This window comes from Kitasatospora purpeofusca (genome assembly GCF_042691725.1).
GTDB classification, from domain to species: Bacteria; Actinomycetota; Actinomycetes; order Streptomycetales; family Streptomycetaceae; genus Kitasatospora; species Kitasatospora purpeofusca_B.
In genome coordinates, this window is record NZ_CP170483.1 from 457,120 (window position 1) to 909,927 (window position 452,808).

The following is a 452,808-nucleotide window of genomic DNA, read 5'->3' on the forward strand; positions in this document are numbered from 1 at the left end:
CGGCTGCGGTCAGACGGGTCGGAAGAAGGCCAGCATCCTCCGGCCGGCGTCCGGCGACGCCAGGATGTCCTGGACGTAGGCGGACTGGCGGCCGGCGGCGCCGGCGCGTTCGAACATCTCGCGTTCGTACTCCTCGACGGCGGCGGGGAAGTCGTCCGGGTGCGCGGCCAGCGCGAGGCCGAGCAGGGCGCCGTCGAGCAGCGCCATGTTGGCGCCCTGCCCCACCGGCGGCATCAGGTGCGCGGCATCGCCGAGCAGCGTGACGTCCGGTGCCTGCGGCCAGGTGAGGCCGACCGGGAGGGCGGCGATCGTCCGGGGCAGGATCGTGTCGGCGCAGGCCGCGATCAGCGCGGTGAACCGCGGGTCCCAGCCGGCGAACAGGTCGATCAGCCGCGCCCGGGCGGCGGCCGGGTCGTCGAACGGGATCCCGCTGTCGGCGAACCAGTCCTCGGCGGTGTGGTGGAAGCCGAGGTAGACGCGGACCCGGCCGTCGCCGTTGCGCTGCGCCGCGAGGGACTGCCCGTTGCCGAGCACCCAGTAGTTGCCGCGTCCGACCATCGCCGCGAGGTCGGGGCGGGTGCGGTCGATGTCGGGAATGCCGAGTTCGACGACGCTCTGGCCGGTGTGCGCCGGCCGGGCGTCGGTGAGCAGCGCGCGGACCCGGGAGTGCGCGCCGTCCGCGCCGACCAGCAGGTCGTACCCCGCCGTGCTGCCGTCGGCGAAGCGCACCTGCCCGTCACCGGCCGACTCGCACGCGTGCCCCCAGCGCACCGTGTGGGCGGGGAGGGAGCCCAGCAGGAGGTCGCGCAGGTCGGCGCGGTCGACCTCGGGCCGCTCCAGCGGGGCGTCCTCGGGCGTGTCCTCCTGGAGCAGCAGGGTGCCGTCCGGATCGAGGAGGCGCAGGTCCTGGCCCTGGCGGCGGGCGATCGCGTGGAACCCGTCGATCAGACCGGCCTCGCGCAGCGCCCGCTGTCCGGTCCCGGAGTGCAGATCGAGCATGCCGCCCTGAGCGCGTGCGCCGCGCGAGGACTCGCGTTCGTACACGACGGCGTCGATGCCGTTCACGTGCAGCACCCGGGCGAGGAGCAGGCCGCCCAGGCCGGCTCCCACGATGGCGATGGTCATGACTACTCCGATTCACCGTATCGGTCGATACACCGTATCAAGCAAAGTCACCGTAACAGGCGGGCGAGGTATCGTCAGCGGCATGTTGGTATGGGAGCGGCCAGAACCGTCGGATCGACCGGCGCCGGCCCCGCTGAGCCGGGAGCGGATCGTCGGAGCGGCGGTCCGGCTGGCCGACGCGGACGGCCTGGAGGCGGTGTCGCTGCGCAAGGTCGCCGCCGCGCTGGAGGTCGGGCCGATGCGGCTGTACGGCTACATCGCCACCAAGGACGAGCTGCTCGACCTGATGGTCGACGCGGTCTACGCCGAGATCCGGCCGGCCGGGGACGGCTGGCGGCAGGTGCTGCACTCCCTGGCCGAAGCCACGCGGCAGGCCGCCCACCGGCACGAATGGTTCGCCGATCTGATCGGCGGCCGGCCACAGCTCGGGCCGCACACGCTGGCCGGCGGGGAGGCCGTGGTGGCCGCGATGGACGGCGTCGCACTGGACGTCACCGTGCCCGCGATCGCCGCGGTCAACGCGTACGTGGTCGGCGCGGTGCGTCGGGAGATCACCGAGCGGCGCGCCGAGCGGGCCACCGGGATGGACAAGGAGCAGTGGCAGGCCGCCTACGGGCCGTACCTGGAGCGGGCCTTCGCCACGGGCCGGTTCCCCGCCCTGGCCACGGTCGTCCGCGACGGCCCCCACCTCGACCCCGACCAGACCTTCCGGACCGGCCTCGACTTCCTGCTCGACGGCATCGGGGCCCGCATCCCGGACTGAGGCGCGGGGCGTGACCCGGCCGGAGGTCGGTGCCGTGCACGAGGCCGCCGGGTGGCGCGGGACGCGGTCAGCCGCGCAGTCGCCCGCGATAAACCCGGCGACGTCGGCGGTCGTCCCCGGGATACTGGTCGCCCATGGATGAGGTCCAAGTCGTCGTCGCCCATTCCGAGCGCGCGACCCTGCGCGTCGGCGATGTGTTCCTGAAGGTGGACGCCGATCAGGCGCGCATCGACGTCGAGGTCGAGGCGATGTCCCTCGCACCCGTCCCGACCCCGAAGGTCCTGTGGCGCAAGCCGCCCGTACTCGCGATCGCCGCACTCCCGGGGACGACGCTCGGGCGCCTCGGCGGGCCGTCGACCGGGTCACCGGCGGCGTGGGCCGCGGCGGGCGCCGCCATCCGCAAACTGCACGACGCGCCGCTGCCGCCCCGGCCCGGCCGGGCGGGGCGGAGCGTCGTCGCGCTGGCGGCGGAACTCGACGACGAGTGCGAGTCGCTCGTGACGAACGGCGTCCTGCCCGCCGACCTGGTCACCCGCAACCGCCAGGTCGCCGAGGCCGCGCTCCGGCCGTGGACACCGGCGTTCACGCACGGCGACCTGCAGATCGCGCACGTCTTCGTCGACGACGGCGAGGTCACCGGCATCATCGACTGGTCCGAGGCGGGCCAGGGTGACGCCCTGTACGACCTCGCCACCTTCACACTCGGACACGGGGAGCACCTCGACGACGTCATCGCCGGCTATGGCACCGCCATCGACCTCGAGGTGATCCACGCGTGGTGGTCGCTGCGAAGCCTGCTGGCAGTCCGCTGGCTGATCGAGCACGGCTTCGACCCCTTCGCGCCGGGCTGTGAGGTCGACGTGCTGAGATCCCGGATGTGAGGCACCGCTCCTTCCACGACCCAACGGCACTCGCCCGGTGCGGCGGCCGGGCAAGGGGCAGGCCGCTGCGGGCGGCGGGGTGGACACGGATCGTTCGGGGCCGGAATCCTTCCTCTGGTCCCCCCGCGGTCCGCCCATTCCGGCCCACCCGACGACGTACGGAGCCCGCGTGCAGGCAACGCCCGCCGATCCGAGCACTCCCGACAGCTTCCTCACCCCCCTCGGACACCTCTTCGTCCGCAGCCACCTCGGGCCGCCGCCCGAACTGGACGCCTCCTCCTGGACGTTGACCGTCGAGGGCCTGGTGGAGCGGCCGCTCTGGCTGGACCTGTCGGCGCTGCGCGGGCTGCCGCGGACGAGCCTGACCGCCTTCCACGAGTGCTTCGGCAGCCCGTCGCGTCCCGACGTCCCGACCCGTGCGGTCGCCAACCTGGAGTGGTCCGGCGTCGCGCTCGCCGCCGTCCTGGACCTCGCGACCCCGCGCCCGCAGGCCCGGCACATCTGGTTCGAGGGAGCGGACCGCGGCTCGTTCGCGGGCGAGAGCGGGCTGACGTACCTGAAGGACCTGCCGCTGGAGCAGGCCCGGGACGAGGTGCTGCTGGCCGACACCGTCAACGGCGCACCGCTGCCGGGGCGGCACGGCTTCCCGCTGCGCGCGGTGGCGCCCCGGATGTTCGCCACCAACTCGGTGAAGTGGCTGACCCGCCTGGTACTGGCCGACCACCGGCCCGAGCACCTGTTCACCACCCGCCTCTACACCCGCCGCCCGCCCGGCGGCGGCGCCCCGCGTCCGGTCCGGGAGGTCGACGTCAACAGCAAGCTCCTCGCCCCGCACGACGGCCAGCGGGTGGCGGCCGGGACGCACGAGGTGACCGGCCGGTCGTGGAGCTTCGCACCGGTCGTCTCGGTGGAGGTCGCCGTCGACGACGGCGGCTGGCAGCCGGCGCTCCTCCAACCGCGCGGCCCGCAGCCCGTCTGGCAGCGCTTCACCCTCCCCTGCCGCCTCACCCCCGGCCCGCACCGCATCCGCTGCCGGGCCACCGACGCCCGCGGCCGCGTCCAGCCGCCGGCCGGCGCCCGGAACGCCGTCCACACCGTGGAGGTAGTGGCCGGCTGACCCCGCGCGCAGCGTCATCACAGGCCGGTCCGGGCGGTACGCTCGGGAGGCAGCGGGCGCCGACCGCGCCCCGGGGGAAGGCGGGTTCGGACGGATGAAGGTCCTCGTCGTCGGTGGAGGAATCGCCGGACTGACCTGTGCCCTGAGCCTGCACGCGGGCGAGCCGCTGGTGTGCGAGGCCGCGCGGGGCATCTAGGCGCTCGGGGTGGGGATCAATCTGCTGCCGCACGCCGTCCGGGAGCTGGCCGAACTCAGGCTCGCCGGCGAGCTGGCCGCCGTCGCCCTGGCACCCCGCCGACTGGTGTACCAGGACCGGACGGGCGCCCCGGTGTGGGAGGAGCCGCTCGGGCTCGCGGCCGGCTACCGCTGGCCCCAGTACTCGGTGCACCGCGGCCGGCTGCACCTGGTGCCCACCGGGGAGGCCGAGGCGATCACCGGACGGTACCGGGAACTCAGCGGCGGCACCGTCGCCCAGGTCAACACCCACCCCTCCTGGACGGTCCTCGGCCCGACGGCCCGTCCGGCGGGGTCGTAGGGTGCCCGGAGGGCGCGTCCCTAGCGCTGCTGGTCGATGAAGGCGATGCCGAGGTCCAGGTCGAGGCGGGTGCGGGGCGGAGCACCGGTGTGGTCGTCGTCCCGCAGGACCAGCTGAGTCCGCCGCTGCTCGATCTGGACGCGCTTGTTCGCGTTGAAGAAGGCGTGCAACTCCTCGGTCGCGGTGGCGCCGAGGCCGAGCCCGCCACCGCTCGGCGTTCGGGCGGCCAGGCGGCGGGAGAGCCATCCCGGCCGGCCCGACCGCACCACGACCTGCCGGCCCGCCGCCAGAGTGAAGGGCACGATCACCAGCACGGCCATGAGGAGCAGGCCCGACATCATCACCATGTCCGCCCAACGCGCGGAGCCGGCACCGCCGTTCCCGGCCCGGGATCAAGCCCGTGGCTCGGGCTCGGCCACCGCCAGGACCTCCTGGAGCTCAGCGATGTCCTGGCGGGTGGCGAGTGTGTGGGGATGGTCCTCGCCCAACCGCTCGCGCTGGATGCCGAGGACCGCCTCCAGCTCCTTCCCGGCCGCTTCCCGCTCCCCCAGGCCGACCAGCGCCAGGGCGAGGCTGCGGCGGGTGGGGAGAACGGCCGGGTGGGTGTCACCCCACCGCTCGCTCTCGAGAGCGAGCACCGCCTCCAGCTCGGCCCTGGCCACCTCGGCCTCCCCCATGATGAGGAGCACCACGGCAAGGTTGTGACGGGTGACGAGGGTCTCGGGGTGGTTCTCACCCATCCGGGCCCGTCGGATGGCGAGAACCGCCTCGTACTCCGCCCTGGCCGCTTCCAACTCCCCGAGATCGCAGAGGAGCTGGGCGATTGCGCTCCGGGTGCTGAGCGCCCCGGGATGGTCCTCGTCGAAGCGACCGCGTCGGGCGACGAGAATGGCCTCGAACTCCGCCCGGGCCGCCTCCAGCTCCCCCAGGTCGTACAGCACCAGGGCGAGGTGGTGCCGGGTGACGAGCATCTCCGGATCGTTCCGGTCGGACTCCTCCTCCTGGATGGCCAGGATCGCCTCGAACTCCGCCCGCGCCGCTTCCAACTCCCCCTGGCCGTAGAGGATCCGAGCGAGTTCGTGCCGGGTGGTGAGCGTGAGGTGGTCGGTGTCGCCCAACTCGTCCCGCCGGGCGACGAGAAGGGATTCGAGCTCCGCCCGGGCCGCGTCGGTCTCCCCCATGCCGAGCAGCACCAGCGCCAGGTCATGACGGGTGTTCAGGGTGAGCGGATGGGTGTCGCCGCCCCGCTCACGTACGATCGTGAGGACCGACTCGAGCTCCGCCCGGGCTGCCTCGAACTCACCCAGGTCACGCAGGACTGCGGCGAGATGCTGCCGAGTGGCGAGCGAATCGGGCTGCGTATCGTCCAACCGCTCGCGTTCCAGGGCGAGGATCGCCTCGAACTCCACTCGGGCCTGGGTGAACAGGCCACCGATCCGCAGGTACCGGGCGGCCAGGTCGACGGTCGCGGTGAGGTCCAGAAGATCCCGGTCGGTGAGCGGCCCCGTCTCGATCCGGTGGAAGCCGTCGAGGATGTGCGGTGAGAGCAGTCGCCAGATGGTCCACGACTGGGATTCCTCCGGCACCCCGGTCTCCTCCGCGAGTGCCGCTGCGACCAGGAGGCGTGCGGCGGTGGCTCCGGCCTCGGGCGAGCGCGAGGCGTCGCGGACCAGGGGGTGCATGCGCAGCACGGGGAGCGTGTCCGGGGCGGCCTCCGGGAGGTCGATCAGGCCGAACGCGGCGAGGGCGGTGAGGTGCTGCCACAGGGCCGGGCCGTCCAGTTCGGCGAGCGGCCCGGCGTCGGCCAGCCGGCCGGGGGTGAGCAGCAGGGTGTAGGGCAGATCGGCGTCGGCGAAGGAGGCGATCAGCTCCAGCAGCCGCCGGGCGTGGGTGTGGCCGCGCTGTTCGAGCAGGTCGAGGGACATCGCCCAGGTCCGGGACAGCGCGTGCTCGCGGTCCAGGCCCTGCGGGCCGTCCTCCCACGCCCGCCGGTAGTCGGCGTAGGTGGTCGGGGTGCCGGGTGCCCGGAAGGGGGCCGGTGTGCGGGCCGCCTCGGTGAGGTAGGCACCGGCCAGGTACAGGGCGAGCGGGAGGCCGCCGAGGCGGGCGGCGAGGGTGTGCGCCTCGGCCTCGGTGCCGGCGGTGGCGGGGGCGTGGTCGCGCAGGATGCGGGCGGCGTCGTCGAGGCGGTCGCCGGTCAGGGGTTGCAGGGGGTGCAGCCGGGCGGCGGGTCCCCAGGTGGCGGGGGTGCCCTCGCGGGTGGTGACCAGGACGGTGCCGGCTCCGGGGGCGGGGCGGATCCAGCCGGTGCCCGCGTTCAGCGCGCCGGGGCCGTCCAGCAGGGCCGGGTCGTCGGCGTTGTCGACGACGAGCAGCCAGGGCGCGTCCAGGCGCGCCAGGCGGGACCACAGGACGTCGGCGGTGTCGCCGCGGTCGAGTTCCTCGGGTGCGGCGCCCACCTGGCGGGCGACGGCGCGCAGCGCGGCCTCCAGGGCGGGGCCGTTGCGGGCCTCGACCCACCACACCCGGTGTCCGGTCGCGGTCCGGCGGGCGGCGAGTTCCAGCGCGAGGGTGGTCTTGCCGCAGCCGCCCATCCCGCACAGCACCAGCAGTCCCTCCCCCGCCGGTGCGGCCTCCAGGCGGGCCAGGACGTCGGCCCGGCCCCGGAGCGGGCGGTTGGCGTCCCGCAGGCCCAGCGGCGGCGCCACGGTGACCGGGACGGCCTGCTCGACGGGGTCGCAGGCGCGGATGACGACGTCGGCGCGCCCGGCCTGGACGACGGTGCCGTGCACCGTGCTGTCCGTCAGCCGGTTGTGCACGCGGGCGCCGGCCTCGTCCACGTCCCCGTACTCCCCGCCCACCCGCAGCCCCCTGCCCTGTGCATCCGACCGCCCCCATCCTCGCGCATGCCGGTGCGGCGCCGCGACGGACGGCGGGTCAGGCCCAGAGGTGGTCGCCGAGGGCGGCGCCCTCCGGGGCGCCGGGGAGGACGTAGGCGACGGCGGAGGCGGTGTGTTCGAGGAAGGGGTTGAGGGCGTCGCGCTCGGCGAGGCGGTTCTGGACGCGGGTGAACTGGCCCGGGTCGCGCATGAAGGCGCAGAAGAGCAGGCCGCGGTCCCCGGGGGCGTCGTCGTAGCTGTAGCCGCGGCGCAGCATCCGGGCGCCGCCGTCGAGGCGGGGGCCGGTGAGGCGGACGTGGGCGGTGGTGGGGATGACGTAGGCGCCGTCGGGGTGCTTGGCGTAGAGGTCGGGCTCGTCGTGTTCGGCGGTGCCGGTCAGCGGGGCGCCGTCGCCGATGCGGCGGCCCATGGCGAGGTTCTGCTGTTCCTCGGGGAGCGCGGCGAAGGCGACGGTGTCCATCCGGATCCGCCGGTAGACCAGGACGGTGGCGTTCTCGTGCGGCCCGGCCGGGCCCCAGACCCACTGGCGGGCGAGGTCCTCGTCGGGGTTGGCGGTGCCGTCCTTGAAGCCGAACAGGTTGCGGGGGGTGGCGCCGGGCGCGGTGCGGGGCAGGAAGCCGGACTGCGCCCAGCGGGGCGTGGCGCCGGCGCCGTGGGCGGCCGTGGTGGCGAGTTCGGCGACGACGGCGAGCGTCCAGTGGTCGGCGGCGCACAGCTGGAGCAGCAGGTCGCCGCCGCCGCGGGCCGGGTCGAGGCGGTCGCCGGGGAAGGCCGGCAGGTCGGCGAACCCGGCGGGGACGGCGAGGGCGAGCCGGGCGGCGAGGGCCGGGCCGAGGCCGACCAGCGAGGTGAGCCGGGGGGCGCCGTCCTCGGTGCGCAGGCGCGGGTCGGGTGCCGGTCCGGCCGAGGCGGCCAGGGTGCGGGTCCAGGCGGCGAGCAGGGTGCGCAGGGCCTCGCGGTCCGCGGCGGCGGAGGTGGCCGGGAGGTCGAAGGCGAGCAGCTTGGTCGCGGGGAGCTGGGGGGACGTCAGTGCGGCCTGCCGGGCGCCGTGGAAGGGGATCGGCCCCTCGGGCGGCGGTGCCCCGGTGGTGGCGCGGCCGGGTGCGCGGTCGCCGGCCGCCAGTTCGCCCACCGTCGCGCCGACGCCGGCGGCGAGCACCGCCCCGGCGGCCAGCAGCGCCCGACGCCGCCCGACGCCGGGGGCGGCGGAGGGGTACGATGGCGACGCTTTTCGGGGTTCGGTGGGCATGCGCCCTATTGGAGACGATAGAACACGTGCCATGCAAATCACGTTTCCTGATCGTCAGTCACCCCGCAGGACCGCTGTCAGCACCGTCACCGCCGCGGCCGTGACCGCCGCGGTCGCCCTGGCGGCCGCCGGGTGCTCCTCCTCCGGTCCGGCCGCGGAGGACGCCAAGCACCCGGCGGGGAGCGTGGTCCGCGTGCCCGAGGACTTCCCCAGCGTCCAGAAGGCGGTGGACGTCGCCCGCGAGGGCGACACGGTGCTGATCGGCCCCGGCACCTACCGCGAGAGCGTGCGGGTCGCCAAGGCGAACGTCGTGGTGCGCGGCACGGACCGCTCGGCGGTGGTCTTCGACGGCGGGCTGAAGCTGGCCAACGGCATCACCGCCACCGGCCCCGGCACGGTGGTGGAGAACCTCACCGTCCACGGCTACCTGGCCAACGGCGTGCTGTTCACCGGGGTGACGGACGAGAAGCTGCAGCAGCGCGGCGCGGGCGGCTCGGCGTACGACCCGCTGGACACCGAGCGCTTCCCGCCCGTGGTGGGCTTCCGGGCGACCCGGGTGACGGCGTACAACAACGGCCTGTACGGCATCTACGCCTTCGACGCGCGCGCCGGGGTGATCGAGGAGTCGTACGCCTCCGGGCACGCCGACTCCGGCATCTACGTCGGCCAGTGCAAGCCGTGCGACACCCTGGTGCGCGGCAACACGGTGGAGCGCAACGCCGTCGGCATCGAGCTGACGAACGCCTCGGACAACCTGTCGATCCTGGGCAACCGCGCGGCGGGCAACCGGGTGGGCGTCACGGTGAACTCCAACGACCTGGAGGCGCTGGCCCCGCAGCACGCCGCGGTGATCGCGGGCAACGTGGTCGTCGACAACAACGCCGCCGACTCGCCCCAGCAGGCGGACGGGGGCTTCGGCATCGGCATCGGGATCGGCGGCGGCACGGCGAACCGGGTGGAGCGCAACCTCGTCCGCGGCAACCGCGCGGCCGGGGTGATCATCACCGACCCGGCGGGCCACCCGGCGAGCGGCAACCGGGTCGAGGGCAACCAGGTGGACGGCAACGGCGCCGACCTGGTGCTCGGCTCCGTCGACCCGGGCAACTGCTTCAGCGGCAACCGGCCCGGCACGCAGCACCCGGAGGGCCTGGAGGCCGCGGCGGCCTGCGGCGGGCCGCCGCGCGGGCCGCTGGCCGCCGGGCGGGCGGCACCGGTGCAGGCGCCGCCCGGCATGGCGTTCAGCCAGGTGCCGGCGCCGCCCGCGCAGCCGTCGCTGCCCGATCCGTCGGCGCCCGCCCGCCCGGCGACGGGCCTGCCGGGGGCGGTCGACCCGGCGGCGTACCCGCTGCCCACGGACCCCGGCGCGCTGCCGCCGCAGCCGACGGGGTGACGGGCGGTCGGCGGGTGGCAGGCGGTCGGCCGGGTGACGGACGGCCGAACGGTCGAACGGCCGGGTGACGGTCAGCCGGTGAGCCAGGGCGCCTCGGGGAGCTTGGCGGTGTCGTCCCGCCCGCCGAACCCGACCGTGGCCGGGGTGCCCAGGCCCGGCATCCGCATCGTCACCTGCCGCAGCCCCCCGTCCCCGTCGACCCAGTAGGTCAGCGGCGACCGCTCGCCGTCGGGCGCGGCGCCCTGGGCGCGCGGGCCGGCGAACCGGTCGTGGTCGCGGCCGTCGAGGCGGTCGCGGCCGAGCCAGCGCGCGCCGGACTGGGCGAGCAGCAGCGGATTGTCGGGCCGGTCGGCGCCGAGCTCGACGATCAGCCGGAGCCCGGCGTCCAGCGGGTCGGCGGTGTAGCTGCGCGGGGACCAGCCCTGCCGGGGGACGCGCTCGGCCTGCTGCCAGGCCGGGCCGTCCACGCCGGCCGGTTCGGGGCTGAGCCCGAGGCCGCCGGCGTCCCAGACCACCAGGCCGTGGTCGAGCGGGCCGTTCGCCCCGGTGGTGTGGTAACGGCCCACGCCGTGGCGGGTGCGGTAGTCGACGACGCCCTCGACCCGAACGGAGATGCCCCCGCCCTCGGCGGCGGTGAGCGTCACCGCGACCGGGCTGGCCTGGAACAGGGTGAGCCGCGACAGGGCCAGGCGGGAGGCCTCGTCGACGGTCACCGGCCGTTCCCCGGGCTCGTCGGAGAGCATGCGGTAGCCGACCAGCCCGCCCACGGCGGCGGCGCACACCGCGAGGGCGAGCAGGCTCCGGAGCCAGGAGGTCCGGCGACGCGGCCCGGGGTCCGGCGCGGGGTCCGGCTTGGAGGTGGCGGCCTTCGTCTTCCGGGCCATGCGGATGCCTTCTCTCGTCGTTCGGTTCCAACACACACGGGCGGGTCCGGAGACCATCGGTCTCCGGACCCGCCCTGGGCCCTCGGCGGCGGTACCGCCCGGGCCTCAGCGGCCCGGGCGGGGAACTGCCGGAGGCAGGCTACCGGTGCTGGGCCCGGCGCCGGCGTGCCAGCAGCACCAACGCGGTGCCGAGCACGGTCAGCGTGCCCGCACCGGCCACCATCACCGGAGTACCGTCGCTCGCACCCGTGTTCGCCAGGTGCCCGGGGGCGGGCGCGGGCGCGGGCGGCGTCGCGGCCGGGGACGGCAGCGTCGGCGCCTGGGTCTGCGTCGGGGTCGGCGTGGGAGTCGGCGTCGGCGTCGGCGTCTCGGTGGGCGTCGGCGTCGGCGTCGCGGTCGGGGTGGGCGTCGGCTTCAGCCGGTTGACGGCCGTCACCTCGACTCCGGCCGCGAGGTTGTCGGCGTTCAGCACCAGCGGGCCGAACACCGTGACCTCCGGCGCGGAGTAGCCCTCGGGCGGGCTCACCTCCTGCCAGAAGTACGACCCCGGCGCACCGCTGCCCTTGCAGATGCCGTCGGCCCCGGTGGTACAGGGCTCGCCGACCTTCGTGTCGGGCTTGTCACCGGTGCTCTGCAGCCCGGTGGTGCCGTTGGTCTCCTTCCAGAGCTGGAACTTCGCGCCCGCCAGCGGCTTGCCGTCCTGGTCGTGCTTGACCAGGCGCAGCGCGCCCTCCTGCTGGCGGAAGCCGAAGTCGAAGGTGTGGTCGTTCTCGCCCGGTCCGCCGGTGGTCAGCGCGCGCTCGGCGTACTGCCCGCCCGCCGGGACGACACCCTTCGAGTTGATGAAGGCGTTGTCACCGGCGTCAGCGTCGGTCGGCACCCACTGGTAGAGGGGGCCGCCCTTGGCGTAGTCGGCGGGGTTGTCGAGCCGGACGGTGTACTTCGTGCGCGGCTTGAGGCCGCCCGTGACGTTGGTGTCGTCGAAGTAGTACTCACCGCGATCGGTCGTCCTGGTGGTGCCGACGAGCTTCCCCGTCTCGTCGTAGAGGTTGACCGTCGCTCCGGGCACGGGCTTCTGGCCCGGGCGCTGGATGCCGCTGCGCTCGGGGTCGTACCAGACGCGGTTGCCGATCTGGAGCGGGGCCTGGTCGCAGAGCACCTCCAGGTCGCCCATCGAGGCGCCCTTGCCGAACGGGTCGGGACCGCCGGGCGGGGTGAGCCGGAAACCGAACTTCGGGTCCTGCTGGCCGTTCCGCTGGAGGAACGACGTGCCGTACCCGAGGGCCTCGTGGTTCGGGTCGAACGCGGAGGTCGCGATGGTGTTCTCGACCTTCGAGTTCGCCAGGCCCGCGAAGGCCGTGTTGCGGTGACCGCCCCAGCTGGTGTCGAAGAAGCGGGTGCCCCGGGGGGACAGTCCGCAGCCGTTGTTGGTGTCCATCACGTAGCTGCCGTTGGCCGGGCAGGCCTTGTTCAGGTCACCGCCCGACATGACGGCGGAGTAGGGGACACCGTCCGGCGCGCGGTCGGCGAAGCGGTCGCGGAAGGCCAGCAGCATCGAGCCGTCGGTCTCGAACGCGATCTCGCCCAGCTCGGGTTCGGGCTGGGCGATCAGGCTGGTGCCGCAGGCGTTGCCGTTCTGCGAGGTCGGCCAGGTGCCGGTCCACGGGAACCAGGCCGCCCCGTCGCAGGGGCCCCCTCCGACGGTCGACTGGCGCGGGTAGTCCAGCGGCTGGTTCAGGATCGCCGCCGAGAAGGCGCCGGTGGCCAGGTCGAACGGCAGCACCACCGCCTTCAGGTCGGACGCCTTGCCGGTCGACTCGCCCGAGCAGACGCCGCCGAGGAAGCCGGTGCCGTCCTGGAGGCCGAGGCCGAACGGACGCCAGTCCCCGGCCGCGGGGCAGCCCGGGTCGGGGATGGGGTAGACGGCCTTCGGCGCGGAGGCCGTGGGCACGGAGGCGTTGTAGCGGTAGAGCTTGCGGTCGTTGAGGTTGACGACGAAGAGGTCCTGGCCGTCCTCGGTGACCTTGATGCCGCCGAGGCTCTCCTTGCCCGGCACCGCGATGAACCCGTCGTCGGTGCCGCCGCCGTGGGCGGTGGAACCGGCGTTCGGGACGGTGGTGAACAGCGACGTCTGCTTCGACGCCACGTCCGTCACGTAGATCCCGCCCGCGCCGCCGGGACCGTAGTCCGTCGCGCGCTTGGCGACCGCCGAGGAGAACACCCGCCGGTCGGCCTTGTTCCACGCGATGCCGTACAGCGTGCCGGTCTCGGCGTTGGTGGCGATGTTGGTCGCCTTCGCGTCCTTGCCGTCCTGGCCGCGCGCGCTGTACGGGAAGGAGACCAGCGTGCGCTGGGTGCCGTCCTCGCGCGAGGCCGCCTGGCAGGTCGTCACCAGGGTGGCGTTCTTCTGACAGTAGTCACCGGGGTACCACAGCCCGGTGGTGAGCGCCACGTTCTTGCCGTCGGAGACGTCGACGAACTCCTCGTTGCTGCTGAGCTGGTTGGGCGCGCCGCCCAGGCCCTCGCGGGAGGCGAAGGCCGGGTAGAGCGTGCCCGGCTTCGGGTTCACCACCTGGACGCGGTACTTGCCGCCGGCGAGCTTGGTGCCCGGCGTCAGCGTCACCGTGCCGTCCGCCGCCGTGGTGCCCTCGATCCCGGCGCCCTCGTCGTCGGTGAGGGTCACCTTCACGCCCGCCATACCGGGTTCGAGCGCGGCCTGCCACACGCCGTCGGTGTCCACGGCCCGCACCACGCGGACCGTCACCGTCCCGTCGGCCGTCTGCGGGAACGCGGCCGGGGCGGCCACCAGCGAGCACGCCCCGATTCCGAGGAGCAGCGCCGCGGCGCCCCCCACGGTGCGGCGGCCGAGCACACCCGGCGGCCGCCGTTCCGGGCCGCGAACGGCACCGGTTCCCTGATCACGTGTCGTTGTCATCCCTGCTCTCATGATGCGGTTGGGCCTGCCGCCCCGACCCCGCGAGGGAGTCCGCGTGTGACGGAAAGCCGTCATTGTTAACGGGAGCTTAAGGGGCCTTCGTACAAGTTCGCAGGAAAACCAGGAACTTTGACAGCAGATCAGACGTTCCGATGGACTGTGTGCTGACGGTTCAGCTGACGGACCGTCAACGACGGGAGAGGGCGGCGAGACCGGCGCCGAAACCCGCCAGGACACGGCCCTCCGGGGTGACAGCCAACTGCTCCTCCGCCGCGGGCTGTTCGGCCGGTGGATCTCCGCTCACGGTCTGGATTCTAGCGGAGCCCTCCGACATCACCGGAGCCGGCCACGGGCCGCCGGGCCGTCGCGGGGTTGTGACGTCCGCGGGGTGGTGCGGGCCGGACCGGAGCGGGGAGACTGCCGCCGGGGGGTGACGCCGGTGAGCGGTCGAGTCGTGTCGGGACGGGGGCGGACCGAGGTGGAACTGGAGTTCCCGGATCCGGCCCGGGTGGTGCTGCTGACTGCGGAGACGGTGCCGAGGAAGTGGATCACCCTCCGCGAGCGCGACGGAGTGTGGACGCCGGGGCACCCGAACATCCACGGCTACGGCCGCGCCGCCGTGCCGCTGTCGCCGGAGCGGCAGCGGGCGATGCGGCGGATCACCGTCGACGCCTCGGAGCGCTGGACGGTGACGGTGCACGATCCCGGCGACACGGTCGCGTTGGCCACGGGGGCGAAGGGCAGCGGACCCCGGCTCCTGGAGTACCGGGGCGGGGCCGCCCGGGCGGTGGTGACCCAGACCCACGACACGGCCGGCGCCCTGCGGGTGGTCCACTACCCCGACGGGCCCGACGAGCCGCCGGTGGTGGTGGCCGACACCTTCGACTTCGTCCTGAGCACCAGGAACCGGAACGGATTCGCGCTGGACGGACCGCAGTTCGTGGTCGTCGAACACGGCCAGGACTGGTCGTTCACGGTCGAGTCCGCCGACCTCCCGCGGTCGACGGCGCTGGTCCGCAACGGGTTCGGGAACTCCACCGAGCTGTTCGACCGCCCGGATCCGGGGCGGCCGGCGGTGCTGGAGATGGCCCTCGCGTCCGGCTCGTGCGGCGTCGACGTCCTGGACGAGAACGGCCGCTTCCTCACCTCGCACCGGGTCCGCGGCGCCGAGAGCCCGGCCTCCGTCCCGCTCTGGGGCGGCCGGAAGGACGCCGCCCTCGGCCGCCTCGGCCTGCGGGTCGAGGACTGCGACAGCACCTGGCGGATGACCCTGCGGCCGGACCGGCCGGAACGCCGGCTGGTCGACCGGGCCGAGGGCGACGGCGGTGAACTGCTCTGCTACCAGGGCCCGCCCGCGGTGCTGCAGGTCCGGCGGCCGGTCGAGAAGGACAGGTGGCTCGGCGTCGAGGCCCCGGGCGGACGCGTTTCGGGCCTCCACGCGGAGGAGTGGTGCGGGGCGCTCCTGATCGGCGCCGCCCCGTACCCCGAGGTGATCTCGGTGGAGGCGACGGGCGGCTGGGTCCTGGAGGTGACCCCGCTCGACGGGGTGCGCACCGTCTCCGGCCGCCTGACCGGCCGCGGCAGCGAGGTCGTCCGGTGGACGGGCGACCGCAGGCGGATCGCCGTCCGCAACCGGCCGCGCCACCGGAGCCGGAGCTGGCGCGGCATCCGGCTCGGCGCCGCCGTGTGGAGCGCCGACGGCCCGCGCGACGCCGCGACGGCCTACCCGGACGCCCCGGCGCGGGACGTGGCGCCGCTGCCGGGCTGCCTGCTGCTGGTCCACGACCCCTACCACGCGGGCTGGCGGCTCACCGCCCGCTGACCGCACGGCCACTATGTGAGGGCCGGCACCGGGCCGGCCACCGTCACGGTGCCGAAGCCGAAGCCGAAGGCGATGACGGCGTTGACCGCCACCGTCCGCCGCAGCTCCCGGGAGGCGCGGTGCGGGTGCCGGCGACCGCCGGAACCGGGCGGCGCCCTGAAGGCGCAGCGCGACCAGGTGGCGTTCGGGGCGGAAATCGGGAAGGCTCGGGCCCATGGTCTCGGTAGTGCAGAACGTGGCGATCGACTGTGCGGACGCCTATGAGCTGGCCCGGTTCTGGAGCGGGGTGACCGGCCGTCCGCTGCATCCGGACGACCGGCCGGGCGACCGCGAGGTGCAGGTGCTGCTGACGGAGGGCCCGGTCCTGTACTTCAACCAGGTGCCCGAGCCCAAGACGGTCAAGAACCGGCTCCACCTGTGCCTGCGCCCGGACACCACGCGCGATCTGGAGGTGGAGCGGCTGCTGGGCCTCGGCGCCGCCCTCGTCGCCGATCGCCGCAACCCCGACGGCTCCGGCTGGGCGGTCCTCGCCGATCCCGAGGGCAACGAGTTCTGTGTGCTGCGCAGCGAGTCCGACCGGGCCGCCCAGGCGTCCTGAGCTCGCGCCGGGGAGGCCTCCCGCTCCCCTGGCACAGCGTCCGGGTGAAGCTCGGGAACCCACCGCGAAGCGGGGCGGCCGGTCGTACCCGATCTGCCACCCTGAGGGCCCGTCGGCCGCCCGGCCGGCGGGCCCGTCCCCCGTGGAGGCTCCCCATGACCACCACTCCCGACGTCCTCGCCCGGCCCGAGGAACCCGACGCCCCACCTCGGCACGGCCACCGCTTCCTCCTGATCGGCAGGAAGACGGTCTTCGTCTACCACCTCCCGCTCTACTTCGTCCCCGTCCACGCCTTCCAGCTGATCAGCAGGTTCGGCCTGGCCCAGACCCTGCACGACCTCTACCTCAAGGACCTCGCCGCCAACGAGGACAAGCAGGTCTACTACTCCCTCTTCTCCGAGGGCCACTGGCCGCTCCAGGAGATCGTCGACGGCACCCGCACCTCGCTGCCCGTCGAACTCGAACGGGTGACCGTCGACAGCGCCGGCACCCGGACCTTCACCAAGATCCTCGACGAGACCACCGCGACCTGCCGCAAGGAGGACGTCGTCCTCTACCAGCCGCTGAACGCCACCGGCTACCCCGACTACCTCACCTACCTCGCCTTCGGCCAGGGCGACGAGGTCCACCTCGCCCACCAGCTCGCCGCCTCCCCGAACTGGGACGAGGTCATCACCACGGCCCAGCCGACCGGCTTCCAGCAGACCGACCTCGACCACGCGGCCGCCGTCACCATCCCCGCCATCAAGGACCCCAAGGGCGTCGTCACCAAGAGCCCCCTGACCAAGGGCCAGTCCTACGACGGCACGATCGGCGCCCGCAAGGTCTCCTTCACCACCGGCCGCCAGGGCTGGTGGAACCACACCAGCCTCAACAGCAAGTAGCCCCCGCCACCGGGTCACGGCCGCCCCTCGCCACTACCGCAGAGCGCCGGCCCGGCGGCCGTGACCCCGCGGGGGAACCGGGACCTGCGCGCCCCGGACGCCGTCGACCTCGACGATGACGGCGGAGGGGAGGAGTGAGCCGGGTGCCGTCCAGACCCGCAGCGACACCGAGGACCTCGGCGCCGGGGTTCGCTGGTGGGGCTGGGGCCTTGTCGACGGATTCGGGTCCGGCCCTCCGTGGAATCCGGAACAGGAATCACGCCAGGAGGGATCCAGGGTGTGTCCCGTAGGTCAAGGTGAGGTTGACGGTGCCCTGGTAGGCACGTTCTCGCTCGCGTCCGCCGACACACCGCGGGACAGGCCGAATCGCTTGCCGAGGAGCGTCAACGCGGTGATCAAGGCGAGAGCGGCGAAGACGCCGGCCGCCCCGAACGCGGCATGCTGCCCGGCGGTGAGTGCGAGCGGTGTCGGACCACCGATCGCGGACGTGCGGGCGGCGGCGACGCTGGTGCAGATGGCGGTGCCGACGGCGGTGCCGACGGCGAAGGAGGTGTCGGCGAGGCCGGCGGCCAGGCCCGAGTCCTTTTCGGTGACGCCGGTCAGCGCGGCGATCTGTGCGCATACCGTGACGGCGCCCATTCCCGCCCCGAACAAGAACAGGGCCGCCGGCAGAAGACTCATCGGGCCACCGGCCGGTATGCGGGTGAGCAGCAGGCAGCCACAACCGAGCAGGACGGTCCCGGCGGCAGCTACCCGCCCCGGGCCGAGCCTGGGCACGATCCGTTGGCTCAGCAGTGCGCCTGCGGCCGCGGTGACGGTCATCATCGCGGCCGCCAGCCCGAACTGCGCCGCCGGCCGGCCGTGCACCTGCTGCACGAAGGAGGTGAGGGTGACGAGCATGCCGTCGACGGTCATGCCCGCGATGAGCAGGAGGAGGTTGCCGCCGATCAGCGTGCGCGAGCGCAGCGCCCGAAAGGAAACGAGCGGGGCCGCCGATCGCTTCTCTATCAGGATGAACATCCGGACCAGCACGGCCACGGCGGCCAGGAGCCCGATGCTCCGTCCATTCGCCCACCCGGATGTCGGCACCCGGGTGATCACGTAGACGAGCAGAACGAGTGCTGGGGCGATGGTCAGCGCACCAGGGAGGTCGAAGGAACGGGAGCGTGCTCGATCCCGGCTTTCGCGCAGCATGGCGGGGGCGAGCACCAGCACGAGGGTCCCGACCGGGACGTTGACCCAGAACACCCACTGCCAGCCGAGGACATCGGTGATGACGCCGCCCAGTAGGAGACCGGCGGTGGCGCCGAGCCCGCCGAGGCCGCCCCAGATACCGAGCGCCTTGTTCCGCTCGATCCCTTCGGGGAAAGTGTTCATGACCATCGACAACGCGGCCGGAGCGATGATCGCGGCCGAGACGCCCTGCACCGCCCGGGCGGCCACCAGGGCCTGGATGGACGGAGCGAGCCCGCAGGCCAGCGAGGCCACGATCCGCAGCACCATCCCGGCGATGAACACACGTCGACGGCCCAGCAGATCCGCGGCGCGGCCGCATAACAACAGCAGCCCGCTGAAGGCCAGCGCGTAGGCCGTCACGGTCCATTGGATCGCAGGACCGTGCAGGCGAAGGTGGCCTTCGATCGCGGGCAGAGCGGCGAGCAGGCTGGTGCCGTCCAGAATCGTCATGAAGAACGCCGTGCCCAGCAGCGCCAGCACCCGCCAACGGCGAGTCTGCGAAGAGTTGCTCGTGGTCATCACTGTTGCTCGATGCTTCGCAGCAGTTCGGCGGCGAGCGCGTCGAGCCACGTGCCGGTGCCCTGCTCCCGCCAGCTCGGTTCTTCGCGGCCGTCGAGGAAGGTGCCCTGCTCGGTGAGTAGCAGCCGGGTGCCACCACCCTCGGGGAGGAACTCCACCGTCGTCAGCGACACTGTCGCAAGGTCCTGCCCCTCGGACAGCGTGGAGGTGTAGACGATCCGCTCGTCCTGGACGATGTCGCGGTACCAGGACTCGAACGTCAGCACCGGCCCACCGCCGGAGCGGGCGCGGTTGACCTCCCGCCCACCGACGCGGAAATCAAGCTCGTGCTCGGCGTCGAGGCCGGCGAACCAGCGGGCCTTCGCTTCGGGGACGGCCCACGCGGCGAACACTGTGGCCGGTGAGGCCGCGTAGCGGCGTTCGAGGGTGAACGTGGCATGCGTGACCACGTGATCGGTCATGGTGTGCTCCCTTGATCCGGGCTGTCGCAGTGTTCGGTCAGGTAGTCGCCGAGGCGATCGAGGCGGTGTTCCCAGGCAGTGCGCTGCGCAGCGATCCAGTCCTCGGCCATGCGCAGCACACCCGGCTCGATGTGGCAGGTGCGCACCCTTCCGGCCTTCTCGGACCGGACCAGTCCGCACGCCTCCAGTACCTGTAGGTGCTGCATCACCGCCGGCAGCGACATGGCCAGCGGCCGGGCCAGCTCACTGACCGAGGCGGGCCCGCGGATCAACCGCTCGACGATGTCCCGGCGAGTCGCGTCCGCCAGCGCTTGGAACACCCGGTCCAACGAACCAGATTGGTTAAGCATGTGCCTAACTATTCGATGCGGGCAGCGAATAGTCAAGCGCTTGATTAACTTTCCTTCCGTCGGGGGCGCGCCGCTCCCTCCTGGTGGAGTGGCGGAGGAGAATCACCGACGGGCTGTGGCGGGGAGCGCGACTGACGTAACGTCGGTTCCTCCGTCCGACCCAGCACGCGGAGGAACACACCGTGCAGCGCATCGGCATCATCGGAGTGGGCGAGATCGGGCGGGCGATCGTCGAGGGCCTGCGCGACGGTGGCGGCGACGGTGGCGGTGCGTCACCGGACGTCTTCCTCTCGCCCCGGGGCGCCCGCACCGCCGCCGAACTGTCCGAGCGCTTCGAGCGCGTCGACGTGTGCGCGGGCAACCAGGAGGTGGTGGACCGCTCCGAGGTGGTGGTCATCGCCGTGCGCCGCCAGGACCACCACGAGGCGCTCGCCGGGCTGACGGTGCCCGAGGACAGGACCGTGGTCAACCTGACGGCCGGCGTCTCCACCGACGGCCTGCGCCGGACCCTCGCCACCGGTGCCGCGATCGTCGGCGCCATCCCGCTGCCCGCCGTGCGCGAACGCCGCTCCGTCACCGTGACGTACCCCTCGCACCCGGTGGTGGACGCCCTCTTCGGCCGGCTGGGCGGAGTGCTCCCCGTCGCGGACCAGGACGCCTTCGACGTCTTCTCCGCGCTGACCTCGACCCTCACCGCCCACTACGCCTACCTCAGCACGCTCACCTCGTGGGCCACCGACCACGGCATCGCCCCCGACGCCGCCGACCACTACGTGCGCGGCCTCTTCCAGAGCGTCGGCCGCTCGCTGGGCGACGAGTCCCGCCCGCTGCACCGGCTCGCCGCCGACCACGAGACACCCGGGGGAAGCAACGAACGCATCCGCACCACCTGGTTCGACCCGTCCAACGCCGCGGCCCTCAAGAAGGCCCTGGACGGCCTCCTCGACGACCTGAGGTAGCGGCGTCCGGGGGTGGCGCTACCCGGCCGGCCGCCCCGGGTCGGGTCCGTCGAGGGGCCAGGTGTCCCGGTCGCGGAGGTGGTCGTAGGTCGGCAACTCCCGCGCCAGGACGTCGAAGTGGGGCAGCGGAGCCCACAGCGAGCGGTCGCCGATGACGTACAGGCGCCGCTTCGCCCGGCTGGCGGCCACGTTGAGGAGGTGCGGGCTGCCGGCCGCCCAGGCGCGGGCGCCCGGGCGGTTGCTGCCGAGGAGGAGGATGACGACGTCGGCCTCCTTGCCCTGGGCCCGGTGGACGGTGGCGCAGCGCTCGTCCAGCTGTTCGCCGGTCCAGCCGGCTTCGGCGCAGGTCTCGCGGGCCTCGCGGACGAGGGCGCGGAAGGGGGCGATGATGCGCAGGCGTTCGGGCGCGACGCCGTGGCGGTCGAGCCGGCCGAGGACGAACTCCAGGGCGCGGCGGTCGCGTTCGCCCCAGGGGGCGTCGCCGTCGCGGGCGGGGTCGGGGGTGTCGAGCCAGCGGCTCGACAGGAGGCCGTCGCGGTCCTCGTCGGGGAAGGCCTGGGGGTGGGTGCCGTACACCATCAGGCCGCCGTAGGCGACGTCGTTGCTGACGGTGAACATGGGGTCCTCGCACCGGCGGTGGACGCGCAGGGGCGAGCCGACCCAGACCGTGGACCCGTCGGCGCCGGTGGGGTCGGGCAGGTAGGTGCCGTAGCGGTTGACGCGGTCGGCGACGGCCTGGGCGGACGTGGCGGACGGCAGCCACTCCTCATCCACCCCGTGGGCGAGCAGCAGGCGGCGCTGGAGGGCGGCGGGCATGGTGACGACGGGTTCGAGCTGCAGGGGGTCGCCGACGAGGACGGCCCGGCGGGCGCGCCACAGGGCGCCGACGGCGGCCTGCGGGGTGGCCTGGCCGGCCTCGTCGACGAGGACCCAGCCGATGGCGCCCCTGCCGAGGCGGGCGAACATGCTGCCGATGGAGGAGAAGGTGGTGGAGACGACGGGAACGAGGAGGAAGAGGGTCTGCCAGGCGCGCAGGACCTCCTCGTCGGGGACGGGGCCGTTGGTGCCCGCCATGAGCTCCGTCAGGACGAGGAGGTTGCCGCGGACCCGCTTGGCGTTGGCGGCGACGAAGGCGCGGTGCAGGTCCAGGGCGCGCATGAACAGGTCGCTGCGGGCGGTGCACCAGGCCTCGTCGGACCACGGTGAGCCGAGTTCCTGTTCCCGGTCGTCGAGGTGGAGCCAGTCCAGGGGCAGGGAGGGCAGGTCGGTGACGGCCCGGCGCAGGGCGCGGTGGGCGGCGTCGAGCCCGGCGGTCGCGGCGTCCAGGTCGCTGCGGGCGGCCGCGGCGTCCTGCCGGGCCCGCTGGACGGCCTCCAGCGCGGCGGCCTCCGCCGTACGGGCGGCGGCCTCGCGGGCACGGGCCCGGTCGGCGGCCGCGGCGGCTTCGTCGAGGGAGGCGGTGGAGCGGGTGTGCAGGTCGGTGGCGGCGAGGTCCTCGGCGCGGACGCAGCGGGCGAGATGGTCCTGGGCGTCCTCCAGGGCGGAGCGCTGCCGCACCAGCAGGTCGAGGATCTCGGCCTGGGTGCGTTCGTGCTGCGCCTCGGCGGCCTGGCGTTCGGCGGCGGTGCGGAGCAGGCGGCGCAGCCCGGAGCGCAGGCCCGGCCCGCCTTCGGGCTGCGCTTCGTGCCGGGCGGTCAGGGCCTCGACGTACTCGCGGTGGTGGGAGGCCCGCTCACGGGCCTCGGCCAGGTCGGCGCGGGCCTCGGCGAGAGCCGCGCGGGCCCGGGGGATGCCCCGGGTCGCGGCGTCGTGCGCGGCTTCGGCGGTGAGGGAGGCGGTCCGGGCGCCGGCGGCGGCCGTGGCGGCGTCGGCGTGCCGGGCTACAGCCTCCGCCGCGCGCCGGTCGGCGCGGGCGAGGGCGGCGTGCAGGGCGTCGACGCGCCGCGGGCCCCGGGCCTGCGCGGTGTCCGCCAGGGTGGCGGCGAGGCGGGCCCGTTCGGCGCGCAGGCGTTCGACCTCCGCCCGGGCGGCCTCGAAGGCGGCGACGGCCTGCGGCCAGGAGGGCACCGGCTGGGCGGGCGTCGGCTCGGCGGGCACCGACTGTGCGGGCACCGACTGTGCGGGCACCGACTGTGCGGGCACCGACTGTGCGGGCGTCGGCTGGGCAGGCATCGGCTGGGCGGTGCGCCCGGTGCGGGGCTTCGGGACGGACGGCGTCACCCAGTCCCCCAGGACGGCGTTCATACCGCGCAGCGGGGGCAGCCCCCGGGCGGTGCGCGCGTCGGTCTCCGCCTCGGACAGGCGGCCCCACCAGAAGCGCTGGGCGAACTTCGTCCGGTTCGACTTGTTGCCGAGCACGGCGGCCACCAGGCCCCAGGCGGGCGCGCCGTCGAGCAGGGCGGAGGCCAGGTCGGAGAAGTGGTCGGGGCCGTCGTGCCAGTGCTCGTCGAGGGCGGCGGCGCCGGGCAGTTCGGCCGTCACGTTCTCGACGGCGCCGTTGTTGGAGGAGGTGACCACGATCTCGTGGCCGGTGAGCCTGGGGTCGAGCGCCGCGACGAAGCGCACGTGGCGCCCCTGCCGGTCCTTGCCGCGCCAGGCCCGGCCGACGAACGCGTCCTCGGGCCGCTCGAAGGAGGCCATCACGGTGGCCCGTTCGACGACGAGCGCGGCGACCAGGTCGCGCAGCATGGTGGTCTTGCCGGTGCCGGGCGGGCCGTTGACGGAGAAGAGGCCGCCGTCGGTCCCCTCACGGTCGGCCAGCATCCGGTTCACCGCGAACTGCTGGCTGAGCGCGAGCGGGTACTTCGCCTTCGCCGGCCAGCGTCCCGCGGGCACGAGGGCGGGGCCGACGCCGTCCAGGACGGCCTGGCGGTCCTCCCGCAGGTCGGTGCGGGCGTGGACGGCGATGTCGGCGCGGGAGGCCAGGTACGCCTCCAGGGCGGGACCGAGGCCGCCCTCGCCGTCCTTGCCGCCCTTGCCCTCCTTCCCGCCCGCGCCGTCCTTGAGTGCGGCGCGGACCCGGGCGAGGTCCGGCGGCAGCAGGCTGTTGAGGAACGGCTGCGCGGCGGTGGGCCGGGCCTCGGGGTCGCGCGGGAGGCGGACGAGTCGGCTGCAGACGCGGATCGCGCGCGGGTCCAGGCGCTCCTGGACCCCGCAGAGGTGCGCGATCTGGGCGGTCAGGGCGACGAGGTCGGCGAACGCGACGGCCCGGAACTCGGGGCGGGTCCCGTCGGCGGGCGCCGTTCCGGCCGACTCCGCCGGTTCCGCCGTTCCTGCCGGTCCCGCCGTTCCTGCCGTTCCAGCCGCCTCGACGGCGGCCCCGGTGGCACCGTCCTGCACCGGACGGCGCGCCGCCACCCAGTCCGCCACCCTGCGCACCAAGGGGTCCGCCGCCCCCTGGATCGCGACCCCGGCCGCCTCCCCGAGCAGCACCCCGACCGCCGCCACCGCGGCGCCACCCAGCACCTCGGCGAGCACCTGCCGCCAGCCCCGGGCCGCCACGCCGTCCGCGGCGGGTGCCGCCTGGAGACCGGACGAACCCTCCCGCACGGTCCGGCTCCCGCCGGCGGCGTACGTGATCGGCGCGGCGGCCAACTGCCCCACCGCCGCCTCGAACGCCTCGCCCAGCTCCTCGAAGCCGTCCAGCCACCCCGGCGCCGAGGGCCCCGGGTCGAACAGCCGGCCCGTCGCCCAGGCACACGCCGACACCACCGACGTCCCGTCGACCGGCCGCCCGTGCTCGTCCAGGACCAGCGCGAACATCGCGCTCCGCCCCGACAGCACCAACTCCTCCTGCGGCACCCCCGGATCCGGCTCGGTCCCCGCCGGCAGCACCGCGATCATCGCCTGACGCAGCAGCTCCAGGTCGAACAGCCCGCCGTACACCTCGTGCCGCCACACCATCCCGCGCGGCGCCCGCCACGGCGCCGTGTCCGGATGCTCCGCCGACCACGGCAGCACCGGCGCGGCCTGCCCCGCCCCCGGCGTGAGGTCCACGACGAACGTGTCGGAGGCCCGGGGCCTGCCCGCACGCCGCTTGCGCGGCAGGTCCGGAATGCTCGGCGGACTGAACAGCTCGATCGCCCGCCAACACTCCAGCAGGTCGGCCACCCGCCGCCCCTGCTCCCGCTCCCGCCCCGACCGCATGCCGCTCCCCCGTATCGAACCCGCAGCTCAGAGCCGCTTCGTACGCCGATCAACAGTCCGCAGAATCTACCGGACGGCGGACCGGCGGGCCGAGCCGCCCCGGGGGCCGGGTCCGGTAGTACGTCAGGACAGCAGACCGCGCCAGCGTTCGGCCGAGTCGAGCATGTCCTGGATGACCCGCTCCAGGAACGCCCCCGCCTTGGTCAGCCGCTGCGCCACCGGGCTGTCCGCCCCCAGCGCCTCCAGGAGGTCCGCCGCGACCCTCGCCGTCTCCAGCGTCTGCCGGGAGCTGATCACGATCGACCGGTACCAGGCCTCGTCGTCGAGCACGTAGACGTCGCGGCGCCGCTGAGGATCGCGCTCGCGGCGGACGTACCCGTTCTCGACGAGCTGGTTGACGGCCACGGAGACGGAGGCCGGGCTGACCCGCAGTCGGCGGGTCAACTCGGCGGCGGTGCGCCGGCCGTCCTCGGACAGCAGCAGATCGACGTGCACGCGCGCCGTCATCCTCGGCATCCCCGACCGGACCGCCGCCTCCACGATCCCCTCCGCCACCGCGCCGACCGCCGCCCCGCCCGCAGGCGGCGCCGACGGCGAGCCGCGCCGCGCCCGTCGGGCCGCCGCCTGCTGCGCCGACTGGGGCCGGTAGGCGGAGGCGCCGCCGTTGCGGGCGACCTCCCGGCTGATCGTCGAGGTCGGCCGGTCGAGCCGTCTGGCGATCTCGGCGTAGGAGAGCCCGTCGGAGAGTCCGGTCGAGATCCGTTGGCGGTCTTGCGGGGTCAAGCGTCCTCCTGGCATGCCGCCAGTATTGCCTTCGACGCCACCCATTGCAACGAGTCGTTGCATTCGAGCGCAGCCTCATTGCATCAATTTATGGCCTCTCACCTGGCCAAATGCGGATTTCACAATTGACGACACCATGAACGCAACGTAGCTTTCGAGATATACCGAACATACGCCGGAAGCACCTCCCCGCGAGCCGAGGACCAGCCATGGGTGAATCTCCGCACATCGTCACGACACAGCCGACGACCCGCCGGTCCGGCTGCCCCTTCGATCCGCCCGCCGAGCTCCTGGAAGCCCGCCGCCAGGGCCCCCTCAGCCGCTTCACCCACGTCGGCGGAAACCCCGGCTGGCTGATCACCGGCTACGACCTCGTCAGGTCGGTCCTGGCCGACCCGCGCTTCAGCTCCCGCAAGGACCTGATGAACGTCGTCGACTTCGCCATCCCGCCCGCGCCGCCCGGCGAGTTCCTGCTCATGGACGACCCGGAGCACGGGCGCTACCGCAAGCCCCTGGTGGGCAGGTTCACCGCCCGGCGGATGCGGCAGCTCACCGAACGCATCGAGCGGATCACCGCCGACTGCCTGGACGCCATGGAACAGGCCGGCCCCACGGCCGACCTGGTGACCGCCTTCGCCAAGCCCGTCCCCGCCATCGTCATCTGCGAGTTGCTGGGCGTCCCGTACGAGGACCGGGGCTCCTTCCAGAGCCAGATCGAGACCTTCCTCAACGGGGAGGCCGACCCGGACGAACTGATCGCGGCCTACACCGCCACCCAGCGGTACCTCGCACAACTGGTCGCCGCCAAACGCGCCGACCCCACCGACGATGTGCTCAGCGACCTCACCGACAGCGACCTCACCGACGAGGAGCTCCAGGGCATCGCGCTCATCCTGCTCTCCGCGGGCTTCGACACCACCGCGAACACCCTGGCCCTCGGCACCTTCGCCCTCCTCCAGAACCCCGCCCAACTCGCCGCCCTGCGCGCCGATCCCACCCTCACCGACCAGGCCGTGGAGGAGCTGCTGCGGTACCTCACCGTCGCCAAGACCTTCATGCGCACGGCCCTGGAGGACGTCGAACTCGCCGGCGTGACCATCGAGGCCGGCACCACCGTCGTCCTCTCCTACAACACCGCCAACCGCGACCCCGACCGCTTCACCGACCCCCACGCCCTCGACCTCCGCCGACAGGACGGCACCCACCTCGCCTTCGGCCACGGCGTCCACCAGTGCCTCGGCCAGCAACTCGCCCGCATCGAGCTGCGCGTCACCCTCCGCGCCCTCCTCGACCGCTTCCCCACCCTGCGCCTCGCCGTCCCCTCCGAGGACATCCCCCTCCGCCCCGAAACCGCCGACGTCTACGGCGTCAAAAGCCTCCCCGTCACCTGGACCCCCTGACCATGCCCGCCCCGGCCGGAGCGCCCCGGTCGGGCACCCGGCAACGTCGACGACGCCACCGCGTTCGGCCCGGTCTCGACGGCGTCCGCATCCCGCGCGCCGACACGGACCGCCCGCGCACGACGCCGGACCACAACCGGTAGCGTCAGGGGCACACCGAGTAACGGTGTGCCCCTGCGCCCGGACAAGGACCCACCATGCGCGTCTCCGTGATCGGCTGCGGCCACCTCGGCATCCCGCACGCGGCGGCGATGGCCGACCTCGGCCACGAGGTCATCGGCGTGGACATCGACCGCGACAAGGTCGAGCGGCTCAACAACGGCGAGTGCCCCATCTTCGAACCCGGCCTGCCCGAACTCCTCGCCGAGCACATCGCCGGCGGACGCCTGCGCTTCACCACCGACATCGCCGAAGCGGCCGCCTTCGCCGAGTTGCACTCCGAGTCAACACAAGATCATTCACGCAATCGCGATCAGAGCCGAATCCAACGAGCCCCATCACAGCAGCACGGAGGGCTGGACCCACGGGTCCCGCCCTCCCGCACATCCAGGGCAAGGCCCCGGCCGCGACTTGTCAGGGAGGCGACCCGGGCCCGCGATCACAAGCTACCGACGCCCACCCCGGCGCCTACGGACACTCCGCCCCAGCCTGCCAGGTCACCCGATCAGTGGCTCCGAATCTCGCCGGAGCGGCTCTCGATCTCACCGAAGAACGCCGGCCGCGGTCAAGTACGTCATCGCCACGAACGGCCTACACCTGGCTCCCGTTCACCCCGGAGCAGTGGCTCTCGTATGACCCGACGAAATCACCCCCACACCCCGGGACACAATTTCCCGCGTAACGTAACGTTTTGCACCAACTTGCTACACCCATCCACCCGAAGAAAATCCCCGCCGTACCCGCCCCTCACCCCGGCCGGAGCCGGACACAACAGACGGGACACGACACACCACGCCCCCAGGAAGAGACTCACCACACCCTTCGCGCGTGCTGCCTGGCGGCCGCACGGGGCCGGGGCCTGACGGCCTCGTCGGCGATGGCCGGGCGCAGCGGGCGGGCGGCATCTGCGGTGATGGCCATGCGACACGACAAACCCGCACCGACACCCGCAGCGAGGCCTGCTACCCGCTCGACCTCGAACCCACAAAGCCCCAGCCCCCACACCACCTCAACTACGCCCCCTTGATAGCTCATCAGCCGTGCATGTGCACCGGAAGCGGATTGTCATGTAGCCAGCGCCGTACAGCAGCCGCATCCCCGCGGCGACCGAGATCGTCGAGCACCCGTGCCTGGAGTCCCAAGACCCCGCGGAGGTCGGGAAGCAGGTCGGGTGTCGAGGCAATGTGATCACGATGGATCGCTACCGCCTCCCCCGTGTTGTAGAGCGCTCCAGCAAGATTGCCTGTCATCGCCCTGAGTAGGCCCATGGTCGCCAAGGAGGAGGCCAGGCCCCGTGCGTAGGCTGCAGGGTTGCCAGCGATGGGGTCTGCCAGTCTCCGAAGGATCGCCACCGCTTCCTTCGACGCCTCCAGCGCGTCCGTGTGTCGGCCAACCTGCGCCAGGTGCCTGCCCAGGTTGCTCAGTGCGATAGCGAGGTCGGGTTGGTGAGCGGTGGGGTTGCCGGTGCCGGGGTCCGCCAGCCGCCGGTGCACCGCCACCGCCTCGGTGGCCGTATCCAGCGCCTCGGCGCGCAAACTCGCCTCCGATAGTTGGATGGCAAGGTTGGTCAGGGAGGCGGCGAGGTCGGCTTCGTGGGCGGTGGGGTTGCCGGTGCCGGGGTTGGCCAACCGCCGAAAGAGGGGCACCGCCTCGGTGGCGGCGGCCAGGGCCTCCGTGCGCCGTCCCGCCTACAACAGCCAGATGCCGAGGTTGGTCAACGAGATGGCGAGGTCGAGTTGGTAGGCGGTTGGGTTTCCGGTGGTGAATACGGCCAGCTTCCGGAACACCGCCACCGCGTCCTGTTCTGCGGCCAGAGCCTCCGCCCACCGCCCCACGTCCGACGACTGGACACCGAGCCTGGACAGCGCGGCGGCGAGGCCGGGTTCATAAGCGTCGGGATCGGCCCAGGCAAGCTGTCGCCAGGCAGTGTGGGCGTCCTGGGCTGCGGCGAGAGCAGTGTCGTGCAGTCCGGCGTAGTGCAGGCGCACCGCGAGCTGGTCGTTGATACGGGCGTGGACCAACGGGTCCTTGGTGGCAGCCAGCCGATGGCGGGCTAGTACTGCAACGGTGCTTACCGTGACGGTTGCGGGGTTCGCTCGTTGGGCCGTTCATGGGTGGGGACATAGCCGAGGCTGATGCTTGTCGTTGGTCGGGCGGGCTGGCCGAGTTGCATGAGCGGTTTGCGCACCGGTTCGCGCGGAGTGAGTCGCGGGAGTCGGCGCTGGCGTACATGCGGGGCCTGCTGGCGCCGTTGGAGCGCAAGAACGGGTGGACGGTGGCGGAGGAGGCCGGTCATAGTGGCCCGGACCGGATCCAGCGGCTGCTGAACCGCATCGACTGGGACGCTGACGGGGTGCTCGACGACGTTCGCGGCTACGTCGTCGAGCACCTGGCCGATCCGGGAGGCGTGCTGATCGTGGACGACACCGGGTTCCTGAAGAAGGGCGTGCGGTCGGCCGGCGTCCAGCGGCAGTACTCCGGTACTGCCGGCCGGACCGAGAACTGCCAGGTCGGGGTCTTCCTCGCCTACTCGACCGAGCGGGGCCGGACCTTGATCGACCGGGCACTCTACCTGCCGAAGTCGTGGACGGACGACCGCGTGCGCTGCCAGGATGCGGGGATCGGCAGCGAGGTCGAATTCTCCACCAAGGTCCAGCTCGCGAGGGCGATGATCCGTCGGGCGATCGACGACGGGATCCCGTTCCGGTGGGTGACCGCGGACGCGGGCTACGGCTACAGCAAGGGCTGGCGCTACGAGTTGGAGCAGGCCGACGTCTTCCACGTCGTGGCCACCACCCGACACGACACCGTCGTCACCCGGAAGGCCCTGGACCACCCGCTCCACGACCTGATCGCCGACCTGCCCCGGCAGAAGTGGAAGCGCCGCTCCTGCGGCGAGGGCGCCCACGGCCTGCGGATCTACGACTGGGTCCGCGTCGAGGTCCGACCCTGGCACCGCCCCGACCGCAAGCACTGGGTCCTGGCCCGCCGCAGCATCACCGACCCCACAAAGGTCGGCTACTACATCGCCTACGCGCCCGCCGACGCCACGCTCAACGAGCTGATCGCCGTCGCGGGCGCCCGATGGGCGATCGAGGAGTGTTTTCAAACGGCGAAGGGCCAGTGCGGTCTGGACGACTACCAGGTCCGCCGCTACCCGGGCTGGCACCGGCACATCACGCTCGCCATAGCCGCCCACGCCTACCTCACCGTCGTGCGGGCCCAGCACCTCGAAAAGGGGCCAGACCTGCTCGAACGCCAGACCTGATCCCCCTGACTGTCCCCGAGATCCGCCGGCTGATCACGCATCTCACCTGGCCTGTCCGCCGCAGCATCGACCACATCCTGCACTGGTCCCGATGGCGCCGCCGACGCCAGTACCAGGCCCGGACCAGCCACTACAAGAGACGAGGCCACAGCCCAAGAGCTGAAGCCTCGTCACGGTCAGCACCGTTGCAGTACTAGTACTGCAACGGTGCCTACCGTGACGTTCGTCGGATCCGCTCGTTGGGCTGTTCATGGGTGGGGACATATCCGAGGTCGATGCTCGTCGCTGGTCGGACGGACTGGCTCGGCTGCACGAGCGGTTTGCACACCGGTTCGCGCGGAGTGAGTCGCGGGAGTCGGCGCTGGCGTATCTGCGGGGTCTGCTGGCGCCGTTGGAACGCAAGAACGGCTGGACGGTGGCCGAGGAGGCCGGTCACGGTGGCCCGGACCGGATCCAGCGGCTGCTGAACCGGATCGACTGGGACGTGGACGGGGTGCTCGACGACGTGCGCGAGTACGTCGTCGAGCACCTGGCCGATCCGGGTGGCGTGCTGATCGTGGACGACACCGGGTTCCTGAAGAAGGGTGTGCGGTCGGCCGGTGTCCAGCGGCAGTACTCCGGCACCGCCGGCCGCACCGAGAACTGCCAGGTCGGCGTCTTCCTCGCCTACTCCGGACGGCTTGGCCGGACCCTGATCGACCGGGCGCTCTACCTGCCGAAGTCTTGGACCGACGACCGCGAGCGCTGCCGGGCCGCAGGAATCGGCGACGAGGTCGAGTTCGCGACCAAGCACCAGATCGCCCGCCGGATGGTCCGTCGGGCGATCGACGACGGGATCCCGTTCCGCTGGGTGACCGCGGACGCCGGCTACGGCAACAGCAAGGGCTGGCGCACCGAGCTCGAACAGGCCGACGTCTTCCACGTCGTGGCCACCACCCGGCACGACACCGTGGTCACTCGCCGGGCCATGGACCACCGGCTCCACGATCTGGTCGCGGGGCTGTCGCGGCAGAAGTGGAAGCGCCGCTCGTGCGGCGAAGGCGCCCACGGCCCGCGGATCTACGACTGGGCCCGCGTCGAGGTCCGTCCCTGGCACCGCCCCGACCGGCGGCACTGGGTGCTCGCCCGCCGCAGCATCACCGACCCGACGAAGGTCGCCTACTACATCGCCTACGCGCCCGCCGATGCCACTCTGAACGAGCTGATCGCCGTCGCGGGCGCCCGCTGGGCGATCGAGGAGTGCTTCCAGAGCGCCAAGGGCCAGTGCGGCCTGGACGACTACCAGATCCGCCGCCACCAGGGCTGGTACCGGCACATCACCCTCACGATGGCCGCCCACGCCTACCTCACCGTCCTGCGGGCCGAGCACCTCGAAAAGGGGACCGGGCAGCTCGAACGCCAGACCTGATCCCACTCACCGTCCCCGAAATCCGCCGGCTGATCACCGGCCTCGCCCAGCCAGTCCGCCGAAGCATCGCCCACGTCCTGCACTGGTCCCGTTGGCGCCGTCGGCGCCAGCACCAGGCCCGGACCAGCCACTACAAGAGACGAGGCCACAGCCCAAGAGCTGAAGCCACGTCACAGAAGGCACCGTTGCAGTACTAGGGCCCGTCTTCAAAGATCAGATCCAGAGCAGGATCGAGGCAATGGTGACGGCGGCCTGATAGGACTCGCGGGTCTTGTCGTAGCGGGTAGGTGCGCCACGAGGCGCCGTGGAGTCGAGTGAGGTGAGAGACCATCACCGCCGGGTTGTCGCAGCAACCTGGTTGAAGCTGGGGGCAGTTCGTCTCGGGGGATGCCGAGGCGGGCGGTAAGCAGCCCTGACAACGCCGGGACGGACTGGCACTGCCAGACGGTTCGGGTCCGGCAAGCGAGACGGGAAGGTGTACGCGAGGAACCAGTGCTTGACGCCCCGTAATTACGACACCGGCTCCAACCTGGCGGATCTGGGCCGGACGCAGTGCACGACCGTCGGCGAGCTGGCGGTCGACTCCGAAGCCGACTCTACTCATCGGTGGGGAGGCCACACCGAATGTCTGCGGCGTAGGTGTGGCGATGCTGCCGGGGTAGAGCTGGGCACCTCACCCGTCGATCGACTCCGTGGTGAACGTGGGAACTGTCCGCGGTCGCCCTCCGTGTCGGGTCTCCAACCCGACCGAGGGCAGGCCCATCGCCGGCTGAAGGCCGCCGGACAGGACGGAGGCTCCGTAGTACTCGGAGGCCGGGAGAGCCGGTCACGTGGGGAAGGGGGCCAGCAAGTCGGCAGTGAGGATGCTGGAATGCCAGGAGGTTGTCGCCGGTGAACACCGACGAGCTGGAGTCCGCCCTGCTCGGGGCGGAGCTGCGGGTACTGGAGATCCAGACCAAGCTGCACCGTTGGGCAAACGATGATCCTCATCGCAGGTTCGACGATCTGTTCAACCTCGTGGCCGACCCCGCCTTCCTTCTTGTGGCGTGGGACCGGGTCCGGGGAAACAAGGGCGCCCGCACGGCAGGAGTGGATGGGAGAACCGCACACTCCATCGAGGCCGGGCAGGGAGTCGAGGTCTTCCTCGACGGGCTGCGGTCTCAGCTGAGAGAACGCAGCTTCCGGCCGGTCCCGGTGCGTGAGCGGATGATCCCGAAGGCGAACGGCAAGCTCCGCCGCCTGGGCATTCCGACCGTAGCGGACCGGGTGGTCCAGGCGTCCTTGAAGCTGGTGCTGGAGCCGGTGTTCGAAGCGGACTTCCTCCCGTGTTCGTACGGGTTCCGCCCGAACCGCCGGGCTCAGGACGCTGTCGCCGAGAGCCGATACCTCGCCAGCCATTCCTACGAATGGGTGGTGGAGGGCGACATCACGGCGTGCTTCGACGAGATCTCGCACACGGCTCTCATGGACCGGGTGCGGGATCGGATCGGGGACAAGCAGGTCCTGTCGCTGGTGAAGGCGTTCCTCAAGTCCGGGATCATGTCCCGGGACGGAGCCCTTGCCGACACCCGCACCGGCACCCCGCAGGGCGGGATCCTCTCGCCGCTGCTGGCCAACATCGCCTTGACCGTGTTGGACGAATACGTCACCAACCGGCCAGGCGGGCCGACCACCACCGAGGCACGACGCGCGGGACGCCGCCGCCGTGGCGAGCCCAACCTTCGGTTGGTCCGCTACGCGGACGACTTCCTGATCCTCGTGTCCGGCATTCGCGAGCACTGCGAAGCACTGCGCGAGGAGGTGGCAGCGGTTCTCGCGCCGATGGGCATGCGCCTGTCGATGGAGAAGACGAGGATCACCCACATCGACGAGGGCCTCGACTTTCTCGGATGGCGCATCCAGCGTCACCGGAAGAAGGGCACTGATCGGCAGTACGTCTACACCTACCCGGCGCGGAAATCGTTGCGTTCCGTGATGGCCAAGGTGAAGGAACTGACCGGACGGCAGAACGTTGGCCTGGCGCTGACAGTCCTGCTGCACCGACTGAACTCGGTGCTGCGGGGATGGTGCGCGTACTTCCGTCCCGGGGTTTCAAACGTCGCCTTCTGCTACCTCAGCCACTACGTGTGGATGCGGGTAGTCCGGTGGATACGGCGCAAACACCCCGGGATCACGTGGAAGCAGCTTCGCCGCCGCTATTGCGGAGGCGGCTGGTGGCCTGTCACGGAGGAGAGAGAACTGTTCAACCCGGCGAAGGTGAGCACGACCAGATACCGATACCGGGGAACAGTCATCCCGAGCCCATGGCCCACTGCGGCCTGAGGATCTGACCACCCCAACGGGGCTTGTGGAGAGCCCGGTGCTCGGAGACGGGCACGCCGGGTTCGGGAGGCGGCTCGGGGAAACCCACTGGTGGAGAGACCAGCAAGGCGCCCCGAGTCGACCTCACCCAGGCCACGCCATTGCTTCAACCGGTTTGAAGCAGCGTTCGACGACGTTGCGGAGCCGGTAGACGCGCCGGTCGAAGGCGGGTGTCCGGCCGCCGCGCGAGCCGCGGTTGCGTCGGCCGAGCGCTTGGTCGACGCGTTCGGGGATGGTGTGCGGGATGCCACGCCGTCGCAGGTAGGCGCGGATCTTCCGGGAGCTGTAGCCCTTGTCGGCGATGACGTGGTCGGGCCGGGTGCGCGGGCGCCCCGGCCCGACCCGAGGGACCCGGATCGCCTCCAGGACCGACTCCAGGCGGGTGCAGTCGTTGGCGTTGCCGCCGGTCAGGACGAAGCCGAGCGGGCGGCCGCGTCCGTCGCAGGCCAGGTGGAGCTTGGTACTCAGTCCGCCACGGGAACGGCCGAGGGCGTGATCACCCGCTTCGTCCCGGTCGCGTGCCCCCTTTTGCCGCCGGTGGCGTGCTGGTGGGCCCGCACGATCGTGGAGTCGACCGACACCAGCCAGCCGATGTCCCCGGCCGCATCCCTCTCGGCCTGGATCGCGTGGAGCATCCGGGAGAACGTACCGTCCAGCGCCCACCTGCGGAAACGTGTATAGAGGGTCTGCCAGGAGCCGTAGCGTTCCGGCACGTCCCGCCAGGACGTGCCGGTCCGCAGCTTCCACACGATCCCGTTCAGCACCAGCCGGTCGTCCGACCGCGGCCGGCCCGCCACCCCCGAAACGGGCAGGAACCGGGACAGCGCAGCCCACTCCGCATCCGAGAGCTCATGACGACGCACCATGACCGACATGATCTCTCATCACTTGATCATCTTTAAAGACGGACCCTAGTCGTGGCATTCGGTGTCAACACGATCGGCCCGGCTCTGGACGTCTGGCGGCGCGCGCATGGGGATACGCCCACGAGGTTGCTCGCCGCACACACAACGCTAATCGAACAAGCCGCGCAGACAGCGGGAATGACCCTGCTTGGTACTGGGGCAGCAGCAACGATTTGGCTATGGGCACCCATCAACGAGCCCCCTCTGCAGTGGCTGGCGCTCGGCGGGAGCTTTGGGCTTCTCGCCGGCTGCAGGTGTGGAGCGCGAAAAGGCTCGCACCGCAAGTGTGGACAGCATCCTTCAAAGAAGGTCTTAGTAAGACCAGTGTTCGGCTACAACAGGGAGTCGTGCTGGGTGCATCCGTTGCGTACATCCTTGGGCTGAGCTGGATTCAGATGCAGCTGGCTCATCTGGTGCTCTGGCTGTCTCGGCTCTGAAGAACCTGAGATTTTCACAAGGCCCGGAGGCTAACCCGGTCTGTTCGCTATGAACTCGCGGGTCCCTCCCCGAGAATCTGGCCTATGGACCCGCGAGTTCCCTCTGAGCTGCCTTCAGTTTCCGTGAACTCGCGGGGATCATGGCCCTGTTCTCCTGAAGCTACGGCGAAGTGACAAGTAGCTCTCTGTAGCGGATCTGGGGTGTGCTTGTCAGCGGTCTGGATATTCTGGGTCTGTCGGGGGCTGTGCTCGGTGAGGTTGGTCCGGTCATGACGACCGGAGGGGGCTTCTCGCTGGACGACACCGAGGCGGACCTGCGCGAGAATGAGCCCGACATAGACCAGATCCGTGCTGACCTCACCGCCGTGACCGGCATCGCGGCGCTCACCGACCTTGCCGATACGGTGCCGTATCACCTGCTGTTCACGTTGCCGCGGGGGGTCACACGGGCGCACCGAGGGGATCAATATGGCGATGATCACGGTGGACGTGGCAGTTCCCGACGTGCTGCGGCCGGTCGTGGATGTGGCAGCGTTGCCAGCGGCCCTCGGTGACGTGGGGCCGGCGTGGCTGGTGCTGTCCGAGGACGGACGGCTGGCGCGGTGGACGCCGACGACCGGCGAGGTGCAGGACGTGGCCCGGTATCGGGAGGAGAGGCCGGCGTCCGAATACGGTGGCGGCGTTCGACTGCGGCTTCATGTGTCTCGGTGTGGCCGTTGGGCGGCGGTGGTTCAAGACCGCGGTCGGTACGGAACCGTCGTCGATCTCACCACCGGTTCGCCGGCGTTGACGTTGGACGGCGGGGACTACTGCTGTGAAACCGTCCCGTTCGCGTTGGCGTTCGCCGAACACGGTGGCCGGCCGGTTGTCGTCCATCGCACTGGCTGGAACCGGTTGGATGTCACCGATCTCGCGTCCGGCGAGGTGCTTACGGCGCGGGACAGCCCGGATAGAGATGAGGAGGATGCGGAGTACGACCTCGATTACTTCCACGGCGCGCTGTCGCTGAGTCCTGACGGGACTCGTGTCTACGACGGCGGTTGGGTGTGGCAGCCGTGGGGGATGCCGGCGGTGTGGAGCCTGACCGCCTGGCTGCACGACAACCCGTATGAGTCCGAGGACGGGCCCAGCTATGCGGTGTATCCCGAGGTCTCGGAGTGGAACTGGCCGGTGGTGTGGATCGACGACGGGCGGATCGCGGTGTACGACCGGGACGATGCCGGCAGCGGCACCGTCCACGTCCTCGACCCCACCTCGATCGAACTGCGCTCGCCGGGCGTCCGATGGATCAAGGCGGTCGCGACGTTCCCCTGGCCGGTCGGCGATTTCGGCTTCTTCACCGACGGAGAGCATCTGCTGATCGCCGACGAGGCCGGTCTGCAGGGCATCGACATCACCAGCGGACAGCAGATGTTCGCGATCGACGGGTTCCGCCCGGCGCGTCAGGATCGACATACCGGAACGCTGATCCAGGTCGGCAGCGCCAACGCCCGGTTGTGGACGCCGCCGGAGTGGACTGCGCGCGCCGGCTGAGCTGCCACTTCCCGCAGGGTGCCGAGCGGGAGAACATCCGCGAGTCCACACTGGAAGGGCTCGACACCGCCTCTCGCAAGGGCAAGCACGGCGGCCGACCGCCGGTCATCACCGACGACATGCTGCACACCGTGCTGCGGCGCCGCGCGAACGGCGAGTCCGTCGAGCAGATCGAGCCCGCCCGGATCATCCCCACCGGCAAGCGCAAGGGGCGCAACCCCTCGGTGGCCAGCATCTACCGGGCACTGGCCGAGCACGCCAAACGCGAGGCGTACCTCGAAGCTGCCGAGAAGGCCCCCGCCGACTTCGCCGCCCTCCGAGCCGGCGAAGTCCCCGGCCCCCGCCTGCTACTTGTCACTTCGCCGTAGCTTCGGGAGAACAGGGCCATCACCACCGGAAGGCCGTCAGCGGAACCGCTGATGTCGCCGCCGGGGCAGCCCGAGCCCGCCCCGTTCGAATCCTGACCTGGGCAAACATTCGGCCGAGATTCAGAAAAAGGCACTGAGAGGACGTCCTGCCCGAATACGGGATATTTCATGGATTGTGCCAAGTTATAGTGGTTTCGCCCGTTGCTCGCTTAGCAAGGTTCGAGATCATTGCGAGGCGGATCATGCTCTCGGAGTGCTCGGGCTTGGTCTCGTAGTCACGGGCGAGTCGGCGGTGCATCATGATCCAGCCGAAGCTTCGCTCGACCACCCACCTCCTCGGAACGACTGAGAAGCCTTTGACCTGGGCATTTCGCGGAACGACATCGACGTCGATGCCGAGCATCGCTCCATGCTCGACGGCCTGGGTCTTGTAGCCGGTGTCGACCCACGCCTTGGTGACCGTGGGATGCGATTCGGCGAGCCGAGTCAGGAGCTGCTTCCCGGCATCGTTGTCGGAGACGCCGGCCGCGGTGACCATGACGAGCAGAAGGAGGCGTTGAGATTGGTCCATCGCTCGATCGGGTGATGGCCGCGCCGTGATCCCGGCATTTTCGAACCGGACAGGAGCTACCGCCCCCAAATCGGACGAATCGTCAATCCGGATGCCGCTTATTGGCCTGCATAAATGGGACAAATAATGCCTGTTGGTCATTTCTCCCTAGCAACAAAAGCCTCAACCCGGCGTATCAATGACACGAACATCCTCTCAGAGGTCCCCGGCGCCCGCCGCCTGCTCCCGGTCGTAGGAGTCGCGCGAGCGGGCGATGGCGTCGCGGTGGCGCTCCGCCCAGGCGGTGAGGCCCTTGAGGGAGGTGTAGAGCTCGTCGGCCATCTCGGTGCCGCGGTACTCCACCTTGGGCGGCACGGTCGCGTAGACGGTGCGCTCGATCAGGCCGTCGCGTTCGAGGTTGCGCAGTGTCAGGGTGAGCATGCGGCGGCTGATGCCGGGGATGGCCCGTTCGAGTTCGGTGAAGCGGACCGGGCCGTGGCTGAGGTTGAGCAGGATGCCGATCGCCCACTTGCCGCTGATCCGGTTGAGCGCCTCCAGGACGGTGCAGGCCTCGCGCTCGGCGGGCGGGGCGCCGTCGTCCTCGATCACATCGTTGTTCCCCAGGAACATGAAAGTGCCTCCTTACGGTGGACTTGATGGTCACACAGGATGGTCGCTGTAACAAGAAGTGCCCTCGGGGAGCGCGGGCGCCACCGGGCGCCCCTCCCCGGCCATTCCCCGAAGGACTCCTCCGATGACCACGCAAGCCCCGCCGTCCCTCCAGCCTTCCAGGTCATGCTGGTTGGCACTGGGAGTCCTCTGCACCGGCAATCTGATGATCATCCTCGACGGTTCGATCGTGACCGTCGCCCTCCCGACCATCCAGACCGACCTCGGCTTCACCCAGTCCGGCCTGGCCTGGGTGGTCAACGCCTATGTCATCGCGTTCGCCGGGCTGCTGCTGCTCTCCGGCCGGCTGGGCGGCCTGCTGGGCGGCTCGCTGGTGCTGCTGGCCGGGTTCGTGGTCCGCCAGGCGTACGCGGCCAAGCCGCTGCTGCCGCTGCACATCTTCCGCTCCCGGGCGGTCTCCGGCGCCAACGGCATCATGGTCCTGATGGTCGCCGGCCTGTTCGGCTACCAGTTCTGCACCGCGCTGTACTTCCAGAACGTCCTGGGCTACGACGCGCTGAAGACCGGCCTCGCCTTCCTGCCCGCGCCGGTCACGATCGCGATCGTCTCGCTGGGCCTCGCGGTCAAGCTGAACCAGAAGTTCGGGCCCCGCCGGGTGCTGGTCGCCGGCCTGCTGCTGGTGGCCGCGGCGCTCGCGCTGCTGGCCCGGGTGCCGAGCGACGGAAGCTTCCTCGCCGACATCGTGCCGCCGTTCGTGCTGCTCGGCCTCGGCTTCGGCGCGGCCATGCCCGCGCTGATCGGCCAGGCCATGGCGGTCACCTCGCCGAACGACGCCGGCATCGCCTCCGGCCTGGTGAACACCAGCCAGCAGGTCGGCGCCTCGATCGGCACCGCGGTGCTCGCCACGGTGGCCGCCTCCCGGACGGCGACGCTGCTCGGCGAGGGGCACGGCCGGGCCGAGGCGCTGACCGGCGGCTTCCACCTCGCCTACGGGCTCAGCGCCGTCTTCGTGGTGGTCGGCGTCCTGCTCGCCGCCTTCGTCCTGCGCAGCCCCGCGGTCGCTGCCGAGAGCGCCCCCGGAGCGGACCTCAAGTCTGCGGACTCCCCCGTGCCGCACATGTGACGGTCCCCGTGCGGCCGTTCCGGAAGGCTCCCCGGAACGGCCGGACCACCTGCCGGCACGCACCACCCCGGCGGTGCGCACCACCCTGACGGCGCGCGCCCCGTCGGAGCCCGCCGGCCGAGCACACCCGCGAGCGTCCCGCCGCCAAACCCGCGGGCCCCGGAAAAGGGCCCGCACAGGGGACGGTCACGGGGGTCGGATCCGTACGGAGCCAGCACACTCGTCGCATCGTCCGTGGCCGGGGCCATCAGCGCCTCCCCTTCGGGGTGGGCGGGCCTTGCGCCGCCCACCGTTCCCCCGCCTCGCGCAGGATCGAGAAAGAACCCATGTACACCAGACGCCGTTTCCTCCGTCTCCCGGTCACCCTGACCGCCGCCGCCGTCATCGGCCCCGCCGTCCTCACGGCCTGCTCCGACTCCTCCACCCCGCCCTCCGCGAAGAGCGGCGGCGGAACCCTGCGCTACGGCGCCGCCGTCGAACCCGACAGCTGGGACCCGCACGCCGCGTCCACCGCCGTCACCGGGCGGCTGCTGCGCCCGGTGCTGGAGTCGCTGGTCGCGATCGCTCCGGACGGGACCGTCAAGCCGTGGCTGGCCGATTCGTGGACGATCTCGCCCGACGGCCTCACCTACACCTTCACCCTGCGCACCGGCGTGACTTTCAGCGACGGCACCCCGTTCGACGCGGCGGCCGTGAAGGCGAACTTCGACCACGTCACGGCGGCGAAGACGGCGTCCAAGCGGGCGGCCGGCCTGCTCGGCCCCTACAAGGAGACCGAGGTGGTCGACCCGCGCACGGTGGCCGTGCACCTGACTGCCGCTCACTCCTCGTTCCTCAGCTCGGCGGGGAGCACCTTCCTCGGCTTCCACTCCCCCGTCGCACTGCGCGACCACGCGGGCGACCTCTCCTCCGGCGGCGCGTTCGTCGTCGGCACCGGCCCGTTCACCTTCGAGTCGGTGACGCCGGGCCAGCAGGCGGTGTTCAAGCGCCGGACCGACTACAACTGGGCCCCGCCGACCGCCGCCCACCAGGGGCAGGCGAAGCTGGAGAGCATCGTCGTGCTACTGCTGAAGGAGGACGCCTCCCGGGTCGGCGCCCTGACGTCGGGCCAGGTCGACGCCGCCGAGCTGATCCCCGCCAACCGGTTGGCCGGCCTGCGCGGCCACAACGGCGTCCAGGTGGTCCGCAAGGCGATCCCCGGCGTCCCCTACACCTACTACCTCAACACCGCCCGCGCGCCGTTCGACGACCCGCGCGCCCGGCAGGCCGTCCGGCACGCCATCGACTTCGCCGGGATCGTCAAGGGCATCTTCCAGGGCGAGTACGAGCAGGCCTGGGGGCCGCTGGCGCCCTCCACCCCCGGCGCCGAGCCGTCGTTCGCCAAGCCGGCCTGGGAGTACAGCAAGGAGAAGGCGGAGAAGCTGCTGGACGAGGCCGGCTGGACCGGGCGGGACGCCGAGGGCTACCGCACCAAGGACGGCAAGCGCCTCACCGCCGAGCAGCCGTACGTGCAGACCTTCGTCTCGACCCAGAACCACACCTTCGACGTGGGCGTGCAGGACGCGCTGAAGCAGGTCGGCATCGAGCTGAAGCTGGTGCCGCTGGACTCCGCAGGCTCCATCGGGCGCACCGGCAAGGGCGACTACGACGTGTTCGCCTTCACCTGGCAGGGCTCCGACCCGAGCCTGCTGGGCAGCCTCTACCACTCCAAGTCCCAGTTCGGGGGCGGCGGGGCGAACGGCAGCCGGGTCAAGGACGCCGAGATCGACGGCTGGCTGGACCAGGCCGATGCGACCGCGGACGACGCGCAGCGCGCCGAGCTGTACCGCAAGGTCCAGCGGAAGATCGTCGAGCAGGCGTACTCCTTCCCGGCCTACATCGCCACCATGGACGTCGCCCGGCACGGCAAGGTGGACGGGCTGGTCCTGGACGTCGACGCCAACACCGACTTCTACGGCATCGGGGTGTCCTGAGGTGTCCGACCGCGCCCGGCTCGCGCCGCGACGGCACCTGCCGCCCTGGGCCAGGTTCGTCGCCCGGCGGCTCGCGGCGGGGCTGGTGGTGGTGTGGGGGACGCTCACGGTGACGTTCTTCGCCCTCCACCTCGCCCCCGGCGACATCGTGGACGGACTGATCGGGCCGGGCGCCGCCGCCACCCCGGCCCTGCGTGACCAGGTGATCGCCGAGAACGGCCTGGACGACCCGCTGCTCGTCCAGTACGGCCGCCAGCTCGCCCAGTTGGCGAGCGGCGGCCTCGGCTGGTCGTACCAGCTCAACGAGCCGATCGAGCGGCTGCTCGGCAGCCAGCTCGGTCCGACCGTCGAGCTCGCGGTGTCCGCGCTGGTCACCGCGCTGGTGCTGGCGGTGCTGGCGGCCACCCTGACGGCCGGCCGGGGCCGGGCGGTGCGCGGTGCCGTCGGTCTGGCCGAGCTGCTGACGGTGTCGATGCCGTCGTTCTGGCTGGGCATCATCCTGCTGACGGCGTTCTCCTACCGGCTGCACGCGCTGCCCTCGATCGGGGCGGACGGGCCGGCGGCGCTGGTACTGCCGACGCTGGCGCTGGCACTGCCGCTGGCCGGCGTGCTCGCCCAGGTGATCCGCCAGGAGCTGGAGAGCGCCGACGGCCGCCCGTTCGTGCTGACCGCGCGCTCACGCGGCCTGGGCGAGACCGCGGTGCTGCTGCGGCACACCCTGCGGCACGCCCTGCTGCCGCTGACCACGCTGGCCGGCTTCGTGCTGGGCAGCCTGTTCGGCGGCGCGGTGCTGGTGGAGAACATCTTCACCCGGCCGGGCCTGGGCCGGGTGCTGGCCAACGCGGTCGGCTCGCGCGACCTGCCGGTGGTCAGCGCCCTGGTGGTCATCTCCAGCGCGGCATTCGTGGTCGTCAACACCCTGGTGGACGTGCTCCACCCGCTGATCGACCCCCGGCTGCGCGACGGAGGAACGGCATGAGCACCGTGACCGCCCTCCTCGACCGGCCGGCCGCGGCCGCCGCCCGCCGGGGCGCGCTGCTGCGCTCGCCGGCCCGCCTGGCGCCGCTGATCCTGCTGGCCGCGGTGGCGCTCGTGCTGGTCTTCCCCGGGGTGTTCGCCACCCACGCCCCCGAGGCGACGGACGTCGCGGCGGCGCTGCGCCCGCCCGGGGCCGAGCACTGGCTGGGCACCGACCAGCTCGGCCGGGACGTCTGGTCGCGGCTGGTGCACGGCACCCGGCTGTCGCTGCTGATCGCGGTCGGCGCGACGCTGATCGGGGTGGGCGGCGGCGCGCTGCTCGGCCTGATCGCCGGCTGCGGCGGACGGCGCGTCGACTTCGCCCTGATGCGGGTGGTGGACGTGCTGCTGGGCTTCCCCGAACTGCTGCTCGCGCTGATGGTGGTGGCGCTGCTGGGCGGCGGCACGGTCAACGTGGCGATCGCCATCGGCATCGCCGGGGTGCCCAACTACGCCCGGCTGGTGCGCGGCCAGGCACGGCTGGTGCTGCGCTCGGAGTACGTGGAAGCGGCGCGGGTGCTGGGGGTGCCGGCCTGGCGGTCGGTCCTGCGGCACGTGCTGCCGAACGTCGGCGGCCCGCTGGTGGTGCTGGCCTCCATCGGGCTGGGCTCGGCCATCATCTCGGGCTCCGGGCTCAGCGTGCTCGGCCTGGGCCCGGTCCCGCCGGCGGCGGACTGGGGCTCGATGGTCGCCGACGGCAAGGACTTCCTCCAGACGGCCTGGTGGATCTCGATCGCGCCCGGCCTGGCCGTCTCGGTCGTGGTGGTCTGCACCACGCTGATCGGCCGTTCGCTGCAGCTGAGGGCGGTGCGATGACGACGACGACAACGGAAGCGACCGCGGCGAAGGCGACGGCCGGGAACACCGGTGCGTCGGTGCCGGGCCCGCTCGTGCGGGTGGAGGGGCTGCGGGTGTCGTTCCCCGGCGCGCCGCGGCCCGCCGTGGACGGGGTGTCACTGGCCATCGGCCCCGGGGAGTGCGTGGCGCTGGTCGGCGAGTCCGGCTCGGGCAAGTCCGTCACCTCGCGTTCCCTCATCGGGCTGGCGGGCGCCAGGGCCCGGGTCTCCGCCCGGACCCTGGAGGTGGCCGGGGCGGACACCGCCGGCTTCGGCGAACGGCAGTGGCGCGCGGTGCGCGGCCGACGGGTCGCCATGGTCTTCCAGGACGCGCTGACCGCGCTGGACCCGCTGCGCACCATCGGCGCCGAGATCGCCGAGGCGGCCCGCCTCGGCGGCACCACCGGCCCGGACGGCGACGCCCGGGTGGTGGAACTGCTCACGGCGGTGGGCGTGCCGGAGCCGGAGGCCCGACGCACCCAGTACCCGCACCAGCTCTCCGGCGGGCTGCGCCAGCGCGCGCTGATCGCCTCGGCGCTGGCCGCCGACGCCCCGCTGCTGATCGCCGACGAGCCGACCACGGCGCTGGACGCGATCGTCCAGGCGCAGATCCTGGCGCTGCTCGGCCGGCTCAAGGACGAGGGCCGGGGACTGCTGCTGGTCAGTCACGACCTGGCGGTGGTGGCCCAGTTGGCGGACCGGGTGCTGGTGCTGCGGCGGGGCGAGGTGGTGGAGGGCGGGCCGGCCGGCCGGGTGCTGTCCGCCCCGGAGCACCCGTACACCCGGATGCTGCTGGACGCGGTGCCCTCGGGCCGCCCGCCGGCCCGTCCGCCCCGCGCCGCGGCCGCCGGGGAGGCGGCCCCGGTGCTGGCCGGGCGGGGGCTGGTGAAGGCCTTCACCCCCGGCGGCCCGAGGGCGCTGGACGAGGTCGCCTTCACCCTGCGGGCGGGCGAGGCGCTGGGCGTGGTCGGCGAGTCCGGCTCGGGCAAGACCACGCTGGCGCGGGTCGCGATGGGTCTGTCCCGTCCCGACGCCGGGGAGGTGCTGCTGCACGGGCGGCCCTGGTCGGCGCTGCCGGAGCGGCGGCGCCGGGCCGAGCGCTCGGCGATCCAGTTCGTCCAGCAGGACCCGTACGCCTCGGCGGACCCCCGCTTCACCGTGGCGCGGATCATCGGCGAGGCGCTGCCGGGACTGCGGCGCGCCGAGCGGGCCCGGCGGTGCGCGGAACTCCTCGACCAGGTCGGCCTGCCGGCCGAACTGCTCTCCCGCCGGCCGCACCAGCTGTCCGGCGGCCAGCGCCAGCGGGTGGCCATCGCCCGGGCGTTGGCGGGCCGTCCGCAGGTGCTGGTCTGTGACGAGCCGGTTTCGGCGCTGGACGTCTCGGTGCAGGCGCAGGTGCTGGAGCTGCTGGACCGGCTGCGGCGCGAGCGGGCCATCGCCCTGCTGTTCATCACCCACGACCTGGCCGTGGTGCGGCAGGTCGCCGACCGGGTGCTGATCATGCGCGGCGGGTCGGTCGTCGAGGAGGGCGAAACCGAGCGGATCTTCGAGGCCCCCGCCCACCCGTACACCCGGGCCCTACTGGACGCCGTCCTGCGGCTGCCCGGCGCGGACGGTGCGGGCAGTGCGGGCAGTGCGGGCAGTGCGGGCGGGGCGCACGGCGCGGACGTCACCGGCCGCGCCGACCCGGAGCAGGACACGGAGCAGGACACCGAACACGTCGCCGGGCAGGACGGCGAGCACGTCACGAAGTGGGAGACATGACTGACACGACGACGGACGCCGTCCCCGAGGCCGCCGAGGTGTGGCTGCGGCGGGCCGAGGAGGTCGCAGCGCGATTGGCACCCGGCGCCGCCCGGCGCGACCGCGAGGGCACCCCGCCGGTGCGGGAGATCCGGCTGCTGAAGGAGACCGGTCTGGTGACCCTGCTGGGGCCGGTCGAGTACGGCGGGGCCGGCCAAAACTGGTCCACCGCGTTCCGGGTGGTGCGCACCGTCGCGGCGGCCGACGCCTCGGTCGGCGAGTTGCTGGCCCACCACTACGTGTGGGTGTCGATCGCCGAGTTCATCGGTACCGACGAGAAGATCCAGCACATCGGCGAGGTGTCGGCCCGGGCCCGGTGGTTCTTCAGCGGGTCCTCGAAGCCCCGCTCGGCGCCCCTGGTGATCCAGGACACGGGCCACGAGATGCTGTTCCACGGGCGGCTGGAGCGTGCCCTGGGCCACCCGGTCTCGGACATCACCATCCTGGAGGGCTTCCTGGAGGACGGCGACACCCCGATCAGCGCGCTGGCGATGAGCGACCACGTGGGGCTGTCCTTCGAGCCCGGCGCCGAGGAGTTCGGGCTGCGGTCGCTGGCTGCCGGGACCGTGGTCGCCGACGGCGCGAACATCCCGTGGACCGGGGCGCTCGGCCACGTCGACAAGACCTTCGTACCCCGGGTCTACAACACCTTCCTCACCCCGGCCTTCCAGCTCGCCCAGGCCAACGCGCTGATCGGCGCGGCCCGGGGCGCGCTGGACGCCGCCGCCCGGCACGCCCGCGAGCAGTGGTCGGATTCGCCGCTGACCGAGGCCGCCGCCTCGGACGCGGCCCGGCACTTCGGCGCCCTGGCCTCCGCGCTGTGGGCGGTCGAGGCGTTCGCCGACGCCGTCGGCGCCGAGGCGGACGCCCTGCACGCCCGGCGCCGCACGGTGACCGAACAGGAGCGCGGCCGGCACGCCGTCCGGGTCGCGGCGCTGGCCGCGCAGGCCGGCGCGGCCGCCGACGCGGTCACCGCCGGCGCGCTCGGGGCGGCCGGCCCCGGCGGCGCCGAGGCCGCGGCCGGGCTGGACCGCTACTGGCGGGACACCAGGGCGCGGCGGGTGCACGAGGACGACCCGGGGCGCGCCCGGGTGGTGGGGCGTCACCTCCTGCACGGCGAAGTCCCCCGCCCCACCTGGTACGCGTGACACCCCGAGTAAGGAGCACCCCCGCATGACCAGCAGTTCCCCGACCGTCCCGCTGTCCGTCCTCGACATATCGTCCATCGACTCCGCCGGCCGCCCCGCCGACACCCTGGTCGGCACCCGCCGGCTGGTGGCGGCCGCCGACGAGCTGGGCTACACCCGGTTCTGGGTGGCCGAGCACCACAACTCCCGCGGGATCGCCGGCTCCGTCCCCGCCGTCCTGCTGGCCGCGCTCGGCGAGCGGACCAGCCGGATCCGGATCGGCGCGGGCGGGGTGATCCTGCCCAACCACCCGCCGTACGCCGTCGCGGAGTCCTTCCGGACGCTGGCCGCGCTGTTCCCCGGCCGGGTGGACCTGGGCATCGGCCGCTCGGGCGCGGACCCGCTGCTCTCCCACGCGCTGCGCCGGGCGCCCGACGAGGACTTCCCGGCGGCGCTGGAGGAACTGCTCGCCTTCGTCGACGGCGGCTTCCCGGACGGGCACGTCTACCGGCGGCTGGAGGCCCTGCCGGAGCCGCCGCGGCCGCCCCGGACGTGGCTGCTGGGCGCCAGTGTGCGCAGCGCCGTGGACGCGGGCCGGCGCGGGCTGCCTTACGCGTTCGCCCACCACTTCTTCAACTCTCGCGGCACCGAGGAGGCGCTGCGGGCGTACCGGGAGAACTTCCGGCCCTCGGCCCGGGCCGAGCGGCCACACACGATCGTCACCGCCTACACGGTGTGCGGGGAGACCTCGGAGCAGGCGCGCCGGCTGGCGGCGCCGGCGCTGTTCCCGGTGCTGCGGCTGAACGGCGCCTCGCCGATCGCGCCGCTGCCCACCGTCGAGGAGGCGGCGGCGTACCCGTGGACGGAGGCCGAGCGGGCCGCCGCCAACGCGCTGCTCAGCACCCAGGCGGTCGGTGACGCCGAGGATGTCCGCCGGGCGCTGGCGGACCTGCTGGAGCGCACCGGCGCGGACGAGCTGATGGTGACCAATAACGTCACCGACATCGAGGAGAAGATCCGCTCGCTGGAACGCGTGCGGGAACTCGCCCCGGCGCTGCCCGTCCCCGCCGGGGTCAGCCCGTAACGGCCGGGCGGCGGCGATGGGCGCGGGTGCCGAGGCTGTCGCGGATTCGGCGGTGGTGGGTGACCAGCCGGACCCGCTCGGGCTCCCCGGGCGGGCAGCGGTCCAGGGCGTGGTCGAGGCAGCTGACCGCGAGCGCGTCGTCGCCCGCGGCGGCGGCCCGGGCGGACGCCCCGACCAGGGCCTCCCAGGCACGGCGCTCCATCGTCTCCACCGGGGTGCCGTCCGCCTCGGCGAGCGCGATGGCGCGGTCGTAGGGGAAGGCCGGCAGCCCGGGGCGGGGCACGTCCAGCCGGGCGGCCCGGTCGGCCTCCCGCAGATGGCGTTCGACCAGGACGCGGCCGGCAGCTGGGAGAGCGCGACATCGCGGCTGACGGCGTATCGGAAGGCGTACTCGACATCTCCGGGGACGCCGCTGCGGCGCACCCGGCGCAGCAGTTCGCGCGACTCCAGGAGCCCCAGTCTGCGGCCGACCTCCTCGGGGTCGCGTCGGCTGACGGCCTCGACCGCGCCGCGCCGCGCCGCGCCGCGCCACAGAGTGCCGCCGCCGACGACGGCGGCGTCGCGCAGCACCGAGCGGGCGGTTCGGTCGAGGCCGTCGAGTTGGGCGGCGACGACGGCGAGGACGGCCGACGGGTGGGCGGCGGCCAGGTCGGCGCCGACGTCCGCCGCCCGCGCGTAGGCCTGGGCGAACTGCGGGTTGCCGTCAGCGAGGGTCGCCGAACCGGCGGCCATCGCGCCGAACGAGGCCGCGCGGGTGGGGCTGCAGGGCCTGGGCCTGCGCACCCTGCAGGGGCTGACGCTGACGAGCGAGGAGAGTGTGGACAGCCGGTGGACGCGCCGCCAGGGCGGGCATCCGAAGGGGTACCGAGGAGGTCCGGGAGGCGATCTTCGCCCCCAACGAGGCACCCTTTCAGCGCGAGGTGGCTACTGCCGGCCGGAAGCTCGTGTTGGCTCCGGCGATGACCTGAGGCGCGGTCCAGCTGGTTCCGTTGAGCCGTGACCACCACACTCGTTCGTCGCCGTCGACGCCCTTCCAGGTCATGGCTATGACGTTGCCGTTCGTGGCCAGGGAGGGGCCCGTGCCGGTGCCGGTGCCGGGGACGACTTGCGGAGCCGTCCAGGTGTTGGGGGAGCTCGGGTAGGACTGGCTCCACCAGATCTGCTGGTCCCCGGCCACGCCCTTCCAGGCCATGACCAGGTTTCCGTTGGGCAAGCCAGCCAAGCTGACTCCCGCGCTGGTGTTGGCCCCGGGCACCACCTGCGGAGTCGACCAGGTGCCGGACAGGCCGCCGGAGATGTTGCTCCACCAGATCCGTTGATCCCCGTCAACGCCTTTCCACGCCACGTACAAGGGGGAGACGCCAGAGCCGTAGCGGAAGGCCATCGTGGGTGCGAAGCTGGTGCTGGCGCCGGCCATCACCTGCGGTGTCACCCAGCCGTTGCTGTAATAGTTCCACCAGATGCGCTGGTCCCCGCTCCCACCCTTCCACATCATGATGGCCCCCGAGCCTGAAGTGACCAGGGCCGGGCCGATACTGCTACTGGCGCCGGGCACCACTTGCGGGGTGCTCCAGACACCACTGGTGATGGAGTTCCACCAGATCCGCTCGTCCCCGGTGACACCTTTCCACGTCGCGATCGCCACCCCCTGGTTGGTGCCCGCCATCGCCACCCCGGCACTGCTGCTGGCCCCCGGCACCACCTGCGGCGTCGTCCAGCCGTTGCTGAAGTAGTTCCACCAGATGCGCTGGTCCCCGCTCCCACCCTTCCACAGCCCGAACGTGTAGCCGGCGTCGTCCGCGGACGCCACCGACGAGGCGACGGCGGCCAGACCAACCGCCGAGACGACACCCCCGCCCAGACGCAGTACATTCCTTCGAGTCAACGACTCCTGCATCATGTGCTGATCCCCTCCGCACCCAGGATGACGGAGCACACGAGCCTGTGTGCCCCATTCGTTCTCGGAGTCAGGGTCGCACGGAAAAAACCGCCGAGAAAAGAGCCTTTCCACTCAGTGACGCTTTCTCAACATTGATCATTTCCCGACTCCTTTGAGGACGAGGGCTGCCCGGGCGATGTCGCTGATCCGGCTGGGGTTGATGGTGACGCGCTGCAGGGCGCGCCGGCGCTGTCGGGGTTCGGCGGCGGCGTGTTCGCCGGAGGCTCGGACCGCTCTGATCAGGGCGTTCGTAGTTCGGATATCGGCATGGAGCACCTGCTCGGACCGGCCTTTGGGGCGGCGGACCGGAACAAGGATGCCGATGTCGGCACCGATGCAGCCCTTGCCTGGCAGATTCGGCAGACCGCCGACGGCTGCCTTGTACAGGGCGGGCAGGGCGTGGAGACGGGCGGCGATGATGAAGGGCACGCTGCCGCTTCAACGGCGGAGACCCACAACAGAGTGCCTTTCCCCGATCCGCCGCCACTTTCGATCACATCGCAATTCAAGATCGATAGAACAACGGCTTCTGCGTGTCATCTCTGCGGGCGATTACCTATGTCACTGTTAAGCTGGACTCTCCCACCAAGTCACTGAAAGCCACAAGTGAACCCCGACAACAGCGCACTCGCTCGCAAACTACCGCGAGAGCGATCTGACGGCGAGCCCGGACCGCCTCCACGCTGCCGCCCCCTCCACGTCACCGAGCTGCGCATGTGCCTCGGAACCGGTCTCGCGCCGACCCTCAGCCGATGGCCTGCCAGGTGTCGGGAAGGGGTCGGACGAACCGCGCGTGTTGCTCGGGGCTGTCCCCGCTGAACGCTTCCCAGGCACCTCTCCCGTGGTCAAGCAGCCGTAGGCGACCAGGCCGGTCACAAGCGGCTGCGGCGCGGCCGGCCTGCCGCCCTGGCCGGGGGCGCGACGACGGACGGCTGGGGCAGGGCGACAGGGCTACAGGGCGGCTTGGGCCCGGCGGAGACCCAAGGGTGCCCGGTCCGCCCAGCCCCACCACGAGCGGCCGGCACCAGCCGGACGCGCAAGAAGAAAGGCCCGCCGCAGGCGCAGCGGACCCTCAACGCCACCACCCGCAAAACCAAGAACAGGAAGGGGAAGGAGAGGGTTGTCGGGGTGATGAGTTTCACCTTGACGGCCACTCACCTCCACATGTGACCTGCGTGTTTGCCAGGAATCCGGGCGCAGCGGGCCGGCGGGTCGGCCGCGGGTTGGCGCACCGGTTCTCACCGCCGGTTGCCGGAGCAGGGTCACGGGGGTGTCGTCGGCGCCGAGGGCGGTGGTCCCGTGGACGGTGGCCAGGGTCCGGACGGCGGCCGGCAGCATGTCGGCCGCCGTCGTGCGGGGCGGTGCACGCCCGCCGGGCCTTGCGCCCCTCGGTCGTGGTCTCCTTCTCGGCGGCCGGCAGCGCCGGCCCGGCGGGGGCGGGCGTCCGGCCGGGGTCAGCCGACCACCGGCAGGTCCAGCGTCGAGGCCCGCCCGCCGCCGTGGCCGATCAGGTAGGCGGCCTGCCCGTCGGCCGGGAGCAGTTCGAAGGAGTCGGGGTTGGCGGCGGCGACGCTGAGCCGGATCCGGTCGCCCGCGCGGAACAGCGCCGAGACCGGCTGAAGGTCGATCACCACGCGCTGGGCGCGGCCCTGCGGGAAGGGCGCGGAGTCGGCGGCGGCGTAGGTCCGGGGCGTGCGCAGCCGGCGCCAGTCGGGGTTGTCGTCGCGGTCGGCCACGGCCCGTTCGGTGAGGGCGAGTTGGCCCTCGGTGAGGTAGGTGACGCGGCCGTCCGGGGCGACGTGCTCCAGGTAGACGTGCAGCGCGCCCCGGTCGGAGCCGGCCAGGCCGGTGACGTCGAGGGTGACCTTGCCGTTGCCGGTGACCCGGGTGTCCTCGGTCAGCGGGGCCGTGGTGTAGCTGAGCAGTTTGGCGTCCACCGCGGCGCGGTCGGGGTAACTGACCTGATCGCCGGCGAGGTTGGTGTTCCAGCGGTCGAACTCCCCGGTGCCGGCGGTCGGGTCGAGGACCAGCCGGTCGGTGTCGGCGCGGTCCGGGCGGCGGCGGTCGAGGGTGTGGTCCTGGCCGAGGTGGAGGCGGCGGGTGCGGGTGCCGGCCACCGGCCAGCGGTCGGTGGTACGCCAGGTGCCCTCGTTGAAGGTGTAGTAGTGCACCCGGCGGCGGCCGTCCGGGCGGGCTCCGTCGCGCACGTAGTGGTCGAAGAAGGCGACGACGCGCCGGTCGTTCTCCTCGCGTTCGGCGGTGGTGAACGGGCGGGCCGGGCGGAACGGGTCGGCGAACCAGGTGGCGCTGTGGTTCCAGGGGCCGATCCAGTCGTCCTGGGTGTTGGACAGGGCACTGAACTGGGAGAGCACGCCGTTGGCGGTGCCCGCGTCGAGCCAGCCCGCCATGGTGAACACCGGCACGCCGCCCGCCTCGATGGCCTCGGTGCGTTCGGCGATGCTGCCGGTCTTCCAGGCCTTGAGCCCGTCCCGGTAGTCGCGGTGGGTACCGGCGCGCGCCATCTCGGTCTGGTTGACGTTGTCGACGTGCTCGGCCCGGGCGGCGGCCAGCAGCGCGGGGCCGTCCGCACCGTCCACCGGACGGGGGGTGACGCCGCGCAGTCCGGCGAGGTCGCAGAGCTTGCGGGTCTCCTCGTCGGTCTCGCACGTGGTGCCCCCGGTCCCGTCGAGGACGCGCAGCAGCGTCGCGTACGGGCCGAGCCGGGGTTCGATGAGCACGCCGCCGGGGCGCGCCAGGTCCTCGTAGGAGTCGAAGTCGTAGGAGATCGGCGCGGCGGCCGCGATGTGGTGGTTGCCGAGGGAGGCCGCGAGCATGGCGGTGTTGCCGCCGTAGGAATCGCCGGTGGTGCCGACCCGGCCGTTGGACCAGGGCTGGGCGGCGATCCAGTCGCTGAGCGGGCCGGCGTCGGCGGCGGCCTCGTCGCTGGGCTCGGAGGTCAGGGTGCCGAAGGAGGCACCGGTACCGCGCAGGTCGGCGGCGACGTAGGCGTAGCCGCGGGCGGTCCAGCGGCGGGCGGCTTCGGTGATGTCGCCGCTGCGGCCGGCCTGCGCCCGGGCGCGCCAGTAGCGCTGCACGGACAGGACGGTGGGCAGGTCGGCGCCGGGAGCGGTGCCGGCGGGGACGTAGACGTCGACGGCGATGCGGACGCCGTCGGGCATGGTGATGTAGCGCGACTGGAGTTGGGGGTCGGCGGCCTCCTGCGGCGCGGCGGCCGCCGCGGCGGGGCCGGGGACGGCGGCGAGGGTGAGCGCGGCGGTGGCCGCGAGCACTGCGGCGAGCCGGCGGCGGGCGGCCGCGGGCGCGGCGGTGGCACGGCTGGTCCGGTGTGCGGTACGGCGGTTCATTCGATGGCCTGGCCTCTCCTGGTACGACGGAGTTTCCTGGCTCGTCCCCCTGTTCTCGATGGGATCACGGGCGGGCGGCGGGCCGCCATGGTCACCGCCCCCGGAAGAACCCTGAGGGACTGCGGGGTCCCTCAGGGTTCTCCCCGAGTCGTTCACCCCGATCCCGGATCCGGCCGGGCGGCGGATCCCTCGACGCCGTCGGATCGGCGTCACGGGAGCCGGATCACGGGAGCCGGATGGCGTTCCCGTCCCAGCCGGCCCCGGCGGGCGCCGTCCAGCCGTCGGTGGTGAAGTCGCCGAGGAGGCCGCCCTGGAACTCGCGCCCGCGCACCTCTCCGACCGCAGCGCCCTGCCCGTCCTGGCCGTCCACGCCGACTTCGTCGGGGAGGACCCGGAGCTGTTCCTGGTCTGCCGCCAGTACGCCATCACCGGCGACTGGCGCGCCGTCGACGACGGCTACCGCGCCCGGCAGGCCCGCGACCTCATCGCCCGACACGGCGACGAACGGTGAGTGCGCCGGACGGCTCCGGCGGCCCGCGGCGGCCGGTCCGAGGCGAGGGCGGTCAGGATCCCGGGGCGCTCTGGACCGCAGACATCCCCCCGCGCGGTACCGGGTTGCCCTCGTCGGCGAGCAGCGCTTCGTAGACGTCGCACTGGAGGCGGCAGGCGGCGTCGGCGGATCAGCTGCCGGCCTGCCAGACGTCGAGGGCGGCTTCGTACAGGCGCTCCGAGCCGGTCCAGCGGGCCGGGTCGTCCTGGTCGGTCATCGCGTGTTCCAGGAACCGGGCCACGGTGGCGGGCTCGACGTCGGCGGGGGCGTCCAGGAACACCTGCGGGCCGTCGCCCTCGACCAGGCACTCGTTGTCCCAACCGTACGACCAGCCGCCGGCGGCGCTCCAGTTCACGGTGCGCAGCAGGACGGAGTCCGGGGCCTCGGGGTGGTCCTGGGGGTCGTGGCTCCCGCCGCCGCACCCGGCACCGGCCGCCCACCGTCCACCACGGCCGGCGGCACCTCCTCGCCTCCGCGAGATTCCGCCAGGACCAGACCGACCGTCTCCCGGGCGAGGCTGCGGCTGCGGTTCGGCGAGGTCGTCCACCACGACGACAACCACGCCCTGCGGCAGCGGCCGGCGTCCTCGGCATGACCACCCGCCCGCCACCAGGGGACTGTCTCAAACGGTGACGTCTGCCGCGGGATCCGGCACGTCCATGGCCCAGGTCCCCATGGCTTCCAGGACGTCGCGAAGCCCCTCGCCGAGCGGGGTGAGCTCGTACTCGACACGCGGCGGGATCTGCGCGTAGGTCGTGCGGGTGACGATGCCGTGCCGCTCGAACTGGCGCAGCCGGCTGGTCAGGGTGTGCGGGCTGATGCCGGGCAGGGCCTCGCGCAGCTGGTTGAAGCGGTGGGGGCCGTGCAGCAGTTCCCGCACGATCAGGGTGGCCCACGGGCCGTTGAGCAGGGTGAGGAACCGGGCGACACCGCACTCGGGGAGACGGGAATCGGTCATGTTGGTGACCGTACCCCATTAGTGCAGTTGATGTAACTGGTGCATCGCATGCACTAATGGCGCCATGACCTACGTGATTCACGGCGCCACCGGCGCCCAGGGTGCCCCCGTCGTCGCCGCTCTCGCCGCCGCGGGCAAGTCCGTGACCGCTTTGACCCGTCACGCCGGCGCCGTCGTGGACGGTGCGCGCGTGGTGGCCGCCGGATACGACTCCGCCGCGGAGCTGACCCGTGCCTACCGCGGTGCCGAGGGCGTGTTCGTCCACCTGCCGATGGCTCCCGAGGAGGACCGCCGGACCTATGCGCGCAACATCCTCGCCGCCCTTCGCGAAGCCCGCCCGGCCCGCGTGGTGTTCTCCAGCAGCGGTGCCCCGGTCGACCCGGGCACCGGCGGCGCGGCCTCACAGCTGGTGCGCGGCCTGGCGGACAGCGGGGTGTCGCACGCGGTGATCCAGCCCACGCTGTACCTGGAGAACCTGCTCCTGCCGTACGTCATCGGCACGGTGCGCGAGCGGGGCGCGCTGCCCTACCCGATCCGCGCCGACTTCCCCGTCTCCTGGGCGTCGCACCTGGACATCGCCGACGCCGTCGTCGCCCTGTTCGACCGCCCGGACGTCACCGGCCCCGTCTCCCTGGGCCAGTACCCGGCGATCACCGGACCTGACCTCGCCGCGGCGTTCGGCACCCACCTCGGCAAGGACGTGGTCTTCGAGCCGATCACCCCCGAGCAGTTCCGCACCGCGGTCGCACCCCTGATCGGCGAAGGCCCCGCCGCCGCCGTCGCCGCCGTCTACAGTGCGCTGAGCACGCTCGCCGACCACTCGATCACGCCCGAGAACTCCGCTCAGAAGCTGCTCGGCGTCACCGCCCGTACCACCGGTCAGTGGCTGACGGACATCGGCCTCTGACCGGCTGACCGCGACACGCCCCCGCTGTTGGGGGATCCCGAGGATCCCCCCAACAGCGCCCGATCGGGGTGCAGGACCGGCCCTTGACGCGAAGTCAGGCCACGGCTTGCGGCATCGCTGCGGGGGCGAAACCGCCTTTGGGCGGCGCGCCACGCCCCCGCGCAGCCCTCGGACCGCGAGCGGCAGCGCGTACAGCAGCATTTTGAACGCGTTCAGCATTGGCTGCATCCATCGAAGCCCGCCACCCTGCGAGACGGTCAGGATCACCCGCCAGAGGACAACCGCAACCTGGGCCGCAGTCAAACTTCGCCGAGACAGGCCAACCGGGCTCCTACTCCCCCCGGCTACTCGACACAGCGGATCACGCCGGGACTCAGGTAGGCACTCCGGCCCGGCCCAGCAGCAGACGCTGAAGCACCTCCCCGGACCGAAACCCCCCAGCGCCCGAACAGCGGCCGGCGGTGAAGGCGACGCGCGCGCAGGAGGAACGCCGCAACCACCCACGCCCCCGGCAGGCACAAGGAGCCACGGGTGCTGACCGACGAGAGCACCGTGCGGATCGGGCCGGGACTCCTCGTGGAGAACAGCCGGCGCAGACGCGCCCAGATCCCCGCCGAACGCACCCGACGTCTCACCGAACCCGGCCCGCGCGGGAATCAGCGGGGACGGGGGCGACAGGGGCACGGCCTGTCGCACCCGGTGGCGCCCGGGCCGTGCGACACCATGATCGCCTCGGCCATCGCCCAGGTCCGCCCGCCGATCATCTCCTGGCGGCGGCCGCTGCCAGGACCACGGCCGGGACGAACTCGACCACGGTCCTGGCAACGACCCACAAGGCGCGCGGATCGCTGCGACCGGGCAGGACGTTGCAGGCCGGGCCCGTGGGACTGCGCCGAGGGACGGGTACCACCTGCCGATGTCCGCCCCCTGCCCGCCGACGCTCCCTCACCGGGTCGTCACCGGTGGCATCACGACGGGCACACGTCCGTCCCACATGCCGACAGGCCCCACGTCAGCCCGCAGCAGCCCGGATATCGACGATCTTCTGATCGGTCGCGAACGTGATAGGGAGCGGCATGCCGTTGTTCCCTGTCACCCAGACCTCCAAGCGCGTGGCGACGTCGGCCTGACCGACTCGCACAAGCGGCCCGTCCGGCCTGTTACGGCTCACCCACGTGTGCTCGGCACCGTCACAGTAGGCAGACGAGTCGATGAAGCCCCACCGTTGCACCGTGCTCTTGACCGCGGCGAACTTGGAAGGCCCTGAGCAGCGGTACGTACCCGAGAGGGTTACAAACCCGTTGCTGTCAACCGTCCCGGTGGAATCGAGGACCACCGTCCCGGTATAGGTGCCGGGCGTCACTCCCGGCACGACCGCCTCGGCCGACGAAGCAGCCCAGAACCCCGAGAACAACGTGACGGACACAGCCGCAGACAGAGCAGCAGAAACAGAACGACGCAACGAACTTCCCCTCACTGAATGGCCATTGACGCTTAATCGTTGACTTGTCTAGACCTGTTGCCGGGACGGTACCAACCACCCCGCCCGCACATCTGCCGGCCCATCAGAAACTGTCCCACCCACCGGAGAAGCTGCCTGATCGGGCAGCCCCCGAAGCCCCACCCGGGACCACTCGCCACCACTCGGACGAGCCACGGGAGAAGGCCGACCGCATCCAGGCCAAACCAGTCACGCTTCCGGATGCGGCGGGTGGGGCGTGTTTCGTCGCCCAGCCCGCCGCACCCCGTCCTCCGCACACGGGTCCGGCACACGGGCGACGGCCGCATCGGCGCGGTCAACGGGCGACCGGTCGGACGTGAACCGGGGTGGGCGGCGTTCGGGCGGCCCTCGAAGGTGCGAGGGCCGCCTTCCGCACCGGTTCATCCGGGGCTGTGTCCGGCGGACGGGCGCAGTGGCCCGTGACATCGGGTCAGGCCGTCGGATCGGATGTCCGCAGTCCGTCCGGTTCGGCGGGACGGGTGCGCCGGCTGTTGCGGCGCAGGATGCCGATCGCGGTGGCTGTGGCCAGGAAGGCGAGGACCACGCCGGCGTTGCGGAGCAGGTCGGGTGCGTTGCTCGGGGTGCTCCGGTAGAGGGGTGGGGCGATCATGAGCGTCCAGGGCAGCACGGCGAGTGCGATACCGCCGGCTTGCAGGGGGTCGGTGTCCGGCCTCCCGAGACGCACGAGGTAGGCGAGGCTCATCACGAGGGCCGGCCAGGCGGTGGAGAGGTCGAGCAGGGCCTGCTGGAGGGGCGGGAAGACGAGGTCGGGGTAGTCCTCGGGCCAGGTGCCGAGCCACAGGACGGTGAGGCCGCTCATCGGCAGCGCGATGGCGACGGCGGAGCCGATCGCCCAGGAGCGGCCCCGTCGGGAGAGGTCGACGGCGTCGGGCGGTGCGATCAGCACCAGGACGCCCATGACGACCCAGAGCCCAAGCAGTTCGGAGTACTGGGTGAACGCCGTGGCCGGATGGAACAGTGCCGCCACGGCGACGCCGGCCCGGGTCGCGAGGGCCACCAGGACCAGGGTTCGGGCCACGGCCCAGCGGCGGAGGGTGGCGCACAGCAGGGCGAGGACCCAGGGAGCGGTCTGCGCGGCGCCCACCGCCCAGTTCGCACCGGGGCCGGGAAGAAGGGCGCCGGTCAGCAGATGGACCACACTCAGGGCGGCCCCGCCGGCCAGCAGGAACGGCGCGGCACCGGCAAGGATCCGGCCCGCGGGATCGCGGGAGCTGAGCCGGGTGCGCAGTCGCACGGCGTGTGCGGCGAGGGCGGCCCACTCGCGCAGGGCGGTGCGGGCGTCGGTGTGCTGGAGGGCGTCGGCGAAGACGGCGGTGATCTCCTCGCCGTGCGCGGCGCGGTACCCGGCCGGGTAGAGGCGGTCGAGGGGGAGCCGGCGCAGCAGGGCGGGAGGGGAGGTGCGCTCGTCGGTCATGCCGTCCCCCAGTTCGTGCGCAGCGTGGGCCGGGGGGCGCCGAGGGCGAGCCGGCGCTCGGCCTCGGCCACGCCGGCGCGCAGCCGTTGCGTCTCCTCGGTCAGTGTGTGCCGGCCCTGCTCGGTCAGCGCGAAGCTGCGGCGCAGTCGCCCGGCCACGACCTCCTCGTGGTCGATCCGGATGAGGCCCTGGTGGAGCAGGCGGTCCAGGGCCGTGTAGAGGGTGCCGGTGAGCATCCTGGTCCGGCCTTCGGTGATCGCCAGGACTTCCTGGAGGATCGCGTAGCCGTGCCGGGGCTCGTCGGCCAGTGCGGTGAGTACGAGCCTTGCCGGCTCCTGCAGTTGACGGTCTGCCATGCGGAGACCATAGATCATCGATTTAGATATGTCGATGACTTAGCTATAGGGGCGGCGAAGTCCTCCGGTGCGGCGGCGGCACGGCGCGCCAGGGACTGCGGCCGAACGCGACGACATGGCGGCCGGATCGGTTGTCGCCGGGGGCAAGGCCCCTGCCGTTCGCGGCAGTTCGTGCCCATTCGCACAGCCGACGGGTGTCCCGATGCGCAGAGGTGGCCCGGCCTCGTGGACGGAACGCTCCAGCCCGGCCAAGCATGAGGTGACGCACAGTCAAGTGTTATTTCTTGCAGCCTCTTTGAGGCCATCGTCTCCCTCCGGGGGTTCGCAGCGCGACTTCTCTGCCGTTCACCCGTGTCCTGCGATGCCCGGGCCGATGGACGCCACGGCCCGCGCGCACGGCCACCGGGAGTGCGGGTGCGACGGGCGGCCCGGGCCGGTACCGCGGGACGAACAGAGCGAAGGGATCTGGAACGGATGCTTCTGGAACGCGACGGGGTACTGGGCACGGCCGCGACGGCCGCAACAGCCGCACGAGCGGGCAGCGGACGCCGGGTCCTGCTCTCGGCGCCGGTACCCGGCATGGGACGCACCGCCGCCCTGGAGGCGATCGTGCGGCAGCAGGCCGGCGGCGGCGCCATGCGCGTCGCCCGCGCGCGCGGCGTACCGCAGGAGAGCGCGTTCTCTCTGGGGCTCGTCCGGCAGCTCTTCGCGGACCGCGGAGCCGTCCCCTTCAAGGTGCCGGCCGGGGCGGACCAACAGCGGCTGTTCCACGGGCTGGTGACGCGGCTGGCCCGGTCCGCCGCCGAGCAGCCGGTGCTCATCGCGGTGGACGACCTCCACCACGCCGACGAGCCGTCCCGGCGCTGGATCGGCTACCTCGCCCGCCGCATCGCCGAGATACCCGTCCTCCTGGTGGTCACCGAGTACGCCGACGCGTCCGGTCCGCAGCCCTTCCCGCCCCAGGCCGGCGACCGCCTCACCCTGCGGGCACTCAGCGCGCCCTCCGTCGTCCGCATGGCCAGGGCCGGCGGCGTGGACGGCGAGGACACCGTGACCTGCGTCGAGGCGAGCGGCGGCAACCCGGCCCTGGCGCGGGCGCTGGCCGCCGACCTCGGTGACGGACCGCTCCCCCGGTCGCGGTCCGCCCCGGGACACGACCGCTACTTCGCCGCGATCGCCCACTGGCTGGAGAACGCCGGTCCGTGCCTGCGCCACGCCTGCCTCGCCCTCGCCGTCGCGGCCGAGGACGGCCTGCCCGCCGCCCCCACACCCCCGCACCCGCACTGCGGCCACTGCACACGCGGACGCCACCCGGGCGAGCGGCCGTCACGCCACATCGGCGCCCTGCTGCAGCACCCCCTCGCCCGCAAGGCCGTTCTCGCCGCCGCCGGGCCGGCGGAGATCACCGCGCTGCACAGGCGCATCGCGGAACTGCTCGACGAGAGCGGCGCGCCCGCGACGGCCGTGGCCTCCCGGCTCCTGCACGTGGAGCGACCCGGCGAGGTGTGGATGACCCGTTCCCTGGCCGACGCCGCCGAGGAGACCGCGCGCACCGGGCACACCGGACAGTCCGCCGGCTATCTGCGCCATGCCCTGAGCGGCACGCTCGATCCGGACCTGCGGGCCACCCTCAACGTGCGCCTGGGCACCCTGGAACTCGCGGACAACCCGACGGCCGGTATCCGCAGACTGCGCACCGGACTCGAACTGCACACCGACCTGCGGGAACGAGCCGCCGCGGCAGCCACTCTCAGCGCGGCCCTCCTCGCCGTCCGGGACACCGACAGCGCGATACGCGTCCTGCGCCAGGCCGGCCGCGTCGCCGACGACGACCTGGTCCAGGTGCTGCAGACCCTCGGCGCGCTCGTCGCCTCCCACGACAACGACGAGTGGCGCGGCGCCGTCGCCGGCCTGCGCGCGCTCGCCCCGACGGCTCCTGCCGCGATCGAGCCGCTGGTCTGCGGACTGATCACCGAGTACGAAGCCGGAGCCGGCCTCTGCTCGGCGGCCGAGGCGCTCGCCCGCATCCGCCCGCGCCTGGCGGCACCGGTGGACCCGCGCCTGCGGACCGCCTGGCTCGGCAGCGCGGCCACCCTGCTGCAGTGGGCCGACCGGCTGGAGGAGGCACGCGAACTGACCGCACTCGGCCTGCCCGGCCCACCCGGGCGGCCCGGCCCTGCGGAGCTGACGGACGTGGGTGTGCAGTGCCTGCTCAGTGTCCGGGCCGAGGCCGCGCTGTGGGCGGGAGAGTTCGACCGCGTCGTCGAAGAGAACGCGCCCCTGGTGGAGGCGGCCGGCGAGCGCGGTGTCCGCCTGCCGCACCTGGCGGCGATGGTGGCAACCGCCCGGCACGAGAGGGGCGAGCCTACCGGGGCGTGGAAGGCGGTGGCCCTCGCCGGGCCGTGCGGCGCCGACAGCTCCTGGGAGTGGAACGAACTGCGCTACACCCGCGGCCTCCTGCACGCCGCGCACGGCGACTGGCAGGCCGCCCTCGACGAGTACCTGGCCTGCGGGGCCGGCCAGAGCGCCCACGACTTCGTCAGCCCGGTCGCCACACCGTGGCGTTCCGCAGCGGCGTTCGCCCTGGTCCGGCTCGGCCGGCGCCAGGAAGCCCGGGAACTCGCCGACGAGGAACTGCGCCACGCCCGGACCTGGGGCACCGCACGGACCGTCGGCCGGGCCCTGCGGGCGTACGCCGCAACCGTCGGCGGCCGCTCGGCCCTCGACGCGCTGACCGAGGGCGCCGAACTGCTCGCCGCGGGTTCCGCTCCCGTGGAACTCGCGGAGATCCTGGTCGACCTCGGCCGGGCCCGCATCGGAGCGGGCCACGGCCGCAAGGGCCGCGACGCGCTGCGCCAGGCGCACGCCGTGGCCCTGCACCTGGCAGCGCCCGCCCCCCAGGGCGCGGGACCGGCCGCGGCCGACCGCCTCCTCGCCCTCACCCAGGAGGCGTTGCGCGAGGGCCGGGTGCGCAACGGCACCGGCAACGGCCCGCACGCGCTGACCCCGGCCGAACGACGCGTGGCCGAACTGGCGGCGGCCGGGCACACCAACGCCCATATCTGCGCGCTGCTTCACCTCACCCGCCGCACCGTGGAAACGCACCTCACCAACTGCTACCGGAAGCTGCGGATCGCCCGGCGCACCCAACTGGCCGCAGTACTCCAGCAGTAGGAGCCGCGGCCGGGCCAGGACCCACGGCAGGCACCGCCCGCCCGGCACGCAGTGCGGCGCGGGAAGGCGTCGGACCCGGCCGGGGGCGTCCGTGGACAACCACCGTCCGGAAGCCGGACAGTCCGCCCCGGCCGGCCGACGCGCGTCACGTTCGATGGCGGGCCGGCAAACCCGCCGCCCCCGCCCCGGGGTCTGGTGCATCTGCCCCGGGGCGGGGGCGGCGGCGGTTCAGCGCGGCACGGTCAGGAGCGCGACAGGGTGAAGGAGACCGCGGCGTTGTTGCCGCCACCGCCCTGCCACGTGCACACGTACCCGTACGGAACGGAGCAGTTGTAACCGTTGCTGCCCACGTACGGGTTGTTCCAGGACACCTTCACCTTGCTGGTCACCCCGGCCACGGTGAAGGAGACCTCACCCGCCGTACCGGTCATGAAACCCTCCGACTCGCTCGCCCACTTCGCCGTCACACCGGGCTGAACGACGGAGGGCGGCAGCATCCCGTCGGACCAGATCCCCCCGCTCAGGCTGGAACCGTCACGGACGAGCAGCGTCCCCGCGTTGTTCGTCAGGTTGACCGTCGTGCTCCGGGCCGCGGCAAGCGCGGACTCCGCCGCGGGGGCCTGGGCCCCCCTCACCCCCGACGCGGACCGGATGGTGAAGGTGACCTCGGCGTCGTTCCCGTTGCCGCCGGTACGGGAGCAGGTGTACCCGACCGGGGCGGAGCAGCTGTAACCGTTGCTGCCGACGTAGGGGTTGTTCCAGTGCAGGTCGACCTGGCCGCCACCGCCGGACAGCGCGTAGGAGATGCTCCCCTCGGTCCCGGTCGCGAACCCGCAGGACTCGCTCTTCCAGCTGGGTGCCTTGGTGTTGGGGATGTAGTCGGGCGGCAACTCATCGGTCGACCAGCACCCGTGGTCGAGGTGCTCCCACGTCTTGGCCAGGCCGGACCCGGTGAGGTTGACCAGGGTCACCTTGGTGGAGCGGGCCGCGGTGACACCCGACACGCCCTGCGCCGTGCTCTCGACGCCCGCACGCTGCTGCGCCGACGCCTGCGGCCCGCCGGATCCGGCCGCGGCCTGCGCCGCCGGGGCGAGGGCAACCGCTCCGGCCGCCAGCAGCGCGGCCGTGAGCACGCCCGCGGCCGTGCGGCGCGGACCGGTCATGGAAGTCATACGTGACATGGAACTACCAACTCTCGTCGAAACTGGCCAAACTCGAGGCTTCGCGAACGGACCCGTGCCACGCTCGCCCTGTTCCGCCCGGGAACGCCGCGACTCAAGGACCGGCGCCAGGGACTCGGGGGCTCACTGGACGTAGAGGACGTACTCCTGCCTGTCGCCCCAATTGACGCTCTCGATCTTGTAGGTGATGGCCGTTCCCATGGCGATCGCCAGCTGCCCCATGGCTACCGCGAGCGCCCGGGTCATGTACTGGCCCTCCCACCGCCAGATCTCGATCGCGAGCGTCGGCGCCTGACTCCGGGCGGCCGGCGTCACGGCAGCACGTGCCGGGGAGGACGAGGCCGCGGCGGCGTACGCCTGCGCGGTACCGGCGGCGAGAACCGCGGCAACGAGGGCGGCGCAGAGCGAAACCCGACGAGTTCTTCCGTACATGACAAGCTCCTCTTTCCGGATGTTCCACGTCAACAGCCGACCACCCGCAACGGCTCAGGCAACCCGAACCGGGCCCGACCGGGCTGCGGCTGCGGCTACGGCTGCGGTGGCAATGACAGGCTGACACCCGGCCCCCGCACCGGGCATCGTGGAAAACCGCGAACACACCGCGGCACGCACCCCGGCGCATGCCCAACCGGTCCGGAACGGGCACGGCCGCCGCCACGGGACCCATCGCCACCCCGAAGGCGCTCGGCACGGACGGCAACGCCCCCGGTGGCGGGCGGCCGCCGCCGGGGCCGCGGTGCCGGTCCGGTTCAGGATGACAGCGTTTTGCTCGCCAGCACCCTCCCCTGGGCGTCGTACGCGGCGATCTTGATGCCCTCGAGCGGATATGCCTTCGGATCGTCGGGGGTCTTGGTGCTGGGCCCCCAGACGTAGCCGGTGGCGTAGCCCGGGTTGCCGGGGAGCGAGGCGACGGTGGCCCAGTACGCCCGGCCGTCCACCTCGATGGTCATCCGGGCCACCGGCCCGGGCCCGCGGTAGACGAGGTTGTACAGGCCCTCGTGGTACTGCGGCGGGTTGCCGTAGTACTGCATGGTGATCTCGGTCGCGCCCGCCGCCCAGGAGTGTCCGCCGCAGCCCGGACCGCTGCCGTAGGCGGGAGCGTCGTGGATGCAGATCTCCTGGTCCTTCAGCTGCATCCACCAGTCCTGGCGGTCCAACGGCAGCTGCTGGCCGGGCTCCACCACCAGGGCCTCGGGAGCCGGGCCCACCGGTACCCGCGGAGCCTGGGAGGCCGGCCCGACGGCCTGGCGCCCGTGCTGCGCGGACAGGACCGCCCCCGTACCGGCCACCACCGCGAGCGCGGCCACCACGGCCGACGTCCCCATCGCCACCCGGCGCCCCCGCCGCTGCCGGCGCACATGAACCCGCACGGGCCCGGCAGACCAGTCCGCCACCACGACCTGGGCCACCTCGTCCCGCAGAGCGCCGCGCACCATGTCCTCGGTGTCCATCACCTGTTGCCTCCGCTCGTGCCGTCGATCGTTGAACCGGTGTCCGCCGCGTACGAGGCCAGCGCCGGGTGGCCGCGCAGTTTCGCCAGGCCTCGGCTGGCCTGACTCTTCACATTGCCCAGCGAGCAGCCGAGTACCTCGGCGACCTGGCCCTCGCTCATGTCCTCCCAGTAGCGCAGGACCACCACGGCCCGCTGGCGCGGCGGCAGCTCCGCCAGCGCCTGGAGCAGCACCGAGCGCTCCTCGACCTCGCGGTGGCCACCGCCTGCGGTGTACGCCCGATCGGGAAGGACGGGCGTGAGCAGTTGCCTGACCCGGCGCCGCCGGTGACGGCTCATGTTGTTGTTCACCAGGGCCCGGTGGACATAGGCGTCCGGCTCCTCCAGACGGCTGATCCGGGACCAGTTCCTGAAGACCTTCGCGAAGGTCGCCTGCACCACGTCCTCGGCCTCGTGGTAGTCGCCCGTGAGCAGGTAGGCGGTGCGCACCAACCGCGGCCAGCGCGTGGCGGCGAACCCCTCGAAGTCGAGCTCGGACGACCCGGGGCCGCCCTCGCGAACCGGTGCCGTGACGGGCCGGGGCCGGTCCTCCACCGGGATGTGCATTGTCCGTGCGGTCATCCACGTCCTCTTAGCATCCGCGCGACGACCCGATCGGACCGTCGCTCTGCCCTACTCACCACCGCACCGCGGCAAAGGTTGCACGCCGGGCGGACACCGGATTGTCCCGGGCATCGGAGCAGCGGCCCAGGTCGGCGGCGACGCGCGCCGGTTCGCCCCCGGTCCGCAGGGTCTGCCGCGCACGGGGCGCGGTCGGGGTCGCGGTGCAGGTCTCCTCGCCCAGGGCCGCCCGCCCGCTCCACTCGGAGCACTCCCCCGGGGTGCTCGCCGCGCGGGCCGTGCGCCGCGGCCGTGCGCGTCCAGTACCGGTGCCGTGGTGTTCGGCAGGGTCCGGAAGTGCGGCGCCGGCGGGCGCCGGACCGCGTCCCGCCGTGCCGACGGTGCGCGCGCACGCCACTGACCGGACGGGCAGCCCGGGGCGATCGGCCCGTTGCACGGTGCGCGGGCTGCACAGGGAACGTTCAGGACAGGACACACCCGTGCTCGACCTGCTGGGACTGGACACCACGACGGAGAGCGTCCACCGGGCCGTGCCGGCCCGTCCGCGGGCTTGATGAGGTTGACCACTCAGCAGGGCCGCCGCTGTCCGTCGATCTGCTTCGCCAGGAGGGATGTGGTGTCCGCGCGGGATCCCGGTACGGCGGCGACGGCCCGCTGCTTGGCCGTGTCGGCGGTGACGGTGGGTTTCGGCAGCTGGGGGTCGGCATCTCAACGCACGGATGACGCCATGACCCGGCCGGAGGTGGAGACGGTGATGTCCAGGCGCATGGGCAGCAGGACGTTGTCGGCGTCGTACCGGCGGTAGGTGAGCGTGTAGGCGCCACCCGCCGTGTCGGTGGGGGTCAGGGTCGGAGTCACGGCCCGCGTGAGGTCGGAGAACCAGACCGCCGCGAAGTCGGTGCCGACCTTGAGGACCTGGTCCCGGGTGAGCGGCCCCGGGTCGATCAGGCTGTCGGCCGAGGCACTGTTGAGGAGGCGTCCGGTGGGCCACTCGATCCGGAACTGGCCGCGGTCGGTGGTGGCGTCGAGGATCGGCTGGGAGGGCTTCTCGGGGGTGGTCGTCAGGCGGGTGGTCTGCAACACGGTGCCGGGGCCGAAGAGTTGAGCGGCGATGCGTTGGGGTATCTCGGTCTCGTCGGCCGTGGAGTGCGCGTTGAAGCCCGCCGCATCGTGATGGAGCGGTACGTACAGCCAGATGACGGCCGTGACGGCCGCGAGGCCGGTGCCGGCTGCGGCGAGGCCGTGGAGGCCGTCCCGGCGTCCGAACAGCGGCTTGTGGCGGCGCAGCCACAACCAGAGGACCGCGGCAACCGTGCCGATGAGCGCACCGAGAACGTTGTCGACGAGATCCGCGGCGTCGCAGGAGCGTCCGGTTCCCAGCAGGGTCTGGAAGGCCTCGGTCGCGGCGGAGAGTACCGCGCACGCCGCGAGGACGGTCAGGGGCCGGCGCAGGACCAGCGTGGCGAAGAGGGCGAGCGGCACGTACAGGGCGATGTTCATCAGTCCCTGCGCAGTGGTGGCCGTCTCCCACACCCCGGTGCCGATCGAACAGGTCGGCTTCCCGGCCGACCCGGTGACGGTCGGCGTCAGCGTCGCCGCGACCTCTCCCGCCAGCGACAGCCCCCAGAGCACCGCGGCGGCCGCCGGCCACTGCCGGGGCCGGGCCTGCCACAAGGCCACGGTTCCGAGGGCCAGGCCGAGCACGGCGAAGACGGGGAAGAGAGCGGGAGCTGAGGAGAGAATCGCTTCGATCATCGGTCTTCCGGGATGCGGTCGGGTAGTGGTCCGGGGAGGGCGCAGGCTCGGGCCGCGCCCTCCCCGAGTTCGGTTCGGCCTGGCACGAGAACCTGGCGAGGACCTGGCCGCCCGAAGTCCTTCTTGTACTGGATGGCCGTGGGCACGGCCCGGCAGACCGAAAGCCTTCCGCATACCGCCGATCCGAACAAGCGGACCGGGCCGCCGCCCGCAGCCCGGCTCGGGCACGCCGGCAGGCACCGGCAGGGCAGGGTGAAGGTGACGGCGCGCGGCCACGGGTGGTCAGGAGGGCGGGCGGACTCGGCGGCCGTGGCCGGGGCCGACTCGGTACCGTTCCTGCGAGGACACCATGGTAGGCCGCCACTCACAGTGGCTCGCGGTCCGGACCTCTCGACGACAGGAGCGGAATATGACTGACAAGGCGTTACCCCCGTCCACGCCGGTCTCCGTGCGGCCGAACCCCCTCCTCGGGCTGCCCCTCATGGCGGGCGGCCTGCTGATCTCCCTGCCCAAGGCACTCGACGGCGGCCCGACAGCACCGGGGTACGCCGTCGCGGCGGTCGTCAGCGCCCTGGCGCCCGCCGTGGTGCTGCTGCTCTCCGTCACCGTCGGCCGCGAGCGGATCACCGTCCGCCGGGGTCTGCGCCGCACCTCCCTCCCCCTGGCGGAACTGCACTCGGTGGCGGCCGAGGAAAGCGGCGACCGAGGGCCGCACGTGCTCCTGCTGGAGGGCGGCGACGGGACCCGCTGCCGGATCCCGCTGCCGGCCGTACGACAGCGGGACCGGCAGCGGCTCGTCGCCGCCCTCGAACGCACCACCCCACCCGGCGTCGTCCGGGAGGACCGGGCTCTGCGCCACCTGCTGGGCCTCTCCGGCTGACACCGCGGACACCGGACCGGCCCCGAACGGCCGACACCGACAGAGCCCCACGCGCTGGTCGCGGTCGCCGGAGACGGCCCCGCCCCCTCGAACGGCGAGCCGTGACGGCGGTGCCCGCCGGGGGCGGCGGGTTGCTACTCCCAGTCGCCCTGGCGGGTGTGGGAGTCAGTCGTGGCGGGCGCCATCGACAGGAGGGGTGCTGTCCGCCCTCCGGGGCCATCCGGGTCCTGATCGTCCGTTCGCCCGCCGGGTCCCGCCCGAACGCGCGCCGTGGGAGCGCCGCGGGGCTCAGGCTGCTTCCGTGACCGCGTCAGCACGGACGCGGCGCGTGAGCGGAAGGACGAGCATGACGAGCACGCGCGGCCGCGTCGCCGCCCTGCTGGGCGCCGTCGCGGTGGTCTCCGGCACCACCCTGGCCGCCCCCGCGGTCGGCTCCGCCGCCACGGCCGCAGTGGCGCGCGTCGGCGGCGGGATCACCGGGCAGGCGCCCTGCCCGGAGGCACCCGAGTTCAGCTGCGGGACCCTCACCGTCCCGTTCGACCACAGCGGTGCCACCCCGGGCACCCTCGACCTCCGAGTGGCCGTCACCGGCAACACCACGGCGCCCAGGGGCGACCTGCTGTTCCTCACCGGCGGCCCCGGCCAACCCGGCGTCCCGGCGATGAAGCGGATCGCGGACAGGCTGGAGCCCGTCCTCAAGGACTACCGCCTGGTGATGTACGACCAGCGCGGCACCGGCAGAGGCGCGCTCCGGTGCCCGGGTCTCCAGGAGGACATGGGCTCCTCCGACCTCGCCGTACCGCGCGAACAGTCGATCGCCGACTGCGCCGCCGCCCTCGGCCCGGACGCCCGCCACTACAGCACGGCGGACACCGTCGCCGACATCGAGCTGCTGCGCCGCGCCCTCGGCGCCCGGCGCCTCACCCTGGACGGCGTCTCGTACGGCAGCTTCGTCGCCGAGCGGTACGCGCTCGCCCACCCGGCGCACGTGGCGCGGCTGGTGCTCGACTCGGTGGCGCCGCGACAGGGGTTCGACCCCCTCGACCTGGCCGCGCTGCCCGCGAGCGCCCGGGTCCTGCGGGCCGCCTGCCGGGCCACCGGCTGCACCACCGACCCGGCCGCCGACCTCGCCGCCACCGTCCGGCGGTACGGCAACGGGGCGCGGATCCTGAGCGCGCTCACCGGCTACGAGTTCGTCGACCCCGACTACGGCGGGGTCCCGGAGATCCTGCACGAGGCCGCCGCCGGGCGGCCCGAGAGGCTCCAGGACTTCTTCGACCTCGTCCACCGGGAGGTCGACGCCGCCTCGGCCGAGGAGCTCAGCCAGGGGCTGCACTCCGCCGCCCTGTGCGCCGACTCGCACTTCCCGTGGGGCACCACCGACACCCCCGTCGAGGGCCGCGCGGCGGCACTGGAGCGCACCCGGGAGCGGCTGACCGCCGAGCAGACCTGGCCGTACGACCCGGCGACCGCGACCGGGCTCGGCAGCCTCCTGGTCTGCCTCGACTGGCCGCGCGAACCGGTCCCGCCGACGCCGTCGGACCGCCGCAGGCTGCCCGACGTGCCGGTGCTGCTGCTCGCCGGCGACCGGGACCTCGCCACACCGTACGAACTGCTCCACCAGCACGTCGAGTTCGCGCACCACCCGCAGATCGTGATCGTGCCCGGGGCGGCGCACTCGGTGCAGAACCGGGCGGCGAACCCGGCCGGACGGCAGGCGGTGTACGAGTTCCTGCTGGCGTAGCGGAACCCGCCGGCGGGCCGGATCTGGGCCGGCTGCACCCGTACCCCGCCCCGCCCCCGGCGGCCTTCTCCCGCGGGGCGGGTCGCATCAGGGGGACCTCTTCGTGTCGAGCACCGGCACGGCGGGCCCGCAGCAACGGATGCTCCGCCGGCCGTGTCGCGCCGGGTCACTGGTTGTTCTGCGTGTGCGGGTGGCTGTGGGTGTCCGCGCACACATACACCTGCAGGCTGCCGCTGCGGCCGATGCTGAGCCGTGTGGCGGCGGCCGGGCCGAGAGAGTGGATGCCGGTGTAGCCGGAGTCCTCCACCGGTCGCCAGCTTCCGTTGCCGCCGTTCCACTCGTTGCCGTTGAGGGTCAGCAGTGGTCGGACGTCGGAGCCGCACTCGGCGCAGGCCATGGGGAACGGGTCGGAGAAGCTCCACGGGGCGTGGCCGCCCGCTTTGCAGCCCGGGGCAACGGCCAGGTCGTACTGGTAGTTGAGATCGTGCTGGTCTTCCCAGGCGCGGATCCGCTCCCTCAGTTCCTTGGTCAGCTCGTGCGGGGCCGGGTACTCAGTGACTGTCTCGGGGTGCAGAATGCACGCCTCGGGGAGGTAGTCGTCGTTGCCGATCACCGATGGCTGCGGGGCCACGTCGAGCCGGTCGGTCACGTCGGCGGCGGTTCGCCAGCGCAGTTCCGTGCGGGGCAGGTAGTCCTCGTGGTCGAACGGGCACCACAGCACTTGCAGCAGATCCGTGCCGTGCGGACGCGGCAGACCAGGTACGTCGGCGGCGTACAGCTGGGCTACCGGCACCATCGGGAGCGGGCCGTTCTGGGGGATCCGCGAGCTGTGGCTCACCCGGTCGAGCGTCGCGCGCTCCTCCTGGCTGAGCCCGTCGGCTCCGTCCTCGTCGGGGCGGCGCCACATCTCGGCGATGATCCGTCGCCGTAGCCGTAGGTCCTCGGGCGAGACCCCGAACTGCGAGGGACCAGCGTGCTCCGGGCAGGAAGGCCACAGCTCGTGCGCGGGCCACAGCAAGGGGCCGCCGATCGAACTGTCCGATGCCGTGGGTTCGCCGGCGCGTGGATGAAGTCGTACCGCTGCGCGAGCCATCGGTGCGAGCTCGGGGAAGTGCGCGGTGACGTCGACCGGCCGGGGCGGAGTAGTGCGGCTCATGACCGAGAGACTAGGTTCCGCCAGTGACACCGCCATGGCCGGGTCGATGGGGTCCGTGGGCGCGGTCGCGTGGTGGAGCCGGCCCGCCGCCTCGTACGCGTCGCAGAGGTGTCGCTCCCGGTGGGGACGGTCGGTCGCCGCGAGGGCACCGCGCGGGCACCGCGAGGGCCCGACGGGACGTGCTGTGCGCGGACAGTACGCCCCGTCGGGCGGGTCCTCAGGCTGCCTGTGCGACGGCCTTGCGGACGTGAGCGGAGATCTCGCCGAGCGGGACGTCGACGCTCTCGCCTGTTGCGCGCTCGGTGAACTCCACCGTGCCGCCCGACAGTCCGCGCTTGCCGACCGTCACCCGGAACGGGATCCCGACCAGCTCGCTGTCCTTGAACTTGACGCCGGGCCGCTCGTTCCGGTCGTCGAGGAGGACCTCCACACCGTCCGCGAGAAGCTGCCCGTACAGGTGCTCGCCGGCGGCCGCGACCTCCTCGTCGGCCGGCTGGGCCACCACGATCACGGCCTGGAACGGCGCGACCGCGACCGGCCAGACGATGCCGCGCTCGTCGTGGTGGCACTCGACGATCGAGGCCATGGCCCGCTCGATACCGATGCCGTAGCTGCCCATGATCACATCGGCGGGCTTGCCCGCGGTGTCGAGGACGCGCACGCCGAGCGCGCGGCTGTACTTGTAGCCCAGCTTGAAGATGTGCCCGACCTCGATGGCCTTCTGCACCTGGAGCGGCCCGCCGCAACGGACACAGGGCTCGCCCGCCGCGACCTCGCGGAGATCGGCCCAGCCGGTCACCCGGATGTCCCGCGCCAGGTCGACGCCCCGCAGGTGCACACCGTCCCGGTTCGCGCCCGTGAACATGTCGGTACGACCCCGCAGCGCCTCGTCGGCCAGCACCGGGATCTCCTCCGCCACACCCACGGCGCCCAGGCTGCCGGGCAGGGCGCCCAGCGCCTCCCGGATCTCCTCGGGCCGGGCCGGCCGGACCTCCGCGGCACCGGTCGCGTCGAGGAGCTTCTGCTCCGACAGGACGTGGTCACCGCGCAGCAGGACGAGGGTGAGGACGCCGTCCAGGACGTGGACCAGGGTCTTGATCTGGTGGTCGGCCGGGGCGTCGAAGCGGCCGGCCAGGTCCTCGATCGTACGGACGTCCGGCGTGTCGAAGGGCTCGGGGGCCTGCGGGCCGGCACCGTCCGCACTCGGCGCGAGGGCGGAGGCGGCCTTCTCGACGTTGGCCGCGTAGCCGCACGCGGGACAGTGGACGACGAAGTCCTCGCCGACCTCCGAGGGACACATGAACTCCGTCGAGGCCGAGCCGCCCATGCTTCCGCTGGACGCCTCGACCGCCAGGGCGGGGATGCCCAGCCTGGCGAAGATCCGCTCGTAGGCCCCGCGGTGGAGCTCGAAGGAGTGATCGAGCCCCTCGGGGGCCAGGTCGAAGCTGTAGGAGTCCTTCATCGTGAACTCGCGGGTGCGCATCAGCCCGGCCTTGGGACGCGGCTCGTCGCGGAACTTGGTCTGGAACTGGTACCACATCTGCGGGAGCTGACGATAGGAGTTCAGCTCGAGGGCCAGCGTGGCGAAGATCTCCTCATGGGTCATACCCAGTGCGAGGTCCGAGCCCTTGCGGTCCTTGAGGCGGAACATCTCGTCGCCCATGGAATCCCAGCGCCCGGTACGCTGCCACACTTCCGCCGGGTGCATCGCGGGCAGTGAGAACTCCTGCGCGCCGATCGCGTCCAGCTCCTCGCGGACGACGGCCACGACCTTCGCGCGCACCCGGACCGCCAACGGCAGCAGCGAATAGTGCCCCGACATCAACTGCCTGATATATCCCGCCCGTTGCAGAAGCTGATGGCTCGGCGCATCAGCTTCCGCCGGGTTCTCCCGAAGGGTCGGGATGTGCATCTGGGACCAACGCATGACCGGCTGCTTTCTTCGGGCTCCCGGCTCCGGTTCGGCCGGATCCGCGAAACCCCGACAGGAGAGAACGTGGATGGCGTGTGCAGTGTCTACGAGCGGGTGACGGTCTCCGCCAGAGTCCGCCAGATCTCCTTCGACAGATCGATATTGGAGTTGACCTGGGCCTCCTCCGCCAGCTTCTTCAGTTCCTCGATACCTCCCTCCCGGTCACCGCCGAGAACGCGCAACTGACTCCGCAGCACCTTCAACGCGAGCTGTTCCTGATAGTCGAGAAGGAGACCGCCACCACCCGACGCCGAACCACCGGAATCCCCCTGACGGGTGAGCTCGTCACACAGGGCCTGAGCGTCGGACAGCCTGCCCTGCTGGCAGGCGAGTTGGGCGGCGAGAAGGGTGAACTCCTGGCGCTGGAGCACGGATCCGACGAGATCGAGCGCGGGTGACGCCTCGGCCAGACACTGCGCCGCCCGGTCCAGCCTACGCGGGGACATCTGCAGGCTCAGCGATGCCGCCGCGAGCCGCAGCCGCAGCCAGAGCGTCGGATCGTCCTGACTCCTGAGGAGCCCCAGCGCGGTGCCGAGCCGGCCTTCGGCGCCGCCCTGGTCCCCCAGGCGGAGGTGAACGTGCGCGGTCGTCCAGAGTGCGGTGGCCTGCTGTACCGGCGAGCCGGACTCGGCGAGTCGGTCCAGCTCGGCGGCATGGACACGGGCGTCCACGAGATTACCGATCGCCGTCTCCGTCGACACGAGGACGATCAGCGCGGCCGCTCGGTCGGCGGGGTGGAAATCACGGTCCGCGGTGAGTGCCACCGCCTGCGTGGCGTACAGGTACGCCACCTCCACCTGTCCGGCCGCACGGCACCAGCGGGCGATCCGGGTCAGGGAATAGGCCTGGAGCTCGGGCACCGCGCATTCCTGGGCCAGTTCGAGGAGCTGCTCCAGGGCCTGCAACGCCCGAGCGCGCTCGCCGACCTCCCGGTAGTGGTCGGCCAGCAGTCGGACGGCCTGCCAGCGTTGCACCGCCTCCTCCGGCTCGTACGGAGCCTGCAGGGCGGACTCCAGCAGCCGGGCGGTCCGCTCACCGTCCGCGGTCGCGCAGGCCACGGCGAACGTCCGGGCCAGGGAATCGGCGCGGGGCGGGCGGAATTCCGCGAGAGGAACACCCAAACGGGACGCCAGGTATTTGGCGGCCTTGGGCGTCGGCGGGCGGGCCCCGGACTCCAGCCTGGAGAGGTACCCCGAGGAGATGCCGTCGCCGGCCAACTGCTGTTGCGAGAGCCCGCGTTCCAGTCGGAGCTCGCGCAGGCGCTCACCGAACTCCGGTTGCTGCAGCAACACCGCACGCTCCCTTCGCCAAAAGCCTGGGCCTGTTACCCCGCCAGGCTTGGGAAGATCCCCAGCTCCGAAGGCGCAGGACGTATTTTCCAGAATTGGCAAGGGGTTGGCAAGCCGAGCGACCGAGGGGCCCGCCACGGCCGGGACGCGCAACGGGCCGAATCCGTGGAGACGAACACTTCCACGGATTCGGCCCGAAGGACCTACGAGCCGGCCCGGGGGCGGCTGTGCAAGGGGGTGTCGGCGCGAGGATCCGAGGAGTTCATGCCCGCCAAAGGACGCGCCGTCGACGGGAGCGACAGCCTCGGCCGAAGAGGCCGACCCACCGGGACGTCACGCGAGGGCGTCCGGCGCACCTCAGGGCCAGCCGATCTCCTCGTCCGCCACGGGGTCCACCACCCTGGCCACCTCGCTCGGCCGGGGTGGCTCGTGGAGGAGCGATGGCACGGCGATGAGAAGCCCTGCGGTAGCGACAAGGCTGAGCATGATCTTCACGGCGGTGGCCTTCCAGGCACTGGGCTGGCGGATCGGCTGCGACCCGCTCGACGGAGGTGCCCCATGGCGGCCATTGTCCTCGACATATAGGCACCCTTCGGGCACAGACGGTAGTACAGACCCTTCAGCTTGGCAATTAAGAACTACCTGTTGGCAAATCGATGGCTTTGACCTGGCATCTTTGGATCTTTGCGATCAATTGTCCATATTGGCACCCCAGTTGGTGGGCCGGCGGGTACGTCGAGGCCACCATGAGCAGGTCAATCAAACCGTGTCGATGTCGGACTTAGCGCCACCAGTCAGCCCATTCCCGGTAGTGCCAATGCCCCAAATGGCAAGTGGCTTGACCTTCTTGGCACTTGAGTGTCACTGTTTCTGCCGGGCGACTTGAGCCCAGTGGCACGTTCTCAAGACCCATGAAAGGAGGGGCAATGAAGCGCTACGTCAAGCCGACCGTCAAGCCGGTCACCGCCGCAGCTGTGCTGCGAGGCGTCGTCTGACCTACGGACGGGGCGGGCCGCGCGATCCGGCGCGGCCCGCCATCCGCCGGGGCGGGCGTGCGCGCAAAGGCGTTGGTGGTGACCGGATCAACCGATGAGCGGAGGGTGACAGATGTGTGGCTTGGCAGGCATGGCGCGTCTTGACGGCGCCGACCTTGAAACTTCCGACGTGCAGGTGCTGCACGCCATGTCCCGAAGCCTGGGCCACCGCGGGCCCGACGACGAGGAGACCTCGGTGCGCGGGCCGGTCGGCCTGGCCTTCCGGCGCCTGTCCCTCGTCGACCCCGAGCACGGCGGCCAGCCGTTCGTGAGCCCCGACGGCGACATCGTCCTGATGGCCAACGGGGAGGTCTACAACCACCGCGCCCTGGAAGCCGGCCTGCCGCACGACGTCACGATGCGCACCGACTCCGATTGCGAGGTGCTGGTTCACCTCTACCGCCGGGACGGCCTTCGCTTCCTCGACCAGGTCCAGGGGATGTTCGCCGTCGTCGTCTGGGACCGGGTACGCGGCAAGCTCCTGTTCGCGCGCGATCGCTTCGGCATCAAGCCCCTGCACTACACCCGCAACCGGCGCCGCATCTCGTTCGCCTCGGAGACCAAGGCGCTCTTCCAGGATCCCCAGTGCCCCCGGGAGCTGGACTGGGCCGGTGCGCTCGCCGACCCCTGTGTGAACGGCGCGGCGATGTTCAGCGATGCCCCGGTCACCAACTGGTTCGGCGGGGTCGAGGTGGTCCCCGCCGCCACGATCATCGAGATCGATCTGCGGGACGGGGCGACGGACCGGCACCGGTACTGGGAGTTTCCGCAGGATCCCCACCATGACCTGACCGCGGGCGAGTTCATCGCGGAGTACGGCCGTCTGCTGGCCGAGTCGGTGGAGATGTGCGCGACGGCCGACGCCGAACTCGGCCTGCTGCTGAGCGGGGGCATCGACTCCGCGATGGTGGCCGCACTGGCCTCCCGCACGACACCGATCCACACCTTCACCGCGGTCACCCCCGGCACCCTGGCCAACGGGGATGCCGCCAACGCCCGCCGGACGGCAGCGGAGCTCGGCCTCCCCAACCACCAGATCCTCATGGACGCCGCGGGGATTCCCAGCGTCGAGCAATGGCGGGAACTGCTGTGGCAGCAGGAGAGCCCGCGCTGCGGACCCGAGCAGTTCTACAAGAACGAGCTGTACCGGGCGGCCCGTCAGATGCGCCCGGCTCTGAAGGGCATGCTCCTCGGTCAGGCCAGCGACGAGTTCAACGGCGGCTATCTCGCGGACTTCAGCGGCGGGGGCGGCTGGGCCGGCGCCATGGCCGGACTGCGCCAGATGGCACGACAGACCGCCGCGCACCACCGACCGGGGCTGCTGCCCTTCCTGGAACCGGGGGTCGACGGACTCCTTTCCGACTCCGTGTTCGGGGCCTCCCGGCCAGGTGCGGAGGACCCCTACCGGCAGTACACCCGCCTGAAGTACCGCGACATCCAGCAGTACAACTGCTGGCACGAGGACCGCAACGCCGCAGGCAGCGGCATCGAGGCACGGGTGCCGTTCCTGGACCACCGGCTGGTGGAACTCGTCCTGGGCGTCCCCTCCGTGCTCCGCGAACAACTGCTCTGGGACAAGGCCATCCTCCGGGAGGCGGCGCGCGGTGTGCTGAGCGACCGGGCGCGCGGCACGGCCAAGGTGCCGTTCTTCCACGGCAGCGGGGAGCGGCAGGTCTACCGCTCCTTCTGCCGGATGCTCACCCAGGACGGCGGCGCGCTGTTGGAGGAATCGCTCTCCCAGCGGGGTGCGAAGGAGTTCCTGAACCGGGACGGCGTGATCGAGGCCGTCACGGCCCTCACCGCGAACCCCGCCGCCGTACCGGCCGAGACCGTGCTCCGGCTGGTCAACCTCGGACTCCTGGAATCGATGCTGGGCGATCTGCCGGCTGCCGCGATCGACCGGCCGAAGCGGGTGATCCCGCCACGGGCCGAGGAGCACGACTGGACCGGCGCGGGCCTGGAGGCGATGAGTGCCAGGATGCTGCCGGACGCGGCTGTCGCGCCCGGTACCGCGCTCGCGCTCGGCGACGACGTGGAACTGCTGCACTCGCACTCGGACCCGAAGACCTGGTTCCTGGTCGTCGAAGGGGAACTCGCCTTCTACATCGAGGACACCGTGCCCTCCGACCGCGCCTGGCTGGCCCTGCTCCGCGCGGTGGACGGCCACCGCACACTGGGCGAACTCCTGGCGCTCGCCGCCGCGGCCACCGGGGACGACGTCCACGCCGAGGTCCGTGCCACGCTCCGCGAAGCACTGCTGGACGGGCTGCTGGTCGCATGCTGATCGACGACTCGGACGTCCTCCACCGGTCACTGCGCGCACGGGTGCGGACCTTCGGCGAACTGACCCTGGTCGCCGCCCCCAGCCAGGAGGTCTTCGAGCTGTCCGACGTCTCGGCCGCGGTCTGGCGGCTGCTGGACGGTGAACTGACGTTCGCCGAGCTGGCCGCCACGGTCGCGGACCAGTACGAGGCACCGGCCGATCAGGTGACCGAGGACATTCGCGAGGCCCTCCTCCCGCTCCTGGCCGCAGGGCTCGTCGAGCGGGCCGGCCGGAGTCCGTCGTGACGGCGCTCTCCGACACCACGGCGCCGCCGCGGCGGCTGTCGCTGCTGACGCCGGGGCTCACCCGCACCCTGGGGATCGCCAACCTCTGCCGGACCACCAGCTCCGGGATCCTGCTGTCCACCACGCTGATCTACCTCTCCCGGTCACTGCATCTGAACTCCGCCACGATCGGCCTGGGCTTCGGCGCCGCGGCCGTGCTCGCGATGCTGGTGAGCGTGCCCGGCGGGGCGGCGGCCGACCGGTGGGGAGCCAAACGGGTCACCACAGCGGCCGTCGCGTGCCAAGGAGTGCTCACCGCCTGCTACACCGTGGTCGGCGACACGACCGGCTTCCTCCTGGTCGCCTGCCCGCTCGCGGCGCTGGGCTCCGCTGCGGGCGCGGCCGCCGGCTCGCTGGTCGCGGACGCGGTGCCGCAGGCGGACCGGACCGCGCTGCGCGCGCTGATGCGTTCGGTGGGCAACACCGGTCTCGCCGTCGGCGCGTTGATCGGCGGCGCCGCCGTCCAGTTGGACCGCGAGGAGGGCTTCCTGGCCCTGTTCCTCGCGGCCTGCGCCCTGCAACTGGTGGCAGCCGCCGGCTACTGGCGGCTGCCGGTGTCGAACGACACCACCGGGGCCGCACCGGGACCCCGGGCACGACCACGGACCCGGTCGGTCCTGCGGGACCGCCCGGTGGTCGCACTCGTCGGCGCGGGCGCGGCGCTCAGCCTCAACCAAGGCGTTCTCAACGTGGTCCTCCCGCTCTGGGTCGCGACCGACACCTCGGCGCCCCACTCGGTGTACTCGGCGGTGCTGCTGGTGAACGCCGTCGGCGTGATCCTCTTCCAGGTCCGGGTCAGCAGGAGGATCGACTGCCTGGCGGCCGCCGGCTCCGCGCAACTCCGCTCCGGTCTGCTGTTCGGCGCCTGCTGCCTGCTGTTCATGATGTCGGCCCACGTCCCGCCCTGGGCGGCTGTGGCGGCCCTCCTGCTCGGTTCGCTGGTCCACGTCCTCGGGGAGCTTCGCCAGCAGGCGGGCATGTGGACGATCTCGTACGCCGTGGCCCCGCCCGGCAGGCACGGCGAGTACCAGGGACTGTTCCAGACGTCGTCCCAACTCGCCGACGTGGTGGCACCCGCGGTCGGGGCCGTCCTGATCGCGACCCTGCACGAAGGAGGCTGGCTGGTGCTCGGCGCACTCATGCTGGTGCCGGGCCTGTTCGTGCCGGCGCTCCTGCGCCGTGTCCCCCCGGTGGAATCGAACGGAGCCGAGTGATGTGTGGCAACGCGGGTCTCTTCATCGGCTGCGCAGCGCTGTCCTACTGCCCGCAGGCCCTGCTCACGGGGCCGACGGATCCCGTCGCGGACGCCGCCCCCGGCTCCGGTGCGCCTCCCGCCGCCGGTTCCGCGCCGCCACAGCCCCCCGGGGCCGACGGACAGGACGGCTACCGAAGCCCCTTCGGCTCCTGGTACGAGCGCTCCGCGGTCCGCAGCACACCGCGCCGCGAGATCCCGGCCGAGCACGGGAACGACCGGTTCTTCTCGGCCGACCTGGTCCCGGTGGCCCGCCACCCCCTGGTCCAGGGCCTCCCCCGGCCCGTCCACGATCAGGTCCTGATCCAGCACCTGTACCGGTACCTCGACTTCACCGCGAAGCTGGAGACCCTGGTGGTCAACCGGACCGCGGTCGGCATCGCGCAGGGATCGGTGGGGCTGCCGCTGCCCGATGCCATGCGGATCGACGCCTACCGCATCTACTGCGACGAGGCCTACCACGCGCTGTTCTCGGCGGACCTCGCCCAGCAGGTACGCCAACGGACCGGCATCGCGCCCCTGCTCCCCGCGGAACCGTTCTTCCTGCGCCGACTGCGGGCGTTGACGGCGGACGGACGCCAGGATCTCGCCGCGCTGGTGGAACTGCTCTTCGTCACCGTTTCCGAGACCCTGATCTCGGCGAGCCTGTCCGAGGTGCCGAACGATCCGATGGTCGTGCCGGCGGTCAGCGAGAGCATACGGGACCACGCCATGGACGAAGGACGCCACCACGCGTACTTCGCGGCCTTCCTGCACCACCTCTGGGGATCGTTGGACATCCGGCAGCGACAGCGTGCGGCGCTGCTGGTGCCGGACTTGATCGACGCCTTCCTGCAGCCGGACCGGGAAGCCGTCCGGGCCGAACTGGCCGGGTACGGCCTGACCACCGACGAGTCGTACCAGGTGGTCGCCGAAGTCTTCACCGACGAGGTGGTGGCACAGCACACCGCCGCCACCGCCCGCCAGACCGTTCGCCACTTCGCGGGCCTCGGCGTCCTCGACGTCCCGGAGGTCCAGGAGCGCTTCCTCGCGTCCGGACTGACGTGTTAGCCCGCAGCGTGCCGGCCCCGACGTGTCGGCCACCGGCAGACAGGAGAACGACCGTGGACCATCCGAACTTCCCCGCAGAACTCGCCGCCCGGCGGATGCTGCCGCCGGACACGGTCTGTGTCTTCGCCGCGGGCTCACTGATCCAGGGCTGGGGCAACTCGATGAGCGACTACGACCTCTACGTGGTCGCGCGGGAGGCGTGGTGTCCCGACGGAAGCGTCGCCCACCCGGTCGCGTTGACGCCCGACCGGTTCTTCAGCGAGACGCTCTACGTCGGGAACCGGGTCTGGGAGGTCCGCTACTGGCAAGCCGCGCAGATCGACCAGCTCCTGGAGATGACCGTCTGGGACGGCACCCTGGCCGGGCTGCCCCCCGCCGACCTGCTCGGCCACCAGGAGTCGGTCCTGCTCCAACGGCTGTCGCACGCCAGGGCCTTCAGCGGCGCCCCGTGGCTCGCGGAGCGGGTCGAGCGAAACGCCCGGTCGGCGCTCCGTCCGATGTTCGTGGTCAAGATGCTGGACTTCGCGGACGGCTCGGTCGACGACGCCCTCGGACAGTTGGAGGCGGGAGACCTCCACAGCGCGGTGCTCTCCGCCCGCCGTGGATTCCACTGCGCGGTCGACGCGCTGCTCGCCTCCCACGGCGAGTTCGGGGCGACCCCCAAGTGGCGCGCGAGGCGGTTCCGCGCCGCCGATCCCGCAACGCTCTCCTTCGACCGCTACTGGGAGGTGGAGACCATGCGGTCGCTCGACCCCGGGGACCCGCGCTCGTGGGTCATGGACACCGTCCACCTGACCAAGGACATCGTGCTCGCCGTCGCGGTCCGCTGAAACGAACGGTGGCACGGCCTGTGCGCCACCGCAGCCAACCAATCCGTCCTGTGAAGGATCATCATGGCGACTTCTCCGATCATTCTGCCCGGCCCGGTCACGCCACGGGTCCCCCCGGTGACCGACACCCCGCTGGACCCGGTGGACGTCGTCGTCCGCCACGAGTTCTGCGGACCGCTGCTGTGGAGCAACCGGAAGCACGCGTTCTTCCTCCCCCGCGATCCCGGGGAGGCCTCCCAGGTCACCGCGGCCGTCGCGCGGCGCCGAGCCGGCCTCGCCTGGGACCAGGGCCTCGCCGACACCCTGGCCGCCGAACTGCGCGACCTCGGCCTCGACGGGCAGATCCGTGAGATCCACTCCCCGTACGAGGACCGGCTGAGCGGGCCGCTGGAGATCTACTTCGACTACACGTGGCTGTGCAACCTCGCCCGCCACAAGTGCGGCCAGGACTCCTTCTGCTACGCGGCCGAGTTCCTGGGCCCCACGACGATGCGGGAGCAACGCGTCCGGGAACTGATGGCGGAGCTCTCGCACTGGGGCGTCATGCGCGTGCACCTGGCCGGCGGCGAGCCGACCATCAGCAAGCGCGCCCTGGCCAACTACCTCGACTCGGCGCACGAGCACGGCCTCTACACGTCGATCGCCACCAACGGCCTGCTGATCGACGACGAGGTCCTGGACATCCTCTTCCGGAACAGGCTGAAGTCCGTCAGCTTCAGCATCGACGGAGCCTCCGAATCCACCCACGGCGCGATCCGCGGCGCCGGCCTGTTCGACCGAACCGTCGCCGCCCTGCGGCACACCGTCCGCCGCAAGCACGAGACCGGCTCCTCCACGCGGGTGTGCGTCAAGCCGACCTACGAGCCGTCGACGCCTCACGAGGAACTCGAAGCCCTGGTCCTGCTCGGCATCGACGCAGGCGCCGACGTCGTCAAGTTCGCCAATCCCGAGCGCTGCCTCCATCACGAGGAGGGCTTCTACGCGCGGCAGATCGACGACTACTACGCGACGATCGAGTTCATCGCAACCCTCCAGCGGGACTACGGCTCGCAGATCGCGATCACCAACGTGAGCAACCCGATGGCCGGGTGCGGCGACATCGGGATCCCAGGGCTGAGCGGCTGCATCGGTGGACAGGAACTAATCGCCCTCAACCCCGACGGCAGCGTCACCCCCTGCCTGATGCACCCCCGCAAACTCGGGAACATCGACGACGAGTTCACCGGTCTGCGCGACTTCTGGGCCGGGTCGTCCGCCCTCACGGACTTCTGGGAGGCACTGCAGAAGCCGGCAGGGTGCGACGGCTGCGACATCCACAGCTCCTGCCGCTCCGGCAGCACCACGCGCCGGATCGTCCAGATCGGCCGGTTCAACCCCGACCGGACCTCCGGGGAGTTCAGCGCGTCGAAGGACCCACTGTGCACCAAGGACTACCTGGCCCGGCACCCGGAGAAGTCCCTTCCGGCCGTCGTCGAGGAGCCGGGCGCGCTGCGCCACTTCCGCGAGATCGCCGTCCGCCACTCGCTCTAGCCGGCCGCGGCCGCCGTCACCCTCGGAGGACCCATGAAGATCGCGCTCATCAGCTACTACGACTCCCGGAGGTTCGACGAGTATCCGATCACCCACTCGCTCGGTTCCATGCGGCTGGCCGCCTACCTGCGGGAACGCCACCCCCGCTGGACCGTCCGCCTACGGGCGTTCGACGAACGCGACTGGTCCCCCGCCAGGGCGGGTGAGGCGCTCCTGGCCGAGGGATTCGACGTGGTCGGAGTGCCCGCGTACATCTGGACCCTGGAGAGGTCGCGCGAGCTGACCTCCTTCCTGGCCGCCGCGGCGAAGGCCCCGCTCGTCGCCTGCGGCGGGCCGGAGACCCGGGCGATGGACTGCTCCGACTGGCCCGCGCAGACCGTCTTCGTCATGGGGCAGGGCGAGGAGCCACTGACCTGGCTCTGCGAGCAGCGTCACGACGACGGTGCCTTCACCGGACTCTCCCTGGCTCCCGACCTGGCCCAGCCCCTGTACTCCTCGGTACGGGACCGCAAGGGCGCCTACCGGTTCGCGGTGCCCGACCGGGGTGACCGACGCCTGCCGCACGGCATCCCGCTGTTCGGACCGGAGTTCGACGAGCTGACCCAGGGCGACCCGGTCGAGACCGACTTCGCCTGGTACGAGACGGCACGCGGCTGCATCTACGACTGCAGCTTCTGCGGGCACAACACCCTGCCGTTCTTCGCGACCTTCGATCTCGACTTCGTCCAGGCCGAGATCGGCCACATGCGTGACCGGGGGATCCGGCGCCTCTTCCTGATCGACCCGATCCTGGGCGGCAAGCAGGCGAGGGGCAAGGAGATCCTGCGGATGTTCCGCGACCTCGCGCCCGACATCGCGCTGAGCGCGTACATGCGGCCGGAGTTCCTCGACGAGGAGTTCGTCGAGGTCCTGGTGGAGTCGAACATCCACGAACTCCTGATGGGACTGCAGACGACCAACCCCAACGTGCCCAAGCACGTCCGGGGCAACCACTTCGAGAAGATCATGAAGTTCGTTCCGCACCTGGCCGAACGGGGAGTTCCCTGGCGGGCCGAGCTGATCGTCGGGCTGCCCGGCGACACCATGACGGGCCTCAAGGAGTCCCTGCGCTTCACCGTGGAGGAACTGCGGCCGTGGTCCGTGCACGCCTACCACCTGACGGCCATTCCCGAGACCAAGCTCTTCGAACTGCTCGACCGGACGGACGAGGACATCTGGATCAAGGCGGACAACCGGCTCCGGGTGGTTTCGGCCAGCAGCTACGACGAACACGAGCTGCGCGACATGCTGATCTACGCCGGGGCGGTCACCTCCCTCCACAGCCACCTGAGGGAGTCCGGCACCGGCCGACCGTCCTACGGACTCCTCGACCGGGAGGTCGAACGCATCCTGAGCGACCCGGTCGTGCACCGGTCCGCGCGGGCGGCGTTCATCCGGATGAGCCAGGACCTGGGGCGCGATGTCTGGCAGTCGTACCTGCGCTGGGGCACCGCCCCCGTCATGGCGAGCGCCGGATGAGCCCGGACCCGGGGGTCCGGCTGCTGGTCAGACGGCATGCCGAGTCCCTCTGGAACGCCGAACGCCGCATCCACGGCCGTTCTGCCGGAGCCGGGCTGTCCGCCGCCGGCGCGGCGGAGGCGACGGCGTGGGCCGCGGAACTGCCGTCGGACGGAGTCGGCACCATCTGGTGCAGCGACACCGAACGGGCGACGGCGACGGCCGGACGGGCCGCACAGCGACTGGCGGCGCCACTGCTGCGTACCCCGCTGCTGGCCGAAGCCGGGGCGGGCTGCCTGGAAGGGCTGACCCACGCCGAGGCCGAGCGCCGGAGCCCCGACCACCTCCGGACGTGGCTGGCGCGCGGGGACCTCGACGCGATACCGGAAGCCGAGCCCGGCGACCGACTGCAGGCGCGCGCGCTGGCCTTCCTCGCCGTCGCCGCCGGGCCCGGCGCCACCTCCAGGTTCGGCGGTCTCCAGGTGGTGGTCACCCACGCGGCGTTCCTGCGGTGCCTGGTCAACACGGCCAACAGGCGCTGCCGGACCCGTCCGGTGCCCGTGGCGCACACCGACCGGCACCTGCTGGTGGATCCCTGGCGGATGCTCGCGCCGGCCCGCGTCGGGCCATCGTGGCGGCCGTCCACCCATGCGGTCGATCTGGGCGAGGACGGCCCGTACCTGGTCAAGCAGGTCTCGGCCGGAGCGTCGGAGCGGGAGCTGGCCCGGTACCTCGCCCTGCAGAGGGCCGTCGCCGCCGAGATCGGCTCGCCGCCGCCGCTGGCCGCCGGGGCCCCGTCCGACGGCCCGGCGACGGTGGTCCGCCGGTTCGTGACCGGCGACACGGTGCCGCACCGTCTGGACGTCCGGCAGGAATGGCGGTTGCTCGACTTCTACCAGTGCACCAACAGAGCCCTCCACCGGGCGGTCGGCGCGGCCGACCGGGAACGGCTGCCCTCCCTGGACAACCGCGTCGCCGACGCCCTGCGTGGAACCGAGACCGAGGCGTCCGCGCCGCTGCGCCGCCTGGCCGCGGACCGCAGGGTCGCCGCCCTGCTGTCCGACCGGTCGACCGTGACCGACCACGACCTGCACCGCGACAACACGTTGCGGACGCCGCACGGACTGGTGCAGATCGACCTGGAGGGCCTGAGTACCGGCCCCGCGAGCTGGGCCGACGCCTGTGCCCTCACCGGCGCCTCCGCCCTCTACCCGGGAGCGGTCCAAAGCGCCGACGGCGCTCGACCGCACCGTCTGCTGCTCCGGGGAGACTCGCAGCGCGCGGCCGAACTGCGGGTCCTGACCACGATCCGGCTGCTGCTCGGCCTCACGTTCTTCCTCACCGGCCCCCGTGCGTCCGCCGGCGCACCGGCCCGTGCCTACGCGGAGCTGTACCGGGCCGCGCTGGCGGCCCTGGGCCCTGATCAGGCGCTGGAGCCGGCATGCTGAGCGCCGGCCGCGAGATCGAGCGCCGCTTCCTGGTCGCCGACCACTCGATCGTGCGGGGGCGCTCCGGGAACCGGATCGCCCAGGCCTACCTGTTCGCCGACTCCCGCACGATCCTGCGGGTGGGCCGCCGGCACGGCGGCTGGCGTCTGACGGTGAAGGAAGCCGACGCGCGGGTGGCTCGCCGGGAGTTCCACGCGATGCTCCCCGACCCGTTCGGTCACGAGCTGTTCGACTCGCCGTACGCCAGGGTCTCCGTGAAGTGCCGCCACCCGGTGGAGCACGCGGGCCGGCTCTGGCTGGTCGACGTCTTCGAAGGTGCCATGAAGGGCCTTGTCCTCGCCGAGATCGAACTGTCCGACGAGGCCGAGCGGATCGACGTTCCCCCGTGGTGCGGCGAGGAGGTGACCACCGTCCCCGGGTACAGCGACCACGCACTGGCGGTGCCGCGGCGGCTTGTGGTCACCCCGCGGGAGCGACAGGAGGCCGAACCGTGGTGAACGGCCTCCCGGAGGAACGTTCCTTCCTGCTGTTCAAGCCCGACGGTGTCGAGCGTGGCCTGGTCGAGCACGGCGTCGCGGCAGTGCGCCGGACAGGCCTGGGGGTGGTGGAGCGGCGCCGGTTCCTCCTGACCGAGGGCCAGATCGGCGGTCTGTACGCGCAGGTGGATCCCGAGGCCCGACCGCTGACCGCCGGTCTCCTGCGCAGGTGCCTCACCGGCCGCCCGGTGGAGTTGGTCGTCGTCCGCGGACCGCACGCCCGGGGCAGCTTGCTGGAGGTCAAAGCCGCCCTGCGGAGCGCGTTCGGCAGTGTCATCTATGCCAACATCGTGCACTGCCCGGACACCGACGACGAGGTCGCCGACCAGCTGAAGGTCCTGGACGGTGACGGGCGCGGCCGGTTCCGACCGGTGCGGCCGTCCTGGCAGGGATGGGGTCGGGAACGGATCGAGGCGGCTCTGGACGCCTGGTGGGCGGACGTTCCCAGGATCGGCCGGGACCGGCCCACCCGCTGGGCGCGGCCGTCCCCCCAGGCCGAGCACCGCGTCCGGATCGCGGTCCCCGAGCGGTGGGTGATCGCCTTCGACGACATCGCGGTCCTGCTGGCGCAGCTGGCCGCCACGGACGACCCGGGCTACGCGGTACGCGCCACGCTGGCCGCGCTGTACGACGCCGGCGGGCTGGCGATCGGTGCCGGCTCTTCCCGGCACGCCGAAGAACTTGCCGATCGTGCACAGGAGTTCGGACTGCTCGCAGAGGTCGACGAGCCGTCGTCCGCAAGAGCCTCGGATATGTGTGAAGGAGACACAAGATGAAGAAGCCGCAGAACTCGGTGACGCACTCGGCTTCCGACGCCGTACTCGGTTTCCTCGCCCGCACGGCCACCGTGCTGCTCCAGCGGGCCCGTCCCCGGCGCCCGTCCGGGGAGGAGCGATCGGCCGCCGAGCTGACCAGGCTCCGTGAGGCCCGCAACCGCGCCGGCGACAGCTACCCGCTGTGGTGACCGCGCCGCCGGCCGGCCGCCTGCGGGTCTGCTACCGCCTCCTGATCACCCCGATCGCCTGGGGCAGGCGGCTGGCCCTGCGTGACGACCCGTTCGACGTGCGTGCGTTCGGCCGAGGCACCGGCTCGGTCCTGCACGAGCTCAACCACGAGTTCACGGCAGCCGACTTCACCGCCCGGGCGGCCCGGCAACGGCCCTGGCGGTGGCTCCGCCCGACCGGAACGCCGAATCGGCGGCGGCCATGACGCGCATCATCGGGATATCGGCCTTCTACCACGACAGCGCGGCCGCTCTTGTGGTCGACGGCGAATTGGTCGCCGCAGCACAGGAGGAGCGGTTCTCGCGCCGCAAGCACGACCCGTCCTTTCCCCAGCAGTCGATCGCCTTCCTGCTGGAGCACGCACCGGGGCCGGTCGACGCGGTCGCGTACTACGAGTCACCCTGGCTCAAACGCCACCGGGTCCGCAGCACCGTTCTCGCCGCGGCCCCGCACGGTCTCGACGGCTTCGCACTCGCCCTGGCCGGCGGTGCGCTGCGCCGGGACACCACACAGAGGGCCTTGCGGCACGGCCTGCGGATCGCGGGACTGCCGGCGGACACCCCGCTGCTGTGGTCCCGCCACCACCTGTCGCATGCGGCCAGCGCCTACTACCCCTCGCCGTTCGAGCGGGCCGCGGTTCTGACTGTCGACGGGGTCGGCGAGTATGCCACGACCGGCCTCTTCCTGGGATCGGGCCACCGCATCCAAGCGCTCGCCGAGCAGCGGTTTCCGCATTCCCTCGGCCTGCTGTACTCGGCGGTCACGTACTTCTGCGGTTTCAAGGTGGACAGCGGCGAGTACAAGCTGATGGGCCTCGCGGCCTACGGCGACCCGCGGAGCGCGCGGACCGCCGGTCTGCGCAAGCTCATCACCGAGCATCTCATCGACATCCGACCCGACGGGTCGTTCCTGCTCAACCTGCGCCACTTCGCCTTCCATCGCGGCGGCACGATCATCGACGCCGGCGACTGGGAGGAACTCCTCGGCCTGCGACGCCGCCTTCCGGAGACCCCGGTGGGCGACGAGCACGCCAACCTGGCGCTCGCCGTCCAGCAGGTGACCGAGGAGGTCATGCTTCGGCTGGCCCGGCTCGCCCGTTCCCGCAGCGGCAGCACGGCGCTGTGCCTGGCGGGAGGAGTGGCGCTCAACTGCGTCGCCAACACCAGGATTCTGCGGGACGCGGGATTCGACGACGTCTGGATCCAGCCCGCCGCCGGTGACGCCGGCGGCGCGGCGGGTGCGGCACTCGCGGCGTACCACCTCGCGCTCGGTGGTCCCCGTCCGTCCGGCCCACGACCGGACGGCCCACGACCGGACGGCATGAACGGTGCCCTGCTCGGCCCCGAGGTGTCCCCCGGCTCCGTTGCCCGGCTGAAGGACCGGTACGGAGCCGACTACGAGCGGTACGGCGAGTTCGACGCGCTGGCGGCCGTGGTCGCGGGTGAACTGGCCGCCGGCAAGGTCGTCGGCTGGGTACAGGGGCGCATGGAGTTCGGCCCCAGGGCGCTGGGAAACCGCAGCATCCTCGCCGACCCCAGGAATCCCGAGACCAAGGCGTGGCTGAACACCCACATCAAGGCGCGGGAGGACTTCCGGCCGTTCGCCCCGTCCGTCCTCGCCGAAGCCGCCGAACACTACTTCGAGGCGCCGGCCCAGTCGCGCTACATGCTGCTGACCACCGATGTGCGCCGTTCCCCCGAAGGGGCGGTCGACGCCTCTCCGATCCCGGCCGCCACTCACGTCGACGGCAGCGCGCGACACCACACGGTGGAGGAGCCGAGAAACCCCCGACTGTGGCGGCTCCTGACCGAGTTCGAGCGTCTGACGGGGTGTTCCGCCCTGGTCAACACCAGTTTCAACGTCCGCGGCGAGCCGATGGTGGCCTCCGCCGACGACGCGTACCGGTGCTTCCTGCGGGCCGGCATCGACCTGCTGGTCCTGGGCGACTGCCTGTTCCGCCTGGACCGCCAGAGCGCCCGGATCGACCATGCCGCCCTCCCACTCGACTGACCGATCGGATCACACCATGGCGACAGCCCTTCTCTGCCAAGGCTGGCCGCGCGGCCTCGGAGCGGCCGTCCGCCACGCCGAGGCCGCCGGCCGAAGCCCGGCGCTGCTCCTGCTGCCGGCCGACACGGCCACCCGGTGGCAGCGGGGCCGGGCGGCCACGGCCGACCGGCCCGCGCTCACGGTCCTTCCCGTCCCCGATGAGGACCTCGCCGCCGGCGTACTCGCCGGTGGCGTGCGGCGGGCCCTGCGCGCGGCCCGGATCGACGAGTTGCTCGTCTTCCGCAACGACGGTGGCCACCTCGACCTCGGTACGGCGGCCTGGATCGCACTGCGCATCGGGGTTCGGCGACTTCTCGTCCTGCGGGACGGCGCGCTGGAACGGTACGACCGACGGGCTCTCCTTCGTCTGGTGGCGCGCGATACCGGGCGCCACCTGCGCGAGCGACTGGGTGAGCGACTGCGCGAGCGCCCCGGCGGGACCGGTGCGGAGAAGGCGCCCGCGCCGGAGCTCTTCGACCCGGTGGCGGGCAGATTCCTGCCCCGCGGTGGCGAGTTCGCCGGTGTCGACGCGCGCGGCGGCCTCGACGTCAGCCCGCTCGGGTTCCTACGGGTGCCGGGCATGCCGGAGCCGTCCAGCCTGGAGCCCACCGGCCGCACCCGGGTGGTGATGCTCGGTGGCAGTGCGCTGTACGGGCTGGGTTTGGGAAGCAACGGCACGACCATCCCGGCGGGCTTGTACCGACGCCTGGTGGACGCCGGGTCCGACTGCGAAGTCCTCAGCTTCGCCGTCCCCGGCGGATGGTCGCGGGGCGAGTCGGCCATGCTCCTGTACCGCTTGCGGTACGCGGAACCGGACATCGTGGTCTCGCTGTCCGGCTGGAACGACTTCAACACGCTGTTCGCCATGGAACTGGTCAACGGGCCGGGCGCCGACGTCGTCAACTGGACCTTCTCCGATCACCACCACTACCTGCGCGTCCACGCACCGCACGAGATCGATTCGACCGGGGTTCCGTTCTCCCACAAGCCCTCCGTCCGGAGGAACCTCGCCCAGCTCGACTCCTCGGCGTTCCCCGAGTCCGGCGAGCGGATCCGCCGCACGCTGTGGCTCGACAACCAGGCGCTGATGGCCGCCGCCTGTGAGCGCCACGGCATCCGGTTCGTCTGCGCCCTCCAGCCCCACTCGCTCCTGCAGACGACCGTGGACCGCGGATTCACCCGCGACTGGGTGGAATCGCACTACGACTTCGCCTTCGCCGACCGTGTGCGGAGCGCCGGATCCCTCTTCGACGGCTATGCCCGGACGATCGAATCCGTCTACACGACCTACCGGTCCGGTCTGGCCCGGCTGGCCGACCGGTTTCCGTCCGCGACGTTCCTGGACCTCTCCGACGCCCTCGCCGACGAGCCCGCGCCCGGCTTCCTCGACGGCGTCCATCCGACGCAGACGGGCGCGGCCGTCCTGGCCGACCGCCTGGCCGACACGGTACTCGCACACCTGGGCACCACCCGGACCACCGGGGCGGACCGGCAGGGGACCGGGCCCGGCACACCGCCACGAGGGGAGCGGCGGGCCGAGCAGACCGCGCGATGAACCCGACCGGCCGGGCGACAGACCGAACACCGAACCCCACGAGAGGACGCGAGATGACACCACGACAGGCCTCCACCGCCGAGATGCTGCGCACACCGCTGGACGGCCCGGCCTCCTGGCGCGGCGAGGAACTCCGGACCCGGCGCCGGACCTGGGTCGAGGAACTGACACGTGAGGAGAGCGGCGAACTCGTCGCGCTCGCCCGCACCGTGGTCGAGGAAGCGGACACGTTCCACCGGCTGGACCCTCGGCGGTTCCACGCACCCGCCCTGGCGGCACGGGCCCGCCGCCGCCGGAGCGCGTTGGAGAGCGGCACCGGCGTCCTGCTGCTGCGAGGCGTGCCGGTGGCCGGCCACACCCCGCAGCAGATCGCCGTGATGTACTGGGCGCTCGGACTGACCGTTGGCATCCCCACCCCCCAGGACAAGCGCGAACTCTATCTCGCCCACGTCCGGGAGCAGGGCCGCCCGGGTCCCGACCGCTTCGCCTACCAGACCAACGTGGAACTGCCCTTCCACACCGACTGGTGCGACGTGGTGTCCCTGCTGTGCGTGGCCCCGTCGCCGCACGGGGGCACGTCACGGATCGCCAGCTCGGTCACCGTCTACAACGAGTTGCTGCGCCGCCGTCCCGATCTCGCCGAGGCCCTCTACGAGCCGATGTGGATGAACAACAAGGACGAGGCGGACGGAGCGAAGCTCCCCCACTACGCGGCCTCGCACATCTCGTGGCTCGACGGGAAGCTCTCCTTCCGCCGCCGGCCCTCGTGGCGGCGACGAGCGGCGACCGACGGCCGACCCGAGTACCTCCAGCCCACGGCGGCCGACGGCCCGCCGCCGCCGAGCGCGGCACAGACCCGGGCCTTGGAGCTGGTGGACGAGATCGCCCGGGAGGACGGCGTCGCCCTGGCCATGGATCTCGAAGCCGGCGACGCCCAGTTCATCAACAACCATGTGATCCTGCACGCGCGCGACGCGTTCCAGGACGGTGGGGAGCCACACCGGAAGCGGCATCTGATGCGGCTGTGGCTGACTGTGCCGGGCGGGCGGCGACTGCAGCAGGAGTACGCGCGGGGGATCGCCCGGCAGTCCTCGCTCCCGGGCGGCCGGTGCGCGGCGTGGGGCGAGGACGCGTGAGCACGGTCCCTGCCGGCCGGTCCTCCGGTGCTCCGGTCGCCACGGACCGGCGTTCCGTCGCCGAGAGCGTCATGGCCTGCCGGGAGCGGTTGGCGGCCACGCACTGGCACCGCCCCGAGGAGTCGCTGGCCGCTGTGACGGAGGTGCTGCGACGACTTCGCGAGCCCGCCTGCCTCGCCGCGCTGATCAGCGCCGCGCGCACCGACCCCGAACTGCTGGGGCTGTCCGAGCGCCGGCCCTGGGGAGACCGGATGGTCGTCCTGCGCGAGCCCGCCACCGACACCCGGCTGCGCCTGCAGTACTGGCGCGGCGGTTCGGGGGACCCACACGGGCGTCCGCACAACCACCGGTGGCCGTTCGCCTCCACGATCCTGCACGGCAGCTACGAGCATCGGCTCTACGGGACGGTCGACGAGGTGGAAGCACGCCTGGGCACCGGCCCGGCCGAGCCCCTGGAGCGACGTACGGAGCGTGTGGGGAGCCTGTACGCTCTCACGCCGCAGCACGTCCATGCGGCGAACGCGGTACCCGGAACCGTGTCGCTCCTGCTGCGCGGACCCGCGATCGGCACCTACGCCGTCCGTCTCGACGAAGGGCTGACCGCCTTCTCGGAGCGCAAGCGGGGTGTGGCCACCGAATCGACGGCCGAACGTCCGCAGGAGGCGTTCACCACCGGGACGGCGGACGACCTCATCGCGGCCCTGGCAGCGCTGGGCGTCCTGGGGCGGTACCAGGCGTCCTCGCCGGTCGCCGGGCGCAGCGGGCCCGTCGCCGCGGCGAGGCCCACCGACAGTGACGTCCGGGTCGGTTTCCCGTCCGGCAGCCCGTAGCGGACGAAGGGGGCGATCGGCCGGGCGGCCAGGCGCGTGCGGACGTCAGTCCCGTCGGGGGCCAGGTGGACGTTCGCGGTCCGCTCGCCGGCCGGCGGTGTCCAGCTGCCCCGGACCCACGAGGGGCGCTCGTGTTCCGTCCGGCAGACGTCGACCGTCGGTGTCCCCAACCGCTCGGCCCACGGCAGCAGTTCGGGCAGGCGGGCGAGCCTCGCGGCGGGCCGTGCCGATCGCCGGGGCCTTCATCGGAGCGCGCAGGTCCGGCGGGCCGGGGGTGGAGGAGGCGCGGTTCAGCGACCCCGGGAACCACCCGGCCGATGCGACCGCCGGCACCAGGAGGGCGACCAGCACCCGCCGTGCCCGCGCCACGGGTTCCTCCCCCGATCGACGGTAGGGGCACGGCGCCGGCCAGGTCGGCCGATCGCGTTCCCGTGCGGGGGCGGCTCGTGGGCGGGGCTGCGCAGCGGGCGGTCCCGGGCCTGTCACACCGGCCGGAAGCGCAGGGCCTGGCCGGGGCGGGTCTGCGCGGCGAGCGGGAGGTCGTCCTCGTGGACGGTCGCGATGACGGGATAGCCGCCGGTGACCGGGTGGTCGGCGAGGAAGAGGATCGGCTGCCCGTCCGGCGGTACCTGCAGCGCCCCGGGCACCGCGGCCTCGGAGGGGAGTTCGCCGGCGCGGGCGCGGTGCAGCACCGGCCCGGTCAGCCGCATGCCGACGCGGTCGCTGTGGTCGGTGACGCCGTAGGGCCGGGCACACAGCGCGGCGAGGGATTCGGGTGTGAACCAGTCGTCCCGGGGTCCGGGCAGGATCCGCAGGACGGGCTCGGCGGGCAGCCCGCGCTGGGGGGCGAAGTCCGCCGCGGGCCAGCCGGCCGTGAGGTCGCCGACCGGCAGGAGGTCGCCGACCGAGAGGCGGGCGGGACCGATCCCGGAGAGCGTGTCCGTCGATCGGGAGCCGAGGACGGGCGGCAGGTCGACGCCGCCGCGTACGGCGAGGTAGACCCGCAGGCCCTCGTACGGGACGCCGATGGTCAGGCGGCTGCCGGGGACCAGCCTGACGGGGGCGTTCAGATCGACGGCGCGGCCGTCGGCGTGGGCGTCGCAGGGCGCGCCGGTGAGGGCGATGGTGGCGTGGTGGCCGATGTCCAGGACGAGCCCGCCCAGGGGTGCCTCGATGGCCGCGGCCTCCTCCCGGTTGCCGACGAGTCGGTTGGCCAGGCGCAGGCTGCGGCGGTCGACGGCGCCGGAGCGGCCGACGCCGAGCGCGGCGTGGCCGGGGCGGCCCAGGTCCTGGACGGTGGCGCCGAAGCCGGGGTGGATCACTCGTACGCGTCGGGTGGGGATCGCGGGGCCGGCGGTCATCGGGTCTCCGTGGGGTGGTGGTCGGTGTGGGGTCGGTGTGGGGTGGGTGGGGGCCGGGCCCGCGCCCGTTCCTGGAGGCACCCCGCCCGCTGCGGGGGGCGGGGTGCCGCGTCACGTTCCTTCAGGGGCGCCGCGGGTGCGGCGGGTCGGCCGGCGTGAAGCGGACGGCCGCGCCGGGTACGAGCGGTGTCGGCGGGTCGGACTCGGGGTTCCACAGGGACATGCCGGTGGTGCCGAGCAGGTGCCAGCCGCCGGGCGACTCGCGGGGGTAGACGCCGGTGAACTCGTCGGCGAGGGCGACCGCGCCCGCGGGCACGCGGGTGCGCGGGACGGCGCGGCGCGGTACCCGCAGAGCGGGGTCGGCCCCGGTCAGGTAGGCGAATCCGGGAGCGAACCCGCAGAACGCCACACGGTAGGTGGCGGCGCAGTGCCGGGCGATGACCTCGGGGACCGTCAGGCCGCACAGGCGGGCGACCTCCGCCAGGTCCGCGCCGTCGTAGCGGACCGGGATCTCGACGGTCCCGGCGGCAGCAGCAGTGGTAGCCCCGGTGGTGGTGTCCGGCAGGTCGACGGCACGCAGGGCGGCGGCGAGGCGGTCCGGGCCGGTGGCCCCGGGGTCGTAGCGCACCAGGACGGTGCGGGCGGCGGGAACGAGTTCCAGCGTTCCGGGCAGCGGGTCGCGCAGCAGCGCGGTGTGCAGCCGGGCCGCCTGGTCGAGGTCGGCGACCTCGACCAGCAGGGCCCGGCTGCCGTACCGGAGAATGTCCATGGCGACCGGTCAGCCCTTCTCGGCGAGCAGGTAGTCGCGGTCGAACCTGTCGGTCACGAACATGTGCCCCGGCGCGTGGGTGATCGCGAAGGGCGGGCGGGAGGCCATCAGGGCCGACTGCGGGGTGACGCCGCAGGCCCAGAACACCGGGACGTCGTCGGGGCCGATCACGGTCGGGTCGCCGAAGTCGGGCCGGCCCAGGTCCGGGATGCCGAGCTCGGCGTTGGAGCGGTCCCCGGGCTCGCCGACGGCCACCGGGGCGCCGTGCACGGCCGGCATCCGGGCGGTGATCGCCCGCGCGGCGGCGACCAGGCCCCGGGGGACGGGGCGCATGGAGACCACCATCGGGCCGTGCAGCCGTCCGGCGGGGACGCACGGCCGGGCCGTGCGGTACATCGCGACGTTGCGGCCCTCGGCGATGTGGCGCAGCGGGATGCCGGCCTCCAGCAGCGCGGACTCGAAGGTGAAGGAGCAGCCGATGAGGAAGGTGACGAGGTCCTCGCGCCAGTGGGCGGTGACGTCGGAGTGCTCCTGCCACTGGCCGTCGTGCCAGACCCGGTAGCGGGGCAGGTCGGTGGCCAGGTCCGCGCCGGGGGCCAGGACGCTGGTACGGGCGCCGGGAGCGGTCTGTTCGAGGACGGGGCAGGGGGCGGGGTTGAGTTCGGCGAAGCGGGCGACGTCGGCGGCCCAGTCCGCGGGCACGCTGATCATGTTGGCCTGGGTGCGGCCCAGGCACCATCCGGCCGTGGGCACCGCGGTGCCGGCCCGGAACAGCGCGCGGGCGTCGGAGGGCGCGAGGGCGGCGCGGGAGGGCGCGAGGGCGGCGCGGGTCTCGGTCATCGGGAGGGATCTCCTTCGTCGGCGGGTCGGGGTTTCGCGGCAGGGGGATGCCGGCATGGGGCGGATCGGTGGGGAGGGGGAAGGTGTGGCCGACGGTTCGCGTCGGGTCAGCGGGCGGCTCCCCCGGCCCGGTGGCCGGGCGGCGCCCCGTGGGTGCGGGCATCGCACCGCGGAGGCGGCGGCGCCTGCCGGCCGCCGGGCCGGGGACGACCGGCAACCGGCCCGGCGGGACCGGTCGGACGGGCCCTAGCGGGCGGAGGGGTCCAGCAGGACGGACAGGGTGGTCATCGGCGACAGGGGGCCGAGCGCCGCGGCCATGCCGAATCCGCGGTCGCCGAGCCTCACCCCCACCGCCAGGTGGCGGGCCGGCCCCTGCCCACGGCTGACCGACAGGCTCAGACCGCGGGCGCCGGCGGTGCGGTAGCGCCCGGCGAACAGCGACAGGGGGCCCGTCACGATCAGCCGGCCTCCCAGGGTGAGCCCCAGGAGACCGGCGGCGACGGCCAGTCGCAGGAGGGGGTGGAGGTCCAACCCCGCGTCGATGAGTACCGTGGACAGCGCGGCCGCGACCGGCGAACGGTCGCCCCCGGTGGCACGCGCAGGTCGGCGGGCGCGGTTGCGGCCCGGGAGTCCCTGTGACGATCGTGGCATGGTCTTTCCCCCAACTGCGTTGTGGCGAGAGCCCTTTCGCATTCGACAGTGGCAGCACCCGGACAGCCCCCGCAAGGCACCGTCGGCACCCGATCCGCTTCGCCGGAAAGAGGACGATTCACCAGGAGGATTGTTGAACAATTGCATTGCACTGCACACCGCCTGACGGGACGTCGCGCTGGATGGTACGAAGGTGCGGAACGAATGACGAGCCGGGAGGGGCGCCGTGGACAGCCGCACGGGCAGTGGGACGGGCAGTGGAGCGGGCAGCGAGGTCGAGGACTGGGCCGAGGAACTCGCCCAGGCGGGTTGGAGCAGCAAGGCGGAGCACGTCGCGGCGATCCTGCGCCGACGGATCGCCGAGGGCAAGCACCTGCCCGACGTCAGGCTGCCCGAGGACACGATCAGCAAGGGGCTGAAGGTCTCCCGCAACACCCTGCGCGAAGCGTTCCGCCTGCTGGCGCACGAGGGGATCGTCGAACACCGGCACGGCCAGGGCGTGTTCGTCCGCCGGTTGAGCGTGGCCGACGTGGTCGACCTGTACCGGCTGCGCCGGGTGGTGCAGCCGGCGGTCATCAGGGACCTGAAGGGCCGGGCCGTCGACCTCGGTCAGGTCCGAGCGGCCGTCGAGGAGTTCGAGGCGGCCGGGCCGGGGGCCGACTGGCGGGTCCTTGGCACCGCCAACCTCCGTTTCCATCTCGCGCTCACGGCGCTGGCCGGCAGCCGTCGCCTGGACGGGCTGATGAGCCGGGTCCTGGCCGAACTGCGCCTCGTCTTCTACGCGGTCTCCGACCTGCGCGAGTTCCACGTCGCCTACGGCGCGCGCAACCGGAAGATCCTCGAGCTGATCGACGCGGGCGCGCTCGCGAAGGCGGCCAACGAGATGACCTCCTACCTGCGGGACGCGGAGCGCGATCTGGTCGAGCGGTACGTCGCGGTCCCGTGACGCCCGGACCGCCGGCAGGGCTGTCCCCTCGGCGGCGACAGGGGACCGACTGGACGGGCGGACGGCGCCGCGCACTCCCCCGGTGCCCGGCGCCCCGGCGGCGGCAGGCCGTCATCGCGGCGCGGACCGGAAGGCCCGGCGATAGGCGCCCGGCGTCGTGCCCAGGGTGTCGAGGAAGCGCCTGCGGAGGTTGGTGGCCGAGGACAGCCCGACGCGGCGGGCAACGGCGTCCACCGGGAGGTCCGAGGACTCCAGCAGTTCCCGGGCCGCGGTGATCCGCCGGGCGAGCAGCCACCGCCCCGGGCTGGTGCCGACCTGCTCGGCGAAACGGCGGGCCAGGGTGCGGGCGGAGCAGCCGGCGCGGGCGGCCAGGTCCTCGACGGCCAGTGGTCCGTCGAGTCTGCCGCTCGCCCACTCCAGGAGCGGTGCGAGTGAGCCCTCGATCTGGGCGGGGTGGGGCGGCGCGGAGTACTGCAGCTGCCCGCCTTCGCGGTGCGGCGGCATGACCATGTTGCGGGCCACGTGCGCGGCGTATCCGGCGCCCTGGTCGGCGCGCACCAGGTGCAGGCACAGATCGATCCCGGCCCCGGAACCCGCGCTGGTGGCCACATCGCCGTGGTCCACGTACAGCACGTCCGGATCGAGGCGCACGGCCGGGAAGCGCGCGGCGAAGTCGCCCGCCAGCGCCCAGTGCGTGGTTGCCGAGCGGCCGTCCAGCAGACCCGCGTGGGCCAGGGCGAAGGCTCCGGAGCAGATGCTGATCACACGCGCTCCGCGCCGGTGTGCGCGGCGCAGGGCCCCCACGACGGCGGGCGAAGGAGCCTCGTCGACGGGCAGCCAGCCCGGGACGACCACGGTGTCCGCCCGTTCGAGCGCCTCCAGCCCCTCGGTGACGAGCATCTCGTACCCGGCCCGGGTGGCGACCGGGCCCGGGTGCTCGGCGCACACGCCGAAGTCGTAGCGGGTCGGAAGACCTCGCCTCTCGATCCCGAACACCTCCGCAGCGCAGGCGAGTTCGAAGGTCGACTGCGGCGCGTGAACGAGAGCCGCCACACGATGCATGGCAGAAAAGTACCCCAGAACGTCAATCGAGACACTGGGCCGGGCGCTCGCGGACGAGGAGGCTTGCCCCATGACGACAGAGCCATCACGGACAGCACAGGCAGCGGACGCGACAGCGCGCACGAGCGGGCAGGCGCCCGGCTACACGTGGTCCGCCGTCCACGACGCGCCCACACGTGAACTCTTCCCCGGCATCCGGCTGCGGCCGCTGTGGAGCGCCCCGGGCGGCGCGAAGGCGCACGTGCTGGAAATGGACCCACACACGTGCTGGGAAGGCATCGACGTCCACGAACCGGGCCCGGAGGAGGTCTTCGTGGTCTCCGGCGTCTTCAACGACGGCGAACGCGACTATCCCGCGGGATCGTTCATCCACGCCCCCGCCGGCTCGTCGCACATCCCGCAGACGACGACGGGCTGCACACTCTTCGTCTTCTACCCCGAAGGCTAGAGCGGCCCGCCGCCCGGACCGCCGAGAGGCACCCTGACCTGCGGAGACAAAGAATCGGCTGCAAGACCGGAACCGTGCCGTCACACTTGAAGTCGTCGGCAGAGCGGGAACGGCGGTCGCCCCCTCGCGTGAGGCTTGTACTGGATCGTCCCGACATGATCCGTATACGACAATGGGGTGAACGCGATGCCTCTTGAGGGCGAGTACGAGCCGAGCCCGGCGCCGTGGATACGCGAACAGGTCGAGCTGTACGAGAGTTCGGGTGGCACTCACGGCACAACGTTCGGGGACACGGGCCTGCCGGTCGTCATCGTCACGATGCACGGCGCGAAGAGCGGCAGGATCCGCAAGATTCCGCTGATGCGCGTCGAGCACGAGGGGCGGTACGCGGCGGTGGCCTCGAAGGGCGGCTTCCCGCACCACCCGGACTGGTACTTCAACCTCAAGGCCAACCCGCGGGTGGATCTCCAGGACGGCCCCGAACGCCGGGGCATGACGGCCCGCGAGCTCACCGGTGACGAGAAGGCCCGGTGGTGGCGGCGCGCGATCGCCGCGTATCCGCCGTACGCCGAGTACCAGGAGAAGACCCACCGCGTGATCCCGGTCTTCGTACTCGAACCCGAACCCGAGCACGCGGCCGGGCCGGCGAAGGCCCCGGCGGCGACCAGGAACTGAGCTTCGGCCCCCGCAGAAGCAAAGGTCTCGTACGACGGGACAACACCTGAGCGCCGGATGGTGAGAAACCCGGTGCGAACCCGGCCTGGTGATCCACTAGAGTCTGCGCCCGGCACCATCAGGGAAGTTCGGGCTCACAGGGAGTTTCCATGCGCGGAGCGCGTTCCGCCGTCGTCGTGACCGTCGCGGTAGCCGTGCTGTCCGGCGGCCTCACCGCCTGTGGCAGCGCCGGTGGTGACAGCGAAGGCGGACCGTCGCAGGCGGCCACCACCACCCCGGGCGGTGCGGTGACGAGCAGCGGGGCGGCGGCGGGCAAGGCGGCCGAGCTCGATCCCAAGGCCGCGCTGGCGGCGTCGGCCGAGGTGATGCGCAAGGCGGGCAGCAGCCGGTACACCCTGTCCGCGCCGGACGGCCTGGAGGCCAAACCGGGTACGGGCTTCGCCAATTGGGCAACCAGGCCGGCCGCGATCGAGTACCTGGTCGACGCTCCGAACGCCCGGATCAGAGTCCGCGTGGTAGGCAACGAGGCGTACATGGGCCCCACGGAGCAGGCCGCGGCGGGGGCGGGCGAGCAGGTCTTCTGGGTGAAGTCGCCCTTCCTCATGTGGCGCCGACCGTTCTACCCGCAGCTGGCCATGGCGATGGACCCGGTGAACCAGCTGACCCTGGCCCGGGCGGGCCGACTCAGCACGGTCGGGACCGAGACGCTCGACGGTGCCGAGGTCACGCACTACCGCGCCGTCGCGGACGTCGCCGCCGTACTGGCTGCGATACCCGACCTCACCGAGGAACACCGCCCCCACGTCGAAGCGGCCCTGAAGAAGAGCGGCGAAACGTTCACCCTCGACCTCTGGCTCAACGCCAAGCAGGAACTCGTCCGGTTCCGCCAGTTCGGCGCGAAGGACGGCGAGGACAAGGCCGTCACCGTGACCTACTCGGCCCTGGGCACCGCCCCTGCCATGACGACGCCCGCCGACAACGACCTTCGGAAGTCACCCGACCTCGACAAGTTCCTCGACCCGTCACCCGCCACGACCGGCCCGGGGCACGAAGCCGCCTAGGACTCTGCGCCGGCGGTGCGGACCTCGCTGCTCGGCGCGCCCCGGGACCGGCCGGGTCCGGCTGTACGGTCACGTCACTCGAACGGGTGAAAATGCTCAGACGGGTCGCATGCGAATCCGATGGAGGGGGCGGGGGGAAACCTCACGAAGGGAGCCACCCCGATGCGCCCGATCAGCACCGCGCTCGCCGCCCTTGCCGTAACGGCCACGGCCCTCCTGCCGACCGCCTCCACGGCGGCCGACACCCACCGACCGACGGCCGAGACCGCCGCTGCGTCGAACCCGGACTTCACCGTCAGCTGCCTCACCACCCTCGGCGGCGTGCAGCAGACCGAGAGCTGGCTCTTCCAGCCCGCCCCGTCGACCCTCGGCCGCACCGTCTCGGCGACCCACCGCACCAGCTACCGCAGTTGCTCGGGCAGCGCGAGCAGCACCCTGAACCAGAACACGCCCGTCAGCTGGATCGCCACCTGCCTGGAACCGTTCCCCGTGTTCAGCAGCGAGACCGTCACCTACACCTGGGACACCGGCGACACCACCACCGTGAAGTTCGACCGGGTGACGATGACCCACGAAGCCGGCGGCAACCTGATCCGCTACCGGATGAACAGCAAGGGCACCGTCACCGCCGGCAGCGGCCTCGGCAAGGCGGTCACCCGCAGCACCCTGTTCGACCCGGTCGGCAGCGGCTGCAACAAGGACTCCACCGAAGTGTTCGGCACCACCGGTCAGTTCAGCATCGGCTGAGCATCGCCCTCACCCGCGCCCCCGTCCGTGCCGGCTCCGCCCCGGGGCCGGCACAGACGCGCTGGCACCCGGCACGACGGGTGCCAGGTGCGGGGACAGGGTGTCGACCGCCCATGAGGACGGCGTCGCGGTCCGGACCCGTGGCCACCGAGGCGGCGAGGGCGCCGACGGAGCGGGGATCGTCAGGGGGAGGGTCCTCAGTGCTGGTGGGCGAGCTGGATGAGGTTGCCGCAGGTGTCGTCCAGGACCGCCGTGGTGACCGGGCCCATCGCCACCGGCTCCTGGGTGAAGCGCACGCCGAGGCCGCGCAGCCGCTCGAACTCGGCGGGCACGTCGTCCACGGCGAAGGAGGCCGCGGGGATCCCGTCGCCGACCAGGGCCTCCTTGTAGGGCCTGACGGCGGGGTGGCCGTCGGGCTCCAGCAGCAGTTCCGTTCCGTCGGGCTGTTCGGGCGAGACCACGGTCAGCCACCGGGCCGCTCCGAGTGGGACGTCGTGCTTCTTCACGAAGCCGAGCACCTCGGTGTAGAAGCGCAGGGCCTTCGCCTGGTCGTCGACGAAGACGCTGGTCAGATGGATCCTCACGGGTTGGCCTCCGGCTCGTCGCGGCCGAGCCACCGGGTCACGATGCTCCCGAGCGGCTCGGTGTTCAGGTCGTGGACCTTGTAGCGGCCCTCGCGGCGGGTGCGGACCAGGCCCGCCGCCTCCAGGACCGCGAGGTGCTGGCTGATCCCCTGACGCGACAGCCCCAGGCCATACCCGTGAGGGTGTATGTAAAAGCCCACCAGATGAATCTATACACGCTGGAAGAAATGTCGCGATCCCGAATCGCTTTTCCGAGGCGCACCGGCCCCTATGGCGAGGCGAATGGAACACGGATGGAAAAGCTCAAGTCCTGGGCTGCCGTGCACGATCTGTTCACCGTCCGGAGCGGTGGACCGCCATGGGCGGGATCCGGCGGGCGGCGGCGAGGACACCGGCCGGTCGGCGAGCCAGGTCCTCGTCCCGCTCCACCGTGAACAGCCGCGTTCCGGCCCCCGGTGGGAAGGCTGCTCCGCATGGCCGCGGCCTCGAAGCCCTTCGGCACCCTCGCCGAGAGCGGCACCGGTTCGGGCGTCGGAACCACCTGGCTCCACAACGGCCTCGGCGTGTGCGGCCGCATGGTCCTCAGCCGAAGCCGAAGCGGCCGGCCGTCGTCACGTCGAGGGTGTCCTTGAGCATCGCGAGGGCCGCGCCCGCCGGGCTCGAACGACCCCCGCTCACGGCGATGTCCCCCGCCTCGGGACAGCCGTAGACGACGGCCTTCTCCGGCCCGGCCAGTGCGTGGAGCGGATCGCCCGGAACGGTCTCCTCCAACCGGACGCGGACCACCGAGGGCTCGCCGAGGCTCGCGCCCGCCACCGCCCGCAGCCTGTTCCCCCGCGCGGCCGCGGCCAGGGCCGCCGAGGCGGTGCGCTCGTCCACCGGCTCCGTGCGCACCCGCACGGCCGACGGCTCCCACCCCCACAGCAGCGCCGCCAGCAGGCGCACCTTGGTCGCCGCGTCCTCGCCGGAGAGGTCGGCCGAGGGGTCGGCCTCGGCGATGCCCCGCCGCTGCGCCTCGCCGACCGCTTCCGCCAGGGACTCCCCCGCCGCCAGCCGGTCGAGGACGAAGGTGGCCGTCCCGTTGGGACACGCCCGCACCGATCCGCACCCGAGACCGCGAACGCCCGCCCGCGCCAGGTCGGCCGCCGGCAGCGCGGCGCCGGTGGCCCCGGAGATCCTGATCAGGCTGCGGCCGGCCCGGGCGGCATCGCCGAGTTCACGCCAGTGGGTGAGCAGGTGGCCCTTGGCCGCCGTGACCACGTGGACCCCGCGGCGCAGGGCCGCCACGGCCTCCTCGGCCGCCTGCCGCCGCACCGCCGGCGAGGAGGGCAGCGCCTGCACCAGCACGCGGGCACCGCTGCGGTCGAGGCTCTGCTCCAGCGCCACCGGCGGCCCCCAGGCCTGACGGGGCGGCACCGCGCCGTCCGGGCGGGGCAGGCAGTGGGCGGAGCCGGTCCGGACGGCGCCGAGCCGCAGCCGGACGCCGTACCGGTCGGCGAGTTCCGCGCCCCGCGTCCGCAGCAGGTCGGCGTAGGCACGGCCGACCGGGCCGTAGCCCGACAGCACCACCGTGACGTCGTCCGGCGGACCCGGCGCACTGGCGGCCGTCATGGCGGGGCGTCTCCTTCGTCGGCCGTGCGCGCCATCGGCAGCGAACCGGCGGCCGAACGGTGGTGGAACGGCGGTGGAACGGCAGGGATCGCCGCCGACGCAGGATCGTACCGGGACCGAAGCACGTCGGTTCAGTACTCGTTCTTGATGACGAAGAACGATCCCCGAATGGTCCCGGCCAGCTTCGACTTCTGCCGTGCGAACTTGAACCGCGAGGCGAGCTCCTCCGGGACCTCCATCCCTTCCGAGAGCTTGAACCCGACCGCGCGCTTCTTGGGGTCGTCGACGGTGTACATCACGTTGACCGCCAGGCCGCTCTCGTAGAAGACGAAGGCCATGCGGATGTTCTCGACCTGGAAGGCCGTGGCCTCCAACGGCCTGGACGCGATGACGATCCCGCGCTCCTCCCTGAGGATCCGGTGCACCCGGTCGACGGCCTCCGGAGCGTCGTCCGCGGCCTCCACCGTGAACACGTGGTCGTACTTGTTCCTGAAGTAACGGGCCTCGTTCGCCCGCAGCCCGGCGAGGGCGTCCGCGACGGGCGACGACTCCAGGCCGACGGTCGATACGGTGACGAAATCCACGGTGTAGGTCATGGCGGATTCCTTCTCATGGCGTGGACGGATGCGGAGTTGCCGGTCGGACGCCGACCGTGAAGGCCTCGGCCGCGCCCCCGGAGCGGTGTGGAGCAGCTCGACGGGACGGCGTGACGTGCAGTGGTCTCGGGGCGTCGATCGTACCGATCCCAAGCACCTCGGCCCGGGAACGACCGACCGGCGCGTCCCGTCCACCCGGTGCGCGCCGAACCGCCGTCGGCGGCACTTGGCACGGATCACCCAGACGGCGGACGCTCGGTGCGCAGCCGCTCGTCGGCCGACCCCGTCCACCAGCCATGGGCTACGTGGGGCGCCAGTTCGGCTTCGTCGCGCGGGGCACGTCCACCACGCTGGGCTTCGTCAGCACCGTGGCCGGAGCGTACGGACCGGTCATCGACAACGTCCGGGTGACGGAGTGCAGGCCCTGCTGCGGGTGATCGGCCCGGGCGCCGCCCGGCGACGAGGACGACGAAGCCGCAGAGCCGTTCGGGTAGCGTGGCCCGGCATGACGCACCACGAGATCGAAATCACGGCGGAGCTGGTCCGGGAGTTGCTGCACGACCAGCACCCCGACCTGGCCGACCGCCCGGTACGGCTCGGCGCGCGCGGGTGGGACAACCAGCTGTGGCGGCTCGGAGAGGACCTCGCCGTCCGGCTGCCCTGGGCGACGTCGACGGCGGACGCGCTGCTGCGCAAGGAGCACGCGTGGCTTCCCGCTCTCGCGCCGGGCCTTCCGCTGCCGGTCCCCGTGCCGCAGCGCCTCGGCGAGCCCTCCGAGCGGTTCCCGCGGCCGTGGACCGTCACCACCTGGGTGCCGGGTACACCCGCCGACCGCGCCCCCGCCACGCGCGGCGCGCAGGCGGCCGAGGCGCTGGCCGCGTTCCTGACCGCGCTTCACCGGCCCGCACCCGACGGGGCTCCCCGGGGCCGTGATCGCGGAGGACCACTGGCCGACCATACCGAGGGGGTCGCCCGGGCGCTGGCCTCGGCCACCGGGTTCGGGCTGGTCCCCGACCCGGACGCCGTGCGCGCCGTCTGGGAGGACGCCGTCGCCGCGCCCGCCTGGACGGGCCCGGCCCTGTGGCTGCACGGCGACCTGCATCCGGCCAACGTCCTCACGGCGGACGGCACCTTCTGCGGTGTGGTCGACTTCGGCGACCTGTTCGCAGGTGATCCGGCCTTCGACCTCGCCGCTTCCTGGATCCTGCTGCCGGACGGCGCCGCCGACCGCTTCCTCGCGGCCTACCGGCCGTCCCCGGACCAGGCGACCCTGCGCCGAGCCCGCGGCTGGGCGGTGTGGCGCGCGCTCAGCTGCCTCCTCATCGGCGAGGCGGGCGTCCGGGGCCGGCCCGGCGGCCAGCCCACCTGGGGCCCGCCCGGGCAGGCCGCGCTGCGGCGCCTCACCGCGACGGCGCCCGGGCGGGCGGGGTGACTACCCGGTGCCGGCCTCCAGCAGGGCGGTCAGGGTCGGCGAAGGCCGCGCGCAGCGCCTGCGGGTGCTCGATCCGGGGAAAGTGACCGGCGGCCTCGATCGTGCGCCTCAGGAGGTGGGTGCTCTGGTCGACGACGTGGTCCTCGGCTCCGCCGACGATCAGCGTCGGCAAACCGCCCTCCCGCGGCGACCGCCCAGGTCACCGCCTCGTGGCAGCGCGGGAGGTGCTCCAGCAGCGACCGGCCCGCGGCCAGCCCGCGGGAGGTGAAGTCCCACGGCGCGGCGGCGACGGTCAGTGCGCGCAGGGTCGCGTCGCCGGGCTCCCGAGCGTGGGCGGCGGCCGCCTCGTCGACGGCCTCCGCCGGCGCGTCCGGCCAGGCTCGTAGGGGCGGTCCGCCACCTGCGGCACGCCTCGGTGGGAACCGTCGCCCGGCAGGTCGACCAGCCACACCAATGCCCGGCACCCCGACCGCGCGGGCCAAGCCCCGGGCGGACTCGGACCCCGGTCCGGGGCCGCCCGGGACCAACAGCCCGCTTCCACCGCCCCTCGTCGTTCCGGGAGACGCGGCGCAGCCTGACGCCCGACCTCGTCCAGCGGTCCCGCACTTCCCGACCCACGCCACCGCGCCCTTCCTCGCCGCCCACCGATCCCGTCTACGCGTGGTACGCCACGCCGAACCCCGGCGAGACCTCCTCGAACCGTGCGAGTTGCTCGCGCAGCGCCACGGCCGATTCGGGGCAGCGGCGTTCGAACTCGGACCAGCCGGTGAAGCGGAGGTCACGGGGCATCGGGACGAGTCCGGTGATCGCGTCCCAGAACGCGTTCCAGTTCATCCCGTAGAACGGGGGGAACCCGAGCTCCCGCTTCAGAACGGCCTGCAGTCCACGATCGTCGTGGACCGAACCCAGGTCGACGACCACCCGCCGGTCCGGGTCCGGCTCGGGCGGCTCGCCGGGCCCCCAGAAGGACGGGAGCCACCAGCACAGCACCGACAGGTCGGCCGGCCAAGGACGACAAGGCTCGTCGTCCTCGTCCTCGAACAGGTCCGCGCGCGGGTCGATCGGGCGCCATGCGGCGTCGAGCGGTTCGTCCTCGGTGGCCGGACGGGCGAAGCGCCGGCCCCGCTGGTCGCAGGCGCCGTACGCCCGGAAGTTCCGCTGGGCCTCGACGAGCGAGGGCCCGTTCGCGCGGTCCCGGGCGAACGGCCGGCGGAGCCGCTGCGGGTCGTCCTCCCAGCAGCAGACCGGGCAGCTGCCGTAGGAGCCGGGCCAGCCGTCGGCGGCGTCGAAGACGAGGTGACCGCAGCAGGTGCACGGACGCTTGGTATCCACCGGGGCAGTCTCGCCAATCCTCGCGGCGCCCCGCAACCGACTTGTCGCGGGGCGCCGGGTGCTGTCGCGGGAGGCGGCGGGCCGCCGGTTCGTCAGAGAATCTGAATGGAGGCGACCCTCGGCGGCCGGTTGGGGAAGGTGATGTCGTGCCAGCGCTCGATCTTCACCGAGTCGCCGTTGACGTCGTAGTAGATCAGGTCGTTGTTGCCCGTGTAGATCCGGTCGACCCACCAGGCCCCGAAGTCGGTCCTGCCCGCGTTCGCATAGCAGTCGACGCTCTGGCCTCCGTCGAGGTGCGACCAGATCTTCAGGAATTCCTCGCCGCCGACGCACTCGATGTGGTCGATGGCGTAGGCGCTGCCGCTCGGCACCACGAGGGTCAACGCGGCGGCGGCCGCGAACGCCACGACCGCGGACCAGACGGTCCGCACGCTCTTCGGGATCACGGGTTCTCCTTCTTCCACGAGGGCCGACGGCCGGCCGGCCGCGCACCGGACCGGGCCCTGACGGCGGCGTCTGCCGGGACCGCCGGGCCGAGGACCGGGAGCCCCAAGCTAGCGACCGCCGTCCACCCTCCGGCCACAACACTCCGGATGCGAACCGCGGGACCGAAGCATCACCCGATCGTGGCGCGCCCCTCGAACGTGAGAACCGGCCTCTCTCGTCAGTCTTCTGATGATTCGTCAATATCGGTTCATCCCAAGGACGATCACCGCACAGGCGTTGGCCGCCGGCCCGTCCCGGCCACTGGCTCCGGACACCTGCTCGGCCAATGCGACTCGGGTGCAAGCCTGTTGATGAGACACCGTGTCCATACCGCACCACGGCCGCCGCCTGTGCGGTGGCCGTGGGACCCGCCGCCGCTCGACCAAGCGCCGCACCACCGCGCATGGAGAGGCTCAGCCAGGCGCCCGGCGGCGACTCCTACCTCGTCGGCCGCCTCCGACGTGTACGTCCGTCCGTGACCGGGTCGCCGGGGCGCGCACCGGTAGGGTGCCGGGGTGACTGGATCCGTGCGGTCTGCGCTGCTGTTCCTGGACGTCGACGGTCCGCTCATCCCGTTCGGCGGGGAGGGACCGTACCCGGTGTTCCCGGGGGCGGGCGCCGAGGGGAATCCGCTGCTGTCCAGGATCGATCCGAGGCACGGACCGCGGCTGGCCGCGCTGCCGTGCGAAGTCGTGTGGGCCACCACCTGGATGGACGCCGCCAACCTGTGCATCGCCCCGCTGCTCGGCCTGCCGCCGCTGACCGTCGTGGACTGGCCGGAGCCGTCCGACGACGAGGAGCCGGACGCGTACGACGGGCTGCACTGGAAGACCCGCCCGCTCGTGGCATGGGCGGGCGGGCGGCCGTTCGCCTGGGTCGACGACGAGATCACCGGTGCCGACCGCTCCTGGGTCGCCGCCCACCACCCGGCGCCCGCGCTGCTCCACCGGGTCGATCCGCGGGTCGGGCTGACCGACGGCGACTACGCGGCGCTCGACTCCTGGCTGCGGCAGCCGTTCTGACGGCACACCGCGAGCGCGCCGGACGCGCTCGCGGTGGCGGTGGCGGCGGTGGTGGCGCTGGCGGATCAGAAGGGCAGGACGTGGCGGCTGAAGGCGTCGGTCCGACCGTTGGTGTCGCCGGGGACGAGGGTGCCGTCCTCGGAGGAGAACAGGACGGTGGTGCCGAGGCCGCCGACCACCGCCGTGTAGGAAGCGCCGGTGGACTGGGTGCCGTCGGAGGAGACGCTGACCCGTTCGGTGCGGCCGGTCCACAGGTCGTGGCGGAAGACGTCCTCGACGCCGTTGGTGTCGCCCTCGACGAGGTTGTCGGCGGAGGAGGTGAAGTACACCCAGCGGTTGCCGGGGGCGACCACCGGGTCGTAGGAGTGGCCGGTGGTGCGGGTGCCGGGCAGGGCGGTCGGCACCCGGCGCACGGTGTTGGTGCGCAGGTCGCGGACGAGGATCTCCAGGTGGGTGCGCCAGCCGCTGCCGTCCGGCTCGTCGGGGACGAGCAGGGAGTAGACGGCGAGGCGGCCGTCGGGGCTGAGGTTGCCGCTGTTCACGCCGCGCAGCGCGCCGGTCTCGTCGGTGCTGCCGGCGCTGGTCCGGCCGGTGGCGAGGTCGTGGACGTAGAACGGGTAGAGGCGGGGCTTGGTGACGCCGGACCCGGGAGCGTCGGTGGGCCCGGGCTCGGAGCCGGGCTCGGCCGCCGGCTCGCCGCCCTCCTCGGGCGGCAGGAGGTTGGTGGCCCGGGAGATGAAGCCGACGCTTCCGCCGTCGGCGCTGATCACGGGCCAGAAGGACGGCCGGTTGGCCGGGGTGCCGTCCGCGCCCACGGTGATCAGGCGGGTGGTGCCCGTCCAGCGGTCGGTGACGTAGACGTTGTCCCGCGGCGGGGTGTCGCCGGGGACCAGGTCGGTGCGGGTCGAGGCGAAGGCCACGTAGCGGCCGTCGGCGCTGATCGTCGGGGTGTAGGAGCCGCGGTCGGGTTCCTCGCGGACCGGGTCGCCGACGGTGATCCGCTCGGTGCGGCCGGTCCAGCGGTCGCGGAGGTAGATGTCCTCGGCGCCGTTGGTGTCGCCCGGGACCAGCGCCGCGGCGGAGGTGAACACGACGTAGCGGCCGGTGGCGTTGATCGCGCCCTCGGAGGAGGAGTCGTCGGCCTGTCCGCCCGAGGCGGTGAGGCTGACCCGCTCGGTGCGGCCGGTGAGCAGGTCGCGGACGAAGACGTCGGTCACCTCGTTGGTGTCGCCCGGCACCAGGTTGGCCGCGCCGGAGCCGAGCACGGCCCAACGGCCGTCGGCGCTCAGGCCGGTGGGCGAGGTCTCCCCGTCGGGCTGGGCGCCGCCGACGCCGGTGCTGATCCGGGCGGTGCGCGCCCAGGGCGGGGTGCCGCCCGCCGGGTCGGCCTGGGCCGGGACGGCCGCCGTGGCCCCGGCCAGGACGGCGGCGGCCAGCAGCACGGCCGTCCGCGCGGCCCTCGTCGTCCGGGAGCTTCGTGGTGCGGTGGTCATGACGGGCTTCCTCCCCTGCTCGCGCCCTCGTCGCGCGCCCGGCGAAGCGCCGTCGCGCGGCCCGCCCCCCTCGGCGGTCGGCTGGGGACGAGCCAACCGCCGGGGGCGAGCCGGGTCAATGGCCCCGTCCGGCAGCTTGGCGGGATCGCGCCAACTCCCCTGGCGGCCCGGCCGGAACGACCGTTTCCGGTCAGGGATCCGGTGGGGCGGCACGCGGGCGGCGGGGCGGGTGGTGCCGGTGCGGAGGCGGGCGGGGCGGCGGGGGCGGCAGGCACCCGGAGGGACGGCTTCCGGGTGCGCCGAGAAGGGCCGGGCGGCGCGCGCCGCAGGCCTGTGCGGCCGCCCGGCACGCCCCTACGATGTGAGCGCCGTCGGGCCTGACCCCCGACCCCGTCACTGCCGGCCGACGCCGGACAGCGCCGGTCCCCCCTGATGGACCGGTCGTCCCCTCGGCCGCCGCGCGCCGGCTCACCCCGGGCACGAGCGGAACGGCAGGGCGGGCACCACCGCGCAGGCCGCCCGTGATTCCTCCCACCCAAGGGGTACGCCCATGCACGCCGGCACCGCCGTACCACCGGTCAGACCCGTCCCCGCCGACCGCGCGTTCCGCGCCGGCCGCGCCCTGCTGTTCGTCCTCGCCGTGCTGGCCGCCCTGGTGGGCGCCGGCCTCCCTGGGGCCGGCCGGGCGCACGCCGCCGTTCCCGACCGCTGGGGCTTCGCCTTCCTCGACAACCCGACCCCGCCGCCGGGGTACGTCCCCGACACCAGCCGCCAGTGGGGCAGTTGGCCGTCACCGGCCGCCAACCCGGTGAGGGTGGACCAGGTCGGCACCGGGTCCTACGTCGTGCACTTCCCGCTGATCGCCGGCCCCGGCGGCATCGCGCACGTGACGGCCGTCGGCCGCACCGGCAGCTGGTGCCAGGTCCGGAGCTGGGCCACCGCCGGCACCGGGCAGGACGTCGCGGTGGGGTGCTACCGGCCGGGCGGCGCCCCCGAGGACACCCGGTTCACCGTCCTCTACACCACCAGCAGCAGCGTGCCGTCCCCGGCCGTCGGCGGCTACGGCTACGTCTACTCGAACACCACCGGCGCGGTGATCACCCAGTACAACTCGACCGGCGCCACCAACGCGGTCGGCTACGGCGGCACCGGCGTCTGGAAGGTCTGGCTGCCCGGCCTGGGCCAGCCGACCAACGCGGGGAACATCGAGGTCACCGCCGTCGACCCGGCCGCCGGCGCGCGCTGCAAGGTCGCCGACTGGGCGCCCTCCGCGACCGGCCAGACCGTCCTCGTGAACTGCTACAACGCCGCCAACGCCCCGTACGACACCCGCTGGACGCTGAGCTACTCGGAGAAGCGGGCCGTGCACGGGCCCGCGCTGCCGCCCAAGTCCTACGGCTACCTGTGGTTCAACGGCGGCGTGCCGGGCGGGACCAACTTCAACTCCTCCGGCGCGGTCAACACCCTCACCGGTTCCGTCCCCTACACCGTCAACCTGCCGAACATCGCCGTGCCCTCGGACACCGCGCAGGTCACCGCCTTCGGTCCCGGCCCGGACTACTGCGGCCTGGCCGCTCCCTGGGCCCGCAGCGCCGGCACGGTGAACCTCTACCCGCTGTGCTTCAACGGCTCCGGCTCACCGATCCCGTCCCGCTTCCTCACCGCGTACACCTCGGCGTTCTGATCCCGCCGGCGGACCCGGGACGGCGCCGTCCCGGCTCCGCCGGCACCGAAGTCCGCCGGCACCGAAGTCCGCCGGCGCCGGATTCACGGGCGGGCCCGGGTGGAACACCCGGGCAAGGGAGAGTCGGAGGAGGGGGCCGATGGACGTCCTGGGAACCGCGGTGCCGGCGGCCATCCCGCTGCTGGCCGCCCGGTCCGCGCTGCGGATCTGGCTGCGCGACGGATCCAGGGTGCTCGACTACGCCGCCGCCCTGTTCTGGTCGGGCGTGGCGATCGGGCTCGGCCTGAGCGAGGGCCCCGGCTGGCTGCTGCCCGCCGGCTGCGCGACCGCCGGGGCCACCGCGGCGGCCCACCTGCTGGTGCTCGCCACCGCCGCACTGAAGAAGCCGCTGGTCACCGTCGACCCGGCCGAGTTCCGGCAGCGGCTGCTGGAGGCCTGCGCCTCACCGAGCGGTCCGGAGTCCTTCCTCGCCGGGGTCGGCCCGGACGGCACGATCACCGTCTGGGGCCTGGAGGCCGCCGGTGTCCCGCGCCACCGCCACCGCCCCGGTCCCGGCTGCGCCACCTGCTACCTGGAGGGCATCGTCGGCGAACTCGCCGACAACGGCGCCGAGACCGTGGCCGAGTACCGGGCGCTGCTGCGCCGGCGGGCCAACCAGCTGTTCCTGCTGCGCCGCACCACCATCGGCCACCGGTGGACGGTGCGGCTCCGTCAGGTCCAGGGGTTCAAGACCCCGTTCGAGTACTCGCCCTGCCCCGAGCACCGGCTCTGACACGGGGCCCGGGCGGGGAGCGGCCCGGTTGGTCCGGATGCCACGGTGCGGGTGCGGCGAGCGGGTCGTGCGGCCACGTTGAGGAGATGGACATCGTCGTCGTACTGGAACCGGACACACCGACCAACATCCGGCTCCTCGGACCGGACCACGCGCCCGCGCACCCCGAGGTCCCGGTGCGCCGCGCGCACACCGCCCCCACGGAAGCCTCCGGCGCCTGCGGCCCCCGCACCCTGTGCGGCCTGGACACCTCCGACATGACCCTCGCGCCGCACCGGGCCGACCATCCCGACCGGTTCCGGCTGCACTGGCACACCTGCAGCGCGTGCCGCTACGCCGGGGCGGCCGTCGCCCCCGACACACCGGAGGACCGCCCCGCCGACACCCGCCCGGGGGAAGGCCCGGCGTTCTGAACCGCCGGCTTCCCGACAGCACGACCCCCGGCGCGTCGACCCCGTCCGGTCCGAGGATCGGACGGGGTCGGCGGCGCCGTAGGCTGACCGGATGACAACTGACCGTAAGACCGTGCTCGTTCCCGTGGTCCTGACCGGACTTCTGCTCGGGACGGCCGCCTGCGCGTCGTCCGGCGGTGCCGACGCCCCGGCCGGCGGTGGGAAGCCCTCCTTCGCCCAGGTGAAGTCGACGGTGCAGGGTCTCGGTCCGGACCCGTCGTGCCCGTTCGGCCTGGACCTGGCCGGCGCGCTGAAGGCGGTCGGGATCGAGCGCGGCGTCACCCCGGCCGACGGCACGGCCGGCCGGCCGGTGCGGGCCGAGGTCGTCCCGCCGCAGGAGGCCCGGCCGCTTCCGTCCGGTGTCACGCCCACCCCGGCGACGGCCTCGGTTCCCGCCCGGCCCGAGACCGTCCAGGTGTGGTGCTCCTACACCGCCGGGACGACTCCGGTGGAGATCGTCCTGCTCGCCGCCCCGGCCGAGCGGATCGCGGTCAACCTGGCCCTGCCCTACATCCAGCAGGCGGGTGGCCTCACGACCGACCAGTTGGTCGCGGCCTCCACCGACCAGCCCGCCCCCGGCGCGGCCACGACCACCCCCGGCCGCGGGTCCGTCGGCATCGCCCGGCTCGCGGTCGCCGACAGGGGCGACCTGGCCCTGCTGGTCAGCCAGGGAACCGGGGCGACCTCCCCGGACCCGGCCCTCACCGGGGAGCCCCTGCGCACGCTGGCCGAGAAGCTCGCCGCGCAGGTGCACGTCTGACCGGGTGCCGTGGAGGCACGGCGGCGAGCGCGCCGGCTAACGGAGGTCCTCCAGGACGGCGCGGGCCGCGTTGTGGCCCGGGATTCCGCTGACGCCGCCGCCGCGCACCGCTCCCGCGCCGCACAGCAGGACGTCCGGGTGCGCCGTCGCCACGCCCCAGCGGGCGGCCGCGCCCTCCGGTTCCTCCGCCGCGAACGGGAACGCCAGGTCGCGGTGGAAGATGTGACCGCCCGGCAGGCCGATCTCCCGCTCCAGGTCGAGCGGGGTCTTGGCCTCCACGCAGGGCCGTCCGTCGGCGTCCTCGGCGAGGCAGCCGGCGATCGGCTCGGCCAGCACCGCGTCGAGCTGGGCCAGGCTCGCCGCCAGGGCGCGCTCCTTGGCGGCCGGGTCGGCGAACAGCCGGGCGGGCAGGTGCAGGCCGAACAGGGTGAGGGTCTGCAGGCCCTGCCGGACCGCCTCCGGGCCCAGGACCGACGGGTCGGTGAGGGAGTGGCAGTAGATCTCCGACGGCGGCGCCGAGGGGATCCGGCCGGCCGCGGCCTCGGCGTACGCGGTCTCCAACTGCCGGTAGCCCTCGGCGATGTGGAAGGTGCCGGCGAAGGCCTCGCGCGGGTCGGCGGCGGAGTCCCGCAGGCGCGGCAGCCGGCGCAGCACCATGTTGACCTTCAGCTGCGCGCCCTCCGGCGCGGGCCCGGGTTCCTCGCCCAGCAGCCGGGCCAGGGTCGCCGGGGCGGCGTTGACCAGGACCCGGCGGGCCGCCGCCGTCGCCTCGCCGTCCCGGTGACGGTAGGTCACCTCGGCGTCCCCGCCGCCGCCGGTGGCGACGGCGGTGACCTCGCAGCCGGTGCGCAGCTCGGCCCCGGCCGCCCGGGCCGCCGCCGCGAGGGCGCCGGTCACCGCGCCCATGCCGCCGACCGGGACGTCCCAGTCGCCGGTCCCGTTGCCGATCACGTGGTAGAGGAAGCAGCGGTTCTGCCGCAGCGACGGGTCGTGGGCGCGGGTGAAGGTGCCGATCAGGGCGTCGGTCAGCACCACGCCGCGCACCAGGTCGTCGGCGAAGGACTCCTCGATCGTCTCGCCCAGCGGCCGTTCGAACAGGGCCGTCCAGGCCGCGTCGTCGCCGACCCGCCGGCGCAGTTCCGCCCGGGTGGGCAGGGGTCGGGTGAGGGTCGGGAAGACCGTCCCGGCGACGCTCCCGGTCATCGCGTAGAAGCGCCGCCAGGCCTCCCACTCGCGGTCGGTGCCGGTCAGCGCCCGGAACGACTCCCGGGTGCGGCCGGCGTCGGCGGCGTCCACCAGCAGCCCGGTGGGCTTCCCGTCCCGGACGGCGGGGGTGTAGGAGGCGATCCGGCGCCGGCGCAGCTCCAGGCGCAGGCCGAGCTCGCGCACCACCGTGCGGGGCAGCAGGCTCACCAGGTACGAGTAGCGCGACAGCCGGGCGTCCACACCGCGGAACGCCGGGGCCGACACCGCCGCGCCGCCGACCCGCGGGAGCCGTTCGAGCAGCAGCACCCGGTACCCGGCGCGGGCCAGGTACGCGGCCGCGACCAGGCCGTTGTGGCCGCCGCCGACGATCACGACATCGTGCCGGGAGGACGAGTTCGCCATGTCCGGCACGGTACGGCACCCGGGCGGCTCGGGGAACAGCGGCGGGCGGCGGCCCGGCGGGTCAGTCCCCGGCGGGGAGGTCGACGGGGAGGTCGGTGGGAAGGTCGGCGGGAAGGTCGGCGGGAAGGTCGGCGGCGAGCCGGACGGTGACGCTGTGCTCGGAGCGGACCAGTCGCAGCATCGGGCAGCGGGCGTCCGCGGTGGCCAGCAGGTCCGTCAGGGCCTCCGGCGCGGCCGGGCCCCGCAGCTCGACCTCCGCCGTCAGGTCGTACGGCACCGCGGGCGCCTCGGTCGGCACACCGAAGAACCGGGCGTCGTTGTTGCGGGCGTTCACCCGGACCTCGACCCGGTCCAGCGGGACGTCCGCCAGCGCCGCGACGCACAGGATCGTGTGGGTCAGGCAGGTGCTGACCACCGCGCAGAACAGCTCCGGCGAGGACGGGCCGAGGCCGAACCCGCCGATGTCGGGCCCGCCGTCGCCGATGAAGGACCAGTCCCCCACCCGGACCTTGCGGACCCCGGTCGCGTCGTCGGCCACGCAGACCGCGCCGACCTCCTCCTCCCAGTCCGAGCTCTTCGGCCGCCGCCGGGCGGCGTCGCGCATGGCCGCGCCCTTGTCGCGCAGGTGCTCGGCCAGCCCGGGCCGGTGTACCGCAGGTGTGTGCGTCATGGCCCGTAGCGTACGGGGCCGGGCGCCCTCACGAACCGGCGGTGGCCGCTTCCAGGGTGGTCGCCATGACCGGGCTGGTGAAGGTGTTCGTCGCGTCGCCCGTGGAGGGGTGGTAGGAGCCCCACTTGAGGTAGTTGCGGTCGCCGTCCCAGGTGGTGCCCTGGAAGGTGCCCGAGCCGGTGGTGAAGGTCTGCTTCACGCCGTCGAACCAGAAGTCGATGGTGCCGTCGGTGCGGCCGAGGCGGATCTTCAGCGCGTAGGAGTGCCACTGGTTGTTGGCGGTCGGCGCGGTCCAGAGCGTGTGGGCGACGTGGTCGGTGTCCCACTCCTGGAGGCGGATGCGCCCGGTCGTCGCGTCGATCTCGATCGGGTGGTTGGCCGTGCCGGTGCTCGGCGAGCACTTGAGCTGGAAGACGTAGCGGCTGTTGGTGTCCTTGATGTCCACCTTGGAGGACCAGCCGAGGTAGAAGGTGTCGCCCTGCTTGAGGTCGGGGCCGAGCGTCTCGCAGCGCTCCTCGCCCGCGGCCTGGAACGCCCGCCACACACTGCCCTTGACGGAGTCCTTGACGACGCCGAAGTTGCCCGCGGCGCACTGGACGCCGGTGAAGGAGGACGGGCCCTTGGCGGTGCTCGGGGTCCACAGGACGGTGCCCGCCGCGGCGGAGCTGCCGGCGCCGGCCCAGCCGCAGGAGAGCGCGAGCGCGGTGGCGGCGACGAGGCCGGTGGTGGTCCTGCGATGACGGGGCAACAGGGACATGCCTCTCCCGGGGGATGAGTGGCCGCTACGGACGGAGGCGATTCGACCACCTGGGATCCGGTCGGGCCAAGCGGACCGGCCGGAGACGGCCCTTTCGGGCACCTCTCCGGCCGGCGGGCCACCGGGGTGCCGTTACGGGGTGGGTCGCTCGCCCCGCTGCCCGGGGTCGGGGGCGCCGGTGTCGTAGGAGGAGGTGCCCTCGTCCAGCAGCGGCTCCTGGGTCTTGAGGTGCGCCGGGGCCAGCGCCCGCAGCACGTGGTAGCCGGTGATGACGACCAGGGTGCCCAGCGCGATGCCGCTGAGGCTGAAGGTGTCGGTGAACTTCAGGGTGACGTTGCCGATGCCGATGATGATGCCCGCGGCGGCCGGCACCAGGTTCAGCGGGTTGCGCAGGTCCACCTCGGACTTGATCCAGATCTGCGCGCCGAGCAGGCCGATCATGCCGTACAGGATGACGGTGATGCCGCCCAGCACCCCGCCGGGGATCGCGGCCACGACGGCGCCGAACTTCGGGCAGATGCCGAACAGCAGCGCGAAGCCGGCCGCGGCCCAGTAGGCGGCGGTGGAGTAGACCCGGGTGGCGGCCATGACGCCGATGTTCTCGGAGTACGTGGTGTTCGGCGGGCCGCCGAGCGCGGTGGACAGCATCGAGCCGACGCCGTCCGCGGAGATCGCGGTGCCCAGCTTGTCGTCCAGGTTGTGGCCGGTCATCTCCCCCACGGCCTTGACGTGCCCGGCGTTCTCCGCGACCAGCGCGATCACCACGGGCAGGGCGACCAGGATCGCGGACCACTGGAAGGAGGGGCCGTGGAAGGCGGGCAGGCCGATCCAGTCCGCCTTGCCGACGCCCGACAGGTCCAGGCGCCAGTGGTCGGTGAGCTGTCCGTTCCCGCCCACCGAGTGGATCTTGCCGAAGACCCGGTCGAACAGCCAGGAGATCCCGTAGCCGAAGAGCAGGCCGAGGAAGATCGCCACCCGGGACCAGAAGCCGCGCAGGCAGACCACGGCCAGGCCGGTGAACAGCATCACCAGCAGCGCCGTCCACTGGTCCTGCGGCCAGTAGGTCGAGGCGGTGACGGGCGCGAGGTTGAAGCCGATCAGCATGACGACGGCGCCGGTGACGATCGGCGGCATCGCGGCGTGGATGATCCGCGCCCCGAAGCGCTGGACCGCCACGCCCACCAGGAACAGCGCCACGCCCACCACGAAGACGGCGCCGGTGACCGTCGCGCTGGTGCCGCCCTGCGCCCGGATCACCGCGGCCACGCCGACGAAGGAGAGCGAGCAGCCGAGGTAGCTGGGCACCCGGCCGCGGGTGGCCAGCAGGAAGATGACGGTCGCGACGCCGGACATCATGATCGCCAGATTGGGGTCGAGCCCCATCAGCACCGGCGCCACGAAGCTCGCGCCGAACATGGCCACCACGTGCTGGGCGCCGAGCCCCGCCGTCCGGGGCCAGGAGAGCCGTTCGTCGGGGCGGACGACCGCTCCCGGTGCGGGCGTACGCCCGTCACCGTGCAGCTTCCAGCGCACGCCGAGATCCATGTGGGGGTTCGCTTTCTCTGTACTTCCGGGGAACTGTCCGCACCATTGTCCTGGTCACCCGGCCTTTCGCGTGCCACCGCCCCCTTGCTGACCTGCGCGCTTGTCCGGCCGCCGCGGTCGCGCCGGGCCGCCGGGACGGTCCCGGACCGCCTGGCGGAGGGTCAGTTCCGGTTCCGGGAAGGGGTGGAGGCCCTGCCGGCGTGCAGGAGGGCAGCGTCGAGCGGGAGGGGGGTGCGGCCGAGGAGGGCGAGGCCGGCGTCGGCGAGGAGGGTGGCGTAGTGGTCGGCGCGGCGTTCGCGGCCCCCGACGTTGCAGAGCATGTGGAGGTCCCAGGCGGTGGCGAGGGACGGCGAGCCGTCGGCGGGCAGGAGGCGTTCGAGGACGAGCAGGTCGGCGTGGGCGGGCATGGCGCGGGCGCAGTGCCGCAGGATGGCGCGGCAGCGGTCGTCGTCCCAGTCGTGCAGCACCCGGGAGAGGAGGTAGACGTCGCCGCCCTCGGGGACGTCGGCGAAGTCGCCGGTGCGGTAGTCGCAGCGGTCGGCGCAGCCCGCGGCCGCCATGGTGCGGCGGGCGGCCTCGACGGCGTGCGGGCGCTCCAGGAGGACGCCGCGCAGCCGGGGGTGGGCGGTGAGGACGCGGGCGAGGAGTTCGCCGTTGCCGCCGGCGACGTCGACGACGGTGGCGCCGGCCGGTAGCCGGGCCGCGGCGGTGAGGACCGGGTGGGCGGGGACGGGGTCGAACATCCGGGCGCTCGCCGCCATGGAGCGGTCGAAGAGGTCGGCGAGTTCGGGGTCGCGGGCGAAGTGGTCGAAGTGGTTCTCGCCGAAGAGGTGGTCGAAGGCGGGCTCGCCGGTCCGGAGGGCGTGGTCGAGGGCGCCGAAGGAGCGGTAGAAGGGGCCGCCGTACATCAGGGCCAGCGGGCGCATCGAGCCCGGGGCGTCCTCGCGCAGCAGGGTGCCGACGGCGGTGAGGCGGTGGCCGTCGCCCTCGGGCGCGACCACGCCGAGCATCGCGAGGTAGCGCAGCAGGGTGGCCAGGGCGCGGGTGTCGGTGCCGGTGCGGCGGGCGAGGGTGTCCGGGTCGGTGGGCTCGTCCGGGTCGAGGGCGTCGGGCAGCCGCAGGCGGGCAAAGGCCGCGAGGGCCTGGGTGCTCCACGCGCCGGTCAGCAGGTGCAGCAGGGTCTCGGCGGGCGGCCGGGCGGCGGGGGCGGCCAGGTGGGCGGCGAGGGTGTCACGGTGGTCGCCCGGCGCGTACAGCTCCAGGCGGCGGTAGCCCGCCCGGGAGGCGGCGGGGGCGGTGAAGTAGAGGACCGTGCCGTCCTCGTGGGGGTTGTGGCCGCCGCCGTCGGGGGTCGCGCCGTACTCGGCGAGCAGGGCGCACAGGCCGCGCAGCAGCAGCGGCTCCGGGTCGCGGACCTCGAAGGCGAGGTGGGCCTCGTGCCGGTGGGCCCGTTCGTGGTCGGCCAGCGGTAACAGCTCCGAGCCGGGCGGGACCGTCAGCGCGAACACCTCGACGGTGCGCGGCGTAGGGCCGGTGCCGGGGACGGCGGGGCGCCGGATGGTGACGTCGAGCGCGGCCGCCTCCCGGCGGTGGCGGGCGGCCAGCCGGTCGCGGACGACGGTGCTGGGGCCCGGTGGGGTGTCGGCGGCCAGGCCGCAGGCGGCCAGGTCCGCGCGCAGCGCGTGCGCGTCGGGCGGGAAGACCAGCAGCGCGGCGTGGACGAAGCGCAGGTGGCGGGTGAGGGTGCCCAGGTGCGGGGCGCCGAGGCCGGGCAGGAGGAGCGGGAGCAGGGTGGCGGTGTCGTGGCGGCGGACGAAGTCGGCCGTCGTGCGGAGGCGGGACGTGTCGTCCTCGGTGGTCGTCATGGTGTCCTCGGTGCGGGGTTGAGGGGTGCCCGGAAGGGGTCAGAGACCGACGTAGTTCTCGGCGAACCAGTCCTGCTGGGCGCGCGAGGTGCGCAGGGCCGCGAGCCGGGCGCGGCGCAGTCCCTCGTCGAAGGACGACGGGACGCCGTGCGGGGTGGGCGCGGCGTGCAGCAGCCGGACCATCCAGTGCGAGAACTCCTGGGCGCGCCAGATGTACTCCAGGCAGCGGCCCGAGTAGCCGTCCAGGGCGCGGCCGTCGCCGTGCGCGATCTCGTCGACGAGGGCGGCGGCCAGCAGCTCCGCCTCCAGCACCGCGAGGTTGGCGCCCTTGGCGGCCGACGGGGTGAGGAGGCTCGCGGCGTCGCCCGCGAGCAGCAGCGCGCCGTGCCGCAGCGGTTCGACGACGTCGCACTCCAGGTCGACCACGGTCCGCTGGACGATGCTCCCGCGGTGCAGCGGGCCGTGCTCGGCCGCGCGCATCCGCAGGTCGAGTTCGCGCCAGATGTGCTCCTCGGACCACGCCTCGGGCGGGGTGCCGCGGTCGCACTGCAGGTAGTAGCGGGTGATCTCCGGGGTGCGGGCCATGTGGCCGGCGAAGCCGTGCTCGTGCACGGCGTAGCCGACGGCGTCCAGGCTGGGCGGGGCCTCGGCGAGCAGGCCGAGCCAGGACAGGCCGTGGTCGTGGTGGTGGACGACGGCGCCGGGCGGCAGTGAGCGGCGGGCGGCGCCGTGGCGGCCGTCGCAGCCGGCGACGTAGCGGGCCCGCCAGCGGACGGGGCGGCCGTCCGGCCCGCTCGCCTCGACGGTGGGGCGTTCGCCGTCGGTGTCGAGCACCCGGTGGGCCTCGGTGGCGAAGTGCAGCCGGCCGCCGGCCGCCAGGTAGGAGGTGAGCAGGTCGGCGACGAGGTGCTGCTGCGGGTAGACGGTGTGCCGCTCGCCGCGGCCGAGGCCGGCGTAGTCGAGGCGGAAGCGGCCGTCCCCGGTGCGGAACTCGCAGGTGGCGTGGGGTCGGCCGCGGCGGTGCAGGCCGTCGGCGAGGCCGTGGCGGTCCAGGACCCGGACGGTGTGCTCGGCGAGGAAGCCCGCCCGGGCGCGGGCGTGCAGGCGGGCGCGGTCGGCGCGTTCCAGGACGACGCAGTCGATGCCCGCCCGGTGCAGGAGGTTGCCCAGGACGAGGCCGGCCGGGCCCGCGCCGAGGATCACCACCTCGGCGGACCGGTCGGACGGATCCCTTCCATCGTTACTTCCCTGACCATTCGTCATATCCACGGATCCTAATGACCCGCGGATACCGGGAAAGGGGTGAATCACTCGGGAAGGTGACGAGGCATGATGCCCGTTCGAACCCGGCGGGCCGTCGGCCCCGGTCGTGCGGGCACCGGTCCGCGCCTGCCGCGTGGACCGGTGCCCGAGGACGGATCAGCCCTTCCCCCGCTACGCGGTCGGGCTCCCGTCCCGCGCGCCGCGCAGCCCGGCCCGGCGCCTGCGGCCGGCCGTGACCAGCAACGGGGTGCCCACGGCGAGCAGCAGCGCGGCGGCCGTCCCGATCAGCGGCAGGCTGCCGCCGCCGGTGTCGGGGAGGGGGTGGTGGCCCCCCGCCGGGGGCTTGCCCACCGGGTAGGGCGCCGCCCCGTGGGTGTGCGTGTGGGTGGGGGTGGGGGTGGGCCCGTGCGAGTGCGTGGGCTCGTGCGTGGGCTGGTGGGTCGGGTGGTGCGAGGGGGAGGGGGACGGCGAGGGCGAGGGCGAGGGCGAGGGCGAGGGCGAGCCGGACGGTTGGCTGACGGGCCTCACCTCGACACTTGCCGATGCCGGGCCGGAGGTCACGGTGGTTCCGCCGGGTGCCGTGCCGGTGGCGACTGCGGTGTTGTCGATCCGTGCGGAGTGGAGGTCGTGCACCAGGACCGTGTACGTCGCGGTGCAGGTCATCGAGGCGCCCGTGTCGAGCGCGGTGGACGGGCAGGAGACCGCGGGCACGGTGCCCTCGCCGGTGAAGGCGGTCTCCTGGACGGCGATTCCGGTGAGGGGCACGTTGCCGGTGTTGGCGACCTGGAGGGTGTAGGTCACGGTCTGGCCGTCGGCGGTGACGGTGGCCGGCGACGCCGACTTGCTGAGCGTCAGGGCCGGCCTCGGCGCCGTCACGGTGGCGGTCGCGGGCGGCGAGGTGACCGTCGGGCCGACCGGCGGGGTGCCGGTGGCGGTCGCCGTGTTGGAGATGGTCCCGGCGTCCACGTCGGCCTGGGTGACGGTGTAGGTCGCGGTGCAGGTCATCGACGCGCCCGCGGCGAGGGTGGTCGACGGGCAGGAGACGGCCGGCGGCGTGCCCGTCCCCGAGAACGCGGTGTCCGCGACGACGACGTCCGTCAGGTCGAGGTTGCCGGTGTTGGTGACGACGAAGGAGTAGGTGAGCGCCTGTCCGGGCGTCAGCGTGGTGATCAGGGCGTTGCGCCGGCTGTTGACGCCCCCGCCGTTGTTCCCACCCCCGTTGTTTCCGCCACCACCGCCGTTGTTGCCCCCGCCGCCACCACTGGTGACGATCTTGTCCAGCGACAGGGCGGCCTTCGGCGAGGCGATCGTGGCGGTCGCCGGCGGTGTCGTCACCGCGGGGCCGCTGGGCGGGGTGCCGGTGGCGGTCGCCGAGTTGGTGACGAATCCGGCGTCCACGTCGGCCTGGGTGACCGTGTAGGTCGCGGTGCACGTCATCGCCGCGCCCGGGGCGAGGGTGGTCGACGGGCAGGAGACGGCCGGCGGCGTGCCCGTCCCCGAGAACGCGGTGTCCGCGACGGCGGCGTCCGTGAGCGTGACGGCACCGGTGTTGGTCACCACGAACGAGTAGTACAGCGTCTCCCCGGCCGTCAGCGTCGACACCAGGAGGTTGCGCCGGTTGTTGCCGCCGCTGCCGCTGCCGAGGTCGACCTTCTTGTCCAGGGTGAGCGACGCCTGCGGTCCGGTGACGGTCGCCGTGGTCGGCGGCGAGGTCACCGGCGGGCCGGTGGGCGGGGTGCCGGAGGCGGTCGCCGTGTTGGAGACGGTCCCGGCGTCCACGTCCGCCTGGGTCACGGTGTACGTCGCGGTGCAGGTCATGCTGTCGCCGGCGGCCAGCGGGGTCGCCGGGCAGACGACCACCGGCGGCGTGCCCGTCCCGGAGAAGGACGTCTCGGCGATGGTCACGTTCGTCAGCACCGTGTTGCCGGTGTTGGTGACGACGAAGGAATAGGTGAGCGTCTGCCCGGCCGTCAGCGTGGTGACCAGGGTGCTGCGCCGGCTGTTGACGCCCCCGCCGTTGTTCCCACCCCCGTTGTTCCCACCCCCGTTGTTTCCGCCGCCGTTGTTGCCCCCGCCCCCACCGCCACCGCTGGTGACGATCTTGTCCAGGGACACCGCGGGCTGCTGCTGCGGGCCGGTCACGGTCGCGGTGGACGGCGGGGAGGTCACCGGCGAGCCACTCGGCGGGGTTCCGGTGGCGGCGGCGGTGTTGGTGAGCGTCCCGGCGTTCGCGTCGGCCTGCGTCACGGTGTACGAGCCCGTGCACGTCGTCGCGGCACCGGGGGCCAGGGTGGTCGACGGGCAGGAGATGATCGGCGGCGCCCCCGTACCGGAGAACGACGTGTCCGCCACCGTGATCCCGGTGAGCGTGACGTTGCCGGTGTTCCGGACCAGGTACGAGTAGTCGATCACCTCACCGGCCGTCAGCGTGACGACCGTCGTGGACCGGTCGGAGCGGCTGTTGCCGCCGCTGCCGCCGCCCCCGAGCTGCCCCGTCTTCTCCAGCGAGAGGGCGGCGCTCTGCAGCGCGACGACGTCGAGGCGGGCCGGAGCCGCGGTGACCGCGGGGCCGGCGGGCGGCGTACCGCCGGCGGTGGCGACGGTGGCGAAACCCCCCGCGTCGATGTCGGCCTGGGTGACGGTGTACGGCGCGGTGCAGGTCAGCGCCGCGCCCACCGCCAGGGGGGTCGCCGGGCAGGAGACGGACGGAGCGGTACCCGTGCCTCCGAAGGCGGTGAAGCCGGCGGTGATCGCGCTCAGCGGCTCGTCCCCGGTGTTGGCGACCACGAACGAGAAGGTCACCGTCTCGCCCGCCTGACCGAGGGTCGGGGGTGCCAGGGACGGGACGACGGACAGCGACGGCGCCTGCGCCGACGCCACCCCGGCGCCGGGGAAGCCGCTGACCACCATGCCCGCGACCGCCGTCACCGCCGTCAGCAGCATGAGGAGGCGGCCGGGTCCGAACCGGCGCGGGACCACCCGCGGGGGCGTACCGCCCTCGGCCGCGGGGCCCGGCGGCCTCGCCTTGCGAACTCTCATCTGGTGCTTCTCCCAACTGGTCCGGGCACCGGGGACCCGAGGAGGGCGCCGCGACTGCCACCGTGCTGATCACCGCCGGCCGGCAGGGCCGCGCGGCCTCCTTTCCAGCGACGACGCCACCCCGCGCACGGGCGACCCGCGCAGGCACCACCGCTGTGCCGGCCGCCCCGCGGACCCGCAGGCTCCGCGTGGGCACTGCGCCATGTCTCACCGTTCGCCCCGCCGCCCAGACGTTCCACAGCCAGGGGGCCACCTGTTCAGGCGCAGGCTTTCACCGGGTCGGACCGGCCGGACGGGGCCACCACGGCCCGCCGTGCTACGGGGTCGCGCCGGGGCGCCCGCCCGGGTGAACTTCGCGGCCGCGGTCCGCGCCGTGGCCGCCGCCCTCGCCGGCGGCGCCGCACCATGAGGCAGGTTCACTACCAGGAGGATTAAATGATCAGACGATTTATCGTCACCGCTGCCGCCGTCGGCAGCCTGCTGCTCACCGGCGCCGGCTGGGCCGCCGCGAACTCCGGCGCGCACCACGGCCACCAGGGCCACGAAGGTCACCAGAGCCACCAAGGCCACGAAGGCCACGAAGGCCACCACGAGCGTCCCGACAGCGTCTGTGCCACCGGTAACGATTCGATCGGCGCGATCAACTGCGGGAACACCTACGTCTACAACCCGAACATCCTGGGTGGTCTGCTCAACCTGCTCTCCCTGCCGACGCCCGGGGGCGGCGGCGGGAACAACGGCGGCGGCGGCAACAACGGTGGCGGCAACGGCGGCGGGAACAACGGCGGCGGGGGGAGCGGCGGCAACAGCTAGTCCAGCCGGGCGGCGGCCCGCACCGGAGGGTGCGGGCCGTCGGCCTGCCCGGGGGCGTGCGCCAGTTGGCCGTGCGCCAGGCGGGCGGCGTCCGGCATCGCGGTGCGGCCCTGGTCCAGGCCGATCGCCGGCGCCGTGGTGCCGAGGACCCGGTCCTGCCCGTAGGACGACCGGCGGCCGGGCCAGACCGGGTTCCAGGTGGGCGGGCGGTCGGACGGTCCGGCTCCGCCGGGGTGTCCAGCGGGCGTCGCGGCCCCCGAGTCCTGGAGGGACCGGAGGCCGTGCGCTAAAGCGCACGGCGCGCAAGGTGTGCGTTCTACGGTGCGGTGTCGCCGCATGCGACGTCGATACCGCACTCCTCCAGGCCCGAAGGGACCGCACCATGCGTCTCACTCCCCTGTTCCAGGTCACCGCGGTGGCTCTCGCCGCGGTGGCCTCGACCGCCGTCGCCACGCCCGCCGGGGCCGCGACTCCCCCGCTGAGCGCGCCCACGGTGGTCGCCCACCTCGACCTCGCCCGCGGCCAGCAGCCGGAGAACCTCACCCCGCTGCCGAACGGCGGCACCGCCGTGACCTTCGCCTTCTCCCGCCAGGTGGCCGAGATCGACCGTGACGGCGCCGTCCGCGTCCTCGCCACCCTGCCCGCACCCGCCCCGGGGTCGGCGACTCCGGCGCTGACCTCCCCACTCCTCGGGGGCATCGTGCGCGCGGACGACGGCGTCCTCCACTTCCTCTACGCGACGGGGACCGCCGACCTCACCGGGGTCTGGCGGCTGGCCCCCGGCGGCGCCCCCGAGCGGATCGCCGCGCTGCCCGCCGACGCCCTGCCCAACGGGCTCGCGAGGGACGAGCGCACCGGCTTCCTGTACGCCGCCGACTCCGTCCTCGGCACGGTCTGGCGGATCCCCGCCGGCGGCGGAACCGCCGTCCCGTGGGCGACCGGCACCGCCCTGCGGCCCAACGGCTTCCTCGGCGCCAACGGCATCAAGGTCCACGACCGGGCCGTCTGGGTCTCCAACCTCGACAACGGCACCCTGCTGCGCATCCCGATCCGGCCCGACGGCGGCGCGGGCCGGGCCCGGGTCGCCGCCACCGGCCTGACCGGCATCGACGACTTCGCCTTCACCGGTCGCGGCGGCCAGGTCCTGGCCGCCCTCAACGGCAGCAACCAGATCGCCCTGGTCGCCGAGGACGGCACCCACAGCATCGTCCTCGACGGGTCGGACGGCCTGCAGAACCCCACCTCCGTCGCCGTCCGCGGCGACCGGGTCTGGATCGCGGACGCCGCCTACGTGACCCGGCAGGATCCGAACCTCCTGACGGCCCGCCTGGGCCGGACCACCTCGCACTGAGCGGGACCCGGGGGCCGTCCGCACCGGCCGGGTGGAGGCCCGGTCCGGACGGCCCCCGGCCCGCAGGATGCCGGGCGTGACGCACCGGCCGAGCGGCCGTCACCCGCCCGGGCAGCACCGGGCGACGAGCCCCCGCGCCGTCCTTCTTCACGGAACATCCCCGAAGAACCCCCCGTTCGGTCCTTGACCGGCGGGGGTCGTTAGTATGTACCCGCACGTGAGGCCCGGCAGACGGCTTCCCGTCGCACGCCCCGGGCCGACGACGCCCCCTGCCGCGTGCCCCGTCCGTCTGCCAACACCCCGTGGTACCGCCCGTGACCCTCGACGCCGGGCGGGCCGCGCGGATCCGCCGAACCAGGGCCTTCGAGGAGCGATGTGACGGTACACCGACCGGGGCGGGTGCGGCCGCGGCCCGGTACCTGGGCCCCGCCGGCCGGTGGACCACTCCCCTTCAGCCCGCATTCCCCCGGGGTTCCGATCATTCGTGTACCCCTGGACCCGGGAGATCCGCGCCGCCCCTTGCCCGGCGCGGGCCGTTCCCGTCCCAATCCACCAACGACACGTCAGCTCAGGTACCTCCATGCACCCCCATACCGCCCCCATCGACGGCTTCCATTACGGCTGGATCAACCCGGTCCTCTCCTACCTGGTCGCCTGCATCGGAGCCGCGCTCGGCCTGCGCTGCACCGTCCGCGCTCTGGACCTGCCGCCGCGCCGGCGGCTCGGCTGGCTGCTGCTCGGCGCCGCCGAGATCGGCTGCGGCATCTGGACGATGCACTTCCTCGCGATGCTCGGCTTCACCGTCACCGGCTCGACCATCCTCTACAACGTGCCGCTGACGCTGTGCAGCCTGCTGCTCGCGATCGTGGTCTGCGGCCTCGGCATCCTCTACGTCGGCTACCGGCCGCGCGGCCTGGCCACGCTGCTGATCGGCGGCACGGTGATGGGCCTGGGCGTCGCGGCGATGCACTACCTCGGCATGGCGGCGATGCACGTCCAGGGCCGGGTGTCGTACGACACCCTCACCGTGGCGGCCTCGGTCGCGATCGCCGTGGCCGCGTCCACCGCCGCGCTGTGGATGACCCTGAACATCACCGGCCTGGTGGCCTCCCTGGCCTCGTCGCTGATCGCCGGGGTCGCCGTGGTGGCCATGCACTACACCGGCATGGCCGCGGTCTCGGTCACGCTGGACGGCCGCACCCCGGTCGGCGGCCTGCCGGCCTCACAGTTCATCACCCCGCTCGCGGTGGCGATCCTCGTCCTGCTCGCGCTCGGCGGGATCGCGCTGATGCTCTCGCCGCAGGACGCCTCGCTCTCGGGCCGGGCCGGTGCCGCGCGGCCGGAGCCGGTGCGGGTGCCGCTGTTCGACCGGCGGGGCTGATCCGGCACCGCACCACCCTGTCGGCCCGGCGCGGGAGTCTCCCGCGCCGGGCCGTCGCGTTGTTCGGGGGGCTCCGGTCGCCGGTGCGCACCGACGGCTACGGCCGGGTGGCGGGGCAGTCGGTGTCGTGGGCGGGGAGGACGCCGTCGAGGAGGTAGCGGTCGACGGCGGTGTCCACGCAGGTGTCGCGCGGCGCGAACAGGCCCGCGTAGACGGTGTGGCGGAAGGCGCCGCGCAGGGTCACCAGGCGGGACCCGCTCAGCGCGCGGTGGGCGGAGAGCTGGCCGGGGTAGGTGGCGGCCGGGTCGCCGTCGGCGCCGACCAGCAGGGCCGGGACGGCGTTGCGCACCCGGGTGGGCGGCTCGGCGGGCTCCACGGGCCAGAAGGTGCACGGGGTGAGGTTGCGGGTGAGCGGGCCGAACAGCGGCTCGTCGGCACGGTGCGCCCGGATGTCGCGGTAGTAGGCGAGCGGATCGCGCGAGGCGGCGCGGTCGGCGCACATGATCGCGGTCTGCACGGCGGCGGAGCCTCCCGTGTCGGGCGCCGCCAGGCCGGTCAGCACCGCCTCCAGCAGCGCGGTCGGCTGAGCCGCCCGCCCCTCGGCCGCGTCCAGCAGGACGCGCACCAGGGCGGAGAACTCCTCGTAGGCGGCCGCGTCGTCACCGGCCGCCACGGTCCACAGCACCTGCGGCAGGAGCCGGGCGTCGACCTCGTGGGCGCCGACCGTCAGCGGGGCGCGCTCGGCCGCCAGGCGCACGCGCTCGACCGCCGCCAGCACCTCGGCGGTCGTCGCGCCCAGCCGGTGGCGGTCGTCGTGGGCGGCCGCCCAGCCGGCCCAGGCGGTGAGCGCCGCCGCCATCGCGGGTCCCTGGGTCGCCGTCAGGTCGGGGCCGAAGCGGTCGGGGTCCATGGCGGCGTCGAGCACCGCCCGGCCGACCCGCCCGGGAAACAGCTGGAGGTAGACCTCGCCGAGGTAACTGCCGTAGGACGAACCGAGATAGGCGATCGTCGGCTCCCCGAGCACGGTACGCACCAGGTCCATGTCCCGGGCGGTGTTGCGGGTGGAGGCGTGCGGCAGCAGGTCGCGGTAGGGGGCGCAGCGGGCGGCGAGGTCCTTGGCGACCTCGGCCGACCGGTCGAAGGTCAGCCGCTCGGGTCCGGCCGAGCCCGGGCCCGCGGTCGGCCAGCCGCAGTCGAGCGGGGTGCTGGCGCCGACGAAGCGCGGGTCCATGCCGACGATGTCGTAGCGGGCGGCCAGCGCGGGGGCGGCCTGCCGCAGGGCGAGGGCGAGGTGGCGGGCGGGGACGCCGGGGCCGCCGGGGTTGTAGAACAGGGTGCCGAGGCGATGGGCGGGGTCGGTGGCGGGCAGCCGGGCGAGGGCGACGCCGATGGTCCGCCCGTCCGGCCGCCGGTAGTCGAGGGGGACGGCGACCTCGGTGCAGCGGGCGCCGGCGGCGTCGAGTTCGGCGCCGGCGGTGTCCTCCGGGCCGGTGGCACAGGCGTGCCAGGACGGTTGCCGGGCGCGGAGCGCGGCGAGCGGGTCGGCGGTGGCCGCCGCGACGGGCGGGGCCGACGCGGTGAGAACGGTCAGGGCCAGCGCCGCCACTGCGGCGGCCGACTTGGCGGCGCGGATCACGGGGTTCCCCTCGGGTGCTTCGGCGGGCAGTCGGGGCGACGGTAGGCCGCCCGGCCGGGCGGCCGCATCCGCCGACGGTAGCGGGCGCACCCGCCGAAGTGCCCCCACGGGTCTGCTACTTCAGGACCACGCGGCGGACGGCCGGGCGCGACACGCGGCACACCACCGGACGGAAATGGTTTCCGGGCGAAGGGCGTGTCCGCGGGCGCGGTCCTTCGTTGACCGGGACGTACTGATGAGGGCGCAGCAGCCCAGGACGGCCCCACTTCGCGGAAGGCAGCAGAACGTGACCTCGAAGACCATCGACGAACTCAAGGACAAGATCAAGGAGCTGTACAACGACAAGACCGGCGATTTCAGGGTCAAGTTCGACGCGGCGATCGCAGGCCTGCAGCCGCCCACGGTGGACCCGAAGTCCGACGTCTACAAGGACTGGCGAGGCGCGACCGGCGACACCCTCGCGGAGTTCTTCGGCGAGTGGTACCAGTGGGGATGGGGCCAGCCCATCGCCGACGGGCTGCTGTACATCCGGAAGTTCAGCTGGATCAGTTACCAGAACGACGCGGGGCTCGCGTTCGTGCACAGCGAGTCCGGGCGCGACGTGCTGGCCGACTTCACGAACCTGCAGGGCCTCCAGATGGACGACCCGGACTCCGAGGACCTCGTCCGGAAGTGGATCGACGAACTCGGTCCGAAGCGGATGGCCGACTTCAAGGACGGGGACTGGTCGACCCTCAACAAGTTCTTCATCAGGGAGCTGAAGCCCGGTTCCCGGTGGATCGACGACAGCCTCGACCCGAGTGTCGTGGTCGCCCCGACCGACTGCGTCATCAACATGATCGTCGACGATCTGACCGACGAGACACCGCTCCCGATCAAGGGGGGCGTCACCATGAACGTCGGCCGGCTGCTCGCCGGCTCCAAGTACGCCGAGAAGTTCACCGGCGGAACGGCCGTGTCGTGCATCCTCATGCCCGACACCTACCACCGCTACCACGCCCCGGTCGGCGGCGAGGTGGTCGAGGCCCGCGACGACGTCGGCGGCGTCTACTACGGGATCCGGGACTTCCCCGACCTGCTCAACAAGGGCAACGTCGGCTACGGGTACGACTACAGCCTGTTCGAGGACTTCCGCCGCGGATACGTCATCATCAAGACGCCGTACCTGGACCACAAGGGGGACCCGGACGGCGAGGGCCATGTCGCCCTGGTGCCCGTCGGCCTCAACTCGATCGGCTCCGTGCAGTTCCTCGAGAAGTTCCGGAACATCACGGAGAAGTCGGCCCCGGTCGAGGTGAGGAAGGGCGACGAGATCGGCTTCTTCCAGTACGGCGGCTCGCTGAACATCCTGCTGTTCGAGGCGAACCGGTTCCCGGCGCTCCAGCTGCTCATGGGCCAGCGCATCGGGGTCCTCCAAGAGGTCGCGCACACCGAGCGCCACATGGAGCGCTACCGCCGGCCGCAGCCCGGGCCTTTCCCGCCGGCTTCCTGATCCCGGTCCCGGTCCCGAACCCGAACCCGAACCCGAACGGAAGGTGCACCATGCCCCGTCAGCCCGTGTACGCCATCCCGGCCAACGTCGCCAACACGCAGACCATCCACTTCTACCCCGACCCCGACCCCAAGAAGAAGGAGCAGGAGGAAGGGGTCCCGAAGACCGTCCGGTCCTACGCCGGGTACGCGGACGTCGACGGCCCGGGAACGGCGAAGAGCCATCTGTTCTACTGGTTCTTCGAGAGCCAGACCTATGACCCCCACATCGACGCCGACCAGCAGAAGGAGCTGATCGAGCAGACGCCCCTGCTGATCTGGCTCAACGGCGGGCCCGGCGCCTCCTCGCTCGCGGGGCTGTTCCTGGAGAACGGCCCGCTGCGTATCGGCGACGACGCCGCCGGAGCCATCTCGGTCAGCCCCGACACCTGGAACCAGGAAGCCCACGTCCTCTACTGGGACCAGCCCATCGGCTCGGGATACAGCTACTGCGAGACCAAGGACACGTACGTCGAGGACGAGGAGACCCTCAGCCAGATGTTCTGGCTGGCGCTGCAGCAGTTCTTCGCGACGTACCCGGAGTACCTGGCGTGCCCCCTGTACGTCTGCGGTGAGAGCTACGCGGGCAAGTACGTGCCGTACATCGCCAAGAAGATCCACGAGCAGAACCTCAGCAACACCGGAACGCACCTCAATCTGGCCGGCATCGCCGTGGGCAACGGCTGGATCAGGCCGGAGCTCTCCATCCGCGTCATGATCGACTACGCCTACGCGTCCGGGTTCCTCGGCCTGGGCCAGAAGGAGGTCCTGGACTTCGCCTACGCCAACTTCCAGGACGCCCTCAAGGCCGGCCAGATGAAGAAGGCCGCCGATCTCGGGAACGGCCTGGTCAACGCCGTGCTGGCGTTCGGGGGCGACTTCTACATCTACGACGTACGGAGCTGGGACGGCCTGTCGGTGGGTGCGCTGCCCGCCTACCTGAACAGCGACGCCGTCAAGGATTCCCTGCACGTCGACCACGAATGGACGTTCGCGGACAACTCCGGTCCGGTGGCCGACGCGCTGAAGGCCGACATCATGGCGGACGCCTCCTCGGTCTACACCGATCTCATCCACGCGAAGGAGCAGTACAAGGTCCTGCTCTACACCGGGGACTTCGACAGCGCCTGCGGCTACCAGAGCACCGAGGAAATCCTCGACGAGATCATGAAGGACGGCTGGCGCAACGCCAAGCGGTTGATCTGGAAGCAGGCACAGGGGAACCCGAAGGGCTTCGTCCGCACCCTGGAGAACGTCACCCAGGTCGCCGTGCCCGACTCCGGACACGAGGTGCCGGCCTACCAACCGCAGATCTCCCGGGAGATGCTCTACAACTGGCTCTTCAACCGCCGCTTCCACGGCCAGGACCCCACGAGCGCGGTCCAGGCGATCCTCGACAAGGCCCAGCAGGACGCCGACCGGGAGAAGGAGTGAGCGGGCACTTCAAGCGGACCAAGGAGACCGACGACCTGGCGGCGGCCGTGGCGGTCCTCAGGGAGGGCTATGTCTGCACCCTCGCCCACATCGACCCCGGCCCGGGCCCGGGCACGGGCCGGCCGAGGTGCGTACCCATGGTCTACGCGTACCACGAGGAGGGGGACCAGAAGCTCCTCTATCTGCACGGCTCCATCTACTGGCCGCCGCAGATGCAGCTGAATCCCTCGCTGCGGCAGCTGTGGAACGACGACGGGGTTCCCGTCTGCCTGGCCGTCACCCTCCTCGACAGCCTCCTCGTCGGCCGGGCGGCGATCAGCACCTCCCTCAACTACCGCTCCGTGGTGGTGGACGGCATCGCGAAGAAGGTCGATCCGGCGGAGCGCGCGAAGGCGTTCGAGGCGCTCAGCAACCAGGTCATCCCGGGCCGATGGCCCGAACTGCGCCCGATCAAGGACGCCAAGGGCGGCGAGCTGGACACCGACGGCGAGCACACCCCGACCGTGGGAGTCCTCTCCGTCAGCCTCACCGAGAACGCGACGGTGCGGATCAAGCGGCACCACGCCGCCGAGCCGGAGCACGAGAACCAGCAGGACTGGGACTGGGACCACGGCAACGCCTGGGGCGGCCTGCTCCCGATGCGCATGGTCTACGGACCCGCCGTCCCCGACTCGCACGTCAAGGACAAGGAGGCCGACCCGCCCGACTCCGTCCAGCGGCTCATCGGCAGGCCTACCTAGAACGACGCCACGTCCTGCGAGCCCGGGGGAACGCTCGCAGGACGTGGCCGCCGCCGTGGCCGGGTTACGACCCGGTGGCCGCGGTGGTGTCGCCGCGGCCCTCCAGGACCACGGCCGGCTCCAGCGGGGAGGCGATCTCCTGGCCCTTGCTGCGCGCGGCCCAGTCGCGGATGCCGATCAGGACCATGACGAAGAAGATCCCGTAGACGATGCCGGAGAAGTACAGCTCGGAGTGGATCGCGAGCGGCACGCCGACCAGGTCGACGGCCAGCCAGACGAACCAGAACTCCACGTACCGGCGGGCCTGGGTGTACATCGCCAGGATCGAACCGACGAAGATCCAGGCGTCCGCGAGGACCATCCACCAGGGGGCGCCGGGGTAGAACGAGGCGTCGGTCCCCTTGAGCAGGGCGGCGAACGCGAAGGTGCCGACGGCCATGATGGCGATGAGGACCGAGCGCTCCCGCCAGGAGGCCCAGCGGACGTTGATCGTGCCCTCCTGCTGCCTGCTGCGCCGCCAGGTGGCCCAGCCCCAGGTCGCCGAGACGATGATCACGACCTGCCGGGCGGCGTTGCCGCCGAGGTGGACGTTCAGGCTGGCGATGAGCAGCAGGACCGATCCGAGGATCTGCACGGGCCAGGCCACCAGCGAGCGCCGCAGGGCGAGCCAGACGGTCGCGAGCGCCAGAATGTTGCCGAGGAAGTCGGACCAGTAGACGGGGAGGCCGAAGAAGCTGAACTGCTCGTTCAGCCACTGGAGTGCGCTCATGACTAACACCTTTTGTTTGCTGGGGGAACAATTCCGGGTGTGAGCTGCGGCCCGGGACGGGGCCGGTGACGAGGCGTGGAGCACGGCGGTGGGGGCGGGGGCCGTGCGCGGGGGACCTCAGGGGGCGGTGCCGGTGGTGCGGTGCGCGGTGCCGGTGGTGCGGTGCGCGGCGAGCGCGTCCTCGCGGACGCGCCGCCCGTGGTCCGAGGCGAGCACGGCCTCGGACCGCCGGACATCCTCCCGCACGGCGCGCACCAGCGCGGCGGGGGACGGGAACTTCACGGTGTCGCGGATCCGTTCGGCGAACCACACGGTAACCCGCTCGCCGTAGACGTCCTCCGCGAGGTCGTGGCAGTAGGCCTCGACGTGGACGTCCGCGGTGTCGCAGAAGGTCGGGTTCGATCCGACGCTGATCGTCGCCGGGTGGACGGCGCCGGTGCGGTGGCGGACCACCCAGCCGCTGTACACCGCGGCCGGCGGGACCGGGGAGTCCGGGCCGGCCGCGATGTTGGCGGTGGGGAACCCGAGGCCGTGGCCCCGGCCGGCGCCGTGCACCACCGTGCCGGTGAGGTGCGGGCGGGCGGCCGGGGCCCCGGGCCCGGGGGTCTCAGGCATGGGGCAGGAGCTCGCGGAACTGGCTGGTGTGGAAGACCAGCGGCTCCACGCCGGCGAAGAGTTCGACGCTCAGCAGTTCCAGGAGCACGATCTCGTGGTCGCCGCCGTCGTAGGTCGCGTTGACCCTGGCCGTCAGCCAGAGCGCGGCGTCCTCGACGAGGACCGCGCCCTCGGGCGTCGCCGTCCAGCCGATGCCGTCGAAACGCTTGGCCTCGCGGGAGGCGAGGCGCCGGCAGAGCGCGCCCTGGCCGTGGCTGAGCACGCTCAGTCCCACCACCGGTGCCTGCGCCAGGCGCGGCCAGGTGGTGGAGGTGCGGGCGACGCTGACGGCGACCATCGGCGGCTCGAGGGAGATCGAGACGAAGGAGCTGGCGGCGAAGCCGACCGGCTCGTCCCCGCGCAGCGCGCCGATCGCGACCACGCCGGTGGGGTAGGCCCCGAAGGCCTGTCGCAGGGTCGCCGCGTCCAGCTCCGCCGGCGTGGACGTCCCGGCCGGGTCGTCGGCAAGGGTGGCCATGGTCATCGACATCCTCTCGTCATCCTCTCGTCGCGGGTGCGGTGCTCAGTGCCGGTACCGCGCCGCCGGGTGGCTGGCCGGCAGCGCGGGGTCGCCCGAGCCGGTGAGCCGCTCGCGCAGGCTCTCGCCCTCGGTGTACTCGCCGCGGAAGACGCCGCGGGCCCGCAGGATCGGCAGCACCGACTCGACGAACTCGGTCGTCGAGGCCGGCTGGACCGCCGGGGAGAGCAGGAACCCGTCCAGGTCGGCGCCCTCGGCGAGGGCGCAGATCTCGTCGGCGATCTCCTCGGGCGTGCCGACGACCGGGCGCGCGCCCACGCCGTGGGTGTGCCAGTCGGCGAGGACGTCGCCGACGGTCTTGCCGGCGAAGCGGGCGACCTGGGTCTGCGACATCTCGGTGGAGAGCTCGGTCATGGGCGTGTCGGGCGCGTAGGAGGAGAGGTCGAGCCCGGTGAACATGGCGTAGCTGGCGACGGTGACCTCGGGCCGCTGGGCGTCGAGGATCCGCTGGTAGCGGCGCTCGGCGTCGGAGGTGGTGGCGCCGACGACGCAGGAGAACGCCGACATCACCTTGACCTCGTCGGCCCGGCGGCCCGCCTTGACCGCCTCCTCGCGGATGGAGGCGGTGTGTCCGGCGAGCTGCGCGACGGAGCCGCTGCCCACGAACATGCACTCGCCATGGCGTCCGCCGACCCGGCGGCCGGCGGGCGAGGCCCCGGCCTGGAAGAGGACGGGCGTGCCCTGCGGGGAGCGCGCGGTGTTGCCGTAGCCGTGCGAGCGGAAGAACGGTCCCTCGTGGCTGACCAGGTGGACCTTGGCGGGGTCGGCGAAGCGGCCGTCCTTGTCCTTCTCCAGCGCGTCCGGCTCCCAGGCGCCCTCCCAGTACTTGTAGACGAGGTCGAGGAAGTCCTCGGCCATCCGGTAGCGGTCGTCGTGCGCCACCATGTCCATGCCGAAGGCCTTGACCGCGGTGTCGGCCGTGCCCGTCGTCACGACGTTCCAGCCGATCCGGCCGCCGGAGAGCTGGTCGAGGGTGGCCATCCGGCGGGCGAAGGCGTACGGCGGTTCGACGAGGACGGAGCCCGTCATGACCAGGCCCAGGTTGGTCGTCGTCGACAGCAGCGCGGACGCCACCACCACCGGGTCGAGCCGCGGCAGGTCGAGGGTCTCCTCGGTGGCGATCGGCGGGCGGGTGCCGTCGATCTCCGACCAGCCCCAGGCGTCGGCCAGGAAGAGGAAGTCCAGCTTGGCGTCCTCGCAGATCGCGGCGAGCTCGCGCCAGTACCCGAGGGTGTCGAAGAGGTGTCGCCGGCTGTCGGGGTGGCGCCAGGTGGCGGTGCCGCTCGCGTTGGTCTGGGCGTTCTCGAACAGGCCGATCTTGAGGTTCTTCATGGGTGGTTCTCCGTAGTGCTGGTGAGGGTCCCGCGGGGGGAGGAGTCAGGAGGCGGAGGGAAGGGAGGGGGCGTCGAGCTGGGCCGCGTAGGGCATGGAGGACTGGGCGCCGAGGCCGGTGACGGCGTGCGACGCGGCCCGCACGGCCCGTTCGACGGCGGCCGGCAGGGCGGCGCCGCGGCCGAGGGCGTCCGCGAGGGCGCCGCAGAAGGTGTCGCCGGCGCCGACGGTGTCGACCGCGTCCACCCGGGGCGCGGGGACGTGGGCGACGCCGGCGCCGTGGGCCTCCCTGAGGAAGGCGCCGTCGGCCCCGAGGGTCACCACGACGGCCCGGCACGGGAGCGCGGCGTGCTCCAGCAGGTCCCGCGCCTCGTTCAGGGTGGCGGGCCGGGCGGCGCCGAGCAGGGAGGCGAGCTCGCCGAGGTTGGGGACCAGGACGTCGACCGCCGCCAGCACCCGCGGGTCGACCGGGCGGGCCGGTGCGGGGTTGAAGACGACGGTCCCGCCCTGCTCGCGGGCCCGCAGGACCGCGAGGTCGACCAGTTCGGGGGCGATCTCGTTCTGCACGAGGACGACCTCGCCGAGCGAGCGGACCAGCCGCTCGGGCAGGTCCTCGACCGCGAGGGCGGCATTGGCCCCCGCGTTCACGACGATGGTGTTCTCGCCCGCGCCATCGACGACCACGGCGGCGAGTCCGGTCGGGTGCCGCTCGTCCGTCCGCACCGCGGTGACGTCCACACCCTCGGCGCGGAGCGCGGCCAGCAGGCCGACCGCGTCCGCGCCGACCCGGGCCACCAGGCGCACCCGCGATCCGAGCCGGGCGGCCGCGACCGCCTGATTGGCGCCCTTGCCGCCGGCCCCCTCGGCGAAGTGCCGCGCGAGCACGGTCTCGCCGGGGTGCGGCAGGCCCTCGACGCTCAGCACGAGGTCGCGGTTCACCGAACCGACGACGGTGATGGACGGCATTGACGCTCCTTTGGGAGATCGATTTCCGACATGCTGTACCAGCACCCCCCAGCCGTCAAGTAGCCTCCTCATGAAAAGACCGCCCCGATGTCGTGGCCTCCCACCGCCCACCCATCCCGAAGGACACCCCACGTGACAGCGCCCCGACTCCTCGACGTGGCCGAGGCCGCCGGCGTCTCCCGCGCGACGGCCTCACGGGTACTCGCCGGCACACCGCGCAACGTCGACCCCGAGCTCGCCCGCCGCGTCGAGGAGGCCGCCCGGCGGCTGGGCTACCAGGCCAACCACTCGGCCCGGGCACTGCGCACCGGCAGCACCGGCGCCGTCGGCGTCGTCGTCCCCACGCTCGCCAACCCGTACTTCGTCCAGCTCGCCGACGCCATCGCCCAGCACGTCCGGGCCGCCGGCGGCACCCTGATGGTCTCCGACGCGGCGAACGACCCGGCGATCGAGGCCGAGCAGATCGACACCCTGCTCGCCGGCCGGGTCGACGGCCTGTTCGTCGTCCCCGTGTCGGCCACCGAGTCCGGCCCCGCGATCCGCAACGCCGCCGCCCGCCACCCCGTCGTGCTGTTCGACCGCTGGGCCAGGGGATCCGGCACCGTCGCCGTGACCCTCGACAACGCGGCCGCCGTCCGACTGCTCGTCGACCACCTGGAACAGACGGGCCGTCACCGGATCGCGCTGGTCGCGGCGGACCAGGCCTCCTCCTCGGGCGCCGAGCGGCTCGCGGCCTTCACCGAACTGCAGGGCGACGGCGCCACCACCGTCCTGCTGCCCAACTTCACCACCGACGCCGGACGGACGGCCGGACGGCGCATCGTCGAGCAGCGCGACCGGATCGACGCGGTCGTCTGCGGGGCGGACGTGCTCGCGGTGGGACTCGTCAGCACGCTGCACCGCTCGTCGGTCGCCGTGCCCGGGAAGATCGCCGTCACCGGCTTCGACGACACCGAGATACTCGAACTCTTCGACCCGCCCATCACCTCGATCCGCCACCCGCTGTCCGCCATGGCCGAACGCGCGCTGACCCTGCTTCAGGCCCCGAGCCGCGAGCGGACCGAGCGGGTCGAGCGCTTCCGGCCCCAGCTGGTCGTCCGCGCCTCGACCGAGGTCGGCACCTGATCCGCCGTCACCCGGCAGGGCCCGCCGGGCGGGCCGGAGCCCTGCGGGCCAGCAGCTTGCCCGACTCCCACAGCAGGAGGAGCGCGACGGCGGCCAGCAGGGCCCAGCCGAACTGCCGGGCGTCGAGGTCGGTGGTCCCGAGGATCCGGTGGAACGCGTCCATCTGGGTGACCAGCACCGCCAGGACGAACTCCGCCAGGGCGGCGATGTTCATCTGCCTGCTGTCGAAGGTGCTGACGGTCAGCACCGACGCCCGTTCGCTGCGGCACTCGTAGGCCGCCACGATCAGGCAGAGCGCGAAGGCGGTGAACGCGATCGAGTTGCCGACCCGCAGGCTGTCGTAGTGCGCCTCGCCCAGCTTGATCAACGCCAGCAGCGCGATCGTGACGGCCAGCCCGGCGAGCCCGACGGTGATCACGACGGGCCCGGTCAGCACCGTTTCACCGCGCGGGCGCGGGGTGCGCCGCATCAGACCGGGGCTCTCCCGGTCGAAGCCCAGGGCGAAGCCGAACGGGGCGTTGACGACGAAGTGGATCCACAGCACCTGCGCCGGGGTGAACGGCTCCCCCGCCGCGAGGTCGAAGACCGTGGCCCCGAGGAAGGTCAGCACGAAGGTCACCAGGAGCACCAGCACGAACCGGATGTACTTGGTGAGGTTGTCGTAGAGCTTCCGGCCCTCCGCCACGGCGTGGACGATGGTGGCGAAGTTGTCGTCGGCGAGGACCATGCGGCTCGCGTTCTTGGCGACGTCGGTGCCGCTGCCCATGGCGATGCCGATGTCGGCGGCCTTGATGGCGGGCGCGTCGTTCACCCCGTCGCCGGTCATCGCGACCACGTCGCCCTTGCGCTTGAGCGTGTCGGCGAGCAGGACCTTGTGCTCCGGCGCGACCCGGCCGACCACGCCGATGGCGTCGATCCGGGCGAGCCGCTCCGGTTCGGACAGGTCGGCGAAGTCCGCGCCGAGGACGGCCTCGCCGTGGATGCCGAGCCGGCGGGCGATGGCCGCGCCGGTGGTGACGTCGTCCCCCGTCACCATCCGGACCCGGATGTGGGCGGCCTGCGCGCTGGCGACCGCGGCCTTCGACTCCTCGCGCGGCGGGTCGACCATGCCCACCAGGCTCGTCATCCGCAGGTCGGTGACGAGCGCCAGGAGGTCACCGCCCGGATCGAAACCGGCCGGGTCCAGGTCGCGGACGGCCCCGGCCATCACCCGCAGCCCCTCACCCCCCATCCGCTCGATCTGCGCCCGGGCCCGCGCACCGAGGTCCTGGTCCCACGGGACGAGCGCGCCGGCCGCGAGCGCGGTGGTGGCACGGGCCGTCACGGCCGGGGCGGCGCCCTTCACGAAGCAGCGCACCACCGGCCGGCCGGCCGCGTCCTTCGCCGCGTTGAAGGTGGCCATCAGCTTGTAGTCCGGGTCGAACGGGAGCGTGGCGAGCCGCGGCAGACGCTCCCGGGTGGCCTCGATGTCCAGCCCGGCCTTGTGGCCCAGGACGAGCAGGGCGCCCTCGGTCGGGTCTCCCACGACCTGCCCGTCCACCAGCTTCGCGTCATTGGCGATCAGGTAGGGCAAGACGGCGTCCTCGATGCCCGCCGAGGAGCCCGCCGCGTGGTGGACCTTCCCGTCGAGGCGGTAGCCGGTGCCGGAGACGGTGTAGCGGTCGGTGGGGCTGAGGACCTCGACGACGGTCATCTGGTTCATCGTCAGGGTGCCGGTCTTGTCCGAGTTGATGGCCGAGGTGAAGCCGAGGGTCTCGACGGACGGCAGCTCCTTCACGATCGCGTGACGCTTGGCCAGGTTGAGGCTTCCGACGGAGAGGATCACCTGGCTGACCGTCGGCAGCGCCTCCGGGATCGCCGCGATCGCCAGCGAGACCGCGCTGACGAACAGGGCGTCCCAGGCCTGGTCGCGACTGCGGCCGAGGGCGAACATGACGACCATGGTCAGGCCCGCCGCCGCCGCGATCCACAGCGTCAGGGTGTTGAGCTCCCTGGTGAGCGGCGACTGCTCCTTCTCCGTGGCCGCCAGCATCCCGGAGATCTTCCCCAGTTCGGTGCCGGCGCCCGTCGCGGTGATGACGAGCAGTCCGCTGCCGTGCGTGACCGGGGTGTTCATGAACGCCATGTTGGTCTGGTCAGCCGGCCCCGGCCGCTCGGCCGTCACCGTGCCCGCGTCCTTCACCGCCGGGACGCTCTCGCCGGTCAGCGCCGACTCGTCGATCTGCAGGGCGCTGGCCTCGACGATCCGCCCGTCCGCCGGGACCTCGTCACCGGCCGAGACGAGCACGACATCGCCCACGACCAGTTGCTCCGCCGGGATCTCGGTCTCCGTCCCGTCCCGCCGGACCCGGGCCGTCGCCTCCATCATCGACTTCAGCGCGTTCATCGCGCTCTCGGCCTTGCCCTCCTGGCGCAGGCCCACCACGGCGTTGAACAGCGTCAGCACGAGGAGCAGCACCGCGGTGGTCCACTCCTTGATCGCCAGTGAGACCACCGCCGACACCACCAGGATGATCTGCATGTAGCTGCGGTACTGGTCGAGGAAGCGCAGCCAGCCGGGCCGCGGGCGCTCCTCGGGGAGTGCGTTCGGCCCGTTCACGGTGAGCAGTTCGGCCGCCCGGGCAGCGGTGAGCCCCACCGCCGGGTCCACCCCGAGCCGCGCCGCGACCTCCTCCGGAGGCCGGGCGTACCACTGTTCCGGGACCTCTCGCCCCGAAGGGCCGGCCTGCTCCGCCATCGTCGCTCGTTTCCTCAAGGTCCGCCTCGTCCCGGGGGTCGAGGCCCTCGGCCGGGTCCGCCTTCGAATCCGGGTCCACCCGCAGCGGCTCGATGAACCTCGCCGTGCGGGCGGGGACGCAGGACGGACCGGGACCGGCGGCGCGGGAGAGTGCTCCTGCCACCCTGCGGCCCGCGGGTGTCGGCGGCAATCCGGCGGCGTCCTTCCGGTGGCCCCGGGTCGCCCGTCCGGCGGCCGGGCGTGGCGACGCGCGAGGCCCGGGCCGAGGATGGGGCCGTCGTACGTTCCCCTTCGGCCGGAGGCCATGATGGCGACCCTGACGGTATGGCGCTTCCCCACCGCGGCCGGCGCCGACGAAGCCCTGGAGACGCTGAAGAAGCTGCAGCGCCAGGAGTTGATCACGCTCCAGGACGGGGCCGTGGTCAGCTGGCCCGGTGAGGCCGGCAGGCCGCGGACCCGCCACCTGGGCGACCTGACCGGCATGGGCGCCCTGGGCGGGGCCTTCTGGGGCTTCCTCCTCGGAATGATCTTCTTCGTGCCGGTCCTCGGCGCGGCGATGGGCGCGGCCGGCGGCGCGCTCGGAGGCCACCTCGCCCATGTGGGCATCGACGAGGACTTCGTCCGGCAGGTGCGGCGGAAGGTGACGCCCGGCAGCTCCGCGCTGTTCGTCCTCAGCTCGGAGGCCGTGCTCGACCGGGTCAGGTCCGCGTTCGAAGGGCTGCACGCCGAACTCATCGAGACGAATCTGTCGGCGGAGGAGGAGGCCCGGCTGCGCGAGGCGTTCACCGAGGGCCGGTGACCCCGGCCGGCGGCGAGCCATCGTGTGACGCAGGACACATCGGACGCTTGTCACATTTCGGCGGCGCGTCCGGTCAGGAAGGTGAATCCCCACGACACGAGGAGCACACCATGGACGCCCGTCTCGACTACTTCGGCAACGCCGTCGGCGCGAAGGTCCTGCGGCACATCAACTCGGCCGGCAAGGCGCTGTCGGACTCGGGGCTGCCGCAGGCGACGCAGGAGCTGGTGAAGATCCGCGCGAGCCAGATCAACGGCTGCGGGTTCTGCACCGACATGCACACCAAGGACGCCGCGCACGCGGGGGAGACCGCCCTGCGGCTCAACCTGGTGGCGGCCTGGCGGGAGGCCACCGTCTTCACGGACGCCGAGCGCGCCGCGCTGGAGCTGGCGGAGCAGGGCACCCGGATCGCGGACGCCGCCGGCGGCGTCACCGACGAGGCGTGGGCGAACGCCGCCAAGCACTACGACGAGGAGCAGCTGGCCGCTCTGATCTCGCTGATCGCCGTGATCAACGCCTACAACCGGATCAACGTCATCAACCGGCAGCCCGCCGGGGCGTACCAGCCCGGCCAGTTCGGCTGACCGGCCGCACGGGAGACCGTGCGGCTGTCCGCCGCGAGGCCCGCTGCTTCGGTGCCGCGCGGCGGGAGGCCGCGCTGCTGCCCGGCCCCGGTGCGCGCCTCGCCGGGAGCCGGTTCGCCGGCCGGCTCGCGCGGCGGGGCCGAGCCGGTCCAGGCCGGCCCGCACGGTGCGTGCGGGCCGGCCCGTCCGGTCAGTGCACCGGCGGCACGGCGACCGGTGAGGAGCCGCCGGGGACCAGCAGCCGCGGTGCGCCGGTCCCGTCGGCGGGGACGGACCAGAGGTCGCCGCCCTTGCCCTCGCGGGCCGGGAGGGCGTAGGCGAGGGTGGCGTCGTCCAGCCAGGCCGCCTGGTCGTCGACGCTGTGCGACTCGGCCAGCGGGTGCTCGCGGAGGTCCGCCAGGTCGAGGACGTACAGCCGCCAGGGGGCGGCCGGGTCGTCCGAGACCTTCTTCTTGAAGGCGATCCGGGTGCCGTCCGGGGAGAGCGAGGGGCACTCCACGTTCTCCCGCAGGGTGCGCGCCGACCACGCCCCGAGGTCGCCCTCGACCAGGTGGGTGCGGCCGCCGGTCGCGACGGTGGCGTAGAAGCGGTTGTCGTCGGCGGCGAAGTCGACACCCCAGTAGTTGACGTCGGCGGCGTGGTACCGGCCGCCGCCGAGGGTCAGCGGGATGTCCTCGATCGACTTGACCAGGTAGCCGGTGCGCAGGTCCAGGATCGACGTGCGGGTGGAGAAGCCGCTCGCCGCGTAGGAGTCCCCGACCGCGAAGGTGGTCCAGGAGAGCACCTGTCCGGAGGGCGACACCCGGGCCCGGTTCGGGATGCCCGGCACGGTCACCGTCCGCAGCTCGGTGAACCCCCGGTCGTAGACCACCGCCTGGGTGCGGGCCGGGGTACCGGGCAGCGCCCGCAGGCACAGGGCCCGCTCCCCCGCCGCGTAGAACCGCGCGCAGGACGGCCCGTCCGGCGCGCCCGGGGTGCGGGCGACCCGGCCGGTGGCGGTGTCGCGGTAGTAGAGGCCGGGCTCGTGCAGGGTGAACGAGGCCTCCGCCGCGACGAGCCGGTGCCCGCCGCCGCGCTCGCGGGCGTGCAGCACGTAGCCGAGGGAGCCGCCCAGCAGGACGAGGACGGCGAGGACCAGGACGGTCGGGCGTGCCTGCACCGTCGCCCGCGGGTTCACGCCGTTCCCCTTCCCGGCAGGATCCGCCAGGCGGCGGCGAGGGCGGCGGCCAGCGCGAGGGCGGCCGCCAGCAGGGCCGGGCGCGGGCCCCACCACGTCCAGGCGACGCCGAATCCGGCGGCCCCGACCAGCCGGGCCAGCGCCTGCCCGGTCTGCAGCACCGCGAGCCCGCCCGCCCGGCCCCCGGCCGGCAGCACCGGCCCGGCCAGCGCCATCAGCACGCCGTCGGTGGCCGCGTAGAAGACGCCGAGCAGGGCGAGGACGACGACGGCGCTCGGCCACCCGAGCGGCGCCAGCAGTGTGAGGTAGGCCGCGAGCAGCGCGCCGTGCCCGAGGAGGAACGGGGTCCGCCGTCCGGTCCGGTCCGCGATCCGCCCGGCCGGTACGGCCAGCAGCAGGTAGCACGCCGCCGCGCCGAGCGGCAGCAGCGGGAAGAGCACGGGCGACAGGTCCAGGCCGCGCTGGAGGAGCAGGTAGAGGAAGGAGTCGCCGATCGTCGCGGCGCCCAGCAGCGCGGCGGCCGCGGTCACCCGCCGGAACACGGGGTCGCGCAGCACCTTGTGCTTCGCCCGGGCGGGTCTCGGCGCGGCCGCGGCCGGGACCGGGGCTCCGGCCGGCGCCGGGGCTCCGGAAGGGACCGCGCGCGCCGGGACGAAGAGGACCAGGACGAGGACGCCGAGCAGGCCGGTGGCGAAGCTGACCACGAAGACGGCGTCGTACGCGTCCGCCGTCGCCCACAGCACCGCGAAGGCGACCAGCGGACCGAGCAGCGCCCCCGTGGTGTCCATCGCCCGGTGCACGCCGAAGGCCCGGCCGAGCACCTCCGGCGGTGCGCTGAGCGTGATCATCGCGTCCCGCGGGGCGGTCCGCACGCCCTTGCCGAGCCGGTCGGCGGTCAGCGCGGCGGCGATCCCGCCGGCCGCGCCGCCGGCCAGCAGCAGCCCGAGCCGGGAGAGCGCCGACAGCAGGTAGCCCGCCCCGGCGACCGTCCGGTGCCGGCCGCCGCCCCGGTCGGCGAGCCGGCCGCCGAGCAGCCGGACCAGCGCGGTGGCGCCGTTGAACAGCCCGTCGAGGAAACCGAACTGGAGGGGTGAGAGGCCGAGGCCCAGCACCAGGTAGAGCGGCAGCACGGCGGTGACCATCTCCGAGGAGACGTCGGTGACCAGGCTGACCGCACCGAGCGCGACGACCGTGCCGGGGACGCGCCGCCCCACCCCGGCGGGGCGGGGCGGCGCGTCCGGGCGGCGGCCGGTGGTGGCCAGGTACATCATCAGTGGCAGCTGTACGTCGGGCCGGTGTCCTTGACCTGGCCGTCCGCGCCGACGTAGGTCCAGCCGTACCCGGAGTCGGTGAAGTCCAGCTTCAGCACGCCGTAGTCACCGCTGATCCGCTTCTGGCTGTTGGGCTGGACCTGCTCGATCGGGTACGGCTCGGCGCCGCCCGTCCCGCCGACGATCTCCACGATCCCGTCCGCGGTGGCCCTGCCGTCCGGGTCCTGCGGGGCGAACCGCTCGTAGTGGTGGTCGTGCCCGTTCAGCACCAGGTCGGCCCCGGCACCGTAGAGGATCCGCCACACCGGCCGGGAGACCGGGTCGTTGCCGTGCCCGCCGGAGGAGTACAGCGGGTGGTGCCAGTAGGCGGCGACGCACTTCTTCGCGTTGGCCGCCAGATCGGCCTTCAGCCAGTCGATCTGGGCGCTCTGGTCGAAGGCGTTGGAGTCCAGCGCGACGAAGTGCCAGTCGCCCTCGTCGAAGCTGTACCAGCTCTTGCCCTGCGGGTAAGCGATGCTGCCGAAGTACGCCTTGTACCCGGCCAGCGATCCGGCCGGGTCGTAGGTCTCGTGGTTGCCCGGCACCGGGTGGGTCCTGGCCTTGAACGCGCCCCAGCTCTTGTCGTAGTAGCTCTTGAAGTCCGCCAACCGGGCGTCGTCGTACTGGTTGTCACCCATCGTCAGATAGAACCTCGGGTCGATCCGCTGGGCCAGCGCGGCGGTCTTCGGGTGCGCGCAGCCGCTGTCCGAGGCGGTGCACCGGGCGGCGATGTCACCGGCCGCCACCACGGTGAAGGCGCCGGCCGACGGCCCGGTGGGCGTGGGCCCGGTCGGCGACGGGCCGCCGTCCAGGGCCCCGTACACCTCCAGCTCGAACAGCGAGTACCCGTACGCCGTGCCGCGCGCCGTCCCGTACATCCGGACGTAGCGGCCCCTGCCGGCCAGGCCCGTCCAGTCGTCGCTCCCGCCGTTGCCGGCCTTCTCCTCCGCCATCGCCGTCCAGGTCACCCCGTCGGCCGACACCTCCAGCCGGTACGCCTTGGCGTACGCGGCCTCCCAGCTCAGCTTCACCCGCGAGACGGCGGCGTTCGCCCCGAGGTCCACCCGCAGCCACTGCGGGTCCTTGCCCTCCTCGCTCGCCCACCGCGTGGTGGCGCTGCCGTCGACCGCCTTCCCGGCCGCGTACGAGGACCCCTCCGTGGAGGAGGCCGTCGCGGCCTTCCCGCGCGAGATCAGCGGATCGGCCGCCGCCCCCGCCCGCCCGGACCAGCCGAGCACCAGACCGCCGAGCAGGACGAGCACGGCGGCGAACACACCGACATGGACAGGCCTTACCGAGACACCCGGACGCATCCTTGTCCTCCCTGACCTTGCAGAACGGTGAGAGCCGGACTCCGGTGCACACCACGCGGTCACCGCGCCGCCGCGGCGGCCGGGTCAGAGCTCTCACTGAGCGCGTCACGCCCCATCCGGAGCGTAGTAGAAAGTAAAGTTTCCTGACAATACCCGGGCAGGCGCCGAACTGCCGTCCGAATCCGTCCACCCCCTCCCCCGGACGCTCCTCTTCGCCGAAATTTACCCCCGGGGGTATGGTGGGAGGCGAACGGATACCCCACTGGGTATTTTGGAAACGGCTGCAGGAGCGATCCACGTGTTCTTCGCCCAGTACTACCTCGACTGCCTCTCCCAGGCCTCCTACCTGGTCGCCGACGAGACCACCGGCCGCGCGGTGGTGATCGACCCGCGCCGGGACATCGACGAGTACGTCGCCGACGCCGAGGCGCACGGCTTCACCGTCGAGGCCGTCATCAACACCCACTTCCACGCCGACTTCCTGGCCGGGCACCTGGAGCTGGCGGCCCGCACCGGCGCGTGGATCGGCTACGGCCGCCGGGCGGTCACCGAGTACCCGATCCGCGAGCTCGCCGACGGCGAGCGGATCGGCCTGGGCGAGGTCACGCTGCAGATCATGGAGACGCCCGGGCACACCCCCGAGTCGATCAGCGTCCTGGTGTTCGAGCAGGCCGCGGACACCGTCCCGTACGGCGTGCTGACCGGCGACGCGCTGTTCATCGGCGACGTCGGCCGCCCCGACCTGCTGGCCTCGGCGGGCACCACGGCCGAGGAGCTCGGGCGGATGCTCCACCACAGCGTCCAGCACAAGCTGATGGCCCTGCCCGACGAGGTCCGGCTCTTCCCCGCCCACGGCGCCGGCTCCTCCTGCGGCAAGAACCTGTCCACCGAGCGCCAGTCCACCATCGGCGCGCAGCGCGCCACCAACTACGCCTGCGCGCCGATGAGCGAGGACGAGTTCGTCGCGATCGTCACGGCCGGCCAGTCCGCCGCCCCCGGGTACTTCGGCCACGACGCCGCCCTCAACCGGCAGGACCGCGGCCTGTTCGACGCCGCGCTCGCCCACCGCCCGCTGACCGCCGAGGAGTTCGCGGCCCACCGGCGCGCCGGCGCGGTGGTGGTCGACGCCCGCAGCCCGCAGGAGTTCGCCGCCGGACACCTGCGCGGGGCCGTCAACGTCCCCGCCGACGGCCGCTTCGCCGAACAGGCCGGCGCCGTGCTCACACCGGACGCCGCCCTCCTCGTCGTCGCGCCGGACGGCCGCGAGAGCGAGGTCGTCACCCGTCTCGCCCGCATCGGCTTCGACCGCACCCTCGGCCACCTGGCCGAGCCCGACACCACCCTGCCCGCCCTCGCCGACCAGCTCGCCCCCGCCGCCCGGCTCACCGTCGAGCAGCTGCGCACGGCCCTCTCCGCCGAGCACCCCCCGCTGGTGATCGACGTCCGCACCTGCGGCGAGCGCGCCGACGGCGCCGTCGAGGGCTCCGTGCACATCGCGCTCAACGAGCTCCCGGGCCGCCTCGCGGAGATCCCGGCGGACCGGCCGCTGGTCATCCACTGCGCCGGGGGCCACCGCTCCTCCATCGCCGCCAGCCTGCTGCGCCACCACGGCCGCGCGGAGGTCGCCGACCTGCTGGGCGGCTACGCCGCCTGGGCCGCGGCGCACCAGCCCGCGGCGGCCTGAGCCGCAGGGGCGGAACGAGCCGCGGACGGACGAGCCGCGGGCAGAGAACGAAGGAGAAGGACATGCCGGAGGAACGGACCGTACGGGTCGACGACGACACGGTGGGCGCGGTGCTCAACCGGCTGCGCCGGGCGCAGGGCCAGCTCAGCGGGGTGATCGCGATGATCGAGGCCGGGCGGGACTGCCGGGACATCGTGACGCAACTCGCCGCGGCCTCCCGCGCCCTCGACCGGGCCGGGTTCAAGATCGTGGCCAGCGGCATGCGCCAGTGCACCGCCGCGGACGGCGGCACACCGCCGATGAGCGAGACCGAGCTGGAGAAGCTGTTCCTCGCCCTCGCCTGACCCGCCACCCCCACCAGGAAGCCAGGAATGGAGCACCCCATGGACTACGGGATCCCCGTCACCCTCGACCTGCCCTTCGCCGACACGGTCGAGCGCGTTCGCGCCGCGCTCGCCGAGCAGGGGTTCGGCATCCTCACCGAGATCGACGTCCGCGCGACCCTGCGGGCCAAGATCGGCGAGGAGATCGAGGACTACCTGATCCTCGGCGCCTGCAACCCGCCGCTGGCCCACCGCGCCCTCCAGGCCGACCGGCACATCGGACTGCTGCTGCCGTGCAACGTCGTGGTCCGCGCGGACGGCGGCCGCACGGTCGTCGAGGCGATGGACCCGCAGCTGATGGTCCAGGTCACCGGACAGCCCGCGCTGCAGGCCGTCGCCGACGAGGCGGCCACCCGGCTGCGCACGGCGCTGGCGGCCCTCACCGGCTGACCGGCCGACCGGCTTGCCGGCCGACCGGCGCCCGAACGACGGGGCCCGCCCGGAGCGGGCCCCTCCCTTTGGCCCCCCATATACCCCCACCCGTATTTTCGCGCCCCGCCGGGCGCAGCAGGAACGGAGCGACCCGTGAAGCACCCGGACACCACCCTCGGCCGGCCGGCCACCACCGCGCCGTCCGATCCGCCCCCTCCCCCGGGCCTGCTCGGACGACTCGGCACCTGGTCCGTCCGCCACTTCAAGGCCGTGCTGGCCGGCTGGCTGCTGGTCGTCGTCGGCCTCGGCGCGTTCGCACCGCAGGTGACCTCGGCGCTCTCCGGGGCGGGCTGGCAGGCCGACGGATCCGAGTCGGTGAAGGTCCGGCAGATCGCCGAACAGCACTTCGCCGGCAACGCCTCCTCCGCGCTGCAGATCGTGGTCGCCGCCGACCGGCCGGTCACCGAGCCGGACGTCCAGCGGGTGATCACCCGGGCGGGCGAGATCGCGGCGGCCGACCCCCGGGTCTCCACCGTGGTGGCGCCCCAGCCCGGCGCGACCATCGCCCAGGACGGCCGGACCGCCGTCCTGCTCGCCGGCGCCAACGCCTCCCCCGACGACATGGTCCGGGCGGCCGACGACCTCAAGGGCCCGCTGAACGACCTCTCGGGCGACGGCATCGACGTCCACGCCACCGGCGCGTCCGTGCTGTGGAGCGACTTCAACAAGGCCAACCACGACGCCATGATGAAGTCCGAGATCATGTCCTGGCCGGTCACCCTGGCCATCCTGGTGCTCGCCTTCGGCTCCCTGGTCGCCGCCGGCCTGCCGCTGCTGCTCACCATGGCCGGACTCGCCGCCTCGGCCGGCTCGCTGGTCCTCATCAGCCACCTGTTCCCGGTCTCCGTCTGGGCGATGAACTTCGCCATGATGTTCGCCCTCGCCCTCGGCATCGACTACGCGCTCTTCCTGGTGGTGCGCTTCCGCAGCGCCCGGGCGGCCGCCGCCCGCCGGAACCCGGCGCAGGACAGCCGGCTCAGCAGCACCGCGGCGGTCGCCGAGACCATGGACACCGCGGGCAAGGCCGTCCTGCTGTCCGGCGCGACCGTGCTGGTCAGCCTCTCGGCCGTGATGCTGGTGCCGTCCCCCGCGTTCCGCTCGATGGCCGGCGGCATCATGCTCGCCGTCCTGTTCGTGCTCGCCGCCACCCTCACCCTGCTGCCCGCCGTCCTCGGCCGGCTCGGCCACCGCGTCGACGCCCTCGCCCTGCCGTGGGTGAAGTCCGGCGAGCACCGTTCGCCGCGCTTCGCCGCCTGGGGCGAGCGGCTGTGGAAGCACCCGCTGCGCTACGGCGCGCTGGCCCTCGCCGCACTGATCGCGCTCGCCGCACCCGTCCTCGGGCTGCGGACCGCGATGCCCTCCATCGCCGTGCTGCCCGAGGACGCCAGCGCCCGCGCCGGCTACACCGCCGTCCAGCAGGCCTTCGGCCCCGGGGCGCCCGGCACCCTGCAGATCCTCACCCCGACCGAGGGCGCCGCCGACGTCTCCGCCGGCATCGCCGCCACCCCCGGGATCGCCGGTGTGATGCCCGCGCAGCCGGCCGCCGACGGCTCCGGCTGGTCGATGGTCCAGGCCGTCCCCACCGTGGACCCGTCCAGCCCCGACCTGGGCCGCACCGTCGACGCGCTGCGCGCCGACCTGCCGTCCGACACGCTGGTCGGCGGCGCCGCGGTGGAGAACCTGGACCTCCAGCACCTGCTGACCGAGAAGACCCCGCTGGTCATCGGTGTCGTGATGGGCCTCGGCTTCCTGCTCCTGCTGGTCGCCCTGCGCGCCCCGCTGATCGCGGCGCTCGGCACGGCCGCGAGCCTGCTGTCCACCGGCGCGGCCTTCGGCGTCGCCCGGCTGGTCTTCCAGGACGGCCACGGCGCGGGGCTGCTCGGCTTCACGCCGCAGGGCTTCCTGGACGGCTGGGCACCGGTGTTCTTCTTCGCGATGATCTTCGCCATCGCGATGGACTACACGGTCTTCCTGCTCGCCTCCGCCAAGGAGCACTACGAGCGCACCGGTGATCCGCGCGAGGCCATGGTCGGCGCGCTGGCCCACTCCGGCCGGGTGATCTTCGCGGCGGCGGGCGTGATGGTCGCGGTGTTCTTCACCTTCGCCCTGTCCGGGCCGCTTCCGCCCAAGGAGATGGGCATCGTGCTCGGCGTCGCCGTCCTCCTGGACGCCGCGCTGGTCCGCCTGGTGCTCCTGCCGGTCCTGCTCCGCCTCACCGGGGCCGCCGCCTGGCGCACCCCGGCCTGGCTCGACCGCGTGCTGCCGAAGATCTCCTTCTCGCACGACTGAGCCCCGTCCGGCCCCCGGTGGCCCGGTCCGCCCCTGTGGCGGGCCGGGCCACCGGCGTTGCGCGCGGAGACGGTGAGCGCCGCGCCCTGCGCCGCGCGGACACGGATCGGGCCGTGCCGGGGATTCCCGGCACGGCCCGATCGAGCGGCTCCGCAGGTTCAGCGGCGGCCGAGGAGCCTCGCGAAGAAGCCCCCGCCCTTCTGCGCCTCGCGGTCGCAGGCGCAGCGGTCGGCCTTGGCGACTCCGGCCAGCACCTGGTCGACGTGCATGCCGCACCCCGCGTAGCCGGCCTTGCCGCAGTTGCGGCACGTCGTACGTCGGCACATCTCGGGACTCCTCACATCCGGGGGAAGAGGGGGGTTCCTCCCTCCCTTCCACTATACCGGTGGGGGTATTTTTCCCACTCGAATCCGCCCGATACGACCGATCCGAGCCCCGGGGGCCCGGCGGGACGCAGCCGGATCGGTTTCGGTTCGATCACGGCGTGTCCCTTTGGTCGGCTCTTGGGGGGAGTGCGGTGATTGATCTTGTTGGCGGCGGAAGCGGCGCTCTCTCATAATTCCAGCCAGACGCGCGACGCGCGGCCTTGAGAGCCGCCACGGGGTGCCCGTGAGAGGCCCGTGCGCACACTTCCTGATCTTCCCTGGGGGAATCCCTTTGTCCGCGCACGATCACGTGCCACCCATCGCCGGGCCGGACGCCACCGCTCCGGACGCCACCGATTCGAGCACCACGGAGTCCAGCACCACGGAGTCCAGCACCACGGACTCGAACGCCGCCGGGCGGAAGCTGCCGCGTGCCGCCGGCGTCGCGCTGGCCACCGCGGGCCTGCTCGCCGTCACGGCGGTCAGCGCCACCGTGACGGTGGCCGTCGGCAGGCCCGAGAGCCGGCCGGCCGTCACCGCGGCGGCGGTCGCGCCGACTTCCGCGAACCCGACCGCGTCGCCCACCGCGACCGCCTCCGCCACCGCTTCGGCCACCACCGCGCCAACCACGCCCACGCCCGCTCCCGCTCCGACGAGCACCGTCAAGGGCACCGTCAAGGACGGCCGGCACGACGGCGACCTGCGGTACTTCCTGCTCCCCATCCCCGCGGGCGGCGAGTCCTACGGCCCGGCCGACGGCATACCGCTGTCCGACCAGGAGATGATCGAGGAGTTCGACGACGGGGCGGAGGCCATGCGCACCCTCCGCTCGATCGGCTACAAGGACGCCGTCACCCGGACCTACCGCACCGCGGACGGCAAGGCCGAGGTCACCGTCACCCTGCTGCGCTTCGGAAGCGCCGCGCAGGCGGAGTTCTTCGCCAAGAACGACACCAAGGACCTCCCCGCCATCGAGGTCACCGGCGACCCCGCCGCCCGCGGGTACATCAGCAAGCCCAAGCAGGCGGCCTACACGGGCTCGATGAGCGGCATCTCCAGCCAGGGCGACGTGGAGTACACGGTCGACGTCGAGGTGAAGGGCGAGCCGGACAAGGCGCTGCTGAGCGAGCTGATGAAGCGCCAGCGCGACTGGCTGACCTCCGGCCGCTGAACCCGCCGGCCCCTTCCCTCTTCCCCTGGAGTCCTCGCGTGACCACCGAACCCGTGGCGCCGTCGCCCGTCGACGCGCCGCCGCCCCCACCGGCCGCACCGGCCGCACCGCCCGCGGCCGAGCCCGTCACTGAGCCCGTCATCGACCCGGTCGCCGCGGCGGCACCCACCCGGCGTCCGCGCCGCCCGCGACCGGTCCTGCTGCTGGTCTCCGGGCTGGTGCTCGGAACCGCCGCCGGCTCGGGCGTCGGCTACGCCATCCAGGCGAACCGCCCGCCGACGCCGCTGCCGCCGATCCAGGTGGCGCTGCCGACGTACCCCTCCGAGGTGCTGGACCCGGCGGCCGCCGCCGCGGCGGCACCCTCGCCGCTGGCCATCGACGGCGATCTGCGGAAGCTGCTGATCACCGCGCCGAGCGGCAGCAAAGCCTGGGGGGACTACCCGGACGCACCGAGCTGGGTCACGGTCGGCGAGCTCGCCGAGCACAGTGCGAACAGCGGGAGCGCGTTCTCGCACCTCAACACGAGCGGCTTCCGGCGGGCCGTCGAGGTCGACTGGGAACAGGGCGGACTGAAGGTCCGGATCACGCTGGTCCAGTTCATGGCCGACGACGCCGCCAAGGCCGAGCCCGGCGGGCGGACCTCATCCAAGCTGAAGCCGTTCGCCGACGAGGCCAACGGCGGCTACCTGATCGGGGACAGGCCCTTGTACTGGGCCGAGACCACCGAGAAGTACTACCTCGGCACCGCGTCCGCGCAGCGCGGCACCGTGAGCATGGAGATCAACGTGTTCGGGACGCAGCCGGTGGACGCCGAGGTCGTGAAGAACCTCGCCAAGCAGCAGTGGGAGCGGCTGGTATGACCGACAGCAGCGTGACCGACTCCGTGGTCCCGGAGCCGCAGGCCGGACCCGCCCCCACCGCGCCAGCCGACACCGCTGACGCGGCACCGACGGGCTCCGCCACGTCCCGCCGCGTCCTGCGCGCGGGGGGCGCGATCGTCGCGGCGGCCCTGGTCGGTGTGGTGATCGGCGTCGGGATCATCGAGGTGCGGTACGACGATCCGGCACCCGCCACGGCCGCCGCGCCCTCCACCGGCACGGCCGCCCCGACGGCGACCGCCACACCGTTCGGCGCGAAGTCCAACGGCAACCACTTCGGGTCGCTCCGCGACCTGCTACTGCCGGTCCCCGGCGGCTTCCTGCTCGGGCCGGACGACGGCGCCGACGGCAACGACACCGAGCTGACGGGCGACCAGCTGGCCGCCGCGTTCGACGACGACCTCGGAACGGTCCCCAAGGAGCAGCAGGACAAGCTCCGCCAGTACTGGAAGGACCTGCACGTCAAGGCCGCCGGTGTGCGGACGTACAAGGCCCGCCTCGGCGAGCTCGTCGTCGGGATCAGACTGCGCCAGTTCAACCAGCAGGAGGTGCAGCGGATGAACGAGTACACGGCCATCTTCACCGGCGACACCGGACTGTTCCGCCTCGGCCCGGCGGTCCCCGACCACCCCGAGGCGCACTGCTACCTGATGCCCGCGCCGCCGTCCGCGCCGATCGACCGCATGCAGTGCTCGGCCGCCGAGGGGGACCTCCTGGTGGTGCTGGACGCCGAGGGTGTGGCGCCGCTGCCCAAGGACAAGATCGTCGCCCTCCTGACCCAGCAGCTCGACCGCCTCGCCCGCCCGGGAGCCTCCGTATGACCGACAGCAGCGACACCCCCGCCGTGCCGGACGTTCCGGGGGCGGAACTTCCCGGGACGGACCTCCCGATCGCGGCGCTCGCGGCCGGAGCGCCGACCGACGAGGAGCGGGCCGCCCGCCGGACCCGCCGCCGCAGGGCCGCGCTGCGGTGGAGCGCCGCCGCCGTGGTGTGCGCGCTGGCCGGGACGGGGAGCGCGCTCGCCGTGACGGCGCCCGAGCGCACCGATCTCCCGGGGCTGGCCACCAAGAGCGACGGACGCTACACCTTCCCCGCTCTGGTACTGCCGCCGCTGCCCTCCGGCAAGGCCGCCCCGAAGGACAACAGGAACCGGCACGCCGCCGACCTGCGGCAGTTGCTCCTCCCCGTGCCGAAGGAGGCCGGCAGGCAGCCCGTCCCGGCGCCCTCCGCGACCGGCGGCGGGCCCGCGAGCGCGACTGCGTCCGCGTCGGCCACACCCTCGGGGTCCCCCGCGGCGACGTCCGCCGGCGCATCGCCGGTGCCCCGCGCCGCCGGCCTGGTCGACTGCAACGCCCTCACCGACGAGCAGCAGGATCCGGCCGCGGCCCGCGCCCTGCTGTCGCAGCACGCCTGCCGGGCCGCCACCGTCCGCGAGTGGACCGCCTCCGACGGCACCCGTACGCAGATCCGGCTGCTCTCGTTCGGCTCCTCCGGCGAGGCGTGGTCCGCCTTCGCCGGTCTGCGCGACGGCAAGGGCCCGAAGGACGGCGCCACCATCGGGAGCGCGACGCCCCAGGACTGGGACGAGGTCTACGGCGTCACCCTCGCGACCCGGGCCTCCGGGCCCGGCGCCGCGCCGACCGACCGGCTGGCGTACCTGGCCGCGGGCGACATCGTGGGCGTGGTCACCATGACCAACCCCAAGGGCGTGCCCGCCGCCGCGTTCCGGCAGGTGGTCACCCTCCAGTCGGACCTGCTGGTCTGAGGGCGCGGCCGGGCGGCCTCACGGGTTCGGGACGGGCGCCGGGCGTTCGGCGCAGAAGCAGCCGACGCCCCGCTCGATCCACTCCCGCCCGGCCCACTCCGGGTGCCGCTCGACCAGCAGCGCCCGGACCTCGGCCGCGATCCGGGCCTCGCCCATCGCGCTGCCGCGCCGCCGCCAGGTCTCGTCGCGCAGTTCGCGCAGGTAGTCGCGGACGTCGGCGAGCACCTCCGGGCCGCCGACCTCGCCGTGCCCGGGCACCACCGTCCGGTGCCCGGCGGCCGCCAGCCGCTCCGTCACCGCCAGCCAGCGCGATCCGGAGACATCGGTGTCGTGCGGCGGGAACCAGGGGAAGATCGCGAACTGCCCGGCCTCGGCCAGGTCCCCGGTGAACAGCACCCCGGCGTCCGGGACCTCGATCACCTGGTCGCCGTTGGTGTGGCCCGGGCCGGTGGGCCGCAGCCGCACGGTGCGGCCGCCGAGGTCCAGCTCGCGCGTGCCGTCGTGCACCGCGTCGGGGGTGGGCACCCGGACGTCGGCGTCGAGGCGGCGGGCGATCGACGGGCCGAGGCCCCGGAACATCGCCAGGTACGCCTCGCCCTTCGCCCTGAGGTCGTCCGCCTGGGCGCGGTTGACCAGGTGGTCGGCCCGGCCCGCGAACACGTGCGCGCCGAAGGCGTGCTCGGGGTGGAAGTGGGTCGTGGTCAGGTACAGGCGGCGGCCCGCGGCCACCTCGGTCGCCAGGGCGAGGACCTGCTCGGCGTTGGCGGTGCCCAGGCCGGTGTCGACCACGAGGACGGCCCGGGTGCCGCCGATGATGCCGATGTTGGGGACCAGTGGGACCCCGTGGTTGGGGATCACCAGCAGGTCGGGGGCGATCTCCCGGACCCCCGCGACCTGCACGGCCGGGTCGGGAAGCAGTTCGTTGCTCATGCTCCGATTGCACCGCCCCGGCACCACGGCCGTCCAAGACCGGTTGCGGGCGCCCCGATACCGGACGGGTATCGTGGCCGGTCATGGAGCTGCGGACACTGCGCTACTTCGTCGCCGTCGCCGAGGAACTCCACTTCGGCCGGGCCGCCGCCCGACTGCACATGAGCCAGCCCCCGCTGAGCCGGGCCGTCCGGCAGTTGGAGGCCGGTCTCGGAGCCGTCCTGCTGCACCGGTCCCCCTCGGGCGTCAGCCTCACCCCCGCCGGAACGGTGCTGCTGGCGGAGGCGCGCGCGCTGCTGGAACGGGCCGAACGGCTGCGCACCCGAGTGGCCGCGGCGGCCGGCCCCGCGACCCTCACCGTCGGCATCCTCGGCGATGGCACCGACCTCGGCGCCGTCCGGCTGGCCGGGGCCTTCCGCCGCCGGCACCCGGGCATCGAGGTCCGGGTCCGCGAGGCCGACCTGACCGACCCCACCTGCGGGCTGCGGGCCGGGCTGGTCGACGTCGCCCTGACCCGCGCGCCCTTCGACGGGACCGGGCTGACCGTGCGCGAACTGCGCGCCGACCCGGTCGGCGCGGTGCTCCGGGCCGACGACCCGCTCGCCGGCCGCGCGAGCCTGGCACCGGCCCAGTTGGCGGACCGGCCCTGGTTCCGGTTCCCCGACGGCACCGATCCGCTCTGGTCGTCGTACTGGAACGGCGGCGCGCCGCGCGAGGGACCGGTGGTGCGGGCCGTCCAGGAGTGCCGGCAGGCCGTGCTGTGGAACGGGACGGTCGGGATCGCCCCGCTCGGACACGACCTGCCCCCGGGACTGGCCGTGGTGCCGCTGACCGGCATGGCGCCGAGCCGCGTGGTGGCGGTGTGGAGCAGGGACGACCCGAACCCCCTGGTCGCCTCGTTCGTCCGGATCGCCGCAGCCGCCTACGCCCCCGAGCACCCACCAGGTCAACAGCTCAGCTGATGACGTGTTCAGCAGATCGGCAGTTCTGCTGATGGCCGTTCACCGCCACCGTGGTGGCCATGAGCAGCGCCCTACCGAACGACGAACCGCGCAGGGTGTGCGTGACCGGCGGCACCCGGTACTTCGGGCGGCCTCTGGTCGGCCTGCTGCGCGCCGCCTGGGTCCGCGTCACCCTGGTCCACCGGGGTTCCGCCGCACCGCCGCCCGGGGTGGAGCACCCCCGGGCCGATCGCGGCGACGAGGCCGCGCCGGCCGGGGCGCTCGGCGGGCGCACCCTCGACGCCGTGATCGACCAGGTGCTGTACACGCCCGTCCAGGCCGCCGTGGCCCGCCGGGTGTTCGCCGGACGCACCGCGCGCCACGTGATGACCTCGACCATGGGGGTGCACGACCCGGCGGCCTCACCGTTGATCGGCACGACGGAGGGGGTGCCGGTCACCGAGGACGCCGTGGATCCGGCCTGTTGGCCGGTGGGCCCGGCGCTGCCGTGGTCCGATCCGACGGCTCTCGCCCGGCACGTCGCCCCGGCGACCGCCTACGCGGAGGGCAAGCGGCAGGCCGAGGCCGTGCTCGCCGCCGGGAAGCCGCCGTTCGCCCGGGCGAGCGTGCGCAGCGCCCAGGCGCTGGGCGGCGGCGCGCGGGACTTCACCGGCCGGCGCGCGCACTGCACCGGGCTGATCGCCGCCGGGCGGTCGGTCGCCGTGCACGAGCGGCCGCGACCGACCTCGTTCGTCCGGGAGCGGGAGATCGCCGCCGCGCCGGTCGCGGTCGCCGCTTCGTCGGCGGTGGGCGCGGTGCACGCCTGCTCGGCCGAACGGCTCGACGCGATCGGGCTGGGCGAGCTGGTCGCCCGGCGGCTCGGCACCACCGCCCGCTTCCGGCGGGCCGGGGGGCCGGAGGTCTCACCGTTCTCCTTCGGCCGCCGGTACCCGATGGACAACCGGCGCGCCGTCTCGCTCGGACTCGCCCTCTCCCCCTCCGGCAGTGGCTACCCGCCGCCGTCGCCGAGGCCGTCGAGGCGGGCGGCGACCGGGGAAAGGCGGCCTGACCGTGCGACAGCGCATCATCGGGGACCGGATCGTCGGGGCGATCGGGCTGGGCGCGATGCCGCTCTCGGTGGAGGGCCGCCCCGCCGTCGAGGACGCCCTCACCACCCTGCACGCCGCGCTCGACGCCGGGTGACCCTCGTCGACACCGCAGACTCCTACCACTGGCACGCCGGTGAACGCGGCCACAACGAGCACCTGGTGGCCCGCGCCCTGGCCGCCCGCCCGGCCCGCCCGACCACCGAGCGGGACGCCGCGCTGGTCGCCACCAAGGGCGGTCGACGGCCGGCCCGGGGGCGGCTCGTGGACGGTCGACGGCCGGCCCGAGGCCTGCGAGGGGTCGCTGCGCCGTCTGGGCGTGGACGCGATCGGCCTCTACCAGCTGAACAAGCCCGACCCCCGGGTGCCGTGGGCTGAGTCGGTGGGTGCGCTGCGCGAGCTGCTGGACGCCGGGAAGATCCGGGCGGCGGGCGTCTCCAACGTCGACGAGCAGCAGCTCCTGACGGCCCGGGAACTCCTCGGCCCGGGGCTGGTCGCGGTGCAGAACAGGTTCTCCCCGGCCGACCGCACCGGCCGGCCGCAGCTGCGGCCGGCCGAGCGGCTGGGCCTGGCCTTCCTCCCGTGGAGCCCGCTGGGCGGCCTCGCCCGCAGCGTGCTGGACGACCCCTCGGACGGCGCCCCGGCCCGCACCGCCTTCCACCGGATCGCCGAGGAGCGCGGCGTCTCGCACCAGCGGGTGGGCTTCGCCCGGCTGCTCGCCCTCTCCCCCGCCGTCGTCCCGATCCCCGGCGCCCGCCGCCCCGCCGGCATCCGCGACAGCGCGGCGGCGGCCGGGCTCGTGCTGGACGCGGACGAACTCACCGCGCTCGGCGGACCGTTCGGACCGGCGGAGGCGGGCGTCGCCGCGGTCGAACGGCCGTGAGCGCCGGGGTCGCCCCCGGGGCCGCGCGGCACCGTCCGCCGAGAGGATCCGGCGCAGCACGCCGAGCAGTCCGGCGTCGTCTGCGGGCGGGTGCGGGGCGCGCCGGGCAAGGTGGCCGTCCGGACGGACCCGGAGGGCGCCGATGGCGGGGACGCCGGACAGCCGCCTCCACCGGGCCCCGTCGACCGGCACGGGGTGCGGGGGGACGGGCAGGCCAGCTGCGGTGACGGTGTCGATCCGGCGGAGCCAGGCGGCGTCGGGGGCGGGAGTGAGGAGGGTGAAGCCGGGGCCTACGAGGTCCAGGGTGGAGGCCATGCCGGGGCCCCGGCCAGGCCCGGGGGACGCCGTCCCCGTGCTCGCAGGCCGGCTCCAGGGGCGGACGGGCGGTAGACCGCAGCGAGCAGCAACGACCGACGGCTGACGACCGACGGCTGACGGCTGACGGGGCGCCGTCGCGCGACCGCCGGTGCTCAGGCCAGCCCGGCGGCCTCGGCGAGGAGGCGGTAGGAGTCCAGCAGTTCCTCCCGGTCGTACGTGCTGGTGGTCAGCAGGAACTCGTCGGCACCGGTGCGCCCGACGAGGGCCGTGAGGTCGGCCAGGGCGCGCTCGGGGGTGCCCGCGAGGTGGCCGGTGAGCGCCTGCTCGAAGGCGGCCCGCTCGCGCGGGGTCATCCGTCGGGCAAGGACCTCCTCGGCGGGTTCGAGCGGGGAGAACTCCCCGTGGGTCCGGCTGTGGGCGCTCGACCAGGCCTCCGGAACGAGCAGCGTGCGGGCCCGCTCCTCGGTCCGCGCGACGGCGACCGTCCCGGAGACGACGACATAGGGCCGCCCGGCCCGGGCGGAGGGGCGGAAGCGCTCGCGGTAGCGGTCGATCGCCGCCAGCATCGCCTCCTCCCCGCGCGCCGCCGCGATCACCAGCGGCAGCCCCGCCTCGGCCGCCACCTCCGCGCCCGCGCCGGTGGCCAGCACGAACGCGGGCACGTCCAGGCCTTCGGCGGGCCGGGCGTGCACACTGCCGGGGCCGCGCGCGGCGGGGTCGAACCAGGAGAGCAGTTCGGCGAGTTGCCCGGGGAAGCGGTCCGCGGCGTCCTTCTCCCGGCCCAGGGCCCGGCGTACGCCGTCGGTGAAGCCCACCGACCGGCCCAGGCCCATGTCGATCCGGCCCGGGAACAGCGCCTCCAGGACGCCGAACTGCTCGGCGACGACGAGGGGTTGGTGGTTGGGAAGCATCACCCCGCCGGTACCGACCCGGATCCGGGACGTCGCGGCGGCCACGGCGGCGGCCAGGACCGTCGGCGCCGAGCCGGCCACCCCCGGCACGCCGTGGTGTTCGGAGACCCAGAACCGGTGGTAGCCGAGCCGTTCGACCTCCACCGCGAACGCGACGGTGTCCCGCAGCGCCCGGGCGGGCTCCTCCCCCCGGCGCGTCCGGGAACGGTCCAGTACGGAGAGGCGGAGGGCGGGCGCGGCGGTCACCCCGGTGCCAACGGCCGACCGCGGCGCCGTCATTCCCGGGGGTGCCGAGAGAGGTGTCGAGCGGGGGAAATTCGATTGCCGGGGCGACGATCCACTGCTAGCAATGTGACATGCTACAAACCTCCCGCATCGCGCTCCGCGCCCGCCACGACAGTGACGTCCCGGTACTCCACACCGAGCTCTACGACGACGTCGTCACCCGCTCACGGGCCGACACCCGCCCCTGGCGGCCGCTGGCGGCCGATTCCCCGGAGTCCCCGTTCGTCGTGGGGCCGGGCGACGACGGGGTCGCCTTCTTCTCGGTGGTGGACCGGTCGTCGGGCGAGCTGGCCGGGGAGGCGCTGCTCTGGGGCATCGACGCCCACCAGCGGCGCGCCCACCTCGGCCTCGCACTGCGGCCCGGGTTCCGCGGGCGCGGCCTGGCCGGCGACATCGTGCGGCTGCTGTGCCACTACGGGTTCACGGTGCGCGGGCTGCACCGGCTGCAGGTCGACACGCTGGCCGACAACCTGCCGATGATCAAGGCCGCCACGGCGGCGGGGTTCGTGCTCGAGGGCACGCTGCGCCGGGCCGCCTGGGTGTACGGGGCTTTCGAGGACGAGGTCGTGCTCGGGCTGCTGGCCTCGGAGTGGATCGACGAGCCGGAGCCGGCCGGGACCGCCGCCGGGTCCTGAGCCCCGGCGGAGCGCACCGGCGGGCCGCCGCCGGTGGCGGGCGCGGTAGGCGCGCGGGGTGGTGCCGGTGAGGCGGGCGAAGTGCGGGCGCAGGGTCGCGGGGGACGCGAAGCCGACGCGGGCGGCGATCGCCTCGACCGGCTCGTCGGTCCGTCCGAGCAGTTCGCGGGCGCGCCGGAGGCACAGGCGGAGCAGGTAGCGCGGGGCGCTGAGGCCGGTGCGGGCCAGGAGGTGCCGGTTGAGGCCGACGCGGCTGACGGAGGCCGACACCGTCCTGGCGCCGGGGCACGAGGGGCACCTCGACGCTCCGCCGCCCGAGGTGGTGGGCGCCTTGCGGGCGGCCGCCGAACGGGGGTGCGGGATCGGAGCCTTCGGCGCGGGGACCTTCACGCTGGCCGCGACAGCGCGCGCTCTCGCCGCCGAGCTGGCGCGGCGTCACCCCCGGACCGAGGTGGACCCGGACGGGGTGGTGGTGCAGGACGGCCCGTTCCACAGCGCCGTCGGCATCCTGGGCGGGGTCGACCTCTGCCTGCGGCTGATCACCGACGGCGCGCGGGCCCCGGGTGTGCCGGTGTCCGACGGCGCGCTCGGGCCGACGCTCGGCCGGCTGGACGCGCGGCTCGACCGCCCGCTGACGCTGGACGACATCGCCGGCCACGCGGGGCTCACCGTGCGGGGGCTGAGCCGCCGGTTCCGGGCACAGACCGGCCTGCCGACCCTGCAGTACCTGCTGCACCTGCTGCACCTGCGGATCCAGCGGGCGCAGCGCCTGCTGGAGCGCGGGGACGAACCGGTGGCGCGGATCGCCGCCCGCACGGGGCTGGGCACCCCGGCCAATCTCCGTCACCACTTCCACCGGTACACGGGCACGACCCCGAGCGTCCACCGGGCCGCGTTCCGCTCGCTGGTGGCCTCGCCGGCCGGCCCGGCCCGGTCCCGGCGTCCGGGCCGGGCCGTCCGGGCGACTGCGGGCGAGTCAGCCGCGCGGGAGGACGAGGGACTGGACGTCGGGGAGCCTGCGCCAGTCGCTGGAGACGACGGTCGCGTGGGCGCGGGCGAGCTGTTCGGCCCGGGTGCGGGCCTGGTCGGCGGTGGGGTCGGTGTTGCTGATGGCGGGGGCAACGTTGTGGGCGTCGGTCATCGTCAGCAGGTAGTGGCGGGTGTCGTACCAGCCGGTGTCGATGCCGTTCGCATAGGTGGCGGCGTCGCCGTCGAAGACCACGAACCAAGGGCGGATCGAGGTCTCGCTGTACCGGGTGCGCGGGTCGCCGGCCGCCGCGCCGAGCGCGGTGGGGAACATCCGGGCCTCGCCGATCCGGCCCGCCGCGGCCAGGTCCCGCAGGTGGCGCCCGTACTCGACGTCGGTGTGCAGGGTGTCGAACGGGTTGTCCAGCTCGACGGTGCCGGGGATGACGTAGACCAGGGCACGGCCGGCGAGCGCCGACCTGGTCGGCCAGTTGCCGGCCCGCGCGGCGTCGTCGAGGGTCGGATAGGAGCCGCCGCCCGGCTTGGCGAGAAGGTCGGCCGGACGCAGCGCGGCGGAGCCGAGGTGGGCGGCGATCAGCGCGTCGAGCTGGGCGGGGCCCATGCCGAGGTTCCCGGAGAAGCCCGGCTTGAGCTCCAGCTTGATCACCAGCGGGCCCGCGGCGGGGTGGGCGCCGAGCCAGATCCGCACGTCGTCCAGGCAGGACTCCAGGTTCTTGTTCGTGCTGCCGGAGTAGAGCTGGGCGGGCGTGGTGGCGCTGACGCAGTTGTTGGTGTTGCCCAGCGGGTTGGAGTGGCTGACCTTCCACTCCTTGGTGATGGCGTTCGGCCAGGCGTCCAGCTCGATCATGCCGGTGCCGGTGTCCAGGCCCTGGGCGAGGTAGGTGAAGGCGGCCGGGTCGTAGGTGTTGTGCAGGCCGACGGTGGTGCTGGAGGCGAACGGGAGCTCGCCCGGGCCCGGGGTGCTCCCGGCGGCCTGCGCGGTGGTGCCCGTGGGCAGGACGGCGGCGGCCGCGGCGAGCAGGCCGGCGGCGAGGGTGCCGATGAGGGTACGGCGGACGGTCACGGTGTCAGTCCCCTTGTCAGTGCGCCTGCTGGCCGGCGCGCCTTCGGCGGTGGCTTCCGCCGGTGCAGAGCATGTCCCGGCCGGCCGTCGACCCGGTGAAGAGGACATAACAACTTCGTGACCGTCGGCTTCCGGTCCGTCACCGGCCGGAGCCGTCGGGGGGCGGCCGCGCCCCCTGCGCCGTCAGAACACGGACCAGCCGGTGGCCGTCGTCAGGGCGTCCAGGGCGGCGACGCCGAGCACCGAGTTGCCCGCGGCGTCCAGACCGGGGCTCCAGGTGCAGACCGCGCCCCGGCCGGGCAGGACGGCGAGGACGCCGCCGCCGACGCCGCTCTTGCCGGGCAGGCCCACCCGGTAGGCGAAGTCGCCGGCCGCGTCGTAGGTGCCGCAGGTGAGCAGCACGGCGTTGATCCGCTTGGCCTCGCTGCGCGACAGCAGGCGCGAGCCGTCGGCGCGCACGCCGTGGCGGGCGAGGAAGAGGCCGGCCAGCGCCAGGTCGCGGCAGTCGGCCTCGATCGCGCAGTGCGCGTAGTAGTGGGCGAGCACCTCCTCGACGGGGTTGCGCAGATTGCCGTAACTGGCCATGAAGTGCGCCATGGCGGCGTTGCGGTGGCCGTGCTCGGCCTCGGAGGCGGCCACCGCGCGGTTCACGTCGACGGTCGGGTCGCCGGACTCCGCGCGCAGCAGGTCCAGGACGGCGCCGACCGCGTCGCCGGTGAGCTCCAGCAGGCGGTCGGTCACCACGAGGGCGCCGGCGTTGATGAAGGGGTTGCGCGGGATGCCGTGCTCGGACTCGAGCTGGACCAGCGAGTTGAACGGGTTCCCGGAGGGCTCGCGGCCGACCCCGGCCCACAGGCCGTCACCGCCCTCGGCGAGCGCCAGGGCGAGGGTGAACAGCTTCGACACCGACTGGACGGAGAACGGCTGCCGCCAGTCCCCCGCGCCGAAGACCCGGCCGTCCACGGTGGCGATCGCCATGCCGAACGCCGTCGGGTCTGCCGCGGCGAGCGCCGGGATGTAGTCGGCGACCCGGCCGCGCAGCGGCAAGCGCACGGCGGCCGCCATGGCGTCGCGCACCAGGGCCTGGTGGTCCACGGCCATGCCGGTACCGTTCGGGTCGCCCGGGTCGTTCGGATCGTGCAGGTTATGCAGGTCGTTCGCGTCGTTCACCGCGCCATTGTCGTCGCCGCCGGCCGGCGGGCCGCGGGCGGGGGCGCGTCCGGGGTGTCGGACGCGCCCCCGTACGGCCGCGCACTCCCTCAGCGGCGGACCATGCGGACGCCCGAGACCTCCAGCAGGCCGTCGAGTTCGACCCGGCCGACCCGCTGCTCCGGGCTCACCACCAGGCCGTCGCGGCGGACGATGTCGAGGATCCGCTCGGCCAGCGGCATCACCATGTGGCGGCCCCAGCAGCGTTCGTCGGCGTGCCCGAACGGCAGGTAGCCGGGCCGGGTGTCGGGGTCGACGCCCTTCCAGCGCTCCGGACGGAAGGCCTCCGGCTCGTCCCACAGCCGGGGATCGCGGTGGCTCAGCAGCGGAAGCATCAGGATGTCGTCCTTGCGGCCGATCCGGCCGTCGACCGCGCCGAACTCCGGGGAGGCGACCCGCAGGATGTTCCAGGAGGGCGGCACCAGCCGCAGCGCCTCCAGCAGCACGTCCCGGTTGGGCACGTCGTCGTCGAAGGGCGCTCCGAGCCAGACCGCGTTGGTCACCAGCGCGGCCACGGTGAAGCAGATCGGCGCCGCCACCCGCCGGTAGAGGTACATCGCGTAGCGACGGTCGTCATACGTCTCGGCGTCCAGCACCCGGGCCGCGAGATTCGACAACGGGATTTCGGTGCCCGGTTTTCCGAGCATCGCGGTGCCGGCCGCTACGGCCATCCAGGTCAATTTCGGGGTGATTTCCAACCGGCGGTCGACAAGGACCCGGAAGCGGAAACTCTCCCGGCCGAAGACGAGGTCGCGGAGATAGACGTGCGGGGTGTGCGGCCATTTCCCGGCGAGGTCCGTCCGCTCGCCCAGCGGCTTTTTCAGCGCGGTCCGGACATCGGCGGAGACGGCCTGCATGAGCGCGGACGCGTCGGCGCGCGTCACGAGCCGGCCCTGCACGGGCTTGAAGGTCGGGCGCTCCTCGGCATTGGCCGCCCTGCTGCGCAGCAGTCCGTCCATGAGGTCGACGCCGGCGACCCCGACGGTGTCCGCCTCCAGGCGGAACAGGTCCTGACCTCGGTACCTGCGCAGGAGTTCGTCGATCCGCGGGGCGAAGAGGGTGACGCGGGCACTCCGGCCGGTGCTGGACATTGCCATCCATGACTCCAAGGGTGAGCGGCCGTGGCGGCCGGCTCGCGATGAGCGGGCCGTGCCCGGCGGGTGCGGGTGGCACGCGCCGGGCACGTGTCCGAACGGCGGAAGAACCGCCCGGAACTAGATCCAGCCGTACCAGGCGTAGGCCTTCAGGCTCTTCTCCGGCATGACCTTCTTCACGAAGTGAACGAGCTTCATGACAGCACCTCCAGGGCAAAAGGGAACGACGACGAACAACTGTTCGGCGAACGGCCCGCGATACGCGGAGTCCGGGGTGGGCCCGGCAGAATTCCGCGCTCCGCTTTCCGCCGCCGGAAAAAGTGAATCCCAACCCGAAAAGGCGGTCAAGTGACGCGGCCCACCCGCGGGATCGGCGGACCGGCAGGTTTGACGCCCCCTCCGCCCGCCACCCCCACCTTGACGCGAGCGCGACAGCGCTGGTCAGCGCCACGGTCCGCCGATGACTCCCAGGTGAACGGAGCCTTCCGCTCGGGGGCCGAACGGGGGCCGGGCGGTCCCGACGGAACGTTCGGTCTGCCCCTTGGGGCAGAGCGGTTGCCCCTTCCGCTCCGCTCCCCGGACCGCGCGGCTCTGACCGATCGTTACCGCGCACTTCGCACCCGGGCGTCCGGGCCGGTGGCGACGCCGCTACCCTGTGCTCCGCAGCGGAACGGCCGACCGGCCGCCAAGCACTCGCTGGGGGCGATTGTGGTCGAACGTCTGGTGGTGGATCTCCACGCCGACGGCCGGATGTCCGTGACGAAGTGGCCGCCGGGGGCCACGGTCACGGCGCCCGCCGTCGACGCCGGATGGCTGCGCAGACCCCTGGACGACACCGCCCTGGAGAGCCTGCGCTGGTACCTGGAGGACCACCTCCGGACCCCGTTCGGGGCGTACGGCGAGCGCGGCCCGCACATCGCCCGCCAGCTCCCGGGCTGGGGCGCGCGGATGTTCTCCGCGCTGCTCGGCGACGGCCCCGGGCGCGACGCCTACCTGCGCTCACGGGCCCGCGGCGGCGCTCTGGAGATCGTGCTGCGCTCGGACTCCGCGCCGCTGCTCGCCCTGCCCTGGGAACTGATGACGGATCCGGGGCGCCCGACGGCGCCGGCGCTCGACGACGTGGTGGTGACCCGCTGCCCGTTGGCCGCCGACCCGCTGGACGCGGTCACCGAGGCGGACGGCTCCCGGCTGCGGGTGCTGCTGGTGGTCACCCGGCCGGACGGCGACGCGGACGCCGCTCCGCGGACGAGCGCCCTCCCGCTGGTGCGGCGGCTCGGGCCGGGACGCGACGCGGTCGAACTCCGGGTGCTGCGCCCGCCCACCCTCACCGGTCTGGGCGAGACGCTCCGCGAGGCGCGCGAGGAGGGCCGACCGTTCCAGATCGTGCACTTCGACGGACCCGGGGTGCTCCCCGGGGCCAGGGCCGGTGGCGCCGCCGGGGCCGCGCGGCGGCCGCAGGCCTCCCGGGGGCACGAGCCCGAGGACGTGCTGGTGTTCGAGCGGCCGGACGGGGGCGCCGAGCCGGTTCCGGTCCGGCGCGTGGCCCGGCTGCTGGCCGCCGCCGAGGTCCCGCTCGTGGTCCTGAGCCCCCACCGGTCCGGAAGCCCGGCCGGCGAGGCCGAGGCCGCGGCGGCCCTCCGGCTGCTCCAGGAGGGCGCCGCCGCCGTGCTCGCTCTGCCCTACCGCCTCGACGCGACGGCCGCCACGGCGTTCCTGACCACGCTCTACGAACGGCTCCGCCGCGGCGACCGGATCGCGCGAGCGGTGGCGGCCGGCCGTCGGCGGCTCGCCGACCAGGACCGGCGCGTCTCCGTCAAGGGCCCGCTGCCGCTGGCCGACTGGACGGTCCCGGTCCTCTACCGCCGCAGCGAGGTGACGTTCCCCGGGCTGCGGGCCGAGCCGACCGCACCGGAACACGGCCGGCTCCCCGACGCCGTCACGGCCGGGTCCGGGGCCGCCCCGGACCCGGACGCCCGGGACGGTCTGGAGGGCCTCGCCCCCGTCGGGGCGTTCGTCGGACGGGACGGGTTGCTGCTCGACCTCGACGCGGGAGCCCGGCTCCACCGCGCGGTCATCCTCCACGGCCCCGCGGGCGTCGGCAAGACGGAACTGGCGAAGGCCTTCGGCCGCTGGTGCCGGGACACCGAGGCCGTGGACGGGCCGGACGCCGTGGTCCTGCACTCCTTCGAACCGGGGGTGGCCTCGTTCGGTCTGGCCGGGGTGGTCGACCGGATCGGCCGCCGGCTGTTCGCCCCCGAGGACTTCGACCCGCTCGCGCCGGACGAGCGCCTGGAGGCCGTCGAGCGGGAACTCGCCGCCAGGGACGTGCTGCTGATCTGGGACGGCGTCGAGTCCCTGCACACCGGCCACCGTCCGGCGGCGGCCACCCCGGCCCCCGCCGAGGAGGAACGCGCCGGCCTGCGGGCGTTCCTGGAACGCGTGATCCGGCGCGGGCGCGGCGCGGTCGTCCTCACCAGCCGGACCCGGGAGGACTGGCTGGGCCCCGAGCCGCTGCGGATCGAGGTGCCGGGGCTGGACCCGGACGAGGCCGTCGCGTACGCCGACCGGCTGCTCGCCCCCGACCCCGACACCGTCCGCAAGCGCGGACTGCGGGTGTTCGGCCAGTTGCTGGAGTGGCTGGACGGCCACCCGTTGGGCATGCGGCTCGTCCTGTCCTCGCTCGAGGCGCACGAACCCTGGCACACCCTGGACACCCTCGTGCGCGGCGAGGAAGCGGCGGCTTGGGCGGCGGAGGAGACCGCGGAGACGGCGGAGGCCAAGGAGCCCCGGCACGCGGCGCTCGTGGTGAGCGTCGGCTACGCGCTGGACCGGCTCACCGCCGCCGACCGTCGGGCACTGGCGGCCGTCACGCTGTTCCACGGGACCGCCGACGCCACGGTGCTCGCCCTGCTCTCCCGCCAGCCGCTCGCGCCCGAGCGCTTCCGGGACCGCGGCACCGAGGAGTGGCAGCGGCTGCTGGAGCGGGCGGCCGGCCTCGGCCTGCTCACCGCCCCGCACGGCACCGCCCCGCAGAGCACCGCCTACCGGCTCCACCCGGCGATCGCGGCCGTCCTGACCGCCCGCTGGCGCGCCGAGGAGCCCGGGTTCGCCGAGCAGCACGCCGCCGCCCTGCAGGCGCTGCTCGGCGCACAGGTCAACTTCTGCCTGCTGCTCACCCGCGAACTGCTCGGCGGCAGCACCGAGTTCGCCCTGACCGCGCTGGACCTCCAGCGGCGGACCATCGGCGGCCTGCTCGTCCGGGCCGTCGAGAACGGTCTGTGGCTGCAGGCCCTGGCGCTCGTCCGGCCGCTGTACGCCCACTGGAACGCCCACGGGCTGGACGCCGAGGCGCGCGGCTGGACCGACCGGGTGCGCACCGCCCTGGAGGCGCCCGACGGCGGCCCGCCGGGGGCCGACACCCCGGCCGGCGCGCTCTGGTTGTCCGTGGTCGGCGCCGACGCCCGGCGCCTGGTGCGGGCGGGCCGGACGGAGGAGGCCGAGCGGTCCTTCCGGGAGATCCACCACGCCGTCGGACAGCGGACGCCGGACACCGACCAGCTCGACGACCTCGCGGACGGCTACCAGCAGCTCGGCCGGATCGCGGTGGACCGGGGCGAGTTCGCCGACGCCGAGCAGTGGTACCTGCGCTCGCTCGCCCTCCTGGAACAGCTCGACGACGCCGACGGCATCGCGCTCGGCCACCACCAGCTGGGGGTGATCGCCCACCGCCTCGGACGGCCGGAGGACGCCGAGCGGCGGACCCGGGAGGCGCTCGACGCCTTCGAACGCCTGGGCGAGTCCGGGCGGGCGGCGGCCTGCCGGCACCAGCTCGGCGTCCTGGCCCAGGAACAGGGCCGCTTCGAGGACGCCTACCTCTGGTACGGGCGCGCACTGGACGGCGCCGGGCAGCCGACCGACCTGCCCCTCGCGACCGACCTGCACCACCGGCTCGCCGCCGTCGCCGCCGAACTGGGACGCCTCGCCGCGGCCGAGAAGTGGTGCACGGAGGCGCTGGCCCTCGCCGAGGAGTCGGGCAGCCTGCCCGACTCCGCCCGCGGCTACCACCGGCTCGGCGTCCTGGCGTCGGCACAGGAGCGGTTCGCGCAGGCCGAGTCCCTGCACCGCAAGGCGCTGGAAATCCGGCAGGACCTCGGCGACCGGCACGGCACGGCGGCCAGCCAGCACCAACTCGGCGTCGTCGCCGCCCGGCGCGGCGACCTGGCCGAGGCGGAGACCTGGTACGCGCGGGCCCTGGCGGTCCGGGAGGAGCTGGGCGACCAGGCGGGGGTCTCGGTCAGCTACCACCAGCTCGGCCTGGCCGCCCAGACCGGCGGCCGGGCGGCGGACGCCGAGGCCCGGTACCGCAAGGCGCTGGACGTCTCGCACCGGATCGGCGACACCCCGGGGCTGGTGCGGACCTTCGGCCAGTTCGGGCTGTTCGCCGCGGAGCAGGGGCGCCCGCGCGAGGCGATGGAGTGGCTGGTCCGCAGCATCACCTGCTTCGAGGAGTTCCCGCATCCGCTGACCTGGCCGAGTGTGGTCAACCTCGGACTCCTGGCGCGCGACCTCGGTCCGCGCGCCGTGGAACGGGCCTGGCGCTCGGTCACCGGCCGCCGCCTGCCCGAGGCCGTCCGGGACCACGTCGGCGGCTGACCTGCCCGCGCGCCCCGGTCGCCCGCCGGGTCGCGCGGGGCCGGCGCGGTGTTCCGCGTGCTCCGGGAACACCGGGCCGGCCCGGGCTGTCCCGGACGGTCGCCATCCCGCCCACTGCCTCCGAGCCGACGCCCACCCAGGGACCCGGCGGCGCCGCTGCCACGCCTCGGCTGCCCGAACCACGAACCGACCTGGAGAAGCCGGGCGCCGCCCGGCGTACTCCTGAAGTACCGGACGTCCCGGCTGTCCCGGACAGGCGCCACCCGCCACTGCCTCCGAGCCGACGCCCACCCGGCCACAGCGCCGCCACACCGCTACACCCACGCCCGGCAGCCCGCACCCCGCTCGGGCGCGTCCGACAGTTCGCGCCGGATCAGCATGCGGCTCCCCCCAGCCCCCGGCCCCGACCGTCGGCGACCGACGACAACACGGCGCGGGGGTGCCTCCCGCCGAAGGCCGGAGGCGTGCGCGCCCTGGCGTCGCGCGCCCGGTAGGAAGCCCTACCCGGCGGGGTGGTCGCCGAGGAGGAGGTCGCGGATCCGGGCGACGGTCGGTGCGTCGCGGGCCGTGGTGAACGGCAGGGCGTTGCCGCCGGCGAGGCGGAAGGGCGTGCCGGCGAGCGTGGCGTGGGCGCCGCCCGCCTCGGCGACCAGGAGCAGCCCGGCCGCGTGGTCCCAGGCGTTCTCCCAGGCGAACACGGTCGCGTCGAGGGCGCCGCGGGCGACCTCCACGTACTCCAGCCCGGCCGAGCCCGCGCACGGCCGGGCGCGTACGCCCTCGGTGCGCAGGCGCAGCAGCGTGCGCTTCGCCCCGGGCATGGTGTGGAAGGGGTAGGAGGCGGCGATCCTCAGCGGCGCGCCGTCGGCCGGCGAGCCCGCCCGCAGCGCGACGCCGTCCAGGCGGGCGCCGCCGCCCCGCAGGGCCGTCGCCATCCGGTCGTGGACCGGGGCGTAGGTCCAGGAGGCCAGCAGCTCGCCGTGGTGGGCGAGGGCGACCAGGGTGCAGAACCCCTCGTCGCCGCGGACGAAGGTGCGGGTGCCGTCGATCGGGTCGACGATCCAAACGGGGCGGTCGCCGGCCAGCGCCGCGTACAGGCCCGGCTCGGCGGCGACCGCCTCCTCCCCCACCACGACCGAGCCGGGGAGCAGTGCCGTCAGAGCGGCCGTCAGGTGCGCCTCGGCGCCCCGGTCGGCGACGGTGACGAGGTCGTACGGGCCGTTCTTCTCGGCCACCTGGTCGGCGGTCAGCGCGCGGAAGCGCGGCATGATCTCGGCGGCCGCCGTCCGCCGGACCGCCTCCTCCACCGGACCCAGGCACTCCGCGGCGAATCCTTCGTCGATCATCCGTCCATCACATCACAGCTTCGGTTCTTCGGACCCCGACCGAACAGCCGGGCGGGCCGGGAGGCCGGGCCCGGCCCGTCCGCCGTGGCCGGCAGGGCCGAGCGGGTCAGCAGCGCCGCGAGCGCCAGGACCGCCGCCACCCCGGCCACGGCGGCGAGGGCCGACCGCAGGCCGACCACCGAGGCGGTCAGGCCGACGGCGGCGGGCCCGACGAGGAAGCCCCCGTAGCCGACCGAGGCGACGACGGCCACGCCGGCCGAGCGCACCTCGGGGCGGACACGGGCCCCGGCCAGGGAGAGGATCGTCGGCGCGCAGACCGAGGTGCCGAGGCCCGCCACGACGAGCCCCGCGAGCATCGCTCCCACGCCGGGCGCCAGTGCGGTGCCCAGGGTGCCGACCGCCGCCACCGCCGCGCCCAGCGCCAGCAGGTGACGCTGCGGCAGCCGGGCGGCGAGCCCGTGCCCGGCCAGCCGGCCGACGGCGGCGGAGGCCGCGAAGACCACCGGGCCGGCCGCGGCCGCGCCGGGGCCGGTGTGGAGGACGGCGCGCAGCATCACCGCGCTCCAGCTCTGCCAAGCGTTCTCGACCAGGTACGCGAGCGCGCACAGCACCCCGAGCAGCAGCAGCGGCCGGTCCGCGGCACCCGCCCGCCGCCCGGGCTCGGGCTCGGGAGCTGGCACGGGCCGCTCCCCCACCGGATCGGGGAGGCGGAGCACGACGGCGGCCCCGGCGAGGAGCGCGGCCACCGGCAGCAGGACCGCGACGGCGGCGAGGCCGCGGCCGAGCGCCAGGCCCGTCGCGAGCGCGCCGCACACCACGCAGGCGGAGAAGCAGGCGTGGGCGGCGTTCAGCAGCGGGCCGGACCGGCTCTCCTCCGCGCTCGCCAGCGCGTTGACGCCCACGTCGACGCCCCCGGAGGCCGCGCCGAGGGCGGCGAGCGCGGCCATCAGCGCCGGCGCGCCGCGCGCCAGGCCGGGCAGCACAGCCGCCACCGCCATCAGCAACAGGAGCGCCGCGACGGCGGAGCGCCCGAAGCGGTCCACGGCCGCACCGGCGAGCCGCATCGAGCAGAGCGCGCCGAGGCCGATCATCAGGACGGCGAGCCCGAGTTCCCCGTCGTCCACCCGCGCCCGCCGCTGGAGCTCCGGGATCAGCGCGCCCCAGGTGCCCCAGAGCACCCCGAACACCGCGAACCCCAGCAGCACCCGCACCCGCGCCCGCACCACCGGCTCCGGCCCCCATCGATCGCGCCGCCGTCCGAGCGGGATGATGCCCGCCCTCGGCCGCGGGATCCCGGCGCCGCAGCCGGCGCACGGGGGCGCGGTGCGGCGCGGCGCCGTGCCGGGCGCTCCCGCACCGCGGTTCGCGGCCGGCCGGACGTGGGGTCAGGGCCGGTCGCGGGCCAGGGCCCGGCGCAGCGCGAGGTGGGTCAGCCAGGCCATGCCGAAGGTGAACGGGGCGGCGGTGTTGTCGGCGGGGCCCGGGACGAGGGAGCAGACCACCATGACGGCGAGCGGTATCCAGGCGCGCAGCAGCGCGTGGCGGACGGCCGACAGTGCCGGGGCGCGTGCGGCGAGCCACGGGACCAGCAGGCCGAGCACGGCGAGCGGGACGGTGAGACCCGTGTGCTTCACCGCCTCGAACACCGTCCAGGCGAGCAGCAGCGTCCCGAGGGCGCCCCAGGCCGCCCGTGCGGCGCGGTCGGCGGTCTCGCGTGTCATCGTGGTTCTCCCCCTGTGCGTCGCACACCGCACCGCTGGTCCCGGGCGGTGCCGCCAGCAGTATGCGACGCATCCGGCTCCTGGGCCACACCCGTACCGCGCCGGGGTCAGCGGCCGGTGGCGGCCGGCACCGTGCAGTGGTCGCGGGCTTCGGCCAGGGCGGCGGCGAGGGCCTCGGGCCGGCGGGTGGAGAGGTAGACGTAGGGGCAGAGCAGCGAGGGTTCGGCGACCTCCACGCGCACCGCGCGCGGGAGGTAGCTGCGGATGAGCAGGCGGGCCCGGGGGCCGGCCAGCCGGGTGCGCCAGGCGAAGGCGGCGGCCTGGTCGAGGACTTCGACGGCGCCCACGTGTTCGCCGCGCAGGACGACCGGTCCGGCCACCAGGACGCCGTCGCAGACCCGGATCCGGACCCCGCCGTAGCCGTTCAGCGCCGGGGCCGTCACCGCCAGCAGCAGGGCACCGGCGCCCAGGGCGGGCAGCGGGCCGAGCGGGAGCAGCGCGGCCGTGAGCGCGGCGGAGGCCGTCAGGGCAGCCAGCCACCAGCGCAGCGGGACGGAGAGTCGTTCGTCGTAGATCACCACATCCGGGATGCTGCCACGCCGTCGGCCGGGCCCCGCAGCCGGGCCGCCCGGAGGCGGTGCGGGCGTGGCGCCGGCCTCCGGGCCCAAAGGCTCAGGCCTCGTCGTACCAGGAGAAGGCGGCGATCCGCCAGCCCTCGGGGGTGCGGACGAACTGGAAGGTCTTCGTCCCGCCGCCCCCGTACGGCTGTCCGTCCAGGGTCCCGGACTTGCGGTACTCGCCGGTGCGGGAGGCGATGTCCCCCACGATCTCGGTCCGTTCGGAGGTCTCCCACTCCGAGAAGCCGACCAGTCGGCCGTCGTTCAGCAGGCGCTCGCGCGGCTCGACGAACTCCTCGACGGAGTAGACCGTGAAGGTCGGGGCGGTGCTGACGATCACTCCCTGCGGGAGCATCAGCCGCCGGATCCTGGCCACGTCGGCCACCTGGCCGTCGCGGTTGTCGAAGGCGCCGAAGAACTCGGCGGTGAGCTGGTCGATCTCGGTCTTGGACATGGACCCGACCGTAGCACCGCGGAATCCGTCGGTCTGCCGTTCGAGGACAGGTCACCCACCGTCAAGCGGTGGGCCCGCCTCCGGGGTTCCGCATGTGACGATGTCGCGCCCCTATGGTGAACACGGGGAGCTGGCTAGCATGAGCATGCCGTCGAAAGGTATCCGCCAACCCTCATACCGGAGGAGCCCATCATGAGCGCACAGGTCCTGGAGATCCGCGACGCCGGCCTGCTGGACATCGACGAGGAGAGCATCGCCTTCGAGGACGAGTTCGACGCGGACCTCGCCCCGGTGGCGTGTCTCGACGACCCGTGGGTCACCTACGTCCCCACCCGCTTCGAGTGCGGGCTCAACTCCTGACCTCCACCGAGCGGTCCGCGTAGGAAGGTGACCGCCGGGCGGGCGACCGCGCGGCGGTCACACCGTTGCGGACCGGGAGGACGGTTCCCGGTACAGGACGGCACCGAGCCGGACCGAGCCGACACCGAACGAACGTGCACGGCACCGAACGGGACTGCACGGAACGCGGATCGCGGATCGCGGAGGGGTGGCACAGCGATGGCGGCAGCGGCACCGACGGGCCCCGGGCCCGGCCACGGGGCGGTCGAGGAGCTGCGGGCCCGGATCGCCGCCCACCTGGCCGCGCCGACCGGCACCCGGCGCGGGCTGCACGCCGGCGACGGCTGGCTGTACCTGCACGACCCGGAGATGCCGGCGCTCGCCCACGGCTGGAAGCTCCACCTCTCCGCCCGGCCCGAGCACCTGGCGGACCTGGTCGACCTGGTGCTCCCCGTCCTGCTCCGGCACCGCTGCGACGCCAAGTTCGCCGCCGACGCCGCCGTGCTGGGGCAGCTCAACTCCGGGCTGCGCGGCGCCGCCGCCGTCGGCAAGGCGGTCACGGTCTACCCGGCGCCGGGCGGGATCGCCGCGCTGGCGGCCGAGTTGGCCGAGGTGCTCGCGGGCCGCCCCGGCCCCCGGGTGGTCAGCGACCGGCGGCTGCGGGCCGACGCCCCGGTGTACTACCGGTACGGGCCCTTCCGGGCCGCCGGCGACGACCCGGACCTCGTCATGACCGGCCCCGCCGGGGAGACCTTCCGCGGCCTCGCCGACGGCGCCTACCGCCAACCGCCGTGGGCGGCGGACCCGTTCGCCGCCGGCGCCCCGCGGCGGGAGGCGACCACCCGGGTCGGCGACGGCCGCTACCGGATCACCGCCGGGATCACCCGCTCGCCCAACGGGCACGTCTACCGGGCGGTCGAACTCGCCACCGGGCGGGCCGTGGTGGTCAAGCAGGCCCGCGCCTTCGTCGCCGAGGACCCGTCCGGCACCGACGCGTGCGGACGGCTCCGGCACGAGCGGCGGGTGCTCGCCGCGCTCGACGGGGTGCCCGGAGTGCCGCAGCTGGTCGACTACTTCCGGCACGGCGAGGAGGAGTACCTGGTCAGCACCGCCCGGGGACCGCGCGACCTGCGCCGCGACGTCCTCGGGTCGGGCCCGTACCCTCCGGACGGCAAGGGCGCGACCGGGCGGGACTGGTGGGCGCTGGCGCGCGGGCTGCTGGCCGTCCTGGACGCCGTGCACGCACGCGGCGTGGTCGTCCGCGACCTCAAGCCCGCCAACGTCGTGCTCGACGGCGCGGGCGGCTGCTCGCTGGTCGACTTCGGCGTCAGCTCCCTCGCCGGCGAACGGCCCGAGGGCGCCACCCTGGGCTACGGCCTGCCCGGCGCCGGCGAGGCGCGGCCCGCCGGCGACTACTACGCGCTCGGGGCCACCCTGCACTGGGCCGCCACCGGACTGGACCCCGTGGTGATCGACCCGGACCCGGCCGTCAACCGGGAGCGCACCCTCGCCTGCCTGGCCGGCGCGCTGCCCGCGGGCGGGCAGGGGGCGCCGGACGCGATGGTGACGGTGGTGGCCGGCCTGCTCGGCCTCGACGCCGGGGCGCGGGCCGCAGCCGCCGCCGAGCTGCGGCACGGCGCCCCCGTCCGCCCCGTCCGCCCGTACGCCGCCGCGGCCCACCGGCCGCCGGCGGTGGCGGGGGACCTGCTCGGCGAGGCCGTCCGGCACACCCTCGACCGCTGTGTCCGGATGGCCCACGAGCTGGTCGACACGGCCCCCGAGGGTCGACAGCCGCGCTCCCTCCTGTCGCTCTACGACGGCGCCGCCGGCCTCGGCCTCGAACTGCTCCAGCACCCCGACCGGCCCGAGGTCCGCACGGCCGCGGCCGCCCTCGCCCGGTGGACCGCCACCCATCGCGCCCTCGGCCGGCTCGGCCCGGGGCTGTACGACGGCCGGGCCGGCGTCGACCTGTTCCTCGCCCACGCGGCCCGTCTGCTCGGCACCGAGCGGCCCGCCCCACCGGACGGACCGCTCGCCGACGACCTTCCGGCCGACCAGGTCTCCGGCGCCGCGGGGGTCGGCACCGCCCGGCTCCTGCTGGCCCGGTCGGCCCGTGCCGACGGCCGCCCGGAGGAGGCCGAACGGTACCTGGCCGTCGCCGCCGAGTGCGCCCGACGACTGACGGACGGGCGCCCCACCGACCCCCGGGAGACCCCCAACCCGGGCACGGCCGCCCTCGTGGAGGGCTTCGCCCACGGCCGGGCCGGTCTCGCCCACTTCCTCCTCGCCCTGCCCGCCGCGCGCCCGGAGGCCGCCCGGCGCCTCGTCGACGGCCTCGCCGCCGACGTCCCCCGGCTCGCGGCGGCCGCCGGCGCACCCGGCGCGACCCGCCGCTACGGCTCCTGGTGCCGCGGGCTCGCCGGCATCGGCACGGTGCTGGTCCAGGCCGCCCGCCACTACCGCGAACCGGCGCTCCTCGCCCGCGCCGCCGAGGCGGCGGCCGCCTGCCGCGCGCTCGCACCGAGGATGGGCATGATCGGCCAGTGCTGCGGCCTCGCGGGCGTCGGCGAACTGCTGGTCGAACTGGCGGCGGCCACCGGGGACGACCGGCACTGGCACGCCGCCGAGGAGGTCGCGGGCCTGATCCTGGCCCGCGGCGGCGGTCCCTGGGGCCGCCCGCTCCTGCCCGGCGGCGGCCCCGCCGCCGAGTCCCCCGCATGGGCCGTCGGCACGCCCGGCGTGCTCGCCTTCCTGCGCCGCCTCGACCGGCGCGGCGGACCGCGCCCGGGTCACCTGTTCCCGGCCCGACCCGTCGATTTCGGTTTCTGATCATCCGTTGGTACGTTCTTCCTCGTCGTAAGGGCGGGCCGCGCAGGCGGCGGAAAGCCCGGTCGGCCAGGCGTCGGTGGTGCATTGGCAGCACGCCCGCTTTCAGCGGGAAGAGTTCGTTCGATTCGGGCCCGGCGCTCCGATGAACGGGGGCGGCATCCGTGTGACGGGTGCCGCCCCCGTTCTGCTTCCGTCGTCCTCCCGGCTCGGCCCCGGGCCCCGGCCCCCGGGCCCCGGAGGGAGACTGTTCCCGTGACCCTGTTGCTCTCCCGCGCGGACGTCGAAGCCGCCCTGGACATCCCGGCCGCCCTGGCGGCGCTCGACGCGGGCTTCCGCACCGCCGACCGCCTCCCGGCCGCCCAGCGGGTGCGAGCCCCCCTGCCCGGCCCCGGCACCGCCATGTGCCTCGTCCCCGGGCTGCTCCCCGACGTGCCCGCGTACACCGTGAAGGTCAACGCCAAGTTCCCGGCCGCCACGCCCGCCCTGCGCGGCATCGTCTGCCTGCACGCGCTGGCCGACGGCGAACTGCTCGCGCTGCTCGACTCCGCCTCGGTCACCGCCTGGCGGACCGGGCTCGCCGCCGCGCTGGCCACCCACGCACTCGCACCGGAACACGCGACGACGGTCGCCGTCATCGGCGCCGGCGCCCAGAACCGGACCGCGCTCCGGGCGCTGCGCACCCTGCGGCCGATCGACGAGGTCTACGCCTACGACCTCGACCCGGAGCGCGCCGCGGCCGTCGGCACGGCCGTGCCCACCGCGCGGGCGGCCGTCGAGGCCGCGGCCATCGTCCTCACCGCGACCTGGTCGCGCGAGCCGCTGCTCGACGCCGATGTGCTGCGACCGGGCCTCCACCTCACCAGCCTCGGTTTCGACGAGCCCGGCAAGACCGAACTCTCCCCCGCCCTGCTGCGCGCGAGCCGCCTCGTCGTGGACGACCCCGCCCTCGCCGCCGCGTCCGGCGTCCTGCACAGCGCCGCCCTGGACCCGGCCCTCGCCACCCCGCTCGCCGACATCCTGCGCGGCACCGCCCCGGCCCGTCCGGACGACCGTCCCACCGTCTTCGCCCCGATCGGCCTCCCCTGGCAGGACCTCGCCCTCGCCTGGCCCCTCTACCTCGCCGCCCGGTCCAACGCCACGACACCCTCCTTCACCTTCCACTGACCGCCCGGCCCGCCCGACCGCCGGGGAGGCGTACTTCTGGGACCACCTCCCGGACGGCTACCGTTTCCAGGACACCGACGACCCCCGGACCCGACACGCCGACCCCGCCCCGCCCCGCTGTGCGACGGAGGAGACGACCGTGGAGAAGTTCGTTCCGAAGTTCCAGGGCGCGCCGTGGCCCGACGGCGCCCGCGTCCTGCACGTCTACGCCGTTCCCGATCTGCGGACCGCCCGCAGCCTGGCGGACCTGGTCGGCGCGTGCCGAACGGCGATGCACCCCTACCCGATCACCCCGCTGGGCGACGACACCCTGCACTGCACCCTCGACATGATCGCCGACACCACCTCCGACAGGATCACGGCCGGGGAGCGCGCCGACATCGTCGCGGCCCTGCGCGAAAGCCTCGCCGGCACCGCCCCGTTCGACGTCACCGCCGGCTCCCCGGTCGCCAACCGGGCCGGGGCCGTCCTGCACTTCTCCCCCGACCAGGGCCTGCTCGCCCTGCGTGAGCGCGTCCGCGACGCCATCCGCCGGACCCGCGGCCCCGGCGCCCTGCTGCACAACGGCGGCCGCCCCCACATCTCGCTCGGCTACGCCTGGTCCGAGGCCTCCTCCGAGGCCCTGCAGACGGCCCTCCGTCAGGTCTCCCCCGGCCACGCCCCTCTCCGGATCCACGAGGTCCAGCTGCTCGACGTCCGCTTCCGACTGCACCCCCGCCCCGACGACGAGACCGCCTGGCAGCTCTCCTGGAGCCCGGTGGCGACCATCCCGCTCACCCGCGGCTGACCGCCGCCCGACACCCGCGAGGAGCCTCATGTCCGACCCCGCCACTCCCGCACCCGACTGGCCCGCCCTCCTCCAGCAGGGCACCGGAACCGTCCAGGCCGCCTTCCGCCGACTCGTCGAGCGCACCCGCCACTACCAGGGCTACAGCCCCGACCTCGTGTGGGGCGATCTGCAGACCCGCGCCTACGCCGAGGAGGTGCTGCGGCTGGTCGTCGACCTGCACGACGTGCCGCGCGACATCGAGGCCGGCGCCGCCGAACGCACCGCCCGCGCCCGGTACCTCGGCAAGGACGGACGCACCTACCACGTGCTGCTCGGCGAGCAGGCCCTGCTCACCGGCATCGGCGGACCCGACGTCATGCGCCCCCAACTCGAACACCTGCTGGACGCGCTCTCCCTGCCCGGACTCACGCTCGGTGTCATCCCCGCCCGCGCCCGGCTGACCGTCTACCCCGGCGACGGCTTCGGGATCTTCGACGGCACCCGCGTGGAGGTCGAGGGCTACCGGGGCGGTGAGACGATCACCGACGGGCGGGTCGGTCTCTTCCACCGCGCCTTCGACCGGCTCCGCACGTCCGCGGTGTACGGCGAGGACGCCCGTGCCCTGATCACCTCCGCCCTGCGGGCCGTCCGACCGCGCCCGTGATCCGGCCCCGGCGCCGTCAGGCGGGCTGCCAGAGCTCGATCCGACGGCCCTCGGGGTCGGTGACCCAGCCGAACCGGCCGATGCCCTCCAGGTCCTGCGTCTCCTCGTCCACCGCCGCGCCCCTGGCGCGCAGTTGGGCGAGCATGGCGTCGAGGTCGCGGACCCTGAAGTTGAGCATGGTCTGCTGCTCGCGCGAGCCGAAGTAGTCGGTCCCGGAGTCGAAGGCCGCGAACACCGTCGGCCCGGCGTCCTGCCGCCACAGACCGTTCTCGTCGGCGTCCAGGCCGAGGCAGTCGCGGTACCAGGCGCCCAGGGCCGCCGGGTCGGCGGCGCGCAGGAAGTACCCGCCGATTCCAAGCACACGTTCCATGGCCGCCATCCTGCCAGGACGGCCCTCGGACGGCCCGACGGCCCGACGATCCTTCCTGGTCGGGGTACTCGTCGCACTGACCGTTGGCGAGCACGAACCCGTCGCTCTCCCCGTCGGCCGAGGGGTCCACGGCGTGCTCGCCCGGGTCGCCCTCGCCGTCCAGCAGGACCACCATCGCCCGCTCGGTGTTGGTCACGAAGCCCAGCGAGCGACCGTCCGAGCCGGTCAGCCACGTCTCCAGGTGCCCGGCCGCGATCCGCGACCGAAGGGTCCGCGCGACCGCCCCGGGCAGGGCCGGTGCGGGGCCGCCGTCGCCCTCGTCCATCACCCATGCCTCGATCACGGCCACGACGGTCCCACAGCCTCGGACGGGGCGGAGCGCGAGGGCCGATTTCCGCCAGCCACGCCCGGGACCGGCGGCGCAGAGTGGGAGGCGTGGGACAGCTCGGACGAGTGACCGGAGACCGGACGTGAGCGTGCAGACGATGAGCGAGACCCCCGCGCAGCGGGTCGGCGGGGCCGACTGGGCGGCGATCACCGAGGAGGTCGGGGAGCACGGGAGCGCGCTGACCCCGATGCTGCTCGACCCCGCCGAGTGCGCCGAGGTGGCCGGGCTGTACGACGAGGCGGAGCACTTCCGGAGCACTGTCGACATGGCGCGCCACCGGTTCGGTTCCGGGCAGTACCGGTACTTCCGGGCACCGTTCCCCGCGCCGGTCGCCGCCCTGCGGGAGGCGCTCTACCCACGGCTGCTGCCGATCGCCCGGGACTGGGCGGCCAGGCTCCGCCGACCCGCGCCGTGGCCGGACAGCCTCGCCGAGTGGCTGGAGCAGTGCCACGCCGCCGGGCAGTCCAGCCCCACACCGCTCCTGCTGCGCTACCGCGCCGGCGACTGGAACGCGCTCCACCGCGACCTGTACGGCGATCTGGTGTTCCCGCTCCAGGTGGTCATCGGCCTCGACGTGCCCGGGGCCGACTACACGGGGGGCGAGTTCCTGACCGTCGAGCAGCGGCCCCGGGCCCAGTCGCGCGGCTCCTCCGTCGTCCTTCCCCAGGGCCACGGCCTGGTCTTCACCACCCGGGACCGCCCCGTGCGCTCCGTACGCGGCTGGTCGGCGGCGCCCGTCCGGCACGGCGTCAGCACCGTGCGCTCGGGCCTGCGCCACACCCTCGGCCTGGTGTTCCACGACGCCGCCTGACGCCCACCGCGCCGGCCCGGCCGCCACCCGGGCCGCTCCGCGCACAGCGGCCGGACGCGGCAGCGACGACGGCCACGGCGGACCTCCTTCCCCGACGACCGCGCACCGCACCCGGAGCAGTTCCTCGAACCCCACGGCAACCACCTCCCCGACCGAGCCCTGAGGATGCGGCGGCCGGGCCGCCGCACCTCCCTTCACCCACATCGACGGAGCGAACGGCCCCCGCGGGATGACACCCGTTCGGGTGAGTCCGGGCCCGCCGACCGCACCCGGCAACCGCGCCCGCCGACCGGGCCCGCACCAACCGACCGCTCAGACGTTCAGCGGGTGGTCCGGCGCGAGGAGCGCCACGATGCGCGCGGCGACCTCCTGCGCGGTGTTCCCGTCCGGGCTGTCGCAGCCCTTGGTGGTGCTGACGGCGACCGTCAGACGGGTGTCCGGCTGGTAGGCCTCGATGGCGGCGTATCCGGAGAACGACGGATTGGACAGGATCCAGCCGTCGCTGACGATGACGCCCAGGCCGAAGTGCCGGGCCTCGGTCTGGAGCAGGCAGACGTCCTCCGGGCAGCCGTCGGCCGGGCCCGGCAGGCCGACGGTGCCGGGGTTCAGCTGGGTGCGGAAGGACTCCGGGGAGAGCAGCGCCCCGGTGCCGACGGCCTCGATGGAGCGCCCGAAGTCGCAGATGTCGGTGGCCAGCACGGCCCCGGGGGCGGTGGTCCACGACGGGTTCCAGAAGGTCGACTCCTCGTAGCTGCCGCGCCCGGCGGTGAAGGCGTGCAGCACGGGGTCGGGGAGGTCGGGGGTGAAGCGGTTGACCGTCTGCCGCAGGCCCAACGGCTCGAAGATCCGCTGTTCCAGCAGGTGGTCCAGGCGGGTGCCGGTGATCCGCTCCAGCGCCGCGCCGAGCAGCACGAAGTTGGCGTGCGAGTAGCTCCAGTTGGTCCCCGGCCGGTACCAGAAGGGGTGGCCGGTGGAGATCCCGACCAGTTCCTCCGGGGTCCAGTGGCGGAACGGGTCGGCGGCGAGCGCGTCCAGGAAGCCCTGGTCGGTGACGTAGTCGGCGAGGCCGGAGGTGGTGTCGCCGAGCATCCGCAGGGTGATCTCGTCGGCGCGCGGCACCTCCGGCAGCCAGCGGGCGATCGGGTCGTCCAGGCCGATCCGCCCCTCCTCGGCGAGTTGGAGCAGCACGATGCCGAAGAACGGGAAGGCCATCGAGCCGGCCCGGAAGTGCATCGCGGGTTCGGCCGCGACACCGGTCATGGACTCACCGAGGGCGCCGGTGACGATCTCGTGGCCGTCCACGGAGACGCGCAGGAGCACCGAGTTCAGGTCGAGTTCGCGCTGCGCCCGGCGGGCGATGTCGAGCACCTCGCGGGCCCGGGGGTCGGCGGCGGGGTCCGAGCGGACGCAGGCGTGCGAGGGCGAGGGGGTCTTGGCCAGTCCCTCGGCGGCGGGGAACACGACGGCGGTCAGGGCCGCGGCGGTCAGAACGGCGGCGGCGAGCACCCCACCGCGGGAGATCGCGGTACGGGAGGTCGCAGCACAGGAGAACGCAGCACCGGAGAACGCGGTGCGGGAGAACGAGGTGCGGGAGAAGGTCATGACGCACTATCTGCGAACGCCCCGGCCGCCACCCGGCCCAACACTCCGCGGCGTCCTCCGAGGGGCGCAGTCGACGCGGCCGGAACGACAGCCACAGTCGGCCGATTCGAAGCGGTCGGCGGGCGCGGATCGTGGCGTAGGGTCGGCCCCGGGACGGCCGCGCGGGTGGGGGTTCGCGCCGACGCCGTCCCCGGTGCGGCCGTCGTTCTCGCGACCGGTCACGGTACGGCCGCCCTGGGCACCGTGGTCCACCGCCGCTCACGGGTGTTCACCGCTGCCCACGCCGCTCACCGTTGCTCATCGCTCTCCGACGCTCCGTCACTTTGGGGCGCGGCCGCGCGGCGGCCCCGACACCGCGGCGCCGCGTCCGTCCACCCGTCCCGGGTGACGCACCGCAGCACGCCGAAGGGATTGTCATGTCCGAGTACACCGAACCGTCGCCGCCCGCCGCCGGCCGGCCGCTCCCCGCCCCCCGGATCGGCCGCCGGCGCCTGCTGCGCGCCGGGCTGGCCACCGGAGGAGCGCTGGCCGCCGTCCGGCTGCTGCCCGCGACGCCCGCCGGCGCCGCGCCCACCGGCGCCCTCCGCCCGCCCGCCGCGGGGAACACGCCCGCGCCCGTCACGGCCGCGTGGCCGGACTGGGCGCGCTTCGCCCGGCTCGCCGACGGCACCTTCGACGAGGAGGCCGACATGCAGGGCCGGATCAACCAGTTGAAGGCCCAGAACGTCAGCGTGATCGAACTGGACACCGTGCTGTCCGACTGGCTCACCGACGCCGAGTTCACCGCCCACGCCGCACTGGTCAAGACCTTTGTCGGCAAGGCGCACGCGGCCGGTCTGAAGGTCGTCATGTACTACCCGTCACTGGAGGTCATCTCCCCCGGCGGCGAGAAGGGCCGCTCCTTCTACAAGAACGACCAGGGCCGCACCTGGGTCCAGCGCTCCCTCGACGGCAAGCCCAACGTCTTCTACGGCAGCGTCGTGGTCTGGGTCGACCCGGGCGACGAGAGCTGCTGGGTGAGCCCCAACTCCCCCTGGCGGGACTACTACCTGAAGCGGATCAAGCAGCTCGCCGCCACCGGCGTCGACGGGATCTGGCCGGACGTGCCGATCTACTTCGACGGGGTGCTCTCCTGGTGCGACGCCTCGACCTGGGGCGCGGCGGCGTTCACGGCGGACACCGGACTGCCCGCCCTGCCGAAGGCCGCCAACAACGACGACCCGGTCTTCCGCCGGTACGTGGAGTGGCGCCACCGCAACCTGCTCCGGTTCCAGCTCGACATCGCCGCCGCCGGACGCAGCGTCAACCCGGACCTGGTCACCTTCGTCGAGACCGTCTCGATGGACTACCGCTACGCCACCTCGATCGGCCTGGACGGCGCCTACCTGCGGCAGGCGCCGGACAACGTCAGCCAGGTCTGGGAGGTCGACATCCTCGCCAACGAGGACGGCATGCGGCACGCCACCGCCACCGACTGGACCTGCCTGATCTCGATGTACAAGTACGCGCGGGCGGCCAGCGGCACCAAGCCGGCCTGGGCGTTCTCCTACGGCTGGAAGGCCGACGACGCCTCGCTGGTGATGGCGGAGCTGATCGCGGCCGGCTGCAACCCGTACGAGGTGAAGACCCCGTACAAGAACGACACCACCGACGCCGCGATGCGCACCCGGATGTTCGGCTTCGTCAAGGCCAACCAGCAGCGGCTCTACGACGCCGGGTCGGCGGCCGAGGTCGGCGTCTACCACTCCAGCGCCTCGCGCGACTACGTGAGCCCGGGCGAGGGCAACGGCATGTACGCCAACGCGACCGCGCCCGCCGGGATCGCCGACTGGTGGGGCGGCGACGACCCGGGGATGAGCTGCACCACGATGCCGTGGATGGGCGAGTTCCGCGGCACCGTCAAGGCCCTGGTGTACGCGCACATCCCGTTCGACACCGTGACCAGCCCGGGGCTCGCGGCCGAGGACCTGGCGCGGTTCAAGGTGGTGCTGCTGCCGAACCTCCAGGCGGTCTCCGACGCGGAGGCGGCGGTGCTGCGCGGGTACGTCGCTGGCGGCGGCACGGTCGTGCTCACCGGGCCCGCGCCCACCGGTCTGGACGAGTACGGCGCGCGGCGCGCGGAGTACGCGCTGGCCGACGTCCTGGGGCTGCGCCGGGCCGACCCGCTGCCGGCGAGCCGGCGCAACGCCTTCGGCGCGGGCGTCTGCTGGTACCTGGGCGGCGACCTGCCCGGGCTCGCCTATCTGCGCACCGCCGACCAGGCCGCGGGCGACCGGCTGCTGGCACCGGTCCGCGCAGCCGCGCCGCCGTCGCTCGGCCTGTCCGGCGACCGGCGGATCCACCTGGAGGCGCGCCGCCTGGGCGAGGAGACCGTCGTCCACCTGGTGAACTTCACCAACTTCGGCGACACTCCGGCGGCGTTCCGCAGCACACCCGCGTCCTGCACGCTGACGTACGCCGTCCCGGCCGGGCGCACCGTCGCGGCGGTCACGGTCGCCACCCCGGACGGGACCGATCCGGCGCCGCGCCCGGTGCCGTTCACGGTGACCGGGGCCGTGCTGAGCGTGCCGCTGACGGTCGCGCAGTACTCGGTCGTCGGCATCACCGTGAGCTGATCCCGCACACCCCGCCGGCGCGTCCACGCACACGCGCGCCCCGGAGCGGAGGGCTCCGGGGCGCGCGGCGCGGAGGATCAGCCGTTGGAGCGGTCGAACCACTCCAGCCAGCTGATGCGCGGGCCGACGAGACCCACGGCGGCGTTGCCGGCCTGGAGGCCCGACGACGAGGAGGAGGGCTCTTCGTGCCCACCGTGCGCCACCGCGGCGGTCGGCGCGATCACGGCGGCCGCGGCGGCGACGGTGGCGATCACGGCGAACTTGCGGAGCTTTCCACGAACCGACATCTCAGGTACTCCTTGATGGATGGTCAGCAGTCTGCCCCGGCCGACACGCGGGACGGCCGGGCGGCACACACGTTGGCACACGACCCGCAACGCCGGGCGCTTTCGCAACCCCGACTCGGGCGAACGGGCGGGAAGTTACGCCGGGAGGGTGAACCCGGGCCGGTGACGGCGGGCCGGCCCACCGGACGGGACGGGTGAGCGCGATGTCCCGGCAGCTGCCGCACGCTGCCGTTCGGCCACGCCGTGGCCAGCGACTTCCCGGCCGGGCCGGCGCCCGGCGCCACGGCCGCGGCGGACGTGCGGATCACCGTCGCCTCCGGCATGGAGCCCGGGGTCCTGGAGGGCACCGTCGAGAGCCGATCCGCCGGGCGACCCGACGCCGGCGGACAACAGCGCCACCTTCGAGATCACCGTCCTCCGACCCCGCCCCGCCCCGCCCTCCACGACCGTGCGTCCTGCACACGACAGATGGCCGAAAGCAGGACAACGCCGGGGCCGATTCACTACGGTCGTCCTCACGACAGCGGCACCGGCGGCACCGGACTCGTGGTCGGCGCGGCCCGCCGGGTGGGGCGGCAGGGGGTGGCATGGCACAGGCACGGAGGCGTCTGTCGCGTGCGGAGGCGGTGCGCCGGCGCACCGGAGCACAGTTCATCGGCCGCAGAGCCCAGTTGGCGCTGTTCGTCGACAACCTCGCCCGCGATCCCGACCCCGACTCCGGGCCGGACCCGGCGGACTTCCTGTTCCATGTGCGCGGGGTGGGCGGGGTCGGCAAGTCCACCCTGCTCGCCCAGTGGCGCGAGGCGGCCCGGCGGACCGGGGCGCTCACCGCGCTGGTCGACGAGACCGATGTGCACGGCGTCGAGACGGCGCTCACCTCCCTCGCCCGTCAGCTCGCCGAACAGGCCGGCCCGCTGCGGGAGTTCGACAAGGCGGTGGAGCAGTACCGGCGTTCGCTGCAGGCCGCGGCGGACCGCGAGCCGGAGCAGCCGCCCGGCGGGGAGGGCGCCTCGCTGCCGTCCCGGCTGGTGGCCCAGGCGGCGTTCGGGGCGGCCTCGGTGCTGCCGGGCGCGGGCGTGGTCACGGCGATGGCCAACCCGGACGCCGTGGCGCAGGGCGCCGAGCGCCTCATCTCCGGGGTGCGCCAGCGCCGGCGCGGCGGCGACGCCGAGGAGCCGGCACTCAGCCGGGCCTTCGTCGCCGAGCTCGCCCGGCTGTGCGACCGGGACCGGGACCGCGGGCGGCGGCCGTGGGTCGTGCTGTTCCTCGACACCTGGGAGCTGACCGGCCGCTACCTCGACGGCTGGCTGCGGGAGATCCTCGACGACGCGTTCGGCCCGCTGCCGCTGGAGGTGCTCTTCGTGCTGGCCGGCCGGGACGAGCTGGCGGAGCGCGAGTGGGCGCCCTGGCGGCCGGTCCTGGTGGACGTGCCGCTGGAGGTGTTCACCGAGCAGGAGGCCCGCGACCTGCTGGCGGCCCGCGGGGTGACCGATCCCCTGGTGGTCGACGCGGTGCTGCGGATGTCGATGCGGCTGCCGCTGCTGGTCGCGCTGCTCGCGGCCGCCGACCCCGGCGCGGTCGAGGAGGTCGCCGACGTCGGCGCGGACATGGTCGACCAGGCGGTGGTGCGCTTCCTGCAGTGGATCCCCGAGCAGGAACGCCGGGAGACCGTACTGGCGGCGGCGCTCCCGCTGCAGCTCAACCAGGACCTGTTCGCCTGCGCCGTGCCGGACGCCGAACCGGCCGCCTGGGCCTGGCTGTCGGCCCAGCCCTTCGTGACCGGGCGCGGCGACTTCCTCCAGTACCACGCCGTGGTCCGCACCAGCATGGTGCGCCGGCGCCGGATCCACACCCCCCGGGAGTGGACGGCCGCGCACACCCGGCTCGCCGAGCACCACGCCGCCGCGCGGGCGGCCGTCGAGCAGTACCTGCCGGCCGCCCGGCGCGGCGCCGATCCGCGCTGGCGCCGGCAGCTGCTGAACGAGATCTACCACCTGCTCTGCGCGGACCCGCTGGCCCATCTCGCGCTGGCACTGGAGCACACCGCGCGCACCGCCGGGGACGCGCCGGACGCGCTGGCGCCGTGGGCGGAGATGCTCGGCCAGGCCGCACAGGACAGCGACGACGCCGAGCTGGTCCGCTGGGCCCGCCGGATCCACGCGGCGGCCGGCGCCGAGCAGCCCGTCCTGGAGACGCTCGGCGCGCTCGCCGGGCCGGGGCTGCCGGCCCGGGTGCGGGCCTGGGCGCTCACCCACCGCGGCTACCAATACTTCGTCGAGGACCGCGACGACGACGCGCTCGCCGATCTCGACCAGGCCGTCGCGATCGCCCCCGACCTGCCGCAGGCCCTCGCCCACCGCGGCCGGGTGCTCAACTGGCACGGCCACCACGGGCGCGCGCTGGCCGACTTCACCGCCGCGCTCGCCCTCGACCCCGAGTACGCCTGGGCGCTGTCCCGGCGCGGGGAGGCCCGGCAGCTGGCGGGGCTGACCGAGGAGGCGATGGCCGACTTCACCGCGGCGCTGGCGCTTGACCCCGACGACGCCTGGGCGCTCGGCTCGCGCGGCCAGGCGCACCGGCTGGCCGGGCGGCTGGACGAGGCGATCGCGGACCTCACCGCGGCCGTCCTGCTCGACCCGGAGTACGCCTGGGCGCTCACCCAGCGCGGCGAGGCCTTCCGGACGGCGGGCCGGCCGGCCGAGGCGGTCGCCGACTTCACCACGGCGCTGGCGCTTGACCCGGGCGACGCCTGGGCGCTGAGTTCCCGGGGCCAGGCGTACCGGCAGGCGGGCCGGCTGGACGAGGCGGTCGCCGACCTGACCGCCGCGCTGGCGCTCGGCCCGGACAACGCCTGGGCGCTCGCCGAACGGGGCGAGGCGCACCGCCAGGCGGGCCGGCCGGAGGAGGCGGTCGCCGACTTCACGGCCTCGGTGGCGCTCAACCCGGACAACGCGTGGGCGCTCGGCTCGCGCGCGCAGGCGCACCGGCAGGCCGGGCGGCTGGACGAGGCCGTCGCGGACTTCACCGCCGCGCTGGCGCTCAACCCCGAGTACGCGTGGGCCATCGGCGAGCGGGGCGAGGCGCACCGCCAGGCGGGCCGGCTGGACGAGGCGATCACGGACTTCACGGCGGCGCTCGCGCTGGACGCGGAGTACGCCTGGGCACTCGCCGAGCGCGGCGAGGCCCACCGGCAGGCGGGCCGGCTGGACGAGGCGGTGACGGACCTGTCGGCGGCGCTGGCCCTCGACCCGGCGGACGTCTGGGCGCTGCGGGCGCGCGGCCAGGCGCACCGGCAGGCCGGCCGGCTGGACGACGCGATCGCCGACCTGACCGCCGTCCTCGCGATCGACCCGGAGTACGCCTGGGCGCTGGCGCTGCGGGGCGAGGCGCACCGGCTGGCGGGGGACCTCGAGGAGGCGGTCGCCGATCTGACGGCCGCGCTCTCGCTCGAACCGGACGACGCCTGGGCGCTGGGCTCCCGGGGCCAGGCGCGCCGGCAGGCGGGCGAGGTCGAGGAGGCGGTCGCGGACCTCACGGCCGCGCTCGCCCAGAACCCGGACTACACGTGGGCGCTCGCCGAGCGCGGTCAGGCGCACCGGCAGGCCGGGCGCACGGCGGAGGCGGTGGCCGACCTGTCCGCCGTGCTGGCCCGGGATCCGTCGGACGTCGCGGTGCGCTGCGCCCTCGCGGCGGCGTACCGGCACGACGGGCGGTTCGAGCAGGCCCGGGAGGCGTTGGAGGGGCTGGCGCCGGAGGTGGCGGCGTCCTCGACGGTGCTGGTGGAGGTGGCGGTGCTGCGGTTGCTGACGGAGGGTCCGGCGGCCGCGGCACAGGCGTGGGAGGCCTTCGTCGACTGCCCGTACGAGGATCCGGGCGACGCGTTCGAACCGGGGGTGCGCAAGCTGCTGCACGGCCTGGTCGCCGGGGACGGCGAACCGGAGGCACTGGCGCGGGCCTTCCTCGCGGTGCCCGGTGCGCGGGCGGCGCGGGCGGACGTCTGCCTGTACCTCGGTGAACTCGCGCGCGCCGGGGCGCCGGTGGGTCCGCGGGCGGCGGCGGCGCTGCGGTTCCTCGGGTAGCGGGCGGCCGGTCCCGGCCCGGCGGCCACCGCATGCCCGTTCGGGCAGACGAGCCCTCGGGAGGTGCCACCGGAAAGGATCATTTCGCTACATTCGTGATCGGCTTCCGAGCAGTCAGAACGCGCTCCCCGCACGCCCCGAGACAGGATCCCGATGACCGAGCCCAGCTCCGCCGTCAGCCGCCGCACCCTGGTGACCGCCATAGGCGCCACCGCCGCCGCACTCGCCGCCGCCCCGGCCGCGCACGCCGCGGCGTCGGGCGCCCCGACCGCTCCCACCGCCCCGGCCCAGGCACCGGCCGCCCAGGCCGCCCGCACCGTCACGGTGCCGGCCACCCGGTCCCGCTCGGCGGCCGGACGCGCGGCCGCCGGGGCCCGCACCGACTTCCCGATCCACTACGTCGGCGTCAGCTGGGACGGCCCCCGGCGCGGCGGCGCCATCCGGCTGCACCACGAGGGCGCCGGCCCCGGCGCGTGGCAGCCGCTCACCGCGGGCTGTGCGGGCGGCCCCGACCTGCCCGCCGCGGCGGCCGGCGCCGCCCGGGGCGCGGCCGTGCTCGTCCCGGCCGGCGGGGCCGTCGGCTACGACCTGCGGCTGCCCGACGGCGCGGCCAACCTGCGCTCCACCGCCCTCGACACCACCAACGGTCCGGCCCGCACCGCCACGCTCTCCCCGACCGCGCCGGTCACCTTCTGCGGCGTCGAGTACCTCAGCCGCGCCGCCTGGGGCGCCGACGAGTCCAAGCGCTTCAAGAACGGCGCGGAGAACTCCCCCGCCAAGTACTACCCGCTGCAGACCCTGACGGTGCACCACACCGACACCCCGAACGCGGACGCCGACCCGGCCGCCACCGTGCGGGCGATCTACGAGTACCACGCCGTCACCCAGGACTGGGGCGACATCGGCTACCACTTCCTCATCGACGAGGCCGGCCGGATCTACGAGGGCCGCTGGTCCGGCGACGACGGCCTCCCGGCGCACGACGCCAACGGCAACGTGGTGACCGCCTTCCACACCTCCGGCTTCAACTCCGGCAACCTCGGCGTCGCCCTGCTCGGCACCCTGACCGGCCAGGAGCCCACCGCCGCGGCCCGCCGCTCGCTGGCCCTGGTGCTCGCCCTGCTGACCCGCACCCACGGACTGGACCCGCAGGCCCACGTCACCTTCGTCAACCCGGTCAACGGCGTCACCAAGCCGGTCGACCTGATCAGCGGCCACCGCGACTGGCTCGCCACCGACTGCCCCGGCGGCGCGATGTACGCCGCGCTGCCCGCCCTGCGGGCCGAGGTCGCCGCGCTCTGACGGGACGCCCGCGCCGCGCTCGGGGCCGGGCGCGGCGCGGCCGCCCGCCCCCGCCGTCGGACGTCGTCAGGCGTGCTCGATGCCGGCCGCCCCGTCCAGGCCCAGCAGGCCGACGGCCCGCTCGCGCATCTCGACCTTGCGGATCTTCCCGGTCACCGTCATCGGGAACTCGTCCACCAGGTGCACGTAGCGCGGCACCTTGTAGTGGGCGATCCTGCCCGCGCAGTACGCGCGCAGCGCCTCGGCGGTCAGCTCGGGCGCGCCGGGCCGCAGCCGGACCCAGGCCATCAGCTCCTCGCCGTACTTGGCGTCCGGCACCCCGATGACCTGGACGTCCTGGATGTCCGGGTGGGTGTACAGGAACTCCTCGATCTCGCGCGGGTAGATGTTCTCACCGCCGCGGATCACCATGTCCTTGAGCCGGCCGGTGATGTTGAGGTAGCCCTCCTCGTCCATCACCGCGAGGTCGCCGGTGTGCATCCAGCCCTCGGCATCGACCGCCTCGGCGGTGCGGTCGGGCTGGTCCCAGTAGCCGAGCATCACCGAGTAGCCCCGGGTGCGCAGTTCGCCGGGCGTGCCGCGCGGGACGGTCTCGCCGGTCTCCGGGTCGGCCACCTTGACCTCCAGGTGCGGGCCGACTCGGCCGACGGTGGAGACCCGCCGCTCCAGCGGGTCCTCGGCGCGGGTCTGGGTGGAGACCGGGGAGGTCTCGGTCATGCCGTAGCAGATGGAGACGTCCCGCATGCCCATCCGGTCGACGACCTGCTTCATCACCTCGATCGGGCAGGGCGAGCCGGCCATGATCCCGGTGCGCAGGCTGGACAGGTCGTGGTCCGTGAAGCCCGGGTCGTTGAGCTCGGCGATGAACATGGTCGGCACGCCGTAGAGCGAGGTGCAGCGCTCGGCGGCCACCGCGCGAAGGGTGGCGACGGGTTCGAAGGCGGGGGCGGGGATCACCACACAGGCCCCGTGCGAGAGCGCCGCGAGGTTTCCCATCACCATGCCGAAACAGTGATAGAAGGGGACGGGCACGCAGATCCGGTCCGCCTCCGTGTAGCCGCACAGCTCGCCGACGAAGTACCCGTTGTTGAGGATGTTGCGGTGCGAGAGCGTGGCGCCCTTGGGGAAGCCGGTGGTGCCGGAGGTGTACTGGATGTTGATCGGATCGTCCGGGCTCAGCCCCGCCCCGATCGCGGCCGGACGATCGCGGTCGCCGTGCTCCCCCGCCGCCAGCAGCTCCTCCCACCCGGGCGAGCCGATCAGCAGCACGTCCCGCAGGTCGGGGCAGCGCGGGCCCGCCTCGGCGAGCATGCCCGCGTAGTCGGAGGTCTTGAAGCCCGGCACCGCCACGACCGTGCGGATCCCCGACTGCCGCAGCACGTACTCGACCTCGTGGGCGCGGTAGCCGGGGTTGACGGTCACCAGGATCGCGCCGATCCGTGCGGTGGCGTACTGCGTGAGCACCCATTCCGGGCAGTTGGGCGCCCAGATCCCGACCCGGTCGCCGGTCCGCACCCCGAGCCCGAGCAGTCCGAGCGCGACCCGGTCCACCTCCGCCGCCAGCTCCCGGTACGTCCAGCGCCGCCCGCTCGGGACGTCCACCAGCGCCTCCCGGTCGGGGTGCGCGGCGACGGCGCGGTCGAGCGCGGCACCGATGGTGTGGTCCAGCAGCGGCACGGAGGTGCTGCCGGCGCTGATGCTGGGAGAGGGCGAGGTCATGGCGAGGGCTCCTGGACTCGTCCGGCACAGGGCGACCGAGTCTACGCAGCCCGTCCCGCCCCGTCACCCACTCGCGCACCACGACCGTGCCGGTCGGGCGCCGGCGCGGCGGTGCGGGTGCGGGTGCGACGGAGCCTGCCCGCCGCACCCGCACCCACCGCCGCGCCCGTCCGTCCGTCCGCCAGTCCGCCAGTCCGCCAGTCCGTCACGCGGAGGCGGCGTCGCGCTCGGCGGCGCCCTGCGGCGCGCCGGTGGCGGCCTTCGGGGCGGCCTGGGCGGGCGGCGCCGGGATGGTCGCGGCCACCGCCGCGGCGACCAGGGCCACGCCGCAGCCGATCAGCAGGCCGACCCGGAAGCCGGTCTCGGAGGGCAGCACATGGCCGCCCACGGTGGTGGTCAGCTGGGCGAGCACCACGCCGACCACGGCGGCGGAGACCGAGGTGCCGAGCGAGCGCATCAGGGTGTTGAAGCTGTTCGCCGAGGCCGTCTCGGACATCGGCACGGCGCTCATGATCAGCGCCGGCATCGCGCCGTAGGCGAGGCCCACGCCGGCGTTGCAGACCAGCGTCACGATCAGCACGCCCCAGGTGGAGCCGATCAAGAGCATCGACAGCCCGTACCCGGCCGCGATCGCCAGGGCGCCGACGACCAGGGTGAACTTCGGGCCGCGCGCCGCCGAGAGCCGGGCGCCGAGCGGCGAGACGGCCATCATCATCAGACCGGACGGGGCCATCCACAGGCCCATGGCCAGCATCGACTGACCCAGGCCGTAGCCGGTGGCCGAGGGCAGCTGAAGCAGTTGCGGGATGATCAGCGCCTGCGCGTACATCCCGAAGCCGACCAGCACGGACGCCGCGTTGGTCAGCAGCACCCGCGGACGGGCGGTGACCCGCAGGTCGACCAGCGGTTCGGCGATCCGCAGCTCCCACACGCCCCAGGCCAGCAGCAGGACGACGGCGGCGGCGAACAGGCCGAGCGTCGTCCCGTCGGTCCAGCCCCAGTCCCCGCCCTTGGAGACCGGCAGCAGCAGGCAGACCAGGCCCGCGCCCAGGCCGAGCGCGCCCAGCGGGTCGAAGCGGCCGCCGGCCGGCTCGGTGGCGGGGGCGGGCACCAGGAAGCGGATCATCGCGGCGATCGCCACGGTGAGGACGGCCGCGCCCCAGAACAGCGCGCGCCAGCTCGTGTACTGGGCGACCGCCGCCGAGATGGGCAGGCCGAGACCGCCGCCGATCCCCATCGAGGCGCTGACCAGGGCGATCGCCGAGCCGAGCCGCTCGGGCGGCAGCACCTCGCGGAGCAGGCTGATGCCGAGCGGGACCACGCCCATGCCCATGCCCTGCAGTCCGCGCCCGACGATCATCGGCAGGACGGAGGAGGTCAGCGCGCAGATCACCGAGCCGACCAGGAGCGGGGCGCAGCAGGCCAGCAGCATCCGCCGCTTGCCGAGCAGATCGCCGAGCCGGCCGCTGATCGGCACGAACACGGCGGCCGACAGCAGGGTCGCGGTGATCACCCAGGAGGCGTTGGACGCGGAGGTGTCCAGGATCTTCGGCAGCTCGCCGATCAGCGGCGTGACCAGGGTCTGCATGATCGCCGCCACCGTGCCGGTGAGGGCGAGCGTGGCGACGACACCCCTGGTCCGGTCGGGGGCGGCGGTCTGTGGGGCTGTCATCGGTGGGGCTCCTCGGGTCCGTGCGGCAGGCAACGGATATGCATCCTACACACTATATGCATGATGCACATCAGCTCCGGTGTGCGCACGCCTGCCATACTGTGCGGAAACATCGCAGGTCAGGGCGCCGAAGCCAGGGACGGGAAGGACGACGCCATGAGCGGACCCAGCGGACCGAACGGACCGGACGGCCCCACGGACGAGGTGGCGTTCGAGTACATGGTGCTCAGCCGCCACCACTACCTGAGCCCGGCCGGCGCCCGGCCGCACGGCAGCCGGCTCGACCGCAGTGCGTACATCCTGCTCAGCCGGATCCGGGTGCAGGGCCCGATGTCGATCGGCGAGCTCAGCGACGCCTTCGGGCTCGACGTCTCCACCCTCAACCGGCAGACCGCCGCGATGACCCGGGCCGGGCTGGTCGAGCGGATCGCCGACCCGGAGGGCGGACTGGCCCGCAAGTTCCGCATCACCGAGGAGGGCGACCGGCGGCTCGACGAGGACCGCGCGGCGCACGCCCATGCCCTCGGCCTGGTGATGGAGGACTGGTCCGCCGCGGACATCGAGACCTTCGCCGCGTTCCTGCGGCGCTTCAACACCGGCATCGAGCGGCTCGACGGGCGGCACTGGCCCCGCCCCTGACACCACTGCCGCCCCGCCGCCGGACCCGCCACCCCTCAGGAGCCCGCCCCATGGACCGCCCCCAGGCCCCCGCCCTCCTCCTCGACGCGCTCGCCCCCGCGCACCCGGCCGGCATCCTGGACGCCGCCGAGCAGGCCGAACGGCGGGGCGCGGACCGGCTGGTGGTCTCCGAGACCGCCTACGACCCGTTCCTGCAGCTGGCCCGCGCCGCCGACCGCACCAGCTCCATCGAACTGGCCACCGGAGTCGCGGTGGCCCTCGCCCGGACCCCGATGACGCTCGCCTACCAGGCCTGGGGCCTGCACGCGGCCTCCGGCGGGCGGGCCGTCGTGGGGCTCGGCTCACAGGTCAAGCCGCACATCGAGAAGCGCTTCGGGATGCCCTGGGACCGGCCGGCCGCGCGGATGCGCGAGTACGTCCACGCGGTGCGGGCGATCTGGCACAGCTGGCAGACCGGGGAACGGCTGCGCTTCCGGGGCGACTTCTACACCCACACCGTCATGACGCCGGTCTTCTCCCCCGACCCCGTCCCGGCCGGGGTGCCGCGGATCCTGCTGGCGGGCGTCGGTCCGCTGATGGTGCGCACCGCGGGCGCGGTGGCGGACGGCTTCCTCAGCCACCCCTTCACCTCGGTCGACTACCTGACCCGGCAGGTGCTGCCCGCCCTCGCCGAGGAGCGCGGGCGGGCCGAGGCCGAGGGCGCGGCCTGGACCGGGCGGCCCTTCGAGGTCGTCGGCAGCGTGCTCACCGCGACCGGGCGCACCGAGGAGGAGCTGCGGGCGAACACGGCGGCCGTCCGCGAGCGGCTCGCGTTCTACGCCTCCACGCCCGCCTACCGCCCGGTGCTGGCCCTGCACGGCTGGGAGGAGCTGCACGAGGAGTTGCACCGGCTGTCGCTGCGCGGCCGCTGGCCCGAGATGGCCGCGCTGATCGACGACCGGGTCCTCGACACCTTCGCCGTCACCGGCACCGTCGAGGAGGCCGCCCGGGAGATCCACCGCCGGTACTCCGGCCTGGCCACCCGGGTCTCGGTGAGCCTGCCGGAGGACGCCGCCCCGGACCTCGGCCTGGACGTGCTGGACGCCCTCCGCGCGCTGGACCGGCCCGCCGCGCGCTGAGTCGCCGCACCCGGCGGACCGTCAACACCGCGCCGCCGACGTCCCTCTGACGGGCCGTCGCCCCTTCGGCGGGCGGCGGTGACTACGTTCCGCAATCGCCGCCGGAGGGGCCTCCGGGCCCAGGAAACCGGACGCGCCGCATCATTCGGCGGGTTCGCCGGCCTCGCGGGTGGCGGTGGCGCCCTCCGGCGCGGACCCGCCGCGCGCGGCCACCATCTCGGCGTACACCCGCGCGCCGCGGTCCGGCGCCAGGTCGAGGCAGGCCAGTACGCCGGGGACGGCGATGCTCGGCATCAGGTGCCGGTACAGCGTGGCGACCCGGTCGGCGAGGTCGGCCCGGCCGGTGAACCGCTGCGACTGGAGCTGGACGCCCACCCACGACGCCGTCATCAGCCCGGCCGTGTCGGCCGGCACCACGTGCGGCAGCAGCTCGCCCCGCTCGCCCGCGGCGACCAGCAGCCGCTCCAGCCGGGCGATCCACCCCGGTGCGGCGTCGAACCCCAGGTGGCCCTCCGCGGCCTGGTCCACCGAGAGCCGCACACCGGCGCTGACCAGCGGGTCGATCGGCGCCAGGTGGGTGACCACCATCCCGGTGTCCACGAACTCCTGGAGCTTGCACGGGCGCTCCGGCACGGCCTCGGCCTCGAACTGCTCCTCGATGACGCCCTGGGCCAGGTCACGCTTGGAGGCGAAGTGGAAGTAGACGGCGCCCCGGGTGACGCCGGCCCGGGCGACCACCTCGCCGATGGTGGCCCGCTCGTATCCGCACTCGTCGAACACCGAGGCCGCGGCCTCCAGAATCAGCCGCCGCGTCCGCAACGCCCGCTCCTGTCGCGCCACCACGACCACCCCCGCCCACACACCGAAACAAAACCAAACAGCCCGTATCTTACCCGGGGCCACCGGCCGGCCCGGCGGCGCTCCCCGGTGGGACCCCGGACACGCGGTGTCAGAGGATACCGACCGAGCGGTCACCCCGGTCCGGCGCCCCGGGCACCGGCCGTCAGCCCAGCACGGCGACCGCCTCCACCTCGACGAGCTGGTCGTCGTACCCGAGCACGGAGACGCCGAGCAGGGTGCTCGGCACGTCGTGCTCACCGAGGTACGCGCGGTACACGTCCCAGACGGCGACCAGGTCGGCCTGCCGGGAAGAGGCGACGTACACCGTGGTGCGCACCAGGTCGGTGAGCGCGGCGCCCTCGTCCTCCAGGACGGTCACCAGGTTCCGCATCACCTGATGGGCCTGGCCCGCGTAGTCGCCCACCGCCACGGTGCGCCCCTCGGCGTCCAGCGGACAGGCGCCGGCCAGCCAGAGCGAGCGGACCGGCGCGTCGACGGCGGCCGCGTAGGCGTAGTCGACGGCCTGGGTGAGGCGGTGGTTGCGGATCAGCCTGACGGAACTGCTCATGGGTCCCTCCCGGATGGTCGTTCGGTCGTACCGCGCCCCATCGTTGGGACCGCCCGCAGGGCCGTCAATCGATTTCCGGCGGCGGCCCCGGCGGATCGGGGCCGCCGGCCGGCGAATTCACCGGTGCGGGTGATGGCGGGGCGCCCGCTCCGGCCGGGATCCTGGTGGTTCGCCGACGACCGAGGGGGTTCACGTGCCGTTCCCGCACCTCACCAGGGCCTGGGGCCGCCGCCGGGTGCTGGGACTGGCCCTGGGGGCCGGCCTCGCCCCCGCCCTGGGCGCCGGGCCCGCCGCCGCCCGTCCGCACGACGGGGGCCAGGACCTCCCGCTCGGCCGCCGGGTCGCCGCCGTGGCCGCCACCCAGATCGGGGTGCCGTACGCCTGGGGCGGCGGGGACCGGCTGGGCGCGAGCCTCGGCTTCTGCGACGAGGAGAACGGCTACCTCGACGGCCGGTGCCTGGGCGAGAGCACGGTCGGCTACGACTGCAGCGGCCTGTCGCTGCACTGCTGGTACCGGGCGAGCGCCGGCGCCGTCGAGCTGGCGCACTACACCGTCGCCCAGTACCACCGCTCCGCCCCGGTGGAGCCGTCCGCGCTGCTCCCCGGCGACCTGCTGTTCTTCTCCCGCCCCGACGCGCCGCTGCACCATGTGGGCCTGTGGGCCGGGGACGGCGCGATGATCCACGCCGAGCACACCGGCACCCTGGTGGCCCGGCTGGAGGGCGTGTTCGACCTCCCGCGCTGGTCCCGCGAGTTCGCCGGCGCCCGCCGCCCGCTGCCGTCCGGCTGAGGGGTGCGCGGCCGTCGCCGGTGACAGTGACAGTGACAGTGACAGTGACGGTGACCAGGACGCGGCGGCGGTCGGCTCCCGTCCTACCGACGCCCCGGCGGCGGGCCCGGGCCGCCGTCACCGCCTCTCGGCGCCGGGGACCGGCTCGCACGCGTCCCACAGCTCCGGTGCGCAGGCGTCGACCAGCGCACCGATCCGGGCCAGCGCCTCGGCCACCGGCAGCGGCTCGGGCCGGCGGCCGTCCCGCAGGCGCAGCGCGAGCAGGTCGTCCGCCGCCTCCCGGGGGCCGATGACCGCCTGGTACGGGACCAGCCGGGCCTCCCGGATCCGGGCGCCGAGGCTGCCCCGCTCCGGTCCGGCGACCTCGACCCGCAACCCGCGGTCGAGGCAGCGCCCGCGCACCTGCTCGGCCCGCTCCCGCTCCCCCTCGGACAGCGGCAGCAGCACCAGCTGGGTCGGCGCCAGCCAGGCCGGGAAGGCGCCGCGGTACAGCTCGATCAGGTGGGCGACCACCCGCTCGACGCTGCCGATGACGCTGCGGTGGACCATCACCGGACGGTGTTTGGCGCCGTCCGGCCCGGTGTACCGCAGGCCGAACCGCTCCGGCTGGTGGAAGTCGATCTGCACGGTGGAGAGGGTGGACTCGCGCCCGGCGGCGTCGGCGATCTGGATGTCGATCTTCGGCCCGTAGAAGGCGGCCTCCCCCTCCGCCGCCTCGAACGGCACCCCGGAGCGCCGCAGCACCTCGGTCAGCAGTGCGGTGGCCCGCTCCCAGAGCGCCGGGTCGGCCACGTACTTGCCGCCCGCGCCCGGCAGCGAGAGCCGGTGGCGGACCGGCCGGATCCCGAGGACGCGGTGCGCCTCGCCGATCAGCTCCAGGGCCGCGACCGCCTCGTCGGCGGCCTGCTCCGGGGTGCAGAAGACGTGCGCGTCGTTCAGCTGGATGGCCCGCACCCGGGTCAGCCCGCCGAGCACGCCGGACAGCTCGGAGCGGTACATGCCGCCCAGCTCGGCGATCCGCAGCGGGAGTTCGCGGTGGCTGCGGGCGCGCGAGCGGTAGATCAGGGCGTGGTGCGGACAGAGGCTGGGCCGCAGCACGACCTGCTCGGCGCCCAGGTCCATCGGCGGGAACATGTCGTCGCGGTAGTGCTGCCAGTGGCCGGAGATCTCGTACAGCTCGCGCTTGCCGAGCACCGGCGAGTAGACGTGCTGGTAGCCGGCGCGCCGCTCGCGGCCGCGGATGAACTCCTCCAGGGTGTGCCGGATCGCGGCGCCGTCGGGCAGCCAGTACGGGAGGCCGGATCCGATCAGCGGGTCGGTGCCGAAGAGTTCGAGTTCACGGCCGAGCCGGCGGTGGTCGGGGGCGGACCCGGGCGCTGCTTGGGGTGCGGCCTCGGCCGCGACGGGGTTGCTGCTCATGGCGGTGGTCTCCACTCGGGTCGGCGGGCGAGTGGACCGGTACGGCGAAGCCCCGGGGCACTCGCCCCGGGGCTTCGGACTAGGTCAGCAGTCAGCGCGCCGGGACTCTCTCCGGCGTCGTCGTGAGGACGGCTGCAGCGCGCTTCATGGGAACGACGCTAACACCCGAACGCCCCGGCGGGCGAGCGGTTTTCCTCGGACGGACCCGCCCGCGTGACCTCAGCGCAGCACCACGCAGCCGCGCGCCGCCAGCGCCGACAGCAGTGCGGGGGCCGGCTCGACCGCGTTCCAGCGCAGGTCCAGCTTCTCCAGCGCGGGCAGTGCCGCCGGATCGGCCAGCCACTGCGGCAGGCCGGTGATCCGGTTGCCGCGCAGGTCGAGCCGGCGCAGCAGCGGCAGCCCGGCCAGCACCGGCGGCACCTCGGGGAACGCGTTCTCGCGCAGTTCGAGCTCGCGCAGTTCGGTGAGGTCGGCGAAGGCCTCCGGCAGGGCGGTCAGCGCGTTGCCGCGCAGCCACAGCTCGCGCAGCGCGCGCAGGCCGCCGAGCGAGCCGGGCAGCGTGGTGAGCCGGTTGTGCTGGGCGCGGAGCTCCACCAGGCCGGCCATCGCGCCGAGGGCCTCGGGGAGTCCGGTGATCCGGTTCTCGCCGACGTTGAGGTAGCGCAGCGCGGTGAGCCGGCCGAGGGCCTCCGGGAGCGCGGTGAGCGCGTTGTCGTGCAGGTAGAGGAAGTCGGTGAGGCCGGTGAGGCCGCCGATCTCCGGCGGCACCTCGGCGATCCGGTTGTGCCCGAGGTCGAGGGTGCGCAGCCGGTGCAGCCGGCCGACGGCGGGCGGGACTTCGGTGATGCCGGTCTCCGCGAGGATGAGCACCGTCAGGTCGGTGCGCTCCCAGACCTCGCCGGGAACGGTCCCGAGCTGCCGGCGCCAGAGGTTGAGGATGGTGTCGGTCACCCGGTCATCCTGCCGCACACCCTCCTCCCCTCGACCGGCGCCGACGGGGCTGCGGTCGACGGGGAGAGGAGCGGACGGGAAGGGCCCGCCGAGCGGGGGTGACCCCCGCCGGACGGGCCCGGTACCGGAAGGGTGCGATCACATGTTGATCATGTGGCCGGCCAGTCCGTGGATCGCCTCCTTGACCGCCTCGCCCAGGGTCGGGTGGGCGTGCACGTTGCGGGCGACCTCGTGCACGGTGAGGTCCCACTGCTGGGCCAGCGTCAGCTCGGGCAGCAGCTCGGTGACCTCGGGCCCGATCAGGTGGGCGCCGAGCAGCTCGCCGTGGGTGTTGTCGCAGATGACCTTGACGAAGCCGATCGGGTGGCCGAGGCCGTGCGCCTTGCCGTTGGCGGTGAACGGGAACTTGACGACCTTGACGTCGTGGCCCAGGTCGCGGGCCTGCGCCTCGGTGTAGCCGAAGCTCGCGATCTGCGGCTGGCAGTAGGTGGCGCGCGGGATCATCGCGAAGTCCACCTCCATGGTCTCCGCGTCGCCGATGGTCTCGGCGGCGATCACGGCCATCGCCTCGGCGGCGTGCGCCAGCATCAGCTTGGCGGTGACGTCGCCGATGGCGAAGATGTGCGGGACGTTGGTCCGGCCGCGGCCGTCGACCGCGATCGCGCCGCGCTCGGTGAGCTTGACCCCGGTGTTCTCCAGGCCGTAGCCGTGCACGCGCGGGGCGAAGCCGATCGCCTGGAGCACCTTGTCGGTCTCCAGCACCTGCTGCTGACCGTCCTTGGCGGTGACGGTGACCTTGACCTTGGCGGCCGGGTCCTTGTCGTCGATCGAGTCGACCCGGGTCGAGGTGAGCACCTGGATGCCGAGCTTGCGGTACTGCTTCGCCAGCTCGGCGGAGACCTCGGCGTCCTCCAGCGGCACCATCCGGTCGAGGAACTCGACGATGGTGACCTGCACGCCGTAGTTGTGCAGCACGTAGGCGAACTCGACGCCGATCGCGCCGGCGCCGGCGATGACGATGCTGCCGGGCAGGTCCTCGGTGAGGATCTGCTCCTCGTAGGTGACCACGCGGTCGCTCAGGCTGGTGCCGGGCAGCAGCCGGGTGGTGGCACCGGCGGCGATCACGCAGTGGTCGAAGGTGACGACCTCGAAGCCGCCGCCGTTGAGGGCGACCTGCAGGGTGTGGTCGTCGACGAAGGTGCCGCGGCCGTCGTACTCGGTGATGCCGTTCTTCTTCATCAGGTAGTGGACGCCCTTGACGCGGCCGTCGGCGACGGTGCGGCTGCGCTTGAACGCCTCGCTGTAGTCGAAGGTCACCTGGCCCTCGACCTTGATGCCGAAGGTCTTGGCCTCCTTGGTCACGATGTGCGCGAGCTCCGCGTTGCGCAGCAGGGCCTTGGAGGGGATGCAGCCGACGTTCAGGCAGACCCCGCCCCAGTACTTCGACTCGACGACGGCGACCTTCAGGCCGAGCTGGGCGGAGCGGACGGCCGCGGTGTACCCGCCGGGGCCGGCGCCGAGGACGACGACGTCGTAGTGCGTGCTGCTCATGGTGCTGACTCCTCCGAGGGTGTCACGGTGTCGTGATCTCGGTGCCATGGTGTCAGGCGACCGCCGCGCGCACCCATCGGACCCCTGCCGCCGGACGGCCGACCGGGCGTCCCCGCCCGCCCTGCTGGGCGGGGACGCCGGGTCGGCGGACCTCGGGCCTCGGAGCTCACACCTCAGGGCTCACACCTCGGGGCTCACACCTCAGGCCTCGACCTCGTGCGCGTGGCCCTCCTGGAGGCCGCCGCCCTCGGTGCGCTGCGGCGGGACGGGGGCGCGCAGCGAGGAGAGGTCCCAGGCGTAGGTGCCCACCGAGTCCGCGATGACGTCGATGTTGACGTCGAAGGCGGTCATGTCCAGGTTGCGGAGGTCGTCGCAGGCCTTGTGGTAGCAGGGGTCGAAGGCCTGGCCGGCGGTTCCGCCGTACTTGGCGGCCTGGGCGGCGGTCTTGATCACCTCGGCGCCGGTGTCGGTGCCGCCGGCCGGGATGCCCGCGTCGATGAACGGACCGTAGTCGGAGCGGCCGGTGAAGTCGGTGCCCTCGTGCGGCAGGCCGCGGCGGTCGAGGTAGTCGGTGATGTGCCGCTCCAGCTGCGCCGAGCCCTCCGGGCCGGGGCCGGAGCCGACCTGGTCGGAGTCGTCGCCGTCGTAGACGAACTGCGCGGAGTTGGGCGAGGCGATCATGTCGAAGTTCAGATAGAGCTTGATCTTCTTCCGGTCGGCCTCGGAGAGCGACTTCACGTACGCCGCGGACCCCCGCAGGCCGAACTCCTCGGCGGACCACCAGGCGAACCGGACCTTGTTCCTGACCTGCCGGTCGCCGAGGTTCTTGGCCACCTCCAGGATGCCGGCCGAGCCGGAGCCGTTGTCGTTGATGCCGGGGCCGGCCAGCACCGAGTCCAGGTGCGAGCCGATCACCACGGTGTTGTTCGGGTCGCCGCCGCGGGTCTCGGCGATGACGTTCCAGGTCGTGCGCTTCTCCATGTGGGTGCGGATGTCCAGGGCGACGGTGACCGGGCCGACCGCCGCCTTGGCCGCCAGCGCCTGCCCGGCGGCCTGGGAGATGCCGCCGGTCGGGATCCGGCCGAGGTCGGGCTCGCCGAGGGTGCCGTTGAGGTCGCCCTCGACGTTGTTGTAGATCACCGCGCCGAGGGCGCCCGCGTCGGCCGCCGCGGCCTGCTTGACCGCGAAGCTGCAGCCGCCGCGCCGGATCAGCGCGATCTTCCCGGTGACCGCCCCGGGGGTGTAGTCGGCGGCCTCGCAGCCGGTGGTGGCGTCGACCGGGACGACCGCGAGCGCGGCGCTCAAGCCGTCCTCCGGGCCACCGACCGAATAGGTCATCGCCTTGATCGCGACGTCCTCGGCCTGCGGGGAGACCACCGAGAACCGCTCGGACAGCTCCTGGAAGAACGTGTACTCGAACTCCTGCTTGGACACCTTGAGCCCGGCCCGGCGGGCCTGCTCGTAGACGTAGCGGGCCGACTGGTCGTGGCCGGTCGAGCCGGCCACCCGGTTGCCGCCGTTGCGGCGGGCGATCCGCTGGAGCGCCTCCAGGGTGTCGTAGGCGCCGTCCGCACTGCTCTCCTGCGCCAAACGGGTGGCCAGCCTGGCGCCCTTGCGGGCCGGGTCCGGGTCGGCGGCGGCACTCCCGGTGCCGACCAGCAGCAGCGGGGTCACCAGCGCCGCCACCGCCAGCGCGGCGCCCGCCGTCCGGCGGGCGGGGGCGGCGTGGGCGCGGAGGGCGGGGGCCGGGCGACCGGTCCGAGCGTTCAAGGCTTGTTCCTTCCGACGGTCCGTGGGACTCCCGATTTGACATGTTCCTCGACGCCTTGCCAACCCCGGCGCACAAGCTGACCGGATGCGGACACCCCGGTGTGCGGCGATGCTGGGAGAGGTGGGGCCGTCTCATCCGGGAGTGTGACCACATGTCCATGTTGGATAAGCTCAAGAGCATGCTCAAGGGCCATGAGGACCAGGCCGAGAAGGGCGTCGACAAGGCCGGCGACATGGTCGACGAACGCACGCAGGGCAAGTACAGCGGCCAGGTCGACACCGGCCAGGAGAAGCTCAAGGACCAGCTGCGCGACGACCGCCCGCCGCAGTAGCCCCCTCCCCGCACCCGGGCCGTCACGCAGTCTCCGGCCCGCAGCCCCGGTTCGTGTGCGCGCCTCCCGGCGCCCGCACGGACCGGGGCACTGTTTTCGGACTTTACATACTCATTACTATTAGTCCGGTTGCGCGTTCGTGTGTCATACGCGGTCAGGCGCCGGCGTCCCCTGCTCCGGCGCGCCCGCGCCGCGCGCAGCCGCCTGGGATCCCCCCTGACGAGAGGACAGCCGCCGTGTCGATCGCCCGTGTCCGGACCACTCCGCTTCCCGGTGTCGGTGTCCAGTACGACCTCACCACCCGAGAACAGCGGCACCTGTCCGTGATCGCCCACCGGGACGGCTCACGCAGTCTCAACGTCTACCGCTCGGACGACCCCGACGCCTGCTCCCAGGCCTTCCGGCTGACCGCCGAGGAGTCCGCCGCCCTGGTGGACGCCCTGACCCCGACTCACCAGAACCCGGCCCTGCTGCACACCACCGACCTCGGCCTGGTCGCCGAGCGGCTCCCGGTCGACGGCGCCTCGTACTGGAACGGGCGCCTGCTCGGCGAGACCCGGATGCGCACCGAGACCGGCGCCTCGATCGTCGCCGTGCTGCGGCGCACCGGCGCCGTCCCCTCCCCCGCCCCCGACTTCCGGCTGGCGGGCGGCGACACGCTCATCGTGATCGGCACCCGCGAGGGTGTGGACGCGGCGGCGGCGATCCTGGAGCGGGGGTGATCGGGGGGTGCACACCGCGACCGTCTTCATCGAGCTCGGCTCGGTCATCCTCGTCCTCGGTCTGCTCGGCCGGATCGCCGGCCGCTACGGCTTCTCGCCGATCCCGCTCTACCTGCTCGGCGGTCTCGCCTTCGGCACCGGCGGGCTGCTGCCGCTGAGCGCCAGCGAGGAGTTCGTGGCGACCGGCGCCGAGATCGGCGTCGTCCTGCTGCTGCTGATGCTCGGCCTGGAGTACACCGCCGCCGACCTGGTCACCAACCTCAAGGCCCAGTACCCGGCCGGCGCGGTCGACTTCCTGCTCAACGCGATACCCGGCGCGGTCGCCGCGCTGCTGCTCGGCTGGGGCCCGGTGGCCGCCGTGGTGCTCGCCGGCGTCACCTGGATCTCCTCCTCGGGCGTCATCGCCAAGGTGCTAGGCGACCTCGGCCGGCTCGGCAACCGGGAGACCCCGGTGATCCTCAGCATCCTGGTGCTGGAGGACCTCGCGATGGCGGTCTACCTGCCGATCCTCACGGCCCTGCTGGCCGGGGCGGGCCTGGTCGCGGGTTCCGTCACGCTGGCCATCGCGCTCGCCACCGCCGGCGCGGTGCTCTTCGTCGCACTCCGCTACGGCCGGCTGATCTCCCGGTTCGTCTCCCACGACGACCCGGAGAAGCTGCTGCTGGTGGTGCTCGGGCTGACCCTGCTGGTCGCCGGCATCGCACAGCAGCTCCAGGTGTCGGCGGCGGTCGGCGCGTTCCTGGTGGGCATCGCGCTCTCCGGCGAGGCCGCCGAGGGCGCGCACACCCTGCTCAGTCCGCTGCGGGACCTCTTCGCGGCGGTGTTCTTCGTCTTCTTCGGCCTCAGCACCGACCCGACCAGCATCCCGCCGGTGCTGCTCCCGGCCCTGCTGCTGGCCGTGGTCACCGCGCTCACCAAGGTCGCGACCGGCTACTGGGCGGCCCGCCGCGCCGGGATCGCCACCCGCGGCCGGTGGCGGGCCGGCGGGGCGCTGGTGTCGCGCGGCGAGTTCTCCATCGTCATCGCCGGCCTCGCCGTCACCGCCGGGATCGAGCCCGGCCTCGGCCCGCTGGCCACGGCGTACGTGCTGATCCTGGTGGTCACCGGCCCGCTCGCGGCCCGCTACACCCAGCCCGCCGTGGAGCGCCTGGGCGGCGTCCTCGCCCGGCGCCGGCGCCCCTGGACGCCGGGGGCCCGCATCCCCGCGCAGGGCACCGCGGTGGACGGTGCCGCGGTGGACGGCGCAGTGGTGGACGGCGCGGAGCCGGTGGAGGATCCGGTGGAGGACCAGTCCGGACAGCCGCTCGACGGCCTGTCGCGCTGACCCGGCCCTGAACGGCGCGCTGTCGCGTCGGCCGAACGCCCGGCCCCCGGGCGGCTCACCTCCGGTGGTCCGCCCGGGGGCCGCTGCCGTCCTCGGCCACCCCTCGCCCAGCGTCCTCCTCGGCCCGAGCGCCGCTGCCGCAGTGCTCGCAGGCGCCGGGGCCGGACCGCTCGCGCAGCTTCCCGCACGCGTCGCACACCCGGTCCAGCCAGCAGGCCGGTTCGCCGCCCTCGTCCATGCCGCGATTGTGCCCGCCGACCGGCCTCGGACGCGAGTAGACAGTGTCTACTCGGCCTTGATAGACACTCCCCCATGACCGAACAGGACCATGCCACCGACCTGCGCGACCGCCTGGTCGCGGCCGGGGTCGAGCTGCTCGCCCAGGAGGGCGTGCACGCGCTCGGCCTGCGCGAGATCGCCCGCCGGGCCGGGGTCTCGCACGGCGCCCCGCGACGCCACTTCGCCACCCACGCCGAACTGCTCGCGGCCATCGCCCGGCACGGCTTCGGCGAGCTGGCCGCCGCCCTGGGGCTCCGGGGAGCCGGCGCGGCGACCGCCGTCCACGGCCCCGCCGAAGCCCGCACCCGACTCGACCGGCTCGCCCGCGACTACCTCGCCTTCGCGGCCGACCGGCCGGGCATGTTCGAGCTGATGTTCCGCCACGACGTCCTGGCGGGCAGCGGCGCCGAGCTGCGGCGCACCTCGCTCCCCCTGTTCGACGCCCTCACCCGCCTGGTCGGCGAGATCCACCCGGCCACCCGCGACGACGGCCCCGGCCCGACCGCGGTCGCGGCGGCGCTCTGGGCCAACCTGCACGGCCTCGCCCAGCTCCGCGCCTGGGGCAGCCTCGGCCTCGCCACCGGGACCGACGCCCTCGACCCCGTCCTGCGCGCCGCCCTCGACGCCCACCTCGGCCCGGGACCCCGGTGAGCACGGCGAACGCGGTGAGCACCGCGGCCCCGGCGAGCACGGCGGGCACGCGGCGCCTCACGCTGACCGGCAGCATCCTCGGTGCCGCGATCGTCGCCCTCGACGGAACGGTGCTCACCGTCGCCCAGCCCAGCCTCCAGCGCGATCTGCACGCCTCCCTCCCGGCCGCGCAGTGGACCAGCACCGCCTACCTGGTCACGGCGGCCGCCCTGCTCGTCCTCGCCGGCCGGCTCGGCGACCGCTACGGCCACCGCCGGGTCTTCGCGGTCGGCGTGCTCGGTTTCGGCGCCGCCTCGGCCGGCATCGGCCTCGCCCCCGGCATCGGCTGGGTGATCGGCCTGCGGGTCCTCCAGGGCGCCGCCGGCGCGCTGCTCCAGCCCGCCACCCTCGGACTGCTGCGCGCCGCGTACCCGACCGAGCTGCTCGGCCGGGCGATCGCGCTGCGCACCAGCGCGATCGGGCTCGCGGCCGCCGCCGGCCCGGTCGTCGGCGGCGCCCTGACCACGCAGCTGGGCTGGCGGTCGGTCTTCCTCCTGACCGTCGCCCCGGCCGCGGTCGCCGGGGTGGCCGCCCTGCTGGTCCGACTGCCCGCGCCGGCCGCCACCGACCGCGCCGCCGGCCTGGACCTGCCGGGCGCCGCACTGCTCGGCGGCGCTCTGGCCTGCCTGGTGTCCACCCTGGTCGGGCTGCCGGACCGGGGCCCGACACCGGTCGGCGGGCTCGGACTCGCGGCCTCGGCCGCCCTCGGCGCGGTCTTCCTGCGCCACGAGCGGCGCACCCGGTCCCCGTTGCTGTCACCGGCCGTGCTCCGTGCCCCGGCCGTGGCCCCCGCACTGGGCGTCCTGCTCGCCGCCTCGACGGCGCTGTTCGGCACGCTCTTCCTCGCCACCTACTTCCTGCAGGAGGTGCTCGCCCTCGACCCGCTCGCCAGTGCCCTCCGGGCACTGCCGCTGGCGGTGGCGATGGTGGCCGCCGCGCCGGCCTCGGCGGCCCTGACCCGCCGTCACGGTCCGCGCCGCACGGTCGTCGCGGGAATGTCCTCGATCACCCTGGGCGCCCTCGTGGTCGCGGGCTTCCGGCCCGGCACTCCGGTACTCGTGATCGGCGCGGCCTTCCTGCTGCTGGGCGCGGGCTTCGGGGCGGTGATGGCCACGGCGACGGCCGCGCTCGTCCGCGCCGCACCGGTGCGTGACGCGGGCGTGGCGGGCGGGCTGCAGCAGACGGCGATGAACATCGGGCCCGCCCTCGGTGTGGCCGTCGCCACCACCCTGACCACCGGCCGCCCCCTGGCCGACGCCCTCCTCCCGGCCCTCGCCGTCCTGGCGGCCACCGCCGCCGGCGGCGCGCTGCTCGCCACCCGGCTTCCGGCGGCGCGCGCGGTGTGACCGTTCGGCCACTCGGCCGCGCGAGGTCCTCCGGAACGGCTCGGACCGGCCGCGGTTCTGCGGCCGGTCCGAGCCGGGGCTGCATCCGGCGACTGCGTCCAGCGACGCCCGCCTACCGTGACGGGGGGTGGCTCGCTCCAACACAGGGGCGCGATGCCGACCGCTCACCCGCGGGGAGCCTCCGGCCGGGTCGCCCGTACGTCCGTCCGCAGCGCCGGACGCCGATCGACCGTCAGGGCGTGTCGGCAGCAGGCGCGTCGGCGTCGGTGCCGACGGGCGGCCAGGCCGCGTCCGTACCGAGCGCCGCCCAGTTGGAATCCGCACCGGCAGGCGGCCAGGCCGCGTCCGTACCGAGCGCGGCCCAGTTGGAATCCGCACCGGCGGGGGACCAGGTGGCGTCCGTGTCCGCGGCGAGCCAGTTCGCGTCCGCACCGGCGGGGGGCCAGCTCGCGCCCTCGGCGGGAGTGGGCCAGCCGGTGCCGGTGTCCGCGGCGCCGGCGACGCCGACACCGGTCAGGCACAGGATCGTGGCGGCGGCACCGGCCACGCAGAGCAGTCGTCTCATGGGAAAACCTCCTCGATGGGGGGTGGGACTCCGCCAACAGTTCCCACACGATCCATCCGGGTAACCGGCCATTCGCATGATCACGACGTCCGGGAGGCCTCACCCGGCCCCCGCCTCCGGCCCGTCCGGGTGCGCTCCGGCGCGGCCGAGCGGCGGATCGACCGCGGATCAGCCTCGGATCAGCGGCGGGTGAAGAAGGTGGCGGTGTCGCGGTTGCCGAGCCAGCGCAGGGTGAGGGGGCAGTGCGACACGGGACGCCAGTGCGCCGCGAGGTCGGCGAAGAAGGCCGGGTCCGCGCACATGCCGCCGGGCCGGTCGCCGAGGTAGAGCAGGCCGGGGCCGCGGTAGGCACGCAGGGCGTCGGCGGCCATCGGGTCGCGGTGCGGCGGCCAGAGCAGGGCGAGCACCCGGTCGGGGTGGGCGGCGGCGTCCTCGGCGGCCCGGCCGGGGCGGACCTCGGTGTACTGGAAGCGGTCGGTGAATCCGTTGCGCTCGGTACGGGCCTCGGCGTCGGTGGCCAGCACGTCGATGCCGTGGGCGCGCAGCAACCGGGCCCAGTAGCCGCTGCCCGCACCGACCTCCAGCAGACCGCGGCCGTCGAGGCAGTCGGCGATCCAGTCCACGGCGGTGCGCGAGGCCAGGGCCCAGCTGTAGATCCGGGAGAGCTCCTGCCGACGGGGCAGCGGCGGGCCGAGCCCGGCGGGGAGGTGGTCGAACACGTCGATCACCGGCCGCGCGCGGCTGCCGTGGCGCAGCGCGGGGTACCACAGCAGCGGCACCATCTGCGGGTTGTGCAGGGCGAACTCGACGTCCGGCTCGGGCAGCAGGTCGGCGAGTTGGCGAAACGGATGGCCCCAACCCGGGTGGTGCAGCTCGGTCCGCCCGGCCCAGAGGCGGATCAGCCGCTCGGCCGTCCCGGCGACCATCCCGGCGGTGGGGTCACCGGGGCCGGGGGTGCCGCCCGGCTGGTCACCTTGACGGCCGGGGAGCACCGTCGGCTCGGTCATGGGCGGCGTCCTCCGGCGCGTCAGAGCGCCATGTGGTCCTGAACGGCGAGCCCGGCCGGACCGTCGCCGGACTGGCCGAGCATGCCCATGTGCGCCTCGACGACGATGCCGGGAGCGGTGCCGGGCTCCTGGACCGCGCTGACGCCGCTCACCACCGCGGCGGCCGCGAGCGCCGCGGTGGCGGCACCGATCAGGGCGGTGTGACGACTGCTCAGCTCCATGGCTCCACCTTCGGTTTCGGGAGATCGATCGTGTGCAGCCTAGGCGGGTGCCTTTCGTTCGATCAAGCGAATTTCCGACGCCCTTTCAGGCCCGTCGGCGGCGGTCCCAGCGGTCCCGGCGCCCCCGGCGGCCGGTCTCGGCCGGGGCAGCAGGAGGCGGAGCAGGACGAGCTGGGCGAGGGCGCCGATCACCATGCCGGCCCAGAGGCCGTGGACGCCGAGCGGAGCCGACAGCGCGGCGCCGGCGGCGAGTTGGACGCTGAGGCCGAGCAGCACCGCGAGCAGCAGCGGCCGGCCGGCGCCGGCGCCCTGGTGGACGCCGCCGAGGGCGACCACCAGGGCGTAGGGCAGCAGGTAGAGGCCGGCCATCCGCAGGAAGCCGACCGCCTGGCCGGCCACTGCCGGGTCGTCGGTGAACAGCCCCGCGACCGGCACCGCGGCCACCGCGCAGAGCACGGCGACACCCGCACCGAGCGCGGCGGCCAGCTTGGCGGTGTCCCGGCCGAGCGAGCGGACGGCCCCGACGGATCCGGCCCCCACCAGGCGCGCGGCCTCGATGGCGGCGGCCTGCCGAACGGCGTAGAAGGCCATGGTGACGATCAGCAGGACGCGGTAGCCGACCCCGTACCCGGCCACGGCGGACACCCCGAAGGCGGAGACCAGCGCGAGCTGCGCCGTGCCGACGCCCATCCGCGCGGTGAAGTCCAGGCCGAACGGCGCACCGGCGGCGGTGATCGCCCGGGCCTCGGGCAGCAGCCCGCCCGCCGTCGCCGGCAGCCGGCGACGGCGCCGGAGCAGCAGGGTGACCGCGAGCGCGACGGCCCGGGAGGCGGCCAGCGCGAGCGCGGCGCCGGTCACGCCGAGCGCGGGGAGGGGACCGGGCCCGAGGATCAGCAGCGGGTCCAGGAGGAGCAGCAGGGCGTTGGCGAGCAGGGCCGCCCGCATCGGCGTCCGGGTGTCGCCGACGCCCTTGAACAGCTCGTCGGCGACCCGTTGGCCGAAGAACAGCGCGAAGGCCGGGAAGGCCACGGTGAACCAGTCGACGGCGAGCGCGGCGGCCTCGCCGTCCAGGAAGGCGGCGGCGAGCCGTTCCCGGAGCAGGAAGCCGGGGACGGCGATCACGAGGCTGCCGAGCGCGCAGAGCCGCCAGGCGGCGCGGGCGACACACCCGGCCGCGTCCCGGTCGCCGGCGCCGTGGGCCCGGGCGAGCCGCACGGTCGTCCCCGAGGCGACCACCAGCACCAGGCCGAGCAGCAGGTTCTCCACGGTGCCGGCCAGCGTGACGGCGGCGACGGCGGGCCCGCCGAGACCGGCCACCCAGAAGGTCCCCACGACCGAGGCGATCACCCCCGACAGCAGTTCGCCATAGACCGGTCCCGCCAGTGCGACGAGCCGCGGCAGGTGCCCCCGCATGGTTCCTCCCCCTTGCCCCCGCCGTTCGGGCGGTCCGTGCGGCACGCCGGTCCGGCACGCCGCCTCGAATAGAGATACATCGAATCGATGCACATCGACAAGAGGTAGAATGGCACCGCACGAGGGCGCGCGGCCACGGGGCGCGCACGCCGGTTCGGACGGAACGCCACGACGACGGAAAGGCCTCGACCGTGCTGACGCTCGCGATCCTCGGCTTCCTGTACGACGAACCGCTGCACGGCTATCAGTTGAAGTCCCGGATCACCGGCCTGACCGGCCATGCCCGCCCGGTCAGCGACGGCGCGCTCTACCCCGCCATCACCCGGTTGGAGAAGGCCGGACTGCTGCGGCGGCGCAGCGAGCCGGGCAGCGGCGCCGTCCCCCGGCAGGTGCTGGAGCTGACCGCCGAGGGCCGGGCCGAACTGGAGCGCCGGCTGGCCGATCCGGAGGAGGTCGAGATCTCCGACCAGATCCGCTTCTTCACCGTCGCGGCCTTCCTGGACCGGCTGGCCGACCCGGCCCGGCAGGCCGCGGTGCTGCGGCGGCGGCTCGCCTTCCTGGAGGCCCCGAGCAGCTTCTTCTACGACGCCGAGGGCCGGCCGGTCACCGCCGAACGGGAGCCCAACCCGTTCCGGCGCGGCATGCTGCTGGTCGCCCGCGCCTCCGGGGCGGCCGAGCGGGCCTGGCTGGCGGAGACGATCGGCGAACTGGAGCGCGCGGCTCCGGGGGCGTGAACGGGGACCGATCACTTCCGTCCGAGGGGGTCCTGACCAGGCGCCGCGTGGCTATGATGAGCCGCCACACACCACGGCCGATCCGTCCGGTACCACGGCACCGCCGCGCGTGACCAGAGGGCGCGGGCCTGCCCCGGGCCCGCTCCGTCCCGTCCCGAGGGAGACCGCCGTGCCCAGTGCCGAGACCGCCGCTTCCGACCGGCCCGCCTCCAGCCAGCCCGCCGCCGCCCCGAACGCGCCCCTCGCGCCCGCGCGGCAGGCGGACATCCCCGGCTGGTTCTTCCGGCTCGACCAGGAGGCCTTCCGGCACCTGCTCTCCGCCCAGAGCGAGGCCGGGCTCACCGGCGACATCCTCGAACTCGGCAGCTACCTGGGGCGCAGCGCCGTCCTGCTCGGCGACCACCTGCGGCCGGGCGAGCGCCTGACGGTCTGCGACCTGTTCGACTCCGCGGCGGGCGACGCCGACAACGACGCCGAGATGACGATGTCCTACCGGGCCTCGCTGACCAGGCGCGGGTTCGAGGCCAACTACCTGGCGTTCCATCCGGAGCTGCCGACGATCGTGCAGGCGCCGACCTCCGTGCTGGCCGACGGCCGCATCCCGGCGGGCAGCTGCCGCTTCGTCCACGTCGACGCCTCGCACCTCTACGAGCACGTGTCCGGGGACATCGAGGTGGCACGGCGGGCGCTGGCGGAGAACGGGCTGGTGGTGCTGGACGACTACCGCTCGGAGCACACCCCGGGCGTGTCGGCGGCGGTCTGGCAGGCGGTGTTCACCGGCGGGCTGCGCCCGGTGCTGCTGACGCCGATGAAGTTCTACGGGACGTGGGGCGACCCGGAGCCGGTCCGCGAGGCACTGCTGGCCCGGGACTGGCCGGCCGAGGGGTTCACGGTCGACGAGGACGTCATCGCGGGCCGGCGGGTGCTGCGGCTGAACAACGCCGTACGGCCGGCGGCGGCGCGCTCGGGATCGCGCCGGCTGCTGCTGGAGCTGCTGCCGCCGGCGGCCACCCGGGCGGTCCGGCGGGGGCTGCGGGCACTCCGGGAACGGCGCGGCGCCCGGCCGGGCGGGACCGTCGCACCGCGCTGACCTGGCGCTTCTCCCACCAGCCGGAACGGATGGGGCCGGTGGTCCGGCGGCCGTGCACCGACCGACCACCGCCCTCGGGCCCCGCCCGGCCGGCGCCCGCCGGTGAGCGCCTTCGTCCCGCCCGAACCCCCGGCCTTCGCCACCGCCTCGCCGCGCGAGCGGGCGGCGCGGGTCGTCACGGAGGTGCTGGCGCCCGTCCCCCTGGCGCCCGTCACCCCGGAGGTCGCCCTGCTGCTGGTCGTCGGCGCGCACGCGGCCGACGGCTGGGCCGGGGTCGGCCGGGGGCTGCCGGCCGCGCTGTTCTGCGGGGTGGTGCCGCTCGGTGTCATCACGCTCGGGGTGCGGCGCGGCGCGCTGACCGACGAGCACATCCGGGCGCGCCGTCTGCGCGTGGTCCCGATGGGGTCAGCCTGCTCTCGGTGGTGGCCGGCGTCGCACTGCTGCCCCTGTTGCACGCCCCGCCGGAGGTGGCGGCGCCGGTGGTGGCGATGCCGGCCGGGCTGCTGGTCGCGGCGGCGGCGCTCCCGGTGGCGGCCGGCCGGTCGCGGCTGGTGCTCAGGGCGCACACACCGGCCCAGGTGGTGGCCGGGACGGCGCTCGGCGGCGTCTGCGCGCTGGTCTTCACGCCGCTGCGCCGATCCCGCCGCGTGGACGCTCCCCGGCGCGCGGGCTTCCCGCCGATAGGGTCGGCCGGTCCGCCCGGCGACGCACGCGGACCGACCCCGCACCGTGGAGGGCCCGTGGAACCGCGACCGCCGCACCTGTCCGACCGGCCGGAGCCGCACCGGCCGCACGCCTCCGGCCGGCCCGATCCCCTGGCGCAGCCGCACCGGTCCGGGGAGCCGCACGGGTGCGACGGACCGTACCTTCCGGCCGACGAGGAGCTGGCCGAGGCCCTGCTGGCGCTCGCGGTGCCGTTCCAGGAGGTGAACGGCCTGCTGGCGGCCCGCACCCGGCTGGCCCGGGACGCGGGGCTGCGGGCGCTGTTCGAGGAGGCGCTGCACGCCCAGGCGGCGGCCGTGGGGACGCTCGGACAGCCGGCCGGGATCGACCGCGACTGGCCGGCGGGCGTCGCGGACGGCGCGGGGTTCGCCACCCTGCTCTTCACCGCACTGGCCCCGCGCACCCGGGCCCACCACCGCGCGCTCGGCGTCCCGCCGGAGGTGACCCGGTCGACGCTGGCCGACCTCGGCCGGCAGCTGGTGGTGAGCCGGTGGCGCGGCCACACCGGGCTGGGCAACCCGCGCTGGCTGACGCTGCACTTCCGGGGCGAGCTGTTCCAGCTCGGCCGCCTGCAGTTCCAGCGTCGGCTGCTGACCGGGGCGGACGCCGCGGCGGCGCGCGCGGCGGGGGTCGGCGACCGGACCCTCCAGGTGCACATCCCCGACCACTGCGGCCCGCTCTCCCCCGGGGCGTGCGACCGCGCGCTGGACCGGGCCCGGGCCTTCTTCCCCCGGTACTTCCCCGGCGAGCCGTACCGGAGCGCCTGCGTGTTCTCCTGGCTGCTCGACCCGCAGCTCGCCGACCACCTGCCGGAGGAGTCGAACATCGTCCGCTTCCAGCGGCGGTTCGCCCCGCTGCGGCGGCCGGGCCGGCCGCCGCAGCCCGAGGACACCAATCCGCTGCGGTACGTCTTCGGCGACGTCGAACGGCCGCTGGAGTCGCTCCCCCGGGACACCGCCGTCCAGCGCGCCCTGGTCGACCACCTGCGGGCGGGCGGTCACTGGTATGTGCGCGGCGGCTGGCTCGCGCTCTGAACCGGGGCCGGCGCCCGGTCCGCCTCAGGCGTCGAAGGCCGTGGCCCCGGACTCCTTCTCCCAGGCGACGACGTCCTCCCGGACCTGGTCGAGGTGGGCGAGGACGGCGCCGGTCGAGTCCTCGCCGAGCGGCAGCCGCAGCGGGGTCCGCCCGGCCTCCAGCGCGGCCAGGATGACCGCCGCCGCCTTGTCCGGGTCACCGGGCTGCGAGCCGTGGCCGCCGGCCAGGAACGCGCGGGTCCCGCCCACCGTGGGGTAGATCCCGCTGTCCGCGCTGACCCCGGCCCGGCCCGCCTCGAACAAGGAGGTCCGGAACGCGCCCGGCTCCACGATCAGGACTTTGACGCCGAACTCCCGCACCTCGTCAGCGAGCGCCTCGGACAGGCCCTCCAGCGCGAACTTGGTCCCGCTGTACGCGCCGAAGCCCGCGAAGGACAGCTGCCCGCCCACGCTGCTCATCTGCACGATCGCCCCCGAGCGCCGCTCCCGCATCTGCGGCAGCACCGCCCGGACCAGCGCCGCCGGGCCGAAGAAGTGCAGGTCGAAGAGGTCGCGCAGCTCCTCGTCCGTGGTCTCCTCGACGGCGCCGACGTGGGTGCGGCCCGCGTTGTTCACCAGCACGTCGATCCGCCCGTGCCGGGCCAGGACGTCCCGCACGGCGCCCTCGATCGCGGCCGTGTCGGTGACGTCCAGCCGCAGCGCCTCCACCTGGTCGGGATGCGCGGCCGTCAGATCGTCCAGCGCCTCCGGGCGCCGTGCCGCGCCGACCACCACATCACCGGCGGCGACCGCCGCCCGCGTGATCGCCCGACCGAAGCCGCTGCTCGCACCGGTCACCAGCCATACCTTGTTCACGACAACTCCCCGCCGATCCGGTGGATCCCGTCGATCCGGTTTCTCCTGCCACCGATCAGCCTGCCGCCCCGTGGCGTTGCCCGTCCAGGGCCGGCGAGGAATTCATCCGACTTTCATATCCATATGACCGCATTCACTCCAAGGAGGGAACTTCATTTAAAGATTTGCCCACGGAACATTAAAGAGCGCATAGTGATGGCGTCTCAGTTGGCCCTAGGAATCACCAACTTATGGCAAAGGACCGTGCGCGTCCCGCACGGGTCCTTGGCAGAGGAGGAGATGGCGTTGCGTCACGGGAACCTTCACGACGGCTACGGGCAGCGGCTGCGCGAGCGGATCGCCACCCCGGAAACGACCCCGCTCATCGGTGTCTACGACATGTACTCCGCCTCCATCGCGGCCGCGCACTACGACGGCATGTTCGTCTCCGGCTTCGGCTTCGCGGCCTCCTACTACGGCCTGCCCGACATCGGCTTCATCGCCTGGCCGGACATGGTCGCCTTCGTCGAGCGGCTGCGCGGCGCGTTCCCCCGGCACCATCTGCTGGTCGACATCGACGACGGCTACGTCGACCCCGAGGTGGCCTGCCACGTGGTGCGGCGGCTGGAGCGGATCGGCGCCTCGGGCGTCATCCTCGAGGACCAGAAGCGGCCGCGCCGCTGCGGCCATGCCGACGGCAAGCAGGTCCTGCCCCTCGACGAGTACCTGGAGAAGCTGGACCAGGTCCTCGCCGCCCGCACCGACCTCGTCGTGGTGGCCCGCACGGACGCCACCGAGGAGTCCGACATCCTGCGCCGGGCCGAGGCGCTCGCCGCCACCGACGCGGACGTGGTGCTGGTCGACGGCGTGCGCAGCGAGGAGTGGATCCGCCGGATCCGCCGTGTGGTGGGCGACAAACCGCTGCTGTTCAACCAGATCGCCGGCGGCAAGTCGCCCCGGCTGTCGCTCTCCGAGCTCGGCGCGCTCGGGGTGGACGTCGCGATCTACAGCACGCCCTGCCTCTTCGCGGCCCACCAGGCGATGGACGAGGCGCTCGCCGGGCTGAAGGTGGCCGACGGGCGGCTGCCGGCCGCCGCCGGGGAGCGGCAGGAGATCGGCGTGCGCGAGTCCACCGAACTGCTGGAGCGCAACCTCCCGCGCCCGCACGCCCGCGAGGAGGTGGGCGTGTGACGCTCCGGATGGCGGCATCCCCTCGGCGGGTCGCGGCGGCCGGGCTCGTCGGGGCCTGGGCCGTGGTGGGCTGCGCCGCCGCAACGGAGGCGTCCGCCGCCGAACGCGGCCTCGTCACGGTGATCGACAATTCCGGGGCGGACTCGATCGTCGAGATCGACCGGACGGCCGACCTGCAGATCGGCCGCGGCTCGGCCGGCAGCGACCACGACGGCTCCACCGCCCTGGCGACCGGTCTGCTGGGCACCGCCCTGGCGCTCCCGGAGCCGGAGGAGGGGGGCGAGGAATGACCACGGCCCGTCAGCACCGGGCGCCGCCCGTAGCGCAGGCCCGGGGCCGTCCGCCGGGCGGAGGTGAGCGGCGGCCGTGGTGGCGCGCACTCGATCCGTATCCGGCGGCGCTGGCCGGGACGGTGGCGCTGGCCGCGCTGCTGCCCGCCACCGGGCGGGCGGCGCGTGGCGCGGACCTGGCCTGCGACCTCGCGGTGGGGCTGCTCTTCTTCCTCTACGGTGCCCGGCTCTCCACCCACGAGACGGTCGCCGGGCTGCGTCGGCTGCGGTTGCACGGACTCGTTCTGGCCTCCACCTTCGTCCTGTTCCCGCTGCTCGGGGCGGCCCTGACGGCACTCGTACCGGGACCGCTCTCCGAGCAGCTGCGGACAGGCGTGCTGTTCCTCTGTCTGGTGCCGTCCACGGTGCAGTCCTCGGTGGCGCTCACCGGCGCCGCGCGGGGGGACGTCCCTGCCTCGATCTGCGCCGGCGCCTACTCCAGTCTGGTGGGCCTGGTCCTGACACCACTGCTCGCGGCCTGGCTGCTGGGGGCCCGGGCGGCGCTGTCGGCCGACGGCCTGCTGCGGCTCTGCGCCCAGCTGCTCGCGCCGTTCGTGGTCGGGCAGCTGCTGCGGCCGTGGATCGGCGGCTTCCTGGCCCGGCACCGCCGGGCGCTCGCCCCGGTCGACCGGGGTTCGATCCTGCTGGTCGTCTACACCGCGTTCAGCGGCGCGATGGCGCAGGACGTCTGGTCCACCGTCACGCCGATCGCCCTGCTCGCGCTGGCCGGGGTCCTGCTGGTCCTGCTCGCGGCCGCCCTGGCCGCCGTCCGGCTCGGCGCGCGCCTGCTGGGCCTCGACCGGGCCTCCGCGATCGCGGCGGTGCTCTGCGGCTCGCAGAAGAGCCTGGCCGGCGGTCTGCCGATGGCCGCCGTCCTCTTCGGCCCGCAGGCCGGGCTCCTGGTACTGCCGCTGATGATGTACCACCAGCTCCAGCTGGTGGCGGGAGCCCTGCTCGCAGGCCGCTGGGCCCGGACGGCCGGCAGCCCGCCGGACGGCGCCGGGTCGGCTGCCGCCGAGGGCTCGACCCCTCCCGCACGCGCCTCTCCCGAGGCCGCCTGACGCCCCCGGAGGCACGACCGGCCCTGGGGCGCGCGCCGCGAACGCGCCGGTCACCGCTACTCGTTGACGCGCCGGTGGCGCCCTCAGGCCGATGGCGCCCTCAGGCCGATGGCGCGCCTCGGCCGCGCACCAGCGGCAGGTACACCTCGTCGACGATCTCGACAAGGACCTCGTCGGGGGCGGTGGGCACCCCGCGCACGACGAATTCGTTGCGCAGCAGGGTCATGGCGACGGTGGCGACCCTGGGGTGGAGCGCCTCCGGGGAGGCTTCGCCGCGGGCGATCGCGCGCCCCAGGATGGTCAGCCAAGGGGCGGCCCCCGCGTCGCCGGACTGCTCCTGGAGCTGCGCCAGGAGTTCGGTGGCGCCGCCGGCCGCCGCGAGCAGTTCCCGCAGGATCGCGCCCTGGGGGGAGCTCCAGTAGCGGTTCGCCTGGCGCAGCCACGCCAGGACGTCGCTCCGCAGGCTGCCGGTGTCGGGTGGCTGGACGGTCGTGGCAATCCGCCGGTAGGCGGCGACGGCGAGGGCGAGACGGTTGGGCCAGCGGCGGTAGAGGGCGTTCTTGTTGGTGCCCGCGCGGGCGGCGACCTTGTCCATCGTCAGGCCGGAGAATCCGGACTCGGTGAGTTCGTCCGCCGCCGCGCTCAGGATCGCGTCCTCCAGGGCGGCTCCGCGCCGCCGCGTCCGCCCGGCACCTGACGGACCCGTCGGTCGTTCCGGCATGGCCCCTACTCACTGTCGACACTCTCCGTACCTTCCGATTCTGGCCGCCGGCCCGGACCTTCAGCAAGTAGGGTACGGTCAGTACCGTAAATCTTCGCGATCGAAGAGGGAGCGACGCATGCGCGCCAAGGGCATCAGCTACGACACCGGATTCGCCCGCAACGGCCACCTCGGCCGTGAGCGGTTCGACGCGGAGGTGGTGCGGGGCGAACTGGCCGTCATCCGCGACGAGCTGCACTGCACCGCGGTCCGCATCATGGGCGGGGATCCGGACCGGATCGAACTCGCCGCCGGGTACGCCGCCGACCTCGGGCTGGAGGTCTGGTTCTCCCCCTACCCGCTCGAACTGACCACCGGCGAGATGCTGGCGCTCTTCGCCGACTGCGCCGAGCGCGCGGAACGGCTCAGGCTCCGCGGAGCCGACGTCGTGTTCGTGACCGGCGCCGAACTGAGCCTGATGAACAAGGGATTCCTGCCCGGCGACAGCACCGACGAGCGCGTGGCGCTCCTGAGCCGCCCCGAGCAGGCCCGCGAACACATCGGCGCGGCCGGCGCCAGGGTCAACGCGTTCCTGACCGAGGCCGTGGCAGCGGTCCGCGAGCGCTTCGGCGGCAAGGTCACCTACGCCGCCGTACCGCTGGAGAATGTCGACTGGGCCCCGTTCGACTTCCTGTCCCTCGACCTCTACCGGTCGGCCGAGATAGCCGACCAGTTCACCGCGGGCATCCGGCACCTCGTCACCCAGGGCAAGCCGGTGGCCATCACCGAGTTCGGCTCGGCCGGCTACCGGGGCGCCGGCGACCGGGGGGCGCGCGGCCTGGAGATCGTCGAGTACAAGGGCGACACCGCCGTACCGCTGCGACTCGACGGGGAGTACGCCCGGGACGAGACCGGTCAGGCCGCCTATGTGCGCGAACTGCTGGAGGCGTTCGACGCCGGAGGCATCGACAGCGCCTTCGTGTTCACCTTCGCCCTCTACGACTTCCCGCACCGCCCGGACGGCGACCCCCGCGACGATCTGGACCTGGCGAGCTACGGCATCGTCAAGGTCCTCGAAGACCGCACCGGCGCCACCTACCCGAACATGCCGTGGGAGCCCAAGGCCGCGTTCACCGCGGTCGCCGACTGCTACCGCGGCTGAACCGCCGTCCACGGGACCGGACCCGGAACGGCAGGGACCTCGCACCGCGGCGGGCGGTACGAGGTCCCCGGGAAGGAGCGCCGGGTGCGGGGGTCAGCTCCGCGGGGCGGCGTCCAGGGCGCGGGCGTCGCCGGCGATCAGACGGGCGCGGTCGGCGGGGATGCTGCGGCCGGCCTGGTTCTCGGCCCAGTGGGCGAGCGGCTGGTACTGGCCCTGACCGAGCATCACGGTCAGCGTGGCGACGGCGTTGCGGTCGGCGCCCGAGGTGAGCACCAGCGAGGCCAGGCCGGTCGGGGTGGCCGCGACGGTGAACTCGGCGGTCGTCTCGGCCCGGCCGCCGGGGCCGGTGGCCTCGGCGCGCAGGGTGTGCTTGCCGAGCGCCAGCGCGGCGGTGTCGAGGGGCGAGCCGGCCGGCAGCTCCGTGCCGTCCAGGGTGAGCCGGACGGTGTCGGCGCCGTTCGCCTGCACGGCGGTCACCGGCTGCTGGGCGCGGTCCAGGGTCGCACCGGAGGCCGGCGAGGTGATCGCCACGGTGGGCGCGGCCGGCGGGGTGGTGACGGTGCCGCCCTGGAGCCAGGCGGAGTTCCAACCGGCCAGCTCGGCGGGGCGGTTCGTGATGATGCCGTCGACGCCGGCGGCCTCCAGGGCCTTCCAGCGGGCAGCCGAGTCGACGGTCCAGACGTTGACCGCGACGCCGGCCGCGTGCAGGTCCTTCACCACGCCGAGGCGGGCCGCGAGGGCGCCGTCGGCCGGGTTGTAGGCGGACAGGCCGAGCTCCTTGGAGATGGCCACCGGGTCGGCGTCGAGGCCGCCGCGCAGCAGGCCGAGGGGCAGCTCGGGGGCCAGCTCACGGGTGTAACGCAGGGCGTCGACCTCGAAGCTCTGCACGAACACCCGGCCGGTCATGCCGTGGTCGCGGATCTCCTTGACGATCCGGGCGACCTCGTCCCGGGTGTGGGCGCCCTTGATCTCCAGCAGGAGGTTGCCGCCGCGGGTGCGCAGGTCCTCCAGCTGGGCGGCCAGGCTCGGCACCCGGGCACCCGCGTAGGTCGGGCCGAACCAGGAGCCGGCGTCCAGCGCGTCCAGCTGGGCGGCCGTCAGGTCGCGGATGCGGCCCTTGCCGTTGGTGGTGCGGTCGACGGTGTCGTCGTGCAGCACATAGGGGACGCCGTCCTTGCTGGGCTGGACGTCGTTCTCGATCCACTCGGCGCCGCCGCGCCGGGCGATCTCGTCCGAGTCCAGGGTGTTCTCCGGGGCGGCGGAGGAGGCGCCGCGGTGGGCGAACACGGTGAGCGGCGAGCCGGCGGGGCGCAGCCAGCCGCCGGGGGCGAGCGCGGTGACCTTGAGGTCGTCGAAGGAGACCTTCGAGCCGTTGACCACCAGGGCCTGGCCGCCGTCGGCGCTGCGGGCGACCTGGGTGGTGCGCATCACCTCCTTGCCGTCGAAGATCCAGCGGGCGGTGGTGCCGTGCACCTCGACGGCGACCCGCACGTCGCGGCCGGTGCCGGCGGCGGTCGGGGCGGAGGCCGTGTTGGTGACGTTCCAGCTGTTGGCGGGGGTGCGCTGGGCGAACTCCAGGCCGTTGGCGGCGGTGGTGCCGGAGCGCATGGTGGCGATCGACCAGGGGGTGGCGCCGCTCGCGGGGACGTCCAGGCCGAAGGCGGTCCAGCGGGCGGCGTCCTGGACGCTCTCGAAGCGGGCGGTGGCCTCGAGGCGGAAGTCGTTGAGGTGGCGGCCGAAGGTGATCCGGCTCTGCTGACCGGAGTTGGCCGAGGTGCCGACCAGTCGGCCGTTCTCGACCTTCCAGTCGCCCTCGACCGCGCTCCAGCCGGCCGGGAGCGCGGGACCGGCGAAGTGCTCGTCGACGACGACCTCCCCGGCGGCCGGAACAGCGGCCGCAGCAGCGGCCGGGACGGCGGGCGCAGCCGCGGGGGCGGCGTCGGCCGGGGCCGCGGGCTCGGCGGAGGCGGCACTCGGGGAGGTCAGCGCGACGGTGGTGAGGCTCAGTGCGGAGGCGACGGCGGCGGCGAGCAGGCCGGTGCGACGTGCCCGGTGGGGGCGGTGACTCTGTGTCATGGGCGGCACGCTAGGGACGGCGACCGAACCGGAAGCCACCACTCCGAAAACCGTTCGTGACCATTGCGCGTGCGGTTCGTGGCGGTGGCGGATTCCCTGCGGTGCATGGCCGGTTCGCTCCCGTGCGGCGCCCCGGCGAGCAATCCCCGGCGGCGGCCCGCACCGCCGCGCACGTCAGGCGGACAGCTTCTTCAGCAGCTCGACGGCGAGCGGGGCGGCGGAGGCCGGGTTCTGACCGGTGACCAGGTTGCGGTCGACGACCACCTTCGGCGCCCAGGGCTCACCGACCTGCACATCGACGCCGGCCTCGGCGAGGCGGTTCTCCAGCAGCCACTTCGCCTTGTCGGCGAAGCCGGCCTGGGCCTCCTCCTCGTTGCTGAACGCGGCGACCCGGTAGCCCTCGAAGGCGTTGCCGCCGTCCTCCTCCACCGCGGCCAGCAGCGCGGCCGGCCCGTGGCAGACGACGCCGAGCGGCTTTCCGGACTTCAGCGCGCGGACCAGCAGGCGGCCGGAGTCGGCGTCGACCGCCAGGTCCTCCATCGGACCGTGGCCGCCCGGGTAGTAGACGGCGTCGTAGTCGTCCAGCCGGACGTCCTCCAGTGCGATCGGGCTCTTGAGCTCCTCGGCGGCGGCGAGCACCTCCGCGACCCTCTGCGAGCCCTCCTCGCCGCCATTGACGTCCGGAGCGAGGCTGGCGGCGTCGACGGTCGGCACCACGCCGCCCGGGGTGGCCGCGGTCACCGTGTGGCCGGCGCCCTTGAACACCTCGTAGGGCGCGGCGGCCTCCTCGGCCCAGTAGCCGCTCGGGTGCCGGGTGCCGTCGGCCAGCGTCCAGTGGTCGGCGCCGGTCAGCACGAAAAGGATCTTCTTCGACATGGTGGTGGTCTCCGGGTCGTCGGCTCGTCGTGTCGACTCGCTCCTGCCCTCGACGGTAGGCGCGCCCGACCGTCCCCACCAATCGGAAAACCGATACCGGACATCGGCCCGCGGATGGCTCCGCGCCGTCTCCTGTCGGCCGGATGCCTAGGATCGGCGGACATGAGCGATAGGAATTCCCATGGGTCGGGGCCACTGGACCTGAACCAGCTGCGCACCTTCCTGGCGGTCCACCGGACGGGGTCGTTCACCGCGGCGGCACGGCGGCTGCGGCTGTCCCAGCCGACCGTCACCGCGCAGATCCGGGCCCTGGAGGAGCGGCTGGGCCGGGAGCTGTTCGAACGCCGGGCCCGGGGCGTCGTCCCGCTCCCCCACGCGGACGAACTCGCCGCCCGGCTGGCGGAACCGCTCGACCGGCTGGCGGACGTGGCGGGCGCGGGGCCCGACCGCGCGCCCGAGCCCGTGCACCTGGCCGGGCCGGCCGAGTTCCTCTGCACCGTCCTGCTCGGCGCGCTGGCCCCGCTGACGGCCCGGGGCGTCCGGTTGCGGGTGGCCACCGGGCTGACCGACCCGCTGCTGGCGGAGCTGCGCGCCGGACGCCACGACCTGGTGGTCGCCACCCACCGTCCGCGCGGCCGCTCCCTGCACGCCGAGCCGCTCGCCGACGAGGAGTTCGCCCTGGTCGCCGCCCCGGCCCTGGCCGCCCGGACGGCCGGTGAGCCGCTGCCGGACGCCCTGGAGCGGGAACCGCTGGTGGCGTACGCCGAGGACCTGCCCATCGCCCGCCGCTACTGGCGCCATGTGTTCGACCGCCGCCTCCAGGTCCGGGCCGCCGTCACCGTTCCCGACCTGCGGGGCGTGCTGGCCGCCGTGACGGCCGGGGCGGGCTGGACCGTGCTGCCCGGCTACCTCTGCCGCGCCGAACTCGAATCCGGCGCCCTGCGGCTGCTCCACCTGCCGGACGACCCGCCGATCAACACCGCCTACCTGGTGCGGCGACCGGGCCCGTCCGCCAACCCGCACGTCGCGCTCGTCCGCGAGCGGCTGCTGTCCGCGGCCCGGACCTGGTGACCCCCGGGGGTCACCCCCGACCACGGGCGTGTCGGCCGGTCGCGCGCCCGCCGGGATCGGTCAGACAGGCCCCGGCCCGCCCTCCCGGCGACGGGGGCCGGGGAGCGGTCCCCCGGACAGCGGTCCCCCGAGCAGCGGCCCCCGCGAGGCGAAGGTCCAGCGGTTGGCGGCCAGCGCGTCGTCGGGCTCCGGCCGGGGGCCGCGGCCGTAGTGGCGGGTGAACTCGAAGGGCGTGTGGGTGACGGTGGACCAGCCCCGGGCGGCCAGGTCGGCGGCGGTGTCGGGCCGGGGCTCGTCGTCGAACAGGACCAGCAGGTCGATGCCGAGGCGATCGCGGGCCGCGAGGTACACGGGGTTGCGACGCACCACGGCGGGCTCCATGCCGAGTTTCACCTCGTAGGCCAGACTGCTCCCGGCGGCGCTCAGCCGGTCCACGGTGGCGGCCAGGCGCGACTCCGCGGCGGCGGGCAGGTAGAGCAGCAGGCCCTCGGCGAGCCACGCGGTCGGCTCGCCGGGGCAAAAGCCGGCGGCGGCCAGCGCGCCGGCCCAGTCGAGGCGCAGGTCGCAGGCCACCGGCACCCGCCGTGCCGTCGGCCGGGCGCCGATCCGGTCGAGGACCTGCTGCTTGAACGCGAGCACCCGGGCCCGGTCGAGCTCGAAGACGGTCGTGCCGGGCGGCCAGTCCAGCCGGTGGGCCCGCGCGTCCAGTCCGGCGCCGAGCAGCACCACCTGGCGGGCGCCGAGTCGGGCGGCCCGCAGCAGGTGGTCGTCCAGGGCCCTGGTCCGCAGCGCGAAGTAGCCGCCGAGCCGCCCCCACAGCGGGTCGTCCGCGCCGTCCGGCCCCTTGGGGACGTCGCGGGGGTGGACCGGCCAGTGCGTGGAGGCGCGGGCGGCGCGGACGAAGTGCTCGGCGAGGGGGTCCCGGGCCAGGGCGTCGGGCCGGCGGCTCTCGATCGCGCGGGCGGCGGCGACCATCAGGGCGGTCCGTCCGACGCCCTCGTCGACGCCGGAGGTAGTGCCGGAAGCAACACTCGTGGCGCCGGTCGTGACGGGGGCGGCCGCTGTGGCGGTCATGGGCCCTCCAAGTGCTCGGGAAGCCGTGTCCAGACGGCGGGTCGGTCGTGGGTGGTGACGCGGGCGCCGTAGACGCGGCCCATGAAGCGCAGGACGTCCTCGTCCGGGTAGTGCAGGGCGGCGGTGCAGTCACGGAGCACCGTCACGTGGAAGCCCTTCTGGAAGGCGGTGCGCGCGGTGCTGTCCACGCAGACGTCGGCGAACACGCCCGCGAACACCAGGTGCCCGATCCCGCGCCCGGAGAGGTGCGCGCCGAAGCCCTCGCCGAGGAAGGCGTCGAAGCAGGCGTACTTGGTGAACACCGCCTCGCCGGGCTCCGGCACCACGGCGTGGAACTCGGCGCCCCAGCTCCCGTCGAGGCACTTGGGGCGCTTGCCCAGCGCCGCGTCCCGGTGGCGCCAGGCGGCGCCCTGGTGGACGGGGTCGCCGAGGAACCGGACGAAGACCACCTCGGTACCGTGCGCCCGCGCGGTCCCGACGGCCCGGGCGGAGTTGGCCGCCACGGCGGCGAGCCGCTGCGGGTCCCCGGGGTAGCGCGCGGCGGCGACGGGACCGGCGCAGAAGTCGTTCTGGAGGTCGACGACGACCAGCGCCGTCCGGTCCGTGCCGGCCGTCACGAACGGTCCGTGAGCAGGCCCGCGGGCAGGGTGCCGCCGGCCGGCGCAGCGGACCGCGCTCCCCCGGCCGGCGGCCGGCCGGCAACCGCCGCCGGCGCCGCCAGGGCGCCGAGCACGGCGTCGACCACGGCGGTGGTGGAATGCCGTCCGCCGAGGTCGGGTGTCCGCACACCCCGCGCCCCGGCGGCGGCCAGGGCGCCTTCGACGGCGGCCACCGCGCCCGGGCAGCCCGCGTGCCGTTCGGCGATCGCCGCGGCGGCACGCAGGGTGGCGACCGGATTGACGGTGTCCTTGCCCGCGAGGTCGTCGGCGGAGCCGTGCACGGTCTGGTACTCCACCAGCTCCCCCAGCTCCGGATGGAGGTGGACGTTCTCCGTGCAGCGGTTCTCCTGCCGCTCGCCACCGAACCGGTCGAGCAGGACGACGTGCATGATGTCGGCCCACTCGTTGCCCGCCACGATGACGGTGCGGTCGGCGAAGCCGTGCGTGATCAGGTTGCGGTTGACCGTGTCGGGCTGGAACAGCCGCACGTCCACGCCGAGCCCGCGCGCGAGTTCGCCCACCCAGTCGTCCAGGGCGCCGTCCAGCAGGTGGAACTTGTAGGCCATCACCACCCGGGCGGGTCCGCTGTCGGGCCACTGCCGCCAGGCGCGCCGGACCGCGAACTCCAGCACCTTGCCGGTGACCTCCCGGCTGAACTCCATGGTCCGGGTGACCACCCCCGGGGCGTGCCGGTTCTCACCCGTGTAGAAGCCCTGGGCCTCGTCCCGGACCAGCAGCAGCGAGGCGTCGCCGGCGGCGATCGGCTCGACCTTGACGGCCTGCAGCCGCTGGCGGACCAGGTAGAGCGACTGCGCGTTGACGGCCGTCCGGAAGACGGCCGTCGTGCCCGACCTCGCCCGGTCCCGGCAGAACCGCTCGTAGTGGCCGGCGTCCTCCTCGGTCAGCCGGCGGATCCGCTCGGTGTCGGCCACCTCCTCGCGGAGTGACACGTACGAGTGGTAGGTGCGCGGGGACTTGACGATCTCGATCTCGGCGCCGTGCGCCGTCGCTATCCGGTGCAGGGCCCGTTCGAAGACGGTCGCGAGCTCCGCGCCCGTACCCCGGCCCACGGCGAGTCCGACTGCTGGTTTCACGCTGCTCCTCGGCTGGTCGTCGACTGGTCCGGTACGGGCGGGGTGCCGCGGCCGGACGGATCAGGTGGTCGGGCCGCCCACCAGTTGGTCGCCCGGGATGCCGGCCTTGTCCGGCGCGTAGTAGTCGCGGATGCCCTCCGCCCAGGTGGCCACCGGGATCCGGTCGTCGGCGGTCGGCCCGAAGGCGTCGAAGAGGGCGTCGATGTTGGCGTGCCCGAAGCCGATCGCGGTCATCAGCGCGATGAACCGCGGGCGTTCGACCAGCCCGTCGCCGTCCGGGTCGCCGAGTGCGGCCAGGGCGTCGGCGAACTGCCCGATCGTCGGGCCGAAGCGCTCGGGCGACAGCACGAAGCCGCGGAACTCCTCCCGGGTGACCACGCCGTCCCCGTTGGAGTCCAACTCCGTCTCCAGGGTCACCCAGTAGCGCCGGAAGGCGGCCTGAACGGCCTCTTTGGCGGCCTCGTCCGAATCGGCCGCCGCCCCGACCACGCGCTTGGACATCAGGTCGAAGTCGCCGATGTCGATCACGCCGTTGCCGTTGGCATCGAACAGGTTGAAGACCAGCTCGATCCGCTGGGTGGCCTCGGTCCGCATGTGCCGCTCCTTCGCTCCGTACGTCGGGCGCTCGGTGCCCGATCGGTCTCCCACTATCGGCGAGTGGCGGCGGCTCGTCCGCCCCGCCGCAGCCTGCTTCACCTGATGGAGTGAAGTTCATTTGCCGGACGGGGAGTTGGCGCGACATCGGGCCGGGCCCGGGTCAGTGGGCGTAGTAGGGGCGGTGGTGGGCGGCGACCGGGGCGGACTGGTACGTCCACACCCCGGCGGCGGGCGCGTCGCCGACCAGCCGCGCGAGGTCGGTCGCGGCCTCCCGGGTGGGATCCCCCGGCCCCGGCCCCGCCCCCGAATGCCGCGTCGGCCCCGGCCCCGCGCGTCCGACGGTGAGCCGGATCCGGTCGGCGGTGCGGGTGTCGAGCGGATGGAAGCGGTACGGCTGGTGGACGGTCAGCGGACCGGCGAGCAGCCGCCCGTCGGGGTCGGTGCCGTAGCCGGTGACCGGGGTGTTCACGACCGGCTCGCCGTCGAGGCCCGCGAGGTCCGCCTCGACGGCGAAGAGCTCCTCGTCGTACCGCCGCAGGCCGTCCGGCCCGAGGCCGGCCCGGTGGCAGACGAAGGACCAGCGGTCGTGCACGGCGGCCGCGTTGAGCGAGGGCAGCACGGTGGTGAACCACCCGGGGTGCTTGGGCTCGGCGTAGAGGCGGGTGCCCGCGTCGATGGCGAGCGGGTTGTCGCAGAGCACGTGCAGGCGGGCGATGCCGAGCAGCCTGGTCTGGTCGTGGCCGCGGGCGTACTGGCCGTAGTCGACGACCGGGACGCGGTCGGCGGCGGACGCCGGGTGGGCGATGACGTTGATCTCCACCTCCTCGGTGATCCCGCCGCCGGTCGGGTACTGGGCGAAGTACAGCTGGTAGTTGAGCGAGACGCAGGCCCGGCCGTCGAAGTCGGCGGCGGCCAGCGCGGGGTGGCGGTCGGCGAGCAGCGCGCGCACCGGGCCGGGATCGACCAGGAAGTCCACGCCGATGTTGTGCAGCGCGCCGTAGTGGAAGGGCAGGTAGTACGGCTCCGGCACGGGCGGCAGCGGCAGACCGGTCATGAGGGCTCCCTGGAGCAGGACGGGGACGGGGACGGCGTCGGGGTCGCGGACGGAGAAGGGGCCGGAGCGGCGAGGGTGACCGGCCGGCGCAGCGCCGTCAGCTCCCGGTGGATGCGGTCGGCGCTGCGCAGCGCGAGCGCGGCCATCGTGAGCGAGGGGTTGGAGGTGCCAAGGGAGGGCATCGAGCCGCAGCCGACGGCGTAGAGGTTGGGATGGTCCCAGCAGCGCTGCCAGGCGTCGACCACGGAGGTGCCCGGCGCGTCGCCCATGACGTGGGTGCCGCCGGCGTGGCCGGCGCCCCGGTAGCCGTAGGCCACGCCCCGGTGTTCGAGGCGCCCGGGCCAGCCGGGGCCGGCGTCGTAGCGGGTGTGGTCCTGCGCACCGAGCAGGGCGAACAGCTGCTCGGAGACGGCCCGGGCGGAGGCCATGCCCTGCCGGACGTAGGCGGAGAGGTCGTAGTGGAGGGCGGGGCGCGGCAGTCCGAGCCGGTCGGGCCGGGTGTGGTCGAGGGTGACCCGGTTCGCCGGGTCGGCGGGCTGCTCCAGTTCGAACTGGAGCGAGAACTGGCGGCCGAGCCGGTCGCCGAGGCGCTCGCGGAGGTCCTTTCCGCGCAGTCCGGCGCGCAGCAGTGCGGCGGTCTCGACCTGGGGCGGGCGGCCGGCCCAGGACCAGCCCCAGTTGCCGATCTCGATCCGGAAGGGAGCCCGGCGGGACCGGGCGGGGCCGAACCGGAAGGCCTCCAGACCGCTGGTGGAACCCGGTCCCCGGTAGGGGCCGGTCGGCTGCGGCAGCAGGCCCCAGGTGAGCAGCGCCGGGTGGTCCATCAGGTTGCGGCCGACCTGGTCGCTGCGGTTGGCGAGGCCGGACAGGAGCAGCAGCCGGGCGTTCTCGATCGCGTGGGCGGCGAGCACGACCAGGGCGGCGCCGACCCGGTGGGTGGTGCCCGCGGCGTGGTACTCGACGCCGGTGGCGCGGCCGGTGCCGTCGACGAGGACCCGGCTCACCACGGCGTCGGTGCGCAGCCGGACGCCGGGTGCCCAGCGGGCCTGGGTGCGCAGCGGGGTGTACTTGGCGCCGGTGGGGCAGACCGGGACGCAGGCGGCGGCGCCCTGGCAGAGCGGCCCGGCCGGGTGGGCGGGACGGGCGCCGCCCTGGTCCCGGGTGGGCGGGGCGTTGCGGGCGTGCGGGGTGGTGCTGACGGTGAGGAGGGCGTCCTCGTCGGCGGCCGGGTCGCGGGCGGTCCGGCCGCCGAGGGCGCGGGCGACGATCCGGTCGAGGTGGCTGGCCGGGACGGGGCGCATCGGGAAGGCGTAGTCGTCGGGGAGGGGCAGGCCGACGGCCCGGCGTTGCTGAGCGGCGTCGGCGGCCACGCCGAGTTCCTGTTCGGCCTGGCGGTAGTACGGTTCGAGGTCCCGGTAGCCGATCGGCCAGTTGCGGCCGTGGCCGAGGTCGGCGGTGCGGAAGTCCTCGGGGTGCATGCGCGGGGTGAGGCCGGTCCAGAGCAGTCCGGTGCCGCCGTTGGCCCGGAGGTAGCCGCTGGCGTAGGGCAGGGGGCCGTGCTGGAGGAGGTACCCGGTGGCGGTGAACCCGCCGTCGGGCCGGCCGGTCAGCTCGTCGACGTCCGGCGAGGGGGCGTCGGCGCTCCGCGGGTAGGGCGAGGTGGGTGTGCCGCCGCCGGCGGCGCGGTACGCGGTGGTGGTCGCGGCGGCGCCGGGGACGGCGTGGCCGGCTTCCAGGACGAGCACGCGGTGGCCGTGTGCGCCGAGGCGGTGGGCGACCAACGAGCCGGCGAAGCCCGCGCCGACCACGATCACGTCCCAGGGGAGGTCGCCGTCCTCGGGGCGCCGCGCCGGGCGGCTCACCGCTCGCCTCCGCCGCGCGGGGCCTCGGCCCAGCTGCCGTGTCCGGGGGCGGTGCTGCCGGGGGCGGCGCCGTGGAAGGTGCGCCACATCAGGCCCCGGTCGTGGGCGCGGGGCGAGGAGGGCGGTTCGTCCGGCCAGGCGCCGACGTACCAGAGGTGGAGCAGGGCGTGTTCGTCGCGGACGCGGTGGGCGAGGAGGGTGCGGTGGTGTTCGTGCGCCATGCCGGTCCCACGCAGTTCCGTCTCGTCGAATCCGGTGAGTTCGGCGGAGATCCGCAGGAAGGCGTCGAAGTCGGCGAGGTGCCCGAGGTCGGCCGCCGTGGGCACGCCGTCCCGGCCGACCGGGTCGGACCGGTGGTCGTGGTCGTGATCGTCGATCGCTGGCAAACCGGCACCCCCGTGGTGAGCACGCCCCGAACATGACAGCCGATCGGGCCGGGACCCGATCGCCTTCGGGGCGATGCTGCCTCGTCGATCGTCTCCAGGGGTGTTTCGACCGGAATCGTTCGAACCTGTGCGATCTCTGTCCGTCATGCCGTCGAAGAGCGATCGAGCACCTGTCGGATCAGATGTCCGAATGATCGGAGCGGACCGCCCGGGTCTCCTCCCCCGGATGGAGCAGCGCAGCGCGCGGGCACCCCAGCGGGGCTGCGACCTTCGGATCACGCGCGCCTTCCTCGCGCGGTCCGCCCGGTGCCGAGACCTGGAGGCCCCCGATGTGGCAGGCACCCCCCGCAGCCGCCGCTCCGCCGGAGTGGCTGCCCGCCCTCGACCTGCCCGCCCCCGGACCGCAGAACCGGCTGACCGTGCTGCTGCGGATCCTGCTGCTGATCCCGCAGTTCGTCGTGGTCTGGGTGCTGTCGGTGGTGGCCTTCTTCGTCGCGGTCGTCGGCTGGTTCGGCGCGCTGGTCCTGGGCCGGCTGCCCGGCTTCGCCGCCGACTACCTCTCGGCGTACGTGCCGTACGAGACCCGGGTGAGCTGCTACCTCCTGCTGACCCACGACCGCTATCCGCCGTTCGCGTTCCGCACCCCCGACCACCCCGTCCGGGTGGAGCTGCGGCCGGGCGGCCTCAACCGCCTCGCGGTGCTGTTCCGGCTGATCCTGGTCATCCCCGCGGCCGTCGTCCAGGGGCTGCTGTTCGCCGGCTGGTGGGTGGTCGGCTGGATCAGCTGGCTGGTGGTGCTGGTCCTCGGCCGGATGCCGCAGCCGCTGTTCGAGGCGACGGCGGCGGTCCTGCGCTACCGCATGCGGTACCTGGCCTACCTGCTGATGCTCACCCCGGCCTACCCCAAGCGGCTCTTCGGCGACGAGCCCGGCTCCGAGCCGGGCGGCCCGGTCTCGGCGACCCGCCCGCTGGTCCTCGGCGGCGCGGGCCGCGGCCTGCTGGTGGCCTTCCTGCTGCTCGGCCTGCTGTCGAGCGCGACCGGCTCGATCACCGCGAGCGTCACCTCCGACGACGACGAGGTCAAGCAGGTCACCGGCCCGCCGCGGCCGGGTCCCTCGGCCCGCTGACGGCCGCGTCCGGCGCCGGCGGGTGGCGGCGGCGCCAGAACGGCCCGCCGGGCCAGCGGCGTTCGAGGCCGTAGTACGTGGCGTGGTTGCGCCGGTAGGCGGTGACGACGCCGGCGAGGTCGGCGGCGTAGCGGTCGAGGGCGCCCGCCTCGCCGGCGAGGTGGGCGTCCACCGCGAGGCCCGCGGCGCGGCCGCTCCAGAGGGCGGTGAGGATGCCCTGGGAGGACAGCGGGTCGAAGGCGGCGGCGGCGTCCCCGGCGGCCGTCCAGCCCTCGCCGTGGACGCGGTCCAGGCGGGCGGTGTGGGCCGGGGCGCGGGCGGGCGAGGCGTGCGGCGGGAGCGGGTGGGCGGCGGCGCGGGCGGCGGTGGGGCCGGTGGCGGCGAGCCGGTGGCGCAGCAGTCGCGGGTCGGTGCGGGCGGCCGGCAGGTCGGCGTCGGTGAAGGACGCGAGCAGCAGTCGGCCGCCCGGCAGGGGCGCGCTGTACCACCAGCCGTCGGGGACGGCCTCGACGAGCGTGGTGGTGTCGGCGGGACCGCCGTCCCCGGGCCCGAGCACCAGGTGCAGCGCGACCAGCCGGTCCCCGAGGATCCGGCGGGCGGCGTGGGTGGTGGCGACGGCGGCCCGGCGGCCGGTGGCGTCGACGATCCAGCGGCAGCGGACGGCGGCGCCGGGGCCCGTGCCGCCGTGCAGGGCGAGCGTCCAGGTGCCGTCGGCGTGCCGCCCGGCGGGGCGCGCCGTCGCCGTGCGGACGTCCGCCCCGGCGGCTGCGGCGGCCTCCCGCAGCCGCCGGTCGAACAGCGGCCGGTCGAGGTGCCAGCCGGGCCCGTGGGGGTCGTGGATGCTGTCGACCGAGGCCGGCACCGCCGACCCCCACACCGAGCGGTTGCCGTAGCAGGGCAGGTGCCCGTCGCCGGGGACGGTGCCGTCGGCGCCGAGGTCGCGCAGCAGCGTCCGGGCGGCGGCGGGAAGGGCCTCGCCGACCGCCGGCGGCCCGCCGGGGGCGTCGGCGAGCAGGACTCCGCGCCCCCGGCCGGCCAGCGCGAGGGCGGCGGCCGCACCGGCCGGACCGCCGCCCACCACGACCACGTCGTACGCCGGTGTCACGAGCCGCCCTCGGCCGGCGCCCCGGCGTCGTGGCCGAAGGGGTCGACCTTGTCGAAGTAGCCGATGACGACGTCCTCGCCGGACAGGCCGGTGTGCTCCAGGACCGCGCTCGCCGTCTGCGCGACGAGGACGTCCTCGGCGGCGGTCACGGCGGGGACGTGGATGGCGACCAGGTTCCGGTTGTCGGAGACGCCTTCGAGCGGGAACCCGGGGACGGACTCGACCTGGATCCGCTCCGGGAACCGGCCGTCGCCCACGGTGTACTCGCGGACCTCGACGATGCCGAACTTGTCCCACTCGGCGGCGGCCTGCGTCATCTGCTGCTTGGGATCGCCCTTGAGCCCGCGCAGCCAGGAGGCCCGCCGGGCGAACGCCGCCTCGCGGCCGTCCTCGTCGGTCTGGGTGATCTCCTTGTTGACGATGCGGAAGTCGCTCTCCTTGAGGACGTGGTTGGGCACCCGCGCGGGCCAGAAGGTCGGCAGGTACGGGTCGTAGCGCGGGCCGAGGTTCTGAACGGACTCGTAACCGGAACGGCAGCTGGCGGTGTCGGTCTGCCAGGGCACGGCCATCCAGCGGGTCAGGTCGCCGGGGCCGGACTGGTGCAGGGGGCCGTCGGCGCCGAGCGCCCGGCTCTGAGTGAGGTGGTCGCCGTAGTCCGGTTCGACGGTTCCGGCGGGGCGCACCCGGATGCGCAGCGGCTCGCTGTACATCGAGCTGTACCGGATCGGCCAGGTGACCTCGCAGCCGGGGTGGAAGGCGTCGGCGAGGCAGAAGTCGAGGGCGGCGCGGTCCAGCAGGCCGGGCTGGTCGGCGAGCGGCGCGTCCGCCAGGTGCTGCGGGAAGCCCGGCCAGGGCTTGGTCTCGAACGTGCCCTGCATCCAGGCGAGCAGGATCTGGTCCTGGGTGTGGGAGAGCGTCAGGTACTGGAGCAGCGCGGTGGGGGCGGGCTTGCTGGTCATGCCGTCGCCGTAGATCCAGGGCCAGGGCACCGGGGAGATGCCGTCGCGCTTCGGGTCGCGCAGCGAGGTGTAGACCTGGCGGCGCAGTTCCTGGTGGGTGTCGGAGGGACTGCCGAGCCTGGCGAGGTGGTCGGGGGCCAGGAAGTGCTCCGGGCCGCCGAAGCCGAAGTGGGTGGCGAAGCCCTTGTTCACCCATTGGAGTTCGCAGAACCGGTACAGGATCGGCTTGACGTCCCGATCGAAGTTGACGGTCTTGGGCGGCTCCAGCGTGCCCTCGGTGACGAAGAGGTCGTAGAGCGCGTCGTACAGCGTCCGCACGGTCTTGACGTCGGGCGCGTAGTTGGGCGGGGCGACCACCACCCAGGCCGGGTCGACGCGCACCGCCGTGCCGCCGACGGTCACGGTGGCGGTGACCGGGCCGTCGGAGGTGTCGTCGCACCAGCCGTCGTTGTTGCCGTAGTTGTGGAGCCCCTCGCCGTTGGGGTTGCGGGACTTGCCGACGCCGCCGAGGACGACCAGGCGGCCGGCCTCGTCGGTGTGCATCCGGCCGAGCGGGACGGCCGTGCCGAGGAAGGAGCCGCCGGTGAACTCCACGACCGTCTTGGTGCCCGCCACCAGGTTCTTGGGGCCGGGGTCGACGATCAGGCTCGCCCGGGCCTTGTCCTTGACCTTGGCGTTGCGGCGGGGCTCGGGCTTGTCCTTCATGTCGGGGATGTCCAGCGGGAGGGTGAACTCGTACCAGGCGGCCTTCTTGTTGGCCACGTGGACCGACCATTCGATCGTCACCTTCGGGTCGGCGACGGTCAGCTCGCGCACGACCCGGTGGTCCGCGGTGTAGCCGTAGATCCGGAAGCGGGCGGCCTGCCGCTTGATCGCGCCCTGGTCGTCCTTGTAGAAGCCGGGCTGCTCGGCGGGCGGGTCCGGGACCTCCGGCCCGTAGAACCAGCCGTCGTCGCGGGTGCTGTTGCCGACCCGGGCGATGCCGATGGCGGGGTGGATCCTGGCGTAGGCGATGTCGTCGCTCAACGGACGGTCCTCTCTGCGGCCGGGGGCGCGAGGGCCGGTGTCACCGGAACGCCCCACTGTCCTGGTTCATCGGTAGCGAACCAGGACAGCGGGGGGCGCACCCGGGTGAAGCGCGCGCCGCGCCGGGCGCCGTCCGCGCTGCCCGTCGGACGGAGCAGCCGTCGAAGAGGCCGGACGGTTCAGAAGGTGAGGTTCCAGGCGTCGATCGTGCCGGTGTCGCCGGAGGCGCCGTCCTTGACCCGCAGCTTCCAGGTGCCGTCGGCCGGGCTCGCGGAGGCGTTCACCGTGTAGGTCTTGGCGACGTTGTCGGCGCTGTCGCCGTTGGCGAAGTCCTCCAGCAGGTGGACGGTGCCGTTCGGGGCGACCAGGGAGAGGACCAGGTCGCCGCGGTAGGTGTGCTTGATGTCGACGCCGACCGTGAGGGCCGTGGGGGCGCTGCCGCCGACGCCGGTGACGGCGATCGGGCTCTCCACCGTGGCGTTGTCGGGGATCGCCACGTCGGTCCGGTTCTCGAAGTACTTGCCGGTCGGCGTGGTGCCGCCGCCGACGGCCTTGAGCGCGTCGACCTGGCCCTCGCCGAAGAAGGCGTTGTCGGCGGTGGTGCCGGTGCAGCGGCTGTCGGACGCGGGGCAGGCCACGTCGTTGGCCTCGGCGGCGAGTTCGGCCCGGAGGTCGGCCGGCGTGAACGCGGGGTTGGCGCTCGCGATCAGCGCCGCGACGCCGGTGACGTGCGGGGAGGCCATCGATGTCCCGCTCTTGGTGCCGTACTTGCCGCCGGGCAGGGTGGAGTAGACGCCGGTGGCGCCGTCCCCGCCGGGCGCGGCGACGTCGATGACGCCCCGGCCGTAGTTGGAGTAGGAGGCCTTGGCGGCACCACTGGCCATCGCGGAGACGGTCACCACGCCCGGCAGCTCGGTCGGGATGTCCAGGCAGGCGTTGGTGATGGTCCGGGTGACCTTGGTCGAGTCGTTGGGGCTGTCGCTGTCGGTGGTCTTGTTGGCGAGGTCGTAGCTGGAGTTGCCGGCCGCGGCGACCTGCAGCGAGCCCTTGCCCTCGGCGTACTCCTGGGCGCGGCGGACGCCCTCGATGATGGCCGCCTGGTCCAGGTTGTCGGGGCAGTTGAACTGCCAGGGATCGGTGTAGTAGCTGTTGTTGGTCACCTTGAAGCCGTGGTCGCCCGCCCAGACGAAGCCGCACACGGTGTTCTCGGCGAAGAACAGCGTGCTGCTCGGCTCGGCGATCCGGACCGAGGCGATCCGGACGCCGGGGGCCACGCCGATGACGCCCTTGCCGTTCTTCGCCGCGGCGACGGTGCCGGCGACGTGGGTGCCGTGGGTGTCGACGTCGCGCCAGGCGCCGGTGCGGGTGTCGGGCCTGCCGTACGCGCAGGAGACCGAGTCGGCGGCGTCGAAGTTGGGCGCGAGGTCCTGGTGCTGGTCGTCGACGCCGGTGTCCAGCACGCCGACCTTGACGGTGGGCGAGCCGGTGGAGACGGCCCAGGCCTGGTCGGCCTTGATCTGGGTCATGTCCCAGCGGTTGGTCTCGGTGAGGGTGGTCGCCGACTGGGCGGGGTTGGCCGGCAGCGCGGGGTTGTAGGCGTCGGCCGGGACGTCCGAGGTCCGGGTGGCGCCGACCTGCTGGATGCCGGGCGCGGTGCGCAGCGCGGCGGCGAAGCCGGGGGCGGTCGCGTGGGCGACGACGACGCCGATCGCGTCGTAACCCGCGAAGACGGTACCGCCGTTGGCGGTGACCGCGGCCTTGGCGGCGGCGACGTCGGCGGGGGCGCTGATCACCAGGTAGGCGCGGGTCCCGGCGGCCCAGCCGGCGGCGGCCTGCGGGGCGGTCGCCGCGGCCCCCGGGACGGCGCCGGCCGGGGCGGCGGGGGCCGCGGTGGCCAGGGTCGCGGGAGCGGCCAGGGCCGCGGCGGCGAGGAGGGCGAGCGCGGCGGTGGGACGGCCGACTCGCCGGGGTATCAGGCGGGATATCAGGGGTGACACGTGCGTCCTCCGATCGGCCCGTGCTGGAGGGGATCACACGGGGATTGAACGCAACATGCCAGAACGGTGCGCACGTGGGGAAGGCTTTACGCGTGACTTGTTGTCACAAACGTGTCAACTTTTGCTTTCTTGCGACCGATGTCGTTCGGTACCGCGCCGAGGCCGGCCGGGGCCCGGCGGCCTCAGGCCCGCAGGTGGGAGGTCACGACCTCCAGCACGGCACGGCGCTGATCGGTCAGGTAGAAGTGGCCGCCCGGGAAGACGTGGAGCCCGAAGGCGGCGGTGGTGTGCACGGCCCAGTCACGGGCCTGCTCGACCGTCACCCGCGGGTCGGCGTCGCCGGTCAGGGCGGTGACCGGTACCGCGACGGTCTCCTCGCGCCCGGCGCGGTACGTCTCGATGGCCGTGTAGTCGCCGCGCAGCGACGGCAGGATCAGCGCCCGCAGCTCCGGATCCGCCAGCAGCCGCTCGTCGGTGCCGCCGAGCCGGGCCAGCTCGGCGAGCACGCCCTCGTCGGGCAGCAGGTGCACCGCGGAGTCACGGGGCTCGGAGGGCGCCCGGCTACCCGAGACGCACAGCCGCACCGGGCCGGTCACGCCGTCGCGCTCGAAGCGGCGCGTCACCTCGAAGGCGACCGCCGCGCCCATGCTGTGCCCGAACAGGACCAGCGGCCGGTCGGCCCACGGCCGCAGCGCCGCGTAGACGCGGTCGGCGAGCTCGGGCAGCGAGTCGAGGGCCGGCTCGTCGATCCGGTCCAGCCGGGCGGGGTACTGGACGGCGAGCACATCGGCGTACGGCGAGAGGCCGGCCGACCAGTCCCGGAAGAATCCGGCCGAGCCACCCGCGTGCGGGAACATCACGACCCGGGCCGGCGCCGCGTCGAAGGGGTGGAATCGGCGGAACCAGAGACTGTCGGTGACGGCGGTGCGGCCGGACATACGGGAAGCTCCTCATGGCTGACGGGTCGACAGGATCATGTCCGGGCACAGTCTCCCCGGCCGACCCGCACCCGCGTCAACCGTACGCCGGGCGCGGCGCGGCCGGACCGTCCGCCGGTCGGCCCGGTCGGCCGGTCGGGGCGGCCGGTCCGGTCAGCCCTCCGCCGGCCCGGGGCCGAACCGCGCCTCGGCCGCCCGCGACCGGGAGGCGCCGTCCAGCAGCAGGACCGACACCGCCTCCGGCACGGGCGTCGCGGCGTGGCCGCGCGCGTGCGCGGTGAGCGCCGCGAGCAGCCGGCCGAGGCCCCGCCCGTGCCGGGCGAAGACCCGCCGCGACGCCGAGCGGCCGCGCTCCCGCTGTCCGGCCAGCGCGGCGGCCTCGCCCACGTCGAGCAGGACGAGGTGCAGGTCCCGCCCCTGCCGGGCGGCCTCGCGGGCGAGCCAGCGGCGCATCCACGCCCGGCTGCCGCAGTCGTGCACCAGCAGCGGCCCGCCCCGGCGCACCGAGCGGCGCAGCAGGCGGAGGTGCTCCAGCCGGGCCCAGGGGCGGTAGACCGGGTACGGCAGGCGCTCCGGCATGACGGCGGCGCACGCCTCGTGCACCGCCCGCGGGTCCACGGTCGCGGCGCGCGGGGCGCGGGCGGACCAGCGGCGCAGCAGGGTGCTCTTGCCGCTGCCGGGCAGTCCGGAGACCATCACGACCGCGTCGGCCGGGTAGTGGACGGCGAACGGCGCGCCGTCCTCGCCGCGCAGGTCGACGAGGCCCCGCGGCTCCATTCCCGCCCCCGCCGTCCGACCCGCCCCCGCCGTCCGACCCGCCCCCGGCGGGACCGCCCCCGACCCGTCCACGATGGCCGACCTGTCCATGCTGCTCTCTCATCCCGTCCGGGTCCGACCCGGAACGATAACAATCCACGCCGCCGGGCCCTCGCGCGGTTCCCCCGTGCGCGCGGTCACGGCCGTACCGCCCGGCCCCGGACGGCGGGCGGGGACGCCGGCGACGGCCGCCGCCGGGTGTCCGTCCTGACCGGCCTCCGCTCCCGGGCCTCACCCGAACGGGTCCGTCCGATACCTCCGGCCGGCCCGGACGCCCTAGGGTGATCGCCGCTTCATGATGGAGCGCCGGTTCCGGGATGCCCGGGCACGGCGGGCGGAGGGCCGGACGTGACGGGACGCGGAGGCGGCCGCGGCGGCGGATCCCGGGTGCGCACCGGGAGCGCGCGGCCCGGGTCGGCGCACGCCGTTCGTGCTTCGACCGCCCGCGCGCACGACCCTCCGCGCGGCGGGCGCCCGCCGGAACCGCCCGTGGACACTCGACCGAGCGGGCCGGTCTGCCGATATCCCCGGCGGCACTTCCTCGCGCCGTCCCCCTGGAGGCACCTTCCGTGACCTGGCTCCGCGTTCTGACCGCTCTGGGCATCCTCGCCGCGGCGGCGAGCGCCCTGCTCGTCTTCGCCCTCTGCACGGCCGCGGCCCGCGGCGACCACGACGACGCCGACGCCCCCGGCGGCGATCTGCGCTCGGACGCCGAGCGCTCCGGGCTGATCCGCCGTACCGGCGGCGGCAGCTGACGTTTCATCATCTCCTTCGCCGACCCGCCTAAGGGCCCGGCCGAGGGTCCGGCCGAGCGTTCGCCGTCGACAGCAGGACACAAGGTGTCCTATGGTGAACAACGTGTTCTTCGGCCGGTCCGCCCGGCCGCCGGACACCGGTGTGCCGCCCGGTCCCGGAGCCGCCGCGGCACGCCACCCACCCGGACGAAGGAGAACCCCGGCATGGCCGACAGCATGACCACCGCCAAGGCGGACCTGGTCGACCTCGCGCACCGCAGGATGCGCACCGCCATCCCCGACAACGGCTGGACCATCCGCCAGCAGCTCGCCCTCACCTGCCGGATCCTGTTCGACGCCGGCCACGACTCCGGCCTGGCCGGACAGATCACCGCCCGCGCCGAACGCCCCGGCACCTACTACACCCAGCGGCTCGGACTCGGCTTCGACGAGATCACCGAGGACAACCTGCTGCTGGTCGACGAGGACCTGGAGGTCCTGGAGGGCGAGGGCATGGCGAACCCCGCCAACCGCTTCCACAGCTGGGTCTACCGGGCCCGCCCCGACGTGAACTGCATCATCCACACCCACCCGCTGCACATCTCGGCGCTGTCGATGCTGGAGACACCCCTGGTCGTCTCGCACATGGACCTCACCCCGCTGTACGACGACTGCGCCTTCCTGGACAGCTGGCCCGGCATCCCGGTCGGCAACGAGGAGGGCGAGCTGATCTCCGCCGCGCTCGGCGCCAAGCGTGCCCTGCTCCTCGCCCACCACGGGATGCTGGTGGCCACCGGCGGCGTCGAGGAGTCCTGCACCCTCGCCGTGCTCTTCGAGCGGGCCGCCCGGCTCCAGCTGCTCGCCTCCGCGGCCGGCCGGATCCAGGAGATACCCGAGGCACTCGCCCGCGAGGCCCACGACTGGACCTCCACCCCCAAGCGCAGCCAGGCCAACTTCGCCCACTACGCCCGCCGCGCCCTGCGGGCCGGCCACGGCGACGCGCTCACCACCGCCGACACCCGCACCGAGGGAGACGCCTGAGATGGCCGGACTCGTCCTGGAGGGGATCATCGCCTACCCGGTGACCCCGTTCGCCCCCGGCGAGGCGGGCGGCGTCGACACCGCCGCCCTCACCACGCTCGTCGACCGGCTGATCGACGCCGGCTGCCATGCCATCGCCCCGCTCGGCTCCACCGGCGAGAGCGCCTACCTGGACGACCAGGAGTGGTACACCACCGCCGAGGCCGCGCTCGCCGCCGTCGCCCGGCGGGTGCCCGCCGTGGTCGGCGTCGCCGACCTGACCACCCGCAACGCCGTACGGCGCGCCCGGTTCGCCGAACAGGCGGGCGCGGACGCGGTGATGGTGCTGCCGCAGTCCTACTGGAAGCTCGACGAGCGCGAGGTCGTCCGGCACTTCACCGCGGTCGCCGACGCCGTCTCCGTCCCGGTGATGATCTACAACAACCCGGCCACCAGCGGCATCGACCTCTCCCCCGAGCTGATGGTCTCGCTGGTCGGGCAGGTCGAGAACATCACCATGGTCAAGGAGAGCAGCGGCGACGTGCAGCGGATGCACCGGCTCGCCCAGCTCACCGACGGCGAGCTGCCGTTCTACAACGGCAGCAACCCGCTCGCCCTGGAGGCCTTCGCCGCCGGGGCGGCCGGCTGGTGCACCGCCGCGCCCTGCCTCATCCCCGGCCCCGTCCTCGCGCTCCACCGCGCCGTGCGGGACGGGGACCTGGACGCCGCCCGCGAGGTCTTCTACCGGCAACTGCCCGTCCTGGAGTTCATCCTCCGCGGCGGCCTGCCCACCACCGTCAAGGCCGGCCTGGCCCTGCTCGGCCTCGACGCTGGCACCCCGCGCCGCCCCCTCCTCCCCCTCGACGAGCCCGGCACCGCCCGCCTCGCCGAACTGCTCGCCGCCACGGCCTGATCCCACCCTCACCGCCCGGCCACCGATTGGGTGGCCGGGCGGTCGGCTGTCTAAGCTCGGGCCTTTCGAACAGCGGCGGAACGAGAGATACGGTGGGCCGGATGGGCAGGTGGGAGCGGGCGCTGGACGCGGCAGGGGTCCGGGAGCCCGGGTTGCGGGCGGAGTACGGACGGCAGCGCGAGCAGGTGACCCGCTACCGCCGCGAGGTCGCGGCGGCCGCCGGGCTGCTGCTGCCGGAGCGGACGGTCCCGCACGTGATCGCCGCGGCCGCGTTCATGCACCGCACGGACACCCTGCTCGACAGCGGCCCGCTCGCCGGCCGCCGGGAGGCCGCGGCCCGGTGGCGGCGGCAGGTCACCGATGGCCTCGACGCCGGCCGCACCGACGACCCCGGGCTGCGCCCCCTGCTGAACAGCACGGCCGCCCACCCCGTACTGCGCGACCGGGTCCTGGAGTACCTGGCGGCGGCCGACGCCGACCTCGACTTCGCCGGATTCGCCACCGAGGAGGACTACCAGCGCTACGTCGACGGCTACTCGCTGCCGGGCTTCATGGTCGTCGCCGCGCTGCTCGGCCCGCCCGGCGACCAGCGCGCCTTCCGGGCCGCCTGCCGGACCTTCATCGACGGCAGCCAGCGGCTCGACTTCGTCAACGACCTCGCTGAGGACCTTGCGGACGGTCGCCTCACGATCCCCGCGCGGACGCTGGAGCGGCACGGCGTCACCCGGGCCGACTTGGAGCAGGCCCGCGACCGGCCGGCCGTGCGGGCCCTGCTCGGCGACCTGCTCGACACCGCGGACCGCACCCTGGCCGAGGGCCGCGCCGTCGTCGGCCTGGTGCCGCCGGCGCACCGGCCGATGGTCCGCTGCGTCGTCGAGGTGGAGGCGCTCACCAGCGCCGCCGCGCGCGCCGATCTCGGCGCGCTGCTGCACCGCTCCGCGAGCCCCGCCAAGCCCGCCGCCCTGCGCCTGCTCGCCCGCGAGTACCTGCGGGCCCGCCGCCACCGCCGCTGACGGCGGGTGCCGACCGGGGAATTCCGGTCGCCGGTGGGCATCCGTGCCCGGCGCTCCGGAGGCCGCTCCGGTCCTCGGCTGCGGGGTGCGGGAGCAGGCGCTGAGGACGCTGCCCCGCGGGAGGGTCAGGGCAGGGTCGGGACGCGGTCGCCGGGACCGGCCGGGTCGTCGTGGATCACCACGAGGATCGCGGCCGGCGCCTCGCCGGTGGAGCGGCAGCGGTGCGGCAGGGCGGCGTTGAAGTAGACGCTGTCGCCCGGGGCGAGGGCGACGGTCCGCTCCGGGAACTCCAGTTCGGCGGTGCCCTCGTGCACGAAGAGGAACTCCTCGCCCGCGTGGGACTTGAACGGCGCGTCGGCGGGCCGCAGCGGCGGGTGCATCATGAACGGCACCATCTGCTTGCCCGGCAGCCCCGTGGCGATGCCCTCGTAGCGCGAGCTGCCGGGGCCGGCGCCCCCGGCCATCGGGGTCCGCTCGCCGGCCCGCACCACGGTGACCAGCTCGGGCTCGACCTCGTCCGAGAAGAGCCGCCCGACGTCCACGTTCAGCGCGTGCGCGAGCTTGAGCGCGGTGGAGATCGACGGGTCGCTCAGGCCGCGCTCCACCTTGGAGAGGTAGCTCTTGGTGACGCCGACCCGCGCGGCCAACGCCTCCAGGCTGAGCCGGTTCTGCTTCCTCAGCACCCTCACCCGGCTGCTCATGGGCCGCCCCTCACCACCTGTCGCCACCGCGGAACGTTCCGGTCCAGTATCCCAGCACCGCGGCGCCGGTCCCGTCAGTGCCCTTCGAGGTCGTCGGGGCGCACCGCGATGTGGTCGGGGGCGAGTTCGACGGCGACGCGGTGCTCCATGCCGAGGGCCTCCAGGAACTTGGCCGGGAGCTGGACACGGCCGGTGCGGTCCAGCATCACGTACTCGGTCTCGTTCACCGACTCCTCGCCGTGCTCGTCGGTGAGGGTGCGGCGCAGCACCTCGCTGCTGGTGCGGCCGTCGCGGATGGCGACGGTGCGGCGGACCTCGCCGGCCACCATCGGGTCGTGGGTGACGATGACGACGGTGGCGCCGAGGTCGCGGTTGACGGTGCGGAAGGCCTCGAAGATGCTCGCCCCGGTCTCCGAGTCCAGCTCGCCGGTGGGCTCGTCGGCGAGCAGCACCGGCGGGTTGTTGGCCATGGCGACGGCGATGGCGACGCGCTGCTGCTGGCCGCCGGACATCTCGCTGGGCCGCCGGCGGGCGAGTTCGCCGATCTCCAGGGCCTCCAGCAGCTCGGCGACCCGGGCGGCCTGCCGGCGCGCGCCGCCGTGCGTCCGGCGGCCGCCGCGCAGTTGCATCGGCAGGGCGACGTTCTCGGCGGCGGTGAGGAAGGGCAGCAGGTTGCGGGCGGTCTGCTGCCAGATGAAGCCGACCACCTCGCGGCGGTAGCGCAGCCGCTCGCGGGGGGCCATCTCCAGCAGGTCGCAGCCGGCGACGGTGGCGGTGCCGGCGGTCGGCACGTCCAGTCCGGCGAGGATGGTCAGCAGGGTGGACTTGCCGCTGCCGGAGGCGCCGACCAGGGCGACCAGGTCGCCCTGCCGGATGGTCAGTTCGAGGCCCTGGAGGGCCTGCACCTCGACGCCCTGGGCGCTGAAGATGCGCACCAGCCGGTCGCAGACGATCGCGGCGTCCGCGCCGTGGGCGCCTCTGGGCCCGGCCGCGGCGGCCCGTGCCCGCTCCTGGAGTTCCTGGAAGGTGGGGGCCTGGGCGGTCTGCTGGTCCTGGGCGCTGCCGTTCACCGCGGCTCTCCTCTCGTCGGCGCTGGGGTGGTGGTGTCGGGGTCGGTCGGGCGCGGGGGTGTCATCGCTGGTCCCCCGCGCGCAGTTCGGTGGCGATCTGCCGTCGGCCGGCGATCAGCGCCTCGGCGACGACGCCGGCCGTCACGAGGGCGGTGAGGCCGAGGGTCTGCAGCACGACCGGCGGGACGGCGATCGGCAGGCCGCGCGCGATCTCCGCGCCGACCAGGATCGACAGGTCGAAGGCCGGCCCGAGCAGGGCGACCGCGCCGAGCGCCACGAGGCCGCCGCCGACCGCCGCGACGAGCGTCTGCGGCAGCGTCTCGACCAGGATCAGCGCCAGGCCCTGCCGGGGGCGCAGGCCCATGGTCCGCAGCCGCGCGAGCAGGGCGGTGCGTTCGGGGGCGGCCCGGACCAGGGTGAGCAGGACGGCGAGCAGGGCGAGCACGCCGGCGCCGAGGACGGCGGCCCAGAACAGCCGGGCGGCGGACTCCTGGAGCGGGTCGTCGGCGAGGTCGGCGGTGACGCCCGCGCTGGTGCGCACGCTGTAGCCGGCCGGCAGGACGTCGCCGCGGCCCGCGGAGCCGGCGGACCCGGCGGCGGGCGCGGCGCGTTCGGTGTCGCTGGCGATCCGTTCGCGCACCAGGCTCCGCAGGGCGCCCTCGTCCACGGAGCCGGTGGCCAGCCAGAGGTTGGCGCGGCCCAGTTCGGGGGCGAGGGCGACGGTCGGGCCGGCCGGCAGGACGACGAACAGCCGGCCGTCGCCCTGGAGGGCGGGGGTGGCGTCGATCGTGCCGGCGGTGGCGGTGAGCACTTCGCCGCCGTTCGGCAGGCGCAGGCGGTGGGTGGCTCCCGGGCCCAGCTGCTTGGCGAGTTCGGCGGAGACCAGGGCGGGCACGGGGGTGTCCGGGCCCCCGGCGCCGCCGGACAGCGCGGCCGGGTCGAAGGCGCCGCGCCCGAGCGAGCGGGAGATCTCCGCGTAGGCGGCGGGGTCGGCGACGACGGCGAAGACCCGGGTGGCGCCGTTGCCGCCGAGCACGAACACCTCGGTGTCGGCCCAGACCGGGGCGGAGGCCCGGACGCCGGGCAGCTCGGCCGCCGCGTCCGCGAAGGCGGACGACACCGTGACGCCGACCGGGACGATGACGGAGGCGTCGCCGCCGACGCTCAACCGGGCGGCGCGGGTGCGCCCCGTGTCGACGGCGCCCAGGACGGTGGCGCCGAAGCCGGCGGTGGTGACGGCGAGCAGCAGCGCGAGCAGCGGCAGCACGGAGGAGCCCGCCCGGCCGCCGGTGCCGCGGGCGGCGCGGGTCAGGCCGAGGAACCCGACGGCGCCCGGGCGCCGGGCGGCGACGCGGGTGAGCACCCCGACCAGTAGCGGCTGGAGGCGGGCGAGCAGCAGCCCCCCGGTGAGGGCGAGCAGCAGCGGGGCGAGGACCAGCAGCGGGTCCGCGCCCTCGCCGGCGGTGGCGACGCCGCGCCGCCGGACCTCCGCCACGGCGGTGACCGTCAGGACCAGGACGGCGAGTTCGCCGACCAGGCGGCGCCGGCCGACGCCGGGCCGGGGGCGTGCCCACAGCCGCGCGGCGCGCAGGGGGAGGGCGAGCAGGGTGAACAGGGCGACGGTCGAGGCGGCCAGCACGGCGCCGCCCCAGCGCGGGGTGGGCAGCAGCCACAGGGCGAGCGCGGTCGCGACGACGGCGGCCGGCAGGACGGTCACCGCGCCCTCGCCGAGCAGCCGCAGCAGCACCCCGGACCGCGAGCCGCCGCGGGCCTGGAGCAGCCGCAGTTCGGCGGCGCGCCGGTCCCCGGCGAGCGCGGCGGCCAGGCAGAGCACGACCACGCCGACACCCGCGAGACCGGCCGGGCCGATCGCGGAGAGCGGCGCGGCGGCCTCCTGCCGGGCGGTGGCCTGGCGGAACAGCCCGGGCAACGCGGAGTTCATGTGCAGGCCGGGGCGGCGGGTGGCGTTCGCCAGCGCGTTCGCGGTGTGCCCGGTGACGTAGGAGGCGACGCCCCGCTCGGTCTCGGCGAGCCGGTCGGCGCGCAGGGCGTCGATGTCGACGGGCAGCCGCCAGAAGTCCTGCGCGCCGGCCGTCTGCCAGGTGCGCACCCGTGCGAGGGCGGAGCCGTCGACGAGTCCGGCGGTGCGCCAGTAGGCGGAGGGCTCCTTGCCGGTGGTGTAGTTGAGGCAGGCCCGGTTGGGGCAGGGCAGGTCGGTCCAGTAGGGGTCGCCCTGGTCGGTGACGTCGACGATGCCGACCACCAGGGCCCGGGGTGCCTCGTCGTCGCGGGTGGCCGAGGCGGTCTCCAGGATGTCGCCGAGGTGGATGCGGACGGTCTCGGCGACGTCGCGGCTGATCGCGATCGGGACGGGCCCGTCCGGCGCGGGGGCATCCGGCCAGCTGCCCTCGGCGAGCGTCACGTGGTCGCGCAGGCCCTGCACGTAGAGCAGGTCCATCACCGGATCGACCTTCTCGGGCCTGGCCAGGCCTGGGTTGGTGAGGGAGCGCGACTTGCCGCTGCGGCTGCCGTAGACCGGTCCGCCGGGGGCGACGGCGAAGGCGCCGCCGGTGCGCGCGGTGAGCAGGGCGGCGTCGTCGTCGAGGCGCTTGGCGTCGCCGCCCAGCTCGGCGGTGGCGAGGACGCTGGTCGCGGCCGGGCCGCGGTCGCGGAGGAACTCGCGCAGGCCCTGGTCGGCGGTCCGGTCCAGCAGGCGCGGGAAGGCGGCCGCGAGGAAGACGGTGCCGAACGCGAGCACGGCGGTGAGCAGCGCGGCGACCGGGGTCGCGAGCAGCCGGGTGCGCACCCATGCCGCGGGGCGGTGGGCGGCCTCCGGGCCCGCGTCGGCGGACCGGGGGGCCGCGGTTCCGGCCGGGCTGGTCACATCTCCTCCAGGTGCCGCAGTCGTTGGGCCACGTCGCGCCGGCGGCGGCCGCCGAGCAGGGCCGAGAGCAGGGGGACGGCGGCGATCGCGGCGGCCAGCAGGACGGCCGTGCCGAGCGGCAGGTCGACGACGGCGTCCGGGACGGGGCGGCGGGCCTGCGGGGTGAGCACCACGAGCGGCACGATCAGCCGCACGATCAGGGCGCCGAGGGCGAGGCCGACGACGCTGCCGAGGCCGACCAGGACGGCCTGTTCGGCGGCGGCCGTGCGGATCAGGCGGCGCCTGGGGGCGCCGAGGGCCAGCAGCAGAGCGGAGTCGCGGGAGCGCTCGGCCGCGGCGGCGGCCGAGGCGGCGCCGAAGCCGATGGCGGCGAGCACCGTGGTGACGAGGGCGATGGCGGCGAGCGCGTTCTGCGGGGCCGCGCTGAGCGGGTCGCCGAGCAGGTCGGCGGCGACCTCGTCGCGGAGCTGGAGTCCGGGTGTGCCGGGGGCCGCGCGCAGGGCGGCGGCCGCCTGGGCGGGGACCGGGTCGTCCGGGCCGGTGGCGGGCAGCCACCACTCGGTGGGCAAGGGGGTCTCCCGGCCGGCGGCGGCGAGCGCCCGGCCGACGGTGCCGAGGTCGACCAGCAGGGCGGTGCCGCCCGCGACGGGCAGCGATTCGACCTCGCCGGTGATCCGCACCTGCACGGTGGCGAGGCCGAACGGCACCCGCAGGGTCGAGCCGACGGCGGAGCCGGTGGCGGCCAGGTAGCCGCGGGTGGCGACACCGGTGATCTCCGTCGGCGGTTCGGCACCGGCCGGGGTCATGACGGCGCGCTGCGTGCCGCGGTTGCCGGTGACGGACCAGTAGCGCGCGCTCAGCAGCGGCCGGTCGTCGCCCTGGCCGGGGAGGAACTCCACGTGGGCGTCGTGGTCGGTGCCGTCGCCGGTGTTGGCCCAGCCGAAGCCGGCGGGGACGGCGGCCGGCACGGCGGGGGACGTCGCGTCGTCGGCGGCGGCGAGCCGGCGGACGGTCAGGACGCCGCCGTCGGTGGGGCCGAAGGAGAGGGTCACGCCGACGACAGTCAGCGGCGCGGACACCGAGCTGCGTCCGCCGTCGGTGAGCCCGGCGAGGTTCGCGGTGGCGCGGCCCTCGCCGGAGGTGGGGATGCCGTGGAGCGGGGCGACGAAGGAGACGTCGTGGCGGTCGCGCAGCAGCAGCCAGACGTCCGGGGCCCTGACCTGAGGCGGCAGGGCCTCGCCGGGGGCCGGCCGCCGCGCGTTGGGCGTGAAGGTGACCTCGGCCTCGATGCGCTGCGGACGCCCGGGAAGCGGGATTCCGGCCGCGGCCCCGGCGGGCGGGTTCTCGGCGAGCGGGGTGAACAGCCGCTTCGGGTCCTGTCCGTCGAGCAGGTCGGAGCGGACCGGGACGCGCTCGGCGAAGGCGGCGGCGTCCAGGGCGAGGATCTGTCCGTGGCCGTTGTCGGGCAGCGACTGCTCCTGGCGGCTGACCGGGACGACGCGGTCTCCGCCGGGCAGGGCGGCGAACCGGCTGCCCTGGCCGAGCGGGTCGGTGTGGATGCCGTGGATGCGCAGGCCGCCGGCGGTGGCGAAGGAGGCCTGGTCCTGCTGGGAGGTGTTCCAGGTGTCGTGCTGGCCGAGCGCGAGGACGCCGGTGGAGACGCCGAGCACCAGCAGCAGCACCGGTCCGGCGGCCCGGCCGGGGCGGCGGGCGAGCTGCCAGCCGACCAGGGCGGGGCCGAGGCCCCGGCCGCGCGCGGCGATCCGGGCGCCGAGCCGGGCGGCGAGCGGCAGCAGGCGCAGCGCGAGCAGGGTGCCGGCGCCGAGGGCGAGCGTGGGGGTGGCGACCAGGACCGGGTCCAGGCCGAGGCGGCCGTCGGCGTCCGGGGACAATCCACCGCTGTACTGGGCGAGTTGCTGGTAGGCGAGGACGGCCAGGGCGAGCAGCGCGAGGTCGGCGCCGGAGCGGGCGGCGCCCGCGGCCAGGGCCTGGCGGCTGCCGGCCCGGCGCAGCACGGCGGCGCCGGCGCCGCGCAGCAGGGCGGGCACGGCGGCGAGCAGGACGCAGCCGAGGGCGCAGGCGATCGCGACCGGCCAGAGGGTCCAGCGCAGCGAGGTGTCCAGCGGCACGTGGCGCAGCGGGCCGAAACCGCCGAGGGCGCGCAGCAGCGGCGGGGTGCACAGCGGGGCCAGCAGGGCGGCGGGCAGGGCGAGCAGCAGGGCCTCGGTGGCGCTGAAGCCGCCGAGCCGCAGGCCGGAGGCGCCGCGGGCGGCGAGCAGGGCGTTCTCGGCCTGCTGGCGGGTGGCGATGAGGTGGACGACGAGCAGCAGGGCGGCGGCGGCCAGCACGATCAGCTGGAGGGCGCCGATGAGCAGGGTGGAGCGGGCGACCACGGCGCTGGAGTCCAGCTCGCGCAGCAGGTCGGCGAGGTCGGTGCGGGCGATCAGCCCGGCGTTCTTGTCGAGGCCGTCGGCGGCCGGGGTGATCCGGTCGCGCAGCGCGTCCACGGCGGTGGCGCCGACGCCGGTGAAGTCGGCGTCGACCAGCCAGCTGCGGCCGTTCTGCGGGAGGCCGGCGGCGGTGAAGGCGGTGTCGTCGACGAGCAGCGGACCGTAGGTGGTGAAACCGCCGGCCAGGATCTCGCGGCCCTGCAGCGGGTCGAGCCGCCAGTAGAGGTCGGCGGGGTCGGTGGCGCGGTACACGCCGGTGATCCGGACGGTGAGCGGGGCGCCGCCGTAGCGGTCGGTGAGCCGGACCTCGGCGGGGAGGGCCTCGGCGGCGAGGCCGAGGCGGGTGAGCGCGGCCTGCGGGACGGCCGCCTGGACGGGGCCGGGGGCGCCGGGTGCGGCGGCGGCGGGCCAGGTGCCGGCGAGCAGGTGGACGTTCTGGCGGTCGAGGGCGGCGAGGAGGGTGAGGTCGTCCTCCTTGGCGGCGCCGGGCTGCGGGGCGGCAGGAGTGCCCGCCGCGCTGCCCATCGGATTGCCCGTCGGGGCAGTCCCGGCGCCTCCCGACGGGCCGCCCGGCAGACCGTACGAGCGGCTGCGGGACAGTCCGCGGGTCTCGGTCGGCAGGTCGCCGAAGAGGGCGCGGGCGTAGTCGCCCACCGCCGCGTCGTCCTTGGCCCGCCGGTCCAGCCCGTGCTCGGAGTTGACCACCACGGTGGTCCTCGGGTGCCCCTGGCCCTGGAGGGCCTGGCGCTGTCCGACCTCGCCGACGGTGCGCTGGAAGGCGACCAACGCCGTGAGCACCGCCGTTGTGATCAGTACGGTGAGCAGGGCGGCGGCGGCCAGAGGCAGTCGCCCGCGCAGACGGCGCACGACGAAGCCGAGCATCCCGTTCCTCCCCCGGTCCTCATGGTGTCCGCGCCGCGCCGCCCGTACCGGGCGCGCGTCTCCCACTGCGCGGATGGGCGCCGCTGGGGCGCCGTCACGGTGATCACCGGCGCTTGATCACCGGATAGCGGACGATGCTGTCAGATCCGGTCAAAGAAGGGAAGGGACTTGCGCGAAGGATAAAAGTAATGAACAAATGCTCCGAACCGCAGCCGGACCGCGACTGACGATGCGTCAGACCAGGTCGGCTCCTGCGAAGACATGAACACTTCAAACAAGACCCGGTGCCGTCCCGATCGGCGGGGAGCGCCGGGGCCCGCCCAGGGGGGACGCCGCATGACGCAGCAACCGGCCGGCACCGAGACCGCTCCCATGGTGGCCGTCACCGATGTCCACCGCAGCTTCGGCACCGGCGAACGGGCCGTGCACGCCCTGCGCGGCGTCTCCTTCACCATCGGCCGGGGCGAACTCACCGCGCTCAAGGGCCGCTCCGGCTCCGGCAAGACCACCCTGCTCAACCTGGTCGGCGGCCTGGACAGCCCGACCGGCGGAACCATCACCCTCGACGGCACCGACCTCGGCGGCCTGGACGAGGAGGGCCGGCTCGCCCTGCGCCGGGACCGGCTGGGCTTCGTCTTCCAGTCCTTCGGCCTGCTCCCGGTGCTCACCGCCGCCGAGAACGTCGGCGTCCCGATGCGGCTGCGCAAGGTCCCGGCCGCCCAGCGCGAGGAGCGCGCCCACACCCTGCTCGCCCTCGTCGGGCTGGCCGACCACGCCAACCAGCGCCCCGGCGAGCTGTCCGGCGGCCAGCAGCAGCGCGTCGCCATCGCCCGCGCGCTGGCCAACGAGCCCGACCTCATCATCGCCGACGAGCCGACCGGCCAGCTGGACTCGGAGACCGGCCGCGCGATCATGGAACTGCTGCGCGCGGTCGTGCGCAGCGAGGGCGTCACCGTCCTGGTCGCCACCCACGACCCCAACCTCATGGAACTCGCCGACCGGGTGGTCGAGCTCCGCGACGGCCGCATCGTCGAGGAGGCCCCGGTCGGCTGAGGCTCCGGTCGGCTGAGGCTCCGGTCGGCTGCGTCGACGCCGGTCGGGCCGTAGAAGGCGATCTCGCCCCAGCCGCCCTGCGCGTCGTACCCGAGGCCACGGGCGATCACCGCCGACGCGCCGACGGGGCGGCCGAGCGGCCGACACCCCCGCCGCGCCGACCGGGCGTTAGCATCCATGCGGGTGCCACCCTCCGGCCCCGACCACAGGGAAAGGCGGAGACCGCCATGGCAGTCGAGATTCAGGTCGAACCCCTCGGGGACCACGAGCACCTGGTCCGGGTCCGCGAGGGCGCCGCCGAGGCCGAGACGCGGATCCGGGTCACCGACGGCGTCCTCGACCTGCCGCAGATCACCGGCGCCGACGAGACCAGGATCGTCCACGAGACGGTGGCGTTCCTCGTCGAGCGCCAGCCCGTCATCGACATTCCCCCGATGATCGACCTCGACGACCTCGCGGACGCCTACGGCGCCCCCTACCTGGAGGACCTCGGCCGCCGCCTCACCGCACGGTAGGCCCCGGGGCCCCGGGTGCCGTCAGCCGCCGCCCCGGGCGGCCACCGGGTCGGTGATGCCGCCGGGTGAGGCCTCGCCGCCGATGTTCCAGTCGGCGAGGCGGGCCGCGGACGCGTAGACGGACTCGTAGAAGTCGAGGACCGCGGCCCGCGGGTCCTCGCCGCCGCGCACGTCGTCGTAGTCCAGGACGGCCAGGTGGCTGCCGCTCCGCTCGACCCAGCGGGCGGTGCCGGGGCTGAGCGGGCGGTCGGCCAGGCCCGCGGGCTCGGGCGCCGCGTAGGAGTAGAAGGCCGGCCCGGGGAAGGTGTCGTCGCCGAACCAGAAGCCGGAGCTGATCACCTCGCGGGAGTAGGCCTCGCGGGTCACCGGGTCGACGCTCGCGGGCTGGTCGATCGCGCGGCCGGAGAACCGGGTGACGGCGATGTCGAAGGTGTGCCAGAAGTGGTGCACCGGGCTGATCTTCCCGCAGAAGCGGGCGGCGAACTCCTCCAGGACCAGGTTGACCTGGCCGAGCACCTGCCAGTAGCGGTTCACCCAGAACGGGTCGTAGGCGGCGTGCTCGGTGTCCTCCGCGAACGGCCGGCCCGCGTCGGGCAGGTCGAACGGGTGCGGGTGCGCGAGGGACACCGACACGCCGACCGCGGTGAGGGCGTCGAGCGTCCGGTGGTAGAACGACGCCACGGACTGCCCGGTGAGCGGGAAGGAGACCCTGCGCCCGTCCGAGGAGCAGACCACCAACCGGTGGTCGACGAAGTCGAAGTCGACGCAGAAGCTCCCGCCCCCGTCGGCCGTGGCCATCGGACGGGTGGTGATGCCGCGCCCGGTGAGGTAGTAGGGGACGTTCCACCAGTGGTTGCGCCGCACGCTCCCGGCGAGCCGGACCTTGCCGACGACCTGGGCGAACCGGTGCACCGTCGCTTTGGAGTCCTGCCACCGCGACAGCGGGATCGGAGGGAACAGCTCCATGCGGCCACGCTAGGCCCCCGGGCGCGGTCCCGCATCCGCGCGTCCGGGCGGTGATCGGTCGAGCATCCCGGCCGTCGGGCCCGGACGAGGACGAACACCGCTCCGTCGACGCGATCGCGAAGCCGTTTCCGTCCCGGCTTCCGGCCCCGGCTCCGCGCCCGGTGGCACGACGGCCGGGCGGCCGGGCGGCCGGGCGGTCCCTGGTCGGTGTCAGGTGTCAGGCCTCCACGCCGTAGTACTGGGCGAGGAAGCCGATCACGTCGTCGGCGTGCGGGAGCAGCTCCGGCAGTTCCCGGGCCAGCGTGGTGCGGGTGGCCTCGGCCAGTTCGGACAGGCCGGTGGCGGCGCCCTTCACGTAGGGGTCGAGGCGGCGGACGAGTTCGTAGTTGCTCTCCACGTCCAACTGCCGCATGGCCTTCTCCAGCGGGGGCGCGTCGGCCGGCGGGATGTCGGGCAGCACCCGGCTGACGAAGGTGACCCGGTGCAGGACCCGCCAGCACGGCGGCTGGGTCGGCTCGACGAACGGCCGCCCCTCCATGTCCTGGGCGCCGAGGCTGTCCTTGGCGGAGTCCGGGCGGCCCTTGTGCCGGCTGCGCCGGTAGCGGACCTCCAACACCGGCTTCAGCTCGCCGCCGGCCAGCACGAACCGGTCGCACAGCAGGGTGGCGTCGACCACCGCGACCTTGGCCCCGGCCTGCTTCGAGTAGTCGGTGCGGGCCGGGTCGCCCGAGGAACCGGTGCCGTCGGCGAGCCGGAACACCGCGTCCGGGTGGTCGGCGCGCACCGACTGGCGCAGCACGTAGACGTGGGTGCCGTCGGAGACGACGTGGAAGGGGACGGCGGCGCCGAGCCTCGCGGTGCTCGACAGGAACCGGTCCAGCTCCTGCTCGTCCAGCCGCTCCGGCGTGTCCGCCTCGACCCGCCCGCCACGCTTGACGACGGGCATCCGCACCGTGCCCGTCAGCGCGTAGCCGACCCGCGCCACCTCGGAGGGGAAGCGCAGCGGCAACGGGTCCTGCGACCAGTACGCCGCGTCGGCCTCGCCCTTCGCCTCGTCGTGCCGCGACAGGTCCAGGACGCTGTAGACGATCCGCCGCCGGTCGTCCATCGCGAACGCGACCGTGCTGCCCTGATGGCGGACGGTCGTGGTGTGCGCGTAGGAACGGTCGCTGTAGACCTTGAGCAGATGCTGGTCGTTGGACACGAAAGGGGCTCCCGGGGAGGCTGGTTCGCGGTGATGTCCTCACGTGTGCCCGGCGCCACTTCCAACCCTCCGTGCACATGGTGCAACCACGCTGTCGCAGAGAATCACCATCGTCAAGGGCGCGTTGTCGCCACCGCGCGCCGGCCACGTCCTGCGCACCCAGCCGTTGACCACCGGGGCTTCGGTCAGGACGGCAGGGTGATCGACTGGGCGTGGTGGAAGACGTTCCCGGCGTCCCAGAGCTGCTTGGCGTGCTGCAGGCGGGCGTAGTTCTGCTTGTAGTACAGGCGTTGGTAGGCAGGGTTCCGGTCGGCGGTGGTGCCGAGGTCGGTGTCGGGGTAGTTGACGTAGGCGCCGTCGGTGTCGGTCCCGAGGTCGGGGATGCCGCCGGTGGTGCGGTAGGTGTCCTGGTAGAGGCCGCGGAGGTAGGCGAGGTGGCCGGCGTCCTGGGCCGGGTCGGTCCAGTAGGTCTGGTACTGGAGCTTCATCACCGAGTCGCGCTGCGGGGCGGCCGTCTCGGTGGTGCCGCGGTCGTTGACCCGGCAGCCGTAGGAGTCGATCTGCACCAGTGTCTGGGTGAGGTCGACACCCTCGACGTCCTTGGTGAGCCAGGTCCACCAGGTGTCGATCTGGGCGGGGGTGAAGGCCGTGCGGTGGTAGGCGGACTTGTACTTGCCGCGCTGGTTGGCGCCGGAGCCGTTGACCGTCATGGTCGCCTGGAGCCAGGGCAGTCGGCGCCGTCGGTCGGGGAAGGGCAGGTAGAGCAGACCGGTCTGGCCGGTCTGGGTGGTCTGGGTGGTGGCCTTGGTCCGCATTCCGGCCTCGACCTCGGCGAGGAAGGCGTCCAGCGGCGCCGGGTCCGCCTCGTCCCACTGGCTGAACAGGACGACGTTCCCGTTCGAGTGGTGGGTGAGGTGGAGAATGGAGAACAGCCCCCGGTACACCGTCTCCGCCGTCCCGCTGTGCGCGGCGAAGAAGGCGCCGAAATTGGCGAGCAGGGTGCGGAAGTCCTCGGGATTCCTGCGCAGTTCCGCCCACGGCCAGGCGACACTGCTGAGCCAGACCCGGGCCGGCGGCTTCGGCAGGGCGTGGGCGAAGTGGTAGCGCAGCACGACGCCGAAATTGCCGCCTCCTCCCCCGGTGTGGGCCCAGAACAGCTCGCGCTCGGGCGAGCCCTCGGGGTCCGCGCGGTTCGCCCTGGTCACCTCCACGGTGCCGCCGCGGACGGTGGCCACGTCGACCTGGACCAGGTGGTCGACGGTCAGCCCGTGCCGCCGGGAGAGTAGCCCGTACCCGCCGCCGCAGATGTGCCCGCCGGCGCCGACCGAGTAGCAGGAGCCTGCCGGGAGCGTCACGCCGTACCTGCGGAACAGACCGGTGTACACGTCCCAGAGGGTGGCGCCGCCCTCGACGCAGTAGGTGGCGGCGCCGAACTTGTCGGTCGCAGCCCGCACGCCGCGCAGGGTGCTGAGGTCGAGGATGACCCCCTGGTCGTTGTCGACGAAGCCCTCGTAGCAGTGGCCGCCGCCGCGGACCGTCGGCCGCAGCCCGCGGTCCAGGGCCGAGCGCAGCGCGTTGACCGCGTCGGCCTCGCCGCCCACCAGCCGGATGTACGCCGGCCGGCTCCGCCAGCGCTGGTTGAAGCCCTGGCCGAGCGTCTCGTAGCGGGGGTCCGAGGGGAGGACGGTCACCCCCTCGGGCCGCTCGGCCGGTTCGGCCGCGGCCTGCCCGGCGGCGCCCGCGGCGGCCAGGCCCAGGGAGGCGGCGGAAACTCCGGCAGCGGCCACTCCGGTGCTGCCGAGAAAACCGCGGCGGGAGAATTCATGGCGCATTCCTGGGGACCCTCTTTCCCGGCTCCGAGCGGCCGGCGGCGCACGCTAGCACGGAATTCGGGGAATCGAAGATCTCACGCGAATCAATATGAAAGTATGTAGACGAATTTCAGCCACTCGCACCTATGGTCCAATGACGGGATCCCGACCGCGGTCGGCGTCGACACCCCGGCCGCCAGCAGCCCGGGCCTCCACCTCTCCCGCCTCCGGGGCGACACCCGGCTCCGGGCGGGCGACTTGACGGGGCATCTGGTTAGCCACCATATTACTTTCATGGCACAGCAGCACGAGGCCGGCAACGGCGCACCCACGCTCGACCAGGCCCGCCGACAGCTCTCCCGATACGGCCTGTCGGCCGACCCCCAGGCCGTCCTGGTCGCGGCACGGCTGATGGCCGCCGGCTCCCGGCTCGGCCAGGCCGGCGAGGCGCACTTCGCGCGCTTCGGCCTGTCCACCGGCCGCTACCGGCTGCTGGCCGAGCTGGAGGACCACGGCGGCGAGAAGTCGCCCTCGCAGCTGGCGGCCGCCCTCGGGGTGTCCCGCGCGACCGTGACCGGCCTGGTCGACGGCCTGGAACGGGACGGCCTGGTCGCCCGGCGCCCGTCCACCGAGGACGGGCGGGGCAATGTCGTGGTGCTGACCGCGCGCGGCGCCCGACGGCTGCGCGAGATGGCCCCCGAGCACTTCGAGCGGATGCAGACGATGGTCGGCGGCCTCTCGGTCGAGGAGCGCACGGTCTTCCTCGACCTGCTGGCCCGGCTGGTCGAGGGCATGTCCGCCCTGACCGACGACTGACCGACGACTGGCCGGCGGCCGACCGAAAACCGACCGACCCACTCCCCCGAACGGCCGCCAGGGCCTTTGGCCAGGGCTTTCCACGCCCAGATAGTTAGCTGCCTCACCACTTATAGTTAGCGACCTAAGCACATTGGAGCCACCCATGCCCGGCGCCACACCCACTACCGAACGGCAGCCCGCCGCCCCCGCCACCCCGGCCCCGCCCCGCTTCGTCCTGTGGCGCGAGGTCCTGGTCGCCTACGCGGCGCCCGCCGTCATGGCCGGGATCGGCGGCTTCGCGACCGGCCAGGCGGAACTCAAGATCGCCGCCGTCACCACCATCGCCGGCACCTCCGCGCTGGTCGCCGCCCTGGTCGGCCTCCGGCACCGGCGCCGCCCGGACGGCTCCTGGGCCGCCCGCGGGCCGGCTCCGCTGCTCGCGATCGCGTTCGGCCTCGGCGCCGCCGCCCTCGCCCTCGCCGTCGGCTGGGCGGGCGCCCAGTGGCTGCCCCGGATCCCGGCGCTGGCCGACAGCCCGTGGCCGGGACGGCTCCGCCTCGACCTCCCGCCGTCCGCCCTGATCGCGGCGACCATGACCACCTGGCGCTGGCGCGCGTCCCTCCCCCGCCGGCACCGGGCGCACTGACCCACCCGATCCGCCAGATACACCCGATCCACCGATCCGAGGAGAGAACCCCGCATGATCACCATCATGGGCGCGTCCGGCGCCACCGGCGGCGCCACCCTGCGCAGCCTGACCGCGCTCGGCATCCCCGTCCGTGCGCTCGGCCGGGACCCCGAGCGCCTGCTGGCCGGCCTCGACGCGACCGTCCGCCCGCTGGTCCGGGCGGTGGCCGCGGACGCCGCCGACCCGGACGCGATGCGCGCCGCCCTCCGGGGCACCCGGCAGCTCTTCCTCACCATGGAGAACGGCCCCCGCCAGGTCGAGTACGAGCTGCGCACCGTCGACCTCGCCGTGATCGAGGGCGTGGAGCACATCGTCAAGGTCTCCGCGCCGGCCGCCGAACCGGACTCCCCGGTGGCGGTCTCCCGGGGCCACCACGTCATCGAGGAGCGGCTGCGCGCCTCCGGCGTCCCCACCACCGTGCTGCGCCCGTACGCGTTCATGCAGAAGCTGCTGCTGCTCGCACCCGGCATCGCGGCGGCCGGGCTGATCCACGGCGCGATGGGCACCGCCCGATGCAACTACGTCGACTGCCGGGACATCGGCGACGTCGCGGCCGCGGCGCTGATCCGCCCGGGGGCCGCGGGCGGCAGCATCGCGCTGACCGGCGGCCGGGCCTACAGCTACCCCGAGCTCGCCGGCCTGCTGAGCACACTGCTGGGACGCCCGGTGCAGTACGTCGACCTGCCGCCCGAGGAACTGCGCGCCCACCTGGTCACGCGCGGCGGCATGCCGCAGTGGCTGGCCGCCCACGTGGTCGAGATCCAGCGGCTCGCCGTCGAGCGCCCGGAGGCCCCGGACGACGCCGCCGCCCGGCTGACCGGACGGCCCCCGCGCACCCTGGAGGCCTTCCTCCGGGAGCACGTCGAGCAGTTCCGCCACCCCTTCCACTGATCCCCGCTCCGCCCCCGAGGGCCCGCCGCACCCCCGTGCGGCGGGCCCGTCACCCCGACGGAGCAGCATCCGGTGTGGCATGGGTCACGGTCGGAAAATCGATCTGACGGACCGTCAAAACAGATGATGGATCGTCACTTCCTCCCCGTGAAGCCACAATTGTGAGCTGATGATTCATCAGATTCGGCCAATTAAAGGCAAGTTGGGCCGAGTGTCGGCCATGTCGCCGTTCACCGCCCCGGGCTACCATCGGTTGGGTTGTCCGCTCCGGCCCCGGAGTGGGGTCACCCGGACAGGCGTGTGCTCCCACCGCCCCCAAGGGTCGGACATCGATCGGGACGGGGCGAGGACAAGGAGCACACGGCAGCCATGACAGCCGAACCCAGCCGGGAACCGGGCCCGGACGCCGCCACCGCGCAGGCCACCGGCGCCGAGCAGGCGACGCAGGCAGAGACGGCCGAGCTGGCCGAGCTGGCCGAGAAGCAGGCCCGCTACCCGGGCCGCCCGGCCGCCGCCCCGCGCACCCTGGTCGACATCCTCGACGCGACCGCCCGGCAGCACCCCGCCGAGCCCGCCCTCGACGACGGCCGCACCGTGCTCAGCTACCGGGCGCTGGCCGCCGAGGTCGAGCAGCTGCGCCGCCGCCTCGCCGCCGCCGGCATCGGCCCCGGCGACCGGGTCGGCGTGCGCGTGCCCTCCGGCACCAACGACCTCTACGTCTCCGTGCTCGCGGTGCTCGCCGCCGGCGCCGCCTACGTCCCGGTGGACGCCGAGGACCCGGACGAGCGTGCCCAGCTGGTCTTCGAGGAGGCCGCCGTCGCCGCCGTCCTCGGCGCCGAGCGCGCGCTCACCCCCGTCGGACCGGCCCGCGAGCCGCTCGCCGACCAGACGCCCGCCGACCACCGCCCCACCCCGGCGGACGACGCCTGGATCATCTTCACCTCCGGCTCGACCGGCCGCCCCAAGGGCGTCGCCGTCACCCATCGCAATGCCGCCGCCTTCGTCGACGCCGAGGCCGCGCTCTTCCTCCAGGACGAGCCGATCGGCCCCGGCGACCGGGTGATGGCCGGCCTGTCCGTCGCCTTCGACGCCTCCTGCGAGGAGATGTGGCTGGCCTGGCGGCACGGCGCCTGCCTGGTGCCCGTCCCCCGCTCCCAGGTGCGCTCCGGCGCCGACCTCGGCCCCTGGCTGGCCGAGCAGGAGATCACCGTGGTCTCCACCGTGCCGACGCTGGCCGCGCTCTGGCCGGCCGAGGCCCTGAACGAGGTCCGGCTGCTGATCTTCGGCGGCGAGGCCTGCCCGCCCGAGCTGGTCCAGCGCGTGGTCACCGAGGGCCGCGAGGTGTGGAACACCTACGGCCCGACCGAGGCCACCGTGGTCGCCTGCGGGGCGCTGCTGACCGGCGAGGGCCCGGTGCGGATCGGCCTGCCGCTGGACGGCTGGGACCTCGTCGTCGTCGACGAGGCCGGCGAGCCGGTCGCGCCCGGCGGCACCGGCCAGCTGGTGATCGGCGGCGTCGGCCTGGCCCGCTACCTGGACCCGGAGAAGGACGCCGAGAAGTACGCGCCGCTGCCCTCGATGGGCTGGGAGCGCGCCTACCGCAGCGGCGACCTCGTCCAGGCCGACCCGGCGGGTCTGCTCTTCCTGGGCCGCGCCGACGAGCAGATCAAGCTCGGCGGCCGGCGGATCGAGCTCGGCGAGGTGGACGCGGCGCTGCAGGCGCTGCCCGGCGTCGCCGGCGCGGCCGCGGCCGTACGCACCGCGCGCGGCGGCAACCAGCTGCTGGTCGGCTACCTGGTGACCGCCGAGGGCTGGGACCGCGAGCAGGCGGTGGCGCGGCTGCGCGCCGAGCTGCCGGCCGCCCTGGTCCCGCTGCTCGCGCCGGTCGACACCCTGCCCACCCGCACCTCCGGCAAGGTGGACCGCAACGCGCTGCCCTGGCCGCTGGAGGGTCTGGAGGCGGCGGGACCGACCGAGCAGCTGTACGGCACCGAGGCCTGGCTGGCCGAGCAGTGGACGGAGATCCTCGGGGTGCCGGTGAGCGGCCCCCGGGAGGACTTCTTCGCGATCGGCGGCGGCAGCCTGGCCGCCGCCCGGCTGACCACCCTGCTGCGCACCCGCTACCCGAACGCGGCGGTGCTGGACATCTACCAGCAGCCGACCCTGCGCAAGCTCGCCCGCCACCTGGAGCGCACGGCGGTCGGCACCGGCGAGGCCCGGACGATCGAACCGGTGCCGACCCGCGCCAAGCTGCTGCAGCTGCTCCTGCTGATCCCGCTGTTCACCGTGGTCGGCCTGCGCTGGACGGTGGCGCTGCTGGCGCTCGGCAACCTGCTCTCCCACCTGGACGGCTTCGCCTGGGCGCCCACCGCCTCCTGGTGGGCGGTCGGCGCGGGCGCGGCGGTGCTGTTCACCCCGGCGGGCCGCCTCGCGATCGCGGCCGGCGGCGCCCGGCTGCTGCTGCGCGGCCTGCGGCCGGGCAGCCACCCCCGCGGCGGCTCCGTCCACCTGCGGCTGTGGACCGCCGAGCGGCTGGCCGAGGTGAGCGGCGCGACCTCGCTGTCCGGCTCCTGGCTGGTGCGCTACGCGCGGGCGCTGGGCGCCAAGGTCGGCGAGGAGGTGGACCTGCACTCGCTGCCGCCGGTGACCGGCCTGCTCAAGCTGGGCCGCGGCTGCGCGGTGGAGGCCGAGGTGGACCTCAGCGGCTACTGGCTGGACGGCGACCGTCTCGAGGTCGGGCAGCTCAAGGTCGGTTCGGGCGCCGTCGTCGGCACCCGCTCGACCCTGCTGCCGGGCGCCCGGGTCGGCAAGCGGGCCCAGGTGGTGGCCGGCTCCAGCGTCACCGGGCACGTCCCGACCGGCCAGCGCTGGGGCGGCGCGCCCGCCGTCAAACTGGGCCGCGCCGAGCGGAGCTGGCCCAAGGAGCGCCCGGTGCGCCAGGCCCGCTGGTCCGCGCTGTACGGGCTGAGCGGTACGGCACTGAGCCTGCTGCCGGTGCTGCCGGCGGTGGCCGGCCTGGCCGTGCTCGCCCCGTTCGTCGACCCGGCGGCCGGCCTGGGCGGCGCGCTCGGCGGAGCCCTGCTCGGCCTGCTGCCGGCCACCCTGGCGTTCGGGGTGGTGTACGCGGCGCAGCTGGTCGCGGCGGTGCGGCTGCTGTCGATCGGGCTGAAGCCGGGTGTGCACCCGCTGCACGGCCGGGTCGGCTGGCAGGCCTGGACGGTGATGCAGCTGATGGACCAGGCCCGGGAGATCCTCTTCCCGCTGTACGCGGGTCTGGTGACCCCGCTCTGGCTGCGGGCGCTGGGCATGCGGGTCGGCCGGCACGCCGAGGTTTCCACGGTGCTGGCGCTGCCGAGCCTGACCACGGTCGGCGACGGCGCGTTCCTGGCCGACGACACCCTGATGGCGCCGTACGAGCTGGGCGGCGGCTGGGTGCGCCTGGGCGAGGCGAAGGTCGGCGAGCGGGCGTTCCTCGGCAACTCGGGGATGACCGCGCCGGGCCGTTCGGTGCCCAAGCGCGGCCTGGTGGGCGTGCTGTCGGCGACGCCGGAGAAGGCGAAGAAGGGCGGCTCCTACCTGGGCATGCCGCCGGTGCGGCTGCCGCGCTCGGCCGACCGGGCGGACCAGAGCCTGACCTACGAGCCGCCGGCGCGGCTGCTGTGGGCGCGCGGGCTGGTCGAGGTGGCCCGGCTGCTGCCGGTGCTGGCCTCGGGGGCGCTGGGCGCGCTGACGCTGGCGGCGCTGTCCTGGCTGTCGACCGCGTGGTCCCCGCTCGCGGCGGCGCTGCTGTCCGGTGCGGTGCTGCTGGCGGCGGGCACGGCGGCGTGCGCGGTGGCGGTGGCGGCGAAGTGGCTGCTGGTCGGCCGGTTCCGGGCGGTGGAGCACCCGCTGTGGAGCGGCTTCGTGTGGCGCAACGAGCTCGCGGACACCTTCGTGGAGGTGCTGGCGGTGCCGTGGCTGGTGGGCGCGGTGCCGGGCACGCCGGTGCTGAACGTGTGGCTGCGGGCGCTCGGCGCGAAGGTCGGGCGCGGCGTGTGGTGCGAGAGCTACTGGCTGCCGGAGGCGGACCTGGTGACGCTCGGTGACGGGGTGACGATCAACCGCGGCTGCGTGGTGCAGACCCACCTCTTCCACGACCGGATCATGCGGATGGATACTGTCGTCCTCCGCGAGGGCGCCACCCTGGGGCCCGGCGGCATCGTGCTGCCCGGCAGCACGGTGGGCGCGCGCAGCACGCTGGGCCCGGCCTCGCTGGTGATGCGCGCCGAGTCCGTGCCCGCCGACAGCCGGTGGCTCGGCAACCCGATCGAGGTGTGGCAGGCCACCTCCTGACCGCCGTCCCCCGGGGGCCGGCCGGGGTCCGCCCCGTCCGGCCCCCGGGTGTCCCCCGTCCCCGTGCCCTGCCCCGTCCCAGCCCCCGTCCCCTGCCCAGTCCCGTGTTTCCAGGAGCGTACGACCCGGTGAACCCCCGCCCGGCGCAGTCCCCGCAGCCCCCGCAGCCCGTCTCCCCACCGGACCCCTACTTCCCGACCAGCGGTGATCCGCGCTACCGGGTCCACCGGTACGAGCTGGCGCTGGACTACCGGCCCGGCCCGAACCGGCTGGGCGGCACGGCGCGGCTGAGCGCGGTCGCGGTGACCGCGCTGACCGAGTTCGCGCTGGACCTCGCCGAGTTCCGGATCGGCCGGGTGCTGGTGGACGGCAAGGCGGCCCGCTACACCCACCGGGCGGGCAAGCTGCGCGTCCGCCCGCCGAAGGCGCTGGCGGCGGGCGCGGTGTTCACCGTCGACGTGCACTACACCGGCAACCCCCGGCCGGTGCGCAGCCCGTGGGGCGGCCTGGGCTGGGAGGAGCTGACCGACGGCGCGCTGGTGGCCAGCCAGCCGGTCGGGGCGCCGTCCTGGTTCCCGTGCAACGACCGGCCGGCGGACAAGGCGACGTACCAGATAGCGGTCACCACGCCGTCCCCGTACACGGTGGTGGTGGGCGGCCGGCTGCTGACCCGGACCACCGGGTCGTCCAGCACCACCTGGGTGTACGAGCAGTCCGCGCCGACCTCGACCTACCTGGTGACGGTCTCCATCGGCCAGTACCGGCCGGTGGTGCTGGCCGAGCACCCGCAGGTGCCGCAGACCGGGTACGTGCCGGAGCGGCTGGCCGGAGCGTTCGCCGCGGACTTCGGACGGCAGCCGAAGATGATGGCCTACTTCGGGGAGGTGTTCGGCCCGTACCCGTTCGGCGAGTACACGGTGGTGGTCGCCGACGAGGAGCTGGACGTCCCGGTGGAGGCGCAGGGGGTGGCGACCTTCGGCACCAACCACCTGGGCGGCGGCTGGGAGCGGGAGCGGCTGGTCGCCCACGAGCTGGCGCACCAGTGGTTCGGCAACAGCGTGTCGATCGGCGATTGGAGCCACATCTGGCTGAACGAGGGGCTGGCGAAGTACGCGGAGTGGCTCTGGTCGGAGCGCTCCGGCGGGCCGACCGCGGGCGCCCGGGCCGCGTACGCGCACCGGCTGCTGGCCGGGCTGCCGCGGGACCTGCGGCTGGCCGACCCGGGCCGCCGACTGATGTTCGACGACCGGCTGTACCAGCGCGGCGGCCTGGTGGTGCACGCGCTGCGGCTGGCGCTCGGGGACACCGCGTTCTTCCGGATGCTCAGGGACTGGGCGTCGTTCCACCGGCACGGCGTGGTGACCACGGCGGACTTCCGCGCCCATGCCGCCCGGTACGCGCGGGAGCCGCTGGACGGGCTGTTCGAGGCCTGGCTGTGGCACCCGGAGCTGCCGCCGCTGCCGGCGGGCTGACCCGCCGACCGCCGCCGTCCGCCAGCCGCCGTGCGCCGCCGTCCGTGCCCGGGCTCAGGCGAGCTCGGGCACGGTGCGGTGCAGGCCCTTGCGGTCGTAGTAGCGGGTCATCGCGAAGCCGAAGAGCAGGGCCGCCACGGTGCCGATGCCGATCCAGATCCAGGCCCGGGTGAGGCCGGCGTCGGCCCGCGCGTCGAAGAAGAGGATGGCGCGCACGCCGTCGGTGAGCTGGCGCATCGGTTCGAACAGCGCGAGGAACCGGTAGAACGACGGCAGGGCGTCCAGCGGCACGGTCGCGCCGGAGGACGGCAGGCCGAGCACGATGAACACGAACATGCTGACCAGCAGGCCGAGGCCGCCGAAGGCCGCGTTGATCGCCTGGACGCCGAGGCCGACCGCGCTGCTGGCGCAGACCGAGAAGACCCACAGCAGCGGCAGGTGCGCGGCGTCCATGTCCAGGATCACCGCCCCGGCCAGCATGATCAGCGACGAGGTGAGCAGCGACAGGCCCACCGACATCACGCACTTGACGGCGAGGGTGCTGGAGCGGCTGATCGGCACCACCGGGTGGCGGGCGCGCCAGGGGCCGACCTCGTTGTCGGCGTAGCCGAGCGCGACGTCGACGCCGTTGCCGATGATGTTGGCGCCGAAGAAGCCGGCCAGGACGAGCAGCAGGGTGTAGTAGAAGGCGGAGAGTCCGAGGCCGCTGCGGTTGCCGATCGGGTGGCCGGCGGTGGTGCTGACGGCGATCGGGTCGGCGATCAGCAGCCGGGCCGCGTCGTCCAGGCCCTGGGCCTGCGGCAGGGCGGAGAGCCGGCCGCCGAGGGCCAGTGAGGCCTGGTGGACGGCCTGCTGGCCGATCTGGGCGGCGAGTGAGGAGCCGAGGCTGCCGACGCCCGGGTTGGTGTACTGGATCACGGTGGGGCGCGCGGGCTTGGCGCTCGCGCCGCCGAGGGCGGCGACGGTCGCGGTGAAGTCGGGCGGCACCTGGAGCGCCCCGTAGAGCTTGCCGGAGGCCAGTTGCTCCCGCGCGGTCGCCTCGTCGAGCTGCCGCCAGGAGACGGTGTCCCCCTGGCCGGGGGCGGTGGCGATGCCGGTGACGAGCTGCTCGCCGAGGTTCTGCCGCTGCCCGCCGACCTCGGCGCCGCGGTCGGTGTTCACCAGCGCGATCGGCAGGTGGTGCAGGTCGCCGCGCGGGTCGAGGATGCCGCCGAGGTAGAGCAGCGACATCAGCAGGCTGAGCAGGCCGACCAGCACGGCCGGGACGGCCCAGACCTTGGGGTTGCGGAGCACCCGGCCGGCCTTGACGCCGGCGGGCGGCTCGGGCCGGCGCGGCTCGGGAAGGGTCGGCTCGTGGTGGGAGGGCATGACGCTCCGTAGGGTGGTCGGCGGTCAGACCCTAGGAGCGGGGCGGTGGCACCGGGCCGCGCCACGCCGCCCGGGTCACCCGCCCGTACGGCAGCGCCGCGGCCCGGCCCCTCCGCCGAGGGGCCGGGCCGCGGGTCGCGCCGGCGCGCGGCGGCGCCGGGGTGCGTCAGCCGGTGAAGCCGGCCGTGACGGAGGTGAACTGCCAGTCGTTCTGGGCGATGCCGGAGCAGATCTCCTGCTGGCCGCCGCCCGGGCAGCCCCGGTCGCGGTTGACCGACCAGAAGGCGAGCCGGGCCAGGTGGTGGCTGTTGGCCCAGTCGCGGATCGCGGTCCAGTTCTGGACGGTGGTGACCTCGTTGTTGTCGCTGAGGCCGTTCATGCCGGAGATGCCGATGTGCGTGTAGGCGGTGGCGTCGTCCCAGCCGAAGACGGACTTCAGCTTGGTCTTCAGGCCCTCGGCGGCGCTGACCGTGGCGGCGTACATGTCCGTGGAGGCGTTGCCGAAGTCGAACGGCATGATGGTGAAGACGTCGATGTCCGCGCCGAGCGCCTTGGCCTGCTCGATCAGCCGGTTGCCGTAGGAGGTGGGGCCGGTGGTCGCGGTACCGAAGGTCACGATGGTGCGCAGGCCGGGGTTGTTCTGCTTGACGATCTTGAGCGCGCCGAGGATCCGGTCCTGGACCGCGGTGTTCTCGAACTCGTCGGTGTTCTCGATGTCGACGTCGATCGCCTTGAGGGCGTAGGCGTCGATCACCTTCTGGTAGGCCGCGGCGAGGTCGGCGGTGGTGGCGCAGTTGGGGCCGAGCTTGTTGCCGCTCCAGCCGCCGATCGACGGGACGACGTCGCCGCCGGCCGCGCGGACCGCGTTGATCGTGGCCTGGTCGACGCCGTTCAGCAGCGGCCGCTGGCTGTCCCAGGTCGGGTTGCAGCCGTTCTGGGCCAGGACGAACGCCAGGGTGAACCACTTGATGCCGGTGGCGTTCATGACGGTGGTGGCGGAGGGCGGGTTGCCCCAGCCGTTGTAGAGGTAGGGCGCGCCCTGCTTGAAGCCGCTCGGGGTGGGGCCGCCGCCGTTGTCGGTCGTCACGGACACGGCGGTGGAGGCGGCGGAGGTGTTCCCGGCCGCGTCGCGGGCCCTGACGGTGAAGCTGTAGGCGGTGGAGGCGCTCAGGCCGGTGACGGTGGTGCCGGTGCCGGTGGCGGTCGCGACCTTGGCGCCGCCCTGGTAGACGTCGTAGCCGGTGACGCCGACGTTGTCGGTGGCGGCGTCCCAGGCCAGGGTGACGCTGTTCGCCGACTTGCCGGCGGCGCGCAGGTTGCCGGGCACGGTGGGGGCCTGGGTGTCGGCCGGCGGGGTGGTGCCGCCGCCGGGGCCGTCGAACACGATGTCGTCGGCGTAGTAGGTGCCCTGTCCGTACCAGCCGTTGACGTAGACCTCGGCACTGGTCTGGGTGGCGCCGGTGGTGAACGAGACGCTCAGCCTGCTGTAGTCGGCGGCGGAGGTCCAGGCGGAGCCGCCGCCGGTGACGCCGAGGTAGACGTAGCTGCCCCGGACCCAGCCGGAGAGCGTGTAGGTGGTGCCGGGCTTGACCGCGACGGTCTGCACGCACTTGGCGGTGTCGCTCGCGGTGGCCGCGCCGGCGAGCGCCTTGCCGCCGCCGTGCACGGGGGCGGCGACGACCGAGCCGAGGCCGCCGGAGCAGGTCCAGCCGGCCAGGGTGCCGGTCTCGAAGCCGCCGTTGGCGAGCTGGTCGGCCGCGTGGGCGGCGGTGGGCGCGGTGAACGCCGCGGCGGCCGCGAGCAGCGCGGCGGCGCCGGCGGCGGGCAGTCGGGTGCGCTTGTGCACCGTTGACCTCCGGTGGGGGATGTGGGGGGGTGGAGGTGCGGGGAGGGCCCCAAAATGGACTGGACCAATTGCTCATGTCAAGCGACGTCCGCCGGACGGACGGTGAGGGAGTGTCGGAACCCGGCGAACCGATCGGGAGAAAATGGGTGGAACGACCCGCCGCAGCGAACTAGGTTGTGCCGCGGTGCCATGGCACTGCGGCACGAACCCGACCGAACCCGCCTGCACTACGTCAGAGGATCAGATGACCGACCTGTCCGACGAACTGCTTCCCACCACCCGCCGCGCACTGCTGCACCGCCTGGCCGTCGCCCAGACCGAGGGCCGCGCCCCCTCGGTGGTCGCCGCCGTGCTCCGGGACGGGCGGCTGGTCTGGAGCGGTGCCCGCAGCATGGTCGACGACCACGCGCCCACCACCGACGTGCAGTACCGGATCGGCTCGATCACCAAGACCTTCGTCGCCGTCCTCGTCCTGCGGCTGCGCGACGAGGGCCTGCTCGACCTCGCCGACCCGCTCGAGCGCCACCTGCCCGGCACCCCCGCCGACGGCGCCACCGTCGCCCAGTTGCTCTCGCACTCGGCCGGCCTCGCCTCCGAGACCCCGGGGCCGTGGTGGGAGCGGACCGACGGCGCGCTGCGCCCCGCCCTCGCCGACCTCCTGGAGGAGGAGCGGCCGCGCCGCCACCCCGCCGGGCGGCTGCACCACTACTCCAACCCCACCTACGCGCTGCTCGGCGCGCTGGTCGAGCGGCTGCGCGGCGAGCCCTGGGGCGAGGTGCTGCGCCGCGAGGTCCTCGAACCCCTCGGCATGGACCGCACCACCCTGCTCCCCGAGCACCCGCACGCCGGCGGCTTCGCCGTCCACCCCTGGGCCGACGTCCTGCTGCCCGAACCGCTCACCGACACCGGCCTGATGGCGCCCGCCGGCCAGCTCTGGTCCACCGTCGCCGACCTCGCCCGGTGGGCCGCCTTCCTGGCCGGCGGCCACGAGAAGGTGCTGTCCGCCGACACCCTGGCCGAGATGCGCCGCCCCGCCGTCGCCCCCGACACCGACGACTGGACCGAGACCTACGGCCTGGGCCTCCAGCTGATCCGGCACGAGGGCCGCACCCTGTTCGGGCACGGCGGCTCGATGCCCGGCTTCACCGCCGGCCTCTGGGTCAGCGACGCCGACGGCCTGGCCGCGATCGCCTTCGCCAACGCCACCCACGGCGCCCGTACCGGGCAGGTCGCCGCCGAACTGATCGCGATCACCGCGGAGCACGAGCCCCGGATCCCCGAGCCGTGGCGCCCGCTGCCCGAGGTCGACGAGCAGCTCCTCGCCCTCACCGGCCCCTGGTACTGGGGCGCCGCCCCGCACACCCTGCGGCTGGCGGCGGGGCGGGCGCTGGAGCTCTCGCTGCTCGGCAGCGGCGGCCGCGCCTCGCGGTTCCGCGCCGAGGCCGACGGCACCTGGACCGGCCTCGACGACTACTACGCGGGCGAGACCCTGCGGGTGGTGCGGGCCGCCGACGGCTCGGTGAGCCACCTGGACGTCGGCTCCTTCGTGTTCACCCGCGAGCCCTACGGCCCGGCCGAGGTCGTCCCGGGCGGACTCGACGCGGAGGGCTGGCGGGCGTACTGACCGTCCCCCGGCGCGCGCCGCCCCGGCTCGCCCCGCCCCGCCGCTACCCGCCCGCTACCCGCCCGTGCCCCGGGCGGGTGCCGGGGTGCCGGCGGGGTGGGGCGGGCGGGCACCGCTGCGCAGCGCGTGCACACCGCGCACCACGTACCCGGCGAGCAGCAGCCCGCCCGCCATCGCGCCCGAGGCGTAGGTGTCCGCCGCCTGCGCCTCGGACCAGCCCGCCGCCACGCCGATCAGCAGGTACGGCGCCGCCGCGACCAGCAGCGCCACGGCCAGCGCCACCAGCGCCGTCCGCGGACGCCGGTCGTCCTCCCAGCAGCGCTCGCCGACCAGGTGCAGGGCGAGCGCCATCGCCACCACCAGGCACCACCAGGGCGAGGGCGCCAGTCCGACCGCCCTCGCCAGCAGGTACACCACGGCGAGCCCGGCCGTCGCCGCCGCCTGGCACACCATGACCCCTGCCATGTCCCTGGCGAAAGTGCGCCAGAGTCCCGCCCCCGGAATCCACCCCATGCAGCGGAGGATAAGGCGGCGCCCCGGTGCCCAACAGGTGTCCCGCACACGTCGGGTGGCCGCATTCAGCAGGTGCACATCTGCGCTCCGCCGAACGGCAACGTGGATGCCAGCCGGTTTGGAGAGACATACGGGTGCCGGTTCACAGACCCGTCGACCGGACGGGCCTGGCCGGGCCGGTGCCACGGCAATCCCCGTGGCCGCCGTCGTCCGCGCTGCCCTGGAGGGTCCGCCATGACCACCGTCCCCACGTACGCTCCGCCCGCAGTCGCCCCCGACCGGGCCGCCACCGCGGCGCCCGCCGCCCGCCAGGACAGCGCCTCCGGCTCCGCCTCGGCCGTCTACACCGTCGCGCTGGCCCGCGACGAGGACGACGTCCGCGCCGCCCAGCGGCTGCGCCACCAGGTCTTCGCCGACGAGCTCGGCGCCACCCTGCACAGCGCCGTCCCCGGCCTGGACATGGACCCCTTCGACGAGTTCTGCGACCACCTGCTCGTCCGCGAGGGCGAGGACGGCGCGGTCGTCGGCACCTACCGCCTGCTGCGCCCCGAGGCCGCCCGCCGGGCCGGCCGGCTCTACTCCGACGGCGAGTTCGACCTCACCGGCCTCGCCCCGCTGCGGGACGGGCTGGTCGAGCTGGGCCGCTCCTGCATCGCCGCCGAGCACCGCGGCAACGGCGCCGTCATCAACCTCATGTGGGGCGGCATCGCCCGCTACCTCGCCGACACCGGCAACACCTGGGTGGGCGGCTGCTGCTCGATCCCCCTGAACGACGGCGGCGCCACCGCCGCCCGGGTCCGGGACACCGTCGCCGCCAAGCACCTCGCCCCCGAGCAGTACCGGGTCACCCCGCACCGCCCGTGGGACGCCACCGGGGTGGAGCGGGCCGGGAAGGCACCGCTGCCGGCCCTGCTCCGCGGCTACCTGCGGCTCGGCGCCTGGGTCTGCGGCGAGCCCGCGCACGACCCGGACTTCGACTGCGCCGACCTGTACGTGCTGCTGTCGCTGGAGCGCACCGACCCGCGCTACCTGCGGCACTTCCTCTCCGGCGTGGGCGGCGTCGGCACGGCGGCGGCCGCCGCCCCGGCCACGGAACAGCTCGCATGAGCGTCTGGCTGCCGACGGCCCCCTGCACCCCGGAGGCCTGCCTGACCGACCCGGCGCCCACCGTCGCCCTCCCCCGGCGGGTCCTGCGGCTGGCCGCCTTCCTGGTGGTGCTCACGGTGGGGCTCGCACTGCTCGTGCCGGCCGGGACCCTGCCGCGCGGGCCGCGCGACCGGCTCGCCCGGTTCTGGGCGCGCGCGCTGCTCGGCTCGCTGGGGGTCGAGATGCGGAGCGGGCCCGGCCCGGAAGCGGTGCCGGGTGCCGGGGGCGGGGTGCTGGTGGTGGCCAACCACGTCTCCTGGCTCGACATCCCGCTGATCGCCGCCGTCCGCCCCGGCCGCCCGCTGGCCAAGACCGAGGTGCGCCACTGGCCGGTGCTCGGCCCGGTGATCGCCTGGGGCGGCACCGTCTTCGTCGACCGCGACCGGCTGCGCACCCTGCCGGCGACCGTCGCCGAGGTGACCGCCGGGCTGCGGTCCGGCGAACCGGTGATCGCCTTCCCGGAGGGTTCCACCTGGTGCGGCCGGGAGAGCGGCCGCTTCCACCCGGCCTTCTTCGAGGCCGCCGTCCAGGCCGGGGCCCCCGTCCAGCCGATCGCGATCCGCTACCGGCTGACCGACGGCCGCCCCACCAGCGCCCCCGCCTTCATCGGCGAGGACGGCCTGCTCACCTCGCTGGCCCGGGTCGTCGCCGTCCGGGGCCTGGTCGCCGAGCTGACCTACCGCACCCCGATCACCGCCCCGCCGGTCGACCCGGCCCACCCCTGGGAGGCCCGCAAGGCACTCGCCCGCACCGCCCAGAGCGCGGTGGAGGGCATCCGCTGAGGCACCCGCCGAACCGCGGGCCCAGTACCGGTTTCCGGTTCCGCCGAACAGCAGTGGGCGCGACCGGGAACCGGGACCTTCCGAGCGTCGAGTCCGGGGCGTGGTGCCCGGTGCGGGGATCGCGGTCGGACACGGGTTCGCGTGGCTGCTCCGGTGGGCCGGGCCGGTCGCCGGGCGGCCTCGGCCCTCTCGTCCGGGCCGCCGCCCCCCGTAGGACGACGGCCGCTACACCCGGGCCCCGGTGGGAAGGTCCTGCGCGGCTCCGGCGGCGGCCGGGGCCGCCGGCCGGCCGGAGCCGCTCAGGAGGAGGGCGACCAGGACCGCCGCCAGCGCGAGGGCCGCCGAGCCGCAGCGCAGGGCGAGGTGGATGCCGTCGGTGAAGGCGTGCTCGACGGCGTGCCGGACCGGCGGCGGGAGCGGGGTGGTCGGGGTGGTGGTGGCGGCCAGGGTGTCGGTGGTGCGGCCGAGGGTGTCGGGCGGCAGGCCGAGGCCGGTCAGGGCGGCGGTCAGCGCGGTCGCCAGGCGGTGGGTCAGGACGGCGCCGAGGACGGCGATGCCGAGGACGCCGCCGAGTTCGCGCAGGGTGTTGACGGTGGCCGAGGCGGTGCCCATGCGTTCCGGGGCGACCCGCTGGAGGACGGCGATGGAGACCGGGGTGAAGGTCATCCCCATGCCCAGGCCGAGCACGAACAGCGTCCACAGGTACTCGGCGTAGCGGGCGTTCTCGCCGTACAGGGACAGGCCCGCCAGGCCCAGCGCGCACAGGGCGATGCCCAGCACCAGGGGCAGCCGGGGCCCGTGCCGGCCGGTCAGACGGGCCGAGACGGGGCCGGCGACGACGATCATCGCCGTCATCGGCAGACCGGCGAGGCCGGCGGCCGTCGGTGACCAGCCCAGCACGCCCTGCATCAGCAGCGGCAGGAAGAACAGCGCGCCGAACATCCCGAAGCTCACCATGAACCCGCCGAGCAGCGCGCCGCCGAGCACGCCGTCGCAAAACAGCCGCAGGTCCAGCATCGGCTCGGCGATCCGCCGTTCGAGCAGCAGGAAGGCCGTGAGCAGCAGCACCGCGAGCACCGCCGTGCCGAGCACCCGGGTGTCCGTCCAGCCGCGCTCGGGGCCCTCGACCAGGGTGTGGACGGCGGCGCCGAGGCCGGCCGCGGAGAGGACGAGGCCGCCGAGGTCGACCCGCCGGGCGCGGCCCGGGACCGCGGGCAGCACCCGGCCGGAGAGGACGAGCGCGGCGATGCCGATCGGCACGTTGATCCAGAACACGCTCGCCCAGCCGAAGGCCTCGACCATGGGTCCGCCGACCACCGGGCCGACCGAGAGGCCGAGCGCGGAGACGCCGGACCACGTCCCGATCGCCCGGGTGCGCTCGCGCTCGTCGGTGAACACGTGCCGCAGGATCGCGAGGCTGCCGGGGGTGAGCAGGGCGGCGCCGACGCCCTGGAGCATCCGCGCGGCGACCAGCGTGCCGACGGATCCGGCGAGCGCCGCGGCGGCCGAGCCGGCCGTGAACAGGGCGAGCCCGATCCGGAAGACGACGGTGCGCCCGTAGCGGTCGCCGAGCGCGCCGCCGGTGAGCAGCAGGGCGGCGAAGACCAGGCTGTAGCCCTCGACCACCCATTGGAGGCCGGTGATGCCCGCGTCGAGGTCCCGGCCGATGCGGGGCAGGGCGTTGTTGACGATGACGTTGTCCAGCATGGACATGAACATGGTGATGCAGAGCGTCGCGAGCGCGAGCCGGCGGCGCCGGGCGCCGGGCGCCGCGGTCCCCTCGGTCTCCCCCATCGGATGACCCCTCCTGGTTCGATCACGGAAAGCCCCTAACGGTGTTAGAGGCCGGTTCGACGGGAGACAGCGTGCACCTAACGGTGTTAGATTGCAAGCGGGATCGCAGCCCGCCCGACGAACAGCGACGACGAACAGCGAGGACCCCATGCCGGCCGACGAAGACGCCGCCCAGCCCGGGCTCACCCGCGAGGCGCTCGCGCAGGCCGCGCTGCGGGTACTGGAGCGCGACGGCCTGGCCGGCCTGTCGATGCGCAAGGTGGCCGCCGAGGTCGGGGTCAAGGCCGCCTCGCTCTACTGGCACGTCCGCAACAAGGAGGAACTGCTGGACCTCCTCAACGACGCGCTGATGGCCGACGTCGAGGCCCCGCCGCGCACCGGCGACTGGCGCGACCAGCTGCGCGGATACTGCGAGCGCCACCGCGCCCACCTGCTCAGCCGGCGGGACGCGGCCAAGGTGGTGGCGGGCCGCCTCGCGCCCGGGCCGAACCTGCTGCGCCTGATGGAGGACCAGCTCGACCGGCTGCGCGAGGCCGGCTTCTCCGCCGCCGACGCCGCGATGATCTCCTACCTGCTCGGCGCGTACGTGCAGGGCTTCGTGCTCCAGGAGCAGTCCCCGATGGCGGCGGCCGAGACCACCGGCACCGGCCGGCGCCGGCTCGCCGACGACGCCGCCGAGCGGTTCCGCGCGCTGCCGGCCGCCGAGTTCCCCAACCTGGTCGCGATGGCCGGCGACCTCACCGGGCCGGACCTCGACGCCCGGTTCGCCTTCGGCCTCGAACGCATCCTCGACGGACTGGCGGCGCTGCTCCCGCCCGGACGCCGCTGACCGCCCGCACAGCGCCGGCCGCCCCAACACCCGTCGGCCCTCCGGGCACCGGACGAAATCGTTCGACCACCGTCCGTCAGGCCGCTAGTGTCACGGGCGCCCGCACGATCCGCCCGTCCGAGGAGGCGCCCGTATGACCACGTTCCATCCCGTCGGCGAACCGGACGCGGAAGGCCTGCTGGACGTCGGCGACGGCCAGCGGATCCACTGGCAGGTGTCCGGCAACCCGGACGGCAAGCCCGCCGTCGTGGTGCACGGCGGACCGGGCTCCGGGCTGAACACCGGCAACCGGAGGTACTTCGACCCCGAGCGCTACCGGCTCGTGCTGTTCTCCCAGCGCAACTGCGGCCGCAGCGAACCGCACGCCGCCGACCCGGCGACCAGCCTGGAGCACAACACCACCGCGCACCTCGTCGCCGACCTGGAACGGCTGCGCGAGCACCTGGGCATCGAGCGCTGGCTGATGTTCGGCGGCTCCTGGGGCTCCACACTGATCCTCGCCTACGCCCAGGCGCACCCCGCGCGGGTGTCCGAGATCGTGCTCAGCGCCGTCACCACGACCAGGCCGGAGGAGATCGACTGGCTCTACCGGGGCGTCGGGCGGCTGCTGCCCGGCCCCTGGGAGGCCTTCCGCGACGCGCTGCCGCCCGAGGACCGCGACGGCGACCTGCTCGCCGCGTACGACCGGCTGCTCAACGACCCGGACGAGTCCGTGCGCCGCGCGGCCACCACCGCCTGGGCCACCTGGGAGGACGCGGTGATCGCCCACGAGACCGAGGGCTCCCCCCACGCCTACACGGACCGGCCCTCCGAGGCACTGACGGCCTTCGTCCGGATCACCGCGCACTACTTCTCCCGCCGGGCCTTCCTGGAGCCCGGCCGGCTGCTGCGCGAGGCGCACCGGCTCTCCGGCATCCCGGGCGTGCTGATCCACGGTGCGCTCGACCTCGACAGCCCCCTGGACACCGCCTGGACGCTCGCCAAGGCCTGGCCGGACGCCGAGCTGACGGTGATCCAGAACGCCGGGCACACCGGCTCCCCCGCGACCGGCGAGGCCGTCCTGGCGGCGATGGAGCGCTTCGCGGGCCGCTAGCGCCCCCGCCGCACCCCCACACGGGCAGTGACGGGCCATCAACCCTCCGAAGCCGGGGGGTGACAGGCCGGCGCCGGCCCCCGACACTGGGGGGAGAAGCTCCCTTGTCAACGGGTCGGCCGGCGCCGGCCGGTGCCGGCCGCGGAGAGGGCAGGCCGGCCATGAGCACGCCGTCCGCCGGGCTCCCGATCATCTACGTCCGGGGATACGCCGGAGGCACCCCCGGGATCGAGAAGGCCGTCACGGATCCGTTCTACGGATTCAACCAGGGCTCGACGCACATCCGCGTCGGCCGCCAGGACAACCCCGTTCTCTACCAGTTCGAAAGTCCGTTACTGCGCCTGCACCTCGACGAGGGCTACCACATCGTCGTGGAGGGCGGACCGCGGCCGGCGAAGGAGGAGGACCCACCCCCCGAGAGCATCTGGATCCACCGCTTCTACGACATCTGCTCCGGCGCCTGGGGCGGCCGGCCGCAGCCGTTCGACCTGGAGACCGCCGCCCGTGACCTGCTGAAGCTGATCGACCACGTACGGGAGCGGACCGGCGCGCGCCGGGTGAACCTGGTCGCCCACTCGATGGGCGGACTGATCTGCCGCTGCCTGCTGCAGAAGATCATCCCGACCGAGCGCGGCGAGCGGGCCACCGACTACGTCGCGAAGCTGTTCACCTACGGAACGCCGCACGGCGGCATCACCTTCGCCGTCGGCTTCGGCGTCCCGGAGGCACTGCGCGACCTGTTCAACATCAACGGCTCCGACATCTTCGGCCCCGAGCGGATGTACCAGTACCTGACGCCGGACCCCGACCCGGACGGGCCGCCGGACGGCTGGCGGGCGGTGGACATCGCCGACGACGACGGCAGCGGGGGGCCCGCGGACGCCGCCGGCCGCTTCCCGCTCGACCGGGTGTTCTGCATGGTCGGCACCAACTCCCAGGACTACGACGTCGGCCACGGCGTCTCGGCCGAGGCCGTCGGCCCGCGCAGCGACGGACTGGTGCAGATCGAGAACGCGCAGGTCACCGGCGCCAACCGGGCGTTCGCGTACCGCAGCCACAGCGGCAGCTACGGGCTGGTCAACTCCGAGGAGGGCTACCAGAACCTGCGCCGCTTCCTGCTCGGCGACCTGCGGGCCGCCACCGACCTCGTCGACGTCCGGCTGCCCGCGGACGAGGAGGTCACCTGGCAGGCGGAGGTGCGGCTCACGGTGCGCGGACTGCCGGTGCTGATGCACGAACGGGCCGCCCCGCACTGGTGCCCGATCCAGCTGTCCGACCCGACCGAGGCGAGCCTGCGCGCGCGGGCGGCGACCGCCGGGGACGGCGCCGTCCCGCTCGCGACCACCTTCCTCTCCAGCCGGCTGAGCCCCGACGAGGCGGGCCCGCTGCGGTTCGTCCTCGACCTGAACCTGCTGTCGCTGCGCGAGACGCACGGGGTCTTCGGCTTCGGCGACCACCTGGAGCAGACCGCCGACTTCGCCGACACCCTGATCGTCGACGTGGACCCCGGCGGTCCGCGCCCGGCGGCCTGGGCGCAGTGGAACTCGGAGGTGCCCGGGGCGATCCGGGACCTCCGCCCGACCGGCGACCCGCTGCCCGACGAGGACCCCCGGGCGGGCTCCTGGCTCGCCCGCATCCCGCTGCCGGCCACCACCCGGCCGATCCTCGGCCCGGACGCCCGGATCCGCCTCACGGTCGGGCCCTGGAACTGACGCGGGCCACGCCCCGTCAGGCGTGCCAGCCGGTCTCCGGCCGGTCGGCCTCCGGGCCCTCGGTCCGCACCTCGGGCGCCGGCTGCTCGGCGGCCAGCAGGACGCGGCGCAGCAGGTCGGAGAGCTGGCGCCGTTCGACCGGAGTGAGGACGCCGAGCAGGCGCTGCTCCTCGCGGCCGACGACGTCCATCGCCTGCCGCCAGGCCAGCCGGCCCTTCTCGGTGAGTTCGACGTCGACCCGGCGGCGGTCGTCGCTGGAGGGGGTGCGGACGACGAAGCCGCGCCGCTCCAGGGCCTCCAGACGGCCGGTCACCGAGGCCGGCGCCAGGCTCAGGTCGGCGCGCAGGTCGGAGGGGGTGGCCCGGCCGCCGCGGCCGGCCAGCCCGTGCAGGGTGTCGAACTCGTGCTTCTGCAGGCCGTAGTCGGCCACGCCCTGCTCGCGGACCCGGCCGAGGTGGCGGGTCAGCTTGCTCATCCGGGTGACGGCGCCCTCGACGTCCGGGTCGAGCTGGGGCAGCACCGGCCGCCAGCGCTCGACGTGGCCGTCGGTCCAGTCGCGGGGCCTTCCGGCCGCCGCCCGGTGGGTCGCGGGTGTCATGCCCCGAGTCTAGGGCCGGTGAGCTGCGGATTCGGGTCCCCGATATTTCGTTGCCGAAATTTCGGTACCGAAATACAGTGCTGCCCGTGACCCAGAACCAGCACCCGCTGCGCCTGCGCGGCTTCCGGCTGCTCTTCCTCGGCCGGACGATCTCCACCCTCGGCGACGCCGTCGTCCCCGCCGCCCTCGCCATCGCCGTGACCAGAGCGACCGGCTCCGCCGGCGCGCTCGCCCTCGTCCTGGGCTGTGCGATGGTCCCGCGCCTGCTGCTGCTCCCGCTGGGCGGCGTCGTCGGGGACCGCGTCAATCCCCGGCTGGTCGCGCTCGTCACCGACCTCGTCCGGGCCGCCGCGCAGGTGGCCGTCGGCCTCGAACTCCTGGCCGACGATCCCCGACTGGGCCCGATCGCGGCCGCCTCGGCGGTCGGCGGGATCGCCTCCGCCTTCGCCATGCCGACGGCGACGCCGCTGGTCGCCGCCACCGTGACGGGGCCGCAGCGGATGCGGGCCAACGCCCTGCTCGCCTCGGCCGTCAACGCCGCCCGGCTCGGCGGCCCGGCCCTCGCCGGGCTGCTGGTCTGGACGGCCGGCGCCGGCTGGGCGTTCCTGCTGGACGGCGCCTCCTTCCTGGTCAGCGCGGCGCTGCTGACGCGGCTGCGGGTCCGGCACACCCCCGGCGAGCGCCGTTCGCTGCGCACCGACCTGCTGCACGGGTGGGGCGAGGTGCGCTCGCGCGACTGGTACTGGACGAGCCTGGTCGGCCACGGCGTCTGGAACGGCGCCGCCGCCGTCCTGCTCACCCTCGGCCCGCTGATCGCCAGCCGGCGCCTGGGCGGGGACGGCGTGTGGATCGCCATGACGCAGGCCGCCGCGTGCGGCGTGCTGGCCGGCTCGCTGCTCGCCGGCCGGTACCGGCCGCGGCGGCCGCTGCTGGTCGCCAACCTGGGCCTGGCGCTGTACGCCCTGCCGCTGGCCGCCCTCGCCGTGACGGCGCCGGCCCCGGTCACGGTGGCCGCGTACGCGCTGGCGATGACCGGGCTCGGCTTCCTCAGCCCGGTGTGGCAGACCGTGGTGCAGCAGGAGTTCCCGCCGCAGGTCCTGGCCCGGGTGACGTCCTACGACTGGCTGCTGTCGCTCGCCGCCGCCCCGCTCGGATACACGCTGGCACCGCTGGCCGCCGACGCCTGGGGCAGCACCGGGCCCCTGCTGGTCACCGCCGCGCTGGTCGCGCTCGCCTGTGCGGGAACCGCAGCCGTCCCGGGCGTCCGCCGGATCGGACGGCCGGTGGAGGCGGACCCGGACGGCACCGGCGCGGCGGTCGCAGCGGATACTACCGGCGGGTATCCCGCCGACGAGGAGGCCCCCGTCGAGGACGTCCGGCGGAACCCTACGATACGGGCATGATCGCCTATGCCCCAGCGGCCTTCTTCTTCCTCCTCTGCGGGATCGGAGTCCTCCGCGACCGACGCCGGTTCAGCAACGCCGTCCTGCTCGGCATCGCGGTCTCGCTCCTCGCCCTCGCGCTGGTCGCCGAACTGCGCCGGGCGCCCACCCTGGTCGTCGAGCTGGCGGTGGTCCTGATCGCCCTGCTGCCGTTCGTCGGCACCGTCGCCCTGGTCTGGTTCCTGCTCTCCAACGGGCTGACGATGATCCGCAAGGAGGGGCGGCGGCCGGCGAACCTGCTGTCCCTGCTCGCCGGCCTCGGCATCCTCGCCCTGATCGGACTGTTCGCCGCCGCCGTGGCCACCGGATCCGAGCGCATCGGCATCCTCGCCGCGACCGCGCTGCTGGTGGTCGGCTACGTCTCCTTCCTCTTCGTCTGCTTCGTCGGCTACGCCTTCCTCTACCAGCGCCACCGGCCGCGCGGCGACGTCGACTTCGTCGTGGTGCTGGGCTCCGGGCTGATCGGCGGCGAGCGGGTGCCGCCGCTGCTCGCCAGCCGGCTCGAACGCGGTCGCGATCTCTACGAGAAGCAGGCCGCGCGCGGCAACCCGCCGGTGCTGATCACCTCCGGCGGCCAGGGTCCGGACGAGAAGCTGCCGGAGTCCCACGCGATGGCGGACTATCTGGTCGAACGCGGCTTCCCGGCCGAGCGCCTGGAGCGCGAGGACCGCTCGCGGACCACCGAGGAGAACCTGCTGTTCAGCAAGGTGATCATGGAGCAGGCCAAGCCCGACTACCGCTGTGTCATCGTCACCAACAACTTCCACGCCTTCCGGGCCGCCCTGACGGCCCGCAAGACCGGCGTCAGCGGCCAGGTCTGCGGCTCCCCCACCGCCCGCTACTACTGGCCGAGCGCGACGATCCGCGAGTTCGCCGCCGTCTTCCTCGCCCACAAGCTGGTCAACCTCGGGATCTGCGGTCTGCTCGCCTTCTGCGGACTGGCCGCCGCGACCTTCGGAGCGTAGTGAGGCGCTGACCGCCGCCGTTCGGACGGGCGGCCCCGACGGGCCCCGGTGGTCCGTTCGCGCACAGGTGCGCGGGCGGCCCGCCGGGGCCCGTTCGCGTGGGTCGGCCGGTGCGGCGCGGGGCCGGTCGTGGCCTTGACGAAAGGTTGACCTGCTCACGGCAGAACGTTGGGGGCGGCGAATCCTATGGTCGGCCCATGCCTCCACTGTCCGCCGGACGGACCGCCCCCCTTCCCGTCCTGCCCTACCGCAAGCCCACGCCCGGCCGCGACTACTGGGTGTTCGACGACGTCCTGCCCGACCCGGACGCCGTCCGGCGGCGCTGCCTCGACCGCGACGACTGGACCGAGGGCTACCCCTACCGCCCGGAGACCTGGCCCGGGCTGCGGACCATGCCCGGACTCGCGCCCGAGGAGCTGGCCCGCGTCGAGGCACTCGTCCGCAAGGCCACCGGGGCGCCGCGGCTCTGGGTGCAGGGCGCCCCGGGCGGCGGCACCCTGAACCACAACTGCGTCCAGCTCGTCGGCGCCGCCGAGTCGGAGCCGCGCCCGCACACCGACTCCCGCGCCCTCTGCCGCTACGCGGCCGTCCTCTACCTCAGCCCCGGCGCCCCCAAGGCCGCCGGAACCGGCTTCTACCGCCAGCAGTTCCCCGGCGGCCGCCTCGGCGGCAACCTGGTCACCGCCCCGCACCACAACCTCGTCGAGGCCCTCGGCACCCGCCGCGTCCCCTCCGACGCCTTCACCGAGGACGTCCGCGTCCCCAACCGCTACAACCGCCTGCTCGTCTACCACGCCAACCTCATCCACAGCGCCACCTCCTACCACGGCCTGACCCTGGAGGACCGACGCATGACGGCGGTCTTCTTCTGGATGGCCTGACCCACCGCCGGGCGGCGCGACTCCCGACGGCCCGACGAGCGGGCCGCCCGGAAAACCGGGCGACGCGCCACCGGGGGACGGGCAGGATGTCGGGGTGATCCACGTGCTCCACCCCGGCCGCGTCCTGTGCGGTCTCGCCGCCAACCCCGCCCTGCCCGCCGACCTGGTCGACCGGCTGATCGCCCTCGCCGCGACCACCGACGACCCGTCACTCGCCGACGACCTCGCCGCCGAGCTCACCGACCGGGACGACCTCGATGACGCGCAGGCACGCGCGCTCGCGTCCGGCGTCGACGAAGCCGCCCTCCGCCTCGCCCACGACGGCCGGCTCACCGCCGAGGACATCGACCCCGCGACCCGGCCCGAGGCCGCGCTCGCCCTGCTGGAGCGGGGCGAGGGCCGGCCCGGCTGGGCCCGGCGGTTCGCGGCCGACCCCGACCCGTCGCGGCGCGGACGGCTCGCCGGCTGCCCGGACCTGCCGGCGGACGTCCTACGGCGCCTCGCCGAGGACCCGGACCCGGAGGTCGTCGCCGACCTCGCCGCCACGGCGCCGCCCGCACTCGCCACCGCGCTCGCCCGCCACCCGCACACCACCGTCCGCCGCACGGTGGCCGCCAACGACCGGACGCCGCCGGACGTCCTGGCCGCCCTGCTCGCCGGAGACGCCCTGCTGACCGGAGACGCACTGCCGCCGGCCGGTGTGTGCCCGGTCTGCGAGCGGCACACCCTGCCCTTCGAGCACGCCCCCGACTGCGAGCTCCCCGACTGCGCACTGCTGCCCGGTGCCGCCTGTTCCGGCGGCCACGAGTCCGCGCAGCACGAGATCGCCGCCGCCGTCCTCGCCCATCCCGCCACCCCCGCGTCCGCCGCCGCCGGGTTCGCCGGCCATCCCTCGATGCTGCTGCGCGCCGAGCTGGCCGCCCGCACCGACCTGCCGGCGGACGTGTACCGCCGGCTCGCCGCCGACGCGGACCCGTGGGTCCGCGAAGCACTCGCCGAGAACCCCGCGATCGGCGAGGAGGTGATCCGCGTCCTGGCCGAGGACGACGACGCCGACGTCGGACGACGGCTGGCCCACCATCCGCGGCTGCCGCTCGACGTACTCACCCGGCTCGCCCTCCGGGCGCGCACCGGCCCCACCCTGCTGCCCCGGATCGCGACGGCCTCCGCCGCCGAGGTCGTACAGCTGGCCGCCTCCCCGGAACCCGCCCTCCGAATGCTGGTCGCCGAACGCCGCGACCTGCCGCCCGCCGTCCGCGACGCCCTCGCCGCCGACCCGGACGCCAAGGTGCTGAAGGCGATCGCCCCGCACCCGGGCCTGTCCGAGCCGCTGCTGCGCGCCATGGTCGCCCGGCACGGCGTCCGGGTCGCCGCCCGGGTGGCCACCAACCCGGACGCCTCACCCGCCCTGCTCGCCGACCTGGCCCGCCACCGGCCGCCCGTCCAGAAGGCACTGCGCGCGATCGCCGCCCACCCCCGGGCCACCGCCCCCGCCCTCACCGTCTGCCTGGCGGACCGGCAGGCTCGACCCATCGCCGCCGCCCACCCGTCCCTCCCGCCCGACGTCCTCGTCAAGCTGCTCGGCGACCCCCTCCCCGGCATCGCCGAACTGGCAGCGGCCAACCCCTCCCTCCCACCCGCCGTCGCCCGCACCCTGCTCGACCGGCATGCATGACCCGGGTCGGAAGGAAGGCTTCCAGTCGCCCCAGACCGCTGAAGTGCCGGGCGGGGGCCAGTACTCCGCCCAACCCGGGTAGGACCACTGCCGGCCGACCCATTCGCATTCGGGTATCGACCCCTCCCGGCCCCGGCCGACCGTCACCGGCCGGGTCACCGCCCTGCCCGCCACCTCCTGCACCCTGAGGACCAGGCCGATCCCGGCGGCTCCCGGGTTGCCGCGCGGACCGTAGGACACGCCGAGCACCCCGCAGTCGGCGCCGTGCAGCATGAAGCGCTCCAGTTCGGCCGGGACACAGGCGGTCAGCTCCCGTCCCCAGAGCAACACCTGAGGCCCGTGGGCGGCGTCCGCCGCGACGCAGAACAGCCCACGGTGTCCGACCCGTACGGGTCGGCCTGGAACCGGCGCAGCTCGGTCATGCCCGGCAACACCGCCGCGACCTCGGCGGACCGCATGCCGAACCACAGCGGCCCGACGCCTTCCAGGGGCACCAGCTCCCAGACCGCCCGCGCCGACCGCTCCCCGCCACTCCGCAGCGCTGCCACCGCCATCCCCCTTCCGTACCCCGCCGCACCCCGAGCGGCCCCGATCCCCGAGGCTCCGCCACCCGAGCATGACACCAGACTCACGATCGCTCACCGCCCACCGCCGGCGGCAAGGAAGTCCCGGAGGCGAGCGCGGTGGCTCAGGCCGCCGCGAAGCGGCAGGGGTGGGGACAGCGACGGGCGTGGCGGGCACGGTCGTCGAGGATCAGCATCGCCCGGACAGCCTGCACCTCACGGCACACGATGCCCGCGCCGACCACAAGATCGCTCACCGCCCACCGCCGACGGCAAGGAAGTCCCGGAGGCGAGCGCGGTGGCTCAAGCCGACGCGGGCGAGGCCCGCCGCGAAGCGGCAGGGGTGAGGACAGCGACGGGCGTGGCGGGCACGGTCGTCGAAGATCAGCATCGCCCGGACAGCCTGCACCTCACGGCACACGATGCCCGCGCCGACCACAAGATCGCTCACCGCCCACCGCTCGCCGCCAGGAGGTCGCGGGGGCGGGCGTGGCTCAGGCTGAGGCGGGTGAGGGCGGCGGCGAAGCGGGCGAGGTCGCGTGGCGGGGTCAGGGCGGCGAGGGTGTCGGAGGTGTGGGGCAGGCCGAGGTCGGCGGCGGCGTGGAGGGCGCGGTCGTCGAAGAAGGGGCGCAGGGTCGGCCAGACGGCCTGGGCCTCGCGGCAGAAGATGCCCGCGCCGACCGGGCCGATCCGGGGGAACTCGCGGAGCAGTTCGGCGGTCCGGGCCGGGTCGCCGTCGGCCTCGTCGCGGAGTCGGCGCAGGTCGCCGTGCCAGCGGTCGAGGAGCAGCTCGGCGCCGCGGCCGAGGGCGGTGGCGGTGCTCTCGTCGTAGCGGACGTAGTGGGCGCGGCCGAGGGCGTCCACCCTCGCCCGCCTTCGGGAGTCGGCCATGGCCTTCGGGGTGCGCAGACCGGCCGCGGAGAGTTCCCGCGCGGCGGCGACGGCGAGGCTGGCGCCGATCCGCACCGAGCTGAGCGTGGTGAGGACCAGCAGCCGGTAGAGCGGGGCGGGCGTGTCGCGGAGCGTGATGCCCGCTTCCTCGGCGTAGGTGCGGCCGAAGCGTTCCAGCAGGGTGGCGACCGTCTCCTCGTGGCGGCCCATTTCGGGCCTCCCTTCCTGGCCTCTCCGGCACCTGCCCGGGTTGGCGGCGGTCATGCGCGGGGACAGGAGGCGGTATGGAGAACGCCGACCGCCCGGCCACGGAGGAGGTCCGGCCGGAGTGGGCCGGCCTCGACCGGCTGGGGACGCTGGAGCTGCTGCGGCTGCTGAACGCCGAGGACCGCACGGTCGCCGGGGCGGTGGCCGGGCAGCTGCCGCGGATCGCCGTCGTGGTGGACGCGGTCGCCGGGCGGATGGCCCGGGGCGGACGGCTGGTCTACGCGGGCGCCGGGACGGCGGGGCGGCTCGGGGTGCTGGACGCGAGCGAGTGCCCGCCGACCTTCAACACCGCCCCGGGCCAGGTGGTGGGCCTGCTCGCGGGCGGGCCGCGGGCGCTGGTGCGCGCCGTGGAGGGGGCGGAGGACCGCCCGGAGCTGGCCGTCGCCGACCTCGCCGCACTGGCGCTGACGGCCGACGACACCGTGGTGGGCGTCTCCGCCTCCGGCCGCACGCCGTACACGGTGGCGGCCGTGCGCCGCGCCCGCGCGGCCGGGGCGCTGGGTGTGGGGCTGGCGGGGACCGCCGGATCGCCGCTGGTCGCGGCCGCCGAGCTGGGCATCGAGGTGGTGACCGGGCCGGAGGTGGTGGCCGGTTCGACCCGGCTGAAGGCGGGGACGGCGCAGAAGCTGGTGCTGAACCTGCTGTCCACGGCGGTCATGGTCCGGCTCGGCAAGACGTACGGGAACCTGATGGTCGACGTCCGGGCGGGCAACGCCAAGCTGCGTGACCGGGCGCGGCGGATCGTCACCGACATCACCGGCGCGGACGAGGAGACGGCCCGGCGGGCGCTGGCGGCCACCGGCGGCGAGGTGAAGGACGCCGTCCTGGTCGTCCTCGCCGGAGTGGACGCCCCGGCCGCCGCCCGCCTGCTCGCCGCGGCGGGCGGCCGGCTGCGCGAGGCGCTGGAGCTGGCCCGGGGCGGGCGCTAGCCGAAGGCGAGGGCGGCCCGGTCGGCGACCTCGCCGAAGCGGGGCAGCGAGAGGGCGACCGAGGCCCGGTGCTCCTCCTCGGTCAGGGCCGTCATGGCCTCCTCGACGAACACCAGTCGGTAGCCGTGGTCGGCGGCCGCGCGGGCGGTGGACTCGACGCCGAGGTTGGTGGCGATGCCGCCGAACACCAGGGTGTCGACGCCGCGTTCCTGGAGCAGTTCGTGCAGGCCGGTGCCGTGGAAGCCGCCGATGGTGCGCTTGACGACGGTCTCGTCGGCCAGCGCGGCGACCTCGGGGAGCAGCTCGCTGCCCGGCGGCTGCTCGGCCACGCCGGGGCGCTCGGCCCGGATCGCGATCACCGGCGCGCCGGCCGCGCGGAACGCCGTGGCGAGGTCGAGCGCCGCGGCGACCACCTCACCGCCGGGACGCGGGGCGAGCGGCAGGGCGGCGATCCGCTCCATGAGGTCGACGAGGACGAGGGCGGTGCGGGCGGGGTCGAGGGTACGCATGGTCGGTCACCGTAGTGGATCGGCCGCGGGCCCGGTCTCCCCGGTGCTCCCGGCCTCGCGGGCGATCTCGGCCCGGAAGCCCTCGATCAGCACCCGCAGGCCGTACTCGAAGTCCGCGTCGTGGTCGGTCATCCGCAGGACGTCGGCCGCCTCGCGCAGCAGCGGCAGGTCGTGCAGCGCCTCGTCCGGGAAGGGCGCGCCGTCGCGCTGTTCGGCGTCCTGCCGCCAGGCCTGTTCCTCGGTGACCCAACCCATGATGTAGCGGTCGATGGTGAGCAGCAGCCGCAGCGCGGTGCGAGGGCGCAGTCCGGCTTCGCAGAGGGCGCTCAGCTGCGCCTCGACGGCGGGCAGCTCCTCGGCCGTGGGCAGGGTTCCGGCGTGCACCCGGGCGCCGTCGCGGTGGGCGAGCAGGGCGCCGCGCTTGGCCCGGGCGTCGGCGGCGAGCCAGTCGGGCCAGTGCGCGGGGTCGGGCTCGCGGTCCGGCGGCAGGGCCTCGGCCAGCATGGCCTCCGCCATCAGGTCGAGCAGTTCCCGCTTGCTCTTGACGTGCCAGTACAGGGCCGGGGACTGCACGCCGAGTTCCCGGGCCAGCCGCCGGGTGGTGAGCCCGTCGATGCCGACCTCGTCGAGCAGCCGCAGGGCGGTGCGCACGACCTTGTCCCGTGTCAGCGCCATGGTGTTCCGCCCTTCCGGCGCCCGTGTCGGCCGCCCGGTTGTTCGCTTGGCACCCCCACTTTATCGCTGCTAAGGTCCGGCTCGGACTTTATCAGTGATAAGGACGGCGGACCGGCCGCCGCCCACCGCCCCGGAAGGGACCCACACACTCATGACGACCACCGGAACGGGCGCCCGCCGCCCGTGGTCCCGGCTGCTGCCGAACACCGCGCCCTGGCGGTCCTCGGCGGACTTCCGTCTGGTCTGGACGTCCGGCGCCGTCACCATGCTGGGCTCGGTCTTCACCCTCACCGCGATCCCGCTGCAGATCGCCGACGCCACCGGCTCGCCGCTCGCGGTGGGCGCGGTCGGCGCGGTGGAGCTGGTGCCGACGGTGCTGCTCGGCCTGTACGGCGGGGTGCTCGCCGACCGGCTCGACCGCCGGACGGTGGCGCTGGCCACCGAGATCGCGCTCGCCGCGCTCAGCGCGCTGCTGCTGCTCAACGCGCTGACCGGCGCGCCGATGCTCTGGCCGCTCTACGCGGCGGCGGGCTGCGCCGCCGCGCTCCAGGGGATCCAGCAGCCCTCGCTGGAGGCGATGGTCCCCCGGCTGGTGCCGCACGACCAGCTCACCGCGGCCGGCGCGCTGCTCTCGCTGCGCTGGACCGTCGTCGGGTTGGCCGCGCCCGCCGCCGCGGGGCTGGTGATCGCGACCGCCGGGGTGCGCACCGCCTACCTCCTCGACCTGGCCACCTTCCTGGTCTCGATCGCGCTGCTGGCCCGGCTCCGCCCACTGCGCCCGGCCCGGGAGCAGGAGGCGCCGGCGCTCCAGGAGTTCGCCGAGGGCGCCCGGTACGTGGCGCGGCGGCCGGACCTGGTCGGCACCTACCTGGCCGACCTCGCCGCGACCGCCTTCGCCCTGCCGACCGCGCTCTTCCCGTTCCTCGCCGACGAGCTGGACGCGCGCTGGGCGCTCGGCCTGCTCTACTCGGCCTCGGCGGCGGGCGGCCTGCTGGCCGCCGCGACCAGCGGCTGGACCGGGCGGGTGCACCGGCACGGGCGGTTCGTCCTGCTGTCCTGCGCGGCGGTCGGCGCGGCCACGGCGGCAGCGGCGCTCGGCTCCGGCGTGTGGGCGGTCCTGCTCTGCCTGGCCGTCGCCGGCGCCGCGCACTGGGTGGGCGACACCTTCCGGGGCGCGATCTGGAACCGCTCCATCCCGGACGGGCTGCGCGGCCGCGCGGCCGGGCTGGAACTGCTGATCGGCGCCGCGGGACCGGCCCTCGGCGACCTGCGGGCGGGCGGGCTGGCGGCCCGCTACGGCATCCGGGCCGCCCTGCGCACCGGCGGACTGGCCTGCCTGGTCGGCGGCGGGGTGCTGGCCGCCGCGCTGCCGGCGCTGTGGCGATACGACGACCGCACCGACCCGCACGTCGCGCAGGTCCGGGCGTCCCGGGCGTCCCAGGCGACGGAGGTGGAGCCGACGGACATCCCCTGACGGTCAGCCAACCCGCCGCCCGCGTCGCCGTACCCGCCGTCGGCGCCGGTCGCTCAGGCCTCCTGGGTCTCCAGCCAGTGCAGCAGGACGGTGCGCTCGGTCTCGGTGCCGGCCGGGCTCGCCGGATCGAGCGCCCAGTGGCGGATCCGGCGCAGGGTCTCGGCGTCCAGGTCGAGGTAGAGCCGCCAGTGGGCGTGCGGGTGGCAGTTGGCCTCGCGGGGTTCACCGCACTCCTGGCAGTGGGTGAAGAAGGCGTCGACCAGACGGTGCACGATCGTCTCGGCGGGCATGGGCGGTGTACGTCCTCACTCGTTCGGCTACCGGGTTCGCTGGTGGGTCCGCCAATCTCCACGGACCGGCGGACCCGCATTCCAGGGTGCGGGCCGGGGCCGGCGGGCGGCAGGGACCAACGTCCCGGGACGGCCGGCCGGTCCGACGAGGCGGCCGCGCCGCACGAAACGGCGCTGCGGGGCTACACCGACCTCTTCGGCGCGGACCGTCCCGACACCCTCTCCCCCCGCACCCGGCGCCGCATCGACCGCGAGCCCGAACCGCAGCCCTCCTGACCGGGACGTGCCCGGGACACCCGGGACCGCGGCGCGCCCCGGCCCGGGCGGAAACCCGGACCGGGTAGCGGCCGTCGCCCCAGGCGGTCGGGACACCGGGCGGCCGACCTTGGGAGGCACGCCCGGTCGGCGCACCGGGCGACCGTATCGGTCCGACCCAGGGAACCCCCTCATGACCGCAGAGTCCGTCCCGTCCGCCGTTCTCCTCGACGCCCGCCGCTCCCTCTGCCTGCCCGACCTGCTCCGCGCCCAGGCCTCCGCCCGGCCCGACGCCACCGCCGTGACCGGCGACGGCGGCCGGCTCACCTTCCGCGAGCTCGGCGCCGCCGCCGACGCGCTCGGCGCGCAGCTGCACCGGCTGGGGGTGGCCGCCGACGACTGCGTCGGCCTGTACACCGAGCCCTCGCTCGACCTGATGACCGGCGCCTGGGGCATCCTGCACGCAGGCGCCGCGTACCTGCCGCTGTCCCCGGAGTACCCGCAGGAGCGGATCCGCTGGATGATCGAGTCCAGCGGGACCCGGGTGATCGTGACGCAGGAGCACCTGCGGGCCAGGCTGGCCGAGCTGGTCCCGCCGGGCACCCGGATCGTCGTCCCGGCCGACCTCCCGCGGGACGCGGACCAGCCCGACGCCCACCCGATCCCGCACCAGAGCCACGGCCCCGCCGCCCCGGACCCGGAGTCCCTCGCCTACGTCATCTACACCTCCGGCTCCACCGGCCGCCCCAAGGGCGTCATGATCGAGCAGCACAGCATCGTGTCCCAGCTGCGCTGGCTGGCCGACGCCGGGCACCTCGGCCCGGACGCCGCCGTCCTGCAGAAGACGCCGATGAGCTTCGACGCGGCGCAGTGGGAGATCCTGGCGCCCGCCGCCGGGGCGCGCGTGGTGATGGGCGCGCCGGGCGTCTACCGGGATCCGGAGGCGCTGATCGACACCGTCCTCGCGCACGGGGTGACCACCCTGCAGTGCGTGCCGACCCTGCTGCAGGCGCTGCTGGACACCGAGCGGCTGGCGGACTGCACCGGCCTGCGCGGGCTGTACTCCGGCGGCGAGCCGCTGTCGGTGCGCCTGGCGCGGGCGCTGACGGCGGCGCTGCCGGGCGCGGCGCTGGTCAACCTCTACGGCCCCACCGAGTGCACCATCAACGCGACCGCCCACCGGGTCGATCCGCGGGCGCTGGGCGACGGCGCCGGCTCGGTGCCGATCGGGGTGCCGGTGGACCGCACCCGCTGCTTCGTACTGGACGAGGAGCTGGCGCCGGTGGAGCCCGGGGCGACGGGCGAGCTGTACATCGGCGGCGTCCAGCTGGCCCGGGGCTACCTCAACCGGCCGGACCTGACGGCGGAGCGGTTCGTCGCCTCGCCGTACCTGGCGGGCGAGCGGCTGTACCGCACCGGCGACCTCGCCCTGTGGAACCCGGACGGCACGCTGCAGTGCGCGGGCCGGCTGGACAACCAGGTCAAGCTGCGCGGCTACCGGGTGGAGCTGGACGAGATCGCGCTCGCGATCGAGGAGCACACCTGGGTGCGGCGGGCGGCGGCCGTGGTGACGGACGACGCGCGGACGGGGCACCAAAACCTGGTCGCCTGCGTGGAGCTGAACCCGAAGGAGGCCGCCCTGATGGACCAGGGCGACCACGGCGGCCACCACCAGTCCAAGGCGAGCAAGCTCCAGGTGAAGGCGCAGCTGTCCGACCCGGGCGTCCGCACCCCGGCCGAGCTGGCCGGGCGGCCGGTGGTGGAGCTGCCGGGGCGCCGGGAGACCGGGCGGCAGCGGCGGGAGACCTTCGCCCGCAAGACCTACCGCTTCTTCGAGGGCGGCCCGGCGACCGCGGACGATCTGCTGGCGCTGCTCGCCGCCCCGCACCCGGCCCCGGCGCCCGTGCCGGCGGCGCCCCGGGAGGCCCCCGTGACGCTCGCCGAACTGGGCCCGGTGCTGCGGTGGTTCGGGCAGTTCCGCAGCGAGGAGCGGCTGCTGCCGAAGTACGCGTACGCCTCCCCCGGCGCGCTGTACGCCACCCAGCTGTACCTGGAGACGGACGGCTCGCACGGCCCGGCCGCGGGCGTGTACTACTACCACCCGCTGGACCACACCCTCGTCCGGGTCGGTGCGGCCGACCCCGCCGGGCCCGCGCTGGTGGCGCACTTCCTGGGCCGGCGCGGCGCGATCGAGCCGGTGTACCGCAACAACATCCAGGAGGTCCTGGAGTTCGAGACCGGCCACATGCTGGGCGTGCTGGAGGAGGTGCTGCCGGAGTACGGGCTGGCGGTGCGTGCGCTGGGCCACGAGCCGGACGTGCAGCGGCGGTTGGACGTCGCCGAGGAGGACTTCTACCTGGGCAGCTTCACGATCGTCCCGGAGGACGGGCGGCCGCGCCGGGACGACACCGAGCTGTTCGTCCAGGCGCATCCGGGCGGGGTCGAGGGCCTTGCGGCGGGCCTGTACCGGTACGAGGGCGGCGAGCTGAGCCGGATCTCGGACGAGATCGTGGAGTCCCGGCACGTCATCGCGATCAACCAGCAGGTGTACCGGCGGGCGGGTTTCGGCATCACGGCGGTGAGCCGGGCCACCGAGCCGTGGCTGGAGTACATCGGCCTCGGCACCCGGCTGCACCACCTGCAGCGCAACACGCTGGGCTTCGGGTTCATGTCCTCGGGCTACAGCTCGCACAGCGGCCATCCGCTGCCGTCCGCCCGGCGGATGGAGGCGGTCCTGGCCGGGTGCGGGATCGCGGCCGGTGCGTCGTACTTCTTCCTCGGCGGGCGGGTGAGCGAGGAGCAGGTCCGCAGCGAGGGCATGCGGGAGGACGCCGTGCACATGAAGGGCCCGGCGGAGCTGATCAGGGACGAGCTGGCGGCGGTGCTGCCGGACTACATGATCCCCAACCGGGTGCTGGTGCTGGACGAGCTGCCGCTGACCGCGAACGGGAAGGTGGACGCCAAGGCGCTGGCCGCCGCCGAGCAGGTCCGGGACGCGGGCACGGGCGCGCCGTTCGTGGCGCCGTCGACGCCGACCGAGCGCCGGCTGGCCGGGGTGTGGGCGTCGGCACTGAAGTACGAGCCGGTCTCGGCGGCGGACGAGTTCTTCGCGGCGGGCGGGAACTCGCTGATCGCGGTGGCGCTGGTCAACCGGGTGAACCGGGAGTTCGGCACCCGGCTGCCGCTGCAGGTGCTGTTCGAGTGCCCGGGGCTGGCGGACCTGGCGGCGCGGATCGACGCCGCCCGGACCGGCGGCCCGGCCGCGGGCGCGCCGGTGTCCCGGCTGGTCGCGCTGCACCGCGAGGGCACCGGTGACCCGGTGTTCTGCTGGCCGGGGCTGGGCGGCTACCCGATGAACCTGCGCCCGCTCGCCGGGCGCTCGGGCCGGCCGTTCTACGGGGTGCAGTCGTACGGCATCAATCCCGGGGAGGCGCCGTACCCGACGATCCGGGAGACGGCCGCCGCCGACGTGGCGCAGATCCGCGAGGTCCGGCCGCACGGCCCGTACACCCTGTGGGGGTACTCGTTCGGCGCCCGGGTGGCCTTCGAGGCGGCCTGGCAGCTGGAGCGGGCCGGGGAGCGGGTGGCGGACGTGATGCTGATCTGCCCGGGCAATCCGGAGCTGCGGCGGGCCGACGGGGAGCGGTACGGGCGCGAGTCCTCCTACCGCAACCCGGCGTACCTGACGATCCTGTACTCGGTGTTCGCGGGGTCGATCGGGGGGCCGGAGCTGACGCGCTGCCTGGCCGAGGTGCGCGACGAGGAGGGCTTCGCCGCCTTCGTCCACCGGCTGCTGCCGGACCTCGACGAGGAGCTGATCCGCCGGATCGCCCGGATCGTCGGGGAGACGTACGAGTTCGAGTACAGCTTCCGCGAGCTGGCCGAGCGCCGGCTGTCGGCCCCGGTGACGCTCTTCAAGGCCGCCGGTGACGACTACTCGTTCATCGAGGGCATCGAGGGAGGCTCCGGCTGGTCGGGGGCCGCGCCGGGGACGGTGCGGCTGGCCGGGGACCACTACGGCGTGCTGCGGGAGCCCGGGGTGGCGGAGCTGGCCGCAGCGGTCGCCGCCGCGGCGCACGACTGACCCGCCGTCGCCGGACCGCCGCCCGGGAGCCGTTCAGTTCCCGGGCGGTACCGGCACCGGCGCCTCGGCGAGGGTCCTGATCCGGGCCAGCCGCCGGTCCCAGTCGGCGGCGAGTCCGGCCAGCCAGCGCGCCGTGTCGTCCAGCGCGGCCGGGCGGACGGCGTAGCGCACCTCGCGCCCGGCCCGGTGGCCGGCGACCAGCCCGGCGGCGTCCAGCACCGCGAGGTGCTTGACCACGGCCTGGCGGGAGACCGGGAGCCGCCCGGCGAGGGTGGTCGCGGTGGCCTCGCCCCGGTCGGCGAGCAGGTCGAGCAGCCGGCGGCGGGTCGGGTCGGCGAGGGCGCCGAGCACGCCGTCGACCGCCTCGCCGCCGGGGCTCCGGTCCGCCGTCGCGGTGTCGTTCATGGGCTGCTCCTCGGCCGTCACCAGCGGTTGCAACCTCATGGTTGCACGTGGCCCGGACCAGGGGCAATCCGGCGGCCGGGCGGCCCGGCTCAGCCCCACCACTGCTCGGGGACGGCGGCGGGCCCGCGCTCCGCCTCCTCCTCCGGGGCGGGGCCGACCCGGGTGGGGCCGCCGGTGACGAGCAGTCCGTCGGGGCCCGCCTCCGCCACCCGGTAGCCGGACTCGCGCAGCACGGCGGCGACGGCACCGGTGACCGCCGCCCGGATGCCCACGGCGGGCGGCGGGCCGCCGGCCGCCCCGTCGGCGGGCGGCCAGTCGATCACCACCCCGCGCGGGCCGGGATCGATCCGCAGGCCCGAGGGCCCGCGCCCGGTGTCGAAGCCGGCCCGGGCCAGGTCGGCTGTCACGTCCTCGAAGAGTTCCCGGTGTTCCACCATTGGCGCAGCGTAGGCCCGGCCCCGCACCCTCCCCGGGCGCGGCGCGCGCCGAAACGCTTCACCGCGCCGCCAACAGCACCCGAGCGCAGCATCGGAGCCGCGGCCGACCCCGCGAGGGGGCGGCGGCCCCCCGGACGGGCCGACACGAGCGGCCGGACGGGCCGATGGACGTGCACAGTCGGCGCGCTCCCGACAGCATGACAGAGTAAGCGCTCCATCACTTTGAGCAACGGGGCGGCGGGTCGCCGGATCCGCGCGCCGGCCTGCCCGGCACCCCCGCATCGAGAGGTCCGATGATCACATCACTCCATCGGCCGGCCGTTTCGCGGCCGGGCGTCCAGGACGTGCCGCGGCGGACGCCGGGGAGCCCGTCGTGAGAGCCGACCGGCAGCCGGGCCCGGGACCGGCCACCAGCACCCGCGCGGCGCCCGCCAACAAGGTCGAGGCCCTCGCCGACTGGACGGACGGACGGCTCGGCATCTACGCCCTGTCCAAGTCCAACCTGCGCAAGATCTTCCCGGACCACTGGTCCTTCATGCTGGGCGAGATCTGCCTCTACACCTTCCTCATCATCATCCTGACCGGCGTCTGGCTGACCTTCTTCTTCATCCCGTCCATGGGCGAGGTCGTCTACGACGGCAGCTACGTCCCGCTCAAGGGCATCCGGATGTCGGAGGCCTACGCCTCGACGCTGGACATCAGCTTCGAGATCCGCGGCGGCCTGCTGATCCGCCAGATCCACCACTGGGCCGCGATCGTCTTCGTGGCCGGCATGTTCGCGCACATGATGCGCGTCTTCTTCACCGGCGCGTTCCGCAAGCCCCGGGAGCTCAACTGGCTGTTCGGCGCGGGCCTGCTGTTCCTCGGCATGTTCGACGGCTTCATGGGCTACTCGCTGCCCGACGACCTGCTCTCCGGCACCGGCATCCGGTTCATGGAGGGCGCGGTCCTCGCCGTGCCGATCGTCGGGACGTACTTCGAGATGTTCATGTTCGGAGGCCAGTTCCCGGGCTCCGTGATCGTGCCGCGCCTCTTCACGGTGCACATCCTGCTGATCCCCGGCATCATGCTGGGCCTGCTGACGGCCCATCTGATCCTGGTCTTCTACCACAAGCACACCCAGTTCGCCGGGCCGGGGCGGAAGAACGAGAACGTGGTCGGCATGCCGCTGATGCCGGTCTACATGGCCAAGGCCGGCGGCTTCTTCTTCCTGGTGTTCGGCGTGATCGCGGCGATGGCCGCGATCGCCACCGTCAACCCGATCTGGTTGTACGGCCCCTACCGGCCCGACCAGGTGTCCACCGACGCCCAGCCCGACTGGTACATGGGCTTCTCCGAGGGCCTCATCCGGATCATGCCGGGCTGGGAGATCGGCCTGTGGGGCCACACGCTCGTGATGGGCGTGTTCGTGCCGCTGATGATCTTCCCGCTGATCCTGGTGGCGATCTGGTCCTACCCGTTCCTGGAGGCCTGGATCACCGGGGACAAGCGCGAGCACCACATCGCCGACCGGCCGCGCAACGCGCCGGTGCGCACCGCCTTCGGCGCCGCCTGGATCAGCCTCTACCTGATCCTGCTCGCCGCCGGCGGCAACGACCTGCTCGCCACCCACTTCCACCTGTCGATCAACGCGATCACCATCGCGGCCCGGATCGGCTTCTTCGTCGGACCGGTGATCGTCTTCGTGATCACCAAGCGCTGGTGCCTGGGCCTGCAGCGGCGCGACAAGGAGAAGGTGCTGCACGGGCGCGAGACCGGCGTCATCAAGCGGCTGCAGCACGGCGAGTTCGTCGAGGTGCACGCACCGCTGCCGCCGGAGCGGCTCTACACGCTCACCTCGCACGACCAGCCGCAGCCGGTGGTGCTGCCGCCCGAGGTGGACGAGAACGGGGTGGCCCGCAAGGTGTCGCTGTGGAAGCGCACCCGGGCCAAGCTCTCCCGCGGCTTCTACGGCGAGGGCGCCCAGATCGCCAAGCCGACCGCCGAGGAGCACCGGGAGGTCGGCAGCGGCCACCACTGACGACCCACGCGCACGGGCCCGCCGCGCACCCGAGGGTGTGCGGCGGGCCCGTGCGCGGCCGGCGGCGGGCCGTCAGGCGCGCAGCGCCGCCGGGAGGGCGGCGAGCAGCGCCGCGGCGAACGCCACGGACAGGCAGACGGCCGCCCAGCGGGCGCAGACCCGGCGGCACTCGGCGCGGTAGCGGGCGGCCAGTTCGCGGCACCGGCCCACGGCCCGGTCGACGATCTCCTCGGCGTACCGCAGCCGGTCGTCGGCGTAGGCGCTCTCCAGCGCCTCGCGGTCGTCCGCCGGGAGCCAGGGGAAGCGGTCGGCGAAGGCCCGGGCGTCCCGCGCGGCCGCCGCGACCTCCGCCTCCCAGGCGAGGTAGCCCTCCAACCTCGCGATCTCCGCCCCGGTGTCCGCCACCGGCCGGACGTTCCGCGCCTTCGGCGGACGCTGCCTGCCACCCATGACCGCTCCCTGTCCCGCGGGGGTCCCGCGCCGTCCCGTGCTGTCCCGTGCTGTCCCGTGCTGTCCCGTGTGCGTCCCGCCCCCACTCCGTGGACCGCTCAGCGACCAGGCCATCACTACCAGTGACCGAATGGCACCCGGCCGCCGACTCGCCGGGCCACCGCACCCCGGCTCCGGGAGCCGCCCGGCCGGCGGGCGGCGCACGGTCCGCGTCGCACGCCGGGGCCACGGCGGCGCGCCCCGGCACGCGCCCGCACCGAACGCCACCCCCGTGCCGCCGTGGACACGCTCCGCACACAGCCGTGTACCATCGGCGATCGAGGCGGCGCCCCGGACCGGCGCCGGACCGCCGTCCCCCGGCCCCGTCCGGGGCGCGAACCAGGAGGTCAGCCATGCCCGACGCCGGTCGGTTCAGCGAGTTGGGCGAGCAGGGCTCGCGTGCGGTGATGGAGGCGGCGGCCGTCCTGGAGCGCGAGCTGGCCGCCGGAATCTCCGACGCCAAGGCCGCGACCGAGCGACTGACCACCGAACACCGCGTCGACCAGGAGGAGTTCGACCGACTGGTGCGCCGGGTCTCGGAGAACACCCACCAGCTCATCGACGCGGTCAGCGAGCGGGTGCTCGCCACCACCACCGGTGAGGTGTCCGAGCACACCGAGCGGCTCACCGCCAACGCCCACGACGTCCTCGACCTGCTGCTGCGCCTCGGCTCGCTCGCCCCCGGCCTCGCCAACCGCGGCCTGCAGGACGCCTTCGGACCGCAGCGCGCCGCGCGGGCGGACGACGGCGCCGGGCCCGACCAGCGGCCGCAGGGGTGACGCTCCCGGGCGCGTCCCCCGCCCTCGGCGCGCCGCTCGTCGAACTCGTCCTGGCCCGCTACCGCGAGCGCACCGTCGCCGAACTCCTGCGCCACATCCCCGAGCAGAGCCCGCCCTACCTCTACGACCTGGCCGCCGACTACCCGACCCGCCCCTGCAAGGGCCTGCGCGCGGCGCTCTGCCTGGCCACCTGCGCGGCCTTCGGCGGGCGGTCCGAGCGGGCCCTCAACCCGGCCGTCACCGTGGAACTGTTCCACAACGGCTTCCTCGTCCACGACGACATCCAGGACGGCAGCGAGCTGCGCCGGGGCGCGCCCACCCTGCCCGCCCGGTACGGCGTCGAGGTCGCGCTGAACGTCGGCAACGCGACCAACCTGCTCGGCCTGCGCCGGGTGATGGCCAACCGGCGCGGACTCGGCGGGGAGCTGGCCTGGCGGCTGTTCGAGGAGACCGAGCTGATGTGCCGCCAGTCCCTGGAGGGCCAGGCGCTGGAGATCGCCTGGATCCGCGACAACGTCTGCGGGCTGACCAGCACCGACTACTACCGGATGTGCCTGAAGAAGACCTCCTGGTACACCTTCCTCTACCCGTGCCGCTCCGGCCTGCTGGTCGCCGGGGGCGCGGGCGCCGACGCGGGCCGGCTGGACCGGTTCGGCTGGTACCTGGGCGCCGCCTTCCAGATCCAGGACGACGTGCTCAACCTGACCGGGGCGGCCGAGGAGTACGGCAAGGAGATCGCCGGGGACCTCTGGGAGGGCAAGCGCACCCTCATGCTGATCCACCTGCTGGAGCGCGCCACCCCCGCCGAACGGGCCCGGGTGGTGCGCCATCTGAGCCTCACCCGGGCGCAGCGCGGCCCCGGGGCGGCGGCGGAGGTCGGCTGGCTGCTCGACCGGATGGCGGCCTACGACTGCGTGGCCGCCGCCCGGGAGGCGGCGGCCGGGCTGGTGGCGGCCGCCGGGCGGGAGGTCGCGGCGGTGCTGGCGGGGGCGCCGGAGCCGCCGGACGAGGAGGCCGCGCAGGCCCTGGCGTTCCTCGCCGCGCTGCCGGACTTCGTGGTGGCCCGCGGCCGTTGACCCCCCGTCCACGCTCCGCCCCGGGCGATGTCACCCCGGTTGCGTAGGATCCGCGACGTCGGTCCCGGACGGAGGGAACCGGCCGCGCGGTGGCCCGCGTCACCGGGGATGACGTCGCACAGGTCGAGGTGGGGTGGGGTGGCCGATGTTCGTACGGTCCGGTCTGCGGGAACTCGAACGGCTCGCCGGGCGGCTGCCGGCCGGCGCCGAGCTGTACCGGCTGCGCCCCGACGGCCGCGTCCTGCTCGCGGACCGGGACGGCGCCCGGGAGTTGGGGCCCGAATCGGCGCACGGCCCGGCCGGTGAGGAGCTGCTGCGGTTCATCGACGAGGGCCAGTTCGCCCACTACCTGGTCGGCGACGCCAAGACCTCGCCGGAGCGGCCGTCGAACGCCACCTACAAGCTCGGCATCGTCGCGCCGCGCAGCGCCTTCACGCCGCACGCGCACGGCGGCGAGCACCTGGTGCTCAGCCTCGGCCACGCCGCCTGCGGCCTGTACGACGCCGAACGGCGCCGGGTGGTGGACCTCCCGCTGACGCCGGGGCTGCTGATCCGGATACCCGAGCTGATGCCGCACTCCTTCGCCAACCGGGGCCGCGGGCCGCTCAACATCCTGGCCGCCAACACCGGGTACGGCATCGACCACGAGGACTACGCGATCACCGCGGCCGAGGCCGAGCGCCGCGCGGAGGGCGAACTCGCCGAGGCCCTGCGGGCGGTGGAGCGGGAGCAGCGGATCGGGCCGGTGGGCCGGCGGGAACGGCTGGCGGCCGGGCTGCGCCGCCTCGCGGCGGCACTGGAGGACTCCGGCCGATGATCTGCCCGAGCTGTGCGGCCCGACTGCTCGCCCGTGAACGCGCCGGGCGGGTCTGCGCACGCTGCCGCAAGCCGTTCGCGCTGGAGCCGAAGCTGGACAAGGGCCTGCACGACCTGCGCCTGCGGCGCACCGTGGAGCGGCTGGGCGACGGGGGCCGGGTCGTCCTGACGGTGGAGCAGCTGCGCTGGGCCTTCCACGACCGGCGCCCGCCCGGTCGGGTTCCCCGCAAGGACCCGCCCGCGCGGCCGAATCCGCCGAGGTTCGACCATCCGGTCGCCATCGCCGTCAACGCCGCCACGGGTGCGGCGGCGTTGGCCGGCGCCTGCTACCTGGCGACCCTGGCGATCGGCCTGCTGGTCTTCTGCCTCCCCCTGGCCGCCCTCGGCGTCATGATGCTGCGCGGAGCGGCGAGCGAGCTGGCTCGGTGGACCCGGCGGAGCGGGCTGAGGTCCGCCCACGAGCAGGCCGAACGGGCCTGGCGGGAACGGAAGGACCGCCTCCGGCAGGAGGAGGCCCGGTGGACCTCGCCGCTCAGCCACGGCAACACCTGGAGCGCCGGGGAGTTCCGCATCTCGGTCGTCGAGCGCTGGATCGCGGTCCACGGCGCGCTCCCGGAGGGCGTGGTCGCGGAGTCCGCCGTCCGGATGGCCGCGTTGGACGGCCCGCCGGCCCTCGCCGTGCTCTGCCCGGACTGGACGGTGACCGCGTTCCTGCACGCCAACGGCTTCCCCGCGCGGTACCGGGCGGTGCTCGTCGCCACGCCGGGCGAACTGCCGCGGCACCTGCCGGTGGTGGTGCTGCACGACGCCTCGCCGAACGGCTGCCTGCTGGCCGCCGAGGCCCGCGCCGCGCGGCCGGACAGCACGGTGGTGGACGCCGGGGTGTCGGCGCGCACCGTCCTGGCGGCGGGCGCGCGGGCCGTCCAGCTGTACGAGCACCAGCTGCGCGCGCCGCTGAGGGAACAGCTGCGGCGGCTTCCCGCGCTCACCGAGGGGGAGCGCGCCTGGTTCGGCCGGGGCATGTGGAGCCCGCTCGCCGCCCAACCGCCCCAGCGCGTCCTGGCGGTGGCCGAGCGGGCCGCCGACCGGGCGCTGAACCGCCATGTCGGATTCCTCACCTGGCCGGTGCCGGAGGTACCGCAATGATCTGCCCGCACTGCTCGAAGGACCTGCTCCAGCGCCAGCGCACCAGGCGCCGCTGCACGTACTGCCGCAAGGAGTTCGCGCTCGACCCGAAGATCGACGGCCCCGGCCTGCACGACGTCCGGATCCGCAAGCTGACGGCGAAGCTCTCCGACGAGGGCCGGCTGACCGTCACCAGCGGGCAGCTCAACTACGCCCTGCAGCACCGGGGGCGGCCACCGCAGAAGTTCCGCGGCAGCAAGAGCGACGCGGTCGGCCTGTTCGGCCTCGCGGTGCTGCTGACCGTGGTGGCCGTCGTGCTGAGCGCGACCGGCTTCGGTCAGTGGATCCTGCTGGCCGCGCTCGCGCTGGTCGGCTTCGGCATCCGCGCGTGGTGGCTGGCCGACGTGCCCGCGCCGGACACCCCGGTGGCGTCGCGCTGGACCGAGGACGCCTTCCGCAGCACCGTGCTGGACCGCTGGCGGAAGGTCTACGGCGCCCTGCCCGCCGGGCTGGTGGAGGACGGGCTGGTCCGGCCCGGGCCGCCGCCCGCCGACCCGGCCTTCGTCCTGCTCTGCCCGGACCGGACGGTCAGCGCCTTCCTGCACGCCAACCGCTACCACGAGCGCCACCGCGCGCTGCTCGTCACCGACCTGCGGGCCGTCCCGGCGGGCCTGCCGCTGGTGGTGCTGCACGACGCCTCGCCGTACGGCCATCTGCGGGCCGCCGAGGCCCGGGCCGGGCGGCCCGGACTGCGGGTGCTGGACGCCGGGCTCTCGGTGCGCACCGTGCTGGTCGACGAGCACAAGTACACGCTGCTGCGCGACCTCCACCACGCGCAGGACCTGCCGGCGCGGCTGGAGCGGCAGCTGCCCGAGCTGACCGGCAGCCAGCGCGCCTGGTTCGCCGACGGCTGGTGGACCCCGCTGGCCGCGCTGCCGCCGAAGCGGCTGCTGGCGCTCGCCGAGCGGGCCGCCGAGCGGATCACCGCGCCGCCGGCGCCCCGGGACCCGGCCGCCCGCCGGAGCGGGCCGGTGCGCTCCCCGGCGGCGGGGCGGCCGGAGACCCCGGTCGAGACCCGCCGGCGGGCGCTCGCCGTGGGCTTCATGAGCTGGCCCGAGTCCGGACCGGACGGCACGGCCGGGGACGGCAGCCGCCCGGGCGGCCCGGACCTCGGGAAGGGCCCCGCATGACGGCGGGGACGACGAGAGGCAGGAACCGAATGACCCCGCATCCGCTGCTGGACGGCGCGTTGACCGTCGCCGCCGCCCGGGCCGGGGCGCCCGGCGGTCTGCGGTACACCGAGCGCCAGCTCTACTACGAGCTGTGCCGGGTGCTCCAGCCGCTGCACGCCGGACCGCGCCGGATCCCGTACACACTGGCGCCGCCCGTCCGGTACGCCCGGTTCGCCGCCGCGCTCGCCGCGCGCCGCGACGGGCTGCCCGGCCTGCTGCCGCCGCCCGCGCCCCGCCCGGCCGGCCCGCGGACGACCGCCGCCGCGGCGTCCGACCTCTACGACTACGGGCTGCCCCGGCTGCTGGTCTGCCAGAGCCGCGAGATCACCGCGATGCTGCTCGCCAACGACCTGCACCTGGAGGCCGCCTGCCCGATCGTCGCGGCCGAGGACCTGCCGCTCGACGAACGGCTGGTGGCCGCGCTGGAGCGGGCCGGGGGCGCCGTCGTGCACGTGCTGCACGACGCCAGCCCCTCGGGACTCGCCCGATTCGAGGAGGTCCGGGCCGCGTACGGGCCGCAAGCGGCGAACGGCGCGGCGCCCGGCGTCCGGGTGCGCTCGATGGGCCTGGTGCCCCGGCACGCCGTCACCCTGCACCTGACCTCCGGACGCGGCCCGCGCGGCTACCGGGGCCCGCTGCCGGCCGGGCTGCGGCCCGAGGAACGGGCCTGGCTCGGCAGCGGGCGGACCATCGAACTGGCCGCCGTCGCCCCGGCCCGGCTGCTGCACACGGTGATCCGCCAGGTCCGCGGCGGCGCCGCCTCCGGACCGCGCCGCAGCCCGCTGGCCCGGCGGGTGCGCACCGCGCGCGGCAGCGGCTTCCTCAGCTGGCCGGCCGGCTGAGCCCGCCCACTCCCCGTCACCTCCCCGCCGACCCGCCCGTCCCGGCCCGATCCGTGAGGACCCCGCACCCATGAGCAATGCCCGCCACCTCGGCTACCGCGACGAACTGCTGGCGGACGGCCAAGTGCACCGCCGGTACGAGGACGGCCGCAGCGAGTGGCGCCGGCGCGGCACCGACCGGCAGATCCACTGGCACGACAGCCTCGGCCGCTCCGGCACCGACGAGCCCCTCGGCCGCGACCTGGTCAAGCGGCGGTACGCGGACGGCACCGCCGAGTACGGCCGCGACCTCGGCTACGGGCGCACCGTGTGGGGCGGCGGGCTGGTCACCCTCAACCGCAGCTCCTTCGGCGGGCGGCTCGGCGTGGTGGTCGGCGCCCTCGGCGTGGCCGGCGTCGCCGCGATCACCGCCGCGCAGCTGCCGCCGGACGAGCTGTCGGCGGCGCAGGAGGAGGAGCTGCGCGCCGAGGCCCGGCGGCAGGCCGCCGCCTCCGACACCGGCGGGGGCGGGGGCGGTGGCGGCGGCGGGGGCGGGGGCGGCGACGTGTCCCCGGACGGCGACGGCGACGACGGCCACCGCGGCGATCCCGGCGCCGACGACGGGTCCGCCGACTTCGCCGACTGGAACGACTCCGACGACGGCTGGGACGGCGACGACTTCGGCTGAGCCCCCGCCCGCCTCCGCATCCAGGCCCCGCCTCCGCATCCGGGCCCGCTCCCGCCCCGACGGGCCGCCACTCGACGAAAGGCACCGCACCACCATGCCCCGCTGCTGCGCCTGCTCCGGCCCCGACGCCGACCGGGCCCGCACCCACCTGGCCGCGCTCACCGGCAGCCCCGCGCCCGACGGCGCCCGGGCCGCCCTGCTCCCCGCCGAACCCGGCTTCGCCACCGGCCCGTTCACCGTCGACGGCACCACCGCCGTCGGCGAGGTGACCCTGCACAACCGGCCCGAGCTGCTCGCCGCCCTCGCCGCGGCCGGCTCCCCCGCACCCGCCGGCTGCCCCGACGGCGAGCTGCTGCTGCGCCTGTGGCTGCGGCTCGGCGCGGAGGGCCTGCGGCGCGCCGACGGGATGTTCGCGCTCGCCGTCGTCGACGGCGCCGACCTCGTCCTGGTGCGCGACCACACCGGTACCCGCACCCTGTTCTACGCCCGCGCCGACGGCTGCTGGGCCGCCTCCACCTCGCTGCGCGCCCTGCGGCACTGGCCCGCGCTCGGCACCGGCCTGAACCTGGCCGCCGTCCGCTCCTTCCTCACCTTCGCCTACCTGCCCGGCGAGGAGACCCTGCTGCGCGGCGTGCACGAGGCGCTGCCCGGCCGCGTCCTGCGCCTCGCCGCCGACGGCACCGCCCGGCAGGAGCCATTCTGGGAGCCCGCCGAGCGCCTGCCCGAGGGCGAGGCGCCGCCGGCCGGGACGTACGCGCGGGAGCTGCGCGGGCTGCTCGAGGAGGCCACCGCGCGACGGCTGCCGGAGGGCGGGCCGGTCGGGGTGCTGCTGTCCGGCGGCGTCGACAGCTCGCTGGTCACCGCGCTCGCCGCCAAGCTGCACGACCACCCGGTGCACACCTACTCGATCAGCTTCGGCGACCGGCTGCCCAACGAGCTGGGGTACTCCGGGCTGGTCGCCGACCACTGCGGCACCCGCCACCGGATCCTCACCGTCTCCGGCGAGGAGGTCGCCGCCCGGCTCGCCGACACCGTCGCCCTGCTCGACAGCCCGGTCGGCGACCCGCTGACCGTCCCCAACCTGATGCTCGCCGAGGCCGTCGCCGCCGACGGGATCACCGTCGCCCTCAACGGCGAGGGCGGCGACCCGGTGTACGGCGGTCCGAAGAACCTGCCGATGCTGGTCCACGAGCTGCACCGGGACGACCCGTCCCCCGAGGCGCGGGCCGAGGCCTACCTGCGGTCCTACCGCAAGTGCTACGAGGACCTGCCCCGGCTGCTCACCCCCGACGCGCTGCGCGCCCTGGCCGGCGAGCCGCAGCCGCGCCGCTTCGTCGCCCCGTACCTGGCCCCCGGCGCGATGCACGCGCTGCTCAACCAGCTGCTGCACTGCAACCTGCGGACCAAGGGCGCGCACCACATCCTCACCAAGGTCGAGCGGCTCACCGCCTCGCGCGGGGTGCAGGGCCGCTCGCCGCTGTTCGACCGGCGGGTCGTCGACCACGCCTTCGCCACCCCGCCGACCCTCAAGCTGCGCGGCACGGTGGAGAAGTGGGTGCTCAAGGAGGCCGTGCGGGACCTGCTGCCCGCGGCGGTCGTCGACCGGCCGAAGAGCGGCATGCGGGTACCGGTCCAGCAGTGGCTGCACGGGCCGCTGCGCGAGCTCTGCGGCGAGCTCCTGCTCGGGCGCACCGCCCGCGAGCGCGGGCTGGTCCGCCCGGACACCGTCCGCACCTGGATGCGCCGCGAGGGCACGCTGCTGCCGCGCCAGGGCGGCAAGCTCTGGCTGGTGCTCACCCTCGAACTCTGGCTGCGCGCCTACGACCTGTGACCCCGTCGATCGCCCCGTCCCCTGCTGCCCCGGCCCGGGAGGCCCCGTCATGGCACCGTCCACCGAATCCCCCGAAGCGCCCGAACTCCACCTGACCGACCCGCGCACCGGCCACACCCGGGGCACGCTCGTCCCGGCGCGCGCCGGGCAGGTCGCCGACACCGTCGCCCGCGCCCGGGCCGCCGCCCCGCGCTGGCGCGCCCTCACCCCGCGCGAGCGCGAGCGCCGTCTGGACGCGCTCGCCGACCTGATCGAGCGCCACCTCACCGAGTACACCGTGCTGGAGCAGGCCGGCACCGGGAAGCCCGAGGCGGAGGCCGCCGCCGAGATACGCGAGGTCGCCGACCTGTTCCGGTTCTACGCGGGCGCCGCGCGCACCGGCACCGCGCCCGCCGCCGGCCGCTACCTGCCGGGCCACGAGAGCTGGGTGCGCTGGGAGCCGGTCGGCGTGGTCGCCGCCGTCGTGCCGTGGAACTACCCGCTGCTGATGGCCGCCTGGCGCGGCGCCCCGGCGCTCGCCGCCGGGAACACGGTGGTCGTCAAGCCCGCCGAGACCACCCCCGACTCCGCGACGCTGCTGGCCGCCCACGCCGCCGAGGCGCTCGGCGAGGGCGTGCTGACCGCCCTGCCCGGCGACCGCGAGACCGGCCGGCTGCTGGTCGCCGCCGAGGTCGACCTGATCGCCTTCACCGGCAGCGCCGCCGCCGGCGCCGACATCGCCGCCCGGGCCGGCCACCGCCGGGTCAGCCTGGAACTCGGTGGCAACAGCCCCGTGCTGGTCCTGCCGGACGCCCCCGCGCACACCTGGTCCGCGCTCGCCGCCGCCTGCACCTACAACGCCGGGCAGAGCTGCGCGGCGCCCGCGCGGGTGATCACCCTCACCGGGCACTACGAGCGGACCGTCGAGGCCCTCGCCGCCGCGCTCGGCGCACGCGAGGCCGGCCGCGACTTCGGCCCGCTCAACAACCCCGACCAGGCCGCCCGCTACGACCGGATCCTCGCCGCCTCGGGCGCCGGGCGCTCACTGCCCGCCCCCGGCCGCGGCGACGGCCTCTGGCGCCCCGCCCGGCTGCTCGCCGACCTCCCGGACGACGACCCGGCGGTGGTCGAGGAGGTGTTCGGCCCGCTGCTGACCGTCCAGCACGCCCCGACCGTCGAGGCGGCACTGGCCCTCGCCAACGCCGTGCCGCAGGCGCTCGGCGCCGGCGTGTGGACCGGCGACCTGTCCGCCGCCCTCGACCTCACCGCCCGCCTGGACGCCGGCGAGACCTGGATCAACTGCCACCTCGTCCAGACCGCCGAACTCCCGCACGGCGGCCGCGGCGCCTCCGGCCAGGGCACCGACCTCTCGGTCCTGGCCCTGCACGAGTACCAGCGGCCCAAGACGGTGACGGCCCGGCTCTGAGCGTCCCGTGCCGGCACCTCGCCCGAACGGGCCCGACCGGGCCCGACCGGGCCGCGACCGCTCGCCGCGGCCCGGTCGGACCCGCTGCCGGGTCAGCGCTCGGGAGTCCACTCGCCCCAGGACGCGGGGAGCGTCCGCGACCGGTACCAGCGGCGGCCGTCCACGCCCTCGGCCGAGCTGGTCACCGTCAGGCGAAGGCCGAGGGGCGGCCGAGGGCGACCAGGTGGTGGTCCTTGGTGCCCACGTAGATGCGGCCCCGGTCGGTGGCGGGGACGGAGAACTTGCTGACGGTGCCGATCGGGAAGGACCGGCGCAGCCGGAGGGTGCCGCCGGCCGGGACGGGGTCGTAGGCGCGCAGTTCGCCGCCCTCGCCGTAGCTGCCGGTGCCGGACCAGATCACCCAGACCAGGGCGGAACCGCCGCGGGTGCCGTCGGAGGTGACCACGGGCGAGCCGGACATCTTCAGGTAGTCCTCGGCGCTGGTGCCCGCGCTGGTCAGCTGCGGGAGCCCGGCGGCGCTCACCGAGTACTTGAGGGCGCGCAGCTTGCCGTAGTTCTCGACGGTGTAGACGTAGCCGCCGTCGCCGCCCCAGACCGCCGGGTGGCCCCAGACGCCGCCGTAGGGGCCGGTGAGGCCGACGACCCTGTCGGTGCCGTTCGGGCCCTGGCCGGTGCCGCCGAGGTCGTCGCGGTCGAGCAGGAAGATCCGGCCGTCCTTGCCGACCTGGACGAGCAGCCGGGGGTGGGCGGGGGTGCCGAAGGAGGACGGCAGGGCCACCGGGCCGCCGGAGCCGAGGTCGGTGTCCCGCTGGTCGAGGGCGGCGTTGTCGGTGGGGCTGAAGAAGTCCACCGGGGCGAAGCCGCCGTCGGCCCCGACGGCGAAGCGGATCACCGACTCGCCGAGGCCGCCGGGCGGGCGGTTGCCGGGGCCGGGGGCGGGCGAGGCGCCGGCGCCCCGGCCGTTGGCGGTGGTGAGGAAGAACCGGCCGGGGCCGTCGGAGACGAGGCCGCTGCCGGACATCCACACCGAGGCCCGCTGGGTGTCGGAGCCCGCGACGGTGGAGAACAGGGTGAGCTTGCGGGTGCGGGTGTCGAGACCGGCCACCGTGCCGATGTAGTCGCCGATGCCGCAGAGCGAGCCGAAGCCGAAGAGGAGCCGGCCGTCGAGGAGCAGCAGCCCCGCGCGCTGGAGGGAGCGGTAGGCGTTGAAGGGCTTGCCGGGGGCGTTGACCGGGTCGCCCTCGACGGTGACCGGCCAGCCGCTGCGCTCGGCGCCGGTGCGGGCGTCGACGGCGTGCACGTAGTAGTGCGGGTGGTGGTCGTCGGGACCGTCGTCGACCTTGCTGGTGAGGTAGACGGTGCCGGTGGCGGGGTCGTACACGGGCGTCGAGGTGGTGCCGACGTTGGGGCCCGGGTCGGAGCAGCCGATCGCGGCCGACGCCCAGGCCGGGCCCATCTCGCGGTGCCAGACGATCCTCCCGGTGTTCGCGGCGACGCCGTACACGTGGTTGGTCTCGGTGGCGGTGACGACGAGGTCGCCGATCACCAGCGGCTGGGCGAAGACCTGGCCGTTGAGCTGGGTGGAGAAGCGGACGCCGAAGTCCGGCCGGTCGACCTCGGCGGGGCTCAGCAGCGGTTCGGCGCGGTCCCAGGCGGTGCGGTCGGTCCCGAAGGAGATGGTGGTGACGTCGGCGCGGGCGGTGCCGGCGGCGAGCGGGCCGAGCAGGGCGAGGCCGGTGAGGAGCGCGGCGGTGCGGGCCGGACGGCGCCGCAGCGGGCGGGCGGTGCGGTTCATGGCGCCATGGTTCGGCGGGCCGGACGCGGCCACCAGCGGACGTGGTCCAGTCGGCGGGCACCCGTTCGCGCCGTTCGCCGGACGGGTGGGCCGGGCTGCTCTATGGTCGGTGCGGCAGTGGTCCGAGTGACAGGGGGTACGGCGGGTGCGGTACGGAATCATCGGGACGGGCGGGGTCGCGCGGACGATCGCGGACCGGCTGGTCGGGCTCGGGCAGGAGGTGACGCTCGGGTCCCGGAGCAAGGAGAACGAGGCCGGCGCGGCGTGGGCGGAGCAGGCCGGGCCCGGCGGGCACCACGGCACCTTCGCGGACGCGGCGGAGTTCGGCGAGGTGGTGCTGAACGCCACCCCGGGAACGGTGGCGGTGGAGGCGCTGCGGGCGGCGGGGGCCGGGCACCTGGCCGGCAAGCTGCTGATCGACCTCTCCAACCCGCTGGTCTTCTCGGCGGAGGGCGAGCTGACGCTGGATCCGGTGAACACCGACAGTGTCGGTGAGCGGATCCAGCGGGAGTTCCCCGAGGCGCTGGTGGTGAAGACGCTCAACACGCTGACCGCGCCGCTGATGGTGGACCCGGCCCGGCTGGAGGGCGAGCACAACCTGTTCGTGGCCGGGAACGACGCGGACGCCAAGGCGCGGACGGTGGCGCTGCTGGGCACCTTCGGCTGGCCGGCGCAGTGGGTGATCGACCTGGGCGACATCACGGGTGCCCGGGCGATGGAGATGATGATGCCGTTCTGGATCCGGCTGATGGGGGCCTTCGGCACGGCGGAGTTCAACTACGCGTTCAAGCGCGCCCGGTAGCGCGCGGGACAGGACGGCGCCCCGCCCCCTCCGGAGAGGGGCGGGGCGCGTCCGTGCGGGTGGTGCTACCGGCGGCCGGTGGAGGCGTGCACCCGGTCGTCCGAGTCGTCGTCCTCGACCGGTTCGGGCGTACCGGCCGGGCGCGGCACCCGGACGGCGCCCGGGGCGCGGCGGCCCTTCCGGGCGGCCTCGGCGAGGGCGAGCTGCCGGTCGGCCTCGGCCTGGATGGCGTCCTTGTCGCCGATCTCGGCGTCCGGCAGCGCGTCGGGGAGGATGTCCTCCAGCAGGCGCAGCGGCCGGTAGGCGAGGCCGAGCAGGCCCCAGACGGCGAGCAGCAGGCCGACCAGCACGAGCAGCAGGCCGGCGCCGCGGCCCGGTCCGGTGCCGAGCACCAGGCCGACCGAGTCGGCGAGCGCGCCGCCGGGGCGCATCAGCGGCTCGAAGACGTGGTCGGAGAGCGGGCCGGCGGTGAGGAAGCCGAGCGGCATCATCGACATGGCGAGCATCTGGTTGGTCGCCAGGACGCGGCCCTGCAGCTCCATCCCCACCTTGGTCTGGATCAGCGACATCCAGTGCGAGTTGAGGATCATCATCGACGCCCAGAGCAGGAAGAGTCCGCAGGCGGTGAGCGCGGTCTCGGGGCGGCTGCCGGTGACGACGGCGGCGACGCCGACCACGGAGGTGAAGCCGATCATGCCGACGGAGCGGCGGCGGGTGCCGCCCCAGAGCCCCATGACCAGGGCGCCGACCATCGCGCCCAGGCCGCCGAGGGCGGTGATGACGCTGAGCTGGAAGGGCGTCCCGGTGGCGAGCACCATCGGGGTGATCAGCACGGTGGCGACGGCGAACAGGTAGTTGAACACCACGAAGAAGACCACCATCGCGACCAGGCTGTGCCGGCGCGCGATGTACCGCCAGCCGGTGACGACCTCCCGCCAGAGCGGCTCCTCCTGCTTGTCGAACATCGCGTTCGGGAAGCGGACCATCAGCAGGCAGGTGACGCCGATGAGGAAGGTGCCCATGTCGAAGAGCACGACACCGTGCAGGCCGACCAGGGAGACCAGGACGCCGCCCGCCAGGATGGCCATCATGTCGCCCGCGCCGGTGCCGAGCTGGGCGAGGCCGTTGGCCTGTCCGAGGTAGCGCTTGGGCACCAGCTGGGTGATCGCGGCGAGGTAGGCGGGCCGTTGGAAGGCTCCGCAGGTCGAGCCTATGCAGGCCACGATGTAGATGTGCCAGATCTCCAGGAGGTCGGCCCAGAGCAGCACGCCGAGGCTGAGCATGCCGGCGGCGGCCACGGTGTCCGTGGCGATCATGATCTTGCGCCGGTCGACCCGGTCGGCGAGCGCGCCGGCGACCGGCAGCAGCAGGACGGCCGGCAGCACCGCGATGAACGAGATCATCGCGAAGTCGAAGGCCGAGTTGGTCTGCTGGTAGACCCAGACGCCGAGGGCGAAGGTGGAGAGACTGGTCCCGATCATCGAGACGAACTGGCCGATCGCCACCTTGGCGAAGGTGCCCAGTTCGGCCCGGGCCGCCGGGCGCTTCTCCGCGACCTGGTCGGCGACCGTACCGGTGGCGGCGAACTCCGCCAGCACCCGGGCGAGCTCATCGGCCTGGTGCTTGAGGAAGTAGTGCCCGGCGCGCGGGACGACCGCGAGGTCGACCGTGTCGCCGAAGTGCTCCCACTCGGTGAACCGCTCCTCGTAGAGCAGGGTGGCGCGGTCCTTCTCGCCGACCACGCACAGGATCGGGGCCTCGAGCTTCTCCGGCCGCTCGTCCCCGTAGGCGCGGGTGTAGAAGTCCTCGGCCTGCCGCACGTCGTGGCGCAGCGCCCGGACCAGGAAGTCCTGTTCGGCCTGGTCGTAGACGTCGGTGAAGCCGCCCATGGCGCGCAGGTACTCGAGGTAGCCGCGGTTGGACAGCGCCCGGTCACCCGGCATCCGGCGGGCCATCCACTCGGCGAAGCGGCCGGGCAGCCGGGCGGCGGGGAAGGTGCCGCCGAGGGCGAGGCCGCGCAGGTCGACACCGGCCGCCTCCATCCGGGCGCCCAGGGCGGTGGCGAGCGCGCCGCCCAGGCAGTGGCCGTAGAGCAGCACCGGGCCGTCGACCTTCTCCAGCACCTGGGCGGTCAGCGTGTCGGCGAGCGCGTCGAGGTCGGCGAGCGCGTCGTCGGGGCGGCTCGGGTCGTGGCCGGGCAGCTCGACGGCGTACAGCCGGTGGCCGGCCGGCAGCGCGTCGGCGAGCGGCTGGAAGGTGATCGGGCTGCCGCCGCCGTAGGGGACGCAGACCACGTTGATCCCGGCCGGGGCGTTGCCGCGGGTGAGCTTGTGCAGCAGGGTGCGCGGGCCGTCGTCGGCGGTGCCGCCGGCCTTGGCGTCGATCAGCGCGGCGAGCTCGCGGACCGTGGGGTGCTGGAACAGGTCGATGACCGACAGCCCGTCACCGATCAGGCGCACGGCGCGCACGGCGGAGAAGGAGTCGCCGCCGAGCGCGAAGAAGTCGTCGGCCGCGCCGATCTCCTCGGCCTCCAGCACCTGGCGGTAGACCTCGGCCACCGCGTGCTCGGTGTCGGTGGTCAGCTCGCCGCCGCCGGAGACCGGCTGGGCGGCGACCGGCTCGGGCAGGGCGGCCCGGTCGACCTTGCCGTTGGCGTTCAGCGGCAGGGCGTCCAGGACGACCAGCGCGGCCGGGACCATGTAGTCGGGCAGCCGGGTGCGCAGCGCGGCGCGCAGCTCGCCCGGGTCGGGCGCGGCGGCCGGGTCGGCGGGCACCAGGTAGCCGACCAGGGAGCGGGCGGCGCCCTCGCCGCGGGCGACCACGACGGTCTCGCGCACCTCGGGGCGGGCGGTCAGCTCGGCCTCGACCTCGCCGATCTCGACCCGGAAGCCGCGGATCTTGACCTGCTGGTCGATCCGGCCGAGGAACTCGACGGCGCCGTCGGGCCGGCGGCGGACCAGGTCGCCGGTGCGGTAGGCGCGGTGGCCCCCGATCTCCAGGAAGCGCTCGGCGGTGAGGTCGTCGCGGCCGAGGTAGCCGCGGGCGACGCCGCCGCCGGAGACGTACAGCTCGCCGGGGACGCCGAGCGGGACGGGGCGCCGGCGGGCGTCCAGCAGGTGGGCGCGGACGTTGCCGAACGGCCGGCCGAGCGGCGCGGTGGCCGCGTCGCCGAGGTCCGCGGGCACCGGCATGCCGAGCATCGAGACGGTGGTCTCGGTGGGCCCGTAGTGGTTGTGCAGCGGCAGGTCGGGCCGGGCGGCGCGGATCCGGGCCACCAGGTCGGGCCGCAGCGCCTCGCCGGCGCAGATCAGCAGCCGGGCGGGGAGGATCGCGCCGAGGCCGGTGCCGTGCGCGGCCAGGCCCTCCAGGTGGCTGGGGACCAGCTTCATGGCGTCGATCCGGTGCTCGGCCGCGTAGGCGGCGAAGGCGTCCGGGTCGGTGGCCTGGTCGCGGGTCAGCAGGTGCAGGCAGCCGCCGCCGGTGAGCGCGCCGAACACGTTGGTGGTGCCCAGGTCGGCGGCGAAGGTGGAGACCAGCGCCCAGTTCCAGCCCTGCTGGTCGCCGCCGATCCGCTCGCGCAGGCCGTGCAGGTAGTTGCGGTAGTTGCGGTGCTCGACGGCGACGCCCTTGGGCGCGCCGGTGGAGCCGGAGGTGAAGACGAGGTAGCACAGGTGCTCGGGGCGGACGTCCGCCTCGGGTGCGTCGGCGCGCTCCTCGCCGTCCGGGACGACCACCGGGAGGTCGCCGGTGAGCCGGTCGCGCAGGTCGTCGGTGGTGACGACGGCGGCGGCCCCGGAGGCGTCGAGCAGGCCGTGGATGCGCCCGTCCGGGTAGACCGGGTCGAGCGGCAGGTAGGCGCCGCCGGCCTTGAGGATGCCGAGCATGCCGACCACCAGGGCGGCGGAGCGCTCGACCAGCAGGCCGACCGGGCGGTCCGGGCCGACGCCGTGCGCGCGCAGCCGGTGGGCCAGCGCGTTGGCGCGCCGGTCGAGTTCGGCGTAGCTGAGCACACCGTCGGCGCCGCGCACGGCGGGCGCGTCCGGGGTGCGGCGGGCCTGTTCCTCGACCAGGCCGTGCAGGGTGCCGCCGAGGTCCCAGCCGCGCAGGGTCTCGTCGTCCCAGCCGGTGAGCTGCCGCTGCTCGGACGGGGTGAGCAGGGGAAGGTCGGCGAGCGGGCGCTCGGGGCCGGCGGCCATCGCGTCGAGCACCGTGGTGAGGTGGCCGAAGACCCGGCGCACGGTGGCCTCGTCGTACAGCTCGGTGCGCCAGACGAGGTCGGCGGCGAGTTCGCCGCCGGTGTCGACGACGGCCACCGACAGGTCGAACTTGGCGGTGTCGGTGCCGATCGGCCGCCAGTGGACGGTGTGTCCGGGCAGCTCGGGGCGGGCCTCGGCCTGGTTGTGGACGTTGAGCAGGACCTGGAACAGCGGGGTGTGGGCGAGCTCGCGCTCCAGGCCGAGCGCGTCGATCAGCCGCTCGAACGGCAGGTCCTGGTGGCCGTAGGCGCCGAGGGTGGCGTCCTTGACGCGCTCCAGGAGCTCACGGACCGTCGGGTCGCCGGAGAGGTCGGTGCGCATCGCCAGGGTGTTGACGAAGCAGCCGACCAGCGGCTCGGTCTCGCTGCGGGTGCGCCCGGCGATCGGGGTGCCGACGGTGACGTCCTCGCTGCCGGTGTAGCGGCCGAGGACGGTCTGCAGGGCGGCCAGCAGCACCATGTAGACGGTGGTGCCGGTCTGTTCGGCGAGGGTGCGGATCCGGCGGCTGCGCTCGGCGCCGAGCTCGGAGGTGAACCGGGCGCCCGCGGTGCCGGCGACGGCGGGCCGCGGCCGGTCGGCGGGCACCGTGACGGTGGCGGCGGCGCCGCGCAGGCGCTCCTGCCACCAGGCCTGCTGGCGGTCGAGTTCGGCGGCGAGGTCGGTCAGCTGCCAGTGCGCGACGTCCGCGTACTGGAGGGGCAGCGGCCCGAACGCCGGGGCGGCGCCGGTGCGCCGGGCGCCGTAGGCGGTGGCGAGGTCGCCGAAGAGCACGCCGATCGACCAGCCGTCGGCCGCGATGTGGTGCAGCACCAGGCTGAGCACGGCGCCGTCGCCGGTGCGCAGCAGGGCGGCGCGCAGCGGCAGGTCGGCGGCGAGGTCGAAGGGGCGGCGGGCCTCGGTCTCCAGCCAGTCGTCGACCTCGTCGGCGGGGACGTCGGCGGTGGTGAGGGTGAACCGGTCGGCGGGCAGCGCCTCGGGGCGCACCTCGCCGTCGACCTCCGGGTAGACGGTGCGCAGCACCTCGTGCCGGGCGAGGACGTCGGTGAGGGCGGCGCCGAGGGCGGCCTCGTCGGGCTCGCCGTCGAGGTGCAGGGCGAGCGGGATGTGGTAGGCGGCGCTGTCCGGCTCGTACTGGGCGAGGAACCACATCCGGCGCTGGGCCGAGGAGAGCGGCGCCGGGGTGCCCTCGGGGCGCGGGGCTATGGTGCGGCGCTCGGCGGCGCCGCCGGCCGCGGCCGCGGCCTTGGCGGCCTTGGCCTTGGCGAGGCGGGCGCGCAGCAGTTCCTGCCGTCTGGCGGCCGGATCCGGTTCCGGGGCGGTCCCGGAGGTGGGCTGGTCGGTCATGCGGTCTCCCCCGTTCGAGCGCCGGTGTCGCCGGCGGCCGGGTGTGCGTTCATGGGTCCGGACTCTCCGGTGTTGCCGGTGGCTCCGGATTCGGTGCGGTGGGTCGTCACAGCGTGCTCCCGGCGGTCTCGTCGAGGCCGCCGAGGTCGTCGAGGTCGTCGATCTCCTCCAGCAGGCGCTCCTCGACGCGGCGGGCCAGGGCGGCCAGCGTGCGGTCCTCGAAGACCACGCGCAGTGGCAGTTCGGTTTCGAAGGTGTCCCGGATGCGCGCGAGCAGCCGGGTGGCGAGCAGCGAGTGGCCGCCCAGCGCGAAGAAGTCGTCGTGCCGGGAGACCCGTTCGACCTTGAGGACCTCGATCCACAGGTCGGCGAGCAGTTCCTCGCAGTCGCCCTCGGGCGGGGCGCCGGCGCCGCCGAGCTGCGGCACGGGCAGCGAGGCCCGGTCGACCTTGCCGGCCGGGGTCAGCGGCAGCGCGTCGAGCAGCACGAGGCCGGCGGGCACCATGTAGTCGGGCAGCCGCTCGACCAGGGCGGTGCGCAGCGCGTCCTCGGTGAGGCCGGGGGCGACGGCGTAGCCGGCCAGGGCCGGGCCGGCCGGGGTCTCGACCAGCCGGGCGGCGCCGGCGGTGACGCCGGGGACGGCGGTGATCGCGGCCTCGATCTCGCCGAGCTCGATGCGGAAGCCGCGGAGCTTGACCTGGGCGTCGACGCGCCCGTGGTACTCCAGGCGGCCGTCGGCGCGGCGGCAGGCGAGGTCGCCGGTGCGGTACATCGGCGCGCCGTCGGTGCGGCCGGGTTCGGCGGTGAACCGTTCGGCGGTCAGGTCGGGCCGGCCGTGGTAGCCGAGCGCGACGCCGGCGCCGGCGATGCAGAGTTCGCCGATGCCGTTGACCGGGACGGGCTGCCCGCAGGGGCCGAGCAGGTGCAGCCGGGTGTTGGCGATGGGCGCGCCGAGGGCCACCACGCCGCCGTGGGCGGCGAGTTCCGGGGTGACCTGCTGGACGGTGGACCAGACGGTGGTCTCGGTCGGGCCGTACAGGTTCCACAGCGTGCCGACCCGGCCGAGCAGGCCGCGGGCGAGGTCGGCGGTGAGCGCCTCGCCGCCGCACAGGGCGGTCAGCCCGGGGCGGCCGGCCCAGTCGGCCTCCAGCAGCATCCGCCAGGTGGCGGGGGTGGCCTGGACGTGGGTGACGCCCTGCTTGTCGAGCCAGGCGCCGAGCGCGGCCCCGTCGGTGGCGGTGGCGCGGTCGGCGATCTCCACCCGGGCACCGGTGACCAGCGGCAGCCACAGCTCCAGGCCGGCGATGTCGAAGGTGACGGTGGTGACGGCGGCCATCACGTCCCGCTCGGTGAGGCCGGGTTCGCGGCCCATCGAGGTCAGGAAGTTGACGATCGCGCGGTGCGGCACGGCGACGCCCTTGGGGCTGCCGGTGGAGCCGGAGGTGTACAGCAGGTAGGCCGGGTCCTCCGGGCCGACGGTGACGGCGGGCGCCACGGCGGGGGCGGCGGCCTGCTCGGGGCCGTCCACCAGGACGCTCTCCCGGCCCCGCAACAGTTCGTCGCCGGCGCTCGCGGTCTCGGCGACCAGCAGGGTGACGCCGGCGTCGTCGAGCACGCCCCGGTTGCGGGCGAGCGGCTGGTCGATGTCGACCGGCAGGTAGGCGGCGCCGCTGCGCAGCACGCCGAGCAGGGCGACGGGCAGCAGCCGGCCGCGCCGGACGGCGACGGCGACCAGGCTGCCGGGGCCCGCGCCGCGGGCGGCCAGCAGGTGCGCCAGCCGGTCGGCGGCGGCGTCGAGTTCGGCGTAGCCGAGGGTGCCGTCGGCGGCGGACACGGCGGGCGCGTCCGGGGTGCGGGCGGCCTGGGCGGCGACCAGCTCGTGCAGCCGGAGGTCGGGGACCGGCACCTCGGTGCGGTTGGCGGGGTCGTCGGCGGCCCCTTGCCCGTACACGCCGTCGGCGGCGGAGAGCATGACCAGCTCGGCGAGTGGGCGGTCGGGCTCGGCGACGGCGGCGGCGAGCAGCGCGACCAGGTGGTCGAGCGCGGCGCGCACGGACCGCTCCTCGTAGCGGGAGGTGCGGTACTCGGCGGACAGCAGCGGGCCGTCGGCCGGGAACTCCAGGAACAGCGAGAGGTCGGTCTTGGCGGTGCTGTTGCACACCTCCGCGACGAACGTCAGGTTCAGTCCGGGCAGTTCGACGCCGGCCACCGGGTGGTTCTGGACGGCGAGCAGCACCTGCGAGATCGGCGAGGAGGTGACGCCGGGCGAGCCGCCGTAGCGCCGGGCGTGGTCGACGAAGGGGTGGCCGCTGTGATCGGCGGCCTCCAGGACGGTCGGGCGGACCCGGGCGACCAGCTCGCGGAAGGTGTCGGCACCGGACACGTCGAAGCGCAGCGCGACGGTGTTGATCAGCGAGCCGATCACGGTCTCCAGCTCGGGCACCGGGCGGACGGCGAAGGGGCTGAGCACGGCGACGTCGGTGCGGCCCGTGTAGCGGTGCAGCACCCCGCCGAGCGCGGCGAGCACCACCATGTAGAGGCTGGCGCCCTCCTCGGTGGCCCACTTCCCGACGCCGTCGACGAACCCGCTGTCCAGTCGACGGGCGATCCGGCGGCCGGCGACGTCCTGCGGGTTGGGGTGCGAGCGGTCGCCGGGCAGGTTCTGGTCGCCCTCGACGCCGCGCAGCCGCTCGGCCCAGCGCTCGGCGCCCTCGCGGCCGGCCTCGACGTCGCGCAGCTCCCAGCGGGCGACGTCCGACAGCTGGATCGCGGGCTCGGGCAGTTCGCCGTCCCGCAGGGCCCGGGCGGCCTCGGCGAGCAGCAGTCCGGCGGCCCAGCCGTCCGCCGCGGCGTGGTGCACGGTGAGCAGCAGTTCGTGCCGGTCCGCACCGACCCGCACGGCGAGGACCCGCAGCAGTCGGCCGCCGGCGAGGTCGAGCGGGCGGGCGGCCTCGGCGCGCAGCGCGGCGTCGAGGGTCACCTCGTCGGGCGCCTGCCCGTCGGGGCCGGTGAGGTCGAGCAGCGGCACCTCGACCGGGTACGGCGGGCGGACGTCGGCGACGGCGTCGTCGTTCTCGCTCGGGTTCGGGTCGCCGTACAGGGCGGTGCGCAGTGACTCGTGGCGGCGGACGACCTCGGTGAGCGCGCGGCCGAGGGCCTCGCGGTCGAGGGCGCCCTCCGCGCGGATCCGCACCGGCACGTTGTAGAGCGGGCTGTCGGGCTGCACGGCTTCGTGCAGCCACAGTTCGCGCTGGAACTCGGTGGCGCGGGCGGGCAGGTCGGCCTCCCGCTTCGGGGGCTCCACGGAGGCCCGGCCGCCACCGCCGTTGGCGACCCGGACGGCGAGGGAGGCGACGGTCGGGGAGGCGAAGAACTCGGCGAGCGGCACCCGGGTGCCGAACTCGCGCTCGACGCGGGCCAGCAGGCCGGCGGCGAGCAGCGAGTGGCCGCCGAGGTCGAGGAAGACGTCGTGGACGCCGACCTCGGGAACGCCGAGCAGGCCCTGCCAGAGTTCGGCGATCCGGGTCTCGACGGGGGTGCGGGGGGCGACGAACAGCTCGTGCCCGGCGCGGCTGCGGGCGACCGGGGGCAGCGCCTTGCGGTCGGTCTTGCCGTTCGGGGTGAGCGGCATCCGCTCCAGGACGGCGACGGCCAGCGGCACCATGTAGCCGGGCAGGGCGGCGGCGCAGTGGGCGCGCAGCTCGGCGGGCGCGGGCTCGGCGGCGCCGGGGGCGGGCTGGACGAAGGCGGCCAGGTAGTCGCCGGCCTCGTCGCGCTGGACGACCGCGGCGGCGGACTCGACGGCGGGGTGGGTGGCGAGCACGGCCTCGATCTCGCCGAGCTCGACGCGGAAGCCGCGGACCTTCACCTGGTGGTCGACGCGCCCGTGGTACTCCAGGTCGCCGTCGGGCAGGCGGCGGACCAGGTCGCCGGTGCGGTAGCAGCGCAGGCCGTCGACGTGGACGAAGCGCTCCTCGGTGAGGTCGGGGCGGCCGTGGTAGCCGCGGGCCAGGCCCTCGCCGGAGAGGTAGAGCTCGCCGATGCCGCCGTCGGGCACGGGTATCCGGTGCTCGTCGAGGACGTGGCCGAGGGTGCCGTCGAGCGGGCGGCCGATGACCGGCTCGCCGGCCTCGTCGCGGGCGACCAGCGACCAGGTGGAGTAGACGGTGTCCTCGGTGGGCCCGTAGAGGTTGTAGAGGCGCTCGACCCGGGGCTGGGCGTGGACCTTGTCGGCCAGGTGGCGGGGCAGGGCCTCGCCGGCCAGGTTGACCACGCGCACGGTGCCCGGCAGACCCCCGCCGCCGGGAAGGCCGTCGCCGCGCAGCAGCGCCGCCATGGCGCTGGGCACGGTGTTGACCAGGGTGACCTCGTCCCGGGCGGGCAGCTCGGGCAGGGCCAGGACGTTCTCCGCGACGATGATCGTGCCGCCGACGGAGAGCGGGAGGAACAGCTCGTACACCGAGATGTCGAAGCACACGGAGGTGCCGAACAGCACGCCGGCGAGGTCGGCGGCGGTGTAGGTGGCGGCGGCCCAGCGGAGCATGGCGTTGACGCCGCGCTGGGTGACCGAGACGCCCTTGGGGCGGCCGGTGGAGCCGGAGGTGTAGAGCACGTAGGCGAGCGCGTCGGTGGCGACGTCGCCCGTGGTGGGGCGCTCGGCGGCCGGGTCGAGCGGAGCGGCGGGGCTCTCGCCGTCGACGTACAGGAGGGTGGCGCCGGCACCGTTCAGCAGGTGCTCGTGGGCGCGGTCGGTGACCACGACGGGGGCCTGCGCGTCGCCGACGACCAGTTCGAGGCGGTCGCGCGGGTACGCCGGGTCGAGCGGTACGTACGCGCCGCCGGCCCGCAGCACCGCCAGCAGGCCGACCACCAGGTCGGCCGTTCGCGGTAGGCAGACTCCGACCAGCGTCTCGGCCCGGACGCCGGCGGCGGCCAGTCGGCCCGCCATCGCGTCGGCCTCGGCGTCCAGGTCGCGGTAGGTCAACCGGCGCGTGCCGTCGATCACGGCGGTGGCGTCCGGAGTCCGTCTGACCTGCGCGGCTACCAGAGCGGCCAGCGGGGCGGCCGGATCCAGCGGGGGAAGTCCCGTCGAACTCATCACATTCTCCCGAGGGTGCTGCTGCATCGACTTGTGGTCGGCGAGAAATGGGCGGTGTGCCCTGGGAGATGGTGGGGTAAAGATCTACGAATCACCAGCACATTTCCGTCACTCGTTCGATATGCCGGAAAGATCACCTCCGGCACACCCGTCGGCGGTGCGCAAGTGTGACGGTTCGTTGGCGATTTCGTACACATTGCCAGGCGCCTTGGCAGGGGCAGCGCGGGCCGCTACGTTCTCTTTCGACACTCCGTCAGCTAGGCCCCAACCTGCCCTGACGAGGGTGCAACCGGATTTCCGCCCTCCGAATTGTCCGAGGACCGTCAATTTCAGGCCATTCGGCCGGGTCCGCGGACGACTCCGGCGAGGCGCCAGAATGGACCCATGTCCCGACGCCGTTCCGCCGCCCGCGCCACCGCCCCCGCGCCGCGCCTGCTGCCCTCCTCGCCCTGTCCCTGCGGCCTGCCCGCCAGCTACGCCGAGTGCTGCGGCCGGCTGCACCGCGGCCAGGCCGCCGCGACCACCGCGGAGGCGCTGATGCGCTCGCGCTACAGCGCCTTCGCCGCCCGCGACGAGGCCTACCTGCTGCGCACCTGGCACCCGGACACCCGGCCGGACACCGTCGACTTCGACCCGGGGCTGCGCTGGCTGCGGCTGGAGGTGCTCTCCGGCACCGAGGGCGGGCCGTTCCACGCCGAGGGCACGGTGGCCTTCCGCGCCCACTACGCGGAGGGACGGGAGGAGGGCGTCCTCACCGAGCACAGCCGGTTCGTCCGGCACGAGGGCGACTGGGTGTACCTGGACGCCCTCTCGCTCGACTGAACCCGCCGCCCCGCCGCCGCTACAGGTAGTCGTCCAGCCGGGCCAGCGCGAAGCCCTGCGCGGTCACCTCGTCGACCACCTTGCGCAGCAGATCGGGCATGGTGCCCGGCCACAGGTCGGGGCCGCGGAAGTGGGTGAGGATGATGTCGCCCGGGTGGAGCCGCTGGTCCTCGTAGCGGTACTCCATGCGGTCCGGGAACGCCTCCTCGTTCCACAGCGGCACCGCCTCGACGCCGCAGGAGCCGGCGGCCCGCAGGGTGTCCTCGTTGTACTCCCCGTACGGCGGGCGGAACAGCCGCGGGCGGACGCCGATCTGCTCCTCCAGCTGGTCCTGCTGGCGGCAGATCTCCTCGCGCTGGGTGCCGTAGCCGAGCACCTTGAGGTTGCGGTGGTTGATGGTGTGGTTGTTCACCGCGTCGCCCTGGGCGGCGAGGTTGCGGAAGTAGCCGTAGTCGGAGCGGGCCAGGTAGTCCGCGACGAAGGTGGACAGCGGGACGCCCAGCTCGGCGGCCATCCGGCCGAACTCCGGGTCCTTCTCGGCGCCGTCGTCCACGGTCAGGAAGACGATCCGCTCGTCGGTGGGCACCCGGTAGACCACCGGCGGCAGCCCGTTCGCGAGCTTCACGCCCTGGGCGGCGACCAGCTCGGGGCGGCTCGCCGGGGGCGGCGGGGCGGGCAGCGGCGGCCGCGCCAGCCCCCACCGCGCCGCCGTCTCCAGCACCGCCCGGGCGGCCTGCGCCTTGCGGGCCGCGGCCTCGCCGCTGGTCTCCTCCTCCGCCCGGGCCGGCCCCGGCAGCACCAGCGGCGCCGCCGGCGGGCGGGGCGCGCCGCGGTCCGCCACCGCGCTCGCCCCGGTCCGCGCCGCCGCCGCCGACGGCACCGCCCCGCCCCCGCCCGTCCCGCCGCACCCCGCGACGGCGGCCGCCAGGCACACCGCCGCGAGCAGCCCGTTCCGTCCCCGCCGACGCCGACGCCCCGCCAACCCCCCACCAGTACGACTATCTGATGGTCTGTCCATAGAGCCACTGCTCCCCCGCCACGCCGACCGGCCAATCCCCCCGTCACCCACCCGGCCCACCGGGGCCGAGGGTGATCGAAAACGGCTCGCGACGGGAGCGGCGAGCGACCGATAATGCGCGCATGACGACCAGCACGCAGCACCGTACGACCGAGCTCTGGGCGATCGGGCCCGCCGATGTCGGGTCCGGGGAGTCCCTGGCGCTGCTGCGGGACTACTACAGCGACGTCGCCAACAGCTACTACCGGCTGCACCTCGGGCGGGAGGGGACGCCGCAGGAGATCGAGACCGGGCTCGCCGACTCGCCCAGCGACGACCTCGCACCGCCCACCGGGGTCTTCCTGCTCGGGCGGTACGCCGGGGAGCCCGCCGCCTGCGCCGGACTGCGGATAGTCGACGCCGCCACCGTCGAGCTGACCCGGGTCTACGTCCGCCCGGAGCGGCGCGGCACCGGCGGCGGCGCCCGGCTGATGGCCGCGATCGACGAGGCGGCGCGGGCGCTCGGCGCCGGGCGGATCGTCCTGGACACCCGGCTCGACCTGGTGGAGGCCCGCGCGCTGTACGCCCGGTGCGGCTACCGGGAGATCCCCGCCTACACCGAGCGGCCGTACGCCGAGGTCTGGTACGCCAAGGACCTCGTCCGTGCGGACCGTTGAACTGCTCTGCGACCCGCCGCTCGACCGCGCCGTGCGCGCGCTCTGGCAGCGGCTCGCCGACGGCGGGGTGGACAGCCTCGCCAACAACCCGCACCCCGGCCACCGTCCGCACCTCACCCTGGCCGCCTGCGCCCGGCTGCCCGACGGCGCCGAGGAACGGCTGGACGAACTCCTCGCCGACGCCCTGCCGCTGACCGTCCGGCTGACCGGCCTGCTCTCCTTCGCCGCCCGCAGCCGGCGCCGGGTGCTCAGCTGGTCGGTCGTCCCGACGGTCGGGCTGATGCGGCTGCACCAGCGCGTCTGGGAGGTCCTGGAGCCCGCCGAGGAGCCCGACCCCCACTACCTCCCCGGCCGCTGGTCCCCCCACCTCGGCCTCACCCGCCGCCTCACCCCGGAGGGCGTCACCCTCGCCCACGCCCTCCTCGGCCGCCACCCCGACCTCACCGGCGCCTTCGACGCCGCCCGCAGCTTCGACTCCGAGGCCCAGCGGGCCCGACCCCTCGGCAGCCCGGAAGGGGCCGCCCAGCGCCGGTCCTTCCGCGAGAACCCCGCGAGGTGACGGGGCGGGCGACAACGAGGAGGCGGCGCTCCGGCCGCTGACCCGGGCCTCGGTGGCGCGGCACCCGGAGGTCGGCGACGGATCCTCAGCACCGTGGCGCTGCACGGCGGCACCACGGCCGAGCTGCGGCGGCCGACCACCGGGCAGGCGGGACGGCGGCACCCGTGACCCGGTGCTGCGCACCTTCCTCGACGTGCGGCACGCCGAGGACGCGCCGACCGGGGAGTCCGGCGCCCTGGCCGCACCGGCCGGCGACGCCCGCGGTCAAGACACCTGGCCGCGCAGGGCCGCGGTGAGTTCGGCGGTGTCGGGCGGGGTGGCGCCGGGGCGGGTGACGGTCAGGGTCGCGGCGGCGGTGGCGCGGACGAGGGCGGTGGCGAGGTCGGCGCCGGTGCGGCGGGCGTGCAGGAGGGCGGCCGTGAAGGCGTCGCCGGCGCCGACGGTGTCGGCGACCCGGACCGGGCGGGCCGCCGCCTCGGCGCGGCGGCCGTCGGCGGTGAGCGCGAAGGCGCCGGCGGGGCCGCGGGTGACCGCGACGGTGGCCGGGCCGAGGCCGAGCCAGTGCCGGGCGGCCTCCTCCGGGGTGCGGTCGGGGTAGAGCCAGGCGAGGTCCTCGTCGCTGGCCTTGACCAGGTCGCTGAGCGCCACGCAGCGCTCGACCCGGCGGACGGCCTCGGCGTGCCCGCCCATCAGCGCGGGCCGCACGTTCGGGTCGTAGCTGACGGCGGCCCGGGCGCGCCAGCGCTCGACGAGCTCCAGCACGGCCGCCGCGCCGGGCGCGGTGACGGCCGCGATCGAGCCGATGTGCAGGTGCCCCGGCGGGACGGGGAGTTCGACCGCCGGGAGGGTCCAGCCGATGTCGAAGGTGTACCGCGCCCGGCCCTCGGCGTCCAGCCGCACCACCGCCGAGGGGGTGCGCGGGCCGCCGTCGCCGTCCACGGCGGACGGCTCGCGCAGCAGGGCGACGCCGGCCGACTCCAGGTGGGCGCGGATCAGCCGGCCGTACGGATCGTCGGCGAGCTCGGTGAGCAGCGCGACCGGCTCCCCCAGCCGGGCCAGCCCGTACGCGACGTTGGCCGGGCTGCCGCCCGGGTGGACGGTGTCGGGCGCGCCGTCGGTGCGGACGACGTCGGCGACGCACTCGCCGATCACCACGAAGTACGGGCTGGTCACGGGCTCGCTCCTGCCGGTCCGGTGGGCCGGCGGGGCTGCGGGCGGCCGGCACGGCTGCCCAGCCTACGAGGCGGCGGGGGCGGCGGGGGCGGCGCGCGGGCACGAGTACGGCCGCCGGACCTGGCCAGGCGCTCCGACGGCCGTGGCCCCGTCCGTCAGGGGGCGGGGCTCTTCGACGGTATGACACTGCGCAGCCGCCCGGCTACCGCAGTGGGCCGTCCGGGGGACGCCGCGTGTCGCCCGGATTGTCGGAGCCCTCTGCTACGGTCCGTGCCAGGAAGGTCGCTCACCGGAACCGGGTCCGTTCCCGGGGCCGGGCGCGGGTTCGTACGACACGAGAGAGGTGATCGTCTTGTCCTGGCACCGTCCCGTCCTCGCCGGCGTGCTCGCGCTGGTGGCGCTCCCGCTCGGGCCGGCCCCGGCCGTGGGCGCGCCGGTCGCGGGCACCGGGGACCCCGTCTACCCCTCGCTCGGCACCACCGCCTACGACGCGCTCGCCTACGACCTCGCGTTCACCTACCGGCCCGCGACCCGCACGGTCGACGGCACCACCGTGCTGACCGCACGCGCGCTGACCCGGTCGGCGGACCTGGAGCTGGACGCGCTGGGCCTGGACGTGCACGCCGTGCGGGTCGACGGCCGCGCGGCCGGGTTCCGGGCGCACGAGGAGAAGCTGACGGTACGGCCGGCCCGGCCGGTGCGGGCGGGCACCGTGCTGCGGGTGGAGGTCGAGTACACCGCCGACCCGCGGGCCACGCTCTCGCACACGGGCTGGGTGGTGACGCCCGACGGCTTCGCGGTGGCCGGGCAGCCGGACGGCGCGCACACCGTCTTCCCCTGCAACGACCGCCCGGGCGACAAGGCCCGCTTCAGCATCGCCGTCACCGCGCCGGACGACCTCCTCGGCGTGGCCAACGGCCTGCTCACCTCGACCGAGCCGCACCCCGAGGGCACGACCACCCGCCGGTACGTCTCGCGCGAGCCGATGGCGACCGAACTGCTCCAGGCCTCGGTGGGCCGCTACACGGTCCGCGAGCGCCGGGGCCCGGACGGGCTGCCGCTGCGCGACGTCGTCCCCACCGCGCGCGCCGCCGACCTGGAGCCGGCCCTCGCCCTGACGCCCGGCCAGCTGGCCTGGGCCGAGCAGCACCTCGGGCGGTTCCCGTTCGAGACCTACGGGCTGCTGCCCGTCGACACCGACGACCCGGCGGCGTTCGGCTTCACCGGGCTGGAGACGCAGACGCTGACGCTCTACAAGCCGAACTTCCTGCGCCAGCCGGAGCAGCTGATCGGCTCGCACATGATGCACGAGCTGGTGCACTCCTGGTTCGGCGACAGCGTCACCCCGGGCACCTGGGCCGATCTCTGGCTCAACGAGGGCCATGCCGACTTCTACGGGCTGATGTACCGCTACGAGCGCGGCTGGCCGGACTCCGGCGGCTTCACCACGCTCACCGACCGGATGCGCAGCGTCTACGCCCAGGGCGACCGGTGGCGCCACGACTCCGGTCCGGTGGCCTCGCCGACCGCCGCGACGCTGTTCGACAGCCAGCGGTACACCGGCGGCGCACTGGTGCTGTTCGCGCTGCGGGAGCGGGTCGGACCGGAGGTGTTCGACCGGATCGAGCGGGACTTCCTGCGGCGCCACCGCCACGACACCGCCACCACCGCCGACTACCTGCGCACGGCCGACGAGGTGTCCGGACAACCGCTGAGCGCCTTCCTGCGCGAGTGGCTCTACGGCGAGCGGACCCCGCCGATGCCCGGTCACCCCGACTGGACGGTGGACCCGGTGGATCCCGGCGCCGCCCGGGAGACGGGAGGGGTGCCGCGCGGGTCGGGGACGCTCTGAGCAGGGCGCGGGACGGGCGCCCGACGGGGACGGCGGGCGCCCTGCCGGTGCCCCCGGGCGCCCTTCGCGCGCCCTTGGCGGGCGGAGGCGGCGGGCGGATCGTGGTGGCCACGGCCCGCCCGCCGCCCGGCCGAGTCCCGGCCGGCTCGCGGGCCGTCCAGCGTCCGCGCCCGGTCCGCGCCGTCCCTCCCGCCACCGCCCCGGCACCGCTCCGCCACCCCCGCGAAGCCCCGGCCGAACCGGCCGGGGAAAATGGACCCGCCCCCCGGACAACCCGGACCGCAACCCAGCGCGTTCAGCAGCCGTGAGAACGACAGCGAGGACCCGGCGGCCACGGCCGACCGGCAGGACCGCCGCCGACGTGGCGGCGCGGGTGACGGAGACGGCGGAAACGGCATGGCAGGGGTGGCGGGATGAGGAACGCGACACCGGACTTCGAGGAGTTCGTCGCCGCCCGCAGCCCCCGGCTGCTCCGGATGGCCTGGCTGCTGACCGGCGACCCGCACCTGGCCGAGGACCTGTTGCAGACGGCCCTCGCCAAGGTGTGGCCGCGCTGGGAGCAGATCTCCATCGACCGGCCCGAGGCGTACGTCCGCCGGGTGCTGGTGAACTCGCACGTCTCGTGGTGGCGCCGCCGCTGGCACGGGGAGCTGCCGCACGAGCAGCTGCCCGAACCGCCGACGGTCGCGGACCCGTTCGACGACGTGGTGCTGGGCCAGGTGGTGGCGGCCGCCGTCCGGGCGCTGCCGGCCCGGCAGCGGGCGGTGGTGGTGCTGCGCTTCTTCGAGGACCTCAGTGTGGAGGACACCGCCGAGGCGCTGGGCTGCACCACGGGCACCGTCAAGAGCCAGACGCACCGCGCCCTGAAGGCGCTGCGCGGCCGGCTGCCCGCCCGGGAGCTGCTCCTGGACGGAGGCCGTCGTGACGGAGCCTGAGTTCATGTCATCGGACGCCCGGGAGCGGGAGACGGCCGAGGACCGCGAGGTCGCGAACGAGCTGCGCGTCCTGCTCCAGCTGGCCACCCCCCACCTGCCGCCGCCCGAGGACCGGATGGAGCGCGTGCTGGCCCGGGTGGTCCGCACGCGCCGACGCCGTCGCCGGGCCGCCCTGGCCGGGGGCCTCGCCCTCGGCCTGACCGCCGCCGTGCTGGCCGCGGCCCCCGCGCTGGCGCCCGGACCGCCGGGCACCACGCTCGGCCCGGCCGCCTCCGGCCCGGCCGTCTCCACGTCCCCCGGCGCCTCGCCGAGCCCCAGCTCGGGGGGCGGAGAAGCGGACGGCAGGACGGTCCGCTTCGCCCTGCTGGACGACGTGGTCATCGACGTTCCGGAAGGCTGGTACGACCTCACGGTGCAACCCGGCCCCGGTCAGCCTGAGCCCACCGGCTACCTCGCCTCCCAGCGACTGGCCGACGCGGCCGGCTGCCCGACCCGCGACGACCGGCAGGACGCGGCGTGCCTCGTCACGGGGACGCTCGTGGACGACGGCGTGTTCATGACGCTCCGGCTGATCCGCGACCCGGCGGCCCTCGAGAAGGCCCGGTCCGAGACGGACACGAGGCAGAACACGCAGAGTTCCAAGGAGTGCACCTTCATGGGCGGCGCGCGCCAGATGACCTGGTTCCGGACGCTCGTGCTGGCCGGACGCGCGGAGGTCGTCCAGCTGTCGGCCTGTCTCCGGCGCACTTCGGAGGAGACCTTCCTGGTCCTGGACCGGATGCTCGCCTCGCTGCGCCCGGCCGGGACCGCCCCGTCCACCTCGGCCACCTCGCCCACCCCGTCCCTACCGGCCGCCCGGATGACGTCACCGCAGGGCGCGCCGCAGACCCCGGCGCGCCCCCAGGGAACGGCCGGACCGTAACCCGGGTGGCGGAGCGTCGTTGGACGGGCATGAAGAAGCGCAGCATGCTCGCCGTCGCCTCGCTCGCCGTGGGCGTCGTGGCCTCCCTGACCGCCCCCAGTGCCCACGCCGTCGGCGGTCAGGCCGACCTGACCGGACCGCTCCAGGGCGGACCGCTCGCCTCGGTGCCGGACGCCCTGCCGGGGCAGCTCGCGGACGCCGGCGGGGTGGTCGGCCAGGCGACCGGCCATGTCACGGGCGAGGCCCCGGGGCTGGTCGGCCTGCCGGTCTGACGGCGGGCCGAGCGGGAAGGCGGACCGGCCCCGGTCAGCCGAGCGGGGTGCCGAGGTCCTGGGTCCAGTAGAGGCCCCCGGGACCGGTGGCCACGCCGATGCCGACGTCCTTGAACGCGCAGTCCAGCATGTTCGACTGGTGGATGCCGCCGTCCATCCAGCGGGAGAAGACCACGGCCGGGGCGCTCGGTCCCCGGTCGAGGTTCTCGCCCCACTGCGACCAGCGGTAGCCGACCGCGGTCAGCCGGGCGTCCGCCCGGCTGCCGTCAGGGGCCGCGTGGTCGAAGTAGTTGCGGGCGACCATGTCGTCGGAGTGCTTCTGGGCGGCGGCGTGCAGCTTCGGGTCGATCCGTAGCGCGGCACAGCCCCGGCGGGCCCGCTCGGCGTTGACCAGCTCGACCAGCTGGCGCTCCGGGGCGGCCGAGCCGGTCGGCGCCGTGCTCGGCCGGGCGCTGCTCGGACTCGCGGTCGGGGAGGGCGTCGGGCCGGTCGCCGCGGCCGGGGTCTCCGCCGGGGCGGGTGCGGCAGCGGCCGGCGGGGACGCGCCGGGGCTCGGCACGGTCGGCCGGTCCTCCGTTGTCGGCACGACAGGCGCCGCGGCGGTCGGTGCCGGGGCGTCGAGGGCGGTGGCCCGGGTGGTCGGGTCGGGGGCGGGGTCGCCCGGCCCGGTGTGCTGGGGCCAGACCATCGCGAGCGTCGCCGCGGCGAGCACGGCCGCCGTCCCGCCCGCCAGCACGGTCTTCCGGCGGGCGTACCCGGCCGGGCCGGCCGATCCGCCGACCGGGTCGGCGGGCGGTCCGGCGGGCGGGGCGCCCCCGGCCGCACCCGCCGCGTCGGCGGAGCCCGGGGACCCGCCGACCGTCGCACCGGCGGCCTGGAGGGCCGGCCCGCTCGGGGCGTCCATCGGCACCGGGACCAGCGCCAGCCCGGCCAGCAGCCCCTCGGCCGGGAAGAGGTCGCGCCCCAGCCCGTCGCAGGCGGCGCAGTCACGGATGTGCCGGGCTATTCGCTTGCGCCAGACCGAGTTCGGCGTGCCGTCCCAGCCCGCCGTCAGCTCGGTGAGGTCCGGGCAGCGCGGGTAGGCGGTGAGCGCGCGGACCACCACCCGGCCGGCCTCCAGCTGTTTCTTCATCCGCTGGACGCGGACGGCGGCGTGCTGCGGCGTCAGGTCGAGCGCCTCGGCGAGCTCGGCGCGGGTCAGCTCGCCGCCGGCCTCCAGCCACCAGAGGGCGAGCAACTCCCGGTCGTCCGGGTCCAGCCAGCGGGTGGCCTCGGCGACCTCCCGGCGCTGGCCGGAGAGACCGAGCCGGAGGATGGTCAGATCGGTGAAGTCCGCGCGCGGATCGGCCAGCTCCCAGCTCTCGTCCAGGCCGCCGACGGCCGCCTGCTGCTGGCCGGTCGACCGGCTGCGCACCTGGTTCATGGTGATCGCGACCAGCCAGGAGCGGAACGCCTTCGGGTCGCGCAGGCCCTCCAGCCCGTCCAGGGCCCGGATCATGGTCTCCTGGGCGATGTCGTCCACGTCGGCGTGGCCGTTCAGCGCCCGGCCGGCGACGTTGTAGACCAGCGGGAACCAGGCGGCGACCAGCGCCTCGCGCGCCTGCGGGTCGCCCGCCTGGGCCGCGAGCACCAGGGTCGTCCCGGTCCCGCTCTGCACGTCAACGTTCATGGGTCCGCACTCCGTCTTGCTGTCGTCCGTCCGCCGTTGCCTCCTCGGAGACCTCTGGGGAGTGCTCAGATAACAACAATTCGCGCTGATTCGGAAAATCGGTCCCGGGGCGGCCTCTCACGGCGGCCGCCACCAGGGCCGTCACGACGGTGCGGCGAAGACCTGCGTCCACCAGGGTCCGCCCGAGCCGGTCCGGACACCGACGCCGATCTGCTGGAAGGAGCAGTTGAGGATGTTGGCGCGGTGGCCGGGGCTGTTCATCCAGGACTCCATCACCGCCGCCGGGTCCTTCTGACCGCGCGCGATGTTCTCGCCCCAGGTGCTCCAGCGGTAGCCGGCCGCCTCGATCCGGTGGTCGGCGTGCCGGCCCTCCGGGCTGGCGTGGTCGAAGAAGTTGCGGTCGGCCATGTCGTCGCTGTGGACCTGGGCGGCGGTGGTCAGCCGGGAGTCGATGCCGAGCGGTCCACAGCCGGCCTGCGAGCGCTGGGCGTTGACCAGCTCCACCACCTGCTGGGCGAACGAGCCGTTGGCCGAGCCGCCCGGGTTGGCGGTGGCGGTCGGGCGCGGGGTGGTCGCGGGGGGCTTGGCGGTGGCGGTGGTCGGGGCCGGGGCGGTCGGCTTCTGCGGGTCCCCGGCACCGCCGGTGGCGGCGCCGCCGGGGGCCGTGCCCGCGGCCGGGTCGCGCGGCGTGGCGGAGGCGGTACCGGGCGCGGCGGAGGCGCTGCGGCCCGGGGCGGCGGTCGGCGCCGAGGTCGGTGCCGAGGGCGTCGCGGGGGCCGCGGGTGCGGTGGTGGGCGCGGGTGCGGTGGTGGCCGCGTGGGCCTGGTCGGTCGGGTCCGGTCCCGGGGCGCCCGCGCCGGGCACCTGGACGCCGTTCAGGTCGCCGGCCTCCGCGCCGATCAGCGGCTCGTAGGAGACCGCCTGCGCACCGGTGTCGACCCCCTCCTCGCCCCGGTACACCGCGTACCCGGCGCCGGTCAGCGCGGCGATCACGCCCGTCCCGGCGACGGCCGCGACCACGGCCACCACCGGCCCGACCCCGCCGCGGCGGCGCCGTCGGCCGTTGCCGCGCCGCCGTTCCGCGGCGCGCCGCGCGGCGCGCCCGCCGGGGCCGGGCCGCCCGGGCGCGGGAAGGATGGTGGTCCGGTCTTCGCTGTTCACCTGCGCGCACTTCCTGTGTTCGGGGCCGTCGGGCCGCCGGAGGATCCGGCGGACGGGTGCCGACACCTGGGAGACCGGCGGGCGGTGACCGGATAACAGAAAAGTGCGAACTGATTTCCGAACGGGCGGCGCGGGCGGCCGCGCGGTCCGCTCAGGCCCCGGCCGGGGGCATGTCGTAGGTGACGAACCGGGTGCGGGTGGCGACCTGGTCGTACTTGCTGCGGGCGCGGTAGTTGTCCTCGGAGGTGATCCAGCGGACGGCGTTCCAGCCGCGCTCGGCGGCGATCTCGCGCAGCCGGGCCAGGAGGAGGTCGACCGCGCCGGTGCCCCGGGCGGCGGGGGCGACGAACAGGTCGTCGAGGAACCCGGCGACCGTGCCGTGCAGCGGGCGGACGAAGGGCCGGTAGTGGGCGAGCCCGACCGGGGTGCCGTCGGTGTCGCGGACCAGCAGGCCGTCCAGTTCATGGGCCGGGTCGGTGAGCCAGGACCAGACCAGCTCGGCCTTCTCGTCGGGCATCGGCACCCGGTAGAAGGCGCCGTAGCCCCGGAACAGCTCGCGCCAGGCGGCGAAGTCGGCGGCGGTGGGCGCCTCGACGGTCCACCGAACGGCGGTCGGCTCGGTCGGCTCGGCGGCGGCCGGGGCGGTGGTGGCGGTGGTGTCCGAGGTCATGACGGGGCTCCCCCAGGGTGGCTGTGGATGGTGCGGCCGGATGCGCGCCAGCATGACGGCCCGTCGGCAGCGCGCCGATCGACGGTGCGGCCAAGAACGCCGCGCCGGCACGCCATTCCGGCAGCCGACGCCACAGCCGGACCGGCCGCCGGACCGGTGCGCGCCGCCCCCGGAGCAGGCCCGGGACCGCCCGCCGGACCACCCGCCGGACCGCGCGGCGGCCGGCGCGCGCCGGGGGCCCGGATCACCGATCCTGGACGCCCGGCCCGACGGTCCTCCCCGGGCCCGCCCGCCCCTCCCGAGGAGGTCCGCGATGCTGCTCCGCCGCCTGGCCCTGGCCTCGCGCGCCGCGGCGGCCGAGCCCGGCCGCCGGGCCAAGACCGGGCTGCTGGCCGACTGTCTGCGCGGGCTCGGCCCGGACGAGGCACCGGCGGCGGTCGCCCTGCTGTCCGGCGAGTCGCACCGGCTGCGCACCGGCCTCGGCCCGGCCGCCCTGCGCGACCTCCCGCCGCCCGCCGCCGAACCGCGGCTCGGGGTGCGGGAGACGGAACGGGCGCTGGAGGCGATCGCCGCCGTGCACGGACCGGGCGCCCGGGCGGAGCGGCGCCGGCTGCTGACCGGCCTCTTCGAACGGGCCACCGACGCCGAGCAGGCGTTCCTGCGTGCCGTCCTGGTCGGCGACCTGCGCCAGGGGGCGCTGGACGCGGTGGTCGCGGACGCGGTCGCCCGGGCCGCCGGGGTGCCGTCGGCGGCGGTGCGCCGCGCGCTGATGTTCCGCGGCTCGGCCCGGGCGGTCGCCGCGGCCGCGCTGACCGCCGGGGAGCCGGGACTCGCCGCGTTCCGGCTGGAGGTGGGCCGGCCGGTGCGGCCGATGCTGGCCGCCTCGGCCCCGGACGTCGGCACGGCGCTGGAACGCTTCACCGCCCCGGCGGCGCTGGAGTGGAAGCTGGACGGCATCCGGGTGCAGGTGCACCGGGACGGGCGGGACGTCGGCGTCTTCACCCGGTCGCTGGACGACATCACCGCCCGGGTGCCCGAGGTGGTGGAGGCGGCGCTGGCGCTGCCGGTGCGGTCGGCGGTGCTGGACGGCGAGGCGATCGCGCTCGGGCCGGACGGCCGGCCGCGGCCGTTCCAGGAGACCGCCGCCCGCACCGCGGCCCGCCGGGACCCGCAGCGACTGAGGGCCGAGGTCCCGCTCAGCGTGCAGTTCTTCGACCTGCTGCACCGGGACGGCGGGGACCTGGTGGACCGGCCCGGGCGGGAGCGCTGGTCCGCGCTCGCCGCGACGGTCCCGCCCGGGCTGCGGGTGGCGCGCACCGAGACCGGGGACCTCGACGAGGCGCTCGCCTTCTTCGAGGGCGCCCTCGCGCACGGCCACGAGGGGGTGCTGGTGAAGGACCCGGCGGCCGGCTACCGGGCCGGGCGGCGCGGCGCCGGCTGGATCAAGGTCAAGCCCCGGCACACCCTGGACCTGGTGGTGCTGGCCGCCGAGTGGGGCAGCGGGCGGCGGCGCGGCTTCCTCAGCAATCTGCACCTGGGCGCGCGGGCGGGCGGCGAGCCGGGGCTCGGTCCGTGGGTGATGCTCGGCAAGACCTTCAAGGGGCTCACCGACGAGACGCTCGCCTGGCAGACCGGGGCGCTGCTGGAGCGCGCGGTGGAGCGGGACGCCTGGACCGTCCGGGTGCGGCCCGAGCTGGTCGTGGAGATCGCCTTCGACGGCGTCCAGCGCAGCCCGCGCTACCCGGCGGGGCTGGCGCTGCGGTTCGCCCGGGTGGTCCGCTACCGGCCCGACAAGAGCGCGGCGGAGGCGGACACCGTCGCGGCCGTCCGGGAGATCGCCGCCGCGGAAGGGCTCGGCCGGGCGTCCGGGCCCGCCGACGGTCCCGGAGGATCTGACTGACGCACAGTCAAACTCTGCTTTTCGCAAAAAAGTTCACGACCAGAAGCGAATCGGCCATTCTTCGCGAGGTGGCCGTCCACTCTTCGTGTGCGACAGGAGGCGGGGATAGTTTGACCAGGACAGCGGAGGGCGGCCCGGCCCGGGCGAAACCGGTGCCACACCACGGAGAGGTGTCCGACATGCAGGTGAACGTCGAACGGGACCGCTGCTGCAGCTCCGGCCAGTGCGTCATGACGGCGCCCGAGGTCTTCGAACAGGACGAGCGGGACGGCCTGGTGATCCTCCGCCGGGCGACCGTCCCCGCCGCGCTGTTCGCCGACGTGCGCCTCGCCGCCGACCTCTGCCCCGGCGGCGCGATCGCCGTCGCCGAGGACGACGGGCCCGGCCCCGCCGCCTGACGACCGTCCGGGGCCCCGCGGCCCTCCCGCCGTCTCCCACCGCCTGCCACGGGCTCACCTGTCACGCGAGGAGACCATCTTGAGCATGTCCACCGTTCCCGTCACCCCGATCCCGGCCGAGCGCGGCACGGCCTGCCCGTTCGCGCCGCCGCCCGCGTACACCGAGGCCGCGAGCAGCGGCCCGGTGAGCCGCGCGGAGCTCCCCGACGGCAGCCCCTGCTGGCTGGTGACCGGCTACCCGGAGGTCCGTACGGTGCTCTCGGACCGCCGGTTCAGCGCCGACGCCCGCCGGCCCGCGTTCCCGTTCCTGACCGAGGGGCGGCGCGAGATCGTCGCCGCCAACCCGTCCTTCGTGCGTCTGGACGACCCCGAGCACGCCCGGCTGCGCCGCATGGTCACCGGGGACTTCCTGGTCAAGCGGGTGGAGGCGATGCGCCCCGGCATCCAGCGGATCGTGGACGAGGCGCTCGACCGGATGACGGCCGGGGGCGGCCCGGCCGACCTGGTCGCCGCGTTCGCGCTGCCGGTGCCCTCGCTGGTGATCTGCCTGCTGCTCGGCGTCCCGTACGAGGACCGGGAGATGTTCCAGGCGAACAGCCGGCTGCTGCTCGCCACCGAGGGCGACGACCAGGAGGTCGCCCGGGCGCAGGAGGAGCTCCTCGACTACCTGACCCGGCTCGCCGAGCGGAAGCGGTCCCGGCCCGGCGATGACACCCTGAGCCGGCTGGCGGTGCGCGACGACCTCACCCTGCGGGAGATCGCCACGACCGGGGTGCTGCTGCTGGTCGCCGGGCACGAGACCACCGCCAACATGATCGGGCTCTCCACCGCGCTGCTGCTGCGCAACCCCGAGCAGGTCGCCCGGCTCGCCGACCCGGCGGCGGTGCCCGGGGCGGTGGAGGAGCTGCTGCGGGTGCTCACCATCCTGCACACCGGGGTGCCGCGGCTGGCGGTGGAGGACGTCGAGCTGGGCGGCACCCTGATCCGCGCCGGGGACGGGGTGATCGCGATGCTGTCGACCGCCAACCGGGACGACGGGCTGTTCGGCGCCGAGGGCCACCTGGGCGTCGACGAGGTCGACCTCGCCCGGGAGGCGCGCCGGCACGTCGCCTTCGGCTTCGGGGTGCACCAGTGCCTGGGGCAGCCGCTGGCCCGGGCCGAGCTGCAGATCGCGCTGGCCACGCTGTTCCGGCGGCTGCCGGGGCTGCGGCTGGCGGTGCCGGAGGATTCGCTGAAGTTCCGCACGGACACGCTGATCTACGGGCTGGGGTCGCTGCCGGTCGCCTGGTGACACCCGGGCCGGGCCGGACGGCGCGTCCGGCCCCGGCCGGCCCTCGATTGGCCCCCGATTGGCCCCCGGTCGGCCCTCGGTTGGCCCTTGCCGGGGTGCGGGGGCAGGCTGGAGGTGCGAAACAGCGCACCGGCCCGGCGGCCGCCCGGCACCACGGCATACCGCGGCGGGTCCGGTCGCTCCGGCCGGCCGAGGAGAGGGAGCCCGCGATGACCGACATGAGCGCACGCTCCGAGGTGAGCACCGACCGGGACGAGGACGTCCGCGCGGCCGATCCCGAGGAGGGCATCACCTCGATGCAGAACCAGCACGCACAGGACACCTCGCAGGCGGAGGGCGAGCCCCAGGAGGAGCCGAGGGCGGACAGCTGACTCGCTCCGACCGACGAGTTGCCACGGCCGCCCGGCCCCCGGGCGGCCTTCGCGACCGCCGGTGTCGCTGCCCCAGCGACGGCGGACCGGCGGGGGAGGATGGGCGCATGACCGAACAGCAGCAGGGCACGGCAGGACAGGGCCCGGGCCCGGCGGGCGGGCCGGGCGGGCCGCCGGGGCGGGTGGAGCCGCCGCACGACCCCAGGACCGCGTGGGCCACCTGGACCACCCAGTCGATCATCAGCGGGCCCGGCGGGGTGACCACCGTCGAGGTCGGCCCGATCTCGGGCGACCTCACCGTGCACACCACCTGGGCGGACGGCGAGGCGCGGCTCACCGTGCAGTACACCGGGGCGCTGGACTGGTACTCGGTGGCGGGCAGTCCCGTCCCGGCGGCCGACGAGACCACCGCGCGGGCCGTCCACCAGGCGATGGTGAACGCCGTCAAGGCGGGGCGGGGCGCCGGGGCGCCGCAGACACCGGGCGGGTGACCCGGCCCGGCGTCGCCGCCGCAGGCCGAACCGGCCGGTCCCGCCCGGGGCCGGCCGGTTCGCGTGGCGGTCGGCCCGTTCGCGTGGCGGTCGGCCGTGGCCGGTCAGTCGCCGGCGCGCCGCGGGGCGGGGGCGGCGGCCGCCCAGTACCCCGGGTCCACCGGCGGGAGTCCGCGCAGGGACTCGCGGACCTCGCGGGCCACCTTGCGGGTGTCGCGCAGGTTGATGGTGGCGCCGATGCCCGCGCCGACCAGCAGCGGGGTCAGTGACGGCAGGCGCCGCAGCGAGCTGCGGGTGAGCCGGCGGCGCACCTGCTGGCGCACCTCGCTGCCGAGTGCCATCGCGGCCAGGCCGGCCGGTTTGGCGAGCCGGCCGGGGTCGATGCCGCGCCGGTCGGCCCACGCACCGACGTACGCGCCGGCCTTCTGGGCCGCGGTCCCCTCGACGGGGAAGCCGTAGACCTCGTGCAGCTCGGCGATCAGCTTGATCTCGACGGCGGCGACGGCGATCGTCTCGGCGGCGATCTCCACCGGCATCGCGGGCGGCACCGGGAGCATCGCGGCGGCGCCCACGCCGGCGCCGAGCGCGCTGGAGGCCCGGCTCGCACCGGTGATCAGCAGGTCGGCGAGCTTCTCCGGGTCGGCGGCGCCGGGGTGCTGGGCGCGCAGGGTGGCGAGGTTGCGGACCGGGATGCGCGGGGCGGTCTGGAGCAGCTGCTCGGTGAGGGCGCGGCCGCCGAGCGCGGCGCCCTTGGCGGCCGCCCGGCTTCCGGTGCCGAGCCGCCGGGCGATCGCGGTGACCAGCCGGGCGCCGCGCCGTCGGCCGCGCTCGGTCTCCGCCCGGTACTCGGCGAGCCCGCCGGGGCCGCCCTCGCCCGGCTCGCCGGGTTCGAGTTCCTCGACCAGGCCGGCCAGCTCGTCGGCGACGCCGTCCGGGGTGGGCTCGGGCTGCCCGGGGCGTCCCGGCTTCCTGAAGATTGCCATGGTGTGGCCGTACCCGGCGGCGCGGCGCGATACGCCCCGGGGTGTCGCGGTCCTGCGACAGGACGACGACAGCCGTGTACCGGGGGCCGACCGGCCCGGTCAGCCGGTGCCGGGCCGGTTCACTCGGCGATCTCCACGCCCCGCCAGAACGCCACCCGGCCGCGGATGTGCTCGGCCGCGGGATCGGGGTCCGCGTAGTACCAGGCCGCGTCCGGGTTGGTCGCGCCGTCCACGTGCAGGGAGTAGTACTCCGCGGTGCCCTTCCAGCCGCAGACGGTGGTGGTGTCGGACGGGCGCAGGTACTCGGTGCGCACGGAGTCGGCCGGAAAGTAGTGGTTGCCCTCGACGACGACGGTGTCCTCGCTCTCGGCGACGACGGTGCCCTGCCAGCGTGCTGTGGTCATGCCGCGAGTCTGCCGGACGGGCGCGGCGGTGTCACCAGGGCGGGGAGGCGGGCCGGGCGTCAGGGCAGCGGCTCGGCGTGCACCGGGCAGTGCGGGCTCTGGTGGCCGCCGGTGGCCAGCATCCGGACCTCCCCCGCGGCGCTGATCTCGGCCCGGACGATGCCGCTGGCGTCCTCGTAGACGGGGTGTCCGCCCGGTCCGGTGGCGCTGGTGCGCGCGACCACGACCACGTCCTGCGGGGCCTGGGTGCCGGGGGTCCCCGGGAAGGTGAGTGCGTAACGGGTGACGGGGCTCATCACCGACCTCCTGGTCCCTGTTCGTCCCGTTCCGTGCCTAGGCGGCGGCCCGGGCCGGACGGGCGGAGGCGCCGCGGACCTCCAGCTCGGCGAGCAGCCGGGCGGTGGCCTCGGTGACGGCGTCCACGGCCCGGTCGAAGGCCTCGCGGTTGTGTGCGGCCGGCGCCCGGAAGCCGGACACCTTGCGCACGTACTGGAGCGCGGCCGCGCGGTAGTCCTCCTCCGTGGCGGCGGGCGTCACGGGCGGTCTGAGCGTCTTGATACTGCGGCACATGACCCCAGTCTCCCGCGCGGACGTCCGGGAGGCGACCCCCGTCCGTCACCGGACCGCCTCGCGCACCACACGGGCACGTCATCCGGTCGCACAGGGATTCGGATTAGGATTCCGGCCGGACGAATTCCCGACTCCTCCCCCGTTCCTTCCCGGAGTACCCCCTTGCCTCTCGCGCTGGTCGCCCTGGCCGTCACCGCGTTCGCCATCGGAACCACCGAGTTCGCCGCCATGGGGCTGCTCCCCCAGGTGGCGGACAGCCTGGACGTCTCGATCCCGCAGGCCGGCTGGCTGATCTCGGCCTACGCCGTCGGCGTGGTGATCGGGGCGCCGCTGCTCACCGCGCTCGCCGCCGGGCGGCCCCGGAAGGCGGTGCTGGTCGCGCTGGCCGCCTTCTTCGCCTTCGGGAACCTGCTCTGCGCGCTCGCCCCCGACTTCTGGACGCTGGCCGCCGCCCGGCTGGTCACCGGGCTGCCGCACGGAGCGTTCTTCGGCGCCGGGGCGGTGGCGGCGGCCGAGCTCGTGAGCCCGGACCGGCGGGCCCGGGCGGTCGCGGTGATGTTCTCCGGCCTGACCCTCGCCAATGTCGTCGGCGTGCCGGCCGCGACCCTGCTCGGCCAGCACCTGGGGTGGCGGGCGACCATGCTGGTGGTGGTCGTGATCGGCGCGGCCGGGGCGGCGGCGATCGCCCGGCTCGTCCCGGCGCTGCCCTCCCCCGCGCAGGCGGGCCTGCGGCACGAGCTGGGCGCGTTCCGCAGCGGGCAGCTCTGGCTGGCGCTGGCCACGGTCGTCTTCGGCTGCGGCGGCTTCTTCGCCTGCTACTCGTACATCACCCCGCTGCTCACCGAGGTCTCCGGCTACGCCACCGGCTCGGTGACGCTGGTGCTGGCGCTGTTCGGGGTGGGGATGACGATCGGCAACCTGCTCGGCGGGTACGCGGCCGACCGCGCGCTGCGACCGACGGTGTGCGCCGCGTTCGTCCTGCTCGCCGCCGTGCTGGCGCTGTTCGCGGTGACCGCGCGCAGCGAGTGGTCGGCGGCGGTGACCGTGGTGCTGGTCGGGCTGTTCGGGTTCGCGATCGTGCCGGCCGTGCAGACGCTGGTGATGCGCGAGGCGCGCGGCGCGCCGACGCTGGCCTCGGCGACGGTGCAGGGCGCGTTCAACCTGGCCAACGCGCAGGGCGCGTTCTTCGGCGGGCTGGCCCTGGACGCCGGGCTGGGCTGGACCTCGCCGCCGCTGGTCGGCTCGGGCCTGGCGGCCTCGGGGGCGGCGATCGCGCTGGCCGCCTGGGCCGTCGACCGGCGGCGCGGGAAGGCGGCGACGGTCGTGGTCGCCGCGAGCGACGCCCCGGCCCGGGTGCCCGGGCCCGCGCCGGCTCCGGAGGACCGGGTCGGCGCGGCCCGCTGAGGCCCGTCAGGCGGACGGGGCCGGCGGCAGCGGGCGCAGCCCGCGGTGGCCGTCGGCCAGCAGCAGGTAGCCCTCCGCGTTGAACTTGATGCCGGCCCGCTCCTCCTCGGTCAGCGCGCGGCGGACCCTGGCCGGGACCCCGGCGACCAGCGAGCCCGGGGGGACCTCCATGCCCTGCGGCACCACGGCGCCCGCCGCGACCAGCGAGCCGGCGCCGATCCGGGCGCCGTTGAGCACCGTGGCGTTCATCCCGACCAGTACGTCGTCCTCGATCACGCAGCCGTGCAGCACGGCGTTGTGGCCGACCGAGACCCGCTCCCCCATCACCAGCGGGAAGCCGAGGTCGGCGTGCAGGGTGCAGTTGTCCTGGACGTTGCTGCCCGCGCCGACCGTGATCGTCTCGGCGTCCCCGCGCAGCACCGCGCCGTACCAGACGCTCGCCCCGGCGCCGACCGTCACACTGCCCACCACGACGGCGTTCGGCGCGACGAAGGCGCCCGGGTCGACGGCGGGCACCCGGCCCCCGACCTCGGCGATCAGCGGTTCTGCCATCTCTCGTCCTCCTCGCGACAACGGCCCCTCAGGTGCGGGCCATGATGGCATTCCCGCCCGGCCGGTCCGGGGGCCGGGTGGCCCCTGGTCAGCCGGTGCAGGTCCCGGCGCCGAGCAGCTTCTCGAAGGCCGCCCTGGTGGCCGGAGGGGTCGAGAGGCCGTTGCCGTTCATCGAGACCGCGAGCTGCCGGCGGAGGTCGCCGCTGGTGTACAGGAAGGTGCTGTACCCGGGGATGCCGCCCGTGTGGCCCCAGAGCACGCCGCAGTCCGTGGTCGCCCGCTCCAGGCCGAGGCCGTACCGGCCCTCGCTCTGCGGGGTGACCGCCATCATCTCCGCGAGCTGCGGGCGCGGCAGCAGCCGGCCGCCGATCAGGGCCGTGACGAAGGTGTTGAGGTCGGCGGTGGTCGAGATGCCGGCGCCGGACGCGCCCGCCATGCTCGGGTCCAGCTCGGTGACGTCCGCCGGGCCGGTGGGCAGGTCGAAGTAGCCGTGCGCGTGCGGGCCGGGGACGCCCGTCGCGTGGTCGGGCATGAAGGTGCCGGTCAGGCCCAGCGGGCGGATGACACGGCGCTCCACCTCCTGCTGCCAGCTGCGGCCGGTGGCCCGCTCGATGATCTGTCCGACCAGCACGTAGTTGGTGTTGGAGTAGTGGAAGCCCTGGCCGGGCGCGAAGTACGCCGGGTGGGCGTTGGCCAGCGCGACGAGCTGCTGCGGCGTCCAGCGGGTGTAGCGGCCGGACTCCAGCCACTGCTCGATCGCGCCGGGTCGCGCGATGTCGAAGGCCTGGTCCTCGGTGTAGTTGAACACCCCGCTGGTGTGGCCGAGCAGCTGGCGCAGGGTGATGTTCGCGCCGTTCGGCACCGCGCCCGGCAGCAGGCGCTCCACCGGGTCGTCCAGGCCGAGCCGCCCCTCGGCGACCAGCTGGAGGGTGACGGTGGAGACGAAGGTCTTGGTCACGCTGCCGATCCGGAACCGGCCGTCCGCGGAGGCGGGGGCACCGGTGGTGCGGTCGGCGACGCCGGAGCCGCCCTTCCACAGGGTGCGGCCGTGGTCGCCGACCCGGGCCAGCGCCGCGGAGACGCCGCCGGAGTCGACGATGCCGCTCAGCGCCGCGTTCAGGGCCTTGGTGTCGACGCCCTTCCCCGGCCCCCGGTCGGCGGTGCCGGGCGCCGCCGCGTCCGAGGTGCTGGTCACCGTGACCACCCCCCTCGGCTCCGCCGTGCCGAGGGCGGCGGCCGTCGGGGCCGTCACGCCCACCAGGCCCGCGCCCGCGAGCACGAGCGCCACCAGACGCGCGGCCGGGCGGCGCCCTCGGCGCCCCGCACCCCCGCGACCACCCGAATCCGTCCCGCCCCTGTACTCCGCCATGTCCATGCGCCCTCCCGTGTCCGTGTCGCCGGGTGATCACAACACCCGCGCCGATATCGGCATTTGACACTCTGGCAGGTGGCGGCGGAGAGATCGTCAGACCGTGGGCCGAGCTTCGCCCGGCGGGCCGCTCCCCCTCAGGGAGGGCGCACCCCCGAGGCCCACTCGGGGCCGCCCCCGAGAAGCGCTCGGGGGCGGCCCCGCCCCGGCGGTCAGGCGACCGGCGCCTTGACCCGCAGGACCTCGACGAACGCCCGCAGCCACGCCGGGTGGTCGGGCCAGGCGCGGGCCGAGACCACCACCCCGTCCACCACCGCCTCGCCGTCCACGTAGGTCGCGCCCGCCGCCTTCACGTCCGGCTCCAGGGCCGGGTAGGCGGCGCTGGTCCGCCCGCCGAGCACCCCGGCGGCGGCCGGCACCAGCGGGCCGTGGCAGATCTGGGCGACCGGCTTCCCGCCGTCGAAGAAGTGCCGCACGATCCGCTGCACCTCGGGGTCGTTGCGCAGGTACTCGGGGGCGCGCCCGCCCGGGATGACCAGGGCCACGTAGTCGGCCGGGTCGACGTCCGCGAACGCCAGGTCGGCGGGCCAGGTGTAGCCCGGCTTCTCGGTGTAGGTGTCGAAGCCCTCGACGAAGTCGTGCACCACGAACTGGAGCCGCTTCTTCGCCGGCGCCGCGATGTCGACCTGGTAGCCCTCCTCGCGCAGCCGCTGGTACGGGTAGAACACCTCCAGCGACTCCGCGGCGTCCCCGGTGACGAGCAGGATCTTCGATGCCATCGCCGACATCCCTCCGAAACGATCGACCGTCAGAGCTGGTGCGGTCCCGGGCCGGAGGCCTCCGGCGCGGGACCGCACCAACCTCCCGCACCCGGTGTTCCCGCGCAACGGGGCGCACCGTCCGCGCACGGCGCGCGCCCCGCGGAACGCGCCCCCGAGCCGCTCGTGGGCGGGGTCCGCGAAACCCGGGTGCGGCGGTCCGCGCGGCTCTGGGACCATGCGGGAATGTCCCACCGACTCGAATCCATGGTCGTCCGGCACACCTTCCGCCTGCCCGTCCCCGACGGTCCGGCCGGTGAGGGCGGGGCCGCCGCGCGTCAGTTCGACGCCGCCCTGATGTCCGTCGGCTTCAAGCTCTCGGCCGGGGTGCTGGAGCGGCTGTCGGGACTGAGCGGGGAGACCGTCCGCGCGACCGCCGTCCGCACCCTGGCCACCGTGCGCGAACTGGTCGGCGACCACGTCCGGCACAACGTCTACTTCATCGACTTCCCGGCCAACGTGCCGGACACCGTCGACTTCTGGATGCGGTGCATCACCGAGGCGCTCGCCGACGACGGCGCGCACGACCGCACGCTCGCCCAGCTCACCGCCGGCGTGGTCGACCTGCTGACGCTGCCCGGGTACGGCCGCTACCGGCACGCTTTCGCCGAGATGCTGGCCGCCCACGAGGAGCTGATCGCCGCCGCCGGCGACCGGATGACCGTCCTGCACCCGGGCGGACCGCTGGAGGACGAGGTCACCGCCCTGTACCTGGCACTGGCGGGCAGCGCCGCCCCGTTGGGCGAGCAGGCCCTGTCCGACCTCGGCGAACTCGCCGGGCACCGCGTGGACGGGCCGCAGCCCGGGGCGATCCCGGTCCGGGAGAACCGCGCCGTCGTCAACCGCGCCCGCCTCGACGCCGGCGCGGACCTCCTGCTGGACACCGTCACCGACGTGCTCCGCCTCGCCTGCGCGCTGTCGGACGGGGACGTCACGCTCGCGCAGCCGACCCGGTTCCGCGCGTTCCCCCGGCCGGTCCGCCGCGCGCTGCTCGCGGGCCTGGACGCGGTCGTCGCCGCCTCCCCCGCCAAGCTCGCCGACGTCGCCGCGCACCGCGAGCCGTTCAAGCGCCTCGGCGAGCGGCTCCACCCGCACGAGTACCCCCGCCGGCCGCACGCCGCCGAGGTGTTCGCCGTCGCCCGGGGCGAGCGGGAGGCGCCGTCCCTCGACAGCCGCGTCGAGGAGGCGCTCGGCGCGAACGACGTCACCGCGGCGGTGCGGCTGCTGTCCGCCGCCCCGGGAAAGCTGTTCCGCGCGCTCGACCGCCTGCTGCGGGCCTGCGCCACCCAGGAGCAGCGCGAGGCCGTCGTGGCCGCCGCCGAGGCGACGGCCGGGCAGGTGGCCGGCCGGGTGCTGCTGTCGGTCCGCGAACACCTCCAGAACCGCCGTCCCGAAGGAGGAGGGGAGCGGCGGGTCTTCGTCAACCGCCTCGGCGGCGCCTGGGTCGCCGCCGACACCCGGCCGCCCCTGCCGGCCGCCGAGTGCGGTCGCCTGATCGCCGTACTGGACGCCGAATCGGCCCGCCGCCTCCCGGATCCGGGGCACCTGCTGATCGACCCGGCCGTCCTCGACGTCGCGCTGCCCCTCAGCGGCAGGGCGACGTCCGCCGGCCTGGGCGTGCTGCCCCGCGGCTCGCTCTCCCCGGTCGACGGCGAGCTGCTGCGCTTCTTCGTCCACTGGAAGCAGACGGAGCGCAACACCGACTTCGATCTGTCGGCGCTGATGCTGGACGAGTCCTACCGGACGATCTCGTGGCTCTCCTACACGGCGCTCACGGACGTCGGGGGCGAGCACTCGGGGGACATCACCGAAGCACCCGAGGGCGCTTCGGAGTTCATCAACCTCCGGCTCGACGCCGTGCGCGGTACGTTCATCGTCCCGCAGGTGAACATCTTCTCCGGCGAGGGTTTCGAGGAGGTCGAGGAGTCGTTCTTCGGCTTCATGCTGCGGGACGGCGAGCAGGCGGGGCGGCCCTTCGAGCCGCGCACCGTGCGGATGAAGTCGGACCTGCGCGGTCCGGGACGGGTGGCCCTGCCGCTGGCGTTCCTGCGCGGCGCGGACGGCCGCTGGCGCGCCAAGTGGCTGCACCTCCACCTCAGGGGCACGCCCGGCGCCAACCGGGTCGAGGGCAACCGGGTGTCGGTCGCGGTGCTGCTGCGCGGCGTCGTCGAACGCGACTACCTCACGGTCCGCCACCTCGCCGACCTGATGGGGCGCCGGGCCGCCACCGTCACCCGGTGGGACGGCGCAACGGTTCCGGCCGGCCCGGTGACCTATCTGGGCCTGGAGCGGCCGGAGGGACTGCACCCGCACTCCCGGGTCGTCACCCCCGGAAACCTGCGCGACCTGATCCCCGCCTGACTGGTAGCGTGGGCCCCGGCGAGGCCATGGAGGAGCTTCCTTCTCCCACCCTTGAATTAGTTCCTCCGCTCTCCTCGCCCTCGACCCACCGCCGGGGCGCGCCTTCCGCGCCCCGGCGTCGTCGTGTCCGTCCCCGTGACAGCCCCGGAGGGATTGCGCCCCGATGTCGGACCGCACCACGTATCTCGTCCTGCCCGGCTACCAGAACTCCGGACCGGCCCACTGGCAGAGCCTTTGGGAGGCGGCCGACCCGGCGGCCTTCGTCCGGGTGCGGCAGGAGGACTGGGACCACCCGGAGCCGGACGCCTGGGTGGAGCGGGTGGACGCGGCGGTCGCCGCGGCGGCGGCCGACGGACCGGTGGTGCTGGTGGCGCACAGCCTCGGCTGCGTGACGGTGGCCCGCTGGGCGGCCGGGGCCCCGGCCGGGCGGACGGCGGCCGTGCGCGGCGCGCTGCTGGTCGCGCCCGCCGACGTCGACCACGCGGACGTCCCCGAGCTGCTGGGGTTCCGCCCGGTGGCGCTGTCCCGGCTGCCGTTCCCGGCCACCGTGGTCTCCAGCACCGACGACCCGTGGGTCAGCGCGGCGCGCGGCCGGGAGTTCGCCGGGGCCTGGGGCGCGCGGTACGTCGAGCCGGGAGCCTTCGGGCACCTCAACTCCGACTCCGGGCTGGGCGACTGGCCGCTGGGGCGGGAGCTGCTCGCCGCGCTCTGAGCGGACGGGGCGTCGGCGGGGCGCTGTTGGCGGGGCGTCGGCGGGCCCGCTGTTGGCGGGCCGTTACCGGCGGGCGCCCCCGGTTCATCCCAGATTCCGGGGATGGCGCGGCGACCGGGCACCCGAGCAGAATCGACGGCGATCCACCACCCCTAGGGACCACCTCCCGGAGTCCCGCCGCCCCTGCCCCGTCCCTGGCCGGGCCCGGCGGCCGGGAGGCCCCGCACAGGTCCGTCACCCCGGACCGGAGGCCGGCTGCGGTGCGTGACCGCGGCCGGCCTCCCCGTGTCCGGACCGCCGCGCGGCGCGGACGGTGGGTGCAGGAACTTCTCCCGCAGTTCGCCCGACGGCCACCCGGCCGGGCGCCGCTGCTCCTAGTCTGCGGGCGGCACTCACACCGCGACGCCATCAGCGCGAGCTAGGAGCATCCATGACGTACCGTCCGTCCGACGGCAGCACCCCGGCGGAGTCCGCCGACGCCACCGCCTCCTCCCGCCGGACCTTCCTGCGGGCCACCGGCGCGGCCGGGCTCGGCGCGGCGGCCTTCGCGGCCGGCGCCGGCGAGGCCTTCGCCGACCCCGCCGGGGACCAGCCGGGCGACGAGCAGTACGGTGCCGCCGCCGACGAGCGCGGTGCCGCCGCCGGCCGTCCGACCGGCACCCGCCCGCCGGTGCGCACCGGCACCGGCCTGGACCGCCTGCCGCACCCGCTGATCGTCGGCCACCGCGGCGCCCCCGGCTACCGCCCCGAGCACACCCTGGGCTCCTACGACCTGGCGCTGCGGCTGGGCGCGGACGTCATCGAGCCGGACCTCGTCCCGACCAAGGACGGCCACCTGGTGGTCCGCCACGAGAACAACATCGCGGAGACCACGGACGTCGCGGACCACAAGGAGTTCGCGGACCGCCGCACCACCAGGACCATCGACGGCGCGGCCCAGACCGGCTGGTTCACCGAGGACTTCACGCTCGCCGAGCTGCGCACCCTGCGCGCCAAGGAGCGGCTGCCGCAGCAGCGCCAGCGCAACACGCTCTACGACGGCCGCTGGGCCGTGCCGACCTTCCGCGAGGTGGCCGACTTCGCCCGCAAGCGCGGCCGCGAGCTGGGCCGGGACGTCTGGGTCTACCCGGAGACCAAGCACCCGAGCTACTTCCGCTCGATCGGCCTGCCGCTGGAGGAGCGCCTCGCCGACGAGCTGCGCCGCACCGGCCTGGCCGGGCGGGGCGGCCGGGCGATCCTGCAGTCCTTCGAGCCGAGCAGCCTGCAGCGGCTCGCCAAGCTGGTCGACAACCCGAAGATCTTCCTGCTCAGCGGCCCGACCAGCCAGCCGTACGACTTCGTGCTGTCCGGCGACAAGCGCACCGTGGCCGACCTGGTGAAGCCCGAGGGCCTGCGCTGGATCGCCTCCTTCGCGCACGGCCTCGGCCCGACCACCACCCTGATCGCGCCCGTCGACGCGACCGGCAAGCTGCTGCCGCCGACCACCCTGGTCAAGGACGCGCACGCGGCGGGCCTGCTGCTGCACCCGTACACGGTGCGCAACGAGAACGCCTTCCTGCCGCTGGACTACCGCCGGGGCACCGACCCCAACGCGTACGGCGACGCGATCGGCTGGGCGAAGTACCTGTATGAGCTCGGCGTGGACGGCTTCTTCACCGACCAGACGGACACCAGCGTGCTGGCCCGCCAGGACTTCTGGGCGGCCAAGGGCGTGAACTGACGCCGGGTCCGCCGGGTCCGCCGGCCTGTGGCGCGCGCCCCGGAACGTCCGTCGACGTTCCGGGGCGCGGTGCCGTGCGGGGCGGGCCGGGTCAGCCGTCCTGGTGCTGCTGCTCCTCGGGCTGCGCGGGCTCGCCCTGCGGCTGCTGGTTCTGCTGGGTCGGCTGCGTGGACCTGGGGTTCGGGTTGGGGGTGCGCGCCGGCCGGGTGTTCTGCGGGCGTCCGGGCCAGGTCGGGGCGTCGGTCGCGGAGCCGCCCGGCGAGCCGCTGCCCGAGCCCGGGCTCGACGAGGGGTCGCGCTTGGGCGCCGGGTTGGGGATGTAGACGGTCTCGAACTCCTTCTCCGGCATGCCCCGGACGGCGTCGTTCATCGCCAGCTGCCAGATCGGCCCGGGGCCGGTGGCACCGAAGACCTCGTCGAACCACTTGCCGCCGATCCGGATGTTCTTCATCTTCACGCCGCCGGCCGGACCCCCCAGCCAGACCGAGGCGGCGAGGTTGGCGGTGTAGCCGCTGAACCAGGCGGACTTCTTCTCGTCGGAGGTGCCGGTCTTGCCGGCGATCTGGCGGTCGTCGTCCAGGCCGAGGTCCCGCGCGGTGCCGCCCTTCTCGGTCACGCCGAGCAGCACGGTGTTGATGACGTCGGCGGTGCTCTCGGAGAACACCCGCTCGCACTTGGCGGGGTTGACCGGGACGTCCTTGCCGTCCATCGTGGTGATGCCGCTGATCGCGACCGGGGTGCAGTAGGTGCCGCGGTTGGCGAAGGTCGCGTAGACGTTCGCCATCACCAGCGGGCTCACCTCCTGGGTGCCCAGGCCCAGGGCGGGCAGCTCCTCCAGCGGCTTGCCGCTCGCCTTGGTCAGCACGCCGAGCCTGTTGGCCATCTGCTTGACCGCGCAGAGGCCGATCTCCTGCTCCATCTGCACGAAGTAGGTGTTGACCGAGAGCGCCATCGCCTCCTTGAGCTCGTACGGGCCGACCTCGCCCGCCGACTCGTTGGGGATGGTGCCGCCCTTCTTGCCCTTCTCCAGGTTCTTCCAGGTGCCGTCGCAGGTGCTCATCGTCGGCCAGTCCATCTTGTTCGGCGACGCGTAGGACTGGGTGGAGGTGAGCCCCGCCTCCAGGCCGGCGGCGGCCACGATCGGCTTGAAGTTGGAGCCGGGCTGGAAGCCGTTGCCGCCGCCCATCGCCGCGTCCACGTTGTAGTTGACGACGGTCTGGTTCTTGCCCGGGTCGATCCCGTACGGGCGGGTCTGGGCCATCGCCAGGATCTTGCCGGTGCCCGGCTCCACCATGGTGATCGCCGCCGACACCTCGTCGGTGACCTTGACCTTCGTGGTCACCGCCTTGAGCGCGGCCGCCTGCTTCACCGGGTCGAGGGTGGTGTGGATGTACAGGCCGCCCATGTCCCAGAGCTTCTTGCGCTCGGCGGCGGTCTTGCCGAAGACCGGGTCCTGCTTGATCACGTGCTTGACGTAGTCGCAGAAGAAGCCCATGCCCGCGTCGGCGGTGATGCAGCCGTTCTGCGGCGCCTGGTAGTGCAGCACGACCGGCCCGGCCTTGGCCTCCTTGGCCTGCTCGGCGGTGAGGTGCTTGTTCTCCACCATCTTGTCGATCACGACGTCGCGGCGCTTGCGCGAGGCCTCGGGGTGGGCCTTGGGGTCGAACTGGGAGGGGTTCTGCACCAGCCCGGCCAGGGTGGCCGCCTCGGCGACGGTGAGGTCCTTGGCGTTCTTGCTGAAGTAGCGCTGGGCCGCCGCCTGGATCCCGTACGCCTGCTGACCGTAGTAGGTGATGTTCAGGTAGTTGGTGAGGATCTGCTCCTTGGTCAGCTCCTCCTCCAGCTTGATGGCGAACTTGAGCTCCTGCACCTTGCGGCCCAGGGTCTTGCGCTGGGCCTCGCGGACGGCCGCCGCGTCGTCGCCCGCCTTCTCGACGTTGACGTTCTTCACGTACTGCTGCGTCAGGGTCGACGCGCCCTGCAGGGCGGTGCCGCTCTCCGCGTTCTTGGTGATCGCCCGCAGGACGCCCTTGAGGTCGACGGCGCCGTGCTCGTAGAAGCGCGCGTCCTCGATGTCCACCTGGGCCTGGCGTATCAGCGGGCCCATCTCCTCGGCGGTGACCACCCGGCGGTCGCGCTCGTAGACCTTGGCTATCTGCTGGCCCTGGGCGTCGAATATCCAGCTCGCCTGGGTCAGCGGCGGGGTCTTCAGGTCGTCAGGGATGGTGTCGAACTCCTCCACACCGGTCTTCATCCCGAGCCCGAGCGCGCCGGCGGCCGGCAGGACGAGGCCCGCCAGCAGGACGCCCGCGAGAGTGCTGTAGCCGAGGAACTTCACGCCGTGGCCGAGCAGGCCGAGCGGGGACTCCCGGCGCCGGGGGCGCGGCACCCAGGTGTCGAAGGGCTCCGAGGAGCGCATGCGGCGGCTTCTCCGTGACATAGTCGGAACACTACGTCCACGAAAACCGCCTGTGGAGCCGGTGTTGGCCAACCTGTGTCACAAATCGGCGACAGATCGGCACTGTTGGGCGTGGCACGCCGAGCGGCCCGCGCTCCGGCCGGGCGCCGACGGGGTCGTTCGCCGACGTCCGAATCCGTCCGGCCCGGTGCGACCCGGTGCGCTCCGGCCGGTTCGGCGGTCGGGTCCGGTCCTTTCGGGCAGCCCGGGGGTCAGCCGTCGCGCTTCCTGCGCCGCAGTCCGAACATCGCGCCCGCCACCGCGAGCAGGAACACCACCCCGAGCGCCTGGTCCCCCGCGCCGGCCGACGACGAGTCGCTCGCGGTGTTCTTCGAGGACGGGGCCCCCGCTCCGGACGACGGCGGCGCGGACCCGTCCGGTCCCCGGGTCGGGGTCGGCGTGGGGCTCGGCAGGGGCTCGACCGTGTCGGGGAGCTGGTCGCCCTTCAGCGCCGATCGCCAGACCGGGCTGTCCTTGCCCTCGCTGCCGTAGAGCAGCGCCCGGCCGTCGGCGGTGAAGGTCACCGACTCGCCCTGGCGCTGGAAGGGCGCGGAGAGCGACTCGCCGCCGCTCGGCGCGCCGTCCTTCCAGCGGTAGAGGGTGGCCGAGAAGTAGCCGCGCAGCACCAGCCGGGTGCCGTCCGGCGAGAAGGCGCCGTCGGTGGTCCACGGGGCGTCGGCGATCCGGCGGAAGGTGTTGACGCCGCTCGGGGAGAGCTGCTCCGGGCCCTGGTAGAGGCCGCCGCCGCCCTGCTTCTTGCTGGCGATGTAGGCGCGGCCGGTCACCGGGTGCACCATCAGGGCCTCGGCGTCGCGCGGGCCGTCCTCGTAGCGGACCTTGTAGCGGGTCACCTGCACGCTCTGGTCGTGGAGTTCGGCGGGCTCGGCGAAGGCGTAGATCCACACCTCGGGCCACTTCCCGCCGAGGTTGTCGCCGAGGTCGCCGACGTAGAGCCGGCCGTCCGGGCCGAGCGAGATCGCCTCGACGTCGCGCGGCTCCACGCCGCGCAGGGTGACGGTGGCGACGGTGCGGCCCTGGGAGTCGACGGCGTAGACGTAGGGGCCGTCGTCGCTGTCGTTGTGCGTCCAGTAGACGCCCGGGTGCCGTTGGCTGGCCGCGAGGCCGCTGGACTCGGTGATCCGCGGGTCGCCGATGGTGAACACCTGGCCGTCCCGGTCCGCCGCACGGGCCGGGACGGCGCCGACCGTGCCGCCGGCGGCGACCGCGGCGGTCGCGCAGGCCGCGGCCAGCAGGGCGGCGGGGAGCCTCGTCGTTCGCGTCCTCAGCACCCGTCGATCCTCCCACGCCCGCGCCGCCGGGACCGGGAGACCCTTTTTCGTCATCTTGACGAGAAAGGGGGCCGACCAATATCGTCACTATGACGACAAGGAGCCGATCATGGCCGACATCACCAAGCGCTTCGGGCTGCGCCACCTGCGCGCCCTGCCCACCGCCCACATCCGCCACGTCCGGCGCGGCCACCTCGCCCACGACGGCACCGGCCTCGCCTTCTGGTTCCGCCCGCTCAGCGCCGCGCTCTCCGAAGTCCCGGTCGACGACCGCGAGCTGGCCATGCTCTTCCACGCCCGTACCGCCGACTTCCAGGACGTCACCGTCCAGGGCACCCTCACCTACCGGATCACCGACCCGGCCACCGCCGCCGCCCGCGTCGACTTCGGCATCGACCCCGACACCGGCAGCTGGCGCTCCGCCCCGCTCGACCAGCTCGCCACCCTGCTCACCGAGACCGCCCAGCAGCACGCGCTCGGCCTGCTCGCCCGCACCCCGCTCGCCGCCGCCCTGGCCGACGGCGTCACCGCCGTCCGCGAGCGGATGGCCGCCGGGCTGGCCGCCGAACCGCGGCTCGCCGAGACCGGACTCGCCGTCATCGCCGTCCGGGTGGTCGCGCTGCGCCCCGAACCGGAGGTGGAGCGCGCGCTGCGCACACCCGCCCGCGAGCTGGTCCAGCAGGAGGCCGACCGGGCCACCTTCGAACGGCGCGCCGTGGCCGTCGAGCACGAGCGCGGCATCGCCGAGAACGAGCTCGCCAACCGGATCGAACTCGCCCGGCGGCAGGAGCAGCTGATCACCCAGCAGGGCGCCAACAGCCGGCTCCAGGCCGAGGAGGAGGCGGTCGCCGACCGGATCCGCACCGACGCCGAGGCGCAGCGGCGCACCCGGCTGGCCGGCTCCGAGGCCGACGCCGCCCGCGCCCTCGGCGAGGCCAGGGCCGCCGCCGAGGCGGCCTGGCTGGCCGCCCACCAGCAGGCCGACCCGGCCGTGCTGCGGGCGCTCGCGCTGATGCGCCTCGCCGAGCACCTGCCGCGGATCGACAACCTCACCCTCACCCCGGACGTGCTGACCGGTCTGCTCGCCAAGCTCGGCGCGGCGACCGGCGCGGGGGCTGGCTCGGGGGCCGGCGTGGGGGCCGGCTCGACGACCGGCGAGGGGGTCGGGCGGTGACGCTCGCACCCCGGGTGGTCCTGGTCCACCGGCGCACCGAGTACCAGGAACTGCTCGCCCACCACGGCACGCCCGGCCAGGCCGCGTACTTCCTGAGCAGCCGGGGCCGGTCGGTCGAGGAGATCGAGCTGCGCCACCGCCGGCAGGGCGAGGCGCTCGCCGAGGCGGCGGGCGCCGTGCCGCTCGACTGGCGGCGCACCCGGGTCGAGCGCGCCGACCTGCCGCGGTTCCTGTTCGAACCGGAGGACGTGGTGGTCGTGGTCGGCCAGGACGGCCTGGTCGCCAACGTCGCCAAGTACCTGGCCGGCCAGCCGGTGATCGGGGTGGACGCGGAGCCCGGCCGCAACCCGGGCGTCCTGGTCCGGCACCGCGCCGAGGACCTGCCGCGGCTGCTCCCGGCCGCGGTCGGCCCGGGAGCCGACCGGCGCGCCGAGGAGCGGACCATGGTCGAGGCGGTCGCCGACGACACCCAGCGGCTGCTCGCGCTCAACGAGGTGTACGTCGGCCAGCCCGGCCACCAGACGGCCCGCTACCGGCTGGCCGTCGAGGAGACCGCGCGCCCGGGAGCGTGCGACGAGGGCGAGCCGCAGGCCTCCTCCGGCGTCCTGGTCGGCACCGGGACGGGCGGCACCGGGTGGTGCCGCTCCGTCTGGCTGGAGCGCGGCGGCCCGCTCCCGCTGCCCGCGCCGGCCGCCCCGGCGCTCGCCTGGTTCGTCCGCGAGGCCTGGCCCTCCCCCGCCACCGGCACCGGGCGGGTGCACGGCCTGCTCGACGGCGGCCGGCGGCTGGTCCTGACGGTCGAGTCCGACCGGCTGGTGGCCTTCGGCGACGGGGTCGAGGGCGACGCGCTGGACCTGGCCCGGGGCCAGACCGTTCGGGTCGGCGTGGCCGCCACCCGGCTGCGGCTGATGGGCTGAACCCGGGCCCGCGCGGTCCTGCGTCGGTGCTGTTCCCCGCCCCGCGGTCAGGCCTCTGCGGTCAGGCCCCCGCCGTCAGGCCTCCGCCGTCCGCTCCGACGGATGGCGGACCACGACCACCGGGCAGTGCGCGTGCTGGATCATCGCCTGGCTGGTGGAGCCCACCAACAGGCCCGCGAAGCCGCCCCGGCCACGGGCACCGACCACCAGCAACTGCGCCTCCCGGCTCGCCTCGATCAGCGCCGGGCGGGTGTGCGCCTCGACGACCTCGGAGCGCAGCTCGACGTCCGGGTACTTCTCCCGCCAGCCGGCCAGCGCCTCGGAGAGCACCCGCTCCTCCTGGTCGGGCCAGCTCGTGCTCGGGTGCGCGATGTGCAGGGCGGTCAGCGGGGCGCGGCGGGCGGCGGCCTCGGCGAAGGCGAAGCCGAGCGCCTCGGCGCCCACCCCGCTCCCGTCCACCGCCGCCAGCACGGGTCCGGCCGGGTCCGGCCGGCCGCGCACGATCAGCACCGGGCAGTCGGCGTGCGCGGCCAGGTGGACCGCCACCGAGCCGATCAGCAGGGCACCGAACCGGCCGAGCCCCCGACTGCCGACCACCACCAGCCCGGCCTCCCGCGACCACCGGGAGAGCACGGTCAGCGGCTCGCCGGTGACCAGCTCGGTCTCGATCTCCAGCTGCGGGTCCAGCGCCTCGGCGCGGGCCCGGGCATCCGCCAGGATGCCCTCCGCCTGGTGGCGCAGCCCGCCCTCGGGCGGACCGTCCTGCGCCGGCCCGAGCGGGACGCGCATCAGCGGCCAGATGAACGCGTGCACGATCCGCAGCCGGGTGCGGCGCAGCCGCGCCTCGCGGACCGCGACGTCCACGGCGGCCAGGCTCGCCTCCGAGCCGTCGACGCCCACCAGCACCTGGTCACTCATCGCCGGCCTCCTGCTGCTGGTCCTGCTGCTGCTGGTCCTGCTTCTCGTCCCGCTCGTAGGGAACGACGGCGACCGGGCAGGGCACGTGGTGCAGGACGGCGTGCGCGACCGCGCCGAGGTGCGCGCCCAGCGGCGACCGGCGGACCCGCCGCCCGATCACCACCAGCTCCGCGCCCGCCGCACGATCGGCGAGCACCTTGGCCGGGCGGGCGTTCACGGCCTCCTCGACCACCGCCACCTGCGGGTACTTGCGCTGCCACGGCTTGACCACCCGGGCCAGCTCGCCCTTCGCGTACACCAGCATCTCGCCGGTCACGTCGACGCTGGCCGCGATACCCGCGTACTGGTACGTCGCCGGCAGCGTCCAGGAGTACACGGCCCGCACCGGCAGTCCGCGCCGCTCCGCCACCTCGAAGGCGTGGGCGAGCACCGCGTCGGCCCCCTCGAACGGGTCCACGCCGACCACGACCTCGCGCGCACCGGCCGCTTCCTCCCCGTCCTCTCCCCGGCGCACCAGCACCACCGGGCAGTCCGTGCGCGCCAGCACCCGCTGGCTCACCGACCCGACCAGGAACCCGGCCACCGCGCCCAACCCGCGCGAGCCCAGCACCAGCAGCTCCGCCGGCGCCCCGTCCGGCTCCTGCGCCCCGCTCACCTCGTCGACCAGCGCCCGCACCGGATCGGTCGGCACCTGAACGGCCTGGAGGGTCAGCTCCGGCCACCGCTCCCGCACCCGCAGCTCGGCATCACGCAAGGTGACGTCCGCCTGCCGCCGCGCCAGATCCACCGTCCCGAGCACCGCCAACGGCGTCACCACCGTCGGCCACGCGAGCACCACCTTCAGCGGCAGCCCCCGCCGAGCCGCCTCCTCCGCCGCCCAGTCCAACGCGGCAAGGCTCTCGGGCGAACCATCGACACCGACGACGACGGACCTTGGCATGACGACCTCCGACAGTTGCGAACGGAACGCGGCCGGACGGGGTGGAAGCCCGACCGCAACCACCACCCTTCCCGCCCCCTCCCAGTCCACCCAGAGTCCAAGGTCCCCGCCACCCGGCCGACAGTCCCGGCACTCGAATCTGAGGCCGTCAGCCCTCCCGCCAGTTCCGGTACTCGTGCGGGGGAATGTTCCAGGAACCATCGCTGAAGGGATTGGGCAGCGTCCCGTCCAGAGCACCGGCGAGAAACTCGCCGAAGCCCATCCCGTACCGGCGCCACGGGGCCGTTCCGTACGGAACCTGGCGCCTGAAGACGACGACGTCCCAGCTCTCGGGATCGAGCGAGTCGCAGATCCAGAACGCCACGTCACCGTTGGCGGTCGTCGCGAAGGGAAGAAGCCTGCCCTCCTCGGACAGCTCCACGACGCCGGCTCCGCCGTCCGGCTGTGGTTCCTCCTGCGGATCGAACCCGAGTCCGTCCAGCAGCCGACTCTCGGGACGGCCTTCCGCCGGTGGGATGCGGACCGCGAGGTATTCGTTCAGCTCACCGCCGCCGAACACCGCGACGAAGTCCCGATAGTCCGCCGGAACCCGCAGGCCCGTGCTCCGCGCAAGTTCCTCCCAGTCAACGACATCACCTTGAGCTTCCGAAATCCCGAGGATGTCGGACAAGCGACCGATCATCTGGTGCATAAATTCTTGCCTTTCCTCGTCACCCATCGCCGAACAACCCGGCATCCTCTCCCGATCGACTGTCTATCGACAGGCCAAGATTCTTCCAGCCGCTTCCGGTCGTGTAGATAAGATTCGAAACGGTGTCCGAACTGGCACCAACCAGACGCCCGTTCCGATCCCATGCCACATAGGTCATCTCGATCTCATAGGGGGCGAGCCTCCCCCCGGCATAGTGCGGAGTCACCTGATAGAGAACGATCTTCCCGTTGTCGATCTGATACTTCACCCGATCCTCAAAACTCAGCATGCTGGTTATCGGCCCCAGGCGATCAGTGCCGGCCCCATGCTTCCCGACATAGGAATTTGCGTCACTGCCGCAAGGGAATAGGTTCGCCAGATTGGTACCGGAACCACCCAGTTGGTTTCCGAGGATGTGGCACGCATTCACATCGGATGCATCCCCGCCCCAGTAGGAAACCTGGTTGCGCGCCCAGTCGTAGCCGGCCGGCTTGATCCCACGCTTCACCTGCGTGACGCTACCCGGGTTCTTACGGAGGTAGTCCTGGTCGAGACACGCCGTCACGCCTGTCGCGCGTCCCCCGTTGCCGGTGTCGATCTGTCCGGTGTTGACCCAGCCCGCATTGTCCAGGCGGCAGCCGGCACCACGACCCGGGTCGCCTCCGCCGGACGCGTCGGGTTCGGGTCCGGGGGCCGTCTCGGTGCTGGGGGCCACGTTGGCGGCGAGGACGAGCATAGCGAGTACGTCGGTGCTGCTGTAGGAGGCGGCGAGGAAGTTGAGGGCGTCGCGGGGGTTCGGGGCGGTCCAGTCGACCTGGGGGGTGGGGCGCTGGGGTGCGGGCGCGTTCTTGTCGAGGATGGGCTTGGGGGGCTCGGCCTTGGGGGCGGCCGGGCGCGGGGGTGCCTTGACCGGGCTGCAGGTCTTGCAGGGCTGCTGCTTCTGGGGACCGCGCGCGCCGGTCGGGTTCTTGACGGGCGAGCCGGTCGGGTTCTTCGGCTTGGCCGGGCCCTTCGGCGCGTACGGCGAACCCTGAGGGGTCGGCGAGGACGGTGAGCCCTGGCTGCTCGGGCTGCTGCTGGACAGGCGGCCTGGGTTGCTCCGGCGCCAGTCCCGGGCCTCCTGCTTCTCCCGGTCGACCTCGTTGCGCCAGGAGCTGCTCGATGAGCTGCTCGTGGAGCCGTAGCCACCGAGTCCCACCACGTTCGCACCGGCGAAGGGCACACCCGGCATGGGCGCCGAGTTCGGGGCCTGGGCCCGGTTGCCCGAGGTGTTCGGGACGTACGGCGCGGCCGGCTGGGCCGCCTGCGGGGCGGACTGCGGGGCGGACTGGCCGGACCCCTGCTTGATGTTGGCGGAGCCGCCGAACCGGCCGCTGCCTCCGAAGGTGATGCCGCCGCCGTTACCGGCCGCCGCCTGCCCGGTGCTGGGGCCGGGGGCCGCGGGGGCCGCGACCGCCGTTCCGCAACCGCAGTGCGAGATGTTCTCGTGCCCTGTCGGGTCGGTGCCGTTGAGCGGGCTGGCGTTGCCGTAGGTGTAGCGGTTGGCCTGGACGGACGGGGACGGGTTCAGCTGCCAGGAGTCCCGGGAGGTGAAGCCGCCGGTGCCGGGGCGGTACCAGCGGGCACTCATGTTGACGTCGCCGGTGGTCGGGTCGGTCCAGCCGGACTGGTAGCCGAGGCTGGAGCGGGTGCCGCTGGTGGTGACGGGCTTGCCGAAGGGGTCGTAGGTGGTGGCACCGACGACGGCGGTGCCGTCGGTGTTCAGGGTGGCGGTGGCGTCGGTGTGCTGGTCGGTGCGGATGCGGACGTTGTTGGTGCCGTCGGTGGCGCCGAGGAGAGTGCCGGCGCTGTCGCGGGCGTAGCTCCAAGTCCCGTCGCTGGTCAGGTTGCTGGTGCCGCCGTCGTAGGTGAACTTGGCGGCGTTGCGGCCGATGACGCGGTCCAGGCCGTCGTAGGTGTAGGTGACGGCGCCGTCGCTGATCAGGCGGTTGAAGGCGTCGTAGCCGAGAGTCTCCTCCTGAAGCCCCGTAGTCACCCCGACGAGGGTGCCGCGGGCGGTGTAGCGGTAGGTGCTGGTGCCGTCGCCGAGGAGGCGGTTGCGCTCGTCGTAGGCGGCCGTGGCGGTGCCGTTGCCGGTGCGGTTGCCGGCGGCGTCCCAGGTGTAGGGCGTGGTGGTGCCGTCGGCGGTCCAGGAGGTGAGGCGGCCGGCGAGGTCGTAGCCGTAGGTGTTGTCCCTGACCGGGTCGGTGGGGGTGCCGCTGACGGTCTTGCGGGTGAGGCGGTCGTCGAGGTCGTAGGCGTAGGCGGTGGCGGTGAGCTGGGTGCCGGAACCGGCGGTGGGGTTCGCGAGGAGCTGGTCGGTGCTGAGGCGGCCCAGCGCGTCGTAGCCGAGGCGGCGCTCGGACATGGCCTTGAGCTTGGTGGTGTCGGCCGGGTCCGGGGCGACGTAGAAGTGCTTACTGAGGCGGCCGTCGCCGTCGTAGCCGTACCAGTTCTGGGTCCCGGTCTGCGGGTTGTGCGCCCAGTCCAGCTGGCCGTCGGCCTTGTAACCGAAGTAGGTGGTGCCGGTGGACTTGTCCCAGCGCTTGGTCTGCCGGCCCTCGGCGTCGTACTCCCAGGTCTGGGCCTGAGCGTTCAGGTCGGTGCCGGCCTTGAGCAGCAGGCCCCGGTCGTTGTAGGCGTACGCCTGGCTCGCGAGGGCGGTCCCGTTGTGCTGGAGCAGGTGTCCGGCCTTGTCGTAGACGAACTCGCGGTCGGTGGTCGCCGTCTCCGCCCCGGTCCCGCTCTCGCGGACGATACGCCCGGCCGGGTCGAAGGTGCGGGTGCGCACCACGCCGCCCGGTTCGATGAGCTTCACGGCCTGGCCGGCCACGTCGTACGCGGTGGTCCAGGTGCGGTCGCCTGCGGCGGGATGGGCGGTGGTGGACGGTTCGACGGTGCTCTCGGAGAGGCCCCAGGTGTTGAACGTGTAGACGGTGGTGTTGCCGCGTCCGTCGGTGAGACGGGTGCGGTTGCCCGCGGCGTCGTAGCCGAAGGTCGTGGTGATCGGCTGGCCGACCGCGACGGGCTCGGTGAGCGCGACCGTGCGGCCGAGCACGTCGTAGCGGGTGGTGGTGACGGCTCCGGTCGTCGGGCTGGTCGCGCTCACCGCCCGGCCTTCGAGGTCGAACGCCGTGGTGACCGAACGCAGGACCGTACCGGCGGAGTCGAGGTCCTCGGCGACGACCGGGTTGCCGAGGCCGTCGAAGCGGGTGCGGACGGCCTCGCCCATCGGGGTGGTGCTCTTGGTGAGGCGGCCGGCGCCGTCGTAGTCACGGCGGCTGGTGCGACCGAGCGGGTCGGTCGCGGTGAGGATCTGGCCGGCCGCGTTGTAGGTGGCCTTCCCGACGCTGCCGGTGGGGCTGGTCGCGGCGGTCTGGTTCCCGGCGTCGTCCCAGGTGAACCTGCTGGTGACGTTCTGCAGGGTGGGCTTGCGTTCGACGACGGTGGCGGTGAGCACGCGGCCCAGCTGGTCGTAGGTCGCCTCGGTGCGGGCCCCCACCGGATCCGTGGCGGAGAGCTGGAGGCCGGTGGGGGTCCAGGTCGAGGTCCAGGTGGGCGGGTTGTCGTCGACGGGGGGCTGCAGGCCGCCGAGCGAGTTGGGCTCCACGCGCTTGGTCTCGTGGTCCAGGCGGTCGTACGCGAAGGTGGTCCGTCGCCCGGCCGCATCACTGGCGGCCACGACACGGGACAGCTTGTCGTACTCGACCGTGCTGGTGGCGGTGAGCGGGGTACCGGCTCCGGGCGGTGTGTAGGCGGGCAGGGTGGCCGCGACGGCACGACCGAGCCGGTTGACGGTGGTGCGGGCGACGCGGCCCAGCGGGTCCTTCGCGGAGACCGCCTCGCCGAAGGCGTTGTAACCGGTCGTGGTGATCGGCCGGACGGTCGCCGCAGCGCTGCCGCCGCTCTCCGCCGACACCGGCGGCGCGGTGACGGTGACGGCACGGCCGAGGACGTCGTAGCCGAACGAGGTGGTGTACGCGGCCGGGTCCGCGCCCGCCGAGTTGCCGATCGGCGAGGTGCTGCTGATGACCAGGCCGCGCTGGTCGTAGGCGTAGGTCGCGACGCTGCTCGGCCCCCCGAGGGAGGAGGACAGCTCACTGCGGGTCAGGCGGCCGGCGGTGTCGTAGGTGCTGCTCTGGACGCTGTTCTCGGTGTCACTGACCTTCAGGGTGGTGGACGTGACGCGGTCGTCGGCGTCGTACCCCACGGAGATGGTGCGCTTGAGACCCGCCGGGTCGAGGACGCTCTGTGTGACGTGGCCGACGGAGTCGTAGGTGTTCACCGTAGTGGTGCGGCCGCCGCCGGTGGTGCGCTTGACCAGCTGGCCGGCGCCGTCGTACTCGTTCGCCTCCAGCACGATCGAGCGGCTGGTGCCGTCGGACTGGGTCACGTTCTCGACCGTGGCCGTCGCGGGAAGCCCGTCGTCGAAGTAGGTGTAGGAGGTGACGGCGCCCATCGCGTCGGTGACGGACGCCAGGCGTCCGGCCGGGTCGTAGGCCCGGCTCTCGACGGTCAGGTCCCGGATGCCGCCGCCGTCGCCGTTCCAGCCTTCGACGACGGTGGTCGCACGCTGGCTGCGGGGGGTGTAGGTGAACCGCGTGACCTGGCCCAACGGGTCGGTCAGGCTGGTGGCGCGGCTGAGCGCGTCGTAGCCGTAGCGGGTGACGCCGCCCTCGGCGTCGGTGTCCGTCTCCGCCCGTCCGGCCGTGTCGTAGACGGTCGTGGCGGTCCGTGAGCCGTCGGTGCCGACGATGTCGGCGACGGTCGTGCCGGTCACCCGGCCGTCCGCGTCATAGGTCGTCGTGGACCGGGTCTGGTGCTCGGCGGCGGTCACCGCGTCGGAGACCTTCGGCCCGGTCTGCACAGTGAGGTGGTTGAGGGAGTCGTAGGCGTAGGTGGTGGTGACTCCGGCCGGCTGCGCGTCGGAGGTCTCGGTCGTCCAGATCTTGCGGCCGACCGGGTCGTAGCCGTAGGCGAAGACGAGCCCACTGGGCAGAACGGCCTGCACCACATCACCTGCGGCGTTGTAGGCGTACGTCGTCACCGCGCCGCCGGCCGTGGTCTCGGTGGCCAGCAGGCCCGGCGGGGTGGTGCCGCCGCCGGTGGCCGGCTCGGTGCCGGTGGTGTAGGTGGCGCGGGTGGTGCGGCCGTCGGGGCGGGTGGTGGTGTCGGGCAGGCCGAGGGCCGTGTAGCTGACGGTGGTGCGGTAGGTGTTGTCGGCCGGCCCGGCGGAGCGGGCATCGCGGGTCTCGGTGGGCTTGTCGTTGCGCGGGTCGCGCGGGTTGTCGGGGTTGTAGAAGTAGCTGGTGTAAGAGGTCCAGCAGGAGTTGACGTCGCGGCAGGTGGTGAGGGAGACGGTGTTGCCGCGGGCGTCGTGGCCGCTGACGCTGGAGTGGCCGTTGGGGTCGGTGACGGAGTGGAGGTAGCCGCCGGTGTCGTAGGTGTAGCTGGTGGTGGCCCCGGACTCGTCGGTGCGGGCGATCAGACGGTTGCCGCGGGTGGCGTCGTGGATGTCGGTGGAGACGTTGCCGGCCGGGTCTGTCAGGGTGACGCGGGAGGCCAGTTCGGTCGCGGCCGACAGGGAGCGGGCCTGGTAGTGGGCGGCGACGCGGTCCGCGGTCAGCGGGTGCTGGTAGAGGGCGACCTCATCGATCTGGCCGTTCAGCCAGGACCAGCCGCCGTTGCCGCCGGGCATGGTGCCGGTCCAGCCGCCGCCCAGGTAGGTGCGGTTCATGTTGAGGTGGTTGACCGTGCCGGGGAGGGTTCCGACCAGGGCGCCGTCCAGGTAGAGGGACTGGGTGCCCTGCCCGGCGCTGAGCACCGCGTGGTGCCACGAGCCGTCGGTGACCGCGCCGCCCGAGGTGATCGGGCCGCCGGAGATGCCGTAGTACCAGCCCCGGAGCTTTCCGTCGGAGCCGACGTACAGGGCCGGCACCACGTTGTACGGCGGTGCGTTCACAGGCTCGCTCTGCAGTGAGAGCAGGACGCCCGGTCCCGAGGTGCGGAACCACAGCTCGGCAGCGATGTCGGTCTTGGCTTGGAGGATCGGCGTGGGCAGGTCGACGTAGGACGTGCCGGTGCCGTTGAACTCGACCGCCTTGCCGTCACCGGGCCCGAACACTCCTGTGGTGGCGGGCTTGGCGGCGGACGCGTAGGTGCCGTTGCCCTTGATCGCGGCGACCTCGCTGGCCGCCGTGGTGCCGCCGGCCTCGTCCAGGCGCCAGTAACCACCTGGGGAGTCGGCGACCACCGAGGCGCGGTAGCCGACGCCCTGGCCCGCGACCTGGGAACTGCGGGCCCGGTAGTGGGCGAGGACATCGGCCTCGCTGAGCGGGTGTTGGTAGATCGCGGCCTCGTCGATGAGGCCGGTAAAGCGGCTGATGTCGCCGGGCGAGGCGGGCCACATCCGGGCGAAGCCCGCGCCCAGGTAGGTGTGGGTGTTGGCCTGGTGGCTGACCGCACCGGTCTGCGAGCCGACGATCCGGCCGTCCAGGTACAGGGTCTGGGTCGCCCCCTGGGCGGAGAGGACGACGTGGTGCCACGAGCCGTCCGTCACCGCGTTCGCCGACTCGGTGCCGGTGCCGTCGCCGAAGAACCGACCCCGGAGCTTTCCGTTGGAGCCGACGTAAAGGATCGGGGTCCAGGAGCCGCCGACGCCTTGCGGATCGTCGATCGTTCGGCTCTGGTCGCCCATCAGCACGCCCGGCTTGGTCGTGTTGAACCAGAGCTCGACCGCAAGGTCGGTCGTGGCGTGCAGTACCTCCTGGGGAATCTCGATGTGCGAGGCGGAGCCGCCGCCGAAACGCACGGCGGTGTCGTCGGTGGGGGCGAAGACCCCCGGCGCGCGCTTGCCGACACCGTCACCATACGTGCCGGCCGTGCCGCTGCCCACGTCGCTGGCCGCGAGCGCGCCGTCGCGCTCACCGAGGCGCCAGAAGCCGGCCGGGTTGGAGGCCTTGACGGCGTTGCTGTAGAGGAAGGAGCCGCCGGTGAAGGCCGGATCGGAGATCTTCCAGTCGCCTCCGGCCGAGTCGGTGACGGTGGTGAGCCGCTCGGAGACGCCGTCGTATGCCATCCGGGCGCCGGTGCGACCGGATGGCAGGGTGGTGCGGGTCAACTGGGCGCTGCCGGTGCGCAGCGCATAGTGCTCGGCGACGGTCTGGTCGGTGAGCGGCTGGTCGTAGACGGCGACCTCGTCGATCTGGCCGTTGAACCAGGACCAGCCGCCGTTGCCGCCGGGCATGGTGCCGGTCCAGCCGCCGCCCAGGTAGGCGCGGTCCATGGTGATGTGGTCGATCTCGCCCGGGGCGGTTCCGACCAGCGCGCCGTCGAGGAACAGCGCCGTCTTGTCCCGGGCGCCGGCGAGGACGACATGGTGCCAGGCGTTGTCGTTGACCGGGCCCGCCGTGGTGATCGGGCCCCCGGTGACGCCGAAGTACAGGCCGCGCAGACGGCCGTCGGAGCCGACGTAGAGCGCCGGCACGACGCTGTACGGGGCCTCGCCCATCGCCCGGTTCTGCAGGGAGAGGATCACACCGGCGCCGCTGGTGCGGAACCACAGCTCGACGCTGCGGTTGGTGGAGGAGCTGATCGCGCGGTTGGGCAGTTCGACCCAGGAGGTGGGCCGTCCGTGGAGGGTCACGGCCGTGTCGGTGCTGCCGGCCAGGGGGCCGGGGGCGCCCCAGGTCACGTCCCTGGCGTCGCTCGGCGCGCGGTCGCTGACCTGGGCGTCGTTGGCGGCGGCGGTGCCCGTGTTCTCGCCGAGCCTCCAGTAACCGCTCGCGCCCGCGTCGCGGACGGAGGTGCGGTAGCGCGAACCGGTGGCGTACTCGTAGACGGTGCAGCCCTTGTCGGCGGTAGCGGCCACACCCGGCGGGCAGACCTTGGTGAGACGGTCGCCGTCGTACTGGTAGGACCAGCCATCGGTGGAACCGGATGAGCCGACCGAGGTCACGTGGTTACCGGTCCAGCCGAAGTTCAGGTAGCGGCCGGAGGTGGTGTCCTTGACCTGCGTCAGCTTGTCGCCGGCGTAGAAGAGCTCCTGGATGTGCCCGGCCATGTCCCGGACCTGCCCCAGCCGGCCGCTGGGGTTGAAGTAGTGGGACTTCCCACCACGGTCGGTCAGCAGCCAGTTCCCATCGGGGAGCTTGCGCAGGTCGGCCGCCATACCGGAGCCGGCGACGTAGGCGTTCTTGGCCTGGTCCCAGCCGAACCGGGCGCGGGAGCCGTTGGCCGCGGTGAGGAGCACGTTGCCGGGCATCGACAGCCAACTGCTGGTCTCCACCTGGATCCGCATGTCCCACGGGGTGCTCCAGCCGGCGCCGAAGAGGCCGGTGGTGCGTGGATCGAGCGAATTGTAGCTGCGGGTGACGGACAGGTCGGGACCGACCGTGGGCACGGAGGCGTCAGTGGCGGCGGCGGTGTAGTTGCCGGCGGCGGTATTGAAGCTGCGGCCCGCGTCGGAGGCGTTCACGTACTGGTTGGGCTGGGGCAGGACGGTACGGATGTAGGACGGCTGGGACCAGTCGCTCTCGTTCAGCCCGTCACCGGCCTTGGCGTACCAGGCGTACTGCTCGTTCCAGCCCAGCCATCCGGCGGGCACGGCGAACCGGGACTGGCTGACCAGCCAGCCGCTTTCCCGGCAGTCCACCCGGGGGTTGTTGCCGACCACCCGGCAGACGGAGAACTTGAAGTCGAGCACGGACCTCGGCGCGCGGTCGGGGTCCTGGCCCTCCGCGGCGAGGGTGGGCTGGGTCTGGTAGACCACCGCGCCCGACGGCGGGGCGAGCCGGGTGAGGTGCGGCGGTACGTTGACGGACGAGATCCGGATGGAGATGGGCTGGACGTAGCCGTCGATCCAGAAGTTGCTGTGCATGAAGTCGTCCATGGTGAACGCGACGGTGTACGTCCCCTGAGGCAGGCTGCGGATGTGCGCGTCGATCACCACCCCGGTGCCCGGCGGGACGTCGTGCGGCATGGACGTCCAGGCGATGTTGGTGCCGTAGTTCGTGATGTCGTTGCCCCACTCGTCGTAGAGCAGGTACGACATCTTGTAGTTGCTGTTGGGTGACCAGGTCTCCATGCCCCAGTTCCAGGCCCGGAGCCGGACGATGCCCTCCTGGGTCATCGTCACCGGCTGCTGCAGTCCCCACAGCTCGTAGCCCGCGCCGTACTTGGACCAGGTGATGTCCAGGATCGGCTGGCCGCCGTTGTGGTCGTCGCTGCCGAACTGCTTCCACCCGTAGGAGTCCCCCATGTCGGCCTTGATCGCCAGGCCGTAGTTGGGCGACCAGTGGTGCGTCCAGGCGTTGACGAGGTTGCGGCCCTCGGCGCCCAGGTCGATCGACTCCCACGCCTGTGCGCAGACCCAGTCGACGTTGGCGTTGGGCCGCCAGCCGTGGGCGAAGGCCGGGGCGGCGAGCGCGGGGCCGGTCGACGGACCGGGGAAGGCGCGCGGAAGGCCCTCCCACCAGTTGGAGGTGATGGGGTGGATGCTCACCGTCCGAGAGCGGCAGCTGCTGGACCACATGTTGTAGAGCGACAGCCGGACACCGAGGACGTTGGCGTTGTTGAGGGCGTCCTCCACACCGTTGAACTTGATGTAGGACTCGGCCTGGTGCCCTCCGCCGTCGTAGGTGCCGACCTTCAGCACCGTGTCACCGGAGAAGTCCAGGTTGTAGGGCGACTCGATGTAGGTGCCGTCGACGGCCTTGACCGAGGAGAACGACGGGTCGACCTTGATCGGGTAGACGCGCTCGGGAGCGTGCAGCCAGGCCTGGTCGAGCGTGACCTTGAGGGCCTGGCCCCCATCCACGGAGACGAGTTCGTAGCCGACGCCACCGGAGACGACGCCCTCTTCGGTGTTGGGGGCGAAGGCGGAGTCCTGCATCCAGCCGGGCGGCATCCGGCCGCGCACGGTTCCCGACGGGTCGGTGAACACCACGGCGCCACCGGCGTCAAGCGACGCGGTAACGCCCTGCAGCCGCAGAGGAAAGACCCACTCGGTCGGAGCGGCGGCGTCCTTGAGGACGAGAGTCTCCTTGAACGAGGTGCTGCCGGCCTGGAAGGTGACATCGGCGTGCGGGCGCGCCTCGGGGTAGGTGATGGTGCTGCCCTGGGTGGTGCCCTGGGCCGGGGCGGCGTCCTTCAAGGCGTAACCGACGGAGGACCCTTCGCCGAGCTGCAGACGGACGAGCGGGTCCGCGTCGGCGGTGAGCGCGAGGGTGAGCCGACTCTCCCCGGAGGTCGTGATCCAGCCGGACTGGGTGGGCGCGGCACGGCCTGCGGTGGCCGTCCCGTCGGGGATCAGGGTGGTGTCGATCTCAGCCCAGGAGCCATCAGCACGGCGGAAGTTGACCGGGTTGGGGTAGCTGCGGGTGGTGAAGGTGCCGTCCGCGTTCCGGTAGGTGCGCTGGTGGGCGGTGCGCCTGTCCGGCAGTTCGGTGCTCGTGGTCGGGTCGAACTCCTTGGACCCGCCGGTGCCTTCCTTGGCGGCCTTGGTGTCCTTCTCGGCCTTGCCCTGGGGCTTGGCCGGCGTCTCGACGGTCTGGGCCTCGGTGGTGGGCAAGGGTCCCGGAGGAGGGATGACCGATGCCGACCCCGTCGGGTCCGTGCCGGCCGTCTGCTCCTCGGGCAGCTCGCCCGGCGCCGGCGCCGCGCCCTCGCGTCCGCCCTCCGCGTCGGCGCTGGTCGCCGCCGCACTCGCGTCGTGGTCGAGGCCCTCGGCGCTGCCGGTCCCCTGTCGGGGCAGGGGGCCCGGGTCCGGGGTCGCGCTAGCGGCCTGGCGAACGATCTCCTCGGCGGCCGCCGTCCCCTCCGCCATCCCGAGGACGACCATGGTCAACGACAACAGGAAAGCGACGGATCGGTGCAGCACGCGGAACCCACCAGATAGTCAAGGGAACGCAAACAGAGCGTGCGCAGGTATATCTGACTATCAGTAGGTCGACAAAGATCTATTGGGTACGAAGTGATCCAACTCACACCACAAACGGGATCAAATGCGGACGATCGCGTAGGCGGTGGGCGGATCAGGGGAGGGTGAGGATGCGGGGGCCGTCGGGGGTGATGGCGACGGTGTGTTCGATGTGGGCGGCGCGTGTGCCGTCGGTGGTGCGGAGGGTCCAGCCGTCGGGGTCGGTGGTGTGGGTGTCGGTGCCGCCGGCGATGAGCATGGGTTCGATGGCGAGGACCAGGCCGGGCTTGAGGGGGAAGCCGCGGCCGGGGCGGCCCTCGTTGGGGAGGTGCGGGTCCTCGTGCATGCGGCGGCCGATGCCGTGGCCGCCGTAGCCTTCGAGGAGGCCGTAGCGGGCGGTGCGGGCGACGGTGCCGACGGCGTGGGCGATGTCGCCGGTGCGGTGGCCGGGCACGGCGGCCGCGATGCCCGCCTCCAGGGCCCGGCGGGTGGTGTCGATCAGGCGGAGGTCCTCGGGGCGCGGGGTGCCGACGGTGAAGCTGACGGCGGCGTCGCCCGCCCAGCCGTCGAGGACGGCTCCGCAGTCGATGCTCACCAGGTCGCCGTCGCGCAGCCGGTGGCGGTTCGGGATGCCGTGCACCACGGCGTCGTTGACGGAGGCGCAGATGACGGCCGGGAAGGGCACCGGGGCGAAGGACGGCCGGTAGCCGAGGAACGGCGAGGTCGCGCCGGCCTTGCGCAGCACCTCGCGGGCCACCTCGTCGAGGTCCAGCAGGCTCACCCCGACGCCGGCCGCCCGCTCCACCTCGGCCAGCGCCGTGGCGACGACCCTCCCGGCCTCCCGCATCGCGGCCAGCGCCGCCTCCGACTTGAGCTCCACCATGAGGTCCTCCGACCGGTCCGTTCCAATTCTTATACCGGTATTTCTATCACGGTCGGAGCGGTGTCGGCGGCGGGCGGCGTGGCCTACCATCGGGGGCATGGTGAGGACTCCGCTGACCCCCGGGGAACGCGAGCGCGGCGAGCGCTTCGGTGTGCTGCTGCGCGAGGCGCGGGGCGAGCGCAGCATGGTCGAGGTGGCGGCGGCGGCCGGGGTGTCGGCCGAGACCCTGCGCAAGATCGAGACCGGCCGGGCGCCGACGCCGTCGTTCTTCACCGTCGCGGCGCTGGCCTACGCGTTGGGGCTCTCGATGGACGAGCTGGCCACCGCCTGCGCGGCGCCGGCCGGGGACGAGGCGCTGTCGGCCTGAGACGGCACCGGCCGGTGGCTCCCGGGTCGGGAGGCCACCGGCCGGCACGGCGACTCAGGCGGTGATGCCGCCGTCGAGGACGAGGTCGGCGCCGACGGTGAAGGCCGACTCCTCGGAGGCGAGGTGGAGGACCGCGGCGGCGACCTCCTCGACGGCGCCGGCGCGGGCGGCCGGGACGCTGCCCTTCATCCGGTCCGCCTTGGCGGAGGCGCTCTCGCCGGGCAGCGAGGACATCGTGGTGTCGATCGGGCCGGGGCTCACCAGGTTGATCCGCACCCCCTCGGCGATGTGGTCACGGGCGGCGCTGCGGGTCAGGGTGGCGACGGCGGCCTTGGAGACGGCGTAGGCGCCGACGTTCTCGACCCGCAGGTGGGTGCCGAGGTTCGAGGAGATGTTGACGATCGCCCCGCCGCCGTTGGCACGCAGGTGGGCGATCTGGTGCTTCATCGCGTACCAGGTGCCGGTGAGGTTGATGTCGATCAGCTGCCGCCATTCCTCCTCGGCGACGTCGGCGATCCGGCCGACGCCGCCGAAGACGCCCGCGTTGTTGACCGCGATGTCCAGGGCTCCGAGCTGTTCGACGGTCTCGCGGACCAGCCGGGCGGCGTCGGCGGCGTCGGACACCGAGCCGGTGAGGGCGACGGCGGCGCCGCCCTCCTGCTCGATCAGGGCGACGGTCTCGGCGAGGGCGCTCGCGGTGCGCCCGGCGACGGCGACGCGGGCGCCCTCCCGGGCGAAGGCGAGGGCGACGGCTCGGCCGATGCCGCTGCCGCCACCGGTGACCAGGACGGACTTGCCGGTGAAGCGGGTGGTGCTGCGGGTCATGCGCGTGCTCCTCGATACGGGGTCTATATTGACCGTTCGGTTCAGAATGGAGACAGCAAAAAACACACGAGCGGAGAAGGAGAAGGAGGACGGTCGAGCGGGGTCGGTCAGTCCAGCAGGGCGAGGGCCTGGTCGGCGGCGTCGCGCAGGCGGGCCGAGCCGTCGCCGGCCTTGCCGATCACCCGCATGCCCTGGAACAGCACCACCAGCATCCTGGCGAGCGCCTGCGGGTCGCGGCCCTCGGGCAGTTCGCCCTGGGCCCGCGCCCGGACCAGCGCCGCGGTGAGGACCGTCTCCAGGTGGGCCAGGTTGGCCTCCACCCGCCGGGCGGCGTCCGGGTCGTGCGGGGCCAGCTCCACCGCCGTGTTGGTGACGAAACAGCCGCGCCGCAGGCCGCCCTCGCCGTCCGCGGCGGATTCGCGGGCGAAGCGGAGGACCAGGGCGCGGACGGCCGGGAGGACCGGGCCGGGCTGCGACAGCTCGGCCAGCAGCACGGGCTGCTGCTGGCAGCCGTACCGCTCCAGTGCGCGCAGGTACAGTTCCCGCTTGCTGCCGAAGGTGGCGTAGACGCTGGCCCGGGCGATCCCGAGGTGCTCGACCAGGTCGGCCATCGAGGTGGCCTCGTAGCCCCGCCGCCAGAACAGCTCGAGGGCCGACTGGAGCGCCGCGTCCGGGTCGAATTCCTTGGTTCGCGCCATGCCTGAAAGGTAGTCGATTCCAGATCGGTCGGTCAAGAAAGAAAAGGAGGGTGGCCGGCCCGCCCCGGGACGGCGGCGGGCCGGCCCGGCGGTTCAGCCCCCGGCGAGGTGGCGTTCCACCGAGGCGACCTTGCGGGTCAGGCCGTCGGTGACCCCGGCGCGGTCGTCGATCTTGATGACGGTACTGACCCGGTTGCTGTAGGCCTTGACCGCCTCGATCGCCTCCCGGATCACCGGCATCACCTCGTCCCACTCCCCCTCGATGCTGGTGAACATCGCGTCCGTACGGTTGGGCAGCCCGCTCGCGCGGACCACCTTGACGGCCGCGGCGACCGCCTCCCCGACGTCCTCGCCGACCCCGAGCGGGGTGACCGAAAAGGCTGCGATCACGGCTGCGTCTCCTCCCTGTGCGGCCCGGCCGGCCACCGGGCCGCCGGGCCACCAGGCTAGCGAGTCGTTCAGACCACGGTCGGCAGCGGCGGGTCGACCGCCAGCGGGGCGGAGCTGCGGGCGCGGTGCTGCGCGGCCCAGGCGGCGAGGGCGACCGTGCAGGCGTGGTCGAGGTGGCGCAGCCCGGACCAGTCGAGCTCGACCGGGCGGTCCGCCGGGAGGCGTTCGAGGGTGTCCAGCAGCCGGGGCAGCCGCAGGAAGGTGGCGTTGCCGCTCAGCCGGACCCGCAGCGGCGGCTGCTCGGCGCCGGGCACGGCCGGCGGTTCCTCCACCCCGATCTGCAGGTGGGAGGTCTGCCAGGCGGACTTGGCGACGGCGAGGCCGATGCCGATCAGGACCCCTTCGAACAGGTCGGTGGTGACGACCGAGACGGTGGTGACGGCGAGCACCACCGCCTCCCCCCGGTGGTCGCGGCAGAGCGCGGCGATCCGCCGCAGGGGGATGAGCTTGGCGCCCGCGTGGACCAGGACGGCGGCCAGCGCGGTCAGCGGGACGAGGCCGAGCACGCCCGGCAGCAGGGCGGTGAACAGCAGGAGCCAGCCGCCGTGCATGACCCGGGAGGCCTTGGTGCGGGCGCCGGCCTGGACGTTGGTCGCGCTGCGGACGATGACGGCCGTCATCGGAAGCGCGCCGAGCAGGCCGCAGAGGGCGTTGCCGACACCCTGGGCGGTGAGTTCGCGGTCGTAGTCGGTGCGCGGGCCGTGGTGCATCCGGTCCACGGCGGCGGCGCTGAACAGGGTTTCGGCGGAGGCGATCAGGGTGAAGGCGAGGACGGTGCCGGCGCCGGCGGTGGTGGCCAGGGCGCCGAGCGCGGCGCGGTCGGGCAGCTGGACGACGTCGAGCAGACCGGCCACCTCGACCCGGGCCACCGGCAGGTCGGCGACGGCGGTGACGGCGGCGGCCAGGCCGACGGCGCCGAGCGGGCCGGGCAGCGCGCGGGCGAGGCGGGGCGGCAGGTACTTCCAGGCGACCAGCACCAGCAGGGTGGCCGCGCCGAGCGCCACCGCGGTGGGGTTGGCGGCTCCGGTGACGGCGTCGCGCAGCAGCGCGGGCAGGCCCAGGAGCTTCTCCGGCCCGGTGCCGGGGGCGCGGCGGTCGGCGAGCGCGTACAACTGGCCGAGCAGCAGGGTCAGGCCGATGCCGGCCAGCATGCCGTGCACCACGGAGGCCGACATGGCGCGGAACCAACGGCCCAACCGCAGGGCGCCCATGGCGAGTTGGAGCAGGCCGGTGAGCAGGACCAGGACGCCGAGGGCGCCCGCGCCGTACCGCTGGACGGCTTCGTGGACGAGGACGGTGAGGCCGGCGGCCGGGCCGCTGACCTGGAGGCTGCTGCCGGGCAGGGCGCCGACCACCAGGCCGCCGACGATGCCGGTGACCAGGCCGAGCTCGGCGGGCACGCCCGAGGCGACGGCGACGCCGACGCAGAGCGGGAGGGCGACCAGGAAGACCACCAGGGAGGCGGGCAGGTCGTGGCGCCAGGGTACGGCGCGCAGGGCGGCGGCCGGGCCGCGGTGGTGCAGCGCGCGGCGGGGGCGGGCACGGCCGGGCGGGGCGCTGCGGCGCGGGGCCGCGGGCGGGCGCTTGCGCCCGCGGGGCAGGCCGTTCACCGGCGCACCCCCGGCGGGGTGCTGCGAACGGCGGGCGCGGCGGAGGCGGGAGCGGCGGAGGCAGAGGCAGGAACGGCGGGAGCGGCGGGGCAGGCGGGCAGGGCACGGCGTCGAGGCATCGGGAGGTTCCTTCCGCGCACCCGGCACGGCGGCGCGCCGCGGGCGGCGCATCGCTGCGGGTGCGTTGCTGCGGGTGCGTTGCTGCGGGTGCGTTGCTGCTGGGTGGCTGCGGTGCTGCGGTGGCGGCTGGGACGCGCGGGACGGGCCGGCCGGCGCGGCGGGCGTGCTGCACGGGATCCGACGGCCGGAGCTCCCCCGCTCCCCGGACGGTCCCGAACCCCCTTGCCGTGACCCCTGTTGAACATGGCAACCATGACGGGCCCGGCGTGCCACCGACGGTACCCAGCGACCCGGGGCGGGCCAACCTCGCACACCGTCCCTTCACGCGGGCGGCACACGAAGAGCGCTTCCGGGCCGGAATTCAGGCCTCGGACGGGTACGCACGTTCGCCCGTCGAGCGGACGGACGATCCGTGCCCGCCCTCCACCGGCCTGCCGCCGAGGCGGCTCCCGACGGCCCCGGGCGTTCCGTCCCGGGGCGGTGCGGGTACGTACCGAGGACCGCCCGCGCGCGACGTGCGCGCGCGGCCCTTCCTGCCCGGGAGGCCCCACCGTGTCCTTCGCGATGACCCGCGCCGAGTGCGAGCGCTTCCTGGCCGGCGTACACGTCGGCGTCCTGTCCGTCGCCGGGCCGGAGCCCGGCGCGGCCCCGCTGACCGTGCCGATCTGGTACTCCTACCGCCCCGGCGGGCTGATCACCCTGCTGACCGGACGGGAGTCCCTCAAGGCGCGCCGGATCCGAGCCGCCGGCCGGTTCACGCTCTGTGCCCAGCAGGAGGAGCCGCCCTGCCGGTACGTGAGCGTGGCCGGGCCGGTGGTGGCGATCGAGGACCGGGTGGACCCGGACGAGCGCGCCGAGCTGGCCCACCGCTACCTGCCGCCGGCCACCGCCGCCGCCTACCTGGTGGCCACCGCCGAGCAGTTGACGGCGGACGTCACCGTCCGGATGCGGCCCGAGCGGTGGCTGAGCGCCGACTTCGCCGCCGTCACCGGGCAGATAGCCGCCCTGGAGCGCCAGGCTCCGCCGGGACGGCCCGCGGCCGGCCGGCCCGCGCTGGAACACCCGCCGTCCGGGCGCGGTTGACCAGGTGGGCACGCCGGGCGGGATACCGTACCGGCGCGGGCCCGCCCGCCACCGCACCACCGACGACGACCTACGACCTCCTCCGAAGGGGGACCCCCGTGAGCCTGACCGACATCCCGCTGCGCACGCTGTCCGGCGAGGCCGCCTCGCTCGCCGACCACAAGGGCAAGGCGCTGCTGATCGTCAACGTCGCCTCCAAGTGCGGCCTGACCCCGCAGTACGCCGGCCTGGAGCGGCTCCAGGAGCGGTACGCCGAGCGCGGCTTCACCGTGCTGGGCTTCCCCTCGAACCAGTTCGCCGGGCAGGAGCCGGGCAGCGCCGAGGAGATCCGGACCTTCTGCTCCACCACCTACGGCGTGACCTTCCCGCTGTTCGAGAAGACCGACGTGAACGGCGAGGACCGGCACCCGCTGTACGCGCGGCTGACCGAGACGGCCGACGCCGAGGGCCAGGCCGGGGACGTCTCCTGGAACTTCGAGAAGTTCCTGGTGGCGCCGGACGGCACCGTGGCCGCCCGGATCCGGCCGCGCACCGAGCCGGAGTCGGCCGAGGTGATCGCCGCGATCGAGGCCGTGCTGCCCGCCTGAGCGGGCGCGTGACGGAGCCCGGGGCGCACGACGCGTCCCGGGCGCCGTCGGTTACAGCAACAGCCTGGTGCCCGGCGGGAGTTCGCCGTCCCGCGCGGCATCGCGCAGATGGGCCAGCAGGGTCTCCCGCAGCGCCTCGGCCGCGCGGGTCGGCGGCACCTCGTGGCCGTGCGCCACGGCGATGGTGCGGCCCAGGCCCTGGCCGGCGAAGGGGGTGACCGCGAGGCCCGAGCGGTGGGCGACCATGCCGGGCAGCACCGCCGGCCCGAGCCCGGCCCGGACGAAGCCGAGCACCGCGTCCATCTCCCCGCCCTCGACGGCGAACTCCGGCTCGAAGCCGGCCGCCCGGCAGGCCGCCAGGGTGGCCTCGCGCACGTCGTAGCCCTCGCGGAACATCACCAGCGGCCACCCGCGCAGCTCCGCCACCCGCACCGTGCGCCGGGCCCGCGGCTGCGCCGAGACCAGCACCAGCTCCTCGTGCAGCAGCCCGGTGACGGCCAGCGCCGGCGCCGCCTCCCCGCGCGGCGGGGTGATGATCAGCGCGAGGTCCAGCTCCCCCTCCGCGAGCGAGCGCACCAGGTCCCGCGAACCGCCCTCGCGCACCACCAGCGCCACGCCCGGGTAGCGGTCCCGGAACACCCGCAGCACGTCCGGCACCAGGCTGGTGCACAGGCTCGGCGGCGCGCCGAGCCGCACCCGGCCGCGGCGCAGCTGGACGGTCTCCTGGACGGCGAGGCGGGCGCTCTCGGTGTCCGCGAGGATGCGCCGGGCGAGCGGCAGCAGGGCGTCCCCGGCGTCGGTCAGCGCGATGTTGCCGCGCGTGCGGTGGAACAGTTCGGCGCCCAACTCCCGTTCCAGCGCCCGGATCTGTTGCGAGAGGGACGGCTGGGCGACGTGCGCCGCCTCGGCCGCGCGGGTGAAGTGGCGGGTCTCGGCGACGGCCACGAAGTAGCGGAGTTGCTGGAGCTGCACCCGACCAGGATATCCCGCATCGATAGGCGGCGCCTATGGTGGCCAGCCGCATCATGTCTTGGACGCACCGTCGCCCGTCTCCGTACCGTTGTCGCCATGACAAGCGCGACTCGGACGGCCCGGCACCCGTCCACCCTGGCGACCCTGTGGCGGTCGACCGTCGGCAAGAAGGCGGTCATGGCCGTCAGCGGACTGGCCATGCTGCTCTACCTGGTCGCCCACATGCTCGGGAACCTCAAGGTCTTCTTCGGGCCGGACGACATCAACGGCTACGCCGCCTGGCTTCGCACCATCGGGCAGCCGTTCCTCGGCCACGAGTGGTTCCTGTGGATCGCCCGGGCGGGCCTGCTGGCCGCCGTCCTGCTGCACGGCGTCGCCGCGTACCAGCTGAGCCGGCGCGACCTCGCCGCCCGGCCGAGCAAGTACGCGCACCAGCGGCGGCGGGCGAGCTACGCGACCCGGACGATGCGCTGGGGCGGGGTGATCCTGGCGCTGTTCATCGTCTGGCACATCCTGGACCTCACCACGCTGACGGTGAACCCCAACGCCGAGCACGGCAGGGTGTACCAGAACATCGTGGCGTCCTTCGGGACGTGGTACTCCGGCGTGATCTACATCGTCGCGATGCTCGCCGTCGGCCTGCACGTCCGGCACGGCTTCTGGAGCGCGGCGCAGACCCTCGGCGCCAACAACGCCCGCCGGGACCGCGCGCTGAAGCTCACCGCCAACGGCCTGGCGCTGCTGCTGACCGCGGGCTTCCTGTCCGTCCCCGTGGCCGTGATGACCGGAGTGGTGAAGTGACCAGCAGCGAGAACGGCAGCGAGAACAGCGCCGAGAGCGGCACCGCGGACGGCGGCTACGCGTCGTACGCCGTCGGCGAGCCGATCGCCGACACCCGGGCCCCGGCCGGGCCGATCGAGCAGCGCTGGGACCAGCGGCGCTTCGAGGCCAAACTGGTCAACCCGGCGAACCGGCGCAAGCACACCGTGATCGTGGTCGGCACCGGCCTGGCGGGCGGCGCGGCCGGCGCCACGCTCGCCGAACAGGGCTACCACGTGGTCCAGTTCTGCTTCCAGGACTCCCCCCGGCGGGCCCACTCGATCGCCGCCCAGGGCGGCATCAACGCCGCCAAGAACTACCGCAACGACGGCGACTCGATCCGCCGGCTGTTCTACGACACGGTCAAGGGCGGCGACTTCCGCGCCCGCGAGTCCAACGTCCACCGGCTGGCGCAGGCGTCGGTGGAGATCATCGACCAGTGCGTGGCGCAGGGCGTGCCGTTCGCCCGCGAGTACGGCGGCCTGCTGGACACCCGCTCGTTCGGCGGCGTGCAGGTCTCCCGGACGTTCTACGCCCGCGGCCAGACCGGCCAGCAGCTGCTGCTCGGCGCCTACCAGGCGCTGTCGCGGCAGATCGCCGCCGGGAACGTGGAGATGCACGCCCGCACCGAGATGCTCGACCTGCTGGTGGTCGACGGCCGGGCGCGCGGCATCGTCGCCCGCGACCTGGTCACCGGCGAGATCACCAGCTACACCGCCGACGCCGTGGTGCTGGCCTCCGGCGGCTACGGCAACGTCTTCTACCTCTCCACCAACGCCAAGAACTCCAACGCCACCGCGATCTGGCGGGCGCACCGGCGCGGCGCGTACTTCGCCAACCCGTGCTTCACCCAGATCCACCCGACCTGCATCCCGCGCTCCGGCGAGCACCAGTCCAAGCTCACCCTGATGAGCGAGTCGCTGCGCAACGACGGCCGGATCTGGGTGCCCAGGGCCGCGGGCGACACCCGGCCGCCGGCCGAGATCCCCGAGGAGGAGCGGGACTACTACCTGGAGCGGATCTACCCGGCGTTCGGCAACCTGGTGCCGCGCGACATCGCCTCCCGGGCCGCCAAGAACGTCTGCGACGAGGGCCGCGGCGTCGGCCCCGGCGGGCAGGGCGTCTACCTGGACTTCGCCGACGCCGTCCGCCGGCTGGGGCGGGACGCGGTGGAGGCCAAGTACGGCAACCTGTTCGAGATGTACGAGCGGATCACCGCCGAGGACCCGTACCGGGTGCCGATGCGGATCTACCCGGCGATCCACTACACGATGGGCGGGCTCTGGGTCGACTACGACCTGCAGACGACGGTGCCGGGCCTGTTCGCGATCGGCGAGGCCAACTTCTCCGACCACGGCGCCAACCGGCTCGGCGCGAGCGCGCTGATGCAGGGCCTGGCGGACGGCTACTTCGTGCTGCCGCCGGTGCTCAACGACTACCTGGCCCGGGAGGCGCTGCCCGCCGTCCCGGCCGGCCACGAGGAGGTCGCCGCGGTGGAGGCCGAGGTCGCCGACCGCCTCAACCTCATCCTCGCGGTGGACGGCGACCGCACCCCCGACTCCTTCCACCGCGAGCTCGGCGAACTGCTCTGGGACGAGTGCGGGATGGCCCGCGACGAGGCCGGGCTGCGCCGCGCGCTGGAGCGGATCCCGGCGCTGCGGGACGAGTTCTGGCGCCGGATCAAGGTGCCCGGCACCGGCCGGGAGCTCAACCAGTCGCTGGAGAAGGCGAACCGGCTGGTCGACTACTTCGAGCTGGCCGAGCTGATGTGCCTGGACGCGCTGCACCGCGCCGAGTCCTGCGGCGGCCACTTCCGCACCGAGAGCCAGACCGCCGACGGCGAGGCCGCCCGGCGGGACGAGGAGTTCTCCTACGCCGCCGCCTGGGAGTTCACCGCCACCGGGCAGGCGCCCGTCCTGCACCGCGAGCACCTCGACTTCGAGTACGTCCACCCCACCCAGCGGAGCTACGCGTGAACCTCACCCTTCGGATCTGGCGCCAGGCGGGCCCCGACACGCCCGGCTCGATGACCACCTACCAGGTCAGCGGCATCAGTCCGGACATGTCCTTCCTGGAGATGCTGGACACCCTCAACGAGGAGCTGATCACCCGGGGCGACACGCCCGTCGCCTTCGACCACGACTGCCGCGAGGGCATCTGCGGCGCCTGCGGCATGGTCATCAACGGCCGGGCGCACGGCCCCGAGCGGACCACCACCTGCCAGCTGCACATGCGGCACTTCCAGGACGGCGATACCATCGACGTCGAACCGTGGCGGGCGGCGGCCTTCCCGGTGGTGAAGGACCTGGTGGTGGACCGCTCCGCCTTCGACCGGATCATCGGCGCCGGCGGCTACATCACCGCCCCGACCGGGAGCGCGCCCGAGGCGCACGCCACGCCCGTCCCCAAGGAGACCGCCGACACCGCGTTCGAGCACGCCGAGTGCATCGGCTGCGGGGCGTGCGTGGCGGCCTGCCCGAACGGGTCGGCGATGCTCTTCACCTCCGCCAAGGTGGTCCACCTCAACGTGCTGCCGCAGGGCGCGCCGGAACGCAGGTCCCGGGTGCGCGACATGGTGGCGGCGATGGACGCCGAGGGCTTCGGCGGCTGCACCAACACCGGCGAGTGCGCGACGGCCTGCCCCAAGGGCATTCCGCTGCCCAGCATCGCCGCGATGAACCGCGAGTTCCTGCGCAGCTCGCTGGGCTGAGACCCGCACCGCGCTGCGGCGCCCCTCCGTCGACGGAGGGGCGCCGCACGGCGCTATTCGCCGTCCGCGCCCGGCAGCGCGGCCAGCGTGGCGGCGAGGGCGCGCAGGTCCGCCGGGCGCACCGACGGGCCCATCGCCGCGAGCCGGAACGGCGAGAGGCCGCCCAGCATCGCCCGCAGGCCGGGGTTGGCCAGCATCGGCAGCCGCGCCAGGACGGCCTCGTGCGCCGCGTCGTGCGCCAGCAGCGCGCGCAGCGGGGTGTGCACCGAGAGCGGGGCGTCCGGGAAGTCCTCCGGCGCGGGCAGCGGTTCGGCGGCGGCGAGCGCCTGCGGGCGCTGGGCGCGGACCAGCAGGTGCTCGGCGGTGACCGGCCCCTCGGCGGGCAGACCGAGCCGTTCGAACTGGTCGGCCGGCGCGTCGCCCTCGCGCAGCGCCTCGGTGAGCAGCGTGGCCAGCCGCAGCTCCAGCTCGTCGTCGACCAGCGGGTGCTCCTGCTCCGGATCGGTGTGCAGGTCGAACAGCAGGGTGCCGAAGGCGTACGGGTTGCCCCAGGAGGTGGCCGGCATCCGCAGCACGGGCGCGCCCTTGGTGAACGGCAGCGGCTCGGCCAGGGTGGCGCCGGCCAGCTCCTGCGGGGTGAAGTGGCCGCGCATGTGGGTGGGCATCAGGGTGTGCTCGTACAGCGGCCGGTTGGCCGGGTCCTTGCAGGCGCGCATGTAGACGTGGCGGCCGTCGGTGATGTTGACGTGCCCGCCGAAGACGCCGAACAGGCCGTGCGGGCGGACCGGGGTGTCCTGGGCGACCGTGTCGGCGAGCGGGCGGCCCTGCATGTCGGGGGTGCGGGGGACGCCGAAGTACTCCAGCAGGGTCGGCCCGAGGTCGACGGTCTGGACGAGCGCGGCGCGCCGGCCGGTGGCCCGGCTGCGCGGGTCCCAGACGAACAGCGGGGTGTGGATGTTCTCGTCGTACCAGGGCTGGATGTTCTTGCCCCACCAGCCGCGCTCGCCGAGCAGCAGGCCGTGGTCGGTGCAGACGATCAGCAGGGTGTCGTCCCACAGGCCGTGCTCGTCGAAGGTGTCCAGGACGCGGCCGAGCGAGTCGTCGCACATGGTGAGCAGCGCGGCGTACTCGTTGCGGGCGTGCTCGACGGCCTGCGGGCTCTCGGTGACGCGCTTGTAGTCGGGCCAGTCGAAGTGCGGGCCGTCCCAGTCGTGCGGGTAGTGCTTCTTGTGCTCGGCGTAGGAGTAGAACGGCTCGTGCGGGTCGAAGCACTCGATCTGCAGGAACCAGCGGTCCTGCCCGCGGTTGGTGGCGATGAACTCCAGGCCGGCGTCGAAGGTGCGGGTCTGCGGGTGGTCGGCGACCTCGGCCAGGTACTGGCGGTTGACCCAGTCCTGGCGCCACGCCGGACCCTCGCGCCAGGAGAGCGTCCCGGGGATCTCCGGGTCGGCGACGTGGCCCTTCCACTTGTCGCCCTCCTGGCCGCGGAAGAACTCGTAGCTGTCGTAGCGGTTGTGGTAAGTGGCGCCGCCGTCCTCCCAGTAGTGCTGGTGGTCGGTGACCAGGTGGGTGTGGACGCCGGCCTTGCTGAGCAGGTCCGGGACGGAGTCGTCGAAGGGTTCCAGCGGGCCCCAGGAGCGGTGCAGGAAGTTGTAGCGGCCGGTGTGCATCTCGCGGCGGGCCGGCATGCAGGGCATGGAGCCGCCGTAGCAGTTGTCGAAGGTCGCGGCGCGGGCGGCGAGGCGGGCGAAGTTCGGCGCGACGGTCCAGTCGCAGCCGTAGGGCGGCAGGAACCGCCGGTTGAGGCTGTCGAACATGACCAGGACGGCTTTCACCGGGGCGTCTCCTCGGGGGCTGCGGTGGGGTCGGTGGGGGGGTCGGTGGTGGGATCGGTGGTGGGATCGGTGGTGGAAATGGTTCCGTCGGCGAGCAGCCGGCGGACGCCCTCCAGCCAGTCGAGCCAGGCGTCGACGGCGGAGGCGCCGTACGCGTGGGTGAGTTCGCGGATCATCCGGACCCGCCGGACGTCCGCCTCCGGCGCGCCCTCGGGGAAGGCCAGGGAGCGGTCCCGGGGGCGCATCGCCGCCACCTGCCGGCGGCGGTAGGCGAGCTCGGTGTCGACCAGCGGGAGCAGCCGCTCCGGGGCGAGCTGGGCGGAGAAGTAGAACCGGGCCATGAAGTCCGGGTCCTGGAAGCGGCTGGTCGGTTCGTACGGCGAGCGGGCCTCGCGGATCAGCTCGGCCCGGCCGGCGTCGGTCAGCCGGTAGACCTTGGCGTCCGGCCGGCCGTCGCGCGGGTCGGTCTCGTAGACCACCCAGCCCTGCTCGGTCATCCGCTTGAGCAGCCGGTAGATCTGGCTCGGGTGGGCGTTGGAGCGGACGAACTGTCCCTCCCCCGCCAGCCACTGCTTGAGGTCCCAGCCGCTGCGCGGGTGGAGGCTCAGCAGACCCAGGAGGACGTGATCGAACTTCACGCGTGACCCTTTCCCGGCCGTCGCCGGTTCTCCTCGTGCGAGCTAGGTGCATTCTCACCTAGGTGCAAAGTGCTATAGCTTGGCCCCATGAGTCAACCCCCCGTCGTCCGCGCCTGCTGCCTGCCGTCGGCCCCGGCCGGCGCCGGACCCGTCCCGCCGCCCCCGCCGCGGGCGGCGGCCGAGCGGCCCGCGCACCCCGAGGTGGCGCTGCCCGGCGGCGTGTTCGCGATGGGGGACGCCTTCGGCGAGGGGTATCCGGCGGACGGCGAGACACCCGTGCACGAGGTGGAGCTGGCGCCGTTCACCATCGACACCGCACCGGTGACCACCGCCCGCTTCGCCGCCTTCGTCGAGGCCACCGGCCACCGCACCGACGCCGAACGGGCCGGCTCCTCCGCCGTCTTCCACCTGTTCGTCCTCGCCGACCCCGCCGACGTGCTCGGCCGCTCCCCCGCCGCGCCCTGGTGGCTCGAGGTGCGCGGCGCCGACTGGCGCCACCCCTACGGCCCGCTCGGCGACTCCGAGGACCTCCGGGACCACCCCGTGGTGCACATCAGCCACCGCGACGCGCTCGCCTACTGCCGCTGGGCCGGGCGCCGGCTGCCCACCGAGGCCGAGTGGGAGTACGCCGCCCGCGGTCCGCTGACCGGCCGCCGCTACCCCTGGGGCGACGAGCTGCGCCCGGACGGCGCGCACCGCTGCCGGATCTGGCAGGGCCGCTTCCCCGACCTGCCGACCGGCGAGGACGGCTGGTACGCGACCGCGCCGGTGGGCAGCTACCCGCCGAACGGCTTCGGCCTGGCGGACGTGGCCGGGAACGTCTGGGAGTGGTGCGCCGACCGCTTCGACCCCGCCTACTACGCCCGCTCCCCGCGCTTCGACCCGCGCGGCCCCGGCGACGACGAGGGTCCGACCGGGAACGACGGCACGGCCGGGGACCGGCGGGTGCTGCGGGGCGGCTCGTACCTGTGCCACGACTCCTACTGCAACCGCTACCGGGTGGCCGCGCGCACCGGCAACACCCCCGACTCCACGAGCGGCAACTGCGGCTTCCGCACGGTGGCGGACCGACCGGGGCACCCTCGAACGTTCGCACGCGGCGCGCGCGGTGGTCGCACGCGCCCCGCTTCTTCGACGGTTCGTCAGGATCGGTGCTGACTCCCCGGGTTTCGCGCTACCGTGGTCCCCGCCGAGAAGGAGTGTGCATATGCCCGAGGTTCAGGCCTGCTCCGGGTGCGGCGGGTCCGGGGGGACGCAGAAGACCGAAGCCACGGTCGAACGGGACGAGGAAGGAAGCATGGTGCCCAAGATCCACGTCTACTGGTCGCCGTGCGGTCGGTGCCACGGATCCGGAACGGTGATCGTCGGATGAGGCTGGTCTTCGAATGCGTCGAGTGCGGTAGCCACTACCTGCCGCCGGAGGCGATGGCGTACCCCGACGGCCCCGCCTCGCCGATCTGGTGCACGGGGTGTCAGACCGCGAAGCGGGCGGCCGGTGTCCGGGAGGATCCGCTGCTGGCGCGGGTCGCGCTGGCGGCCGCCCGGGCGGCGAGCGCCAGGGCGGCCGCCGAGGAGCCGGCCGTCGCGCGCACGGACGTCCGGCCGTCCCGGCCGCCGGTGTCGCGACGCGCCCGCTCCGGGCCGGGCGTGCTGCGCGGCAAGCTGGCGTAGGGCGGGTCCGAGCGGGGCTCAGCATGGGGTTCGGCAGGAGCGCCACGCCCGCCGACCGCGGCTACCGGCTGCGGGACCACGTCGACAACCTGGAGGCGCTCGTCCTGGACCCCGGCCGACCGCCGAGGTCGGGGGCCCGCCGGGTCAGAACAGCGCCTCCTGGGTGTCCGGCTCGGCCGGGCGGACCCGCTCGCTCAGCGCCAGCCCCGCGGACGGCCGCCCGGCCGCCGGGGCGAGCGTCCAGCCGGTGAGCAGCCGGGTGTCCAGGAGCAGCGGCGTGCCGTCGTCCGGCTGGTCGAGCAGCAGGTGCCGGCCGATCGGCGGGCGCAGCCGCCCGGCCAGCACCGCGCCGTCCGCCAGTGCCTCGACCGCCCGGTAGACGTCGGGGGCGCCGTCGGTCAGCCCGAAGACCCCGACGTGGTCGGTGACCGGGTGGTCCGCCAGCAGCTCCACCCCGTGCCCGCGCAGCAGTTCGTGCGCCCGGACCCGGGCGTCGGTGAGCAGCGCGCGGCGGTGGTCCACGTCGCCGTGCTCCCACCAGTGATCCGGCTTCACCCGGCTCTTGAACCGCTCCCGGGCCAATCCGGAGGCGGCGACGGTCAGTTCGGCCCGGCGGACGGCGGGCAGCGCGCCCCGGGCGGCGAACGTCCAGGCGAGCGCGCCCTGTTCGAGCAGCCGGCTGGTGCCGCGCTGCTCGGCGGTCAGCCCGACCTTGAGCAGCCCCTCGCCGAACCAGGCGAGGTAGAGCCGGTAGGTGCGGCCGTCGTCGAGGATCTGGTCCCGGGCCAGCGCCAGCCCGCGGTCCACGCTCTGGCAGGACGCGCACTGCACGGCGGCGCCGTCCGCCGCGATCACGGCGTGGTGCGGGCACGGCGTGCGCTCGTCCTGCCCCTCCAGCCACGCCCCGATGCACCGGCGCGGCCCCCCGAGCAGCCAGCCGACCTCCACCCCCGGCACCACCTCGCGCTCGTGCACCCGCCGCCCGTGCACCGCGCTCAGCACCGCCCGCCCGTCCCGCCACCCCAACCCGGTGGACACCCACCCACCCGCCACGTTCACCCGCCACCTCGCCGCACACCGTCCGAGCCCCCGAGGCTACCGGCCGCCGCCGACAGCCGGGAAAGGCCTCCCGGACGCCGTCCCCCCGACGCGATCGCCCGGGGCGAGCTGCGCGAGGCCGCCCGGGGCGGAGGCCCTCCGGCTGTTCCGGCTGTCCGCGGCCGGTGGGATCACGGCGGTCCAGGCACTTCCCTGGCGGAGGTGGCACCGCCGCTCGCCCCCGGGGCACGGCTGCGCCGCCGAGCCGGGATCCGGTCGGCGGCGCAGCGGGGGGCTCAGTTCGCCCCGGTGAGGGCGGCGAGGGTGGCTTCGAGGTCCGGGCCCCGGCCGGGGCGGGGGCGGTTGTGCGGGAGGCGGGAGAGCAGGGCGCCCATCGCGCAGGTGTTGGTCGCCGCCGAGAAGACCAGGCCCGCGCCGACCGCCGCCGAGACCCAGCGGGCGCCGGGCAGGACGAGGTCGGCGACCACGCCGGCCACGACCAGGCCGCCGGCCGCGAAGCGGACCTGGCGGTCCATCGCCCACGGCGCCCGCGCCGGGGCGCCCTCGGGGCGCCGCACCTCGTGGCCGGCGGCCGCCCAGGCGCTGGTGCCGCCGACCAGTGTGGCGGCGGGGATGCCGGCCGCGGCCAGCGCCTCGCAGGCCCGGCCCGAGCGGTTGCCGGAGGCGCAGACGACGAGGAGTTCGCCGCGCTCGGCGGCCGCGCGCAGTGCCGGGAGGGCGCGGTCGAGCTGGTCGAGCGGCACGTTCAGGGCGCCGGGGACGTGTCCGGCGGCGTACTCGCCCGGGGCGCGGACGTCGACGACGGTGAGGGCGGCGAGGCGCGGGTGCGCCTGGGCCGGGGTGAGTTCGGTGAGGGCGGTCATGGGACTCCTGACAGAAGGGGGACGGTGGTACGGGGTCAGAGCAGGGCGTCGACGCCCATGACGGCGGCGACGCCGAGCAGCAGGACGGCGAAGATCCGCTGGAGGACGGCGCCGGAGAGACGGGCCGCGAGCCGCTTGCCGTCCCAGGCGCCGAGCACGGCGGCGGCGGTGAACGGGGCGATCACCGCCCAGTCGAGTCCGGCCGCGCCGCCGCCGCGGGTGGCGAGCGAGGCGGAGGCGTTCACGGCGATCACCGGGAGGCTGGTGCCGACGGCGGCCTCCATCGACAGCCCGACCGCGCCGACCAGGGCCGGCACGGCCAGGAAGCCGCCGCCGACGCCGAGCAGGCCGGTCAGGGCGCCGAGCCCGGCCCCGGAGGCGGCCGCCCGCCCGGGTCGGGCACCGACCGGCGCCGCCTCGGCCGGAACCGGACGGGGCGGGCGCAGCATGCGGACGGCGGCGAGCGCGGCGACCAGCGCGAAGGCGGCGGTGAGCACGCTCTGCGGCAGCCGGGCGGCGGCGGCGCCGGTGAGGGCGGCGGGGAGCAGCCCGGCGGCGGCGAAGGCGAGGGCGGTGCGCCAGCGGATGGTGCCGGCCCGCGTGTGGGCGACGATCGCGGAGATCGAGGTGGCGAGGACGATCAGCAGGGCGGCGGTGGTCGCGGCGGCCGGGGAGAGCCCGAGCAGGTAGATCAGCGCGGGGACGGCCAGGATGCCGCCACCGCCGCCGAGCCCGCCGAGGACCAGTCCGACCACGGCCCCGGCGGCGAGTGCCAGCAGCAGGGTGGTCATCGGCGCACCCCCGGGAGGCGGACCGTCGTCCGGTGGGGGTCGGCCGGTATTCGGACGGCCGGGGCGGGGCGGGGGTGGTGGTGCATGGCGGTGCTCCTGCGGGGGTGGTGCCGTGCCGGGAGGGGCGGTCAGGCGGCGACGACGGTGAGGCGGCTGCGGTTGCCGAGGCCCCCGGTCTCCGGGGTGTCGACGAAGAACACGTGCCGCTCTCCTTCTCCGGACCTGCTCGGATCCCCTGGGCCTTTTACCCCCGGGGGTATCTTCCGGACTGCCATCGACTGTAGCAGAGATACCCCCAGGGGCATTTTCCGGGCGCAGCGGGCCGACCGGATACCGTCCTGCGCATGACCACCACCGACCTCGCGGCACCGCCCGGACCCCCGACCCCCGACGACCTGGCCGCCGTCCTCCGGCTCGCCGCGGACACCCTGCGCGCCGCGCCCGCCGACGCCGACTGGACCCGCCCGGCCGGCGGCGTCGACTGGGACTGCTGGACCACCGTCGAGCACCTCGCGGACGACCTGATCGCCTACGCCGCCCAGCTCGGCCCGGCCGAGCCGCCCCGCGACCGCTACGTGCCCATCGTCTCCCGGCAGCCCTTCCCCGGCGGGCCGAACAGCTTCGTCTTCGTCCGCCGCGAGGACGGCCCGCGGGGCCTGCTGGAGGTCCTGGAGGCGAGCGGCGGACTGATGGTCGCGATCGCCCGGACCAGGACCCCCGAGGTCCGCGCCTTCCACCCGTGGGGGCTCGCCGACCCGGCGGGGTTCGTCGCGATGAGCCTGGTGGAGACGCTGGTGCACGTGCACGACGTCGCCGAGGGGCTCGGGCTGCCCTGGGAGCCGCCGGCCGACGTCTGCCGCCGCACCCTCGCCCGGCTCTTCCCGGACGTGACGCCGGACGCGGCACCGGACGCGGCACCGGACGTGACGACCGACGCGCCGCCGGACGCGACCCCCGCCGCCGGCCCGTGGCCGACCCTGCTCTGGGCCACCGGCCGCACCGCCCTGCCCGGCCGCCCGCGCCGCACCGAGTGGCGCTGGTACGCGGACGTGCCCCAGCCGGACACCGGCGCCTGACGCCGCCTCACCCCCGGCCGACGCCGCAGGTCGCAGGGGCTTTGCGCACGCCCCCGGTGCACGTTCTATTGTGGCGGGCGCGGCGGCGGCGCGGCCGGGAGGCGGGCGCCGCGGCGGACCGGCGTGGAACGAAGGGGTGGACGTGGCGGGGCGGCGGAACAACGGGGTGCTGGCGGTCTGGGCGGAGACGCAACGGCAGGAGCAGCGCCGGGAGGAGGCCCGGTGGCGCGCCCAGGCCGCCGAGCAGCACCGGCGGGAACGGGAGCAGCGCGAGGCGCAGAAGGCGGCGGCCCGCACCGAGCGCGAGGCACAGAAGGCGTACCAGCAGGGCCGGGAGGCCGAGGCGGCCCGGCGGACGGCCGAACTGGACTCCAGGGTCGAGGAGTTGCGCGGTCTGCTGGCGGCCGGGGCGGGCGGCGCGGCGTTCCGGGCGCAGAGCCTGCTGGCCCCGCGCCCGGTGCCGCCCTTCGAGCCGGGGCGCCTCGGCGAGCCGGTGCCGATGCCGGACCAGTCCCGCTACCAGGTGCCGCCGCCGGACCCGGTGCAGGCCCGCAACCCCGGGGTGTGGCAGCAGTACGAGCAGTACGTGGCGCAGGCCCGGGCCCGGTTCGAGCGGGACTGGTACGCGGCGCAGGCGGCGGAGGCGGACCGGCAGCGCCGGCTGGCCGAGTACCACGGGCAGTACCTGGAGTGGGTGGCCCGGTTCCGCCGGGAGGACGAGCAACGGGCCGCCCGGACCGAGGACCTGCTGCGCCGGCTGCGGTCCGGCGAGGCGGAGGCGGTGCAGGAGTACTTCACCGCCGTGCTGTACGCCTCGGCGGGCTGGCCGGAGGGCTTCCCGCACCGGCTGGTGGCGGCCTGGGAGGCGTCGAGCCGCCAGCTGGTGGTGAACTGGGAGCTGCCGGGCGCGGACGTGGTCCCGGCGACCGCCCGGGTGCGGTACGTGAAGTCGGACGACCGGGAGGCCGAGGTGGCCCGCCCGGCGACCGAGCGCAAGGCGCTGTACCGGGAGGTGCTGGCGCAGACCGCGCTGCGGGTGGTGGCCGAGCTGTACCGGGCGGACGGGGACGGGATGCTGGCCTCGGTGGTGCTGAACGGCTTCGTGCGCGGCATCGACCCGGCGACCGGCCGGGAGGCGGAGCGGTTCCTCACCACGGTGACCGTCGACCGGGGCGAGTTCGCCGGGCTGGCGCTGGACCGGGTGGCGGCCGTGGAGTGCTTCCAGGGCCTCGGCGGGGTGCTGTCGGCGCGCCCCGAGCGACTGGACGAGGTGCGGCCCGACCGGCTGCCGGAGACGGTCGGCGGCAGTGTGGCCGGGCAGGGCGGCGAGGACGACCCGGACCTCTTCGAGATGGACCCGATCGAGTTCGAGGAGCTGATCGCCGAGCTGTTCCGGCTGCGCGGCTTCCGGGTGATGACCACGGCGCGCAGCGGCGACGTCGGGGTGGACGTGGTCGCCGAGGACCTCGATCCGGTGACCGGCGGGCGGATCGTCATCCAGGCCAAGCGCTACCGCTCGACGGTCTCCCCCACCGCGGTGCGCGACCTGGACTCGACGGTGCGCCACCACGGCGCGATCAAGGGCATCCTGGTGACCACCGCGGGCTTCGGGCCGGGCTCGTACGAGTACATCCGCAACAAGCCGCTGACCCTGGTGAGCGGGCCGGAGCTGGTGGAGCTGCTGGCGGAGCAGGGTCTGCGCGGCCGGCTGGGCGAGCGGACCAACGGCGGCGGCCACGCGAACGGCGGCGGCCACCCGGACGGCGACGGCCGTCGCGCGGCGGGGACCGGCCCGGCGCAGGGCGCGACCACCACCCTGGCGGTGTCCTGGCGCAGCCGCACGGCCGGCGGCGACCCGGTCGAGCTGGACGTCTCGGCGTTCCTGTGCGCGAACGGCCGGGTGCTGGACGACGAGCACTTCGTGTTCTTCAACAGCCCGCAGGACCCGGCCGGCGCGGTGCGGCTGCACCCCACCCGCTCGGTTCCGGGCGAGCCGGTCCGCCGTGCCGAGCTCACGCTGGAGCCGGGCCGGCTGGCGCCGGGCGTGGACGAGGTGGTGGTGGCCGTCTCCACCGAGGAGGAGGAACCGCCGGTGCTGCCGCTCGGCTATGTGCACGGACTGGCGCTGACGGGCGCCTTCGGCCCGGACGCGGACGGACCCGCCGAGTGGGCGGCGCAGACCGGCGGGGTGTCGCAGAGCGCGATGGTCCTCGGCTCCTTCCAACGGCGCGGCGGCGTCTGGCGGTTCACGCCGAGCGGGACGCCGGTGCAGGACGGGCTGACCGGGCTGGCGGTGCGCTGGGGCGTCGCGGTCGAGTAGCCGCGGCGCCCGGCGCCTCAGGGCCGGAGGTCATACCTGAGGAGGAGGAGCACCCCCGCCGGACCGCCGGGACGGCGGGGGGAGCCCGTACCCGGGGGCGACAAACCGGACACGGGCCGACGGGGAGAATGGAACGGAAGACGATCTTCCGATCTTCCGATCCGCACCTCCAGGGAGCCTCCTCGTGACGATGCCCGCAACCGCCGTCCGCACCGGCCGGTCGGCCGCCCGCGCCACCGGCCTGAACAAGGTCTACGGGGAGGGCGAGACCCGCGTCGTCGCCCTCGACAACGTCAGCGTCACCTTCCCGCAGGGCGAGTTCACCGCCATCATGGGGCCCTCCGGCTCCGGCAAGTCCACCCTCATGCACTGCATGGCCGGCCTCGACACCGTCTCCTCCGGCTCCTCCACCATCGGCGACACCGAACTCGTCGGCCTCAAGGACAAGCAGCTCACCCAGCTGCGCCGCGACCACATCGGCTTCATCTTCCAGGCCTTCAACCTGCTCCCCACCCTGACGGCCCTGGAGAACATCACCCTCCCGATGGACATCGCCGGCCGCAAGGCCGACAAGCAGTGGCTCGACAAGGTGGTCGAGACCGTCGGCCTCTCCGGCCGGCTCTCCCACCGCCCCAGCCAGCTCTCCGGCGGCCAGCAGCAGCGCGTCGCCTGCGCCCGCGCCCTCGCGAGCAAGCCCGACATCATCTTCGCCGACGAACCGACCGGCAATCTCGACTCCCGCTCCGGCGCCGAAATCCTCTCCTTCCTGCGCAACTCCGTACGCGAACTCGGCCAGACCGTCGTCATGGTCACCCACGACCCCGTCGCCGCCTCCTACGCCGACCGCGTCGTCTTCCTCGCCGACGGCCGCATCGTCGACGAACTGGCCCAGCCGACCGCCGACGCCGTCCTGGACCGCATGCGCCGCTTCGACGCCAAGGGCCGCACCAGCTGACGCCCCGCGTCCGCCGCCCGCCCCGGCCGCGAACCGGCCGCCGTCCCCACGACCCCCAGGACTGACACCACCCCATGTACCGCACCGCACTGCGCAATGTGCTGGCCCACAAGGCCCGACTGCTGATGACGGCGCTCGCCGTCCTCCTCGGCACCGCCTTCGTGGCCGGCACCCTCGTCTTCACCGACACCTTCGGCAACGCCCTGCGCTCCCAGAGCGCCAAGAGCTACACCGACATCACCGTCACCGTCAGTGACGGCGGTGCCGTCAGCAAGGGGTACGACCACGGCACCAGGACCTCCAGCGGCCCCTCCCTCACCGAGGACACCCGCAAGGCGATCGCCGGGCTGCCCGGCGCCGCCGAGGCCCGCGGCGTGGTCAGCGGCTTCGCCGGCATCGCCGACCGCAAGGGCGCCCTGATCGGCAACGGCTTCTCCACCACCGGCACCAACTACGTCCCGGGCGCCGACGGCACCGACCCGCGCTACCCGCTGGTCGACGGCCGCGGCCCGCGCACCTCCGGCGAGGTGGCCCTGGACGCCAAGACCGCCGAGAAGGGCGGCTACAAGGTCGGCGACACCGTCCGCGTCGCCGTCAACGGGCCGGTCATGGAGCTGAAGCTCACCGGCACCGTGACCACCAACGACCCGCGGGTGACCTCCGGCGGCTCGCTCGCCGCCTTCGACACCGCCACCGCCCAGCAGCTCTACCTGGCCCCGGACCGGTTCGCCGAGATCGACGTCAAGGGCCAGCCCGGCGCGGACGACGCCGCGCTGCTCGCCGCCGTCAAGCAGGTCCTGCCCGCGTCCGAGGACCTCGACGCCCGCACCGGCCGCGAACTCGCCGACGAGCAGGACCGGATGATCGAGGCCGGCACCAAGGGCATGTCCACCGCCCTGCTGATGTTCGCCGCCATCGCGCTCTTCGTCGGCATCTTCATCATCGCCAACACCTTCACCATGCTGGTCGCCCAGCGCACCAAGGAGCTCGCCCTGCTGCGCGCCGTCGGTGCCAGCCGCAAGCAGGTCACCCTCTCCGTGCTGGCCGAGGCCCTGCTGGTCGGCCTGACCGCCTCGGTCGGCGGCCTGCTCGCCGGCATCGGCATCGCCGCCGGACTGCAGTCCGTGATCGGCTCGCTGGACACCGGCATGCCCACCGGCCCGCTGGTGATCGCCCCGTCCACCGTGATCGCCTCCGTCGTCGTCGGCACCGTGGTCACCGTGCTGGCCGCCTGGCTGCCCTCGCTGCGCGCCTCCCGGATCGCCCCGATCGCCGCGATGAGCTCGGCCGAGCAGCCGGCCACCCACAAGTCGCTGCTGGTGCGGAACGTCATCGGACTGTTCTTCGCCGCGGTCGGCGTCGCCGCCCTGCTCGGCGGCGCGGCGGCCAAGTCGGTCAACGTGGTGGGCCTCGGCTCCGGTGCGCTGATGATCGGCGTCTTCGTGCTCACCCCGCTGCTGTCCCGGCCGGTGATCGCGCTGTTCGCCCCGGTGCTGCGCAAGCTGTTCGGCACGCCCGGCAAGCTGGCCCGCGAGAACGCCGTGCGCAACCCGCGCCGCACCGCCGCCACCGCCTCCGCGCTCACCATCGGCGTCACCCTGATCACCGCGCTGACCGTGGTCGGCGCCTCGGTGAACAAGGCCGTCGACGAGGCCACCGAGGTCGACCTCAAGGCCGACTACGCCGTCGCGATGGAGAACTTCTCCATGCTCTCCCCCGAGGTCGCCGGCCAGATCGCCAAGACGCCCGGGGTCACCCTGCTGAGCGCGGTGCGCGAGGTGCCGGTGAAGGCCGTCGCCGACGGCGACACCTCCTGGCTGAGCGCCGTGGACGCCACGACCTTCGACCGGCTGGTCGACCTCAAGGTCACCGCCGGCTCCGCCGACGCCCTCAAGCAGGGCAAGCTGCTCGCGACCACCGGCTACGCCGAGCGCAACGACCTGGAGGTCGGCTCGACGCTCGACGTCACCTACCCCGACGGCAGCCGCGCCGCCCTGGCCGTCGGCGGCCTGGTGGAGCAGAACACCGAGGTCGCCGGGCTGGTCGCCCCGGAGCAGGTGGTCGGCGCGCACGCCGCCGCCGGCTCCGGCCTGAAGAAGGTGCTGGTCAAGGGCGCCGACGGCGCGACCCCCGAGCTCAAGCAGGCGCTGCGCGACGCCACCGGCGGCAACCCGCTGATCACCGTCAAGGGCGAGAAGGACATCAAGGCGGAGAACAGCCAGATGGTGTCCGCCCTGCTGAACATCATGTACGGCCTGCTGGGCATGTCCGTGGTGGTCGCGGTCCTGGGCGTCGTCAACACCATGGCGATGTCGGTGTTCGAGCGCCGTCGGGAGATCGGCATGCTGCGGGCGATCGGCCTGGACCGGCGCGGCATCGGCCGGATGGTCCGGCTGGAGTCGCTGATGATCGCGCTGTTCGGCGGTGTGGTCGGCGTGCTGCTCGGCATCGTCACCGCCTGGGCCGGCACCCGCACGCTGGCGGACACGTTCAAGAACATGACCATGGTGGTGCCGCCGGGGAAGATCGCGTTCTTCCTGGCCGCCGCCGCGGTGATCGGTCTGCTCGCCGCGCTCTGGCCGGCCCGCCGGGCGGCCCGGATGGACATCCTGGGCGCGATCAAGGGCGAGTAGCCGTCGCGCACCGCCCCGTGACACACGCCGCCCGCCGGGACCACTCCCGGCGGGCGGCGTGCTGTCGGGCGCCATGGCTCAGGTCCTCCGGTCGGAGGGGGCGCGCGGCTGGGCGGGCGAGTCCCCCCGGGCGGCGTCGCCCGGCGGCTTGCCGACGTCGTCCAGCGTGCTCTGCGCCCGGATGTCCACGAGCCTGGTCACGAGGTGCTGCGCGGCGCCGAACGCGACACCCCAGGCGAGCACCTGGGCGCGGCTGTCGAGGTCGCTCAGGCCCGGGACGAACGCACCCCTGATCAGCAGCAGGCCGATCACGGCGGTCAGCGCGCCGGTCGGGAACTTCAGCGCCGCCGCCGCCAGCGGCAGCATGAACGGCGCGCTGGTGCCCTGGATGCGGCGCAGCGAGCCGATCACGGTGAGCGCGGCGCCGGCCAGCCCGGCGACCTCGACGGTGATGATGTCCAGCCGCGAGGCGTAGTCACCGGGAATCGGCCTGGTCCAGACCCACGGGTACTCCCCGGACGGGCAGACCACCAGCCTGGCACTCGACGGGCCGGGCAGGTTGAAGGCGGGCGCCTGAGCCGGCCCGGAGGTGGGGACCGGGCTGAAGCAGAGGCTCAACGACTTGGGGAAGAACGCGCCGAAGACGGCCAGGCAGATCACGCCGAGCATGACGCAGGCGCTCGCGGCCCAGAGGATGTTCCGCAGACTGCGCACCCGCGCGTACTCGGCGTCGAGCGCCGCGTACCCGGCGTCGAGGGTGCGCACCAGAAGGCTCCGGTCCGCCTCGCCGATCGGCTTGTCCTTCGATCCGACCCGCGCGGCCAGTGCGACGGTGCGCAGGTCCTCCTTGCCCAGGTGCAGCCGCGCCATCGCCAGGATGTCGACGGCACGGGCCGGCAACGACTCGGCCGGGACGACTTCCACGAGCAGCACATCGGCGGAGCGGACGTTCGACCAGCTGCCTTCGAGAGCGGTGGCCCCTGACCAGAGCCGCCGCAGCCACCCGTGCCGTTCGGTGGCCGCCGCGGAGGCCTTCGCCAGACATGCTCTGGCGCCCTCGATCAGCTCCCGGCGTCGGCAGTCGTCCTTGGCGCAGGTCCTGTTCCTGACCTGCTCGCCCCGGCAGGTCCGGCACCCGCAGTCCGCGGCGGCGCACCGCTGGTGGTCGAGTTGTGCCTCCAGGTAGGCGACCCGCGCGAGGACGCGCTCGCGCCATGCCGATCGCTGTCTCTTCCGCCGCTTCGGTAACCGCTCGGACCGGTCGTCCGTTGCCGTCCCCATCTCGACCACTCTCCCAAGCCGAGACGTTCTCTCTCCACCGTAGGCCCATTCGCTGCGCATACCCAGGGAATTCCGGCACCGGTTCCCACCGGTTCCCACCGTTTTCCGCCGTTTTCCGCCGGTTCGGACCGGACGAGGGAGGAGCAACGACGCACCGGCGCCCCGGTGGTGACGGTGGGGCGCCGGTGCGTCACAGGGAGCGAACGTTTCCTCAGCAGCCGTTGAGGATCGAGGAGAGGGCGCTCTTCTCGGCGCTGTCCACGGAGAGGCCGTAGTAGTACTTCACCTGGACCCAGGCGCGGGCGTAGGTGCAGCGGTAGGAGGCCTGCGGCAGCCAGTTCGCCGGGTCCTGGTCGCCCTTGGAGCGGTTGGAGCTCGCGGAGACGGCGATCAGCTGCGGGCGGGTCAGGTCGTTGGCGAGGGCCTGGCGCTGGGCGGTCGTCCAGGCCCAGGCGCCGGAGCGCCAGGCCTCGGCGAGCGGCACCAGGTGGTCGATGTCGAAGCCCGACGAGGTGGTGGTGGTCGCGTTGTCGTAGACCGAGACCCAGCTGCCGCTGACGGCCGCGCAGTTGGCGTCGGTGACGACGTTGCTGCCGTCGCGCTTGAGGACCGTCTCACGGGTGTTGCAGGTGCCGGAGATGGTGATCCAGTGCGGGAAGAGCGCGCGGTCGTAGGTGGTGGTGTGGGACTCCGCGGCCACCGCGATCGAGGCGAGGTAGCCGCGGGCGGTGGCGGCGGAGACCGGGGTCGGCAGGGCGGCATGGGCGGTGCCGGCGCCGGTCAGCAGGGTGGTGAGGGCGAGCAGCAGGGCGCCGAAGACGGCGGCCGGGGCACGGCGGGGCGCGGGTATCGCGGACATCGCGGACATGTGGGGACTCCTGGGTCGAGGAGGGCAGGGGAAAGCCCCCGGGCGGGAACCGGCCCGGGCTGCCAACCAGGATGGGGGCCCGGTGGTTTACGCGGGTAGATCCAGGAGGTGAACTTTTTGACCGACCGTCAGGTACGGCGGCGGCCGACCGGCCGGGAACGCCGAACGCCCCGTCCGGCGGGTGGCCGGACGGGGCGTTGCGGTGTCGCGCGCGGGTGCGCCGACGGCGCGAAGTGTTCGCTCAGGCGGCCGACTTGGCGGCGCCCGGCTTCGGGGCGACCGGCTTGGCGGTGCCGCCGCCGAAGACCCCGAAGAAGAACGCCAGCGTCGGCACCAGGTACACGATCCAGACCACCACCTGGAGGACCGTCGGGTCCGGCTGGAAGTTGAACACGCCCTTGAGCAGGGTGCCGTACCAGCTGTCCTTGGGGATGGTGGAGGAGATGTCGAAGGCGAGGTTGTGCAGACCGCCCAGCCAGCCGGCCTCCTGGAGGTCGTGCACGCCGTAGGCGAGCACGCCGGCGGCGACCACGACCAGCATGGCGCCGGTCCAGGTGAAGAACTTGGCCAGGTTGATCTTCAGCGCGCCCCGGTAGAACAGCCAGCCCAGCACCACCGAGGTCAGCAGGCCGAGCGCCGCACCGATGATCGGGTTGTAGCCGTCCGAGGTGGCCTGCACCGCGGTCCAGATGAACAGCGCGGTCTCCAGGCCCTCCCGGCCCACCGCCAGGAAGGCGGTGACCACCAGGGCGCCGGTGCCCATGGCGAGGGCGGCGTCCAGCTTGCCGTGCAGCTCGGTCTTCAGGTGCCGGGCCGTGCGGCGCATCCAGAACACCATCCAGGTCACCAGGCCGACGGCGATGACCGACAGCGTGCCGCCGAGCGCCTCCTGGGCCTCGAAGCTGAGCTGGGTCGAGCCGAACTGCAGCACGGCGCCGAAGGCCAGGCTGAGCCCGACGGCCACGCCGATGCCGATCCAGACCGGGGGCAGCCGATCCTTGCGGCCGGTCTTGACCAGATAGGCGATGAGGATGCAGACGACCAGGCTGGCTTCGAGTCCTTCGCGCAGGCCGATCAGGTAGTTGGCGAACACGCTGGCTCCCTGGGAGGTGAAGAGTTGGTACGGGCGAGACGGGTGGGGGGTCGGCCTCAGCCGAAGAGGGCCTGGCCCCACCACTCGCCGGGCTTGCGGACGCCCGCGGGGCAGGCGAAGTGGGCCGAACCGACGTGCTGGATGTACTCGTTCAGCGCGTCGGAGGCCGCGAGCCGCTGCTGGAGCGGGACGAAGGCCTTGCGGCTGTCGCGCTGGTAGGCGAGGAAGAACAGGCCCGCGTCGAGCCGGCCGAGGCCGTCGGTGCCGTCGGTGAACGAGAAGCCGCGGCGCAGGATCATCAGGCCGTTGTTGGAGTCCGGGTGAGCCAGGCGGACGTGCGCGTCCTGCGGCATGGCCTTGAGGTCCGGGTCGTCGTGCTCCTTGGTCCGCCCGTACGGCGCGCCCTCGCCCTTGGTGCGGCCGAAGACGTCCTCCTGCTCCTTGAGCGGGGCGCGGTCCCAGGTCTCGATGTGCATCCGGATCCGGCGGGCGACCAGGTAGGACCCGCCGGTCATCCACTCCGGGCCCTCGCCGGGGGCGACCCAGACGTGGTCGGCCAGCTTGGCGGTGTCGGTCCCGGCGATGTTGTGGGTGCCGTCCTTGAACCCCATCATGTTGCGCGGGGTCTGGGCGTCCGGGGTGGTGGAGGAGGTCTTGCCGAACCCCAGCTGCGACCAGCGGATGTTGACGGTGCCCATGCCGATCCGGGCCAGGTTGCGGATCGCGTGCACGGCGACCTGCGGGTCGTCGGCGCAGGCCTGGACGCACAGGTCGCCGCCGCTGCGCTGCGGGTCGAGGTTGTCGCCCTTGAACTTGGGCAGGTCGATCAGGGCCTCGGGCCGCTTGGCCTGGAGGCCGAAGCGGTCCACGCCGTCCTTCTCGAACAGGCTCGGGCCGAAGCCGATGGTGAGGGTCAGCCGGGAGGCCGGCAGGCCCAGGGCCTCGCCGGTGTCGTCCGGCGGCGCCTCCGGCAGGCCGCTGGCCGCGCCGCTGCCGACCTCGCGGCCGCCGGTCATCGCGGCGGCGGCCTTGGTCCACTCCTTCAACATCTTGACCAGCGAATCGCGGGTGGCGGTCGCGGAGACGTCGAAGGCGGCGAAGTGCAGCCGGTCCTGGACGGGGGTGGCGATGCCGGACTGGTGGTCGCCGTAGAAGGGGATGTCGGCGGTGGCCGCGGCCGGGGCGGCCGGGGTGTCGTCGTCCTGGCGGGTGGCGGCGGCGACCGAGCCGACGCCGGCCGCGCCCAGGGCGACCCCGGCACCGGCCCAGCCGATCACGGCGCGGCGGCTGACCGACGTGCGGCCGGCGGCGGCGTCCGCGGTGGCGGCGGTGTCGGCCGGCGTCCCGTTCTGCTGCTGGTTCTCGGCGTCCATGGGCGGGTGGACCCTTCTCTTGCTGGACTCGCGGATGCCGTGGCGGCCACGGGGGCCGCCACGGCGGAGGTCGGATGCGGTGCGCGGTGGTGCGGTGCCCGGTACGCGCGCCCCGGGCGGGCGCACCGGGCGGCGGTCGTTACTTCACGACCACCGCGGCGGCCAGCTTCGACAGCGGCTCGGCCAGCGAGTTGACCGCGTCGGAGAAGGTCTTGCGCTCGGTCTCGGTGACCTTGTCGTACGAGGTGTAGGTGCCGTCGGCCTGCTTGTACTTGGCCAGCAGGGTGGTGATGGCGGCGAACTCGGAGTCCAGGGTCTTGGCCAGCTCCGGGTCCTTCTCCGCGGCCACCGGCTTCAGCAGCTCGTAGGCCTTCTGCGCACCCTCGACGTTGGCCTGGAAGTCGGCCAGGTCGGTGTGGCTGTAGCGGTCCTCCTCGCCGGTGACCTTGTTGGTGGCGACCTCGTCCAGCAGCTCCTTGGCGCCGTTGGCCATGCTGGTCGCGGTGATCTCCGCCTCGGGGATCTTCTTCTGCCAGTCCTTCAGGTCGGCGACCAGCTGGTCGGCGAGCTTCTTCTCGGCGTCACCGATCGCGGCGTCGGCCCAGAGCGACTTCTCCAGCTTGTGCCAGCCGGTCCACTCCTGACCCGGCTCCAGCTTGTCCTCGCGGGTGTCGGTCTTCGGGTCGACGTCGCCGAAGCTCTCGGCGACCGGCTCGGTGCGCTCCCAGCCGGTGCGCGACGGCGCGTAGAGGGCCTTGGCCTTCTCCAGGTCGCCGGACTTGATCGCGGCGGCGAAGGCCTCGACGGCCGGGATGGTGGCGTCGGCCTGCTCCTGGGCGTACTTCCGGTAGGCGTCGACGGCGGCGGTCAGCCGCGGGTCGGCCGGGGCGGCCGAGCCGCCGTCACCGGTGACGGTGATCTTCTGGCGGATGCCGTCGCCGACCATGCCCGGCTTGCAGGCGATCTCGTAGGAGCCGGCCTTGATCTCGGCGTTGATGGTCGTCTTGGTGCCCGGGCCGATGTTCTCGCGCTCGGTGACGATCTTGTCGCCGGCGGCGTAGACGTAGACCTCGGTGACCTTCGAGCCCTTGTTGGAGATGTCGAACGCGACGTGACCGGCCGGGAAGCTGGTCTTCGAGATCTCGCACGCGGTGTCGGTGGCGTTCACCTTGACGGCGTCGGCAGCGGCCTTGTCGTCCTTCTTCGAGCAGCCGGCCAGTGCGGCGGTCGCCACGGCGAGGGTGAGCAGCGTGGCTGCGGTGGAACGACGGGCGGACATGCGGGCTCCAGCGGTCGGGGCAGGTCGAATCAGGGCAGGGCGCAGCGCGGGTGGGGGCAATGGCGCCATCGGCGCCCACCGCCCACTTAGCTAAGGCATACCTTAGGGATATCGAATTTTTCCGTCTACACCGGGGTCGGTCACGAAACGGTGCAGGTGGGAGCGGGCCCGGGCGTCCCGGCGGTCGGTCCACCGACGACTTCCGGCCATCTGGGGCGCATGGGGGGCGTGGCCAGCAGGGCAAAGAAGTGGTAAAGGGGCGTGCACCGGCGGTGCGCGCCCCTCTTCTGCAACCAGTTCTACCCCGGCTCTGCCCCGGTTCTGCCCCCGGTTCCGCACCCGGGCCGGGCTCAGGCCGGGCTCAGGCCTCCGGGGTGCGCCGGGCGGCGGCGCGGGCGGTCCAGCGGCCCTCGTGCCGGGTGATCCGGATCGGGTGCCCGAAGGTGGCGCTCACCAGCCCGGTGGTCATCACCGCGTCCACCGGCCCGGCCGCGACCGTCTCCCCGCCGCGCAGCAGCAGCGCGTGCGTGGTGGACTCCGGCAGCTCCTCCAGGTGGTGGGTGACCAGCACGCTGGCCAGCTCCGGATGCTGGTGGCGCAGCAGGTCCAGGCTGTCCAGCAGCAGCTCGCGGGCGGTCAGGTCGAGCCCGGTGGCGGGCTCGTCGAGCAGCAGCAGCCGCGGACTGGGCATCAGCGCGCGGGCGATCAGCGCCCGGCCCCGCTCCCCCTGCGAGAGGGTGGTCCACGCGGACTCCGCGGAAGCCGCCATGCCGAGGGTGTCGATCAACTGCTCGGCCCGGTCCAGCTCCTCCGGGGAGGGCTTGCGGTGCAGGTCCGGCTCGATGGTGTTGGTCACACCGGTGAGCACCACCTCGCGCACGGTCAGCGGCGAGCGCAGCGGATGGCGCGGGTTGACGTGGCCGAGGTGGGCGCGCAGCTCGCGGATGTCGACCCGGCCGAGCCGGCGGCCGAGCACGTCCACCTCGCCGCGGGTGGGGTGGGAGACGGCGCCGAGCAGGGCGAGCAGGGTGGACTTGCCGGCGCCGTTGGGGCCGAGCAGCGCCCAGTGCTCGCCGGGGTGGATCGCGAGGTCGATCCCGCGCAGCAGGTGGCGCCCGTCGCGGATGACGTCGACGGCCCGGGTGCGCAGCAGCGGCAGCGGTTCCACGGCGGGCCCGCCGGTCGGCCCACCGGCGGGCGGCTCGGCGGCGAGCGGGTCGGACGAGGTGCGCGGGTCGGGCGTGCTCATGGGGCGGGCCTCCTACGGGTTCCGGTGCCGGACGGGGGTCACAGGCAGGGTCACGGGCACGGCGCCGCAGGCGGATGGGCCGGCGCCGACCGTCCGCGTGCAGAGTACAACCGTTCGCCCGGACGGCGGTCCGGGTGTCCGAGCGCTGGACACCGGCCCGCCACCGGGCCTACCGGCGCACGCCCCTTTCCCCGGGCGGGAGTTGGCGGCGGGATCGGGAGGACCGGTCACGGAACCGGTCACGGAATCGGCGCGGGGCGGCCGGTTCCGGCCCGTCGCCGAGGTCGGCGGTGCGGCCCCAGCGCAGCACCGGGCCGGGGGCGGTGACGAGCGGGGGCGTTGGGAGCGGGAGTCAGAGCCTGAGCAGGCCGGCGTCGGTGGGGCGGAAGCCGCAGGCGTCGAGGTAGTAGCCGCGCAGGTGGGGTTCGAAGTCGACGTGCAGCCAGTCGCAGCCGGCCGCGCGGGCGTTGTCGGCGGCCGCGGCGACCAGCCGGGTGCCGATGCCGCTCCGCCGGGCGGCCGGGTCGACGGCGGTGTCGAGGAGGAAGGCGTGGACGCCGCCGTCCCAGAGGACGTTGACGAAGCCGAGCAGCGGGCCGCCCCTGGCCGGGCGGGCGCAGACCCAGCCGAGGCTGTGGCGCTCCAGCCGGGCACGCCAGGGGGTGGACGCGCCGCCGGGGGCGCCCGCTCCGCCGAAGGCGGCGGCGTGCAGGGCGTCGAGCTCGCGGTCGCCGAACTCGCCGCGCCAGAGGAGGTCGAGGGCCGGGGGCTGGGGGGTCGTCATGACAGGAGCGTAAACGGACCGCTCACGGTCGATCACTCTTGATCAGCACAGGACAAAACTTGGCAAAAATCTGACACTGGCTCTAGCTCTGACTGACTGCTCACCGTCAATCTCTCCTCGCAGCCCCTCATCCCTGCACCACGCAGCATCCCCGACTGGAGTCAGAGTGAGCCCCTCCTCCTCTTCTCGCCGCCGCCTCGCGGCCGGAGCCATAGCCGCCACCGCCGCGCTCGTCGCCGCCACCGTCACCGCGGGCACCGCCTCGGCCGCCCCCGCCGGCCGGGACGCCGCGATCGCCCAGGCCCGGGCCAACGTCGCCCGCAACGCCGCGGTCTTCGGCTTCGCCGACGGCCAGGACCTCGTCCTCAAGGACGTCGTGCTCGACGCCGACGGCACCCAGCACGTCCGCTTCGACCGCACCTACCTCGGCCTGCCGGTGGTCGGCGGTGACCTGGTGGTCCACCAGGACGCCCGCGGCCGGCTCAAGGACTCCTCCCGCGCGGCCGCCCACGACGCCGCCGTGCGCACGATCGTCCCCAAGGTCCCCGCCCAGCTCGCCGCCGGCCGCGCGCTGGCGGCCGCCCCCGGCATCAGCGACGCCGGCAGCAGCCCCGAACTCGTCGTCTGGGCCGCCGACGGCACCCCGCGCCTCGCCTGGCGCACCACCGTGCAGGGCAGCGGCGACCACGGCCGGCCCGCCGGCCGCGTCATCGTCACCGACGCCACCAGCGGCGAGCAGATCGAGGCCTACGACGCCGAGCACCAGGCCGCCGGCACCGGCCACTCCGAGTACACCGGCGACATCACCGTCGACACCACCGCCCAGAGCGGCAGCGGCTACGCGCTGATCGACCCGCTGCGCGGCCACACCACCAGGGACGCGCACAACGCCTCCGCCGGCGCGATCAACGCCAACTCCGGCACCCTCTACACCGACGCCGACAACGTCTGGGGCGACGGGAAGAAGTTCTCCACCGACCGCGCCACCGCCGCCGTCGACGCCCACGCCAACACCGCCTGGACGTACGACTACTACAAGAACACCTTCAACCGCAGCGGCATCAAGAACGACGGCAAGGGCGCCACCGTCTTCGTGCACGTCGGCACCAAGTGGGACAACGCCCAGTGGTCCGACAGCTGCTTCTGCATGATGACCGGCGACGGCGACGGCGTCACCGACCCGGAGCAGGTCGACCTCGACACCATGGGCCACGAGATGACCCACGGCGTCACCAGCGCCACCGCCAACCTCCGCTACAGCGGCGAGTCCGGCGGCCTCAACGAGGCCACCTCCGACATCTTCGGCACCATGGTCGAGTGGTACGCCAACAACCCGGTGGACACCGGCGACTACCTGTTCAGCGACCAGTCCACCCCGCCGTGGCTGCGCCGCTTCGACAAGCCGTCCCTGGACGGCAGCTCCGCCGACTGCTGGAGCCGCAAGGTCGGCCAGCTCGACGTGCACAACTCCTCGGGCGTCGGCAACCACTGGTTCTACCTGGCCAGCGAGGGCAGCGGGGCCAGGACCGTCAACGGCGTCGCCTACAACAGCCCGACCTGCAACGGCTCGACGGTCACCGGCATCGGCAACCAGAAGGTCGCGAAGATCTGGTACCGGGCGCTGACCGTCTACATGACGTCCACCACGGACTACAAGGGCGCGCGCACCGCGTCCCTGAACGCCGCCAAGGACCTGTACGGCCTCAACAGCACCGAGTACAAGGCGGTCGCCGCCGCGTGGAGCGCCGTGTCGGTCGCCTGACCCGGCACCCGGCGGCCCGGCGTCCTTACGGAGGGGGACGGCGGGCCGTCGGGCGTCAGGCATCAGCCCAGTACGCGGACCGGCGCGGCGTGGCCAGCAGCCGGGGGAACGCCGGGGCCGGGAAGGCGATCCGCTCGCGCTGGGTGACGACGACGTCGAAGTCCTGGACCGCCGCGACGAGTTCGTCCTCCGAGGCCGGGTGCTCCCGGAACGCCACGACCTCCACCCGGTCCGCCACGGCGACCAGTCCGCGATCGTGGTGGCGACACCCTTTCCAGACCCCCCGCGCGCCGCCCCCACCGGCGTGGCGGCTCGGCGCCGCGGGCGGCGGTCTGGGATCTTGGGTCCGGGGGACGGCATCCGACCGGGGAGACCCTTCATGGCCAAGCTGCTCCTGACCACCTTCCTGACCCTGGACGGCGTGATGCAGGCCCCCGGCGGGCCGGACGAGGACCGCGAGGACGGCTTCGCCCACGGCGGCTGGCTGTTCCCCTTCGCCGACGAGGAGTTCGGCGCGCTGATGAACGGCGTGCTCGGCCGCGCCGGCGCCTTCCTGCTCGGCCGCCGGACGTACGACATCTTCGCGGGCTACTGGCCGAAGGTGACCGACCCCGCGCACCCGATCGCCGCCCCGCTCAACGCGCTGCCCAAGTACGTCGCCTCCACCACCCTGCGCGCCCCGGCCTGGCACCACACCACCGTGCTCACCGGCGCCGCCCCCGGGGGCCTGCCCGCCGAGGTGGCCGCGCTCAAGGACCGGCTGGGCGACACCGAGATCCAGATCCACGGCAGCGGCGCCCTGGCCCGCGCCCTGATGCCGCATCGCGTCATCGACGAGTACCACCTCGTCACCGCCCCCGTCCGGCTGGGCACCGGCCACCGCCTCTTCCCGGAGGCGGGCCCGCCCACCGCCTTCCGCCTCGTGGGCACCCGCACCACCCCGTCCGGTGTCACCGCCCACACCTACCTCCCGACGGGGTCGGCGAGCTTCGGCACGTTGTAGGGCCCGGGGTCACCGCCCGTTGGCGCCCTTGCGCCAGAACCGCCGGCGGGTGGAGGCGGGCAGTTCGGATGCGGGCGGCTCGGCCAACGCGGTCAGCAGCCGCCGGTCGCCGCCGACCCGGTCCTCCAGCGCCTGCCGGATCGAGGCCAGCTCGCCGGCGCGCGTCGCACGGACCGTCATCAGTCCCTGATCGACGTCCGCCTTCAGGCCGTACCGGTCGACGCGGAGCAGGAAGGCGGCGACCTCCGCCGCCGGCCGGTGGCGGCAGAGGCCGTTGGTCAGTCGATGCCGTAGCGCCGACGACACCCCCACACCGACCAGGTTCGCCACCACTTCCCCGATCCGGAGGCCGTCGTGGGCCGAGGCCGCGACGGCGTCGAGCAGCACCTCAGCGCTCGACAAATGGCCCTCCCCCACCAGCCTGCTCACCAGACCGGCGGTCGCGTCGTGGGTGATCGCGGAATCGGCGATCAGCACCGCCACCCGGGGCACGGACTCTCCCGGCGCGTACCCCAGCAGCTCGGCGATCCTGGCCGTCGGTTCTTCGAGGACGACGCAGCCGGCGATCCCGTCAGCCACTCCGGAGTACCCGTTCCTGGTCAACTCTTGGAGTACGAGTATGAGTTCGGACCACGGGCGGGCCGCTGCGAGGATGCGCCACAGTTCGGTGAAGGGCGCCGACCCAGCCGATGCGACCAGCAGCTCGACGACTTCCCCGGGTGGCCGGTGCAGGACCGCAGCTCCCAGGACCGCCTGGGACGCTCCGGCGGCGAGTACGTGAGGCGCGCCGTCCGCCCCGACCGACCGCAGGAGATCCTGCCGGTCGAGATCCGGGATCGACCCGCGCACCTGCCGGTACCACGGGACGACGTCGGTGTCCGGCGGCAGCTGGTCGAGCAGCATGGCGGCGAACCGGAACCGGCCGAGTCCGTGGAGGTCCAGCCAGACGGCACGGGCGTCCGGCGTCTGCGCGATCAGGTGGAGCACGGGGAGGGCGGCCGGGTACGACCCGTGCCGGTGGAGGTGGTGCAGGAGCTCCGTCCTCCGGGCGGTGGAGGAGAGGTCCGGAACCGGGCCGCCCAGCTCCGCCCGCCTCCGCTCGTCGCCCTGCCGGTCCAGGGCGACCACCAGTTTGCCGAGCTCCTCCGTCGACTCGGACCAGGGGGCAGCCCCGAGGATGATGCCGGCGGCCCGGTCCTGCCGAGCGGCGAGCAACTCGACCAACAGCACGTGCCTGCGAGCCGGCGAAGCGGTCCGGCCGAACCACTCCGCGAACGGGCGGGCCGCCGTCCCCGAGTCCCCGAGCGCCGCCAGAACCGCGGCGATCACCGCCGGCGGCCGCTCCGTCGCCGCCCGGCACAGCGTCTCGTAGGCGTCCGCGTTCGGGAACTCGACCAGCAGTCCGGCCACCACCTCGGGCGGCTGAAGGCGGCCCAGCCGGTCGAGCACGAGGATCGCCTCCCGCAGGCCGTCGGTCCGGAACAGCTCGATGAGGAGTTCCCGTACCTCCGGGATCCGCACCGGCGGATCGCCCCGGAACGCGCCCAACACGCACCAGGTGCCCGTCGCGGACCCGATCGTGCGGGCCGCGCGGAACAGCGCGGGTGCATGGGCGCGGAAGGCCGCCGCCAAGCGCTCCCCGGGGGCCTCCTCGGCACACCGGGCGTCCAGTTCCCGGAGCAGCTCCCCGATCTCGTCGACCCGTCTGACCCGCAGGAAGGCGTCGAGCAGGACGCCGACATCGGCCGGCACTCGGACATCCGGACCCCGGCCGTCGAGGGCAACCAGCAGCTCCGCCACCTCCGCGGGGGAGCGCCCTGCGACCACGCTGAAGAGGACTCCGACGTCCTCGCCGGCCGGCGGGTGCCCCGGGCCGCCCGGGTAGTGGGCCAGGGCCGCGGCCACCTCGGCCAGGTAGGTCACGGGCCGGTCCCTGGACACCTGAACCAGCAGGTTCCTGCCGAGCTCCGGCCGAGCGGAGGCCAGCAGGTCCGCGGCGAGGAGGGCGAGGTCCTTCGCACCCCGACCCTCGGCCGCCCATGCGAGCAACGAGGCGGCGCGGTCGGGCAGGCCCTCGGCTGCCAACCGCTGCGCGACCCTCTCCGGGAGGTCCGTACCGGGGCTTACGGCCAGTCGGCGGAGCAGGGCCGTCTCACCGGCATCCCAGTCCCGGGCCCGGAGTTCGGCGAGCACGGCCGCCAGCACCTCGTCGTCGTAGCCGGTACTGATCGCCGCCACCACCGCTTCGCCCGCGGTTGCGCGCAGCTCTCCGTGACAGGCCCGGTGAAGCAGTTCGGCAAGCCGGGTCGGCGAGCGGTGGACCGTGAGGATCTGCTGCACGAGCGCGGACCGGTCCGGTTCGCGGACCGTCGCCAGCACCGGCACAAGGACCTCCACCGGCCGCTTGCGCGCCAACGCCAGCTGGAGACGGGTCACGACCGCTGGGAGCCCGCGCTGCCGGAGTACTTCCATCAGCGGCGCGAACCCGTCCGGCGGATACATGTGCGCCAGTGACGGAACGACCGCGTCGGCGAGACCGCCGTCACCGCCGGCATGGTCAAAGAAGTCCGCCGCCACGTCAGGGGGCTGCTTCGACAGCTCCGAGCAGACGGGAATCAGCAGGCGCCCAGGTCCGGCACGCATGAACAGGGCGGCCAGTCCCGCCGCCCGGTCCGGACGGAAGGGCCGAACCGCACAGCCCACCACGGCCTCGGCGTCCTCCGTCGTCTCTCCCTTCAGTAGACGCTTCAGCACCACGAGCAGATCCTCCGGCGCGAGCCGGGCGCACTCGTCGTGGACGGTGTCCAGGTGCCGTAGCAGACCTGCCTCGCGCAGCACGGCCGGCAGACCGTGCCGGTCGGAACGTCGGCGCACGGCGGTCCGGAGGACGAAGTCGGCGTCCTCGTCGAAGCCCGATCGCGGCCGCCCGATCGCCAGCCACTCGACGAGTCCGTGCAGCGGCCCCGTGGCGACCAGCGTCATCGCGGCGGCGCGCAGCTCGGCACGACCGGTCAGTGCGAGCGCCTCCAGGAGGTCTTCGGCCGCGCTGGGGCCGTGCCGGGTCAGAGCCTCCCGCATCATCTGGTGGGCCTCTGCCGACAGGTCCGCCGCGTCCAGTGCGGCCAGCAGCGGTGGCAGTTCCTCCGCCGGCCGCAGGTACCCGAGCAGCCGCTTCGCCTCGGCGCCCAGTTCGGCCCGCTTGAGAACGGCCACCCGGTCCACCAGGGCGGCCATCGGCAGGCCGCCCAGCACCCGGAGGACCGTCTCCCGCAGCTCGTCGGCCGTCGGCGGCGGCAGGTCGGCGGCGGCGAGGGCGAGCAGCAGTTCGTCCGCCGGGCGTCCCGCGGCAGCCGCTGCCGTCACCTGGAGCGCGGCCCCCGTCCGGTCCGCACCGCAGAGGGCCGCGACCAGTTCGATCAGCGCCGGGACCGGCCGCCGCAGGGCCGCGGCGCTCCACATCGCGGCGGCCGCCTCCGGAGTGGCCGGCAGGAGGCAGAGCAGGAGCACCTGGTCGACCGGTCCGACGGCGGCGAACTCCTCCAGGGACTCGGTCCCCCCGGTCGTCTGCAACTGGTACACCGCGCGCCCCAGCAGGTCCCGGGGGTCGGTGGGCGCGGGCGGCGCCGGATCGGCGGCGAGTGGTTGCAGGACCGGCGCCGGTGCGCCCACGTCGGGGAGGGCAGGTGGCACCGCGGTGCGCGGGGCCGGCCCGGCGACCACGAACTCCGTCTGGTCGACGTCCGTCAGGACACGCACGTTCTGTGGCCGTCCCCGCTTGCCGTACCGCTCGTGGAACTCCTCGATCCGGCTCTGCGCGGCGACGCGCAACTGCTCCAGGTTCAGCGGACCGTCGTCCGCGAGCAGCGCGTCCAGGACGGCGCGCGAGAAGAGACTGAACGAGCCGCCGCCCGGTTCCCGCCCGAGCTCGTCGGCTCCGACGAAGCGTGCGAACTCGCCGGCTGAGCAGGCGTAGAGGTGGGCGACCTTCCGGCCGGCGACGACGAGGGCATCCCGTTCGCCCCAGCCGACCGTGCCGCTCTTGAAGTCCTGTCGCACGCCGTTGCGGCAGGCGTCGATCAGGAACAGCACCTGGGCGGCCGGGGTCCGCTCGACCTCGTGCTTCCAGTCGATGGCGACGCAGCCGGACCAGGGCGGCTCGACCCCGGAGTGCAGGTCCTCGGGGATCAGGTAGTCCTTGCCCTCCGCGTGCAGCCCGTGGCCGCTGAGGCAGATCAGCACCGTCTCGCCGCGCCGGGCGGTCCGCAGGAAGCGGCCGACCTCGCCGTTGACGAAGTTGGAGCTGATCTGGCCGCGCGCCCGGGGCAGCACGACCCGGAACCCGCGCTCCCGCAGGGCCTCGCCGAGCCGTTCGAGGTCCCGGGGGACGAAGGGCAGGGGTGTGAAGCCCGCGAGGTCGTAGTCACTGGCGCCGAGCAGCAGCGCGGCGAACCCACCCGTCGAACCCATCTGTCGAGCTCGGCCCGTCGTGCGTCAGTGTCCGAAGACGAAGGTGATACCGCGCGTCCCCTGCACCTGGGAGCTGCCGATCAGCTGGACGCCGCCGGAGGCGGAGACCTGGAAGCTCAACTGCACCTCCTTGAGCGGCATCGGGCCGCCGCGCTCGGCGATCTGCTCGAACAGCGCCTGGAGCGCGTCGACGGTCTCCGTGAGGTTCTTGCGCAGCGCGCCGAGCGGGACCCGGCGCAGCACGGCCTCGCGGTCGCGGCCGAAGACGCCCATCGTGTCGCCGTCCGCCTCCTCGTCCTCGGTCACCCAGAACTCCAGGGAGTCCGGCTCGGCGATCGCCGGCTCGTCCGCCATGTTTTCCCCCACTGTTTCCCCCACCCCGGGCGATCAACGTTCCGGGCGCACTTCGGTGCGCCGCAGGGCGAGGATAGTCGCCGGGCACCGGCGGTTGAAGTCGATCTCACGATTCGCTGGACCGAATTGGCTCCGCCCGAGGGCGTAGCTCGGGAAGCGGCTCGGAAGGTGATCCCCGGTGTGGCTCCCGGGAGCGGGGGACGACCCGGTCCCGGCCCGGCGTCGCGCGCAGGTGGGCGAGGTGCACGCCGAGCTTGCGCTCGGAGAGCCGGCGGTGGTTCCGGACCCGGACGCCGAGATCCCCGGCATCGCGGAAGTCCTCGCCGTGTTCGATGAGCCCGAGCAGGAACCCGCAGTCGCCGTAGGTCAGGTCGGTGGCCCGGCCGTCGGCCACGGCCTGCCGGGCGTGGAAGTCGACCGTGAGCCGCCCGTCGGGCGTCCGGCCGGTCGTCGCGGCTGTCGTTCCCGGCTCTGAACCGTGGCGCCGGCCCGGCCCCCGTGCGAGGGCCGGGCCGGCGTGTGTGCCCGCGCAGTCTGCGGCTACTGGCGGGCGGAGAGCCAACCGGCCAGCTCGGCGGGGCGGTTGGTGATGACGCCGTCGACGCCGGCGGCGTCCAGGGCCTTCCAGCGGGCGGCGGTGTCGACGGTCCAGACATTGACGGCGACGCCGGCCGCGTGCAGGGCCTCGATCACACCGGGGCGGGCCGCGAGGGCGGCGTCGGCGGGGTTGTAGGCCGACAGGCCGAGGTCGCGGGCGACCGCCACCGGGTCGGCGTCGAGGTCGGCGCGCAGCAGAGCGAGCGGCAGGTCGGGGGCGAGTTCGCGGGTGTGGCGCAGGGCGTCGACCTCGAAGCTCTGGACGAGGACCCGGCCGGTCATGCCGTGGTCGCGGACGTCCTTGACGATGCGGGCGACCTCGTCGCGGGTGTGCGGGCCCTTGATCTCCAGCAGCAGACTGCCGCCGCGAGTGCGCAGGTCGTCCAGTTGGGCGGCGAGGCTCGGCACCCGTGCGCCGGCCGTGGCCGGGGCGAACCAGGAGCCGGCGTCCAGGCCGTCCAGTTGGGCGGACGTCAGGTCGCGGATACGGCCGGCGCCGTTGGTGGTGCGGTTCACCGTGTCGTCGTGCAGGACGTACGGCACGCCGTCCCGGCTGGGCTGGACGTCGTTCTCGATCCAGTCGGCGCCGGCCCGGCGGGCGACCTCGTCGGACAGGAGGGTGTTCTCGGGCGCGGCGGAGGAGGCGCCGCGGTGGGCGAACACGGTGAGCGGCGCGCCCGGCCGGCGGATGAAGGCGCCCGGGGCGAGCGCGGTGACCTTGAGGTCGTCGAAGGACACCTGCGAGCCGTTGACCAGCAGGGCCTGGCCGCCGTCGGCGCTGCGGGCGGTCTGGGTGGTGCGCATCACCTCCCGGCCGTCGAAGATCCAGCGGGCGGTGGTGCCGTGCACCTCGGCGGCGATGCGGACGTCGCGGCCGGTGCCCGCGGCGGAGGGGGCGACGGCGGTGTTGGTCACGTTCCAGGTGTCGGCGGGGGTGCGCTGGGCGAACTCCAGGCCGTTGGCGGCGGTGGTGCCGGAGCGCATGGTGGCGATCGACCACGGGGTGGCGCCGTTGGCCGGCACGTCCAGGCCGAGTGCCGTCCAGCGGGCGGCGTCGACGACGGTCTCGAAGCGGGCGGTCACCTCGATGCGGAAGTCGGTGAGGTGGCGGCCGAAGGTGATGCGGGTCTGCTGGTTCCAGTCGGTGGAGGCGCCGACGAGGCGGCCGTTCTCCACCTTCCAGCCGCCTTCGACGGCGGTCCAGCCGGCGGGGAGGCCGGGGCCGTTGAAGCTCTCGTCGACGACGACCTCGCCGGGGGTGGGGGCGGCGGGCGCAGCGGGCGCCGCTGCGGGGGTCGCGGAGGCGGCGGGGACGGCGGAGGCCGCGTGCTGGGCGGTCAGCGCGACGGTGGTGACGCCCAGTGCGGACGCGAGCAGCGCGGCGAGCAGGCCGGTGCGGCCCGTGCGGTCGTACTGCGGGGCGGAGGTCGACGGGTGACTCTTTGTCATGCGCGGAACCGTATGTGATCAAGGCCCGGCCCGGAAACCGTCGGACCGTCAACCCGGCGCCACCAAAAGCCCGTCGACAGAAATATGCAGACCGGTCTACAGTTTTCCGCATGGGAGTCAAAGGCGAGGAGACCCGTGCCCGGCTGATCGCCGGCACCCGGAGCCTGATCGAGGCGCACGGCTACTTCGGCACGGGCCTCAACCAGGTCGTGGCGCAGAGCGGCGCACCCCGCGGGTCGCTGTACTTCCACTTCCCCGAGGGCAAGGACCAGTTGGTCGCCGCCGCGCTCACGCAGGCCGGCCAGGAGGTCGAGGACCGGCTCGTCGCACTCTCCCGCGAGGGTGCCGACACGGCAACCGTGCTCACCGCCCTGGCCCGGGCCTTCGCCGACCGCCTCACCGAGTCCGGCTTCACCAAGGGCTGCCCGATCGCGACCGTCGCCCTGGAGGTCGCGGGCGGCAACGAGAGCCTGCGCCTGGTCTGCGCGGAGGTGTACGCGGGCTGGCAGCGGGTGCTCGCGCGGCGGCTGGCGGCCGAGGGCTTCGAGGCCGCCGAGGCGGACGTCGCCGCCGGGCAGGCTCTCGCCCTGCTGGAGGGCGCCGTGCTGCTCGCCCAGGTGCGCCGCTCCGTGGAACCGCTGCTCGACGCGTCCCACGCCGTACGCCACCTGATCACGGCGAAGGCGGCCCGGGTGCCGCAACCCGCCCGCTGACGCCGGTCCGCCGCTCGGCCGCTTCGGCGGTGCGCCCAAAGAATATGCAGACCGGTCTACTGATTTCACCTCGCGGCCCCGCCGCCCCTGCCCCCTCCTTGGTGGTCGACCCCGGAAGTTCCTCGGGGTGAGGTGAGGTCAGATCATGCGTGGGTCCTGGATCAGAGATTCGGGAGCGGTGTCCGCAGCGACTTCGGTGACCCCGGTGAAGCAAGGACAGCTGGCTCCAGCCGGCGATCAAGGCGTCAGGCCGTCCGCATCGATCCGGAACCTCGCACGATCGGAGCTGCCCCGACGCCCCCGCTCCTTCCCGCCCCTGTCATCCCAAGGAGCGCCGAGCCCAGAACAGGACATGGCCATTGTCGCCCTCGGGCACGAACTCTTCGTGAACCACGTCGAAGCCGGCCCGCACGAGCCACGAGCGATTCGTCGAGGCATCCGCGTGACTCCACCACATCGCCGCCCCGCCACCGAGCCAATTCTCATCGGTCCCGGTCCAGGCCCGATGCCCGGTGGTGGCCAGAAACCAGCCCCCGGGCCGCAGCCAGGAAGCGATCCGACTCAGCAGGGCAGGCTGTTCCTCCACCGGAATATGGATCAGGGCATACAGACAGACCACGGCGTCGAAGCTCTCCTCGGGGAACTCCAAGGTCGTGGCGTCAGCCCGGATGAAGTCGGCGCCCGGCACGAGTTCGCGGGCCCTGCGGATCTGGACCTCACTGATGTCGACGCCCGTCACGCGGTGACCAGCCATGGTCAAGGACCGGGCCGCGGGGACACCGGTGCCACACCCGACGTCCAAGACGGTGCCTGTCTCCGGCAACCGGCCGAGCAACTCCTCGATCCACGATCCGTACTTCGTCTCGCTGCCGAATGCCCGCTCATAGTGCTCCGAGAGCAGGTCGTACCCTCGCCGGACCACCTCTTTGGGATCTTCAACGTCCACGCGGCGCACGCTAACGGCACATCCGCCGAGAACGCGACTCCTTTTCGCTCAGGTCCGGCTGCCAGAGCTGCCACCCTCGCGAGTGACCGCCGAGGCCGGGTAGCCCGAGAGAGCGGCTCCCTCGGGCTGCCCGACCATCCACTTCTGCTGATCGGCCTGCCCGCGATGCCCGCCTGCCCGATAGCCCCGACCGCTTCCGAACGCGTACGGTTGAAGTAGGCCGCCTACGGCCACAAGACCGAGTACCGACTGCGGGTACGCGCCCAGGTCGTGCTGCATGCGGCGCGCGGTCGCTCCAACGCGCACATCGCCCGGGAGACGGGGCTACATCTGGACACGGTGCGCGCAAGTGGCGGGGCCGATTCGCTGAGCTGGGCCTTGCCGGCCTGGCCGATCGCAAGCGTCCGGGCCGTCCACGGCGCTTCACCGCGTTGCAAGCCGCCCAGGTCAGGGCGCCGGCCTGCCAACTGCCCGCCGACACCGGCGCGCCGCTGTCCCGTTGGTCCTGCCCGGAGCCGGCCCGCGAGGCTGTCGCGCGGCGCATCACCGCGTTCGTGTCGGCCTCCACCGTGCGTCGCTGGCCGGCCGAGGACGCGCTCAAGCCTTCGCAGCACCGCTCCTGGATCTTCATCGCCGCCCGGCGTCAAGGCCAAGGCCGAGCGGGTGCTGGACCTGTATGCACGCACCTGGGGCGACGTCCCACTCGGCTGGGACGAGTACGTCATCAGCTCGCCCCCGGAAGAGCGAGAGCGCCGCGCGTCAACCACACCTACGGCCGCGGCGGGGCACTGGCCCACCTGGCCGCCTATGACGTCCACAGCGCGAAGGTGTTCGGCCGCACCGAGCCGCGCACCGCCGACGGCACGGAGTAGCCGTCCACGCGGCCACCGCCCACGCCGGGCCCCACCGGCACGCGGGCGTGATCGGCACGGAACCGTCGACATCGGCTTGGCCCCGCCAGTGCCCGGGGCGCCGCGATCGTCGGCGAGGCGCCTGACGAGGCCGACTCCGCCGACCTGCCGCGCGCATGGGCGGTAGGCGCCGCCGGCCATCGTGCACGGCGGCGCCGGCAGCCGGTACCTGCGCGACGGCCGGCTGACGATCACGGTCCATGACGCGATCGCCCACTGGACGCTCCATCGCGGGCCCCGGCCTCCGTGGGCCCAGCACTCGCCACACGGCTCGCGGAAGGCGGCCCCGACGAATCCCGGGAGGCCCAGTCGGCGCCGGCCGCACAGAAGGCCGAGACCGACCGACGGCGCCCGACCACCTGGCCGACGACACCAGCGACTCCGCACCCCGCCAGGGATTCCTCCTCCGCCCGCGTCGCCGTCGCCGAGCCCATTGCGAACCCGGCCCGTCTCGACGGCACAACCAGACTCTTCAGCACCTTCAGGTGCTATCGCGCCCACCGCGAGCAGTTGCCCCGGCCACAGAGGTCGATCCTGCTCGCGCACAGCCGGACGAACGGCACCGGCGCCACGCGGTTCCGCTTGCGCCACGGTCACTATGCCTTGGCCATTCGCTTCGCATCAGCTGATGGAGAGGCAGATCCGTCTCGGATGAACGGGCTTCGCCCCTGTGGATGTGCAGCACACTTGGGCCAAACCCGCTGCCCGAGGACAGATCTGCCAGGCCCTCGCATCCGACCATGCCACGCCCATGCATCCGGTCCGACCGGTCACCACACCGCCGGGCGGAGCCTCATTCACCTCATCAGTACTGAGGCCCCACCAGAGATACCCTCACCTGAACCGCCTGACGGTCCAAAACTGCCCCGCGTCGTCGGCCGACATGCTGTGCACCGCCCCCTCATGCGGCACGAAAAGTCGGCCACCCCGATTTCCCAAGCACCGTATTCCCGCCACCACCCCCACCGCCCCTGGATAGGCTTCTCCCGCACCCACCACGAGTACCCCAAAGGCCCGAAATGCCCGACTCTCAACAAGTTGCAAAATCCCGCCCGCCCCGCGCCTAAACACCCAGCTCACAGAGTCTGCTCCCCGCGCACGCGGGGATGGCCCCTCCGGTGGCATGAACGGGAGTTACCTTATGGACTGCTCCCCGCGCACGCGGGGATGGCCCCGCCTCCCGGTCGGTGCCGGGGTAGGTGCCGCGGCTGCTCCCCGCGCACGCGGGGATGGCCCCTGGAGATCCGGCAGAGCGGCTATTGGCTGCACGCTGCTCCCCGCGCACGCGGGGATGGCCCCCACCGGGAGACGTCCAGCACGGTTCGGCCCTCCTGCTCCCCGCGCACGCGGGGATGGCCCCTCCCGGTCGGAGCGCGCACGGCCGTAGACCCGCTGCTCCCCGCGCACGCGGGGATGGCCCCGAATGCCGGAGGCAGGCGGCGCGGCCGGCGCGGGTGCCGTAGCGCTGCTCCCCGCGCACGCGGGGATGGCCCCCGCAGCTCAAAGCCCATTCGATCCGACACTTACTGCTCCCCGCGCACGCGGGGATGGCCCCTGACTGCCCATCCCGCCCTCGGACTTGACGATCTGCTCCCCGCGCACGCGGGGATGGCCCCTGTCCGCCGCCGCCGAGCGCACCGCGGACACCCTGCTCCCCGCGCACGCGGGGATGGCCCCTGCAGCACGGTGAGCTGGCCGTGCTGTACTTCCTGCTCCCCGCGCACGCGGGGATGGCCCCAAGTCCGTCGCAGCTCAGCTCTACGCTCAGAACTGCTCCCCGCGCACGCGGGGATGGCCCCGCCGATGCCGATTTCGTGGGCGGCGGCAGCATCTGCTCCCCGCGCACGCGGGGATGGCCCCATTCTGAAGGGAATGGGCGGATTCTTCGACGCCTGCTCCCCGCGCACGCGGGGATGGCCCCCCGGGGTTCGCCTTCGCCCACGTCGCCGGGGCCTGCTCCCCGCGCACGCGGGGATGGCCCCACCGACGGCTACGTGAAGCCGGTCAAGCCGGACTGCTCCCCGCGCACGCGGGGATGGCCCCTCGTGGGCGCCGAGGCCGGGACGGTAGCGCGACTGCTCCCCGCGCACGCGGGGATGGCCCCTGCCGGTAGTCACAGCTGCCGATCAGGACACCCTGCTCCCCGCGCACGCGGGGATGGCCCCTTCCCGTGCTCATTCGCGATGGAGCAGTTCGACTGCTCCCCGCGCACGCGGGGATGGCCCCCGGGCCGAGGAGGCGCGGGAATACTCCGTGAACTGCTCCCCGCGCACGCGGGGATGGCCCCCGCCCTTCTCCTACCGGGCAGCCGCGTTCATCTGCTCCCCGTGCACGCGGGGTTGGTCGCGCGTTCGGTGACGGCAGGGGCGCTCAGCCCGGGCTGGTAGGGCAAGCGTTTGCCAGTGCGTCGCAGGAGTGGTGCGAGGTGGGCACGGGCTGGTCGTCGGCCTTCGGGAATGAGGTGTCGTCGATCGCCCATGCCTCGGACGGGATGGCGGCGGTCGTCTTCCCGGCAGTCCGCCGCAGCACCGGTGTGTGGTCCCACGGCGACTGGCTGACGAACTACTGCCGGGCCTGCATGGTCCCGTCTGGCAGCCGGTCGGCCATCTGCTGGATCGGCTTGCGTCGCCCGTCCAGCACCGGCCCGTGCGGATGTCAAACCGCCTCCTGACGCTGGTCCTTGCGCGCAAGGGACGCGTACACCTCCCCAAGATCTACCTCGTCGTCGGCGGCCGGGGCCTGCCGCTGTCGATCGTGCGGCGCCACCGCGTTCGCCCAGGTCCCGGACAGGATCCGCATCCCGCGCGCCACCCCGGGCCGCCCCCACTCTCCCCGACCGCCGACACCGAGGGCGATTCGGCCGCGGCCCCATGAGCGGCGCGGGCCCGGCTGGTGCACGATGGCCGGGTCGTGGTCGTGCCGGGAGCGGCCACCGTCGGACGGGAGAGTTGCCATGTCCGTGTCCCGCTCACGCGCTGTCGCCCGCGTCGCGACCGCCGCCGCGTCGGCGGCCGCCGTGGTCGCGCTGACCGCCACCTCGGCCCTCGCGCACGTCGAGGTCGAGTCGGACGACGCCCGGGCCCTGGCCACGAATGTGACGGTCGCCTTCACCGGTGAGGCGGAGTCGGGCACCGCGGGTCTCACGAAGGTGCAGGTCGTCCTGCCCGAGGGGATCGCCCCGGGCGACGTGGCGCTCGCCGGCGCCCCGGCCGGCTGGACGTTCACCGCCACCGGGGACGGCTACACGGTCGGCGGGCCTGCGCTGGCGGTGGGCCAGGACGTCGTGCACAAGATCACGATCAGGCAGTTGCCCAACACGGACGAGGTGGTCTTCAAGACGTTGGAGACCTACGGCGACGGCCACATCGACCGCTGGATCGAACTACCGCAGAACGGCGTGGAGCCGGCACATCCGGCTCCCGTCCTGAGGCTCGCGCCGGCGTCGCCCGGTGCCACGTCGCTCCCCCCGTCCACGGCCTCGCCGAGCACCGGCCCCACGGACACCGCGGCCGCAGGCACCGCCGCACCGAGCGTGTCACCCGCCGCCGCCGGTGACGGCGGCGGCTCGTCGCCCGCGCTCCCCCTCGCCGTCGGCATCGTCGTGCTCGCCGCCGCTGCCGCCGGCGGCTGGTGGTGGCGGCGTGGACGGGGCCGGGATTCCGCGGGCTGAGCGGTCGCCCGGTCGCCCGCTCGCCACGTGCTCGCCTGCGTGGCGCGCGCAGGCGGAGGTCCGCCCCGTCCGGTCATCCGGTCTCGCCGGGCGTCGTACGGCGGCCCGGCCTACCGTGGAAAGGGAGCCCGCGGGGCGCTCACCGGGCGAAGGGCCCCACCGACGGCCCGAACGTCACCCGGCTCCACCGGGGCCGGGGCGCGCCCGTGGAACGGGGGTTCCCGTGCATGAACCCGTGATCGCCACCGCCCTGCTGATCGCCCTGACCGGCTGCTGCACGGTCCACTGCGTCCTCGTCGTCGTGGGCCGTGGCTGCCCGGACCGTCGGCTGGAGCCGACCGAGATCGTCATGGCGCTCGCCATGGTCGGGATGATGGCACCGGCGTTCGACCCCCTGCCACCCGCCCTGTGGGCGGCCCTGCTCGCCGCTTCGGTGGTCCGGCCGGCGCTCCTCCTGGTGAGGCGGCTGTGCCGCCATCCCCGCTCGGCGTTCGCGGGCGGCTGGAGCCACTACCCCCACCACGTCCTCAGCGCGGCCGCGATGGCCGCGCTGGTGCTGTGCGCGGCACCGGCGCACCAGCACGCCGGTGGCGGTGCCGCCCACGGGGGCGTCGGTTCCGCCGTGCCGCAGTGGGCGCTGCTCGCCCTGGCCGCGTACTTCCTGGGCTACGCCGTCCGCGGCGCCGGCTCGTTGCTCCCGCGCCCGGCCACCGACGCCGGGCCCACCCGCGCCGGCGGACCCGCCACCCTGACCCCGTCCTCCCTGGCCTCGACCGGTCTGGTCGCCGCGCGACGCACGGTGATGGCGGTGGGCATGTTCTACATGCTGCTCGCCATGAGCTGACGGCGGATCGGCCGACCGCACGCCGGGGCCGGGCCCGCTCCGAACCTCCGAGGCACGTCGACTGTTCGTCAGTTGTGACGTGCCGCAGTTCTGGTCACTCCCCGTTGCCGCGGCCGCGGCGACGGAGGGTGACCGCCGACGCGCCCGGCCGGGCTCCCCGCGCGCCCCGCGGAACCCCGGCCTACCTTGGAGAACGGGGGTACGGCCACCGGAACGGGGATTCCCGTGCAAGAGCCCGTGATCGCCACCGTCCTGCTGATCGCGCCGACCGGCTGCTGCGCGGCCACCGCGCCCCCGCCGTCGCGGGGCGCCGCGGCCGGGGACCGGTCCGACCGGAGCGGGGCCGACCCGCGTCCGCGGACCGGCCCCGCCGAACTCGCCCGCCCCGGCCTCAGCCGACCTGGCTGCCGTGCGGCGCACGGTGAGGCCGGTCGGTGTGGTCTCCGCGCTGCTCGGCACGGGCCGACGGCGGGCCGTCCGTCGACCGGGTCACGCGTCGTCGCGCCGAACCGCGAGGAAGCTCGCGGTCTTCCCGGCGGGCGCGCCCCCGTGGGGCTCCGCCCGCAGCACCGTCCCGGCGAGGACCATCCGCTGGCCGATCCCGGTCTCCCAGTGGCGCAGGACGACGCCGTCGTACTCGTAGTGGAAGTCCGCGATGGGCGGCCGGCCCCGGCCGCTCAGGGTGAACGAGGCGCGGGACGAGGCCTTCGCCCTCCCCGTCATATCCATGACGATCAACGGCTCCGCCCCCGGATCCGAGAGGATCAGCTCGCCGTTGACCGAGCCGTCCGGTTCGGCCGTCAGCCTCAGCTCCGCCTGGGCGAACCGGAGCTGGTTGAAGTCGTCGACGGGTTCCGGCACCTCGAGAAAGCTCCGGTACGTGTACGTGCCGGTCAACTCCATGACGTTCATGTCGTCCCTCCTGGACAAGGTGAGGCGGATCGAGCACCTCGTTCCAGGGTCCTGCGCCCACCCCGCTCCGTCGGCGCTGCGCGTCCGGACAGCGCGCGCGGTTCACCCTTCCGAACGTCCGCAGGCGAAACGCATGTGCGGCGGCCGTCGCCGCCGGTAGGAATCCGGGGCGCCCGACGAGGGTGTCCCGCCCGAACCCAGGAGTGACATGTCGAACGGTACGTTCGTGCGACGAGACGCGAGCAAGATGACCGAGTGGGATCCGGTCCTGTACTGGTACGCCCGGGCCGTGGGGAGGATGCAGCAGCGGCCACCGACCGACCCGACCAGCTGGGTCTTCCAGGGCTGCATCCACGGCATCCCGCCCACCGTCACGCAGACGCACGAGGCCTTCAGCCAGTGTCCGCACGGCGGCTGGTTCTTCCTGCCGTGGCACCGGGGCTACCTCTGGTACTTCGAGCGGATCATCCGGGCCACCATCAAGGAGATCGCCACCGAGGAGAACATCACCCCCGACCCCTCCACGACCTGGGCCCTGCCCTACTGGGACTACGCGCTGGACACGCCCACCAGGACCCCGCCCCCGACGTTCACCTCGCGCGCGCTTCCGGCGGCCTTCCGCAATCCGAAGATGCCCGACCGCCCGGGCGGCACCGCCCTCACGGTCGACAATCCGCTCTTCCTCCGGGACGACCTGGAGCCGACGACCGAGGACGAGTTCTGGCAGACCCCGCATCGTTTCAAGGGGAAGAACTCCGCCGTCCAGATCCTCCGCTACTCGGACCTCAATCCCTTCACGGCGATGAGCGAGACGATCTTCTCCGCCACGAAGAGCCGGTCGACGGTCCAGCCGACCTTCGGCAGCGAGATCAGCTACACCGTCATGCCCCACTTCCAGCGCGGCTTCGGCGAGCTGGAGAACGTCCCGCACAACCAGGTCCACGGCGGTGTGGGCGGCTGGATGGGCCGGGTGGAGGGCTCCGCCCGTGATCCGATCTTCTGGCTGCACCACTCCAACATCGACCGCCTCTGGTCGGGCTGGCTGGCGAAGGGGAACCTGAACCCGGACCACACGTCCTGGCTGGACCACGAGTTCATCTTCTTCGACGAGGACGGGCAGGAGAAGCGGACCACCGGCAAGGTGGTCCTGAGCGACGCGCAGAACTACTCGTACGCGTCGCTGACCGACGGGGCGGGCACCCGCCCGCCGATCGTCCCCCCGGCCACGGCCCCGCAGGCGGGCGCACGGGTCCTGGCGGCCTCCGCCGCCAACCCGCGCCAGCCGCTCGACGTCCAGGCGGCGACCACGGTGTCCCTGGAGCCGAGCGGCGTCCAGGGGGCCCTGCGCTCGCTCGCCGCCGCCGACGAGCCGCAGACCAACCTCATCCTCACCGTGCACAACGTGCACACCACCATGCCGCCGGGGACACCGTTCCACGTCTTCCTCAACGGCCCCGACGGCGACCTCGACCCGGAAGGCCCCTACTTCGTCGGCTGGATCTCCTTCTTCGGCATGGCCGGGGCCGGTGGCCACGACGCCAGCTACGACGTCACCGAGCAGGTCCAGCGGCTGACGGAGCAGGGCCTGCTGCCGGACGGCCCGCTCACCGTCTCGATCGTGCCGTCGATCCCGCAGCCGGCGACGGCCGGCCCGAAGCCCGGCTTCGAGAGCGTCAGCCTCACCAGCATCTAGGCGCACCCGGCCGACGACCCGTCGCCCGGAGCCGGCGGCCGCTGCGGATCATCCGCAGCGGCCGCCGGCCCGGTCGTCACGTGGCCGCGCGCGCAGACCTCCGGCGTGCTCGGACGTGACGGCGACCGGCCTCCGGAACCGCTTCCCCGCAATTGATTTGACGTCACGTCATGGCCGGTCGACGATCGCTGCCATGGCGATCGACCAGAGACCCCCTCACCTCCCCGCCGCCCGGCCGGTCGCGCTGGTCACCGGGGTCGGGCGGACGGTCGGGATCGGTGCCGGGATCGCGCGGCGGCTCGCCGAGTCGGGCTGGGATGTCGGCTTCACCCACTGGACGCCCTACGACCGCCGGATGGCCTGGGGCGCCGAGGCGGTCGCCGCCGGAGCTGTCGCGCGGGCGCTCGCCGACCGGGGGCGGCGAGCGCGGAGGTGGAGGCGGACCTGGCCGAACCGGAGGCTCCGGGGCGGGTGTTCGACGAGGTGGAACGTCGGCTCGGAGGTGTGACGGCTCTGGTCCTGTGCCACTGCGAGTCGGTGGACTCCGGCCTCCTCGACACCACGGTGGAGAGCTTCGACCGCCACTTCGCGGTCAACGCGCGGGCGAGTTGGCTGCTGATCCGGGAGTACGGGCGCCGGTTCGCCGGGGCGGCCGGCAGCGGCCGGATCGTCGCGCTCACCAGCGACCACACGGCGGGCAACCTGCCGTACGGCGCGAGCAAGGGGGCGCTCGACCGGATCACCCTCGCCGCCGCGCAGGAACTCGCCCACCTGGGGGTGACGGCCAATGCGGTCAACCCGGGCCCGGTGGACACGGGCTGGATGACGGACGAGGTGCGGACGGAGGTCCTCGGCCGTACGCCGCTCGGTCGGCTCGGCACGCCCGAGGACACCGCGAACCTCGTCGCCTTCCTCTGCTCCCCGCAGGGTCAGTGGGTCAACGGCCAGCTGCTGTCGAGCAACGGGGGCTTCACGAGCTGAACGAGAGGACCAGGACGGTCCAGTGGACGTCGGAGCGGCCGTGCAGGTCGCGGCGTTCGGTGTGCAGCAGGGGGTGCAGGCCGCGGGTGCGGGCGAGCGCGAGGGTCTCGTCGGCCGGGACGTCGTACATCCGGCGGCCCGGCGGGACGGGGCCGTGGCGCACGGTGAGGAAGAGGCGGCCGGCGGGTGCGAGCAGGCCGGCGAGGGCGTCCATGGCCCGGGGGCGCTGGTCGGGGGCCAGGTGCATCCAGACCGCGGTCAGCAGGACGACGTCGAAGCGCGCGCCCGCCGCGCCGAGCCGGGGCAGGGCGGGCAGGGCGTCGTCCGTCCAGCGGACGCCGCTGCCGGCGTGCAGGTGCTCGCCGATCCGGCGCAGTTCGGCGGTGGGTTCGGCGGCGACCACGCGGTGGCCGAGGGCGGCCAGCGCGGCGGCGTCGCGTCCGCTGCCGGCGCCGATGTCGAGGACGTCGGCGGGCGCGGGCGGGAACAGGTGCAGGGCCTCGCGGTGGACCTCGGCGAACGTGACGGCCTCGTACTGCGCCGCCAGTCGTTCGGCCTCCTCGCCGTAGCCGGCGGTGCCCGCCGGGCGGTCCGTACGCGTCTCCCCCATGTCCGCTCCCCCTGCGGCGCCCCGGCGACCGACGGTCGGCCGTCAAGGAACCGCGTCAACCTTACCCGGATGGGCGTCACGCTTTGCGGTCAGGCCTCACCCGGGTGCCAGGCGGGCCACTCCCAGGGGTGGTCCTCCCAGCGGACGCGGACCGGGTCGCGCGGGTCGAGGTCCGGGAACAGCTGGTGGAGCCGCGGTGCGAACTCCTCCGGACCGAGCGGCTCCCAGCCGTGGCCCTCGAAGTGGACCAGCCGGTAGCGGCTGTCGGTGCGGAACTCGGCGACCTTGACCTGGGGCTGCGCCGAGCCGGACGGGCTGTTGGTTTCCATGCCCCCAGCATGTGGCGGACCTCCGGGGAGCGCACCCGGGGTACGGCAGGCAGCGTACCGCCGGGGGCGCGAGCGGGTCCGGTCGCGCCCCGGGGACCCTCTTCCGGGTCATGTCCAGCCGTCGGCGCGCTCGTTGAGTACGGCGAGCGGGGCCCTGCGGCGGCGCCGGACCGGCCCCGTTCCCGTACGACCGGGCGTCGGCGACGGGGAGCCGCCGGGGAGCCGGAGCAGGCGATGGCAGGAGGACGAGGACATGAGCGCGCAATCGGCAGGCGGCGGGACACCGGCGAGCGGCGGTCCGCCGCCGCGCGGACCGGTGGTGGGCGGACCGGTGACGGGCGGGGCGGCCCGGGCGGGCGGGGCGCGGCCGACGGGCGCGGGCCCCGGCCCGGTCAGGAAGCCCTCCGGCGTCGTGCAGTGGCAGTGGCCGGCGCAGGCGTGGCAGCCTCCGCCGGTGCCGGCGCCGCCCGCGGCGCCCGGTGAGCCGCCCGCCTGGGAGGCGATGGCGGCGGCCGCCGAGGCGGGCCGGCGGCGCCGGCGGCGGATGTGGGTGGCGGGCTCGGCGGGGATCGTCGCCGGGCTGGCGGCCGTGCTGGCGATGTGCGGGCCCGGGCCGGGCGAGGAGTCGTCCGGGGTGGTGGCCTTCCCCGGGCCGTCCACGGCGCCGCCGCTCCCGCCGTCCCCGGCCGCCTCACCGGCGGCCGACCGACTGCCGGTACCGGCTCCGTCCCCGCTGCCACCGCCGACGACGACGAGCGGCGAGGGCCCGCGGCCCGCCACCCCGGCGGACGCGGCGGGCGAGCCCCAGCCGGGAGCCGTGCCCCGGACCGACGGCGGGGACCACCCCGTGTCGCCCCGGCCGAAGGCGAGCCGTTCGCCGCGACCGGCGCCCACCCGGTCGGCGGGCGCCCCGGCCGGCGGCCCCACCCCGGCGTCCGCTCCGGCGCCCGGCGCCGCGCACGCGCCCTCCTCCGCCGTGAGTGCGCCTCCAGCGGGCGCGGCACCGGGGGCGGAGGCGGGCACCATCTGCGACCAGGCCGAGCGGTTCGGCCGGTGGGCGGCCGGCTCCGAGCAGGCCCGCCTCTGCCGCAGCATCTACCACTGAGCCGCAGCCTCCAGCACCGAACAGGCGGACCCCCTCCGCGGAGGTGGACCGGGCGCGGCCACGGAGGGCGGCGGCCGGCCGCCGCCGGCGGTACGCACCGGCTCGGCCGCTCCGGAGCACGCCCCCCGCACGGAACCGCATCATCGCCGGCTGGAAGAATCACGGCCATGTTCGAGCACGAAACATCTGAGGCCGTTCCCGCACCGCTCATCGTCGTGGCCGCCGCCGTGGTCGAGGACGGCCGGCTCCTGGTCGTCAGCAAGACAGCGGCACCGGACGTCTTCTACCTCCCCGGCGGCAAGCCGGATGCCGGGGAGGAGCCGCTCACCGCGCTGACCCGCGAGCTGGCCGAGGAACTGGGCGCGGCCCCCGTCGGACCGTGCCACCTCGTCGACATCGAGGCGGTCGCGGCGCTGGAGGGCGTGCCGATGCGGATGGCGGTCTACGAAGCCGGGCTGGACCGCACGCCCGCCCCCGCCGCCGAACTCGCCGACCTGCGCTGGACGGACGGCCTCGACCCGGCCCTGCGGCTGGCTCCCGCTGTCCGCGACCACCTGGTGCCCCTCCTGCGCGAGCGCGGGCTGCTGCCGGAGCCGGCCCGGGGCTGATCGACGGGACGCCCCGGCGGTCGGCCGCCGGGGCGCTGCCCCCCGAACCGGGTCGGAACGGGTGACCTTTCCCCGACCCGCCCAGGGTTAGGGAATTGACATCACGTCAGCTCTCGCACGCCCCCGGCGCCGCGTCACCGCTACCGGGCGGCGAGCGCCTTGGTCAGCTTCTCGAAGCGCAGGTCGGGGCGGAGCGGGATTCCGAAGCGCTCGTCGCCGTACGGGAACGGCGCGTAGTCACCGGTGCGCCGGAAGCCCCGGCGCTCGTACCAGGCGATCAGCTCGGCACGCTGCTCGATCACGGTCATCTCCATCTCCACCGCGCCCCACTCCTCGGCCGCGTACCGCTCGGCCCGCGCGAGCACGGCCCGCCCGAGGCCGCCGCCCTGGCGGCCGGGGCGCACCGAGAACATGCCGAAGTAGGCGCGCTCGCCCCGGCGCTCCAACTGGCAGCAGGCCAGCAGGTCGCCGTCCAGCTCGGCGATCAGCACCACGCCGTCGGGGTGGGTGACGGCCGCGGTGACGCCCTCGGTGTCGGTGCGCCGGCCCTCCAGCAGGTGGGCCTCGGTGGTCCAGCCGACCCGGCTGGCGTCGCCCCGGTAGGCGGACTCGACCAGGGCGAGCAGGGCGGGCACGTCGGCGGTGGTCGCGGTGCGGAAGCCGAGCCGGTCGGTGTCGACGGACTCGGCGGCCGCTCGGGTGCTGCTCTCGGGCACGGGGGCCTCTTCTCGGGCGGGCCCGGACGGTGGCCGGGCGGGGCGGCGGCCGTTCCGGCCGATCCCTGGCATCGTGCCACAGCCGCCCGAAGCCCCGACCTGCCCGGACACCGTCCGCGCCACCTCCGCCCGGCCGCTGCGCGAGCCCCGGCCACCAGCCGTCCGGCAGCCCGTCCGGCAGCCCGTCCAGCAACCGGACGACTCCCCGGGCGCCGCGCCGCCTCCGGCAGGATGGCCGGGACGTCCCCGCCCTCCCACCCGGCCCACTCACCACGGAGGCCCCATGACGACCGTCGAGATCCCCGGCTCCAAGTCGGTGACCGCGCGGGCGCTGTTCCTCGCCGCCGCCGCCGACGGCACCACCACCCTGCTCCGGCCGCTGCGCTCCGACGACACCGAGGGCTTCGCCGAGGGCCTGCGCGCGCTCGGCTACACGCTGACCCTGGAGGCGGACCGGTGGACGGTCGAGGGCCGCCCGCAGGGCCCGGCCCGCGACGCCGAGGTCTACTGCCGCGACGGCGCGACCACCGCCCGCTTCCTGCCCGTGCTCGCCGCGGCCGGGCGCGGCTCCTTCCGCTTCGACGCCTCCGCCCAGATGCGCCGGCGCCCGCTCGGCCCGCTGACCGGGGCGCTGCGCGCCCTCGGCGTCGACCTGCGGCACGAGGAGGCCGAGGGCCACCACCCGCTGCGGATCACCGCCGACGGGGTCCGCGGCGGCGAGCTGAGCCTGGACGCGAGCCTGTCCTCGCAGTACCTCACCGCGCTGCTGCTGCTCGGCCCGCTCACCGAGCAGGGCCTGCGGATCACCGTCACCGACCTGGTCTCGGCGCCGTACGTGGAGATCACCCTCGCCATGATGCGGGCCTTCGGCGCCACCGTGACGCAGACCGGCCGGGTCTACGAGGTCGCGCCCGGCGGCTACCGCGCCACCGCCTACCCGATCGAGCCGGACGCCTCGACGGCGAGCTACTTCCTCGCGGCCGCCGCGCTCACCGGCCGGGAGCTGACCGTTCCCGGGCTCGGCAAGGACGCGCTCCAGGGGGACCTGCGGTTCGCCGACGTCCTGGCCCGGATGGGCGCGCGGGTGGAGATCGGCGCGGACCGGGTCACCGTCGAGGGCCCCCGGGACGGCCGGCTGTCGGGCCTGACCGTCGACATGCGCGACATCTCCGACACCATGCCGACGCTCGCCGCGCTCGCCCCGTTCGCCGACGGGCCGGTGCGGATCGAGAACGTCGCCAACACCCGGATCAAGGAGTGCGACCGGCTGGACGCCTGCGCCGACAACCTCCGCCGGCTGGGCATCGACGTCGCCACCGGCCACGACTGGATCGAGATCCGGCCGGGCACCCCGCGCGGCACCGGACTCGCCTCGCACGGTGACCACCGGATGGTGATGTCGTTCTCCGTCACCGCGCTGCGCACCCCCGGCATCACCTTCGACGAGCCCGGCTGCGTGCGGAAGACCTTCCCCGGCTTCCACGAGGTGTTCGGGCGACTGCGCGAAGAGTGGGCGACGACCGGCTGACCGCGGCGCGAAGAACCGGCGGTGCGACGGCGCCGGCGGCGGCCTCCCGCAGCCTTCCCGCGCACCGGCCCGACCGTCCCCCGCCCGGCCCGCCGTCGCCGCGTCCGCCCAGGTGGGCGGCGCTCCGGGGGGCCGGGCGGGACGGCGGGGCGGGCGGAGTTCCGCGCGCGAAGGGGAGCGGAAAGGTGGGGACCATCGCCATGTGACGCCCGTTCAGGATGTGACCACCGATACCTGGCGGGCTGGCACGTACATGGCTACCCTGCTCCAGCCGGTTGCCGTCCCCGGCACACCGGCTGTCCGCAAATTCCCACGGGTCGTCACCACGGACCAGAGGAGTGTCATGCCCAGCACTTCCCGCTCCGCCAGCCCCACCCCCAGCACCCGCATCGGCACCCGCACCAGCAGGCAGGGGAACCGCCGGCTCCCCGCGTTCGCCGCCCTCGCCACCGCGGTCGCCCTGGCCGTCGGCGTCGCCGCCCCGGCGTACGCGGCCGAGCCCGCGTCCGGCACCGCGTCCCCCTCCGACGCGGCCTCCGCCGAAGCACTCTCCACCGACAACTCCGCCGCCCGGCGCGGCGGTCAGCTGCCGCCGATCCACCCCGAGCTCGACTTCGCCGGCTCCACCGTCGCCGCCCACGAGGGCCGGGAGCCCGGCGCCGCCCCCGCCGCCGCCCTCGCCGTCACCCAGACCCCCGGTCTCGACGTCTCCAGCTACCAGGGCAACGTCGCCTGGTCGACGGTGCGCGCCAACGGCGCCCGCTTCGCCTACGTCAAGGCCACCGAGGGCACCACGTACACCAACCCCTCCTTCGCCCAGCAGTACAACGGCTCCTACAACGCCGGCCTGATCCGCGGCGCCTACCACTTCGCCCTGCCGGACCGCTCCTCCGGCACCGCCCAGGCCAACTGGTTCGTCGACCACGGCGGCGGCTGGTCGAAGGACGGCAAGACCCTCCCGCCCGCGCTCGACATCGAGTACAACCCCTACGGCGCCACCTGCTACGGCCTCAGCCAGAGCGCCATGGTGAGCTGGATCCGCTCCTTCAGCACCACCGTGCACACCCGCACCGGCCGGTATCCCACCATCTACACCACGACCAACTGGTGGACCGCCTGCACCGGCAACAACGCCTCGTTCGGTGCCACCAACCCGCTGTGGATAGCCCGTTACGCCTCCAGCGTCGGCACCCTCCCGGCCGGCTGGAGCTACCAGACGATCTGGCAGCACGCCGACTCCGGCACCTTCCCGGGCGACCAGAACCTCTTCAACGGCGCCTTCGACCGCGTCCAGGCCCTCGCCAACGGCTGAGCCCGGCACCGGGGAACCCGCCCACCGGCCCGGGCGGGCGCGGAATCGTTTCCGCGCCCGCCCGGGCCCGGCGGCACTCAGCCCGCGGGCACCGGGAGGACCAGCTCCCAGGTGTCCACCGCGAACTCCGCCGCCATCCCGTGCGCCTCGTAGAGGCCGAGCGCCCCGGTGGCGTTGGCGGTGTCGACGCCGAGGGCGACCCGCTCACGGCCCAGGGCGGCGTAGTGGCCGAAGAAGTGGCGCAGCAGGTAGCCGCCGAGGCCGCGCCCCCGGGCGGCGGGCAGGACGCCCAGCCGGTCCGCCCACCCCCGGCCGGCCCGGTCGTCGCGGGTGCGGAGCACGGCCACGTCGCCGACGCCCTCCAGCGCGGCGATCCAGGTCAGCGACCAGTCGAGGTGCGCTCCGTCGATGTCCTCCCACCACTGCTCGAAGGTGCGCGGCCGGAAGTCGAAGTCCCCGGCGAAGGTCTCCTGTTGGAGCCGGTGGGCGGCGCGGCGGTCCTCCTCGCGGCGGCAGTCCCGCAAGGTGACGCCCGGCGGCGGCGCGGGGACGGGGTCGGCCTGCGCGTCGACCGGGCGCGCCATCACGTGGTAGCGCCGCACGCTCTCCCAGCCGCGCCGTTGGATCGCCCCGGTGTCGAGCGTGGGCCGGGTGTTCAGCAGCAGGTGCAGGACGGCCCGGGAGGCGCCGTTGGCCGCCGCCCGCTGCACCGCCCGGCGCTCCATCAGCGCGAACAGGTGCAGCGCGCCCGCCTGGTACTGCGGCAGGACGTACTGGTCGAGGTCGATCCGCTCGCCGCCGGAGCGGTCCCGGACGAGGCCGTAGCCGACCAGCTCGTCCCCGTCGGCGAGCAGCCAGGAGTCGCGCTGCAGGTCGGTGCCCGGGTGCTCCAGATCCGCCCGGACCTCGGACAGTTCGGTCTCCGCCCGGCCGATCTCCACCAGGTCCACCCGGTTGAGCAGGTCGCGGACGGCCGGGGCGTCGTCCGGCACGGCGGGCCGCACGGTGAGGCCGGCGGGCGGGAGAGGGGTCGTGGTCATCCTGATCGCTTCCTGGTCGGGGCCCGGGGCCGGCGGGTGCCGGAGGGCCGTCCGGACAGCCTGCCCGGCCCGGCGTGCGGTACGCGTGCAACCGCCGCGTCACGCTGCACCGCTCGCGACGGAAGGGACGGCGCGACGGAAGGGACGGCGGGTGGCCGGTAGGGGATGGCGGTTCACGCGGCCGGCGGGCCCGGGCTTCCTGCCGCGCCCGCGAGCGGCTCCGGCAGCAGGTCGGCCGGGCCTGGAACCGGCCCCGCCGGACCGCACCGGGGAGCAGGACCTCGTCCGACTCGCCCGGCACCGGCGCGAGTTCACCCGGCGGACGTCCTTCGCCCCGGCGGCGGTGTCGCCGGGCGGCCCCCGGTACCAGGCCGACCCGTTCTTCCGGACCGGCGACCGCCCCGGCTCCGCCCTCGACCACCGGCTCGCCTCCCGGCGGCCCTGGCGGCGCCCGGACCGCCGGGGCGTACGGGGCGTACGGGGCGTACGGGGCGGCGCGGATCAGGCGGACTGTACGGACCCCACGGACTGCACGACCCGTGCGAACGGCGCGGCGCCGACGAGCGCCGTGCCGCGGTCTGCGCCGGTCAGCGCCTCCAGCAGCAGCCGCCAGGCCGCGTCGTACGCGCCCGGGGCGGCGCCCTCCGACGGGCCGAAGGAGACGTGCGGGGCGCCGTGCAGCACGGCCAGCAGCAGCTGGGCGACCAGCTCGGGCGGACGGGGCGCCATACTGCCCTCGCCCTGGGCCCGGCGGATCAGCACGATCAGGCCGCGCTGCACGTCCTCGAAGATGTCCGGCGCCTCGGCCGGGGACGGCCGGACGGGCTGCGGCTCGGCCGGGTCCGGGATGTCGGTGGCCAGCCGGAGCGCCGCCCGCAGGCGGACGTCCTCGTGCAACCGGTGCGCGAGGTCCAGCACCAGCCCCTCCAGGACGACGGCGGCCTCGGCGCCCGGGACGTCGCGGGCGATCCGCATCTCCTCCCAGACCTTGCGCGACTGCGACATCAGCGCGCCGGCGAGCGCGCGTTTGGACGGGAAGTGCCCGTACAGCGCCCCCTTGGTCATCCCGGTCCGCTGCGCCACCGCGTTGAGGGTGGCCCGGCTGTACCCCTGGGCGGAAAACTCCTCGGCCGCGGCGTCCAGCACCTTCTCCCTGGTCCGCCGCGCCCGCTCCTGCTTCATCATGTGCCCTCCCTGAGGGAAGAACATACCTTTCTGAAGGAATGTTCTCAGCGGCGGCCCCGCGCACTCCGGTCCCCCGCACATCCGGCGCAATCCCATCGGTGACCGGCCGTCATCCCCGCCACGGCCCGTCCTGCGCCGCAAGGACCGCCTGCGCGTAGCCGCGCGCCGCGGCGTCGGCGTCCAGGGTGCGGTGCGCCGCCACCGCCGTGGCGTCCCGCCAGGCGCGTTGCAGTAGCGAGGCCGGGTCCTGCGCGCCGACGCCGGCCGCGAGGAACAGCGTGTCCACCGCCTCCCGGCAGACCGCGGCGGCCGTCGCGGCGTCGCGGCGGTTCTCGGCCACCGCGAGGGCGGTGACCTCACCCCGGTCGGCCCGCCCGGCGGCGCCGTCCAGCAGCAGCTCGGCCATCCGGATCCTGGCGGACGCCCCGGCCAGGACGGTGTGCGCGGCCGGGTGCGGAACGGCCGCGCGCCGGGCTCCGGCGGTCCACTCGCGCAGCGCCGCGCGGGCGATGCCGGGCAGCGGGGCGGCGAAGAGCAGCGCGGCGACCATCGGGTAGGGCACGGTGTGGCAGCGGGCGGCGCCCTCCTGCGGGGCGAGCAGGGTGTCCAGGACGAGCGTGCGGTGGCCGGGTACGTGGACCGCCTCGGCGCTCACCGAGGTGCTGCCGCTGGCGCGCAGGCCGGCGGAGTGCCAGGTGTCCAGGACCGTCAGGTCGGCCCGGGGCACGGCGAGGACGCGGTGCTCCCGGGCGTCCTCGCTCCCCGTCCAGGCGGCCAGCAGGATCCACTCGGCATGGTCGGCGCCGCTCGCCAGCCGCCACACGCCGTCCAACTGCCAGCCGTCGCCCAGGCGTTCGGCCCGGCCCTGCGGCGGGACCACCGACGCCGCGATCCGCACGTCCGGTCCGTCGCCCCACAGGTCGCGCTGCCCCTCGGGCGGGAGGTAGGCGGCCAGCCGCCCGTGCGAGGCGTACAACGCGGCGCACCAGGCCGCGCCCGCGCAGGATTCGGCGAGTTCCGCCACGGCGGTCACGAGGACGCCGAACTCCCCGGCGGTGCCGCCCCAGCGGCTCGGCACGAAGTGGCGGGGGAAGTGGGCGCGCCGGATCCCGGCGGCGACCTCCTCGGTGAGCCGGCGTCCGGCCTCCGCCCGTACGGCGTCCCGTCGGGCCAGGCCGGCGAGTTCGGCCACGGCGGGGCCGGTGAGGCCACTTCCGATCTCCTCGTCCCGGTGGTTCAGCACGCCGCCTCCGGAAAGCGCAGTCGGGCCTCGGCGATCGGGCGGGCGTCCTGGACGGCGCGCACCCGCACGGTGCCGTCCGGGTCGGGACCGGGGTCGGTGAGCACGGCGATCGGCGAGCCCGGTTCCCCGAAGGCGAGGAACTCGGCGGCGAGGGTGCGGGGTTCGCGGACCGCCGGGCCGTCCCGAACCGTTGCGGCGGCGGTGGCCGTGGCGGTGGCGGCCTGGCGGAAGGCCTCCAGCAGCACCATGCCCGGCACATGGTCCACGGCGTGGTCGAAGAGGACCGGGTGGTCCTCGAACGGCCGCAGCCACCACCGGCCGGCGCGCTCCGGGTCGGCGGCGAGCAGCACGTCCCGCGCGCGCGTCCGCCCCACCCGGGCGGCGGCCGGCGGAAGTGCGGCGGCCGGTGCCCGCTCCGACGCGGCGGCGCCCTCGGCGGACCGCCGCCGCAGGACCGCGTAGCGCTCGGGCGCCAGCACCTCCCAGCGCAGCCGGACGCGCCCCACCGGCCGGTGCCCGGCCCAGGCGACGCCGTCCAGCGCGAATCGCTCACGGCCGGGCGAGGGCCGCCGGGGGGTGACGGCCCGGCAGTCCAGGTCCAGGCCGACGTCCAGGCCCGCCGGGCCGGTCGGCGGCAGCGGCCGGTCGAGTTCGACGGCGAGGTCGTGGAGGACGAAGGGGTGCCCGTAGGTGCTGCCGTGGAAGCGGTGGGCCAGGTGGATCGCGCTCTGGCGGACCGTCTCGGCCAGCAGCACCGGGTCGGCGGCCGGCCCGTCCCGGTGGCCGAGGTGGTGGTCGCGCTCCCAGAGCGCCGCGACGGCGAACCGCTCCTCCCCCAGCCGCGCCGAGTCGGTCAGCAGGACCTCGGCGTCCGCCGCCTTGTGCACCGCCTCGCGCGGTAGGTACCGGTCGAATCGAAGCCCCCGCCATCCCGCGCGCAGCGGTGGCCGGTGCCTCGCGGACACAACTGATGACAGAGCATTCATGGATTTTTCCTCCCCATGGTCGCGGAGGCCGCAGCGGGCCCGCTACATTGCGGTGCCCCGACCGGTGCGACAGCTCAGGAACATACCTTCTGGAAGGTTTACCGTCGAGGCGAGATTTCCCGCCACCATGTCCAAATCGCCCTGAACGACGCCCAGTTGACCCCACCCCACCCCACCCGAACCCGACCACCTAGGAGCCGACCATGCCCGAGTCCGACCAGGCGACCCCGTTCCGGGTGCGGCCCATCTCCACCCGGCGGGGCCCCGATCCGAAACAGGACCGGGCGGCCCGTACCAAGCTGCTGGTGCTCACCGCGGCCGCCGAACTGTTCGCCGCCCAGGGCTTCCGCCACACCTCGGTGAAGGACGTGGCGGAGCGGGTGGAGATGACCAAGGGCGCGGTCTACTTCCACTACCCGACCAAGGAGGCCCTGGCGGTGGCCGTGGTCGAACAGCACTACGCGCGCTGGCCGGCGCTGCTGGCGCAGGTCACCGCCGAGGGGCACGGGCCGCTGGAGACGGCGGCCCGCCTGCTGGAGGGGGCGGCGGCCGCCTTCCGGGACGACATCGTCGTCCAGGCGGGTGCCCGGCTGCAGATCGAACGGCCGCAGATCGACGCCGAGCTGCCGACGCCCTACGTGGACTGGACCCAACTGCTGGCCACCCTGCTGGTGCGCGCCGAGGCGGCGGGCGAGCTGCGCGCGGGGCTCTCCCCGCAGGCGGCGGCCCGGTCGCTGGTGGCCGCGTTCTTCGGCACCCAGCACATCTCGGACGTCCTGCACGAGCGGGCGGACATCGCCGAACGCTGGGCGGAGACGGCCGAGTTGCTGTTCCTGGCGATCCGCACGGCCCCGGCGGTCCCGGTAGCCCCGGCGGCCCCGGCCGTCCCGGCGCCATGACCGCCGCGCCCCGGCCCGCCCCGTCCGCCCGGACTACCGCCCCGCCGCGCGGGCCCCCCGCTCGGCGGGCGCCGCCGAGGCGCCGTCCCGGACGGGCACCGCCCCCCGGGTGGTGACCCAGGCCGTCGCCGCCGCCACCAGGGCGAGCACGGTCGCGGCGAGCGGGAACCAGCGCCCGCCGAGCAGGGCGATCGCGGCGCTGCCGACGGCGCCGCCCGCGGCCATGCCCAGGTAGAGGGCGCTGCTGTTGAGCGAGATCAGCAGCTGGGCGTTGCCCGGGTCCAGCGAGGCGAGCCGGTGCGGCAGCGCCACCGAGATCGCCCACCCCGCCAGCGGGGTCACCACGGCGTAGGCGAGCGCGCCGGGCATCGAGCGCCCCGCCCAGGGCAGCGCGGCGAACGCGACCGCCGCCACCGCGCTGCCGACCAGCAGCACCCGCCGCACGCCGACCCGGTCCACCAGCCGCCCGCCCAGCCAGCTGCCCGCCACCGAGGCGAGGCCCGAGACCAGCAGGACCAGGCTCAGCCGGTCGGCCCGCCCTCCGGTGGCCGGGGCGACCGCGGTGGCCAGGTAGATGTAGACGGACTGGAAGGCGAGGAAGAACACCAGGGTGGTGGAGGCCGCGCCGAGCACCCGCCGGTCGCGCAGCGGCGCCAGCCGGTCCCGCAGGCCGGGCGCAGCGGTGGGCACCGGCAGCTCGCGCAGCAGCAGCGCCAGACCGGCCAGGGCGGCCGCGCTCAGCGCGGTGACCAGCCACATCGTCAGCCGCCAGTCGGTGCGCCCGACCCAGGTGCCGAGCGGCACGCCGAGCGCGGTGGCGACCGTCATGCCGCCGAGCACCGTGGCCAGCGCCCGGCCGCGCCGCTCGGGGGCGACCAGGGTGGTGGCGACGGCGTTGGCGGTCGGGGTGTAGAGCGCGGCGCCGGCGGCGGCCAGCACCCGGGTGGCCAGCAGCGTCCCGTACGAGGGGGCCAGCGCGCTGAGCGCGTTGGCGGCGCCGAACACCATGAGCGCGGTGAGCAGCAGCCGCCGGCGCGGCCAGCGGGCGGTGAGGGCGGCGAGCGGCGGGGCGAGCAGGGCGTAGCCGAGGGCGAAGACGGTCACCAGCTGGCCGGCGGCGGTGACCGAGACCCCGAGGTCGTCGGCGACCGGGCCGAGGATGCCGGCGGTGACCATGGTGTCGGTGCCGACGGCGAAGGTGCCGAGGGCGAGCAGGAGCAGGCGGACGGGCACGTCGATCCCCCAGAGCGGACGTTGTCGGACGCGACGCCGCTGGACGCCGCGCGCTTCCGGGCGCCACATTGTTGGACGCCTGGGCAACAGTTTGATGCTCGCCAAACAGTACGGATTGGTGGATGATTGTCAAACCGTCCCGTTCGCGCACCCCACCCCGCGCCCGACCCCGAGGAGGCCGCCGGCCATGTCCACCGACGAGCGGCTGCCCCAGCCCATCCCCGCCGAGATCGACCTCGTCACCGTGCTGCACGCCCTCGGCGACCCGGTCCGGCTGCGCCTGCTGACCAGCTACGCGGACGGCGCGGAGCACTCCTGCGACCCACGCCACCTCGGCCTGGAGCACCTCCACAAGTCGACCGTCTCGCACCACATGCGGGTGCTCCGCGAGGCCGGCGTCACCAGCACCCGGGTCGCCGGGCGCAACCGCTACGTCTCGCTGCGCCGCGCCGATCTCGACGCGCGCTTCCCCGGCCTGCTGGACGCCCTGCTCACCGCCGCGCGGGTCCCCGCGCACTGACCGGCACGGCGAGGGCGCGGATCAGCTCCATCCCGACGGGCCGCGACGGGGCGCGGCGGGGCGCGGCGGGGCACCGGCGCCCCCGGCCACCGGCTCCTCCACCACCTCAAGGACGGCTGGACGGCCTCGCGCTCAGAGCGCCGCGCCCAGCATTCTGAGCACCAACTCGCCGTAGCGGCGGCCGAGTTCCTCCGGCGTCTCGCTGCTGCGGTCGGTGTACCAGCGGGACACGTCGATCCCCAGCGAGGTGACCGCCCGGGCGGCCGTGCGCACCTCGGCGACCGCGAAGGCCCCGGCCGCCAGGCCCGCCTCGATCAGCGCGGCGACCTCGCGCTCGATGTCCAGCCGCAGCGCCGCGACCACCGCGTAGTCGTCCTGGGGGAGCGCGTGCAACTCGTAGTTGACCACCCGGGCGACCGTCCGCGCCCGGGCGTGCCAGGCGGTGAACTCCTCGACCAGATGCCGCATCCGCGCCACCGGGTCGCCCTCGCCGGCCGCCGCCGCGCGGACCAGTTCGAGCGTCGCGGCGTGCCCGGCCCGGCTGATCTCGGCCAGCAGGGCCGCCTTGGACGGGTAGTGGATGTACAGCGCGGCCGGACTCATCCCCGCACCGGTGGCGATGTCGCGGGTGGTGGTGGCGTGAAAGCCGCGCTCGGCGAAGGACTCCACAGCGGCCCGGAGCAGCCGGTACGCCGCCTCCGGGCGGGCGTCGGCGCCGCCGGACTGGGCGGGCCAGAGGTCGGCGATGGGCGTGCTCGTCATGGCGCCATCCTCGCAGATCGGCCGACCGGACAGTCGGACGGGCGTTCGATCCTCGGGGCCGCCGCGGGCTGTTGACAGGGTCTCGCACCGACACCATGCTGAGCAAGCGCTCAGTCAGTGCGCGGTCGACGGCACCACCGGCGGCTCGGCCGACGGCTCGGCCGGCCGCGCTCCACGCCGAAAGGACCCCCGTGGTGAACTCCTTCAAGGGCCGGGTGGCCGTCGTCACCGGATCGAGCCGGGGCATCGGCCTCGGCATCGCGCGCGAGCTGGTCGCCCGCGGGGCGAAGGTCTGCCTGACCGCCCGCACCCCGGAGCCGCTCGCCGGGGCGGTCCGCGACCTCGGCGGCCCGGAGGTCGCCATCGGCGTCGCCGGGCGCGCCGACGACCCGGCCCACCAGGAGGAGGCCGTGGCCCGCACCCTGGAGGCCTTCGGCCGGCTCGACCACCTGGTCAACAACACCGGCATCAACCCGGTCCACGGCCCGGTGCTGACCGTCGACGAGGCCGCCGCGGCCAAGATCCTCGCCGTCAACGTGCTCGCCCCGCTGGCCTGGACCCGCCGCGCGCACGCCGCGTGGATGGGCGAGCACGGCGGCTCGGTGGTGAACGTCGCCTCGGTGGCCGGGATCCGCGCCTCGCTCGGGATCGGCATGTACGGGGTCTCCAAGGCCGCGCTGATCCGGCTCACCGCCGAACTCGCCGCCGAGCTGGGCGGCCAGGGCATCCGGGTCAACGCCGTCGCCCCCGCCGTGGTGAAGACGAAGTTCGCCGAAGCCCTGTACGAGGGCCGCGAGGAGCAGGTCGCCGCCGCCTACCCGCTGGGCCGGCTCGGCGTGCCGGAGGACGTCGCGGGCGCCGTCGCCTTCCTGCTCTCCCCCGACGCCGGGTGGATCACCGGCCAGACCGTGGTGCTGGACGGCGGCGTGACCCTCGGCGGCGGCCTGTGACCGGCGCCGCGCCGCCCGCCTTGTGCTCGCCGCCGCCGACGCCGCGCAGCGCGTCGCCGACGGCAGCACCACTTGCCGTCGGTGGTGCTGCCCTGAGCCGGTGCCGACCGCGGCACCGGGTCACCAGGACGCGTCGGCACCGGCCGCGATGACGTCCACGGCCGGGCGCGGGGCGCGGCCGAGCAGGGCGGCGAGGTCGCCGGGCCTGCCGGGACCGGCCAGGAAGCCGTGGGCGATCGCCGCGTAGGTGCCCGTCACCATCGGGACCTGGAACGCCTCGGCGCCCGAGGCCGCGACCGCCGCCCGGGCCTCGGCGAGGGTGCCCGGGCGGTACTCGACCGGACGGCCGGCGCCGCGGCTGAGCGCGGCGGCGACCTCGGCGCCGCCCACCGCCTCCTCGCCGACCAGCTCGTAGACCCGGCCCGCGTGCCCGTCCGGCGCCAGGGCCACCGTCGCCGCGACCTCGGCGAGGTCCGCCCGGGCGACCGCCGCCAGCCGGCCGTCGCCCAGCGGAGCGGTGATCACGCCGTCGGCGCCGGGCCGGGCCAGGAAGCCCAGGAGCTCGGCGTAGAGGCCGTTGCGCAGGATCGTCCAGCGCAGGGTGGCCGACTCGCGCAGCCGCCGCTCGGTCCAGCGGTGGGCCGCCGCGTAGGCGAGGTGGTCGCCGTCGCCGGAGAGGCTGGTGTAGACGACGTGCTCGACGCCGGCGCGTTCGGCCGCCTCGATCGCCGCCCGGTGCCGGGCGACCACGACGTCGTCCTCGCCGTAGCCGGCCGAGATCAGCAGCAGCGTCCGCACACCGGCGAAGGCCGCGTCCAGCGTCCGCGGCCGGTCGAAGTCCACCGTCCGCACCGGGACGCCGGTGCTCGGCGCCCGCTCCGGCGTGCGGCTGCCCGCCAGCACGCCGTGCGGGCCGCCGGGCCGTGCGGCCAGCCGCTCCAGCACCAGCGATCCGAGACCGCCGTTGACACCCGTGACGAGAAGCATCGTTCCTCCAAGACGTCGATACCGGGGCCCGCTCCCCTGTTCGGCGGCCCGACGACCATCCTCGATACCCTGGCCGTTCGGCATAAGGAGGCACTTCGATGTCAGTGGGGCACACCGCGGTAACCACCCCGGTCGGCACCGACCGTCCGGTGGTCTGGTGCGAGGACGGCGTGGACTGCGGGATCCGCGACCTGCTGAGCCGGCTCGGCGACCGGTGGACGGTCCTGGTGGTCGTCGAACTCGCCCAGGGCGTCCGGCGGTTCCGCGAGCTGCAGCGCGCCGTGCCGGGGATCTCGCAGCGGATGCTGACGCTGACCGTGCGCCGTCTGGAGCGCGACGGCCTGGTCTCCCGCACCGTCCACCCCACCGTCCCGCCGCAGGTGGAGTACGAGCTGACGCCGCTCGGGCACAGCCTGACCCACCTGGTGCGGGCGATGGCCGACTGGTCCTACGACCACCACGACACCATCGTCGACGCGCGGCAGGCCTGGGACGCGGCCAACCCCGCTTCGGAGTTGGCGCGCTGACGGACCGTCACCCCTCGAAGCGGATCTCCGGGAAGCGCGGCGAGGGCCCGTCCAGCAGGTGGTCGTCGTGGCCGCGCAGCCAGCGGTCGAAGAACGAGCCGACGTACGCGCGGGTGGCGAGCACCGCCCGCTCCGGCCGTACGTCGCCGATGTCGCCGCGCACGGCCTCCTCCGGCACCGCGCCCTGGCGGGCGAGCTGGGGCAGCAGCGCCTGCGCGTCGGTGTACGAGCCGTGCCGGGAGCGGAGCAGGGTGACGTCGGCCTTCCAGCCGCGGGTGTGCTGCCAGAAGGCGGCCCAGCCCGGCTGGTCGGGGTAGGGCCCGGAGTCCTCGTTCTCGGTGCCCATCAGCAGGAACGGGCGGTCCAGGCCGTCCTCGGCGACGCCGCTCAGGTGCACCCCGGTGCCGTCCGGGCCCGGGAAGTGCAACTGGCCGTCCAGGTTGACGCCGGCCTTGATCCGGGGGTCGTCGTGCATCGTCTGGGCCGCGGTGAAGCCGCCGGCGGAGTGGCCGACCATGCCGGTCCGGTCGAGGTCCAGCGATCCGGCCAGGGCCGCCGGGAGCCGGCCGTCGGTGCGCAGCGCGGCCAGCTCGTCCAGGACGAAGCGGGTGTCGGCGACCCGCACGGCCATCGCCTTGCGCAGCAGCGCCCCGATGTCCAGGCCGGGCCGTCCGGCCAGCGCGGGGAACACCGAGGTGGCCAGGCGGCCGTCCGGGAAGGCCACCTCGGAGGCCTCGTACGGGTGGTCGACGGTGACCACGACGTAGCCGCGCGAGGCGAGGTCCTCGACCAGGCCGGTCCCCCAGGTGCGGGGGTCGCCGAGCCCGGCCGACCAGAGGACCACCGGGCGCGGCCCGGCGCCGAGCAGCGGCGGGGCGTCCGGGCGGGCGTGGGTGCGCACCCAGGTCCAGTCGGTGCGGCCCGGCACCGCGCCGTAGTCGAAGACTGCGGCGCCGTCCGGGCCGCCGAAGTGCCGACCGGCGCTCGGCACCATGTAGGGCGCGCGGTCGCCGTGGTACGCCGGGCGGGTGGCCGGGTACCAGAGGCTGATCATCAGTTCGCGGGCGCGCCCCGGCCGCCAGGGGTCCGCGCGGCCGGCGTCGACGAGGTGCAGCGCGGTGGTGCCGACCGGGTACGGGCCGGTGGGCTTCGGCAGGGCGGCGTGGGCCCGGCGTCCGGTGACGGCCGGGGCGGCGGAGGCGGGAGCGGCGGCCGCCCCGGCGGTGCCCAGCACGGTGGTGGCCGCCAGGGCGACGGCGACGCCCCCGCGCAGTCCCCGCAGGCTCCGCGGGCCCCGCGCGTCCTGTCCCCGGCCCCGTTCGCGCATGGTCCCCAACTCCCCGTCTCCCGCGTGGCGGCCCGCCGCCCGCCGCGGCCGGTCCGTACGCCGACGGTACGGGCCGGGGCGGTGCGCGGGCGTCATACCGCGGTGCCAACCCGCCGGGTGCTACCCGGGTATGACCCGGCCGGGGCTGTCGCACCCAGGGAGGGGGCCCGGCGCCGCCTTCAGCGGTAGCGGCGCAGCTCCCGCCGGGCCGGCGAGCGCTTGTGCACCTCGTCCGGACCGTCCGCCACTCGGATCGTCCGGTTGTACGCCCCCAGCGCGGCGAGCGGGGAGTCCTGGCTGACGCCGGCCGCGCCGTGCGCCTGGACCCGGCGGCACCGTCGGTGACCAAGCGCTTGCTCGGCATTCAGTCGACGGCGCCGCCCTGCCAATCCCCGCCGTTCCCGCCCCGTTCCCCGGCGACCGTCACGGCGGGCCCCGGCGGACCGCCACAATGAGCGCCATGAGGTTGATCCACACCGTCTCGGGCGTGCTGCTCCTGCTGCTCGTCATCGCCAGCATCCTGCGCACGCTCGTCGTCCCGCGCGGCCTGTACTCCTCCCTGGTGCACGGCCTGTGGCGCCTCCTGCGCACGGCGCTGCGGCTCGCCGCCACGCCGTTCGGCACCTACCGCGCGCAGGACCGGGCGCAGACCTGGCTGGCCCCGCTGATGCTGACCTGCATGCTGGCCGTCTGGCTCGGCGGCATGCTGGTCTCCTACACGCTGATACTGCACGGCACCTCGGAGCTGAGCTGGACGGTCGCCCTCCGCGAGGCCGGCTCCAGCCTCTTCACCCTCGGCTTCGCCAGCGGCGAGCGGCTCCACCTCTCCCTGATCGACTTCCTCGCCGCCGCCAGCGGCCCGCTGGTGATCGCCCTGCAGATCGCCTACCTGCCGACCCTCTACGCCGCCTACAACCGGCGCGAACTGGAGGTGACCCTGCTGCAGTCCCGGGCCGGGGAACCCGCCTGGGGCCCCGAACTCCTCGCCCGGCAGTCCCTGGTGGACACCGAGACCGCCCTCCCCCAGCTCTACCGGGACTGGGAACGGCTCGCCGCCGACATCGGCGAGAGCCACTCCAACTACCCGGTGCTGCTCTCCTTCCGCTCCCCGCGGCCCAACCGCAGCTGGGTGGTCGGGCTGATCGCGGTCATGGACGCCGCCGCCGTCCACCTGGCCGTCTGCCCGCGCAGCGCCCCGCCCGAGGCCCGGCTGGTGCTGCGCGCCGGGTTCACCGCGATGCGCGACATCGGCCGCTCGATCCGGGTCGACTTCGACCCGGACCCGCCCTCGGACGCGCCGATCCGCCTCGGCTACACCGAGTTCGACGCCGCGGTGGCCATGCTCGCCGCGGCCGGCTTCCCGCACGAGCGGCCCGCCGCCGAGGCCTGGCCGCACTTCCACGGCTGGCGGGTCAACTACGAGTCGCTGGCCTACGAGCTGGCCCGCCGCAGCGACGCCGTCCCCGCGCTGTGGACCGGGCCGCGGGACTTCCGGGCCCCCGCCATCCCCCCGGCGCGCCCCGCCGACCGCCGGCCGGCGGCCGACCGGGAGAAGTGAGCGCGGCGCCCGCGCACGACGGCGGCCACCGGCGATCAGGAGTGATCACCGGTGGCCGCCGGGCGTTGCGAGGAGCTACCGGGCCCGGCGCTGGGTGAAGCGCAGCATGTTGCCGGCCGGGTCCCGGAAGGCGCAGTCGCGCACCCCGTACGGCTGGTCGATCGGCTCCTGGAGCACCTCGCCGCCGGCGGCGCGGATCCGCTCGAAGGTCGCGTCGCAGTCCTCGGTAACGAAGATGACCGCCCGCAGCAGGCCCTTCGCCAGCAGCTCCGCCATCGCCTGCCGGTCGGCCGGCGAGGCGTTCGGGTCCGCCAGCGGCGGCTCCAGCACGATGTCCACGTCGGGCTGCGACGGGGCGCCGACCGTCACCCAGCGCATGTTCTCGAAGCCGACGTCGTTGCGCACCTCCAGGCCGAGGATGTCGCGGTAGAAGCCGAGCGCCTTGTCGTGGTCGTCGACGGCGATGAAGCACTGTGAGAGCTTGATGTCCATGGGGCTCACGCTACGGGCGGGGCGGGGGTTGCGCTTCTCCGTTCGTGACCGGTTTCCGTTCCCGGCCGGTGCGCCGGACCGGCGCTCCTGACCGGTCGCGTGTAGAGCTTGGCGTAGCACGCCGGGATCGCCGCGCCGTCCTCATGGCCGCGCGCCCGGTAGGCGCTCGGGCTCTCCCCGACCAGCTCGGTGAACCGCGAGCTGAACGACCCCAGCGACGTGCAGCCCACCGCGAAGCACACCTCGGTGACCGACAGGTCCCCGCGCCGCAGCAGCGCCTTCGCCCGCTCGATCCGCCGGGTCATGAGGTAGCTGTACGGCGTCTCGGCGAACGCCGCCCGGAAGCTGCGCGAGAAGTGCCCCGGCGACATCAGCGCCACCCGCGCCAGCGCCGGCACGTCCAGCGGTCGCGCGTAGTCGCGGTCCATCGCGTCACGGGCCCGACGCAGCCGGGCGAGGTCCTCCAGGTTCATCCCTCCACCCTCGCACAGGGCGGTGACAGCGGCCCTGACCAGCTCCTTTATGCTCGGCGCCATGCCCACCGAACACTCCTTCGCCTGCGCCTGCCGCGACGGCCGGCACGACGGCCCGCCGCGCTCCTACGGCTCTGCGGCCCCGGTGAACTGGAAGCCGCGCTACGCCCGGCGCAAGGACAGCGAGCTGACCACCGACCAGTGCGTGATCAAGGGCCGGGAGTTCTACGTCCGCGGCCTGGTCGAGATCCCGGTGCTGGACGGCGGCGACCCCTTCTCCTGGGGCGTCTGGGTGTCGCTGAGCGAGCCGAACTTCGCCCGGGCGCACGACCTGTGGGAGGACCCGGCGCGGGAGCAGGAGCCCCCGTACTTCGGCTGGCTGATGACCGAGCTGCCGGTCTACCCACAGCCCACGCTGCTGCTCAAGACCCATGTCCGCACCCGGGCGGTCGGCCTGCGCCCGCTGATCGAGCTGGAGCCCACCGACCACCCGCTCGCCGTCGAGCAGCGCGAGGGCATCACCGGCGACCGGGTGCGGGAGTTCGCGGAGCGGCTGCTGCGCGGCTGACGGGCGCCCCCGCCCGCCCAGACGGTCGGACCTCGACGGTGGTCAGCCCTGGACGGTGGTCGGACCTCGCCGATGGTCAGACCTCGACGGTGGCGCCGGTGGCCAGCGAGCGCTCGGCGGCGGCCAGGATCTCGACGGTGCGCAGGCCGAAGGCGGCCGAGCAGGGGTGCGGCTCACCGGTGCGGGCGGCGGTCACCAGGGCGTCCAGCGCCCGGTGGAAGGCCGCGACCGGCCCCTCCCCGCGCTCGGGGAGGTGGACGGTGCCGGACTCGCCGCGCAGCTCCATGCCGGTCCCGCCGCCGGCGACCGGGGCGGTCAGGCTCAGCGCGAGGGTGCTGGAGGCACCGCCGACGTGGCGCAGCACGAGGTGGACGGTGTCCAGCGGGCCGGCCACGGCGGTGACGGCGGTGGCGTCGCCGATGACCGGGAGCAGCACCGAGAGCGCGTGCGGGCCGACGTCCCAGAGCGCGCCCTTCTCCCTGCGCCACGCCGCAGCCGCGTACGGGCTGGTGGAGCCGGGGACGAACACCGAGCCGAACCAGTCCGAGCGGCCGGTGAACCAGCCGCCGACGGCCGCCTGCTCCTCGATCCACGGCAGTTGGTCGCCGCCGAAGCGGAGGGTGAAGAAGACCACCGAGGCGACGCGGTGCGCCTCGGCCGCCTCGACCACCCGGCGGGCGTCGGGGACGGTGAACGCCACCGGCTTGTCGAGCAGCAGGTGGCAGCCGGCCTCGGCGGCGCGCACCGCGAGGTCGGCCTGCACGGTCGGGGGCAGGGCGATGGTGACGGCGTCGACCTCGGAGAGCAGCCGGCCGAGGTCGGTGTGGCCGGGGACGCCGTGCCGCCCGCCGAGCGCCTCGGCCGCCTCGGGGCGCCGGCCCCAGACGCCCGCGAACTCGACGCCGGGGTGCTCCGCCAGGACGGGCGCGTGCACCAGCTCCGCCCAGGGGCCGGTGCCCAGGAGTCCGATCCGCATGCTCTTCCCACTTCTTCGTCGTGCGTGTTTCGGTGTCGGTTCACGCCGACGCCGCTGCCGGGAGGACGTCCGGGCAGCGGCGGGCGTGACGGTCCGGGGGACCGGGCCGGGGTGGACCGGGGCAGCGGGCCGGGTCCGGCCCGGTCCCGCGCGGTCAGTCCGCGGCGGGCGCGGTGATCGTCGGGCCGGTGGCCGCCTCGGTCTGCGCCGCCTCGGTCTGCGCCGCCGCGTCCTCGGCCTCCTGGGCCTTGGCCGCCTTGGCCGCCCGGCGCTTCATCAGCCACGCCGAGAGGGCGCCGCCGGCCGCGGCGACGAGCAGGCCGATCCAGGAGAACTTCGACAGCCACTGCTCGGCGACCTTGCCGACCTGGTAGACCAGCAGGGTGGTGCCGCCGGCCCAGACGATGCCGCCGAGGACGTTGGCGATCAGGAACTTCCAGTACGGCATCTTCAGCGCGCCGGCGAGCGGCCCGGCGAAGATGCGCAGCAGGGCGATGAAGCGGCCGAAGAAGACCGCCCACATGCCCCACTTCTGGAAGGAGCGCTCGGCGGTGGCCAGGTGGCTGGGGCCGAAGTGCTTGGGGAACTTCCGTCCGAGCTTCTCGAAGAGCGGCTTGCCGCCCTTGCGGCCGATCGAGTAGCCGATCGAGTCACCGATGATCGCGCCGAGGATCGCGCAGACGGCCACCCAGAGCGGGCTGACCACACCGCGGGCGGAGAGCAGGGCGGCGGAGACCAGGGCGATCTCCCCGGGGAGCGGGATACCCAGCGACTCCAGTCCGATGATCAGTGCGACCAGGGCGTACACCGCGCCCGGTGGTACGCCTTCGATCCAGGCGTCGATGTGCAGCAAGGCCAGTACCTCCGTGGCAGGACGGGACCCGCGGCGGCCCCGGCCGGGGTCCGATCCGGTCCCCGGCCGTCCGCACGCCGTCCCGACGTCGTCCGATTGGCGGCACCAGGCCGCTCCCCGAAGGTGCAGCCTAACGTGCCGGGCGGCCTGTCCCCCCGGCCGATCACCCCTGCTTAGGACGTCCGGAGCCGTCCGGCGGTTCCGGGGACCGGCCCTCGGTCCGCCGTCGACGGGCAGGCCTTCCGGTCGCCCGCGAACCGTGCGGCCCCCGGCGGTCGTATGGACTGATCAACGACATATTCCGTTGTGTGATACAAGGGTGGCCGCCGTGGACCGCGCCGCGGACCGGTGTGCCCGCAGGCACCCGGGACCGGGAGGAGCAGGGCGCGGACCGGGCCCACAGGGAGGAAGAAGGACCGATGCAACAGTTGACAGCGCCCGCCGAACCGGAGCAGCGGGGCGGTGACTCCGCCGCCGCCCCGGCGACCGGGCGCGGCGAGCGGGTGGCCCGCCGCTTCGAGGAGCTCCGAGGGCGCCGGTGGTTCTGGCCGGCCGCCCTCGGCGCCGGCTACGTCGCGGAGGTGCTCTTCCGGCTCGTGCTGGCCCGCGGCCTGACCTTCCCGTCGGTCCACCCGGACGAGGAGTCCTACCTGGTCCTGGCGCGCGTGCTGGCCGGCCGGGGCTCCACCGAGATGCCCGTCGGCGTGGTCATCCCCGGCGGGTACGCCCTGCTGATCTCCCCGGCGCTGCGGATCGCCGACGACCCGGCGACGGCCTACCGGCTGGTCATGGGGATCAACGCCCTGGTCAGCGCGCTGGTCCTGCCGCTCGGCTACATCGCGCTGCGCCGCCTCGGGCTGGAACGCCCGCTGGCCTACCTGTTCGGCGCCGCGACCGCGCTGCTGCCGCCAGTGGTCTTCTACTCCCACCACGCCATGACGGACGCGCTGCTGCCGGCGCTGATCCTGGCCTGGCTGCTCTGCCTGCACGGCTGGCTGCTCGACGGCCCGCTGCGCCGCCGGGTGTGGTACGCCGTCGGCGCGGGCGCCTCCGCCGGGTACGCGATGGCCACCCACGACCGCGGCGGGGTGGTGGTGGCCCTCACCGCCCTCGTGTTCCTCGGGGTCCTGGTGTTCCGGCTCGCCCCGTGGCGCAGCACCGTGGCCGGTCTGGGCGCGCTCGCCGTGGCGGTGGCCGGCGCGGAGGCGCTGGCGGCGTGGCTGCACGCGCAGTTCACCGTCGAGAACAGCGACACCGGCGGGTACCTGTGGCGGGGCCTCACCGATCCGGAGGCCGCCCAGCGGACCCTGACCAGGACCACCGGCCAGATCTGGAGCTTCATCGTCTCCACCTGGGGCATCGGCGGCCTGGCCGTCGTCGTCTGCCTGGTGGCCGTCTTCCGGCGCCGGTTCGCCCTCGCGGACCGGATCGTCGGCGGGACGATGGTGGCCCTGCTGGTCGGCACCGCCCTGGCCGCCGCCGCGGCGCTGCCCGACGACGGCCGCGTCGACGACTGGGTCTACGCCCGCTACACCTCCTACCTCGTGCCGGCGGCGTTCGTGACGGGCGTCGCCGTGCTCTGCCGGTGCGGTCGGCGCGCCCTCGCGAAGGCGACGGTGGCGGCGGCCGTGCTGACGGTGGTCCTCGCCGAGGCGGTCATCCTGTCCGCGGGCAGCAAGCTGCACAGCGACCGCTTCGTGATCTGGGGGGCGCCGGACATCTCGTTCCTGGCCAGTGAGTGGAACAAGCTCGCCATGGGGCGGACGACCGCGGCCGCGCTGATCGTGCTGACCGCGGTGGTGCTGATGCTGATCGCCGGCGGCCGGCGGGTGCTCTGGGCGGCCGGCGTCGCCCTCACCGCGTTCGCCGCGTTCGCGACCGCCACGATCACCGACCAGGTCACCCAGCCGCACCACAAGCAGCGGGTGTCGACGGCGAGCGGCTTCACCCACGCCGCCGGGCTGAAGGCGCACGACAGCGTGGTGTTCACCTGGGACGTCGACTGGCCGTTCCGCAGCACCCAGGCGTTCCAGGTCTACCTGGGCCGGGTCTGGTACCGCGACCCGCGCTGGCAGCCGCTCCCCGCGGAGGCGACGGCGCTGGTCACCCCGGTGCCCGCCGAGGGCCGGCCGGAGGACTACTGGCCCGGCCACCCGGCCGAGTGGTACGTCGAGCGGACGGACCCCGCGAAGAAGTGGGTGCTCTGGCGCAAGCGCTGAGCCGCCCCTGCTGGTGAACGCCGGCGCCCCCGGAGCCCTCGGCTCCGGGGGCGCCGGCGTTCCCGGCTACGGCCGCCCGGTGTGATCGTGCGCCGCGAAGCGCAGCGCGATCACCGACGGGCGGAACCTGACCCGGGCCGCGACCGGCAGCGGCGCGCGGACGATCCCCGGCGCGCGGAGGACGCCCGTGAGTACAGCCGGCGGCTCAGCTACAACGTGCGCGCCACGAAGGCGCGGGCCATCGTCGCCAACAGCACCGGCCGCTACCAGGACGCGCTGGCGGCGGCGCGCGAAGCGGGCCGGGGAAGCCGGCCGCTGGAAGTGGGCGGAGCGACCTGGGCGCTGCCGGAGTTCATCGAGGCCGCCGCCCGCACGGAGGCACCCGACGAGGCGGCGGACGCTCTGCGACCCTGAGCCTGACCGAAGTGACCGGCCCGAGCGGCACGTACTGGGCCCTGGGCATCGAAGCCCGTGCCCGAGCCCTCGTGGGCCGCACCGACGACGAACTGCCCGCCGAGGCCCAACGCGATCTGGCCGGACCGGATCCCGCCCTCCCCCGTCACCGCCGTCACGGTGCCCGGCAACCGCCACCTGACGAGCAGCGGTGCGCCGGGGCCGGCGGCCGCTCCCCTGTTCGGTGCTCCTCGGGGACGAAAGCGGTGATGGCGTCGACCTCGTCCGCGCCGAGGCGGATGTGTGCCGCAGCTGGGTTCTGCTTCAGGTGCCGGACGCGAGGTGGGTGATGCCCGTGGCGCTGCGGAGCCGGTCGGCGCCGATGCTGGACGGGCCGATGCGGCGGATGAGGCCTTCGTTCCCGGCACCGAGCCCGGCCGGCGGCCTGGTCAGGGCGGCGGAGCGGCGTGGGGCCGGATGGCGACGCTCCTGCGGTCGGTGCCGCCGGTGAGGTCCAGCACGTGCCCGGTCCAGGTGCGGAAGGTCCGCGCGCCGAGGCGTTCGTAGAAGCCTCCGGTGGCCATGGCGTTGGTGGAATCGACGTCCATGACGGCCCACCGGTAGCCGCGCTCCTTCGCGCGGGCGAGCGTGTGGGTGAACACGGCCCGGTACAGGCCCCGCCCGTGCAGGTCGGGGCGGGTCCCGGCGTTGGCGAGGTACAGCTCGCGTTCCCGTCCCGCGTCGGCGAGTTCGGTGGACAGCAGGTAGCAGAGGAGCTCCCGGCCGTCGGCGGAGAGCAGCAGGAAGGAGGACTCGGGGCGGAAGTACGGGCTTCCGGTCACCGAGTGGCGCCACGTCACGGGCGTCATCGGGACACTGCCCGGATTGCGGGCGAAGATCTCGTTGCGGGCCGCCAGCAGCATCGCGTCGTGGTGGTCCTCGAACGGCACCAGGACGGTCCCCGGCGGCAGCACCGGTCCGGCCGCCGGCACGTGCTCGGCCAGGTCGAGCCGCATGCCCCGGTAGCTGCGGACCCGCCGGTAGCCCGCGGCGTCGAGCGCCTCGGCGAGCCAGCGCTGGTGGCCGTGCGTCCGGACGTGGAGTTCCAGCGCGGTGCCGCCGAAGCTCGCCCGGTGGCGGCGGGCCGCGGTGCGGCGGCACCGGGCGAGCAGGTCCGTCATGGTGCCGGCCGTCCGGTGGGCGGGATGCACCGCGAGGTCCAGGGTCATCTCGTGGACGGGGTCCGCGTGTTCACGCGTCCGGGTGACCGCGTACGCCACCGGCTCCGATCCGGCCCAGGCCGATGCCGTGCCGGCTGCCAGGTCGATGCCCGGGGCCGCCCAGCTGTCGAGGACGTCCTGTTCACCGCGCTGGTCACCGGTGCGGTCCGCCCGTTCGCAGGCGGCCAGCAGCCCTGCCACCCGGGATGCGTCGCCGTGGGCGAGGGGCCGCCACAGTGGCTCACTCACCGCGGGCCGCCGCGAGTCCGCGCTCGCCGGGCACCACCACCTGGCCGTCGGTGACCAGCATGAACCTCTCCAGGCCGGGCACCAGCACGTTGACCACGGCGAGGTCCGGCGTGACGTGGTGGTCGCGCCGGTAGACCGCGAAGCCGTGGTCCGCCAACAGCGCGAGAAGCTGGTCGAGGTGTCCGCCCGGGGTGGCGGGCACCGCGGTCGGCTCGAAGGGCCGGACCTCGGCCGTGGCCAGGGCGGCGCTGAAGTCGGACAGGTAGCAGGCGCGCAGCCCCGGATAGGGTCCGGTGTCGTCGCGCTGTTCGGGCAGCAGGTGCGCGTACTGCTCGCGCAGTCCCATGGTGCTGTGCAACTGGACGAGTTCGCTCACCGCGCGGGAGATCGCGTACTCGCGGGACAGCGACGCCCCCCAGCCGCAGATCCGCGCGGGCTGCCCCGGGGGTGCGCTCTGGTGGGCCGCGTACGCCGGCACGCCCAGGTCGGTGGTCATGTCGATCAGGTGCACCGGCCGGCCGGTGCGGGCGCCGGCGAAGCCGAGGAGCGCGGCGGGGCCCGGGGGCAGCGTCGCCGGGTCGACCACGCCGATCCGGCGCGCAGGCTCGCACAGGAAGCTGCCGATCAGCAGCATGGACAGCGCGTCCCGCTCGATCAGTTCGTTGATCGCGTGCACCGCGGCCTCGACCGGATCGACCCCGGCGGCCCAGCCGTTGTTGACCGAGTAGCGACCCACCGACCGGTAGTCGTAGGTGTCGCCGGCCTGCCGACGCAGGTCCTCCCCCTCCGCGCGCAGGTACTCGGGCATGGAGAGGAAGAGCGGGACGTCGACGTCCGGGCCGCCGTCGAGCGAGCGGTAGGGCAGACAGCCCAGCGGCCGGTCGGGCGCCTGGGCGAGCAGCGCGGCGGCGACGTCCCGCCCGAGCGGGCCACCGGCGACGCGGTGGGCGGATGCCAACCGGATCTCGGAGGCGGCGAGTCCCTCCACCCCGCTGAGCTGGTGCTCCAGTGCCTCGAACAGCGCCCCCGCACGGGCCTCCGCCCGGCTGCCCTTGCCCAGCCCCAGCCCGGTGCGCAGCGGTACGCCGCCGCGCAGCAGGACGCACCGCCACGTCCCGGGGTCGCCGTCGAGGACGGGCGCCAGATCGGCCTCCAGCCCCAGGGCGGCGATCGCGGACACGGCCCTCGCGGACGCCTGCTGCGGAGTGAGGCTGCGTTCCCCGGACTGGGGAGGTGCGGTGTGCGTGGTGGTGGTCACGGCCGTCCTGTCTGCTGAGCGGGGCGCGGTCCGCGACGGCCGGCGTACGACCGTCGCGGACCGGCACCCCTGGGCCTGCTGGCTCCGGGCTGCGTCAGCCCTCGTCGGTGGGCTCGCCCGGTTCGGCCTGGGCGCCGCCCGTCAGGAGCTCGGCGATGACCCTCTGCTCGGCCGCCGAGAGGACGACCTCGTCCGGGTGGAACTTGTCGCGGTCCTGGAATCCGCCCATGGGAACTACCTCCTGGAACTCGTCGGCCGGCCACCGGGCGGTGGCCGGGCCCGGGCCGCGCGGCACGGAGTACGCACACGACCCGCCACTCATCGTGACGAGTCGACAACGCCATGTGAATGCTTGCCCGTCCGCGCAACTTGCGCGAGAGTCCGCACATGGATGCACCACCGTCCGCACCCGCCCCCGGCACCACCCGGGGGGACCCCTTCAGCGAGACCCTCGAACTCACCGGCGTACGCTGCGCCCTGTCGCGCGGCCTCACGGCCGCCGGCGCTTGGGCCCTGGCCTTCCCGGCGCCGGGCCGACTCAAGATCCAGGCCGTGCTGCGGGGCACCGTCTGGCTGACGGTGCAGGGCGCCGGGCCACCCCTACGCCTCGAAGCGGGCGAACTGGCCGTCCTGGCCGGCGACCGCCCGTACGCTCTCGCGAGCGACCCGGCGGTGCCCGCGATCGACGCGCTGCCCCTGCTCAGGGCCTCGACCGCGCCCTTCTTCCACGCCGGGGAGGCCGGCCGGGACATCGTCACCATCGGCGGTCACCTGGAACTCGACACGACCGCCAAGGACCTGCTGCTCGGCGCGCTCCCGCCCGTACTGCACGTCGGCGCCGGGGCGGCCGAAGCCCCCACCGCCTGCTGGCTCATGGACCAGACGCTGCGCGAACTGTCCTCCGACCGCCCCGGCGCCTCCTTCGCCGCCGACCACCTCGCCCCCCTGCTCCTCGTCCAGGTCCTGCGCGCCTTCCTCACCGATGCGCACGCCTGCCCCTGCCCGACGGGCTGGCTGCGCGCCCTCGCGGACGAGCGCATCGCGCCCGCCCTGCACCTCATGCACGGCGACCCCGCCCGCCCCTGGACACTCGCCGAACTGGCCCGGGCCGTGGCGATGTCCCGCACCAGCTTCGCCAAGCGCTTCAAGGACGTGGCGGGTGTCCCGCCGCTGGCCTACCTCCGCCGCTGGCGGATGCACCGGGCCGAACACGCCCTTCGCCGCGCGGACACGCCGCTGTCGGTCATCGCCTCCTCTCTCGGATACGGCTCCGAGAGCGCCTTCAGCAATGCCTTCAAACGCACCACGGGCCTGTCCCCCCGCCGCTACCGGGAGACGGTCCGCTCCGCTTGAACCGCCGAACCACCCGCGCGCGCCGGGCGGTCGGACAGTTCCGTCCACAGGTCGAGGAAGGCCCGCAACGGCGCGCACGGCCGGGTGCCCGCCCGCCACACGAACACCTTCCGCAACCGGATGGCGGGCTCCAGCGGCACGACGAGGAAACGCCGGTCGGCGGCGAGGACCGGACTCGCCTGGGAGGTCAGGGCGATGCCGATCCGCTCGGCGACGAGCGCGAGTTGGAGGGCGACGTCGTTCGTCGCACAGGCGATGTCCAGCCGCAGCCCCTCCGCGGCGAAGGCCTGGCGGATGAACGCGTGCACTCCGCTGTCGGGGCCGTAGCTGATGACCGGGCTCCGGACCGCCTCGTCAAGGGTCATCGGCCGGTTCGCGGACCGGCTTCCGGCGGGGAGGACGGCGACGATCCGGTCCTCCAGGAGCACGCGCGAGGCGACGGCGGCGGGTTCGCCGTCCGGCGGTCCCGCGACCACGGCCGCGTCGATCTCCCCGTCGCGGACCTTCGCCAGCAGAGAGGGGCTCGACGCCCCGACGAGGCTCACCGAGACCCGCGGATACCGGCGGTGGTACTCCCCCAGCAGCCGGGGGATGTCGGTCCCCTCCAGGCCGCCGACGGTCCCCAGCGCGAACGAGCCGCCGAGCAGACCGGACCGGTCGGCGAACTCCAGCAGAGCCGACGCGGCCGCCGCCAGACAGGCGCGGGCGTGCGGCAGCAGGGCGGCGCCGCCGGAGGTGAGGACCACCTGCCGGGGCAGCCGTTCGAACAGGGGCTCCCCCAGCTCCTTCTCCAGGGCCTGGATCTGCTGGCTGATCGCGGGCTGCACGACATGACAGCGGGCCGCCGCCTTCGTGAACGACCGCTCCTCCGCCACCGCGACGAAGTACTCAAGCGTACGGAGCTCCATGGCCGACAAGCTATCAACTGCGAAGCCGAGGACCCGGGTTGCAACGGATCCCAACCGACCGGGCGCCGGTGCGCCCCCTGCGCGATCAGCGATCGTGACGGCTGCCATCACCACTGCGTATTGGACGCGCGAGGCCGGGACACCGAGGCTGGTGACAGGGTGCCGACCGGACCCGTGGCCCCGGCGAAGGGCGAGGACAGACAGATGAGAGTGACCGTCGTCGGCGGCGGCATCGCCGGGTTGAGCTGCGCCCTGAGCCTGCACGCGGCGGGCTTCGCGCCACGGGTGTACGAGGCGGCGCGGACGATCGAGGCGGTCGGCGTCGGGATCAACCTGCTGCCGCACGCCGTCCGGGAACTCTCCGAACTCGGCCTGGGCGGCGAACTGGCCTCCGTCGCACTGCCCCCGCACCGGCTCAGCTACCGCGACCGGGCGGGCGAGGCGGTCTGGGAGGAGCCGCTGGGCCGCGCGGCCGGGTACCGCTGGCCGCAGTACTCCGTGCACCGCGGCCGTCTGCAGATGCTGCTGCTGGCGGCGGTACGCGAGCGGCTGGGGCCCGACTCGGTCCGTACCGGCCTGCTGTTCCAGAGGTTCGAACAGAGCGCGGGCGGCGTGCGCGCCCACTTCCTGGACCGGTCGAGCGCTCTGCCCGTGCTCGACGACGCCGACGTGCTGGTCGGTGCGGACGGCATCGACTCCGTGGTCCGCGGCCGGCTCTACCCGGACGAGGGCCTTCCGCTCCGGAACGGCGTCCACATGTGGCGTGGAGTCGCGCGGCACCCGCACGTCCTCGACGGCCGGTCGATCGTGGTGGCCGGAGGAACCCCCGGCGCGAAGTTCGTCGCCTACCCCATCGAGGACCCCGCGACCGCGGGCGCCGATGCCCTGGTGAACTGGGTGCTGGAGGTGCGGCACCGGCCGACCGCCCAGCCTCCGGGCGGCCCCGGCCGCCGCGTCACTACGGCGGAGGCCCGAGCCGGGCTGGCCTCGTGGAACCTGCCGTGGATCGACCTCGCCGCGCTCGCCGACGACTCCTCGGCGATCTACGAGTACCCGATGACCGACCGCGACCCCCTGCCGCGCTGGAGCTTCGGACGGGTCACCCTCCTCGGCGACGCCGCGCATCCGATGTTCCCCATGGGCATGAACGGCGGCTCGCAGTCCGTCGTCGACAGCCGGGTACTGGCCTGGTGCCTCGCCCGGGACGACGACGCCGAGGCCGCGCTCCGCCGCTACGACCGGATGCGTCGGCCGACCGTCAACGCGATCGTGCTGGCCAACCGGGACCTGGGACCGGAGAAGACCATCGCGCTGGCCGAGGAACACGGCGGGGCGCTGCCCGCCGCAGCGGCCGAACGGATCGCGACCAGCTACAAGCAGCTGGCCGGCGCCACCGTGCCCCAGGTCAACACCCACCCGTCCTGGACGGTCCCCGCCATCGCCGCTGCCCGGGAGCGACTCCGCGGGTGAGAGCGGCACTCGCGGCAAGGCGCCCTTTCGCAACGTGAAGATTAGAGTGGATGCACGAAGGCGTCGATCCTCGCGTCTGCTCGTCACCGTGCGTGACACGCATCAGGGAGCCCGCGATGGCACCGGAGAACGAGAAGATCATTCGCGGCGCCTACCGGGTCGCCGAGGAGCAGGACGTCGCCGGCTGGATCGCGGCGTTCACGCAGGACGGAACCTTCACGGACATGTCGGTTCCGGTCACCTACCGCGGCGCGAACGAGCTCGGCAGGACTGTCGAGGTCTACGCGAGGGCGTTCCCCGACATGCACCGGGAACTCGAACGGTTCTACGTCACCGGTGACGTGGTGATCGTGCAGCTGCGCCTGCAGGGCACCCACCTCGGCCCGCTGGAACTGCCCGCCGGCACCGTCCCGCCGACCGGCAGACGCATGGACGCCCCGTGCTGCGACGTGTTCGAGCTGGTCGGCGGCAAGATCAAGCGCTTCGACTGCTACGCGGAGGGCTCCGTCATCGCCGCCCAGCTCGGCCTGGCCTGAACGTCAAGACGCGCCGAGCAGTCGCTCCGACAGCGTCCACAGGTGACGGGCGCCCGCGGGGTCGGCGGCCCAGCGGCGGGTGGCCTCGACCGCGAACAGGATGTTGGCGGTCTTGGACTGGCCGTAGGCGAGCCAGGGGTCGTAGCGGTGGAACGCGAAGTGCACGTCGCCCCACACGATCGGCGACCGGTGGTGGGCGGTGGAGCTGACGACGACGATGCGGGCGGCGGCGCCGTCGGCGGCGAGCGCGTCGTGCAGGCCGGTGGTGAGGGCGGTGACGGACGCGGGATCGGTGAGGTCCAGGTGGGTGACCTGGACGTCCTGGTTGCCGGTCGCCTCCGTGATGTCCTTGGCGACGCGCTCACCGGCGGCCACGTCGCGGACGGCCAGGGTGACGGCGGCTCCCGTGCCGCCGGGGCGCGGGCCGTTTCCGCGCCGAGGCCGGAGGAGGCGCCGGTGACCATCGCACGCCGGCCGGTGAGGTCGATGCCCTGCGCGACCTGCGCGGCCGTGCTGGCGAACCCGTAGCGTGTGGCGATCCGGGCCATGGGTGGACTCCTCTTGCTGATGGGTGAGTTGGGGCCGTGCGACAGCCTTCTCAGGGGGTGAGCAGGAGGTCCTGTTCCACCGGTGGCGTGCCGCCGTGCCAGTGGAGATGCGGCCGGGTGTCGCCGCGTTGATCTTCGCGTGCTGCCACCGGGGCTGCGGGCGAAGGCGTGAAGGATGGCGGCCAGGGCCTCAGCCGAGCGGTCATGTTCGATCAGCATGTCGGCCAGGTCGAAGTGGGCCCGGCGGCCGGTGGGGCTCGGCGTGTACGGGAGGATCGCTTCATGACCACCCTTGTCCCGCCTCCAGGGCCCGACCGGCACCGGGCGATCGTCGGCGAAGTGGCCCTCCTGTGGGCCGCACACCACCCCGGGCCGTTCCCCGACGTGCCGTTCGACGACAGACACGATCTGGCGTACCTGGATTTCACCATGGCCGGCTGCGTCATGACCTACCTCAGGAACGGTGGCGTTCTCGGCCCGGGCCACGCCGAGGTTCTCCGGGACTGCCTCCCGGAGCTCCGTGCGGCCGTAGCGCTGCTGGCGCGTTCGGCGGAGTACCGGGAGGGACTCAGGGTCTT

376 protein-coding genes, 1 tRNA gene, 11 pseudogenes and 1 CRISPR repeat array (1 of these 389 only partly in view) are annotated in these 452,808 nt (G+C 74.3%); of the genes and pseudogenes, 194 read left to right on the forward strand and 194 right to left on the reverse strand.

The annotated features are described in order from the left end of the window. Positions 1 to 9 precede the first annotated feature (9 nt). Entirely contained in the window at positions 10 to 1,125 is a 1,116-nt protein-coding gene (locus ACFCLZ_RS02045) for an FAD-dependent oxidoreductase (protein WP_380282841.1), read from the reverse strand. A gap of 82 nt (positions 1,126 to 1,207) precedes the next feature. Here ACFCLZ_RS02045 and ACFCLZ_RS02050 point away from each other — a divergent pair, with 82 nt between their 5' ends. The 4 genes and pseudogenes from ACFCLZ_RS02050 to ACFCLZ_RS02065 form a co-directional block, all read left to right on the forward strand. Continuing rightward, the gene (locus ACFCLZ_RS02050; RefSeq protein ID WP_380282842.1) at positions 1,208 to 1,888 is read left to right on the forward strand and encodes a TetR/AcrR family transcriptional regulator; all 681 of its coding nucleotides are present in this window, start codon (positions 1,208 to 1,210) and stop codon (positions 1,886 to 1,888) included. Positions 1,889 to 2,022: 134 nt separating this feature from the next. After that, positions 2,023 to 2,769 (forward strand): phosphotransferase family protein, encoded by a 747-nt coding sequence (locus ACFCLZ_RS02055; protein ID WP_380282843.1) that lies wholly within the window; start codon positions 2,023 to 2,025, stop codon positions 2,767 to 2,769. A gap of 169 nt (positions 2,770 to 2,938) precedes the next feature. Continuing rightward, positions 2,939 to 3,886 (forward strand): molybdopterin-dependent oxidoreductase, encoded by a 948-nt coding sequence (locus tag ACFCLZ_RS02060; RefSeq protein ID WP_380282844.1) that lies wholly within the window; start codon positions 2,939 to 2,941, stop codon positions 3,884 to 3,886. Between the two features lie 94 nt (positions 3,887 to 3,980). Beyond that, positions 3,981 to 4,295, forward strand: a pseudogene (locus ACFCLZ_RS02065) (flavin-dependent oxidoreductase); the annotation flags it as partial. A 146-nt stretch (positions 4,296 to 4,441) separates the two neighbouring features. Here the strand turns inward: ACFCLZ_RS02065 and ACFCLZ_RS02070 are convergent. The 3 genes from ACFCLZ_RS02070 to ACFCLZ_RS02080 all read right to left on the reverse strand — a co-directional run bounded on the left by ACFCLZ_RS02070 (position 4,442) and on the right by ACFCLZ_RS02080 (position 8,570). Continuing rightward, positions 4,442 to 4,768 (reverse strand): DUF6191 domain-containing protein, encoded by a 327-nt coding sequence (locus ACFCLZ_RS02070; RefSeq protein ID WP_380282845.1) that lies wholly within the window; start codon positions 4,766 to 4,768, stop codon positions 4,442 to 4,444. A 45-nt stretch (positions 4,769 to 4,813) separates the two neighbouring features. Continuing rightward, entirely contained in the window at positions 4,814 to 7,282 is a 2,469-nt protein-coding gene (locus tag ACFCLZ_RS02075) for a tetratricopeptide repeat protein (RefSeq protein WP_380282847.1), read from the reverse strand. Positions 7,283 to 7,358: 76 nt separating this feature from the next. Next, positions 7,359 to 8,570: a Dyp-type peroxidase gene (locus ACFCLZ_RS02080; RefSeq protein WP_380282848.1), complete on the reverse strand. Its 1,212-nt coding sequence runs from the start codon at positions 8,568 to 8,570 to the stop codon at positions 7,359 to 7,361. Between the two features lie 100 nt (positions 8,571 to 8,670). On the opposite strand from ACFCLZ_RS02080, the gene ACFCLZ_RS02085 reads away from it, so the two are divergent. Next, positions 8,671 to 9,960: a right-handed parallel beta-helix repeat-containing protein gene (locus tag ACFCLZ_RS02085; RefSeq protein ID WP_380282849.1), complete on the forward strand. Its 1,290-nt coding sequence runs from the start codon at positions 8,671 to 8,673 to the stop codon at positions 9,958 to 9,960. Between the two features lie 71 nt (positions 9,961 to 10,031). Here the strand turns inward: ACFCLZ_RS02085 and ACFCLZ_RS02090 are convergent, their stop codons facing one another. Further along, positions 10,032 to 10,844, reverse strand: coding sequence for a hypothetical protein (locus tag ACFCLZ_RS02090; protein WP_380282850.1), 813 nt, complete (start codon positions 10,842 to 10,844; stop codon positions 10,032 to 10,034). Between the two features lie 139 nt (positions 10,845 to 10,983). After that, entirely contained in the window at positions 10,984 to 13,779 is a 2,796-nt protein-coding gene (locus ACFCLZ_RS02095) for an SdrD B-like domain-containing protein (protein WP_380282851.1), read from the reverse strand. A 439-nt stretch (positions 13,780 to 14,218) separates the two neighbouring features. Here ACFCLZ_RS02095 and ACFCLZ_RS02100 point away from each other — a divergent pair, with 439 nt between their 5' ends. The 3 genes from ACFCLZ_RS02100 (at position 14,219) to ACFCLZ_RS02110 (ending at position 17,083) form a co-directional block, all read left to right on the forward strand. Next, entirely contained in the window at positions 14,219 to 15,601 is a 1,383-nt protein-coding gene (locus tag ACFCLZ_RS02100) for a hypothetical protein (RefSeq protein WP_380282852.1), read from the forward strand. 214 nt (positions 15,602 to 15,815) lie between these two features. Next, positions 15,816 to 16,199 carry a VOC family protein gene (locus tag ACFCLZ_RS02105; protein ID WP_380282853.1) on the forward strand — a complete coding sequence of 128 codons (384 nt, stop codon included), beginning with the start codon at positions 15,816 to 15,818 and terminating at the stop codon, positions 16,197 to 16,199. A 155-nt stretch (positions 16,200 to 16,354) separates the two neighbouring features. Continuing rightward, a complete protein-coding gene (locus ACFCLZ_RS02110) occupies positions 16,355 to 17,083 on the forward strand; it encodes a hypothetical protein (RefSeq protein ID WP_380282854.1) in 729 nt (242 codons plus the stop codon). Between the two features lie 291 nt (positions 17,084 to 17,374). Here ACFCLZ_RS02110 and ACFCLZ_RS02115 read toward each other — a convergent pair whose 3' ends face one another. From ACFCLZ_RS02115 to ACFCLZ_RS02125, 3 genes are read right to left on the reverse strand one after another with little or no spacing between them, the layout of a single operon-like run. Then, positions 17,375 to 18,838 (reverse strand): MFS transporter, encoded by a 1,464-nt coding sequence (locus tag ACFCLZ_RS02115; RefSeq protein ID WP_380282855.1) that lies wholly within the window; start codon positions 18,836 to 18,838, stop codon positions 17,375 to 17,377. Then, the gene (locus ACFCLZ_RS02120; protein ID WP_380282856.1) at positions 18,838 to 19,299 is read right to left on the reverse strand and encodes an SRPBCC family protein; all 462 of its coding nucleotides are present in this window, start codon (positions 19,297 to 19,299) and stop codon (positions 18,838 to 18,840) included. Before ACFCLZ_RS02120 ends, ACFCLZ_RS02115 begins: the two co-directional genes overlap by 1 nt. Next, the gene (locus tag ACFCLZ_RS02125) at positions 19,296 to 19,649 is read right to left on the reverse strand and encodes an ArsR/SmtB family transcription factor (protein WP_380282857.1); all 354 of its coding nucleotides are present in this window, start codon (positions 19,647 to 19,649) and stop codon (positions 19,296 to 19,298) included. Before ACFCLZ_RS02125 ends, ACFCLZ_RS02120 begins: the two co-directional genes overlap by 4 nt. 182 nt (positions 19,650 to 19,831) lie before the next feature. Between ACFCLZ_RS02125 and ACFCLZ_RS02130 the strand changes: the two genes are divergently transcribed. Further along, positions 19,832 to 20,608: an NAD(P)-binding domain-containing protein gene (locus tag ACFCLZ_RS02130; RefSeq protein WP_380282858.1), complete on the forward strand. Its 777-nt coding sequence runs from the start codon at positions 19,832 to 19,834 to the stop codon at positions 20,606 to 20,608. An 18-nt stretch (positions 20,609 to 20,626) separates the two neighbouring features. Here ACFCLZ_RS02130 and ACFCLZ_RS02135 read toward each other — a convergent pair whose 3' ends face one another. Both ACFCLZ_RS02135 and ACFCLZ_RS02140 read right to left on the reverse strand, forming a co-directional pair. Beyond that, on the reverse strand, positions 20,627 to 24,754 hold the full coding sequence (locus ACFCLZ_RS02135) for a DEAD/DEAH box helicase (protein WP_380282859.1): 4,128 nt from the start codon (positions 24,752 to 24,754) through the stop codon (positions 20,627 to 20,629). A 123-nt stretch (positions 24,755 to 24,877) separates the two neighbouring features. Next, a complete protein-coding gene (locus ACFCLZ_RS02140; protein ID WP_380282860.1) occupies positions 24,878 to 25,537 on the reverse strand; it encodes a helix-turn-helix domain-containing protein in 660 nt (219 codons plus the stop codon). A gap of 209 nt (positions 25,538 to 25,746) precedes the next feature. On the opposite strand from ACFCLZ_RS02140, the gene ACFCLZ_RS02145 reads away from it, so the two are divergent. Together ACFCLZ_RS02145 and ACFCLZ_RS02150 are read left to right on the forward strand one after the other, a co-directional pair. Continuing rightward, positions 25,747 to 26,937, forward strand: coding sequence for a cytochrome P450 (locus tag ACFCLZ_RS02145; protein ID WP_380282861.1), 1,191 nt, complete (start codon positions 25,747 to 25,749; stop codon positions 26,935 to 26,937). A gap of 197 nt (positions 26,938 to 27,134) precedes the next feature. Beyond that, positions 27,135 to 27,374, forward strand: a pseudogene (locus ACFCLZ_RS02150) (UDP-glucose 6-dehydrogenase); the annotation flags it as partial. A 756-nt stretch (positions 27,375 to 28,130) separates the two neighbouring features. Here the strand turns inward: ACFCLZ_RS02150 and ACFCLZ_RS02155 are convergent. Beyond that, complete coding sequence (locus ACFCLZ_RS02155) at positions 28,131 to 28,724, reverse strand: hypothetical protein (RefSeq protein ID WP_380282863.1); 594 nt, start codon at positions 28,722 to 28,724, stop codon at positions 28,131 to 28,133. A gap of 60 nt (positions 28,725 to 28,784) precedes the next feature. Then, positions 28,785 to 29,117: a hypothetical protein gene (locus ACFCLZ_RS02160; protein WP_380282864.1), complete on the reverse strand. Its 333-nt coding sequence runs from the start codon at positions 29,115 to 29,117 to the stop codon at positions 28,785 to 28,787. An 89-nt stretch (positions 29,118 to 29,206) separates the two neighbouring features. Here ACFCLZ_RS02160 and ACFCLZ_RS02165 point away from each other — a divergent pair, with 89 nt between their 5' ends. From ACFCLZ_RS02165 to ltrA, 3 genes are all read left to right on the forward strand, one after another. Continuing rightward, a complete protein-coding gene (locus ACFCLZ_RS02165; RefSeq protein WP_380282866.1) occupies positions 29,207 to 30,364 on the forward strand; it encodes an IS701 family transposase in 1,158 nt (385 codons plus the stop codon). Between the two features lie 250 nt (positions 30,365 to 30,614). Beyond that, a complete protein-coding gene (locus ACFCLZ_RS02170) occupies positions 30,615 to 31,772 on the forward strand; it encodes an IS701 family transposase (protein WP_380282868.1) in 1,158 nt (385 codons plus the stop codon). Between the two features lie 891 nt (positions 31,773 to 32,663). Next, complete coding sequence (gene ltrA, locus ACFCLZ_RS02175) at positions 32,664 to 34,094, forward strand: group II intron reverse transcriptase/maturase (protein WP_380282870.1); 1,431 nt, start codon at positions 32,664 to 32,666, stop codon at positions 34,092 to 34,094. Positions 34,095 to 34,238: 144 nt separating this feature from the next. Here the strand turns inward: ltrA and ACFCLZ_RS02180 are convergent. Then, a pseudogene (locus ACFCLZ_RS02180) lies at positions 34,239 to 35,008 on the reverse strand (IS5 family transposase); the annotation flags it as partial. A gap of 670 nt (positions 35,009 to 35,678) precedes the next feature. Between ACFCLZ_RS02180 and ACFCLZ_RS02185 the strand changes: the two are divergent. The 3 genes from ACFCLZ_RS02185 to ACFCLZ_RS02195 are packed head-to-tail and all read left to right on the forward strand — an operon-like array spanning position 35,679 to position 37,376. Next, entirely contained in the window at positions 35,679 to 36,029 is a 351-nt protein-coding gene (locus ACFCLZ_RS02185; RefSeq protein ID WP_380282871.1) for a hypothetical protein, read from the forward strand. Beyond that, positions 35,944 to 37,008 carry a hypothetical protein gene (locus ACFCLZ_RS02190; protein ID WP_380282872.1) on the forward strand — a complete coding sequence of 355 codons (1,065 nt, stop codon included), beginning with the start codon at positions 35,944 to 35,946 and terminating at the stop codon, positions 37,006 to 37,008. Before ACFCLZ_RS02185 ends, ACFCLZ_RS02190 begins: the two co-directional genes overlap by 86 nt. After that, positions 36,987 to 37,376, forward strand: coding sequence for a hypothetical protein (locus tag ACFCLZ_RS02195; protein ID WP_380282873.1), 390 nt, complete (start codon positions 36,987 to 36,989; stop codon positions 37,374 to 37,376). The genes ACFCLZ_RS02190 and ACFCLZ_RS02195 overlap by 22 nt, the downstream gene beginning before the upstream one ends. A 166-nt stretch (positions 37,377 to 37,542) precedes the next feature. Here ACFCLZ_RS02195 and ACFCLZ_RS02200 read toward each other — a convergent pair whose 3' ends face one another. Together ACFCLZ_RS02200 and ACFCLZ_RS02205 are read right to left on the reverse strand one after the other, a co-directional pair. Then, the gene (locus ACFCLZ_RS02200; RefSeq protein ID WP_380286413.1) at positions 37,543 to 37,947 is read right to left on the reverse strand and encodes a transposase; all 405 of its coding nucleotides are present in this window, start codon (positions 37,945 to 37,947) and stop codon (positions 37,543 to 37,545) included. A 195-nt stretch (positions 37,948 to 38,142) separates the two neighbouring features. Then, positions 38,143 to 38,556: a winged helix-turn-helix transcriptional regulator gene (locus ACFCLZ_RS02205; RefSeq protein WP_380282874.1), complete on the reverse strand. Its 414-nt coding sequence runs from the start codon at positions 38,554 to 38,556 to the stop codon at positions 38,143 to 38,145. A 124-nt stretch (positions 38,557 to 38,680) separates the two neighbouring features. On the opposite strand from ACFCLZ_RS02205, the gene ACFCLZ_RS02210 reads away from it, so the two are divergent. From ACFCLZ_RS02210 to ACFCLZ_RS02240, 7 genes are all read left to right on the forward strand, one after another. Continuing rightward, a complete protein-coding gene (locus tag ACFCLZ_RS02210) occupies positions 38,681 to 39,679 on the forward strand; it encodes an MFS transporter (RefSeq protein ID WP_380282876.1) in 999 nt (332 codons plus the stop codon). Between the two features lie 326 nt (positions 39,680 to 40,005). After that, entirely contained in the window at positions 40,006 to 41,652 is a 1,647-nt protein-coding gene (locus tag ACFCLZ_RS02215; RefSeq protein WP_380282877.1) for an ABC transporter substrate-binding protein, read from the forward strand. A gap of 1 nt (position 41,653) precedes the next feature. Then, positions 41,654 to 42,631, forward strand: coding sequence for an ABC transporter permease (locus ACFCLZ_RS02220; protein ID WP_380282879.1), 978 nt, complete (start codon positions 41,654 to 41,656; stop codon positions 42,629 to 42,631). Continuing rightward, a complete protein-coding gene (locus ACFCLZ_RS02225) occupies positions 42,628 to 43,485 on the forward strand; it encodes an ABC transporter permease (RefSeq protein ID WP_380282881.1) in 858 nt (285 codons plus the stop codon). Before ACFCLZ_RS02220 ends, ACFCLZ_RS02225 begins: the two co-directional genes overlap by 4 nt. Next, positions 43,482 to 45,269, forward strand: coding sequence for a dipeptide ABC transporter ATP-binding protein (locus ACFCLZ_RS02230; RefSeq protein ID WP_380282883.1), 1,788 nt, complete (start codon positions 43,482 to 43,484; stop codon positions 45,267 to 45,269). Before ACFCLZ_RS02225 ends, ACFCLZ_RS02230 begins: the two co-directional genes overlap by 4 nt. Then, positions 45,266 to 46,456: an acyl-CoA dehydrogenase family protein gene (locus tag ACFCLZ_RS02235; RefSeq protein WP_380282884.1), complete on the forward strand. Its 1,191-nt coding sequence runs from the start codon at positions 45,266 to 45,268 to the stop codon at positions 46,454 to 46,456. Before ACFCLZ_RS02230 ends, ACFCLZ_RS02235 begins: the two co-directional genes overlap by 4 nt. Before the next feature lie 25 nt (positions 46,457 to 46,481). Beyond that, positions 46,482 to 47,519, forward strand: a complete 1,038-nt coding sequence (locus ACFCLZ_RS02240) for an LLM class flavin-dependent oxidoreductase (RefSeq protein WP_380282885.1) — start codon at positions 46,482 to 46,484, stop codon at positions 47,517 to 47,519. Here ACFCLZ_RS02240 and ACFCLZ_RS02245 read toward each other — a convergent pair. The 7 genes from ACFCLZ_RS02245 to ACFCLZ_RS02275 form a co-directional block, all read right to left on the reverse strand. After that, complete coding sequence (locus tag ACFCLZ_RS02245; protein WP_380282886.1) at positions 47,509 to 47,802, reverse strand: hypothetical protein; 294 nt, start codon at positions 47,800 to 47,802, stop codon at positions 47,509 to 47,511. The two genes, ACFCLZ_RS02240 and ACFCLZ_RS02245, sit on opposite strands and share 11 nt — an antisense overlap. A 627-nt stretch (positions 47,803 to 48,429) precedes the next feature. Continuing rightward, positions 48,430 to 49,419: a hypothetical protein gene (locus ACFCLZ_RS02250; RefSeq protein ID WP_380282888.1), complete on the reverse strand. Its 990-nt coding sequence runs from the start codon at positions 49,417 to 49,419 to the stop codon at positions 48,430 to 48,432. 135 nt (positions 49,420 to 49,554) lie between these two features. Then, positions 49,555 to 49,887, reverse strand: a complete 333-nt coding sequence (locus ACFCLZ_RS02255) for a hypothetical protein (RefSeq protein ID WP_380282889.1) — start codon at positions 49,885 to 49,887, stop codon at positions 49,555 to 49,557. Between the two features lie 1,025 nt (positions 49,888 to 50,912). Beyond that, positions 50,913 to 52,823, reverse strand: coding sequence for a CocE/NonD family hydrolase (locus ACFCLZ_RS02260; RefSeq protein ID WP_380282890.1), 1,911 nt, complete (start codon positions 52,821 to 52,823; stop codon positions 50,913 to 50,915). Between the two features lie 223 nt (positions 52,824 to 53,046). Next, positions 53,047 to 53,319 carry a hypothetical protein gene (locus tag ACFCLZ_RS02265; protein ID WP_380282892.1) on the reverse strand — a complete coding sequence of 91 codons (273 nt, stop codon included), beginning with the start codon at positions 53,317 to 53,319 and terminating at the stop codon, positions 53,047 to 53,049. 184 nt (positions 53,320 to 53,503) lie between these two features. Beyond that, complete coding sequence (locus ACFCLZ_RS02270; RefSeq protein WP_380282893.1) at positions 53,504 to 53,728, reverse strand: hypothetical protein; 225 nt, start codon at positions 53,726 to 53,728, stop codon at positions 53,504 to 53,506. A gap of 267 nt (positions 53,729 to 53,995) precedes the next feature. Continuing rightward, a complete protein-coding gene (locus ACFCLZ_RS02275) occupies positions 53,996 to 54,331 on the reverse strand; it encodes a winged helix-turn-helix transcriptional regulator (protein WP_380282894.1) in 336 nt (111 codons plus the stop codon). Positions 54,332 to 54,395: 64 nt separating this feature from the next. Between ACFCLZ_RS02275 and ACFCLZ_RS02280 the strand changes: the two genes are divergently transcribed. Then, positions 54,396 to 55,238 carry an NmrA family NAD(P)-binding protein gene (locus tag ACFCLZ_RS02280; RefSeq protein WP_380282896.1) on the forward strand — a complete coding sequence of 281 codons (843 nt, stop codon included), beginning with the start codon at positions 54,396 to 54,398 and terminating at the stop codon, positions 55,236 to 55,238. A gap of 1,012 nt (positions 55,239 to 56,250) precedes the next feature. Here the strand turns inward: ACFCLZ_RS02280 and ACFCLZ_RS02285 are convergent. The 3 genes from ACFCLZ_RS02285 to ACFCLZ_RS02295 all read right to left on the reverse strand — a co-directional run bounded on the left by ACFCLZ_RS02285 (position 56,251) and on the right by ACFCLZ_RS02295 (position 58,530). After that, positions 56,251 to 56,664: a DUF6299 family protein gene (locus ACFCLZ_RS02285; RefSeq protein ID WP_380282897.1), complete on the reverse strand. Its 414-nt coding sequence runs from the start codon at positions 56,662 to 56,664 to the stop codon at positions 56,251 to 56,253. Between the two features lie 505 nt (positions 56,665 to 57,169). Further along, positions 57,170 to 58,174, reverse strand: a complete 1,005-nt coding sequence (locus tag ACFCLZ_RS02290) for a hypothetical protein (RefSeq protein ID WP_380282898.1) — start codon at positions 58,172 to 58,174, stop codon at positions 57,170 to 57,172. Next, positions 58,171 to 58,530, reverse strand: coding sequence for a PadR family transcriptional regulator (locus ACFCLZ_RS02295; RefSeq protein ID WP_380282899.1), 360 nt, complete (start codon positions 58,528 to 58,530; stop codon positions 58,171 to 58,173). The genes ACFCLZ_RS02290 and ACFCLZ_RS02295 overlap by 4 nt, the downstream gene beginning before the upstream one ends. A 474-nt stretch (positions 58,531 to 59,004) precedes the next feature. On the opposite strand from ACFCLZ_RS02295, the gene ACFCLZ_RS02300 reads away from it, so the two are divergent. After that, entirely contained in the window at positions 59,005 to 61,704 is a 2,700-nt protein-coding gene (locus ACFCLZ_RS02300; RefSeq protein WP_380282900.1) for a LuxR C-terminal-related transcriptional regulator, read from the forward strand. A 242-nt stretch (positions 61,705 to 61,946) separates the two neighbouring features. Here the strand turns inward: ACFCLZ_RS02300 and ACFCLZ_RS02305 are convergent, their stop codons facing one another. From ACFCLZ_RS02305 to ACFCLZ_RS02325, 5 genes are all read right to left on the reverse strand, one after another. After that, complete coding sequence (locus ACFCLZ_RS02305) at positions 61,947 to 62,876, reverse strand: Crystal protein ET79 (RefSeq protein ID WP_380282901.1); 930 nt, start codon at positions 62,874 to 62,876, stop codon at positions 61,947 to 61,949. A gap of 132 nt (positions 62,877 to 63,008) precedes the next feature. Further along, positions 63,009 to 63,317, reverse strand: coding sequence for a hypothetical protein (locus ACFCLZ_RS02310; protein ID WP_380282902.1), 309 nt, complete (start codon positions 63,315 to 63,317; stop codon positions 63,009 to 63,011). A 317-nt stretch (positions 63,318 to 63,634) separates the two neighbouring features. Next, complete coding sequence (locus tag ACFCLZ_RS02315; RefSeq protein WP_380282903.1) at positions 63,635 to 64,336, reverse strand: hypothetical protein; 702 nt, start codon at positions 64,334 to 64,336, stop codon at positions 63,635 to 63,637. Next, positions 64,336 to 64,956 carry a SigE family RNA polymerase sigma factor gene (locus ACFCLZ_RS02320; RefSeq protein ID WP_380282904.1) on the reverse strand — a complete coding sequence of 207 codons (621 nt, stop codon included), beginning with the start codon at positions 64,954 to 64,956 and terminating at the stop codon, positions 64,336 to 64,338. Before ACFCLZ_RS02320 ends, ACFCLZ_RS02315 begins: the two co-directional genes overlap by 1 nt. Before the next feature lie 708 nt (positions 64,957 to 65,664). Next, complete coding sequence (locus ACFCLZ_RS02325) at positions 65,665 to 66,711, reverse strand: VanZ family protein (protein WP_380282905.1); 1,047 nt, start codon at positions 66,709 to 66,711, stop codon at positions 65,665 to 65,667. Between the two features lie 409 nt (positions 66,712 to 67,120). Here ACFCLZ_RS02325 and ACFCLZ_RS02330 point away from each other — a divergent pair, with 409 nt between their 5' ends. Together ACFCLZ_RS02330 and ACFCLZ_RS02335 are read left to right on the forward strand one after the other, a co-directional pair. Beyond that, positions 67,121 to 67,591 carry a PH domain-containing protein gene (locus ACFCLZ_RS02330; RefSeq protein ID WP_380282906.1) on the forward strand — a complete coding sequence of 157 codons (471 nt, stop codon included), beginning with the start codon at positions 67,121 to 67,123 and terminating at the stop codon, positions 67,589 to 67,591. A gap of 346 nt (positions 67,592 to 67,937) precedes the next feature. After that, entirely contained in the window at positions 67,938 to 69,335 is a 1,398-nt protein-coding gene (locus ACFCLZ_RS02335) for an alpha/beta hydrolase (RefSeq protein WP_380282907.1), read from the forward strand. Between the two features lie 166 nt (positions 69,336 to 69,501). Here ACFCLZ_RS02335 and ACFCLZ_RS02340 read toward each other — a convergent pair whose 3' ends face one another. The 3 genes from ACFCLZ_RS02340 to ACFCLZ_RS02350 form a co-directional block, all read right to left on the reverse strand. Then, complete coding sequence (locus tag ACFCLZ_RS02340; RefSeq protein WP_380282908.1) at positions 69,502 to 70,491, reverse strand: hypothetical protein; 990 nt, start codon at positions 70,489 to 70,491, stop codon at positions 69,502 to 69,504. A gap of 217 nt (positions 70,492 to 70,708) precedes the next feature. Next, entirely contained in the window at positions 70,709 to 72,418 is a 1,710-nt protein-coding gene (locus ACFCLZ_RS02345; RefSeq protein WP_380282909.1) for a proline--tRNA ligase, read from the reverse strand. A gap of 89 nt (positions 72,419 to 72,507) precedes the next feature. Beyond that, the gene (locus ACFCLZ_RS02350) at positions 72,508 to 73,755 is read right to left on the reverse strand and encodes a helix-turn-helix domain-containing protein (protein ID WP_380282910.1); all 1,248 of its coding nucleotides are present in this window, start codon (positions 73,753 to 73,755) and stop codon (positions 72,508 to 72,510) included. A gap of 1,104 nt (positions 73,756 to 74,859) precedes the next feature. Here ACFCLZ_RS02350 and asnB point away from each other — a divergent pair. The 16 genes from asnB (at position 74,860) to ACFCLZ_RS02430 (ending at position 92,110) form a co-directional block, all read left to right on the forward strand. Beyond that, the gene (asnB, locus tag ACFCLZ_RS02355) at positions 74,860 to 77,070 is read left to right on the forward strand and encodes an asparagine synthase (glutamine-hydrolyzing) (protein WP_380282911.1); all 2,211 of its coding nucleotides are present in this window, start codon (positions 74,860 to 74,862) and stop codon (positions 77,068 to 77,070) included. Next, positions 77,064 to 77,354, forward strand: a complete 291-nt coding sequence (locus ACFCLZ_RS02360) for a PqqD family protein (RefSeq protein WP_380282912.1) — start codon at positions 77,064 to 77,066, stop codon at positions 77,352 to 77,354. Before asnB ends, ACFCLZ_RS02360 begins: the two co-directional genes overlap by 7 nt. Further along, positions 77,351 to 78,607: an MFS transporter gene (locus ACFCLZ_RS02365; RefSeq protein ID WP_380282913.1), complete on the forward strand. Its 1,257-nt coding sequence runs from the start codon at positions 77,351 to 77,353 to the stop codon at positions 78,605 to 78,607. Before ACFCLZ_RS02360 ends, ACFCLZ_RS02365 begins: the two co-directional genes overlap by 4 nt. Further along, positions 78,607 to 79,695: a diiron oxygenase gene (locus ACFCLZ_RS02370; RefSeq protein ID WP_380282914.1), complete on the forward strand. Its 1,089-nt coding sequence runs from the start codon at positions 78,607 to 78,609 to the stop codon at positions 79,693 to 79,695. The genes ACFCLZ_RS02365 and ACFCLZ_RS02370 overlap by 1 nt, the downstream gene beginning before the upstream one ends. Positions 79,696 to 79,748: 53 nt before the next feature. Continuing rightward, the gene (locus tag ACFCLZ_RS02375) at positions 79,749 to 80,525 is read left to right on the forward strand and encodes a hypothetical protein (RefSeq protein WP_380282916.1); all 777 of its coding nucleotides are present in this window, start codon (positions 79,749 to 79,751) and stop codon (positions 80,523 to 80,525) included. 63 nt (positions 80,526 to 80,588) lie between these two features. Continuing rightward, positions 80,589 to 82,055 (forward strand): radical SAM/SPASM domain-containing protein, encoded by a 1,467-nt coding sequence (locus tag ACFCLZ_RS02380; protein ID WP_380282917.1) that lies wholly within the window; start codon positions 80,589 to 80,591, stop codon positions 82,053 to 82,055. Positions 82,056 to 82,088: 33 nt separating this feature from the next. After that, the gene (locus ACFCLZ_RS02385; RefSeq protein WP_380282918.1) at positions 82,089 to 83,573 is read left to right on the forward strand and encodes a B12-binding domain-containing radical SAM protein; all 1,485 of its coding nucleotides are present in this window, start codon (positions 82,089 to 82,091) and stop codon (positions 83,571 to 83,573) included. Beyond that, entirely contained in the window at positions 83,570 to 85,000 is a 1,431-nt protein-coding gene (locus ACFCLZ_RS02390) for a histidine phosphatase family protein (RefSeq protein ID WP_380282919.1), read from the forward strand. The genes ACFCLZ_RS02385 and ACFCLZ_RS02390 overlap by 4 nt, the downstream gene beginning before the upstream one ends. Then, positions 84,994 to 85,497, forward strand: a complete 504-nt coding sequence (locus tag ACFCLZ_RS02395; RefSeq protein ID WP_380282920.1) for a hypothetical protein — start codon at positions 84,994 to 84,996, stop codon at positions 85,495 to 85,497. The genes ACFCLZ_RS02390 and ACFCLZ_RS02395 overlap by 7 nt, the downstream gene beginning before the upstream one ends. After that, positions 85,491 to 86,312 (forward strand): nucleoside-diphosphate kinase, encoded by an 822-nt coding sequence (locus ACFCLZ_RS02400; RefSeq protein ID WP_380282921.1) that lies wholly within the window; start codon positions 85,491 to 85,493, stop codon positions 86,310 to 86,312. The genes ACFCLZ_RS02395 and ACFCLZ_RS02400 overlap by 7 nt, the downstream gene beginning before the upstream one ends. Then, on the forward strand, positions 86,309 to 86,500 hold the full coding sequence (locus ACFCLZ_RS02405) for a hypothetical protein (protein ID WP_380282922.1): 192 nt from the start codon (positions 86,309 to 86,311) through the stop codon (positions 86,498 to 86,500). The genes ACFCLZ_RS02400 and ACFCLZ_RS02405 overlap by 4 nt, the downstream gene beginning before the upstream one ends. Then, positions 86,494 to 86,745 (forward strand): hypothetical protein, encoded by a 252-nt coding sequence (locus ACFCLZ_RS02410; RefSeq protein ID WP_380282923.1) that lies wholly within the window; start codon positions 86,494 to 86,496, stop codon positions 86,743 to 86,745. The genes ACFCLZ_RS02405 and ACFCLZ_RS02410 overlap by 7 nt, the downstream gene beginning before the upstream one ends. Beyond that, complete coding sequence (locus ACFCLZ_RS02415; protein WP_380282924.1) at positions 86,742 to 88,550, forward strand: carbamoyltransferase; 1,809 nt, start codon at positions 86,742 to 86,744, stop codon at positions 88,548 to 88,550. Before ACFCLZ_RS02410 ends, ACFCLZ_RS02415 begins: the two co-directional genes overlap by 4 nt. Positions 88,551 to 88,566: 16 nt before the next feature. Continuing rightward, positions 88,567 to 90,144, forward strand: coding sequence for a hypothetical protein (locus ACFCLZ_RS02420; RefSeq protein WP_380282925.1), 1,578 nt, complete (start codon positions 88,567 to 88,569; stop codon positions 90,142 to 90,144). Between the two features lie 53 nt (positions 90,145 to 90,197). After that, complete coding sequence (locus tag ACFCLZ_RS02425) at positions 90,198 to 91,280, forward strand: TauD/TfdA family dioxygenase (protein WP_380282927.1); 1,083 nt, start codon at positions 90,198 to 90,200, stop codon at positions 91,278 to 91,280. After that, positions 91,277 to 92,110, forward strand: a complete 834-nt coding sequence (locus ACFCLZ_RS02430; protein ID WP_380282929.1) for a hypothetical protein — start codon at positions 91,277 to 91,279, stop codon at positions 92,108 to 92,110. The genes ACFCLZ_RS02425 and ACFCLZ_RS02430 overlap by 4 nt, the downstream gene beginning before the upstream one ends. A 482-nt stretch (positions 92,111 to 92,592) precedes the next feature. Here the strand turns inward: ACFCLZ_RS02430 and ACFCLZ_RS02435 are convergent, their stop codons facing one another. The 4 genes from ACFCLZ_RS02435 to ACFCLZ_RS02450 all read right to left on the reverse strand — a co-directional run bounded on the left by ACFCLZ_RS02435 (position 92,593) and on the right by ACFCLZ_RS02450 (position 95,731). Next, entirely contained in the window at positions 92,593 to 93,471 is an 879-nt protein-coding gene (locus tag ACFCLZ_RS02435) for a biotin-dependent carboxyltransferase family protein (protein WP_380282930.1), read from the reverse strand. A 121-nt stretch (positions 93,472 to 93,592) separates the two neighbouring features. After that, positions 93,593 to 94,240 (reverse strand): allophanate hydrolase subunit 1, encoded by a 648-nt coding sequence (locus ACFCLZ_RS02440; protein WP_380282931.1) that lies wholly within the window; start codon positions 94,238 to 94,240, stop codon positions 93,593 to 93,595. Positions 94,241 to 94,249: 9 nt separating this feature from the next. Then, positions 94,250 to 95,080, reverse strand: coding sequence for a putative hydro-lyase (locus tag ACFCLZ_RS02445; protein ID WP_380282932.1), 831 nt, complete (start codon positions 95,078 to 95,080; stop codon positions 94,250 to 94,252). A 246-nt stretch (positions 95,081 to 95,326) separates the two neighbouring features. After that, positions 95,327 to 95,731, reverse strand: a complete 405-nt coding sequence (locus tag ACFCLZ_RS02450) for a hypothetical protein (protein ID WP_380282933.1) — start codon at positions 95,729 to 95,731, stop codon at positions 95,327 to 95,329. A 226-nt stretch (positions 95,732 to 95,957) separates the two neighbouring features. Here ACFCLZ_RS02450 and ACFCLZ_RS02455 point away from each other — a divergent pair, with 226 nt between their 5' ends. After that, a complete protein-coding gene (locus tag ACFCLZ_RS02455) occupies positions 95,958 to 96,677 on the forward strand; it encodes a GntR family transcriptional regulator (RefSeq protein ID WP_380282934.1) in 720 nt (239 codons plus the stop codon). Between the two features lie 111 nt (positions 96,678 to 96,788). Here the strand turns inward: ACFCLZ_RS02455 and ACFCLZ_RS02460 are convergent, their stop codons facing one another. Beyond that, entirely contained in the window at positions 96,789 to 97,739 is a 951-nt protein-coding gene (locus tag ACFCLZ_RS02460; protein WP_380282935.1) for a GlxA family transcriptional regulator, read from the reverse strand. A gap of 70 nt (positions 97,740 to 97,809) precedes the next feature. Between ACFCLZ_RS02460 and ACFCLZ_RS02465 the strand changes: the two genes are divergently transcribed. The 4 genes from ACFCLZ_RS02465 (at position 97,810) to ACFCLZ_RS02480 (ending at position 100,670) form a co-directional block, all read left to right on the forward strand. After that, entirely contained in the window at positions 97,810 to 98,187 is a 378-nt protein-coding gene (locus ACFCLZ_RS02465) for a cupin domain-containing protein (protein WP_380282936.1), read from the forward strand. Between the two features lie 186 nt (positions 98,188 to 98,373). Continuing rightward, positions 98,374 to 98,862 (forward strand): nitroreductase family deazaflavin-dependent oxidoreductase, encoded by a 489-nt coding sequence (locus ACFCLZ_RS02470; RefSeq protein WP_380286414.1) that lies wholly within the window; start codon positions 98,374 to 98,376, stop codon positions 98,860 to 98,862. 149 nt (positions 98,863 to 99,011) lie between these two features. Next, complete coding sequence (locus tag ACFCLZ_RS02475) at positions 99,012 to 99,923, forward strand: hypothetical protein (protein WP_380282937.1); 912 nt, start codon at positions 99,012 to 99,014, stop codon at positions 99,921 to 99,923. Positions 99,924 to 100,085: 162 nt separating this feature from the next. Beyond that, on the forward strand, positions 100,086 to 100,670 hold the full coding sequence (locus ACFCLZ_RS02480) for a hypothetical protein (protein ID WP_380282938.1): 585 nt from the start codon (positions 100,086 to 100,088) through the stop codon (positions 100,668 to 100,670). A gap of 197 nt (positions 100,671 to 100,867) precedes the next feature. On the opposite strand, the gene ACFCLZ_RS02485 is transcribed toward ACFCLZ_RS02480, so the two are convergent. The 4 genes and pseudogenes from ACFCLZ_RS02485 to ACFCLZ_RS02500 form a co-directional block, all read right to left on the reverse strand. Then, a complete protein-coding gene (locus ACFCLZ_RS02485) occupies positions 100,868 to 101,254 on the reverse strand; it encodes a VOC family protein (protein WP_380282939.1) in 387 nt (128 codons plus the stop codon). Next, positions 101,251 to 101,427: pseudogene (locus ACFCLZ_RS02490) on the reverse strand (ArsR/SmtB family transcription factor); the annotation flags it as partial. The gene ACFCLZ_RS02485 and the pseudogene ACFCLZ_RS02490, both read right to left, overlap by 4 nt. 409 nt (positions 101,428 to 101,836) lie before the next feature. Next, on the reverse strand, positions 101,837 to 102,865 hold the full coding sequence (locus tag ACFCLZ_RS02495) for a homoserine dehydrogenase (RefSeq protein WP_380282941.1): 1,029 nt from the start codon (positions 102,863 to 102,865) through the stop codon (positions 101,837 to 101,839). 131 nt (positions 102,866 to 102,996) lie between these two features. Then, complete coding sequence (locus ACFCLZ_RS02500; protein ID WP_380282942.1) at positions 102,997 to 103,461, reverse strand: phage tail protein; 465 nt, start codon at positions 103,459 to 103,461, stop codon at positions 102,997 to 102,999. 505 nt (positions 103,462 to 103,966) lie between these two features. On the opposite strand from ACFCLZ_RS02500, the gene ACFCLZ_RS02505 reads away from it, so the two are divergent. Beyond that, positions 103,967 to 104,893: an aminoglycoside phosphotransferase family protein gene (locus tag ACFCLZ_RS02505; RefSeq protein WP_380282943.1), complete on the forward strand. Its 927-nt coding sequence runs from the start codon at positions 103,967 to 103,969 to the stop codon at positions 104,891 to 104,893. A gap of 654 nt (positions 104,894 to 105,547) precedes the next feature. Here ACFCLZ_RS02505 and ACFCLZ_RS02510 read toward each other — a convergent pair. Continuing rightward, positions 105,548 to 106,225: a CPCC family cysteine-rich protein gene (locus ACFCLZ_RS02510; RefSeq protein ID WP_380282944.1), complete on the reverse strand. Its 678-nt coding sequence runs from the start codon at positions 106,223 to 106,225 to the stop codon at positions 105,548 to 105,550. 92 nt (positions 106,226 to 106,317) lie between these two features. Continuing rightward, entirely contained in the window at positions 106,318 to 106,671 is a 354-nt protein-coding gene (locus tag ACFCLZ_RS02515) for a beta/gamma crystallin domain-containing protein (RefSeq protein ID WP_380282945.1), read from the reverse strand. Between the two features lie 555 nt (positions 106,672 to 107,226). Between ACFCLZ_RS02515 and ACFCLZ_RS02520 the strand changes: the two genes are divergently transcribed. Then, positions 107,227 to 107,733, forward strand: coding sequence for a hypothetical protein (locus ACFCLZ_RS02520; RefSeq protein ID WP_380282946.1), 507 nt, complete (start codon positions 107,227 to 107,229; stop codon positions 107,731 to 107,733). Between the two features lie 65 nt (positions 107,734 to 107,798). Here ACFCLZ_RS02520 and ACFCLZ_RS02525 read toward each other — a convergent pair whose 3' ends face one another. Beyond that, complete coding sequence (locus ACFCLZ_RS02525) at positions 107,799 to 109,226, reverse strand: hypothetical protein (protein ID WP_380282947.1); 1,428 nt, start codon at positions 109,224 to 109,226, stop codon at positions 107,799 to 107,801. Between the two features lie 550 nt (positions 109,227 to 109,776). On the opposite strand from ACFCLZ_RS02525, the gene ACFCLZ_RS02530 reads away from it, so the two are divergent. From ACFCLZ_RS02530 to ACFCLZ_RS02545, 4 genes are all read left to right on the forward strand, one after another. Beyond that, positions 109,777 to 110,910, forward strand: coding sequence for a hypothetical protein (locus tag ACFCLZ_RS02530; RefSeq protein WP_380282948.1), 1,134 nt, complete (start codon positions 109,777 to 109,779; stop codon positions 110,908 to 110,910). Between the two features lie 139 nt (positions 110,911 to 111,049). After that, positions 111,050 to 111,682: a hypothetical protein gene (locus tag ACFCLZ_RS02535; RefSeq protein WP_380282949.1), complete on the forward strand. Its 633-nt coding sequence runs from the start codon at positions 111,050 to 111,052 to the stop codon at positions 111,680 to 111,682. 86 nt (positions 111,683 to 111,768) lie between these two features. Continuing rightward, positions 111,769 to 112,095 (forward strand): hypothetical protein, encoded by a 327-nt coding sequence (locus ACFCLZ_RS02540; protein WP_380282950.1) that lies wholly within the window; start codon positions 111,769 to 111,771, stop codon positions 112,093 to 112,095. Between the two features lie 91 nt (positions 112,096 to 112,186). Further along, positions 112,187 to 112,894, forward strand: coding sequence for a hypothetical protein (locus ACFCLZ_RS02545; protein ID WP_380282951.1), 708 nt, complete (start codon positions 112,187 to 112,189; stop codon positions 112,892 to 112,894). A gap of 36 nt (positions 112,895 to 112,930) precedes the next feature. Here ACFCLZ_RS02545 and ACFCLZ_RS02550 read toward each other — a convergent pair whose 3' ends face one another. The 7 genes from ACFCLZ_RS02550 to ACFCLZ_RS02580 form a co-directional block, all read right to left on the reverse strand. Next, on the reverse strand, positions 112,931 to 114,502 hold the full coding sequence (locus ACFCLZ_RS02550) for a phytoene desaturase family protein (protein WP_380282952.1): 1,572 nt from the start codon (positions 114,500 to 114,502) through the stop codon (positions 112,931 to 112,933). A gap of 61 nt (positions 114,503 to 114,563) precedes the next feature. Then, on the reverse strand, positions 114,564 to 115,172 hold the full coding sequence (locus tag ACFCLZ_RS02555) for an OsmC family protein (RefSeq protein ID WP_380282953.1): 609 nt from the start codon (positions 115,170 to 115,172) through the stop codon (positions 114,564 to 114,566). A gap of 28 nt (positions 115,173 to 115,200) precedes the next feature. Then, a complete protein-coding gene (locus ACFCLZ_RS02560) occupies positions 115,201 to 115,929 on the reverse strand; it encodes a hypothetical protein (protein ID WP_380282954.1) in 729 nt (242 codons plus the stop codon). Positions 115,930 to 116,061: 132 nt separating this feature from the next. Next, on the reverse strand, positions 116,062 to 117,474 hold the full coding sequence (locus ACFCLZ_RS02565) for a uracil-xanthine permease family protein (RefSeq protein WP_380282955.1): 1,413 nt from the start codon (positions 117,472 to 117,474) through the stop codon (positions 116,062 to 116,064). A 161-nt stretch (positions 117,475 to 117,635) separates the two neighbouring features. Continuing rightward, positions 117,636 to 119,339, reverse strand: coding sequence for a methyltransferase (locus ACFCLZ_RS02570; protein WP_380282956.1), 1,704 nt, complete (start codon positions 119,337 to 119,339; stop codon positions 117,636 to 117,638). Between the two features lie 39 nt (positions 119,340 to 119,378). Further along, the gene (locus ACFCLZ_RS02575; protein WP_380282957.1) at positions 119,379 to 120,602 is read right to left on the reverse strand and encodes a 4-hydroxybenzoate 3-monooxygenase; all 1,224 of its coding nucleotides are present in this window, start codon (positions 120,600 to 120,602) and stop codon (positions 119,379 to 119,381) included. 171 nt (positions 120,603 to 120,773) lie between these two features. Beyond that, positions 120,774 to 123,641, reverse strand: a complete 2,868-nt coding sequence (locus tag ACFCLZ_RS02580) for a hypothetical protein (RefSeq protein ID WP_380282958.1) — start codon at positions 123,639 to 123,641, stop codon at positions 120,774 to 120,776. Positions 123,642 to 124,076: 435 nt separating this feature from the next. Here ACFCLZ_RS02580 and ACFCLZ_RS02585 point away from each other — a divergent pair, with 435 nt between their 5' ends. The 3 genes from ACFCLZ_RS02585 to ACFCLZ_RS02595 all read left to right on the forward strand — a co-directional run bounded on the left by ACFCLZ_RS02585 (position 124,077) and on the right by ACFCLZ_RS02595 (position 127,186). After that, positions 124,077 to 124,454 carry a hypothetical protein gene (locus ACFCLZ_RS02585; protein ID WP_380282959.1) on the forward strand — a complete coding sequence of 126 codons (378 nt, stop codon included), beginning with the start codon at positions 124,077 to 124,079 and terminating at the stop codon, positions 124,452 to 124,454. Positions 124,455 to 124,836: 382 nt separating this feature from the next. Continuing rightward, on the forward strand, positions 124,837 to 125,805 hold the full coding sequence (locus tag ACFCLZ_RS02590) for a hypothetical protein (RefSeq protein WP_380282960.1): 969 nt from the start codon (positions 124,837 to 124,839) through the stop codon (positions 125,803 to 125,805). 580 nt (positions 125,806 to 126,385) lie between these two features. Then, positions 126,386 to 127,186: an MHYT domain-containing protein gene (locus tag ACFCLZ_RS02595; RefSeq protein ID WP_380282961.1), complete on the forward strand. Its 801-nt coding sequence runs from the start codon at positions 126,386 to 126,388 to the stop codon at positions 127,184 to 127,186. Positions 127,187 to 127,283: 97 nt separating this feature from the next. On the opposite strand, the gene ACFCLZ_RS02600 is transcribed toward ACFCLZ_RS02595, so the two are convergent. After that, positions 127,284 to 128,822 carry an alpha/beta hydrolase gene (locus tag ACFCLZ_RS02600; protein ID WP_380282962.1) on the reverse strand — a complete coding sequence of 513 codons (1,539 nt, stop codon included), beginning with the start codon at positions 128,820 to 128,822 and terminating at the stop codon, positions 127,284 to 127,286. 286 nt (positions 128,823 to 129,108) lie between these two features. On the opposite strand from ACFCLZ_RS02600, the gene ACFCLZ_RS02605 reads away from it, so the two are divergent. The 3 genes from ACFCLZ_RS02605 to ACFCLZ_RS02615 are packed head-to-tail and all read left to right on the forward strand — an operon-like array spanning position 129,109 to position 132,526. Next, on the forward strand, positions 129,109 to 130,314 hold the full coding sequence (locus tag ACFCLZ_RS02605) for a phosphatidylserine decarboxylase (protein WP_380282963.1): 1,206 nt from the start codon (positions 129,109 to 129,111) through the stop codon (positions 130,312 to 130,314). A 50-nt stretch (positions 130,315 to 130,364) separates the two neighbouring features. Further along, the gene (locus ACFCLZ_RS02610; protein ID WP_380282964.1) at positions 130,365 to 131,786 is read left to right on the forward strand and encodes a hypothetical protein; all 1,422 of its coding nucleotides are present in this window, start codon (positions 130,365 to 130,367) and stop codon (positions 131,784 to 131,786) included. After that, the gene (locus tag ACFCLZ_RS02615) at positions 131,783 to 132,526 is read left to right on the forward strand and encodes a pyridoxamine 5'-phosphate oxidase family protein (RefSeq protein ID WP_380282965.1); all 744 of its coding nucleotides are present in this window, start codon (positions 131,783 to 131,785) and stop codon (positions 132,524 to 132,526) included. Before ACFCLZ_RS02610 ends, ACFCLZ_RS02615 begins: the two co-directional genes overlap by 4 nt. Before the next feature lie 64 nt (positions 132,527 to 132,590). Here the strand turns inward: ACFCLZ_RS02615 and ACFCLZ_RS02620 are convergent, their stop codons facing one another. The 5 genes from ACFCLZ_RS02620 to ACFCLZ_RS02640 all read right to left on the reverse strand — a co-directional run bounded on the left by ACFCLZ_RS02620 (position 132,591) and on the right by ACFCLZ_RS02640 (position 136,785). Next, positions 132,591 to 133,295, reverse strand: a complete 705-nt coding sequence (locus ACFCLZ_RS02620; RefSeq protein ID WP_380282966.1) for a nicotinamide riboside transporter PnuC — start codon at positions 133,293 to 133,295, stop codon at positions 132,591 to 132,593. Positions 133,296 to 133,412: 117 nt separating this feature from the next. Next, positions 133,413 to 133,910 (reverse strand): riboflavin kinase, encoded by a 498-nt coding sequence (locus tag ACFCLZ_RS02625; protein ID WP_380282967.1) that lies wholly within the window; start codon positions 133,908 to 133,910, stop codon positions 133,413 to 133,415. Further along, entirely contained in the window at positions 133,903 to 134,427 is a 525-nt protein-coding gene (locus ACFCLZ_RS02630) for a flavin reductase family protein (protein WP_380282968.1), read from the reverse strand. Before ACFCLZ_RS02630 ends, ACFCLZ_RS02625 begins: the two co-directional genes overlap by 8 nt. Before the next feature lie 45 nt (positions 134,428 to 134,472). Continuing rightward, complete coding sequence (locus tag ACFCLZ_RS02635) at positions 134,473 to 135,819, reverse strand: NtaA/DmoA family FMN-dependent monooxygenase (protein WP_380282969.1); 1,347 nt, start codon at positions 135,817 to 135,819, stop codon at positions 134,473 to 134,475. A 45-nt stretch (positions 135,820 to 135,864) separates the two neighbouring features. Beyond that, positions 135,865 to 136,785, reverse strand: coding sequence for a ribokinase (locus ACFCLZ_RS02640; protein WP_380282970.1), 921 nt, complete (start codon positions 136,783 to 136,785; stop codon positions 135,865 to 135,867). A 132-nt stretch (positions 136,786 to 136,917) separates the two neighbouring features. On the opposite strand from ACFCLZ_RS02640, the gene ACFCLZ_RS02645 reads away from it, so the two are divergent. Continuing rightward, positions 136,918 to 137,910, forward strand: a complete 993-nt coding sequence (locus ACFCLZ_RS02645) for a LacI family DNA-binding transcriptional regulator (RefSeq protein WP_380282971.1) — start codon at positions 136,918 to 136,920, stop codon at positions 137,908 to 137,910. Positions 137,911 to 137,917: 7 nt separating this feature from the next. Here ACFCLZ_RS02645 and ACFCLZ_RS02650 read toward each other — a convergent pair whose 3' ends face one another. Then, positions 137,918 to 140,647 (reverse strand): cation-translocating P-type ATPase, encoded by a 2,730-nt coding sequence (locus tag ACFCLZ_RS02650; RefSeq protein WP_380282972.1) that lies wholly within the window; start codon positions 140,645 to 140,647, stop codon positions 137,918 to 137,920. Between the two features lie 307 nt (positions 140,648 to 140,954). Between ACFCLZ_RS02650 and ACFCLZ_RS02655 the strand changes: the two genes are divergently transcribed. Both ACFCLZ_RS02655 and ACFCLZ_RS02660 read left to right on the forward strand, forming a co-directional pair. Continuing rightward, on the forward strand, positions 140,955 to 141,446 hold the full coding sequence (locus ACFCLZ_RS02655; protein ID WP_380282973.1) for a DUF1269 domain-containing protein: 492 nt from the start codon (positions 140,955 to 140,957) through the stop codon (positions 141,444 to 141,446). 110 nt (positions 141,447 to 141,556) lie between these two features. Then, complete coding sequence (locus ACFCLZ_RS02660; RefSeq protein WP_380282974.1) at positions 141,557 to 142,030, forward strand: carboxymuconolactone decarboxylase family protein; 474 nt, start codon at positions 141,557 to 141,559, stop codon at positions 142,028 to 142,030. Positions 142,031 to 142,220: 190 nt separating this feature from the next. Here the strand turns inward: ACFCLZ_RS02660 and ACFCLZ_RS02665 are convergent, their stop codons facing one another. Genes ACFCLZ_RS02665 through ACFCLZ_RS02675 form a run of 3 tightly spaced genes read right to left on the reverse strand, consistent with a single transcriptional unit; the run spans position 142,221 to position 145,791 of the window. Next, a complete protein-coding gene (locus ACFCLZ_RS02665) occupies positions 142,221 to 143,207 on the reverse strand; it encodes a hypothetical protein (RefSeq protein WP_380282975.1) in 987 nt (328 codons plus the stop codon). Next, positions 143,204 to 144,475, reverse strand: a complete 1,272-nt coding sequence (locus ACFCLZ_RS02670; protein ID WP_380286415.1) for an MFS transporter — start codon at positions 144,473 to 144,475, stop codon at positions 143,204 to 143,206. The genes ACFCLZ_RS02665 and ACFCLZ_RS02670 overlap by 4 nt, the downstream gene beginning before the upstream one ends. Positions 144,476 to 144,477: 2 nt before the next feature. Next, positions 144,478 to 145,791, reverse strand: coding sequence for a discoidin domain-containing protein (locus ACFCLZ_RS02675; protein ID WP_380282976.1), 1,314 nt, complete (start codon positions 145,789 to 145,791; stop codon positions 144,478 to 144,480). Positions 145,792 to 146,128: 337 nt separating this feature from the next. On the opposite strand from ACFCLZ_RS02675, the gene ACFCLZ_RS02680 reads away from it, so the two are divergent. From ACFCLZ_RS02680 to ACFCLZ_RS02695, 4 genes are all read left to right on the forward strand, one after another. Continuing rightward, positions 146,129 to 147,514, forward strand: a complete 1,386-nt coding sequence (locus ACFCLZ_RS02680; protein ID WP_380282977.1) for a rhodanese-like domain-containing protein — start codon at positions 146,129 to 146,131, stop codon at positions 147,512 to 147,514. 62 nt (positions 147,515 to 147,576) lie between these two features. Then, entirely contained in the window at positions 147,577 to 147,858 is a 282-nt protein-coding gene (locus ACFCLZ_RS02685; protein WP_380282978.1) for a metal-sensitive transcriptional regulator, read from the forward strand. Positions 147,859 to 147,897: 39 nt separating this feature from the next. Beyond that, positions 147,898 to 148,287, forward strand: coding sequence for a DUF302 domain-containing protein (locus tag ACFCLZ_RS02690; protein WP_380286417.1), 390 nt, complete (start codon positions 147,898 to 147,900; stop codon positions 148,285 to 148,287). A 135-nt stretch (positions 148,288 to 148,422) separates the two neighbouring features. Then, a complete protein-coding gene (locus ACFCLZ_RS02695; RefSeq protein WP_380282979.1) occupies positions 148,423 to 150,618 on the forward strand; it encodes an MMPL family transporter in 2,196 nt (731 codons plus the stop codon). Positions 150,619 to 150,776: 158 nt separating this feature from the next. Here ACFCLZ_RS02695 and ACFCLZ_RS02700 read toward each other — a convergent pair whose 3' ends face one another. Further along, positions 150,777 to 150,944, reverse strand: a complete 168-nt coding sequence (locus ACFCLZ_RS02700) for a hypothetical protein (protein WP_380282980.1) — start codon at positions 150,942 to 150,944, stop codon at positions 150,777 to 150,779. 331 nt (positions 150,945 to 151,275) lie between these two features. Here ACFCLZ_RS02700 and ACFCLZ_RS02705 point away from each other — a divergent pair, with 331 nt between their 5' ends. The 4 genes from ACFCLZ_RS02705 to ACFCLZ_RS02720 are packed head-to-tail and all read left to right on the forward strand — an operon-like array spanning position 151,276 to position 154,797. Continuing rightward, on the forward strand, positions 151,276 to 152,154 hold the full coding sequence (locus ACFCLZ_RS02705; RefSeq protein WP_380282982.1) for a hypothetical protein: 879 nt from the start codon (positions 151,276 to 151,278) through the stop codon (positions 152,152 to 152,154). Between the two features lie 38 nt (positions 152,155 to 152,192). Then, a complete protein-coding gene (locus ACFCLZ_RS02710) occupies positions 152,193 to 153,014 on the forward strand; it encodes a hypothetical protein (RefSeq protein ID WP_380282983.1) in 822 nt (273 codons plus the stop codon). Then, positions 153,011 to 153,853, forward strand: coding sequence for a hypothetical protein (locus ACFCLZ_RS02715; protein ID WP_380282984.1), 843 nt, complete (start codon positions 153,011 to 153,013; stop codon positions 153,851 to 153,853). Before ACFCLZ_RS02710 ends, ACFCLZ_RS02715 begins: the two co-directional genes overlap by 4 nt. Next, the gene (locus ACFCLZ_RS02720) at positions 153,850 to 154,797 is read left to right on the forward strand and encodes a hypothetical protein (protein ID WP_380282985.1); all 948 of its coding nucleotides are present in this window, start codon (positions 153,850 to 153,852) and stop codon (positions 154,795 to 154,797) included. Before ACFCLZ_RS02715 ends, ACFCLZ_RS02720 begins: the two co-directional genes overlap by 4 nt. Positions 154,798 to 154,815: 18 nt before the next feature. Here the strand turns inward: ACFCLZ_RS02720 and ACFCLZ_RS02725 are convergent, their stop codons facing one another. Next, positions 154,816 to 155,727, reverse strand: coding sequence for an MBL fold metallo-hydrolase (locus tag ACFCLZ_RS02725; RefSeq protein ID WP_380282986.1), 912 nt, complete (start codon positions 155,725 to 155,727; stop codon positions 154,816 to 154,818). Between the two features lie 83 nt (positions 155,728 to 155,810). On the opposite strand from ACFCLZ_RS02725, the gene ACFCLZ_RS02730 reads away from it, so the two are divergent. Together ACFCLZ_RS02730 and ACFCLZ_RS02735 are read left to right on the forward strand one after the other, a co-directional pair. Next, positions 155,811 to 156,689: a LysR family transcriptional regulator gene (locus ACFCLZ_RS02730; RefSeq protein WP_380282987.1), complete on the forward strand. Its 879-nt coding sequence runs from the start codon at positions 155,811 to 155,813 to the stop codon at positions 156,687 to 156,689. A gap of 1,050 nt (positions 156,690 to 157,739) precedes the next feature. Beyond that, positions 157,740 to 158,657 (forward strand): annotated as a pseudogene (locus ACFCLZ_RS02735) (aldo/keto reductase). Positions 158,658 to 159,127: 470 nt separating this feature from the next. On the opposite strand, the gene ACFCLZ_RS02740 reads toward ACFCLZ_RS02735, so the two are convergent. After that, the gene (locus ACFCLZ_RS02740) at positions 159,128 to 160,165 is read right to left on the reverse strand and encodes an MsnO8 family LLM class oxidoreductase (RefSeq protein ID WP_380282988.1); all 1,038 of its coding nucleotides are present in this window, start codon (positions 160,163 to 160,165) and stop codon (positions 159,128 to 159,130) included. A gap of 77 nt (positions 160,166 to 160,242) precedes the next feature. On the opposite strand from ACFCLZ_RS02740, the gene ACFCLZ_RS02745 reads away from it, so the two are divergent. Further along, complete coding sequence (locus ACFCLZ_RS02745; protein WP_380282989.1) at positions 160,243 to 160,806, forward strand: GNAT family N-acetyltransferase; 564 nt, start codon at positions 160,243 to 160,245, stop codon at positions 160,804 to 160,806. 96 nt (positions 160,807 to 160,902) lie between these two features. Here ACFCLZ_RS02745 and ACFCLZ_RS02750 read toward each other — a convergent pair. After that, positions 160,903 to 161,196 (reverse strand): annotated as a pseudogene (locus ACFCLZ_RS02750) (helix-turn-helix domain-containing protein); the annotation flags it as partial. 181 nt (positions 161,197 to 161,377) lie between these two features. Between ACFCLZ_RS02750 and ACFCLZ_RS02755 the strand changes: the two are divergent. Continuing rightward, positions 161,378 to 161,686, forward strand: a pseudogene (locus ACFCLZ_RS02755) (helix-turn-helix domain-containing protein); the annotation flags it as partial. A gap of 96 nt (positions 161,687 to 161,782) precedes the next feature. Here the strand turns inward: ACFCLZ_RS02755 and ACFCLZ_RS02760 are convergent. From ACFCLZ_RS02760 to ACFCLZ_RS02775, 4 genes are all read right to left on the reverse strand, one after another. Continuing rightward, positions 161,783 to 162,856 (reverse strand): phosphatidylinositol-specific phospholipase C domain-containing protein, encoded by a 1,074-nt coding sequence (locus tag ACFCLZ_RS02760; RefSeq protein ID WP_380282990.1) that lies wholly within the window; start codon positions 162,854 to 162,856, stop codon positions 161,783 to 161,785. Between the two features lie 183 nt (positions 162,857 to 163,039). Continuing rightward, the gene (locus tag ACFCLZ_RS02765) at positions 163,040 to 163,957 is read right to left on the reverse strand and encodes a glutaminase (protein WP_380286418.1); all 918 of its coding nucleotides are present in this window, start codon (positions 163,955 to 163,957) and stop codon (positions 163,040 to 163,042) included. A 158-nt stretch (positions 163,958 to 164,115) separates the two neighbouring features. Continuing rightward, positions 164,116 to 165,162 (reverse strand): cytochrome P450, encoded by a 1,047-nt coding sequence (locus tag ACFCLZ_RS02770; RefSeq protein ID WP_380282991.1) that lies wholly within the window; start codon positions 165,160 to 165,162, stop codon positions 164,116 to 164,118. 117 nt (positions 165,163 to 165,279) lie between these two features. Beyond that, positions 165,280 to 165,507: a tryptorubin family RiPP precursor gene (locus ACFCLZ_RS02775; RefSeq protein ID WP_380282992.1), complete on the reverse strand. Its 228-nt coding sequence runs from the start codon at positions 165,505 to 165,507 to the stop codon at positions 165,280 to 165,282. Positions 165,508 to 165,885: 378 nt separating this feature from the next. Here ACFCLZ_RS02775 and ACFCLZ_RS02780 point away from each other — a divergent pair, with 378 nt between their 5' ends. Beyond that, positions 165,886 to 169,812 carry a tetratricopeptide repeat protein gene (locus ACFCLZ_RS02780; RefSeq protein WP_380282994.1) on the forward strand — a complete coding sequence of 1,309 codons (3,927 nt, stop codon included), beginning with the start codon at positions 165,886 to 165,888 and terminating at the stop codon, positions 169,810 to 169,812. A gap of 500 nt (positions 169,813 to 170,312) precedes the next feature. Here ACFCLZ_RS02780 and ACFCLZ_RS02785 read toward each other — a convergent pair whose 3' ends face one another. The 5 genes from ACFCLZ_RS02785 to ACFCLZ_RS02805 all read right to left on the reverse strand — a co-directional run bounded on the left by ACFCLZ_RS02785 (position 170,313) and on the right by ACFCLZ_RS02805 (position 173,947). Next, positions 170,313 to 171,155, reverse strand: a complete 843-nt coding sequence (locus ACFCLZ_RS02785) for an inositol monophosphatase family protein (RefSeq protein ID WP_380282996.1) — start codon at positions 171,153 to 171,155, stop codon at positions 170,313 to 170,315. Next, positions 171,152 to 172,378 carry an MFS transporter gene (locus tag ACFCLZ_RS02790; RefSeq protein WP_380282997.1) on the reverse strand — a complete coding sequence of 409 codons (1,227 nt, stop codon included), beginning with the start codon at positions 172,376 to 172,378 and terminating at the stop codon, positions 171,152 to 171,154. The genes ACFCLZ_RS02785 and ACFCLZ_RS02790 overlap by 4 nt, the downstream gene beginning before the upstream one ends. A 162-nt stretch (positions 172,379 to 172,540) precedes the next feature. After that, positions 172,541 to 172,876, reverse strand: a complete 336-nt coding sequence (locus tag ACFCLZ_RS02795; protein ID WP_380282998.1) for a hypothetical protein — start codon at positions 172,874 to 172,876, stop codon at positions 172,541 to 172,543. Between the two features lie 107 nt (positions 172,877 to 172,983). After that, positions 172,984 to 173,457, reverse strand: a complete 474-nt coding sequence (locus ACFCLZ_RS02800; protein WP_380282999.1) for a DUF3093 family protein — start codon at positions 173,455 to 173,457, stop codon at positions 172,984 to 172,986. Between the two features lie 91 nt (positions 173,458 to 173,548). After that, positions 173,549 to 173,947 (reverse strand): nuclear transport factor 2 family protein, encoded by a 399-nt coding sequence (locus ACFCLZ_RS02805; RefSeq protein WP_380283000.1) that lies wholly within the window; start codon positions 173,945 to 173,947, stop codon positions 173,549 to 173,551. Positions 173,948 to 174,139: 192 nt separating this feature from the next. On the opposite strand from ACFCLZ_RS02805, the gene ACFCLZ_RS02810 reads away from it, so the two are divergent. From ACFCLZ_RS02810 to ACFCLZ_RS02835, 6 genes are all read left to right on the forward strand, one after another. Then, positions 174,140 to 174,307, forward strand: coding sequence for an SflA family class IV lanthipeptide (locus ACFCLZ_RS02810; RefSeq protein WP_380283001.1), 168 nt, complete (start codon positions 174,140 to 174,142; stop codon positions 174,305 to 174,307). Between the two features lie 198 nt (positions 174,308 to 174,505). Beyond that, positions 174,506 to 177,115 (forward strand): class IV lanthionine synthetase LanL, encoded by a 2,610-nt coding sequence (gene lanL, locus ACFCLZ_RS02815; RefSeq protein ID WP_380283002.1) that lies wholly within the window; start codon positions 174,506 to 174,508, stop codon positions 177,113 to 177,115. A gap of 70 nt (positions 177,116 to 177,185) precedes the next feature. Continuing rightward, positions 177,186 to 177,254, forward strand: a tRNA-Glu gene (locus tag ACFCLZ_RS02820). Positions 177,255 to 177,367: 113 nt separating this feature from the next. Beyond that, complete coding sequence (locus ACFCLZ_RS02825) at positions 177,368 to 178,279, forward strand: ornithine cyclodeaminase family protein (RefSeq protein WP_380283004.1); 912 nt, start codon at positions 177,368 to 177,370, stop codon at positions 178,277 to 178,279. Between the two features lie 139 nt (positions 178,280 to 178,418). Continuing rightward, the gene (locus tag ACFCLZ_RS02830) at positions 178,419 to 179,066 is read left to right on the forward strand and encodes a 2'-5' RNA ligase family protein (protein WP_380283005.1); all 648 of its coding nucleotides are present in this window, start codon (positions 178,419 to 178,421) and stop codon (positions 179,064 to 179,066) included. A 28-nt stretch (positions 179,067 to 179,094) separates the two neighbouring features. Next, positions 179,095 to 179,712, forward strand: coding sequence for a DUF5753 domain-containing protein (locus ACFCLZ_RS02835; protein ID WP_380283006.1), 618 nt, complete (start codon positions 179,095 to 179,097; stop codon positions 179,710 to 179,712). 16 nt (positions 179,713 to 179,728) lie between these two features. On the opposite strand, the gene ACFCLZ_RS02840 is transcribed toward ACFCLZ_RS02835, so the two are convergent. Continuing rightward, positions 179,729 to 180,082 (reverse strand): VOC family protein, encoded by a 354-nt coding sequence (locus ACFCLZ_RS02840; RefSeq protein ID WP_380283007.1) that lies wholly within the window; start codon positions 180,080 to 180,082, stop codon positions 179,729 to 179,731. 485 nt (positions 180,083 to 180,567) lie between these two features. On the opposite strand from ACFCLZ_RS02840, the gene ACFCLZ_RS02845 reads away from it, so the two are divergent. After that, entirely contained in the window at positions 180,568 to 181,281 is a 714-nt protein-coding gene (locus ACFCLZ_RS02845; protein ID WP_380283008.1) for a 2OG-Fe(II) oxygenase, read from the forward strand. Between the two features lie 312 nt (positions 181,282 to 181,593). On the opposite strand, the gene ACFCLZ_RS02850 is transcribed toward ACFCLZ_RS02845, so the two are convergent. Further along, positions 181,594 to 182,883 (reverse strand): serine hydrolase domain-containing protein, encoded by a 1,290-nt coding sequence (locus ACFCLZ_RS02850; protein ID WP_380283009.1) that lies wholly within the window; start codon positions 182,881 to 182,883, stop codon positions 181,594 to 181,596. Positions 182,884 to 183,299: 416 nt separating this feature from the next. Here ACFCLZ_RS02850 and ACFCLZ_RS02855 point away from each other — a divergent pair, with 416 nt between their 5' ends. Next, on the forward strand, positions 183,300 to 185,498 hold the full coding sequence (locus tag ACFCLZ_RS02855) for a hypothetical protein (RefSeq protein ID WP_380283010.1): 2,199 nt from the start codon (positions 183,300 to 183,302) through the stop codon (positions 185,496 to 185,498). Positions 185,499 to 185,575: 77 nt separating this feature from the next. Here ACFCLZ_RS02855 and ACFCLZ_RS02860 read toward each other — a convergent pair whose 3' ends face one another. Next, positions 185,576 to 185,785: a hypothetical protein gene (locus tag ACFCLZ_RS02860; protein ID WP_380283011.1), complete on the reverse strand. Its 210-nt coding sequence runs from the start codon at positions 185,783 to 185,785 to the stop codon at positions 185,576 to 185,578. A 587-nt stretch (positions 185,786 to 186,372) separates the two neighbouring features. Here ACFCLZ_RS02860 and ACFCLZ_RS02865 point away from each other — a divergent pair. Continuing rightward, complete coding sequence (locus tag ACFCLZ_RS02865) at positions 186,373 to 189,864, forward strand: tetratricopeptide repeat protein (protein WP_380283013.1); 3,492 nt, start codon at positions 186,373 to 186,375, stop codon at positions 189,862 to 189,864. Positions 189,865 to 190,017: 153 nt separating this feature from the next. Continuing rightward, positions 190,018 to 191,166: a peptidoglycan recognition family protein gene (locus tag ACFCLZ_RS02870; protein WP_380283014.1), complete on the forward strand. Its 1,149-nt coding sequence runs from the start codon at positions 190,018 to 190,020 to the stop codon at positions 191,164 to 191,166. A gap of 66 nt (positions 191,167 to 191,232) precedes the next feature. On the opposite strand, the gene ACFCLZ_RS02875 is transcribed toward ACFCLZ_RS02870, so the two are convergent. Together ACFCLZ_RS02875 and ACFCLZ_RS02880 are read right to left on the reverse strand one after the other, a co-directional pair. Then, a complete protein-coding gene (locus tag ACFCLZ_RS02875; protein ID WP_380283015.1) occupies positions 191,233 to 192,885 on the reverse strand; it encodes an AMP-binding protein in 1,653 nt (550 codons plus the stop codon). A gap of 205 nt (positions 192,886 to 193,090) precedes the next feature. After that, on the reverse strand, positions 193,091 to 194,557 hold the full coding sequence (locus ACFCLZ_RS02880; protein WP_380283016.1) for an MFS transporter: 1,467 nt from the start codon (positions 194,555 to 194,557) through the stop codon (positions 193,091 to 193,093). Between the two features lie 156 nt (positions 194,558 to 194,713). Between ACFCLZ_RS02880 and ACFCLZ_RS02885 the strand changes: the two genes are divergently transcribed. Both ACFCLZ_RS02885 and ACFCLZ_RS02890 read left to right on the forward strand, forming a co-directional pair. Continuing rightward, complete coding sequence (locus ACFCLZ_RS02885; protein ID WP_380283017.1) at positions 194,714 to 195,196, forward strand: MarR family winged helix-turn-helix transcriptional regulator; 483 nt, start codon at positions 194,714 to 194,716, stop codon at positions 195,194 to 195,196. Between the two features lie 50 nt (positions 195,197 to 195,246). Then, positions 195,247 to 196,314, forward strand: a complete 1,068-nt coding sequence (locus ACFCLZ_RS02890; protein ID WP_380283018.1) for a TIGR03617 family F420-dependent LLM class oxidoreductase — start codon at positions 195,247 to 195,249, stop codon at positions 196,312 to 196,314. A 141-nt stretch (positions 196,315 to 196,455) separates the two neighbouring features. On the opposite strand, the gene ACFCLZ_RS02895 is transcribed toward ACFCLZ_RS02890, so the two are convergent. Together ACFCLZ_RS02895 and ACFCLZ_RS02900 are read right to left on the reverse strand one after the other, a co-directional pair. Further along, the gene (locus ACFCLZ_RS02895) at positions 196,456 to 197,154 is read right to left on the reverse strand and encodes a ScbR family autoregulator-binding transcription factor (protein ID WP_380283019.1); all 699 of its coding nucleotides are present in this window, start codon (positions 197,152 to 197,154) and stop codon (positions 196,456 to 196,458) included. 163 nt (positions 197,155 to 197,317) lie between these two features. After that, a complete protein-coding gene (locus ACFCLZ_RS02900) occupies positions 197,318 to 197,722 on the reverse strand; it encodes a RidA family protein (protein WP_380283020.1) in 405 nt (134 codons plus the stop codon). A gap of 193 nt (positions 197,723 to 197,915) precedes the next feature. On the opposite strand from ACFCLZ_RS02900, the gene ACFCLZ_RS02905 reads away from it, so the two are divergent. Continuing rightward, complete coding sequence (locus ACFCLZ_RS02905; RefSeq protein ID WP_380283021.1) at positions 197,916 to 198,512, forward strand: C40 family peptidase; 597 nt, start codon at positions 197,916 to 197,918, stop codon at positions 198,510 to 198,512. A gap of 117 nt (positions 198,513 to 198,629) precedes the next feature. On the opposite strand, the gene thrS is transcribed toward ACFCLZ_RS02905, so the two are convergent. The 4 genes from thrS to ACFCLZ_RS02925 form a co-directional block, all read right to left on the reverse strand. Beyond that, the gene (gene thrS / locus ACFCLZ_RS02910) at positions 198,630 to 199,931 is read right to left on the reverse strand and encodes a threonine--tRNA ligase (protein ID WP_380283022.1); all 1,302 of its coding nucleotides are present in this window, start codon (positions 199,929 to 199,931) and stop codon (positions 198,630 to 198,632) included. A 219-nt stretch (positions 199,932 to 200,150) separates the two neighbouring features. Next, complete coding sequence (locus ACFCLZ_RS02915; RefSeq protein ID WP_380283023.1) at positions 200,151 to 200,882, reverse strand: leucine-rich repeat domain-containing protein; 732 nt, start codon at positions 200,880 to 200,882, stop codon at positions 200,151 to 200,153. A 138-nt stretch (positions 200,883 to 201,020) separates the two neighbouring features. Continuing rightward, the gene (gene lpdA / locus ACFCLZ_RS02920) at positions 201,021 to 202,433 is read right to left on the reverse strand and encodes a dihydrolipoyl dehydrogenase (RefSeq protein ID WP_380283024.1); all 1,413 of its coding nucleotides are present in this window, start codon (positions 202,431 to 202,433) and stop codon (positions 201,021 to 201,023) included. Between the two features lie 201 nt (positions 202,434 to 202,634). Then, entirely contained in the window at positions 202,635 to 204,125 is a 1,491-nt protein-coding gene (locus ACFCLZ_RS02925) for a M28 family metallopeptidase (protein WP_380286419.1), read from the reverse strand. A 230-nt stretch (positions 204,126 to 204,355) separates the two neighbouring features. Between ACFCLZ_RS02925 and ACFCLZ_RS02930 the strand changes: the two genes are divergently transcribed. The 3 genes from ACFCLZ_RS02930 (at position 204,356) to ACFCLZ_RS02940 (ending at position 206,581) form a co-directional block, all read left to right on the forward strand. Next, positions 204,356 to 204,535 (forward strand): antitoxin, encoded by a 180-nt coding sequence (locus ACFCLZ_RS02930; protein ID WP_380283025.1) that lies wholly within the window; start codon positions 204,356 to 204,358, stop codon positions 204,533 to 204,535. Positions 204,536 to 204,771: 236 nt separating this feature from the next. Beyond that, on the forward strand, positions 204,772 to 205,257 hold the full coding sequence (locus ACFCLZ_RS02935) for a cation:proton antiporter regulatory subunit (protein WP_380283026.1): 486 nt from the start codon (positions 204,772 to 204,774) through the stop codon (positions 205,255 to 205,257). Positions 205,258 to 205,264: 7 nt separating this feature from the next. Next, positions 205,265 to 206,581, forward strand: coding sequence for a cation:proton antiporter (locus tag ACFCLZ_RS02940; protein WP_380283027.1), 1,317 nt, complete (start codon positions 205,265 to 205,267; stop codon positions 206,579 to 206,581). 55 nt (positions 206,582 to 206,636) lie between these two features. Here the strand turns inward: ACFCLZ_RS02940 and ACFCLZ_RS02945 are convergent, their stop codons facing one another. Then, complete coding sequence (locus ACFCLZ_RS02945; protein ID WP_380283028.1) at positions 206,637 to 206,819, reverse strand: hypothetical protein; 183 nt, start codon at positions 206,817 to 206,819, stop codon at positions 206,637 to 206,639. A gap of 74 nt (positions 206,820 to 206,893) precedes the next feature. Here ACFCLZ_RS02945 and ACFCLZ_RS02950 point away from each other — a divergent pair, with 74 nt between their 5' ends. Together ACFCLZ_RS02950 and ACFCLZ_RS02955 are read left to right on the forward strand one after the other, a co-directional pair. Further along, positions 206,894 to 207,511 carry a TetR/AcrR family transcriptional regulator gene (locus tag ACFCLZ_RS02950; protein ID WP_380283029.1) on the forward strand — a complete coding sequence of 206 codons (618 nt, stop codon included), beginning with the start codon at positions 206,894 to 206,896 and terminating at the stop codon, positions 207,509 to 207,511. Continuing rightward, positions 207,508 to 208,896: an MFS transporter gene (locus ACFCLZ_RS02955; RefSeq protein WP_380283030.1), complete on the forward strand. Its 1,389-nt coding sequence runs from the start codon at positions 207,508 to 207,510 to the stop codon at positions 208,894 to 208,896. Before ACFCLZ_RS02950 ends, ACFCLZ_RS02955 begins: the two co-directional genes overlap by 4 nt. 232 nt (positions 208,897 to 209,128) lie before the next feature. On the opposite strand, the gene ACFCLZ_RS02960 is transcribed toward ACFCLZ_RS02955, so the two are convergent. The 4 genes from ACFCLZ_RS02960 to ACFCLZ_RS02975 all read right to left on the reverse strand — a co-directional run bounded on the left by ACFCLZ_RS02960 (position 209,129) and on the right by ACFCLZ_RS02975 (position 212,102). Next, complete coding sequence (locus ACFCLZ_RS02960; RefSeq protein WP_380283031.1) at positions 209,129 to 209,461, reverse strand: hypothetical protein; 333 nt, start codon at positions 209,459 to 209,461, stop codon at positions 209,129 to 209,131. A gap of 179 nt (positions 209,462 to 209,640) precedes the next feature. Beyond that, the gene (locus ACFCLZ_RS02965; RefSeq protein ID WP_380283032.1) at positions 209,641 to 210,468 is read right to left on the reverse strand and encodes a hypothetical protein; all 828 of its coding nucleotides are present in this window, start codon (positions 210,466 to 210,468) and stop codon (positions 209,641 to 209,643) included. Positions 210,469 to 210,488: 20 nt separating this feature from the next. Next, positions 210,489 to 210,689, reverse strand: a complete 201-nt coding sequence (locus ACFCLZ_RS02970; protein WP_380283033.1) for a hypothetical protein — start codon at positions 210,687 to 210,689, stop codon at positions 210,489 to 210,491. Positions 210,690 to 210,728: 39 nt separating this feature from the next. Beyond that, positions 210,729 to 212,102, reverse strand: coding sequence for an MATE family efflux transporter (locus tag ACFCLZ_RS02975; RefSeq protein WP_380283034.1), 1,374 nt, complete (start codon positions 212,100 to 212,102; stop codon positions 210,729 to 210,731). A gap of 191 nt (positions 212,103 to 212,293) precedes the next feature. Here ACFCLZ_RS02975 and ACFCLZ_RS02980 point away from each other — a divergent pair, with 191 nt between their 5' ends. The 3 genes from ACFCLZ_RS02980 (at position 212,294) to ACFCLZ_RS02990 (ending at position 215,683) form a co-directional block, all read left to right on the forward strand. Next, complete coding sequence (locus ACFCLZ_RS02980; RefSeq protein WP_380283036.1) at positions 212,294 to 212,836, forward strand: PadR family transcriptional regulator; 543 nt, start codon at positions 212,294 to 212,296, stop codon at positions 212,834 to 212,836. Positions 212,837 to 213,005: 169 nt separating this feature from the next. Further along, a complete protein-coding gene (locus ACFCLZ_RS02985; RefSeq protein ID WP_380283037.1) occupies positions 213,006 to 213,926 on the forward strand; it encodes a class I SAM-dependent methyltransferase in 921 nt (306 codons plus the stop codon). 419 nt (positions 213,927 to 214,345) lie between these two features. Then, a complete protein-coding gene (locus ACFCLZ_RS02990; protein ID WP_380283038.1) occupies positions 214,346 to 215,683 on the forward strand; it encodes an acyltransferase domain-containing protein in 1,338 nt (445 codons plus the stop codon). Positions 215,684 to 215,707: 24 nt separating this feature from the next. Here the strand turns inward: ACFCLZ_RS02990 and ACFCLZ_RS02995 are convergent, their stop codons facing one another. After that, positions 215,708 to 216,538 (reverse strand): SDR family NAD(P)-dependent oxidoreductase, encoded by an 831-nt coding sequence (locus ACFCLZ_RS02995; RefSeq protein ID WP_380283039.1) that lies wholly within the window; start codon positions 216,536 to 216,538, stop codon positions 215,708 to 215,710. Between the two features lie 279 nt (positions 216,539 to 216,817). Between ACFCLZ_RS02995 and ACFCLZ_RS03000 the strand changes: the two genes are divergently transcribed. The 3 genes from ACFCLZ_RS03000 to ACFCLZ_RS03010 are packed head-to-tail and all read left to right on the forward strand — an operon-like array spanning position 216,818 to position 219,098. Continuing rightward, positions 216,818 to 217,708 carry an oxaloacetate decarboxylase gene (locus ACFCLZ_RS03000; RefSeq protein WP_380283040.1) on the forward strand — a complete coding sequence of 297 codons (891 nt, stop codon included), beginning with the start codon at positions 216,818 to 216,820 and terminating at the stop codon, positions 217,706 to 217,708. A gap of 8 nt (positions 217,709 to 217,716) precedes the next feature. Beyond that, positions 217,717 to 217,998, forward strand: coding sequence for a hypothetical protein (locus ACFCLZ_RS03005; protein WP_380283041.1), 282 nt, complete (start codon positions 217,717 to 217,719; stop codon positions 217,996 to 217,998). Beyond that, entirely contained in the window at positions 217,995 to 219,098 is a 1,104-nt protein-coding gene (locus tag ACFCLZ_RS03010) for a bile acid:sodium symporter family protein (protein ID WP_380283042.1), read from the forward strand. Before ACFCLZ_RS03005 ends, ACFCLZ_RS03010 begins: the two co-directional genes overlap by 4 nt. A gap of 100 nt (positions 219,099 to 219,198) precedes the next feature. Here the strand turns inward: ACFCLZ_RS03010 and ACFCLZ_RS03015 are convergent, their stop codons facing one another. After that, positions 219,199 to 219,819: a TetR/AcrR family transcriptional regulator gene (locus ACFCLZ_RS03015; protein ID WP_380283043.1), complete on the reverse strand. Its 621-nt coding sequence runs from the start codon at positions 219,817 to 219,819 to the stop codon at positions 219,199 to 219,201. Positions 219,820 to 219,937: 118 nt separating this feature from the next. Between ACFCLZ_RS03015 and ACFCLZ_RS03020 the strand changes: the two genes are divergently transcribed. Beyond that, on the forward strand, positions 219,938 to 220,960 hold the full coding sequence (locus tag ACFCLZ_RS03020) for a hypothetical protein (RefSeq protein ID WP_380283044.1): 1,023 nt from the start codon (positions 219,938 to 219,940) through the stop codon (positions 220,958 to 220,960). A 93-nt stretch (positions 220,961 to 221,053) separates the two neighbouring features. Here the strand turns inward: ACFCLZ_RS03020 and ACFCLZ_RS03025 are convergent, their stop codons facing one another. Together ACFCLZ_RS03025 and ACFCLZ_RS03030 are read right to left on the reverse strand one after the other, a co-directional pair. After that, a complete protein-coding gene (locus ACFCLZ_RS03025; protein ID WP_380283046.1) occupies positions 221,054 to 223,036 on the reverse strand; it encodes a glycerophosphodiester phosphodiesterase family protein in 1,983 nt (660 codons plus the stop codon). A 174-nt stretch (positions 223,037 to 223,210) separates the two neighbouring features. Then, entirely contained in the window at positions 223,211 to 223,912 is a 702-nt protein-coding gene (locus ACFCLZ_RS03030) for a type 1 glutamine amidotransferase domain-containing protein (protein WP_380283047.1), read from the reverse strand. A gap of 162 nt (positions 223,913 to 224,074) precedes the next feature. On the opposite strand from ACFCLZ_RS03030, the gene ACFCLZ_RS03035 reads away from it, so the two are divergent. Next, on the forward strand, positions 224,075 to 224,983 hold the full coding sequence (locus ACFCLZ_RS03035; protein ID WP_380283048.1) for a LysR family transcriptional regulator: 909 nt from the start codon (positions 224,075 to 224,077) through the stop codon (positions 224,981 to 224,983). Positions 224,984 to 225,043: 60 nt separating this feature from the next. On the opposite strand, the gene ACFCLZ_RS03040 is transcribed toward ACFCLZ_RS03035, so the two are convergent. The 7 genes from ACFCLZ_RS03040 to ACFCLZ_RS03070 all read right to left on the reverse strand — a co-directional run bounded on the left by ACFCLZ_RS03040 (position 225,044) and on the right by ACFCLZ_RS03070 (position 231,709). Next, positions 225,044 to 226,057, reverse strand: a complete 1,014-nt coding sequence (locus ACFCLZ_RS03040) for a class I SAM-dependent methyltransferase (RefSeq protein ID WP_380283049.1) — start codon at positions 226,055 to 226,057, stop codon at positions 225,044 to 225,046. Next, positions 226,054 to 226,674, reverse strand: a complete 621-nt coding sequence (locus ACFCLZ_RS03045; RefSeq protein WP_380283050.1) for a cysteine hydrolase family protein — start codon at positions 226,672 to 226,674, stop codon at positions 226,054 to 226,056. The genes ACFCLZ_RS03040 and ACFCLZ_RS03045 overlap by 4 nt, the downstream gene beginning before the upstream one ends. Then, positions 226,671 to 227,810 (reverse strand): isocitrate/isopropylmalate family dehydrogenase, encoded by a 1,140-nt coding sequence (locus tag ACFCLZ_RS03050; RefSeq protein WP_380283051.1) that lies wholly within the window; start codon positions 227,808 to 227,810, stop codon positions 226,671 to 226,673. Before ACFCLZ_RS03050 ends, ACFCLZ_RS03045 begins: the two co-directional genes overlap by 4 nt. Positions 227,811 to 227,870: 60 nt before the next feature. Beyond that, a complete protein-coding gene (locus ACFCLZ_RS03055) occupies positions 227,871 to 228,404 on the reverse strand; it encodes an EF-hand domain-containing protein (protein WP_380283052.1) in 534 nt (177 codons plus the stop codon). 163 nt (positions 228,405 to 228,567) lie between these two features. Continuing rightward, on the reverse strand, positions 228,568 to 229,461 hold the full coding sequence (locus tag ACFCLZ_RS03060) for a hypothetical protein (RefSeq protein WP_380283053.1): 894 nt from the start codon (positions 229,459 to 229,461) through the stop codon (positions 228,568 to 228,570). After that, positions 229,458 to 231,323 (reverse strand): GMC family oxidoreductase, encoded by a 1,866-nt coding sequence (locus ACFCLZ_RS03065; RefSeq protein WP_380283054.1) that lies wholly within the window; start codon positions 231,321 to 231,323, stop codon positions 229,458 to 229,460. The genes ACFCLZ_RS03060 and ACFCLZ_RS03065 overlap by 4 nt, the downstream gene beginning before the upstream one ends. Beyond that, on the reverse strand, positions 231,320 to 231,709 hold the full coding sequence (locus tag ACFCLZ_RS03070) for a hypothetical protein (protein WP_380283055.1): 390 nt from the start codon (positions 231,707 to 231,709) through the stop codon (positions 231,320 to 231,322). Before ACFCLZ_RS03070 ends, ACFCLZ_RS03065 begins: the two co-directional genes overlap by 4 nt. Before the next feature lie 329 nt (positions 231,710 to 232,038). On the opposite strand from ACFCLZ_RS03070, the gene ACFCLZ_RS03075 reads away from it, so the two are divergent. Further along, positions 232,039 to 232,836: a DUF4389 domain-containing protein gene (locus tag ACFCLZ_RS03075; RefSeq protein ID WP_380283056.1), complete on the forward strand. Its 798-nt coding sequence runs from the start codon at positions 232,039 to 232,041 to the stop codon at positions 232,834 to 232,836. Here ACFCLZ_RS03075 and ACFCLZ_RS03080 read toward each other — a convergent pair. The 5 genes from ACFCLZ_RS03080 to ACFCLZ_RS03100 form a co-directional block, all read right to left on the reverse strand. After that, positions 232,799 to 233,941 (reverse strand): tryptophan 7-halogenase, encoded by a 1,143-nt coding sequence (locus ACFCLZ_RS03080; RefSeq protein ID WP_380283057.1) that lies wholly within the window; start codon positions 233,939 to 233,941, stop codon positions 232,799 to 232,801. The genes ACFCLZ_RS03075 and ACFCLZ_RS03080 overlap by 38 nt on opposite strands. Beyond that, on the reverse strand, positions 233,938 to 235,926 hold the full coding sequence (locus ACFCLZ_RS03085) for a LodA/GoxA family CTQ-dependent oxidase (RefSeq protein WP_380283058.1): 1,989 nt from the start codon (positions 235,924 to 235,926) through the stop codon (positions 233,938 to 233,940). Before ACFCLZ_RS03085 ends, ACFCLZ_RS03080 begins: the two co-directional genes overlap by 4 nt. Positions 235,927 to 236,105: 179 nt before the next feature. Beyond that, positions 236,106 to 237,914, reverse strand: a complete 1,809-nt coding sequence (locus ACFCLZ_RS03090; protein ID WP_380286420.1) for a S8 family serine peptidase — start codon at positions 237,912 to 237,914, stop codon at positions 236,106 to 236,108. A 191-nt stretch (positions 237,915 to 238,105) separates the two neighbouring features. Then, positions 238,106 to 238,861, reverse strand: a complete 756-nt coding sequence (locus tag ACFCLZ_RS03095; protein WP_380283059.1) for a thioesterase II family protein — start codon at positions 238,859 to 238,861, stop codon at positions 238,106 to 238,108. Positions 238,862 to 239,014: 153 nt separating this feature from the next. Then, on the reverse strand, positions 239,015 to 239,638 hold the full coding sequence (locus ACFCLZ_RS03100) for an AAA family ATPase (RefSeq protein WP_380283060.1): 624 nt from the start codon (positions 239,636 to 239,638) through the stop codon (positions 239,015 to 239,017). Between the two features lie 608 nt (positions 239,639 to 240,246). On the opposite strand from ACFCLZ_RS03100, the gene ACFCLZ_RS03105 reads away from it, so the two are divergent. From ACFCLZ_RS03105 to ACFCLZ_RS03120, 4 genes are all read left to right on the forward strand, one after another. Further along, a complete protein-coding gene (locus ACFCLZ_RS03105; RefSeq protein ID WP_380283061.1) occupies positions 240,247 to 240,432 on the forward strand; it encodes a hypothetical protein in 186 nt (61 codons plus the stop codon). A gap of 204 nt (positions 240,433 to 240,636) precedes the next feature. After that, entirely contained in the window at positions 240,637 to 241,452 is an 816-nt protein-coding gene (locus ACFCLZ_RS03110; protein ID WP_380283063.1) for an aldolase, read from the forward strand. A 1-nt stretch (position 241,453) separates the two neighbouring features. After that, complete coding sequence (locus tag ACFCLZ_RS03115) at positions 241,454 to 242,344, forward strand: dihydrodipicolinate synthase family protein (RefSeq protein WP_380283064.1); 891 nt, start codon at positions 241,454 to 241,456, stop codon at positions 242,342 to 242,344. Positions 242,345 to 242,445: 101 nt separating this feature from the next. Then, a complete protein-coding gene (locus tag ACFCLZ_RS03120; protein WP_380283065.1) occupies positions 242,446 to 243,357 on the forward strand; it encodes a squalene/phytoene synthase family protein in 912 nt (303 codons plus the stop codon). Positions 243,358 to 243,482: 125 nt separating this feature from the next. Here ACFCLZ_RS03120 and ACFCLZ_RS03125 read toward each other — a convergent pair whose 3' ends face one another. The 4 genes from ACFCLZ_RS03125 to ACFCLZ_RS03140 all read right to left on the reverse strand — a co-directional run bounded on the left by ACFCLZ_RS03125 (position 243,483) and on the right by ACFCLZ_RS03140 (position 251,344). Further along, complete coding sequence (locus ACFCLZ_RS03125; RefSeq protein WP_380283066.1) at positions 243,483 to 244,058, reverse strand: helix-turn-helix domain-containing protein; 576 nt, start codon at positions 244,056 to 244,058, stop codon at positions 243,483 to 243,485. A gap of 74 nt (positions 244,059 to 244,132) precedes the next feature. Further along, positions 244,133 to 245,128: an ABC transporter ATP-binding protein gene (locus ACFCLZ_RS03130; protein ID WP_380283068.1), complete on the reverse strand. Its 996-nt coding sequence runs from the start codon at positions 245,126 to 245,128 to the stop codon at positions 244,133 to 244,135. A 61-nt stretch (positions 245,129 to 245,189) separates the two neighbouring features. Further along, positions 245,190 to 248,012, reverse strand: a complete 2,823-nt coding sequence (locus ACFCLZ_RS03135) for a hypothetical protein (protein ID WP_380283069.1) — start codon at positions 248,010 to 248,012, stop codon at positions 245,190 to 245,192. Continuing rightward, the gene (locus tag ACFCLZ_RS03140; RefSeq protein WP_380283070.1) at positions 248,009 to 251,344 is read right to left on the reverse strand and encodes an FtsX-like permease family protein; all 3,336 of its coding nucleotides are present in this window, start codon (positions 251,342 to 251,344) and stop codon (positions 248,009 to 248,011) included. The genes ACFCLZ_RS03135 and ACFCLZ_RS03140 overlap by 4 nt, the downstream gene beginning before the upstream one ends. Before the next feature lie 336 nt (positions 251,345 to 251,680). On the opposite strand from ACFCLZ_RS03140, the gene ACFCLZ_RS03145 reads away from it, so the two are divergent. Both ACFCLZ_RS03145 and ACFCLZ_RS03150 read left to right on the forward strand, forming a co-directional pair. Beyond that, positions 251,681 to 252,397: an ABC transporter ATP-binding protein gene (locus ACFCLZ_RS03145; RefSeq protein ID WP_380283071.1), complete on the forward strand. Its 717-nt coding sequence runs from the start codon at positions 251,681 to 251,683 to the stop codon at positions 252,395 to 252,397. 227 nt (positions 252,398 to 252,624) lie between these two features. Next, positions 252,625 to 252,912 carry a hypothetical protein gene (locus ACFCLZ_RS03150; protein WP_380283072.1) on the forward strand — a complete coding sequence of 96 codons (288 nt, stop codon included), beginning with the start codon at positions 252,625 to 252,627 and terminating at the stop codon, positions 252,910 to 252,912. A gap of 21 nt (positions 252,913 to 252,933) precedes the next feature. On the opposite strand, the gene ACFCLZ_RS03155 is transcribed toward ACFCLZ_RS03150, so the two are convergent. From ACFCLZ_RS03155 to ACFCLZ_RS03165, 3 genes are all read right to left on the reverse strand, one after another. Next, entirely contained in the window at positions 252,934 to 253,878 is a 945-nt protein-coding gene (locus ACFCLZ_RS03155; protein WP_380283073.1) for a DUF5996 family protein, read from the reverse strand. A gap of 217 nt (positions 253,879 to 254,095) precedes the next feature. Then, on the reverse strand, positions 254,096 to 255,082 hold the full coding sequence (locus ACFCLZ_RS03160) for a hypothetical protein (protein ID WP_380283074.1): 987 nt from the start codon (positions 255,080 to 255,082) through the stop codon (positions 254,096 to 254,098). Positions 255,083 to 255,267: 185 nt separating this feature from the next. Further along, positions 255,268 to 256,914 (reverse strand): FAD-dependent oxidoreductase, encoded by a 1,647-nt coding sequence (locus ACFCLZ_RS03165; protein ID WP_380283076.1) that lies wholly within the window; start codon positions 256,912 to 256,914, stop codon positions 255,268 to 255,270. A 273-nt stretch (positions 256,915 to 257,187) separates the two neighbouring features. On the opposite strand from ACFCLZ_RS03165, the gene ACFCLZ_RS03170 reads away from it, so the two are divergent. The 5 genes from ACFCLZ_RS03170 to ACFCLZ_RS03190 all read left to right on the forward strand — a co-directional run bounded on the left by ACFCLZ_RS03170 (position 257,188) and on the right by ACFCLZ_RS03190 (position 265,074). Beyond that, positions 257,188 to 257,709, forward strand: a complete 522-nt coding sequence (locus ACFCLZ_RS03170) for a MarR family winged helix-turn-helix transcriptional regulator (protein WP_380283077.1) — start codon at positions 257,188 to 257,190, stop codon at positions 257,707 to 257,709. Positions 257,710 to 257,854: 145 nt separating this feature from the next. Beyond that, positions 257,855 to 258,337: a hypothetical protein gene (locus ACFCLZ_RS03175; RefSeq protein WP_380283078.1), complete on the forward strand. Its 483-nt coding sequence runs from the start codon at positions 257,855 to 257,857 to the stop codon at positions 258,335 to 258,337. 54 nt (positions 258,338 to 258,391) lie between these two features. Further along, on the forward strand, positions 258,392 to 259,270 hold the full coding sequence (locus ACFCLZ_RS03180; RefSeq protein ID WP_380283079.1) for an NmrA family NAD(P)-binding protein: 879 nt from the start codon (positions 258,392 to 258,394) through the stop codon (positions 259,268 to 259,270). 369 nt (positions 259,271 to 259,639) lie between these two features. Next, complete coding sequence (locus ACFCLZ_RS03185) at positions 259,640 to 263,602, forward strand: Pls/PosA family non-ribosomal peptide synthetase (protein WP_380283080.1); 3,963 nt, start codon at positions 259,640 to 259,642, stop codon at positions 263,600 to 263,602. 128 nt (positions 263,603 to 263,730) lie between these two features. Further along, positions 263,731 to 265,074, forward strand: coding sequence for a M1 family metallopeptidase (locus tag ACFCLZ_RS03190; RefSeq protein WP_380283081.1), 1,344 nt, complete (start codon positions 263,731 to 263,733; stop codon positions 265,072 to 265,074). A 54-nt stretch (positions 265,075 to 265,128) separates the two neighbouring features. Here the strand turns inward: ACFCLZ_RS03190 and ACFCLZ_RS03195 are convergent, their stop codons facing one another. After that, on the reverse strand, positions 265,129 to 266,442 hold the full coding sequence (locus tag ACFCLZ_RS03195) for a YhgE/Pip domain-containing protein (protein ID WP_380283082.1): 1,314 nt from the start codon (positions 266,440 to 266,442) through the stop codon (positions 265,129 to 265,131). Positions 266,443 to 266,608: 166 nt separating this feature from the next. Then, positions 266,609 to 268,288: a carbohydrate binding domain-containing protein gene (locus tag ACFCLZ_RS03200; RefSeq protein WP_380283083.1), complete on the reverse strand. Its 1,680-nt coding sequence runs from the start codon at positions 268,286 to 268,288 to the stop codon at positions 266,609 to 266,611. Between the two features lie 244 nt (positions 268,289 to 268,532). Between ACFCLZ_RS03200 and ACFCLZ_RS03205 the strand changes: the two genes are divergently transcribed. Beyond that, a complete protein-coding gene (locus ACFCLZ_RS03205; RefSeq protein ID WP_380283084.1) occupies positions 268,533 to 269,912 on the forward strand; it encodes a serine hydrolase domain-containing protein in 1,380 nt (459 codons plus the stop codon). Between the two features lie 54 nt (positions 269,913 to 269,966). On the opposite strand, the gene ACFCLZ_RS03210 is transcribed toward ACFCLZ_RS03205, so the two are convergent. After that, positions 269,967 to 270,377, reverse strand: a complete 411-nt coding sequence (locus ACFCLZ_RS03210; RefSeq protein WP_380283085.1) for a hypothetical protein — start codon at positions 270,375 to 270,377, stop codon at positions 269,967 to 269,969. A 282-nt stretch (positions 270,378 to 270,659) separates the two neighbouring features. On the opposite strand from ACFCLZ_RS03210, the gene ACFCLZ_RS03215 reads away from it, so the two are divergent. Together ACFCLZ_RS03215 and ACFCLZ_RS03220 are read left to right on the forward strand one after the other, a co-directional pair. After that, positions 270,660 to 271,532, forward strand: coding sequence for a GNAT family N-acetyltransferase (locus ACFCLZ_RS03215; protein WP_380283086.1), 873 nt, complete (start codon positions 270,660 to 270,662; stop codon positions 271,530 to 271,532). Beyond that, positions 271,529 to 272,353 carry a lysophospholipid acyltransferase family protein gene (locus ACFCLZ_RS03220; RefSeq protein ID WP_380283087.1) on the forward strand — a complete coding sequence of 275 codons (825 nt, stop codon included), beginning with the start codon at positions 271,529 to 271,531 and terminating at the stop codon, positions 272,351 to 272,353. The genes ACFCLZ_RS03215 and ACFCLZ_RS03220 overlap by 4 nt, the downstream gene beginning before the upstream one ends. A 225-nt stretch (positions 272,354 to 272,578) precedes the next feature. Here the strand turns inward: ACFCLZ_RS03220 and ACFCLZ_RS03225 are convergent, their stop codons facing one another. Next, positions 272,579 to 274,147 carry an MFS transporter gene (locus ACFCLZ_RS03225; protein ID WP_380283088.1) on the reverse strand — a complete coding sequence of 523 codons (1,569 nt, stop codon included), beginning with the start codon at positions 274,145 to 274,147 and terminating at the stop codon, positions 272,579 to 272,581. A gap of 148 nt (positions 274,148 to 274,295) precedes the next feature. Here ACFCLZ_RS03225 and ACFCLZ_RS03230 point away from each other — a divergent pair, with 148 nt between their 5' ends. From ACFCLZ_RS03230 to ACFCLZ_RS03240, 3 genes are all read left to right on the forward strand, one after another. Beyond that, positions 274,296 to 274,976 (forward strand): TetR/AcrR family transcriptional regulator, encoded by a 681-nt coding sequence (locus tag ACFCLZ_RS03230; RefSeq protein WP_380283090.1) that lies wholly within the window; start codon positions 274,296 to 274,298, stop codon positions 274,974 to 274,976. A gap of 133 nt (positions 274,977 to 275,109) precedes the next feature. Further along, a complete protein-coding gene (gene pip, locus ACFCLZ_RS03235; protein ID WP_380283091.1) occupies positions 275,110 to 276,069 on the forward strand; it encodes a prolyl aminopeptidase in 960 nt (319 codons plus the stop codon). Between the two features lie 161 nt (positions 276,070 to 276,230). Beyond that, on the forward strand, positions 276,231 to 277,781 hold the full coding sequence (locus ACFCLZ_RS03240) for an esterase/lipase family protein (RefSeq protein WP_380283093.1): 1,551 nt from the start codon (positions 276,231 to 276,233) through the stop codon (positions 277,779 to 277,781). A gap of 16 nt (positions 277,782 to 277,797) precedes the next feature. Here the strand turns inward: ACFCLZ_RS03240 and ACFCLZ_RS03245 are convergent, their stop codons facing one another. Then, positions 277,798 to 278,379 (reverse strand): MarR family winged helix-turn-helix transcriptional regulator, encoded by a 582-nt coding sequence (locus ACFCLZ_RS03245; RefSeq protein ID WP_380283094.1) that lies wholly within the window; start codon positions 278,377 to 278,379, stop codon positions 277,798 to 277,800. Between the two features lie 80 nt (positions 278,380 to 278,459). Here ACFCLZ_RS03245 and ACFCLZ_RS03250 point away from each other — a divergent pair, with 80 nt between their 5' ends. The 4 genes from ACFCLZ_RS03250 to ACFCLZ_RS03265 all read left to right on the forward strand — a co-directional run bounded on the left by ACFCLZ_RS03250 (position 278,460) and on the right by ACFCLZ_RS03265 (position 283,342). Then, positions 278,460 to 279,782, forward strand: a complete 1,323-nt coding sequence (locus tag ACFCLZ_RS03250; RefSeq protein ID WP_380286421.1) for an MFS transporter — start codon at positions 278,460 to 278,462, stop codon at positions 279,780 to 279,782. Next, positions 279,779 to 280,786 (forward strand): YdcF family protein, encoded by a 1,008-nt coding sequence (locus ACFCLZ_RS03255; RefSeq protein ID WP_380283095.1) that lies wholly within the window; start codon positions 279,779 to 279,781, stop codon positions 280,784 to 280,786. Before ACFCLZ_RS03250 ends, ACFCLZ_RS03255 begins: the two co-directional genes overlap by 4 nt. 197 nt (positions 280,787 to 280,983) lie before the next feature. After that, on the forward strand, positions 280,984 to 281,667 hold the full coding sequence (locus tag ACFCLZ_RS03260; RefSeq protein ID WP_380283096.1) for a DUF6445 family protein: 684 nt from the start codon (positions 280,984 to 280,986) through the stop codon (positions 281,665 to 281,667). A gap of 94 nt (positions 281,668 to 281,761) precedes the next feature. Next, on the forward strand, positions 281,762 to 283,342 hold the full coding sequence (locus ACFCLZ_RS03265; protein ID WP_380283097.1) for a hypothetical protein: 1,581 nt from the start codon (positions 281,762 to 281,764) through the stop codon (positions 283,340 to 283,342). A 1,010-nt stretch (positions 283,343 to 284,352) separates the two neighbouring features. Here the strand turns inward: ACFCLZ_RS03265 and ACFCLZ_RS03270 are convergent. Next, positions 284,353 to 285,006, reverse strand: a complete 654-nt coding sequence (locus ACFCLZ_RS03270) for an endonuclease (RefSeq protein WP_380283098.1) — start codon at positions 285,004 to 285,006, stop codon at positions 284,353 to 284,355. Between the two features lie 74 nt (positions 285,007 to 285,080). Between ACFCLZ_RS03270 and murQ the strand changes: the two genes are divergently transcribed. Beyond that, the gene (murQ, locus tag ACFCLZ_RS03275; protein ID WP_380283099.1) at positions 285,081 to 285,992 is read left to right on the forward strand and encodes an N-acetylmuramic acid 6-phosphate etherase; all 912 of its coding nucleotides are present in this window, start codon (positions 285,081 to 285,083) and stop codon (positions 285,990 to 285,992) included. Here the strand turns inward: murQ and ACFCLZ_RS03280 are convergent. Together ACFCLZ_RS03280 and ACFCLZ_RS03285 are read right to left on the reverse strand one after the other, a co-directional pair. Then, positions 285,989 to 286,501 carry an isochorismatase family protein gene (locus ACFCLZ_RS03280; protein ID WP_380283100.1) on the reverse strand — a complete coding sequence of 171 codons (513 nt, stop codon included), beginning with the start codon at positions 286,499 to 286,501 and terminating at the stop codon, positions 285,989 to 285,991. The genes murQ and ACFCLZ_RS03280 overlap by 4 nt on opposite strands. A 6-nt stretch (positions 286,502 to 286,507) precedes the next feature. Next, a complete protein-coding gene (locus tag ACFCLZ_RS03285) occupies positions 286,508 to 287,176 on the reverse strand; it encodes a TetR/AcrR family transcriptional regulator C-terminal domain-containing protein (protein WP_380283101.1) in 669 nt (222 codons plus the stop codon). Positions 287,177 to 287,327: 151 nt separating this feature from the next. On the opposite strand from ACFCLZ_RS03285, the gene ACFCLZ_RS03290 reads away from it, so the two are divergent. After that, positions 287,328 to 288,650: an MFS transporter gene (locus ACFCLZ_RS03290; protein WP_380283102.1), complete on the forward strand. Its 1,323-nt coding sequence runs from the start codon at positions 287,328 to 287,330 to the stop codon at positions 288,648 to 288,650. Positions 288,651 to 288,703: 53 nt separating this feature from the next. Here ACFCLZ_RS03290 and ACFCLZ_RS03295 read toward each other — a convergent pair whose 3' ends face one another. Continuing rightward, on the reverse strand, positions 288,704 to 288,940 hold the full coding sequence (locus ACFCLZ_RS03295) for a hypothetical protein (protein ID WP_380283103.1): 237 nt from the start codon (positions 288,938 to 288,940) through the stop codon (positions 288,704 to 288,706). Positions 288,941 to 289,388: 448 nt separating this feature from the next. Here ACFCLZ_RS03295 and ACFCLZ_RS03300 point away from each other — a divergent pair, with 448 nt between their 5' ends. Next, positions 289,389 to 293,279 carry an amino acid adenylation domain-containing protein gene (locus ACFCLZ_RS03300; RefSeq protein WP_380283104.1) on the forward strand — a complete coding sequence of 1,297 codons (3,891 nt, stop codon included), beginning with the start codon at positions 289,389 to 289,391 and terminating at the stop codon, positions 293,277 to 293,279. A gap of 33 nt (positions 293,280 to 293,312) precedes the next feature. Here ACFCLZ_RS03300 and ACFCLZ_RS03305 read toward each other — a convergent pair whose 3' ends face one another. After that, positions 293,313 to 293,684 (reverse strand): ArsR/SmtB family transcription factor, encoded by a 372-nt coding sequence (locus ACFCLZ_RS03305; RefSeq protein WP_380283105.1) that lies wholly within the window; start codon positions 293,682 to 293,684, stop codon positions 293,313 to 293,315. Between the two features lie 89 nt (positions 293,685 to 293,773). Continuing rightward, a complete protein-coding gene (locus ACFCLZ_RS03310; RefSeq protein WP_380283106.1) occupies positions 293,774 to 294,121 on the reverse strand; it encodes a hypothetical protein in 348 nt (115 codons plus the stop codon). Between the two features lie 373 nt (positions 294,122 to 294,494). On the opposite strand from ACFCLZ_RS03310, the gene ACFCLZ_RS03315 reads away from it, so the two are divergent. Continuing rightward, positions 294,495 to 296,141, forward strand: coding sequence for a cytochrome bc complex cytochrome b subunit (locus ACFCLZ_RS03315; RefSeq protein ID WP_380283108.1), 1,647 nt, complete (start codon positions 294,495 to 294,497; stop codon positions 296,139 to 296,141). Between the two features lie 72 nt (positions 296,142 to 296,213). On the opposite strand, the gene ACFCLZ_RS03320 is transcribed toward ACFCLZ_RS03315, so the two are convergent. Continuing rightward, positions 296,214 to 296,591, reverse strand: a complete 378-nt coding sequence (locus tag ACFCLZ_RS03320; RefSeq protein WP_380283109.1) for a hypothetical protein — start codon at positions 296,589 to 296,591, stop codon at positions 296,214 to 296,216. A 392-nt stretch (positions 296,592 to 296,983) separates the two neighbouring features. Between ACFCLZ_RS03320 and ACFCLZ_RS03325 the strand changes: the two genes are divergently transcribed. From ACFCLZ_RS03325 to ACFCLZ_RS03365, 9 genes are all read left to right on the forward strand, one after another. Beyond that, positions 296,984 to 297,409 carry a hypothetical protein gene (locus ACFCLZ_RS03325; protein WP_380283110.1) on the forward strand — a complete coding sequence of 142 codons (426 nt, stop codon included), beginning with the start codon at positions 296,984 to 296,986 and terminating at the stop codon, positions 297,407 to 297,409. After that, on the forward strand, positions 297,406 to 298,485 hold the full coding sequence (locus tag ACFCLZ_RS03330) for a polyprenyl synthetase family protein (RefSeq protein ID WP_380283111.1): 1,080 nt from the start codon (positions 297,406 to 297,408) through the stop codon (positions 298,483 to 298,485). The genes ACFCLZ_RS03325 and ACFCLZ_RS03330 overlap by 4 nt, the downstream gene beginning before the upstream one ends. Positions 298,486 to 298,630: 145 nt before the next feature. Beyond that, entirely contained in the window at positions 298,631 to 299,302 is a 672-nt protein-coding gene (locus ACFCLZ_RS03335) for a cupin domain-containing protein (protein ID WP_380283112.1), read from the forward strand. Then, positions 299,299 to 300,447, forward strand: coding sequence for a hypothetical protein (locus tag ACFCLZ_RS03340; RefSeq protein WP_380283113.1), 1,149 nt, complete (start codon positions 299,299 to 299,301; stop codon positions 300,445 to 300,447). Before ACFCLZ_RS03335 ends, ACFCLZ_RS03340 begins: the two co-directional genes overlap by 4 nt. Further along, the gene (locus ACFCLZ_RS03345) at positions 300,444 to 301,616 is read left to right on the forward strand and encodes a hypothetical protein (protein WP_380283114.1); all 1,173 of its coding nucleotides are present in this window, start codon (positions 300,444 to 300,446) and stop codon (positions 301,614 to 301,616) included. Before ACFCLZ_RS03340 ends, ACFCLZ_RS03345 begins: the two co-directional genes overlap by 4 nt. A gap of 29 nt (positions 301,617 to 301,645) precedes the next feature. Continuing rightward, on the forward strand, positions 301,646 to 302,500 hold the full coding sequence (locus tag ACFCLZ_RS03350; RefSeq protein WP_380283115.1) for a hypothetical protein: 855 nt from the start codon (positions 301,646 to 301,648) through the stop codon (positions 302,498 to 302,500). A gap of 70 nt (positions 302,501 to 302,570) precedes the next feature. After that, positions 302,571 to 303,167, forward strand: a complete 597-nt coding sequence (locus tag ACFCLZ_RS03355) for a hypothetical protein (protein WP_380283116.1) — start codon at positions 302,571 to 302,573, stop codon at positions 303,165 to 303,167. A 94-nt stretch (positions 303,168 to 303,261) separates the two neighbouring features. After that, positions 303,262 to 304,998 carry an asparagine synthetase B family protein gene (locus ACFCLZ_RS03360; protein WP_380283117.1) on the forward strand — a complete coding sequence of 579 codons (1,737 nt, stop codon included), beginning with the start codon at positions 303,262 to 303,264 and terminating at the stop codon, positions 304,996 to 304,998. A 49-nt stretch (positions 304,999 to 305,047) separates the two neighbouring features. Beyond that, positions 305,048 to 306,403 (forward strand): aldehyde dehydrogenase family protein, encoded by a 1,356-nt coding sequence (locus tag ACFCLZ_RS03365; RefSeq protein WP_380283118.1) that lies wholly within the window; start codon positions 305,048 to 305,050, stop codon positions 306,401 to 306,403. A 187-nt stretch (positions 306,404 to 306,590) separates the two neighbouring features. Here ACFCLZ_RS03365 and ACFCLZ_RS03370 read toward each other — a convergent pair whose 3' ends face one another. After that, a complete protein-coding gene (locus ACFCLZ_RS03370) occupies positions 306,591 to 308,198 on the reverse strand; it encodes a PQQ-binding-like beta-propeller repeat protein (protein WP_380283119.1) in 1,608 nt (535 codons plus the stop codon). Between the two features lie 145 nt (positions 308,199 to 308,343). Between ACFCLZ_RS03370 and ACFCLZ_RS03375 the strand changes: the two genes are divergently transcribed. Further along, positions 308,344 to 309,000 carry an NADPH-dependent F420 reductase gene (locus ACFCLZ_RS03375; RefSeq protein ID WP_380283120.1) on the forward strand — a complete coding sequence of 219 codons (657 nt, stop codon included), beginning with the start codon at positions 308,344 to 308,346 and terminating at the stop codon, positions 308,998 to 309,000. A gap of 65 nt (positions 309,001 to 309,065) precedes the next feature. Here ACFCLZ_RS03375 and ACFCLZ_RS03380 read toward each other — a convergent pair whose 3' ends face one another. Both ACFCLZ_RS03380 and ACFCLZ_RS03385 read right to left on the reverse strand, forming a co-directional pair. Further along, entirely contained in the window at positions 309,066 to 314,600 is a 5,535-nt protein-coding gene (locus tag ACFCLZ_RS03380) for an amino acid adenylation domain-containing protein (protein WP_380283121.1), read from the reverse strand. A gap of 106 nt (positions 314,601 to 314,706) precedes the next feature. Next, complete coding sequence (locus ACFCLZ_RS03385) at positions 314,707 to 319,698, reverse strand: amino acid adenylation domain-containing protein (protein ID WP_380283122.1); 4,992 nt, start codon at positions 319,696 to 319,698, stop codon at positions 314,707 to 314,709. Between the two features lie 384 nt (positions 319,699 to 320,082). On the opposite strand from ACFCLZ_RS03385, the gene ACFCLZ_RS03390 reads away from it, so the two are divergent. Continuing rightward, positions 320,083 to 320,520 carry a YchJ family protein gene (locus tag ACFCLZ_RS03390; protein ID WP_380283123.1) on the forward strand — a complete coding sequence of 146 codons (438 nt, stop codon included), beginning with the start codon at positions 320,083 to 320,085 and terminating at the stop codon, positions 320,518 to 320,520. A 19-nt stretch (positions 320,521 to 320,539) separates the two neighbouring features. On the opposite strand, the gene ACFCLZ_RS03395 is transcribed toward ACFCLZ_RS03390, so the two are convergent. After that, positions 320,540 to 321,454: a polysaccharide deacetylase family protein gene (locus tag ACFCLZ_RS03395; RefSeq protein ID WP_380283124.1), complete on the reverse strand. Its 915-nt coding sequence runs from the start codon at positions 321,452 to 321,454 to the stop codon at positions 320,540 to 320,542. Between the two features lie 206 nt (positions 321,455 to 321,660). On the opposite strand from ACFCLZ_RS03395, the gene ACFCLZ_RS03400 reads away from it, so the two are divergent. Next, a complete protein-coding gene (locus ACFCLZ_RS03400; RefSeq protein ID WP_380283125.1) occupies positions 321,661 to 322,194 on the forward strand; it encodes a GNAT family N-acetyltransferase in 534 nt (177 codons plus the stop codon). Then, entirely contained in the window at positions 322,181 to 322,753 is a 573-nt protein-coding gene (locus ACFCLZ_RS03405) for a 2'-5' RNA ligase family protein (protein WP_380283126.1), read from the forward strand. The genes ACFCLZ_RS03400 and ACFCLZ_RS03405 overlap by 14 nt, the downstream gene beginning before the upstream one ends. Before the next feature lie 264 nt (positions 322,754 to 323,017). Here the strand turns inward: ACFCLZ_RS03405 and ACFCLZ_RS03410 are convergent, their stop codons facing one another. Continuing rightward, positions 323,018 to 323,926, reverse strand: coding sequence for a carbohydrate kinase (locus tag ACFCLZ_RS03410; protein WP_380283127.1), 909 nt, complete (start codon positions 323,924 to 323,926; stop codon positions 323,018 to 323,020). 352 nt (positions 323,927 to 324,278) lie between these two features. On the opposite strand from ACFCLZ_RS03410, the gene ACFCLZ_RS03415 reads away from it, so the two are divergent. The 4 genes from ACFCLZ_RS03415 (at position 324,279) to ACFCLZ_RS03430 (ending at position 327,907) form a co-directional block, all read left to right on the forward strand. Continuing rightward, positions 324,279 to 325,778, forward strand: coding sequence for a M1 family metallopeptidase (locus tag ACFCLZ_RS03415; protein WP_380283128.1), 1,500 nt, complete (start codon positions 324,279 to 324,281; stop codon positions 325,776 to 325,778). 413 nt (positions 325,779 to 326,191) lie between these two features. Next, positions 326,192 to 326,713: a SigE family RNA polymerase sigma factor gene (locus tag ACFCLZ_RS03420; RefSeq protein WP_380283129.1), complete on the forward strand. Its 522-nt coding sequence runs from the start codon at positions 326,192 to 326,194 to the stop codon at positions 326,711 to 326,713. Positions 326,714 to 326,717: 4 nt separating this feature from the next. Further along, positions 326,718 to 327,635: a hypothetical protein gene (locus ACFCLZ_RS03425; protein ID WP_380283130.1), complete on the forward strand. Its 918-nt coding sequence runs from the start codon at positions 326,718 to 326,720 to the stop codon at positions 327,633 to 327,635. A 5-nt stretch (positions 327,636 to 327,640) separates the two neighbouring features. Further along, entirely contained in the window at positions 327,641 to 327,907 is a 267-nt protein-coding gene (locus tag ACFCLZ_RS03430; RefSeq protein ID WP_380283131.1) for a hypothetical protein, read from the forward strand. Between the two features lie 34 nt (positions 327,908 to 327,941). On the opposite strand, the gene ACFCLZ_RS03435 is transcribed toward ACFCLZ_RS03430, so the two are convergent. From ACFCLZ_RS03435 to ACFCLZ_RS03445, 3 genes are all read right to left on the reverse strand, one after another. Next, positions 327,942 to 329,576 (reverse strand): sigma-70 family RNA polymerase sigma factor, encoded by a 1,635-nt coding sequence (locus tag ACFCLZ_RS03435; RefSeq protein WP_380283132.1) that lies wholly within the window; start codon positions 329,574 to 329,576, stop codon positions 327,942 to 327,944. A gap of 141 nt (positions 329,577 to 329,717) precedes the next feature. Next, on the reverse strand, positions 329,718 to 330,737 hold the full coding sequence (locus ACFCLZ_RS03440; RefSeq protein ID WP_380283133.1) for a CAP domain-containing protein: 1,020 nt from the start codon (positions 330,735 to 330,737) through the stop codon (positions 329,718 to 329,720). 151 nt (positions 330,738 to 330,888) lie between these two features. Continuing rightward, entirely contained in the window at positions 330,889 to 331,407 is a 519-nt protein-coding gene (locus ACFCLZ_RS03445) for a GNAT family N-acetyltransferase (RefSeq protein WP_380283134.1), read from the reverse strand. A gap of 313 nt (positions 331,408 to 331,720) precedes the next feature. On the opposite strand from ACFCLZ_RS03445, the gene ACFCLZ_RS03450 reads away from it, so the two are divergent. From ACFCLZ_RS03450 to ACFCLZ_RS03470, 5 genes are all read left to right on the forward strand, one after another. Continuing rightward, positions 331,721 to 333,307, forward strand: a complete 1,587-nt coding sequence (locus tag ACFCLZ_RS03450) for an ATP-dependent DNA ligase (protein ID WP_380283135.1) — start codon at positions 331,721 to 331,723, stop codon at positions 333,305 to 333,307. Between the two features lie 179 nt (positions 333,308 to 333,486). Beyond that, positions 333,487 to 333,705, forward strand: coding sequence for a ferredoxin (locus tag ACFCLZ_RS03455; RefSeq protein WP_380283136.1), 219 nt, complete (start codon positions 333,487 to 333,489; stop codon positions 333,703 to 333,705). A gap of 85 nt (positions 333,706 to 333,790) precedes the next feature. Further along, positions 333,791 to 334,996 (forward strand): cytochrome P450, encoded by a 1,206-nt coding sequence (locus tag ACFCLZ_RS03460; RefSeq protein WP_380283137.1) that lies wholly within the window; start codon positions 333,791 to 333,793, stop codon positions 334,994 to 334,996. 209 nt (positions 334,997 to 335,205) lie between these two features. Continuing rightward, on the forward strand, positions 335,206 to 335,367 hold the full coding sequence (locus tag ACFCLZ_RS03465; RefSeq protein WP_380283139.1) for a hypothetical protein: 162 nt from the start codon (positions 335,206 to 335,208) through the stop codon (positions 335,365 to 335,367). A gap of 182 nt (positions 335,368 to 335,549) precedes the next feature. After that, positions 335,550 to 335,858 (forward strand): hypothetical protein, encoded by a 309-nt coding sequence (locus tag ACFCLZ_RS03470; RefSeq protein WP_380286422.1) that lies wholly within the window; start codon positions 335,550 to 335,552, stop codon positions 335,856 to 335,858. 104 nt (positions 335,859 to 335,962) lie between these two features. Here ACFCLZ_RS03470 and ACFCLZ_RS03475 read toward each other — a convergent pair whose 3' ends face one another. The 4 genes from ACFCLZ_RS03475 to ACFCLZ_RS03490 all read right to left on the reverse strand — a co-directional run bounded on the left by ACFCLZ_RS03475 (position 335,963) and on the right by ACFCLZ_RS03490 (position 337,815). Next, positions 335,963 to 336,841: a hypothetical protein gene (locus ACFCLZ_RS03475; RefSeq protein WP_380283140.1), complete on the reverse strand. Its 879-nt coding sequence runs from the start codon at positions 336,839 to 336,841 to the stop codon at positions 335,963 to 335,965. Between the two features lie 119 nt (positions 336,842 to 336,960). Next, a complete protein-coding gene (locus ACFCLZ_RS03480) occupies positions 336,961 to 337,245 on the reverse strand; it encodes a DUF427 domain-containing protein (protein WP_380283141.1) in 285 nt (94 codons plus the stop codon). Positions 337,246 to 337,304: 59 nt separating this feature from the next. Next, a complete protein-coding gene (locus ACFCLZ_RS03485) occupies positions 337,305 to 337,541 on the reverse strand; it encodes a DUF6296 family protein (RefSeq protein WP_380283143.1) in 237 nt (78 codons plus the stop codon). 37 nt (positions 337,542 to 337,578) lie between these two features. Next, positions 337,579 to 337,815, reverse strand: a complete 237-nt coding sequence (locus ACFCLZ_RS03490; RefSeq protein WP_380283144.1) for a DUF2277 domain-containing protein — start codon at positions 337,813 to 337,815, stop codon at positions 337,579 to 337,581. 162 nt (positions 337,816 to 337,977) lie between these two features. Here ACFCLZ_RS03490 and ACFCLZ_RS03495 point away from each other — a divergent pair, with 162 nt between their 5' ends. Further along, a complete protein-coding gene (locus ACFCLZ_RS03495) occupies positions 337,978 to 339,219 on the forward strand; it encodes an MFS transporter (RefSeq protein WP_380283145.1) in 1,242 nt (413 codons plus the stop codon). A gap of 6 nt (positions 339,220 to 339,225) precedes the next feature. Here ACFCLZ_RS03495 and ACFCLZ_RS03500 read toward each other — a convergent pair whose 3' ends face one another. From ACFCLZ_RS03500 to ACFCLZ_RS03510, 3 genes are all read right to left on the reverse strand, one after another. Further along, positions 339,226 to 339,771: a gamma carbonic anhydrase family protein gene (locus ACFCLZ_RS03500; protein ID WP_380283146.1), complete on the reverse strand. Its 546-nt coding sequence runs from the start codon at positions 339,769 to 339,771 to the stop codon at positions 339,226 to 339,228. Between the two features lie 88 nt (positions 339,772 to 339,859). Next, positions 339,860 to 341,050, reverse strand: coding sequence for a serine hydrolase domain-containing protein (locus ACFCLZ_RS03505; RefSeq protein WP_380283147.1), 1,191 nt, complete (start codon positions 341,048 to 341,050; stop codon positions 339,860 to 339,862). A 302-nt stretch (positions 341,051 to 341,352) separates the two neighbouring features. Beyond that, positions 341,353 to 341,919 carry a DJ-1/PfpI family protein gene (locus tag ACFCLZ_RS03510; protein ID WP_380283148.1) on the reverse strand — a complete coding sequence of 189 codons (567 nt, stop codon included), beginning with the start codon at positions 341,917 to 341,919 and terminating at the stop codon, positions 341,353 to 341,355. Between the two features lie 225 nt (positions 341,920 to 342,144). On the opposite strand from ACFCLZ_RS03510, the gene ACFCLZ_RS03515 reads away from it, so the two are divergent. The 3 genes from ACFCLZ_RS03515 (at position 342,145) to ACFCLZ_RS03525 (ending at position 346,751) form a co-directional block, all read left to right on the forward strand. Beyond that, positions 342,145 to 344,319, forward strand: coding sequence for a hypothetical protein (locus ACFCLZ_RS03515; protein WP_380283149.1), 2,175 nt, complete (start codon positions 342,145 to 342,147; stop codon positions 344,317 to 344,319). Between the two features lie 163 nt (positions 344,320 to 344,482). Further along, positions 344,483 to 345,031, forward strand: a complete 549-nt coding sequence (locus tag ACFCLZ_RS03520) for an RBBP9/YdeN family alpha/beta hydrolase (protein ID WP_380283150.1) — start codon at positions 344,483 to 344,485, stop codon at positions 345,029 to 345,031. 430 nt (positions 345,032 to 345,461) lie between these two features. Then, on the forward strand, positions 345,462 to 346,751 hold the full coding sequence (locus ACFCLZ_RS03525; RefSeq protein WP_380283151.1) for a glycerophosphodiester phosphodiesterase: 1,290 nt from the start codon (positions 345,462 to 345,464) through the stop codon (positions 346,749 to 346,751). 91 nt (positions 346,752 to 346,842) lie between these two features. On the opposite strand, the gene ACFCLZ_RS03530 is transcribed toward ACFCLZ_RS03525, so the two are convergent. Further along, complete coding sequence (locus tag ACFCLZ_RS03530; RefSeq protein WP_380283152.1) at positions 346,843 to 349,170, reverse strand: transglycosylase domain-containing protein; 2,328 nt, start codon at positions 349,168 to 349,170, stop codon at positions 346,843 to 346,845. 251 nt (positions 349,171 to 349,421) lie between these two features. After that, on the reverse strand, positions 349,422 to 350,498 hold the full coding sequence (locus tag ACFCLZ_RS03535; RefSeq protein WP_380283153.1) for a hypothetical protein: 1,077 nt from the start codon (positions 350,496 to 350,498) through the stop codon (positions 349,422 to 349,424). A gap of 109 nt (positions 350,499 to 350,607) precedes the next feature. Here ACFCLZ_RS03535 and ACFCLZ_RS03540 point away from each other — a divergent pair, with 109 nt between their 5' ends. Both ACFCLZ_RS03540 and ACFCLZ_RS03545 read left to right on the forward strand, forming a co-directional pair. Continuing rightward, a complete protein-coding gene (locus ACFCLZ_RS03540) occupies positions 350,608 to 351,672 on the forward strand; it encodes an SPFH domain-containing protein (protein ID WP_380283154.1) in 1,065 nt (354 codons plus the stop codon). Continuing rightward, on the forward strand, positions 351,669 to 352,589 hold the full coding sequence (locus ACFCLZ_RS03545) for a hypothetical protein (RefSeq protein ID WP_380283155.1): 921 nt from the start codon (positions 351,669 to 351,671) through the stop codon (positions 352,587 to 352,589). Before ACFCLZ_RS03540 ends, ACFCLZ_RS03545 begins: the two co-directional genes overlap by 4 nt. Positions 352,590 to 352,664: 75 nt before the next feature. On the opposite strand, the gene ACFCLZ_RS03550 is transcribed toward ACFCLZ_RS03545, so the two are convergent. From ACFCLZ_RS03550 to map, 5 genes are all read right to left on the reverse strand, one after another. Further along, positions 352,665 to 353,507 (reverse strand): universal stress protein, encoded by an 843-nt coding sequence (locus tag ACFCLZ_RS03550; protein ID WP_380283156.1) that lies wholly within the window; start codon positions 353,505 to 353,507, stop codon positions 352,665 to 352,667. Continuing rightward, positions 353,500 to 354,447 carry a universal stress protein gene (locus ACFCLZ_RS03555; protein WP_380283157.1) on the reverse strand — a complete coding sequence of 316 codons (948 nt, stop codon included), beginning with the start codon at positions 354,445 to 354,447 and terminating at the stop codon, positions 353,500 to 353,502. Before ACFCLZ_RS03555 ends, ACFCLZ_RS03550 begins: the two co-directional genes overlap by 8 nt. Before the next feature lie 148 nt (positions 354,448 to 354,595). Next, positions 354,596 to 355,138, reverse strand: coding sequence for an SMI1/KNR4 family protein (locus ACFCLZ_RS03560; RefSeq protein WP_380283158.1), 543 nt, complete (start codon positions 355,136 to 355,138; stop codon positions 354,596 to 354,598). Positions 355,139 to 355,157: 19 nt separating this feature from the next. Next, complete coding sequence (locus tag ACFCLZ_RS03565) at positions 355,158 to 366,017, reverse strand: LamG-like jellyroll fold domain-containing protein (RefSeq protein WP_380286423.1); 10,860 nt, start codon at positions 366,015 to 366,017, stop codon at positions 355,158 to 355,160. 193 nt (positions 366,018 to 366,210) lie between these two features. Next, positions 366,211 to 366,978: a type I methionyl aminopeptidase gene (map, locus tag ACFCLZ_RS03570; protein ID WP_380283160.1), complete on the reverse strand. Its 768-nt coding sequence runs from the start codon at positions 366,976 to 366,978 to the stop codon at positions 366,211 to 366,213. Between the two features lie 97 nt (positions 366,979 to 367,075). Between map and ACFCLZ_RS03575 the strand changes: the two genes are divergently transcribed. Beyond that, positions 367,076 to 367,345: a helix-turn-helix domain-containing protein gene (locus tag ACFCLZ_RS03575; protein WP_380283161.1), complete on the forward strand. Its 270-nt coding sequence runs from the start codon at positions 367,076 to 367,078 to the stop codon at positions 367,343 to 367,345. Positions 367,346 to 367,399: 54 nt separating this feature from the next. Here the strand turns inward: ACFCLZ_RS03575 and ACFCLZ_RS03580 are convergent, their stop codons facing one another. The 4 genes from ACFCLZ_RS03580 to ACFCLZ_RS03595 all read right to left on the reverse strand — a co-directional run bounded on the left by ACFCLZ_RS03580 (position 367,400) and on the right by ACFCLZ_RS03595 (position 370,841). Continuing rightward, positions 367,400 to 368,170 carry an SDR family NAD(P)-dependent oxidoreductase gene (locus tag ACFCLZ_RS03580; RefSeq protein WP_380283162.1) on the reverse strand — a complete coding sequence of 257 codons (771 nt, stop codon included), beginning with the start codon at positions 368,168 to 368,170 and terminating at the stop codon, positions 367,400 to 367,402. 107 nt (positions 368,171 to 368,277) lie between these two features. After that, positions 368,278 to 368,868, reverse strand: coding sequence for a TetR/AcrR family transcriptional regulator (locus ACFCLZ_RS03585; protein WP_380283163.1), 591 nt, complete (start codon positions 368,866 to 368,868; stop codon positions 368,278 to 368,280). Between the two features lie 93 nt (positions 368,869 to 368,961). Continuing rightward, complete coding sequence (locus ACFCLZ_RS03590) at positions 368,962 to 369,258, reverse strand: MTH1187 family thiamine-binding protein (protein WP_380283164.1); 297 nt, start codon at positions 369,256 to 369,258, stop codon at positions 368,962 to 368,964. A gap of 68 nt (positions 369,259 to 369,326) precedes the next feature. After that, positions 369,327 to 370,841, reverse strand: a complete 1,515-nt coding sequence (locus tag ACFCLZ_RS03595; RefSeq protein WP_380286424.1) for a SulP family inorganic anion transporter — start codon at positions 370,839 to 370,841, stop codon at positions 369,327 to 369,329. Positions 370,842 to 371,600: 759 nt separating this feature from the next. Here ACFCLZ_RS03595 and ACFCLZ_RS03600 point away from each other — a divergent pair. Further along, the gene (locus ACFCLZ_RS03600) at positions 371,601 to 372,131 is read left to right on the forward strand and encodes a pyridoxamine 5'-phosphate oxidase family protein (RefSeq protein ID WP_380283165.1); all 531 of its coding nucleotides are present in this window, start codon (positions 371,601 to 371,603) and stop codon (positions 372,129 to 372,131) included. Between the two features lie 98 nt (positions 372,132 to 372,229). Further along, positions 372,230 to 372,718 carry a glutathione peroxidase gene (locus tag ACFCLZ_RS03605; RefSeq protein ID WP_380283166.1) on the forward strand — a complete coding sequence of 163 codons (489 nt, stop codon included), beginning with the start codon at positions 372,230 to 372,232 and terminating at the stop codon, positions 372,716 to 372,718. A 51-nt stretch (positions 372,719 to 372,769) separates the two neighbouring features. Here ACFCLZ_RS03605 and ACFCLZ_RS03610 read toward each other — a convergent pair whose 3' ends face one another. Continuing rightward, the gene (locus ACFCLZ_RS03610) at positions 372,770 to 373,690 is read right to left on the reverse strand and encodes a LysR family transcriptional regulator (protein ID WP_380283167.1); all 921 of its coding nucleotides are present in this window, start codon (positions 373,688 to 373,690) and stop codon (positions 372,770 to 372,772) included. Positions 373,691 to 373,786: 96 nt separating this feature from the next. On the opposite strand from ACFCLZ_RS03610, the gene ACFCLZ_RS03615 reads away from it, so the two are divergent. The 3 genes from ACFCLZ_RS03615 to ACFCLZ_RS03625 all read left to right on the forward strand — a co-directional run bounded on the left by ACFCLZ_RS03615 (position 373,787) and on the right by ACFCLZ_RS03625 (position 377,219). Beyond that, positions 373,787 to 374,491, forward strand: coding sequence for a succinate dehydrogenase cytochrome b subunit (locus ACFCLZ_RS03615; RefSeq protein WP_380283169.1), 705 nt, complete (start codon positions 373,787 to 373,789; stop codon positions 374,489 to 374,491). A gap of 83 nt (positions 374,492 to 374,574) precedes the next feature. Next, complete coding sequence (locus ACFCLZ_RS03620) at positions 374,575 to 376,485, forward strand: fumarate reductase/succinate dehydrogenase flavoprotein subunit (protein WP_380286425.1); 1,911 nt, start codon at positions 374,575 to 374,577, stop codon at positions 376,483 to 376,485. Further along, entirely contained in the window at positions 376,482 to 377,219 is a 738-nt protein-coding gene (locus ACFCLZ_RS03625) for a succinate dehydrogenase/fumarate reductase iron-sulfur subunit (RefSeq protein ID WP_380283170.1), read from the forward strand. The genes ACFCLZ_RS03620 and ACFCLZ_RS03625 overlap by 4 nt, the downstream gene beginning before the upstream one ends. Before the next feature lie 53 nt (positions 377,220 to 377,272). Here the strand turns inward: ACFCLZ_RS03625 and ACFCLZ_RS03630 are convergent, their stop codons facing one another. After that, positions 377,273 to 379,054 carry a sulfatase gene (locus ACFCLZ_RS03630; RefSeq protein ID WP_380283171.1) on the reverse strand — a complete coding sequence of 594 codons (1,782 nt, stop codon included), beginning with the start codon at positions 379,052 to 379,054 and terminating at the stop codon, positions 377,273 to 377,275. Further along, positions 379,051 to 379,692 carry a PadR family transcriptional regulator gene (locus ACFCLZ_RS03635; RefSeq protein WP_380283172.1) on the reverse strand — a complete coding sequence of 214 codons (642 nt, stop codon included), beginning with the start codon at positions 379,690 to 379,692 and terminating at the stop codon, positions 379,051 to 379,053. Before ACFCLZ_RS03635 ends, ACFCLZ_RS03630 begins: the two co-directional genes overlap by 4 nt. 87 nt (positions 379,693 to 379,779) lie before the next feature. Between ACFCLZ_RS03635 and ACFCLZ_RS03640 the strand changes: the two genes are divergently transcribed. Both ACFCLZ_RS03640 and ACFCLZ_RS03645 read left to right on the forward strand, forming a co-directional pair. Further along, positions 379,780 to 380,850 (forward strand): formylglycine-generating enzyme family protein, encoded by a 1,071-nt coding sequence (locus tag ACFCLZ_RS03640; RefSeq protein ID WP_380283173.1) that lies wholly within the window; start codon positions 379,780 to 379,782, stop codon positions 380,848 to 380,850. A 210-nt stretch (positions 380,851 to 381,060) separates the two neighbouring features. Beyond that, positions 381,061 to 381,363, forward strand: a complete 303-nt coding sequence (locus tag ACFCLZ_RS03645) for a hypothetical protein (protein ID WP_380283175.1) — start codon at positions 381,061 to 381,063, stop codon at positions 381,361 to 381,363. Positions 381,364 to 381,507: 144 nt separating this feature from the next. Here ACFCLZ_RS03645 and ACFCLZ_RS03650 read toward each other — a convergent pair whose 3' ends face one another. The 3 genes from ACFCLZ_RS03650 to ACFCLZ_RS03660 form a co-directional block, all read right to left on the reverse strand. Continuing rightward, entirely contained in the window at positions 381,508 to 382,401 is an 894-nt protein-coding gene (locus ACFCLZ_RS03650) for a DUF2797 domain-containing protein (protein ID WP_380283176.1), read from the reverse strand. A gap of 296 nt (positions 382,402 to 382,697) precedes the next feature. Beyond that, positions 382,698 to 383,285: a rhodanese-like domain-containing protein gene (locus tag ACFCLZ_RS03655; RefSeq protein ID WP_380283177.1), complete on the reverse strand. Its 588-nt coding sequence runs from the start codon at positions 383,283 to 383,285 to the stop codon at positions 382,698 to 382,700. Positions 383,286 to 383,320: 35 nt separating this feature from the next. Beyond that, positions 383,321 to 384,076: a sulfite exporter TauE/SafE family protein gene (locus tag ACFCLZ_RS03660; RefSeq protein ID WP_380283178.1), complete on the reverse strand. Its 756-nt coding sequence runs from the start codon at positions 384,074 to 384,076 to the stop codon at positions 383,321 to 383,323. 344 nt (positions 384,077 to 384,420) lie between these two features. Here ACFCLZ_RS03660 and ACFCLZ_RS03665 point away from each other — a divergent pair, with 344 nt between their 5' ends. From ACFCLZ_RS03665 to ACFCLZ_RS03680, 4 genes are all read left to right on the forward strand, one after another. After that, on the forward strand, positions 384,421 to 385,152 hold the full coding sequence (locus ACFCLZ_RS03665; RefSeq protein WP_380283179.1) for a hypothetical protein: 732 nt from the start codon (positions 384,421 to 384,423) through the stop codon (positions 385,150 to 385,152). Positions 385,153 to 385,294: 142 nt separating this feature from the next. After that, on the forward strand, positions 385,295 to 387,472 hold the full coding sequence (locus ACFCLZ_RS03670; RefSeq protein ID WP_380283180.1) for a restriction endonuclease: 2,178 nt from the start codon (positions 385,295 to 385,297) through the stop codon (positions 387,470 to 387,472). Between the two features lie 190 nt (positions 387,473 to 387,662). Continuing rightward, the gene (locus ACFCLZ_RS03675) at positions 387,663 to 388,427 is read left to right on the forward strand and encodes an ABC transporter ATP-binding protein (protein ID WP_380286426.1); all 765 of its coding nucleotides are present in this window, start codon (positions 387,663 to 387,665) and stop codon (positions 388,425 to 388,427) included. Between the two features lie 74 nt (positions 388,428 to 388,501). After that, the gene (locus ACFCLZ_RS03680; RefSeq protein WP_380283181.1) at positions 388,502 to 391,060 is read left to right on the forward strand and encodes an ABC transporter permease; all 2,559 of its coding nucleotides are present in this window, start codon (positions 388,502 to 388,504) and stop codon (positions 391,058 to 391,060) included. A 78-nt stretch (positions 391,061 to 391,138) separates the two neighbouring features. Here the strand turns inward: ACFCLZ_RS03680 and ACFCLZ_RS03685 are convergent, their stop codons facing one another. The 7 genes from ACFCLZ_RS03685 to ACFCLZ_RS03715 form a co-directional block, all read right to left on the reverse strand. Further along, positions 391,139 to 392,341: a hypothetical protein gene (locus ACFCLZ_RS03685; RefSeq protein ID WP_380283183.1), complete on the reverse strand. Its 1,203-nt coding sequence runs from the start codon at positions 392,339 to 392,341 to the stop codon at positions 391,139 to 391,141. A 211-nt stretch (positions 392,342 to 392,552) separates the two neighbouring features. Then, a complete protein-coding gene (locus tag ACFCLZ_RS03690) occupies positions 392,553 to 393,209 on the reverse strand; it encodes an HNH endonuclease family protein (protein WP_380283184.1) in 657 nt (218 codons plus the stop codon). A 241-nt stretch (positions 393,210 to 393,450) separates the two neighbouring features. Continuing rightward, positions 393,451 to 394,302, reverse strand: coding sequence for an iron uptake transporter permease EfeU (gene efeU / locus ACFCLZ_RS03695; protein WP_380283185.1), 852 nt, complete (start codon positions 394,300 to 394,302; stop codon positions 393,451 to 393,453). A gap of 56 nt (positions 394,303 to 394,358) precedes the next feature. Beyond that, complete coding sequence (gene efeB, locus ACFCLZ_RS03700; protein ID WP_380283186.1) at positions 394,359 to 395,675, reverse strand: iron uptake transporter deferrochelatase/peroxidase subunit; 1,317 nt, start codon at positions 395,673 to 395,675, stop codon at positions 394,359 to 394,361. 139 nt (positions 395,676 to 395,814) lie between these two features. Further along, a complete protein-coding gene (efeO, locus tag ACFCLZ_RS03705; RefSeq protein WP_380283187.1) occupies positions 395,815 to 396,954 on the reverse strand; it encodes an iron uptake system protein EfeO in 1,140 nt (379 codons plus the stop codon). A 361-nt stretch (positions 396,955 to 397,315) separates the two neighbouring features. Continuing rightward, positions 397,316 to 398,203, reverse strand: coding sequence for an ABC transporter ATP-binding protein (locus tag ACFCLZ_RS03710; RefSeq protein WP_380283188.1), 888 nt, complete (start codon positions 398,201 to 398,203; stop codon positions 397,316 to 397,318). A gap of 352 nt (positions 398,204 to 398,555) precedes the next feature. Beyond that, the gene (locus ACFCLZ_RS03715; RefSeq protein WP_380283189.1) at positions 398,556 to 398,987 is read right to left on the reverse strand and encodes a GNAT family N-acetyltransferase; all 432 of its coding nucleotides are present in this window, start codon (positions 398,985 to 398,987) and stop codon (positions 398,556 to 398,558) included. A gap of 166 nt (positions 398,988 to 399,153) precedes the next feature. On the opposite strand from ACFCLZ_RS03715, the gene ACFCLZ_RS03720 reads away from it, so the two are divergent. After that, on the forward strand, positions 399,154 to 400,749 hold the full coding sequence (locus ACFCLZ_RS03720; protein WP_380283190.1) for a M4 family metallopeptidase: 1,596 nt from the start codon (positions 399,154 to 399,156) through the stop codon (positions 400,747 to 400,749). Positions 400,750 to 400,804: 55 nt separating this feature from the next. Here ACFCLZ_RS03720 and ACFCLZ_RS03725 read toward each other — a convergent pair whose 3' ends face one another. Beyond that, positions 400,805 to 400,987 (reverse strand): hypothetical protein, encoded by a 183-nt coding sequence (locus tag ACFCLZ_RS03725; protein WP_380283191.1) that lies wholly within the window; start codon positions 400,985 to 400,987, stop codon positions 400,805 to 400,807. A 141-nt stretch (positions 400,988 to 401,128) separates the two neighbouring features. On the opposite strand from ACFCLZ_RS03725, the gene ACFCLZ_RS03730 reads away from it, so the two are divergent. Further along, complete coding sequence (locus tag ACFCLZ_RS03730; RefSeq protein WP_380283192.1) at positions 401,129 to 401,752, forward strand: dihydrofolate reductase family protein; 624 nt, start codon at positions 401,129 to 401,131, stop codon at positions 401,750 to 401,752. A gap of 9 nt (positions 401,753 to 401,761) precedes the next feature. Here ACFCLZ_RS03730 and ACFCLZ_RS03735 read toward each other — a convergent pair whose 3' ends face one another. Together ACFCLZ_RS03735 and ACFCLZ_RS03740 are read right to left on the reverse strand one after the other, a co-directional pair. Then, on the reverse strand, positions 401,762 to 406,219 hold the full coding sequence (locus ACFCLZ_RS03735) for a hypothetical protein (protein WP_380283193.1): 4,458 nt from the start codon (positions 406,217 to 406,219) through the stop codon (positions 401,762 to 401,764). A gap of 24 nt (positions 406,220 to 406,243) precedes the next feature. Then, positions 406,244 to 406,573, reverse strand: a complete 330-nt coding sequence (locus ACFCLZ_RS03740; RefSeq protein WP_380283194.1) for a hypothetical protein — start codon at positions 406,571 to 406,573, stop codon at positions 406,244 to 406,246. A 241-nt stretch (positions 406,574 to 406,814) separates the two neighbouring features. Between ACFCLZ_RS03740 and ACFCLZ_RS03745 the strand changes: the two genes are divergently transcribed. Continuing rightward, positions 406,815 to 407,048: a hypothetical protein gene (locus ACFCLZ_RS03745; RefSeq protein ID WP_380283195.1), complete on the forward strand. Its 234-nt coding sequence runs from the start codon at positions 406,815 to 406,817 to the stop codon at positions 407,046 to 407,048. Positions 407,049 to 407,113: 65 nt separating this feature from the next. Here the strand turns inward: ACFCLZ_RS03745 and ACFCLZ_RS03750 are convergent, their stop codons facing one another. Beyond that, positions 407,114 to 408,619, reverse strand: coding sequence for a glycerophosphodiester phosphodiesterase (locus ACFCLZ_RS03750; protein WP_380283196.1), 1,506 nt, complete (start codon positions 408,617 to 408,619; stop codon positions 407,114 to 407,116). A gap of 110 nt (positions 408,620 to 408,729) precedes the next feature. Here ACFCLZ_RS03750 and ACFCLZ_RS03755 point away from each other — a divergent pair, with 110 nt between their 5' ends. Next, positions 408,730 to 409,332 carry a TetR/AcrR family transcriptional regulator gene (locus ACFCLZ_RS03755; protein ID WP_380283197.1) on the forward strand — a complete coding sequence of 201 codons (603 nt, stop codon included), beginning with the start codon at positions 408,730 to 408,732 and terminating at the stop codon, positions 409,330 to 409,332. Between the two features lie 319 nt (positions 409,333 to 409,651). Here ACFCLZ_RS03755 and ACFCLZ_RS03760 read toward each other — a convergent pair whose 3' ends face one another. Beyond that, a complete protein-coding gene (locus tag ACFCLZ_RS03760; RefSeq protein ID WP_380283198.1) occupies positions 409,652 to 410,278 on the reverse strand; it encodes a class I SAM-dependent methyltransferase in 627 nt (208 codons plus the stop codon). A 386-nt stretch (positions 410,279 to 410,664) separates the two neighbouring features. On the opposite strand from ACFCLZ_RS03760, the gene ACFCLZ_RS03765 reads away from it, so the two are divergent. Then, entirely contained in the window at positions 410,665 to 411,150 is a 486-nt protein-coding gene (locus ACFCLZ_RS03765; protein WP_380286427.1) for a helix-turn-helix domain-containing protein, read from the forward strand. A gap of 1,124 nt (positions 411,151 to 412,274) precedes the next feature. Further along, positions 412,275 to 413,536: a CRISPR direct-repeat array (repeat unit 29 nt; unit sequence CTGCTCCCCGCGCACGCGGGGATGGCCCC). Positions 413,537 to 413,559: 23 nt separating this feature from the next. Here ACFCLZ_RS03765 and ACFCLZ_RS03770 read toward each other — a convergent pair. Continuing rightward, positions 413,560 to 413,739, reverse strand: a pseudogene (locus ACFCLZ_RS03770) (hypothetical protein); the annotation flags it as partial. 403 nt (positions 413,740 to 414,142) lie between these two features. Between ACFCLZ_RS03770 and ACFCLZ_RS03775 the strand changes: the two are divergent. Both ACFCLZ_RS03775 and ACFCLZ_RS03780 read left to right on the forward strand, forming a co-directional pair. Then, positions 414,143 to 414,859: a DUF1775 domain-containing protein gene (locus ACFCLZ_RS03775; RefSeq protein ID WP_380283199.1), complete on the forward strand. Its 717-nt coding sequence runs from the start codon at positions 414,143 to 414,145 to the stop codon at positions 414,857 to 414,859. A 223-nt stretch (positions 414,860 to 415,082) separates the two neighbouring features. Continuing rightward, positions 415,083 to 415,703: a DUF5134 domain-containing protein gene (locus ACFCLZ_RS03780; RefSeq protein WP_380283200.1), complete on the forward strand. Its 621-nt coding sequence runs from the start codon at positions 415,083 to 415,085 to the stop codon at positions 415,701 to 415,703. A 489-nt stretch (positions 415,704 to 416,192) separates the two neighbouring features. Here the strand turns inward: ACFCLZ_RS03780 and ACFCLZ_RS03785 are convergent, their stop codons facing one another. Beyond that, positions 416,193 to 416,615, reverse strand: coding sequence for a hypothetical protein (locus tag ACFCLZ_RS03785; protein WP_380283201.1), 423 nt, complete (start codon positions 416,613 to 416,615; stop codon positions 416,193 to 416,195). A 208-nt stretch (positions 416,616 to 416,823) separates the two neighbouring features. Here ACFCLZ_RS03785 and ACFCLZ_RS03790 point away from each other — a divergent pair, with 208 nt between their 5' ends. Both ACFCLZ_RS03790 and ACFCLZ_RS03795 read left to right on the forward strand, forming a co-directional pair. Then, positions 416,824 to 418,308, forward strand: coding sequence for a tyrosinase family protein (locus ACFCLZ_RS03790; RefSeq protein ID WP_380283202.1), 1,485 nt, complete (start codon positions 416,824 to 416,826; stop codon positions 418,306 to 418,308). A gap of 193 nt (positions 418,309 to 418,501) precedes the next feature. After that, positions 418,502 to 419,289, forward strand: a pseudogene (locus tag ACFCLZ_RS03795) (SDR family oxidoreductase). Here the strand turns inward: ACFCLZ_RS03795 and ACFCLZ_RS03800 are convergent. Together ACFCLZ_RS03800 and ACFCLZ_RS03805 are read right to left on the reverse strand one after the other, a co-directional pair. Continuing rightward, the gene (locus ACFCLZ_RS03800) at positions 419,279 to 419,899 is read right to left on the reverse strand and encodes a class I SAM-dependent methyltransferase (protein WP_380283203.1); all 621 of its coding nucleotides are present in this window, start codon (positions 419,897 to 419,899) and stop codon (positions 419,279 to 419,281) included. The pseudogene ACFCLZ_RS03795 and the gene ACFCLZ_RS03800 overlap by 11 nt on opposite strands. Before the next feature lie 89 nt (positions 419,900 to 419,988). Then, positions 419,989 to 420,228 (reverse strand): hypothetical protein, encoded by a 240-nt coding sequence (locus ACFCLZ_RS03805; protein ID WP_380283204.1) that lies wholly within the window; start codon positions 420,226 to 420,228, stop codon positions 419,989 to 419,991. Positions 420,229 to 420,481: 253 nt separating this feature from the next. Between ACFCLZ_RS03805 and ACFCLZ_RS03810 the strand changes: the two genes are divergently transcribed. Both ACFCLZ_RS03810 and ACFCLZ_RS03815 read left to right on the forward strand, forming a co-directional pair. Beyond that, positions 420,482 to 421,333, forward strand: coding sequence for a hypothetical protein (locus ACFCLZ_RS03810; RefSeq protein WP_380283205.1), 852 nt, complete (start codon positions 420,482 to 420,484; stop codon positions 421,331 to 421,333). Positions 421,334 to 421,500: 167 nt separating this feature from the next. Further along, complete coding sequence (locus ACFCLZ_RS03815; protein ID WP_380283206.1) at positions 421,501 to 421,941, forward strand: NUDIX domain-containing protein; 441 nt, start codon at positions 421,501 to 421,503, stop codon at positions 421,939 to 421,941. Positions 421,942 to 422,081: 140 nt separating this feature from the next. On the opposite strand, the gene ACFCLZ_RS03820 is transcribed toward ACFCLZ_RS03815, so the two are convergent. Next, positions 422,082 to 422,657, reverse strand: coding sequence for a GNAT family N-acetyltransferase (locus tag ACFCLZ_RS03820; RefSeq protein ID WP_380283207.1), 576 nt, complete (start codon positions 422,655 to 422,657; stop codon positions 422,082 to 422,084). A 283-nt stretch (positions 422,658 to 422,940) separates the two neighbouring features. Between ACFCLZ_RS03820 and aroA the strand changes: the two genes are divergently transcribed. Next, positions 422,941 to 424,185: a 3-phosphoshikimate 1-carboxyvinyltransferase gene (aroA, locus tag ACFCLZ_RS03825; protein ID WP_380283208.1), complete on the forward strand. Its 1,245-nt coding sequence runs from the start codon at positions 422,941 to 422,943 to the stop codon at positions 424,183 to 424,185. Positions 424,186 to 424,528: 343 nt separating this feature from the next. Then, positions 424,529 to 425,497: a lysozyme gene (locus ACFCLZ_RS03830; RefSeq protein WP_380283210.1), complete on the forward strand. Its 969-nt coding sequence runs from the start codon at positions 424,529 to 424,531 to the stop codon at positions 425,495 to 425,497. 77 nt (positions 425,498 to 425,574) lie between these two features. Here ACFCLZ_RS03830 and ACFCLZ_RS03835 read toward each other — a convergent pair whose 3' ends face one another. The 4 genes from ACFCLZ_RS03835 to ACFCLZ_RS03850 all read right to left on the reverse strand — a co-directional run bounded on the left by ACFCLZ_RS03835 (position 425,575) and on the right by ACFCLZ_RS03850 (position 429,951). Further along, on the reverse strand, positions 425,575 to 426,537 hold the full coding sequence (locus ACFCLZ_RS03835) for a GNAT family N-acetyltransferase (protein ID WP_380283211.1): 963 nt from the start codon (positions 426,535 to 426,537) through the stop codon (positions 425,575 to 425,577). Positions 426,538 to 427,038: 501 nt separating this feature from the next. Then, on the reverse strand, positions 427,039 to 427,722 hold the full coding sequence (locus tag ACFCLZ_RS03840) for a TetR family transcriptional regulator (protein WP_380283212.1): 684 nt from the start codon (positions 427,720 to 427,722) through the stop codon (positions 427,039 to 427,041). Positions 427,723 to 427,831: 109 nt separating this feature from the next. Further along, positions 427,832 to 428,965, reverse strand: coding sequence for an oxidoreductase (locus ACFCLZ_RS03845; RefSeq protein WP_380283213.1), 1,134 nt, complete (start codon positions 428,963 to 428,965; stop codon positions 427,832 to 427,834). After that, positions 428,959 to 429,951 carry a ScbA/BarX family gamma-butyrolactone biosynthesis protein gene (locus ACFCLZ_RS03850; RefSeq protein ID WP_380283214.1) on the reverse strand — a complete coding sequence of 331 codons (993 nt, stop codon included), beginning with the start codon at positions 429,949 to 429,951 and terminating at the stop codon, positions 428,959 to 428,961. The genes ACFCLZ_RS03845 and ACFCLZ_RS03850 overlap by 7 nt, the downstream gene beginning before the upstream one ends. A 203-nt stretch (positions 429,952 to 430,154) precedes the next feature. Here ACFCLZ_RS03850 and ACFCLZ_RS03855 point away from each other — a divergent pair, with 203 nt between their 5' ends. Next, the gene (locus ACFCLZ_RS03855; RefSeq protein WP_380283216.1) at positions 430,155 to 430,850 is read left to right on the forward strand and encodes a ScbR family autoregulator-binding transcription factor; all 696 of its coding nucleotides are present in this window, start codon (positions 430,155 to 430,157) and stop codon (positions 430,848 to 430,850) included. Positions 430,851 to 430,883: 33 nt separating this feature from the next. Here ACFCLZ_RS03855 and ACFCLZ_RS03860 read toward each other — a convergent pair whose 3' ends face one another. Beyond that, entirely contained in the window at positions 430,884 to 432,083 is a 1,200-nt protein-coding gene (locus tag ACFCLZ_RS03860) for an MFS transporter (protein ID WP_380283217.1), read from the reverse strand. 187 nt (positions 432,084 to 432,270) lie between these two features. Between ACFCLZ_RS03860 and ACFCLZ_RS03865 the strand changes: the two genes are divergently transcribed. Beyond that, a complete protein-coding gene (locus ACFCLZ_RS03865; protein WP_380283218.1) occupies positions 432,271 to 432,603 on the forward strand; it encodes an ArsR/SmtB family transcription factor in 333 nt (110 codons plus the stop codon). 132 nt (positions 432,604 to 432,735) lie between these two features. On the opposite strand, the gene ACFCLZ_RS03870 is transcribed toward ACFCLZ_RS03865, so the two are convergent. Continuing rightward, positions 432,736 to 433,365 (reverse strand): TetR/AcrR family transcriptional regulator, encoded by a 630-nt coding sequence (locus tag ACFCLZ_RS03870; protein WP_380283219.1) that lies wholly within the window; start codon positions 433,363 to 433,365, stop codon positions 432,736 to 432,738. Positions 433,366 to 433,556: 191 nt separating this feature from the next. Between ACFCLZ_RS03870 and ACFCLZ_RS03875 the strand changes: the two genes are divergently transcribed. Beyond that, on the forward strand, positions 433,557 to 434,315 hold the full coding sequence (locus ACFCLZ_RS03875; protein ID WP_380283220.1) for an SDR family oxidoreductase: 759 nt from the start codon (positions 433,557 to 433,559) through the stop codon (positions 434,313 to 434,315). Positions 434,316 to 434,435: 120 nt separating this feature from the next. On the opposite strand, the gene ACFCLZ_RS03880 is transcribed toward ACFCLZ_RS03875, so the two are convergent. Next, complete coding sequence (locus ACFCLZ_RS03880; RefSeq protein ID WP_380283221.1) at positions 434,436 to 435,302, reverse strand: NAD(P)H-binding protein; 867 nt, start codon at positions 435,300 to 435,302, stop codon at positions 434,436 to 434,438. Positions 435,303 to 435,400: 98 nt separating this feature from the next. On the opposite strand from ACFCLZ_RS03880, the gene ACFCLZ_RS03885 reads away from it, so the two are divergent. Beyond that, a complete protein-coding gene (locus tag ACFCLZ_RS03885) occupies positions 435,401 to 435,829 on the forward strand; it encodes a winged helix-turn-helix transcriptional regulator (protein ID WP_380283222.1) in 429 nt (142 codons plus the stop codon). 7 nt (positions 435,830 to 435,836) lie between these two features. On the opposite strand, the gene ACFCLZ_RS03890 is transcribed toward ACFCLZ_RS03885, so the two are convergent. Together ACFCLZ_RS03890 and ACFCLZ_RS03895 are read right to left on the reverse strand one after the other, a co-directional pair. Next, positions 435,837 to 437,156 carry an alpha/beta hydrolase family protein gene (locus tag ACFCLZ_RS03890; protein ID WP_380283223.1) on the reverse strand — a complete coding sequence of 440 codons (1,320 nt, stop codon included), beginning with the start codon at positions 437,154 to 437,156 and terminating at the stop codon, positions 435,837 to 435,839. A 179-nt stretch (positions 437,157 to 437,335) separates the two neighbouring features. Beyond that, positions 437,336 to 437,488: pseudogene (locus tag ACFCLZ_RS03895) on the reverse strand (acyl-CoA dehydrogenase); the annotation flags it as partial. Between the two features lie 128 nt (positions 437,489 to 437,616). Between ACFCLZ_RS03895 and ACFCLZ_RS03900 the strand changes: the two are divergent. Then, on the forward strand, positions 437,617 to 438,714 hold the full coding sequence (locus ACFCLZ_RS03900) for a hypothetical protein (protein ID WP_380283224.1): 1,098 nt from the start codon (positions 437,617 to 437,619) through the stop codon (positions 438,712 to 438,714). Between the two features lie 75 nt (positions 438,715 to 438,789). Here ACFCLZ_RS03900 and ACFCLZ_RS03905 read toward each other — a convergent pair whose 3' ends face one another. Both ACFCLZ_RS03905 and ACFCLZ_RS03910 read right to left on the reverse strand, forming a co-directional pair. After that, the gene (locus tag ACFCLZ_RS03905; RefSeq protein ID WP_380283225.1) at positions 438,790 to 439,206 is read right to left on the reverse strand and encodes a VOC family protein; all 417 of its coding nucleotides are present in this window, start codon (positions 439,204 to 439,206) and stop codon (positions 438,790 to 438,792) included. A gap of 5 nt (positions 439,207 to 439,211) precedes the next feature. Then, on the reverse strand, positions 439,212 to 439,679 hold the full coding sequence (locus ACFCLZ_RS03910) for a helix-turn-helix transcriptional regulator (RefSeq protein WP_380286063.1): 468 nt from the start codon (positions 439,677 to 439,679) through the stop codon (positions 439,212 to 439,214). A 61-nt stretch (positions 439,680 to 439,740) separates the two neighbouring features. Here ACFCLZ_RS03910 and ACFCLZ_RS03915 point away from each other — a divergent pair, with 61 nt between their 5' ends. Further along, on the forward strand, positions 439,741 to 440,247 hold the full coding sequence (locus ACFCLZ_RS03915; protein ID WP_380283226.1) for a DUF2199 domain-containing protein: 507 nt from the start codon (positions 439,741 to 439,743) through the stop codon (positions 440,245 to 440,247). A gap of 76 nt (positions 440,248 to 440,323) precedes the next feature. Here the strand turns inward: ACFCLZ_RS03915 and ACFCLZ_RS03920 are convergent, their stop codons facing one another. Together ACFCLZ_RS03920 and ACFCLZ_RS03925 are read right to left on the reverse strand one after the other, a co-directional pair. After that, positions 440,324 to 441,223 carry a Gfo/Idh/MocA family protein gene (locus ACFCLZ_RS03920; protein WP_380283227.1) on the reverse strand — a complete coding sequence of 300 codons (900 nt, stop codon included), beginning with the start codon at positions 441,221 to 441,223 and terminating at the stop codon, positions 440,324 to 440,326. A 154-nt stretch (positions 441,224 to 441,377) separates the two neighbouring features. Further along, the gene (locus ACFCLZ_RS03925; RefSeq protein WP_380286064.1) at positions 441,378 to 442,073 is read right to left on the reverse strand and encodes a DedA family protein; all 696 of its coding nucleotides are present in this window, start codon (positions 442,071 to 442,073) and stop codon (positions 441,378 to 441,380) included. Positions 442,074 to 442,495: 422 nt separating this feature from the next. On the opposite strand from ACFCLZ_RS03925, the gene ACFCLZ_RS03930 reads away from it, so the two are divergent. Both ACFCLZ_RS03930 and ACFCLZ_RS03935 read left to right on the forward strand, forming a co-directional pair. Beyond that, on the forward strand, positions 442,496 to 444,295 hold the full coding sequence (locus ACFCLZ_RS03930; protein WP_380283228.1) for a hypothetical protein: 1,800 nt from the start codon (positions 442,496 to 442,498) through the stop codon (positions 444,293 to 444,295). 81 nt (positions 444,296 to 444,376) lie between these two features. Then, complete coding sequence (locus tag ACFCLZ_RS03935; RefSeq protein ID WP_380283229.1) at positions 444,377 to 444,709, forward strand: hypothetical protein; 333 nt, start codon at positions 444,377 to 444,379, stop codon at positions 444,707 to 444,709. A gap of 428 nt (positions 444,710 to 445,137) precedes the next feature. Here the strand turns inward: ACFCLZ_RS03935 and ACFCLZ_RS03940 are convergent, their stop codons facing one another. The 3 genes from ACFCLZ_RS03940 to ACFCLZ_RS03950 form a co-directional block, all read right to left on the reverse strand. Further along, positions 445,138 to 446,157 carry a GNAT family N-acetyltransferase gene (locus ACFCLZ_RS03940; RefSeq protein WP_380283230.1) on the reverse strand — a complete coding sequence of 340 codons (1,020 nt, stop codon included), beginning with the start codon at positions 446,155 to 446,157 and terminating at the stop codon, positions 445,138 to 445,140. Beyond that, positions 446,150 to 447,415 (reverse strand): YcaO-like family protein, encoded by a 1,266-nt coding sequence (locus ACFCLZ_RS03945; protein WP_380283231.1) that lies wholly within the window; start codon positions 447,413 to 447,415, stop codon positions 446,150 to 446,152. Before ACFCLZ_RS03945 ends, ACFCLZ_RS03940 begins: the two co-directional genes overlap by 8 nt. Before the next feature lie 94 nt (positions 447,416 to 447,509). After that, positions 447,510 to 447,644 carry a hypothetical protein gene (locus ACFCLZ_RS03950; RefSeq protein WP_380283232.1) on the reverse strand — a complete coding sequence of 45 codons (135 nt, stop codon included), beginning with the start codon at positions 447,642 to 447,644 and terminating at the stop codon, positions 447,510 to 447,512. Positions 447,645 to 447,802: 158 nt separating this feature from the next. Here ACFCLZ_RS03950 and ACFCLZ_RS03955 point away from each other — a divergent pair, with 158 nt between their 5' ends. Then, a complete protein-coding gene (locus ACFCLZ_RS03955) occupies positions 447,803 to 448,768 on the forward strand; it encodes an AraC family transcriptional regulator (protein ID WP_380283233.1) in 966 nt (321 codons plus the stop codon). Here the strand turns inward: ACFCLZ_RS03955 and ACFCLZ_RS03960 are convergent. After that, on the reverse strand, positions 448,741 to 449,676 hold the full coding sequence (locus ACFCLZ_RS03960; protein ID WP_380283234.1) for a LysR family transcriptional regulator: 936 nt from the start codon (positions 449,674 to 449,676) through the stop codon (positions 448,741 to 448,743). The genes ACFCLZ_RS03955 and ACFCLZ_RS03960 overlap by 28 nt on opposite strands. A 204-nt stretch (positions 449,677 to 449,880) precedes the next feature. Between ACFCLZ_RS03960 and ACFCLZ_RS03965 the strand changes: the two genes are divergently transcribed. Next, positions 449,881 to 451,146, forward strand: coding sequence for an FAD-dependent monooxygenase (locus tag ACFCLZ_RS03965; protein ID WP_380283235.1), 1,266 nt, complete (start codon positions 449,881 to 449,883; stop codon positions 451,144 to 451,146). Positions 451,147 to 451,262: 116 nt separating this feature from the next. Next, the gene (locus tag ACFCLZ_RS03970) at positions 451,263 to 451,682 is read left to right on the forward strand and encodes a nuclear transport factor 2 family protein (RefSeq protein WP_380283236.1); all 420 of its coding nucleotides are present in this window, start codon (positions 451,263 to 451,265) and stop codon (positions 451,680 to 451,682) included. A gap of 39 nt (positions 451,683 to 451,721) precedes the next feature. On the opposite strand, the pseudogene ACFCLZ_RS03975 reads toward ACFCLZ_RS03970, so the two are convergent. After that, positions 451,722 to 452,230, reverse strand: a pseudogene (locus ACFCLZ_RS03975) (SDR family NAD(P)-dependent oxidoreductase); the annotation flags it as partial. A 282-nt stretch (positions 452,231 to 452,512) separates the two neighbouring features. Here ACFCLZ_RS03975 and ACFCLZ_RS03980 point away from each other — a divergent pair. After that, a protein-coding gene (locus tag ACFCLZ_RS03980) for a hypothetical protein (RefSeq protein WP_380283237.1) crosses the window boundary here: on the forward strand, positions 452,513 to 452,808 show its 5' portion. It continues 49 nt past the right edge of the window; the window shows 296 of its 345 coding nt (coding positions 1–296); the start codon lies at positions 452,513 to 452,515; the stop codon falls past the right edge of the window.

Bases quoted from the DNA above. Each gene is read 5' to 3' on its own strand.
- ACFCLZ_RS03665 (WP_380283179.1), top strand. From the start codon at position 384,421: ATGACCACCACCGACCTCGCGGCACCGCCCGGACCCCCGACCCCCGAC.
- ACFCLZ_RS02165 (WP_380282866.1), top strand. From the start codon at position 29,207: ATGGGTGGGGACATAGCCGAGGCTGATGCTTGTCGTTGGTCGGGCGGG.
- ACFCLZ_RS02310 (WP_380282902.1), bottom strand. From the start codon at position 63,317: ATGTACGGAAGAACTCGTCGGGTTTCGCTCTGCGCCGCCCTCGTTGCC.
- ACFCLZ_RS03880 (WP_380283221.1), bottom strand. From the start codon at position 435,302: ATGCTTCTCGTCACGGGTGTCAACGGCGGTCTCGGATCGCTGGTGCTG.
- murQ (WP_380283099.1), top strand. From the start codon at position 285,081: ATGGAGAACGCCGACCGCCCGGCCACGGAGGAGGTCCGGCCGGAGTGG.
- ACFCLZ_RS02045 (WP_380282841.1), bottom strand. From the start codon at position 1,125: ATGACCATCGCCATCGTGGGAGCCGGCCTGGGCGGCCTGCTCCTCGCC.
- ACFCLZ_RS03245 (WP_380283094.1), bottom strand. From the start codon at position 278,379: ATGACACCCGCGACCCACCGGGCGGCGGCCGGAAGGCCCCGCGACTGG.
- ACFCLZ_RS03125 (WP_380283066.1), bottom strand. From the start codon at position 244,058: ATGAGCAGCCGGGTGAGGGTGCTGAGGAAGCAGAACCGGCTCAGCCTG.
- ACFCLZ_RS02495 (WP_380282941.1), bottom strand. From the start codon at position 102,865: ATGACGGCCGCCAGTGCGCCGGGTCCGCCGGACGACGTCACGGTGGTG.
- ACFCLZ_RS03020 (WP_380283044.1), top strand. From the start codon at position 219,938: ATGCGCGCCAAGGGCATCAGCTACGACACCGGATTCGCCCGCAACGGC.
- ACFCLZ_RS02260 (WP_380282890.1), bottom strand. From the start codon at position 52,823: ATGAACCGCCGTACCGCACACCGGACCAGCCGTGCCACCGCCGCGCCC.
- ACFCLZ_RS03150 (WP_380283072.1), top strand. From the start codon at position 252,625: ATGGCAGTCGAGATTCAGGTCGAACCCCTCGGGGACCACGAGCACCTG.
- ACFCLZ_RS03370 (WP_380283119.1), bottom strand. From the start codon at position 308,198: ATGAACCGCACCGCCCGCCCGCTGCGGCGCCGTCCGGCCCGCACCGCC.
- ACFCLZ_RS02360 (WP_380282912.1), top strand. From the start codon at position 77,064: ATGCTGATCGACGACTCGGACGTCCTCCACCGGTCACTGCGCGCACGG.
- ACFCLZ_RS03685 (WP_380283183.1), bottom strand. From the start codon at position 392,341: ATGGGGACGGCAACGGACGACCGGTCCGAGCGGTTACCGAAGCGGCGG.
- ACFCLZ_RS02660 (WP_380282974.1), top strand. From the start codon at position 141,557: ATGGACGCCCGTCTCGACTACTTCGGCAACGCCGTCGGCGCGAAGGTC.
- ACFCLZ_RS03510 (WP_380283148.1), bottom strand. From the start codon at position 341,919: ATGGCATCGAAGATCCTGCTCGTCACCGGGGACGCCGCGGAGTCGCTG.
- ACFCLZ_RS03855 (WP_380283216.1), top strand. From the start codon at position 430,155: ATGCCCGAGTCCGACCAGGCGACCCCGTTCCGGGTGCGGCCCATCTCC.
- ACFCLZ_RS03835 (WP_380283211.1), bottom strand. From the start codon at position 426,537: ATGACCACGACCCCTCTCCCGCCCGCCGGCCTCACCGTGCGGCCCGCC.
- ACFCLZ_RS02445 (WP_380282932.1), bottom strand. From the start codon at position 95,080: ATGACCGAGACCCGCGCCGCCCTCGCGCCCTCCCGCGCCGCCCTCGCG.
- ACFCLZ_RS03675 (WP_380286426.1), top strand. From the start codon at position 387,663: ATGCCCGCAACCGCCGTCCGCACCGGCCGGTCGGCCGCCCGCGCCACC.
- ACFCLZ_RS02945 (WP_380283028.1), bottom strand. From the start codon at position 206,819: ATGGACGAGGGCGGCGAACCGGCCTGCTGGCTGGACCGGGTGTGCGAC.
- ACFCLZ_RS02390 (WP_380282919.1), top strand. From the start codon at position 83,570: ATGAGCCCGGACCCGGGGGTCCGGCTGCTGGTCAGACGGCATGCCGAG.
- ACFCLZ_RS02640 (WP_380282970.1), bottom strand. From the start codon at position 136,785: ATGCCGTCCATCACCGTCGTCGGTTCGGTGAACCGCGACCTCGTGCTG.
- ACFCLZ_RS02225 (WP_380282881.1), top strand. From the start codon at position 42,628: ATGAGCACCGTGACCGCCCTCCTCGACCGGCCGGCCGCGGCCGCCGCC.
- ACFCLZ_RS02415 (WP_380282924.1), top strand. From the start codon at position 86,742: ATGACGCGCATCATCGGGATATCGGCCTTCTACCACGACAGCGCGGCC.
- ACFCLZ_RS03565 (WP_380286423.1), bottom strand. From the start codon at position 366,017: ATGGTCGTCCTCGGGATGGCGGAGGGGACGGCGGCCGCCGAGGAGATC.
- ACFCLZ_RS03850 (WP_380283214.1), bottom strand. From the start codon at position 429,951: ATGAATGCTCTGTCATCAGTTGTGTCCGCGAGGCACCGGCCACCGCTG.
- ACFCLZ_RS02635 (WP_380282969.1), bottom strand. From the start codon at position 135,819: ATGAAGAACCTCAAGATCGGCCTGTTCGAGAACGCCCAGACCAACGCG.
- ACFCLZ_RS02555 (WP_380282953.1), bottom strand. From the start codon at position 115,172: ATGACGCACACACCTGCGGTACACCGGCCCGGGCTGGCCGAGCACCTG.
- ACFCLZ_RS02335 (WP_380282907.1), top strand. From the start codon at position 67,938: ATGACGAGCACGCGCGGCCGCGTCGCCGCCCTGCTGGGCGCCGTCGCG.
- ACFCLZ_RS02475 (WP_380282937.1), top strand. From the start codon at position 99,012: ATGCGCGGAGCGCGTTCCGCCGTCGTCGTGACCGTCGCGGTAGCCGTG.
- ACFCLZ_RS03145 (WP_380283071.1), top strand. From the start codon at position 251,681: ATGACGCAGCAACCGGCCGGCACCGAGACCGCTCCCATGGTGGCCGTC.
- ACFCLZ_RS02380 (WP_380282917.1), top strand. From the start codon at position 80,589: ATGGCGACTTCTCCGATCATTCTGCCCGGCCCGGTCACGCCACGGGTC.
- ACFCLZ_RS03110 (WP_380283063.1), top strand. From the start codon at position 240,637: ATGGCCGACAGCATGACCACCGCCAAGGCGGACCTGGTCGACCTCGCG.
- ACFCLZ_RS02300 (WP_380282900.1), top strand. From the start codon at position 59,005: ATGCTTCTGGAACGCGACGGGGTACTGGGCACGGCCGCGACGGCCGCA.
- ACFCLZ_RS03390 (WP_380283123.1), top strand. From the start codon at position 320,083: ATGTCCCGACGCCGTTCCGCCGCCCGCGCCACCGCCCCCGCGCCGCGC.
- ACFCLZ_RS03965 (WP_380283235.1), top strand. From the start codon at position 449,881: ATGAGAGTGACCGTCGTCGGCGGCGGCATCGCCGGGTTGAGCTGCGCC.
- ACFCLZ_RS03515 (WP_380283149.1), top strand. From the start codon at position 342,145: ATGTCCCACCGACTCGAATCCATGGTCGTCCGGCACACCTTCCGCCTG.
- ACFCLZ_RS03010 (WP_380283042.1), top strand. From the start codon at position 217,995: ATGACCACGGCCCGTCAGCACCGGGCGCCGCCCGTAGCGCAGGCCCGG.
- ACFCLZ_RS02080 (WP_380282848.1), bottom strand. From the start codon at position 8,570: ATGCCCACCGAACCCCGAAAAGCGTCGCCATCGTACCCCTCCGCCGCC.
- ACFCLZ_RS02230 (WP_380282883.1), top strand. From the start codon at position 43,482: ATGACGACGACGACAACGGAAGCGACCGCGGCGAAGGCGACGGCCGGG.
- ACFCLZ_RS02865 (WP_380283013.1), top strand. From the start codon at position 186,373: ATGGCACAGGCACGGAGGCGTCTGTCGCGTGCGGAGGCGGTGCGCCGG.
- ACFCLZ_RS02320 (WP_380282904.1), bottom strand. From the start codon at position 64,956: ATGACCGCACGGACAATGCACATCCCGGTGGAGGACCGGCCCCGGCCC.
- ACFCLZ_RS02115 (WP_380282855.1), bottom strand. From the start codon at position 18,838: ATGACCACGAGCAACTCTTCGCAGACTCGCCGTTGGCGGGTGCTGGCG.
- ACFCLZ_RS02095 (WP_380282851.1), bottom strand. From the start codon at position 13,779: ATGACAACGACACGTGATCAGGGAACCGGTGCCGTTCGCGGCCCGGAA.
- ACFCLZ_RS02765 (WP_380286418.1), bottom strand. From the start codon at position 163,957: ATGGCCGTGGACCACCAGGCCCTGGTGCGCGACGCCATGGCGGCCGCC.
- ACFCLZ_RS02280 (WP_380282896.1), top strand. From the start codon at position 54,396: ATGACCTACGTGATTCACGGCGCCACCGGCGCCCAGGGTGCCCCCGTC.
- ACFCLZ_RS02215 (WP_380282877.1), top strand. From the start codon at position 40,006: ATGTACACCAGACGCCGTTTCCTCCGTCTCCCGGTCACCCTGACCGCC.
- ACFCLZ_RS03030 (WP_380283047.1), bottom strand. From the start codon at position 223,912: ATGTCGAAGAAGATCCTTTTCGTGCTGACCGGCGCCGACCACTGGACG.
- ACFCLZ_RS03915 (WP_380283226.1), top strand. From the start codon at position 439,741: ATGCCCACCGAACACTCCTTCGCCTGCGCCTGCCGCGACGGCCGGCAC.
- ACFCLZ_RS02595 (WP_380282961.1), top strand. From the start codon at position 126,386: ATGCACCCCCATACCGCCCCCATCGACGGCTTCCATTACGGCTGGATC.
- ACFCLZ_RS02325 (WP_380282905.1), bottom strand. From the start codon at position 66,711: ATGATCGAAGCGATTCTCTCCTCAGCTCCCGCTCTCTTCCCCGTCTTC.
- ACFCLZ_RS03640 (WP_380283173.1), top strand. From the start codon at position 379,780: ATGAGTCAACCCCCCGTCGTCCGCGCCTGCTGCCTGCCGTCGGCCCCG.
- ACFCLZ_RS03920 (WP_380283227.1), bottom strand. From the start codon at position 441,223: ATGCGGATCGGACTCCTGGGCACCGGCCCCTGGGCGGAGCTGGTGCAC.
- ACFCLZ_RS02805 (WP_380283000.1), bottom strand. From the start codon at position 173,947: ATGTCCAAGACCGAGATCGACCAGCTCACCGCCGAGTTCTTCGGCGCC.
- ACFCLZ_RS02930 (WP_380283025.1), top strand. From the start codon at position 204,356: ATGTCCATGTTGGATAAGCTCAAGAGCATGCTCAAGGGCCATGAGGAC.
- ACFCLZ_RS02105 (WP_380282853.1), top strand. From the start codon at position 15,816: ATGGTCTCGGTAGTGCAGAACGTGGCGATCGACTGTGCGGACGCCTAT.
- ACFCLZ_RS02050 (WP_380282842.1), top strand. From the start codon at position 1,208: ATGTTGGTATGGGAGCGGCCAGAACCGTCGGATCGACCGGCGCCGGCC.
- ACFCLZ_RS02795 (WP_380282998.1), bottom strand. From the start codon at position 172,876: ATGACACGCGAGACCGCCGACCGCGCCGCACGGGCGGCCTGGGGCGCC.
- ACFCLZ_RS03240 (WP_380283093.1), top strand. From the start codon at position 276,231: ATGAGCACGCCGTCCGCCGGGCTCCCGATCATCTACGTCCGGGGATAC.
- ACFCLZ_RS02715 (WP_380282984.1), top strand. From the start codon at position 153,011: ATGACCGACAGCAGCGTGACCGACTCCGTGGTCCCGGAGCCGCAGGCC.
- ACFCLZ_RS03195 (WP_380283082.1), bottom strand. From the start codon at position 266,442: ATGCCCTCCCACCACGAGCCGACCCTTCCCGAGCCGCGCCGGCCCGAG.
- ACFCLZ_RS03955 (WP_380283233.1), top strand. From the start codon at position 447,803: ATGGATGCACCACCGTCCGCACCCGCCCCCGGCACCACCCGGGGGGAC.
- ACFCLZ_RS03290 (WP_380283102.1), top strand. From the start codon at position 287,328: ATGACGACCACCGGAACGGGCGCCCGCCGCCCGTGGTCCCGGCTGCTG.
- ACFCLZ_RS03180 (WP_380283079.1), top strand. From the start codon at position 258,392: ATGATCACCATCATGGGCGCGTCCGGCGCCACCGGCGGCGCCACCCTG.
- ACFCLZ_RS02960 (WP_380283031.1), bottom strand. From the start codon at position 209,461: ATGAGACGACTGCTCTGCGTGGCCGGTGCCGCCGCCACGATCCTGTGC.
- ACFCLZ_RS03215 (WP_380283086.1), top strand. From the start codon at position 270,660: ATGACCACCGTCCCCACGTACGCTCCGCCCGCAGTCGCCCCCGACCGG.
- ACFCLZ_RS03075 (WP_380283056.1), top strand. From the start codon at position 232,039: ATGTGGCAGGCACCCCCCGCAGCCGCCGCTCCGCCGGAGTGGCTGCCC.
- ACFCLZ_RS02145 (WP_380282861.1), top strand. From the start codon at position 25,747: ATGGGTGAATCTCCGCACATCGTCACGACACAGCCGACGACCCGCCGG.
- ACFCLZ_RS02970 (WP_380283033.1), bottom strand. From the start codon at position 210,689: ATGGAGCTGAGCAGTCGTCACACCGCCCTGATCGGTGCCGCCACCGCG.
- ACFCLZ_RS03155 (WP_380283073.1), bottom strand. From the start codon at position 253,878: ATGGAGCTGTTCCCTCCGATCCCGCTGTCGCGGTGGCAGGACTCCAAA.
- ACFCLZ_RS03910 (WP_380286063.1), bottom strand. From the start codon at position 439,679: ATGAACCTGGAGGACCTCGCCCGGCTGCGTCGGGCCCGTGACGCGATG.
- ACFCLZ_RS03335 (WP_380283112.1), top strand. From the start codon at position 298,631: ATGTTCGTACGGTCCGGTCTGCGGGAACTCGAACGGCTCGCCGGGCGG.
- ACFCLZ_RS02440 (WP_380282931.1), bottom strand. From the start codon at position 94,240: ATGGACATTCTCCGGTACGGCAGCCGGGCCCTGCTGGTCGAGGTCGCC.
- ACFCLZ_RS02055 (WP_380282843.1), top strand. From the start codon at position 2,023: ATGGATGAGGTCCAAGTCGTCGTCGCCCATTCCGAGCGCGCGACCCTG.
- ACFCLZ_RS03800 (WP_380283203.1), bottom strand. From the start codon at position 419,899: ATGGGGGAGACGCGTACGGACCGCCCGGCGGGCACCGCCGGCTACGGC.
- ACFCLZ_RS03840 (WP_380283212.1), bottom strand. From the start codon at position 427,722: ATGATGAAGCAGGAGCGGGCGCGGCGGACCAGGGAGAAGGTGCTGGAC.
- map (WP_380283160.1), bottom strand. From the start codon at position 366,978: ATGGTGGAGCTCAAGTCGGAGGCGGCGCTGGCCGCGATGCGGGAGGCC.
- ACFCLZ_RS02505 (WP_380282943.1), top strand. From the start codon at position 103,967: ATGACGCACCACGAGATCGAAATCACGGCGGAGCTGGTCCGGGAGTTG.
- ACFCLZ_RS03355 (WP_380283116.1), top strand. From the start codon at position 302,571: ATGAGCAATGCCCGCCACCTCGGCTACCGCGACGAACTGCTGGCGGAC.
- ACFCLZ_RS02670 (WP_380286415.1), bottom strand. From the start codon at position 144,475: ATGTACCTGGCCACCACCGGCCGCCGCCCGGACGCGCCGCCCCGCCCC.
- ACFCLZ_RS03730 (WP_380283192.1), top strand. From the start codon at position 401,129: ATGGCCAAGCTGCTCCTGACCACCTTCCTGACCCTGGACGGCGTGATG.
- ACFCLZ_RS03400 (WP_380283125.1), top strand. From the start codon at position 321,661: ATGACGACCAGCACGCAGCACCGTACGACCGAGCTCTGGGCGATCGGG.
- ACFCLZ_RS02630 (WP_380282968.1), bottom strand. From the start codon at position 134,427: ATGGCCACCCTTGCCGACGACCCGGCCGGGACGTCCACGCCGGCGGAG.
- ACFCLZ_RS02720 (WP_380282985.1), top strand. From the start codon at position 153,850: ATGACCGACAGCAGCGACACCCCCGCCGTGCCGGACGTTCCGGGGGCG.
- ACFCLZ_RS02120 (WP_380282856.1), bottom strand. From the start codon at position 19,299: ATGACCGATCACGTGGTCACGCATGCCACGTTCACCCTCGAACGCCGC.
- pip (WP_380283091.1), top strand. From the start codon at position 275,110: ATGACCACGTTCCATCCCGTCGGCGAACCGGACGCGGAAGGCCTGCTG.
- ACFCLZ_RS02235 (WP_380282884.1), top strand. From the start codon at position 45,266: ATGACTGACACGACGACGGACGCCGTCCCCGAGGCCGCCGAGGTGTGG.
- ACFCLZ_RS03580 (WP_380283162.1), bottom strand. From the start codon at position 368,170: ATGACCCGCAGCACCACCCGCTTCACCGGCAAGTCCGTCCTGGTCACC.
- ACFCLZ_RS03615 (WP_380283169.1), top strand. From the start codon at position 373,787: ATGACAAGCGCGACTCGGACGGCCCGGCACCCGTCCACCCTGGCGACC.
- ACFCLZ_RS02315 (WP_380282903.1), bottom strand. From the start codon at position 64,336: ATGGACACCGAGGACATGGTGCGCGGCGCTCTGCGGGACGAGGTGGCC.
- ACFCLZ_RS02210 (WP_380282876.1), top strand. From the start codon at position 38,681: ATGACCACGCAAGCCCCGCCGTCCCTCCAGCCTTCCAGGTCATGCTGG.
- ACFCLZ_RS03585 (WP_380283163.1), bottom strand. From the start codon at position 368,868: ATGGCGCGAACCAAGGAATTCGACCCGGACGCGGCGCTCCAGTCGGCC.
- ACFCLZ_RS02170 (WP_380282868.1), top strand. From the start codon at position 30,615: ATGGGTGGGGACATATCCGAGGTCGATGCTCGTCGCTGGTCGGACGGA.
- ACFCLZ_RS02250 (WP_380282888.1), bottom strand. From the start codon at position 49,419: ATGATGCAGGAGTCGTTGACTCGAAGGAATGTACTGCGTCTGGGCGGG.
- ACFCLZ_RS03900 (WP_380283224.1), top strand. From the start codon at position 437,617: ATGAGGTTGATCCACACCGTCTCGGGCGTGCTGCTCCTGCTGCTCGTC.
- ACFCLZ_RS03445 (WP_380283134.1), bottom strand. From the start codon at position 331,407: ATGACCTCGGACACCACCGCCACCACCGCCCCGGCCGCCGCCGAGCCG.
- ACFCLZ_RS03575 (WP_380283161.1), top strand. From the start codon at position 367,076: ATGGTGAGGACTCCGCTGACCCCCGGGGAACGCGAGCGCGGCGAGCGC.
- ACFCLZ_RS02420 (WP_380282925.1), top strand. From the start codon at position 88,567: ATGGCGACAGCCCTTCTCTGCCAAGGCTGGCCGCGCGGCCTCGGAGCG.
- ACFCLZ_RS02435 (WP_380282930.1), bottom strand. From the start codon at position 93,471: ATGACCGCCGGCCCCGCGATCCCCACCCGACGCGTACGAGTGATCCAC.
- ACFCLZ_RS02590 (WP_380282960.1), top strand. From the start codon at position 124,837: ATGCGTCTCACTCCCCTGTTCCAGGTCACCGCGGTGGCTCTCGCCGCG.
- ACFCLZ_RS03660 (WP_380283178.1), bottom strand. From the start codon at position 384,076: ATGACCACCCTGCTGCTGGCACTCGCCGCCGGGGCCGTGGTCGGACTG.
- ACFCLZ_RS03805 (WP_380283204.1), bottom strand. From the start codon at position 420,228: ATGGAAACCAACAGCCCGTCCGGCTCGGCGCAGCCCCAGGTCAAGGTC.
- ACFCLZ_RS03450 (WP_380283135.1), top strand. From the start codon at position 331,721: ATGCTGCTCCGCCGCCTGGCCCTGGCCTCGCGCGCCGCGGCGGCCGAG.
- ACFCLZ_RS03500 (WP_380283146.1), bottom strand. From the start codon at position 339,771: ATGGCAGAACCGCTGATCGCCGAGGTCGGGGGCCGGGTGCCCGCCGTC.
- ACFCLZ_RS03885 (WP_380283222.1), top strand. From the start codon at position 435,401: ATGTCAGTGGGGCACACCGCGGTAACCACCCCGGTCGGCACCGACCGT.
- ACFCLZ_RS03380 (WP_380283121.1), bottom strand. From the start codon at position 314,600: ATGACCGACCAGCCCACCTCCGGGACCGCCCCGGAACCGGATCCGGCC.
- ACFCLZ_RS03345 (WP_380283114.1), top strand. From the start codon at position 300,444: ATGATCTGCCCGCACTGCTCGAAGGACCTGCTCCAGCGCCAGCGCACC.
- ACFCLZ_RS03115 (WP_380283064.1), top strand. From the start codon at position 241,454: ATGGCCGGACTCGTCCTGGAGGGGATCATCGCCTACCCGGTGACCCCG.
- ACFCLZ_RS03305 (WP_380283105.1), bottom strand. From the start codon at position 293,684: ATGAACGACACCGCGACGGCGGACCGGAGCCCCGGCGGCGAGGCGGTC.
- ACFCLZ_RS03025 (WP_380283046.1), bottom strand. From the start codon at position 223,036: ATGACACAGAGTCACCGCCCCCACCGGGCACGTCGCACCGGCCTGCTC.
- lanL (WP_380283002.1), top strand. From the start codon at position 174,506: ATGGCGGCAGCGGCACCGACGGGCCCCGGGCCCGGCCACGGGGCGGTC.
- ACFCLZ_RS03175 (WP_380283078.1), top strand. From the start codon at position 257,855: ATGCCCGGCGCCACACCCACTACCGAACGGCAGCCCGCCGCCCCCGCC.
- ACFCLZ_RS03060 (WP_380283053.1), bottom strand. From the start codon at position 229,461: ATGACCGGTCTGCCGCTGCCGCCCGTGCCGGAGCCGTACTACCTGCCC.
- ACFCLZ_RS03485 (WP_380283143.1), bottom strand. From the start codon at position 337,541: ATGAGCCCCGTCACCCGTTACGCACTCACCTTCCCGGGGACCCCCGGC.
- ACFCLZ_RS02745 (WP_380282989.1), top strand. From the start codon at position 160,243: ATGCTACAAACCTCCCGCATCGCGCTCCGCGCCCGCCACGACAGTGAC.
- ACFCLZ_RS03460 (WP_380283137.1), top strand. From the start codon at position 333,791: ATGTCCACCGTTCCCGTCACCCCGATCCCGGCCGAGCGCGGCACGGCC.
- ACFCLZ_RS02700 (WP_380282980.1), bottom strand. From the start codon at position 150,944: ATGTGCCGACGTACGACGTGCCGCAACTGCGGCAAGGCCGGCTACGCG.
- ACFCLZ_RS02835 (WP_380283006.1), top strand. From the start codon at position 179,095: ATGTCCGACCCCGCCACTCCCGCACCCGACTGGCCCGCCCTCCTCCAG.
- ACFCLZ_RS02580 (WP_380282958.1), bottom strand. From the start codon at position 123,641: ATGAGAGTTCGCAAGGCGAGGCCGCCGGGCCCCGCGGCCGAGGGCGGT.
- ACFCLZ_RS02525 (WP_380282947.1), bottom strand. From the start codon at position 109,226: ATGACCACCGCACCACGAAGCTCCCGGACGACGAGGGCCGCGCGGACG.
- ACFCLZ_RS03320 (WP_380283109.1), bottom strand. From the start codon at position 296,591: ATGGGTGGCAGGCAGCGTCCGCCGAAGGCGCGGAACGTCCGGCCGGTG.
- ACFCLZ_RS02730 (WP_380282987.1), top strand. From the start codon at position 155,811: ATGGAGCTGCGGACACTGCGCTACTTCGTCGCCGTCGCCGAGGAACTC.
- ACFCLZ_RS03970 (WP_380283236.1), top strand. From the start codon at position 451,263: ATGGCACCGGAGAACGAGAAGATCATTCGCGGCGCCTACCGGGTCGCC.
- ACFCLZ_RS02345 (WP_380282909.1), bottom strand. From the start codon at position 72,418: ATGCGTTGGTCCCAGATGCACATCCCGACCCTTCGGGAGAACCCGGCG.
- ACFCLZ_RS03655 (WP_380283177.1), bottom strand. From the start codon at position 383,285: ATGACCGCCCTCACCGAACTCACCCCGGCCCAGGCGCACCCGCGCCTC.
- ACFCLZ_RS03360 (WP_380283117.1), top strand. From the start codon at position 303,262: ATGCCCCGCTGCTGCGCCTGCTCCGGCCCCGACGCCGACCGGGCCCGC.
- ACFCLZ_RS03870 (WP_380283219.1), bottom strand. From the start codon at position 433,365: ATGACGAGCACGCCCATCGCCGACCTCTGGCCCGCCCAGTCCGGCGGC.
- ACFCLZ_RS03810 (WP_380283205.1), top strand. From the start codon at position 420,482: ATGAGCGCGCAATCGGCAGGCGGCGGGACACCGGCGAGCGGCGGTCCG.
- ACFCLZ_RS02810 (WP_380283001.1), top strand. From the start codon at position 174,140: ATGAGCGCACAGGTCCTGGAGATCCGCGACGCCGGCCTGCTGGACATC.
- ACFCLZ_RS02545 (WP_380282951.1), top strand. From the start codon at position 112,187: ATGACAACTGACCGTAAGACCGTGCTCGTTCCCGTGGTCCTGACCGGA.
- ACFCLZ_RS03300 (WP_380283104.1), top strand. From the start codon at position 289,389: ATGACCGCAGAGTCCGTCCCGTCCGCCGTTCTCCTCGACGCCCGCCGC.
- ACFCLZ_RS02890 (WP_380283018.1), top strand. From the start codon at position 195,247: ATGGACCGCCCCCAGGCCCCCGCCCTCCTCCTCGACGCGCTCGCCCCC.
- ACFCLZ_RS02530 (WP_380282948.1), top strand. From the start codon at position 109,777: ATGCACGCCGGCACCGCCGTACCACCGGTCAGACCCGTCCCCGCCGAC.
- ACFCLZ_RS02295 (WP_380282899.1), bottom strand. From the start codon at position 58,530: ATGGCAGACCGTCAACTGCAGGAGCCGGCAAGGCTCGTACTCACCGCA.
- ACFCLZ_RS02880 (WP_380283016.1), bottom strand. From the start codon at position 194,557: ATGACAGCCCCACAGACCGCCGCCCCCGACCGGACCAGGGGTGTCGTC.
- ACFCLZ_RS02395 (WP_380282920.1), top strand. From the start codon at position 84,994: ATGCTGAGCGCCGGCCGCGAGATCGAGCGCCGCTTCCTGGTCGCCGAC.
- ACFCLZ_RS03530 (WP_380283152.1), bottom strand. From the start codon at position 349,170: ATGCGCTCCTCGGAGCCCTTCGACACCTGGGTGCCGCGCCCCCGGCGC.
- ACFCLZ_RS03930 (WP_380283228.1), top strand. From the start codon at position 442,496: ATGCAACAGTTGACAGCGCCCGCCGAACCGGAGCAGCGGGGCGGTGAC.
- ACFCLZ_RS03755 (WP_380283197.1), top strand. From the start codon at position 408,730: ATGGGAGTCAAAGGCGAGGAGACCCGTGCCCGGCTGATCGCCGGCACC.
- ACFCLZ_RS02550 (WP_380282952.1), bottom strand. From the start codon at position 114,502: ATGGCGAACTCGTCCTCCCGGCACGATGTCGTGATCGTCGGCGGCGGC.
- ACFCLZ_RS02575 (WP_380282957.1), bottom strand. From the start codon at position 120,602: ATGACGAATGGTCAGGGAAGTAACGATGGAAGGGATCCGTCCGACCGG.
- ACFCLZ_RS02535 (WP_380282949.1), top strand. From the start codon at position 111,050: ATGGACGTCCTGGGAACCGCGGTGCCGGCGGCCATCCCGCTGCTGGCC.
- ACFCLZ_RS02200 (WP_380286413.1), bottom strand. From the start codon at position 37,947: ATGGACCAATCTCAACGCCTCCTTCTGCTCGTCATGGTCACCGCGGCC.
- ACFCLZ_RS03715 (WP_380283189.1), bottom strand. From the start codon at position 398,987: ATGACGACCCCCCAGCCCCCGGCCCTCGACCTCCTCTGGCGCGGCGAG.
- ACFCLZ_RS03385 (WP_380283122.1), bottom strand. From the start codon at position 319,698: ATGAGTTCGACGGGACTTCCCCCGCTGGATCCGGCCGCCCCGCTGGCC.
- ACFCLZ_RS03420 (WP_380283129.1), top strand. From the start codon at position 326,192: ATGAGGAACGCGACACCGGACTTCGAGGAGTTCGTCGCCGCCCGCAGC.
- asnB (WP_380282911.1), top strand. From the start codon at position 74,860: ATGTGTGGCTTGGCAGGCATGGCGCGTCTTGACGGCGCCGACCTTGAA.
- ACFCLZ_RS03435 (WP_380283132.1), bottom strand. From the start codon at position 329,576: ATGAACGTTGACGTGCAGAGCGGGACCGGGACGACCCTGGTGCTCGCG.
- ACFCLZ_RS02610 (WP_380282964.1), top strand. From the start codon at position 130,365: ATGCCCCGTCAGCCCGTGTACGCCATCCCGGCCAACGTCGCCAACACG.
- ACFCLZ_RS03100 (WP_380283060.1), bottom strand. From the start codon at position 239,638: ATGGAGCCGCGGGGCCTCGTCGACCTGCGCGGCGAGGACGGCGCGCCG.
- ACFCLZ_RS02625 (WP_380282967.1), bottom strand. From the start codon at position 133,910: ATGCCTGAGACCCCCGGGCCCGGGGCCCCGGCCGCCCGCCCGCACCTC.
- ACFCLZ_RS02190 (WP_380282872.1), top strand. From the start codon at position 35,944: ATGGCGATGATCACGGTGGACGTGGCAGTTCCCGACGTGCTGCGGCCG.
- ACFCLZ_RS03220 (WP_380283087.1), top strand. From the start codon at position 271,529: ATGAGCGTCTGGCTGCCGACGGCCCCCTGCACCCCGGAGGCCTGCCTG.
- ACFCLZ_RS03365 (WP_380283118.1), top strand. From the start codon at position 305,048: ATGGCACCGTCCACCGAATCCCCCGAAGCGCCCGAACTCCACCTGACC.
- ACFCLZ_RS02500 (WP_380282942.1), bottom strand. From the start codon at position 103,461: ATGACCTACACCGTGGATTTCGTCACCGTATCGACCGTCGGCCTGGAG.
- ACFCLZ_RS03560 (WP_380283158.1), bottom strand. From the start codon at position 355,138: ATGCACCAGATGATCGGTCGCTTGTCCGACATCCTCGGGATTTCGGAA.
- ACFCLZ_RS02620 (WP_380282966.1), bottom strand. From the start codon at position 133,295: ATGAGCGCACTCCAGTGGCTGAACGAGCAGTTCAGCTTCTTCGGCCTC.
- ACFCLZ_RS02240 (WP_380282885.1), top strand. From the start codon at position 46,482: ATGACCAGCAGTTCCCCGACCGTCCCGCTGTCCGTCCTCGACATATCG.
- ACFCLZ_RS03540 (WP_380283154.1), top strand. From the start codon at position 350,608: ATGGCCGACATCACCAAGCGCTTCGGGCTGCGCCACCTGCGCGCCCTG.
- ACFCLZ_RS03035 (WP_380283048.1), top strand. From the start codon at position 224,075: ATGAGCGATAGGAATTCCCATGGGTCGGGGCCACTGGACCTGAACCAG.
- ACFCLZ_RS03040 (WP_380283049.1), bottom strand. From the start codon at position 226,057: ATGACCGCCACAGCGGCCGCCCCCGTCACGACCGGCGCCACGAGTGTT.
- lpdA (WP_380283024.1), bottom strand. From the start codon at position 202,433: ATGAGCAGCACGCACTACGACGTCGTCGTCCTCGGCGCCGGCCCCGGC.
- ACFCLZ_RS03830 (WP_380283210.1), top strand. From the start codon at position 424,529: ATGCCCAGCACTTCCCGCTCCGCCAGCCCCACCCCCAGCACCCGCATC.
- ACFCLZ_RS03310 (WP_380283106.1), bottom strand. From the start codon at position 294,121: ATGGTGGAACACCGGGAACTCTTCGAGGACGTGACAGCCGACCTGGCC.
- ACFCLZ_RS02685 (WP_380282978.1), top strand. From the start codon at position 147,577: ATGCCGGAGGAACGGACCGTACGGGTCGACGACGACACGGTGGGCGCG.
- ACFCLZ_RS03340 (WP_380283113.1), top strand. From the start codon at position 299,299: ATGATCTGCCCGAGCTGTGCGGCCCGACTGCTCGCCCGTGAACGCGCC.
- ACFCLZ_RS02460 (WP_380282935.1), bottom strand. From the start codon at position 97,739: ATGCATCGTGTGGCGGCTCTCGTTCACGCGCCGCAGTCGACCTTCGAA.
- ACFCLZ_RS02770 (WP_380282991.1), bottom strand. From the start codon at position 165,162: ATGGCAATGTCCAGCACCGGCCGGAGTGCCCGCGTCACCCTCTTCGCC.
- ACFCLZ_RS03520 (WP_380283150.1), top strand. From the start codon at position 344,483: ATGTCGGACCGCACCACGTATCTCGTCCTGCCCGGCTACCAGAACTCC.
- ACFCLZ_RS03735 (WP_380283193.1), bottom strand. From the start codon at position 406,219: ATGGGTTCGACGGGTGGGTTCGCCGCGCTGCTGCTCGGCGCCAGTGAC.
- ACFCLZ_RS03295 (WP_380283103.1), bottom strand. From the start codon at position 288,940: ATGCCCGCCGAGACGATCGTGCACCGTCTGGTCGACGCCTTCTTCACC.
- ACFCLZ_RS03325 (WP_380283110.1), top strand. From the start codon at position 296,984: ATGCCCGACGCCGGTCGGTTCAGCGAGTTGGGCGAGCAGGGCTCGCGT.
- ACFCLZ_RS03120 (WP_380283065.1), top strand. From the start codon at position 242,446: ATGGGCAGGTGGGAGCGGGCGCTGGACGCGGCAGGGGTCCGGGAGCCC.
- ACFCLZ_RS03165 (WP_380283076.1), bottom strand. From the start codon at position 256,914: ATGCGCCATGAATTCTCCCGCCGCGGTTTTCTCGGCAGCACCGGAGTG.
- ACFCLZ_RS03140 (WP_380283070.1), bottom strand. From the start codon at position 251,344: ATGCTCGGCTTCGTCGTGCGCCGTCTGCGCGGGCGACTGCCTCTGGCC.
- ACFCLZ_RS02885 (WP_380283017.1), top strand. From the start codon at position 194,714: ATGAGCGGACCCAGCGGACCGAACGGACCGGACGGCCCCACGGACGAG.
- ACFCLZ_RS03465 (WP_380283139.1), top strand. From the start codon at position 335,206: ATGACCGACATGAGCGCACGCTCCGAGGTGAGCACCGACCGGGACGAG.
- efeB (WP_380283186.1), bottom strand. From the start codon at position 395,675: ATGGACGCCGAGAACCAGCAGCAGAACGGGACGCCGGCCGACACCGCC.
- ACFCLZ_RS02205 (WP_380282874.1), bottom strand. From the start codon at position 38,556: ATGTTCCTGGGGAACAACGATGTGATCGAGGACGACGGCGCCCCGCCC.
- ACFCLZ_RS02570 (WP_380282956.1), bottom strand. From the start codon at position 119,339: ATGACGACCACCGAGGACGACACGTCCCGCCTCCGCACGACGGCCGAC.
- ACFCLZ_RS03475 (WP_380283140.1), bottom strand. From the start codon at position 336,841: ATGGCAATCTTCAGGAAGCCGGGACGCCCCGGGCAGCCCGAGCCCACC.
- ACFCLZ_RS03350 (WP_380283115.1), top strand. From the start codon at position 301,646: ATGACCCCGCATCCGCTGCTGGACGGCGCGTTGACCGTCGCCGCCGCC.
- ACFCLZ_RS03005 (WP_380283041.1), top strand. From the start codon at position 217,717: ATGGCGGCATCCCCTCGGCGGGTCGCGGCGGCCGGGCTCGTCGGGGCC.
- ACFCLZ_RS03775 (WP_380283199.1), top strand. From the start codon at position 414,143: ATGTCCGTGTCCCGCTCACGCGCTGTCGCCCGCGTCGCGACCGCCGCC.
- ACFCLZ_RS02900 (WP_380283020.1), bottom strand. From the start codon at position 197,722: ATGAGCAGTTCCGTCAGGCTGATCCGCAACCACCGCCTCACCCAGGCC.
- aroA (WP_380283208.1), top strand. From the start codon at position 422,941: ATGACGACCGTCGAGATCCCCGGCTCCAAGTCGGTGACCGCGCGGGCG.
- ACFCLZ_RS02860 (WP_380283011.1), bottom strand. From the start codon at position 185,785: ATGTCGGTTCGTGGAAAGCTCCGCAAGTTCGCCGTGATCGCCACCGTC.
- ACFCLZ_RS03270 (WP_380283098.1), bottom strand. From the start codon at position 285,006: ATGGGCCGCCACGAGGAGACGGTCGCCACCCTGCTGGAACGCTTCGGC.
- ACFCLZ_RS03490 (WP_380283144.1), bottom strand. From the start codon at position 337,815: ATGTGCCGCAGTATCAAGACGCTCAGACCGCCCGTGACGCCCGCCGCC.
- ACFCLZ_RS02070 (WP_380282845.1), bottom strand. From the start codon at position 4,768: ATGGTGATGATGTCGGGCCTGCTCCTCATGGCCGTGCTGGTGATCGTG.
- ACFCLZ_RS02110 (WP_380282854.1), top strand. From the start codon at position 16,355: ATGACCACCACTCCCGACGTCCTCGCCCGGCCCGAGGAACCCGACGCC.
- ACFCLZ_RS03055 (WP_380283052.1), bottom strand. From the start codon at position 228,404: ATGCGGACCGAGGCCACCCAGCGGATCGAGCTGGTCTTCAACCTGTTC.
- ACFCLZ_RS03260 (WP_380283096.1), top strand. From the start codon at position 280,984: ATGCCTCCACTGTCCGCCGGACGGACCGCCCCCCTTCCCGTCCTGCCC.
- ACFCLZ_RS03255 (WP_380283095.1), top strand. From the start codon at position 279,779: ATGATCGCCTATGCCCCAGCGGCCTTCTTCTTCCTCCTCTGCGGGATC.
- ACFCLZ_RS02690 (WP_380286417.1), top strand. From the start codon at position 147,898: ATGGACTACGGGATCCCCGTCACCCTCGACCTGCCCTTCGCCGACACG.
- ACFCLZ_RS02655 (WP_380282973.1), top strand. From the start codon at position 140,955: ATGGCGACCCTGACGGTATGGCGCTTCCCCACCGCGGCCGGCGCCGAC.
- ACFCLZ_RS02470 (WP_380286414.1), top strand. From the start codon at position 98,374: ATGCCTCTTGAGGGCGAGTACGAGCCGAGCCCGGCGCCGTGGATACGC.
- ACFCLZ_RS02330 (WP_380282906.1), top strand. From the start codon at position 67,121: ATGACTGACAAGGCGTTACCCCCGTCCACGCCGGTCTCCGTGCGGCCG.
- ACFCLZ_RS03230 (WP_380283090.1), top strand. From the start codon at position 274,296: ATGCCGGCCGACGAAGACGCCGCCCAGCCCGGGCTCACCCGCGAGGCG.
- ACFCLZ_RS02540 (WP_380282950.1), top strand. From the start codon at position 111,769: ATGGACATCGTCGTCGTACTGGAACCGGACACACCGACCAACATCCGG.
- ACFCLZ_RS02850 (WP_380283009.1), bottom strand. From the start codon at position 182,883: ATGACCTTCTCCCGCACCTCGTTCTCCCGCACCGCGTTCTCCGGTGCT.
- ACFCLZ_RS02425 (WP_380282927.1), top strand. From the start codon at position 90,198: ATGACACCACGACAGGCCTCCACCGCCGAGATGCTGCGCACACCGCTG.
- ACFCLZ_RS03285 (WP_380283101.1), bottom strand. From the start codon at position 287,176: ATGGCGCTGACACGGGACAAGGTCGTGCGCACCGCCCTGCGGCTGCTC.
- ACFCLZ_RS03960 (WP_380283234.1), bottom strand. From the start codon at position 449,676: ATGGAGCTCCGTACGCTTGAGTACTTCGTCGCGGTGGCGGAGGAGCGG.
- ACFCLZ_RS03170 (WP_380283077.1), top strand. From the start codon at position 257,188: ATGGCACAGCAGCACGAGGCCGGCAACGGCGCACCCACGCTCGACCAG.
- ACFCLZ_RS03785 (WP_380283201.1), bottom strand. From the start codon at position 416,615: ATGAACGTCATGGAGTTGACCGGCACGTACACGTACCGGAGCTTTCTC.
- ACFCLZ_RS03280 (WP_380283100.1), bottom strand. From the start codon at position 286,501: ATGCGTACCCTCGACCCCGCCCGCACCGCCCTCGTCCTCGTCGACCTC.
- ACFCLZ_RS03210 (WP_380283085.1), bottom strand. From the start codon at position 270,377: ATGGCAGGGGTCATGGTGTGCCAGGCGGCGGCGACGGCCGGGCTCGCC.
- ACFCLZ_RS03680 (WP_380283181.1), top strand. From the start codon at position 388,502: ATGTACCGCACCGCACTGCGCAATGTGCTGGCCCACAAGGCCCGACTG.
- ACFCLZ_RS02740 (WP_380282988.1), bottom strand. From the start codon at position 160,165: ATGACGGCGCCGCGGTCGGCCGTTGGCACCGGGGTGACCGCCGCGCCC.
- ACFCLZ_RS03865 (WP_380283218.1), top strand. From the start codon at position 432,271: ATGTCCACCGACGAGCGGCTGCCCCAGCCCATCCCCGCCGAGATCGAC.
- ACFCLZ_RS02560 (WP_380282954.1), bottom strand. From the start codon at position 115,929: ATGTCCCTGTTGCCCCGTCATCGCAGGACCACCACCGGCCTCGTCGCC.
- ACFCLZ_RS03645 (WP_380283175.1), top strand. From the start codon at position 381,061: ATGAGGCTGGTCTTCGAATGCGTCGAGTGCGGTAGCCACTACCTGCCG.
- ACFCLZ_RS03555 (WP_380283157.1), bottom strand. From the start codon at position 354,447: ATGCCAAGGTCCGTCGTCGTCGGTGTCGATGGTTCGCCCGAGAGCCTT.
- ACFCLZ_RS03710 (WP_380283188.1), bottom strand. From the start codon at position 398,203: ATGAGCACGCCCGACCCGCGCACCTCGTCCGACCCGCTCGCCGCCGAG.
- ACFCLZ_RS02975 (WP_380283034.1), bottom strand. From the start codon at position 212,102: ATGCGGGGGCACCTGCCGCGGCTCGTCGCACTGGCGGGACCGGTCTAT.
- ACFCLZ_RS02565 (WP_380282955.1), bottom strand. From the start codon at position 117,474: ATGGATCTCGGCGTGCGCTGGAAGCTGCACGGTGACGGGCGTACGCCC.
- ACFCLZ_RS03425 (WP_380283130.1), top strand. From the start codon at position 326,718: ATGTCATCGGACGCCCGGGAGCGGGAGACGGCCGAGGACCGCGAGGTC.
- ACFCLZ_RS03690 (WP_380283184.1), bottom strand. From the start codon at position 393,209: ATGTCCGCGATGTCCGCGATACCCGCGCCCCGCCGTGCCCCGGCCGCC.
- ACFCLZ_RS03815 (WP_380283206.1), top strand. From the start codon at position 421,501: ATGTTCGAGCACGAAACATCTGAGGCCGTTCCCGCACCGCTCATCGTC.
- ACFCLZ_RS02090 (WP_380282850.1), bottom strand. From the start codon at position 10,844: ATGGCCCGGAAGACGAAGGCCGCCACCTCCAAGCCGGACCCCGCGCCG.
- ACFCLZ_RS02305 (WP_380282901.1), bottom strand. From the start codon at position 62,876: ATGACTTCCATGACCGGTCCGCGCCGCACGGCCGCGGGCGTGCTCACG.
- ACFCLZ_RS02725 (WP_380282986.1), bottom strand. From the start codon at position 155,727: ATGAGCAACGAACTGCTTCCCGACCCGGCCGTGCAGGTCGCGGGGGTC.
- ACFCLZ_RS02275 (WP_380282894.1), bottom strand. From the start codon at position 54,331: ATGACCGATTCCCGTCTCCCCGAGTGCGGTGTCGCCCGGTTCCTCACC.
- ACFCLZ_RS02585 (WP_380282959.1), top strand. From the start codon at position 124,077: ATGATCAGACGATTTATCGTCACCGCTGCCGCCGTCGGCAGCCTGCTG.
- ACFCLZ_RS03185 (WP_380283080.1), top strand. From the start codon at position 259,640: ATGACAGCCGAACCCAGCCGGGAACCGGGCCCGGACGCCGCCACCGCG.
- ACFCLZ_RS02405 (WP_380282922.1), top strand. From the start codon at position 86,309: ATGAAGAAGCCGCAGAACTCGGTGACGCACTCGGCTTCCGACGCCGTA.
- ACFCLZ_RS03480 (WP_380283141.1), bottom strand. From the start codon at position 337,245: ATGACCACAGCACGCTGGCAGGGCACCGTCGTCGCCGAGAGCGAGGAC.
- ACFCLZ_RS02125 (WP_380282857.1), bottom strand. From the start codon at position 19,649: ATGCTTAACCAATCTGGTTCGTTGGACCGGGTGTTCCAAGCGCTGGCG.
- thrS (WP_380283022.1), bottom strand. From the start codon at position 199,931: ATGAGCAGCAACCCCGTCGCGGCCGAGGCCGCACCCCAAGCAGCGCCC.
- ACFCLZ_RS03550 (WP_380283156.1), bottom strand. From the start codon at position 353,507: ATGAGTGACCAGGTGCTGGTGGGCGTCGACGGCTCGGAGGCGAGCCTG.
- ACFCLZ_RS02450 (WP_380282933.1), bottom strand. From the start codon at position 95,731: ATGCCACGATCGTCACAGGGACTCCCGGGCCGCAACCGCGCCCGCCGA.
- ACFCLZ_RS02290 (WP_380282898.1), bottom strand. From the start codon at position 58,174: ATGACCGACGAGCGCACCTCCCCTCCCGCCCTGCTGCGCCGGCTCCCC.
- ACFCLZ_RS03225 (WP_380283088.1), bottom strand. From the start codon at position 274,147: ATGGGGGAGACCGAGGGGACCGCGGCGCCCGGCGCCCGGCGCCGCCGG.
- ACFCLZ_RS03525 (WP_380283151.1), top strand. From the start codon at position 345,462: ATGACGTACCGTCCGTCCGACGGCAGCACCCCGGCGGAGTCCGCCGAC.
- ACFCLZ_RS03750 (WP_380283196.1), bottom strand. From the start codon at position 408,619: ATGACAAAGAGTCACCCGTCGACCTCCGCCCCGCAGTACGACCGCACG.
- ACFCLZ_RS03740 (WP_380283194.1), bottom strand. From the start codon at position 406,573: ATGGCGGACGAGCCGGCGATCGCCGAGCCGGACTCCCTGGAGTTCTGG.
- ACFCLZ_RS02845 (WP_380283008.1), top strand. From the start codon at position 180,568: ATGAGCGAGACCCCCGCGCAGCGGGTCGGCGGGGCCGACTGGGCGGCG.
- ACFCLZ_RS02480 (WP_380282938.1), top strand. From the start codon at position 100,086: ATGCGCCCGATCAGCACCGCGCTCGCCGCCCTTGCCGTAACGGCCACG.
- ACFCLZ_RS03095 (WP_380283059.1), bottom strand. From the start codon at position 238,861: ATGTCCGGCCGCACCGCCGTCACCGACAGTCTCTGGTTCCGCCGATTC.
- ACFCLZ_RS02370 (WP_380282914.1), top strand. From the start codon at position 78,607: ATGTGTGGCAACGCGGGTCTCTTCATCGGCTGCGCAGCGCTGTCCTAC.
- ACFCLZ_RS02340 (WP_380282908.1), bottom strand. From the start codon at position 70,491: ATGAGCCGCACTACTCCGCCCCGGCCGGTCGACGTCACCGCGCACTTC.
- ACFCLZ_RS02875 (WP_380283015.1), bottom strand. From the start codon at position 192,885: ATGACCTCGCCCTCTCCCAGCATCAGCGCCGGCAGCACCTCCGTGCCG.
- ACFCLZ_RS02385 (WP_380282918.1), top strand. From the start codon at position 82,089: ATGAAGATCGCGCTCATCAGCTACTACGACTCCCGGAGGTTCGACGAG.
- ACFCLZ_RS02840 (WP_380283007.1), bottom strand. From the start codon at position 180,082: ATGGAACGTGTGCTTGGAATCGGCGGGTACTTCCTGCGCGCCGCCGAC.
- ACFCLZ_RS02965 (WP_380283032.1), bottom strand. From the start codon at position 210,468: ATGACCGAGCCGACGGTGCTCCCCGGCCGTCAAGGTGACCAGCCGGGC.
- ACFCLZ_RS02870 (WP_380283014.1), top strand. From the start codon at position 190,018: ATGACCGAGCCCAGCTCCGCCGTCAGCCGCCGCACCCTGGTGACCGCC.
- ACFCLZ_RS02465 (WP_380282936.1), top strand. From the start codon at position 97,810: ATGACGACAGAGCCATCACGGACAGCACAGGCAGCGGACGCGACAGCG.
- ACFCLZ_RS03905 (WP_380283225.1), bottom strand. From the start codon at position 439,206: ATGGACATCAAGCTCTCACAGTGCTTCATCGCCGTCGACGACCACGAC.
- ACFCLZ_RS03000 (WP_380283040.1), top strand. From the start codon at position 216,818: ATGGCGTTGCGTCACGGGAACCTTCACGACGGCTACGGGCAGCGGCTG.
- ACFCLZ_RS02855 (WP_380283010.1), top strand. From the start codon at position 183,300: ATGTCCGAGTACACCGAACCGTCGCCGCCCGCCGCCGGCCGGCCGCTC.
- ACFCLZ_RS02650 (WP_380282972.1), bottom strand. From the start codon at position 140,647: ATGGCGGAGCAGGCCGGCCCTTCGGGGCGAGAGGTCCCGGAACAGTGG.
- ACFCLZ_RS03950 (WP_380283232.1), bottom strand. From the start codon at position 447,644: ATGGGCGGATTCCAGGACCGCGACAAGTTCCACCCGGACGAGGTCGTC.
- ACFCLZ_RS02785 (WP_380282996.1), bottom strand. From the start codon at position 171,155: ATGATCGACGAAGGATTCGCCGCGGAGTGCCTGGGTCCGGTGGAGGAG.
- ACFCLZ_RS03205 (WP_380283084.1), top strand. From the start codon at position 268,533: ATGACCGACCTGTCCGACGAACTGCTTCCCACCACCCGCCGCGCACTG.
- efeO (WP_380283187.1), bottom strand. From the start codon at position 396,954: ATGTCCGCCCGTCGTTCCACCGCAGCCACGCTGCTCACCCTCGCCGTG.
- ACFCLZ_RS03890 (WP_380283223.1), bottom strand. From the start codon at position 437,156: ATGCGCGAACGGGGCCGGGGACAGGACGCGCGGGGCCCGCGGAGCCTG.
- ACFCLZ_RS03790 (WP_380283202.1), top strand. From the start codon at position 416,824: ATGTCGAACGGTACGTTCGTGCGACGAGACGCGAGCAAGATGACCGAG.
- ACFCLZ_RS02950 (WP_380283029.1), top strand. From the start codon at position 206,894: ATGACCGAACAGGACCATGCCACCGACCTGCGCGACCGCCTGGTCGCG.
- ACFCLZ_RS03015 (WP_380283043.1), bottom strand. From the start codon at position 219,819: ATGCCGGAACGACCGACGGGTCCGTCAGGTGCCGGGCGGACGCGGCGG.
- ACFCLZ_RS02135 (WP_380282859.1), bottom strand. From the start codon at position 24,754: ATGCGGTCGGGGCGGGAGCGGGAGCAGGGGCGGCGGGTGGCCGACCTG.
- ACFCLZ_RS03455 (WP_380283136.1), top strand. From the start codon at position 333,487: ATGCAGGTGAACGTCGAACGGGACCGCTGCTGCAGCTCCGGCCAGTGC.